The following is a 450,871-nucleotide window of genomic DNA, read 5'->3' as shown; positions in this document are numbered from 1 at the left end:
GCTGATCATTGCGTCGTGCGGTCTGGCGGTGGCGTCGGTGCTGCTGTGGCTGCAGGCCGCGCTGCAGCTGAACAACGTGTGGCTCGTGCTGTGCCTACTGGCCTTTCAGCAGGCCTTCTACGCGGTCAACTCGCCGACCAGGGCGGCCGCGATCCCGCGCATCCTGCCCGGCGAACAACTGCCTGCCGCGAACGCGTTGAACATGACGGTGACGCAGTTCGGGTCCATCGTCGGGCCGCTGCTGGCCGGCATCATGCTGCACTGGGTGGACCTCTCCACGCTGTACCTGATCGACGCGATCACCTGCGTGCTGCCGATCTGGGCCACGTTCCGGCTGGGCCGGATCCCGCCGGCGTCCACGGAGCGCGGATCGGCACGGTGGGGGTTCGGCGCGGTCCTCGAGGGCTTCCGCTACCTGGCGGGCAACACCGTGGTGCTGATGTCCTTCGTGGTGGACCTGATCGCGATGATCTTCGGCATGCCGCGCGCGCTGTTCCCGCAGATGGCGCACGAGAGCTTCGGCGGGCCGATCGAGGGCGGCTCGACCATGGCCCTGCTGGCCGCCGCCATCTCGATCGGCGCGGTCGCGGGCGGCGTGTTCTCCGGCTGGCTGCCGCGCATCCGGCGCCAGGGTCTGGCGGTGGTGATCGCGATCGTGGTGTGGGGCTTGGCCATGACGGGGTTCGGGGTGGCGAGCGGGTTCGCGTTGTGGGGCGAGCGGAGCGACGGGGAATGGACGGGTCACGCCGGCACGCTGCTGTGGGTGGCGCTGGCGTTCCTGGTGGTGGGCGGCGCGGCCGACATGGTGTCGTCGGCGTTCCGGAACACGATCCTGCAGGAGGCTGCCTCCGACGAACTGCGCGGCAGGCTGCAGGGGGTGTTCATCGTCGTCGTGGCCGGCGGGCCGCGCGTGGCCGACACGCTGCACGGTGCCGCCGCGGCGGCGGTCGGGACCACGGCTGCCGCGGCGGGCGGTGGGGTGCTCGTCGTGGTCGGCGTGATCATCGCCGCGGTCGCGGTGCCCGCGTTCGTCCGGTACCGCGTCGCCGCGTCCGCGGCTTAAGCAGTTCTCATCAACCTTGGTTAATATCTCGCGCGTGGCCGAACCCTCGATGGATGCCGTTCCCGGCCTGCGTGAACGGAAGAAGCAGCGGACCCGCGCCACCCTGATCGACGCTGCCATGGACCTCTGCCTGCGGCAGGGGTACGAGAACACCACCGTCGAGCACATCGCGGCGGCGGCCGACGTGTCGCCGCGCACCTTCAGCCGCTACTTCACCACCAAGGACGCGGTGTTCCTCACGCTCATCGAGGACTACTCACACGAGGTGGCGCTCGAACTGGAGACGGTGCCCGCCGACGTCGGCCCGCTCGAGGCCATCCGGCAGGCGCACGTCGCGGTCCTCACCCGCGTCGCCCAGCGGCAGGTCGGCAGGATGACCACCGACCGGATCATCCTGATGCTGCGCATCATCAACGCCTCCGACGCGCTGAAGCAGGCCGCGTCGGACTTCAAGCACGACCACACCGAGGTCGTCATCGCCAAGCGGATGGGCGTCGACGTCGAGGATCGCCGGCGCCGGTTGGTCAGCGCGATCTTCGCGTCGATCATCGTCACCGCGTGTGGCGACCTGATCGCCGACACCGACAGCGTCCGGCTCGGCCCGCTGGTCATGGTCGAGCGCCTCGACGAGGCATTCGGCCACGTCGCGCAGTTCGCCGCGGACCTGCCCCACCCGTCGGAGGCCGGTCGTGCCTGACGTCGCCGACGGGCTCCGCGAGCGCAAGAAGCGCAGGACGCGGGCGATGCTGATCGAGGCGGCCGCCGACCTGTGCCTGCGCAACGGCTACGACAACACCACGGTCGAGCAGATCGCCGCCGCCGCCGAGGTCGCGCCCAGGACGTTCAGCAGGTACTTCCCGAACAAGGAGTGCGTCGTCGCCTCCATCACCGACGATCTCGACGAGTTGATCGCCGACGCCATGGAGCGGCAGCCCGACGGCATCACCGTCTACGACGCGCTGCTCGGGTCGTCCGTCCAGGTGCTGGCCGGCAGGAACGGATCCGAGACGCCGGGATTCCGGCGGATCGCGCTGCTGATCGAGATCATCAACGGGGCGTCGAGCTTCCGTGCGTCCGCGCTGGCGCTGCGGCACGACGTCACCAACCGCGCGACGATGGGCGTGATGGCCCGGCGGATGGGCGTGCCCGAGGGGGACCGCGCCGTCACCCTGGTCACCGACACGTGGGCGGTCATCTTCTCCGACTCGTTCGCCGGCCTCGGCCGACCGGGGAACGATCCGATCCGTCCGGACGTCATCTGCGACCGGCTCTCCGCGAGCGTCGAAGTGTTCCGCAGGACGTGGTCACCGTGGAATCCGTCGTCGTCGCCCGCAAGCCAACCCCACACGAGCGCGCCCGAGGGATAGCGACTACTTTCTTGGGTGACGGACACCCAGTTCCGGTCGACGAATCAGAAGGGACCCAACGTGCCCGATCAGTCCAGGTCCGACGAGGTCGCGACGCTTCGTTACCCAGGTGGCGAGATCGATCTCGAGATCTCGAAGGCCACCGAGGGATCCGACGGCATCGCGCTGGGTTCGCTGTTGGCCAAGACCGGATACACGACGTTCGACGGTGGTTTCGTCAACACCTCGGCCACGAAGAGCGCCATCACCTACATCGACGGTGACGCCGGAATCCTGCGCTACCGCGGGTATCCGATCGAGCAGCTCGCCGAGAAGTCGACGTTCATCGAGGTGAGCTACCTGCTCATCTACGGCGAACTGCCCACCGCCGACGAACTCGAGAAGTTCACCACCCAGATCCAGCGACACACGCTGCTGCACGAGGACCTCAAGCGCTTCTTCGACGGCTTCCCGCGCAACGCGCACCCGATGCCGGTGCTGTCGAGCGCGGTCAACGCGCTGTCGGCCTACTACCCGGATTCGGTGGACCCGTCGAACGCCGAGCAGGTCGAGCTGTCGACCATCCGGCTGCTCGCGAAGCTGCCCACCATCGCGGCGTACGCGTACAAGAAGTCCGAGGGCCAGCCGTTCCTGTACCCGGACAACTCGCTGACGCTGGTCGAGAACTTCCTGCGGATGACGTTCGGCTTCCCGGCCGAGCCCTACGAGGTCGACCCCGAGATCGTCCGCGCGCTGGACATGCTGCTGATCCTGCACGCCGACCACGAGCAGAACTGCTCCACCTCGACCGTCCGCCTGGTCGGCTCGTCGCAGGCGAACCTGTTCACCTCGATCTCCGGCGGCATCAACGCGCTGTGGGGCCCGCTGCACGGCGGCGCCAACCAGGCCGTGCTGGAGATGCTGGAGAAGATCCGCACCGGCGACGACGACGTGGCCACCTTCGTCAAGAGGGTGAAGAACCGCGAAGAGGGCGTGAAGCTGATGGGCTTCGGGCACCGCGTCTACAAGAACTACGACCCGCGGGCGCGCATCGTCAAGGAGCAGGCCGACAAGATCCTCGCCAAGCTCGGCGGCGACGACGAACTGCTCGACATCGCCAAGCAGCTCGAGGAGATCGCGCTCACCGACGACTTCTTCGTCGAGCGCAAGCTCTACCCGAACGTCGACTATTACACCGGCGTGATCTACCGCGCCATGGGATTCCCGACGCGCATGTTCACCGTGCTGTTCGCCCTCGGCCGGCTGCCCGGCTGGATCGCGCACTGGCGCGAGATGAACGGCGAGCCCAGCAAGATCGGCCGCCCGCGGCAGATCTACACCGGCTACACCGAGCGCGATTACGGGAACATCGAGGGTCGCTAGCCTCACCTTCTCCCCGCGCCTCACCTTCTCTCTGCGCCTCACCTTCTTCCGGCGAACAGACGTCAACTCCCCTCTTTGCACCTCAAGGAGGGGAGTTGACGTCTGTTCGCGGGAAAAGTGGCACCGCAGTCGCGGGAGACGGATGTCACCGCGCAGCGGCTTGTGATCTAGAAGCTTGTAAACCCACAATGGTTGTGTGAATGCAACCATCGATGACCTGACGCCCCGGCGCAAGATCATCGTGCTGGTGTCCTGCTGCCTCAGCCTGCTGATCGTGTCGATGGACGCCACCATCGTCAACGTCGCGATCCCGTCGATCCGCGCCGACCTGGGCGCCTCGGCGTCGCAGATGCAGTGGGTCGTCGACGTCTACACGCTGGTGCTGGCGTCATTGCTGATGCTGTCGGGAGCGACCGGCGACCGGTTCGGCCGGCGCCGCGTGTTCCAGATCGGCCTGACGGTCTTCGCGGTCGGCTCGCTACTGTGCAGTCTCGCGCCCAACATCGAGACCCTGATCGCAGCACGCCTCATCCAGGCCGTCGGTGGGTCGATGCTCAATCCCGTTGCGCTGTCAATCATCTCGCAGGTGTTCACCGGCCGGGTCGAGCGCGCCCGCGCACTCGGCTTCTGGGGCGCGGTCGTCGGCATCTCGATGGCGCTGGGTCCCACGGTCGGTGGTCTGCTGATCGAACTCGTCAGCTGGCGCGCGGTGTTCTGGATCAACCTCCCGATCTGTCTGCTCGCGATCGTCCTCACGGCGGTGTTCGTGCCGGAGACCAAGTCGCTGACCATGCGCAACATCGACCCCATCGGCCAGGGCCTGGCCGTGCTGTTCCTGTTCGGCATCGTGTTCACGCTCATCGAGGGTCCCGGCCTCGGCTGGACCAGCCCCGGCGTCCTCGCGATCGCCGCGGCGTCCGCGCTGGCACTGATCGCGTTCCTGCGCTTCGAGTCCCGGCGGCACGACCCGTTCATCGACCTGCGCTTCTTCCGGAGCATCCCCTTCGCGTCGGCGACGGTGACGGCCATCTGCGCCTTCGCGGCGTGGGGCGCCTTCCTGTTCATGATGTCGATCTACCTGCAGTCCGACCGCCAGTACTCGGCGATGCACACCGGCCTGATCTACCTGCCGATCGCCATCGGCGCGCTGCTCTTCTCGCCGCTCTCCGGCCGGCTGGTGGGCCGCTACGGGGCCCGGCCGTCACTGCTCGTCGCGGGCGTCCTGATCACGTGCTCGTCGGTGATGCTGACGTTCCTGACCTCGACGACGCCGGTGTGGCAGCTGATCGTGGTGTTCGCGGTGTTCGGCATCGGGTTCTCGATGGTCAACGCGCCGATCACCAACGCGGCGGTCAGCGGCATGCCGCTGGACCGGGCGGGTGCGGCCTCCGCGGTGACGTCCACCAGCAGGCAGATCGGCGTCAGCATCGGCGTGGCGCTGTGCGGCTCGGTCGCCGGCGCCGCCTTGACCGACCCTGGCGTCGACTTCGCGGCCGCGGCCCGACCGCTGTGGTTCGTGTGCGTCGCGATGGGCGTGGTGGTGTTCGTCCTGGGCCTCGTCTCGACGTCGGCGCGAGCGGTCCGGTCGGCCGAACGCGTCGCGCCGCTCATCGCGGGCACCCCGGCCGAGGAGGACGCCCGTGTCGGATGACGCTCTGGCCGACGACGTCTGGCGCGCGATGGCCGCCATCGTCTTCGACAACCGCGACACCTGGAAGCGCGAGGTCATCGAGACGTCGGGGCTGCCGTTCAGCCGCATCCGGGTGCTGCGGCGGCTGGCCGGACGGCCCATGACGGCCAAGGAGGTGGCGGAGTCGGCGACCATGGACGCCCCCGCCGCCACCGTCGCGGTCAACGACCTCGAGGAGCGCGGTCTCGTGGTGCGCGAGGTCAACCCGGCGAACCGCCGCTGCAAGGTGATCTCGCTGACGGACGCGGGACGTGACGTGGTGGCGGCCATCGCCGGCGTCGAGGATCCCGCGCCGCCGGCGTTCGACGCGCTCGGCGACGCGGACCTGCGCGCGCTCCGCGACCTGCTCGCGAAGCTGGCCGCGCACTAGCCCTCCAGCACCGCCATCGCCGCGCTGTGACCGCCGAGCCCGGACACCGCGCCACCGCGGCGGGATCCCGAGCCGCACAGCATGATCCGATCGTGCGCGGTCGCCACGCCCCACCGTCGCGCCGCCGTGTCCAGCGGTTCGTCGTCGGCGACGAACGGCCACGCCAGCCCGCCGTGGAAGATGTGCCCGGCGGTCATGCCGAGGGTCTCCTGCAGGTCGGCCGTCGTCTTGGTCTCGATGCACGGCTCGCCGTGGGCGTCGGTCATGACGACGTCCTGGATCGGTTCGGCCAGAACGCCGTTCAGCGACGTCAGCACCGCGTCGGTCAGCATGCGCCGCGCCTCGTCGGGGCTGCGCCCGATCGTCAGGTGGTGCGGGGTGTGCAGGCCGAACACCGTCAGCGTCTGCGCGCCGGCACGCCGGAGATCCTCGGACAGGATGCTCGGATCGGTCAGCGAATGACAGTAGATCTCGCATGGCAGCGGCTCGGGCACTGCGCAGCCGGCGGCCGCGTCGTACGCCGAATCCAATTGCGACAGCGTCTCGTTCACGTGGAACGTGCCGCCGAACGCCTGCTCGGGTGAGACGGAGTCGTCGCGGAGTCGCGGAAGGCGCCGCAGCATCAGGTTCACCTTGACCTGCGAGCCCGGGGCCGACGTCGGAGCGTCCTCGCCGAGCAGGCCGGCGAGCACCGTGGGCGTCACGTTGGCGAGCACCACCTCGCCGTGCACCAGGTGGTCGCCGGCGGCGGTGCGGTAGCGGACCTCGCCGTCCGGGGTGACGCCGTATGCCTCGGCGCCGGTGACGATCTCGGCGCCGAAACCCGCAGCGGCGTCCGCGAGCGCCCGGGTGACCGCGCCCATCCCGCCGATCGGCACGTCCCAGTCGCCGGTGCCGCCGCCGATCAGGTGGTAGAGGAAGCAGACGTTCTGCGCCAGCGCGGGATCGTCGGTACGGGCGAAGGTACCGATCAGCGCGTCGGTGGCCATGACGCCGCGCACCACGTCGTCGTCGACGGCCGCGGTGATCGCCTCCCGGATCGGACGGTCCATCAGCGCGGCCCAGGTCTCTGCTGAACCGCCGCCGTCGAGCACCGCGGCCCGCGCCGCCGACCTGGTGGTCAGCGGCTGGGTGAGGGTGGGCCACAGCCGCCGGGTGACCTCGCCGCAGCGGTGGTAGAAGTCGTCGAACCCCGCGGCGTCGCGGCCCGCGCCGATCGCGCCGAACTCGCTGTCCTCGCCGATCAGCAGTCCGGTGCGGCCGCCGTCGGCGGGATTGGGCGTGTACGAGGAGAAGCGGCGCCGGGCCAGCCGGACGTGGGCGCCGAGGTCGTCGACGATCTGCCGGGGCAGCAGGCTCACCAGGTACGAGTACCGGGACAGCCGGGCGTCGACGCCGTCGAAGGCCAGGGCGGAGACGGCGGCGCCGCCCACGTGGTCGAGCCGTTCGAGCAGCCGCACCCGCTTGCCCGCGCGGGCGAGGTAGGCCGCCGCGACCAGCCCGTTGTGCCCGCCGCCGACGACGACGGCGTCGAAGCGGTCCTGCCGGGCGGCGGTCAGTTCAAGTAGCCTTCGACCTCGCCCGCCGGTCGGACCTCGGCCTTGTCGGGATCCTGGCCGGCGTCACGCAGGGCGCGGCGCTGCCGCAGCAGGTCCCAGCACTGGTCGAGCTGAACCTCTACGGCGCGCAGGCGCTGATGCTCCTCGGTCTCGTCGATGTCCTCGTGCTGAAGCTTGTCGCGCAGATCGCGCTCCTCGGCGACGAGCTTGTCGACCTGGCTGAGAATGTCGTGGTCCTTGTCCATCCGTTCAGTCTGCCCGACTACCGTGATGGTCGTGGCGAGCGACAAGAAACCAGAGATCGAATTCCCCGACGGCCCCGCACCTAGCGAGATGGTCATCACCGACATCGAGGTGGGCGACGGCGCCGAGGCGGTGCCCGGCGGCAACGTGGAGGTGCACTACGTCGGCGTCGAGTACGACACCGGTGAGGAGTTCGACAGCTCCTGGAACCGTGGCCAGTCCATCGAGTTCCCGCTGCGCGGTCTGATCCAGGGCTGGCAGGACGGCATCCCCGGCATGCGGGTGGGCGGACGGCGCAAGCTCGTCATCCCGCCGGCGCAGGCCTACGGACCGGCCGGATCCGGGCACCGGCTGTCCGGCAAGACGCTGATCTTCGTCATCGACCTGCTCGACGTCCGCTGAGCGGAATGCCCGAGTGGCGCCAGGAGTCACGGCTCTACCGGGTGCGTCCCGGTGCGGGTTGGTGGGTGGCGCTCCTCGTCGTCCCGCTGCTGCTGGCGGTGATCGGCTGGGCCGGCTTCGGCGACCGAGCGATCGACGGCCGGGCCGTACCGAGCGCCGACCCGACGACGGCGATCGTCGAGGCCCCCGTGCAGCCGGGGCCGTCGACCCCCGCTGCCGCGCCGCCCGCGCAGTCGAACCTGCCGTTCGGGCCGTTCTCGATCGTGCGCACCAGGGACGGCTTCGACATCGGGGGCGCGATGCCCGACGCGGAGCAGAAGGCGTCGTTCATCGAGGCGATCCGGATGGGTCTGCCGGGCGCCGTCGTGGGTGACCAGCTCGGGGTGGATCCGGGTGTCCGGGTGCCCGACATCGCGCTGCTCGCGGGGGTCTTCAGCACCACCGCGAACATCCCCGGCTTCAGCGTGCGGGTCGACCGCGGCACGATCACGCTGACCGGGGTGGCGCCGAACGATCGGGAGCGGGCCACCGTGGAGTCGGCGACCGCCGAGGCCTGGCCCGGTCTGCCGATCGTCAACGACATCCGGGTGCGGTAGGGGAGTCGGCATGGATTTCGTCGTCCAGTGGATCTGCTACCTGGTGGCCTTCCTCGCCGGCTCCGGGGTGGCCTGGCTGGCGGTGGCGTTGACGGTGGGCCACGTCGGCGAGCAGGAGGCACTCGACGCGATGCCCGGCTCACGCGAGGTTGGGACGAACCGATGATCGACGTCAACTGGTGGCTGATGGCGCTGGCGTTCGTGATCGGCGCCGTGCTCACCGCGGTGTGGACGGTGCGCCGCGTCCGCCGCGAGGTGCCCGTCGGCGAGAAGCGCCGCAGCGCGGGTGCGGCGATCCTCGAGGGCGATCCGCCCGACTAACCCACCGGCGCCGGGGTGAGGATGCGCGGTCCGGCCTCGGTGATCGCGATGGTGTGCTCGGAGTGGGCGGTGTTCGAGCCGTCCGCCGACCGCAGCGTCCAGCCGTCGCCGTCCATGACCAAGCGGTCGCTCCCGCGCGCCCACCACGGTTCGAGGGCCAGCGTCATGCCGGCGCGCAGCACCAGGCCGCGACCGGCGCGCCCGCGGTTGGCGACGTGCGGATCCTCGTGCATCGTGCGACCCAGGCCGTGGCCGCCGAACTCGGCATTGACCCGGTAACCGGCGTCGGTGGCGACCTGGCCGATCGCGGCCGAGACGTCGCCCAGCCTGCCTCCCGGCACCGCCGCGGCGATCCCCGCGGCCAGCGCCCTACGCGTCGACTCGATCAGCGCCACGTCCGCGGGGTCGGCGGTGTCGCCGACGACGACGGTCACCGCGGCGTCGGCCACCCAGCCGTCGATCGACACCGCGAAGTCCAGGGTCAGCACGTCGCCGTCACGCAGCACGTGGTCGCGCGGCATGCCGTGCAGCACGGCGTCGTTGACCGACAGGCAGATGACGTTGCGGAACGGGCCGCGGCCGAAGGACGGCGCGTAGTCCCAGTAGCAGGACGTCGCACCGCGATCGGCGACCAGCGTGCGGGCGTGGTGTTCGAGCTGCATCAGGTTCACCCCGGGTTCGGCCTCCCGTGACAGCGTCGCCAGCACGTCCGCCACGAACCGGCCCGTGACCGCCATCCGGTCGATCTCGTCGGCGGTCTTCAGTTCGATCACGCGGGTCTCCGTTCGGGGTCGGTATTTCTATACCGCGTCCACGGTAGCAGCTTCCGGTATTTGAATACCGGCTATGCTGACGCCCATGGTGCGCGTACCGCTCAGCCCGGAACAGGTGGAGGCCGGTCGACGGCTGGGGTCGCTGATCAGGACGGCGCGGGCCGGCCGCGACCCCGAGACGGTCGCCCGCGACGCCGGCATCTCACCGGAGACGCTGCGCAAGATCGAGGTCGGCAGGATGCCCAGCCCCAGCTTCGGCACGGTGGTCGGACTCTGCCAGGCACTCGACATGCCGCTGCAGGACGCCGTCGACGCCTGGCGCGGCGCGACCGATCAGCAGGTGGCGATCTAACTCGGACCGGGCAGGCGCAGCAGCAGCCGCGCCCCGCCGAGCGGGCTGGTGCCCAACGACGCGCTGCCACCGTGCAATTCGGCCTGCTGCGCCACCAACGCCAGCCCGAGCCCCGAGCCCGAGTGCGACGCCGTCGACCCGCGGGAGAACCGGTCGAACACCACGGAGCGCTCCGCCTCCGGCACTCCGACGCCGTCGTCGTCGACCGCGATCTCCACACCCGCCCGCGAACTGACCGCCGACAGCTGCACGCGCGTGGCACCGCCGTGCTTGACCGCGTTGGCGATCGCGTTGTCCACCGCCAGCCGCAGTCCCGCGGGCAGTCCCAGGATGATGACCGTCGGCGCGGGCGCCAGCGACACCTCGAGGTCGGGGTAGACGCGCATCGCGTCGTGGGCGGCGCGGTCGAGCAGTTCGGTGATGTCGACGGGGACGTGGTCGTCCGACGTCGACAGCTCACCCTGGGCCAGGCGTTCCAGCGCCGACAGCGTGGCCTCGATCCGCGACTGCGTCCTGATGACGTCGCCGATCACTTCCTTGCGCTGATCGTCGGGCATGTCCAGGGTGGCGAGCACCTCGAGGTTGGTCCGCATCGCCGTCAGCGGCGTCCGCAGTTCATGCGACGACACCGCGGCGAAGTCGCGTGCCGACTCCAATGCCGACTTCGTCCGGTCCTGCTCGTCCCAGATGCGCTGCACCAGACCGTTGACGGCATCGGCGATCTCGACCGCCTCGGTCGCGCCACGCACGTCCACGTCGGGTTCGTCGCCGCCCAGGTCGATGGCCCGGGTCTGCTGCGCCAGCCGCTTCAGCGGACGCACGGCGAACGCGGCCAGCAGCCAACCCGCCACCGCCGCCGCGCCGATCGCGAACGAGCAGATCACGATGACCCTGCGGTGCAGATTGTTGGTGTCGGAGATCGTCGAGTCGTACGTCGCGCCGACCGCCACCGACATCTCGGGTGCGGCCAGACCCGGCACCCGGAACTCGACGGTGCGGACCCGGTAGCGGACGCCGCCCACGACGGTGTCGGCGTAGCCCGGTTCGAGGTCGGGTAGCACGACCGTCGAATTCGACGTGACGCTGCCCGCCTGCCGGACGGTGATGATCGCGTCCTGGTCACTGGGGGAGCGCGGGATCTGGTCGAGGCCGCGCGGCAGGAACGGGATCGCGAAGCCGGCGGCCTCGTCGAGCCTGCGGTCGAGGCGTTCCTTGCGGTCGTTGGTGACGCCGATCCAGACGATCGCGCCGACGATGCCCACCACGATCGCCGCGGCGATGGCCGTCGCGAACGCCACGCGCGTCCGCAGCGACGGGGTGCGGCGGAAGATCCTGGAGAGCAGGTTCACGCGCTGATCGCTACTTCAGTCTGTTCTTCGCGCAAGCGCTCATCACTGCTGCCTGAGCACGAAACCCACGCCACGCACCGTGTGCAGCAGTCGCGGCGCGCCGCCCGCCTCCAGCTTGCGGCGCAGATACCCGATGAACACGTCGACCACGTTGGTGTCGGCGGCGAAGTCGTAACCCCACACCAGCTCGAGCAGCTGCGCGCGGGACAGCACGGCGGTCTTGTGTTCGGCGAGGACGGCCAGCAGATCGAACTCGCGCTTGGTCAGGTCGACGTCGGCGCCGTTGACGCGGGCGCGGCGGCCGGGGATGTCCACCTCGAGCGGACCCACCGAGATGGTCTCCGACGAGAACGTCGCGGTCGAGCCGCGGCGGCGCAGCAGCGCCTTCACCCGCGCCACCAGCTCGGCCAGCACGAACGGCTTGACCAGGTAGTCGTCGGCGCCCGCCTCGAGGCCGGCCACCCGGTCGTCCACCGAACTGCGCGCCGACAGCACGCAGACCGGCACGTCGTTGTCCATCGCGCGCAACGCGGTCACCACGCTCACCCCGTCGAGGACGGGCATGTTGATGTCGAGGACGATCGCGTCGGGCCGGGTCTCGGTGGCGCTGCGCAGCGCCTCGGCGCCGTCGACGGCGGTGAACACCTCGAACCCCGACAGGCGCAAACCACGTTCCAGCGACGCGAGCACGTCGGGATCGTCGTCGACCACGAGTACCCGGGGTGAACTCACACCGCTGTCCATGGCGCACATCTTGCCCGATGGCGCACCCGCGATGCGGGAGGCGCGTGACCGACGGGCAGGTCAGCTGCTGCCGCCCCCACAGCCGCCGCCTCCACCGCAGCCGCCGCCCCCGCACGAGGAGCCCCCGCCACAGGACGCGCCGCCGCCGTGGTCGGATCCCCCGTCGTGGCCGTGATGGCCGCCGTACCCGTGCGAGCCGCCGTCACCGCCACCGGAGCCGTAGTACACGCCGGGGTAGCCCGATCCGCCGGCGGTCGTGCCTCCGCCGCTCGCCCAGAAGGCCGTCCGCCGTCGATCGCGCCTGCGGACCAGGACGTACGTCAGGGCGACGAGGACCGCCCCGACCGTCACCACCAGGAGGACCCCCACCACTGCCACCATGATCGAAGGGTACGCCCGCGCCTAGGCTGAGGACGTGCTCGTCAGGCGTGGTTCGGCCGTCCGCCGGGCGAACCGTGCCGTCGCGGACCTCGACCTCCCCGAGGCGGTCTTCCGGACCTGCCCGTGGCAGCCGCGGGAGTTGGTCGACCTGGGGCTGCGGCAGTGGCTGCGGTGCTGCGCCGCGGCCCTGTACGACAACGAGGTGATCGGGATGCCGTCGCATGCCGTGGACGAGGCGTGGCACGGGTTCATCCTCTGCACCGCCAGGTACGCGACGTTCTGCCAGTCGGCGTACGGCCGCTTCCTCCACCATCACCCCGAGGGCGGGGCGCCGCCCGGCTCCGGCGGAGACCCCATGTCCGAGCAACTGCGCCGCACCGTCGTCGCCTGGTCGGTCGTCGCGGGCCCGGGGGAACGGTGCGTGCTGTGGGACCTCGACGGCCGCATCGGGGTGGCCGAACCGTGGGGCGTGCCTGCGACGCAGGTCACAGCCGTCGAACAGGCGCTTCCCAGGGTCTGAACCACCTCCAACGCGGGTATCCACGACCGGGTCGGGACGCCCGTCGAGCGAGGTCGGCACTCCCGCAGGGGAGAGGAAATGGTTTGACCTCATCAATTGTTGAGGTTTTACGGTGATCACATGAACTTGGAAACCGTCGCGCGGCAGACGCTGTACCGGCAGACCCGGGCACGCGGCGGCGAGCTGCGCGAATTGGCCAACCGCGGCCTGCTCGGGCGTATCTGGCGGTTCTCCGCCCGACACCACCGCAGGCTCGGCGTCTTCGTCGCGGTCAGCGTCGTCGGCGCACTCCTCGCCGTGGCGACCCCGCTGCTGGCGGGCAAGGTCGTCGACGCGATCGTCAACGGTGGCGCGCCCAGGACAGTCGTCGTCATCGCCGCGATCATCGCGGCCGTCGCCATCGCGGAAACCGCCGTCACGATGCTGACCCGGTGGCTCTCGTCGACCATCGGCGAGGGCCTCATCCTCGACCTGCGCACCGCGGTGTTCGACCACGTGCAGCGCATGCCGGTCGCCTTCTTCACCAGGACCCGCACCGGCGCCCTGGTCAGCCGCCTGGGCAACGACGTCATCGGCGCGCAGCGCGCGTTCTCCGACACGCTGTCCGGCGTCGTCTCCAACGTCGTCACCCTCACGCTGACGCTGGTCGTCATGCTGGGCATCTCGTGGCAGATCACCCTGCTGTCGCTCCTGCTGACGCCGCTGTTCCTGCTGCCCGCGCGCCGGATCGGCAGCTCGATGGCGACGCTGAGCCGCGAGAGCGCGATCAACAACGCCACGATGAACACCCAGATGACCGAGCGCTTCTCCGCGCCGGGCGCCACGCTGGTCAAGCTGTTCGGCAGCCCCGCCCGCGAGTCCCAGGAGTTCGCCACCCGCGCAGGACGGGTCCGCGACATCGGCGTGAAGACGTCGATGCTGCAGGCGACGTTCATGAGTTCGCTGACGCTGATGTCGGCTCTCGCACTCGCACTGGTCTACGGACTGGGCGGCGTCCTCGCCATCGGCGGGCACCTGGAGGCCGGCGCCATCGTGTCGTTGGCACTGCTGCTCACCCGGCTCTACGCGCCGCTGACCGCGCTGGCCAACGCCCGCGTCGAGATCGCCAGCGCGCTCGTCAGTTTCGAGCGCGTCTTCGAGGTGCTCGATCTCGAGCCGCTCATCCGCGAGAAGCCCGACGCCCGCGCGGTACCCGAGGGCCCGGTCGCCGTCGAGTTCGACGACGTCCGGTTCGGCTACCCGTCGGCCACCGAGGTGTCACTCGCCTCGCTGGAGGAGGTCGCCGTGCTCGACGACCGTGGCGGCGACGAGGTGCTGCACGGCATCTCGTTCCGCGCCGAACCCGGGCAGATGGTGGCGCTCGTCGGTTCCTCGGGTGCGGGCAAGTCGACCACCGCCTCGCTGGTGGCCCGCCTGTACGACGTCAGGTCCGGCGCGGTGCGGCTGGCCGACGTCGACGTGCGCGACCTGACGTTCGAGTCGCTGCAGGACACCGTCGGCGTCGTCACCCAGGACGGTCACCTGTTCCACGAGTCGATCCGCGCGAACCTGACCCTCGGCGAGTCCGACCGCACGGACGACGAGCTGTGGGACGCCCTGCGGCGGGCTCGCCTGGCCGACGTGGTGGCGGACATGCCCGATGGTCTGGACACCGTTGTCGGTGAGCGCGGCTACCGTCTGTCCGGTGGGCAGCGGCAGCGCCTCACCATCGCGCGGCTGCTGCTCGGCCGATCGCGTGTCGTCGTCCTCGACGAGGCGACGGCATCCTTGGACTCGGAATCGGAGGCCGCCGTGCAGCAGGCGTTGGTCGAGGCGCTGGCCGGCCGGACGTCGATCGTGATCGCCCACCGGCTGTCCACGATCCGCGCCGCCGACGTCATCCTCGTCGTCGAGGACGGCCGCATCGTCGAACGCGGCACCCACACCCAGCTGCTCGTCCGCCGCGGCCGCTACACCCGCCTCTACGAGACGCAGTTCCGCGACGGGGCCGCCGCATGACGCGGATGTCGCGGGAACCCGCGATCGCCGCGCCGCCCGCCGTGCAGCGGGGATCGTCGTCGCTGATCCGGCTGATGCCCTACCTGCTGCCGTACAAGTGGCGGTGGATCCTCATGTCGGTGATCGCGCTCGCCAGCACGGGCGCGACGATCGTCATCCCGCTGATGACGCGGGCGGTCATCGACGGCCCGATCCGCAACAAGGACCAGCAGGGCCTGTGGGTGCTGGGTGCGGCCGCGATGGGCATCGGGATCACCGAAGCAGCACTGTGGTTCATCCGCCGCTGGCTCGTCGCGCGCGCCACGTTGGGTGTCGAGGCCGACATCCGCAAGGACCTCTACGCGCGGCTGCAGATCCTGCCGATGTCGTTCCACGGCAAGTGGCAGTCCGGTCAGCTGCTGTCGCGGGTCATGAACGACCTCAGCGCCATCCGGCAGTTCCTGTCGTTCGGGCTGCTGTTCCTGGTGCTCAACCTCATTCAAATCGTGGTGGTGACGGGCATCCTGCTGTCGATGTACTGGCCGCTGGGCGTGGTGGTCGTCGTGTCGGTCGTCCCGATCACGTTGACGGTGCTGCACTTTCAGCGCAAGTTCACCAAGCTGTCGCGTCTGTCGCAGGACCAGGCCGGCCACGTCGCCACCGACGTCGAGGAGGCCGCGCTGGGCATGCGCGTGGTCAAGTCGTTCGGCCGCGAGGACTACTCGTACGACCGGTTCGACCAGAAGGCCCGCGCGCTGTACGACACCGAGGTGAACAAGGTCGCGGTGTCGGCGAAGTTCTGGACGCTGCTCGAGGTGATCCCCAACATCACGCTGATCCTGGTGCTCGGCTTCGGCGCATACGCCGCGGGCATGGGGCAGGTGACGCTCGGCACGCTCGTCGCGTTCATCACGATGATGCTGTCGCTGGTGTGGCCGATCGCCTCGCTGGGCTTCCTGCTGTCGATGACGCAGGAGTCGTTCACGGCCGCCGACCGCGTCGCCGACGTCTTCGACGCACCGCGCCACATCCACGACGGCCCCATCGACGACGTCCCCCGCGGCGGCCGGCTCGAGCTGGTCGACGTCGGCTTCCGGTTCCCGACGTCCGGGTCCGACGATTCGGCCGAGTCCGAGTCCGAGTCCGACGAGTGGGCGCTGCGCCACGTCACCGTCACCGTCGAACCGGGGGAGACCCTCGCCCTGGTGGGTTCGACGGGGTCGGGCAAGTCTGTTCTCGCGTCACTGTTCTCGCGGCTGCACGACGTCAGCGAGGGCCGGATCCTGGTCGACGGCGTCGACGTCCGCGACATGTCGTTGAGCGCGCTGCGCAGTGCGGTGGCGACGGCGTTCGAGGATCCCACGCTGTTCTCGATGTCGGTGGCGGAGAACCTGCGGCTCGGCAACCCGACGGCGACCGAGGAGCAGCTGGCCGAGGCGATCGACGTCGCGGCGGCGAACTTCGTCTACGACCTGCCGTTCGGCCTCGACACCAGGATCGGCGAGCAGGGGATGAGCCTGTCCGGTGGTCAGCGGCAACGCCTCTCGCTGGCCCGGGCGATCCTCGCCAAGCCGTCGATCCTCGTCCTCGACGACACGCTCTCCGCGCTCGACGTGCACACCGAGGCCCGCGTGACCGAGGCGCTGGGCCGGGTGCTCGGCGACGTCACCGGCGTCATCGTCGCGCACCGGGCGTCCACGGTGCTGCTCGCCGACCGCGTCGCACTGCTCGAGGGCGGCACCATCACCCACGTCGGGACGCACACCGAGTTGCTCGCCGACGTGCCCGAGTACCGCTACCTGCTGGCGGCCGACGACGATCTCGCCGAGGCGGCCCGATGAGCGTGACGGACTGGCGCGGGCGGACGGTCTCCGACGAGACCGGCGACCTGCCCATCGACGAGACGGTGTCGCGCCGCCGCGAGGCGCGCTCGCTGCTGGGTTCCCTGCTGCGGCCGTACAAGCGGACGGTGGCACTGCTCGCCGTCATCGTCGTCGTCGAGAACATCGCCCGGTTGTCCGTGCCGCTGCTGGTGCAGCGCGGCATCGACCACGGGATCCCGCCGATCGTCGACCGCGGCGCGGCGGGCGAGCTGTTGACGATCGTGGCGGCGCTCTGCGGCGTGGTGGCGGTCCAGGCGACCAGCCGGATGTTCTTCCTGCGCCGGTCGGGGCGCATCGGTCAGCGTGTTCTGCTGTCGTTGCGGCAGCAGATCTTCCGGCATTTTCAGCAGCTCGACGTCGCGTTCCACGACCGCTACACGTCGGGCCGGGTGGTGAGCCGGTCCACCAACGACGTCGACGCGCTGCAGGACATGCTGCAGACCGGCTTCGACAGCCTGATCACCGCGGTGCTCACGCTCGGCGGCACGGCGGTGCTGCTGGTGGTGCTCGACGCCCAGCTCGGCCTGGTCTGTCTGGCCGTGTTCCCGATCATGGTGGGCCTGATCTGGTGGTTCCGCACGCAATCGGCGAAGGTCTACCTGAAGGTCCGCGAGAGTGCGGCCCTGGTGATCGTGCAGTTCGTCGAGACGATGACGGGCATCAAGGCGGTGCAGGCCTACCGTCGGGAGCCGCGCAACCAGGAGATCTTCGAGGACGTCGCCGACCAGTACCGCGACATCAACGAGCGCGCGTTCAAGCTGCTGGCGATCTTCATGCCGGCGACCAAGCTCGTCGGCAACGTCACCACCGGCCTGGTGCTGCTCTACGGCGGCTACCGGGTGCTGCACGGCGAGATGACGATCGGCACGCTTGCGGCGTTCCTCCTCTACCTGCGGATGTTCTTCGAGCCGATGCAGGAGATCACGCAGTTCTTCAACACCTTCCAGTCGGCGGCCGCCGCGCTGGAGAAGATCGCGGGCGTGCTGGCGCAGCGGCCGGCGATCGAGGATCCGGCCCGGCCGGTGCACCTGTCGACGGTCAAGGGCGACGTCGCGTTCCACGACGTGGACTTCTCCTACGTCGCCGATCGGCCGGTGCTGCCGGGACTGAACCTCGAGGTGCCGGCGGGGCAGACGGTGGCCCTGGTGGGGACGACCGGTGCGGGCAAGACGACGATCGCCAAGCTGATCGCCCGGTTCTACGACCCGACGTCGGGCACGGTGACGCTCGACGGCCACGACCTGCGCGACCTGACGCAGGGCGAACTGCGCAAGCACGTCGTGATGGTGACCCAGGAGAACTTCATGTTCGAGGGGACCATCGCGGACAACATCCGGTTCGGCCGCCCCGACGCCACCGACGACGACGTGCGCGAGGCCGCCGAAGCAGTGGGCGCGGCGAAGTTCATCGACGCGATGCCCGAGGGGTACGAGACCGACGTCGCCAAGCGTGGCGGCCGGTTGTCGGCAGGGCAGCGACAGCTGATCGCGTTCGCGCGGGCGTTCCTCGCCGACCCGGCGGTGCTCATCCTCGACGAGGCGACGTCGTCGCTCGACATACCCAGCGAGCGAATGGTGCAGCGCGCGTTGGCAACCGTGCTGGCCGAGCGCACGGCGCTGGTGATCGCGCACCGCCTGTCGACGGTGCAGATCGCCGATCGGGTGCTGGTCCTCGAGCACGGCCGGATCGTGGAGGACGGGCCGCCCGACGAGTTGATCGCCGGTGGCGGCCGGTACGCCGCGCTGCACCGTGCGTGGGTGGACTCGCTGGTCTGAGCGGGCCCCCGCCGTCCGCCCGTCCCGCCTTCCCCGGCCCGCTTGTCCCGCCCCGCCCGGCCCTTCTTCTCCCGCGCCGCCGCCCGGCGGCGACAGTTGAAGTGCCCGCCTCTGAGCGACAACTCGCGACAATCCGTCAGTCGAACAGCCACCGCGAGCCGACGGGTGCCGGCTGCGGTCGGTGCGGCAGCGCCTGCTCGCGCAACTCCATGACCCGACGGTCGATCCGCCACTCGGTGGCCCGCGGCGCGGACCCCGGACCGTAGAGGGCGCGGCCCCTCCGACGGACCCGCCCGAGCTTCACCTCCCAGCGCAGTGCGTCGGAGACGGCCTTGGACGGTCGCCCCACGATGACGAAGCCCAGCCGTTCCAGGCCCACGACCAACTCGGCGACGGTGCGGTCGCCGTGCAGGGCAAGGTAGTTGGTCAGGACGTATCGCAATTCGATGCCGCGCAGCCGCGGTGGTTCGGTCATGCTCGCAGCATCGCTCGCCGTACCGACGTTTTCCCGGCCTGGGAGCCGCCGGGGCGACGCCCCTGTGGATGAATCGCCGATTGTCGCGAGTTGTCGCTCAGAGGCGGGCACGGATCTCGTCGTCCCGACAGGCGCCGGCCCGCCTGGCACCCCCCACTCGCCGAACGTGACACCACGGCGACGAATCAGCCGAAATGTCGCCACCACGTCACGCTCGGCGTCCGACCGCCCGACACAGCACATAGTCTCCGGAGCATGACGCTCAACCAGCTGCGGGCGTTCGTCGAGGCCGAACGACTCGGCTCGTTCACCGCCGCCGCCGAGGCCATGCAGGTGGCGCAGGCGTCGGTGTCCGAACTGGTCCGCAGGCTCGAGGACGAACTCGACGCCCAGCTGTTCGTCCGGGGCAGCCGCCGGTTGGCACTCACCGCCGCGGGCCAGGAACTGCTGCCCTACGCCCAGCAGTCGGTGCACGCGGCCGACGGCGGCGTGCAGGCGGTGCGGTCGGTCGGCTCGCTGGGCGGCGGGACCGCGACGTTCGGGGTGCCCCGCAACGCCGACTACTACCTGCTCTCCCATCTGGTGCAGACGTTCCACATGCGCTACCCGTCGGTGCGGGTGCGCCTGGTCGGGCAGAACTCCGCCGAGACCGCCGCCGCCATCCAGGCCGGTGAGATCGAGGCCGGGATGCTGATCCTGCCGATCGACGACGAGGACCTGGCCGTCCGGCCGCTGCTGCGCGACGAGGTGTTCTACGTCAGCGCCGACCCCACCCACTGCGAAACCCCCGTCACCATCGAACGTTTCGCCGCGGCGACGCTGGTGCTGTACGACGCGCACTACGGCTGGAAGGACCCGACGCGACGCCAGCTCGCCGAGCGCGCCCAGCTCGCGGGCCTGCGCCTGGAGCCGGTCATCGAGATCGAGCACGTCGAGTCGGCGCTCAAGCTGGTGGCCGCCGACGTCGGCGACACCATCGTCAGCGGGGCCGTGATCGCGAGCGACGCCTTCCCGGCCGGGCTGCACACGGTGCCGTTCGCCGAACCGCTGTACGACACCATCGCGCTGGCCCAGCATCGCGGCCGGCCGCTGTCGAACGCGACGCGCGAGTTCGCTCGGTTGGCGATCGACACCGTCCGTGACCTCCCGGTGACGACGGCGCCGCGCGGTGGCGGTCCGGCGATCCCGCTGATCGACCGCTCCGTCACGCCATAGGGTTGCCCTGTGGTTCACGCAGGAATCGCCCATCTAGTCCTGCAGCAGGATTGCGCCTAGCGTCGCCCGCATGCAGATCACCGCTGACGAAGCCCGCGCCCTCGGTCCGTTCACCTGGCTGAAGAAGCCCGCCGTCGACGGCCCTCCCGCACAACGCGACCCGAAGGTCGTCGAACGCGTGTCGGAGATGCTGTCCGACATCGAGCGCAACGGCCTCGACGCCGTTCGCGGCTACGCCGAGGAACTCGACGGGTGGACCGGCGATCTCGAGGTGACGGCCGACGACCTCCGCAGGAGCGGTGACGCCCTGCCCGCCGACGTGCGCGCAGCCCTCGAACTCGGCTACGAGCGCACCAACCGCTTCGCCACCGCGCAGCGGTCGCACCTGTCGGACTTCGAGGTCGACCTCGCCCCCGGCGTCGTCGGCGGCGTGCAGTACATCCCCGTCGGCCGCGTCGGCGCCTACCTGCCCGCCGGCCGCTTCCCGCTGCTCGCCAGCGCGTTCATGACCGTCGGCGTCGCGAAGGCCGCGGGCGTACCCACCGTGGTCGCCTGCACGCCGCCGTCGGGTGAGCACGGCGCACACCCCGCGGTGCTGTACGGCGCCTACCTCTCGCGGGCCGACCACGTCTTCGCCGTCGGCGGCGTCCAGGCCCTGGGCGCCATGGCCTTCGGCCTCCTCGGCGAGGCGCCCGTCGACATGCTGGTGGGCGCGGGCAACGCGTTCGTCACCGAGGCCAAGCGCCAGCTGTTCGGCCAGGTTGGCATCGACCTGCTGGCCGGCCCGTCGGAGGTCGCCGTACTGGCCGACGAGACCGCCGACCCCGAGTGGGTCGCCGCGGACCTGCTGGGCCAGGCCGAGCACGGCCCAAACTCGCCCGCCGCGCTCATCACCACGTCGGAGTCATTGGGCCGCAGAGTCATCGAGGCCATCGACCGGCAGCTCGAGACGCTGGCCACCCGCGAGATCGCCGGCGCGGCCTGGCGCGACTTCGGTTCGGTCGTGGTGGCGCAGGACCGCGCCCAGGCCGCGGCCCTCTCCGACGTGCTGGGCCCCGAACACCTCGAGGTGCAGACCGACGACGACGAGTTCTTCCTGAAGGAGCTGCGCAACTACGGGTCGCTGTTCATCGGCCCGTGGAGCACCGTCGCCTACTCCGACAAGGGCATTGCGGGCACCAATCACGTTCTCCCGACCGGAAAGACGGCCCGCTACAACGCCGGCCTGTCGGTGTCGCGGTTCCTCAAGCCGCTGACCTACCAGCGCGCGCAACGTGAGGCGACGGCGGCGCTGGCCCCCGCCGTCGAGCGCATCTCCGCGTTCGAGGGTCTGGCCGCCCACGAAGCGACGGCCACCATCCGCATCGACCGGATCGGCCGGCACTCCGGGGTGTTCGACGGCACCCCGGCCGTCGACCGGGGTCGGTGAGCCGGTTGCACGTCTCGGCGGTGTCACTCGCCGTCGAGTTCGGCGCACTCGACGCCAACCTCGCGGCGATCGGTGACGCGCTGGACGGCGACGAGCACGGGCCGCACCTGATCGTGCTGCCCGAACTCGCAACCAGCGGCTATGTGTTCGCCAATGCCGAAGAGGCGCGATCGCTCGCGCTGCGGGCCGACGATCCGCGACTGACGGAACTCGCCGACCGTGTCCCGGCCGAGACGGTGGCGGTGGTCGGCTTCTGCGAGGTCGACGGTGACCGGCTGTTCAACTCCGCGTTGGTGATCGGCGCCGGCGGCGTCATCGGCTGCTACCGCAAGGCGCACCTGTGGGACGCCGAGCACGACGTGTTCGACGTCGGCGACGAGGCCGGCGCGGTGTTCGACACGCCGGTCGGTCGGGTGGGCGTCGCGATCTGCTACGACAGCGAGTTCCCGGAACTGCCACGGCGGTTGGCGTTGGCCGGTGCCGAGGTGCTCGCGATGCCGGTCAACTGGCCGCTGGTCGACCGCCCGCCGGGCGAGCATCCACCGGAGACGGTGCAGGCCATGGCGTCGGCGCGGTCGTCGCGGCTGGCCACCGTCATCGCCGACCGGCACGGACGCGAACGCGGCGTCGAGTGGACCGGCGCCACCACCGTCATCTCCGCAGACGGCTGGGTGTGCGCGACACCCGACGCCGACGGCGTCGCGTCGACCGTCCTCGACCTGGACCCCGGCAAGTCGCTCGGGGCCTACAACGACCTGTTCGCCGACCGGCGCCCGGAGCTGTACGCCGATCTCGTCAGACCCATCCACCCGACCGTCAAGCGAGGCATCCATGTCTGAGACACGCGCCATCGAATCGAAGTCCATCGACTGGGTTCCGCTCGACGAACGGAGGGGCAAGCCGTCGACGCTGTTCCCGCTGTGGTTCATGTCGAACGCGAACCTCACCACGCTGGCGACCGGCATGGTCGGCGCGGCGCTCGGGGCGTCGTTCCTCACGTCGCTGGTGGCGATCGTGCTCGGTGCGGCGGTCGGCACGGTGTTCACCGCGTTCCACTCGGCGCAGGGCCCGCAACTCGGCCTGCCGCAGATGATCCAGTCCCGCGCGCAGTTCGGGTACCGCGGCGTGGTCGTCATCTGCGCCGTCGTTGTCTTCAGCATCGTCGGCTTCAACGTCTTCAACCAGATCCTCGCCGCCGACGTCATCACGCTGGCGACCGGCACCGACCTGCGCGACCTGTGGTTCGTGATCATCACCGGCCTCGCGTTGACGTTGGCGATCTACGGCTACCACTGGATCCACCGGTTCCAGACCTGGCTGACGTGGCTGTTCCTCGCGACCTTCGGGGTGTTCACCGTCGCGGCGCTGATCCTGCTAGACGTGCCGGCCGGTCAGTTCGGCTTCGGCGGGTTCACCTGGGCGGCGTTCCTGGTGCAGTTCGCGGCCGCCGCGGCCTACGCCCTGGGCTGGGCGCCGTACGTGTCGGACTACTCGCGCTACCTCCCGCCGCAGACCAGCCCACGAAAGGCGCTCTGGTACACGTACTTCGGCGTGTTCGTCGGCGCGGTGTGGCTGATGGCGCTCGGTGCGCTGGTGGCCGGCGTGTTCGCCGACGCGTCGCCGCTGGAGGCCGTCAAGTCCGCCGCCGACGACCTGGCCCCCGGGTCCGGCGTGTGGCTGCTGATCGCCGCACTGCCCGGCCTCGTCACCGTCATCACCGTCAACATCTATGCGGCGTCGCTCGAACTGATCACGATGGTCGACTCGTTCAAGGCCGTGCAGCCGACGCGTCGGCTGCGGGTGATCGCGTGCAGCGTGGTCGCGGGTACCGGACTGCTGGGCGCGGTGTTGTCGTCGGGCGACTTCCTCGCCAACTTCGGCAGCTTCCTCGTCGTGCTGCTGTACCTGCTGGTGCCGTGGACGTCGGTGAACCTCGTCGACTACTACGTCGTCCGGCGCGGCCGCTACGCCATCCGCGAGATCTTCATCCCCACCGGCAGCGTGTACGGGTCGTGGGGCTGGCGCGGCCTCGGTGCCTACGCGATCGGCATCGTCGCGATGATCCCGTTCGTGGTCACCGTCTGGTACACCGGCCCGATCGCCGCGGCCCTCGGGGACGTCGACGTCGCACTGTTCGTCGGACTGGTCGTGTCGGCGGTGGCCTACGTGCTGATGGCGCGGTCGCTGGACCTCGCCGGTGAGATCGCCAAGGCCGAGGCGGATGCCCGGGAGCACGGCGTCGAGGCGGTGTCGTTCGCCGGCCGCGTCGCGCCGGTCGAGACCTAGCCAGGCCGGAACCCCCGCCGATCCTGCTGGGAGATCGCGAAACCTTCGGGAATCGCGATCTCACAGCAGGATCGCATGGAGACTGGTCACCATGACGACCAACACGGATCGCTATCGCGCCGCCCGCGATCACCTGGTGGCCGTGATCGGCGACTACGACACGGCCGTGCAGACCTTCGCCTGGCCGACGATCGAAGGCACCTTCAACTGGGCGACCGACTGGTTCGACGTCGTCGCCCGCGACCCGGCATCGGCCGACCGGCTCGCGCTGTGGATCGTTGCGCAGGACGGCAGCGAGCGGAAGGTGACGTTCGCCGAGATGGCGGAGCGGTCCGACCGGGTCGCGACGTGGCTGGCGAGCCTGGGCGTCGGCAAGGGCGACCGCGTGATCCTGATGCTCGGCAACCAGGTCGAGCTGTGGGAGGCGATGCTCGCGGTCGCCAAGCTCGGCGCGGTCATCATGCCGACGACGGGTGCGCTCGGGTCCGCCGACCTGACCGACCGGATCTCACGAGGCAACGCCGGCTACGTCGTCGCGAACGCGGCCGACACGTCGAAGTTCGACGACGTCCCCGGTGACTACGCCCGGATCGTCGTCGGCGCGCCCGTCGCCGGGTGGCACTCGTACGCCGACGCCGACGAGGTGGAGTCCGCCGGTCCGTTCGGCGCGTGCAGCGCCGTCGACGATCCGCTGCTGGTCTACTTCACGTCCGGCACCACGAGCCGGCCCAAGCTTGTCGAACACTCGCAGGTGTCCTATCCGGTCGGGCATCTGTCGACGATGGCGTGGATCGGCGCGCGACCGGGGGACGTACACCTGGCAATCAGCTCGCCGGGCTGGGCGAAGCACGCATGGAGCTGCTTCTTCGCGCCGTGGATCGCCGAGGCGACGATCTTCGTGTTCGACTACGCCCGGTTCTCCGCCGCAGACCTGCTCGGACAGCTCCGCCGCACCGGCGTCACGACGTTCTGCGCGCCACCGACGGTGTGGCGCATGCTGATCCAGGCCGACCTCGGTGAACGCCCGGAGGCGCTGCGCGAGATCCTCGGCGCGGGGGAGCCGTTGAACCCCGACGTGATCGCGCGGGTGGAGAAGGCGTGGGGTCTGACGATCCGCGACGGATTCGGGCAGACCGAGACGACGCTGCAGGTCGGCAACACCCCGGGCCAGCCCGTCAAGGCGGGATCGATGGGCCGGCCGATGCCGGGCGTGCCCGTGGTGCTGGTGGACCCGGTCAGCGGTGACCTCGCCGACGAGGGCGAGATCTGCCTGGATCTCGCTGCGGCGCCGGTCAATCTGATGACGGGGTACCTCGGCGACCCGGAGCGCAACGCGCACGTGATGGCGAACGGCTACTACCACACCGGCGACGTGGCGAGCCGCGACGCGGATGGCTACATCACCTACATCGGCCGCACCGACGACGTGTTCAAGTCGTCCGACTACAAGGTGTCGCCGTTCGAGCTGGAGAGCGTGCTGATCGAGCATCCCGCGGTCGTGGAGGCAGCAGTGGTGCCGCAGCCGGACGAGACGCGGTTGTCGGTGCCCAAGGCGTACGTGGCACTGGCCGACGGGTGGAGTGCCGACGCCGGCACCGCCAGGGAGATCATGGAGTACGCCCGCGACCACCTCGCGCCGTACCTCAAGGTTCGTCGCGTCGAGTTCTACGAACTGCCCAAGACCATCTCGGGCAAGATCCGCCGCGTCGAGTTGCGGACGCGGGAGGATGAGGCGCATCGGTCGGGCACGCCGATCGACACCGAGCACCGTTACGAGGACCTGCTGTGACGGGGCGAGCGGAGCAACGGGGGATCGACATGCAGTCCTACGACGCCGGTCCGACCGACGTACCGATCCTCGAGGAGACGATCGGCGCGAACCTGGAGCGGATCGTCGCGGCCCATCCGGACGTTGACGCGCTCGTCGACGTCGCGCAGGGCCTGCGCTACACCTACGCCGAGCTGAACGCCGAGATCGACGTGGTGGCACGCGGTTTGATGTGCCGCGGCATCGCGACAGGGGACCGCGTCGGCCTGTGGGCGCCGAACCGCGCGGAGTGGACCATCGTGCAGTACGCGCTGGCGAAGATCGGCGCCATCCTCGTCAACGTCAACCCGGCGTACCGCACCCACGAGCTGGCGTACGTGCTGAACCAGTCCGGGACGCGCATGCTGGTCGCCGCTCAGGACTTCAAGTCGTCGGACTACGTGGCGATGGTCGCGGAGGTGCGCGGCGAGGCGCCCGCGCTGACCGACGTGGTGTTCCTCGGGACCGACGACTGGGAACGGTTGCGCGGCAACGCCGCCGACGTGTCGCCGGACGACCTGGCCGCGCGGATGACGGGTCTGAGCAACACCGACCCGATCAACATCCAGTACACGTCGGGGACGACGGGCTTCCCGAAGGGCGCGACGCTGTCGCACCGCAACATCCTCAACAACGGGTACTTCACCACCGAGTTGATCGGGCTGGGTCCCGACGACCGGCTGTGCATCCCGGTGCCGTTCTATCACTGCTTCGGCATGGTGATGGGCAACCTGGGCTGCACCAGTCACGGCACCACGATGGTGATCCCCGCGCCGGGCTTCGATCCCGGGCTGACGCTCGCCGCGGTCGAGGCGGAGCGGTGCACCGGCGTCTACGGCGTGCCGACGATGTTCATCGCGATGCAGTCGCATCCGGAGTTCGCCGAGCGGGACCTGTCGTCGCTGCGCACGGGCATCATGGCCGGCGCGGTGTGCCCGGTGGAGGTGATGAAGCACTGCGTCGAGGACATGCACATGTCGGAGGTGGCGATCGCGTACGGCATGACGGAGACGTCGCCGGTGTCGTGCCAGACGCGCATGACCGACGACCTCGAGCGCCGGACGTCGTCGATCGGGCGGGCGCATCCGCACGTCGAGATCAAGGTCGTCGACCCCGAGACCGGCGAGACCGTGCCCCGCGGTGAGCCCGGCGAGTTCTGCACGCGCGGCTACTCGGTGATGCTCGGCTACTGGAACGATCCCGAGAAGACCTCTGCCGCCATCGATCCCGACGGGTGGATGCACACCGGCGACCTGGCCGTGATGCGCGACGACGGGTACTGCAACGTCGTCGGGCGGATCAAGGACATGGTGATCCGCGGCGGCGAGAACGTCTATCCGCGGGAGATCGAGGAGTTCCTCTACACCCATCCCGACGTGGAGGACGCGCAGGTGATCGGGGTGCCGGACGCGAAGTACGGCGAGGAGATCTGCGCCTGGATCCGGATGCGGCCCGGCCGGACCGCGCTCGACGCGGCGGCGGTGCGCGACTTCGCCCGGGAACGTCTGGCGCACTACAAGATCCCGCGCTACGTGCACGTCGTCGACGAGTTCCCGATGACGGTCACCGGCAAGGTCCGCAAGGTCGAGATGCGCGAGCGCAGCGTCGAGATCCTCGGGCTGTCAGGCGAGTAGCTCGGCCAGCTTGTCGTTGGCGGCGCGCAGACGCGGCGCGATCATGGCGGCGCCCTTCTCGGCCTCCGCGTCGTCGGTCTGCATGTGGCTGACGGCGTTGAGGCGGGCGCGGTTGAGCCACTGCATCAGGTCGGGGTCGGTGAACCAGACCAGCTGGTTGTGGTTGAAGGCCACGGTCATGGTGAGCCAGTCGATCGGCTTGGTGGGGTGCGGAACCGGTTGGCAGTAGTGGTTCTTCGCCCCGTCGTCGGCGTCCATGGTCTCGACGCGCGCGATGACCGCGGCGCTGAACGCGGGCTGGCACGTGCGCACCGACTGCAGCGTGATGGCGCCGGGGGAGAAGACCGGGGTGGGGTCCCGCTGGCCGATGCCGTCGCCGGTGCAGTCGAGGTACAGCGTGTTCGGCGCGGTGTCGATGGTGCCCTCGGTCAGCGTGACCCGGCCCGGCTCGATCGAGTCGACGTAGCCCATCCGGACGACGTTCGTGATCGTGCGGAGCTTCTCGAGTTCGTGCTGCGAGACGATCGCGCAGCGGTACATCGTGGGCACGACGTCCTGGTCGATGCGCAGCAGGCAGCCGAAGGCCTCGAGTTGCAGGTAGAGGTCGTCGACGGAGGTGGCCTTCTTGATGGCGCGGGACTGCGCGGAGAAGTCGGCCAGGACGCGGCGGGCGAACTGCATGCCCGGTTGTACGGCGGCGCGGTCGAGCAGCCAGGAGTCGCGGGGCTTGATCCAGGTGATGCGCTCGGGCCCGATGCCGTGGCGGAGCAGCCACAGGCAGGTGTCCATCGACGTCTTGCCCGCGCCGACCACGACGTACTGGTCGTAGGCGGACTGCTTCGGCAGACCGTTGGGCGGTATGCAGGTGACGCCGTCGGCGACCGCGTAGGCCGGCGGCCGCATCGACGGGACGATCACGCTGAGGTAGGTGGCGTCGACGATGCGCCTGGTCGCGGTCACCCGGACGTCCTCGCCGCCGAGCGTGCGGACCACGCCGGTGCGGTCGCCGTCGGTGCCGGCGAACTCGCTCATGGGCAGGTACCTCACGCGGCCGCTGGGCAGCAGGTGCTGGCGCATGACGGTGTCGTAGTAGGACACCACCTCGCTGCCGCCGGCCAGTTCGAAGAACCCCTCGTTCCAGCCGCTGGCGTCGATCGAGTCGGTGCCGAGGGTGCGGGAGTTGACGCCGTAGTACGCGGACGGCTGGTGCAGCCGGACGTACGGGTACGCGCTGAGCCAGTGCCCGCCGGGCTGGTCGTTGCGGTCGACGATGATCACGGTCGCGTCGGTCTCGGTGATGATCGTGTCGGCGAAGGCCATGCCCATCGCACCGGCGCCCACGACGACGTAGTCGGCCTCGATCGTCTGCATCGGCACAGTTTGCCAGCACGCACCCTCAGCGGTGGACGAGACCCGACAGGCGCGACGCGAGCCCATTCCGTACGGCGGGGATGCGGCCGATGGTCCGGAGTGCGACGTTGCGCACGGGCCGCAACGCCCCCGGCAGCGTCGCGAGGCGGGTCAGCCGATCGGTCAGCTCGATCACCTGCAGGGCGATGGGGCGTCGGCTGTCGGCGTACTCGTCGAGCAGCGAGTCCGGCCCGCCGCGCAGCACCCGGACGAGCGCGTCGCCGAGTGCGACCGCGTCCTGGATGCCCAGGTTCATCCCCTGGCCCCCGGCCGGGCTGTGCACGTGGGCGGCGTCGCCCGCCAGCAGGACCCGGCCCCTGCGGTAGGTGTCGGCGACGCGATGGTGCACGCGGAAGCGGGATCCCCACGTGACGTCGACGACGTGATCCCGCCGGGCCCGCGGCCGTCGAGCAGGTGCTGGACGAAGCGGACGTCCGGGCGCGCGGGGGCGTCGTCGACGGGCGCCACGATCCGGAAGGTGCCGTCGGGCAGGGGTGCCACGACGGTGAGGCCCTCGCGTGCCCAGAACAGCCGGACCTCGTCGGTGGGCGTGTCGTCGGGTGTGGCGCCGCGGAGGACCGCATCGGCGAGGACGAACTCCTGCTCGTAGGTGGATCCGTCGAATGCGATCCCGGCCCGTTCGCGGACGGTGCTGTGCATGCCGTCGGTGCCGACGAGATACCGGGCGTGGACGACGTCGCCGTCGTCGAAGGTGGCGGTCACGCCGTCGTGGTCCTCGCCGAAGTCGACCAGCGCCGCGCCGCGAACCACGTCGCCACCCAGTTCGCGGACCCGCTCGAGAAGCAGTCGCTCGGTGGCGCTCTGCGGGATGAGGAGTGTGTAGGGATAGTCGGTGTCGAGGCCGCCGAAGTCGATGGGCACCAGCACGGTGTCGCCGTCGCGGATGCTGAAGCGTGGTGCCGCGATGCCCTCCTCGACCAGGCGGCGGGTCACGTCGATGCGCTCGAGCACCTCGAGTGTGCGGGCGTTGACCGCGGCGGCGCGGGAGGTGTTGGCGCCCTCCGCCTGGCGGCCGACGAGCAGCACCCCGATGCCGTCGTGCAGCAGTGATGCGGCCAGGGTGAGGCCGGTGGGCCCGGCTCCCACGATCAGGACGTCGACGTCGGTCACGGCTGCCTCCTCAGTTTTGCCAACGGTTGTTGACTTTCTGATCATGCGCGCGCCGACGTCAAAAAGTCAACAGGTGTTGGCATAAAGTGGCGGGCATGGGACGCAAAGCCGACGGCACCAAGGCGGTGATCCTCGCGGCGGCGCGGGAACGCTTCGCGGAGTCGGGCTACGAGGCCACGACCATCCGTGCCATCGCGGCCGACGCGGCCATCGACCCCTCGATGGTGATGCGGTACTTCGGGAGCAAGGAGCAGTTGTTCGCCGCCGCCGCGGAGTTCGACCTGCGGTTCCCGGACCTGTCCGACGTCGACCACGCGGACCTCGGCGCCACGATGGTGTCCCACTTCCTCGACCGGTGGGAAGGCGACGAGGCATTGGTCATGCTGCTCCGGTCGGCGACCACCAATGCCGATGCCGCGCAGCGCATGACGGACATCTTCGCCCGCCAGCTGATGCCCGCGATGGTCGCCTTCGCGGCCGACGACGCACCGCGCCGGGCCGGCCTGATCGCAACGCAGATCCTCGGGATGGCGCTGTGCCGCTTCGTCCTTCGCCTGCCGCCGATCGTCGCGATGGACCGTGCGGAACTCATCGGTTGGCTCGGTCCGACCGTGCAGCGCTACGCGACGGATCGCGTCGCTGGCTGACGTTCGGCGTCACCGGACATCGTGGCGCCATGCGTTGGCGGCAGTGGTGCATCGACCCCCGATTGTCGCGAGTTGTCGCTCAGAGGCGGGCACTCGACACACACCGTCCGTCCTGGCCGCCGCCGAGCAATCCAGCCCCGGCCAACCCAGCCCCGACCCGTGCACCCGGGTACTACGCCTCCAACTCCCCTGCGACCCTCCGCTCCAGCGCGAGCCGCGTGACGGCCGGCAGCACGATCAGCCCGTCGAGTTCGCGCTGCGCCCGCCCGTAGGCGTTCCGCCGCTCCTGCGCGGTGGCCCCGGCATCCGAGGCGACCCGAAGCAGCGCCTGCGCCCGATCGAGGCGCGCACTGTCGGCACTGGAGAAGTCGCTGCGGCGACGACGCACGGCCTCCGCCTCGGCCACGTCGAACGCCGTCGCGTAGTCGTGCACCGCGTCCCGGTACTCGAGCTGAGCGTCCCGGTCTCCGACGACGTCGTCCACGTCCTCGGGCCGCAGCAGGTCCGCCCGGCTGCGGGCCCGGTGGAACGCGGCCGTCAGGGGATCCCGCATGTCGGTCATCAGCGGGAAGTCGAGCAGCTTCGCCACGTCCAATTCGTAGTCGAGCCACCGCTGGTCGGTCTCGGCGTGTTTCGCCGTCAGGCGGGCCAGTTCACGCCGGGCCGCCGCGGCGTCGACCCGCCCGCGCCCCGACGCCTCGGCGACCGCGACCTTCGTCTCCTGCTTGATCCGGTAGCGCTCGAGGCGTCGCTCCGCACGGCGCTCGTTGGCGGCGGTCACGGCTTTGACGCCGCCGCCGATCACGCCGCCGAGCGGGAAGATCAGCCACCAGAAGTTGCCGGCGAAGTTCAGCAGGGCATCCACCGGTCCCAGGATGCCACCAGTCCCGCCGACTAGGGCGTCACGGCTCGAGCCTGTCGATGGCGGCGCGGAAGGCGCTGTTGGGGTTGGCGTGCGGCAGCGCGGCGAGCACGTCCCCGAGCGCCGTCCTGCCGCTCACCGCGCGATGGCGGGCGCCGTAGAGCGCGCCCACGGTCGGCGTCCGGCTGTACGCGCCGTGGCAGTGCACCAGTACGGTCCGGCCCCGCGCCCGCAACTCCTCGACCAGCCGGACGGTGTCGAGCAGCACGAAGTCGAGGTGCTGGTTGGCGTCCCGGCCGGTCTGGTCGATGAGCCGGACGTCGATCTGCTCGACGCCGGCCGGCAGGTCGTCGTCGTGGACCCGGCACAGCGAGACGATCGCGTCGACCGCAGGCGGCAGCTGCAGCAGGGCCGTCGCATTGCCCAGCCACACGCCGTCGTCGTACGGATGCGGCACGACGACGAGTTTCGGCTCGGGACGCGGGAACTCGCCCTCGGCGCCCACGATCCGCGTCGCGAGCCGCACCAGTCCCCGGGTGCGCAGCTCGGGCCAACCCCTCAGCAGCCTGCGCCACGTCCCGGGCACCGCCGACGCGCCCCATCGCGCACCGAGCAGTCCGCCCGCGATGGCCGCCACCGTGTCGGTGTCGTTGCCCGACCGCACCGCGGCGTCGAGCGCCAGCCGCAGATGGTCGGCGGCGAAGACGCCGGCCTCCGGATCGTCCACCGGCACCGGGGTGTTCGCGATCGCGGACCAGGCGGCCTGCAACGCCTCGACCACCCACCCGTTGCTGTGGAAGGACGACGGAGTGGACTTCTCCGCGACGTCCAGCCGCTCGGCCCACACCGCGCGGCGGTCGGCGGGCAGCCGGTCCATCCCGACGCGCACGTCGAGTTCGGCGGTCAGCACCGCGTGCCGGATCGCCAGGCACCAGAGCATGCAGGCGTCGACGGCGTCGGGATCGAAGTGGGTCAGGGCGCTGATGGCGCGTGCCGCCTCGGCCAGCGCGTCCTCGTCGTCGAGGAACGCGAGAGCGACGGGTGCGGTCCGCATCAGCGAGCCGTTGCCCGCGGTGTGGCCGGTGCGCTCGTGCAGATTTTGCGACACGTCCAGAGCGGTGGCCGCGGAGATGCCGCGGCGTCCCGTCTCGCCGAGCACGCTGCGCGTCTGGTTGCCCACGTCGGTCGCGGTGCGCGACCAGTCGAACCAGCGCTGCACGATCGCCGTCTGGGCCGCTTCGTCCCGCAGGTCCGCGCCCGTCGCGGCGACCTCGGCGATGGCGATCGCCATCGACGTGTCGTCGGTCCACTCGCCGGGCTTCCACCCGAAGGCGCCGCCACCCACCATGGCGACCTCGAGTTCGGGGCCGCGGGGCGGCTGGAACTCGTACGGCGCCCCCAGTGCGTCACCCGCCGCGGTCGCCAGCAGTACGCCGACCGCCCGATCCAACTGTGCTGTGGTCAACTCCATGGTGTTCCCCCTCCGTTCGGAATTTGAGCGGATCCGCTCTAATTCGTTGTCGACTATAACCAGGGAGCCGACAGTTCTATGCCCGATGAGCAAGAACCCCAGCTGAGCGACCTGCAGAAGTATCCGAAGCCCTCGGTTGCGGTGGACGTCGCGGTACTGACGCTCGACGACACCGGACGCCAGCTGCAGGTCCTGCAGGTGTACCGCGGCACGCCCACGACGTGGGGGCTGCCGGGCCGGATACTGCGCGAGCGCGAGCTGCTCGTCGACGCGGTGAAGGTCGCCCTACGGGAGAAGGCCGGCGTCGAGGGACTGAACCCGCAACAGTTGAAGGTGTTCGACGCCGGTGGCCGCGACGACCGAGGGTGGGTGCTGTCGGTCGCGCATCTCGACGTGGTCAGGCAGGAGCAGTTGGCGGAGAGGTTCGCCGACACCACCCGCCTGGTCGCCGTGGACGATCCGCAGGACCTGCCGTGGGACCACCCGCTGATCATCAAGGAAGCGGTCGAGTTCCTGCGGCCAAGATACGAACGGTCAGCGGATCCGGCCGGACTGCTCGGGGACACGTTCACCATGCGGGAACTCCAGTGGGCGCACGAAGCAGTCGCCGGAGAACAGCTGCAGCGAGACAACTTCCGGCGCGCGATGGACGACTTCGTCGAGGAAACGGCGGAGCCGCCGGTGACGCGCGGCCGGGGCAGGCCCGCCGTCCTGTACCGCCGCAGACCTCAGCGCTGAGACTCGGAGCAAGCCCGAGCGCCTACGACGGCACACCCATCCGCCGGTATCGCGCCAGGCGCGAGGCGTAGCGCTGCTCGGCGGGCACGGCGCGCAACGCGCTCAGCTCGTGGGCCACCGTCGCCGTGAGTCGGCCGGTGAACTCCGACGGCGTGTCCGCGGCGTCGGTGTGCTCGGGCACGATGGCGTCGACGATCCCGTTCCGCAGCAGGTCTGCCGACCGGATGCCCTGCGCCGCAGCCAGATCCGGGGCGTGCAGGACGTCGCGGTAGACGATGGCGCTCGCACCCTCCGGAGGCAGCGGCGCGAGCCAGCCGTGCAGCGCCGCGAGCACCCGGTCGGCCGGCACCATCGCCAGCGCCGGCCCGCCGCTGCCCTGGCCCAGCAGGATCGACACCGTCGGCGTGTCGAGCGTGACGAGTTCGGCCAGACAGAGCGCGATCTCGCCGGCGAGTCCGCCCTCCTCTGCCTCGGTCGACAGCGCGGGCCCCACCGTGTCGATCACCAGCACCAGCGGCAGCCGCAGACTCACCGCCAGGCCCATGCCGCGCCGGGCCTCCCGCAACGCCCGCGGACCCACGAGCCCGCCACCGCGGCCCCGCTGCTGCCCGACCACGACCGCCGGCTGCCCACCGAAGCGGGCCAGCGCGAGCAGCGTCGTCGCGGCCTCGCCCTGGCCGCCGGTGCCCGACAGCAGCACGCGCTCGGTGGTCCCGTGTTCGAGCAGATACCGCACACCCGGCCGGTCCGGCCGCCGCGACGCCTCCACCGAATCCCAGGCGGGCACGTCCGGCACGGCCTCGGCCGGCGGCGGCGCGGGCAGCGGGCCCGGCGCGTCCACCATGACCGTCAGCGCGCGGTGCAGCGTCGAGCGCAGCAGTTCGAGCGGGACCACGCCGTCGATGACGCCGTGCCGGTCGAGGTTCTCGGCGGTCTGCACGCCGGAGGGGAAGGGCTCGCCGTAGAGGTGCTCGTAGACGCGCGGCCCGAGGAACCCGATCAGCGCGCCCGGCTCGGCGGCCGTGACGTGCCCGAGCGATCCCCAGGAGGCGAACACGCCGCCCGTCGTCGGATGGCGCAGGTACACCAGGTACGGCAGGTGCGCCTGCTTGTGCAGCTCCACCGCGGCGGTGATCTTGACCATCTGGAGGAACGCGACGGTGCCCTCCTGCATCCGCGTCCCGCCGGACGAGGGCGACGCCACCAACGGCAAACCCTCGGCCGTCGCCCGCTCGACGGCGGTGGTGATGCGTTCGGCGGCCGCCACTCCGATCGACCCCGCCAGGAAGTCGAACTCGCAGGCCACGACGGCGATGCGACGGCCGTGCACGGTGCCCTCGCCGGTGAGCACCGACTCGTCGAGCCCGGTCTTGGCAGCGGCCTCGTCCAGCTCGCGCCGGTAGTCGTCGCCGGTGGGCACGGCCAGCGGCGTGGCGTCCCAGCTGCGGAACGAGCCCTCGTCCAACACGGCGTCGCGCAGCGCCCTCGCGCCTATCCGGCTCACCCCCGAAAGGCTATCTATAGTCTGGTCGCCATGATTGGTGTGACCCGCGACGGCGCCGTACTGACCCTCGAGATGCAGCGCCCCGAGCGGCGTAACGCGCTCAACAGCGAACTGGTCGACGGACTGCGCGAGGTGATCGAGAAGGCCGCCGGCGAGGACGTCCGCGCGATCGTCCTGACCGGCGGCGGCCACGTCTTCAGCTCGGGCGCCGACCTCTCCGGCGGGCAGGGCGTCGCCGACGAGCTGCCGGACAAGGCCCGGGCGCTGAACATCGCGATCGACCAGGCGCCCATCACCGTCATCGGTGCGATCAACGGGCCGGCGATCGGCGCCGGCGTGATCCTCTCGATGATCTGCGATCTGCGCGTCGTCGCCCCCGAGGCCTACTTCCAGTTCCCGGTCGCGAAATACGGCATCGCACTGGACAACTGGAGCATCCGCCGGCTGACGTCACTGGTCGGGGCGGGTCGCGCCCGCGGCATGCTGATGGCCGCCGAACGCCTCACCTCCGAGGACGCGCTGCTGACCGGCATGGCCAACCGCATCGGCACCCTGGCCGACGCGCAGGCGTGGGCCCACGAGGTCGCCGGATTCGCGCCGCTGGCCCTGCAGCACGCCAAGCGCGTGCTCAACGACGACGGTGCCTACGAGGAGGCCTGGCCCTCCCACAAGGAGCTGTTCGACCGGGCGTGGAAGAGCAGCGACATCATCGAGGCGCAGGTCGCGCGCCTGGAGAAGCGTCCCCCGAACTTCACGGGCGCCTAGATGATGCGCGAGGCGGTACGGCTGATCGGCGGCACGGCGGCCATCGTCGGCGGCGGGTGGGCGCTGCGCGCTCTGCAGGGCGCCCCGTCGGCGCTCGGCGCCTCACCGGTCGAGATCGGCGCCGTCGCGAAGCGGTCCCCGAACTACCACGACGGCGTCTTCGTCAACCTCGAGCCCGCATCCGAGACCAGCCTGACCCGCCAGGAGCAGTTCATGCTGCTGCGCGACGTGGTCAGCAACGGAGCGGTCCAGCGGCCGCCGTCGCCGGTGCCGCTCGTCACGCCCGCCGCGGACGTCCCCGCCGCCGATCTCGCCGTCACGTGGTTCGGCCACTCGTCGGCGGTCATCGAGGTCGACGGCTACCGCATCCTCGCCGACCCGGTGTGGAGCGACCGCTGCTCGCCGTCGCAGGTCGTCGGGCCCCACCGCCTGCATCCCGTGCCCGCGCCGCTCGAGTCGCTGCCCGCCATCGACGCGGTGATCATCAGCCACGACCACTACGACCACCTCGACGTCGACACCATCAAGCAGCTGGCCAACACCCAGCGGTCGACGTTCTTCGTCCCGCTCGGCATCGGCGCGCACCTGCGTACCTGGCGCATCCCCGAGGAACGGATCGTCGAACTCGACTGGAACGAGAGCGCGACGCTCGGCGACCTCACCCTGGTGTGCACGCCCGCGCGGCACTTCTCCGGGCGCTTCGTGAACCGCGACGTCACGCTGTGGTCGTCGTGGGCGCTGATCGGTCCCCGCCACCGGGCCTTCTTCGGCGGTGACACCGGCTACGGCACGATCTTCGGCGACATCGGGTCCGAGCACGGCCCGTTCGACCTCACGCTGATGCCGATCGGCGCCTATCACCCCGGGTGGCCGGACATCCACATGAATCCCGAGGACGCCGTGCGGGCGCACTGCGACGTGACCGACGGTGGGTTGCTGGTGCCGATCCACTGGGCGACGTTCCGGCTGGCTCCCCACCCGTGGTCCGAACCGGTGGAACGGCTGGTGACCGCGGCGGGAACGCACGGTGTGCCGATCGCGGTGCCGCGGCCCGGCCAGCGTGTCGAGAGGGTGACGGACGCGTCGTTGGACCCATGGTGGCGAGCCTGACCGGATAGCGTGCACCTGTGCATCACGCGATCTTGATCCGCCGGCTCACCGTGCTTTCGGCCGCCCTCGTGCTCGTCGCGGGCTGCGGCTCGTCGACCCAGCAGGCCGAGACCACCGCGACGTCCGCCCCGCCGCCGACCTCCTCGGTCTCCGAGGTTCCACCGCCGCTGGTCCCGGCGATGCCGTTGCCGGAGAACGCCGTCGAGAACGCCGTCGGAAAGTTGGACGGGCTCGCCGACGACCTGATGCGGAAGTCCGGTCTGCCGGGCATGGCGGTAGCGGTCGTGCATGGTGGAAAGACGGTGTACGCCAAGGGGTTCGGCGTCAAGGACAATCGCAGGCCCCCGGACGATGCGCAGAACCGCGTCGATCCCGACACCGTTTTCCAATTGGCGTCGGTCTCGAAGTCGTTGACCGCGACCGTCGTCGCTCACCAGGTGGGGCAGAAGGCGATCGACTGGGACACCCCGATCGTCGAGAAGCTGCCCCGTTTCGCCCTCGCCGATCCGGCAGTGACGAGGATGGTCACCGTCGGCGACATGCTCGCACACCGTTCCGGTCTGCCGGACCACGCGGGCGATCTGATGGAGGAAGCCGGTTACGACCGGCAGTACGTCCTGGACAGGCTGCGCGATTTCCCGCTCGCCCCATTCCGTACCTCGTACGCCTACACCAACTTCGGCTTCACCAGTGGTGCAGAGGCAGTCGCGGCGGGGGCGGGCAAGTCCTGGGAGGACCTCAGTCAGGAGGTGCTGTACCAGCCGCTCGGGATGGCGTCGACGAGTTCACGGTTCGACGCCTATGCGACCAGGCAGAACCGTGCCCTCGGACACATCCACCTCGGTGACAGGTACGCGCCCGACTACGTGCGCGACGCGCAGGCCCAGTCACCGGCGGGCGGGGCGAGCAGCTCGGTCAACGACATGACGCGCTGGATGACCATGGTGCTCGGCAACGGGACCTACGAGGGCAAGCAGGTCGTCGACCCGGCCGCACTGCTGCCCGCGGTGACGCCGCAGATCGTCTCGGATCGCGGCAGCGTGCCTGCGATGCGGTCGGGCTTCTACGGGTACGGGTTCAACGTCAGTACGACGTCGACCGGTCGGCAGCAGTTCAGCCACTCCGGCGCCTTCGAACTCGGGGCGGCGACCAACGTCCTCTTCCTGCCGGCAGCCGACGTCGCAATCGTCGTGCTGACCAACGCGACGCCGTCCGGTGCTCCCGAGACGCTGACCGCCGAGTTCGCCGACCTGGTGCAGTACGGCGAGGTTCGCGAGGACTGGTGGAAGCCCTACCATGACGCGTTCTTGGGGATGGAGGAGCCGGAGGGGTCGCTCGTGGGCAAGCAGCCGCCCGCGAATCCGGCGCCACCTGCTCCACTGGCGACCTATGTCGGTGACTACGCCAACCCGGTGTACGGATCGGCCAGGATCACCGAGGTGGACGGAGGTCTTCGGCTTGCGCTGGGCCCGAAGTTCACCGTGCCGCTCAAGCATTGGGACGGCAACGTGTTCTCGGTGAGCTTCGTGTCGGAGAACTCCAATCCGGGCAGTCTGACGACGGCGACGTTCGACGGCAAGACCCTCAACCTCGAGTACTGGGACGAGGACGGCCTCGGGGTCTTCACCCGTGCCTAGCGGCACCGTCGTCGGCCTCTCCGACGACGAGGTGACGCGGCGCGTCGCCGAGGGCAAGACCAACGACGTCCCCGCCCGCGCCGCGCGCAGCGTGTCGGAGATCTGGCGCGCCAACGTCTTCACGCGCATCAACGCGATCCTCGGCGTGCTGTTCCTCATCGTGCTGTCGACGGGGTCGCTGATCAACGGGCTGTTCGGCATGCTGATCGTCGCGAACAGCGCGATCGGCATCATCCAGGAGTTGCGCGCCAAGCGGACACTGGACGAACTCGCGATCGTCGGGCAGGCCAGGCCGACGGTGCGCCGCCGGTCGGGGACCAGCGCGCTGCCGCCCAGCGAGGTGGTGCTCGACGACGTGATCGAACTCGGTCCGGGCGACCAGATCGTGGTCGACGGCGACGTTCTCGAGGCCGCCGACCTCGAGGTCGACGAGTCGCTGCTCACCGGCGAGGCCGACCCCATCGTCAAGGGCGCTGGCGACCACGTCATGTCGGGCAGCTTCGTGGTGGCGGGCGGCGGCGCCTACCGGGCGACCAGGGTGGGTCGCGAGGCCTACGCCGCGAAGCTCGCCGAGGAGGCCAGCAAGTTCACGCTGGTGAAGTCCGAACTGCGCAGCGGCATCAACAGGATCCTCCAGTTCATCACCTACCTGCTGGTCCCCGCCGGGCTGCTGATCATCTACACCCAGCTGTTCACCACCGACGCCGGTTGGCGGGAGTCGGTGCTGCGCATGGTCGGTGCGCTGGTGCCGATGGTGCCCGAGGGTCTGGTGCTGATGACGTCGATCGCGTTCGCGGTGGGCGTCGTCCGGCTCGGACGGCGGCAGTGTCTGGTGCAGGAACTGCCGGCCATCGAGGGACTGGCCCGCGTCGACGTGGTGTGCGCCGACAAGACCGGCACGCTGACCGAGAACGGCATGCGGCTCTCGGAGTGCAGGGCGCTCGCCGATGATCCACCCGCAGACGTGTTGGCGCAGTTGGCCGCCGACGACGCCCACCCCAACGCCAGCATGCAGGCCATCGCCGAGGCCTACCCGGAGTCCCCGGGCTGGACGTCGACGGCGACCGCGCCGTTCAAGTCGGCCACCAAGTGGAGCGGCACGTCCTACGGCGAGCACGGCAACTGGGTGATCGGCGCGCCCGACGTGCTGCTCGATCCGGCGAGCACCCACGCCGAGGACGCCGAGCGCATCGGCGCGCAGGGGTTGCGGGTGCTGCTGCTCGGCGCGTCGGACCGCCCGGTGAACGCACCCGACGCACCCGGCGTCGTCACGCCCGTCGCCCTGGTGGTCCTCGAGCAGCGGGTCCGCCCGGATGCGCGCGAGACCCTCGAGTACTTCGCGGCGCAGAAGGTCACGGTCAAGGTGATCAGCGGCGACAACGCCGTCTCGGTCGGTGCCGTGGCGGGCACGCTGGGCCTGCACGGCGACGCCCTGGACGCGCGCAAGCTGCCCGCCGAGCCGGACGAACTGGCCCGGACGCTCGAGGACTACACCACCTTCGGGCGGGTGCGCCCCGACCAGAAGCGCGCGATGGTGCACGCGCTGCAGTCGCGCGGGCACACCGTCGCGATGACCGGCGACGGCGTCAACGACGTGCTGGCGCTCAAGGACGCCGACATCGGTGTCGCGATGGGGTCGGGGTCGTCCGCGTCGCGTGCGGTGGCGCAGATCGTGCTGCTGGACAACAGGTTCGCCACCCTGCCGTACGTGGTGGCCGAGGGGCGCCGGGTGATCGGCAACATCGAGCGCGTCTCGAACCTGTTCCTCACCAAGACGGTGTACTCGGTGCTGCTGGCCGTGGCGGTCGGCATCGCGGGGCTCGCCTCGAAGGTCTTCGGCACCGATCCGCTGCCGTTCCCGTTCCAGCCGATCCACGTGACGATCGCGGCGTGGTTCACCATCGGCATCCCCGCGTTCATCCTGTCGCTGGCACCCAACGCCGAGCGGGCGCATCCGGGATTCGTCCGGCGGGTCATGACGTCGGCACTGCCGAGCGGGATCGTGGTCGGCGTCGCGACCTTCACGTCATACCTGCTGGCCTACCAGGGGCGGGCGGCGACGGCCGTCGAACAGACCCAGGCGTCGACGGCGGCACTGATGACGTTGCTGGTGGGCGCCGTCTGGGTGCTCGCGGTCGTGGCGCGGCCCTACGAGTGGTGGCGCGTGGCGTTGGTGACGGCTTCGGGACTCGCATACGTGGCGATCTTCTCGATTCCGCTCGCCCGTGACCTCTTCCTGCTCGACCCGTCGAACGTGCGGACCACGACGACGGCGCTGCTCATCGGCATGATCGCGGCCGCGCTGATCGAGGTGACGTGGTGGGTTCAGGGCCGGGTGATCGGTGAACCTCGTCGGCTGTGGCGGACGGCGGACTGACCCACGGCGATAGGGTGGTCGCATGGGATTTTTGGACAAGGTCAAGGACCTGGTGTCGAAGAACGCCGACAAGGTGGACACCGCGATAGACAAGGTCGGCGACGTCGTCGACAAGAAGACGCAGGGCAAGTACACCTCGCAGGTGGACAAGGTGCAGCAGGCGGCCAAGAAGGCCGCCCGCGACCAGGCCGGTCCGCAGGGCCCCGGTCAGGTGCCGCCGTCGCAGCAGCCCAGGCAGACCCCGCCGGCCAACGAGCCGCCGACGGCCCCGCCCGTCTCCTAGGCCCGGCAGGTAGTCCGTGGCGAAGCTCTCCGTATCGGTCGACGTCCCCCTGCCCCCGGAACGGGCATGGGAGGCGGCGTCCGACCTGTCCCGCTACAAGGAATGGCTGACGATCCACCGGGTCTGGCGCAGCAAGCTGCCCGAGACGCTCGGCAAGGGGACCGAGATCGCCTCCATCATGGAGGTCAAGGGCATGCCCAACCGGATCGACTGGACGATCGTCAACTGGAAGCCGCCGGAGTCGATGACGCTCAACGGCAACGGCAAGGGCGGCGTCAAGGTGAAGCTCATCGGCAAGATCAAGCCCGCCGAGAAGCAGCCCGGGGAATCGACGGTCACCTTCGACGTGCACCTCGGCGGTCCGGCACTGTTCGGGCCGATCGGCATGATGGTCGCCGCGGCGCTGAAGAGTGACATCCAGGAGTCGCTGAACAACTTCAAGAGCGTCTTCGCCTGATGCCGCCCGACGCCGACGTCTACGTCAAGGCGTGCATCAACGGGGCGCGCACGCCGGATCAGCATCCCGGCCTGCCCGTCACGCCCACCCAGCTCGCCGAGGCGGCAGTGCGGGCGCACGAGGCCGGCGCCAAGGCCGTGCACCTGCACCCCAAGACGCCGGACGGCAGGGACTCGCTCGAACCCGACGTCGTGGCCGCCGCCGTCGAGGCCGTGCGGACGGCCATCCCCGGCCTGCCGCTCGGCGTGACGACGGGATTCTGGGCGCTCCCCGATCCGGAGGCCCGGCGCCGCGCGGTGGAGGGCTGGACCGTGCTGCCCGACTTCGCGTCGCTCAACTGGCACGAACCGGGATCGCCGGAGCTGTCCCGCGTCCTGCGCGACAAGGGGCTCGGCGTCGAGGTCGGCCTGTTCCACGCCGACGCCGTCGCGTCCTGGGCGGAGTCGGAGATGGTCGAGCACGCCATGCGCGTGATGATCGAGCTTCGGGGTCACGACGACGTCGCGGTGGCCGACGACGTGCTCGCCCGGGTGCACGCGGCGAACTCGCCGGCGCCGGTCCTGCTGCACGGCCTCGACGAGAGTTGTTGGCCGCTGGTGCAACACGCCGGCACCCGAGGCCTGCAGACCCGCATCGGCATGGAGGACACGCTGCACCTGCCCGACGGGTCGGTCGCGCCGGACAACGCCGCGCTGGTCGCGGCCGCGGTGGACCTGCTCAGTCGGTAGGTGCGTGCAGCGCGAAGTCGGCGAAGTCGAAGCCCGGCACCACCACGCAGCTGACGAGCGTCGGCTCGTCGTCCCGCGGCGTCGCGCGCTGCCAGTGTCCCGGGGGGACGAGCAGCTGGGGGTGCTCGCCGGCGTCGAGGTCACTGCCCAGCAGCAGCGTCGACGCATCCTCGCGCTCCCGGCCGATCTCCAACAGCAGCGGACTCCCGCGATGGAACAGCCACATCTCGGCGCTGCGCACCGTGTGCCACGCCGACTGCTGACCGGGCATGAGCAGGAACAGGATTGCGGTCCCGGCGTCGCGAGGTCCGGTGTAGTCGGACGGCAGCGAGGACTGCGCGATGGTCAGATCGCTGCGCCAGGTCTCGCGGAACCACCCACCCTCCGGGTGCGGCGACAGGTCCAGGCTGCGCGCCCAGCCGGGTAGCTCGGTCATGGGTGCAGCCTACGTCGAGGCCGTGCCCCGACCCGATACCCTCGTCGCATGGCTCGCCTGCGTCCGGGATGGTTCGTCGTGCTCTGCGCGACGGCACTCCTGGTCAGTGCATGGCTGCCGTGGTTGACGACGCTCGCCGACGGCGGGGGGCGGGCCACCGCCATCGGCGGACGCTACGGCCAGATCGGCGTCCCGCCGAACAGATTCGGTGTGGGACAGCTCGTCGTCCTGCTGTCGTCGGCGCTGATCGTTGCGGCCGCCATGGCTGCCCGCGGACTGTCCGCACGGATCGCTTCGACTGCGGCGCTGACGATCTCGATACTGATCGGAGTGATGGTGGCCTTCTATCATCGGCTGTACGTGGCCGAGCCGGTGACCGCCGGCGTGGGGTTCTACGTCGCCGGTGCCGTGACGGCGGTCGCCATCGTGATGTCGGTCCTCACCATGGTGGTGGCGTGGTCTCGGGCGGGCCGGCGATGACGGGGTTCGTCGAGCCGGTCACGCTGACCGGGCCGCAGTGGGTGACGCTCGAACCGCTGACGCCGGATCACGCACCCGAGATCCTGGCGGCCTCGGCGGACGTGCGCGAACTCTGGTTCACCACCGCGCCGACGCCCGACACGGCGAGGGAGTGGATCGACGGGCGGCTCGCGGTGCAAGACCCGCAGACGGGCCTGACGATGGTGGTGCGCGACTCGGACGGCACGCTGGTCGGGTCGTCGAGCTTCTGCAACGTCGACCCTGACAACCGGCGCCTCGAGATCGGCTACACGTGGTACGTGCCCGCCGTCCGCCGCACCGGCGTGAACACCGAGTGCAAGCTGCTGATGCTGGGCCACGCCTTCGAACGGTTGAATTGCGTCGCAGTCGAATTCCGCACGCACTTCTTCAACTCGACCAGCCGGACCGCCATCGAGCGGCTCGGCGCCAAGCGCGACGGCATCCTCCGCAGCCACCAGGTGCTGCCGGACGGTTCGCGGCGCGACACCGTCGTCTACTCGATCCTGGACGTGGAATGGCCTGCGGTGCGCAACAACCTGAGGTTCCGACTGGGCGAGTGACGACGCGCCGCGTCGCCACCCGCCCGTCACGGAATCAGTCCGCGTCGACCGTGGTGGGCGATATGGACTGCTGCGTGCCGCCGTGGGCGATCTCGATCTTGCGCGCCTTCGCACGCTCGGCGACCGGAATCGTCACGGTGAGTACGCCGTTCTCGTAGGACGCGGCGATCCCCGCGGTGTCGATGCCCTCGCCGAGGGACAGTTGCCGCCGGTAGGTGCCGAAGAAGCGCTCACTGGCGAGCCACTGGACGGAGTCCTCGGAGCGGGGCGTGCGATGCGCGGAAATGGTGAGCGTCCCGTTGTCGACGTCGAGGTCGACCGAACCCGGGTCGACACCCGGAAGGTCGGCGGTCAGCACGTAGTGGTCCTCGAGCTTGCACAGGTCCATCGGCATGAACCGTGGACTCCTGCTCGATCCCGTCTGGCTGCTGAGCAGACCGCGGAAGTCGGCGTTGGCGTTGCTGAAGGGGTCGAAACGAAGCACAGCAATTCACCTCCTCGTCGCTAGAAGCCCGCCACCCTGGCGGGCGACAAATCACTGTGCGACACCAAAATTAGCACTCGATGACGGTGAGTGCTAGTCCGTTTTCAGAGAATTTCCGCGCAAGTTTCGCGCGCACTGATCGCACGTCAGCACCCCCTGGAACGGCGAGCCGCAGGCCGTGTGGTGGAGGACGACCGCGGGTCCCTCGGGGGCGGCATACCAGCGCTGGGCCCACTGCAGCGCCGTGACGACGACCGCGAACACGGCCCGGCCCTTCTCGGTCAGGAGGTAGCGGCCGCCCGAATCGTCCAGCACGCCAACGGCAGTCAGCGTCCGCAGGCGATCGGCGAGCGTCCCGGGCGGCGCGCCGAGCTGCTCGGCGAAGTCGCCGAACCGGGACGTTCCGACGAAGGCCGCCACCAGCAGGGAGAACGCCCACCTGTTGCCGAGGATCGTCATGGTCTCCGGGAACAGGCCGGCGCCGGGCGTCGACCGCCGACGGGTGGCCTGCTCGGGCATCGACCGCGGCCACGAGCCGCTCGGCCCCCACGCCACCGACAGGTCCTTCTCGGACGTCGGCGCCTCGCACGCCCGACACACCAGCCGGGGCGTGAACACCGCCCCACATCCGCTGTGCCGCATCGCGGGGAGCCGTCGGGACCGGACGGGCACCCACCGGCGTTCCCACGCCCAGATCGAGGCGAGGACGGGCCACAACCCGCCGCCACGCTGCGTCAGCAGGTACTCCGCACGCGGCGGCCTCGCCTGGTAGACGGTCCGCTGCAGCAGGCCCGCGTCTGTCATCGCGGACAGTCTCGAGGCGAGCACCGAGTGCGAGATCGGCAGTGCGGCGGCGAACTCGCCGTACCGACGGACGCCGAGGAGGGCCTGCTGGATCAGCAGGAGGGTCCACTCGTCGCCGAGAAGTCCCAGCATGCGTCCGACGGCGTTGACGCCGCCGACGGCCAGTGGCGTCGGCTCCGCGTCCACCTAGAGCCCGATGGCCTCGGCGGCGCCGTCGGTCTGGTGCCAGCGGCGCAGTTCGGAGCCGGCCGCCCACGTCGAGTGGGTACCGCTCGACACCCGCTCCGGCAGGGCGATCTTGCAGATCGGCCCGTCGCCGACGCGGGCCGCGTCGAACACCAGGCAGTAGGAGGCGTCGGCGTTCATGTCGGTGGTGATGGTGATCAGGTAGCCGTCGTCCTCGGCCGTGCCGCTCACTCGTGGCGCCATGGCCGTCTCGCTGCCGTACACGCCGTCGGCGAAGGCGTAGCGCTCCTCGGCGCCGGTGTGCAGGTCGTGCTTGACCAGCCCGTCGAACAGGAACCAGGAGGGCTTGCCCGTCGCGGCGTAGGCGTACCGGTAGTCGCGTCCCGCGTAGCCGGGATTGATCATGCCGAACTCGGAGATGTTCTCCGACAACGATTCCTCGCGCACGGCGCCGGTGCGCAGGTTGAAGCGCCACCGGTGCAGGCGGGCCTGCATGCGGTCCAGGGCGAGGAAGCGGAACGCGCGCTGCCACTTGTCGCCCATGCCGTTGTCCGCGGGCTCGGGGTCGCCCTGGAAGAAGCCGTCGAGGACGATCTCGTCGCCGTCCTCGTAGGCGTTGGTGAAGTGCAGGACGTACGTGGGATCTGCCTCGAACCACATGACGTCCTCGGCGCGGCCGCGCCGGGGGATCACCGCGAAGCGCGAGGGCAGGTCGCGATGGAAGCGGGGCAGGTGCACGTTGTGCTCGAGGTACTCGGGGGCCCAGAACAGCGGCAGGTCGTTGAGGATCGCGTAGTTCTCGGTGAACGCCATGTCGTGGGGGAGTCGCGGTCCCGGTAGCGGCACGTCGACGTAGTGGACCAGTCGGTCGTCGGCGTCGACGACGCCGTAGTGCAGGTACGGCGCCTCCTTGCCGTAGTTGAAGAACAGCATCTCGCCGGTGACGTCGTCGACCTTCGGGTGGGCCGACACACCCCAGTCGCGCGGAAAGGCGCCGTGCCACTCCGACTTGCCGAGCGTGTCGCCGGAGAACGGGTCGAGCCGGTACAGCTCGCCGCACTGGTAGTGACTGGACAGCGCCACACCGCGGTGCACCACCACGTCGGTGGACGAGGCGTCCTTCATCAGTGTGCGTGCGCCCCAGCCGTAGTCGCGGCGTGCCAGCTCGACCGGCTCGGCGATGCCCGGCCACAGCGGCCCCCCGGCGGCGAGTTCCTCGGCGAAGCCGTCGGTGCGGACGAACCTGTTGCGGTAGAACGCCTTCCCGTCGCGGAAGCCGACGACGTGCATCATGCCGTCCCCGTCGAACGGGTGGTAGTTCTTCAGCGCCGGGTGCAGCGGGTTCTCGGTGTTGCGCAGGTAGACGCCGTCGAGGTCGGTGGGCAGCTCGCCCTCGACCACCCGCAGGTCGTCGGCGTCCCACTCGGTGGTCTGCGGGCGCCACGGCCCCGTGCGGTACGGGTGGTCGTCGTCCTCGGGAAGCGTGGAGAGGAACCTCGCGACGATCTCCGGGTTGGTCTGGGCAGTGGTCACTTCCGGGCCTCCTGAGCCTGCGCGACGACGAAGCTGACGGTGGTGGCGGTGCTGCCGCCGAAGTTGAGCGTGCCGAAGGTCCGGGCGCCGTCGACCTGGTAGTCGCCCGCGGTGCCGCTGACCTGTTTGGCGGCGTCGAGCAGCATCCGGACGCCCGTGGCGCCGACGGGGTGTCCGCCGCCGATCAGACCGCCGCTCGGGTTGATCGGCAGGCGTCCGCCGATCTCGATCTCGCCGTTCTCGATGGCCTTCCACGATTCGCCCGGTCCGGTGAGGCCAATATGGTCGATCGCCAGGTACTCGCTCGGGGTGAAGCAGTCGTGCACCTCGATGCCGTCGAGGTCGTCGAGCGTCACCCGGGCGCGGTCGAAGGCGTCGTGCACCGCGTGCCGGACGTGCGGCATCACGTACTCGCTCGTCGCCGACCGGTCGAGCTTCTGCTGCATGCCCAGGCCCACCGTGCGATGACCCCAGCCGTCGATCCGGCCGATCGGCCGGGCAGTGGGGTGATCGAGCAGGTAGCGGTCGGACACCAGCACGACGCCCGCACCGCCGTCGGTCATCTGGCTGCAGTCGAGACGGCGGATCCGGCCCTCGACGACGGGGTTGGAGACGTCGTCGTCGGCGATCGTCGCCGGGACCGACCAGTCGCGTGTCTGAGCGTTCGGGTTGGCGCGCGCGTGGGCGAGATTGGTGGCCGCGATGGCGCGCAGGTGTGCGCCGTCGATGCCGTAGCGCCGGTCGTACTCGTCGATGACGCGGTCGAACGTGCTGGGCCACATGAACGTCGCGTCGTCGCCCTCGTGGCCGGTCCATGCCGCGGCGCCGAGGTACCGGGCGGCGGTGTCGCCGGGCACCGTCTTCTCGAGTTCGATGCCGACCACCAGGGCCGAGTCGTAGTTGCCCGCGCGCAGGTCCGCCATCGCGGCGAGGACGGCCACGCTGCCGGACGCGCACGCGGCCTCGTGCCGGGTCGCCGGGGTGTCCCACAGTCCGTCGGCGACGGTGGCGGGCATGGCGCCGAGGTGGCCCTGCGCGGCGAACATCTCGCCGAAGGCGTTGCCGACGTGGACGACGCCGATCGCCGAGGCGTCGACCCTGGCCGCGGCGAGCGTCTCGCGCACCACCTCGGCGGTCAGGTCGGCGAAGTCGCGGCCCTCGCGGGTGAGGTTTCGGGCGAAGTCGCTCTGGTAGCCGCCGAGGATCCACACGCCGCTCATGAGCGCACGCTACTACAGCTAACAGAGCGACTCGGCGGGAATGACGGACCCGGAGGGCATGATGGGTTCGGGGGGGTCGAACTTGCTCCCGTCCGAGCGAGATGCGAATAATTGGCCGATTGCCCGCGGAACCGACCGACCTGCGAGGATCGAGAGGAGACGTCATGACTACTGACAATCACGACCTCGCGCTGCGCATGGCCGAGCTGGCGCGCAGCATCGCCGCACCCCGCACCGTCGAAGCGGTGCTCGCGGAGGTGACCGAGGCGGCGAAGGACCTGATCCCGGGCGTGGACATCGCCGGTGTGCTGCTGGTGGGCAAGGGCGAGAGCTTCGAGACCCTGGCTCCCACGTCGCCGCTGATGTTCGAGATCGACAAGCTGCAGATGGCGTGTCTGGAGGGTCCCTGCGTGCAGGCGGCGTTGGCCGAGACCGTCGTGCGCACCAACGACTTCCGCAAGGAAACGGAGTGGCCGAACTACTCGCCGAGGGTCGTCGAACTCGGCGTCCTCAGTGGGCTGTCGTTCAAGCTGTACACCGCCGACCGCACCGCGGGCGCGCTCAACCTGTTCGGCTTCGAGGCCAACGAGTGGGACGTCGAGGCCGAGACGATCGGGATGGTGCTCGCCGCCCACGCCGCCGCCGCGATCATGGCGAGCCGCGAGGGCGACCAGCTGCAGTCGGCGCTGTCCACGCGTGACCGCATCGGTCAGGCCAAGGGCATCATCATGGAGCGGTTCAACATCGACGACGTGCAGGCCTTCGCGATGCTGCGTCAGCTGTCGCAGGACAGCAACGTCAAGCTGATCGAGGTCGCCGGCCAGGTCATCGACACCCGGGGGAAGTGACCTCCCTCAGGGGGCGGCCGCCACGGGGGTGAGGGTGTGCGTCCCGCGCAGGCCCTTGAGTTCCACGTCGCGCGGCGCACCCAGCACGACGTCGTGGAGGTGTTCCACGGCCTCGCGGACCGGCTCGCTCACCAGGATCTCGCCACCCTCGGCCTGATTGGCGACGCGTGCCGCGGTGGCGACGTCGAGGCCGAACAGGTCGGCGCCGCGCCGCACCGAGGTGCCCATGTGGATGCCGATGCGCACGCGGATCGCCTCCCACTTCTGCGGGTTGTCCTCGAGTGCCTGCTGCAGGTCGGTGCTGCAGCGCACCGCGTTCTCCGGATCGGCGAACGCCATCATGAAGCCGTCGCCCTGGTTCTTCACGACATGGCCGCCGTGCGAGTTCACCCGCGCGGTGACGAGCTTGTTGTGCCGGTCCAGCAGCCGCACCCAGGCGCGGTCGCCCATCGACTCGTTGGCCTGGGTGGAGCCCTCGATGTCGGAGAAGACGATGACGACGCGGCCGTCGGCGGTGAGCCGGGCGAGGTCGGGGCGCTCGACCTGGGCCCACCCCGCGAGGTCCTCGATCGAGTTGCGCACGGTGGCGCCCAGGCCCTTGGTGATCAGCATGTCGGCGGTGTGGAACACGGTCTTGATGGCCATCGGCGCCACCCCGCGCCGGCGGCGACGGGCGCCCTGCTCCTGCTTGATGCGCTGCAACTCGCTGCGGGCGCCGGTCAACTGCTTGCGGTTGACGATGAACAGGACCATGAAGGTGACGAGTCCGGCAAACTCCAGCGCGATGACCGCGTAGAGGATGTACTCGAGGGTGGACGGCGTCGACACCCGCCCATTATGGAGTGTGGCTCAGTAAGGTGGGCGCACCCGGACAGTCGGCACGCGACAGCCAGGAAAGCGCACATGACATCGATCGGTAAGACTCCCGCCCTGCTGGCGACCGTCGGCGCGCTGTGCGTGGCGGGGCAGCTGGGCATCGCGCCCGCCGCGGCGTTCGACGACTACGGCTACTCGACGTGCACCGCGACCACCGCCCCGCCGCCCGACCAGAACTTCGACGCCGTCGCGACGTCCTGCTGCGTCGAGCACGCGGGCGTCCCCACGCCCACCAAGTTCGGGATCGGGTGCGTCGCGGCCGTGGCGAACCCCGCGCCCGACTACCGGCCGACGATCTTCATGCCCGCCCGGCCCGCGCCGCCGGAGGAGGGTGACATCGCGCTCGACGAGTTGATGAAGTTGCCGCCAATGGCCGAGGAGATTCTGCCGGACGCGCCGTAGCCGGCTTACGCGAGCGTGGAGTTCTCGTCGCCGAAACCAGTCGCGAGCAACGGCAAGTCGACGTTCGTGGTGCCCCCGGCATGATTCGAACATGCGACACCGGCTTTAGGAGAGCCGTGCTCTATCCCCTGAGCTACGGGGGCGGACCGGCTGGAAGCTTACCGTCATCGGCGAGCGTGTCGCGTTTCCGCCCGGCCCGTCGTGGGCAACCCGTTGATCATGAGCACTGCGAAGAAGGCCCGCAACACCGCTGAACGGCTGGCCGGCCAGGCCAAGCAGAAGATCGGCCGGGCGACCGGCAACAACCGGCTGCGCAACGAAGGCGTCGTCGACGAGACCAAGGCCCGCGCGAAGATGACCGGCGAGCGACTCAAGGACGCCTTCCGAGGCCGCTAGCGGTTCCGCCCCGCGGGTCCGAACGAGTTCTCAGAACTCGTAGGTTTGGGCCGGTGCGCACGGGGCATCAATAGCTTCAAGCCGGAGCGACGCAGCCCCGGCACGGAGCCATCTCCCGATGATCCGGCCCGTTGTGAGTTTCCGACGGGCCGGATCTATTTTTTTCGGACAGGAGAGTCATGGGCCACCCCACGATGGGCGTCGAGGAGGAGTTCCTCCTGGTCGACCCGACGTCGGGCGAGCCCGTCGCCCTCAACCGCAGGACCGCCGAACTGGCGGCGGAGCGCGGCGTCGACCTCCAGCTGGAGCTGACCAGCTGCCAGGTCGAGACGGCGACGTCGGTGCTGTCGACGGCCGACGAGGCGCACGAGGAGTTGCGCCGGCTGCGGCGCGCGACGGCCGCGGCTGCGCAGGCGGCGGGTGCCCGGCTGCTGGCGGTCGGTCTGCCGCCCACGGTGCCGCACGACTTCCCGATCACCGACAAGCCGCGCTACCACCGGATCGCCGAACGGTTCGGCATGATCGCCAGCGAGCAGGGAATCTGCGGGTGCCACGTCCACGTCGAGGTGCCTTCACGCGAGGCCGCGATCGACGTCGGCAACCGGCTGCGGCCGTGGCTGCCGATCCTGCTGGCGCTCACCGCGAACTCGGCCATCTACCGCAACGCCGACACCCGGCATGCGAGTTGGCGCAGCGTGCTGTGGGGACGGTGGCCGAGCGCGGGCCCGCCGCCGCACTTCGAGTCCGCCGACGAGTACGACGCGACGGTTCAGATGATGCTGAGCGCGGGCGCGATGCTCGACGACGGCATGGTCTATTGGGACGTCCGGCCGTCGGCGAACTTCCCGACCGTCGAGGTGCGGGTGGCCGACGTGCCCGCGACCGTCGCCCAGACGGCGTTGTTCGCGGCGATCGTCCGGGCCACCGTGATGACCGTCCTCGCGGATCGGGAGCGCGGCGAGCCCATCGTCCCGCTGAGTGCGCACGCCCTGCGCGCGGCGTACTGGAAGTCGGCGCGCGACGGCCTGGACGGCGATGCGATCGACCTGGTGGGCACCGGTGCGGTCGTGCCGGCGGCGACGCTGCTGACCACGCTGGTCGACCACGTCACCCCCGCGCTGGATTCCGTTGGCGACGCGGACTTCGTGCGACGCGAACTGGAGGCCGTCCTGACGACCGGCAACGGCGCGACCCGTCAGCGGCGGGCGTACGAAAGTGGGCCCGACGTGGCCGACGTCATCGATCGCGTGGCCGCGTCGACCGTCGAAGGTCTCTGAGCGTCAGATCAGGGGCAGCGAGGCGAAGACCGCCGAGGTCGGCTGTTCCGACCCGGTGCCGGGCTCGACGGTGAAGGCCAGCCTCTGCGAGCCGTCGATGTCGGGCAGCACCGCGGTGGTCGACGGTGACACGGCGGCCGCGTCCATGGTGCCGGCGGAGTGCGCGCCGTCGTCGCCGACGAGCCACATCTGGTAGACGTAGCCCTTCTCCGGCGGTGCGACGTTGTTCATCACCAGGACGGCGGCGTTGCGTTCGCGGGAGAACACCACCGTGGCCGTGCCGCCGGTGGGGATGTCGCCGGAGACGGTCCGCACGTCGGGTGCGTCGAAGATCTGCTCGGCGGCCGACTCCCGGACCTCGGGACGGATCGCGAAGCCCACGCCCACCGCGCCGAGGCCGACGACCACCGCAGCGGCCGCGGCCAATGCCGCGCCGCGCCAGCGGCCCGACCTGGCGGAGGTGCCCGGTGCCACCTGGACGACCGAAGGCGGGCCGTCGACGGCGGCCAGCAGGCGGTCGCGGAGCGATTCGGGCGGGTCGACGGCGGTCGAGGAGGACACGACGGCCATGGTCTCGCGGACCGCGCGGACCTCTTCGTTGAAGGCGCGGGCGACGAGCGGCGGTGCGTCCGCGACCTGCCGCTCGATGTCACGCTCCTCGTCGGCGGAGACGGCGTGCAGCGCGTAGGGGGTGGCCAGGGTCATCAGGTGTTCGTGTGTCGGCTCGTTCACGACACCCCCAAACAATTTCGGAGACCGCGGATGGCATCACGCATTCGTGACTTTATTGTCGCAAGGTTCGCCGACAGTCGCTCGGAGACCTGGACGTAGGTCAGACCCTCGTAATACGCCATCTGGACGCATTCGCGCTGGATGTCGGTGAGCGAGTCGAGGCACTGGGTGACCTGCCTGCGCTCGTCGAGGTGGATGACGGCATCGGCGACACGATCGGACGGCGGCTCGACATTGGCTGCGCCGTAGCGTGATTCGCGCACGCCCGCGGCCTGCTCGGAGCGCACGCGATCGACCGCGCGTCGGTGTGCGAGCGTCATCAGCCACGCCAGCGGCGTACCCGAGGCGGGGTTGTAGTTGGACGCGTTGTTCCACACCTGCAGGTAGACGTCCTGCGTGGTCTCTTCGCTGTACCCGGGATCGCGCAGCACGCGGGTCACGAGGCCGTAGACCCGGGCGCGCGTCTCGTCGTAGAAGGTGGCGAAGGCGTCCCTGTCGCGCTGAGCCACCCGGCGCAACAATGCGTCGAGATCGGCCGTCACGCTGCGCACTCTACTAGGGGCGATTTCGAGTACCGCCGCGGTCGTCACAGGTGTCCCACCTTCTCCTTCTGGCGGGCCTGCTCGTGCGCGACGACGGGGACGCGCCGTGCCCACAGCGTGACGCCCTGGATGCGGATCCAGAGGGCGCCCATCAGCGGGGCGACGGGTGCGACGAACTGAAGCTTGAGCAGCTGAGCCACTCCGCTGCTGCGGCGCTCACCCTGCAGGGTCGCGACGAAGGCGGGTACGTGTTCGCGGTGCAGCGAGATGCGCACGTCGAGCGTCTCGCGGGGCCGCGGGGCCTCCACCAGGTAGTAGCCGTCGACCTCGTTGAACGGCGACACGTAGAGCGCCTTCTTCACCGCCGCGGGGGCATCGCCCGTCGGCGGGAGGAGATAGGTGTGCCTGCCGCCGTAGACGTTGTGCACCTCGGCGATCACGTGCCGCAGCACGCCGTCGCGATCGTGGCACCAGAAGATGCTGATCGGGTTGTAGACGTAGCCGAGCACCCGTGCCTGCAGCAGGGCGGTGATCCGGCCGCCGCGCAGGTCGATGCCGTGGCCGGCCAGGAACTCGTCGGCCCGATTCCGCAGCGTGTCGGCCACGCCGTCGCGCGGCGGCACGGTGAAGTGATCGGCGGCCTCGAACCTCGCGAACGGGCGAATCCAGCGTGGCAGTCGCGGGAGCGCGTCGAGGTCGACGAACCAGCAGTAGCCGTGCTGCTCGAAGTAGTGGTGGACGGGCGCACGCCGGACGTGGGTGATGCGCGTGCGGTAGATGGCAGGCGTCATCGCGCCGCCGTCTCCGGACCGTCCGAACTCCTGCTCACCTTGCACGTCATGTATTCGGAGCGACGCGGTAGATGGATGGGTGAGTTCGGATTGCGAAAGCCCTGACCACGCGTAAGGTGCCAAACCGTGGCGAAGACGCTGTTTCACGACGGAAACGTGTGGCCTGGTGCCCATAACGCAACAGTCGACGCCTTGCTCGTCACGGACGGCGTGATCACTGCGCTCGGTGCGGAGGCCGTCGAACTCGCGGGCGACGGGTCCGACGTCACCAGGATCGACCTCGAGGGCGGTTTCCTGATGCCGTCGTTCGGCGACGGACACGCGCACCCGCTGCTCGGTGGCCTCGAGTTCGTCGGCCCCGCGGTGCGGCCCTGCACGTCGGTCGACGAGATCGTGGAGGCCGTCCGCCGCTTCGCCAAGGACAACCCCGACGAGGAGTGGATCGTCGGCGCCTCGTACGACGGCAGCCTCGCCGAGGGTGGGCTGTTCGACGCCCGGTGGCTCGACGAGGCGGTCTCCGATCGGCCCGTGGTGCTGCGGGCCTGGGACTACCACACGGTGTGGTGCAACTCGGTGGCGCTGGAGCGCGCGGGCATCACCGCCGACACCCCCGATCCGGTGCTCGGGGAGATCCCGCACCGCGAGGACGGCTCGGTGCTGGGGACCCTGCGCGAATGGGGCGCCGTCGACCTGGTGACCGCGGTGATGCCGGCCCGCGACGAGGACGTGCGGATCGCCGCGCTGGGCACGGCCGCCGACTACTACCTGTCACGCGGCGTCACGTGGGTGCAGGACGCCTGGGTGGAGCCGGCCGACGTCGACACCTACCTCGAGGCCGCGCGTCGCGACGCGCTGCGCATGCGCTTCAACCTCGCCCTGTACGCCGACCCGCGCCACTTCGACTCCCAGTTGCACGACTTCTCCATGGCCAAGCGGCGGGTGGAGCAGCTCGACTCGCCGATGCTCACCGCGCACACCGTGAAGTTCTTCGCCGACGGCGTGGTGGAGAACGAGACCGGTGCGCTGCTGGAGCCGTACTGCTCCGGGCTGCACGATCATTCCAGGGGGCAGGAGCGCGGCGACTCGGGGGATGCGCACGGCATGACGGTGTGGGAGGGCGACAGCCTGTCGGAGGCCGTGCGCCAGGTCGACGACCTCGGGCTGCAGATCCACATCCACGCCATCGGCGACGCCGCCGTCCGGCAGGCGCTCGACGCGATCGAGTACGCCGCGGAGTGGAACGGACCGCGCGACCGCCGTCCCGTCATCGCGCACGCCCAGCTCGTCGACGACGCCGACCTCGAGCGGTTCGCCGCGCTGGGCGTCATCCCCAACATGCAGCCGCTGTGGGCGCAGATGGACGCGCTGATGACGGTGCTGACCATCCCACGCCTCGGCCGCGAACGCGCCGACAGGCAGTACCGGATGCGCAGTCTCGACTCCTCCGGCGCCGCACTGGCATTCGGCTCGGACTGGCCGGTGTCGTCCGGCGCACCGCTCGACGGCATCGCGATCGCGGTGTCGCGTCAGACGCCCGAGGGCGAACCGTCCGGCGGCTGGATGCCCGACGAGACGCTGACGATCGAGCAGTCCCTGACCGCCTACACCGCGGCCGTCGCCACCCAGGCCTACGGCGAGAAGACGTGGGGCCGGCTGGAGGTCGGTGCCAGCGCCGACCTGGTGTGGCTGGACCGCGACCCGCGGGAGACGCCCGCCCGCGAACTTCCTGGAATCACCGTCCGGGGAACCTACGTCCGAGGCATTCTCGGGCATTCCGCCTAGAAGGGAACGCCAATGACGGCAGACGCGCCCGCCTCCACCGCATCCGGGACCGAGGGGCACCTCAAACGTGCGCTCGGCGTCCCGTCGCTGGTGCTGTTCGGCATGGTCTACATGGTGCCGCTCACGGTGTTCACCACCTACGGCATCGTCACCCAGCTGACCGGCGGCAGGCTCTCGGTCGCGTACCTGGTGACCCTGGCCGCCATGGTGTTCACCGCACGGTCCTACGCCCGGATGTCCGCGGCGATGCCGGTCGCGGGCTCCGCATATGCGTACACCCAGAAGAGCTTCGGGGCGCCCGCCGGATTCCTGACCGGCTGGTCGCTGCTGCTGGACTACCTGTTCCTCCCGATGTTGAACTACCTCGTCATCGGCATCTACATGAGCGCGGCGGTCCCGTCCGTTCCTCCGTGGGTGTGGATCCTCATCGCGATCGTCGTGGTGACCGTGCTGAACGTGGTGGGTATCGTCTCGGTGGCGCGCGCGAACTTCTTCCTGCTCGCGCTGCAGGTCATCTTCATCGCCGTGCTCCTGGTGATGGCCTTCGTGACGATCTCGGGCTACGGCAGCGTGAACCTGGTGGCGCCGTTCACCGGTGACGGCACCGTCGACGGCATGACCCCGATCTTCGCGGGCGCCGCCATCCTGTGCCTGTCCTTCCTCGGGTTCGACGCGGTGTCGACGCTGTCCGAGGAGGCCAAGAACCCCACCAGCACCGTGCCGAAGGCGATCATGATCGCGACCGTCGCGTCGGGGCTGATCTTCTTCGGCCTGTCCTACGTCTGCCAGCTGGTGTTCCCCTCCAACGCGTTCGTCGACCCGGATGCCGGTGCGACGGACGTCATGCTGGCGGCGGGCGGCCAGTTCCTCAACATCTTCTTCACCGCCGCGTACGTCGCGGGCTGCATCGGGTCGGCGCTCACGTCACAGGCGTCGGTCGCGCGCATCCTGTTCGCGATGGGCCGCGACGGCGTCATGCCGCGCAAGGTCTTCGGCCACGTCTCGGTGCGCTTCGCCACGCCGACGTTCGCGATCCTGGTGGTGTCGGTGATCTCGCTCGCCGCACTCTGGATCGACCTCGGCTTCCTGGCCTCGATCGTCAGCTTCGGCGCCTTGGCGGCATTCTCGGCGGTCAACCTGACGGTGATCAAGCACTACTACTTCGACCGCGGTGAGCGGAACGTACTCAACAACTTCGTCCTGCCGCTGATCGGCTTCGCGCTGACCCTGTGGCTCTGGTACAACCTGTCGGCGCTCACGCTCTGGGTCGGATTGGTCTGGCTCGCATTGGGATTCGTGTGGCTGCTCGCCGTGACGAAGGGATTCCGGCGGCCCACCCCCGTGCTGGACATGGAGGAGTAGTCAGGGCCAGGTGCGGGCCGCCGACACCAGGCCGCGAATCAGCGCCGACGCCGCGCGGCCGAGGCCGTCCTCGCCGACGGGTCCGCTGCGCGGACTGATGCCCCGCACCCGCGGCGACAGCTCGAGTTGCGCTCCGCCGCAACGGGTCCGGTTGACCGGGTTGTCCGGGTGCAGTCCGCGCAACTCGCGGGGGATGTCGTCGAGGTCGGTGACCACGTCGAAGCCCGGCACCGACACGTGTCGCGCCACGTGCGCGGCGAGGTCGCGGTCGGTGCCGCCGGCGAGGATCTGGGTGCTGCGGCCCACGCGGCCGTACCCGTGTAGCGACACGGCGTACTCGACGTGCTCGAGGAACGCCGCCAGCCGCTCCGACTCCGCGGCGAGGTAGGCGGCCGACCGCAGGTGGTACGGATAGTTCACGGGATGGTGCACCACGTACGTCGACGCCCCCGCCGCCGCGGCCGCGCGCTCGGCGATGACGTCGGTCATGCGCTCGAGCCCGCCGCCGTGGATGGCGAGGAAGCCGAACGTCGACCGCAGCGCGCTGCGCTCGGTGACGTCCGGATCGGCGAGCAGCTCGGTGAGCGACCGGGGACCGGGATCTTCTGTCGGTGCGAGCGCACGCGGCCACATCGACGGATCCCAGCGGTGCAGGAAGTCCAGCCAGCGCTGCGGCAGCCCGTGGTGCACCGCGCCCTCGATGATCCGCTCGAGGTAGCCGGGACGCGGGGCGCCGGCCTCGACGCGGTGGTCGATGTAGACCCACGCCTCCCGCGGCCCGTCGTCGGTGTCGACCACCAGCCGGTCGCGGCGGTACCGCACGGGGACGCCCTCGGCGCTGTCGAGGACGTCGAGGTCGGTCGCGCTGATCTCCCACAGCACGCCGTGCACCTCGGCGCCGTCGAACGGCTCCACGGTGGCGACGCCGCGTTCGTTGATCAGCCAGTCGTGGTCGGCGAGCGTCGCGCGGCGCGGATCGGCCGCGTCGGGGCACCGCTGCGCCATCTGCGCAACGTTGAGATTGGAGCCGTAGGCGAAGTACGCGGGCACGCCGCAGTGGCCTAGCCCGCGACGGTCAGATAGATGAGCACCACGTTCAGCACACTAATCACCGCCGCCACCAGCCAGCCGAGGGCGGTGGTGACGCGATGGTTCACGTCGTCGCCCATGAGGCTCCGGTCGCTGGTCATCCGGACCAGGGGGATGAGCGCGAAGGGGATGCCGAACGACAGCACCACCTGCGACAGCACCAGCGCCCGGCTCGGGTCGACGCCGATGGCCAGGATCGCCAGTGCCGGGATCAGCGTGACCACCCGGCGCAGCAGCAGCGGGTACGTGCGTCGCAGCAGACCCTGCATGATCATGGCGCCCGCGTAGGCGCCCACCGACGTCGACGCGAGCCCCGACGCGAGCAGCCCGATCGCGAAGAACAGTGCGACGGTGTTGCCGAGCGCACCCTGCACCGCGGTGTAGGCGCCCTCGATGGAGTCGGTGTTCTCGATGCCCTGCAGGTGCGTCGCGGCGACCAGCAGCATGGCGAGGTTCACCGCGCCCGCCACCAGCATCGCCAGGCCGACGTCCCAGCGGGTGATCCGCAGCATGCGGCGGCGCGGGGCGCCCGCGTCGGGCCGGCCGTGCCGGTCGCGGGCCAGCCCGGAGTGCAGGTAGACGGCGTGCGGCATGACCGTCGCGCCGAGCATCGCGGTGGCCAGCAGGATGCTCTCCGCGCCGTCGAAGCGGGGGAGCAACCCCGAGGCGACGTCGGACACCGGCGGCGGTTCGACCACCAGGCTGGTCAGGAAGCCGATCGCGATCACCATCAGCAGGCCGGTGATGACCCGCTCGAAGACGCGTTGGCCGCGGCGGTTCTGCACGGCCAGCAGGATCAGCGACACCACGCCGGTGATCACGCCGCCGAGCAGGAGCGGCAGGTCGAACAGCAGGTACAGCGCGATGGCGCCGCCGACGATCTCCGCGAGATCCGTTGCCATGGCGACCAGTTCGGCCTGGATCCAGTAGAGGATCCGGGACCGCGTGCTCGCGCGGTCGGCCACCGACTCGGGCAGCGTGCGTCCGGTCACCAGCCCGAGTTTTGCGGACAGGTATTGCACCAGACCCGCCATGACGTTGGCGACGAGGATGACCCAGACGAGCAGGAAGCCGAACTGGGCGCCGGCGCTGACGTTGGCGGCGACGTTGCCGGGGTCGACGTAGGCGATCGACGCGACGAACGCCGGTCCGAGCAGCAGCCAGCCCGCCTTCGGCCGCGCGGTGGCTGTCGGAATCACTGACCCACTTCTCATCCGGTATGACGAATAGAAAAGTTAGGGTAGACGAAACTTCGGCGGCCCCGCAATCCGAGGGTGGACTGCCCGTGCCCTAGAAGATGCCGAAGGCGAAGCCGCCGAACGGGTAGCCGCCGAATCCCCACGGGCCGTTGTTGTTCGCAGGCGGGGACGTGGTGAGGCTCGAGCTGCCGTTGGTGGTGCACATGGTGGTGTTGGGTGCGGTGTTGACGCAGTCGGGTCGGGCCGCGGCGGGTGCGGCGAGACCGATGGCCCCCGCCACCGCGAGGGTAGCCAACAGGGGTGCTGCTAGACGTCGATTCATGGTCATGACGTGCTCCGATCAGTACGACCAGCGTACGCCCGCGGACGCGCGCGGCGAAGGTCCTACGGAGTCCAGAACTCGTCTGGCCACGAGATCATTCCGTGGCTCGGCGCGGGTGGTGTCAGCGATGCCCGCCGCCGCCGACGGGTGCGCCGCCGTGCGGGCCGAAGCCGCCGATGATCAGTGGGGCGCCGTAGAACTCGTCGGCCCACGGGTAGGGGTAGAGCGGTGCGGGTGCGGTGGCGTCGATCTGCACGTTGCCCGGGCTCTGGCACTCGGTCTCGCCGGTGCCGGTGTACTCGCCGCCCGCGACGGACTGACAGTTCGGCTGGGTCGGATTCGGCTCGGCCGAAGCCATGGGAGCGCCGAGAATGGCTGCCGCCGACGCGATCAGGGGGAGTAGGTAGCGCATCGGCGTCCTTCCGGTCGGCCAGCTCTCACGGTCGACTCGCAGCGTACAGCCCCTTTCCGGTGATCAGGGGAAGATCGAGGGTGGTGCGGATGCCCGACGGCGCAGCCACCACGTCCGGGATCGCGTTGACCACGCGAGCCGCCGTCGCCACCAGACCGGCGTGGTTGTGGTCGCCGTTCGGACTCGACAGGCAGAGGTCGAGTGCGTAGGACGGCTCGCCGGTGATCTCGATGCGATACGAGCCGCCCTCCTGCGCGGGCTGCGGCCAGTCTGGGCGCAGGTCGTCGCGCAGCCGGGTGACGTGCTCGAGCACGACCGCGACGTTGCCGTCCTTCATTCCCCGCACCTCGAAGCGCAGCGCCGCGGCAGTGCCCTTCTCGATGTGGCCCGACGCGATGTCGAACGCCTCGGGCGCGGGTTCGCGCGTGTAGGTCTCGGTGACCTCGTCCAACTCGATGCCCAGGCCGCCGGCGAGCTGTCGGACCACCGAACCCCACGCCAGGCTCAGCACGCCCGGCTGCAGCAGCATCGGTACGTCGTCCATCGGTCGGCCGAAGCCCATGACGTCGAACATCACCGCCGCGCTGTCGTAGGTGTCGTAGTTGATGATCTCCATGCACCGGATCTGCTCGACGGTCTGGCACGTGCCCGCAAGTGCGAGCGGCAACAGGTCGTTGGCGAAGCCGGGGTCGATGCCGCCGACGAACAGGCTCGAGTTGCCGGCTGCGGCGGCCTCCTCGATGGGCGACACCATGTTCTCGGGCAGCGTCTGCCACGGGTACTGGAGGAACACGGCGCTGCTGCCGACGACGTTGACGCCGGCGGCGAGGATGCGGCGGTAGTCCTCGAGCGCCTCGACCAGACGGTTGTCGGCGAGCGCGGTGTACACCGCGCACTCCGGGTTGGTGGCGAGCACCGCGTCGAGGTCGGTGGTGGCGGTGATGCCGGTGACGGTGTCCAAACCGGCCAGTTCGCCGGCGTCCTTGCCCGCCTTGGCCTCCGACGACACCCACACGGCGGTCAGCTCGAACCGCGCGTCGTTGATCAGGTGGACGAGTGCGGGCTTGCCGACGTTTCCGGTGCCGATGGCGGCGACTGTGATGGCCATGTGGTGAGTCCTCAGAGGTCGGGGATGGGGAATTCGAAGTTCGGAACGGTGATGCCACCGTCGACCTCGAGGGTCTTGCCCGTCAGGAAGCTGCCTGCCGGCGACGCGAGATAAACCGCGGCCGCGGCGATGTCGAGCGGATCGCCCAGGCGTCGCAGCGGGGTGGCGTCCTCCATGGGTTTCCGGAGTTCGTCGTTGCTCGCGAGGATGTCGAGCGCCGACGTGAGGATCGACCCCGGTGCGATCGCGTTGACGCGGATGCGCGGTGCGAGGTCGAGCGCGGACAGCCGGGTGTATTGCGCCAGAGCCGCTTTCGCGGTGCCGTAGGCGGCGAACCCGCGGCCCGAGACGCGGGCCATCGTCGAGGTGATGTTGATGATGCTGCCGCCGCCGGAGTGCTCGAGCATCAGCGGAACGGCCGCCAGTGTCAGGGCGTGCGCAGTGGTCACGTTGAAGGTGAACGCGTCGCGCAGGTCCTTCGTGGACGTGTCCATCAGCGGCGCAGGCATGGTGCCGCCGACGTTGTTGACGACGACGTCTAGTTTGCCGAACGCCTCGATGGCCGCGGCCGCGAGCTTCGCCGTGTCCTCGGGGTGGGCGAGGTCGGCGACGATCACGTGCGCCCGGCGACCCGTCGCGCGGACCTGCTCGGCGACCTCGTCGAGTTGCGACTGCGTGCGCGCCGCGATCACCACGTCCGCACCGGCTTCCGCGAACGCCAGCGCCATCGCAGCGCCCAGGCCGCGGCCCGCTCCGGTCACGACGGCGACCTTGCCGTCGAGCCTGAATCTGTCGAGAATCACGTGTTCCTCACTTCCGTCAACGCGGTCACGCTAACAAGCGGCGGGCACCCGCGTGGGCAGTTTCTGTAACACGTTCTACTTTGGGGTGGGTGGTCGCGTCGACGCGGTGCCCTCGCCCGCGAGTTCTGCGTGAGCGTCGTTGGTGGGGCCTCGCGACGACGCTGGTGCAGATCTCGGCGTATTCACCGCGAGTTCTGCACAGCCGTCGTCGCGCCAGATGCCGTCCGACCTCCTTCGTCGCCCGCGAGTTCTGCGTGAGCGTCGTTGGTGGGGCTGCGTGACGACGCTGGTGCAGATGTCGGCGTATTGGCCGCGACTTCTGCACAGTCGTCGTTTCATCCCCAGGCGCCCGCGGGCCGGCGACGGGTCGCGCCCGATGCGTCCGAGTCCGTCACCACCGTGGCGGACATGTGGACACCATTCGTCGGTACCGAAGCGATTCACGCAGGCACGCTCACTCCCGGTGCGCTGCGGTGGAACCACGTCGCAGTCCACCCCGGCGTGTACGTGCCGAAGGGCGGCGCGCCGCGGGACCTGTTCACCCGCACGGTCGCGACTTGGCTGTGGACCGATCGGCGCGGGATCATCGCGGGTCGCGCGGCCGCCGCGCTGCACGGCGCCCGATGGGTGGACGACGCGACACCGATCGAGGTGATCGTCGCCCACACCCGACCGCGACCAGGGGTCATCGTCCGCGAGGAGCGGATAGCGCTAGACGAGGCGACCGTGATCGGAAACCTGCCCGTGACGTCGGTCGCGAGAACGGCCCTCGACCTCGGTAGGCATCTGCGCCGCGACGTGGCCGTCGCGCATCTCGACGCGCTCGCCGCCGCAACCGGGGTGACGGCGGACGACGTGACCGACCTCCTCCTTCGCTACCGCGGAGCGCGCGGAGTCCGTAGGGCCCGCGACGCTCTCGCGCTGATGGACGCCGGCGCACAGTCGCCGAAGGAGACCTGGCTGCGCCTACTACTTATCGACGCAGGCCTTCCCGCCCCTCGTACGCAGATCCGCGTTGCCGACAGCAGTCGCGAGGTGTTCCTCGACATGGGCTACGACGTACCGATGGTGGGCCTCGACTACGAGGGCGCGCACCACAGTGGAGAACGCTCGCAATACGTTCACGACATCGGCCGCTCGGAGTTCATCGATCGCCACGGCTGGCTCGACCTACGAGTCGTCGCCGAGCACAGTCGTGGCTTCATCTTGCATCGGGTGCGTGACGCCTTCCTCCGCCGCGGGTGGACACCGCCAGCGTCAGCGGCGCGGTCTACGTGACCTACCCGTCCGCGCCGTCGCTGCCGTCCGGACCCTTCGGCGCGGAACCGCCGGCGTTGGTGCCGCCCGGGCCGCCGGCACCACCCGGTGCTCCCGCGCCGCCGGGACCACCGTCGCCGCCCGCGCCGGGCGTGCCGGGTCCCGGTCCGGGGCCGACGTTGCCACCCGCGCCACCTGCTCCGCCCGCAGCACCCGCACCGCCCGCGCCGCCGCTGCCGCCCGACCCCGCACGGGTGGGTTCGCGCCCCACCGAGTTGATGTCGCCACCATTGCCGCCGGCGCCGCCCGTCGAGCCCGCGGCGCTGTTGCCGCCATTGCCCCCGTTGCCGCCGATGGCGGTCTGCCCGAGCGGTGCCCCGAACGAAGCCCCGCCGCCGTCGCCGCCGCTGCCGCCGGAACCCGTCGTCAGGCCTGAGTTCCCGCCGTTGCCACCAGCGCCGCCGACCCCCGAGCCGGACGGACTGCCAACGCCTTTGCCGCCGGTGCCGCCGTCGCCACCGTTCCCGCCGAGGCCGGCCTGGCCGCCCGAGCCACCGGCGCCACCGGTCGCGATGTCGAACGCGGCACCTGCGTCGCCGCCCGCTCCGCCGTCGCCGCCGTCGCCGAGACCGATGGCATTGCCGCCTACGCCGCCGTTACCGGCGCTGGCACCGAAGAAGATCCCCACGGCGTAGCCGCCTGCGCCGCCCGCACCGCCGTTGCCGATGAACAGGCCGCCGTTGCCGCCCCTCCCACCGTTGCCTGCGACCGCTCTGTTCTCGGATTGCGCGTTCGCGCCCGCACCGCCGGCGCCGCCGTTGCCGAACAGCCCGGCGTTTCCACCGCTGCCACCCGGTCCACCGTCGATGCCGACGCCGCCCGCTCCGCCGTTGCCGAACAGCAGCCCGCCGTTGCCGCCGTTCTGGCCCGGCCCGCCCGCCGCGCCGTTGCCGATGAAGAAGCCGATGAAGTCGCCGATGACGTTGGGCGCAGGCAGCGCGGCGATCGCCGCGGAGGGAGCGAGCGCCATCCGAGCCGGCGTCGTCTGCGCCGACCCGTCGACGCTGCACAGGAGCAGGCAGTCGAGCTGGGCGGGCGACTGCGGCAGGTCGAAGCCCGTCGACACCAGGCGCACGTCGTGCTCGTACGGCGCTACCGCGTCAGGGGTCGCCGCGACGCAGAAGGCCGCGCCCGTGAGGGCCACACCGGCGACCAAGGGCAGACGAAGAGAGGTGTGCATGACGTCCTTAGCTGACGAGGCGGCCACTCACGTGGCTGAGCCTGACAAGTGCTCGAGGCACCAGTTATAGCAGCCACTTCGGACGCCGAGTCGCGCGATCGAAGATTTTGACGCTCGGCGCGGTCAATTTGCCCGTCAGTGGCGCGTACTCCCGTCGGAAGCGTCGTGGCGAGACGTCAGCAACGAGGCGCTAGGACTTCTTGGCCGCAGCCTTCTTCGCCGCGGTCTTCTTGGCGGGTGCCTTCTTGGCGGCGGTCTTCTTGGCCGCAGCCTTGGCCGGAGCCTTCTTCGCCGCCGACTTGGCGGGCGCCTTCTTGGCGGGCTTCGCGTCCTCGTCCTCGTCATCCGACGACGAATCAGACGAGTCCGACGACTCGGACGACTCCGACGACGACGCCCCACCCTTGCGCGCCTTCACGCTCGCCTCGAGCTTGGCCAGCAGGTCGGACACGTCGTCGGTCTCGTCGAGGTTCTCGGGTTCGGACTCCTCGGTGCTGAACGCCTCGCCACCCTCGAGCTTGGCAGCCACCAGTTCGCGCAGCTGCTCCTGGTAGTCGTCGCGGAACTGGTCGGGGTGGAAGTCGTCGGTCATCGACTCGACCACCTGGCCGGCCATCTTCAGCTCGGCGGGCTTGACCTCCACCTCCTTGTCAAGGATGGGGAAGTCGGGGTCACGAATCTCGTCGGGCCAGAGCAGCGTGTGGATGACCATGACGTCGCGCTTGCTGAAGTCCTTGACCCGCAGCGCAGCCAGGCGGGTCTTGTTGCGCAGCGCAAAGTGCACGATGGCCACGCGGTCGGTGTCGGCAAGCGTCTTGGCCAGCAGCACGTACGACTTGGACGACTTCGAGTCCGGTTCGAGGAAGTAGCTCTTGTCGTACATCAGCGGGTCGAGTTGTTCGGCGGGGATGAACTCGACGACCTCGATCTCGCGGCTGCGTTCCTCGGGCATCGTCGCGATGTCCTCGTCGGTGATGATCACCGTCTGACCGTCGTCGGAGTCGTAGGCCTTGGCGATGTCGCGGTACTCGACCACTTCGCCGCAGACCTCGCACACCCGCTTGTAGCGGATGCGTCCGTTGTCCTTGGCGTGCACCTGGTGGAACTTGATGTCGTGGTCTTCGGTCGCGCTGTAGACCTTGACCGGCACGTTCACCAGCCCAAAGGCGATCGAACCCTTCCAGATGGAACGCATGACCCAGTATTGCCCATTTGGTCAGCGTCGACGCAGAGCGGCACGATCCGGTAGGTCCGCGCCCGCCCGGGCCACCACGTACGCCGAGACGTCCGCCGCCGCGCGGAGCACGTCCGCGAGTGCCGACGTGCCGATCGAGGCGAGGTCCGCGCGCCGCGCGGCGCCCAGCAGGTCGAGCGACCACAGCGCGTCGATCAGGCCTGTCATGAACGCGTCGCCCGCGCCCACGGTGTCCACCACCTCGACCGGCGGGGCCTCGACGTCGACGCTGCCCGCCGCGCACACCGCGTACGACCCGTCCCCGCCCCTCGTCACGGCGACGATCGCGGGGCCGGCCGCGTGCCATGCCGCCGCGATCTCCTCGGGGGTGCGCGACGGGTCGATCCAGTGCAGGTCCTCGTCGCTGACCTTGACGACGTCGGCGGTCGCGACGAGCCGGTCGATGCGGCCGATCGCCTGCTCGCGGTCGGTGATCAGCGCCGGCCGCACGTTGGGGTCGTAGGTGATGGTCGCCGCGGCGCGGTAGGCGTCGATCAGGGCGGCCGTCGCCAGCGCACCCGGGTCGAGGAACGCCGCGATGGAGCCGGTGTGCGCGACGATCGGCGGCGCCACCTCGGGCGTGCCCGACAGTCGCCAGTCGAGGTCGAAGTCGTAGGTGGCACCGCCGGCCGCGTCCAGCCGCGCGCGGGCGGTGGGCGTGCGCTCGGCGTCGGTGCTGCCCGGCACGAGGTGGACGCCCGACGCGGACACGTGGTCGGCGATGCGGCGGCCGCGCTCGTCGGTGCCGATGTGGGTGAGGAAGTCGACTCCGCGGTCGAGCCGGCCCAGTCCCACGGCGACGTTGAGCGGGCTGCCGCCGACGTGCTCGCCGGTGACGGCGCCGTCGCGCTCGACGACGTCGATCAGCGCCTCGCCGATGACGAGCGCTCGGGTCACGAGGTCTTCATCAGCTGTTCGAGCGTCGCGCGGGATCCGTTCTCGTGCAACGACTCCAGGGCCCACAGGTACGCCTCGACGAACCGCGGCTGCTGGGCGAGGTCGCCGAACAGCGCGGTGTTCTCGATGAACGCCGTCGGGTTTTCCAGCTGCGACTTGGCCAGCGGCACCAGCGTGTCGGCGAGCTGGTCCTGCACGTCGATCGGTTCGCCCTGCTCGTCGACGCCCTCGGCGTAGCGGGCCCAGCTGGCGACGACGGCCGCGGACAGTGCGATCGGCGCACCGGACTTCAGGTTCTCCCGGACCACGGGCAGCAGCCACTGCGGGATGCGGTCCGACGAGCCGAAGCAGAGGCGCACGATAGTGTCGCGCACACCGGGATTGGCGAAGCGCTCGATCGCGGTCTCCTTGTACTCCGGCAGGTCGATGCCAGGTACGGGCAGCAGCGTCGGCGTCCCCTCCTCGTCCATGTAGCGCTTGAGGAACGCGGCGAACAGCGGGTCGCCCGCGGCGTCGTGCACGAGGCGGTACCCGGCCAGGTACGCGAAGTAGCAGAGCGCCTGGTGGCCCGCGTTGAGCAGGCGCAGCTTCATCAGTTCGTAGGGCATGACGTCGTCGACGACCATGACGCCGACGTCCTCGTAACGCGGGCGGCCGTCGGAGAAGTGGTCCTCGAGCACCCACGCCGTGAACGGTTCTGCTGCGACGGGCCATTCGTCGTCGATGCCGAACTCGCTGCGAACCGTCTCGATCACCTCGGGTGAGGTGGCCGGCGTGATGCGGTCGACCATCGAGTTGGGGAAGCGGGTGTGCTCGGCCATCCACGCCGCCAGGTCGGGGTGTTCCCGTTCGGCGTAGGCGGTGAAGGCCTCGCGGGCGACGTCGCCGTTGCCCTCGATGTTGTCGCACGACACGATCGTCGGGGACGGCAGACCGCGCTCCCGGCGCCGTTCGAGCGCGGCGGTGACGAGGCCGAAGACGCTGTCGGGTCCCGCGTCGCCGATCGAGTAGCCGCCCTCGGTGATGGTGAGCGACACGATGCGGGTGGTCGGGGCGGCGATCAGTTCGATGACGCCCTCGGGGTCGTCGGGGGCGAACCGGTAGTCGACGATCGAGCCGATGACGCGGGCCTCGCGGCCACCGTCGGCGCGCAGGGCCAGCAGCGTGTAGAGCCCGTCCTGGGCGGCCATCACGTCGGCCATCCGGCGATCGCCGGGCAGGACGCCGACGCCGCAGATGCCCCACTCGTTGGCGTCGCCGCGTTCGAGCAGCCGGTCGACGTACATCGCCTGGTGTGCGCGGTGGAATCCACCGACGCCGAAATGCACTATGCCGACGGTGATCTCGCTGCGGTCGTAACCGGGCTTGGCGATGGACACCTGGGGGAGGTTCGCGTTGTCGAGTTTCATGACGCCGTCATCACCGTCCCGACGTTACCCGGCGAGGCAATGGCCCCGGGGCGCCTCGGTGAGGTCGATCGACCGTTTCCGTGCCGTCCCGAGACGGGAGCTGAAAGTGTTGTGTGCGTCACACCCGACATGTTAGCGTGATGAACACTTACTCGCACCCCTGAGCATTTGTTCACCAATTTGAGAGGTGGCAGACCGCACCGTGCACGCGTCCGCGCCGACCTCCGGGTCATCTCCGACGACCAGCGGCCGACTGGCCGACGGGTCCGAGAACTTCGGTGGGGCCACCCCCGAAGACCTCCGGCTGGCTCTGCGCGCCGCGACGCTCTACTACCTCGACGGGCTCACGCAGGCGGAGATCGCCGCGAAGCTCGGGGTGTCCCGGCCGACCGCCGGCCGGCTCATCGCACGCGCCAAGTCGAAGGGCCTGGTGCGCATCGAGGTGATCGTCCCGCCGATGCTCAAGGACGATCTGCACGCCGACGAGGAGCGTCAGCTCGAGGAGCGCTTCGGCATCACCGAGGCCGTCGTGACCGGGCATCTCGGCAGGGCGTCCGCGGCACTGCTGATGCGACGCCTGTCCCAGGACGACGTGCTGGGCTTCACCTGGGGTCCGGAGCAGGTGGCGGCGGTGTCCTCGCTCAGCCCCGGCGTGGCCAACTGCCGGGTGATCGTCCAACTCGACGGCGCGATGTCGACGGCCTCGTACCAGACCGGCATGGAGTTCATCCTCAGCCGCAGCGCCGACATGCTGCGCGCCGACGCGATGCGACTGCCCGCGCCCCTGTACGCGGATGCCTCCACGGTGGCGTCGCTGCGCACCGACTCCGTGATCTCCCGGACGCTCGACGCGGGTCGCCACGCCGACACGATGCTGTTCGGCGTCGGCTCGGTGTCCACGTCGACGACGTTGTTCGAGGGCAGCTTCCTCGACGTCCGCATGCTCGACGAGCTGATCACGCTCGGCGCCGTCGGCGAGATCGGCGGCAGGTTCTTCGATGCCCAGGGCGCGCCCGTCGAGACCGAACTCGCCCAGCGTGCGGTGTCCGTGCCGCTCGAGGACATCCGCAAGTGCGAGAAGACCATCCTCATCTGCAGCGGTCCGGAGAAGCACGTGGCGACCCATGCGGCGCTGCTCGGCGGACTCGCGAAGCTCTTGGTATGTGACATCGATTGTGCCCGTTGGTTGTTGAATCAGTGAGAGGTTGACCGGTATGCAGACTCGACGAAGAGTTCTCCATCGTGCGGCGGCATGCGCCGCGGCGGTGGGTCTGACGTTCACGGCGGGGTGCTCCGGTGCCGGCAGCCTCGGTGCGTCCGAGAACGAAGTGACGATCGCGCTGGTCTCCAACTCGCAGATGACCGACGCGCAGGAGCTGTCCTCGGAATTCGAGAAGGACAACCCCGGCACCAAGCTGAAGTTCGTCTCGCTGTCGGAGAACCAGGCGCGCGCCAAGATCACGATGTCGGCGGCCATGGGCGGCAGCGAGTTCGACGTCTCGATGATCAGCAACTTCGAGACGCCGCAGTGGGCCAGGGACGGGTGGCTGCTGCCGCTGAACGAGTACGCGAACAACACGCCCGGCTACGACATGAACGACTTCATCCCGTCGCTGCGCGAGTCGCTGTCCTACGAGGGAAACATGTACTCGGTGCCGTTCTACGGCGAGTCGTCGTTCCTGATGTACCGCAAGGACCTCTTCGAACAGGCCGGCATCCAGATCAACCAGGATCCGAACTACCAGCCGACGTGGCAGGAGGTCGGGCAGTGGGCGAAGACGCTGAAGACCAACGACCGGGCTGGGATCTGCCTGCGCGGCAAGCCCGGCTGGGGTGAGGTGCTCGCCCCGCTCGACACCGTCATCAACACCTTCGGGGGACGCTGGTTCGACGACCAGTGGAACGCCCAGTTGAACAGCCCCCAGGTGAAGGAGGCCGTCAACTTCTACGTCAACACCATCAAGGAGTCCGGCGAACTGGGAGCGTCCTCGACGGGATTCCAGGAGTGCGCCAACCTCTTCGGTCAGGGCCAGACGGCCATGTGGTACGACGCGACGTCGGCGGTCTCGACGCTCGAGGATCCCAAGACCTACCCGGACCTGGTGGGCAAGATCGGCTACCTGCCCGCACCGATCGTCGAGAAGCCCAACTCGGGATGGCTCTACACCTGGGCGCTCGGCATCCCGAAGGGCGCCAAGAACCCCGACGGCGCCTGGAAGTTCATCTCGTGGATGACGAGCAAGGACTACATGAAGCTGGTCGGCGAGAAGCTCGGCTGGGAGCGGGTGCCGCCCGGTAGCCGGACCTCGACCTACACCGAACTGCCGGAGTACGCGGCGGTGTCGAAGTCCTACGGGCCGCTGACGCTCAAGTCGATCACCAATGCGACGCCCGACAAGCCCACGGTGCAACCGGTTCCGTACACCGGCGTGCAGTTCGTCGGCATCCCGGAGTTCCAGGATCTCGGGACCCGGGTGAGCCAGCAGATCAGCGCAGCGATCGCCGGTCAGATCTCGGTGGACGCCGCACTCGATCAATCCCAGCAATACGCCGAGGTCGTCGGCAAGACCTACCAGGAGAAGTGATGACTCTTACTGCCGATACCGGCGCCGACACCGGCGAAGCGGAGGTGGCCGAGCGCGTCCGGAAGATCCGGGAGCGCCAGGACGTCGGCGTCAGCCGCGCCGAGGGGTGGCGCAGGCGCGGGCCGCTGCTCCCCGCACTCATCTTCATGATCGCCGTGACGCAGGTGCCGTTCCTGTTCACGCTGTACTACTCGACGCTGTCGTGGAACCTGGTCCGGCCGGGATCGCGAGAGTTCGTGGGGATCAACAACTACGTGGCGGTGGTCAAGGACAGCCAGTTCTGGTCCGTGGCCCTCAACACCGTGATCCTGATCGTCGGCGTGGTGCTGATCTCGGCGCTGCTCGGGCTGGGGATCGCGCTGCTGCTCGATCGCGCCTTCCTCGGCCGCGGCGTCGTCCGGACGCTGCTGATCACCCCGTTCCTCATCACACCCGTTGCGGGAGCGCTGATCTGGAAGACCACGATCCTCGATCCCACCAACGGCATCCTCAACTGGGTGCTCTCGCTGGTGGGCATCGGCCCGGTGGACTGGATCGGGCAGTTCCCGCTGACGATGGTGATGGTCGAGCTGATCTGGCAGTGGACGCCGTTCATGATGCTGCTGATCCTGGCCGGTCTGACGTCGATGCCCCGCGACCAGCTCGAGGCGGGCCGGGTCGACGGAGCCGGCGCGTTCCAGCTCTTCCGGGAGCTGACTCTGCCCCACCTCCGCCGCTTCATCGAGCTGGGCGTGGTGCTCGGTGCGGTCTACCTGGTCAACACGTTCGACGCCATCTTCATGATGACGCAGGGCGGGCCGGGCGTCGCCAGCGCGAACCTGCCGTTCTACATCTATCAGCGCGCGTTCCTCGGCTTCGACATGGGCCAGGCCGCCGCCATGGGCGTGGTGGTCGTCATCTTCACGATGATCATCGCCAGCTTCGCCCTCCGCTTGATCTTCAAATCGTTCTCCGGCAAGGAAGAGGCGGCGTAATCGTGACGACCACAGTCGAAAAGACCACGGCGAGTCCGAATCCGGCTCCCGTCCGCAAGAAGAAGTCGAAGAAGTTCAGCCCGTGGGGCGTGGTGGCGTGGCTCGTCGGGATCGGGTTCTTCTTCCCGGTGTTCTGGATGGTCCTGACGTCGTTCAAGCAGGAGAGCGCGGCCGCGACCAATCCGCCGACCCTGTTCTTCACCCCCACGCTGGATCAGTACACCGCGGTGTTCGCCCAGGGCATCGGAACGGCGATGCTGAACTCGGTGTTCGCCACCGTGATGTCGACCGTCCTGGTGCTGGTGCTGGGGGTGCCCGCCGCATTCGCCCTGTCGCTGCGACCCGTCAAGGGGACCTCCGACGCACTGTTCTTCTTCATGAGCACCAAGATGCTGCCGGTCGTCGCGGCGATCCTGCCGCTGTACGTGATCGTGTCGAACACGGGCCTGCTGGACAACATCTGGGCTCTCGTCATCCTCTACACGTCGATGAACCTGCCCATCGCCGTGTGGATGATGCGCTCGTTCTTCCTCGAGGTACCCGGTGAGCTCCTCGAGGCCGCCAGCCTCGACGGCGCGAGCCTGTGGCGGTCGGTGCGCGAGGTCATCCTGCCGCTGGTGTCACCCGGCATCGCGGCCACCGCGCTCATCTGCGTGATCTTCGCGTGGAACGAGTTCTTCCTCGCGGTGAACCTGACCGCGGTGAACGCCCAGACCATGCCCGTCTACCTCGTCGGCTTCATCGCCGGTGAGGGCCAGTACTGGGCCGTGCTGTCGGCGGCCGCGACGATGGCCGCCCTCCCGGTGATCCTGTGCGGCTGGTTCGCCCAGAACAAGCTGGTGCGCGGTCTGTCCTTCGGCGCGATCAAGTAACCCCCTTACCTCGAAGAAGAGAGAGCACTGACATGGCATCGATCACCTACAAGAACGCGTCCTGCATCTACGAGGGCTCCGACAAGCTCGCCGTCGACAACCTCAACCTCGACATCCAGGACGGCGAGTTCGTCGTCCTCGTCGGCCCGTCCGGCTCGGGCAAGAGCACCGCACTGCGCATGCTCGCCGGCCTCGAGGACATCGACGAGGGATCCATCGAGATCGGCGGCAAGGACATGACGGGCGTGCCGTCGAAGGACCGCGACATCGCGATGGTCTTCCAGAACTACGCGCTGTACCCGAACAAGACCGTCGCCGAGAACATGGGCTTCGCGCTCAAGCTGCGCGGCGTGTCCGCCGAGGAGCGGCGCGCGAAGGTCGAGGAGGCCGCCAAGGTCCTCGACCTGACCGAGCACCTGGATCGCAAGCCCGCCAAGCTGTCCGGCGGTCAGCGGCAGCGCGTGGCGATGGGCCGCGCGATCGTCCGCGAGCCGCAGGTGTTCTGCATGGACGAGCCGCTGTCCAACCTCGACGCCAAGCTCCGCGTGCAGACCCGCACCCAGATCGCCGCCCTGCAGCGGCGTCTCGGCACCACGACCGTCTACGTCACCCACGACCAGGTCGAGGCCATGACGATGGGTGACCGGGTGGCCGTGCTGCGCTTCGGCAAGCTGCAGCAGTTCGCATCGCCCAACGAGCTGTACGACCGCCCCGCGAACGCGTTCGTCGCCGGCTTCATCGGCTCGCCCGCGATGAACCTGTTCACCGCGCAGATCGCCGAGAATGGCGTCCGCGTGGGCGATTCGGTGTTCGAGCTGGAGCGCGACCAGGTGTCGCTCCTGGCGGGCGCCGGCCTCAAGGAGGTGACGATCGGCATCCGGCCCGAGCAGCTCGAGGTCACCGACTCCGGTGGCGTCGAGGTGGTCGTCGACCTGGTCGAGGACCTCGGCAGCGAGGCCTACGTCTACACCCATGCGGGCTCCGGCCCGGGTGGCGTCGAGCTGGTGGCGCGCTCCAACCCGCGCACGGCACCCCGGCTGGCCGACACCGTGCGGCTGCGCAGGCATCCGGAGGGGGCGGTGCACCTGTTCCACCCCGAGTCCGGCGAACGCCTGAACTGACGTGCAGGCGCCCTCGGCGGGCAGTCCACGCAAGCGCGGCTCCAGCGGAGCGACCCGGGGATGACACCCGAGTTACGGCTCCGGGCATCCACACCCGGACTGCTCGCCCTGCCGTGGGACCGGCCGCTGTCGGAGTGGCGGGCCCCCGAGGTCGCGCTGCGCGACATGGCCGTCGGCCCGAGCCGGCACCTGGTGAAGTTCGTCGACGCCGACGACAAGCTGTGGGCCGTCAAGGACATGCCGGCGCGGATCGCGGTCAAGGAGTTCGACGTGTTGCGCCGGCTCGAGGACATGGGGCTGCCCGCCGTCCACCCGGCAGGTCTGGTGCTGCAGCCGGAGTTCGACACCGCGATCCTCGTCACCCGCTACCTCGAGGGGTCGTGGCAGTACCGCCGAATGTTCATGCGGCTGCCGCCCGACCAGCCGAAGCACCGCGCGCGGCTGCTCGACGCGATGGCGGGCCTGCTGGTCGAACTGCACCGGCACGGCGTCTTCTGGGGTGACTGTTCGCTCGCCAACACGCTCTTCTCGCGCGACGGGCAGCTGCTGCAGGCGTGGTTCGTCGACGCCGAGACCTCCGAGGTGCACCCGACCCTGAGTCGCGGGCAGCGCGGCTGGGATCTCGACATCGCCGTCGAGAACGTGGCGATGGGGATGGTGGACCTCGCCGAGCGGCTGGAGCGCCCAGAGGAGCTGCACGACACCCTCATCGCCGAGGCCGAGCAGGTTCGGGTCCGTTACGAGGAACTGTGGGCGGTGCTGCACGCCGAGCCGGTGTTCGGCTTCAGCGACCGCTACCGCGTCGAGGGCACCATCCGCCGGCTCAACGACCTGGGGTTCGCGATCGACGAGATGACCCTGCACCCCGAGGTCGACGATCCCAACCGGATGCGTGCGCGCGTCGTGGTGGGGGACCGTCGCTACCACGCGCAGCGACTCCAGGAACTGACCGGACTCGACGTCGGGGAGGGGCAGGCGCGCATCCTGCTCGGCGACCTCTACGCCTACCAGGCGCAGCTGATCGCCGAGGCGGGCCACGACGTCGACGAGTCGACCGCCGCGCGGCTCTGGGTGATCGAGGTGCTGACCCCCTACGAATTGCTGGCGCACGACGCGGTGCACCACACGGGCACACCCATCCAGGCGTACTGCGACATGCTGGAGGTGCGGTGGCTGCTCAGCGAGCAGGCGGGCCGGGACGTCGGCACGAACAAGGCGCTCGCCGCGCTCAATGGTGACGTGATCCCCGTCGACTCGGCCGCGAAGCTGGCGATCGCCGAGGTGCCCACCGAGCCGTTTGAGGTCATCGTCCTCGACGACGACTAGATCGCCGGGACGTTGTCCGGAGTCAGGCCGCTCGGCAGATTGGGTGACAAGCCGGACTTCTCGGTCTCGTCGCGGGTCATCACCCTCGACGAGCCGGCCCGGCAGTTCGAGTCCATCGGCGTCTGGTCACCCGTGCAGTAGGGCACCAGGTCCTGCGGGTCGGCGGCGGCCGGCGCGGCGCCCAGCTGCACGGCCGCGGTGGCCGCACAGATCAACAGCGCCGTCTTCACTGGTCCCACGCTACAACGGGTAATAGCGTGACATGGTGGATCGCTGCGGCCGGGTCAAGCTGACCAATCCCGACAAGGTGCTCTACCCCGCCACGGGGACCACCAAGGCCGAGATCTTCGACTACTACGTGGCGATCGCCGACGCGATGATCCCGCACATCGCGGGCCGGCCGGTCACCCGCAAGCGCTGGCCCAACGGCGTCGGGCAGCCCGACTTCTTCGAGAAGCAGCTGGCGTCGTCGGCACCGGATTGGCTGGATCGCGGCTCGGTGACGCACAAGTCGGGCACCACGACCTACCCGGTTCTGGACAGCCGCGAGGGGCTGGCGTGGGTGGCGCAGCAGGCGTCGCTGGAGGTGCACGTCCCGCAGTGGCGCTTCCTCGACGAGACGACGCCGGGGCCCGCGACGCGGATCGTGTTCGATCTCGACCCCGGCGAGGACGTGACGTTCCGCCAGCTGTGCGAGGTCGCGCACGAGGTCCGCGGCTTCATCACCGACATCGGCTTGACCACCTACCCGCTGACCAGCGGCAGCAAGGGCCTGCACCTGTACGTGCCGCTGGCCGAGCCGGTCAGCTCGCAGGGCGCGTCGGTGCTGGCCAAGCGGATCGCGGTGCAGCTCGAGAAGCAGATGCCCAAGCAGGTCACCGCGACCATGACCAAGAGTCTGCGAGCGGGCAAGGTCTTCCTCGACTGGAGCCAGAACAGCGCCGCGAAGACGACCATCGCGCCGTACTCGATGCGCGGCCGGGACGAGCCGACGGTCGCGGCGCCGCGCACCTGGGAGGAGATCGAGGACCCCGACCTGCGCCACCTGCGGTTCGACGAGGTGCTCGCGCGAGTCGAACGGGACGGTGATCTGCTCGACGGCCTCGACGAGCCGGCGCCGCTGCCGGACAAGCTCACCACCTACCGCAGCATGCGCGACTCGTCCAAGACACCCGAGCCGGTGCCGCGCGCGTCGCCGGCGACCGGGAACGAGGTTGAAGGTCGCCGCCGGGGCGGCTCCGGTGACACGTTCGTCATCCAGGAACACCACGCGACCCGGCTGCACTACGACTTCCGCCTGGAACGACACGGCGTGCTGGTGTCGTGGGCGGTGCCGAAGAACCTGCCCGAGACGCCGTCGGTGAATCACCTCGCCGTGCACACCGAGGACCATCCGCTCGAGTACGCGACCTTCGAGGGGACGATTCCCAAGGGGGAGTACGGCGGCGGCGAGGTGACCGTGTGGGACGCGGGGACCTACGAGACCGAGAAGTTCAACGACAACCCACCCGACGGACCGGACAAGGGCGGCGAGGTGATCGTCACGCTGCACGGCTCGAAGATCGAGGGCCGGTACGCGCTCATCCAGACCGGTGGCAAGAACTGGCTGGCGCACCGCATGAAGGAGCAGCCCCAGCCGACGCCCGAGGATGTCAAACCCATGCTGGCGACACATGGTTCGGTGTCGAAGCTCACGAAGGTGGTGTGGGCGTTCGAGGGCAAGTGGGACGGCTATCGGCTGCTCGTCGACGCCGATCACGGTGAGCTGCGACTACGGTCGCGCAGCGGCCGCGACGTCACCGGGGAGTACCCGCAGTTGCGCGCGCTCGCCGCCGACCTGGCCGACCACCACGTGATCCTCGACGGTGAGGCAGTAGCCCTCGACGAGAACGGCGTGCCGAGCTTCGGGCTGATGCAGAACCGCGCCACGTCCACCCGCGTCGAGTTCTGGGCGTTCGACGTGCTGTCCCTCGACGGTCGAAGCCTGTTGCGCGCCAAGTACTCCGATCGACGTCGGATCCTGGAGACACTGGCCGAGGCGGGCGGTCTGATCGTGCCCGACCAGCTACCCGGCGACGGTCCCGACGCGCTGGAGCATGCCCGAGCGCAACGCTGGGAGGGCGTGGTCGCCAAGAAGCGGGACTCCACCTATCAGCCGGGCCGCCGCTCGCAGTCCTGGATCAAGGACAAGCTGTGGCTCACACAGGAGATCGTGATCGGCGGCTGGCGGGCCGGTGAGGGCGGACGCACCAGCGGCATCGGCGCCCTGCTGATCGGGGTCCCCGAGGGCGACGGCCTGACCTTCGCCGGCCGCGTCGGCACGGGCTTCACCGACAAGGACCTGGCCAACCTGAAGAAGACGCTCGCGCCGCTGAAGACCGACGATTCACCGTTCACGACGCGCCTCACCGGGCCCGACGCCAAGGGCGTCACGTTCGTCCGCCCGGAACTGGTGGGCGAGGTGCGCTTCAGTGAGCGGACGTCGGACGGCCGGCTGCGTCAGCCGAGTTGGCGGGGGCTGCGGCCGGACAAGTCGCCTGACGAGGTGGTGTGGGAGTGATGGCCCCGGACGTCGCACCCCGGCTGCGCTGGGGTTACATTGAGGACGACCCACACGGGAGTGCACGCCAAGTGCGCTGAGAGGACGGCTGGCGCCGTCGACCGTACGAACCTGACCGGGTAATGCCGGCGTAGGGAGTGAAGCGATGAGTACCGATACCGTGTCCCAGCAGCCCACCGGAAGCCCGCGGCGGACGTACCGATGGCGCGTCGTCGACATCGTCGTGGCCAGTGTGCTGGCCGTCGCGGCCGGGCTGGTGTTCGTGCTCTGGAACATTGCCTCCAACCCCATCAGCGCCCCGCTCGGCGCGGTGCTGCCCGGCCTGCAGGCGCTGCTCGGCGGCGGCTGGCTGTTCGCCGGCGTCCTGACCGCCCTGGTGATCCGCAAGCCCGGCGCCGCGCTCTACGGCGAACTGGTCGCGGCCACCGTCTCCGCGCTGGTCGGCAATCAGTGGGGCGTGCTCACCCTCGAGTCCGGACTGGTGCAGGGCCTGGCCGCCGAGCTGGTGTTCGCGATCTTCCTGTACCGCGCGTGGAACCTGCCGGTCGCCGTGCTCTCGGGTGCGGTGGCCGGTCTCGCGCTGGCGGTCAACGACCTGATCCTCTGGTATCCCGGATCGGCGGCGACGTTCTCGGCGATCTACGTCGTGTCGGCGATCGTGTCGGGCGCCGTGATCGCGGGCGCCCTGTCGTGGTTCGTCGTCCGCGGTCTGGCGAAGACCGGTGCCCTGTCACGATTCCCGTCCGGCAGAGTGGGGTCGCGGCACGACGTGCCACGGTGAACGGCGTCGCCGTTGCCGCGCAGGACTGGCGCTGGCGGCACGCCGGACGCACGGCATGGGCGCTGAACGGTCTCGACCTCAGCGTCGAGCCGGGCGAACGGGTATTGCTCCTCGGTGCCAGCGGTTCGGGCAAGTCGACTCTGCTGCAGGGACTCGCGGGTCTGCTCGACAGCAACGAGGACGGCGACGAGGGAGGCCGCCTCCTCGTCGACGGCGTACCGCCGGCCTCCCGTCGCAGCCGCATCGGCATGGTGCTGCAGAACCCCGACTCGCAGGTGATCCTGTCGCGCGTCGGTGACGACGTGGCGTTCGGCATGGAGAACTTCGCCGTCGAGCGCAGTGCGATCTGGCCGCGGGTGCGGCGGGCACTGGCCGCCGTGGGCCTGGACCTCCCGCTGTCGCGCGACACGTCGGCGCTCTCCGGCGGTCAGCAGCAGCGGCTGGCACTTGCCGGCGTGCTCGCGATGAACCCCGGGCTGATACTGCTGGACGAGCCCACCGCGAACCTCGATCCGGCGGGTGTCCTCGAGGTGCGCGACGCCGTCGCCGCCGCGGTCGCGGACACCGGCGCGACCCTGATCGTGATCGAACACCGCACGGCCACCTGGCTTCCCGTGGTCGATCGCGTCGTCGTGCTGGGTGACTCGGGCCAGGTGGTCGCGGACGGGTCGCCCGGGGACGTGCTCCGACGCGAACGCGACATGCTGCGGCGGGCCGGCGTCTGGGTGCCGGGGACCGGGCTGCCGTCGATCACCCGCCGACGCGCACCGGCCGGTGGCCCGCTGCTCGCCGCGGCCGATCTGTCCGTCGGCCACCGCGCGGCGGACCGCTCCGACGCGCTCACCTTCACACTCGACCGCGGCACCGTCACCGCCGTCACCGGCCCCAACGGCGCAGGCAAGTCGGCGCTGGCGCTCACCCTCGGTGGACTCCTGCCGCCGCGGGCCGGACGGCTCACCGCCGCCGAGGGATTCGCGCCCGCGGGCCGCCGCCGCGAGCCGATCACGTGGAAGTCCCGGGAACTGCTCACCCGCATCGGCAGCGTGTTCCAGAACCCCGAGCACCAGTTCCTCACCGCGACCGTGCGGGACGAGCTGACGCTGGGTCCGCGGGCGCTGAAACGGGACCGGGCCGCGATCGACGACGCCGTCGACTCGATGCTGGAGCGATTGCGCCTCACCCACGTGGCGGACGTCAACCCCTACACCCTGTCCGGCGGCGAGCAGCGCCGCCTGTCGGTGGCGACCGTCCTCGCCACCGCCCCCGACTTGATCATCCTCGACGAGCCCACCTTCGGACAGGACCGCAACACGTGGGAGGAGCTGGTGCGCCTCCTGGCCGGGATCGCCGACGACGGCGCCGCGGTCGTGGCCGTCACCCACGACCTCGAGTTCGCCGGATTGCTCGCCGACCGACGGGTCGAGCTGCCCGCGTGGCGATCCGAGACCGTCGCGGACGCCCCGTGCTGACCACCCCGACCGACGCGCCGGCCACCCGACTCGCGGCGATCAACCCGGTGGCGAAGCTTGCGGCCGCACTCGTCATCGCAGTGGGACTGGTGCTCAGCGTCGACTGGGTGTCGGCGCTGACCGCCCTCGTGCTCGAAGCCGTGCTGGCGCTGGTCCTACGAATCCCGCTGCGCGCCTTGCTCGCTCGCGGCGCGATGGTGCTCGTCGCCGCGGCCTTCACGGCCGTGACCATCCTGCTGTACGGGGAGGTCCGCGGCACGGTGCACTGGCACTTCCTGCTCGTCACCGTCAGTGACGGCTCGATCGCGCTGGCGCTGGCCACCTTCCTGCGCGTGCTCGCCATCGCGCTGCCGTCGGTGCTGCTGTTCATCGACACGGATCCCACCGAACTCGCCGACGGTCTGGGGCAGGTGCTGCGACTCCCCGCGCGCTTCGTCCTGGGCGCCCTGGCCGGGGTGCGTCTGGTCGGGCTGCTGGGCCAGGACTGGCGCTACCTCGGGTACGCGCGCCGCGCCCGCGGCGTCGCCGATCAGGGCCGCGTCAGACGCATTGCCGGACAGGCCTTCGCGCTACTGGTGTCCGCCATCCGCCGCGGCACGGCACTCGCCACCGCGATGGAGGCCCGCGGCTTCGGAGCCCACCCGACCCGCACCTGGGCGCGGCCGTCTGAGTTCGGACGGCGCGAGGTGGGGTTGATCTGTGCGGCGTTCCTGATCGTCGCCGTGGCGATCGCCACGGCGGTCGTCACCGGGCATTGGAACCTCGTTGCAGCTCGATGACGTCGCCCGCGAGTTGTCCGAGACCGGTGCGGAAACCATCCTGATCGACGGCAGGTCCGGGTCGGGCAAGTCGACGCTGGCCACACGGCTGCAGCGTGCCTGGGACGGCAGCGTGATCCTCCGGCTCGACAACGTCTATGCCGGATGGGACGGGTTGGCCTGGGCCGTCGAGCATCTCAGGACCGAGCTGCTCGAGCCCCGCCACGCCGGGCGTGCCGGCCGGTGGCGCAGCTGGAGCTGGGTGCGCGACGCCCCGAGCCGCTGGCACGAGGTCGAGCCCGCGGGGCGTCTGATCGTCGAGGGCGTCGGTGCGCTGAGCGGCCACAATCGCCGACTCGCCGATCTCGGCATCTGGGTCGACACCCCGGACGCCGAACGCAAGCGGCGGGCGCTGCTGCGCGACGGTGACGCGTATCGCCCGCACTGGGATCGGTGGGCAGCGCAGGAGGACGACCTGATCGCGCGGTACGACCCGAAGTCGTTCGCCGACTGGGTGGTCGTCGACGCTCCGGACGGACTGCTGTGGACGCCCGGTCCCGCGCCGCACTGATCCTCAGCGCGTGGCGCTGCGCCACGACAGCGGGTTGAGGGCGCGGAAGGGGTCCTGCGCGCGCAGCTCGCACAGATCGGCGAGTGAGGTCTCGAGTGACGTCTGCACGCGGTGCTTGACCTCCTGCTCCCACGTCGCCGCCGGCATCCCGGTCAGTCGAGTGGTGCCGATCGGCTCGCCGAAGCGCAGATACATCCGCTGGGGTCGGGGGATGAGGGTGGGACCGATGCCGCGGATCAGTGGCGGCGCCATGTCGCTGCGACCGGTGAGGCGGTGGGCCACGGCGAGCGTCGCCCGGCCCAGCAGGCTGTCGCGGGTGACGACGCTGCGGTAGACGTCGTCGCCACCGACCAGTGCGATCGGGACGATCGGGTAGCCGTGGGCGATGGCCACGCGTGCGAACCCGCTGCGGCCATCCCACCGCAGCGTGTACTCCTCGCCCTTGTACTTCGCGATCTCGCGGGCGCCGCCGGGGAACACCAGCACGGTCTCGTCGTGCCCCATCAGTTCACCGGCGGTCTCGGGATGGCCCAGTACGCCGCCGTACGCGGCCACGAAGTCCGCTGCCGCGCCGCGCATCTGCGCGATCTGACGTTCTGCCAGCACCCGCACCCGCCGGCCGAGTTCCCGTCGGACGAAATGGGGGACGAGCACGACCTCGGGATAGCCGGCCTGAGTGTGGTTGCCCACCAGCAGGAATCGGCCGTCTCGCGGCAGGTGTTCCACGCCGTCGACGTACGGGCGGTACAGGTCGATCAGCGGGCGGACGCCGTCGTCCACGCCGTCGAGATAGCGCCGCAGCGTCCGCACCCGCCGGCCCTGATTCATCAGCGCGTCGAGGTCGGCGGCGGACGGTTCGACGACGAGGGGCGTGAACGGCGATCTCATGACGCCCTCTTCCCGGGAAGTTAGATGACCTTCATTCCAACTCCACGGTACGCCCGGGTGCCCGCCCGGTCAGTCGTCGTCGGAGTCCTTCTCCTTCGACTCCTCGGCCTTGGCGGACTTCTTGCGGTCCTCGTCGTCGGAGTCCTCGTCGTCGGAGCGGTCCTTCTCCCCGTCGTCCTTCGCGGAGGCGCCGACCTCGATGACGGCCCAGTGACTCGGCGAGAGCAGCACGCTCCACTCGCCGTCCTTCTTGCCGAGCTTCAGTACGCCGTCGTCGAGTGCCCAGACGGTGTCGTCGCCGTACTGGGATTCCTGGCCGTCGCTGTACGTGAGTTTGAATGTCATGTCGACGTGTGCCCGATCGACGTCGTCGTCAATCGTCGGACGAGTGCCACGCTCGGCAGCACGGCGGCTGCGGGCGCTCGATGATTGCTGATGCCGTGCGCCGGCGTGCCGGAGCCGAAACGCCGAACGGCGTCGCGGCGCGCGCCTCGCGGGCGGTAGGAGCGCACGCCGCCAGGCGGCCACGTCACCGTCCCCGGGTCCGATGATCACCTCGGACACTGACCAGACGCGGATTTCGTCGCCGGGTTCAGTCCTTTCGTACGAATGCGCGGTCGCGTGCAGGACATGCGGTCGAGTGTCCGCGCATCCGAGCCTCCCGATCGCGACCCCGGTCGCGCGTGCCACGGTAGGCTCGAGCGAGATTTGCTGTCGTCCGGATGGCACCTGCGCAGATCGGACCATCGGCACGTATGACGGGGGCTGGCACGATGACCGCGGCGTTCTCTGGCAAGTGGTCGCCGCGTGCGAGTCACTACGAGTGGATCACCGACTACCTCGCCGCCCGGCGGCTCACGGGTGCCGTCCGTCTGATGATGGCGTCGATCGCCGCGTCGCTGGCCGCCTGCCTGCTCGCACTCCTCCTGAGCGTCGACGGTCCCCGTGGCGGCGTCTACGTCGCGATGATGTGGACGGCGTTCGGGGGCGGGATCGCCGGCGTGATCGTGTGGGCGCGGGGCTGGCCGAGCCACCGGCAGTCGCTCGCCTTCGCGGTCGTCTCGAACGCGTCGGTCGCGCTGGCGTGCCTCTCGTATCCCAACGCCCAGGGCGCGCTCACCGGCTGCATCGCCTTCGCCACCACCGGCGCGTACATCGCGTTCTTTCACTCCACCACGCTGGTGATGTACAACTTCGCGGTCGCCGCCACGGTCGCCGTGATCGCGGCCGTCCGCGTCGCCGGGTCCGGGCATCTCGCCCTGGCGTGGGTCGACCTGTTCCTCGTGGCGCAGATCAACATCGCCATGCCGCTCGCCATCCACGTCCTGATCCGGGCGCTGGGCGTCGACCTGGAACGGGCCGAGCGCGATCCGCTGACCGGGCTGCTCAACCGCCGATCGTTCCAGCACCACACCGAGAAGATGCTCGCCGCCGCGACGGCATCACCGCGGGCCTACCTCGCCGTCGCGATGGTGGACCTCGACGACTTCAAGCGCATCAACGACACCCGGGGACATCAGGCCGGGGACGACGCGCTTGTCGCGGTGAGCCGGGCGCTCGGGCAGGCGGTGATCGGCGTGCCTGCGGTGATCGCCCGCAGCGGCGGCGAGGAGTTCCTGGTGGCCGCGGTGAGCGACACCGCGGATCCGACGACGCTCGCCCGCCGCGTGTGCGAGGCGATCGCCGACCTCCCGATGTCGATCACCGCGAGCGTCGGCACCGCCTGCACCGACGTCCGCGTCCTGCGCGGTGACGCCGAGCAGGTGCGCGTCGGGGTCGACCGTCTCGTCGCCGCAGCCGACGACGCCATGTACTCGGCGAAGCGCGCGGGTGGCAACCGGTATCACCACTCGAGTCACCAGAACAGCTAGCGCTGGCGGGCCAATCCGACGCGTAGGGCGATGGCCTGCTTGAGTCCGACCTCGATCACGAAGTCGATGGGGGTGGCCTGGCCGAGCGCGCTGTAGTAGTCGATGCGGACGATCGCGCGGTCCTGGCTGAACACCAGCGCCGTGACGGCCTTCGTCCCGTCGGGCGACACCCCGACGACCGCGGTGGCGCCGGCGCCCACGGGCACGGACAGCGGCGGAGCGGTCGGCACGACGGTCGAGAGCTTGTCCCGCGCGATGGGCACCTCCCGCAGAGCCGTCTGCGCATCGGACTCCATGACGATCGTGATGCCGACGGCCCGCGTCTGGTCGCCGTTGGTCATCAACTCCTCTGCGCCCTCGATGCCGTCGGGATCCCGCAGCGGCGGCGGGGCGGTGAACCCGTCGCCGGGTACGTAGACGTCGCTCGGCTGGAGCAGCAGTTGCGTGTAGTCCGGTGCGGCGACGGGTGCGACCGACGTGGTGGTGGTCGTCGACGTGGTGGCCGCCGGCAGCGACAGCGGGGACAGCACGGGGTTGGCGCCGCCGCAGCCGGCGCTCGCCACGGCCACGACGGCTGCGACCGCGGCCCGCTGGACGAGGGAAGCGGTCGGGTTCACAGGAACGGCGGGGCGTCGACGCCCAGCGACGATCGATCGGCCAGTCGCACACCGGAGTGGGCGACGGCGCGCAGATGCCCGAGCCGCGCGGACTCCCACGCCCACAGTGCGGGCAACGGCACCGGCTCGCCACGACGCCAACCTCGCAGCGCGCGTGCGAGTTCCGCCGCATCGCCGAAGGCCTTCGAGGTACCCGACGCGGTGTGCGGGCGCACGGTTCCCGCGGCGTCGCCGAGCAGGACGACGTGGTCGGCTACCAGGCCGGTCGGGGGGAGGTCGAACACCGGCTGCATGAACACCGCCGACTGGCGCAGCAGCGCGCCGAACGGCTCGGGCAGTGTCTGATCGGCCAGCGCCAGCAGCGACTTCTCGGACTCGTCGGTGAGTTGTCCTGGCGGCAGGAAGAATTCGAACCTGGTGCCGGACCGCCCGGTGAGCAGCGCGGGCAGCCGCGCCTCGGCGGCGTTGACGTACCACACCCAGTTGACGCGCCGCTCGCCCACGCCGCGCTGTCCCTCGGCGCCGGGCACCAGGTAGCAGAGCATCTGCATGCCCGGCACGGCGAACGAGGTGAACCGCTCGGCCAGCAGGTCGCGGAGTTCGGCGGGCAGAGAGTCCTCCCGCTCCAGTCCGCGGAAGGCCACGTAGCCGGCGTAGCGCAGGTCGTCGGATCCGGTGACGATCTTGCGGGTGGCCGAGCCGATGCCGTCGGCGCCGATCAGGAAGTCCGCGGTGGTCGCGTAACCGTCGCCGAAGCGGGCGGTCACCTCGCCGTCCTCGACGCCGAGTTCGGTGAGCCGGCTGTCGAGCCGCACGCAGACGTCCGACAGCGGAGCCCGGAGTGCCTCGTACAGCGTGTCCCAGGCCGACATCCACTGCGGGGCATGGTGCCGGGTGGGTGGACCGTGCCGGTGCAGCTGCTGGCGTTCGACGAGTTGCACGCACACCGAGGGGACCGATCTGCCCAGGTGGCCGAGCAGGTCCGCGACCTCCGGTTGCATGACGATCCCGGCGCCGCGCGGCTCCGTGCGACCCGCGGACCGCTCGTAGACCGCGACGTCGGCGCCGATCGACCGCAGTTCGTGGGCGGCGGCCAACCCTCCGAGCGAGCCGCCGACCACCGCGGCCCGGAACGGTGCGGTGTCGTCCGGAATCTGTGTCACCGGAAGGCCCGGCCGTACTGCACCGGGTGGGGCAGCGGGTGCCCCAGCTCGTCGGCGGCCTCGCGGATCCAGGTCGGGTTGCGCAGCAGGACGCGCGCGAGGAACACGGCGTCGGCCTCGCCGTCGGCGACGATGCCGTCCGCCTGATGCGGGTCGGTGATCAATCCGACTGCGGCGGTCGGGACGTCGATCTCCTTGCGGACGCGCGCCGAGAACGGCACCTGGTAGCTGGGGCCCACCGGGATGACGGCGTCCGGTGCTGACCCGCCGGACGACACGTCGATCAGATCGACGCCGCGCCGCTTGAAGCGACCCGCCAACTCGAGGGTGTCCAGCACGGTCCAGCCGGGCCGCACGTCGTCGGTGTCGCCGCCGAGCCAGTCGGTCGCCGAGACGCGGGCGAACAGCGGGAGTTCGGCGGGCCAGGCCTCGCGCACAGCGTCGACCACCTCGAGCGCGAAGCGCATCCGGTTCTCCAGCGGGCCGCCGTACTGATCGGTGCGGTGATTGGAGTGCGGCGACAGGAACTGGTGGATGAGATACCCGTGGGCGGCGTGCAATTCGAGCACCCGGAACCCGGCCGACTCGGCACGCCGGGCGCCGTCGGCGAACGCCTGAACGATGCCGCCGATGTCGTCGACGCTCAGCTCGGTGGGCAGCGGGAGCCTGCCGAACGCGACGTCGCTGGGTCCGACCGTCGTCCAGGACCGTTGCTCGCGTGCGGGATCCGGCCACGGACGGCCGGTCGAGCCCTTGCGTCCGGCGTGGACGAGTTGGATGCCCGGCACCGCGCCCTGCTCGGCGAGGAACGCAGTCAGGCGCCGGAACGCGTCGGCCTGCCGGTCGTTCCACAGCCCCAGGTCGTATTCGCTGCTGCGCCCGTCCGGGTGGACGGCGGTCGCCTCGACCATCACCAGCGCTGCGCCGGCCACCGCGCGCGACCCCAGATGCTGGACGTGCCAGTCGCTGGGCGTGCCCGTGTCGTCGCCCGTCGGGCTGGCGGCGAACTGCATCATGGGCGACATCCAGGCCCGGTGCGCGAACGTGACCTCGCGCAACGTCAACGGACTGAACAGGTGTGGCATCGGGGACTCCTTCTCGGGTCAGGACTGCAGGAACGCCAACACGTCGGCGTTGACGACGTCGGCGTGGGTGGTGGGCATGCCGTGCGGGAAGCCCTGATAGGTCTTCAAGGTCCCGTTGACGAGCAGCTCGGCCGACTTGGGGCCGGCCGCCACGTAGGGGACGATCTGGTCGTCCTCGCTGTGCATCACCAGTGTGGGCACCGTGATCTTCTTCAGATCCTCGGTGAAGTCGGTCTGCGAGAACGCGACGATGCCGTCGTAGTGCGACAGCGCATCGCCCATCATCCCCTGTCGCCACCAGTTGGCGATGACGGCCTCGGACGATTCCACGCCCGGCTGGTCGAAGTTGTAGAACGGCCCGGATGGCAACGCGCGGTAGAACTCCGAGCGATTTGCGGCCAACTGCGCCTGCAGGCCGTCGAACACGCTCTTGGGCAGGCCCTCGGGGTTGGCGTCGGTCTGGACCATCAGCGGCGGTACCGCGCTGATGAGCACGGCCTTCGACGCGCGGCTCTCGCCGTGGCGGGCGAGGAACCGGACCACTTCACCGCCGCCGGTGGAGTGGCCGACGTGGATGGCGTCGTGCAGGTCGAGCGCCTCGACGAGCGCGGCGAGATCGTCGGCGTAGTGGTCGAGGTCGTGCCCGCCGGGGGTCTGGGTCGACCGTCCATGGCCCCGCCGGTCGTGGGCGATCACGCGGTAACCCTGGGAGAGGAAGAACAGCATCTGGTTGTCCCAGTCGTCGCTCGACAGCGGCCAGCCGTGGCTGAACACGATGGGCTGGCCGGTGCCCCAGTCCTTGAAGAAGATGTCGGTGCCGTCGGTGGTGGTGATGACGCTCATGTCGGTGCCTCTCGAAGTCGGAAGAAGGGGTGCGGGCTCAGTATCGGTCCAGCGGGTTCGAGCGCGTGACGATCAGCGGATCGGCGGGGGTGAAGGGGAATTGCGGTAGGTCCTCGATGTGGGTGCCGAAAGTGGCGGCGAGGACTTCGCGGGAGTAGGCGCTCGCCGATGCGCGGTAGCCGATGTCGGCGGGGAAGGGCTGATCGAAGAAGATCAGGAAGTGCCAGGGGTCGGTGCCGGTGTTCTCGATGTGGTGCGGGTAGGCGCGGGGGATGAAGTACATGTCGCCGGTGGTGAGGTTCCAGGTGTCCAGCGTGCCATCGGGATTCATGATGGTCATCCGCGCGTCGCCGTGGCGGACGTAGCCCATCTCGGCGGTGACGGGGTGCCAGTGCGGCTCCCGCATCCCGTCCTCGGTGACCCGCAGCGAGTACATCGAGATGTCCTTGAGCGCCGGCCAGAACTGGTCGCGGGCGAAGCGGGCGTTGCCGCTCACGTAGTTGAGTCCCGGCGACTGGGCCTCGACGTCGAACTTGTGCGGGTCGTTGAAGTGTGCGGCGGCCGGGACGACGGGGTCGCCGATGCGGGCGGCGAGCTTGTGGTCTTCGGGCGGGTTGGGTGGGAAGTTCCCTCCAGTGGTGCGCCGGATCTTCGTGAAGTCCGAGGACGGCAGGTCGTAGGTGTTGCCGAGCACCGCGTCGCTGAAGGCGCCGAGCGTGGCGCCGAACCCGAAGTCCTCGGGGCGTTCGTTGCGGAAGGCGATGATGAACTCGGCGACGTCGTCACCGATGTTCTCGATGTGGTGCAGCGACCCGGACTCGGCGTGGAACATCTGGCCGGCCGTCACGATGAACGTCGAGAACTTGCTGCCGCTGTCGAGGATCGACACCAGTGCGGTGCCCGAGACGCAGTAGGTGAGTTCGTTGGCGTTGGCGTGCCAGTGCGGCGTCCGCATGGCGCCGGGGTTGAGCAGCACCCGCTTGATCGACAGGCCCTTGAGGATCGGCAGGTTGTCGGCGGTGACGCGGCGCATCGAGCCCAGCTCGGACTCCTCGACGATCTCCCCGTCGAGCAGTGAGGCGGTGTGGACGCTGCGAGCCTGTGTCGTGGTCATCGGATCTCCTCGGAGGTGGTGGGCCCCGGCGTTGGGGCGTTCGGCCTGGCGACGTCTCCGACTCTCGTCTCGGTCACGGTCAATGTCTTTGACGGTGGCGGCCAACCGTCGTACCGGTCGGGGTGCATGGCCGCTTCCCGCTAGCAGGTATTGACCGACGGTCGTGGTCACGACCAGTGTCAGGGGGGTGAATCGCCGGGTCATCAGTCGAGTGACTGATGGATGCGCCCCCGCAGTGGGCCAAGATCACTCGACCGGCCGGATCGACCACTCCGGCCTATCATCCAAGGCGGAGCCGCGGCGCGGAGAACACGAGGGCGGGAAGCGATGAGTGGATGGCGGGGTGCCGGCGACCACCGCGGTGCCGTCGTCCTCGATCCGGCCATCATCGAACTGATCGACGCGATGTCGACCCCGCCGACGCTGCGCCAACTTGGACCGCAGGACGGCCGCACCGCGCTGCGCGAGGCGCAGCAGACGCCGCGCGAGCACCCGGGGACGACGGCGCGCTTCCACACCGCCGAGGTGGGACCGGCGGGCCTGACCGGCCTCTGGGTGATCCGCCCGCGCCACGCCGAGGGACCGCTGCCCACCGTCTTCTATCTGCACGGCGGGCGGTGGATGTTCGGTGACGCCGACACCCACGCTCACGTCGTGTCGGAACTCGCCGTCGGAGCGGGCGTCGCGATGGTGGTGCCGGAGTACAGCCGCACGCCCGAGGCCCGGTATCCGGTGGCGCTGGAGGAGTGCTACGCCGCGCTGCTGTGGGTGCACGCCAACGCCGACGACCTCGACCTGGACGTCACGTCCATCGCGCTCGCCGGTGACTGCGCCGGCGCCACCATCGCCACGGCCGTCGCGATGCTCGCCAAGTCGCGTGGCGGTCCGCGGCTGCGCGCCCAACTGCTCTACTACCCGCCGACCGATGCGGCGTGCGACTCGGCGTCGCACCGCGAGTTCGGCGAGGGCTACCTGCTGTCCAGCGAGGAGCAGGCCTGGTACTGGAACCAGTACTGCGACGGCGACCGCACGTGCCCCACGGTGTCGCCGCTGCACGCCCGCCCCGAGGATCTGACCGGTCTGCCGCCGACGATGGTGGTCACCGCCGAGGCCGACGTGGTGCGCGACGAAGGCGCCGACTTCGCCCGCAACCTGCGCCGCGCCGGCGTCGACGTGACCGCCCTGCGCTACCTCGGCACGGTGCACGACTTCGTGGTGCTGAGCCGGCTGGCCGAGATCGCCCCCGCACGGGCGGCGATCGCGCAGGGCTCGTGGTTCCTGCGGGAGAGGCTGCACGCGTGAGCCCGCACCGGTTCCAGATCGTCGGCCGCGACGAGCTGGTCGCCCTCACCCGGGCCGTCGTCCGCGGTGCCGACACCGCTCCACCGGCGGTACTCCTGGTCGGCGAGTCCGGGATCGGCAAGACGGCACTGCTGCACTTCGCAGTACGCGCCGCCGACGACCAGCTGTGCGTCGTGTTCGCCGCGGGCGTCGCGGGGGAGTCGCACGGGTACGCCGCGCTGGCCGGACTGCTGTGGCCGGTGTTCCCGTCCGCGGCGACCCTGCCGCACGCCCTGCGCGACGCCCTGACCGAGGCGATGCACGGGCCGCCGGCGGTCGCGCGGCCGGCGCTCATCCGCGACGCCGTCATCGCGGTCCTCGAGGCCGCCGCCGTCGAACGGCCGGTCCTGCTGGTGATCGACGATGTCGACCTCTTCAACGACGAGATGAGCGATCTGCTCGTCGGCGTGGCCGCGCAGCTGATCACCACGCGCGTCCGGGCCGTGCTGACCGCGCACCGTCGCGACGTCCTCGCCGGCATCGGCCGGGCCCTCCGCACCGTCGAGATCGGACCGCTGTCGGCGCGCGACTCGGCGCTGCTGGTGGACTCGCAGCCCGAGCAGCCCAACCCCAGCGTGCGCGGCGAGATCATCCGCTGGTCGCGCGGCAACCCGTTGGCGCTCATCGAGTTCACCCGCGCCTACGCCCGCAACGGCACCTCGACCTTCCACGGCGCCACCCTGTCCGGCGGCGCAGGTACGCACCCGCTGTTCGCCGACCGGATCGCCGCGCTGCCCGCCGACACCCGCCGGCTGCTGCTGTTCGCCGCCGCGGGCACGGGACGGGAGACGGTCGACGCCGTCACCGCCGCCGCCGGACTGGGCAGCCACTTCGCCGCGTGGGAGCCCGCCCGCCGGGACGGCTACGTCGAGTTCACCGACGAGCGCCGCATCGTCTTCGCGCACGCACTGCTGCGCGCCGCCGCCTACGCGAGCGGCGACTTCGGCGAGCAGCGCGCCGCGCACCTCGCGCTGGCAGCGACCACCGGTCTCGAGGCGTCCGCGCGAGCCTGGCACCTGGGATCCGCCGCACCCGGATCCGACGAGATGATCGCCGCGATGCTGGAGGCCACCGCGAGCCAATCCGCCCCGCGTGCAGATGAATTGGAGCGTGCCCGGGCGCTGCAGCGTGCCGCCGAACTCAGCCCCGACCGCGTCGACGCGGCGCGGCGGTATGCGCTCGCCGCGGGCGCAGCCAACTTCGCGGGCGACCCGGCGTGGGCGCTGTCCATGACCGAGATGCCGCTGCGCGAGTCCGACGATCCGAACGTGACCGGCTACGCCGCGCTGATCCGGGCGTCGATCCTCCTGCAGTCCGGCCGGGCGGGGGACGCGTTCGCGGTGGTCGACACCGTCCTCGCCGGAACCTGGCCCGACGACGGCCACCTGGTCCTCGCGCTGCTGTACTCGGCGAGCGGTGCCGCGTACTACACCGGTGACGTCGAGCACCGTCGGCGACTGCGCGGGTGGCTCGACCGCGTGGGGGGCACGCCGCCGAGGCCGAGTGGCTTCCCGCTGCCGTTCCCGCCGGCGGCCGCCGACTTCCAACTCGCCTACGTCGGTATGTACGCCGACACCGCCGCTGCCGACGCACGGCCCGTCCTGCCGGCGCCGGTGGACCGGCCCACGGTGCCGGAACTCGAGCCCGTCCGCCGACTCATCGGTGGCACGATGGCCTTCGCCGCCGACGACACCGCGACGGCCGCAACCGAACTCGCCGGCGCCATCGAGAGTCTCTCGGCGGCGGGCGGCCTGCGTGGCTTCGGGTTCGCGGTGGCACCCCTGGCGTGGAGCCTGCTCGACACCGGACGGTGGACCAAGCTGGCCGAGATGCTCGACGAGGCCGCGGAGCTGTGTGCGGTCGTACTGGGCTCCACGCTCGTCGAGCGCGAGACCCTGGCCTGCCAGGCCCAGTGGATGGCGATGCGCGGCGACGTCGACGGCGCCACCGTGGCCGTGAGCCGGGCCCGGGAGTCGGCGGCCTCCGCCGGCGGGCCGCCGTGCGTCACCGAGGTGAACCTGCACCGCGCGGCCGGCTGGATCGACGTCGCCACCGGGGACTACGACGCCGCCTACCGCCGGTTCCGGGCCATGTTCGACGCCGACGGCCGACCCGTCCACTTCGTCGTGTCACACCGCGCCCTCGCCGATCTGGCGTGGTCGGCGGCGCGCAGCGGGCGCATCGAGGAGGCGGCACCACTCGTCGCGGCGATCGGTCGCGGGCTGGGTTCCACACCGCCGGTGCGGCTTCGACTGCTGCGGCACCAGGCGACCGCCCTCACCACCGACGGGCACCTCGCCGAACGGCACTACAAACTCGCGGTGTTCGACCCCGCCGGCGAACAGTGGCCGCTCGAACGCGCCCGCGCCCGCCTGCACTACGGCGAGTGGCTGCGGCGGGCGCGCCGGCCCGCGGAGGCCAGACCGCTCCTGGCGGCGGCGCTGGAGGTCTTCGAGCGGCTGGGTGCCGAACCGTTGGCCGGCATCGCACGCGCCGAGTTGCGCGCGGCGGGTGTCACCACCACCTCGACCGAGGACGCCGGCGACCTGCTCGGCGCGCTCACCGCCCAGGAGCGGCAGATCGTGACCCTTGCGGCGTCCGGTCTGACCAACCGCGAGATCGCCGAGCGGCTGCGGCTCTCACCGCGGACGGTCGCCTCGCACCTCTATCACGTCTACCCGAAGCTCGGGGTGAGCCGCCGCCACGAACTGCGCGAGTTCACGTCCTGATCCCGTGCAGCGCGGTCGCCAGCGCCGCCACGGCCTGCGCCGTCGCCGCGCGGGCCGCGCTCGACCGTGCCAGGGCGTCGAGCACCGGAAAGCCGTGGATGGTGCCCTCGTAGCGGACGGCGGTCGTCGTCACGCCCTCCTGGCGCAGCCGGGCGGCGAAGGCCTCACCCTCGTCGCGCGCCACGTCCGCCTCGGCCGTGATGACCAGCGTGGGTGGGAACTTCGCGAGATCGGCGGCCGACGCGTGCAATGCGCTGATCGTCGGATCGGTCCGGTCGCCGTCACCGAGATAGCCGCCCCAGTGCGCGAACAGGTGGTCGCGGTGCAGCAGGTAGCCCTCGGCGAACTCCTCGGCCGAGGGCGTGTCGAGCGCGGGATCGATCACCGGCGTGACGGCCACCAGCTGCGCGAAGCGGAACTCGTTGCGGCGCAGGGACAGCAGCACCAGGCCGATGCCCAGCGTGGCCCCCGTCGAGTCACCGGCGACCGCGACGCGCCGCGGGTCCACCCCGTGCCGCGCCCCCGCCTCGTGGATCCAGCGGACGGCCGCGTACGCCTGCTCAAGGGCGACCGGGTGGCGGGCCGCCGGCGACGGTGCGAACTCCGGGACGATCAGCGCCGCGGGCGTCCCGACGGCAAGCCGGGAGACGATCCGGGCGTGGCTGCGGCTGTCGCCCACCGCCCATCCGTCGCCGTGCAGGTACACCACCGCGGGCAGCGGTCCCGCGACGTGGGACGGACGGACGACGCGGACCCCGATCGTGCCGTACTCACCCGAGGCGACGTCCACCCACTCGTCGACGGTGCCGGTCCCGTCGGGCGCGGCCTGCAGATCGGACCACGCCGTCCCGCTGGCTCCGATCGACCCGAGCAGATCCGTGACGGCCGGGTCCAGCACGAGGCCGGGTGCTTCGGCCGTCACCGCGACCCGCCACGCGTGACCGTCATCGCACCAGTCTCTGCCGACCGCGGCCCGTGATCATCAGTCATCCGACTGATGACGTCGGGCCGCGCGGCGAGCACACTGCCAGGATGAGCCTCGACGGGAGTCCCGTGCGCAGCGCCGACCGTGCCGTCGACGTCCTTGCCGCCACGGCATGCAGCACCGAGGGAGGACACCGATGACGACGATGGATCGCGTGGGCCAACCGGTCAACCGCGTCGAGGGTGGCGGCAAGGTCACCGGCGCCGCGACGTACACCGCCGACGTTGCGCTACCGGGACAGGTGCACGCCGTGCTGGTGCAGTCGGAGATCCCGCACGGCACCGTCACCGAGGACTCGCTGCGGACGAGTGCCGACCGCGTCGCCGCGGCGCCCGGCGTGCTGCACGTGCTCACGCCGCTGAACTGCCCACCGCTGCGAGCACTTCCCGACGACCTGACGTGGGACCTCCCGCTGGAGCGGCGCCCGCCCCTGTCGGACCTGACGGTGCAGCACGTCGGACAGCACATGGTGCTGGTGGTCGCCGACACGTGGGAGAACGCCACGGCGGCTGCGGAACTCGTCGACCTCGAGTACGAGGAGCTGCCCGCCCTGCTCGACGCCCACGACGTGGCCGAGGCGGCCGGCGGCCAGGACGGCCCGATCCGGCAGGGGAGCTACCGTCCCGACCACTTCGTCAAGCTGAGCGAGGAGAAGCTGCAGGACCGCCGCGGCGAACCACCCACCGACGGCGGCACCCGGGTGACGGCCCGCTACACCACGCCGATGAACGCGCACTACCCGATCGAACTGTCGGCCACGGTCGCGGCCTGGGACGGGGACCGGCTGACCGTGCACGACAGCACGCGGTGGATCGCCGGCGAACGGGCCGCGCTCGCGGCGTATCTCGGCATGCCCGAGGACCACGTCCGCGTGCTCGCCCCGCTGGTGGGCGGCGCGTTCGGGTCCAAGAGCTTCCTCTGGATGCACGTCGTGCTGTGCGCCGTCGCGGCGCGTGAGATCGGCCGCCCCGTCAAGCTGGTGCTGACGCGTGACCAGATGTTCTCGTCCACCGGACATCGGCCACGCACCGAGCAGGACCTGGTGCTGGTCGCCGATGACGACGGCGCCATCCGCAGCACCGAGCACCACACCCTCACCGAGACGTCGACGGTCGCGCACTTCTGCGAGCCCACCGGACTGTCCAGCCGATTCCTGTACCAGTCGCCGCATCTCGAGGTGTCGCACCGCACCGCCCGGATCAACGCGCCCACGCCGTGCTTCATGCGCGGCCCGGGGGAGGCGCCGGGGCTGTTCGCCCTCGAGGTGGCGATCGACGAACTGGCCCACGAACTCGGCCTCGACCCCCTCGAACTGCGTGTGCGCAACCACGCCGACGCGGATCAGGCCAGTGGCAAGCCATGGTCGGGCAAGCACCTGCTCGACTGCTACGAGACCGGGTCCCGGCGCTTCGGGTGGGCCGACCGGCCCGTCGCGCCGCGAGCGCTGACGCGCGACGGCGTCCAGATCGGCTGGGGGATGGCGACCGCCACCTACCCCGGGCGACGGATGCCCGCGTCCTGCAGCGTGATGACCGCGCCTGACGGGACCGTCCGGTTCGCCTCCGCCACACACGAAGTCGGCAACGGCGTGCGGACCGTCATGACGCAGGTGGCGGCCGATGCGACCGGGCTCCCGCTGGAGTCGGTGACCTTCGAGTCCGGCGACTCCGACTTCCCCGCCGCGCCCTACAGTGGTGCGTCGCAGACCACCGCCACCGTCGGCTCGGCGGTGTTCGCCGCGGCGACGGAGTGGCGGCGACGGGTGGACGAGCTGGCCGGCACCTCCGACCCCGACCTGCTCGACGTGGCCCGCACCCACCACGATCGGCTGAGCTTCGTCGCCGACAGCGACGCCGGCGACCAGGAGCACGAGGCGTTCCAGTCGTTCGGCGTGCACTTCTGCGAGGTGGAGGTCGACGAGGAGATCGGTCGCGCGTCGGTGGTGCGGTGGGTCGCGGTGATGGACTGCGGCCGCGTGCTCAACCCGAAGCTCGCGCGCAGTCAGGTGATGGGAGGCATCACGTTCGGCCTCGGGATGGCGCTGCTCGAACAGGTGCCCTACGACGGCGAGACCGCCCGCATGATCGGCGAGTACTACCTGCCCACCCACGCCGACCGGCCCGACTTCGACGTGTCGTTCGTCGACAGCACCGACTACGGCCTCGACCCGATCGGGGTCCGCGGCATCGGCGAGATCGGCGCGTGCGGTGTGCCCGCCGCGATCGCGAACGCCATCTTCCACGCCACCGGAAAGCGGTTGCGCGACCTACCGATCACGCTGGAGAGCCTGATGGCGCCGTATCGACCACCCACCTCGAAGGAGGCCTGATGAGCGAGGACCACGAGGTGGAACTCCGCGTCAACGGCGAGACCCACCGTGTCGCGGCCGACGTGCGGACGACGCTGCTCGACCTGCTGCGCGACCGGCTCGAACTGACCGGCACCAAGAAGGGTTGCGATCACGGCCTGTGCGGGGCGTGCACGGTGGCGGTCGACGGCGAGCGGGTGGTCAGCTGCCTCACCCTGGCGGCCTCCGTCGACGGGTGCGAGGTGCTGACCATCGAGGGCATCGCGTCCGGTGAGGAGCTGCACCCGCTGCAGCACGCCTTCCTCGACTGCGACGGGTTCCAGTGCGGCTTCTGCACGTCGGGTCAGATCTCGTCGGCGCACGCGATGCTCGCCGAGCACGCCCGCGGCGATCTGAGCACGGCGTCGTTCGAGGGCCCGCGCGACGAGGTGGTCAGCGGCTGCGCTCGACTGTCGCACGCGGAGATCCGGGAGCGCATGGCGGGCAACATCTGTCGGTGCGGGGCGTATGCCAACATCGTCGACGCGATCGCGTCCGTGGCGGGGGAGCGGTCGGCGTGAAGACGTTCGAATTCCGCCACGCCACCTCCGTCGACGACGCCGTCGCGGGCGCCGAGGCGGGTGGCACCTACTTCGCGGGCGGCACCAACCTGCTGGACCTGATGAAGGGTGGGGTCGCGCAGCCGACGACACTGGTCGACCTGCGGCGGCTGGGGCTGACCGACATCACCGAGACCGACGGCGGCGGTGTGTTCGTCGGGGCGGGCGCGAGCAACAGCGCGCTGGCGAACCACCGGCTGATCCGCACCCGGTATCCGGTGGTGTCGCACGCGATCCTGAGCGGGGCGACCACGCAGCTGCGCAACATGGCGACGGCCGGGGGAAACCTGTTGCAGCGCACGCGGTGCCCGTACTTCATGCAGACGACGTTCACGGAGTGCAACAAGCGGATTCCCGGCAGCGGGTGCGCGGCCCGCACCGGCTTTCACCGCGAGCATGCGATCTTCGGCGCGAGCGAGCAGTGCGTGGCGATCCACCCGTCGGACATGGCGGTGGCGCTGGCGATCCTCGATGCGGTGGTGCACGTGCAGGGGCCCGACGGGCCGCGCGTGATCCCGATCGACGGCTTCTTCGCGCTGCCGGGAGAGACGCCACACGTGGACAACGTGCTGCGGCCCGCGGAGTTGATCCTCGGCATCGAGCTGCCGCCGTCTCGGTTCGCCGACCACTCCTGGTATCTGAAGGTGCGCGACCGGCACAGTTACGCGTTCGCGCTGGTGTCCGTGGCAGTGGGGTTGGCGATCGAGGACGGGGTGATCACGTCGGCGGCGCTCGCGCTCGGTGGGGTGGCGTCGAAGCCGTGGCGACTGCACGTGGCCGAGGCGGCGCTGGTGGGTCGTCCAGCCGACGAGGCGGCCTTCCACGCCGCGGCGGCGCTCGCGATGGAGGGTGCGGAGCCGTTGCCGCAGAACGAGTTCAAGGTCGACCTCGGTCGGCACGCCGTGGTGCGGGCGTTGACCCGCGCCGCTGCCGTCGAGTGAGCGCTGGCGGTCACTGCCACTCGCACATTGGTCGCGTGAGCGCTATCTGAACGGCGGGGTCGAGCGCGGGGCCAACCACTGTGTCTCGCCCACGCGTCAACGAATGATGACGCGCTGGGGAGCGCCACGTCCTCGCTGGCGGCTGGCGTCCTGGTCGAGTGAGCGTTGACGGTCACCGCCACTCGCACTTCGGTCGCGTGAGCGCTATCTGAACGGCGGCGGCGCGGGCCGGGCCCGACGACTGTGTCTCCCCCACGCGTCAACGAATGATGACGCGCCAGCGAGCACACGTCCTCAGCGAGCGGGTGCGACCCCCGGAACTACCGGCCCGGGATGTACTGCAGCGCCTTGACGAACGGCGGCATGATCTTCGCCCACAGCTTCGGCGGAAGTCCCCGCGGCCCACCGAGGTTCAGGATCCGCGTCGTGGCGATCGTCTGCGGCTCCGTGTACTTGATGAGCCCCTCGGGGCCGTGGCGACGGCCCATCCCGGACACCCCCATGCCACCCATCGGCGCGCCGGTGCTGCCCCAGGTGGGCGCGTAGCCCTCGTCGACGTTCACGGTGCCGGCGTGGATCCGAGCCGCGATGTCCTCGCCCTCGCGCTTGCTGCCCGCCCAGACGCTGGCGTTCAGGCCGTACTCGGTGTCGTTGGCGCGGGCGACGGCCTCGTCGACGTTCGCCACCGGGTAGATCGAGACGAGCGGTCCGAACGTCTCCTCGCGGAAGCACTCGGCGTCCTCGGGGACGTTCGTCAGGACGGTCGGTTCGAAGAACAGCGGCCCCAGGTCCGGCCGCGCCTTCCCGCCCGCCACGACGGTCGCGCCCTTCACGACCGCGTCGTCGACGTGCGCGGAGACGGCCTTGACCTGCTCCTCGGAGATCAGGCTGCCCATCTCGACGCCGAACTCGTATCCACCACGGAACGTCATGTTGCGGACGCGCTCGCCGAACACGCGGATGAACTCGTCGGCGATCGACTGCTCGACGTAGATGCGCTCGATCGAGATGCAGAGCTGCCCGGAGTTGGCGAAGCACGCGCGCACGGCGGCGTCGGCCACCTCGCGCAGGTTGGCGCCGGCCGTCACGATCATCGGGTTCTTGCCACCGAGTTCGGCAGAGAAGCCGATCAGCCGGCGACCCGCCTGCTCGGCCAGCAGCTGACCCGTGGCGGTGGACCCCGTGAACATCAGGTACTCGGTGTTCTCGACCAGCGCCGTACCGACCACGGAGCCCTGGCCGGGGACGACGGCGAACAGGTCGCGCGGCAGCCCGGCGTCGTACAGCAACTCGACGCAGGCCAGCGCGCAGTACGGCGTCTGGCTGTCGGGCTTGAGCACCACGGCGTTGCCGGCGAGCAACGCGGCGATCGCGTCGGACACCGCCAGCGTCATCGGGTAGTTCCACGGCGAGATGACGCCGACGACGCCCTTCGGCTGGTACCGCACGACGGTCTTCGTGAGGCCCGGCAGCATGCCCGTCACCCGTTGCGGACGCAGCAGCTTCGGCGCGACGCGTGCGTAGTGCCGCGCCGTCATCGCGATGTCGAGGATCTCCTCTTGAGCGGCGTTGCGGGACTTGCCCGTCTCGGCCTGCGCCATGTCCATCAGTGAGTCGAGGTTCTTGAGCACCAGGTCGCGGTAGCGGTGGAAGATCGCGGCGCGCTCGCTGACTGGCCGTGTCGCCCACTCCTGCTGCGCCACCCGGGCACGGGCGACCGCATCCAGGGCGTCCTGCGCGGTGCCGACCGGAATGGTGGTCAGCTCCTTGCCGGAGAACACCTCGGTGACGGAGCGGGTGGGCCGCTCGGACGCGTCGGGGATGGCGATCAGATCGGCGAGACGCCCAAACGTTGCTGCGGACGGTGCGGGCATGGCGACTCCTCGGGAGGGGTGTTACTGGCCAGTAACGCTATTTGCAGTTCTACCCGATCGGACGAGACCAGCGCCAGCGGCCGACTGCGTACCCCGCCCGGGCGACGTGAGCGCGGGTCATCGCAGCGACGTTCGCGGACCGGTGTAGACCCGCGCGATCCGCCGGCGCGACACGGCATCCGAGATCCCCGGCAGCAGCCGGCTGGCGAGGACCGCGGCGCGCGTCCGTCGGCCGGGGACGATCATGCGACGGCCGGCGGCGACACCCGAGATCGTCTCCGCCGCCACCTGTTCCACCGACAGCTTGGGGATGGTGAGGGTGTGCTCGCGGTTCTCGGGCGTGCGGCACGCATTGAGCGAGTCGACCATCGGCGAGTCGAACTCGCCGGGACACACGAGGACGATGCGGACGCCGCGGGGTTCGACCTCGTAGGCCAGCGACCGGGTGTAGCCCACGATCGCGTGCTTGCTCGACGAGTACGCGGTGTACCCGAAGACGCCGATGAGGCCGGCCACCGACGAGACGTTGACGATCGTCCCGGGATTGTCGCCGAACGTGGCCAGCGCAGCGGTGCAGGCATTGACGGTGCCGAAGAGGTTGACGTCCATCACGGCGCGGTGATCGTCGATCGTGAGCTGGTCGGCGTGGCCCTCGATGAGGATGCCCGCCGAGTTGATCAGGGTGTCGATGGCGCCGGTGGTCTGCGCGAGTTCCTCGAACGCGGTGCGGGTGGCGGCCGCGTCGACGACGTCGAGAACCAGGGTGCGGACGTTCGCGGCGGGCGTCTGGCGCCGCAGCCCGGCCGCGGCCGCGGCGAGCCGGGACTCGTTGCGCGCGACGAGCGTCACCGCGACGCCCTGCTGCACGAGCTGCCGGGCGATCTCGAGGCCGAGCCCCGACGACCCGCCGGTGATGACGCAGTGGTGCCACGGCGGGACGCGCTTCACGACGGTTCTCCCGGCTTCGGCGGAACGTGGCTGAGCGCCTCCTCGGCCATGGCCGTGATCGTGAGGCTGGGGTTCACCCCCACGTTGGCGGGCATCGTCGAGCCGTCGGTGATGAGGAGGTTCTCGTAACCGAACGCGCGACGGTACCTGTCGACCACGCCGTCCTCGGCGGTCGTCCCGATGACGGCGCCGCCCAGGATGTGTGCGGTGGTCGGCGCCCCGAGCAGCGACTCGGCGATCGAGGACTGCGGGTATCCGCCGATGATGCGAGCTGCCCGCTGCGCCACCTCGTTCGCGATGGGCAGGTAGCTGCTCGGCGCGGGCCCGTGGGAGCGCTCGGTGACCAGCCGCCTGCCGAAGCGCGCGGGTCGCAGTCGCAGCGACGAGTCGACGCTCTGCATGACGGTGAAGATGACGGTCCGTCGCGACCAGCCGCGGATGCGGACGGGATTGAGCCACCGCCGGGGGTGTCGCACGATCTCCCAGACGAACTTCACCGGCCGGCCCCGGCCGCCGGTCAGCGGACCGAAGATCAACCCGAGCGGGTCGCCGCCCAGGCCGTAGGTGTTGTTGGTGAAGTGGGTCTGCTCGTCGGGGTGCACGCTGGAGGTGATGGCGATGTCGGCGATCAGGTCGGCGTCGCGGCGCAGCGTGGTCGCCGCGACGATGGCCTCGCTGTTGGTGCGGACGACGTCGCCGACGCGCTCCGAGAGCCGGGCGAGGGATCCGGTGTCGCGCATCGTGTGGAGGAGTCGCGTGGTGCCGAGCGCGCCACCGGCCAGCACCACGCCGGCCGTGACGTCTCGCCGGCGGTCCCTGCGGAACCGCCGCCCGGTCCGGACGCTGGTGACGACGTAGCCGTCCGAGCCGTCGGCGCGACCGGCGGGCGCGATGTCGGTGACGGTCCGTTCGGCCCGGATGCGGGCGCCGTGTCCCCGCGCGAGGTGCAGGTAGTTCTTGACGAGGGTGTTCTTGGCGCCGTGCCGGCAGCCGAGCATGCACTGTCCGCAGTTGACGCAGCCGGTGCGATCGGGACCCGCGCCGTCGAAGTACGGATCGGTGACGGTGACCCCCGGCGTCCCCAGGAAGACGCCCACCTCGGTCGGGTGGTGGGCGGCGGCGACGCCGAGTTCCGATGCGACCGAACGCATCATCTGCTCGCTCGGACCGTCGGCCCGGCACGTGACGGCGCCGAGCATCCGCTGGGCCGTCGCGAAGTGCGGCGCGAGCACCGCGCGCCAGTCGGCGAGGCCGGCCCACTGCGGGTGCCGGTAGAAGTCGTCGGAGTGCGGGACGTACAGCGTGTTGCCGTACACCAGGGACCCGCCGCCGACGCCGACCCCGCTGAGCACCGACACGTGGCGCAGCGGCGTCAGCGCGAGGATGCCCTTGAGGCCGAGGCCGGGCGCCCACAGCAGGCGGCCGAAATCGTAGGCCGTCCGGGCGAAGTCCGCGTCGGAGAACTCGCGGCCCTGCTCGAGCACGGCGACGTCGTAGCCCTTCTCGGCCAGTCGCAGTGCGGCGACGCTGCCGCCGAATCCGGAGCCGACGATCAGCCAGTCCAGCCGGTCGTTCGCGTGTGCGGTCATCGTCGACGCACGCCTCCATCCCGGATCGGTCGACCCGTAGGCCGACGCTAGCGCCGCGTCATCTCCTCGCACAGGTGCAATGCGGATCCAGAGTTACTAGATTCGGCAACGGGGCCGTGAAAGGGGATCGCGTGGTCGAGTGGGACGTACCGCGCTCGGGTTCGGGCGCGCTGGTCATGATCGACCTCGCCCGGGAGCGCGGGTTGACCGTCGAGGACGCGCTGCGCGACACGGGGTTGACCATGTCGCGGCTGGCGGACCGGGGGAGCGAGATCTCCACCCGGCAGGAGTTCGCCGTCGTCGGCAACGTCGTCCAGGCCCTCGGCGACCCACCCGGTCTCGGCGTCGAGGCCGGCTCGCGGTTTCAGCTGCCGCTGTACGGCACCTTCGCGTTCGCACTGATCAGCAGCGCCACCGTGCGCGCGGCCGTGGACACCCTGCTGCGCTCGATGAGCCTGACGTTCGCCTTCAGCTCGGTCACTCGGGCCGCGCGCGACGGACGGACGGCCTTCACGTTCACCGCCGACGGCATCCCGTCGCACCTGCGGCGCTTCGTGGTCGAGCGGGACGTGGCCGGGCTGCGCCGGCTGCAGCGGGAGGTGTTCGCCGACCCGCCGCCGCTGCCGGTCGAGTTCGCCTTCCCCGCACCGGACGACGCCGGCGTCTACGACGACGCGTTCGGCGTGCGGCCGCTGTTCGGGGTGGCGGAGTCGGCGGTGGTGGCCGACGACGCGCTGCTGGACCTGCCGATGCCGCAGGCCAACGAGCAGGTGCTCGCTCTGGCACTCGAGCAGTGCAGCGTCCTGCTCGAGCGACGGCGACCGCTGCGGGACACCGGGCGGCTGGTGCGCGACATCCTCGTCCGGAACCTGGGCAGCGTTCCGGACGCCCGGCTCGTCGCGCGGGAACTCCACGTCAGCGACCGGACGCTGCGGCACCGGCTGGCCGCGGAGGGGACGTCGTTCCGGGCGCTGGTCGAGGAGGTGCGCGAGCGCTTCGCGGAGGAGTTCCTCGCCGGCGGGATGGCCGTCGCCGAGATCGCGGAGCGGCTGGGTTATCGGGAGCTGTCGAGCTTCTCGCAGGCCTTCCGCCGGTGGAAGGGCGTCGGGCCGCGGGAGTACCGCAGGCTGTCTGCTACCCTGCGCGTGCGGTGAAGCGCTCGAGCAGCACCGACACCGTCAGCACGACGATGCCCGCCACGGCCAGGATGGCACCCGCCGCCGCGGGTGCGGTGTAGCCGAGGCCGGCCGAGATCACCAGGCCGCCGATCCACGCGCCCGCCGCGTTCGCGATGTTCAGCGCGGAGTGGTTCAGCGCCGCCGCGAGCGTCTGCGCGTCGTGCGCGACGTCCATCAGCCGGGTCTGCAGCGCGGGGCCGATCGAGGCGCCCGTCGCGCCGATGAAGAACAGCCCCAGCATGGCCGTCCACGGGTTGTGCGACGCGTACACGAACAGCGCCAGCACGATGCCCAGCGCGGTCATCGACGCGTAGAGGCCGCGGATGACGGACTTGTCGGCCATCCGCCCGCCGACGAGGTTGCCGACCACCATGCCGAGCCCGAACGCCATCAGGCCGAGCGGGATCAGGGCGCGGGCCAGACCCGCGACGTCGGTCAGCGTCGTCGACACGTAGGTGTAGACGGCGAACATGCCACCGAAGCCGACCATGCCGACCAGCAGCGACAGCCACACCTGGACCCGCTTGAGCGCGCCGAGTTCGGTGAGCGGGCTGCTGACGTGCATGCCGCGCATCGTGGGCAGCCAAAACCAGATGGCCGTGAGGGTGAGGAGGCCGACCGCGACGACGAGTCCGAACGCGCTGCGCCAGCCGAAGTGCTGTCCGAGCCACGACGCGGCCGGGACGCCGATGACGGTCGCGACCGTGAGGCCGGTCAGCACGTGGGCGACGGCCTTCGCGCGGTTCTGCGGGCCCATCAGGTGGGCGGCGACGAGGGCCGCGATGCCGAAGAAGGCGCCGTGCGGCAGGCCCGCGATGAACCGGGCCGCCATCAGGGTTTCGTAGGAGGGCGCGAACATGCTGGCCAGGTTGGCGACGGTGAAGACGACCATCAGCCCCAGCAGCAGCGTCTTGCGGCGCATCCGTGCGGTCAGCGACGCGATCAGGGGTGCGCCGACGACGACGCCCAGCGCGTACGCGGAGATGACGTGTCCGGCGATCGGCTCGGTGATGTTCAGGCTGGCGGCGATGTCGGGCAGCAGGCCCATCGCGACGAACTCGGTGGTGCCGATGCCGAAGCCACCCAGGGCGAGGGCGAGCACGGCGAGCCACCGGACGGTGGGATCCGGCGCCACGACGGAGCGGGGACCGACGTGGTGGTCGGGCTTGGCGAGGGTACGAGTCACGTCGTCAACGGTAAGCCCACTTCGGCCTCCGTGTAAAACGACTTTTGCATTTTTTAGGCGAAAGTGGCGCAGCTTACGATCTTGCGGTTGAATCGGACGCATGGCCAGCGTCGGCGACGTGTTCGCCCTGATCCGGGATCTCCGCGGGACCACCCGCGCCGAACTCGGTCAGCTCACCGGCCTGTCGCGCACGGCGATCGGTGCCCGCGTGACCGTTCTGCGTCAGCTCGGCCTGGTCGCCGAGAGCGAGGCCGCCGCCTCCACCGGCGGACGCCCCGCCACCCGGCTCACCTTCGACGTCGACGCCGGAATCGTGGTCTGCGTGGCGATCGGCATCAGCCGGACCCGCATGGCGGTGTGCAACCTCGCCGGCGAACTCCTCGCGACGTCCGACATCGACCAGGAGGTCCCGCTCGGGCCCGACGACCTGATGCCCGACGTCGTCAAGAGCCTCGACCTGATGCTCGAGGCCCACCCGGGCGTGCCGGTGTACGGCGTGGGTCTGAGCCTGCCCGGGCCGGTCGATCGCGAGCGCGGCTGCAGTCGCGACTCGCCGATCCTGCGCGGCTGGGACGGCGTCCGGCTGCGGCCGTACTTCGCCGAACTCGAGAGTCTCGCCGAGGTTCCGGTAATCATGGACAACGACGCCAACGCCATCGCGGTGGGCGAACGCGGCGGTGAGCTGCAGCGGCTCGACGACCTCCTGGTCATCAAGGCGTCGACGGGTCTCGGCGCGGGCATCATCGCCGGCGGCGTCCTGCAGCGCGGCGCAACACAGGCCGCAGGCGAGTTCGGCCACAACAAGACCGCAGCGGCACAGGGTCTTTCGTGCCGGTGCGGCGACACCGGCTGCCTGGAGGCCGTCGCGGGCGGCTGGGCGCTCGTGCACCGGCTGCAGCAGCAGGGGCGCTCGGTGCGTCACATGCGCGACGTCGTCGACCTCGTCCACGCCGGCGATCCCGAGGTGCGCGGCATGGTCCGGGACAGCGGCAGGCACGTCGGCGAGGTGATCGCCGCGGCGGTCAACCTGCTCAACCCCGCCGTGCTGGTGGTCGCCGGCGACATGGCGGCCGCCTACGACGTGTTCGTGGCGGGTCTGCGAGAGACGTTGTACGGCAACGCGACCGCGATGGCGACGCGTGCGCTGCAGGTGGTGCCCGCGGCACACGGTGGGCACTCCGCGGTGGTGGGCATCGCCGCGCTGGTCCTCGACGAGGTGCTCAGCGCGCGCGCCGTCGACGCACTGACCGCGAGGCCCTAGCCGGGGATCTGGGTCTGCTGGTAGAGCGCGAGCCGCCAGCCGGAGTCCGTGCGGTGGTAGACGCTCGACATGGCACCGACGAACGCGGGCTCGTCACCGTCCCGGTATCCGGTGCCGACGTAGACCAGCGCCGCGGTGTCGTCGTCGATCGCGACGAGCCGGACGTCGCCGATCTCGTAGGTGCGCCACGGCGGCGACTGTGACAGCGACTCGACGACGGTGTCGCGATCCATCACCATGCCGTTCGCGAGCACCATGACCGCGTCGGGCAGCATCAGCGTGCCGTAGTAGCGGGAGCCGGAGGAGGTGCACAACGCATCCCACCCGCCGCGCTCCAGTTCGAGGAGTTCGTCGACCGAAGGGTTCATGTCGGCCCGGATACCCGCTGCCACGCCGGTTATGGCGTCAGGTCGCCTTCGCGATCACGTTCTCCGCGAACCACTCCAGGTTGCGGATCTTGTCGTCGAGCGGCTCGGTGTCCGGCCCCATGACGTAGGGGATCCGGAAGCCGACGATGACGTCGGTGACGCCCTTGTCCTCGAGCCGCTTGACCCCGTCGAGGGTGAACCCGTCGATGGAGATGACGTGGATCTCGAACTCGTCGGCGAGCCCGATCCGCTCCTCGGTCTCGCGGTAGTGCTGCAACTTCTTCAGCAGGGGGTCGAGTTCCTCGGGGTCGCCGCCGCCGTGCATCCACCCGTCGTTGCGGGCGGCGCGCTTGAGGGCGGCGTCGGCGTGCCCGCCGATCAGGATGGGCAGCGGCTTGGTGGGCGCGGGCGTCATCTTGAACCGCGGGAAGTCGTAGAACTCCCCGTGGTACTCGAAGTAGTCGCCGGACGTCAGGCCGCGGATGACGTCGATGCACTCGTCCATCCGCTTGCCGCGCCTGGCGTACGGCACGCCCATGATCTCGTAGTCCTCGGGCCACGGGCTCGTCCCGACGCCGAGGCCGAGGCGGTTGTCGAACATCGCGGCCAGCGACCCGGCCTGCTTGGCCACCAGCGCGGGCGGCCGGATCGGCAGCTTCAGCACGAAGATGTTGAAGTGCAGCCGGGTGGTGACCGCGGACAGCGCACCGATCAGCGCGAACGACTCGACGAAGGCCTTGCCGTCCAGGAACTCCCGGTTGCCGTCCTCGGTGTACGGATACGTCGAGTCGGACTCCTCGGGATACGCGACGCTGTCCGGGATCGTCATCGCGTGGTACCCGGCCTCGTCGGCCGCCTTGGCCAACGGAATGTAGTACTTCGGGTCGGTCATGGCTTCCGCATACGTGAACCGCATGCCCGCGATACTAGAACACGTTCTAATTCTCCGAGGCGGAACGGTGGCCGGCCCGCGAGCGCCAGTCGAAGGGCGGAGTGCCCATGCCCGTCACCGCGTAGCCGCCCTGTGCCGTCCGCTCGGCGATGCGCGCCGCTGCGGTGCGGCCGTTGGCGGTCAGCAGCGCCTCGGGGCGCTTGAGGACGTCGTCGGTCAGCGGCCCGAAAACCGTTCCGCGCCAGTGATACTTGCCGTCGATGGGGTCGAGGTGTCCGGTGAGGCGGGCGCGGACGGCGTGGTCGACGTCGGCGACGCGCAGCGTGGCGGGCCCCACGTAGACCTCCTCGGAGACCTCGTCGGCACCCTCCTGGGTGGGCTCCTCCGCCGGGCTGGACGTGGTGGCGCCGCCGGGCAGGAAATTGCTCCGGCGCCACATCCGGCGCGCGATCGGGCCCATCAGCCCGACCTCCTCGAGGAACGCGGCCAGCGGCGCGAAGCCCCCGGCCTGCACCCGATGCCGGTGTGCGCTGCGACGGGCCTGCGCCCGGGCCTCGAGCGCGGGCAGTCCGACGCGGCGGTACTGCACGGGGTTGGTGAAGAGGTGCTGGAAGAACGGTCCGCCGACGCCGTTGAGGTTGGCCACCCACCACCGGTTCAGCCGCGGCATCTCCTGGACGCGGCGGCGGACGCCGTCACGCGCGAACTGGATGTGCCGGGCCTCCTCCGTCACGTGAATCCGCATGAGCCGCTGCACCATCGGCTGCAGGTCGGGATCGTCCATCATCTGGCGCTGCAGCGAGTCGAAGATCTCCTCGCCGACCAGCGCGGCCACCCATAGCAGCGACCCCTTGAACGTCAGTGGCAGCGCGTTGATGATGATCCGCTGGTAGCGGCGCGGCTGAACGGGTTTGGCGCCGAGGCGTTCGATCGCCTTGCCGAACATCACCATGTGGCGGGTCTCGTCGCCCATCTCGGTGAGCGCGTAGTGCGTGGCGTTCGACGTGGGATCGGCGTGCATCAGGTCGCGCAGCAGCGCCTGGTTCAGGATGTTCTCGAACCAGATGCCCGCCGAGAGCGTGTTCACCAGCTCCTGCCGGGACAGCTCGATCTGCTGGGCCCGCGTCATGGCGTCCCACATCGGGGTGCCGTACAGCGACACGACCTTCGGCGGCAGGAAGAACTTGTCCGGGTCCAGCGGTGCGTCCCAGTCGATGTCGACGATCGGTTCGAAGGACTTCTTCACCGACCCCCGCAGTAGGCGACCGGAGAAGTCGTCGCGCGACGGAGTGGTGGAGGTCCTGGTCGAAGCGGTCACCGTTGACGTCCCTTCGTTGGGTGCTCACACGGTATGGACGCCGAGCCGACCGTGTCAATACCCCGGGTACCGGATACTCGGGGTAATGAATTGACGCGGGCGTTTCACGCCACCGGGTGCGGGTACCGACTCGGCATGACCACTACCGACGGTGATGCGACGCCGGACGTCGAGGAACGGATGCCCGATCCCGACGATCCGCGCAAGCCCGACTCGCCGGGCGACCTCACCAAGCCGTCCGTCCTGTTCGTCCTGCGGAAGACCGCACGCGAGTTCAGTCAGGATCAGTGCACCGACCTCGCCGCCGCGCTGACGTACTACGCAGTGCTGTCACTGTTTCCGGCGCTGCTGGCGCTGGTCTCGCTGCTCGGCGTCTTCGGGCAGGGGCAGCGCACCACCGACGCCGTGCTCGAGATCGCCGGCGGCATCGCACCGGCGTCGGTGATCGACACGATGCGCCCGACCGTCGAGCAGCTCGTCAACACCCCGTCGGCGGGGTTCGCGCTGATCCTCGGCATCCTCACCGCGCTGTGGTCGGCGTCCGGGTACGTCGGCGCCTTCGGCCGCGCGATGAACCGGATGTACGAGGTCGAGGAGGGCCGGCCGATGTGGAAGCTGCGGCCCCAGCAGCTCCTGCTGACGTTCGCCGGGCTGGTGCTCGCCGCCGCGGTGGCGTTCATGCTCGCGATCAGCGGCCCGATCGCACGCACCATCGGCGACTCGCTCGGTCTGGGCGATGCGGCGGTCACGGTGTGGAACGTCGCCCGCTGGCCCGTGATCCTGCTGGCGGTCGTGCTCGCGGTGGCGATCCTCTACTACGCCACGCCCAACGTGAAGCAGCCGAAGTTCCGGTGGATCAGCATCGGCGCCGGACTCGCCATCGTCACGTGGATCGTCGCATCGGTGGGCTTCGGCATCTACGTCTCCAACTTCAGCAGTTACAACAAGACCTACGGGGCGCTCGCCGGTGTCATCGTCTTCCTGCTGTGGCTCTGGATCACCAACCTGGCGTTGCTGTTCGGCGCCGAACTCGACGCGGAACTCGAGCGCGGCAGGCAGTTGCAGGCCGGGCTGCCCGCCGAACGCGACCTGCAGCTGCCGCCCCGCGACACCAAACTGATCGAGAAGAACGCCGCCGCCGAGGAGAAGGACGTCGAGCGCGCCGCGGCACTGCGCCGGACGCGCGGAGGCGGCGACTGACGTCGTCGTGATGGCAGGATCGGGCCATGGGTCAGTTCCTGCTCCGGGCCGCGACCACCGGTGTCGCGCTGTGGATCGTGACGCAGCTGGTCGACGGGATCGCCTTCGTCGGCGGCGACGACACCGTGCAGCGGGTCGCGATCGTCGTCGTGGTGGCGGTGATCTTCGGCCTGGTTAACGCCATCATCAAGCCGATCGTCCAGCTGCTGTCGATCCCGCTCTACGTCGTCACGCTCGGCATGATCCACGTCGTGATCAACGCGGCCATGCTCTGGATCACGTCGTCGATCACCGAGCACACCACGCACTGGGGGCTCTACATCGACGACTTCTGGTGGACGTCCATCTGGGCGGCCATCGTGTTGTCGATCGTGAGTTGGCCGCTCTCCCTCATCACCGGCCGCTAGTGCGGCACACTGGATGACATGCCCGAACTACCCGAGGTAGAGGCGCTCGCCGATCACCTGCGGCGTCATGCGGTCGGCCTGCCCGTGGGGAGGGTCGACGTGGCGGCGCTGTCGGTGCTCAAGACGTTCGACCCGCCGCTCGCGGCGCTGCACGGCCGCGAGGTCACGGGCGCCAACCGGTGGGCGAAGTACCTTGGCCTGGAGGTCGGCGACCTGCACCTGATCACCCACCTGTCGCGGGCCGGCTGGCTGCGCTGGTCGGACAAGCTGTCGGGCGTCCCGCTCAAGCCCGGCAAGGGGCCGATCGCGCTGCGGGTGCACCTCGGAACACCAGGCGAGGCACCCGGATTCGACCTCACCGAGGCGGGCACGCAGAAGCGGCTGGCCGTGTGGCTGGTCGACGATCCGGCGAAGGTGCCGGGCATCGCCGTCCTCGGACCCGATGCGCTCACCCTCGACCTCGACGGTCTGGCCGCGGCGCTGAAGGGCAACTCCGGCCGGATCAAGACCGTGATCACCGATCAGAAGGTCATCGCGGGGATCGGCAACGCCTACAGCGACGAGATCCTGCACGTCGCGCGACTCTCGCCGTTCGCGAGCGCCAACAAGCTCACCGAGGCGCAACTCGACGCGCTGCACACCGCGATGAGCACCGTGCTCACCGACGCGGTGACCCGTTCGGTCGGTCAGCAGGCCGCCACGCTCAAGGGGGAGAAGCGCTCCGGGATGCGCGTGCACGCCCGCACCGGCCTGCCGTGCCCGGTCTGCGGCGACATCGTGCGCGAGGTGTCCTTCGCCGACAAGTCGTTCCAGTACTGCGCGACGTGTCAGACCGGTGGCCGGGTGCTGGCCGACAGGCGGATGTCGAAACTGCTCAAGTAGCAGGGCAGTACGACGCCGTCGCAACCTCGAGCGCCCGTGCGTAGAGCGGATCGAGGCGGCGGTCGGCGACCACCGCCGCGCGGGTGTCCGCGAGTTCCCCCGCACACGACGGCCCGGCCAGGACGTCCCGCCCGGCCGCCATCTCGGCGACCATCGTGCGGTTGTACCCGTCGATGGCGGCGCGCGAGTCGGACAGGTCCGGCGCCGCGGTCGGAGCGGTGGCGGGTTCGAACTTCCACTGGCCGAACCGGGTGTACTCGACGCCCTCGGTGGCGTGGATCTGGTCCTCGAACGCCCGTCGCACGAACGCCGGGTCCAGCCCCCTGTCGCGGGCGTCGGTGCCGACGGCGTCGAGCACCTGGGCCACGCGGACCGGGTCCTCGATGGGCCCGCCGTCGACCCACTTGAACGCGGCCACCGGGTCGGCGGTCAGCAGGCGCTGCGCGGCGGCGTCGACCAACCCGTGCAGGGGCTCGGACTCGTCGGCGTGGGCCGGGACCGGCACGCCGAGGATCGCAACCGTCAGGATCACCGCAGCGAGGCGCCTCATGCCATCGATACTGACCGATGGGTGCCCCGCGCGTCGATGTCCGCCCCACCGACCAGTCAGTTGACGGCTGTCGAGTCCGGCTATCCTGCTCGCATGACTCGCCAGAAGATCCTCATCACCGGTGCCAGCTCGGGCCTGGGTGCGGGCATGGCCCGCCAGTTCGCCGCGAAGGGCCGCGACCTCGCCCTGTGCGCCCGCCGAGCCGAGAACCTCGAGGAACTGAAGGCCGAACTCACGGCGAAGCACCCGACGATCACGGTCGCCGTCGCCGCCCTCGACGTCAACGACCACGAGCGCGTTCCCGTGGTGTTCCGTGAGCTGTCCGACGAACTCGGCGGCATCGACTGCGTGATCGTCAACGCCGGGATCGGCAAGGGCTATCCGCTCGGCGGCGGGAAGCTCTGGGCCAACAAGGCGACCATCGAGACCAACCTGGTCAGCGCGCTCGTGCAGATCGAGACGGCGATGGAGATCTTCAAGGCCGCCGGTCGCGGCCACCTCGTCCTGGTGTCGTCGGTGCTGGGCAACGTCGGCGTCCCGGGCATCAAGGCCGCGTACGCCGCGAGCAAGGCGGGCGTTACGTCGCTGGGCGAGTCGCTGCGCGCCGAGTACCCGTCCGGCCCGATCAAGATCACCGTGTTGGAGCCGGGCTACATCGAGTCCGAGATGACCGCCAAGTCCAATTCGACGCTGCTGATGGTGGACAACGAGACCGGCGTGAAGGCCATGGTCGACGCGATCGAGAAGGAGAAGGGCCGCGCCGTCGTCCCCGGGTGGCCGTGGTGGCCGCTCGTCGAGCTGATGAAGGTGCTTCCGCCCCGCTTCACCAATCGCTTCGCCTGACCCACTTCTTCCCCTCGCGATTTGTGGAGTATTTCCGGCGGTGCGCGCCGGAAATACTCCACAGATCGCGTCGAGGCCTTGACAACGCCGTTGGGTTTTCCTAACAATTGATTGCATGAGTCCGGTGCGGCGTGGGGAAGACCTTCCCATTCACAACCGCATCGGCGTCCTGCGCGCCGAGCGTGGGATGACGCGGGCGGACCTCGCGGCGCTGATCTCGGTGAACCCGCAGACCGTGGGCGCGCTCGAGCGCGGCGACCACTACCCGAGCCTCGATCTGGCGTTCCGCATCTGCGACGTCTTCGACCTCCCGGTGGAGGCCGTGTTCTCGCGGACCGCGTTCACGCCGCTGTCGGCCGAACTCTACGAACGACGCGCGAAGGGAGACGAGCATGACTGACCAGAGCATCCTCGACCGGTACCAGGACTACCGCACCCGACGATTCCTCAAGAGCGAACGGACACATGCCAATTCGCTACCGGGATGGCGGTCCCAGAGCCGGCGCCGCATCCTCGTGGTCGGGCTCGCCGCGACGTTCGCGGTCATGCTGCTCGTCGGCGTTCTCACCGCCGCGGGGCTGCAGTGGGCGCCGCTGCTGTGGCTGCCCGCCTGCGTCCTGTTCTTCCCGATCTGGATCGCACTGCAGATCGTGTCCGGCAGGCGAGGCGACGCACCGGAGGCCGCACTCGACGAATTCGAGGTGGCGCAACGCAATAGCGCCCGATCGATCGGCCTCACCGCCACCCAGTACCTGATGCTCCTGCCGATCGGCTACCTGATCGTCGGGTCGACGGTCACCGGCGGCACCGACGAGAACCTGGCCTACGCCGGCGGGCTGCTGGCGCTGACCATGCTCCTCATCGGCGGCTGCCTGCCCGCGATGATCCTCGGGTGGACGAGGTCCGATCCCGACCCCGAGGACTAGGCGCTACGACCTCGCTCCGCTCGACTCAGGCCGATCGACCTCGCTCCGCCCGGTAGTGCCGGACGAGGGCATCGGTCGAGCTGTCGGTCTGCTCGGCCGGTGACTCGTCTCCGGTGAGCACCGGCAGCAGAGCCTTGGCCTGGGTCTTGCCGAGTTCCACGCCCCACTGGTCGAACGAGTCGATGCCCCAGATGACGCCCTCGGTGAACACCTGATGCTCGTACAGCGCAATCAGCTGACCCACCACCGACGGCGTCAGCGTCGTCGCGAGAATCGATGTGCTGGGCCGGTTTCCGGGCATCACCTTGTGCGGGACGACGTCCGCCGCGGTGCCCTCGGCGGCGATCTCCTCGGCGGTCTTGCCGAACGCCAGCACCTGCGTCTGGGCGAAGAAGTTGCTCATCAGCAGGTCGTGCATGCTGCCCGTACCGTCGGCGGTGGGCAGATCGTCGGTGGGCTCGGAGAAGCCGATGAAGTCGGCCGGGATCAGGCGGGTGCCCTGGTGCAGCAGCTGGTAGAACGCGTGCTGGCCGTTGGTTCCCGGCTCGCCCCAGTAGATCTCGCCGGTCTCGGTGGTGACGGGGGAGCCGTCGGCGCGCACCGACTTGCCGTTGCTCTCCATGGTGAGCTGCTGCAGGTACGCGGCGAAGCGCGACATGTCGTTGGAGTACGGCAGCACCACGCGGGACTGGGCGCCGAAGAACTCGTTGTACCAGAGGCCGATGAGGCCAAGCAGCACAGGCGCATTCGACTCCAGTGGGGTCGTGCGGAAGTGCTCGTCGATCAGGTGGAAGCCCGCAAGGAACTCCGCGAATCGCTCCTTGCCGATCACCGCCATCACCGACAGCCCGATCGCGGAGTCCACCGAGTACCGGCCGCCCACCCAGTCCCAGAAGCCGAACATGTTGGTGGTGTCGATGCCGAACTCGTCGACCAGCTTCTCGTTGGTCGAGACCGCGACGAAGTGCTTCGACACGGCGGCGTCGCCGAGCGACTCGGTGAGCCAGCGTCGGGCGGCTGTCGCGTTGGTCAGTGTCTCGAGCGTGGTGAAGGTCTTGGACGCCACGATGAACAGCGTCGTCGCGGGATCGAGCCCGTCGAGCTTCGCGACCAGGTCGGCGGGGTCGACGTTGGAGACGAAGCGCGCCGAGATGCCGGCGTCGGCGTAGTGCCGCAGGGCTTGGTAGACCATCACCGGGCCGAGGTCCGACCCGCCGATGCCGATGTTGACGACGGTCGTGATGCGCTGACCGCTCGCCCCGGTCCAGTCTCCGGTGCGGAGGCGATCGGTGAAGTCGCCCATCGCGTCGAGCACCTCGTGCACGTCCGCGTTGACGTCCTGACCGTCGACTTCGAGCGATGCGTCGCGCGGCAGTCGCAGCGCGGTATGCAGCACCGCCCGGTCCTCAGAGGTGTTGATGTGTTCGCCGGCGAACATCGCGTCGCGCTTGGCCTCCAGCCCGGCGGTGCGGGCGAGGTCGACGAGCAGTTCCAGGGTCTCGCGGGTGACGCGGTGCTTGCTGTAGTCGACGTAGAGGTCGCCGACGGTCATGGCGAGTTCGCGTCCGCGGGCGGGGTCCTGATCGAAGAACTCGCGCAGGTGCTTGGTGCCGATCGTTTCGTGATGTCGGACCAACGCGTTCCACGCCGGTGTCGTCGAGATGTCGGGATTCTGGTCCGTCGGGGAAGCCATATCCCAACCCTAATGCGGGCGCCCGAAGGAAGGTGTAAATGATGGATGTATGGACACCAGCGCGCTTCTGAAGTCAGTTCCCACCGGACTGTGGATCGGTGGTGAGGAACGGCAGGGAAAGTCGACCTTCGACGTGCTCGACCCGTCGTCGGACGAGTCCCTGATCAGCGTCGCCGACGCGACCCCCGAGGACGCCATCGCGGCCCTCGACGCGGCGTCGGCGGTACAGGCCGATTGGGCCGGAACCGCCGCACGCAAGCGCGGTGAGATCCTGCGTTCGGTGTTCGAGGCGATCACCGCGCAGGCCGACGACATCGCGGCGCTGATGACCCTGGAGATGGGCAAGGTGGTCGCCGAGAGCAAGGGCGAGGTCACCTACGGCGCGGAGTTCTTCCGCTGGTTCGCCGAGGAGGCCGTCCGCATCGGCGGCCGCTACACCCCGAGCCCCGCGGGCACCGGGCGGATCATCGTGACCAAGCAGGCGGTCGGACCGTGTTACGCGATCACCCCGTGGAACTTCCCGCTGGCCATGGGCACTCGCAAGATGGGCCCCGCGTTCGCGGCGGGCTGCACGATGATCGTCAAGCCCGCGCAGGAGACGCCGCTGACGATGCTCTACCTGGCGAAGCTGATGGACGAGGCCGGTTTGCCCAAGGGTGTGCTGTCGGTGCTGCCGACCAGTGATCCGGGCGGCGTGACGAGCGCGCTGATCGACGACGGCCGGCTGCGCAAGCTCACCTTCACCGGCTCGACCGGCGTCGGCAAGGGCCTGGTGAAGCAGTCGGCCGACAAGCTGCTGCGCACCTCGATGGAGTTAGGCGGCAACGCGCCGTTCATCGTGTTCGACGACGCCGACGTGGACGCCGCCGTGGACGGCGCGATCCTGGCCAAGATGCGCAACGGCGGTGAGGCCTGCACGGCCGCCAACCGCTTCCACGTGGCCAACTCGGTGCGCGCCGAGTTCACCGAGAAGCTGGTCAAGCGGATGAGCGAGTTCACCCTCGGCAACGGGCTCGACGCGTCGTCGACGCTGGGGCCGCTCATCAACGCCAAGCAGCTGAACAAGGTCACCGAGTTGGTCTCCGATGCGGTGTCGCGCGGGGCCGAGGTCGCCGTCGGTGGCGTGGCGCCCGAGGGACCGGGCAACTTCTACCCGGCCACCGTGCTCGCCGACGTCCCCGCCGACGCACGGATCCTCAAGGAGGAGGTGTTCGGCCCGGTCGCGCCGATCACCGGCTTCGACACCGAGGAAGAGGGCATCGCCGCCGCCAACGACACCGAGTACGGCCTCGCCGCCTACATCTACACGCAGTCCCTCGACCGGGCGCTGCGGGTGGCCGAGTCGATCGAGTCGGGCATGGTCGGGGTGAACCGGGGCGTGATCTCCGACGCCGCGGCGCCGTTCGGCGGCATCAAGGAGTCCGGCTTCGGACGTGAGGGTGGCACCGAGGGCATCGAGGAGTACCTCGACACGAAGTACATCGCGCTGACGAACTAGGGGCGTGAAACATCGCTTGGTTTGCGGTGTTTCAAGATCGATGTATCCGGAGTGCCTGTTTGCGGAGGCGGGCCCGGAGTGGCGGCACGGGCGGCGTCGACCCGGTAGTTCGCCGAACATTTCGGGGGATCGGTATTGATTTGTCCTGCCCTGTCAGGAGATAACCAACGGGATAGGCTCTCCGCGTCGTCGATGTTCGGGGAGTGAAGATGTGGCGGAAGCGCAACGGGGAATCGATCTACTTTCGAGCGCCCCGACCGGAAATGATGAAGTTCGTTCCTCCGGTCGCCGATCGTGTCCTGGAGATCGGTTGCGCTGAGGGCACCTTCGGCGCAGCGGTCAAAGCGCGTGCCGGCGCCGAAGTGTGGGGCATCGAGTTCAATGCGCAAGCTGCCGAGCGGGCCTCCGCAGTCATCGACCGCGTTCTCACCGGAGACGTCGACGAGCAGTCGGCTACGTTGCCGGACAACCACTTCGACGTCATCGTCTGCAACGACGTGCTCGAACATCTGGTCAATCCCGGCGTGACCCTGACGAAGCTCCGGCGCACGCTTCGTCCCGGCGGAGTCGTCGTCGCCTCGATACCCAACATCCGCTACTTCCCCGCCCTCAGGCAGATACTGGTCCGTCGGGACTTCCCCGCAGAGGACGCCGGGATCTTCGACCGAACGCACCTGCGTTTCTTCACGCGAAGAAGCATCGTCCGGATGTTCGAGGACGCCGGCTACGACATACGCCGCATGAAGGGCATCAACACCCGGGTCAAGCCGATCGGTCTCATCGCCAGCATCGTCAGCCTGGGGTACTTTGCGGACGGCTTCCACATGCAGTACGCCTGCGTGGCAACGGCAGCCGCGTAGCGGCCGCAATGGGACACACGTCGCCGCTCGTCTCGGTCTGCATCCCGACCTACAACAACGCGGCCACCGTCGCGCGCAGTCTCGACAGCGTCCTCTCGCAGCAGGGCGTCGACTTCGAGATCGTCGTGGTGGACGACGATTCCTCCGACGGTTGCGCGGACGTCGTCTCCGCGCGGCTGAGGCCAGGGGACCGTCTGGTGCGCAACGATCGTCGGCTCGGCCTGGTGGGCAACCACAACAGATGCCTGGCGCTGGCGAAGGGTAAGTACATCCAGTTCGTCCATGCCGATGACTGGTTGCTGCCCGGAGCGCTCGTCACGCTGACCCGATCACTCGAGAGTTCCGACGGGACGATGGTGTTCGCGCCGCGTCGAATCGTCACCGAAGACGCGCACTTCGCGAAGCGCTACGGCCAGTTGCACACCCGTTTCACAGGGCTGGCCGAGCGCAACGACGGCCATCGATTGGCCATGCAGGTTGCCGTGCGGGGCACGCACCACAACTGGGTGGGGGAGCCCACCTGCGTGATGTTCCGCAGCGATGCGGCGCGCGATGCCGGAGGCTTCCGTGACGACATCTTCCAGCTGTTGGATCTCGATCTCTGGCTGCGCCTCATGGTGCGCGGGACCGTCTGCTTCGTCCCCAGGGAGTGCTCGGCACGCAACCACACGACGGCGACGGAATCGGTACGCAACAAGGCGCTGGGGCGCGACTGGCTCGATCAGTTGCGTGTGATCACGTCGATGGTCGTCGATCCCCGCGCACCTACGCGGATACGCGTCGTGAACATGCTCTGGTGGGTGCCGATCTGGCTTCGAACCGTTGTCGAAGGAGTGGTGCTCGGTCCGCAACGCTGGGCACGACTGCGCGCGTCGGCGACTGCACCCCTCCGAGAATTCTCCCGTGCCCGCCGCACTCTCGCCGCGACGGGCGCTCAAACGGGTGCCTCCGAGCTGGCCGGAAGCTGAGGCTCTCCGCCCTTCTCCGCACCTGCGGATCGAACCGCGCTTCATCTCCGATTCTGCGGGCACGAGCTAGAGTCCGTCCGTGCCCCCTCGACTACGGATCCGCGACGCCGCCGAACTCCTCGGCGTCAGCGACGACACCGTCCGGCGCTGGATCGACGACGGTCATCTGTCCACCACCAACGACGACTCCGGCCGCAAGGTGGTCGACGGCGCCCGGCTCGCGGAGTTCGTCCGCTCCAACGCGGGGCGGGTGCCGCAGGATCCGGTGGGGGTCGGCAGCTCGGCGCGCAACAGGTTCGCCGGCCTGGTCACGAAGGTGACCACCGACAAGGTCATGGCCCAGGTCGAGATGCAGTGCGGCCCGTTCACGGTCGTCTCGCTGATGAGCACCGACGCCGTCCGGGAGTTGAGCCTGGAGCCCGGGAGCGTCGCCGTGGCGGTCGTCAAGGCCACCACCGTGATCGTCGAGACCCCGGCGGGGACGTCGTGAAACGGGCACTGGCCCTCGCCGCCGCGGCCGCGACGCTGCTGAGCGGATGCGGCGCGGACGGCTCGACCACCGCGTCGAAAAGCCTGGTCGTGTTCGCCGCCGCCTCGCTACAGCAGTCGTTCACCCGGATCGGCGATCAGTTCGAGACGGACAATCCCGGTGTCACCGTGGAGTTCTCGTTCGCGGGCTCGTCCGACCTCGTCACCCAGCTGACGCAGGGGGCCGACGCCGACGTGTTCGCGTCGGCCGACGTCAAGAACATGGACAAGGCCGGGCAGGCGGGGCTCCTCGCCGGCGATCCCGTCGACTTCGCCACCAACGTCCTGACGATCGCCGTCGCACCCGGCAACCCGAAGGGCGTCACGTCGCTGCGCGACCTCACCCGGCCGGGCCTCACCGTCGTCACCTGCGCGCCGCAGGTGCCGTGCGGATCGGCCACGGAGAAGGTCGAGCAGGCCGCGGGCGTCCAGCTGGCACCGGTCAGCGAGGAGTCGGCCGTCACCGACGTCCTCAACAAGGTCACGACCGGGCAGGCCGACGCCGGCCTGGTCTACGTCACGGACGTCTCCGGCTCCGGCGGCACGGTCGACGGCGTGCCGTTCCCCGAGGCGGCGGGTGCGGTCAACACCTATCCGATCGCCTCGCTGAAGGACGCCGCGAACGGTGACCTCGGAGGCGCGTTCGTCGACTACGTGACCGGCGCCGCAGGTCGGAAGGTGCTCGGCGACGCCGGATTCGGCGCGCCCTAGGTCGTCAGTGGCCGAGGCGGCCGCGGCCCAGGCGCAGCAGCAGCATCGCCAGGTCCTTGCCCTCGGGTCCGAGCACGCTGTAGCGCTCGATGACCTTCATCTCGCGGCTGTGCACCAGCCGCGTGCCGCCGGACGCCATCCTGGCCTTGCCGATCAGCTTGGACACTTCCGCGCGACGCGCGACCGCGGTGAGGATCTCGGCGTCGAGCCGGTCGATCTCCAGGCGCAGTTCGTCGATGTCGATGTCGGGTGTCTGCTCGGTGTCGATACTCATGGGTTGTGGCTCCGAATCGTCGTCTCGGGTGGATTGTGGTCTCATCCGGTTTCGGGCCTCACGAGAGAAGAAGAGCCCCGGATCCGGAAGCGGACCGCGGGGCTCTGGGAAAGCAGCTAGACCACGGACACCGGCGGCCGGTATCCGTAAAAAAATCGTCCCTGCACTACGAGCACGGATCGAGTGTGCCACCTCGGGTCGGGTCGCGCAAAGACCCGTTGGGGCGGCTGCGACGGTCTCGTGCCGCGACTGCGTCACGGTGTCCCCGTACAGCGGTAAGTTCGGAGACGCTATGTCGATCGCCACCGAAACAGATCAGCTGCTCGCCGGGCTCAACCCGCAGCAGCGTCAGGCCGTGCTCCACGAGGGCACGCCGCTGCTGATCGTGGCCGGCGCAGGGTCGGGCAAGACGGCGGTGCTCACGCGTCGCATCGCCTACCTGCTCGCCGCCCGCGACGTCGGCGTGGGCCAGGTCCTCGCCATCACGTTCACCAACAAGGCGGCCGCCGAGATGCGCGAGCGCGTCGCCGGGCTGATCGGTCCGCGGGCCCGGTCGATGTGGGTGTCGACCTTCCACTCCACCTGCGTGCGGATCCTGCGCAACCAGGCGTCGCTGCTGCCGGGGCTCAACTCCAACTTCTCGATCTACGACAGCGACGACTCACGCCGACTGCTGACGATGATCTCGAAGGACATGGGCCTCGACACCAAGAAGTACTCGTCGCGGCTACTGGCCAACAACATCTCGAACCTGAAGAACGAGCTGATCGACCCGGACGCCGCGTCGGCCGAACTGAACGACGCCAGCGACGAACTCACCCGCATCGTCGCCGAGGTGTTCTCCGAGTACCAGAAGCGGCTGCGGGCGGCCAACGCGCTCGACTTCGACGACCTGATCGGCGAGACCGTCGCCGTCCTGCAGGCGTTCCCGCAGATCGCGCAGTACTACCGCAGGCGGTTCCGGCACATCCTGGTCGACGAGTACCAAGACACCAACCACGCCCAGTACATGCTGGTGCGCGAACTCGTCGGGCACGACCTCACCGACACCGAGGTGCCGCCCGCGGAGCTGTGCGTCGTCGGCGACGCCGACCAGTCGATCTACGCCTTCCGCGGCGCGACGATCCGCAACATCGAGGACTTCGAGCGGGACTACCCGACCGCGACCACCATCCTGCTCGAACAGAACTATCGGTCCACGCAGAACATCCTCTCGGCGGCCAACGCCGTCATCTCCCGCAACTCGGGCCGGCGCGAGAAGCGCCTGTGGACGGACTCCGGCGAGGGCGAGCTGATCGTCGGTTACGTCGCCGACAACGAGCACGACGAGGCCCGGTTCGTGGCAGGGGAGATCGACTCGCTGGCCGACCGCGGCGAGATCTCCTACAACGACGTCGCCGTGTTCTACCGGACCAACAACTCCTCGCGCGCCATCGAAGAGGTCTTCATCCGCGCCGGCATCCCCTACAAGGTGGTCGGCGGCGTTCGGTTCTACGAGCGCAAGGAGATTCGCGACATCGTCGCCTACCTCCGCGTCCTCGACAACCCGGGCGACGCGGTCAGTCTGCGGCGCATCCTCAACACCCCGCGACGCGGCATCGGCGACCGTGCCGAGGCGTGCGTCGCGGTGTACGCCGAGAACACCGGTGCCGGCTTCGGCGACGCGCTGCAGGCGGCCGCCGAGGGCAAGGTTCCGATGCTGAACACCCGCTCGGAGAAGATGATCGCCGCGTTCGTCGAGCTGCTCGACGAGCTGCGCGGCAAGCTCGGTGACGAGCTGGGCGACCTCGTCGAGGCCGTCCTCGACCGCACCGGATACCGCCGCGAGCTGGAGGCCTCGAGCGACCCGCAGGACCTGGCCCGTCTCGACAACCTCAACGAACTCGTCAGCGTCGCACACGAATTCAGCATCGACATGGCCAACGCCGCCGCGCTGCGCGACGAGGAGGGCATCCCGGTCGACGAGGACGTTCCCGACACCGGCATCCTCGCCCAGTTCCTCGAGCGGGTGTCGCTGGTCGCCGACGCCGACGGAATCCCCGAGCACGGCTCGGGCGTGGTCACGATGATGACGCTGCACACGGCGAAGGGGCTGGAGTTCCCCGTCGTCTTCGTCACCGGCTGGGAGGACGGCATGTTCCCCCACATGCGTGCCCTCGGCGACCCGATGGAACTGTCCGAGGAACGGCGCCTGGCGTACGTCGGGATCACCCGGGCCCGGCAGCGCCTCTACCTCAGCCGCGCCAAGGTGCGGTCGTCGTGGGGGCAGCCGATGCTGAACCCCGAGTCGCGCTTCCTGCGCGAGATCCCGCAGGAACTCATCGACTGGCGCCGCGTGGAGGCGCCACCGTCGACGTTCGGTGCGCCTGTCAGCGGTGCCGGCCGGTTCGGGCCGCCCGAGTCGCGGCGGCCGTCGCCGTCCCGCGCCGGTGCCCGCAGCAAGCCGCTGGTGGTGCTCGAACCGGGGGACCGCGTCACGCACGACAAGTACGGGCTGGGCCGGGTCGAGGAGGTCTCGGGCGTCGGCGAGTCGGCGATGTCGCTCATCGACTTCGGCAGCGCCGGACGCGTGAAGTTGATGCACAACCACGCGCCGGTGCAGAAGCTCTGACTCAGCGGCACCATCGGCCGGTCGCGGGCAGTGCCGCGAGCACCATGGTGGCGACGGGCAGCACCGGGATGGCGTAGACGATGGCGGGCAACGCGGCGCCCGCGACGAACAGACCCGCGAAGATCATCAGCGCCACGATCGCGCCGACGCCGATCAGCAGCCTCCCGATGCGCCGCCGCAGCAGCAGTGCGATGAGGCCGCCGATGGTCGCCGCCGCCGAGACCGCGGTGAGGAATCCGACTGCGACGCAGAACAATTCATCGGTCTTCCACCAGTTGGTGATCAGCGACGTGGCGATCACCGCGGTGGCCCACCCGCTGAGTATCGCGACGGTGGCGGTGGCCGACGCGGCCTTGGGATCGGGCCGGGGGCGGCGGAGCGGTGCGACCACCTCCGGGGTGGGCCGCGGCACGTAGGTGGTCGGCGGCTCGTCCGGAGGTTGGATGAACGTGGTGTGGGTCTCGGTGGGTGGCGCCGAGGGGGCTACCGGGAACGGGCCCGTGGGGCTGCGCCGGATGATGCTCGTCTGCGGAGCGGAGTCGACGGGGAACGCGTCCGGCTGTCGACGGATGATGCGGGTGCGATCTGACGGTGGTCCCTCTGAGGACGTCCGATCAGCCACCCGGTCAGCCTACGTAACCGCCAGGACTCAGGCCACGCTGGGCGAGCCACGGCACCGGATCGATCCGGTTCTGACCGTTGCTGAGGACCTCGAAGTGCAGGTGCGGGCCGGTCGAGTTGCCGCGGTTGCCCATGGTGGCGATCTGGTCGCCGGCCATCACGCGCTGACCCTCGCTGACGAGCCACGTGTTGATGTGGCCGTAGAGCGTCACGGTGCCGTCGGAGTGACGGAGCTTGACCCAGGCGCCGTAGCCCGCGGTGGGGCCGACGTCGATGACGACGCCGTCCGACGCGGCCTGGATCGGGGTTCCGATCGAGTTCGCGATGTCGATGCCGGCGTGCAGGACACCCCAGCGGTAGCCGAAGCCGGACGTCCACACGCCCTTGGTGGGCATGACGAACATCGGGCGCACCAGGCGCGCCTCGCGCTCGGCGCGCTCCTGGGCGTAGGCCGCGCCGTTGGCGAGTTCCTGGCTGTGCACGGATGCGCTCGCGGCGGGGGCGACGGTGACGATCTGCATGCCGTCGACGGAGCCGGTGATGCTGCCGCCGTCGACGAAGGCGCCCTGTCCGGCGGCGAGCATGGTCTCCGCGGCGGGGGGCTGGGTGGAGTTGGCGACCGAGTAGGCGGCGGCGGCGGTGGCGCCTGCGGCCATGGCGGCGGCGACGAGACGGCCCTTGACGTGGCCGGCGTCGAGCTTGCGGTGCAGACCGCGGCGCGACGCCGTCATGTCGATGACGTCGGTCTTCGCCATGCCGTCACTGGTGTCGATGTCGCTGTCGCGGTAGGCGTGCGACGCGCGGGTGCTGGCCTGGAACTGCGCGGGGACCAGCAGTCGCAGCGGGACCAGGTCGTCGGTGTCGTGGAGGTCGTCCAGCTCGGGAGCGTGGATGACGCGTGCCTCGCGGTCGAACGCCGAGGAGTTGTTGAACGTCAACTCGCCGTCCGGTTCGGACAGGTCGCCGAACTCGTTGAAGGGGATGATGTCGGTGACGGTGGCGTCAAAAGCGGCCGTCGAGACCCTGCGTGAGGCTCTGGACGAACTGTGCTCTACCAACCGTTTTGTCCTTCGTTCCGTAACCATTCCGTTATCGAGGCCCCAGGCACGTTAACCAAATTCCAATGTTGGTGGCAACCCGAAGGTTGATTCCAATCAAGATTGTGATCCGTATCACTTCGGGGCCCCGGTGAGATGTGCCACATGACTGGTAGGCGGTGCCGGTGCCTTCGGGCGGTGTGGATAAAGTTTCCCTGGAATTGAGACCAGCGCCAAATCTGGCCGAACCGATAAAACAACGCAAACGTCAACGCAGACAGACAGTGAGCCCATGGATCTCTTCGAATACCAGGCGAAAGAACTGTTCGCCAAGCACAACGTACCGACCACGCCGGGCCGTGTGACGGACACCGCCGAGGACGCCAAGGCGATCGCCGAAGAGATCGGCAAGCCCGTCATGGTCAAGGCGCAGGTGAAGGTCGGTGGACGCGGCAAGGCCGGTGGCGTGAAGTACGCCGCCACGCCGGAGGACGCCTTCACGCACGCCCAAAACATCCTCGGCCTCGACATCAAGGGGCACGTCGTCAAGAAGCTCCTGGTCGCCGAGGCGAGCGACATCGCGGAGGAGTACTACATCTCCTTCCTGCTCGACCGGTCGAATCGCACCTATCTCGCCATGTGCTCCGTCGAGGGCGGCATGGAGATCGAAGAGGTCGCGGCCACCAAGCCCGAGCGTCTCGCGAGGGTGCCGATCGATGCCGTCAAGGGCGTCGACGAGGCCACCGCGCGCTCCATCGCCGAGCAGGGCCACCTTCCCGCCGAGGTGCTCGACGCCGCCGCCGTCACCATCGCGAAGCTGTGGGACGTCTTCATCGGCGAGGACGCCACCCTGGTGGAGGTCAACCCGCTGGTGCGCACCCCCGACGACCAGATCCTGGCCCTCGACGGCAAGGTCACGCTCGACGCCAACGCCGACTTCCGTCAGCCCGGCCACGAGGAGTTCGAGGACAAGGACGCCACGGATCCGCTGGAGCTGAAGGCCAAGGAGAACGACCTCAACTACGTCAAGCTCGACGGCGAGGTCGGCATCATCGGCAACGGCGCGGGTCTGGTCATGTCGACCCTCGACGTGGTCGCCTACGCCGGTGAGAAGCACGGCGGCGTCAAGCCCGCCAACTTCCTCGACATCGGTGGCGGCGCCTCGGCCGAGGTGATGGCCAACGGCCTCGACGTCATCCTGGGCGACGAGCAGGTCAAGAGCGTGTTCGTCAACGTGTTCGGCGGCATCACCGCCTGCGACGCGGTGGCCAACGGCATCGTCGGCGCGCTGAAGAAGCTCGGTGACAGCGCCAACAAGCCGCTGATCGTCCGCCTCGACGGCAACAACGTCGAAGAGGGCCGCCGCATCCTCGACGAGGCCAACCACCCCCTGGTCATCCAGGCCGAGACCATGGACGCTGGTGCCGACAAGGCCGCCGAGCTGGCCAACAAGTAAAGGGGATACACGAACATGTCCATCTTCCTGAACAAGGACAGCAAGGTCATCGTCCAGGGCATCACCGGCGGCGAGGGCACCAAGCACACCGCGCTGATGCTCAAGGCCGGCACGCAGGTCGTCGGCGGCGTCAACGCCCGCAAGGCCGGCACCTCGGTCTCGCACAAGGACAAGGACGGCAACGACGTCGAACTGCCGGTGTTCGGCAGTGTCGCCGAGGCCATGAAGGAGACCGGCGCCGACGTGTCGATCGCCTTCGTCCCGCCCGCGTTCTCCAAGGACGCCATCATCGAGGCCATCGACGCCGAGATCCCGCTGCTGGTCGTCATCACCGAGGGCATCCCGGTGCAGGACAGCGCCTACGCGTGGGCCTACAACGTCGAGAAGGGCGAGAAGACCCGGATCATCGGGCCCAACTGCCCCGGCATCATCACCCCCGGCGAGTCGCTGGTCGGCATCACGCCCAACAACATCACCGGCAAGGGACCGATCGGCCTGGTGTCGAAGTCGGGGACCCTGACCTACCAGATGATGTACGAGCTGCGTGACCTCGGCTTCTCCACGGCCATCGGCATCGGCGGCGACCCGGTCATCGGTACCACCCACATCGACGCGATCGCGGCGTTCGAGAAGGACCCCGAGACCAAGGTCATCGTGATGATCGGCGAGATCGGCGGCGACGCCGAGGAGAAGGCCGCCGACTACATCAAGGCCAACGTCACCAAGCCGGTCGTCGGCTACGTCGCGGGCTTCACCGCCCCCGAGGGCAAGACGATGGGCCACGCCGGCGCCATCGTCTCCGACGGCGCGGGTACGGCCGCGGGCAAGCAGGAGGCCCTCGAGGCCGCGGGCGTCAAGGTCGGCAAGACGCCGTCCGAGACCGCGCGCAAGGCCCGGGAGATCTTCGAGAGCCTGTAGACACAGCACGCCGAGACTGCGGTCAGATCGCGAATCCTCCGGGTTCCGCGATCTGGCCGCAGTTTCGCGTTGATCGGGCGGCGGATTGGAACACGTTCCAGTTTTCCGTTAGCCTGACGAACTAACACTTGCCTGGAGGTTTGTCATGGTCGATCCGCGTACCCCCGTGCTCGTCGGCGTCGGCCAGTTCACCGAACGCATCGACGACCCGGACTACCGCGGCATGTCGGCCGTCGACCTCGCCACCGAGGCCGCCCGCGCCGCACTCGCCGACACCGGCGCCGACGTGGCTGCGGTCGCGCGGGCGATAGAGGTGTTCGTCGGTCTGCGGCAGTTCGAGATCTGCACGCCGTTCGCCGACCCGCCGCTCGGGGCATCGGACAACTACGTGCGCTCGGTGGCGCAGCGGATCGGCGCCGACCCGGTGCGCGCGATACTCGAGCCCATCGGCGGCAACGGGTCGCAGAAGGTGGTCACCGAGTTCGCGGCGGCGATCGCCGCCGGCGAGATCGAGGCCGCGCTCGTGCTCGGCTCCGAGCCGGGGTCGACGGCGAAGTACTTCTCCACTCGGGATCAGAAGCCGGACTTCACCGAGCGTGTCGGCGGGCAGCTCGAGGACCGCGGCTACGGCTTCGAGCAGTACATGAGCGAGTACACCGCGGGCCACGGACTGACCGGCGCGCCCGTCCAGTACGGACTGCTCGACAACGCCCGACGCGCGCACCTCGGCCTCGGCGTCGCCGACTACCGCCGCGAGATGGCCGAGCTGTTCGCCCCCTTCTCGAGGGTGGCGGCCAAGAACCCGTACTCGTCGTCGCCCGTGGAACGGACGGTCGACGAGATCGTCACCGTCACCGACGAGAACCGGATGATCTGCGATCCCTACCCGCGGCTGCTGGTGGCCCGTGACACCGTGAACCAGGGCGCCGCGGCGCTCGTCATGTCGGTGGCGGCCGCCCGTCGGCTCGGGGTGCCGGAAGGCAAGTGGGTGTACCTCCGCGGGCACGCCAGCCAGACCGAGCAGGACCTGCTCGACCGTACCGAGCTGCACGTCAGCGTGTCCGCGCGGCAGGCCGTGGCCGAGGCGCTGCGGGTGGCGGGGATCGGCATCGACGACGTGGCGACCTTCGACCTGTACAGCTGCTTCCCGTTCCCGGTGTTCGCGGTGTGCGACGAGTTCGGCCTGGCGGCGGACGACCCGCGTGACCTGACGCTCACCGGCGGGCTGCCGTACTTCGGCGGACCCGGCAACAGCTACTCGTTGCACGGCATCGCCGAGACCGTCGCCAGGATGCGCGACGAGCCGGGCGCCTACGGCCTCGTCGGTGCCAACGGCGGCGTGATGAGCAAGTACTCGGTGGGCGTGTACTCCACCGAGCCGGCCGAGTGGGCACCCGATCGCAGTCGCGAGCTACAGGCCGACATCGCCGCGCTGCCCACCGTCGCGGTGACCCGCAACGCCGAGGGGCGGGGGACCGTCGAGACCTATTCGGTGCGTTACGACTGGCCCGAGACCACCGGCGTCATCATCGGCAGGCTCGACGCGGACGACAGCCGGTTCATGGCGCTCACCACCGACGCGGACCTGCTGACACTGATGACCGACGGCGACCCGCTGGGTGCGGCCGTCGCGGTGACCAACGACGGCACGACGAACACGGCGACGCTGGCCTGAGCGTGCCGCGAGCGTGCGCAATGTCGGGTCTCACTCCGGCGTGTCGGCCGCAGACACGCACGCTCGCCGAAGAACGGGAACGCGCTAGACGAGGGCGGCGAGCTTGCCCGCCAGGCGCTCCACGTAGGCGGCGACGTCGGACTCCGACTTGTCGGGCAGGCCGAACAGCACCTCGGTGACGCCGAGGTCCGCCCAGCGGGCCAGCTTGTCGGGGTCGGGCTTGAAGTCGAGCGCGACGATCTGCGGCGCGCCGTCGCGTCCCGCCGCGGCCCAGGTGTCCTGCAGCAGCTTCACCGGCGCGTCGATGTCGAAGTCGCGCGGCGTGGTGATCCAGCCGTCGGCCGACCTGGCGATCCACTTGAAGTTCTTCTCGGTGCCGGCCGCGCCCACCAGCACGGGCACGTGCGCCTGCACCGGCTTCGGGAACGCCCACGACGGGCCGAAGTCCACGAACTCGCCGTGGTACTCCGCCTCCTCCTGCGTCCACAGCGCGCGCATCGCCTCGAGGTACTCGCGCAGCATGGTGCGACGCCGGCCCGGCGGCACGTTGTGGTCGGCGAGTTCGTCGGTGTTCCAGCCGAAGCCCACGCCGAGGCTGACCCGGCCGCCCGAAAGGTGATCGAGCGTCGCGATCGACTTGGCCAGGGTGATGCAGTCGTGCTCGACCGGCAGCGCCACCGCCGTCGACAGCCGCACCCGGGAGGTCACCGCGGATGCGGCGCCCAGCGACACCCAGGGGTCGAGGGTTCGCGTGTAGCGGTCGTCGGGCAGCGTCTCGTCACCCGTCGTCGGGTGTGCGGCCTCGCGCTTGATCGGGATATGGGTGTGCTCGGGCACGTAGAAGGTGGTGAAGCCGTGATCGTCGGCGAGCTTGGCGGCAGGTGCCGGCGCGATGCCGCGGTCACTGGTGAAGAGAACGAGCCCGTAGTCCATGGCGAGAATTAGAACGTGTTTCAGTCCGTCTGCGCAAGGTGGTGCGCAGGTGAGCGCGCGCGAGCCCGGCGGAAGTTGAACACGAACCGTCCACGCACGCCGCTTTCGCCCCGACCATTACGATCCGTCAGATCCTTACCCGTGACCCGGACGCCCGGGGTTGCTGACATTGCAGTCATGACCACCGAACGCATCGCCGACCACGTCAAGTTCGCCTACTGGGTGCCCAACGTCAGCGGCGGCCTGGTGACCAGCGACATCGAGCAGCGCACCGACTGGAACTACGAGTACAACAAGAAGCTCGCGCAGACCGCGGAGAACAACGGCTTCGAGTACGCCCTGTCCCAGGTTCGCTACGAGGCCAGCTACGGCGCCGAGTTCCAGCACGAATCCACCAGCTTCTCGCTAGCCCTGCTGCTGGCCACCGAACGGCTCAAGGTGATCGCCGCCGTCCACCCCGGACTGTGGCAGCCGGCCGTGCTCGCCAAGCTCGGCGCCACCGCCGACCATCTGTCCGGCGGTCGCTTCGCCGTCAACGTGGTCTCCGGCTGGTTCAAGGACGAATTCACCCACCTGGGCGAGCCGTGGCTCGAACACGACGAGCGCTACCGCCGCAGCGCCGAGTTCCTCCAGGTGCTGCGCAAGATCTGGACCGAGGACGACGTCGACTTCCGTGGCGACTTCTACCGCATCCACGACTTCACCCTCAAGCCCAAGCCGCTCAACACGGCGGAGCGCCCCAACCCCGAGATCTTCCAGGGCGGCAACTCCACCGCTGCCCGCCGCAACGGCGGGCTCTATTCCGACTGGTACTTCTCCAACGGCAAGGACTTCGACGGCATCACCGAGCAGGTCGTCGACGTGCGCGACCACGCCCGTGAGGCGGGACGCGAGGTCAAGGTGGGCCTCAACGGCTTCATCATCGCCCGCGACACCGAGAAGGAAGCCCGCGACACCCTGCGGGAGATCATCGAGAAGGCCAACAAGCCGGCGGTCGAGGGCTTCCGCGGCGCCGTCCAGCAGGCAGGCAGCGCGACCGGCGACAAGAAGGGCATGTGGGCCGACTCGTCGTTCGAGGACCTCGTCCAGTACAACGACGGTTTCCGCACCCAGCTGATCGGCACGCCCGAACAGATCGCCGAGCGCATCTCCGCCTACCGCAAGCGCGGCGTCGACCTGATCCTGGGCGGCTTCCTCCACTTCCAGGAGGAGATCGAGTACTTCGGCGCGAACGTGCTCCCGCTGGTGCGTGAAATCGAGGCGGCCGAGGATGATTCGCGCAATGAGCCGGTGCTCGTCTCCGCCTGATCACAATCGTTTGCTCGCGCCCGTCGGTCGTGGAACCGGCGGGCGGGTGCGCTAGCGTGGGTGAGCATTCGAGGAGCACAGGAGAGGTCATGAGCTACCCGTCCGGTAACCCCGGCTACCAGCCCGCCGCGCCGACTACCCAGTTCGCCGCGCCCACACAGCAGTTCGCGAAGCAGCCCGAGCAGGGGCAGTCCGGCGCGACCAAGCTACCGATGTACCTGAGCATCGGCATCGCCGTCCTCGGGCTCGCCGCGTACCTGGTCAGCTACGGCCCGATCTTCGTCATCGACCTGTCGAGCGCGATCGGCGAGTTCCCCGGCATCCCGCAGGAAGCCCTCAACCTCCCGACGCAGACGCTGACCGGCGGCGCCATCCTGACCTCGGGTGGCGGCACCGCGTTCATCGCCGTCCTGCTGGGCGCACTGGTCGCGGGCGTCGGCGCACTCCCGCGGCAGAAGCCCCGCCACGCGATCGTGGCCGTGCTCTCGGTGTTCGGCTTCCTCGCGATCCTGCTGCAGCTCGTCGGCCCGTCGAACGGCACCTCCGCGGGATGGGCACTGATCACGATCACCGTGCTCGCGTTCCTGCAGGCCGCCGCCGCCATCGCGAACCTGCTCCTCGACTCCGGCATCATCACCGCGCCCGAGCCCAAGCCGAAGTACGACCAGCCCTACGGCGGCTACGCACCCCCGCAGTACTACGGGCAGCAGGGCGGTCAGCCCGGCCAGCACGGTCAGCACGGCCAGCACCAGGGCCAGCCGCAGCAGCAGCGTCCCGGCTATGCGCCGCAGTACGGCTACGGCAACGGCCCGGGCACCGGCGGCTTCCCCGGCGCGGCCCCGCAGTCCGGTGCGCAGCAGGGTCCCCCGACCCCGCCGACCGGCTTCCCCGCCTACGGCCAGCCGCAGCCTCCCGGCAGCAGCGAGAACACCGGGCCGCAGGCCCAGGTGCAGCCCTCGCAGGCCCAGCCGACACAGCAGACTCAGCAGTCCCCGTCGCAGCAAGCCGGTCCTCCGCCGTCGTAGTCTCTAGCGGCGCGCGCGAGATCGTCGTGCGCACCTGCCTGCGCGAGGAGTGACCCGTCTAGTGGACAACCGGCCCGTGGGCACCCGACAGGCCCGCGACCTGCTCAGGGTCGCGTTCGGGCCGTCGCTGGTCGCCCTGGTGATCATCGCCGCGGTCGTGTTGCTGCAGCTGCTGATCGCCAACAGCGACATGACGGGCGCCTTCGGGGCGATCGCCAGCATGTGGCTGGGGGTGCACCAGGTGCCGGTGTCGATCGGCGGCCGCGAACTCGGCGTGCTGCCACTGCTGCCGATGCTCCTGATGGTCTACGGGACGGCACGCACCACCGCCGCGGCACTCGCCCCCAACACGTCGTGGTTCGTGGTGCGGTGGGTGGTCGCGTCGGCGTTGGGCGGTCCGCTGCTGATCGCGGCGATCGCCCTGGCCGTCATCCACGACGCCTCGTCGGTGCTGACCGAATTGCAGACGCCCAGCGCCCTGCGCGCGTTCGGCGGAGTGGCCGCGGTGCACCTGGCCGGCGCGGCGATCGGTGTCGCCCGGCGCATGCAACGACGCATCTCGCGGCTGCCCGGGGTGCCGTCGTGGCTGCCCGAGTCGATCCGTGCGGCGATGACGGGCGTCCTCGCGCTGTGCGGCCTGTCGGGAGTGGTCGCCGTCGGCTCGCTCGTCGTGCACTGGGGCACCATGCACGACCAGTTCGCGATCACCGACTCGATGTTCGGTCAGTTCTCTCTGAGCCTGCTGTCGGCGCTCTACATCCCGAATGTCATCGTGGGCACCGCCGCGGTGGCCGTGGGCTCGAGCGTGCACGTCGGGCTGGCCACGTTCAGTTCGTTCACGGTGCTCGGCGGCGACGTCCCGCCGGTGCCGGTCCTGGCCGCCCTGCCCACGCCACCGCTCGGTCCGATCTGGGTGGCGTTGCTGATCGTCGCCGCGGCGTCCGCGGTCGCCGTCGGTCAGCAGTGCGCCCGGCGGGCCGAACCGCTGCCGGCCGCGGCGGCCAAGCTGCTCGTCGCATCGGTGGTGGCCGCCATCGTGATGATGCTGCTCGCCCATGCGGGCGGCGGCAGGCTCGGCAACTTCGGCGACGTGGGTGTGGACCAGGCGACGTTCGGCCCGGCGATCCTGCTGTGGTTCGTCGGCATCGGCGGGCTCACGGTCGCCATGACCGGCGGTATCTCGCGACTGCGACGGCCGCGGAAGGTGCCCGCGCCGACCGCTGCCGCGGCGCCGCCGGCCGATCCGGAACCGCAGACCCGGCCGGTCATCCTCGGTGCGCCCTCGGTGTCCGTTGACGTGGCGCCCGAACCCGAGCCGGTGGAGCCGGAACCCGACCCCGAGGACCTCGACCTCCTCGAGGACGAGGAGCCGGTCCCCCCGCAGCCGTGGCAACCGCGCGAGCCCAAGCCGATCGACCTCGACGACGACCCCGAGGCGCACTTCATCACCGACGACGATGGCGGGATCGATTGGCCCGCGACCTCCGACGGCGAAGACCGGCGCCCGGCAGATTAGGCTGCTTCGAGTGCAGCCCGCGCTTCATGTACCCCCCAGTGCACCGGCACGGCTCGTGGTACTCGCATCGGGCACCGGCTCACTGCTCGAGTCGCTGCTCGACGCCGCCGTCGACGACTACCCGGCGCGGGTGGTCGCGGTGGGCACCGACCGCGACTGCCGCGCGCTTCAGGTCGCCGCCTCGGCGGGCATCCCGGCGTACACCACCCGGCTGGCCGACCACGCCGACCGCGCCGCGTGGGACGGCGCGATCGCCGATGCCACCGCGGACCACGCACCCGACCTGGTGGTGTCCGCGGGCTTCATGAAGATCCTTGGACCACAGTTCCTTTCGCGCTTCCTCGGACGCGTCGTCAACACCCACCCCGCGTTGCTGCCCGCCTTCCCCGGCGCGCACGCGGTGCCCGACGCACTGTCCTACGGCGTCCGGATCACGGGATGCAGCGTGCACCTGGTCGATTCGGGCGTGGACACCGGGCCGATCCTGGCCCAGGAGGCGGTGGCGGTGCTCGACGACGACGACGAGACGAGCCTGCACGAGCGGATCAAGGTCGTCGAGAGACGGCTGCTGGTGGACGTACTCGCCGCCATGGCGACACGTGGAGTGACCTGGACCGGACGAAAGGCGGCATTGGGATGAGCGACGGCAGCGAGGGCCGGCGTCCGGTCAAGCGGGCACTGATCAGCGTCTACGACAAGACGGGTCTCGCCGAGCTGGCTCGGGGTCTGCACGACGCGGGCGTGTCGATCGTGTCGACCGGTTCGACCGCGAAGACCATTGCGGCGAGCGGGGTTCCGGTGACGCCCGTCGAGGACGTCACGGGCTTCCCCGAGGTCCTCGACGGCCGGGTCAAGACGCTGCACCCCCGCGTGCACGCCGGCCTGCTCGCCGACACCCGCAAGCCCGAGCACGTCGCGGCGCTCGCCGAACTCGACGTCGAGGCGTTCGAACTCGTCGTCGTGAACCTCTACCCGTTCACCGAGACGGTGTCGTCCGGCGCGGGCGTGGACGAGTGCGTCGAGCAGATCGACATTGGCGGTCCGTCGATGGTCCGGGCCGCGGCCAAGAACCATCCCAGCGTCGCGGTGGTCGTCGAGCCGATCGGCTACGACGGCGTCCTCGCGGCCGTCCGGTCGGGCGGATTCACGCTGCCGCAGCGGAAGCGGTTGGCGTCGTTGGCGTTCCGGCACACCGCCGAGTACGACGTCGCCGTCGCGAGCTGGATGGCCGAGACCCTGTCCCCGGAGGAGCCGGCCCAGGCCCTCCCCGAGTGGTACGCCGGGACGTGGCGACGCAGCTCGGTGCTCCGCTACGGCGAGAACCCGCACCAGCAGGCCGCGCTCTACCTCGACGACGCCGGCTGGCCCGGTCTCGCGCAGGCCCAGCAGCTGCACGGCAAGGAGATGTCCTACAACAACTTCACCGATGCCGACGCGGCCTGGCGGGCGGCGTTCGACCACGAGGACGTCTGCGTCGCGATCATCAAGCACGCGAACCCGTGTGGCATCGCCGTGTCGTCGGTGTCGGTGGCCGACGCGCACCGCAAGGCGCACGAGTGCGACCCGCTCAGCGCGTTCGGTGGCGTGATCGCCGCCAACACGGCCGTCAGCGTCGACATGGCGGAGACGGTCGCCGACATCTTCACCGAGGTGATCATCGCCCCCGCCTACGACCCGGGCGCCGTCGAGATCCTCGCGCGCAAGAAGAACATCCGCGTGCTGGTGGCCGCCGAGCCGCAGGTCGGCGGCACCGAGTTCCGTCAGGTCAGCGGCGGCCTGCTGGTGCAGCAGCGCGACGCCATCGACGCCGAGGGCGACGACCCGGTGAACTGGACGCTGGCCACCGGGACGCCCGCCGATCCGGAACTGCTGGCCGAGCTGAAGTTCGCGTGGCGCGCCTGCCGGGCGGTCAAGTCCAACGCGATCGTCGTCGTCAAGGACGGCGCCACCGTCGGCGTCGGCATGGGCCAGGTGAACCGGGTCGACGCGGCACGCCTCGCGGTCGAACGCGGCGGAGACCGGGTCGCCGGCGCGGTTGCGGCGTCCGACGCCTTCTTCCCGTTCCCGGACGGCCTCGAGACGCTGACCGCGGCGGGGGTGCGCGCCATCGTGCATCCCGGTGGCTCCATGCGCGACGACGTCGTGACCGAGGCCGCGGCGGCGGCGGGAATCACGCTGTACCTGACCGGCGCGCGTCACTTCGCGCACTGAGGCCGAGGCTCGATTGCCCCCTGACCTGCGCAGACGACGATATTCCCGGTAACGCTGACCAACTCGTCATTTCGCTTGTAGCGGGGAGGACATGCTTAGCCGGTGTAGCAGTCGTAGCGTGGAGTCGTGACGTCTTCTTCACCCCTGCCTGCTGACCTTCCCCGCACCGTCGGCGAACTGCGCGCCTCCGGCCATCGCGAGCGCGGTGTGAAGGACGAGATGCGGGAGAACCTGCTCGCCGCACTGTCTGAGGGACGCGATGTCTGGCCCGGGATCCTCGGGTTCGAGGACACCGTGCTGCCGCAGCTCGAGCGCGCCCTGATCGCCGGCCACGACATCGTCCTGCTCGGCGAACGCGGCCAGGGCAAGACGCGCCTGCTGCGCGCGCTCACCGGTCTGCTGGACGAGTGGACCCCGGTGATCGAGGGTTCCGAACTCGGCGAGCACCCCTTTACGCCGATCACGCCCGAGTCGATCCGCCGCGCCGCCACCTCCGGCGACGACCTGCCGATCTCCTGGCGGCACCGCAGCGAGCGGTACACCGAGAAGCTGGCCACCCCGGACACCGGCGTGGCCGACCTCGTCGGCGACATCGACCCGATCAAGGTGGCGGAGGGTCGCAGCCTCGGCGACCCGGAGACCATCGCGTTCGGCCTGATCCCGCGGGCGCACCGCGGCATCGTCGCGATCAACGAGCTGCCCGACCTCGCCGAGCGCATCCAGGTGTCGATGCTCAACGTCATGGAGGAGCGCGACATCCAGGTCCGCGGCTACACGCTGCGCCTGCCGCTCGACGTGCTCGTCGTCGCGAGCGCCAACCCCGAGGACTACACGAACCGCGGCCGCATCATCACGCCGCTCAAGGATCGCTTCGGCGCCGAGATCCGCACGCACTACCCGCTCAAGCTCGAGGCCGAGGTCGGCGTGATCACGCAGGAGGCGAACCTCACCGCGGCGGTGCCGGACTACCTGCTCCAGGTGCTCGCCCGGTTCGCCCGCTCGCTGCGCGAGTCGCAGTCGATCGACCAGCGATCCGGTGTGTCCGCCCGATTCGCGATCGCCGCGGCCGAGACGGTCGCCGCCGCAGCGCGCCACCGCTCGACGGTGCTCGGCGAGCAGGATCCGGTGGCCCGCGTGGTCGACCTGTCGACCGTGGTCGACGTGCTGCGCGGCAAGCTGGAGTTCGAGTCCGGCGAGGAGGGCCGTGAGCAGGCCGTGCTCGAGCACCTCCTGCGCCGCGCCACCGCCGACACCGCGCAGCGACTGCTCGGCGGCCTCGACGTCGGCCCGCTAGTGGCGGCCGTCGAGGAGGGCGCACCGGTCACGACGGGCGAACGCGTCTCGGCGAAGGACGTCCTGGCAGCCGTGCCAGGTCTGCCGGTGGTCGACGAGATCGCCACCCGGCTGGGCGCCCAGAGCGACGGCGAGCGCGCCGCGGCCCTCGAGTTGGCGCTCGAGGCGCTGTACCTCGCCAAGCGCATCGACAAGGTCTCCGGCGAGGGTGAAACCATCTATGGCTAAACGGCTCTCGCGCTATTCGCGCTACACCGGCGGACCCGACCCGCTGGCTCCGCCGGTCGACCTGCGCGAAGCGCTCGAGCAGATCGGGCAGGACGTCATGGAGGGCAGCTCGCCCCGGCGCGCCCTCCAGGAGCTGATGCGGCGCGGCACCGACGGGATGCGCGGCGCGGACCGGCTGGCGGCCGAGGCCAACAGCAAGCGGCGCAAGCTGCTGCAGAAGAACAACCTCGACGGCACGCTGCAGGACATCAAGAAGCTGCTCGACGAGGCCGTGCTGGCCGAGCGCAAGGAACTGGCGCGGGCACTCGACGACGACGCCCGCTTCGGCGAACTGCAGATGGAGTCACTGTCGCCGTCGCCGGCCAAGGCCGTGCAGGAACTCGCGGAGTACGACTGGCGCAGCCAGGAAGCCCGCGAGAAGTACGACCAGATCAAGGATCTGATGGGCCGCGAGATGCTGGATCAGCGTTTCGCCGGCATGAAGCAGGCGTTGGAGAACGCCACCGACGAGGACCGCCAGCGCGTCAACGAGATGCTGGACGATCTGAACGAACTGCTGGACAAGCACGCCCAGGGCACGGACTCGCCGCAGGACTTCGACGACTTCATGGCCAAGCACGGCGAGTACTTCCCGGAGAACCCCAAGAACATCGACGAGCTGCTCGACTCGCTGGCCCAGCGGTCCGCCGCGGCACAGCGGTTCCGCAACAGCCTGACCGAGCAGCAGCGGGCAGAGCTGGATGCGCTCTCGGAGCAGGCCTTCGGATCGCCGTCGCTGATGAACGCGCTCAACAAGCTCGACTCGCACCTGCAGGCCGCGCGCCCGGGCGAGGATTGGTCGGGTTCCGAGCAGTTCAAGGGTGACAACTCGATGGGCATGGGGGAGGGCGCCCAGGCGATGGCCGACATCGCCGAACTCGAGCAGCTGGCCGACCAGCTCTCGCAGAGTTACGCGGGCGCCCAGATGGACGACGTCGATCTCGACATGCTCGCCCGGCAGCTCGGCGACGAGGCCGCCGTGGACGCGCGCACCCTCGCCGAACTCGAACGGGCCCTGATGAACCAGGGCTTCCTGGACCGGGGCGCCGACGGGCAGTGGCGGCTCTCGCCGAAGGCGATGCGTCAGCTCGGCCAGGCCGCGCTGCGCGACGTGGCCCAGCAGCTCTCGGGCCGGCACGGGGAGCGCGAGACCCGTCGGGCCGGCGCGGCGGGCGAACTCACGGGCGCGACGCGGCCGTGGCAGTTCGGTGACACCGAGCCGTGGAACGTCACGCGCACGCTGACCAACGCGGTGCTCCGCCAGTCGGGTGCCGGCGTCGCGGAGCGTCCGCTGAAGATCTCCGTCGACGACGTCGAGGTGTCCGAGACCGAGACCAGGACGCAGGCGGCGGTCGCGCTCCTCGTCGACACCTCGTTCTCGATGGTGATGGAGAACCGGTGGCTGCCGATGAAGCGCACGGCGCTGGCGCTGCAGCACCTGGTGAGCACCCGCTTCCGTTCCGACGCGCTGGAGATCATCGCGTTCGGTCGGTACGCGCGCACCGTCTCGGCGGCCGAACTCACCGGTCTCGAGGGCGTCTACGAGCAGGGCACCAACCTGCACCACGCGCTGGCGCTGGCGACCCGCCATCTGCGGCGGCACCCCAACGCGCAGCCGACCGTGCTGGTGGTCACCGATGGCGAGCCCACCGCGCACCTCGAGGACTATCACGACGGGCAGGGCTCGTCGGTGTTCTTCGACTACCCGCCACATCCCCGCACGATCGCGCACACCGTCCGCGGCTTCGACGAGGTCGCCAAGATGGGCGCACACGTGACGATCTTCCGGCTGGGCAGCGATCCCGGACTCGCCCGCTTCATCGACCAGGTGGCGCGACGGGTCGAGGGCCGTGTGGTCGACCCCGAACTCGATGGTCTGGGAGCGGCGGTCGTCAGCGACTACCTGAGGTCTCGCAAGCGCCGCTGAACGAGCGGTGTGACGTTGCCGAGCGGCGTGCGTCGGCCATTGACGTACCTCGTGCGCCAATTCGGCTGACGAACCATTCCATTGGTCCGCGACTACCGTCGTGAATTAACCATCAAGATCGCTGAGTGCATTCGCGGTGTTGCTCTGCGCCGTGACGGTCAGCCGCCGCCCGACTCGACTTGACACCAGACTGTTCGGCCTGCTCAGATGGCTTTGATCTTGAAGCTTTGCCGCAGTTGAGGGCGTGTTTTGCTATAGCAAACCCGACGCCGCCGTGATCGCCCGGAGATGGGTCGCTGACCGCCTCTGATGGAGCGTTTGACTCACCCGGATATTAGTTTGCTATTGACCTGTGCAGATTTGCCGGGCTGTGGCATGATGATTGCAATTCAGCATTTCTCAGTTTCCTCTCAGGAGAACGACATGGCATTTCGCCCCCTCGCCACCGCCGGCATCGCATTCGCTGCAGCGGGCGTCATGGCCTTCACGCCCACGATCGTTCCCCAGCTCACGGAGCACGAGGAGCAGGTCGCTAAGGCCACCAGTGCGAACGTCAAGCTGGCCGCGGACCTGAAGGACCTGATCAACGTCTACTTCGGCACTAATCCGTACAACGGCATCCCGTTCAACACCGACATCCCGGGCACCTTCGGCGCCACCGGCGTGCTCTACCAGCTGTTGAAGGAGCAGGCCGGAGGCTATACGCCGAATCAGACGTTCCTCGACGATTTCTTCCTGTCGGGTGCCGCCGAGGTCGTCCGCACCTACTTGCTGTCGGGCACGGCGGATCCGAACACGATCAACACCATTAACGTGTTCTTCGACGAGGGCACGACCGGACTCATTTACAGGTACCTCCGCGGCGGTGCGAGCAGCGCCGAGTCGCTGGCCTACCTCGACGCTTTCTTCAATCGGGAGCAAGCGTCCAACCCGGCGTTCTACGGGACGGCCGGCGTTGTGTACCTCCGTTTGATGGCATCCGACCTCACCCCGGCGCAGAAGACGACCGTCAACGACTTTTTCGTCGGAGGCACAACTCAGGTTGCGTACCGGCAGCTAGGTGGAGATTTCAGGACTCTCAGTAATCCGGCTGATCCGAAGTCGACGCCACTGCCGACGACTACGCCTTATCTCAGCTCTTTTTTCAATATCAACAATCCCTACGGCGACCTTGACCCGGAGCTGGCCTCCGTTGCCAACCCAGAGGGCACTAACACCGGCGTTTCGACGAACCCAGGCTTGTTCGGGGTGTCAGGCGTCGTCTATCAACGGCTTCAGGAGGCTCGAGCGGCGAACAATCTCACGCAAGAGCAAGACGACGTCATCGACGATTTCTTCGAAGGCGGCGCTACTCAAGTGGTTCTGGCTCAACTTCTGGCACGAACGAACGATGTAAACCAGCAGAACATCATCAACGAATTCTTCGCGAACGGCGTCGCGGGTGTCGTGCGATACCTGCTGGTCGGCCCGGCACCGATCGAGCCTGAGGCGCCGGACGAGGGCGGCGAGGGCGACGGCGGCGGGGACTCTGACGCCGCCACTCTCTTCGCTGCGCGCTCGCTCGCTCCGGAACCTGCGTCCGCCCCTGAGCCGGAGTCGAACGTCGAAGCGCTGACCGCACCCGCTCCTCAGACCCGGTCTGCCAGGGTCGCCGACGCGCCGGCACCGGAAGCGCCCGCATCCGACAAGCCCGCCGCGGTCACCCCGGTGGCGGTCGTCGAGTCGGCCCCCGCGGTGCAGCCGGCCCCGGTCGTCGATCCTGCTCCGGTCGCCGCACCGGCGCCCGAGCCGGTCGCCAAGCCCACCTCCAAGATCCGCGAGAAGTCGGCGGAGGAAGAGGCAGAGGCGGAGAAGCTGAAGAGTGGCAACAAGGCCGAGGTCGAGCCGATCATCCTCACCGGTGACGGACCCAAGAGTGGCGAGGGTAGCTGGGGTGTCTTCGGCGACATCGCGAACTCCATCGGCCAGGCGCTGAACGGTGGCGGTGCGGCTCCGGCCGGCGGCGCGACCGGTGGCACCGGCGGCGACGGAGCGGGCGCCGCAGGCTGACGCAGACGACGATGACGGCGGTCCACCCGGCACTCGGGTGGGCCGCCGTTTCGCTGTGTGGGCGACCGGTGGCAAAGGGACTCCTCCGTTCACGCTCGGTCCCGACGAGATCGGAACGACGTCGAACCGCTGTCCGCAGCTAAGAACCATCCGCGGTAAGTCGACGCGCTTTGGGGAGCCGGCCCTCCGGTGCGGCGCTCGGCTCGCCAGCAGTCCCCTCGCGTGCTCGGTACGGTCCGTCAACGATCGCGCCGTTCACGCGATAGTGGCACGCCGAATGCGAGTTCGTTATTTGCTGGTAGACGCCATTCGTCGACCGATCGAAGCCTCGGTCGGTGTTTGCTAGCAAAGTGAGTAGGCCAGCTTATTTAGTCCGTTTACCCATTGTTAACGCAGGCGGCGGTGCGACCGCAATGCGCCATGTGCACCGGTAGTGGACGTTTCGCGCGGGGCTCGTCACTCAAGAGAAACAAGAGGCGACGTGTTTTTGTCGTCTGCGTGGCAAAGATCTGAGTTTGCGTATTACGATCCTCTTGGTCGTTTCTCAGGTTCCGTACAGGTGCGCGTGCACCAGCCCCATAGGGAGTCACACATGGCAGTTCGCCCATTCGTCAAGGCAAGTGTGGCGTTCGCCGCCGCGGGCATGATCGCCGTGACTCCCGCTCTCGCGCCGCCGCTCAAGCCGCACGACGTGCAGATCGCCATGGAGACCGAGGCCCAGGTCAAGCTCGCGGCCAGTCTGACCGACCTGATCAACGTCTACTTCGGCGTCGACCCCTACAACGGGGTCACGTCCGTCGACACCGACAACCCGGGCACCTTCGGCGCGACCGGCGTGCTGTACCAGATCCTTGCCGAGCAGTCAGGGAAGAACCCGCTGGTCGACCTCTACTTCACCGGCGGCGTCACCCCGATCATCCAGGCGCTGCTGACCGCCAACCCGAACGACGTCATCGGCAACGCGCTGATCAACACCTTCTTCAACGACGGCGCCGCGGGCGTCGCCCTGCTGGTCCTCGGCACGCTGCTGCAGGACCCCTCCCAGCAGCAATTCCTCAGTGACTTCTTCATCGGCGGTGCCACGCAGGTCGCCTACCGCCAGCTCGGTGGCGACTTCACCAACCCGGCGACCACGTCGACACCCGGTCTGAGCACCTTCTTCAACATCAACAACCAGTACGGCGACGTCACGCCGGCCGGCGTCAACACCGGCGTCTCGTCGAACCCAGCGCTGTTCGGCGTCAGCGGATTGACCTATACGTCTCTGCTCGGCGCGACCGCCGATCCCGGTCAGCAACAGTTCATCAACGACTTCTACAACGGCGGCATCTCGCAGGTCGTGCAGACGCAGCTGTTGTCCCGCACCGGTGATGCAGGTCAGCAGCGGTTCATCAACGACTTCTTTTCGGGCGGAGTCAGCGAGGTCGCCCGAACGCAGCTTCTAGCGCGTACCGGTGGTGAGGGCACCGCCGGCTTCGATCTGGTCAACGAGTTCTTCGACAACGGCATCTCCGGCGTCGTGCGCTACCTGCTCGTCGGGCCGGCGCCTGTGGAGCCCGAGGATCCCGACGATGAGGAAGGCGGCGAGGGCGACCGCGTCGCGCTGACCGCATACTCGCGCCTCGCGGCGGTCGAGACCGAGCCGGAGACCTCCGCGCCGGAAGTCGGCGAGACTGTCGTCCCGAAGGTCGAGAAGCCGGCGGCACCGCTGGCCTCGCCCACCGAGTCCAAGATCGAAACGAAGATCGAGACCAAGGCCGAGGCGCCGAAGGTCGAAGTGCCCGAGGCCGCGCCCGTCGCCGTCGAGGTCGACAGCCCCGAGGTGGAGGCGCCCGCGGCACCCGAGGTCGTGACGCCGAAGCCCGCGGCGGAGCCCGTCGTCGTCAAGGCGCCCGAGCCCGTCGCCGCGCCCGAGCCCGCACCCACGAAGCCCACGTCGTCGACGAAGGTCAAGGACGAGGCCGAGGACGAGGAGGCCGACACGCTGAAGAGCGGCAACAAGTTCGAGCCGGAGATCATCATCCCCGGCGGCGGTGGCGGCGGGAAGCCGGGCGAGGGCACCTGGGGCATCTTCGGTGACATCGCGCAGGCGGTCGTCAACGGCATCGCGAACGCGGGCAAGCCGGCCGCGGGCGACACGTCCCCCGGCGGCGGAGCCGACACGGGCGGCGCGGGTGGCGCCACCGGTGATGGCGCAGGCCAGTAGCCCTCACACCACGAACAGGCAGCGGCCCCTCCCGGATCGGGAGGGGCCGCCGCTTGTCGAGAGGTCCGTGTTTCGGCGCGGGGTCTAGGGCGCCTTGCGCTTCTTGCGCTTGATGCCGACGCTTCCCCATAGCGAGAAGCCGCGGATGGTGACGTGCGGCGCGCCGGGGGAGCCCGCTTCGCCGACCTGATCGAAGGCACCCATGACGCCGACCCCGTGCACGTCGACGTTGACCTCGGGCGGCAGCAGGATGGTCTGTCCGCCGAAGATCGAGTACGAGTGGATCTCGACGTCGGGTGACGTGAAGTCGGCGTAGCGCAGATCGATGACGCCGCCGCCGAACAATGTGAACGACGTCAGCCGCTTGGGTACGTTCCACCGGCCGCGCCGCTCGAAGCCGCTCATGATCGCCAGCAACAGCGTGGACGGGGCAGGTTGACCCGGGGAGGAGCTGCGCGCCGCCGAGAACGCGACGGGCAGATCTGCGCTGAGGCGCTCCAGCTCGCCCCGCGTCTTGGCCGCGTAGACCTTGGTGAGGCGTTCCTCGAACTCGGGCATCTGCAGCTGGCCCTGCGCGGCGGCCTCGGTGAGCAACTGAGCGGCCTGGATGCGGTCGTCGTCGACAGCACTCTTCGACTCGTTGCCCGCCGCTGGAGTGCTCATCACCGACGAGCCTACGACGAACCCGGGCGCATGCAAGGGGATGGTCGAATCCCTGATGGAACTCATCCGTTCAGCGTTGCCATCACGGCAGGTCACCAAACGTCGACCGGGCCTTCCGCGATCAGTTCGGAGCCCACGCCGCGGGCCGCTTCTCGAGGAACGCGAGCATGCCCTCGCGGGCCTCGTCGGACACGAACAGCCGGGCCGACTGCTCGGCGAGGTCGTCGGCATGTCGGTCGAACGACTCCAGGATCGCCGCGGTGGTCAGCGCCTTCGACGCGGCCAGGCCCTGCGGTGAGCCCTTGGCCACGTCGGCGGCCAACGCCGCGACGGTGCCCGCCACGTGGTCGGCAGCGACGGTCACGAGACCTATCGCCGCGGCCTCGGCGGCACCGAACTTCTCGCCGGTGACGAAGTAGCGTCCCGCCGCGCGGGCCGTCATCTTCGGCAGCAGGGTCAGCGAGATGATCGACGGCGCGACGCCGATGCGTGCCTCGGTCAGGGCGAAGGTGCTCGCCGGGCCGGCGACGACGACGTCGCACGCCCCGATCAGCCCGAGACCGCCCGCCCGGACATGCCCGTCGACGGCGGCGATCACCGGCACCGGCAGCTCCAGGATGGCCCGGAGCGTCTGCGCCATCTCCCGGGCCCGCGACACGGCCAGCTCGCCGGGGTCGCGTCCGGCCGCCTCACCGAGGTCCGCCCCCGCGCAGAACGTGCCGCCCTCGTGCCCGAGGACGACGCATCGCACCGCCGGATCGGCGGCCGCGCTCGACAGCCCCTCGTGCAACTGACGCACCAGCACGGTCGAGAGTGCGTTGCGGTTGTGCGGTGAGTCGAGGACGAGCCGGGCGACGCCGGCATCGACGGAGTACCGGACGAGCGTCGCGGGGGTGGGATCCGGCGGGCTGGAGCGGAGCGACTCGGGGATTGGATCGGCCATCAGTACGACCGGGGGAGGCCCAGCGACGTCTGCGCGACGAAGTTGAGGATCATCTCCCGGCTGACCGGTGCGATGCGTGCCAGGCGTGAGGCCACCAGCACCGACGCGATGCCGTACTCCTTGGTCAGTCCGTTGCCGCCGAGCGACTGCACCGCCTGGTCGACGGCGCGCACCGACGCCTCGCCCGCCGCGTACTTGGCCATGTTCGCCGCCTCGGCGGCGCCGCCGTCGTCCCCGAGGTCGTAGAGGCTGGCGGCCTTCTGCATCATCAGCTTCGCCAGCTCGACCTCGATGTGGTTCTGCGCCAACGGATGTGAGATGCCCTGGTGCGCGCCGATCGGCGTCTTCCACACCTGCCGCGTCTTGACGTACTCGGTGGCCTTGTTGATCGCGAAGCGGCCCATGCCGACCGCGCTGGCCGCACCCATGATGCGCTCCGGGTTGAGTCCGGCGAACAGCTGCGCGATCGCGGCGTCCTCGGACCCCACCAGCGCGTCGGCGGGCAGCCGGACGTCGTCGAGGAACAGCTGGAACTGGTTCTCCGGGCTGACGATCTCCATGTCGATCTTGGTCCACGACAGTCCGGGAGCATCGGTCGGCACGATGAAGAGCGCCGGCTTGAGGTTCCCGGTCTTCGCCTCCTCGGTGCGGCCGACGACCAGGATCGCCTGCGCCTGGTCGACGCCGGAGATGTATACCTTCTGCCCGGACAGCACCCAGTCGCTGCCGTCCTTGCGGGCGGTCGTGGTGATCCGGTGCGAGTTCGAGCCGGCGTCGGGCTCGGTGATGGCGAAGGCCATCGTGATGGACCCGTCGGCGATGCCCGGGATCCAGCGCTGCTTCTGCTCCTCGGTGCCGAACTTGCTGATGATCGTTCCGTTGATGGCGGGGGAGACCACCATCAGCAGCAGCGCGCACCCGCCCGCCGACATCTCCTCCATCACCAGCGACAGCTCATACATGCCTGCGCCGCCACCGCCGTACTCCTCGGGGAGGTTGACGCCGATGAAGCCGAGTTTGCCTGCCTCTTCCCACAGTTCGGTGGTGTGCTCGCCGGCACGGGCCTTCTCGAGGTAGTACTTCTCACCGTAGTTGGCCGAGAACTGGGCGACGGCCTTGCGCAGTTCCTTCTGCTCGTCGGTCTCGATGAAGCTCACTGTGACTCTCCTTGGGGTTTCTCGGAATCTTCGGGGGCGACCACTCGGGCCATGACCAGGCCGACGTCGACCTGCCGGCCGGGCTCGACGTTGAGTTCGGTGAGCACGCCGTCGGTGGGTGCGGCGATGGTGTGCTCCATCTTCATGGCTTCCAACCAGATCAGCGGCTGGCCCGCCGTGACCCGGTCGCCGATCGCGGCGGCCACGCGGATCACCGAGCCGGGCATCGGCGCCAGCAGCGAACCGTGCGCCACCGCGGCGTCCGGATCGCCGAAGCGTGGCTGGGCGACGAGCCTCGTGCTGCCCAGCGGACTGTCGACGAACACGAGGTCGCCGTAGGTCGAGACGTCGAAGCTACGCTCGGCGCCGCCCGACGACAGCACGACGCGGTCGGGCGCCGACGACACCAGGACGATGCCGTCGTCGTCGGGCAGGTCGAGCCGGCCGCGGGTGAACCGGTAGCGCACCTCGTGCTCGGATCCGCCACCGTCGACGTAGCACTTGGTCTGGTAGCCGGAGGCTAGGTTCCGCCAGCCGCTCGGCACGTCGCGCAGCGTCGTTGCGGCAGAACGGTTGTGGGCGGCATCGGCGAGCGCGGCGGCCACCGCGGACAGTCGTGGCACCTCGGACCCCGCGGACGGCTCGGCCAGGTGGGCCAGGCCGTGCGTCTCGAAGAAGGCGGTGTCGGTGGCACCGTCGAGGAAGGCGGGATGCCGGAGCACGTTCACGAGCAGGTCACGGTTGGTGGTGATGCCGTGCAGGCGGGTACGGACCAGCGCGTCGGCGAGCACACCGGCCGCCTGCGCCCGCGTGGGTGCGTAGGAGATCACCTTCGCCAGCATGGGGTCGTAGAAGATCGACACCTCCGACCCGTCGACGACGCCGGTGTCGAGACGCACGCCCACGCCCTCCAGGGTGGTGAACGCGGTGCGCGCCGAGGGGACGTCGAAGCGATGGACGGGCCCGGCCTGCGGCTGCCAGTTCTTGGCCGGATCCTCCGCGTAGAGGCGCACCTCGATCGAATGTCCCCGAGTGGCCGGGGGTTCGGGGTCGAGTCGGCCGCCGTCGGCGACGAGCAACTGGAGTTCGACGAGGTCGAGTCCGGTGGTCTCCTCGGTGACGGGGTGCTCGACCTGCAGGCGGGTGTTCATCTCCAGGAAGAAGAAGTCACCGGCGTCGTCGGCCATGAACTCGACGGTGCCCGCCCCGGTGTAGTCGATCGCACGGGCGGCGAGTTCCGCCGCCTCGAAGAGCTTCTCCCGCATTCCCGGGATGCGCTCGACGAGCGGGGACGGCGCCTCCTCGACGATCTTCTGGTGGCGGCGCTGGATGGAGCACTCGCGCTCGCCGACGGCCCAGACGGTGCCGTGGACGTCGGCCATCACCTGCACCTCGACGTGGTGCCCGGTCGCGAGGTACCGCTCGCAGAACACCGTCGGGTCGCCGAATGCGGACTGCGCCTCGCGTTGCGCGGCCTCCACTTCTGTCGGCAGTGCGGCCAGATCGCGCACGACGCGCATGCCGCGGCCACCGCCGCCGGCCGATGCCTTGATCAGCACGGGCAGCTGGGCGTCGGTGACGGTGGCCGGGTCGAGTTCGGCCAGCACCGGGACGCCGGCCGCCGACATCATCTTCTTGGCTTCGATCTTCGAGCCCATCGCGCGGACGGCCGGGACCGGCGGACCGATCCAGGTCAGTCCGGCGTCCTGCACGGCGGCGGCGAAGTCAGCGTTCTCCGAGAGGAACCCGTACCCGGGGTGAATGGCGTCGGCGCCGGCGGTCTCCGCGGCGGCGATCACCTGCGCCGGATCGAGGTAGCCGTTGCGGCCTTCGAGCCGGACGCGGACGTCGGCCTCGGCCACGTGCGGGCTCGCGGCGTCGGGATCGGTGTAGACGGCTGCGGTGCCGATGCCGAGGCGGCGGCACGTGGCGAACACCCGGCGGGCGATCTCCCCGCGGTTGGCGACCAGGACTCTGGTGATCATCTCTCTACCCTCACATCCGGAAGACGCCGAAGTTCGACGTCCCCTCTACTGCGCCATTGGCGATGGCGGACAGGCAGATTCCCAGGACCGTGCGGGTGTCGCGGGGGTCGATGACGCCGTCGTCGTAGAGCCTGCCGGACAGGAACATCGGCAGCGACTCGGCTTCGATCTGCGCCTCGACGGCGGCGCGTAGAGCGGCGTCGGCGTCCTCGTCGACCACCTGCCCACGCGCTTCGGCGGCCGCGCGGCTGACGATCGACAGCACGCCCGCCAACTGCGTGCCACCCATCACCGCGGACTTGGAGTTCGGCCAGGCGAACAGGAAGCGGGGATCGAAGGCGCGTCCGCACATGCCGTAGTGGCCCGCGCCGTAGGAGGCGCCGATCAGCAGCGAGATGTGCGGCACGGTCGAGTTCGAGACGGCGTTGATCATCATCGAGCCGTGCTTGATCATGCCGCCTTCCTCGTACTTGCGGCCCACCATGTAGCCGGTCGTGTTGTGCAGGAACAGCAGTGGGGTGTTCGAGCGGTTGGCCAGCTGGATGAACTGCGTGGCCTTCTGGCTCTCCTCGCTGAACAGCACGCCGCGGGCGTTGGCGAGGATGCCGATCGGATGGCCGTGCAGCGTCGCCCACCCGGTGACCAGCGACCCGCCGTACATCGGCTTGAACTCGTCGAAGTCCGAACCGTCGACGACGCGGGCGATCACGTCGCGCGGGTCGAACGGGATGCGCAGATCTGCGGAGACGATGCCGAGCAGCTCCTGCTCGTCGAACCGTGGCGGCGTGACCGGTCCCGGCGTGGGGCCGTGTTTGCGCCAGTTCAGCCGCGCCACGATGCGTCGACCGATGCGGATGGCGTCGAGCTCGTCGACGGCGAAGTAGTCGCCGAGACCCGAGGTGCGCGCGTGCATCTCGGCGCCGCCCAGGGATTCGTCGTCGGACTCCTCGCCGGTGGCCATCTTGACCAGTGGCGGTCCGGCGAGGAACACCTTGGAGCGTTCCTTGATCATCACGACGTGGTCGGACATGCCCGGGATGTAGGCGCCGCCTGCGGTCGAGTTGCCGAACACCAACGCGATGGTCGGGATGCCCGCCGCGGACAGCCGGGTGAGGTCGCGGAACATGCGACCACCCGGAATGAAGATCTCCTTCTGCGTGGGCAGGTCCGCGCCGCCCGACTCGACGAGTGAGATCACCGGAAGCCGGTTCTCCAGCGCGATCTGGTTGGCGCGCAAAATCTTCTTGAGCGTCCACGGGTTGCTGGTGCCGCCCTTGACGGTGGGGTCGTTGGACACCACCAGGCACTCGACGCCCTCGACGACGCCGATGCCGATGACGACGCTGGCGCCGACGGTGAAGTCGGTGCCCCACGCCGCCAGCGGGCTGAGTTCCAGGAACGGCGAGTCGGGGTCGAGCAGCACCTCGATGCGCTCGCGGGCGGTGAGCTTGCCGCGGGCGTGGTGGCGGTCGACGTACTTGGCGCCGCCGCCCAGGAGGGCCTTGTCGTGCTCGGCCTCCAACTCGGCGAGCTTGCCCGACATCGCCTCGGCCGCGGCGCCGTACCCGGCGGAGCGGACGTCGAGCGTCGAGGTCAGCTGTGTCATCGGCGATCCGCTCCGCTCGTGGTGCCCGTCATCCCTGGTATCCCAGCGTCTTCGCCGCCAGCGCGGTCATGATCTCGGTGGTGCCGCCGCCGATGCCGATGATGCGCATGTCGCGGTACTGCCGCTCGATCTCGGCCTCCGCCATGTAGCCCATGCCGCCGAACAACTGGACGGCCGCGTTCGCCACCCACTCGCCGGCCTCGACGGCCGTGTTCTTGGCGAAGCAGACCTCGGTGATCAGGTTCAGGTCGCCCGCGAGCTGACGTTCGACCAGCGCGTGGGTGTAGACGCGGGCGACGTCGATGCGGCGGGCCATCTCGGCGAGGGTGTTCTGCACCGACTGGCGGGAGATGAGCGGCCGCCCGAAGGTCTCGCGGTCACGACACCACTGCACGGTGATGTCCAGGCAGCGTTGCGCGCTGGCGTAGGCCTGCGCGGCCAGGCCGACGCGCTCGGACACGAACGCGGTGGCGATCTGCAGGAACCCGCTGTTCTCGACGCCGATCAGGTTTTCGACCGGGACGCGGACGTCGGTGTAGGACAGCTCCGCGGTGTCCGACGAGCGCCAGCCCATCTTCTCCAGCTTTCGGGTGACCTCGAATCCCGGTGTGCCCTTGTCGACGACGATCAACGAGACGCCCGCCGCACCCGGCCCGCCGGTGCGCGCCGCGGTGACCACGAAGTCGGCCCGCACGCCCGAGGTGATGTACGTCTTCGCGCCGTTGAGGACGTACTCATCTCCAGCGGGGCCGCTGCGCCTGTCGGCGCGGGTGGTCAGGTGTCCGACGTCGGACCCGCCGCCCGGCTCGGTGATGGCCAGTGAACCGATCTTCTCGCCGCGCAGCGTCGGCCGGACGTAGGTCTCGATCAGCCGCTCGTCGCCGGACTCGATCATGTGCGGCAGCGCGATGCCGCAGGTGAACAGCGACGCGAAGACGCCGCCGGGGACCCCGGCCTGGTGCAGCTCCTCGCAGATCACCACGGCGTCGGCGCCGTCTCCGCCGCCACCGCCGACCTCCTCGGGATGGTTGGCGCCCAGCAGGCCCGCCTCACCCGCTGCGAGGTGGAGGTCGCGCGGCAGCTCGCCGACCTTCTCCCACGCGTCGACGTTCGGCAGGATCTCGCGTTCGGCGAAGGTGCGCACCGTCTTTCGCAGCGCCTCGCGCTCGGGTGTGGTCCAGATGTTCGTACTCATTGCTCCAACAGTCCTTCCGGGATGTCGACGTGTCTCGAGCGCAACCATTCGCCGAGCCCCTTGGCCTGCGGGTCGAAGCGCGCCTGGTGCGCGACGCCGCGGCCGAGGATGCCCTCGACGACGAAGTTCACGGCGCGCAGATTGGGGAGCAGGTGCCTGGTGATCACCAGATCGGCCGTCTCGGGCAGGAGTTCGCGCAGCACGTCGACCGTCAGCGTGTGCGCCAGCCACTGCCACTGCGGCTCCGTACGCACCCAGACGCCGACGTTCGCGTCGCCGCCCTTGTCGCCGCTGCGCGCGCCCGCGATGGTGCCCAGCGGCAGCCGTCGGGTGGCGCCACCCCGCGGCGGCTCGGGCAGCGGCGGTGGGTCGACCGGCTCGAGCACGCGGGTGTCGGTGGCCGACGGGATGTCGACGCGTTCGCCGTCGGCGTGCACGGCGACGTGCGGAACCTCGGTGGCGTCCACGTACCCGGGGGTGAACAGGCCGTAGACCTGTCCCTCGCCCGGGGGCGCGGTGGTGGTGAAACCGGGGTAGCTGGCGAGTGCGAGTTCGACTGCGGCCGAGGAGAAGTGGCGTCCGACCTTGGCCGGGTCCGGGTCGCGGACCACGCAGCGCAGGAGCGCGCTGGCGGCCTCCTCGGTGTCGGCGTCTGGATGGTCGGTGCGGGCGAGCGTCCACTCGACCTCGGCGGGCGACACCGTCAGGTTGGCCTCGAGCTGGCGACGCACCAGGTCGGCCTTCGCCTCGATGTCCAGGCCGGTCAGCACGAACGTCATCGCGTTGCGGAAGCCGCCCACGGTGTTGAGCGACACCTTGAGCGTCGGCGGGGGAGCCTCGCCCCGGACACCGCCGATGCGGACCCGGTCGGGCCCGTCGGCGGTCAGCGTCGCGGTGTCGATGCGCAGCGTGACGTCGGGGTTGGCGTACCGGGGCCCGGCGATCTCGTAGAGCAGCTGGGCGGTGACGGTGTCGGCGCTGACCAGTCCGCCGGTGCCGGGAAGCTTGGTGATCACCGACGAGCCGTCCGCCTCGATCTCGGCGATCGGGAAGCCGGCGTGCATCAGGTCGGGGACCTCGGTGAAGAACGCGAAGTTGCCGCCGGTGGCCTGCGTGCCGCACTCGATGACGTGGCCCGCGGCGACCGCACCGGCGAGTGCGTCGTAGTCGGTGCGGGTCCAGCCGAAGTGCGCCGCGGCGGGCCCGACGATCACCGAGGCGTCGGTGACGCGGCCGGTCACCACGACGTCGGCGCCGGACTGTAGGCAGTCGACGATCCCCCACGCACCGAGATACGCGTTGGCGGAGAGCACCGACCCGAAGCCCAGTTCGTCGGCGCGGCCGATCAGGTCGTCGCCCTCGACGTGGGCCACGTTCACCGCGAGGCCGAGCCGGTCGGCCAGCGCGCGCACCGCCGTCGCCAGCCCGGCCGGGTTGAGGCCGCCGGCGTTGGCGACGATCTTGACCCCGCGCTCGAGCGCGAGGCCTAGTGACTCCTCGAGCTGGGTGAGGAAGGTCTTCGCGTAGCCGCGTTCCGGGGACTTCGCGCGATCGCGGGCCAGGATGAGCATGGTCAGCTCGGCGAGGTAGTCGCCGGTGACGTAGTCGAGGTCACCGCCGGTGATCATCTCGCGCATTGCCGCGTGACGGTCGCCGTAGAAACCCGAGCAGTTGCCTATCCGTACCGGGCCCGCACTGGCGCCAGAGGTCACTCGGACACGCTCCCATCACCGTCGACGGTTCAACCAACCGGTAGGCCGGTAGGTTAGCCGATACCTCCGGTACCGCGTCAAGGGTGGCCCGCACCGTCGGGGCGACGTTTTGGAGACCGTGCAGGTCGACCGCTATCCTGATGAGCAACCGTTGGCCGCTGTCGTATGCGCGGCAACACCCCTGATCAAGGAGAGTCCGTCATGGCTGTGCCCAAGCGCAGGATGTCGCGTTCGAACACCCGTAGCCGTCGGGCGCAGTGGAAGGCGACCGCTACCGGTCTCGTCGGCGTGACCGTCGCAGGTCAGCAGCACAAGGTGCCGCGTCGCCTGCTGAAGGCCGCCCGCCTCGGCCTGATCGATCTCGACCGCCGCTGACGGCAGCGCCGTCGCGATCACCGGAGCGGCGACGCCCGGGAACACGCACTGACGGCGCGCCTCTCAGCCCCCTCTCAGTCGATGGGTTGAGACTGTGGCTGTGCGAATACTTGTCGTAGACGACGATCGCGCCGTGCGCGAATCCCTGCGCCGTTCGCTCTCCTTCAACGGATACGCGGTCGAGCTGGCCCAGGATGGCGTCGAGGCGCTCCAGTCCATCGCGAACGACCGGCCCGATGCGGTCGTCCTCGACGTGATGATGCCGCGGTTGGACGGGCTCGAAGTGTGCCGCCAACTGCGGAGCACCGGCGACGACCTCCCCATCCTGGTGCTCACCGCGCGGGACTCGGTCTCCGAGCGCGTCGCGGGTCTCGACGCCGGGGCCGACGACTACCTCCCCAAGCCGTTCGCGCTCGAGGAACTGCTCGCCCGGATGCGGGCCCTGCTGCGGCGCACCGGCCCGGACGCCGGCGCCGATTCGCCCGCGATGACGTTCTCCGACCTCAGCCTGGATCCCGTCACCCGCGAGGTCATGCGCGGCACCCGGTCGATCAGCCTGACCAGGACCGAGTTCTCGCTGCTGGAGATGCTGATCGCGAACCCGCGGCGGGTCCTCACGCGCAGCCGCATCCTCGAGGAGGTCTGGGGCTTCGACTTCCCCACCTCGGGCAACGCCCTCGAGGTCTACGTCGGCTATCTGCGCCGCAAGACCGAGGCCGAGGGCGAGCCGCGCCTCATCCACACCGTGCGCGGGGTGGGGTACGTGCTGCGCGAGACGCCGCCCTGATGGTGGCGTTCAAGCCGCTGCAGCAGGTGACGCGCGCACTGTCGTCGAGATCGGGGCAGCCGAGCCCCCACGGCGTCACGGCGCCACGCGGGCCGAACGGTCCCGCCGGGCCGTCCGAGCCCTCGCTGCACGACGCCAGTTCGGTGTCGCTGCGATGGCGCGTGATGCTGCTGGCGATGTCGATGGTGGCGATGGTCGTCGTGTTGATGGCCGTGGCGGTCTACGTGATCGTGTCCCGCGCGCTCTACCAGGACGTCGACAGTCAGCTGCAGAGTCGGGCCCGGCTGCTCATCGAGAGCGGATCGCTGGCCGCCGATCCGGGCAAGGCCATCGAGGGCACCGCGTACTCCGACGTGAACGCGATGCTGGTGAATCCGGGTCGGTCGATCTACACCGCCAACCAGGAGGGGCAGACGCTGCCGCTCGGTCAGCCGGAGAAGGACGTCATCCAGGGCAATCTGCGCATGTCGCTGCGGACGGTGAACTACCAGCGGGTGCTGGCCTATCACCTGTCCAACGGCAGCTCGCTGCTGATCTCCAAGAGCATGGAGCCGACGGGCAAGGTGCTCAAGCGGCTCGGCACCATCCTCCTGTTCGTGGGTGGGGGAGGCATGGCCGTCGCCGCGATCGCGGGCGGCACGGTGGCCCGCACCGGGTTGCGACCGGTGGCCCGGCTCACGCAGGCCGCCGAGCGCGTGGCCCGGACCGACGACCTGAGACCGATCCCCGTCCACGGCAGCGACGAACTCGCGCGGCTCACCGAGGCGTTCAACATGATGCTGCGGGCGCTCGCCGAATCCCGGGAGAGACAGGCCCGGTTGGTGTCCGACGCCGGCCACGAGCTGCGGACGCCGCTGACCTCGTTGCGCACCAACGTCGAACTGCTGATGGCGTCGTCGCAGCCGGGCGCCCCGCGCATCCCCGACGATGAGATGGCGGACCTGCGCACCGACGTCATCGCCCAGATCGAGGAACTGTCCACCCTGGTGGGCGACTTGGTGGACCTGACCCGCGACGACGAGGGCGTGGCCATCCACGAACCCATCGACATGACCGAGGTGGTCGTGCGCAGCCTGGAGCGGGTGAAGCGGCGCCGCAACGACATCGACTTCGACGTCGCCCTGACCGGCTGGCAGGTCTTCGGCGACGCGGCCGGCCTGTCGCGGGCGGTGCTCAACCTGCTGGACAACGCGGCCAAGTGGAGTCCGCCCAACGGCCAGGTGAGCGTGCGGCTGATCCAGGTGGATCCGGTGAACGCGCAACTCGTCGTCGCCGACCACGGACCGGGCATCTCGCCGGACGAACGCGGGCTGGTGTTCGAGCGGTTCTACCGGTCGACGGCGGCCAGGGCGATGCCGGGATCGGGGCTCGGCCTCGCGATCGTCAAGCAGGTGGTGCTCAAGCACGGTGGGACGCTGTGGATCGAGGACACCGTGCCGGGCGCCGAGTCGCCGGGGACGTCCATCCACGTCCTGCTGCCGGGCCGGCCGGTTGCGACACGCACGGTCGGAGCGGTGGACGCGGCGGGGGACAGCACCGACAATTGACCGATCGCAGGCGGCCCGGGGGACGCGGGGTTGGCCGAACGATCGTGGGGAAGTCTCGGCTCGTCCCGAATGTTCTCTAAGTGGATTCTCAGCCCGACCGGGCACTGTCGGGTTCGGACGTTCGTTGAGTGACTGAAGCATCCTGACCCGAGCAGGCACATCGAAGGAAGAGTACCGAGCAGACATGACCGAGCAGCCGAGGTATTCACCGCCGCCGCCACCGCCGGGCCAGCGCCCGAGCGGTTACGACCACGCGGCGCCGGGCTACCCCGGTGGTCCGCCCCGACCGGGGGCGCAGGGTCCGAACTACGACTGGCGCTACGCCACGCAGCAGCAGGCCTATCGCGGACCGAACGACCCGTACCGCGGTGGTCCGCAGACCCGCGTCCTGCCGCCCGCTCCTCGGAAGCGTTCGCGCGCAGGTGCTTTGACCGTCGGGGCGCTCGCCATCGCGGTGGTGTCCGCCGGCATCGGTGGTGGCGTGGCCACGCTCGTCCAGCCCGATCGCGCGTCGACCTCGACGTCGATCCTCGGCGCCGCGCCCAGTGAGCCGGCCGCCAGCCTCCCCGCCGGCTCCGTCGAACAGGTCGCAGCCAAGGTGGTGCCCAGCGTCGTGAAGCTGGAGACCGACATGGGACGGCAGTCGGAGGAGGGCTCGGGCATCATCCTGTCCTCGGACGGCCTGATCATGACCAACAACCACGTGGTGGCCGCGGCCAAGGACGCCGGACCGGGTGGCGGCGCCGTGCAGACCAAGGTCACCTTCGCCGACGGGAACACCACCTCGTTCACCGTCGTGGGCACCGACCCCAGCAGCGACATCGCGGTGGTCCGCGCCGACAAGGCGGCCAACCTGACCCCGATCACGCTCGGATCCTCGGCCAGCCTGCGCGTCGGCCAGGACGTCGTGGCGATCGGTTCGCCGCTGGGCCTCGAGGGCACCGTCACCACCGGCATCGTCAGCGCGCTCAACCGCCCCGTCGCCGCGGGCGGCGACGTCAAGAACCAGAACACGGTGCTCGACGCCATCCAGACCGACGCGGCGATCAACCCCGGCAACTCCGGTGGCGCGCTGGTCAACATGAACGGCGAACTGGTGGGCGTCAACTCCGCGATCGCGACGCTGGGCGGCGACTCCGCGCAGTCGCAGAGCGGTTCGATCGGGTTGGGCTTCGCGATCCCCGTGGATCAGGCCAAGCGCATCGCGGACGAACTCATCCAGAGCGGCACCGCTTCGCACGCCTCGTTGGGCGTCCAGGTGGGCAACGACGCGACCGTCGACGGCGCGAAGATCGTGGACGTCACCGGCGGCGGTGCCGCTTCCGCGGCGGGTCTGCCCGCGGGCGTCGTCGTCACCAAGGTCGACGACCGCGTGATCAACAGTGCCGACGCCCTGGTGGCCGCCGTCCGGTCGCGGGCGCCCGGGGACCAGGTCACGCTGACCTACCTCGATCCGTCGGGCCAACCCGCCACCGTGCAGGTGACTCTCGGCAAGGCAGCGCAGTGACTCTCGCGCCCGGTCGGCCGGCGTTGAAGATGGTTGCGCCGACGTCCGAGGGGACCTATACGGTTGAGATCATGGAACAGCCGTCGGAGTTGGTTGGCCGCGCATTGGTCGTGGTCGTGGACGATCGCACCGCCCACGGGGACGAGGAGGACCACAGCGGTCCCCTGGTCTCCGAACTCCTGGGGGAGGCCGGGTTCGTGGTCGACGGCGTGGTGGCCGTTTCCGCCGACGAGGTGGAGATCCGCAACGCCCTGAACACCGCCGTCATCGGTGGCGTGGATCTGGTGGTGTCCGTGGGTGGGACGGGCGTCACCCCTCGCGACGTCACCCCCGAGGCCACCCGGACCATCCTCGACCGCGAGCTGCTCGGCATCTCGGAGGCGTTGCGCGCCTCGGGTCTGTCGGCGGGCATCGTGGACGCCGGCGTCTCGCGCGGTCTCGCCGGGATCTCGGGCAGCACCCTGGTGGTGAACATCCCGGGTTCCCGTGGCGCCGTCCGTGACGGCATGGCCACGCTGGGGCCGCTGGCCAGTCAGGTCATCGCCCAGCTATCACGTTTGGACTTCTGAGCAGGTGTGGGTGGCGCCGGCGGTGATCGTGGACCGTCGGCGCTCTCGCGCGTCTCGACTCGTTGCGATGGCAACTCTCGCGCCGGGCGCCCACGTTGTGTTAACGGCCGGTGAACTGGGCAGATGTGGCAACTGTGATCTTTATCACACTGGCGGTCGTCGATGAGCGGGCCTGCACGCCACGAACGCGACGCAGTTAACAAGATTTTTGGCGAATCGTTGCCCAATATCACCCGGGACGAACGGGATGACGAGCGCCCCGACGAGGGTGACGAACGCGAGCGCTGGCTCCGCGACAACATCCCGCCTCACCACGGCTGAGCAGTGCTTTCCCGCTGAGCGAAGACCGCCTACCGGTCACCCTCGGTCGGTGTCGATCAATACCTTGGGTATGCGACCGGCACGAATGCGGAACTCCGCGTCCGGCGCTTGACGGCCGCTAGTCCGGGATCGCGGTTACCAGCAAATCCCATCCAGCACTTCCGCCCATCCCGACCCGGGAATTTCTTGCGTTGCCGGGGGGGTGCCTCACCGTTATGTTTCTCCCGTCAACGATGAGCAATTCGTAAGAGCAACATGTGAGCTTTCTAATTCCAGTCACATGGACCTCTTGCAAGGTGTGTGGTTATGCGTGCACAGCCCCACACCGACACCGCGGTGAGCCTGCCGGATCACCTTCAACACTTAGGGAGAACATGAAGGCATTCAGTCGGGTGCTGATCGCAATGATCGCGGCCATCGCGGCGCTGTTCGCGACGACAGGCACCTCACACGCAGGTCTGGACAACGAGTTGAGCCTCGTTGACGGCAAGGACCGCACGCTGACGATTCAGCAGTGGGACACGTTCCTCAACGGTGTGTTCCCGCTGGACCGCAACCGCCTGACCCGTGAGTGGTTCCACTCCGGCAAGGCCAAGTACATGGTCGCCGGCCCCGGTGCCGACGAGTTCGAGGGCACCTTGGAGCTGGGCTACCAGATCGGCTTCCCCTGGTCGCTGGGCGTGGGCATCAACTTCTCCTACACCACCCCCAACATCCTGATCGACGATGGCAACATCACCGCGCCGCCGTTCGGTCTGAACTCGGTCATCACCCCGAACCTGTTCCCGGGTGTGTCGATCAGCGCCGACCTGGGCAATGGCCCCGGCATCCAGGAAGTCGCCACGTTCTCGGTCGACGTGTCCGGTGCCGAGGGTGCCGTCGCGGTGTCCAACGCCCACGGCACCGTGACCGGTGCCGCCGGTGGCGTGCTGCTGCGTCCGTTCGCTCGTCTCATCTCGAGCACCGGCGACAGCGTCACCACCTACGGCGAGCCCTGGAACATGAACTAACTCCTGCACCACCACTAACAAAAGTCACACCCGTGACGATCAAGAGGTAGCGGCGCATCGGCCGGTCTGATCCGGCCGATGCACCCGCTACCCCGATCGCTGTCAACGCAAGGCATACAAGGGAGGTCAACCCAAAAATGAAGGCAATCAGTCGGGTGCTGATCGCGCTGGTCGCGACGTTCGCGGCCCTGTTCGCGAGCACAGGCACCTCACACGCAGGTCTGGACAACGAGTTGAGCCTCGTTGACGGCAAGGACCGCACGCTGACGATCCAGCAGTGGGACACGTTCCTCAACGGTGTGTTCCCGCTGGACCGCAACCGCCTGACCCGTGAGTGGTTCCACTCCGGCAAGGCCAAGTACATGGTCGCCGGCCCCGGCGCCGACGAGTTCGAGGGCACCTTGGAGCTGGGCTACCAGATCGGCTTCCCCTGGTCGCTGGGTGTGGGCATCAACTTCTCCTACACCACCCCCAACATCCTGATCGACGATGGCAACATCACCGCGCCGCCGTTCGGTCTGAACTCGGTCATCACCCCGAACCTGTTCCCGGGTGTGTCGATCAGCGCTGACCTGGGCAATGGCCCCGGCATCCAGGAAGTCGCCACGTTCTCGGTCGACGTGTCCGGTGCCGAGGGTGCCGTCGCGGTGTCCAACGCTCACGGCACCGTGACCGGTGCCGCCGGTGGCGTGCTGCTGCGTCCGTTCGCTCGCCTCATCTCGAGCACCGGCGACAGCGTCACCACCTACGGCGAGCCCTGGAACATGAACTGACCTCTCGCTCAACGTAAACAGCCCCCCGGCTTCGGCCGGGGGGCTGTTTCGTGTGGAAGGAGTCAGGAGCGGTCGGTGTCAGTCCTTGTCGGCGCTGGTCACCTTCGCGGTGTCCGGGCTGGGGCCGGTGCCAGGTCCGGTGACCGTCTCGGCGCTGGTGCCGTCGGCGAGCAGGTTGCGGATCTCGGTCAGCAGGCTCAGTTCGGTGTCCTGGGCCTGCTCCACCTCGCCCTTCTTGCGGAGGCGGTTGTAGGGCACGACGACCAGGAAGTACACGACGGCCGCCACGAGGATGAAGTTGATGGCCGCCGACAGCAGGACGTTCAGATCGATGGTCTGCCCGCCGTAGATCGGGATGCGCAGGATGCCGTAGTCGGCGTCCTTGCCCGCTCCGATGCCGTCGATCAGCGGCTGGACGACGGCCTTGGTGAAGTTCGTGACCAGCGCGGTGAACGCGGTACCGATGACGACTGCGATGGACAGGTCGACGATGTTGCCGCGAGCGAGAAAATCCTTGAAGCCCTTCAACACGAGCTGTTCCTTCCTGAGGTGTGGTTCGGACACGCAACCGTATCGCCGCCCGGCGTGCGACGGCGGTCGTAGGACGTCTCAGCGGAGGGTGAGCGTGACGGCCTGGGACAGCGACGCGCCCGCCACCTCGGTGGCGGTGCGTGCGGGGAGGGCCACCAGGACGACGCGGTGGTCACCGCTGGTGGGCGACGTCGATCGGCCGGACACCATCACCACGACCGCGCCGGAGGCGACGACGCGCGGCACGGCCACCGAGTCGGCGCCGGGTGGCGCGGGGTCCGCGGCGAGCACGTCCACCACGTCGCCGGCACGCAGGAGATCGAGCAGAGCTGCATCGGCGAGGTCGAGTGCGACCACCCGGGAGTCCGGGCCGGACGTGGCCTCGGTGAGGCGTGGGCTCAGCACCCGCACGTCGGTGATCACCTCGCCGCGCCGCGCCGGGCCGGTGAGTGTCATCCCCACCAGTCCGTCGGGATGATCCGCGGCGCCGTCGGGAATCGTTGTCGCCGAATGGGATTCGCGGTGGAGGTCGTCGGCGGTCAGAGCCGTGCCGGGTGCCAGATCGCGAGCCGCCACCACGACGTCGACCCGACCGTCGGCGGGGTCGGGCCGCAGCGCGGAGACACCTGCGAGGACGACGAGCAGCCCGGCGAGGGCGCGGCGAGCGGCTGCGGTTCGGGTCCAGTCCGGCCGTGACTCGAGCAGTCGCGTCCACGGCGTCGGATCGAGCGAATCCCCCATGGGGTCACGCTAGGTCGCGCACCCCGCCGCCGACAGCCGCGGGACGGAGGGCCTGTGGATAACCCTTACTTGGAGCCGGACGAGGCGGGAGTCGAGCTGCTCGACGACGACGAGGACGAGCTGGAGCCCGAGGAACCCGAGCCGGACGACTTCGAGTCGCCGGAGGACTTCGAGTCGGACGAGGACTTCGACTCCGAGCCGCTCGAGCTGCTGCCCGAATCCGCCGACGAGGACGAGGACGACGAACCGGAGTCGCCGTTCTTCGACGACGAGCCACCGCTCGACGTCTTGGACGCGTCGCGGCTGTCGTTGCGGTAGAAGCCGCTGCCCTTGAAGACCACGCCGACCTTGCCGAAGAGCTTGCGCAGCCGTCCCGAGCACTGCGGGCAGGTGGTCAATGCGTCATCCGTGAATGCCTGCACCGCGTCGAAGCGGTTGTCGCACTCGGTGCACGCATAGGAATAGGTCGGCACGTCATCCTCCGAAGGTGGTCGAACTTGTTGGCACTCTACCGTTGTAAGTGCTAAAACCGCCACGCGGGTCGGGCCATTCCCGTCGCGCGACCAGCCGCTCGGGCTAGCCGCCATCCAGCGCGACCACGCCGAGTCCCGGCGTCAGAGCGTGGGTCATGGCGACGTCGTGCGCTTCGCCGGGAATCGCCGCCAGCAGTTCGTCGTCGCGGACGACGGCGACCAGCCGGGCGGCCGGGTCGGCCAGGGGCAGCGAGCGGTCGTAGAACCCGGCGCCACGGCCCAACCGCGTCCCCGCACGGTCGACGGCGAGCGCGGGCACCACGATCACCGCCGCGGTGGCGATCACGCCGGCGTCGAGGGTCGGCGGGGCGGGCTCGCGCAACCCGAAGCGCGCGTCGACCAGTCCGCCGGGGCGGTACACACCCCAGCCGAGGGGCTGTGGAATCCCGCCCGTCTCGCGCGCGATCGGCAGCAGGACCCGCGCGCCCATGCGGGTCAGGCCGTCAAGCGCCTCGAGCGAACCCGGCTCGGAGCCGACCGGAACGTACGCGCAGACGACGTCGCCGGCGGACACCGTGGCCAGCAGCGACCGGGCGAGTGCCGCGGCCTCCTGCTGGCGGCGCCGGGCGGGGACGGCCCGTCGTGCGCGCAGGATCGACTCGCGCAGCTCCGCCTTGGTCGGTCCCTCACCCGTCACCCGTCCCAGTGTCCACCGGCGCAGCCCGGACCAACCCAGGGAGTCGCGAGGTCACGGGCGGCACCAGACGTTATGGTGTCTCCGATGACGACACAGGCCAGCGTGCCGATCCCGCGCACCGCAGTCGTTCCCGCGGCAGGGCTGGGGACGCGATTCCTCCCCGCGACCAAGACGGTGCCCAAGGAGTTGCTGCCCGTCGTGGACACCCCGGGCATCGAACTCGTCGCCGCCGAGGCCGCCGAGGCCGGTGGCCAACGGCTCATCATCGTGACGTCCGAGGGCAAGGACGGCGTCGTCGCGCACTTCGTCGAGGACCTCATCCTCGAGGGCACGCTCGAGGCCCGCGGCAAGCACGCCATGCTCGCCAAGGTCCGGCGGGCGCCGGGGCTGCTGAAGGTCGAGTCGGTGGTGCAGTCCGAGCCGCTCGGACTCGGGCACGCCGTCGGCTGCGTCGAGGAGAAGCTCGACGACGACGAGGACGCCATCGCCGTGCTGCTCCCCGACGACCTGGTGCTTCCCACCGGTGTCCTCGAGGTCATGTCGAAGGTGCGCGCCAAGCGTGGTGGCTCGGTGCTGTGTGCGATCGAGGTGACGCCCGAGGAGGTCAGCTCGTACGGCGTGTTCGACGTCGAGGTGGTCCCCGACGCCGCGAACCCCAACGTGCTGAAGGTCCTCGGCATGGTCGAGAAGCCGAAGGCCGAGGACGCCCCGTCGCTCTTCGCCGCGGCGGGCCGCTATGTGCTGGACCGCAAGATCTTCGACGCGCTGCGGCGCGTCCAGAAGGGCGTCGGCGGCGAGATCCAGCTGACGGATGCGATCGCGCTGCTGATCGAGGAGGGCCATCCCGTGCACGTGGTCGTGCACCGCGGATCTCGACACGACCTGGGAAATCCCGGCGGCTACCTCAAGGCTGCGGTTGACTTTGCTTTGGAACGCGACGATTACGGCCCGCCACTGCGGCGCTGGTTGGTCGAGCGATTGGGCCTGGACGAGCGCTGAAGTAACGGAGCGCACGGCGGGCCTCGAGACAGAAAGGCGCACTTTGCGTTCGGTTGAGGAGCAGCAGGCCAGGGTGGCTGCCGCTGCGGTGGCACCCCGACCGGTGCGAGTGGCCATCGCCGAGGCACAGGGTCTGATGTGCGCGGAGGAGGTCGTCACCGAGCGACCGCTCCCGGGTTTCGACCAGGCGGCGATCGACGGATACGCGGTACGCAGCGTCGACGTCCTCGGTGCCGAACCGATCGGCGACGCGGGCGACGAGCGCGGCTCCGGGTCGGTCGAGGAGATCAGTCTGCCCGTCATGGGCGTCATCGAGGCGGGTGCGCGGACGCCGAGCCGGTTGCAGCCCCGTCAGGCGGCCCGGGTTCAGACGGGTGCGCCCATGCCGACGCTGGCCGACGCGGTGTTGCCGCTGCGCTGGACCGACGGCGGCGACTCGCGGGTGCGGGTCCTGCGCAGCGTCCGCTCGGGCGCCTACGTCCGGCGGACCGGTGACGACGTGCAGCCCGGCGACGTGGCGGTCCGCTCGGGAACGATCATCGGGGCGGCGCAGGTCGGGTTGCTCGCCGCGGTGGGACGCGAACGGGTGCTGGTGCATCCGCGTCCGCGACTGTCGGTCATGTGCGTCGGCGGCGAACTCGTCGACATCTCCCGAACGCCGGGCAACGGACAGGTCTACGACGTCAACTCCTACGCACTAGCCGCGGCCGGCCGTGATGCGGGTGCCGAGGTCAATCGCGTCGGCATCGTCGACACCGAGTCCAAGACGCTGCGCGACGTCGTAGAGGGCCAGATCAACCGCGCCGAGGTCGTGGTGATCGCCGGCGCGGTGGGCGGCGTGGCGGCCGAGAGCGTGCGCGCGGTGCTGGCGGACATGGGTGAGGTCGAAGTCGCGCGCATCGCGATGCACCCGGGGTCGGTCCAGGGGTTCGGTCAGCTGGGCCGCGACGGCGTCCCGGTCTTCCTGCTGCCCGCCAACCCGGTGAGCGCGTTGGTCGTGTTCGAGGTGATGGTGCGTCCGTTGATCCGGATGTCGCTGGGTAAGCGGCAGCCGCTGCGCCGCGTGGTGCAGGCGCGGACGCTGTCGCCGATCACGTCGGTGGCGGGGCGCAAGGGTTATCTGCGCGGTCAGCTGATGCGTGACAATGACACAGGCGAGTACCTGGTGCAGGCGCTCGGCGGCGCGCCCGGCTCGTCGTCGCATCTGCTGGCGACGCTGGCGGAGGCGAACTGTCTGGTGATCATCCCCAGCGAGGCCGAGGAGGTCCGCACCGGAGAGGTCGTCGAGGTCGCCTTCCTGGCGCAGCGCGGCTGATCGGTCCGGGGGCGCGTGAACATGTTCCGCTCGAGTTCGATGCACCCGGGGTGGCCACTGTCGACGGGGCCCATCCGGGTGCCCGCGGGCGTGGTCCGGCTGCGGCCGATCCGGCTGCGCGACGGTGGCACGTGGAGCCGGATCCGCCTCGCCGATCGCGCGCACCTCGAGCCGTGGGAGCCGGTCGCCGAGGTCAATTGGGAACTGCGGCACTCGGTTACGTCGTGGCCGTCGATCTGTTCGGGGCTGCGGTCCGAGGCGCGCAAGGGCCGCATGCTGCCCTACGCCATCGAACTCGATGGCGAGTTCTGCGGCCAGCTCACCATCGGGAACGTCACGCACGGGGCGTTGCGCTCGGCGTGGATCGGGTACTGGGTGGCCCGCGAGTTCACCGGCGGGGGAGTGGCGACCGCGGCGCTCGCGATGGGTTTGGACCACGGGTTCGGCAAGGTGATGCTGCACCGCATCGAGGCCACCGTCCGTCCGGAGAACGCGCCGAGCCGCCGCGTGCTGGCCAAGGCCGGCTTCCGGGAGGAGGGGCTGCTGAAGCGCTATCTGGAGGTCGACGGGGCGTGGCGCGACCACCTGCTGGTGGCGCTGACGGTCGAGGAGATCGAGACGTCGGCGACGTCGGCGCTGGTGCGGTCCGGGCGAGCGAACTGGGCATGAGCTTGTTGCAGTTGTGACATCTGTGACGAATGTGCTTGGTGAAAGCGAATTACAGGTGTGTAATTGTCCTCGGCGCGTCACCCCTCGATGCGCTGGTCAGCAGACCTAGCCTGTAGGGGAAAGGAGCCGGCGTCATGCCAAGCATCCCCCAATCCCTCCTGTGGATCTCCCTCGTCGTGCTGTGGTTGTTCGTGCTCGTGCCGATGCTGATCAGCAAGCGAGACGCGGTGCGTCGCACCAGCGACGTCGCCCTCGCCACGCGCGTGCTGAACACCGGACGCGGAGCACGACTGCGGCGACGCGGACCGGCCGCGGGCCACTACAGCGATCCCGACTGGCGGCCCAGCGCCGAGGATCTGGACGACGAGTTCGACGGTGACGACACGGCCACCGCGCCGCGCAAGGCCGTCGTGCTGGCCGCAGCCACGGTGTCGAACGAGCCGGACTACCTCGACGTCGACGTCGTCGAGATGGATTCCGGCGCACTGCCCGTCGGCAGCGTCGCCCAGCCCCGCACGGTGGATCCGCAACTGCCGCTCGAGTTCGACGCCTCGGACCGCGACTCCTCGGACCGCGACGCTCACTCCGCGGGGCCCAGCACGCAGGCCATCCGGACCTTCGCCGACGCCGACTTCACCGAGGACGCCCCGGTCCGGGCCGAGGAGCCCGCCGCGGTCGACGAGCCGGAGGTCGAGGAGACGCGGGTCGACGAGCCCGCCGCGCCCGTCGCCGATGAGGTCGACGACGAGTCCGACGACGGCACCGATCACGACTACGAGTACGTCGACGACTCCTCGGGCATCGAGGCGCCGTCGGAGAACGAGCCGAAGCTGTCGGACTCCATGTCGCAGGCCCGCCGGCAGCGGTACGAGACGAAGACCTCCCTCGCCGTGCGGGAGCGCAAGTTCGCGTTCCGCAAGCGCATGCTCGTCGCCATGGGCGCCGCCCTGCTGGTGTCCGCCGTCGCCGCCTACCTGCTGACACCTGGCCTGTGGTGGGTGTGCGGCACCATCGGCGTCGTCACCGTGCTGTACCTCGGCTACCTGCGGCGCCAGACGCGCATCGAGGAGCAGCTGCGGCGGCGCCGTGCGCGTCGGGTGGCGCGGTCGCGGCTCGGGGTGGAGAACACCGACGACCCGGAGTACGACGTGGTGCCGTCGCGGCTGAAGCGTCCCGGCGCGGTCGTGCTGGACATCGACGACGAGGACCCGATCTTCGAGCACCTCGACTACGCCTCGCTGGCCCGCAACTACGACCTGCCGCGGGCGGCCGGTCAGTGAGTGGCCTGCGGTTTTCTCGTCGCGTCGGGTGACTGATAACCTGTACCGGCACTAGGGGCTATGGCGCAGTTGGTAGCGCGACTCGTTCGCATCGAGTAGGTCGGGAGTTCGATTCTCCCTAGCTCCACCACGGTTTTTGGGACGGCACCGCGCTGCGGTGCGTCAACGAATGATGACGGCGCACAGCGCGGTCATGCAGTTTCCGCCGGTCTCGTGACCGCGCGCGAACCCCCCGCCGCTTCGTGCCGCCGGCGTCTTCTCCACCCGACGTGATCCGTCCCCGGGTTCTGCGACGTCGTCGACGTGGGCCGTACTTTGCCTGGCGTCATGGGCGAGAAGCGGCGCTTCGCCGCGTACCGCCAGTTCGCGAGGGGTGGACACATCCCGCGGCACGGGTAATATTCGGCAATGCTCGTTCGCTGGATGCGTGGCCCGCTCGTCGACGACTCGCGTCGCCGCCTCGGCCTGGCCGCGACGGCCCTGCTCGTGGCCGCGATGCCGCTCGCCGTCCTGGGCGACGTCCCTGCTGCATCTGCCGAGGACTGCCCCGACGCCGAGGTGATCTTTGCGCGCGGAACCGACGAGCCCGACGGCATGGGCGCGGTCGGGGATGCACTCGTCGACTCGCTGCGTCGGCAGGCAGGCTCGTTGACCGTCAGGACCTACGCGGTGGACTACAGCGCGGGCAAACTGCAGCTGGATGGGCGCGGCGGCGCCAAGGACATGGTCTCGCGGGTGGAGTCCACGGCCTCCTCCTGCCCCGCCACCAAGATCGTCCTGGGTGGCTATTCCCAGGGCGCCACCGTGATCGACCTCGTGGCCGGGGTGCCCGTCGGTGGCGTCCCGTTGGGTCTGGGCAAGTCCCTGCCCGCGGAGTACGCGGACAACGTCGCAGCAGTGGTCACGTTCGGCAACGTGATCGGCCGCGGCGGCGAATCCGTCGCGACGCGCAGCTCACTGCTCGGCTCCAAGGCCATGGACCTGTGCAACCCCGGTGATCCGATCTGTCATGCGGGCCCCGGCAATTCGTGGAGCGGACACACCGACGGTTACGTTCCCGGATACACCGACCGGGCAGCGACGTTCGTCGCGTCAAGACTTCCCGGCGGGTACGAGGACGCCCATCCCGGGTACGGGCCGCAGACGGGGTACGGCGGCGTGCTGCCCGGCTCCCCACTGGAGGTCGACCCGTCGACGCAGCGCAGCCAGCACATGCCGCCCGGATGGGTCTCGGACACTCAGGCGTCGGATGCGCACGGTTCGGCGTCCCCGGACTCGGGCGCGTACTGACGGCTGCGAGCGGCGCCCGCGCCATTTCATGCCCCAAGACGCACGTGTGTCGGGGCACGTCGACCGCTAGGTTGGTCGACAACTGATCGCGTTCGCGACTGAAAGGGTGGCAATGCTTCTCGGAGGAATCGTGGCCAAGGCCGCCGGCACGGTGGTGACGGGCGTCGTCGGCGTCGCCGCCTACGAGGCGTTGCGCAAGGTGTACGCCAAGGCCCCGGTTCGCGAGGCCGCCGTGTCGACCACCGCGCTGGCACTCAAGGGCGTCCGCAAGGCCGAGGTGGGTGCGGAGTCCGCCCGCCTGACCGTCGCCGACGTCGTCGCCGAGGCCCGTGAGCGCATCGGTGAAGAGGTTGCGCCGCCCGTCGTCGGAGAAGCCCCGCACGACCACGATCACTGACGTCGTGCAGGATCTGACCGTCCTGTCCGACGCCGCCGGGCGAACCCGCATCCGGGTGCCTTGGCTCCGCTCCGACACGCTCCGCGCCGTCGCGATCGAGAACGCCGTCGACCTGGTCGCGGGTGTCCGCACCGTGCACGCCTACCCGCGGACCGGGTCGGTGGTCGTCTGGTATTCGCCGCGGGGCTGCGACACCGCGGCGCTGCTCGAGGCGATCGACGCGTCCCGCCACGTGGTCCCCACCGGCACGGCGCTGACGCCGCGGTCGGCGGACATCCGCAACGCCGACGTGCTGCGCATCGTCGTGGGTGGCGCCGCGCTCGCGCTGCTGGGCTTCCGTCGCTACGGCCTGCAGCGGCCGCCGCTGCTCGGTCCCACCTCGCGCCTGTTCGCGACCGGCGCGACGATCGTCACGGGCTATCCGTTCCTGCGCGGGGCGTTGCGGTCCCTGCGCGGCGGCAAGTCGGCGGGCACCGATCTCCTGGTGTCGGCGGCCACCATCGCGAGCCTGGTGCTGCGCGAGAACGTCGTCGCGCTCACCGTGCTGTGGCTGCTGAACATCGGCGGGTACCTGCAGGACCTGACGCTCCGGCGCACCCGGCGCGCGATCGCGAACCTGTTGCAGGGCAACCAGGACAGCGCGTGGACGCAGCTGCCCGACGGCACCGAGGTCCAGGTGTCGCTGGACAGCGTCGGCGTGGGCGATCGCGTGGTCGTCCACGAGCAGGTCGCGATCCCGGTGGACGGCACCGTCACCGAGGGCGAGGCCATCGTGGACCAGTCGGCGATCACCGGCGAGACGCTGCCGGTCACCGTCGTCGCGGGCCGATGGGTGCACGCCGGATCGGTCGTGGTCCGCGGTCGCCTGGTGGTCGAGGCCGCCGCGGTGGGACGCGACACCGCGATCGGGCGCATCATCACCAGGGTCGAGGAGGCTCAGCACCACCGGGCGCCGATCCAGACGGTGGGCGAGAACTTCTCCCGGCGCTTCGTCCCGCTGTCGTTCCTCGTCTCTGCGCTGACGCTGGTGGTCACGGGTGACGTGCGCCGGGCGATGACCATGCTGCTCGTCGCGTGCCCGTGTGCGGTCGGACTGTCGACCCCGACGGCGATCAGCGCGGCCATCGGCAATGGTGCGCGCCGCGGCATACTCATCAAGGGTGGCGCACACCTCGAGGAGGCGGGTCGCCTCGACGCGGTCGTCTTCGACAAGACCGGCACGCTGACGCGCGGGCGGCCGGTGGTGACGAACGTCGTGAGCTTCCACGACGACTGGCCGCCCGAGCGGGTGCTCGCCTACGCGGCGTCGTCGGAGATCCACTCGCGACATCCTCTGGCGGAGGCCGTGATCCGGTCCACCGAGGAGCGTCACATCACGATCCCGCCGCACGAGGAGTGCGAGGTGCTCGTCGGCCTGGGCATGCGGACGCGAGCCGACGGACAGACGCTCCTGCTGGGCAGCCCGGCGCTCCTGGCCAAGGAGAGCGTGCAGGTGCACGACGACGCGTCACGGTGGGTGGTCAAGTTGCGCGGCGAGGCCGAGACGCCGCTGCTGCTGGCCGTCGACGGCGGGCTGGTGGGACTGATCAGCCTGCGCGACGAGGTCCGCCCCGAGGCGCTGCCGGTGCTGCAGGCATTGCGCGCCAACGGCGTTCGACGCATCGTGATGCTCACCGGCGACCATCCGCAGACGGCGCGAGCGGTGGCCGACGAGCTGGGCATCACCGAGTGGCGGGCCGAGGTGCTGCCCGAGGAGAAGCTCGAGGTGGTGCACGCGCTCCGCGAGGCGGGTTACGTCGTGGCGATGGTCGGCGACGGCATCAACGACGCCCCGGCGCTGGCCGCGGCGGACATCGGCATCGCGATGGGGCTGGGCGGCACCGACGTCGCGGTGGAGACCGCCGACGTCGCGCTGGCCGGGGACGACCTGCGCCGGCTGCTCGACGTGCGGGCGCTCGGCGGCCGGGCCGTCGAGGTGATCCGCCAGAACTATGCGATGGCGATCGCCGTCAACGCCTTCGGCCTGCTGCTCGGCGCTGGCGGTGCACTGTCACCGGTACTGGCCGCAATCCTGCACAACGCGTCGTCGGTTGCGGTGGTGACCAACAGTTCTCGACTGATCCGCCACCAGCTGGACCACCGGCCCGCCGAGAAGGACTGATCCGCGGCAGGCCGCGTCAACTACGGACGACGGCCGGCAGGGTCAGGGTGAACCTCGCGCCCGGCCGGTGCGCGTCGCACACCAGGTCGCCGCCGTGCGCACGCGCCAGCGCCCGGGCGATCGACAGTCCGAGGCCGGCGCCCCCGCGGTCCCGTGAGCGTGCGTCGTCGAGCCGCACCAACCGGTCGAAGATCCGCTCGCGCTGATCGTCGGGTACCCCGGTCCCGCTGTCGGTGACCGTCACTCGCGCCCACGGCCCCGCACGGCGGACGTCGAACACGATCGTGCCGCCGGCCGGGGTGTGCCTGCGCGCGTTGTCGGCGAGGTTGGCCAGGATCTGGGCGATCCGGACCGCGTCGACGGCGACCGGCACCGCGGCGTCGCCGGTGCGGGTGACGGTGAGCGACGGGGCGAGGAAGGCGCAACGCTGACGTTCGGCGTCGGCGAGCGCGACCAGATCGCCGGGCCGGACGTCCATGTGCAGCCCGGCGTCGATCCGTCCGAGGTCGAGCATGTCGGACACCAGCCGGCCCGCCCGGCGCGCCTCGGTGAGCACCAGGTCGGCGCGGTGGCGCTGCGCGTCGGCGTCGGGGTCGTCGACGTGCTGGATCGCCGATGCGGCGATCTGCTCGGCGCCCGCCTGGATGCCCGCGATCGGCGTGCGCAGTTCGTGTGCGGCGTCGGCCAGGAAGCGGCGGGTGGACGCGTCGGCCTGCTCGGCCACCTCGGCCGCGTGCCGGGCGCGACGCTCGGAGTCCTCGAGCGCGTCGAGCATGGTGTCGAATGCCGTTGCAGCCCGGCCGAGTTCGGTGCCGGGGCGATCAGGACGGACGCGTCGGCCCCGGTTGCCCGACGCGATCGACTCGGCGACGGCGCTGAGCCGGTCGAGCGGCCGCATGGCGGTACGCACCAGCAGCGCCAACCCTGCGGCGGCGACGAGCAGGACGGCGACCGAGGACACCACCACGATCACTCGCAACTGGCTCAGCAGCGCCGTCGTGGCGGTGGTGTCCGCGACGAGGAGCAGTCGCCCACCGTCGGGCAGCCGGTGCTCGACGCTCGTGGCGGTCGCGTCGGGCGGTGCCGGCGGGCGCGGCGGACGGGAACCGGGCGGCCCGTTGGTGGGCCGGCCGGGCGCCTGGTCCGGCGGCCCGGGCGGCGGTCCCGGCGGCCGCGGTGGACGCGGTCCGTCGGGGAGGTCGGTGGGCACGGTGAGGTCGCCGAACGTGGTTCCGCCCGGCGTGATCAGTCGCGCCCGGATGCCGCCGCCACCGATCTCGGCGAGCAGCTGCGACGGCGCCGTCCCGGCGAGGACGAGGGCGTCGGCGCGGGACACCGTGGCCTGCAACCGATCGTTGAGGTCGCGGCGGGCCTGCGATCCGACGACCGTGTCGATCGTGACGCCGAGCAGCACCAGCAGCAGCGTCAACAGGCCGAGCGTGACGAGCACGACGCGCAGCCGCAGGGAGGGCGTGGACGTCGGCGGGGAATCGTTCACGCGGCGACGGCCTGTAGCCGATAGCCGATGCCCCGCACGGTGTGGACGATGCGCGGCCCGTGCGCCTCGAGCTTGCGGCGCAGGCTGCTGATGTGGACGTGGACGAGGTTGTCGTCGTAGGCGGCGTAGCCCCACACGCTGGTCAGGATCTGCGCCGCGCTGACGATCCGTCCGCGCTGGTCGACGAGGAACTCGAGCACCTTGAGTTCGGTCGCGGTCAGCGACAGCGGTCGGCCCGCCCGGGTGGCGACGCCCGCGGACCGGTCTAGGAGGAGGTCGCCGATCTGAACGGTGGTCGCGACGCTGCCGCGCCGCCGCAGCACCGCCCCCACGCGGGACAGCAACTCCGACATCTCGAACGGCTTGACCACGTAGTCGTCGGCGCCACCGTCGAGCCCGCGCAGGCGGTCGGGGAGGCCGTCGCGCGCGGTGAGCATCACGATGCCGACGTCACCCCAGTCGCGCACCACGTCGATCAGCTCGAAGCCGGTGCGGCCGGGGATCATCACGTCCAGCACCACGGCGTCGGGTCGGAACCCGTCGAGCAGGCCCTCCAGATCGTTGCCGTCGACGGCTCCGGCCGCGACGTGGCCGGCGTGCTGCAGTGCCTCGACCACCATCTCGCGGATGGCGTCCGAGTCCTCGACCACCAGCACGCGCGACGCGCCGCCGGGTCCGCCGCTGGGAGATGCCATGGCTTCATTGTGGTGGTAGCCACCTGAACCCCACCTGAAGATGTCGCCGAACGCGGTCGTCTTCAGGTTGGCTTCACCGTGCGCTCATAGCGTCGGGAACGTCGAACACGACCAGCGATCACCGACCCACCAGGAGTGGCCATGAGCAACGAAGAACGCGCACAACACGATCCGGACGATTCCCTCAATCACCCCACCGAGCCGATCGGCGACGGAAACCACGACGAGCCCGTCGTCGCCGAGGAGCGGGTCGTCACGGAGGAGAAGCCGGACCGGTGGGCGGCCGGCCGCGAGAAGGTCCGGAGTCACCCGGTCGGCACGGCGGTCGGCGCCGCGGTGATCGGCCTGTTCGTCGGGCTGCTCGGCGGGGTCGCGGTGAACTCGCACCCGGTGATGTCGTTCAGCATCGGCACCGCGGCCAACACCGAAGCCGGTCCCGGCGGCCCCGCGGGTCCCGGCCACCGCCACGGCCCGGAGGACGGGCCGCTGGCCCCGCCGCCGGGACCCGACGGCGGTCCCCGCGGTGGACACGACGGACCGCCGCCGCCTCCGGGCGCGGGCCCGGACGGTGAGCGCGGACCCGGTGGACCGGGTGGACCCGGTGGGCACGGCGGACCGGGTGGCGAGCGTGGGCCCGGTGGACCGGGTGGCGAGCGGGGACCGGGTGGCCCGGGTGGGCCCGGGCAGGGTCCGGAACGGCAGGGCCCCGACGGCGGCCCCGGCGGCCAGCAGCGAGGCCAGGCGCCGGGACCGGAACAGGACCGTGGACCGGGCCGCGACGGCGGCGAGGCGCCTCGTCCGCCCGCGGACGCGCCGCAGGCACCCGCTCAACCCCGCGACGGTGAACGGAGCGAACAGCCGCAGCAGCAGCAACCGCCGTTGCCCGCCGAGCGACCCACGTCGCCCACCGCGTGAGTGTTCGTCGGTGCACCGTCACGAGCGACGGTGCACCGGCGGCTCAGTCGGCGCGGAACGCGAGCACGGCGACGTCGTCGTCCGGCTCGAGTTTCGGGATCATGGTCGCGAGGTCCGAGACGAGGTCCCGGGCGCTCTCGCCCGCATGCTCCAGCGCGAAGTCGGCCAACCGCTCCTGGTCGAAGGGATCGTCACCGCGGCGGGCCTCGGTGATCCCGTCGGTGTAGAACAGCAGCGTCTGACCGGGGCGCAGATGCACCTCGCAGGAGTCGAATCGCGCGTTGGGCGTCGCGCCGATCAGCATGCCGCCCTTGGACCGGATCGGCTCGACCGTGCCCTCGACGGGATCGAGCAGTAGCGCCGGCGGATGGCCGCCGGTGGCGATGGTGATGTGGAAGCCGTTGCCGGGACCCAGCGGTGTCACCGTGCCGAAGAGCACCGTGCAGAAGCGCCGCGGGTCCGAGTCGCGCAGCAGGATCAGGTTCAGCTCGGTCAACACGTCGATCGGGTCGGTGTGGTGCAGGGCCGCCGAGCGCAGCGAGTACCGGATGAGCGACGTGACCGACGCCGCGCCGGTGCCGTGGCCCTCGACGTCGCCGACGAAGAACGCCCACTGACCGCCGCCGAGTCCGAAGACGTCGTAGAAGTCGCCGCCGACCTGACGCGGTGACGCCGGGTGGTAGTGCGCGGACAGCTCCATGCCGTCGATCTCGGGGAGTGACGGTGGGAGCAGCGTGCGCTGCAGGACGCTCGCCCACTCCTCGGTGGCATCGCGTTCCTGTTCGGCGATGTCGCGGTCGCGGCGGGCGTCGTTGCGGTCCTGCCGGGCGTCGTCGAGGTCGGATTGCACGTCGTTGCGCGCGTATTCGGCCGCGTCGCGGAGTCGGCGCTCGTTACGCAGTGCGTCGATGGACGACAGTCGCAGCTCGAGCTGCTCCATCACGACGGCGGCGAAGTCCTCGAGGACGCCGGCGTGCTCGTCCGGCGCGGGCCGGGGGGAGTGGTCCATCACGGCCACCGCGCCCAGGCGGTAACCGTCGAAGTTGACGATCGGCGCGCACTGATAGAACTCGATCCGGTGGTCCTCCACGAACTTGCCGACGGCCGCGGTGGCCTCGGCGTGGACGTCGTGGACGATGTAGGGCCCGTCGTGGATCACGGCCGACGCGCACAGCCCGTCGGCGTGCGGAACGTAGGACAGTTGGGTGTCGAATCCGTGCAGTGCGGCGAACCAGATGCGGTCGCGGTCGACGATCGAGACCATGGCCATCGGGGCGTCGAAGAAGCGGGCGGCCAGCGCGGCGATCCGTTCGAAGACCCGGTCCGGTGGCGTGTCGACGATGCGGTAGCGCTCGACGGCCTTGATCCGGGCGGCTTCGTACTGCGCGTCGGGCGTGCTGTGATCGGAAATGTTGAGCGCGGCTTCTCTTCGGATGTCGGCGGCCACCGGGATGTGTCGGCGTGTGCCATCGTAGCCGCTCGACCAGCGGGGTGACCGGTTCGCCGAGGTGTACGTCACCGACTCGCGAGCGGCGCCCGCGCGGCCCGGTCGGGACGGATCGTGCACGCTCCGCGTTCGCTGCGCCTTACGCTTGGCGGCGTGGACGTGCGCGTCAGGAACAACGTCAAGATCGTCGGCACCGAGGGGGGCCCCACCGTTCTATTGGCGCACGGGTTCGGCTGCGACCAGAACCTGTGGCGCCCCGTGGCGGATCGCCTCGGATCGGACTTCCGCATCGTGCTGTTCGACCACGTCGGAGCGGGTGCATCGGACCCGCGGGCGTGGGATGCGGAGAAGTACTCGTCGCTGGCCGGCTACGCCGCCGACGTCGTTGACATCGTGCGCGAGCTCGACCTGCACGACGTGGTCTACGTCGGGCACTCGGTGGCGTCGATCATCGGGGCACTGGCCGCCATCGAGGAGCCGACGCGGTTCGCGAAGCTGGTCATGCTCACCCCGTCGCCGCGCTACATCGACGACGGCGACTACCGCGGCGGCTTCTCGCGGGCGGACATCGACGAGTTGCTGGAGTCGATGGAACTGAACTACCTAGGCTGGTCGCACACGATGGCGGGGGTCATCATGGGCACCCCCGACCGCCCGGAACTCTCCGACCGCCTCGAGCGCGCGTTCTGCAGCACCGACCCCGAGCGCGCGCGCGTGTTCGCCCGCACCACGTTCCTGTCCGACAACCGCGACGACCTCGCGCGGATCCCGGTGCCCACCCTGATCGTGGAGTGCAGGCAGGATGCGATCGCACCCCGCGCGGTCGGCGCGTTCGTGCACGATCGGGTGCCGGACAGCCGGTTGGTCACGCTCGATGCGATCGGGCACTGCCCGCACATGAGCGCACCGGACCAGACCGCGCAGGCGATCGCCGACTTCGCCCGCCCCGCGTGACCGGATCGGACGTCGACTGCGACGTCGAGGACCACTGGGACAACGCGCCGTGCGGTCACGTGATCGCCCACGTCGACGGCACGATCGTCCTGGCCAACTCGACGATGGCGCGCTGGCTCGGCTTCGACCGCGAGGATCTGAGCGGCAAGTCGATCCTCGACCTCCTCACCCCGGGCGGCCGCATCCACTACGAGACCCACTTCGGGCCGCTGCTGCTCGTCAACGGCGAACTCAACGGCGTCACGGTCGATCTGGTGGCGGCCGACGGGACACGCCTGCCGATGTTCCTGACCGGCAACGTGAAGGAGGGCCGCGACGGCGGTCCCGATCTGATCCGCGTCACCGCACTCGACGCCGCCGACCGGCGCGCGTACGAGCGCGAACTGCTCGAACAACGCCGGCGGGTCGAGGCGGAGCGCGACCGGGTCAAGGAGTTCGCGGAGACGCTGCGCAAATCCCTTCTGCCGCCCGTTCTTTCGCCGCCGGAGGGTCTGCTGGCGGCCGACTACTACTACGCCGCATCGGCCGAAGAGGTCGGCGGCGACTTCTATGACATGTTCCCGCTGTCGCAGTCGACGTGGGGGTTCTTCCTCGGCGACGTGGCGGGGAAGGGCGTCGACGCCGCGGTCGTCACCGGGTTGATCCGCTACGTCCTGCGTTCGGCGGCGGTGTCAGAGGGCGAACCGATCCGGGTCCTGGAGAACCTGAACATGGTGCTGGGCCAGGAGGTCGGCATCGGCAGCCGCCGGCTGTGCACGCTGGTCTACGGCAACCTGATCCGCCGCGGCGCCGGGTTCGACGTCGAGTTGGCCGGCGGCGGGCACCCGCCCCCGCTGATCCTCGGCGCGGACGGTGACGCCCGCTACGTCGACACCTCGGGTGGGTACGCCGTCGGCATCACCGCCCGGCCGCGGTTCGTGTCGACGCGCTTCCACCTCGGCGCGGGCGACACCCTGGTGCTGTACACCGACGGCCTCACCGAGGCCAGCACCGGCCGCGGCCGCGAGCGCTTCGACGACGAGGGTGCGCTGATGCGCTTCGCCCGGGAGCAGGCGCCCACCGATCCGGCAGGGATCGTGGGAGCGGTGCACCGGCTGCTCGACGAGCTGGGCGACGGGGTGCAGGACGATGCCGCCGTGCTGGCGTTCGGCGTGCCCGCCCGCGTGCGTCCCGCGACGTGACCGTCAGCCGATGAGCCAGCGGCACACGACCGGGTTCTGATTGCACGCGGCGTTGATGTCGGGCAGCGCGCCCGAGCACGGCATGCCGTTGTCGTGGACACACCCCGGCGCCATCGGGGGACACGGCGTCCCGTCGGGCCGGACGCATGCCTGCACGGGCTCGGCGTACGCCGGCGCCACGGTGGTGAACGACATGGCCAGAGCAACCGTGGCTGCGCCGTACAGAAGTCTGCTCAATCTCATCGAATGCTGCCTCTCTCGGCGACCACGTCGTCGCCGCCCCCTGACCGGGGCCCCCGCCCAGCAAAGTCTGCTCGGCTGTGGATGAAGCTACTCGGACGGTCCGACATGTGGCACGGAATCGACGAGGAAGGTCGACGGCGCGGGTGGCGGCCTAACCGGCGACGAGCCGCAGCGGGAGCCGCTCGTGGCGCCGGATGACGTTGTTCATCGCCCAGGTGGGCGGGCCCGTCACCTCGATGCGGTCGACGCGGTGCAGTAGCGCGGTCAGCATCGCGGTGGTCTCCAGACGTGCCAGGCCCTGGCCCGCGCAGGCGTGGGCGCCGTTGCCGAAGCCGAGGTGGCGGCCGGCGTCGCGTCGGATGTCGAAGACGTCCGGTGCGTCCCACTCGAGTTCGTCGCGGTTGGCCGAGGCGTAGAGCACCAGGACGCGCGCGCCCGCCGGCAGCGTGGCGCCACCGATCTCCGTGTCGCGGGCCACCCGCCGCCCGAAGGCCCGCAGCGGTGACTCGTAGCGGATCACCTCGTTGATGGCGTTGGGGATCAGCGACGGATCGTCCCGGAGCATCTGCCACTGGTCCGGATGCGTGCCGAACAGGTACAGCGCGGTGGAGATCGCGCTGATCGTGGTGTCGAGCGACGGCGCGATGTAGTCCACCATCAGCGCGGGCAGTTCGTCGTGCGACAGCGTGCCGGCGTCGGCGGCGCACAGCAGTTCGTGCGCCATGCTGCCGTCGAGCACCGTGCGGTCGCGGATCACGCGGCGGGCGAACCTCAGCATCGCGACGGTGCCGGGCACCGCCCCGACGGCCTGGCGGTTCAGCGGCCCGAGGACGTCGAACGTCGCACCGCCCCAGTCGATCAGGTGTTCGCGGCCGTCACGTGGCCAACCGACGAGATCGGGCACGATCGCCGACGGCAGTGCCGTGGCGAGGTCGGCGACGCCGTCGACCGTCCCGCGCCGGACGGCGGCGTCGACGATCGCGGCGGCCTGCTCGTCGACGGTCTCGCCGATCGACCGCAGGGCTCTCGGCAGCAGGCGGTGCGCCAACAGCTTTCGGCGCGCAGTGTGTTCGGCGCCGTCGCTGGCGAGCGTCGTGCCGCGCGACATCCGATTGCTGATCGGGTTGAGCGCGACGCCGCCCGTCGAGACGAACGACTCGTCGTCCCGCAGTGTCTGCTTGCACTGGGCGTAGCGGGGGAGCGCGTGGATGCGGTGTCTGGACAACCACACGACGGGCCCGAGCCGGCGCAGGCGGGCGTAGTGCGGGTAGGGGTCGAGGATCGCGTCGGGGGAGTAGACGTCCGTGCGATCCGTGGGAATCGCGGTGCGGGTCTTGCTCATCAGGTACTCCTGGTGGTCGTGGGCACTCGGTGGCCTGCGAGGTCGCCGCACACGGCGTCCACGTCGCGGCCGGCGCTCAGGACGGCCCGGTCCGGCCGGACGAGTGCGGCGCGGGCCCGCCCGTGACGGAGCCACGCTGCGAGTTCACCGCCGGGGGCGGCCACGTGGACCCGGGCGCCGTGGCGTGTCACGCGTTCCCGTTGGGCGCTCGTCAACGGTTCGGTGGTGACCACCGCGAAGCCCGTGCCCAGGACGTCGTCGAGGCGGACGCCACCGTCGACGATCGGGTTCGGACAGAGCCGCCCGCCGAGTGTGGATCCGGCTGGCCGCCGACGCACCAGGCTCGACCGGTGCAGGGCGGGCGTCGTGGAGTCGAGGACCCTGGCGCCGAACCCGGGCAGCCGGTGCAGCCGTGGGACCACGATCCGGCGGGCGAGGTCGCCGAGCGTCCCGCCCGACGTCATCGCCCGACCGACGTTGAGAGCCAACCGGATCATGCTGCGCGCGTGTGGCATCCGCTCCCGCTCGTAGGTGTCGAGCACCGACGACGGCAGGTCCCCCGAGAGGACCCCGGCGAGCTTCCACGCCAGGTTCATCGCGTCGCGCAGGCCCGCGCCCAGACCCTGCCCGATGAACGGCGGGGTGAGGTGGGCGGCGTCGCCGAGGAGGAAGACGCCGCCGAGCCGCCAGCGGTCGGCCAGCTGCGCGCGGAACGTGTACTCGGTGACCCGCAGCAGATCGAGGTCGTGGTCCGCGACGCGGGCGGTCCACGGCGCGATGAGCGGACGCAGCGTCTCGATCCTGTCGAAGTCAGCCGCCGACTCATCGGGGAGCAGACGGAACTCCCACCGGTAGCGGCGGTCGCCGATCCGCATGTACGTGCCCGCGCGGTGTGGGTCGCACAGCTGGTGCACGCCCTCCCACTGGCCGAGGTCGGCGCCGGACTCGACGTCGGCGACGAGCCAGCGCTGCTCGAAGTTCATGGCGCGCATGGTCGATCCGATGGAACTGCGCACCACGCTGTTGGCGCCGTCGCACCCGAGGACGTAGTCCGCGGTGAGCGTGATCCGACGGCCGTCGCCGACGTCGGCCGTGATGCGGACGGGCTTGCCGGGGGCGGCAGCGACGCCGGTCACCTCGACGCCGCCCAGCAGCCGCACCTCCGGATGGTGGACGAGGTTGTCGCGCAGCAGCGTCTCGAACTCCGGTTGGTCGAACATGTTGGCCCGGGGGAAGCCGTTGCCGCTCGGGCGCGGATCACGCCGGAACTCGGCCAGCACGTCGAACCTGCCGTCGATCAGCCGCAGCCCGAGCGCGGGCCGCGAGATGGCCGCGAACGCGTCGGTGAGTCCGAGGCGGGCCACGATGCGCAGCACCTCGTCGTCCATGTGCACGGCGCGGGGCTGGCGGTAGACGCCGGGCCACCGGTCCAGCACCAAGCTCTCGACGCCGTACTGGGCGAGCAGGGTGGCGACGGTGATGCCGGTCGGGCCCGCGCCGATGACGACGACCGGCACGTGCCGACCGTCGAGGTCGTTGTCTCGCATGGTCTTCGGCTACTCGTAACGCACGTTCATGCGCTGCGTCCCGAGGTCGATCGCGCCGTCGTCGGTCGCGACGGAGGCCTCGATCACCTGACCGTGTCGCAGGTACTTCGGGTTCTTGGCCTGACCCTTGAAGAACGCCTTCCACTTCAGCGCCGTCGGCAGCAGGCTGCCGATGATCTCGATGGGCTTGGGTGGGGCGCTCAGGGCCGTGCCGACGGGTGTCCCCGTGAGCACCAGGTCGCCCGCGGCGAGGTCCTGGAACCTGCTGAGGGACTGCAGCGCCTGCAGCGGGCGGTAGAGCATGTCGCCCTCGACGAGGGCGTTCTGCCGTTCCTCGCCGTCGACCGAGAGTCGCAGGCGCAGGTCGGCGAAGCGCGCCAGCTCGTCGGCGTCGAGGAGCACCAGGGCGGGGCCGACCGGCGTGAACGTCGGGTACGACTTCGCCTCGTAGAACTGGGTCTGCGGCAACTGGACGTCGCGGGCCGAGACGTCGTTGGTGATCACCAGGCCGGCGACGACGTCCGCGAGGGTGGCGTCGGTGATGGCCGTTCCGACCGGGACGTCGCGTCCGATGACCAGACCGATCTCCACCTCGTAGTCCAGGAGCCGCACGTGTGTGGGTTTGACGACGTCGTCGAACGGCCCGCTGATCGATGCGGACGCCTTGCGGAAGAACGTCAGCGGCACCGCGGCCGGGCTCATGCCCGCGTCCCGCACGTGCGACTCGAAGTTGGTCATCTGCGCGACAACCCGGCAGGGTCGCGTGATCGGCGAGACGAGGGCCAGTCCGTCGACGGGCACGCGGTCACCGCCCGACGCCGCCGCGGCGATCGCGGTCCGGTCGGCCAGCAGCTCGCCCGTGGTGGTGGCGGTGGTGTCGATGCGGGCGGCACCGTCGGCGGTGTGGACCCACCAGGCGTCGATCGTGCGGAGGATGGACGTTGTCATGACTTGGCTACCTTCAGTAGGCCGATGAGGCGGTTGACGTCGAACTCGTTGTCGGAGCGCAGCGCGGTGATCATCGAGAGGGCCTCGCGGCGGGCGGATCTCGGGGTGGTGCCGAGGAAGTCCGGGCTGACGGGCGGGCCCCACTGCGCCAGCCCCGAGGCGGTGAACGGCCCCCAGCCCGGTTCGAGCGAGGCGTCGAACAGGTCGCCGTCGGCGAAGTGCTCGACCAGAAACCCGTCGGGATCGCGCCAGTAGTCGAACAATTGGCTGCCCTGGATGTGCCGACCGATGCCCCACGATCGGACGTAGCCGCGGTCGAGGAGGTATTCGCCGCCGGCGGCCATCGCGTCGAGATCGGATACCTGGTAGGCCGAGTGCACGTACCGGTTCGCCGGGCCGAGGGCCAGCGCGAGCGTGTGGTGGTCGGCGGGGGTGTCGCCGCGATCGCATCGGATGAAGCTCATGGCCGGTCCGCGGCGCCGCTGGCCGGGGAAGTAGAGGAAGTCGCTGACGATCATCCCGAGGTGGTCGAGGTACCAGTTCAGCGTCTCGAGGTAGGTCGTCGACTGGAGCACGACGTGGCCGAGGCGCTGCACGCGCGCGGGGACGCGCCGGGGCCGCTGGGTCGCGTTGAGTCGGACGGCGCTGTGTCCGACGTTGAGCGGCAACGCTTCCTGCGCGGGCAGTGCGGGCTGCGCGTGCATTCCCGCGACGACGCGGACGGGGACGCCGCTCGGGTCGGTGAGCGCGACGCCCAGGCCACCGATCGACTCGGGGAGCGCCGCAGCCGTCGCTCCGGTTCGGTCGGCGAGGCGCAGCACGTCCACCTCACCGTCGGCGCGGAACGCCACCCCGGCGAATCGTGTGCGGTCGCCCCGGCGCAGCACCACGCACGGCGCTCCGGCGTCGGTGCCGCGCAGGTGCACCTCGGCCGGCGTGCGGTGCGCGACTTGGAAGCCGAACGCCCGGGCGAAGGTCTCCGCGCGCATCAGGTCCGGTTTCTCGAACTCGAGCCAGGCGATGTCGGCGACCTTGATGATCGGGTTTTGCGACCGCCCGGAGTGCTCGCCGCGAATCGCGCCCTGCTCGGCGTGCAGGCCACGATGGCCGTCGTCCTGCGCTCGACCTGGTGATTCCACTGCTCGACTCACTGCCACCTCCTGTTGTTGACGAAATCGTCACATACTTTGAGAGGGTCAGTCAACCGTTTCTGACGAAATCATCAGAATTGAGTCCGCTGTTACAGTGGGCCCGTTCCGACGAAGGGGGACACCCGATGACCGACGAGGCGCAGAGTCCCGTCAGCCGTCTGCAGCGCCGCAAGCAGCGCACTCGCGCCGCGCTCGTGCGGGCCGCGCAGACGTTCATCGCCCAGGGCAAGCTCAACGTGCCGGTCCTCGAGATCACCCAGGCGGCCGACGTCGGCATGGGGTCGTTCTACAACCACTTCGACAGCAAGGAACAGCTCTTCGAGGCCGCCGTCGTCGACGTCCTCGACGGCCACGGTGCAATCCTCGACGAGTTCACTGCGTCGATCGAGGATCCCGCCGAGACGTTCGCGACATGTTTCCGGCTGACGGGCAGGCTCTTTCGGCGACGGCCGCAGGAGAGCCAGATCCTGCTCGCCAACGGCATGGCGCTGCTGGTGTCCGACCGCGGTCTCGCGCCGCGGGCGCTGCGCGACATCGTCGCTGCCGTGGAGGTCGGTCGCTTCAGGGTCGAGGATCCCGAACTGGCGCTCGCGGTGGCGGGCGGCGCGCTGCTCGGGCTGGGCAATCTGCTTCGCACGCAACCGGATCGCGATGACGCGCGGGACACCGACGCCGTGACCCGGGACGTGCTGCTGCTGTTCGGCATGACGGCGGACGAGGCGAACGAACTCTGCGAACGCGAGCTACCCGACCTGTCGGTCCTGCACCCGTCGGAGTCCGTCGCCTGAGTGCACCACTGGTCACTCAAAGCCGCTGTGCCACACGCGTTTCAGTAGCCTCAGGACGGTTGTTTTCTTGGTGTTTTCTCAGGCGTGAACCCTTGAAATGATCGGCCATCGAACGTATGTTCGATGTATGTCGATCGGCGAGGTCAGTGAAGCGCTCACCGCGCTGCGCGACGCCTACGCCACCTTCGCCGCCTGCGACACCCAATCCCTCACCCCCACCGAACTCCTCGAGGTGATGGACGAACTGGAAACCCACCACTGCCAACTCCCCACCCAGAACCACCGCCTCCTGGCCCAGTTGAGGGCGCAGTCCACCCCGGCGGAGATGGGCGCGAAGTCCTGGCGCGACGTCCTCACGACCCGCTACCGCATCTCCACCACCGAAGCCAACCGCCGACTCACCGACGCCGACCTCCTCGCCCCCCGACGAGCCTTGTCCGGGGCACCCATGCCACCGCAGCTGCCGGCGACCGCCGCCGCCCAGCGGCTCGGGTTCATCACCGCAGAGCACGTCGCGGTGATCCGCAAGCACCTCAAACGCCTGCCCGGCTGGGTCGACACCGCCACCCGCGACCGCGTCGAAGTCGATTGGGTCCGCCACGCCGTCGGATCCGGGCCCGACGCGCTCGACGACGTGGCGCGGCGCACCGTGTACCTCCTCGACCAGGACGGCCCCGCCCCCGACGACGCCGAACGCGCCCGCCGCCGCAACATCGTGTTCACCAAACAACGCGACGACTCCACCATCGGCATCACCGGCGACCTCACCCCCGCGGCCTACGCGGTGTGGGAGGTGCTCAACGCCCGGTTCAGTGCCCCCGGAATGTGCAACCCCGCCGACGAGCACCCCTGCACGTCGGGCACCCCCACCCAGCAGCAGATCGACGGCGACCTCCGCACCCCCGCCCAACGCCGCCACGACGCCTTCGAATACATCGGCCGGATGGCACTGGACAAGGGCGACCTCGGCCACCTCAACGGCCTGCCCACCACCGTCATCGTCCGCACCACCCTGCAGGATCTGCAGACCCGGGCGGGGATCGGCGTCACCGGCGGCGGCACCATCGTCCCGGTCGCCGACGTCCTGCACATGGCCGCCCGCACCGACGCCACCAACTATCTGGCGGTGTTCGACGACGCCACCGGTTCCGTCCTCGACCTGTTCCGCACCCGCCGCACCGCGTCGGTCGCACAACGGTTGGCGTTGATCGCCCGCGACGGAGGCTGCACCAAACCCGGCTGCACCGTCCCCGCCTACGGCACCCAAGTCCACCACGCCACCAAAGACTGGAGCGCCGGCGGCGACACCAACGTCGACGACCTCGCCCTGGCCTGCGGACCCGACAACCGCGCCGTAGGCCCCGGCGGCTGGACCACCCACATCACCGACCAACACCAGGTCGAGTGGATCCCCCCACCCCGGCTCGACACCGGCCAGAAACGCACCAACGACTACCACCACCCCGAACGACTCCGACCACCACCCGACGACGCATGGAACCCCGACGACGCCGGGACGTGGTGGACCGACGACGACGTATCACCCAACACCACAACGGCATCCGACGACACCGTCGAAAACGCCGACCTCTCCGACTCACCAGACACCCCCATCCCGTGGTGGCCCGTCGACCCCGCATGGGCTGCCGCCGAGAAGCAACGCGCCGCCCGGAAACGCCTCGCCGCGGACACCCCGCCGGCACCCGACTCACTCGCACACCCCGAACCCGCCGAGACCGAAGGCACACACGACGGCTACGAACCCGGCCGGCCCGAACCACCCACCGGCACCGCGGCCTAGGCCGTCGCTGAGGCGCCGTCGTCGTCGTGCACCGTGCGCATCGCGTCCACCAACATCTGGATCACGCGCGTCGCGATCATCAGATGGTCGTCCGGCACGTCGGAGAGCGCGATGCGATAGTGCTCGCCGATGGGCCGAAAGTAGTCCTGCGCCAAACGAAATCCGTCGTCCGAGTAGCGGAGCATCGTCTTGCGGCGATCCTGCGAGTTGGTCTCCCGGCGCACATGACCCGCACGGACCAGGCGATCCACGATGTAGGTGACGGCACCCGCCGAGACGTTGAGCCGGGTACGTAGCGCGCTCGCAGTCAACGGCGTGCCATCGGTCTCGGAGACGACGACGTGGAGCAGCGCGCGGAAGTCGCTGCCGGACATGCCGTGGTCGGCGGCGAAATTCTGTGCGACGCGATCCGTCTCGGAGAGCAACGCCCGGAGTTCGAACGCCACGTCACGCAGGGCTTTCCCCCGGTCGTCGGGCTCGGCCGACACTGGGTCCACGTGATCGCCCGTCCTCTCCCGCCCGATGCGGTGCGTCGTGACGGCCTCACATACCCGGGACGCGGGCGTACATTCGCCCGGTCGGCCACGTCGTCGAGTTTTGCCCGGCGCAGGACGGGAACGCGATCGTCCACAGTGCGAGACCCACAATGCGAGACGGAGAGGCCAGACGTGAGTTCGAGCACCAATGACGTGGAGAAGCGGTGGCACGACCCCGCGGCGCTGCGGGCTGCCGTCGGCTACGTGGTCGCGGTCATCGTGGTGGCGGTGGCCGTCTTCACCTACTACGCCGTGACCGACCAACACGACCTGCTGTGGGCGGTGGCTACGCCGGCAACGCTGTTCGTCGGAGCGCTCGGCGCCTTCGCGAAGACCTACCGCGATTGGCGGCGAGGGCGCACCTGGCCCATCTGGCACGGCGCGGGATGGTCGCTGCTGACGCTGACGATGGTGGCCATGGCCGTGCCGGCCATGGGCATCACCGGCTGAGCGTCAGCCGCAACCGCTCCGCCCCGACGTCGCGCCCCTCGGCCAGGTCGTCGGCCAGCGCCCTGGCATCGCGGATCAGGCCCGCGGCGTCGACGTCGTGCGGAACGTCGGGGCGGTCGATGCCGTCGGCCCCACGTCGAAGCAGGGCCGCTGCCCCACGGTGATTGCCGCGCTGCGCGTGGGTGAGGCCCACCGCCAGCTGGGCCAGCGCACGCCACACCCACCGGTCGGCCGGCGCGGATGCCTTCCACGCCGCCTCCAACACGTCATGCGCCTGGAACGCGTTGCCCTCGTCGATCAGTCGTTGGGCCGCGACGAGCGTCTCCCGCGGCCCGAGGTCCAGGTCATCGGGCAGCCTCGGGACGCCCTGCGCGCCGCGCGGCAGTGGCCGGCCCAGCGCGTCACGCGGCCGGGCGTTGAGCGCCCGGCCCGCGGCGTCCCGGTCACGTGCCGTGGGGTCGATCACGGTCTGCCCGCGTCCTCTCCGGAGTCAGTCGGTCGGCTCGCCGTCGTCGGTCTCGATGACGTCGGGGGTGTCCTTGGCGACGTCCACGTCTCGATTGGACTGGATGCTCCCGCCGCGGTCGTCGCCGTCGGGCTCGTCGGTGTTGTCGTAGATTCCCTGTCCGCGTGGCACGATACGACCTCTTTCGCTGGTGGGGGTTGTGCGATGTCGCCGGGTCGACGCCGGTGTCGGCACTGATCATCCGGGGCGAGACGCCTGCATGGGGTATCCAGACTGCTGCCGGTGAAACGCGATCGCCCCTGGCCGGACGTCCTCCGAGGTGGGCCGGATGTTTGCGCCCGTCCCGAGTGGGCATTTGAGGTTTCACGCTGGTCGGGATAGAACTTTGGGCAACGATTTGGTGGGGGTGCCCGTCGGCACCGATCGGCGGCAAGCGAGACGAACTTCGAACCCCCGGGCGGTCCGGCGCAGTGACGACCCTGCGCGGTCCTCGAGAAAGGTGGTCTTCGTGCTCGATCCGCAGCCTGACGTCGTCATCACCGGTGTCGCCATGACCACCGCCCTCGCATCCAGCGCGGAGGGCACCTGGTCTGCGCTGATCGACGGGCAGAGCGGCATCCGCCCGCTGTCCGCGCCGAACCTCGAGGGCCTCGATCTGCCGTCCACCATCGGCGGGCAGCTGCGCGAGAACCTCGACGACGACCTCAGCCGCGTCGAGATGCGCAGGCTCTCGTTCACCCAGCGGATGGCGATCGTGTTGAGCCGGCGGGCTTGGGCCGACGCGGGTTCACCCGAGGTGGACACGGCGCGACTCGGCGTCACGGTCGGCACCGGCCTGGGCAGCACCGAAGACATCATCATCGCGTATCACGCGATGCAGGAACGCGGTCTCAAGGCGGTGTCCCCGCTGGCGGTCCAGATGTACATGCCGAACGGCCCCGCTGCGGCGGTGGGTCTCGACCGCAAGGCCCGCGCGGGCGTCACGGCCCCGCTGACCGGTGACGTCTCGGGGGCGTCGGCCATCGCCGAGGCGTGGCGCAGCATCGTCTTCGGCGACGCCGACATGATGATCTGCGGCGGCGTGGAACTGAAGCTCGAGGGCGTGCCCATTGCCGCCTACGGCCAGATCGACGGCGTCGTCTCCAAGGAGAACGACGATCCGGTCGGAGCCTGCCGTCCCTTCGACAAGAGCCGCGCTGGCATGGTGCTCGGCGAGGGCGGCGCAATGCTGATCATGGAGACCGAGGAGCACGCGAGGGCCCGGGGCGCCAAGATCCTGGCGCGCGTGCTGGGTACGGCACTGTCGTCCGACGGGTACGACGCGTTCCGCTCGGATCCCGACGCCGAGCAAGAGGCGCACGCGATCACGCGCGCCCTCCAGCTGGCCGACCTGGCACCGACGGACGTGGGCCACGTCAACGCGCACGCCACCGGCACCGTCGACGGCGACCTGGTGGAGGCGGTGGCCATCCGCAAGGTGTTCGGCAGCCACCACCCGGCGGTCTACGCGTCCAAGGCGGCGCTCGGCCACTCGTTCGGCGGGGCGGGCGCCATCGAGGCCGTACTCTCCGTACTCGCGCTGCGGGACGGCTGCATCCCGCCGACGCTGAACTTCCGCGAACTCGACTCGCACATGGATCTGGACGTCGTCGCGGGCTCCGCCCGGCAGGGCGACCTGCGCTACGCCGTCAGCAACAGCTTCGGCTTCGGCGGACACAACGCTGCGATCGTGTTCGGCAAGGCCTGAGCGCTAGACCGTCTCGCCGACGGCGAGTCCCTCGGGGTCCGCGGTCTGGCCGGCCGCGAGCACGAAGCGCCGGCACTCGCACTGCCGCAGGTCGTGGTCCGGTCCCTCGTTGAGGTCCTGGTCCGGCACGGCGAAGTCCACGCAGTCCAGGCAGGCCCGGCATGTGCCGAACAGCGAGTGCTCCGGGTGCACGTGGCCGCATTCGCACCTGTCGTAGAGGCCGTGGCTCACGTCGCTCCACGCTCCCTCCACGTGCCGGTGTCAGCCCGGGCTGGACGATCGTCCGGGCGTGTGCGCCACAAGCATCGCAGGGAAAGCTGGGAGAACCCCAATCGCGGGTCAGGCGCCGACGGCGCGCTCGAGGTCTGTCAGCGAGTCTTCGAGGTGGCCCAGCAGGCGCTGCAGGTGCGGGACGCTGCGGCGGCAGCCGACGAGCCCGAAGTCCAGCTTGTCCGCGTTGTTGGTGAGCGTGATGTTGAGTGCCTGGCCGTCGAGCGCGATCGAGAACGGGTAGTTGCCGTCCAGGCGGGCGCCGTTCCAGTACATCGGCTCGCGAGCGCCGGGGACGTTGGAGATGACGAGGTTGAACGGCGGGGGAGCCGAGGACACGAAGCCCGGCAGCAGTCCCATCGCCAGACCCGACATCAGGAACGCCGACAGCGCGAGGGCCTGCGTCTTCGGCAGATCGGCGAACACGTCCTTGTTCTGGCGCATCGACGTGCTGATCGCTTCGAGCCGGGCTGCGGGGTCGGCCACGTCGGTGGCGAGGTTGCAGAGGATGGTGCCGACCATGTTGCCGCCGGCGTCCTCCTCGCCCTCCGTGCGCAGGTTGACGGGGACCATCGCGACCAGGGGCGTGTCGGGCAGCGCGTCCTGCTCGGTGAGGTAGGCCCGCAGGGCGCCGGAGCACATGGCGAGCACGACGTCGTTGACGGTGACTCCCGCGGCGGCCTTGACGTCGCGGATCCGCGACAGCGGCCACGACTGGGCGGCGACGCGTCGCGCCCCACCGATGTTCACGTTGAACATCGTCTTCGGCGCCCGGAAGGGCAGTGTGAGTTGCTGCTCCAGCAGCGCGGCCCTGGCCACCGACAGGCCGGTCGGCGCCAGCGACGCGATCGACCCCGCCGTCCCCACCACCGACTGCAGGGCCGACCGCGACGGCGCCGGCTCGCGGGTCCGCTGCCTGGGCCCGAGCGTCCACGGCACCTGCGGATCGCGGTCGTCCGGGTCGGTGGTCATGGCGCGCAGGAACAGCCGTTGCGCGGACACCCCGTCGATCAGCGAGTGGTGGAACTTGACGTAGACGGCGAATCGGCCGTCGGCCAGCCCCTCGATGATGTGCGTCTCCCACAGCGGACGGTGCCGGTCGAGCAGCGTCCCGTGCATCCGCGACGTCAGCTCCAGCAGGTCGCGCACGCGGCCGGGACGTGGCAGCGCGGACCTGCGGAGGTGATAGTCGATGTCCACGTCGTCATCGAACGCCCAGGCGAGGTTGGAGATCCCGCCCAGCAGTCGCCCGGGGTGCTTTCGGAAGGTCGGCTGGAACTGGTCCGCCTTGACCATGATCTCGTGGAGGTCGCGGAGGTACTCGGGGCCCGCGTCGGCGGGCGGTTCGAACAGTTGCAGACCGGCCACGTGCATCGGGTGCTCGCGCGATTCACCGACGAGGAAGAGCGAGTCGGTGGGCGAGATGAGCTTCATGGGCATGACCGTACCTAGCCGAGCTTGATTCCGACCCGAACCCGTTGATCTCTCGCCAGAAAAGTTACCGATGGGTAAGGTGGAGGGTCGACGGACTGGAGAATCTCCGATGGAACACAAGTTCATCGATCTGCACGGCGAACGTCTGGCCTACTACGACGAGGGCCACGGCGAGGCCCTGCTACTCATCCACGGCATGGCGGGAAGCTCCCAGACCTGGCGCGCCATCCTGCCGCAGTTGGCCAAGAAGTACCGCGTGATCGCGCCGGACCTGATGGGTCACGGGCAGTCGTCCAAGCCGCGCAGCGACTACTCGCTGGGCGCGTTCGCGGTCGGCCTGCGCGACCTGCTCGACGAGGTGGGAGTGGGCTCCGCGACGGTCGTCGGGCATTCGCTCGGCGGCGGCATCGCGATGCAGTTCCTGTACCAGCACCCGGACTACTGCCGTCGGCTCGTCCTCATCAGCAGCGGCGGCCTCGGGCAGGATGTCGGCTGGATCCTGCGCCTGCTGTCCGCGCCCGGTGCCGAGCTGATCATGCCGGTGATCGCGCCGACGCCCGTGCTGCGGGCCGGTAACACCGTCAAGGGCTGGCTGACGTCGATGGGCCTGCGCTCACCGCGCGGCGCCGAGATCTGGAGTTCCTACTCGTCGTTCAACGACCCGCAGACCAGGGCGGCGTTCCTGCGCACCCTGCGCTCGGTCGTCGACTACCGCGGCCAGTCGGTGAGCGCCCTGAACCGGCTCAAGCTCAAGGCCGACCTGCCCACGCTGGCGATCTGGGGCGAGGACGACAACATCATCCCGGTGGACCACGCCTACGCGGCGTTGGAGGCGCGTCCGGACTGTCGGGTCGAGGTGCTACCCGACGTCGGCCACTTCGCACACGTCGAGGCGCCCTCGCGGGTGTACGACGTGATCGACGAGTTCATCACCGCGACGGCGCATCCCGTCGACGAGCCGGCCCAGGGCGAGGTAACTGCGCCGGCCCCGACCGACCCCGCCGTACACGGCGTCTAGGCGCGTACGGGCGCGAAGCCCTCGGCGGCCAAGCGCAACGCCAGCGGGTAGTCGCGCAGCGCGTCGGTCAGCAGGCTGGCGAGTTCGGTGACGCGGCCGGCATCGGCCCCACGTTCACGCAGTAGGTCGTCCACCCAGGTCGCGGTCTCCGGCATCGGCCGGTGGTCGCCGGTCAGCAGCGCGGCGGACACCGCGTGCAGCGTCTGGTTCAGCACGTCGTTGACCTCGTCGGCTTCCAGCTGCACAGTGACCGATCCCGTTGCCGCCGAGGAGATCTCGGCTGACACCGACCACCGATCCGCGAGGTGGCCGACGATCCTGCGGTGGTCGAGGTCGAGCGCCGCCTGCTCGGCGACCGCCTCCTCGGGCAGCGGGGCGACGGGTTCCACGACCGCCGGAAGGGCACGCATCTCGCGGACCGCGCCGTGTGCGTCCCTCGCCCACGCGGTGGCGCCGAGCGCCTTCGCGCGGACGTCGTCGGGTCCGAATGCGGGGCCCCCGACCAGGATCGGCACCCCTGCCGACGTGCTCGCCTCGATGAACCGGCGCGACGTCGGAAGTGCGCCCAGAACGGAGCAACTGACGGCGACGCCCTCGGGTCCCAGGTCCTGCAGATAGCGGTTCAGCCGCATCGGTGTGCTCGAGGCGCCGAGCAGCGTGGTGTCCCAGCCATCGGCGCGCAGCGAACACTCGATGATCATCGCGGGCAGGGCGTGCCATTCGCGTTCGGCGCACGCGACCACGACGCGACCACGGGTCGCCGGCACGCTGCGGACCCGCCGTGCCACCGCCTTCGTCGCGCCGATCGCCAGCGCCGTCGCCGCATGCTCTTGCGCGACAGTCCATTCGCCACGCTGCCACCGGTTGCCGACCTCGCGTTGCGAGGCGGCGATCACGTCGGTCAGCACCGTCACGGGATCGGCGCCACGGTCCAGCATCCGGTGGATGGCGTCCACGACGCCGGCACCGTCGCTGCGGGCGATCGCGTCGTCGTAGGCGCCCGAGTCGTCGGCCGACTCGGCTACTTCTGGCGGCATGCCACCGCGAGTACGGCCATGTCGTCGTGCGGGCGGCCGTCGAGGAACTCGATGACGTGACGTTCCACGGCCTCGCAGACGATGTCGGGATCGGCGCCCGCGTAGGCGGGCAGCAGCGCCAGCAACCGGCCGACGCCGTACATGCCGTCGGCGCCGAACGCCTCGTCGATGCCGTCGGTGAACACGAGCATCGTGTCGCCGTGCGACAGGTGCACGGCGGTCGACGCGTACGACACGTCGGCGATCATGCCGACCGCCGTGCCGGTGACGTCGACCTGCTCGACCCGACCGTCGGCGCGCAGGACGATGGGCTGCGGGTGGCCGGCCGACGCCACGTCGGCGTCGATCCCGCCGTCCGCGGCGGGTGTGAGGCGCGCACACACCATCGTGACGAACTTGTCGGTGCCCGACTCGTAGAGCACGGTGTTGAGGGCGCCGAGCAGTGCGGCGGGCCTGCGGTCGAAGTGCGCTGCGGTGCGGATGCTCTGACGCGTCCGGCCCGTGACGGCGGCCGCCTCGACGCCCTTTCCGCTGACGTCGCCCAGCGTCAGCAGACAGTCGTCACCGAGCAAGTGCACGTCGTAGAAGTCACCGCCGATCTCGAGATGCTCCGCGGCGGGCCGGTACAGCGCGGCCAGCGGCATGCCGCGCACCTCGGGCAGCTGCGGCGGGCGCAGGCTGCGCTGCAGCACCGACGCGATGCGCGTGGTCTCCTCGTACAGGCGCGCGGAGTCCAGGGCCAGGGCGGCGCGGTCGGCGACCTGTTCGATGAACGTCACGTCGTCGTCGTCGAAGCCGCGCCCCTGCCCGCGGACGAGGATCAGGGCGCCGACGGTGGCACCGCGGGCGGTGAGGCCCACGCCCACCACGTCGGCGGGCCGTAGTGCGGCGGCCTCGGCGACCAGTCGCGGGTGCGGGATCATGGTCGCCAGCGCGTCGTTCTCGCTGGAGCCGGTCAGGGCCTCCAGCGCCACGTGGAGGAGTTCGGTGCGTCCGGTGCGTAGCACCCGGCCGAGTCCGCGGTCGTGGACGTGAGCGCGCGACACGACGTCGCTGTAGCCGGGGTCGTTGCCGCCCACGGTCAGCAGTCCGCCGGTGGCGCTGTCGGGTGTCAGGACGACGGCCCAGTCGGCGATCCGTGGCGTGATGAGCGTCAGCAGTCGCAGGGCCGTGCGACGCGGGTTCAGCGAGCCCGCCATGCCGCGCGTGATCTGTTCGATCAGTTCGGCTCGGTCGAACGTGGGCTCTTCGCGAACGGTGGGTGCGGCGGCCTGGCTCTCGCGGCCTACCGTCGTGATCTCTTCGAGCATCCCATCGGCTCTCCCGCCCGCATGGGCGCTTCTCCCGAGAGTGTCCCACCTGGGAACGCGGTCGAGGGTGAATGGCGTGATGGTGTCGGCGTCCACACGCATGAATGGCGTCTGCCCTCACGGGGACGACCGACGGCTGCAAGCTCAACCGCACTTCAATCTACTCGGCGTGCAGCTGCGATGCCACGAGCGCCGCGTGACGGAAGTGTGAATCAACCCCCCGATCTGCGGGTACGACGCCGTCATGAGTGAAACCGCCTTGCTGGTGATCGACATGCTGAACACCTACGACCACCCCGACGCCGAGGACCTCGCGACCCATGCCGAGGAGATGGTGGGCACCCTGGCCGATCTGGTCGGGCGGGCGCGCACCCGCGACGACGTCGACGTCATCTACGTCAACGACAACCAGGGCGACTTCAGCGCGGACCGGGGTGACCTGATCCGCGGCGCGCTCGACGGCAAACGGCCCGATCTCGTCGAGCCGATCGTGCCCGGCGACGACGCGACGTTCCTGACCAAGGTGCGGCACAGCGCGTTCTACGGGACACCGCTGGACTACCTGCTCGGCCGGCTGGGGGCCAAGCGGGTGATCCTGACCGGTCAGGTGACCGAGCAGTGCATCCTCTACACCGCGCTGGATGGCTACATCCGGCACCTCGACGTGATCGTGCCGCCGGACGCCGTCGCGCACATCCATCCCGATCTGGGTCAGGCCGCCCTGGCGCTCATGGAGCGCAACATGCACGCGGAGTTGAAGTCGGCAGTTAATTGCCTGTGACAGCGGGTATATCGCCGCCATGAGTGAGAAGCAGTTCAAGAAGGGCGACGAGGTCGAGTGGAGCAGCCACGGCAACACCACGCACGGCACCGTCGAGGAGAAGATCACCAAGGACACCAAGGCCGCGAAGCGCACGGTGCGGGCCAGTCCGGATGATCCCCAGTACCGGGTCCGTAGCGACAAGAGCGGGAACGACGCCGTCCACAAGCCGGACGCCCTGAAGAAGAAGGACTAGCGGGGGCCATGCGGCTCCGTCGCAGCGTGGTGTCCGGTCCGGGCCTCACGCGGGTGAGACGCGGCAAGGGCTTCTCGTACGTCGACCACACCGGACAGCCTGTGACCGACGAGCAGGTCCTCACCCGGATCAAGGAACTGGTGATCCCGCCCGCCTGGAAGAAGGTGTGGATCAGCCCGCACGCCAACGGGCACATCCAGGCGCTCGGCACCGATGCCGCGGGACGCAAGCAGTACCTCTACCACCAGAAGTGGCAGGAGGAGCGCGCCGAGGAGAAGTTCGACCGCGTCCTGAGGATGTCGAAGCGATTGCCCGAGTGGCGATCCCGAGTCGGCGAGGACCTGCGCGGGCGGGGCCTGTCGCGTGACCGCGTGCTCGCGCTGGCGCTGCACCTGCTCGACCGCGGGTACTTCCGGGCCGGCGGTGAGCAGTACGCGGAGGAGAACGAGTCCTACGGCATCGCCACGCTCCTCTGCCAGCACGTGATCGTGCGGAAGAACTCCGTCGCGTTCGACTATCCCGCCAAGAGCGGCGTCCAGCGCACCATCGAGATCGAGGATCCCGAGATCGTGCGCGCGTCGAAGGCGCTGATCCGCCGGGACGATCGGGCGGGCCGGTTCCTGGTGTGTCGCACCGTCAACGGCTGGGCCGACGTGCACGCCGACGACCTGAACGCGCGGTTCAAGGAGATGGTGGGCGACGAGTACAGCGTCAAGGACCTCCGCACGTGGCACGGCACCGTGCTCGGGGCGAAGGCCTTCGTCGGCGCGGATCCGCCGGTGTCGGGCCGGGTGATCAAGCGGGTCGAGTCCGCCGTGATGAAGGAGGTCTCCGAGGGGCTCGGCAACACGCCGGCGGTGGCCCGGGCGTCGTACGTCGATCCCCGGATCGTGACGGCGTACGAGAAGGGCCTGGACATCGGGCGTGCGGTCCGGCGGGCGTCGCGCACCGACGACGCGAACGAGGCGCAGGCGATCGTCGAGAAGGCCACCCGCGACCTGATCAGCCGGATGGCGAAGGGCTGAGTCCGAGGTTCGGTTTCCGGACATCTGCGCCGGGGTAGTACCGGTCGGTGAGAGACTCCGCGCCCGGTCCCGGCGCAGTCCCGGCCGAGCAGGGCTGACCGGTGCGCATCGACGAGTTCCCCAGGCGTGTGGTGGTGGTGATTCCCGCCCACGACGAGAGCGCCCACCTGCCGAGGTGCGTCGAGTCGATCCGCGCGGCCGCCGGCCACGTGCCCTCCGAGGTGCTCGTCGTCGTCGTTCTCGATTCCTGCACCGACGGATCCGCGGAATTGCTCGCGGGCCGGTACGGCGGTGACGTCCACGTGCTCGAGGTCGACGAGCGCAACGTCGGCGCCGCCCGGGCGGCGGGCTTCGCGCACGCCCGCGCCGCACACGGCGCCGAAGGCATCGACGAGTCGGGGATCTGGTACGCCACCACCGATGCCGACACCACCGTCGACCCGGATTGGCTCCTGCGGCAGTGCCACTCGGCGGCGGACATGGTGCTCGGCGTCGTGCGCATCACCGAGTGGCGGCGCACGCCGGTGTCGGCGATCCGCAGGTACCTCGAGGCGTACCGCGCCAAGATCTGGCCCGACGGGCACGGCCACGTGCACGGCGCCAACATGGGGTTCCGGGCCGACGCGTACTGGCGCGCAGGCGGTTTCGCGTCGCTACGTTCGGACGAGGACGTCGACCTCGTGCGGCGCTTCGAGCAGCACGGGTTGGGCATCGATCGCGACAGACGCCTCTCGGTCGCCACCTCGGCACGCCCCGTGGGGCGGGCGCCCCGGGGCTTTGCCGGGCACCTCAGGTCCATGCGCCAGCCCGGCAGGCAGGAGACGTCGTGACCGCCGAACTGATCCTCCGGTGGCTGCACGCCGGTCAGCTCCAGCTTCCGCTACCCGGATCCGGCAACACCGCCGCCCGCTGGTGGAAGCTGGCCGCGCTCACCGAGAACGACGTGGTGGCCGGCCGGCTGGCAGAGGCGCACGCCGACGCGGCGGCCATCCTCGCCGACCTCGACGGCGAGGAACCGGCCGGCGGACAGCTGTGGGGCGTGTGGGCCGCCGAGGCTCCCGGCGCACTGGTGACGGCCCGCGACGACGACGACGGCGTCGTGCTCGACGGCACGAAGGCGTGGTGCTCGGGTGCCGGCATCTGCACCCATGCGCTCGTCACCGCCCTCCGCGACGACGGGGAGCGTGGCCTCTACGCGGCCGATCTCGCCGATCCCGGCGTCCACGCGTTGCCGTCGACGTGGAGCAACGCGGGCATGCGCGACAGCGACACCCGGTCGGTTCAGTTCACCGGCGTGCGGGCGGTACCGATCGGCAAGCCCGGCGCCTACCTCCGGCGCCCCGGGTTCTGGCACGGCGCGATGGGTGTCGCGGCCTGCTGGTTGGGCGGCGCCCGCGCGGTCGCCGGCCCGCTGTACCGGGCGGTCGCCGACGAGCACGGCTCGGCGTCGTCCGATGAGCACGCACACGCTCACCTCGGGGCGGTGGACGCTGCGATCGCCGCCGGCGAGGCCGTACTGCTCTCCGCGGCGAGTTCGGTGGACGGTGCGCCCGACGACCCCCGGGCCGAGCTGATCGCCCGGCGCGTCCGTGCCGTCGTCGAACACGCCGTCGACGAGACCATCACCCGCACGGGCCGCGCGCTCGGGCCGAAGCCGCTGGCACTCGACGGCCGCCACGCCCAGCGCGTCGCCGACCTGACGATGTACGTCCGGCAGAGCCACGCCGAACGAGACCTCGCCGCGCTCGGCCGGCTGGCCGCCCGGTGATCGCGGGCAACGGCCACCGGTTCGCGGCACGGCCCATCGACGGGGGCGGCACCCCGGTGGCCGCGTGGCTCGAACGATCATCGGCGGCGGCGGTCCTCGACCCGGCGGACTGCCCCGCACTGACGGTGATCGCGCCGCACCCGGACGACGAGACGCTCGGCTTCGGCGCGACCGCGGCCACGCTCGGGATGCTGGGCGTGCCGGTGCGAATCGTGTCGGTCACCGACGGCGGTGGCGCATATCCCGATTCGCATCTCGACCGCCGCAGGCTCGAGCGCGACCGCAGAGCCGAGGGGCACCGTGCCGCGGAGGCACTCGGACTCGACCCGCCGATCAGTCTCGGCCTGCCCGACGGAGATCTGGCACGGCACGAGACGGCCCTCGCGGAGGCGATCGCCGACCTGCTCGCCACCGATCCGCCGGGTTCGTGGTGCGCGGCGACGTGGCGCGGCGACGGCCACCCCGATCACGAGGCCGTGGGTCGGGCGGCCGCGACGGCGTGCTCGGACGGACGCGCACGGCTGCTCGAGTACCCGGTGTGGATGTGGCACTGGGCGGTGCCGGGCGACGAGGCCGTGCCCTGGGACCGGATGGCGACGGTGCCGGCGGGGGAGTCCGCGATGGCGCGGAAGAAGTTGGCCGTCAACGTCTTCGACACCCAATTCACCGGGTCGGACGACGGCGAGCCGCCGGTGCTGCCCCCTTTCGTGGTCGAGCGGCTGATGGCCGTCGGCGAGGTGGTGTTCGCGTGACCGATCGGCTACCCGACGCCTACTTCGCCGACGTCTATGCGACCACGTCGGATCCCTGGCGTCTCGCCGAGCGGTGGTACGAGCAGCGCAAGTACGCCATCACGATCGCGATGTTGCCGAAACCGCGGTACCGCAGCGCATTCGAACCCGGCTGCTCCGTCGGGGTGCTGACCGAGCTGCTCGCGGCCCGCTGCGACGCCTTGCTCGCCACCGACGTCGCGCAGGCCGCGCTCGACACCGCCCGCACGCGGCTGGAGCAGTCGGGGGCGACCGGCGCCGTGGAGTTCGAGCGTCGCTCGCTGGATGCGCCCTGGCCGGATGGTGTCGACCTGGTGGTGGTGTCGGAGGTGGCCTACTACCTGGCCGCCGGCACGCTGCGCGCGGTGCTCGACCGCGAGTGCCCGCGGCTCGCCCCCGGGACGACGATCCTGGCGGCGCACTGGCGCCACCACGTCGCGGACTATCCGATGACCGGCGACGAGGCCCATCACGTCATCGCCGCCACGCCCGACCTGCACCGGCTCGCCCGCTACCGCGACGACGACGTGGCCGTCGAGGTCTTCACCGTGGGCGAAGCGGCATCGGTGGCCACCGAGACCGGCGTGCCCGGCGCGGTCTAGCGGCTGTTCGCGCTCGATCGGTCGAGCACGATCGATACCGCCCGGTCGAGGGTGGCGACGAGGCCCAGCGCCCCGGCCGGATCGCAGATGCGCAGTACCCGCTCCACCTCCGGGCCGGCCACGATCGCTGCCGTCAGGCCGTGCTTGACGCAGGCCGCCTTGATGCGGTTGAGCGCCCACAGCCCCTCGGTGCCGAAGAACGCCAATTCGCCGAGATCGACGATCAGGGCGTCGTGATGGTGGGCGACGTCGTCCACGACGTTCACCAGCGTGCGGGCGGTTCGGGCGTCCAGTTCACCGTGCGCGGTGATCAGCGCCGCCGTGGCGAGGACACCGCGCGTCAGACGCAGGAATCCCAGGGGCAGGGTCTCGACCGGGCGGGCCGCCATGGCGATCGACACGGGATCCTCCGTCGATAGCAGTGAGTCATGCCGGGAATCACGACGAGAGTAATGCGGATCACGTACCCGCGGCAATACACCTCCCGAAGTCCGAAATGCGCTGATGAACGGCAGCTTCGTGCGAGTGCAAGGACCAGCAATCGCGGCTGTCGAGCGGCGGACCCACGGATTTCGTGGCGCCCTGGTGGCGTCACGTTTCTCCTGCCTGCGGCGGGGGTACTGGAAGCGCATCGGACACGGCGGCATTTCGGGAAGAGAACGACGATGGAAGCGAAGTATCAGGCGCGTCAGTCAGGCGCAGATGGGCCTGCATTCGTGATCGCCGCGGGCGCAGCCCTACTGCTACTGGCAGTGGTTATCTCGGCCGCGGTGGTCTACTTCATCGGCGCCACGCTCCCGTACGCCGGACCGCCGGAATTAGGGCCGCCCCCGAGCGATCCCGCCATGCTGGTGAGCGACACCGCCGAGGTCGGCCTCGCCGACGCCGGCTCGACCGCGGTGACACTCACCCCGTAGCGCTCAGCCGTCCGACGCCGACTCGGCGAGGCGGCCGATCGGACTGTCGGACAATCCGTCGACGAGCGCCCGTGGATCGTCGAACACCGTCACCGCGCCCTCACGGGACAACTCGAGTTCGCCGATGCCGCCGCTTCTGAACCCGATGCACTCGACGCCCGCCCGGGCGGCGGCGCGAATGTCCCACACGGTGTCCCCCACGAACACGGCACGGTCCGCTCCGACCCCGGCGCGCTCGAGGGCCACCTCGACGATGTCGGGGCGGGGCTTCGCCGTCTCCACGTCCTCCGACGAGGTCACGGCCGACACCACGTCCTCGCGGTCGAGAACCTCGCGCAGGATGGCCAGTTCGTCCTCCGGAGCCGACGTGGCGAGGACCACCTGCAGGCCCATGTCGGCCACCGCGTCCAACAGGTCGCGGCCGGCCGACAGGGGTCGGATCAGGCCGGACGTCTCCTTGTAGAACCGCTGGTGCAGATCCTTCGCCCGGGACGTCACGTCGTCGGACTCGTCGGGGAGCAGTTCGGAGAGCAGCGACTCGCCGTCCATCCCGATGCGATGGTGGATGCGCCACGACTCGACGGAGACGTTCACCTCCGCGAACGCCCGGTGCCAGGCGTGCACGTGCAGGTAGTTGGTGTCGACGAGGGTTCCGTCGATGTCGAAGAGCACAGCGGGGTTGGCCATGACCGACTACTTCCCCCGCGCGGCGCGGCGAAACCGCACCGACCGTCCCGCCGCCGTGTTTCGCATCGCACGTGCCGGGAACGCAGCCTGCGGACGTCGACCCGGGGGATGCACGGCATCGATCCCCTGAACACATCCCAGGAGGAGCGACCGTGGCAGGACCCGACGACGCCGAGAGCGCCCAGGCCGAACTCGACGAGGCCAACGCCGAGCGCGAGACGATGCGGCGCCGGGCAGACGCCGCCGGCGCCCGCGACGCCGTCGCCGCCAACGCGGATCGCCGGAACGCCGACCGCCCGGCGCCGTGACGGGCGCGCTCGGCGGTGCGTGGTCCGACCTCTGGTCGTCATCGCTCGGCACGTGGATGCTCACCAAGGGCCTGCACATCGCACTGGTCGTCGTCGCCGCCGTGCTCGCCACTCGCGCGATCCGGTTCGCGGCAGGCCGGATCAGCATCAGGCTGGCGCGGGGTGGCAGCGCGGACGGCGTCGTGCCGTCGGAGACCGTCAAGCACCGCCGGGCACTTGCGGCCGTGATGTCGTCGGTGGCCATCGCCGTGCTGTACGTCGTCGTCGCGGTGGACGTCGTCAACACGCTGGGCCTGCCACTCGGGTCGCTCGTGGCGCCGGCTGCGGTGTTGGGCGCGGCGCTCGGCTTCGGCGCCCAGCGCCTCGTCCAGGACTTCCTCAGCGGGTTCTTCGTCATCACCGAGAAGCAGTACGGCTTCGGCGATCTGGTGCAGCTGACCATCACGGGATCGTCGAAGGACGCACGCGGCACCGTGGAGGACGTGACGCTGCGCGTGACGAAGCTGCGGACGAGCGACGGTGAGGTGTTCACGGTGCCCAACGGCCAGATCGTGAAGGCGCTCAACCTCTCCAAGGACTGGGCCCGCGCAGTCGTCGACATACCGGTGCCCACGTCGGTCGACCTGAACCGGGTCAACGAGGTGCTGCGCGAGGTGTCCGCCAGGGCGATGCAGGACGACGGACTGCCGGAACTGCTGCTCGATGCACCGGCGCTGATGGGGGTCGAGAGCATCGGGGTGGACGAGGTGCGGCTGCGCATGGTGGCGCGAACCCTGCCCGGCAAGCAGTTCGACGCCGGCCGGCGTCTGCGCCAGCTCGTCGTGGCCGGCCTGCGGGGTTCGGGCATCACGAGCGACGTGCCCACGACCACCACCACTCAGCCGACCGCCTGATACGCCCCCGGGGGCCACGGTTTCGCCCACGGGCGCGGGGGTATCCGTTTTCGAGAAGCGACGGCGAGAGACATCGGAGGTGGACCATGGGCGACACGTCAGAGGATCCGATCGACCACGCACGGACCACTCGTCAACACGCGGGCGAGAGCATGAAGAACGGGCACAACGCACCGGGACTCGTCTCGGTGGCACTCGGTGTCGTGGCCCTCGTCATCGGGCTCGCGACCTTCGCCTCCGGTGGAGGTACGGCGGGCGTCGTCTGCGTGGTCATCGCGGCCGTGGCGTTCGCCTTCGGCGGGGTGTGGCTGTTCCTCGCGCATCGCCGCGTCCGCCGTCAGGAACTCGAATGGGCCGACCGCCATCCGCAGGCCGTCGCCCACCCGCCCACCAGCTGAGGGGAACGCGACCATGTCGAAGCGATCGTTCGGACCGGGGACCTATCTGATTCCGCTACTCGGCCTGGTGTGCATGGGCGGCGGGGTGGCTGCCATCGGCATACTGCTGGCGGTCGCCGGCGGTGGACACGGGTGGCTCCTCCTGGCGTCCCTCCTCGTGGCAGGGGTGGTGCTGCTCGTCGGTGGTTACGTGATGATGTCCCGCAGCCAGAAGAAGGGCGGTGGGTGGCGCATGACGTCGATGGACCCCGACGAGAAACGGGTGTATCGCGCCGAGTTCCGCGGATTCAATCGCCGGCGACGAGCCTCAGGTGCGGCGAAGCCGGAGACACCACAGAACTGATCGCCGCATCCAGGGTGCGCGCGACCGGGAGGCCGCCGCCCGGATCGCAGATCCGCAGAATGCGGTCGACCTCCGCGCCGACCAGCAGCGCGAGCCTGACCCCGTGCCGGGAGCAGATGACGTTGACCCGGTGTACGGTCGAAAAGCCGTGCGTGCCAAAGAAGGTCAGGCCGCGCAGGTCGAGGACCAGCCGTTCGGCGGAGTTCAGGTTGGCCTCGGCGAAGTCCGACACACTCGTCGCGTTGGCGGCGTCGATCTCACCGGTGATCGTCTGCAGGACGATCGACGTGCCGAGTGCGCTGACGTCGAAGTGGGCGCCGCGACGGCGCGGAAGGGTCTCACGAGCCGCGTGGGATGCGTTGGACACCGCGGACTCCAATCTTGGGATTCGAGATCTCGCCAAGGGGAGTGGGCCCTGTTGCTGAAAGCGACCGCTCGCAGATGGTGGTTCATCGGGTGATAAGTGCTGCGGCTGTGCTTTCAACCTGCCCCGGACTGTAGTACCGCGACCTGCACCGGACAATTCATTTCGCGCATTCCTCAGGCATTCCCAAGGTTGGCGACGGGGTCGTGTTTGCGGGGTTCCGCTCCGGGCACTCCGCGGAAGGTCAGAGATCGTCGTCCTCGCGGAGGTGGGTGGTATGTCCGACCTCGTGCACGCGGGTGCCGACGGTACGGCCGCCGAGCGACCGCGGTCCGTTGACCGCGGCGAGACCGCGACCGAGCGGCTGGACCGCAACTGGGCAAGCCTGCTGCAGGAGATGCGCGTCGTGCAGACGGGCGTGCAGCTGCTGACGGGTTTCCTGCTCACGCTGCCGTTCCAATCGCGATTCGACGTTCTGGATCGTGCGATGCGGTGCGTGTTCCTCGGCACCGTGGCGCTCTCGGTCTCTGCCACCGTCGTGCTCATCGCGCCGGTGGCACTGCATCGGGTGCTGTTCCGGCAGCATCGTCTCGGCACGCTCGTCACCGCAGCCCACCGGATGACACACGCGGGTCTGCTGCTGCTGGGCGCGGCGCTGGTGGGGTCGACGGTGGTCATCTTCGCCGCGGTCGCCGGCGGCGGCGTGGCGGTGGTCGCGGGCGGGACCGCGGTGGGTGCCTTCGCCGCCTTCTGGATCGTCATTCCGTTCTGGATGCGTGTTTTCCCTGCCGATCAGTCGGGTATTCGCTGATCAACGCATCAACGACAACCGTCGGAAGGCGAACCCAGATCATGGGCAGTACGCACGGCAGGCATCACCAGAGCACCTCGGACGTCGAGGCGAGGCGCACGGTCGCCATCTTCCTGACCATCTCCTTCGCAGTGGCATTCGCCGCGGTCGTGGCGGCGGTCGTCGTCCGTACCACCGACGGGCCGACGGCGACCCCGGCTCACGTCGCATCCGCGTCCGTGCCGACGGTCCAGTCGATCAGCCAGCAGGGCCGCCTCGTCGCGGTCACGCCGACCTCGGTGACGGCACTGGGTGCCGACGGCGTCGCCCGCACCTACGTCGTCGATTCGAACACCAACGCGATCACCGGTGCGGGCAGCCAGGTCGGCAACACCGCAGGCTCCTTCTCGGTCAACGACGAGGTCGCCATCGTGGGTGAGGTGCGGGACGGGACCGCGGTCGCCACCGCAGTCGCTCACCGCGACGTCAGTGCGCTCAACGGTCCCCCGATGGAGGCGGTCACTCCGTAGCTTCCCTCCTACGATCGACGCGCCGGGCGATTCATTCGTCCGGCGCTTTCGTGTCCGACCGGGGTTGATTGCATAGGGGAACGAAGTTGTCGCCTCATCCGGGAATGGAACGCGCGTACCGATGGGTTGTCGAAGTGGGGGACTTCTAACGCTTCGACATAGAGGAGATGCGACACGTGACCACACACGTCAAGACCGCAAAGCCGTTGGCAGCCATCGTCGGTGGGCTCGCCGTCACCGCCGCGGCGGTCGTGGGGGCCATCGCCCAGAGCACGCCCGATTCCGGTCCGCTCGCCGGTGACATGAGCACCGGGGTGACCGTGACCGCCACCAATCCGCCCAGTGAGGCGTCGGTGCCGGCTGCGGAGCCGGAGATCAAGGGTCCCGCACCGCTGCCCGTCGAGGAGCAGGGTCTGCCCGGCTGACCTCGGACGTCCTTGCCGACGCCTGTCACCCGCCGTAGCCTCGGGGCGTGGCGGGATCCGAGACCGTCGGCGCCGACGAACTGTCAGCCCTGGAGTTCTTCGCCGGATGCCCGACCGCATCATTGACGGCGCTGGCCGCCCAACTGCGGCCGTTGACCGCCGCGCCGGGACAGGTGCTGATGCGCCAGGGCGAGCAGGCAGTCTCCTTTCTGCTGATCGGCGACGGCCACGTCGAGATCTCGCATTCGGGCGACGACGGCGACGCCACCGTCACGGTCGGGCCCGGCCTCATCGTCGGTGAGATCGCGCTGCTCCGCGACACGTCTCGCAACGCCACCGTCGTGGCCGCCGAGGCGCTGACGGGCTGGGTGGGCGGTCGCGAAGCCTTCGCCACCATGCTCGACGCGCCCTGCATGATGGAGAAGCTGGTACGCACGGCACGTCAGCGGCTGGCGAGCTACGTGGACCCCATCCCGGTGCGGGTGCGCGACGGATCGACGCTGTACCTGCGGCCGGTGCTGCCGGGCGACAACGAGCGCACGGCGCACGGTCCCGTGCAGTTCTCGAGCGACACGTTCTACCGCCGCTTCCAGACCACGCGCCGGCCCACGCCGTCGCTGATGCGCTACCTGTTCGAGGTCGACTACGTCGACCACTTCGTGTGGGTGATGACCGATGGGCCCGACGGCCCCGTGGTCGCCGATGCGCGCTTCGTCCGGGAGGACGACCCGTCGGTCGCCGAGGTGGCGTTCATCGTCGGCGACGACTACCAGCGGCGCGGCATCGGCAGCTTCCTGATGGACGCCCTGGCGGTCGCGGCGCACGCCGACGGAGTCACGCACTTCAGCGCCCGGGTGCTGTCCGACAACTACGCGATGCGGGCCATCCTGAACCGGCTCGGCGCCAAGTGGCATCGCGACGACCTCGGTGTGGTGACTACGGTGGTGGACGTGCCCACGTTGCGCGACACCTCGCTGACCCCGACCCAGTACCGCGAAATACGTTCGCTCGCAAAGCAAGTCATGCGGGCGGTCGGCTGATGACGGGTCGTCCCGCGCTGAACAAGGACACCAGGGTGTGCATCTCGCTGGCGGCCCGGCCCAGCAACATCGGCACCCGGTTCCACAACCACCTCTACGACGTGCTCGGGCTGGACTTCCTCTACAAGGCGTTCACCACCACCGACATCGCCGCCGCGATCGGCGGCGTACGGGCGCTCGGCATCCGCGGGTGCTCGGTGTCGATGCCGTTCAAGGAGGACGTGATCGCACTCGTCGACGAGGTGGAGGAGTCGGCGAGGGTCATCCACTCGGTCAACACCATCGTCAACGACGACGGCCGGCTGACCGCGTCGAACACCGACTACCTGGCGGTGCGCCGGCTCATCGACGAGCACCGCCTCGACCCGGCGGGCTCGGTGCTGATCCGCGGCAGCGGAGGGATGGCGAGTGCGGTCGGAGCGGCGTTCCGGGACAGCGGTTTCGGGTCCGGCACCATCGTCGCGCGCAACGCCGACACCGGACGCGGCCTCGCCGATCGCCTCGGGTACGAGTTCGCCACCGACGTCGGCGATCTCGGCGCCGCCGTGATCGTGAACGTGACGCCGATCGGCATGGCGGGCGGCCCGGAGGCATCCGAGCAGGCGTTCGACGACGCGACGATCGCCGGTGCACGCAAGGTGTTCGACGTCGTGGCGCTGCCGTCGGAGACCCCGTTGATCACCGCCGCCCGCGCGACGGGGATCGCCGTCGTCACCGGTGCGGAGGTCATCGCGCTGCAAGCAGCCGAACAGTTCGAGCGCTACACCGGCGTGCGGCCCACCGCCGACCAGGTGGCGGAGGCGTCCGCGGTCTCGCGGGCCTGATCAGCTCAGGTCTGCCACCACTTCTTCCCCTCGTACTTCGCGCGGTTCGCGGCGTACTCCTCGGGGTGATTCCGCTTCTGGAGAGCGCGCACCGGCCAGAACAGCAGCCACAGCACCGGATAGACCGTCACGTAGAACAGCACGTGCACCACCCCGCCGGCCAGGACGGCGAACACGAACGCCGGATACACCAGGATCAGGCAGAACTGGATGAACTGCTTGAGCACCACCGGGTAGCCGTCGGCCATCCCCCAGACGTAGCGGGGACTCATGGTGTGCAGGTACTTCCTGAACGTCGACGTCTCGGCCTTCGCGTCGGGCGGCGCCTCGCCGACGTCCGCACCGAGTTCCTCGTACGTCGGATCCTTTGAGCGAGCAGGTCGTTCCGGCACCGGTGGCTGCGGCGTGATCATGGCGTGATGACGGTCTTCTCGTCGATCTGCGACGTGGCGTCCATCAGCGGGCCCATCTGCGCCTCGACGCCGTCCGCGTTGAGCTGCAGCACGAACAGGTCCGGCCCACTGGGGATCAGGACCGTCTTCTGCGCGATCAGACGTTTGACGCCCTCGCGGACGTAGGTGCCGCCGATCTGATAGGCGTCGAAGGTCCCCAGCGTGCTGGTGTTGCCGTTGCCGCCCTCGAAGCCGGGCAGGTTCTTCAGCTCTCCGGGCGCGTACTCCATGATCTTCGCCGGATCGACCTCACCCGACAGCTTCGACATGATCGCGACGATGGTCGGCGGATCGGCGGCGGCAGCCGGATCGCCGGTGAAGACGAGCGCGCTGAAGGCGTACTCGGGTGCCCTGGCGCCGGCGTCCTCCCACCCGGCGGGCACCGGCAGCTCGACCGTCGGCGTCCCGGGGTCGCCGCGCCGGACCGGCGTCTCGGTGATGCCGTTCTGCTTGACGTACTCGGCGATGGTCTCGTTGCCACCGGCAGGCGCTTCCGCGGGCGCCGCCGAGGGGGACTCGGCCTCGCTGCTCGCGGCGCTGCTGCTCGCGGACGACGAGGACGTCGCCTCCGTCGAGGAGTCCGACCCGCACCCCGCGAGGGCCACGGTCAACGCGATGGCGGCGACGGCGGCGCCGCCGGCCGTCGTGAGCATCTTCAAGGGAGTCTCCTGTCGTCGGAAAGCAGCCTGAGCCTACGGTCGGCAAATCCGCGGCGCACGTGATCTGGCATTCACGGTCAGAATTCGGGTTTCGCGCCGCGGGATGTCATCGGCGCTGTGATAGCAAGGCGGGGTGCGCGTGTTCGCGGCCTGTCTGGCGGTGCTGCTCTGCGTGGCGTGCGGCCGGTCCGACGATGCCGGGACGCCACCCGCGCCCACGAGCGGGTCCGCGTCGCCCGCGGCCGTCGACGTCGCGAGGGTCGGCCAGTCCCGCACCGACGTGCCCGCCGGGTTCGAGTTCGCGGACGTCGCAGGACGTGTCGCGCCCGTCGCGCAGTGGGGTCTCGGCGCCGAATGGTCGGTCGACCCCGGGACGTGTGCGGCGCTGGTGGATCCGCGCATCGATGCGGCGACGCTGCGTGGATGGTCGGCGTCGGGGCCGGGAGCCATCGTCTACGCCGTCGCGGCCGCCGCTGCGACCGGTCTCGATCCCGGCATCCGCGCCGGGTGCGGCCGCTTCTCGGTGTCCGCGGGGCCCACGACGGGCGACGCGTCGGTCGTGGACGGTCCGGCGGTCGACGGCGCCGAGACGGTGGGAATCCGCGTCGAGACGACGACCGTCGTGGAGGGCGGCACCGAAACGCGTTCGCACGCCGAGACGTTCACGGCGTACCTGCCGGGACATGTCGTCTACGTCACCGTCGTCACCGACCCCGGTGCCGACGACTCGGTGCTGGGGCGCGACTTCGCCGCACGACTGCTGACCGGCACGACGGCCGCGGTGCGCGGGACGCCGGTCAGCGACGGGTAGATTGGCCGCGATGTCGAGGCCCCTGCTCGCCCTTGTCTGCGCCGTGGCGCTCACCTCGTGCTCGAGTGGATCCGGCGGTGAGGCGCCGCAGGGCGACATCGCGGGCGTCCGCGACGTCGCGTCGAGCTTCGGCCCCGAATTCAGCGTCAAGACGATCGACCCGACCGGCGTCGACCCGCGCCTGCTCGCGCCTCAGACGCTGCCCGCGGGCGTCACGTTCGACCCACCCGGCTGCGTCGGGCTCGCGAAGGGGCTGGAGCTGCCGCCCGGGCTGCAGGGCAACATGGCGGCCGTCACCGCGGAGGGCGCGGGCAACCGGTTCATCACGATCGCCGTCGAGACGTCGGAGGCCGTGCCGTTCCCCGACCCGGGCGCCGACTGCCAGAAGGTCGCGTTCGCCGGACCGGGATCGCGGGGGCTGGTCGAGGTCACGGAGGCCCCGACGATCGAGGGCGCACGCACGCTCGCCACCCATCGCGTGGTGCAGACGGTGGTCAACGGCAAGCCGGCGACCGGCGAGCTGTACAACTACCTCGCCAGCGTCGGGTCCTTCCTGGTGATCGTCACCGCCAACCCGCTGGTCGTGCCGAACCAGCCCGTCGCGCCGGTCGACGTCGTGCGTGCGCGCGCCCTGCTGACCTCCGCGGTCGAGGACGTCCGCGGCTCCTAGCGCACGTCGCGGGGCCGGAACTGGATGCTGATCCGCGGGCCGGTGGGCCGGGTGGTCTTGGGGATCGAGTGCTCCCACGTCCGCTGGCAGGACCCGCCCATCACGATGAGGTCGCCGTGGCCCTGCGGGAGCCGCAGCGACCGGCCGCCGGAGCGGGGACGCAGGGCGAGCGTCCGGGTGGCGCCCAGGCTCACGATGGCGACCATGGTGTCGTCGGTCCGGCTGCGCCCGATGTTGTCGCCGTGCCACGCGACGCTGTCGGACCCGTCGCGGTAGAGGCACATCCCCGCGGTGGTGAACGGTTCGCCGAGTTCGCGGGCGTAGATGTCGTTGAGCCGCACCCTCATCTTCGCGATGGCGGCGTGCGGCGCGGGGTCGGCGATCAGGTCGTGGAAGCTGACCAGCCGCGGCACGTCGAGCACGCGGTCGTACATCTGGCGGCGCTCGGCGCGCCAGGGGATCGACGACGACAGCTCGTCGAACAGGTCGTCATCGTCGGTCAGCCATCCCGCGCGGACGTCGATCCACGCGCCGCTGCCGAGGACCCGGCGTTCGTCGCAGTCGAACAGTCCCGTCTGGACCGACAGCCCGCTTTCAGCCACACGACGATGCTATCGCACAGGCGTTCGATCGTCACAGATTGGCGGCGCCCGGACCGCGCTGCGCCAGGACGTCACCTGGATTGGCCAGCGCGCATGCCTTGAGGCTCAGGCAGCCGCAGCCGATGCAGCCGGAGAGGTTGTCGCGCAACCGTTGCAGGTGCAGGATGCGTTCGTCGAGGTCGGCGCGCCAGCCCGCCGACAGGCGTGCCCAGTCCTTGCTCGTCGGGACCCGGTCGGTCGGCAGCGTGGCCAGTGCCTCGCGGATGCGCGACAGCGGGATGCCGAGGCGCTGCGACATCCGGATGAACGCGACGCGGCGGATGGTCTCGCGGGCGTAGCGGCGCTGGTTGCCCGTCGTGCGCTTGCACGTGATGAGGCCCTCGCGCTCGTAGAAGTGCAGGGCGGACACGGCCACGCCGCTGCGGCGTGCCATCTCGCCGGGAGTCAGATCGAGCGTCTCCACGACCTCGACCTTAGTTGAGGTGCTCGCGACAAAGCAGGAGGAAGCGCCCGACCCGCAGTACGGTGCAAGTCATGACGGACACGCTGCTGGGAGCGGACTCGGAGGTCGGCACGCTGCGGGTCGTCATCCTGCATCGACCGGGCGCCGAATTGCAGCGGTTGACGCCGCGCAACAACGACCGGCTGCTGTTCGACGGATTGCCGTGGGTGGCCAAGGCGCAGGAGGAGCACGACGCGTTCGCCGGGCTGCTCCGCTCGCGTGGCGTCGAGGTGCTGCTGGTCTCCGAGCTGCTCACCGAGGCGCTCGACAGTGGTGCGGCGCGCATGCACGGCATCTCCGCTGCCGTCGATTCGCGCAGGCTGGGACTGCCGCTGGCGCAGGAACTCTCGACGTACCTGCGCACGCTGGACGCGTCTGCGCTGGCGCACGTGCTGATGGCGGGCATGACGTTCGACGAGCTGCCGTTCGGCGAGAACGAGCTGTCGCTGGTGCGCCGTATGCACCACGGTGGCGACTTCGTGATCGAGCCGCTGCCCAACCTGCTGTTCGCGCGCGACTCGTCGTTCTGGATCGGGCCGCGGGTAGCGATCACGTCGCTGGCGATGCCGGCGCGGATCCGGGAGACGTCGCTCACCGACCTGATCTACGCCCACCACCGGCGGTTCCGGGGCGTGCGGCGGGCGTACGAGTCGCGGTCGGCTCCCGTCGAGGGCGGCGACGTGCTGCTGCTCGGTCTCGGAGTCGTCGCGGTCGGCGTGGGGGAGCGCACCACGCCTGCGGGTGCGGAGGCGTTGGCGCGCAGCCTGTTCGACGACGGCCTCGCGCACACCGTGCTGGCCGTCCCGATCGCGCAGGAGCGGGCGCAGATGCACCTCGACACCGTGCTGACGATGGTCGACAAGGACGCGGTCGTCATGTACCCGAACATCAAGGACTCGCTGTCGGCGTTCACGATCCGCAGCACGGGCGGCGGGGTGAAGATCGACCGCGCGGTGCCGTTCGTCGACGCGGCCGCCGACGCGATGGGCATCGGCAAGCTGCGGGTGATCGACACCGGCCTCGACCCCGTCACCGCCGAGCGGGAGCAGTGGGACGACGGCAACAACACCCTCGCGGTGGCGCCCGGCGTCGTCGTCGCCTACGAGCGGAACACCGAGACCAACGCGCGCCTGGTCGATTCGGGCATCGAGGTGCTCCCGATTGCCGCATCGGAGTTGGGGACCGGACGCGGCGGCCCGCGCTGCATGTCGTGCCCCGCGGCCCGCGACTCGCTGTAGGTCACGGCAGATTTTGCGTTGAGACTGCCCCCAGGGTCGTGCATTACCTGGATTCACGACCGCTGACGCAGTTTCAACGGCTTGCCGCGTCGGGCGAAGGCGTCCGCGGTCCGTCGGACGATGTACGAGCGCGAGTGCTCCGCGACGACGTGTAGGTCGAACCATCCTTCACGCGCCACCATCTCGTTGCGCCCGATGTCGTGGACGTAGCGCTGACGGTCGGTCAGATGCTGGTACCCGTCGTAGTCCGCGGCCACCAGGATGTCGTCCCAGCCCATGTCGAGGATCGCCATGCTGACCCCGTCGCTCACCTCGATCTGCGTCCGCGGCCGCGGGAAGCCTGCGTCCGTGAAGAGAAGTCGCAGCCAGGTCTCCTTCGGCGATTGGCCACCGGAATCCATCAGCCCGAGTGCCACCGGTGCCCGCCGCCGGCCCCGTGCGCGTGGATGGCGCTCGAGAAGGGCCAACGCATCGTCGGCGGGCACGTCGGTCGCCACGGCCAGCGCGTCCAGGTGGCGGACCGCCTCGTCGCGCGGGAGATGCCTGGCCAGATCCGCGGCGGTGCGCGCGGGCGTGGTGACGAGCAGGCCGCCGACCGTCATCACCTCGTCGGGGTCGATCCGCTCGTTGCGCGTGATGATTTCGGTGGGCGATCTGTCCCGTCCGGCGATCAATTCGATGGGGGTGTCGGCGCGGACCCATTGCGCTCCGTGCACCGCGGCCGCGGCGCGGCCGGCGACGATGCCGTCGCGGCCCGACCACAACCAGGCGCCGGCCGTCCGCGCCCGCAGCGACGCCACCACCGACTTCGGCACGTACACACCGGGGAAGAGCGACGCGTAGTTCCAGCGCAACTGCGACCGCGTGAGTTGCCCGGTGGCCAACCGCTCGCCGCCGACGAAGACCTCGTCCATGCCGCGATCGTGGAGGCGACCTACGACATTTCTGCGTCACTTCGTCGAGACTGCGCGCAGGGCTGTGGACAACCGGAAATCACGACCCTGGACGCAGTTTCAGCGCCCGACCCCGACGGGCGGACGCTAGCGCCAGGACGGCAACCAGATCTGCAGGTTCCACGTCGACTGCGAGATGGGCAGGCCGGTCAGGATCGGGAACAGCCACGCGAAGTTCGTGATGACGAGTGCGACATAGAAGCACACCGCCAGGAGGCCGAGCGTCCGCCGCTCGGCGTTCTGTCGAGGCGCGTACAGGACGTCGCCGAGGATGAGCGCGATCGCCATCACCAGGAACGGCGCCATCGGTGCGGCGTAGAAGAAGTACATCTGCCGGTCGATGTCGGCGAACCACGGCAGATAGCCGGCGAAGTAGCCGACCAGCACCACGCCGTAGCGCCAGTCCCGCTTGACGACGGCCCGCCACAGCGACCACAGCAGCACCGGCACCGCGATGAACCACATGGCGGGCGTGCCGACGAGCATCACGGCCTTGACGCACGACTGGGCGCCGCAGCCCGCGACGTCCTGCTGGTCGATCGCGTAGAGCACCGGCCGTAGGGACATCGGCCAGGTCCACGGCTTGGACTCCCACGGGTGGTGGTTGCCCGCGGCGTTGGTCAGCTCGGAGTGGAACGTGTACACGGTGTACATGTAGTGCCACAGCGACCGGAGGGCGTCGGGGACGACACCGTCGACGCCGATCGTCCGGCCCTCCTCGTGGCGGTACACCCCGGTCTCGGACGCGAACCACGGCCCGTACGACGCCAGGTACACGCCTATCGGGATCAGGCCCATCACGTAGGCCGTCGGGCCCAAGTCGCGTCGCAGCGTCCCCACCCACGGCCGCTGGACCCGGTACTGGCGTCGCGCCGCGACGTCGAACGCCAGCGTCATCAGCGTGAAGAACAGCACGAAGTACAGGCCCGACCACTTGGTCGCGAAGGCGAGACCCAGCAGCACGCCCGCGCCGAAGCGCCACCACCGCACGCCCAGGCGCGGACCCCAGCGGGTCTCCCCGATCCGGCCCTCGAGCAGTGCGACGTGCATGCGCTCACGCATCTGGTCGCGGTCGACGATCAGCGCGCCGAACGCCGCCACCACGAACGTCACCAGGAAGACGTCGAGCAGGGCGGTGCGGGCCGACACGAAGCTCACCCCGTCGGCGATGATCAGCAGCCCGGCGATGCCGCCGATCAGCGTCGACCGCGTGATGCGACGGACGATCCGCGCCACCAGCACCACGATGATCACGCCGCAGACCGCGCCGCTGAAGCGCCAGCCCAGGCCGTTGTAGCCGAAGATCCCCTCGCCGATCGCCATCAGGAACTTGCCCATCGGCGGGTGCACCACCAGGCCGTAGCCGGGGTTGTCCTCGACGCCGTGGTTGCCGAGCATCTGGAACGCCTGGGGCGCGTAGTGCTTCTCGTCGAAGATCGGCGTGCCGGCGTCGGTGGGCGAGCGGAGGTTCAGGAAGCGCGTGATGGCGGCCAGTGCCGTGATGACGGCGGTCATCGCCCAGCCCTGCAACCGGTCGAGTGGACCGAAGTCCGCCACGGGCATCAGCGGAGCCGGACTGATCACCGGCGCGCTGCGCGAGACCGCGGCGGGGTCGACGGTCGTGGCGGTCACGACAGCGATCGTAGGCTGTGCGGTGTGACCGAAGGCCGCCTGCTGCTCGCCGCCACGCCGTTGGGCCAGGTCGGCGACGCCTCGGCGCGCCTGATCGAGGCCCTCGCCACCGCCGACGTCGTCGCCGCGGAGGACACCCGACGGGTCAGGACGCTGGCCCAGTCGCTGGACGTGCGGCCCGCCGGGCGGGTGGTCAGCTTCTTCGACCAGAACGAGTCGTCGCGGGTGCCGTGGCTGATCGAGGAGATCACCGGCGGCGCGACGGTCCTGGTGGTCAGCGACGCCGGCATGCCCTTAATCAGCGATCCCGGGTACCGGCTGGTGGTCGCGTGCGCCGACGCCGGCCTGACCGTCAGCTGCCTGCCCGGCCCGTCGGCGGTGACGACGGCGCTCGCGGTCGCGGGGCTGCCGTCCGACCGCTTCTGCTTCGAGGGCTTCGCGCCGCGCAAGCAGTCCGCCCGCGTCACCTGGCTCAAGTCGCTCGTCAACGAGGAGCGCACCTGCGTCTTCTTCGAGTCACCGCGCCGGCTCGCGGAGTCCCTGCGCGACGCCGTCGAGGTGCTCGGCCCCGACCGCCGGGCCGTCGTCTGCCGCGAACTCACCAAGACCCACGAGGAGATCCGCCGGGGATCGCTGCTCGAGCTGGCCGACTGGGCCGACGAGGGCGTACTCGGCGAGATCACCGTCGTGCTGGCCGGTGCGGTGCCGCGCGCGGACCTCGACACGCTCGTCGCGCTGGTCGCGTCCCGGGTCGACGACGGCATGCGGGTCAAGGACGCATGCGCCGAGGTGGTCGCCACCAATCCGGGTGCCCCGTCACGGCGCGAGCTGTACGACGCCGTCCTGCGCGCCCGCGACTAGCGCCGCGACGCGATCGGCGCCGACGATCGCGGTCGCCTTATGCAGGCACTCCTCCCACTCGAGGTCCGGGTCGGAGTCGGCGGTGATGCCGCCGCCCACCCCCAGCGTCGCTGACCCGTCGGCGGCCACCTCCACGGTGCGGATCGCGACGTTCAGCTCGCACCCTGCCAGTGGTGACGCGAAACCGACGGTCCCGCAGTAGCTTCCGCGTCGCTCGCGCTCCCACTGCGACAGCAGCAGGCGCGCCCGGGTCTTCGGCGTGCCGGTGACCGACGCCGGCGGGAACGTCGCGTCGAGGATCGTCGCCATCGGCACGTCGACGGGCACCCGGGCCGTCACCGTCGACACCAGGTGCCACACGCCCGGCGCCTGCCGCACGACGAGGAGTTCCGGCACCGTCACGGATCCGGTGATCGCCACCCGGCCGAGGTCGTTGCGCACCAGGTCGACGATCATCACGTTCTCGGCGACGTCCTTGGCCGACGAGCGCAGGTCGGCGGGCGGTCGGTCCAGCGGCAGGGTGCCCTTGATCGGACTCGACGACACGTCCTCGCCTCGTCGCGAGAGGAACAGCTCGGGGGACAGCGACGCCACGGCGCCCCACGTGCCGGACACGAAAGCCGCTCGGGCAGGCGCGGTTCGGGACACGGCGTCGGCGAACAGGTCGACGGGCGACCCCGTGAGCGGGCCGGTGAACCGGGTGCACACGCACGCCTGATACACCTCGCCGGCGCGGATGGCCTCGAGACAGGCCAGGACGCCGCGGCGGTGGACGGCACGGTCGGGTGCGCGCCAGTCGACGTGGTGATGACCGGCTTCGGCGGGGCGGGCCAGGGCGTCGCCGATCCACCGGGGAAGCGTTGCACCGGACAGGCTTTCGTACCACCATCGGCCGTCGCGGTCCTGCCGGAGCACGCAGTCGGTCCACCCGCCGGCGGCCTCGGGAATGCGCGCGGCGCCGCCGTCGGACGCTCCGTCGGGATAGGACAGGTAGCCGATCCAGCCGCCGCCGATCACGTCGCCACCCGCTCCGGCCGCCACGTCGAAGGCGTCGGCGACGGGGACGGGTCGCACGTCGACGCTCGGCACGAGCACGGCCCGCGAGCCGAACCAGTCGCCGGTCAGCGCCGCGGGCGGCGGCAGGTGCAGTCGCATCGTCGCCGCGGCCAGGGCGCGCAGCACCTCCGGGGCGCTCCCGACCTCCGCCAGCGGCTCGACGTGCACCGGCTCAGCTTGTCAGACCCGCCCGATGGCCCGCGACACCGTGACGCCCGACAGCTTGTCCGGGTTGCGCATGGCGTAGAAGTTCGCGATCCGGCCGTCGACGATCTCGACCGACACGACGCCTTCGAGCCGGTCGCCGATGTAGAGCACCAGCGCGGGTGCGCCGTTGTAGAACGCCGGTTCCGCACGGCCGTCGGGACCGCCGAGGCGGATGAGCCCGACGACGAGTCGCGCGACGCTGTCGGCACCCGACACCGGTCGGCGTGCGGCGCTGGCCTTTCCGTCGCTGTCCGCGGTCCACACCACGTCGGGCGCCAGCATGCTCATCAGCCCGTCGACGTCCCCCGTCGCGGCGGTGGCGAAGAACTGCGCCGTCAGTTCGAGGGACGTCTTCGGGTCGACGGGCTCGTAGCGCCGCCGCCGCGCGTGGACGTGTTCGCGGGCGCGGTGCGCGATCTGGCGGACGGCGGCCGTCGACTTGCCGATGGCCGCGGCGATCTCGTCGTGGTCGAAGCCGAACACCTCGCGCAGCACGAACACCGCCCGCTCGTCGGGGCCCAGCGTCTCGAGCACCACCATCATCGCCATCGACACCGATTCGGCGAGCACGACGTCCGACGCCGCGTCGCCGGCGTCGACGAGCACCGGCTCGGGCAGCCACGGTCCGACGTAGTCCTCGCGCCTGCGGGACTGGGCGCGCAGCGCGTTGAGCGCCTGCCGGGTGACGAGCTTGGCCAGGTAGGACTTGCTGTCGTGCACCGTCGCGAGGTCCACGTCGGCCCACCGCAGGTACGCGTCCTGCAGCACGTCGTCGGCTTCGGTTGCGGCGCCGAGCATCTCGTAGGCGATCGTGAACAGCAGCGGACGCAGCCGGGTGAACCGTTCGGCGTGCTCGGCACCGGCGTTCATCGGACGCCGGCCTCCGCCAGCCGGCGGGAGCGCTTGCCGCCCTTGAGCCAGAAGTAGGAACCGGGCTTGCGGGCCTCCCTGGCCAGGAAGGACACCGTGCCTCTGCAGACGGCCTCCTTGATGCTCGCGGCCAGCCGACCGCCGACGTACAGCGGCATGACACGGTCGTCGAGGTGCGCAAGCTGGATGGTCCCGGCGTTGCGGCCCAGGCTGATGCACTGTCCGGTGAACGCCTGGTTCACGACCGCGGGCTCGGTACCCGCGATGCGGCTCAGGACGGTGTTGGCCGCCTGGGCGCCGAGCGGGATCGCCGCCTGGCAGCTCATCCGCAGCGGCGAATCGGACGGCGCGGCGGCGTCGCCCGCGGCGACGATGAACGGGTCGTCGATGCTCGTCAGCGTCTCGTCGGTGAGCAGTCGGCCGATGCGGTCGGTCGCGAGGCCGCTGCGGCGGGCCAGATCGGGCACGCCGAACCCCGCCGTCCAGATCGTGACGGCGCTGCGCAGCTCGCGGCCGTCGGCCAGGCGGACGGAGTCCGAGCGCACCTCGGTGACCTTGGCGGTGGGTCCCTCGACGACCGTGACGTCGAGCGCCCGCATGACCTTCGCGACCGACGCGCGTCCGCGCTCGTGCAGGTACGGGCCGAGGACGCCGCCGCACACCAGCGTCACGGCGTGGCCCTGCTCCGCCAGCTCGGTGGCCACCTCGATACCGGTCGGGCCGGCGCCGACGACGGTGACCGGTTCCCCGACGCGCGTCCGGGCGATCGCGTCGCGCAGCAGGGCGCCGTGCTCGAACTCCGAGATCGGGTAGGCGTGTTCGGCGGCGCCCGGCACGGTGAGCGCGTCGCCGGTACTGCCGACCGCGTAGATCAGGTAGTCGTAGCCGACGGTGCTGCCGGAAGCGAGGGTCACGGTGCGGGCGGCGGCGTCGACGAGTTCGGCGGAGTCGACGAGCAGCCGGACGTCGTCGGCCAGTACGTCGAAGTACGCCACCACGGCGTCGTCGGATCCGGTGATCAACTGGTGCAGGCGGATCCGCTCGACGAACTCGGGGCGGGGGTTGACGAGCGTGACCGCGACGTCCGGGTTGAGCCGCAGGTGGTTGGCGGCGATGACGCCCGCGTATCCGCCACCGATGACGACGACGTTCGTTGTGGACATGACTACTCCTTTGGTCGATCCGGCTCCTCGTCGGATGGGGGTGAGGAGCCGGGCTGACCTCAAGACACCGGTGGTCTTGGGAGTGTGACAGGTGAGCGCCGAATGTGGCGCGGCTCACTCCTCCGGAGCGACGTACCGGGGAAACACGCCCTCGGGCTTCGGCAGGTCGGTGCCCGGCACCAGCCGCGTCGCGACGGCCGCGAACGTGCGGGCGTCGTCGGCCTGACCGAGCAGGCCCAGGAGCTTGCCCGCGGACTCCGGCATCACGGGCTGCACCAGCAGCGCGGCGATCCGGACGGTCTCGAGCGTCGTGTAGAGCACCGTGCCGAACCGCTGCTGGTCGGCGGGGTCGTCGGACTTGCGCAGCACCCACGGTTCCTGGGCGGAGAAGTAGCGGTTGGCCGCGCCGAGCACCGACCAGATCGCCTCCAGGGCCAGGTGCAGCGCCTGCTCGTCGTAGTACCCGCGCACCCGCTCGAGCAGCGCGTCGGCCGCGCCGAGCAGCTCCTGGTCGGCGGCGCTCAGCTCACCCGGATCGGGCACCCGGGAGTCGAGGTTCTTGTTGACCATCGACAGCGACCGCTGCGCCAGATTGCCCAGCTCGTTGGCGAGGTCGGTGTTGATCCGGCTGATGATGCCGTCCTCGCTGTAGCTGCCGTCCTGACCGAACGGCACCTCGCGCAGCAGGAAGAAGCGCACCTGGTCGAGCCCGAACGCGTCGACGAGGTCGACGGGGTCGACGACGTTGCCCACCGACTTGCTCATCTTCTCGCCGCGGTTGAACAGGAAGCCGTGCGCGAACACCCGCCGCGGCAGCTCGAGCCCCGCCGACATGAGGAAGGCCGGCCAGTACACGGTGTGGAACCGGATGATGTCCTTGCCGATCATGTGCAGATCGGCCGGCCAGTAGCGCCGGTAGGACTCCGACTCGGTGTCCGGAAAGCCAACGCCGGTCAGGTAGTTGGTGAGCGCATCCACCCAGACGTACATCACGTGGTCGGGGTGGCCGGGCACCTTGACGCCCCAGTCGAACGTGGTCCGCGAGATCGACAGGTCGCGCAGTCCGCCGGAGACGAAGCTGACGATCTCGTTGCGTCGCACGTCCGGGCCGATGAATTCCGGATGCGCCTCGTAGTGCGCGAGCAGCCGCTCGGCGTAGGCCGACAGCCGGAAGAAGTAGGTCTGCTCCTCGGTCCACGTGACGGGCGTGCCGGTCTCGGTGGCGACCCGCGACCCGTCGGCGACGGCCTCGGTCTCGTCCTCGGTGAAGAAGCGTTCGTCGCGCACCGAGTACCACCCGGAGTACGAGTCGAGGTAGATGTCACCGGCGTCGTTCATCCGGTTCCAGATCGCGACCGACGCCTCGACGTGGTCGGCGTCGGTGGTCCGGATGAAGCGGTCGAACGTGACGCCGAGGCCTTCCTGCAGCCGCTGGAACACGTCGGAGTTGCGCCGGGCGAGGTCGGCGGTCGGGATGCCCTCCGCGGCCGCGGTCTGCGCCATCTTCAGCCCGTGCTCGTCGGTGCCGGTGAGGAAGCGGACGTCGAAGCCGTCGAGTCGCTTGAAGCGGGCGATCGCGTCGGTGGCGATGTACTCGTAGGCGTGGCCGACGTGCGGCACGCCGTTCGGGTAGGCGATGGCCGTCGTCACGTAGAACGGTGCGCCGGCACCGTGGGAGCCGTCGGCCGCGGGGGAGAGGTCAGGGGTGCTCATCGCGCTTCACCTTATTGTCTAGGGCGTGTCCGGAACATCTGATAAAGAGGCGACCGGATCGTCGCGACGCGCGCGGCCCGCCCCGCCGCTGCCCGAACCGTTGGCGCCGCTGGTCGACGCGCACACCCACCTCGACGCCTGCGGGGCGCGCGATGCCGATGACGTGCACGCGATCCTCGACCGCGCCGCCGCGGTCGGTGTCGAGGCCGTCGTCACCATCGCCGACGACCTCGAGTCCGCCCGGTGGGCCGTCGCCGCCGCCGGCTGGGACGACCGGGTGTACGCCGCCGTCGCGCTGCACCCGACCCGCGCCAACGCCCTCGACCACGAGGCGCGGGCGGAGATCGAACGGCTGGCCGCCGACCCCCGGGTGGTCGCGATCGGCGAGACCGGCATGGACATGTTCTGGCCCGGCCGCCTCGAGGGGTGCGCCGAGCCGGCCGAGCAGCGCGAGGCGTTCGCGTGGCACATCGACCTGGCCAAGCGCTCCGGGAAACCGCTGATGATCCACAACCGCGACGCCGACGCCGAGGTGCTGGACGTGCTGCGCGCCGAGGGCGCCCCCGACACCGTGATCTTCCACTGCTTCTCGTCGGGTCCCGAGATGGCGCGCGAATGTGCCGACGCCGGGTGGCTGCTGAGCATGTCGGGCACCGTCAGCTTCAAGAACGCCTCGTCGTTGCGCGAGGCTGCGCAGCTCATCCCGCCCGATCAGCTGCTGGTGGAGACCGACGCGCCGTTCCTCACGCCACATCCGTACCGCGGCGCACCGAATGAGTCGTACTGCCTGCCGTACACCGTCCGGGCGTTGGCCGAGGTCGTTCGGCGACCCGCCGACGAACTGGCCCGCCAGACGTCGGCGAATGCGGCCGCGACCTACGGATTCCGTAGGTGACGTAAGTTGCCGCCACCTGGGCATTTCGTTACCGTCCTGTTAGGAAACCGCTGGACAGGCGACTGAATCGTTTGCTGGCTTCGACATCTCGGGGATAGTCACTGTTGAACGCGCTATTGGAACTTCATGACACTCGCTCGCCCATGCTGCGGGTCTGCGTCGGCCTGCTGCTGACCGGTCTCGTCTTCGCGGGCGGGTCCGCCGTGGCGGCGCACAAGACCGTCACGCTCACCGTCGACGGCTCGCAGATGACGGTGTCGACCATGAAGACCCACGTGATCGACGTCGTCGAGGAGAACGGTTTCGAGGTCGGCGAGCGCGACGACCTGTACCCGGCGGCCGACGCCGACGTCGAGCAGGCCGACACCATCGTCCTGCGCCGCAGCCGCCCGCTGCAGATCTCCCTGGACGGCCGCGACAGCCGCGAGGTCTGGACCACGGCGTCGACCGTGCAGGAGGCGCTGAGCCAGCTGTCGATGACGGACACCGCTCCAGCTGCGGCTTCCCGCGGCAGCCGGGTGCCGCTGGGGGGCATGTCGCTTCCCGTGGTGAGCCCGCGCACGGTTCAGCTCGACGACGGCGGAGCGGTCCGGACCGTCCGCGTCCCCGCCGCGAACGTGGCCGGCGTGCTCGAGGCGGCGGGCGTCCCGCTGCAGCAGAGCGACACCGTCGTCCCCGCCGCGTCCGCACCCGTCGCCGAGGGCATGCGCATCCAGGTGACCCGCGTCCGGACCGAGAAGGTGACCGAGCGTCTGCCGCTGCGGCCGGCCCAGGAAGTCATCTCCGACGTCACGATGAACATGAGCCGGCAGGTCGTCGAAGATCCCGGTACCCCCGGTACGCAGGACGTCACGTTCGCCGTCGCACGGGTCAACGGAGTGGAGACGGGGAGGTTGCCAGTAGCCAATGTCGTCCTCAGCCCGGCTCGCCCCGGAGTAACCCGCGTGGGCGCCAAGCCCGGCACCGAGGTGCCGCCGGTGGGCATGGGAGCGACCTGGGATGCCCTCTCGCGCTGCGAAGCGGGAGGTAATTGGGCCATCAACACGGGTAACGGTTTTTACGGTGGCGTGCAATTCGACCAAAACACATGGGAACGCAACGGTGGTCTGAGGTATGCTCAGCGGGCTGATCTGGCTACCAGAGAAGAACAGATCACGATTGCTGAAGTAACACGGGCGCGCCAAGGGTGGGGTGCCTGGCCTACTTGTAGTGGAAGGTTGGGAGTCCGCTGACCATCAGGCTCCTCGGTCGCACCGAGATACGACATCTGGCGAAGGAACTCGACTTCCGGCCGCGCAAGTCGTTCGGACAGAACTTCGTCCACGACGCCAACACCGTGCGCAGGATCGCGTCCGCGTCCGGCATCAACCGACACGACCACGTGCTCGAGATCGGGCCCGGCCTCGGATCGCTGACGCTCGCCCTGCTCGACCGCGGCGCGCGGGTGACCGCCGTCGAGATCGACCAGGTGCTGGCCGAGCAGCTGCCCAAGACCATCGCCGAGCACTCGCACAGCGAGGTCAGCCGGCTGAACGTCATCCCCACCGACATCCTCAAGCTCACCAGGAGTGACCTCCTGGACGAGCTGCGCAAGGTCGACGTGGACCAGGAGCCGACGGCCGTCGTCGCGAACCTGCCCTACAACGTCGCCGTGCCCGCCATCCTGCGCGTGCTCGCCGAGTTCCCGACCATCCGCACCGTCATGGTGATGGTGCAGGCCGAGGTGGCCGAGCGTCTCGCGGCCGAACCCGGCGGCAAGGACTACGGCGTGCCGAGCGCCAAGGTGCGGTTCTACGGAAACGTGCGCCGCTACGGCATGGTGTCGCCGACGGTGTTCTGGCCCATCCCGCGCGTCTACTCCGGTCTGGTGCGCATCGACCGTTACGAGCACCCCGCGGACACGCCTCCGCCGTGGCCCACCGCCGCGGAGTTCCGCGACGAGGTCTTCAAGCTCATCGACGTCGCGTTCGCACAGCGCCGCAAGACGTCGCGCAACGCCTTCGCCGAGTGGGCGGGTTCGGGCAACGAGTCCGCCGAGCGTCTCCTGTCGGCGAGCATCGATCCCGCCCGTCGCGGGGAGACGTTGAGCATCAACGACTTCGTGCGACTGCTGCAGCGGACGGGCTGGAAGCCACGTCCGCCGCAGCAGCAGGACGAGGACGCCCGCTCGCTCTGAGCGGTCAGTCCCCGCTGACGTCCTTGGCCTGGCGGTCCTTCGCGATCAGCTCGGCCTGCAGAGGCGTCTCCGCGACCACCGGGTAGTTGCCCGTGTAGCCGACGCGTTCCTGCGCCACGCTGAGCACCCGGCCGCGCACCGCGTACCAGCCACCGACCAGCGTCGGGACGATGATCACCAGCGCGATCGCGTTCCAATAGTTCTCGATGCACATCAGCACCGTCACGGCGCCGAGGAACACCAGCGTCGCGTAGCTCGTGTACGGCGTGCCGAACAGCCGGAACGACGGACGCTCCAGGATCCCCTTCTGCGACCACCGGTACATCTGGATCTGGCAGATGACGATGGTCGCCCAGGAGGCGATGATGCCGAGCGCCGACAGGTCCAGCGCGATGTTGAACGCCTCGGCGGGGACCACCAGGTTCAGGAAGACGCCGACCACGGTGAAGCACGCCGTCAGCGCGATGCCCGCCCAGGGCACGCCGCGCTTCGACATCTTCGACGTGAACTTCGGCGCACTGCCGTTCATCGACATCGACCGCAGGATGCGGCCGGTCGAGTAGAGGCCGGCGTTCAGGCTCGACAGCGCCGCCGTCAGCACCACGAAGTTCATGATGTCGCCCGCCGCCGGGACGCCGATCTTGGAGAAGAACGTCACGAACGGACTGGTGCCCTGAACGTAGGAGGTGTACGGCAGCAGCAGCGCCAGCAGCACCAGCGAGCCCACGTAGAACACCGCGATCCGGAAGATCACCGAGTTGATGGCCTTCGGCATCACCTTGGCCGGGTTCTCCGTCTCGCCCGCCGCCGTACCCACCAATTCGACTGCGGCGTAGGCGAAGATGACGCCCGAGGTGATGACCACCAGGGCCAGCACCCCGTTGGGCAGGATGCCGCCGTTGTCGGTGATCACCGACGGACCGGTGGCCGCGCCCTCGACCGTGAAACGTCCTGCCAGGAACACGATTCCGACGATCAGGAACGTGACGAGTGCGATGACCTTGATCAGGGCCGCCCAGAACTCCATCTCGCCGAACCACTTGACCGAGATCATGTTCACGCTGAGCACGATCACCAGGGCGATGAGCGCGATCGTCCACTGCGGGATCGCGTCGAAGGCGCCCCAGTAGTGCATGTAGAGCGCGATGGCGGTCACGTCGACGATCGACGTGCACGCCCAGTTGAAGAAGTACATCCAGCCGGCGACGTATGCGGCCTTCTCGCCGAGGAATTCACGCGCGTAGGACACGAACGACCCGGACGACGGGCGGTGCAGCACCAGTTCGCCGAGCGCGCGCAGGATGAAGAACACGAACACGCCGCACACCGCGTAGACGATGAACAGGCCGGGCCCGGCGCTCGCCAGCCGACCACCCGCACCCATGAACAGGCCCGTGCCGATCGCCCCACCGATGGCGATCATCTGCAATTGCCGTGGCTTGAGCCCCTTTTCGTAGCCCTCTTCCTCGTGCGCGAGCGCTGACGTGTCGTACTCGGTAGGAGATCCCATCGCCCAGACGCTAGACCTGCGGGCGCGCCCCGCAACTCGGGGAGAGTAACGGTCTCGTTACGCCCAGCTGTCAGGAGACGACCAGCGAGCGGGTGACCAACCGGATGAACTCCGCGCAGGTGGGGTAGCGCAGGTCCGGGTCCTTCGCCATCGCCTTGGCCAGGATCGAGTCGAAGGCGTGACTGATCCACGCCACCCGCCGCGAGTAGCGCGGCACGGCCGCGTTGAGGTGCGCGTCGATCAGACCCATCGCCGTCGTCCCGGCGAACGGCACACTGCCAGTCAGCAATTCGACGGTGGCGCACGCCAGGGAGTACTCGTCGGACGTGGCGGTGGGGGAGTGGCCGCGCAGGATCTCGGGAGCCGTGTACGGCAGTGACGCTTCGATGCGGGTGGCCCGTCGCTCGAGCTTCCCGGTGAGCGCGTGCGCCACCCCGAAGTCGACGAGCACAGCCCCGCCGGTCGCGAAGTCATCGTGCACGAGCACGTTCGACGGCTTCACGTCGCAGTGCACCACGCCGAGCCGGTGGGCATGGTCGAGGGCATCGGCGACGTCGGCCAGCGCCGAGAGGACGTCGGGCATCGAGCCGAGACCAGTCACCGTGCCCCCGCCGATCACCTCCATGGACAGCCAGACGTCGCCACGGTCGTAGACGGTGACGACGTGCGGGTGGGCCACCCGGGCGGCGAAGTCGAACTCGCGGTGCAGCCGGTCCAGATCGTCCCCGCCGCGATGACGTTCGTCGAGCACCTTGAGCGCGACGGCACGGTCCGGCTCGGCCACCGGATGCGCGCGGTACACGGTCGCGAACCCGCCGTGGCCGAGCACGCCGTCGACGGCGTAGTCGCCGAATCGGTCCGGCGGGTTCCGCATCGGCCAAGGGTAAGGGCGCTTCGCCGATCGCACCGGCCGATCGCGGCCCGCCGATCGCGGCCCGCCGACGGCGCCCGCGACGATAGTGTCGTGGCGTGCCCGCCTCCGACGGTAAGACCGCCACCGACTGGTCGCCGTCGGGGTCGGTGACGGTGCGGGTCCCGGGCAAGGTCAACCTCTATCTCGAGGTCGGCGACCTGCGCGACGACGGCTATCACGAACTGACCACCGTCTTCCACGCCGTGTCGCTGTTCGACGAGGTGACGGTCCGCAACGCCGACGTCCTGTCGCTCGAGATGACGGGGGAGGGCGCCGCCGCGCTGCCCACCGACGAGCGCAACCTCGCGTGGCAGGCCGCCGAGCTGCTCGCCGGGCACGTCGGCCGCGCGCCCGACGTGGCGATCTCGATCGCGAAGTCCATCCCAGTGGCCGGCGGCATGGCCGGCGGCAGCGCCGACGCGGCCGGCGTCCTGGTCGCCATGAACGCGCTGTGGGAACTCGGGGTGCCACGGCGGGATCTGCACGGCCTGGCCGCCGAGCTGGGCAGCGACGTGCCCTTCGGTCTGCACGGCGGCACTGCGCTGGGCACCGGCCGCGGTGAGCAGCTGGCGACGGTGCTGGCCCGCAGCACGTTCCACTGGGTGCTCGCGTTCGCCGACGGCGGCCTCTCGACGCCCAAGGTGTTCGGCGAGATCGACCGGATGCGCGCCGCCGACGAGCACGCACCGCGGCTGGAGGACCCCGAACCGCTGCTCGCCGCACTGGCGTCGGGGGAGGCGGCGCGGTTGGCGCCCCTGCTGGGCAACGACCTGCAGGCCGCCGCGGTCGGGCTCGACCACCGGCTGCGCCGCACGCTCCAGGCGGGTCTGGACGCCGGGGCGTTGGCCGGGATCGTCTCCGGCTCGGGACCCACGTGCGCGTTCCTGTGCTCGTCGGCCTCCGCCGCGGTCGACGTGGGCGCCGTCCTCGCTGGTGAGGGCGTCTGCCGCACGGTGCGCGCCGCCAGCGGGCCCGTGCACGGCGCCCGCGTCGTGCCCACCCCGACCTCGAGATAGCGCCGCTACAGGTGTGACCCACGCCTCACTTCGGCGATGGGTTTGGCAGTTACTTAAGGGTCTCTTAAGATGGTCGACGGTGATGGCTACCGGTGACGCGGCTCCCGCGACAACGCCTCCCGCCGGGCTACCCGGCGGGAGTATTCACATCGGTGGTCGCCGCCACGGCCTACGACTCCGGCTGATCGATCCCGCGAGGGCGCCGAAGCCAACACCGTTTCGCAATAGAACCGCTCCCGAATCGTGCATGCGCGCCTCCTTCGAGGTGACGGGCATTCGGAGGAGCATTGACTGTCGGAAAGACCGGGCACAGGCGCCTGAACCCAGGAGGTCGTGGTGAGCAGATTTACCGAGAAGATGTTCCGCAACGCTCAGGAGAGCGCTCGGGGCATGGTGACCGGCGAGCCGCACGAGCCCGTGCGCCACACCTGGCTCGAGGTCCACGAACGCGCCCGCCGCATCGCCGGTGGCCTGGCCGCCGCGGGTGTCGGCCCCGGTGACGCCGTCGGCGTGCTGGCCGGCTACCCCGTCGAGATCGCGCCGACCGCCCAGGGCGTCTGGATGCGCGGCGCGTCGCTGACGATGCTGCACCAGCCCACCCCCCGCACCGACCTCGTCGTGTGGGCCGAGGACACGATGAACGTCATCGGGATGATCGAGGCGACCGCCGTGATCGTCTCCGAGCCCTTCCTGGTCGCCATCCCGGTGCTCGAGGAGAAGGGCATCACGGTCCTCACGGTCACCGACCTGCTCGAGGCCGAGCCCGTCGACCCGGTCGAGACCGACGAGGACGACCTCGCGCTGATGCAGCTGACGTCGGGCTCCACCGGCTCGCCGAAGGCCGTGCAGATCACCCACCGCAACATCCACTCCAACGCCGAGGCCATGTTCGTCGGCGCGGAGTACGACGTCGACAAGGACGTCATGGTCAGCTGGCTGCCCTGCTTCCACGACATGGGCATGGTCGGCTTCCTCACCATCCCGATGTACTTCGGCGCCGAGCTGGTCAAGGTCACGCCGATGGACTTCCTGCGCGACACGCTGCTGTGGGCGAAGCTGATCGACAAGTACAAGGGCACGATGACCGCGGCCCCCAACTTCGCGTACGCGCTGCTGGCCAAGAGGCTGCGCAGGCAGGCCAAGCCCGGCGACTTCGACCTCTCGACGCTGCGCTTCGCGCTGTCGGGTGCCGAGCCCGTGGAACCCGCCGACGTCGAGGACCTGCTCGACGCGGGCAAGCCGTTCGGTCTCGATCCGCACGCGATCCTGCCCGCCTACGGCATGGCCGAGACCTGCCTCGCGGTCTCGTTCTCGCCGTGCGGTGCCGGCCTGGTGGTCGACGAGGTCGACGCCGACCTGCTCGCCGCGCTGCGGCGCGCCGTCCCCGCCACGAAGGGCAACACCAAGCGGCTCGCCTCGCTGGGCCCGCTGCTGCAGGACCTCGAGGCCCGCGTCGTCGACGAGAACGGTGAGGTGATGCCCGCCCGCGGCGTCGGCGTCATCGAACTCCGCGGCGAGTCGCTGACCCCCGGCTACATCACGATGGGTGGCTTCCTGCCGTCGCAGGACAACTACGGCTGGTACGACACCGGCGACCTCGGCTACATCACCGAGGAGGGCAACGTCGTCGTGTGCGGCCGCGTCAAGGACGTCATCATCATGGCCGGCCGCAACATCTACCCGACCGACATCGAGCGTGCCGCCGGCCGCGTCGCGGGCGTGCGCCCCGGCTGCGCCGTCGCGGTGCGCCTGGACGCCGGCCACTCGCGGGAGACGTTCGCCGTCGCCGTCGAGTCCAACGCCTGGCAGGACCCGATCGAGGTGCGGCGCATCGAGCACCAGGTCGCCCACGAGGTCGTCACCGAGGTCGACGTCCGGCCCCGCAACGTCGTCGTCCTCGGCCCCGGCACCATCCCGAAGACGCCGTCGGGCAAGCTCCGCCGCGCCAACTCCGTCTCCCTGGTCACCTAGGGGTCTGGCAACTCCTTCCGCGAGCGTGCGTGTCTGCGGGCAACACGCCGAGCTGGAACCCGAGTTTCCGCACGCTCGTCACAGCCGGACGTGCCTGATGCCCACCGACGCCCGACGCAGCTGGTAGCGCACGGGCGTCAGTCGCGGCGCGGTCAACGTCAAATCCGCACGCTCGGCGACGTCTTCGACCACTTCGTCAATCGTTCGGCCATCGGTGTCGACGTGCTCCGCGAAGCGATCGGTCGCCAGCGCAGCCACGCAGCGGGGGATCTGTTCGATGCCCCACGTGTCGACCCGGCCGACGGCCCGACCCAGCCAGTACCCGCTGCGCGTGCGCAGCCGCCGCCGCAGCGTGTCCGGTGACGCGATCAGCGCGACGTGCCGCACGTCGACACCCGCGTCGGCCAGCCCGCCCATCACCTCGTCGAAGTAACCGGCGTCGACCAGCGTCATCGGCACCAGCACCGGACCGTCCGGGTTCGCCGCGACCGCGTCGGCCAGCGTCGCGACGATCGCCGACCGCCACTGCGGACGGTCCTGGAAGTCGCCGCGGGCGTCGGCGGGCAGCATCTTCTGGATCGCGAAGCCGATCAGCTCCGGGTCGGCGACGTGCGCGCCGGCGATCCGGCGGTGCAGCTCGAAGGCGGTCTGTGTCTTGCCGGACCCGAAGGCCCCGTTGATCCACATCAGCACGTGGGCGACTGTAGAACGGCCGGCCGGTGACTTTCACCGCCGCGCCGGGTCTGCCCTCGAGTGAACCGGAAACGGAGTGGCACCACGTCCGAACACGTCGCTACGGTGGGCCGATGAACGCACCGGCCATCGAGGCAATCGACCTGGTCAAGCGGTTCGACGACGTCACCGCCGTCGACGGCGTCAGCTTCTCGGTACCCGCGGGCACCGTGCTCGGCCTGCTCGGTCCGAACGGCGCCGGCAAGACGACCACCGTGCGGATGATGACCACGCTGTCGACGCCGACCAGCGGGACGGCGCGCGTCGCGGGCTACGACGTGGTCGAGCAACCGGACATGGTGCGCCGCAACATGGGCCTCACCGGTCAGGCGGCCACCGTCGACGAGCTGCTCACCGGTCGCGAGAACATCCGGATGATCGGCGGGCTCTACGGCATCGGCAAGCGCGACCTCGCCCGGCTGAGCGATCAGCTGCTCGAGCAGTTCAGCATCGCCGAGGCCGCCGACCGGCCCGTCAAGACCTACTCGGGTGGTATGCGGCGCCGCCTCGACCTCGCCGTCAGCCTCATCGCGTCGCCGCCGGTGCTGTTCCTCGACGAGCCGACGACCGGCCTCGATCCGCGCAGTCGCAACGACCTGTGGGACGTGCTGCGCAGCCTGGTGGCAGATGGCACCACGCTGCTGCTCACCACGCAGTACCTGGAAGAGGCGGATCAGCTGGCCGACGAGATCGTCGTGATCGACCGCGGCCGCATCATCGCCAAGGGCACGCCGCTGCAGCTCAAGGAGCAGGGCGGCAACGCCAGCCTCGTCGTCACCGTGTCGCGCGCGGCGGATCTCGTCAGTGCGCGGGAGCTGTTGACCCGCACCGGGTCCGAGGTGCACGTCGACGAGGGAGCCCGACGGCTGACGGCGTCCGCGGACGGCATCGCCGACCTCACCACCGTCGCGAACTGGCTGCAGGAGAGTCACATCGAGGTCGACGACATCGGCCTGTCCCGCCCGAGCCTCGACGACGTCTTCCTGTCCCTGACCGGACACCGCGCCGACGACGAGGAGGTCTCCGCATGACCGCAGTGGCACCCCGCATCCAGACCACCAGGCCCGAGATCCGGCCCACCAACCTCGCGCAACAGTCGTGGATCATGGTCAAGCGCAACATGATCCACACCAAACGCATGCCCGAGATGCTGAGCGACGTCACGGTGCAGCCCATCATGTTCGTGCTGCTGTTCGCCTTCGTCTTCGGCGCGTCGATCACGACCGGGGGAGGCGCGTCCTACCGCGAGTTCCTCCTCCCCGGCATTCAGGCGCAGACCATCGTCTTCACCGCGTTCGTCGTCTCGACCGGTATCTCCACCGACATCGAGAAGGGCATCATCGATCGGTTCCGGTCGCTGCCGATCCGGCGGTCGGCGGTGCTGATCGGCCGCAGCATCGCCGGCCTGCTGCACTCGTCGATCGGCGTCGTCGTGATGGCGGTGACCGGTCTGTGCATCGGCTGGCGGATCCGCGGGAGCGTCGGCGAGGCGGTGCTGGCCTTCGCGCTGATCCTCGTGTTCGGCTTCGGGATGATCTGGTTCGGCATTCTGATGGGGTCGCTGATGCGGTCGGTGGAGGCGCTCAACGGCGTCATGTTCACCGTGCTGTTCCCGGTCACGTTCCTGGCCAACACGTTTGCGCCCACCGAGCCCATGCCGCACTGGCTGCGCGTGATCGCCGAGTGGAACCCCGTGTCGTCACTCGCGCAGGCCATGCGGGAGCTGTGGGGCAACGGTCCCGCCGCGCCGCCGGACGCGCAGTTGCCGCTGCACCACCCGGTGCTGGCGACCGTCCTGTGGTCGCTGGCGATCACGGCAGTGATCGCGCCGTTCGCGCTGCGCGCCTACGCGCGCCGTACCTCGGACTGAGCCGCCCTCGGGCCGTCCCTCGGGTGCGCCGAGACTGCTAGGAGATCGCCCCCGAGGCGCGGATCGCGATCTCACCGCAGTCTCGGCGACACGCGACGACCCTTGACGCCTGCTAAGTATTGCTGACTATACTCAGCACCTATGACGGCCGACGGCATCTCGCCCCGCATCGCGAACCACCCGACCGTGCTCAAGATGCGCGGGCAGACCCGTAAGCCACCGGAGGTCGTCGACGCGGAATGGCTGCGGCGGATCTGCCTCGAGGCGGGCGCGGACGACGCCGCTTTCGCCAGCATCGACGACCCCGCGCTGGAGTCCGAGCGCGAACACGTCGACGCCGCATTGCCCGGCACCCGCAGCTTCATCTCGCTGGTGGTGAAGATGAACCGCGACAACGTCCGGTCGACGGACAGGAGCGTCGCCAACCAGGAGTTCCACCGCAGCGGCGAGATCATCAACGAGGCGGCGCACCGCATCACGCGGGTGTTGCAGGACGCCGGCTACCGCGCACTGAACCCGTCGGCGACGTTCCCCATGGAGATGGACCGCTTCCCCGGCAGGATCTGGGTGGTGGCGCACAAGCCGGTCGCCGTCGCGGCGGGCCTCGGGGTGATGGGCATCCACCGCAACGTCATCCACCCCCGCTTCGGCAACTTCATCCTGCTGGCCACCATCATGGTCGACGCGCCCATCTCCGAATACGGCCAACCGCTGGACTATTCGCCGTGCCTCGAGTGCAAGCTGTGCGTCGTGGCGTGTCCGGTCGGCGCCATCAAGAAGGACGGCCAGTTCGACTTCGTCGCGTGCTCGACTCACAACTATCGCGAGTTCATGGGCGGATTCACCGACTGGGTGCAGACGGTGGCCGACAGCGAGGATGCCGCCGACTTCCGTTCCCGCGTAACCGATTCCGAGAACGCGTCGATGTGGCAGAGCCTCTCCTTCAAGGCCAACTACAAGGCGGCCTACTGCCTGGCGGTGTGCCCCGCCGGCGAAGAGGTCATCGGGCCCTACCTCGACGATCGCAAGGGTTTCATGGACACCGTCCTGCGGCCACTGCAGGACAAGCGCGAGACGCTCTACGTGCTGCCGAACTCCGAGGCGAAGGCCTTCGCGGAGAAGCGGTATCCGCACAAGCCGGTCAAGGTCGTCGACATCGGGATCGGCGGGCGGGGTCAGTAGCGCGCTGGGTCACTCGCGAGCGTGCGCAAAGTCCGGTTCCAGGTCGGCGTGTCGCCCGCAAACACGCACGCTCGCGAAAGGACGTCCCCCACCCAAGGCACGCGGGCGAAGGGCCCACCCCAAGGCGCGCGAGCGAAGGGCCCACTACCCCCAGGCGTGGACGATGTTCTGCGCGGGCTCGAGGCCGTCGCTGATCAACATCTCCGCGGCGTCGGCGGCCTGCTCGCACACCACGGCGACCTCGGGCAGTTCCTTGGTCTTGAAGTTCTCCAGCACGAACGACGCGCCCGACTGCCGCCCCGGCGGTCGGCCTATGCCGATCCGCACGCGGCCGAAGTCGTTGGTGCCCAACGCCGAACCGACCGAACGCAGCCCGTTGTGCCCGGCGACGCCGCCGCCGAACTTGAGCCGGATGCGGCCGAAGTCGATGTCGAGTTCGTCGTGCATCACGATGACGTCGGCGGGCGCCACCGAGTAGAAGTTGGCCAGCGGGCCGACCTGCCTGCCGGACTCGTTCATGAACGTCCGCGGCTTGGCGACCACGATGGACCGGCCGCCGAGGCGGCCGGTGACCACCTCGGCGCCGGACTTCTTGTGCACCTTGAAGCCCGAACCGATCCGGTCGGCCAGCACGTCGGCAACCAGGAAACCGAGGTTGTGCCGGGTGGTGGCGTACTGCGGCCCGGGGTTCCCCAGGCCGACGACCAGAAGCGGTTCGGCCACGAAGGCGCGTCCTACCGTCTCTACTCGGAGTCGGAGCTGGACCCGGCGTCGTCGGAGCCCTCTTCGCCGTCGCCCTCGCCCTCTTCGGCGGTCTCCTCCGGGGTCTCCTCGACCAGCTCGCCGGCACCGTCGGCCTCGAGGTCTTCCTCGGTGGGCGCCACGATGACGTTGACCACGAGCAGCTCGGGATCGGAGATCAGCGTGACGCCGTCGGGCAGCTCGACCATGCTCGCGAGGATCTGCGTGCCGGCCTGGACGCCCTCGACGGACACGACGAGGTTCTCCGGGATCGACATGGCGTCGGACTCGATCTCGATGGTGTTGGTCTCCTGGTTGACCAGGGTGCCCGGCGCGGCTTCGCCCTCGACGGCGACGTTGATGTCGACGGTGACCTTCTCGCCGCGGCGCACGATGATGAGGTCGACGTGCTGGATGTTGCGGCGGATCGGGTGGATCTCGAGATGCTTCGGCAGGGCGAGCGCCTCGGTGCCGTCGATGTCGAGCGTCAGCACGGCGTTGGTGCCGAAGTTACGGAGCACGGCGGCGAAGTCACGCGCGACGATCTCGAGGTGCTGGGGGTCGGCGCCGTGGCCGTAGAGCACGGCCGGGACGCGGCCTTCGCGGCGTGCGCGACGCGACGCGCCCTTGCCGGTTTCCGTGCGAACCGTCGCGACGAGGTTGTTCGGGGTGTGTGCCTTGGCCTTGGCCATGATGTCTGCTCCTGTGCCGGTGTGTGGGGGCGCGGCAAGGGCGGCTCGGCGCAGCGGGGCTGCAGCTGAGTTCCCGTCGATAACGGTGGCTTCGCCGAAACCGGGGCCACCCTCGCCGTGATCGTGTAGAAGGCTAGCTCACCGGATGGCTACAGCGGAAATTCGGTGCCCGTGAGCTGGGCCGACAGGTCCCACAGCGCGGTTGCAGTCTCCGCGTTGGCGGCCAGCGGGCTGCGCGGGACCTGCTGGGTGCGGCCGAACATCGTGAAGCGCGGGCCGATGAACGCGTCGCCGGGCACGTCCTGGGACACGGCGTACAGCGTCTGTCGCGCGCCGAAGTCGGCGTCGGTGGCCAGCGCGTTGGCTGCCTTCCACACCTTGCTGCCCAGCGCGTTGCCGGTGTGGCCCTGCAGGTTGGTCGCCGAGTAGCCGGGGTGGGCGCTGACGGCGCGCACCGGTGACCCGGCCAGGGCCAGGCGGCGCTGCAACTCCTTGGTGAACAGCAGGTTGGCGAGCTTCGACTGCCCGTACGCCGGCCACGCGAAGTACGGCCGCGACTTCCAGTTCAGGTCCTTGAGGTTGACGACGCCGATCATGTGCATCAGCGAGGCCACCGTGACGACGCGGTCGGTCACCTTGGGCAGCAGCAGGTTGGTCAACGCGAAGTGCCCGAGGTGGTTGGTGCCGATCTGGCTCTCGAACCCGTCGACGGTCTGCGCGTACGGCACGGCCATGATGCCGGCGTTGTTCACCAGGACGTCGACCCGGTCGACCCCGTCGGCGAACGAGCGGATCGAAGACAGGTCCTGCAGGTCCAGACTGCGCACCTCGGTGTCGCCTGGCATGCCCGCAGCGGCGGACTCGCCCTTCTGCTGGTTCCGCACGGCGAGGATGACCTTGGCGCCGACGCGGGCCAGTTCGCGCGCGGTGATCTCGCCCAGGCCGCTGTTGGCGCCGGTGACGACGACGGTGCGTCCGGCGAACGAGGGCAGGTCGGCGGCAGTCCAGTCGGTCATGACGACGACAGTAGTGGGACGCCCCCGGCGCTACTTCGCGGCGGCGACGGTGAAGCCGGAGATGACCTGCTCGATCTCGGGTCCGTTCTGCCGCGCCTCGTTGGCGAACGACGTCACCGTCAGCTGGACCAGGTAGCGCAACCCGGGGATGTTCGCGGCCGGCGGCTTGCCGGTGGCGATCACGATCCGGTTGTAGCTCTGCATGCGCTGGCCGTTGAGGTCGTAGCTGCCCTCGATCATCGACGAGGGGAAGCCCTTGAACTTCTCCTTGGAGCCGTTGAGCTTGCGGAAGTCCTTGCTCATCTCGGCGTCGGCGTCGGCGTGCTTCAGCGCCTCGTCGACGTCGAAGTCGCCGGTGAGCCGGAAGACGAGCAGCATCGCGATGGGGTAGGTGGTGCCCTTGGCGATGGTGCGGGTGCCGGGGGCCAGGTTCGGGTTGGCGTAGGGCTGCCAGCCCGGCGGCGTGGGCACGCCGACGACGAGGTCGGTCAGCTTGTCCGGTGCGATCGCCGCGCCCGTGACGCCGACGCCCTCGAGGTACTGCGAGAAGGGCACCAGCGGTTCGTCGCTGGCGGAGCTGCTCGGCGTGCTCGACCACTGCGACTTGTACTCCGGGGCGGCCGGACCACAGCCCACGAGGCCGAGGGTGAGCACCGTGGCCGGGACCACGCAGCGGGTGAAGCGGTTCACAGCACCTCGCGGACCGCGTCGATGGGGCGCGCCAGACGCGTTCCCTTCGCGGTGGTGACGAATGGCCGCTCGATCAGGATGGGGTGTGCGGCCATCGCATCGAGCAGTTCGTCGTCGGAGGCGTCGGCGAGGCCGAGTTCGGCGTAGAGCGACTCGCGCTTGCGCACCGCCGCGCGCACTTCGATGCCGGCGTCGGCGACGAGCGCCACGAGTTCGTCGCGGGTGGGCGGGTCCTTCAGGTACAGCACGACCGTCGGCTCGATGCCGTTGTCCCGCAACAGCTCGAGCGTCTTGCGCGACGTCGAGCACTTGGGGTTGTGGTAGATCGTCGTGGCGCTCGAGCGCCCACCCTCAGCGGTCACGTTCGTCAGGTTACGCAGACCCGTCGAACAGGCTGGTCACCGAGCCGTTGTCGAACACCGCACGGATGGTGTTCGCCAGCAGCGGGGCGATGGACAGCACGGTCAGCGCCGGGAAGCGCTTCTCCTCGCCGATCGGCAGGGTGTTGGTGACGATGACCTCGCGGGCGCCGCAGTCGGCGAGGCGCTGGGCCGCCGGATCGGACAGCACGCCGTGCGTCGCGGCGATGATGACGTCGGTGGCGCCGTCCTCGCGGAGCAGGTTCACCGCACCGGCGATGGTGCCGCCGGTGTCGATCATGTCGTCGGTGAGGATGCAGGTCTTGCCGCGGACGTCACCGACGACGCGGTTGGAAACGACCTGATTGGGCACCAGCGGATCGCGGGTCTTGTGGATGAACGCCAGCGGTACGCCGCCGAGCGCGTCGGCCCACTTCTCCGCGACGCGGACGCGGCCCGAGTCGGGGGAGACGACCACCATGTCGTGGTTGGAGTAGTTGTCGGCGATGTAGCCGGTCAGCAGCTTCTGCGCGCGCATGTGGTCGACCGGGCCGTCGAAGAAGCCCTGGATCTGGTCGGTGTGCAGGTCGACGGTCAGGATGCGGTTCGCGCCCGCGGTCTTCAGCAGGTCGGCGACCAGACGGGCCGAGATCGGCTCGCGGCCGCGGTGCTTCTTGTCCTGCCGTGCATAGGGGTAGAACGGCAGGATCGCGGTGATCCGCTTCGCGCTGCCGCGCTTGAGGGCGTCGATCATCAGCAGCTGTTCCATCAGCCACGTGTTGAGCGGCGCGGGATGGGACTGCAGCACGAAGGCGTCGCTGCCGCGCACCGATTCGTCGAAGCGCACGAAGATCTCGCCGTTGGCGAAGTCCCGCGCGGTCTGCGCCGTCACGGGGACGTCGAGTTCCTTCGCCACCTGCTCGGCGAGTTCGGGGTGCGCGCGGCCCGAGAAGAGCATCAGGCTTTTGCGGTTGTCGGTCCAGTCCGTAGCCACTTCAGCTGCCTTCACGGTCGGCGATCAATACGGGGCAATGGTACGTAGCGCGCAGGTCGTCACGCGGCTGGGTTACGAGAATGCCAACAAACGGCGATCCGGCGCTACTCGCCGGTAGGAATGTCGGGCCTGTCGTGATCGAGCCGTGCGTCGTCGAGATCCTCCGCGCCGGCCTTCCTTGCCGCGTCCGCTGCGGCGCTGCGGGGTCGCTTGCGCAGGACCCACCCCTCGAGGTTGCGCTGCGGTCCGGCCGAGACGGCCAGCGCGCCGGGCGGCACGTCGTCGCGGATCACGGTGCCCGCGCCGGTGTACGCGCCGTCGCCCACGGTCACGGGAGCGACGAACATGGTGTCCGAGCCGGTGCGCACGTGCGAGCCGATCGTGGTGCGGCGCTTGGTTTCTCCGTCGTAGTTGACGAACACGCTGGAGGCGCCGATGTTGGAGTGCTCACCGATGTCGGCGTCCCCGACGTAGGTGAGGTGCGGAACCTTGGTGCCCGTGCCGATCGTGGCGTTCTTGGTCTCGACGAACGCGCCGAGCTTGCCGTCGGGGCCGAGGACGGTGCCCGGCCGCAGGTAGGTGAACGGGCCGACGACGGCGTCGTCGGAGATGGTCGACGACGTGCCGTGCGTGCGGATCACCGATGCGCCGGTACCCACGGCGACGTCGGTCAGGGTCGTGTCGGGGCCGATCTCGCAGCGCGCTCCGACGGTCGTGGCGCCGAGCAGCTGGGTGCCTGGCCGCACCACGGTGTCGCGGCCGATGGTCACGCCGACGTCGATCCAGGTGCTGGCGGGGTCGATGACGGTGACTCCCGAGCGCTGGTGGTGCGCGACGATGCGGCGGTTGAGTTCGGCGGCGAGGTGGGCCAGCTGAACGCGGTCGTTCACGCCGGCGACGAGCGCGCTGTCGTCGACGTGGCGGGCGCGCACCACGTGGCCGCGTTCCCGGATGATCGAGATGGCGTCGGTCAGGTACAGCTCGCCCTGGGCGTTGTCGGAGCGCAGCTGGCTGAGCGCGTCCCGCAGTGCGGTGATGTCGAAGGCGTAGACACCCGCGTTGACCTCGTCGATGTCCTGCTGGGACGCGGTGGCGTCGGCCTGCTCGACGATGCCGATGACCTCTTGGTCCTGGGTGCGCAGGATGCGGCCGTATCCGGTGGGGTCCGGGACGGTCGTGGTGACCACCGTCGCCGCGGCCGATGCTGCGCCGTGGCCGTCGATCAGGTCGGCCAGCGTCCGGGCGTCGAGCAGCGGGACGTCGCCCGCTGTCACCACCACGGTGCCGGTGAAGGACTCGGGCAGCGCGGTCAGGCCGCACGCCACGGCGTGGCCGGTGCCCTGCTGCTCCTCCTGCACGGCCACGTCGACCGGGCGGCCCAGCTTCGCGGCGACGGCGCCGATGGCGGCCGACACCTCCTCGCGGTTGCTGCCCACCACCACGACGACGTGCTGGGGGGCGACCTCGTCGACGGCGTGCAGCGCGTGCGAGATCATGCTGCGGCCCGCGAGGGTGTGCAGCACCTTGTTGGTGTCCGAGCGCATCCGGGTGCCCGCCCCGGCCGCCAGGACGATGACCGCGGCCTCGCCTCGTGTCGTCATGTGACCTCTCTTCACGCGAGCGTGCGCAGAGTGTGGGTATCAATCGGCGTGTCGGCGGCAGACGCGCACGCTCGGCGGGGGGACTCCGTATCGCCGGGTCGCTCGGCAAGCACCTGTTGTCTGCTCACTCGGCAAGCCTCGTTCGCCGCTCCGTCGCCAGGACTCGAACCTGAACTATCTGTACCAAAAACAGAGGTGCTGCCGATTACACTACGACGGACTGTTCGGAGAGACTCTAGTCGACGCCCGCGGCGTCGGGGGTAGGCTCATGGCCGTGGCCGCACCGGAGAAGGAACCCCGCGCACCCCGGGCGCGGATGACCGGTAGCGAGCGCCGCCAACAACTCATCGAGATCGCGAAGTCCCTGTTCGCCGAGCGTGGCTACGACGGCACGTCCATCGAGGAGATCGCGCAGCGCGCGAACGTCTCCAAGCCCGTCGTCTACGAGCACTTCGGCGGCAAGGAGGGTCTGTACGCCGTCGTCGTCGACCGCGAGATGTCCGCGTTGCTCGACGGCATCACGTCGTCGCTGAGCAACAACCGGTCGCGGGTTCGCCTCGAACGGGTGGCGCTCGCGCTGCTGACCTACGTCGAGGAACGCACCGACGGCTTCCGCATCCTGATCCGCGACTCACCGGCCGCGATCACCTCCGGCACCTACTCGACGCTGCTCAACGACGCGGTCAACCAGGTGTCGTCGATCCTGGCCGGCGACTTCTCGCGACGCGGCCTCGACCCGGGCCTCGCGCCGCTGTACGCGCAGGCGCTGGTCGGGTCGGTGTCGATGACGGCGCAGTGGTGGCTCGACACCCGCGAGCCCAAGAAGGAAGTGGTCGCCGCCCACCTCGTCAACCTGATGTGGAACGGGTTGACCCACCTCGAGCCCGACCCGCTGCTGCACGAGCAGTAGCGGCTTCGGGCAGCTCCCGCACCTCGCCGTACGTGCGAGTACGGCGGCTTTTCGCGTGGTGATGTCAAGCGGTTAGTGCATCTGGGTTATGCCGCTGCGTCGAGGAGTGCGGCGAGTCGGGCGGCTGGTGTGTCGAGGTTCAGGGTGGGTCTGGGTCGTGTGTTGAGGGTGTCTTGGATCCGTTTGAGGTCGGCCTTGGTGTGCACGCGCAGGTCTGTGCCCTTCTCGAACCAAAACCGGAGGAGTCGGTTGGTGTTCTCGTTGCTGCCGCGTTGCCAGGGCGAATGCGGGTCGCAGAAGTAGACCGGAGCCTGCAACTGCAGATTGATGTCGCGCCAGTTCGCCATCTCCTTGCCGCGGTCCCAGGTGATGGTGCGCCGTAGATGCGCTGGTAGTTCGCTCATCGCCGCGATCATCGCGGTGGCCACCGAGTCGGCGGTGTGATCGACCGGTAGATGCAGCAGGATGGTGAACCGGGTGCTGCGCTCGACCAGGGTGCCGATCGCCGAGCCGCTGCGGGCGCCGATGATCAGATCACCCTCCCAATGACCGGGTACGGCGCGGTCGGCGGCCTCGGCGGGTCGGTCCCGGATGGTGAACACGTCGCCGAACTTGCCGCGCCGTTCGGCCTGCCCCCGGGTCCTTCGTGCCGTGCGTTTGGTCGACAGACACTTGTGCAGGTCGGCGCGCAAACGGCCACGGGTCTGCACGTAGAGGCACTGGTAGATGGTTTCGTGGCTCACCCTGGCCAGCCTGTCATCGGGGTGATCGCGCGCCAACATCTCGGCGATCAGCCGTGGACTCCACCCGATGTCCATCCAGGCAGTGATCCGATCACAGAGCCGGTGGTCGTCGAGTTTGAAGGCCTTGGGCCGCTTGCCGTTCTGCGTGGCCCGCGCGTGAGCCAAACGGGCGTGGTAGTCCCCATCGGGGTTGCGGTTTCGTGCGATCTCCCGACTGATGACTGATCGATCGCGATTGAGTTCGCGGGCTATCGCCACCTGCTTGAGGCCCGCATCCAGACCGCGCATGATGACGACGCGTTCGTCGAAACTGATCCGATGCCCGCGCCCGCCCGGCCGATCCAGATCGCCAGGATCGACCAGCCCCAATGCACCCTTGCCGCTGCGCAACTGCATTGCTCCAGCGTCGCGCCACCACAGGCCGGCCGATGTCGAGGACACACCCATCTCCCGGGCCGCCTGCCTCAACCCGGTCCCCAGACAGATCCGGTCGAGCAGTTCCCGACGCACCAACACGCAATGGCGGTGACCACTCGGCATGACAACCTCCCAAATCAATGGATGTTGTCTTGACCGTATGAATCTGCCCGTGGAATCCCGCCGTACTCGCACGTTCGGCGACACCCACCGACGGGTAGGCGGCGTACGTACGTCGCACCGCCGTCGCCGGGTGAGATACCGCCTCCCGCAACCTCCTACAATGGGAATCACCATGAACAGCCCGGGGTACGACCATGTCCAGACCCCGATCCGCGGGCTCGTCCAGCAGGCGCTCACCGATCCTGGACTGCGCGACGTCACCCGCCGTGCCGCCGAGGGCGTCACCGAGGCCGCGCTGGTCGGACCGGCCGCGTCCCGGCTGTTCGTCGCCGCCGCGCTGGTGGAGGCGGGGCCGCTGCTCGTCGTCACCGCCACGGGCCGGGAGGCCGACGAACTCGCCGGGGAGCTGCGCGCGGTCTTCGGTGACGCGGTCGCGATGTTCCCGTCGTGGGAGACGCTGCCGCACGAACGCCTGTCGCCGGGCGTCGAGACCGTCGGCAAGCGGATGAAGGTGCTGCGCCGGCTCGCGCACCCGGAGGACTCCCGGCTCGGGCCGCCGCTGCGGGTCGTCGTCACCACCGTCCGCTCGCTGCTGCAGCCGATGCCGCCGGACGTCGCGGGCATCGAGCCGGTGTCGCTGACCGTGGGCATCGAGGCGGACTTCAACGGCACCATCTCCCGACTCGTCGAACTGGCGTACGCCCGGGTCGACATGGTGGGTAAGCGCGGCGAGTTCGCCGTCCGCGGCGGCATCCTGGACCTCTTCCCGCCGACGGCCGAGCACCCCGTGCGCATCGAGTTCTGGGGCGACGAGGTGTCCGAGATGCGGATGTTCTCGATCGCCGACCAGCGGTCGATCCCCGAGATCGAGGTCGACACCGTGGTCGCGGTGCCCTGCCGCGAGATGCTGCTCACCCAGGACGTGCGGGACCGCGCGGCCGCGCTGGCCGAGGAGCACCCGGCGGGCGGGGAGACCGTCACCGGCACCGTCGGCGACATGCTGGCCAAGCTCGCCGAGGGCATGCCGGTCGACGGCATGGAGGCCCTGCTGCCGGTGCTGCGCCCGACCGAGCTGTCGCTGCTCGTCGACCAACTGCCCGAGGGCACCCCCGTGCTGGTGTGCGATCCGGAGAAGGTGCGCACCCGCGCCGCCGACCTGATCAAGACCGGCCGCGAGTTCCTCGAGGCGTCGTGGTCGGTCGCGGCCGTCGGCGGCGACGCGCCCATCGACATCGAGCAGCTCGGTGGCTCGGGCTTCCGCGAGCTGAGCGACGTCCGCATCGGTGCGGAGGTCGGCGGGCATCCGTGGTGGACGCTCAGCCAGCTCGGCGACGAGAAGGCCGTCACGCTCGACGTCCGCGCCGCACCGTCGGCGCGGGGACAGCAGGTGGGCATCGACGAGATGTTCGCGATGCTGCGCGCCCACGTCTCGACCGGCGGCCTGGCCGCCATCGTCGCCCCCGGCGCGGGCACGGCGCACCGCATCGTCGAGCAGCTCGGCGAATCCGACACGCCCGCAGGCATGTTGGAGCCCGGAGCGGCGCCGAAGCCGGGCGTCGTCGGCGTCCTGACGGGTCCGCTCTGCGAGGGTGTCGTACTGCCCGGCGCCAACCTGGTCGTCGTCACCGAGACCGACCTCACCGGCAACCGCGCCTCGGCCAACGAGAGCAAGCGCCTGGCTGCCAAGCGCCGCAACGTCGTCGACCCGCTCGCCCTCACCGCCGGCGACCTGGTGGTGCACGACCAGCACGGCATCGGGCGCTTCGTCGAGATGACCGAGCGGACCGTCGGCGGAGCGCGTCGCGAGTACCTGGTGCTGGAGTACGCGTCGAGCAAGCGTGGCGGCGGGTCGGACAAGCTGTTCGTGCCGATGGACGCCCTCGACCAGCTGTCCCGCTACGTCGGTGGCGAGGCGCCGACGCTGAGCAAGCTCGGTGGCAGCGACTGGGCCAACACGAAGACCAAGGCGCGCAAGGCCGTTCGAGAGATCGCCGGCGAACTCGTCGCCCTCTACGCCAAGCGTCAGGCCGCACCCGGGCATGCGTTCAGCCCGGACACGCCGTGGCAGAACGAGATGGAGGACGCGTTCGGGTTCACCGAGACCATGGACCAGCTGACCGCGATCACCGAGGTCAAGAACGACATGGAGAAGCCCATGCCGATGGACCGCGTGATCTGCGGCGACGTCGGCTACGGCAAGACCGAGATCGCGGTCCGCGCGGCGTTCAAGGCCGTGCAGGACGGCAAGCAGGTCGCGGTGCTCGTCCCGACGACGCTGCTCGCCGACCAGCACCTGCAGACCTTCTCGTCACGCATGACGGGCTTTCCGGTGACGGTCAAGGGCCTGTCGCGCTTCACCGATCCCGCCGAGTCGCGCACCGTCATGGAGGGCATGAAGGACGGGTCCGTCGACATCGTGATCGGCACCCACCGCCTGCTGCAGACCGGCGTCACCTGGAAGGACCTTGGCCTGGTGATCGTCGACGAGGAGCAGCGCTTCGGCGTCGAACACAAGGAGCACATCAAGTCGATGCGCACCCACGTCGACGTCCTGACGATGAGCGCCACGCCGATTCCGCGAACGCTGGAGATGAGCCTGGCCGGCATCCGCGAGATGTCGACGATCCTGACCCCGCCGGAGGAGCGCTTCCCGGTGCTCACCTATGTCGGCCCGCACGACGACAAGCAGGTGGCCGCCGCGCTGCGCCGCGAGCTGCTGCGCGACGGGCAGGCGTTCTACATCCACAACCGGGTGCGGTCCATCGACTCGGCGGCCGCGAAGGTGCGCGACCTGGTGCCCGAGGCGCGCGTCGTCGTCGCGCACGGTCAGATGCCCGAGGAGCAGCTGGAGCGCACCGTCGAGGGGTTCTGGAACCGCGAGTTCGACATCCTGGTGTGTACGACGATCGTCGAGACGGGCCTGGACATCTCGAACGCGAACACCCTGATCGTGGAGCGCGCCGACACGTTCGGCCTGTCACAGCTACATCAGCTGCGTGGCCGCGTGGGCCGCAGCCGCGAGCGTGGCTATGCCTACTTCCTGTACTCGCCCGAGGTGCCGCTGACCGAGACGGCCTACGATCGGCTGGCGACCATCGCGCAAAACAACGAACTGGGCGCGGGCATGGCCGTCGCGATGAAGGACCTCGAAATCCGCGGTGCGGGCAATGTTCTGGGCGCCGAGCAGTCCGGACACGTCGCCGGCGTCGGGTTCGACCTCTACGTGCGGCTGGTCGGCGAGGCCGTGGAGGCCTACCGCGCCGCGGTGGACGGCAAGACCGTTGCGACGGTTGAGGAACCGAAGGACGTTCGAATCGACCTGCCCATCGACGCGAACCTGCCGCCCGAGTACATCGGCAGTGACCGGTTGCGGCTCGAGGGATACCGGCGACTCGCGGCGGCCTCGGACGAGGCGGGCATCGCCGCGGTGGTCGACGAACTGGTCGACCGCTACGGCCCGCTGCCCGAACCCGCGCAGCGCCTGGTCGCCGTCGCTCGGCTGCGGCTGCTGTGTCGCGAGTTCGGCGTGACCGAGGTGCTCGCGGTCAACGAGTCGACGCTGCGGGTGTCGCCGCTGCCGCTGCAGGACTCCCAGCAACTGCGGCTCAAGCGGATGTACCCGAGCGCGGCGTTCCGGGCGACGACGTCGACGGTCACGATCCCGATTCCACGGGCGGGTAACGGCATCGGCGCCCCACGCATCCGTGATCTTGAATTGGCCGGTGCGGTGGCCGGATTGCTGCTGGCGCTGAATGGCCGATCGCAGACGGATGTTGATATAACCAACTTCGAACGGTGGCGCGACGAGCAGAGTTCGCGGGAACAACCAGGTGCGACGGCGAGCCCCGCGCGGAAGTAGAGGAATCTTGATCACCGAGTCCCGGCGAGCGCGATGACCGTCGTCCTGGTGGATCCCCGCCGACCGGCGCTGGTCCCCGTCGAGGCCGTCGAACTGCTGGCCGGCGACGTGCAGTACACCGAGGAGATGCCGATCCGGGTGCCGTGGTCGCTGCCGTCGGCGCGGCCCGCGTACGGCGGTGATGACGCGCCGGTGCTGCTGTCGTCGGACGCGGACCATCCCTCGGTACGCGCACGGCTGGCGGCGGGGGAGCGGCTGATCGCGGCGCCGCCCGCCCAGCCCGGCGAGCGGCTGGTCGACGCGGTCGCGACGATGGACAAGCTGCGCACCGCCGGACCGTGGGAGAGCGAGCAGACCCACGACTCGCTGCGGCGCTACCTGCTCGAGGAGACCTACGAGCTGTTCGACGCCGTGCGCAACGGCAATGCCGACGAACTTCGCGACGAACTCGGCGACGTGCTGCTGCAGGTGCTGTTCCACGCGCGGATCGCCGAGGACGCCCCGGAGGGGTCGTTCACGATCGACGACGTGGCCGACGCGCTGGTCCGCAAGCTCGCCAACCGGGTGCCCGCGGTGCTGGCGGGCGAGTCGGTGTCGCTCGAGGAGCAGCTGGCGCAGTGGGACCAGCGCAAGGCGTTGGAGAAGACGCGGAGTTCGGCGATGGACGACGTGCCGACGGGTCAGCCCGCGCTCGCGTTGACGCAGAAGGTCTACCAGCGGGTGCGGGCGGCCGGCATGCCCGCCGACCTGATCCCCGAGGGCCTGGTGTCGATCGGGGAGTCACACGGCGGCGACGCCGAGAACGTCCTGCGCACCGCCACGCTGGAGTTCATGGACACCGTCCGCGCGGTGGAGCAGGCGATCGTGGTGACGCGTCGCGGCTCGGACACCGCGGCCGCACTCGACGACTCATCGCTCGGGGTCATCACCGAGGACGAGTGGCGGGCGCACTGGCCGACCTACGAGGTCGCGTCGGTGGAGGAGCCCGCCGCGTCCGAGGAACCCGCCGCCGAGGACTCCCGCTAGCCCCCACCGCCGAGTCTGCTGTGAGATCGCAGATCAGCCCGACACCGCGATCTCCCAGCAGTCTCGGCACACCACCCCGCAGCTCAGGCCAGCAGCTGGTCGCCGAGGAAGCGGTCGTCGCCGGTGACGCCCGGCAGCATGAAGAAGAAGCCGCCGCCGACGGGAAGGATGTACTCCTCGAGCGGCTCGCCCTTGAGACGCTCCTGCACGGCGAGGAACCCCTTCTTCAGGCTCCGCTGGTAGGCGATGAACGCCAGGCCCTGGTCGAGGCGGCCCGCGCCGTCGAATCCCCGCGAGTAGTTGAATCCCCGTCGCAGGATCAGGTTTTCGTCGGTGCCGGCGGTACGCGGGTTGGCCAGCCGGATGTGGGCGTCCATCTTGATCCGCGCGCCGTCGGGATCGCCCGGGTAGTCGGGGTCGGCGAACTCGTCGGTCATGCCGAGCGGCGCACCGTCGACCTTGTTGCGGCCGATCAGCGCCTCCTGCTCGACGAGTTGGGTGCGGTCCCAGAATTCGACGAACATCCGGATGATGCGCACCGCCTGATACGACCCGCCGACCGCCCAGTCCGGTTCACCGTCGTCGGCGCCCACCCAGACGTGGCGATCCATCACGGCGGGGTCCTCGACGTCGAGGTTCGCCGTACCGTCCTTGAAGCCCAGCAGGTTTCGCGGCGTCTGCGCCTTCGTGGTCTGTCCGGCGCCGATGCCGCGGGCATAGCCGTCGATCATCCACTTGAGCGTCAGGTCGCTGCGGGTGCGGCGCATCAGCTGGCGCAGCGCGAACTGCACGGTGTCGTTGTGGCCCGCCTCGAGGATGATCGAGATGTCGCCGTGCGAGAGCTTGGGATCCAGGCGGTCGTTCGCGAGGAACGGCATCCGGACGAGGTCCTTGGGCTTGCGATCGGCCAGGCCGAAGCGCTCGTCGAACAGCGACGCGCCGACGCCGACGACGATCGACAGGTTGTCCGGCGGCGGCTTCTCACCGAGGATGCCGGAGTCGACCGGCGGGAACTGCGGGTCGCGGGCCTCGGGTGGCTTGCCCGCCATGAGACCGCGGATCTCCTCGGTCAACTCCTGCAACGTCTTTCGCAGCCCGTCGCGTTCGCGGGACTGCAGGTTGAACGACGCGACCATGCCCTGTTCGGGGATCGGCAGGGCGGTGATGCCGGTCTGATGCGACCCCTCGAACGCGACGAAGGTCGGCTCGGGGCGTCCACGGTTGCCACGCTCGTGACGGTCGTCGCCCGTCAGCGCGAGGGTGGCACCCACGCCCACGGCTGCGCCGGCACCCGCGCCGATGGCACCGGTGACGAAGCCTCGACGCGAGAGCCCGTTGCGCTGCGGCTCGTCGGTCACGAACGGAACATCACTTGAGGCCGAGCACTCCCGACACCTGCGAGAGGTTCTCGGAGAGTCCCGCGAGCTGCGACTTGAGGCTGTCGATGACCTCGGGCGTGACCGTCACCGAGGGGCACCGCGGCGACGGGTACTGGTCGTTCTCGACGCAGAACGGCACCCAGCCGTTGCCCTGGCGCAGCGGACGCATCGTGTCGAAGAGACCGTCGAGGCCGCTGTCGATCTTGCCGAGCAGGGCCGGATCAGCCTTGACGAGAGCAGGATTCAGCGTCTCGATCGCGTCGCGCGAACCCTGCAGGTTGGCGTCGAAGTCCCAGAGGTCGGTCTTGGAGTAGCGCTCTTCCTCGCCGGTGATCTTGCCCTGCGACACCTCTTCGATCAGTTCCGCGGCGCCGTTGGCGACGTTGATCGGCTTGACCTCGACGTTGGGCAGTTCCTTGACCAGGCCGGCGATGTCGGCGTCGAGTTTGTCGGCGAACGGGGCGCCGCCCTCGGTGGTGTTCCGGTCGAACAGCAGGTACTCGAGGCGGTGCCACCCGGTGAACTCCGGATCGTCGACGCCGGAGAAGTCGTCGACGCGCGAGTCGGTCTTGGCGTCGACGTCGGGGATCAGTTCGGCGATGGGCTCGATGCGCTCCCACGGCATGCGCGACGGCGCGTAGGCGTCCTGCGCGGCCTTGAGGTCGTTCGCGCGGACGGCGTCGGTGAGGACCTTGACGGCTCCGACGAGTTCATCGGCCTGTGCGATGGCGTAGGCCTTGTAGTCGGCGGCGGCCTTCTCGGTCTCGGCGGTGGTGTCGACGGCGGGGGTGGCCACCGCGGCCGACGTCGACGAGTTGCTCTCGCTGCTGCTCTCGGCGCTCTCCGAGTCGCCACCGGAGCACCCGGAAAGGACCAGGGCCGCGGCCACGACGGGCACGGACCAGGCAAGCTGCAGTTTCACGGGGCCTCCTTTTGATGGACGCCGGGAACGATACATCCTGGGCCCTGTGCAGGGTAGGCAGTCCTAAATTCTGGCAGGTTGCTGTGGGTGCGGGACGGCGCTCCGGAAGCCGTCGGCCGCCCCGCCGGAAGGCAGTGCTGACCCGTCGCGGGCCGCCGGCACGGCACAATGGAGTCGATCCATCAGGTCGAGGGAGTCCGGTGTCGCCAGTGCAGATGGGGCGGGCCGTCGCGGTGATCATCGCAACGGCGCTGCTCATGGCCTCTTCGTGCTCCTTTCACACCGGCACGCCCATCCCCGAGGGAGTGCCGCCACCCACGGGTGATCCAGTGCCTGCGATCGACACCATGGCGAAGGGCCGGCCCGCCGATCAGCTGCACGAATGGGCCGCCGAACGTGCGCCCGCGCTTGGCATGCCGGTCACGTCGCTCGAGGCGTACGCCTACGCGGCCCGGGTGGCCGAGGTGGTCAATCCGAAGTGCCATCTGTCGTGGACGACGCTCGCAGGAATCGGGATGGTGGAGAGCCACCACGGCACCTATCGCGGGTCCGTCGTGGCGCCCAACGGTGACGTCCGGCCGCCCATCCGCGGCGTTCGGCTCGACGGCTCGCTGGGCAACATGACGATCCCCGACACCGACGGCGGCAAGCTCGACGGCGACACGGAACTCGACCGCGCCATGGGCCCCATGCAGTTCATCCCCGGGACGTGGAAGTTGTACGGCGTCGACGCCAACAACGACCGCGAGATCAGCCCCGACAACATCGACGACGCCGCGCTGTCGGCGGCGGGCTACCTGTGCTGGAGCGGCAAGGACCTGTCGAAGCCGCAGGGCTGGATGAACGCACTGCGCGCCTACAACCTGTCCGACCAGTACGCGCGCACCGTCCGGGACTGGGCGACGGCCTACGGCGAGGGCCACGACCTCTAACCGCTTCCCCCGCGACCTCTGACCCCTTCCCTCGCGAGCAGACGTGAACTTCCCTCGTCGATGCCGAAACAGGGGAGTTCACGTCTGCTCGCGGGAAGGGGCGGGGGAGAAGACCAAGGGAACGCGAGCGCTCGGCGGCACCCGTTGATCGTCGACCCTCTAGGCTGATGTGCGCATCACAGCCCATACGCGCACCGGACGGAAGGCGGCGACGACAGTGTCCATGATCGAGCAGGTCGGAGCCCGCGAAATACTCGACTCCCGTGGCAACCCCACGGTCGAGGTCGAGGTACTGCTGAGCGACGGATCGTTCGCCCGCGCCGCGGTGCCGTCGGGCGCCTCCACCGGCGAGCACGAGGCCGTGGAGCTTCGTGACGGCGGCGAGCGCTACGGCGGCAAGGGCGTCGAGAAGGCCGTCAACGCGGTCCTCGACGAGATCGCCCCCGCCGTGATCGGCCAGAGCGCCGATGACCAGCGCCTGATCGATCAGGCCCTGCTGGACCTCGACGGCACGCCGGACAAGTCGCGCCTCGGCGCCAACTCCATCCTCGGGGTGTCCCTCGCGGTGGCCAAGGCGGCCGCGGAGTCGGCCGGCCTGCCGCTGTTCCGCTACGTCGGCGGCCCGAACGCCCATATCCTGCCCGTGCCGATGATGAACATCCTCAACGGCGGCGCGCACGCCGACACCGGCGTGGACGTCCAGGAGTTCATGGTCGCGCCCATCGGTGCGGCGACGTTCAAGGAGTCCCTGCGCTGGGGCGCCGAGGTGTACCACTCGCTGAAGTCCGTGCTGAAGAAGCAGGGGCTGGCGACGGGTCTGGGCGACGAGGGCGGCTTCGCCCCCGACGTGGCGGGCACCAAGGCCGCGCTCGACCTGATCGCCGTCGCCGTCGATGCGACGGGCCTCAAGCTGGGCACCGACGTCGCGCTGGCACTCGACGTCGCGGCCACCGAGTTCTTCACCGAGGGAACCGGTTACGCGTTCGAGAAGCAGACCCGCACCGACGCGCAGATGATCGAGTTCTACGCCGAACTGATCGACGCCTACCCGCTGGTGTCGATCGAGGACCCGCTGTCCGAGGACGACTGGGACGGCTGGGTGGCCCTGACGGCCGCCATCGGCGATCGCGTGCAGATCGTGGGCGACGACCTGTTCGTCACCAACCCGGAGCGCCTCGAGGAGGGCATCGAGCGCGGTGCCGCCAACGCGCTGCTGGTCAAGGTCAACCAGATCGGCACGCTCACCGAGACCCTCGACGCCGTCACGCTGGCCCACAACAACGGCTACAAGACGATGATGAGCCACCGCTCGGGCGAGACCGAGGACACCACGATCGCCGACCTGGCGGTCGCGGTCGGCAGCGTGCAGATCAAGACCGGCGCCCCCGCGCGCAGCGAGCGCGTCGCCAAGTACAACCAGCTGCTCCGCATCGAGGAGATCCTCGGTGACGCTGCCCGGTATGCCGGCGACCTCGCCTTCCCCCGCTTCTCGCTGGAGACCAAGTAACTTTTCCTCATGCCCGATGCGAAGCGGCCCGATCCGAGGCGGCGCAGTCCGGCGTCGCGCCCGGGGAAGGCCGGCAAGCCCGGTGAGACGTCGCGCGGCGCCAGGCCAGGCGGCGCCTCACCGGTCCGTCGGGAGCCACGCGTGGTGCCGCCCCGCGCGCCGGAGCCCGTCGAACCCGTCGAGGGCGATGAACCGACGTCCGAGTCGACGGCCATCGAGCCCATCCGGCAGTCGATCGCCGAGGCGGCCGAGCAGCAGTCCGAGCAGCGGCTGGGGTCGGCGGCCCGGCGGGCGGCGATCCTCGCCGCGGTCGTCTGCGTGCTGACGCTGACGATCGCGGGACCGGTGCGCACCTACTTCTCGCAGCGTGCCGAGATGAAGCAGCTCACCACCGCAGAGGCCCAGTTGCGTTCGCAAATCAGCGATCTCGAGCAGCAGAAGGTCAAGCTGGCCGACCCGGTGTACATCGCGGCGCAGGCACGCGAGCGGCTCGGGTTCGTGATGCCCGGCGACATCCCCTACCAGGTCCAGCTGCCCAATCCGGTGGGACCCGATGCGGTTCCGGACGAGGGTGGCCCGGCGGCGGTGCCCAGCGGCCAGCCCTGGTACACGACCCTGTGGCACACCATTGCCGACGCTCCGCACGGTCCGGCGCCCCTACCGCCACCCGCTCCGGTGCCGCCGCCGCCCGCGCCCGACGCCCCACCCGGCCCGGTCCCCGGTGGTTGATCCCGCCGACCTCGAGGCCGTCGCGCGGCAACTCGGACGTGAACCCCGAGGTGTGCTGGCCATCGCCTACCGCTGCCCGAACGGCGAACCGGCAGTGGTGAAGACGGCGCCGCGGCTGCCCGACGGCACGCCGTTCCCGACGCTGTACTACCTGACGCATCCGGCCCTGACCGCGGCGGCGAGCAGGCTTGAGTCGTCGGGGCTGATGCGCGACATGTCCGAGCGGCTGGAGTCCGATCCGGAACTCGCCGCGGCGTACCGACGCGCGCACGAGTCGTTCCTGGCCGAGCGGGATGCCATCGAGTCGCTGGGGACGACGTTCTCCGGTGGCGGCATGCCCGACCGGGTGAAGTGCCTGCACGTGGTGATCGCCCATTCACTGGCAAAGGGGCGCGGGCTCAACCCCTTTGGTGACGAGGCGCTGGCGATACTGAGCGTCGAGCCGGCGATGGCCGGGATCCTGGACAGAGGGAGTTGGACATGAGGGTTGCTGCGGTCGACTGCGGCACCAACTCGATCCGTCTGTTGATCGCCGACGTGTCCGACGGGGGCAGCCTCGTCGACGTTCACCGCGAGATGCGGATCGTCCGACTCGGGGAGGGCGTCGACGCGACGGGTGAGTTCGCGCCTGCCGCGATCACCCGGACCCGTGCGGCGCTCACCGACTACGCCGAGATCATGCGCCGGCACGGCGTGGGCCAGGTCCGCATGGTGGCGACGTCTGCGGCGCGCGACGCCGGCAACCGCGACGAGTTCTTCGCGATGACGTCCGAGGTGCTCGGGTCGGTGGTGCCGGGCGCCGTCGCCGAGGTCATCAGCGGCACCGAGGAGGCGGCGCTGTCGTTCCGCGGTGCGATCGGCGAATTGGATGCCGGCGCAGGGCCGTTCGTCGTCGTGGACCTCGGTGGCGGGTCGACCGAGGTCGTGGTGGGCGGTTCGGGTGGCGGCAACGTCGAGGTGACGGCGAGCTTCTCGGCCAACATCGGCTGCGTGCGGCTGCGGGAGCGGTGCCTGCACGGCGATCCGCCCACGGCCGACGAGATCGCCGACGCGCGGGCCGTCGCTCGCGACGGTCTGTTGCAGGCGCTGCGCGTGGTGCCCGTCGAGGGCGCGAAGACGTGGGTGGGCGTCGCCGGCACGATGACGACGCTGGCCGCGCTGGCCCAGGGTTTGGACACCTACGACCCCGCGGCGATCCACCTGTCCCGCGTGGGGTTCGACGACCTGCTCCGCGTGTGCGAGGACCTGGTGGCGATGACCTACGAGCAGCGGGCCGCGCTGGGCCCGATGCACGAAGGCCGCGTCGACGTGATCGGCGGCGGCGCCATCATCGTCGAGGAGTTGGCGCGCGAACTACGCAGCCGCGCGGGCATCACCGAACTCGTGGTGAGCGAGCACGACATCCTGGACGGCATCGCCCTGTCGATCGGCTGAACGGCGCCGGAGCGCTACTTCTTGGCGTTGCAGTTGGGCGGATTGCCGCAGTGGTGGCCGCCGTCGCATGCGTTGCAGCGACAGTTGCAGGCGCCCTTGTGGGGCACGACAGTCTGAACCACGCGCATCGGAGTTTCTCCTTGACATCGACGTATCACGATATGACTACTTCACCATAGTTCCGCTCGGGCCGAATGGAACCCCCGAGACCGGATCGTGCCCGTCAGTCCGTCAGGATCGGCCGCAGCGCGTCGATGACGCCCGGGTCCTCGATGGTCGAGGGCAGGTGCTCGTCGCGGCCGTCGGCGATGCCGCGCATGGTCTTGCGAAGGATCTTGCCGGACCGCGTCTTCGGCAGCGCCGCGACGACGTCGACCCGTCGCAGGCTGGCCACGGCGCCGATGTCGTTGCGCACGGCGGCGACGAGTTCGTCGGCGAGGCCGTCGCCGCTCGCGCCCGCCTTGAGCACCACGAAGCCGCGCGGCACCTGACCCTTGATCTCGTCGGCCACGCCGATCACGGCGCACTCGGCCACGGCGGGGTGGGTGGCCAGGACCGCTTCGATGGCACCGGTCGAGAGGCGGTGTCCGGCAACGTTGATGACGTCGTCGGTGCGTCCCATGACGAAGAGGTAGCCGTCCTCGTCGACGTAGCCGCCGTCACCGGAGAGGTAGTAGCCCGGGAACGCCGACAGGTACGACGCGACGTAGCGGTCGTCGTCACCCCACAGGGTGGGCAGCGTGCCGGGCGGAAGCGGTAGCCGCACGCAGATGGCGCCCTCCTCGCCGCGGTCGGCCTCGGTGCCGTCGGGTCGCAGCACGTGGACGTCGTAGCCCGGCATCGGCACGGTCGCGGAACCGGGCTTCACCGGCAGTGCCTCGATGCCCATCGGATCGGCGGCGATCGACCAGCCGGTCTCGGTCTGCCACCAGTGGTCGATCACCGGGATGCCCAGCTTCTCCGACGCCCAGTGGTACGTGGCGGGATCGAGCCGCTCGCCGGCCTGGAACAGGTAGCGCAGACCCGACAGGTCGTACTCGGCGACGTGCGCGGCGTCGGGATCGTCCTTCTTGATCGCGCGCATCGCGGTCGGCGCGGTGAACAGCGCCTTGACACCGTAGTCGGCGGCCACCCGCCAGAAGGCGCCCGCGTCGGGCGTGCCGACGGGCTTGCCCTCGTACAGCACGGTCGTCGCGCCGAGCAGCAGCGGTCCGTACACGATGTAGGAGTGGCCGACCACCCAGCCGACATCCGAAGCGGCCCAGTAGACGTCGCCCGGCTGGGTGTCGTAGATGTGGCGCATGGTCCACAGCAGCGCGACGGCGTGACCGCCGTTGTCGCGGACGATGCCCTTGGGCTTGCCGGTGGTGCCGGAGGTGTAGAGCACGTACAGCGGATCGGTGGCGGCCACCGGCACGGGGTCGACCGGCGCCGCGGTCGCCATGGTCGCGCCCCAGTCGACGTCACGCCCGTCGACCAGGGTGCAGGGGTGGCCGTCGCGCTGCACGACGACGCAGTGGGGCGTCACGTGGGTGGCCATCTGCAGCGCGGCGTCGAGCATCGGCTTGTAGTCGATGGTGCGGGTGGGTTCGATGCCACAGGATGCCGAGACGACGACGGCGGGCCGCGCGTCGTCGATGCGGGCGGCCAATTCGTGGGCGGCGAATCCGCCGAACACCACCGAGTGCACGGCGCCGAGGCGGGCGCAGGCGAGCATCGCGATGACGGCCTCGGGGATCATCGGCATGTAGATGACGACGCGGTCGCCCTTGGCGACGCCGAGGTCGCGCAGCACGCCGGCGAACCTCGCCGTCTGGTCGAGCAGTTCCCGGTAGGTGTAGGTGCGCTTGGTTCCGGTGACGGGGGAGTCGTAGATCAGCGCGGCCTGGTCGCCCCTGCCGTCGTCGACGTGGCGATCGAGCGCGTTGGCGCAGGTGTTGAGTTCGGCGTCGGGGAACCAGCGGTAGAACGGCGGGTTCGTGTCGTCGAGGATGCGCTCGGGGGCGCGGGTCCAGGTGACCGCGCGCGCCGCGTCGGCCCAGAACGCGGCGGGATCGGCGACGCTGGCATCGAATACTTCTCTGTACGTTGTGGATCCGGCCATACCGGCACGGTAGCGCGATCGTTCGCCGGGTCTGTGCGTTCGGCGGCTTTTGGCGGCGTCGGGCAGTCTTCTATAGTCCCTGCATGGCTATTGACACGACGTCCAACAGCGCCGAGCCGCCGCCGATCCCCGGGGTGCGGCGATCGTTCGTCGAGGCGCGGGGCGTCCGGTTCCACGTGACCGAGGCCGGTCCCGCCGACGGGCGTCCCGTGCTCGCGCTGCATGGCTGGCCGCAGCACCACTGGACCTATCGCGACCTGCTGGCCGATCCGCCTGCCGGGCTGCGCATCATCGCCCCCGACCTGCCGGGATACGGCTGGTCCGGCCCGCCGCCGCACGCGTGGGTCAAGGAGGAGGTCGCCGCCGACGTCCTGGCACTGGCCGACGCGCTGGGGCTGACCGACTTCCTGCTCGTCGGCCACGACTGGGGCGGCTACGTCGGTCACCTGGTGACGCTCGCGGCACCCGACCGCGTCGACGGCTATCTTGCGCTGAACATCGCCCATCCGTGGCAGACGACGCGGTCCGCGGCGCCGCACCTGTGGCGCTTCCTGCTGTACCAACCGTTCGTCGCGTCGATAGGCGTATGGCTGCAGCAGCGCACCAACTACCTGGAGAAGCTGGTTTTCGGGACCGCGGCCAAGGGCATGCCCGCCGACGTGGTGCGCACCTACACGGAGCGGTTCCGCGATCCGGTGGTGGCCCGCACCGCGCGCAACACCTACCGGACGTTCCTGCTGCGCGAACTTCCCGCCGGGGCCCGGCATCCGGAGTCCCGACGCGCCACGGTGCCGATCCGCGCGCTGTTCGGGCTGTCGGACACCGCGATTCACCCGTCGATGGCGGCGGCGGAGACGGCCAATGCCGACGACTACACCTTCGAGGCGGTCGACGGCGGACACTTCATCACCGACGAGCGGCCCGATCTGGTCCGGGCGAAGTTGATCGCGTTGGCAGCGGAGACGGCGCCGAACTAGCCGGATCCGGCAACCACGGGGACCGGTCAGATGGGTTTGCCGCGCGAAAGGGCGGATCCAGTCCCCTCCGCTGGACCCGCCCGAACGCGACGCCCGACGTCATGCGGCGTACTCCGGGCGGTCACGACGGCGTCAGACCCACCGAGTTGCCCCGGTGACCTGGGAGCACGTCGTTCGTCAATTATATAAACACCTCTGTCTATCGATGGCAATTCGTCGACGAAAGATGTGACGACGTCGTTGTCGAGATCTCCCACAGACCCGAAGTATGTGCCTATAGTCGGCGGTTGAGTTTTGACCCGTTCGCCAACCCCTAGGGCTTAGGCATGGACAGCAACAGACTTCGACCAGGTCGTCACCAACTGACCCGTGACGAGGTCACGGCACATCAGCGCGATCGGATACTGACTGCCGTCGAGACCGTCATGGCGTCCAAGGGGTACGTGGACACCAGCGTCGCCGACGTCATCAAGGTCGCCGGCGTGTCGCGCCAGACGTTCTATCAGATGTTCGACAGCAAGCAGGACTGCTTCCTCGCGGCCTATTCGCGCCGCCTAGGCGGGGTGGTCGAGACCCTGCTCGACCACGCGGGGCCCGGGACGCCGATGTGCCGGTTCGCCAAGCTGCTGAGCGACTACCTGACCGTCATGGCGGCGCGTCCGGGCATCTCCCGGCTGTACCTGGTGGGCGTGTACGCCGCGGGCCCGCAGGCGATCGCCAAGCGCGTCGAACTGCAGCAGGAGTTCGTCGACGGAATCGCTGCCATCTTCGACGCACGCACCGAGGCGCACCTGTTCACGTGCCGGGCGCTGGTCGCGGCGATCTCGACGCTGGTGACCAGCGCGGTGGTCGACGACGATCCACAGGCCGTGATGGACCTGCATGCGCCACTCGTGGCGATGACCGAACGCCTGATGACCTGACGTACCGGCGTCACACCTGAAAGCGGTATCCCATGCCGGCCTCGGTCAGCAGATGCCTGGGGTGCGACGGGTCGTCCTCCAGCTTGCGGCGCAGCTGCGCGAGGTACACCCGTAGGTAGTGGGTCTCCTTGGCGTACGCCGGACCCCACACCTCCTTGAGCAGTTCGTCGCGGCCGACGAGCTTGCCGCGGTGGCGCACCAGCATCTCCAACATGCCCCACTCCGTCGGGGTCAGGTGGACGTCGACGCCGCGCTTGGTGACCTTCTTGGCCGCCAGGTCGACGGTGAACGAACCGGTCTCGACGACGGGCTCGTCGATCTCCGCCGACGTGGCGGCGCGTCGGGCGGCGGCGCGCAGCCGGGCCAGGAACTCGTCCATGCCGAACGGCTTGGTGACGTAGTCGTCGGCGCCGGCGTCGAGGGCCTCGACCTTGTCCGCCGAGTCGGTGCGGGCCGACAGCACGATGACGGGTGCGGTCAGCCAGCCGCGCAATCCGGCGAGGACGTCGATGCCGGACATGTCGGGCAGGCCGAGGTCGAGGACGACGACGTCGGGCTTGTGTTCCGCGGCCGCGTGCAGCGCCTGCGCACCCGTGGCCGCGGTGACCACGTCGTAGCCCCGCACGGACAGGTTGATCCGCAGCGCCCGCAGGATCTGCGGCTCGTCGTCGATCACCAGTACCCGGGTCACGGCCGGGCTCCCGTTGCGGAGCGACGAATCGGATCCGGCGCGGCAGCCAGATCGAGCACGACGGTGAGTCCGCCGCCGGGGGTGTCGGTGGTGGTGATCGCGCCGCCCATCGCCTCGACGAAGCCGCGGGCCACCGAGAGTCCCAACCCGACGCCGGTGGTGTTGTCGTGGTCGCCGAGCCGCTGGAACGGGGCGAACAGACCGGATTCGGCGTCGCGTGCGACGCCGGGGCCCTCGTCGACGACGTTGATCAGGGTGCGGTCTCCGACACGGCCCGCGTTGACCCGGACGAGTCCCTCGGCGGCGTAGCGCAGCGCGTTGTCGATGACGTTCACCAGCACTCGCTCGAGCAGTCCGAGGTCGGCGAGCACGGCGGCGTCGCCGACGTCCACGGTGATGCGGTCCAGTCCGGTCGTGCCGCGCGGAATCCCGACGATCGCACGGTGGACCACCTCGTCGAGGAAGACGGGGCGCAGATCGGGCCGCACGACGCCGGCGGCGAGCCGCGACGAGTCGAGCAGGTTGCCGACCAGACCGGTCAGCTGGTCGATCGACTCCTCCACGGTCGCGAGCAGTTCGGCGGTGTCCTCGGGGGAGAAGCCGACGTCGTCGGCCCGCAGGCTGGACACGGCGGCCTTCGCGGCCGCCAGCGGGGTGCGCAGGTCGTGGCTCACCGCCGACAGCAGTGAGCGCCGCAGTTCGTCGGCGCCGGCGATCGCCTCCGCCCGACCGGCCTCCTCGGTGAGTTCGCGCTGCCGCACCAGCCCGGCGGCCTGCCGTGCGACGGCGCCCAGGACGCGGCGGTCGCGGGCGGGCAGGCTCTTGCCGGACAACAACATCCAGAACTCGTCGTCACCGACCTCGATGGCCGTGTCGGCGGAGTCGACGTCGACGCAGGGCTGTTCGCCGACGCACGCGACCACGCCGCCGGGCTCGCGCAGCAGGCTCACCGCGCGCTGCGAGTAGGTCTCCCGGACGCGCTCCAGCAGGCCGGGCAGGTCGGCGCCACGGAGCACGGAGCCCGCGAACAGGGCGAGCAACTCGGCCTCCCGGGACGCCTGCCGGGCCTCCCGCGTGCGGCTGGCGGCACCGTCGACGAGTACCGCCACCGCGACCGCCACGGCAAGCAGCACGACGACGGTGACCGCGCTGTCCGGTGCAGCGATCGTAAACGTGTACCGGGGTTCGACGAGGAAGTAGTTCAGCAGCAGACCCGAGAACACCGCCGACAGCGCGGCGGGCGCCACGCCGCCGAGCAGCGCGACGACCAGGACGCCGATGAAGAACACCGCGCTCTCGCCGCCGATGCCGAGGAACCGGTCCAACAGCAGCACGGTGGCGGCGCAGATCGCGGACGGTACGACGAGAGCGGCGAGCCAGGACATCAGATGACGTTGCCGCGGACTCAACGACGACCACGACCAGCCGGTGCCGACCTCTCCGTGCGTCACCATGTGCACGTCGATCTTCCCGGACTCGCGGACGGTCGCGGCGCCGATGCCCTCGTCGAGGATCCGGGCCCAGCGGGACCGGCGGCTGATGCCGAGCACCAGCTGGGTGGCGTTGCGCTCGCGGGCGAAGTCGAGCAGCGCAGTCGACACGTCGTCACCGACCACGGTGTGCAGCGTCGCACCCAGGCTGATGGCGACCTCCCGCACGCCGCCCATTTGATTCGCCGACACCCCCGTCAACCCGTCACCGCGGACCACGTGCACGACCATCAGCTCGGCGCTCGACTTGGAGGCGATGCGAAAGGCGCGTCGCACCAGCGTCTCCGACTCCGGTCCGCCGGTGACGGCGACGACGACGCGCTCGCGGGCCTCCCACGTGTCGGTGATCCTGTTGTCGGCGCGGTACTTCGACAGCGCGGCGTCCACCTGGTCGGCCAGCCACAGCAGCGCGAGTTCGCGCAGGGCGGTCAGGTTGCCGCGGCGGAAGTAGTTGCTCAGCGCGGCGTCGACGCGCTCGGGGGCGTAAACGTTGCCGTGAGACAGTCTGCGCTGCAGCGCTTCCGGCGTGATGTCGACCAGCTCGATCTGGTCGGCGTGGCGCACGACCTCGTCGGGCACCGTCTCCTGCTGCTCGATGCCGGTGATCTGCGCGACGACGTCGTTGAGGCTCTCGAGATGTTGCACGTTCACCGTCGAGACCACCGTGATGCCCGCGTCGAGCAACTCCTCGACGTCCTGCCAGCGCTTGGCGTTGCGGCTGCCGGGGGCGTTGGTGTGGGCGAGTTCGTCGACGAGCACCACCTGCGGTGCGCGGCGCAGCACCGCGTCGACGTCGAGTTCGGCGAAGTGCTTGCCGCGGTAGAACACCTGGTTCAGGGGGACGACCTCGATGCCGTCGAGCCGCTCGGCCGTCCTCGCCCGGCCGTGCGTCTCCACGACCGCCGCCACGACGTCGGTGCCTCGGTCCAGCCGGCGCCGAGCTTCGCCGAGCATGGCGTAGGTCTTGCCCACACCCGGCGCGGCACCCAGGTAGACGCGCAGCTCACCGCGCTTCCTCGGGGTCGGCGACGTCCTGCTCACCCGACCATCATCCACCTGGCCGGCTCGGGGTGATCCGCAAGCTACTCACCCAACTCTTCGGGGTGATCCGCAAGCTACTCACCCAACCCATCCAGCGCGAGGTTCACCTCGAGCACGTTCACCGCCGGCTCTCCCATGAACCCGAGCGCGCGTCCCTCGGTGTGCTTAGCGACGATCGCCCGCACGAGGCCGGGGTCGATGCCGCGGGCCTGGGCGACGCCGTCGACCTGTAGGGCGGCGTAGGCGGGGGAGATGTGGGGGTCGAGCCCGCTGCCGCTGGCGGTGACGGCGTCGGCGGGCACCGGGGAGTCGGCGGGGGCGGCGCCGCGGATCGGGACGAGCTGGCCCATCGAATAGTCCTCACCGGGGACCGCGCACTGCACCCGCACGCCCTCGTAGGCGTCGAGGAACGGCGTCGCGGTGGTGTCGCACGGCTCGTTGACGCTGACCACGCGCTCCGGCCGGGTGACGGCGCCCGACGGGTCGCGCGGCCCGATCACCGACAGCACCGCACCCACGCCGCCGCCCGTGCAGAACGGCCGCGCGCCGTCGACGCCGGCGGCCGCACCGACGTCGCGGCTCCTGGTGCACACCTGCGTCAGCAGGCTGGGCTCGTCGGAGGCGTCGACGATGCTCTCGGGTCCGAGGTTGCTCGCGCTCGTCGCCACCGGGTCGTACCCGTCGCCGGCCGCGGACGGCCGACCCTGGAAGTACTGCGGCAGCGGCGATCCGTCGGCGTCGGTGAAGGACTGGCCGATCAGGCTGCTGCCCACCGGTTTCCCGTTCGCCTCGACGATGGAGCCCTGGGCCCCGCCGTGTAGGCCGGGCAGCATCGCGATGAGCCAGATGGCCACCGGGTAGGCGCCCCCGAGGAGGACGGTGAACACCAGCAGCGCGCGGAGCGCCGCCCAGTGCTGACGGGCGAGGTTGGTCAATGACATGTCAGGACATCCCGGGGATGAGTTGGATCAGGAGATCGATGAGCTTGATGCCGACGAACGGGGCGACGATGCCGCCGAGCCCGTACACCAGCAGGTTGCGGCTCAACAGTTTCGACGCGCTGCTCGGCGTGTAGCGCACGCCGCGCAGCGACAGCGGGATCAGCGCGATGATGACGATCGCGTTGAAGACGACCGCGGACAGGATCGCCGATTGCGGACTGTGCAGCCGCATCACGTTGAGCAGGTCCAGGCCGGGGAACAGCGTGACGAACAGCGCCGGGATGATCGCGAAGTACTTCGCGATGTCGTTGGCGATCGAGAACGTCGTGAGTGCGCCGCGGGTGATCAGCAGTTGCTTGCCGATCTCGACGATCTCGATGAGCTTGGTCGGGTCGGAGTCGAGGTCGACCATGTTGCCCGCCTCCTTGGCGGCCGACGTGCCCGTGTTCATCGCGACGCCGACGTCGGCCTGGGCGAGCGCCGGGGCGTCGTTGGTGCCGTCGCCGGTCATCGCGACGAGCTTGCCGCCCTCCTGTTCGCGCTTGATCAGTGCGAGCTTGTCCTCGGGGGTGGCCTCGGCGAGGAAGTCGTCGACGCCGGCCTCGTCGGCGATGGCCTTGGCGGTCAACGGGTTGTCGCCGGTGATCATCACCGTGCGGATGCCCATCCGGCGCATCTCGTCGAAGCGTTCGCGCATGCCCTGCTTGACGACGTCCTTGAGGTGGATGACGCCCAGTGCCCGGGCCCGGCCGTCGCGCACCTCGCCGACCACCAGCGGGGTGCCGCCCGATCCGGAGACCAGTTCGACGATGGCGCCGAGTTGGTCGGGCACGGTGCCGCCCTGGCTGCGCACCCATTCGGCGACCTGTGCCGTCGCACCCTTGCGCAGGGCGAGCCCGCCCACGTCGACGCCCGACATGCGGGTGGCGGCGGTGAACTCGACCCAGTCGGCACCCTCGAGTTCGCCGGCCGTGCGTTCGCGTAACCCGTACTGCTCCTTGGCGAACACCACGATCGACCGGCCCTCAGGCGTTTCGTCGGCGAGGCTGGACAGTTGTGCGGCGTCGGCGAACTCGTCGGGGGTGATGCCGTCAAGCGGGAGGAAGTCGCCGGCCTGCCGGTTGCCGAGCGTGATGGTGCCGGTCTTGTCGAGCAGCAGCACGTTGACGTCGCCCGCCGCCTCGACCGCGCGGCCCGACATGGCGAGCACGTTGCGCTGCACGAGGCGGTCCATGCCGGCGATGCCGATCGCGCTCAGCAGCGCACCGATCGTGGTGGGGATCAGGCAGACGAGCAGCGCGACCATCACGATGCCGCTGATGCCGTCGCCCGTGAGCGCGAGCGAGTCGGGTACGCCCGGGTTGTTGGCCTTGGAGTAGATGGCCAGCGGTTGCAGTGTCGCCACCGCGAACACGAAGATGAGCGTGAGCGCGGCGAGCAGGATGTTGAGGGCGATCTCGTTGGGTGTCTTCTGCCTGTTGGCGCCTTCGACGAGTGCGATCATCCGGTCGATGAAGCTCTCACCCGGCTTCTGGGTGATCTGCACGACGATGCGGTCACTCAGGACGGTGGTGCCGCCGGTGACGGCGCACCGGTCGCCGCCGGACTCGCGGATCACGGGGGCCGACTCGCCGGTGATCGCCGATTCGTCCACCGACGCAATGCCTTCGACGATGTCACCGTCGCCGGGGATCACCTCGCCGGCCTCCACGACCACCACGTCACCCTGCTGCAGCAGCGGTGCACCGACCTCCTCGACGGTGCCGGGCCGGCCGGGGGCCCAGCCGTTGACGCGCCGGGCGACGGTGTCGGACTTCGCCTTGCGCAGGCTGTCGGCCTGCGCCTTGCCGCGCCCCTCGGCGACCGCCTCGGCGAGATTGGCGAAGATCACCGTCAACCACAGCCAGAACACGACGGCTCCGGCGAACCACGTCGGGTCGAGCGCGGTGAGCACGGTGCTCCACACCGCGCCCACCTCGACGATGAACATCACGGGGTTGCGCCACAGCGTGCGTGGATCGCACTTGCGGACGGCGTCTGGCAGCGACGTCCACAGCATGCGCGGGTCGAGGAGTCCGCCCCCGACGCGGGACGTCGACTCGTGGGCGTCGGCCGGCTTGGCTGCGCGGCCCTGTACGGCGGTGACGGTCATGATCAGTGGATTCCTTCGGCGAGGGGGCCGAGTGCGAGCATCGGCAGAAAGGTGAGGGCGACGAGGATCAGCGTCACGCCGGCCACCATCCCGACGAACTGCGGCCGGTGGGTGGGGAGGGTGCCGACCGACTCCGGTGAGCGGCCCTGCGCGGCAAGTGAACCGGCCAGGGCGAGCACGAGGATGATCGGCAGGAAGCGGCCGAAGAGCATCGCGAGTCCCAGCGCGGTGTTGAACCACTCCGTGTTGACGGAGATGCCGGCGAAGGCCGATCCGTTGTTGTTGGCCGCGGAGGTGAACGCGTACAGCACCTCCGAGAGCCCGTGCGGCCCGGTGTTGAGCATGCCGGCCCGTTGACCCGGCATCGCCATCGCGATCGCCGTTCCGGTGAGCACGATGAGCGGGGTCACCAGGAAGTAGCCTGCGGCGAGCTTGATCTCCCGCGGGGTGATCTTCTTGCCCAGGTACTCCGGTGTGCGGCCCACCATCAGCCCGGCCACGAACACCGTGATGACGGCGAGGATCAGCATTCCGTAGAGCCCCGAGCCGACCCCACCCGGCGCGACCTCGCCGAGCTGCATGTTGAACATCGTCATCAAGCCGCCGAGGCTGGTGTACGAGTCGTGGAACGAGTTGACCGCGCCCGTCGACGTCAACGTCGTCGATGCGGCGAACACCGCGGAGTCGGCGACGCCGAAGCGCTGTTCGACGCCCTCCATCGCGGAGCCGATCGCCGTCGGGACGGTGCCGTGCGCCTGAATCTGGAAGAACATGGTCAGCGAGGTGCTGAGCGTGGCGATCACGCCCATGACGGCGACGATCGCGTACCCCTGCTTGCGGCTCCCGACGATCCGACCGAACACCCGCGGCAGCGTGAACGCGATCACCAGGAGCAGGAAGTTCTCGATCCAGTTGGTCCACGCCGTCGGGTTCTCGAACGGGTGCGACGAGTTCGCGTTGAAGAAGCCGCCACCATTGGTGCCGAGTTCCTTGATGACCTCCTGGCTGGCAACGGGGCCGCCCGGGATGGTCTGGCGGCCGCCGGCCAGCGTCTCCACCACCTGGGTGTGCGGGGCGAAGTTCTGGATGACTCCGCCGGCGATCAGGATGATCGCGCCGATGACCGCCAGCGGCAACAGGATCCGGACGATGCCGCGAACCAGGTCGACCCAGAAGTTGCCGAGTTCACCGCTGCGCTGCCGGGCGAACCCGCGTACCAGGGCGACCGCGACGGCCATGCCGACGGCTGCGGAGACGAAGTTCTGCACGGTGAGGCCGGCCATCTGGACCAGGTGGCCCTGGGTGGACTCGCCGGAGTAGGCCTGCCAGTTCGTGTTCGTGACGAAGCTGACCGCGGTGTTCCATGCCAGTGCCGGAGTCATCTCGGTGGCGGGATCGTTCAGGTGCAGCGGGAGGCGGCCCTGCACCAACTGTAAGACGAACAGGCCGAGGACACCGACCGCCGAGAACGCCAGCACGCTGCGGGCGTAGGCCGCCCAGCCCTGCTGAGCGGTGGGGTCGGCGCCGATCGCCCGGTAGATCACGCGCTCGACGCGCGAGTGCTTCGCGCCGTCGGCGTCGTACACCCGGTACATGTAGTCGCCCAGTGGTTTGTGCACCGCGACGAGGGCCAGGATGAGGGAGGCGAGGAACAGGATCCCCGCGGTCGTGGAGGACACCGGCGGTACCTAGAACCTCTCCGGGAACAGCAGTGCCGCGGCCATGAAGACGGCCAGCACGACGGCGAGGATCAACCCCACGGTGTTGGCGAGGCTCATGATTCGAGCGCCCGCACGATGACGCCGAACACCGCGAACACCGCGACGGTCAGCAAGACGTATGCAAGAACAGCCATGCCGTCGAACGTATGGTTGACGTGCGGGTCAACCGGCCGCGTTTACGCTTTCTTGACGGGGTTCGCGCGCTCCCTTACGCAGTCCTTGCGGCGCTGTGGGCGCCGTCACCGCGACCGGTCAGCTGGTGAGGGAGTTTCGGGTGACGGGGAAGTCGAAGTAGGTGTCCGGGTAGGTCTCCGGCTTGTAGGTGAAGTGCCACCACTCGTTCTCGTAGTTCTCCAGCCCCTGCTTCTCCAGACCGTCCTTGAGCAGCAGCCTGTTCTTCAGCTGCTCGCCCTGCACCCGGGGGTCGAGGGTGTGCGACAGCGTGTCGAAGCAGTCGTACCCCGTGCCGGTGTCGACGCCGTTGTCGGGGAACCGTTCCGACTGCGGCGCAATGCAATCCACCAGCGGCTCGCCGGGAACGTAGGGACGGGTCACGGTCGGGGGAAGCGGCACCACGGTCAGGTCGACGGTGCTCCCGCGGCTGTGGCCCGACTGCTCGGCGATGTAGCCGTCCGCGAAGAGGGTCGACTTGTCGACGCGGGGGTAGAACTCGGGCTTCATGCGTTGGTCACCGAGATCCCTGGCCCAGGCGACGAAGTCGTTGACGGCACGCTGGGGGCGGTAGCAGTCGTAGACCTTCAGCGTGTAGCCGTCGGCCATGAACTCCTGCTGTGCCCGCCGCAGCGCCTCCGCGGCGTCGCGGGTGAGCAGACACATGGGCGCCTCGTAACCGTCGACCGGGTCGCCCGTGAAGTTGTGCGGGGTGAAGTACCGGATGTCCTGCAGGATCGTCGGGTCGACGTCCTCGAGGGCGACGAAGTCAGACGGGGCGACGGGCCCGGGTTCCGCGGTGGCCGTCGCGGTCGTCAGCGGGACGGCGGCCGTCAGAGCGATCGATCCGGCGGCGAGCAGCCGCGCCAGTGCGCGGGCGGTGTTCTTCACGTTGGCCATGTCTGTGCCTATCACGGTCGACGCGTGACCGCTCGGGGACGGCGGGGGTCACGCCGACATCGTGGCGAGGTTCCGCCAGAGGTTCCGCAGACTGTCGGTGCCGCCGAAGAGCGTCGTGAAGTGCGTCGAGTCGACGAGGACGAGGTCGCCGGCGCGTCGGCCGCTGGGCGGCATCCAGATCAGCGCGTTGAACTCCGTATTTCCCGCGTCGGTGAACGGGTGCGGACGGTGCGGGTCGACCCGCTGGCGGCCCAGGACGCGCAGGTCCGGTCCTTCCTCTGCGAGGAGTTCGTAGTGCGGGAGGTGCGGGTGGAAGTTGAACGTCGTCACGTCGTCGAGCAGACGCGGTTCGTCGAGGTCGCGGACCGCGGTGAGCGGAGCGATCTCGCGGGTGCCGTCGGCGACCGCGGGCCGCAGGCCCCAGGTGTTGCGGACCGGCACCTCGAGCGCAGTCATCAGCGAGCGGGTGTAGGCGCTGAAGCGTTGCTGCCGGGGGACCAGACGATCGCCGTGGTGCTCGTACTCGACCTGGCGCTGCGCGTAGTCGTCGGTGAATCCGACGTCGTGGTGCGGCGCGAGGAGGAGACACGTGCCCTCGCGGTCGAGCCATGCGGTGATGGCCGCGATCTCCTCGGGATCGGCGTGCTGCTGGCCGAGGAGGTGGTCGAGGCCGAACACCATGAGGGTGTCGGTGTCGGCCAGGATGCGCTCGTCGATCGGTTGCCGGTAGCCGGCCTGATCGATGCGCTGGAACACCGCTACCGAGTGGCCGGTGACGGCCTCGGCGACGGCCTGGAAGTCGAGTGTCGACCGGTGGAAGAGTTCCAGCGTCCCCGCGATGCCCTGCAGGAAGGTCGCCGAGTCGTACTCCGGTGTCTCGTAGGCGGGCCAGGCGACGTTGCGGACCTCCGTGATCGTGGAGAACCTGTTCTCCATCGAGGCCGGATCACGCTGCGCCTCCCACGGATAGCTCCACGTCCAGTAGATGCTGATGCGCCGGCGGCCGTCGTGGCGTCGCGCGACGTGCGCCTGGTTGTAGGTCCGAGCCGGCGTCGAGGTCATGACGGTCCCCGGGCACCGAGGTCGGCGAGGTACCGGATGGCCGTGATGCCGGGCAGGAAGAAGTACGCGCCGCCCCGCAGCGTCGTGAAGGCCGGGATCCCCTTGTAGACCTTCCGGATCGGGCGCTTCGGGACGGTGAAGTCCATGGTCTCGTCCTGCACGCCACCGATCGGGTCGTGTTCGTTGCCGAGTTCGTGGAACGACGCGTCGTTGATCCACACGTTCTGGGCGAACTCGAACTGACGAACGAGGTCGGCGCAGATGATGAAGGCGGCGATGCCACGATCTGCGCCGTCGTCGGGTGCCCCCTCCGGCAGGGCGGGTCCGTAGGTGGCGCCGCGCCGGATCATGCGGCGCCGGTTCATGTAGTGCGCGGTGTCGCGCGGATTGAGCCTGCGGGCGTGCGAGCCCAGCGGGCACGCGTACCCGTGGGGGTCCATCTCCTTGTAGTTGAAGTCGTTGTTGCGAAGCGGGTCGGCGCCGAGTTCGGGGTCGTCCCGATCCGGTGCCAGCACGAGCGGTGCGCCGCTGCGCCATCTCCCCATGAACTTCGCGGCCAGCAGGTCCTCGTCGGCCGGGGTCTCGGAGTGTTCGCTGAGGAAGTCCCGGAACGTCGAAACGTGTTCCTGCAGTCGCCGATAGGCCATGAAGCTACCGTTCCTCGACAGCACCGCGGGCTCGGGTAGATCGGCGACCGGCCCGTTCTCGTCGGGGTAGCCGAGGATGAACTCGCCGGGTTCGAGTGCCGCCCCGGACCCGGGGGTCGGCTCCTCGCCACTGCCCTTCATGACCGGTTGCGACAAGCGGTCCCGGAAGCCGAAGTGGTCGTGGGCGTAGTCGAACGGTGGCGTCGCGTTGAGGTCCAGGTACGACAGGCTGCGGACGCCGTCGGTGCGCTCCAGGAGTTCGTCGTGCGCCGCGATCGAGCGGGCGTTCCGATCGTTGGTGCGCGAGAACAGGATTGCGATGGCATGCAGGCGGTCGTCGGCCAGGTCGCCGACCCAGTTCTCGGGCGCGTTGGTGCCGACGTCACCCAGGATGGCGGCCCGCGACGGCATGCCCTCACGGAACTCTGCGGGAAACGTGGCCAGTGCCGCCTCGTCGACGCCGAGCGCCCGCAGGCCATTCCACGTGAAGGCGAGCGTCACCCAGCGCTCGGACTCCTCCATCGTCGCCTGGGCGGCGTTTGCGGACTGCACCAGGCCGGCCAACTCCGACACCCAGGCCCGCCCGCCCTCCGGGGTGTCGAAGGTCAGGAATTCGTAGCGTCCCGTGATGGCGGGCGTACGGGTCAGCAGAATGTGCTGGATGTCGTCGAGTTCGAGCATTACTGCATCTGATCGAGCATCTCGGAGAAGGCCGCCTTCAGCCGCAGGGCCTTCTTGATCTCGTCGGCGGTGGCGTAGGGGTACTCGCCGTACTCGAGGAAGCTCGGCGCCTGGTGGTCGCGGACGAATGTGATGAACGCGTCCGGGTTCTCCTTCCAATCCTCGGGGAATCCCTCGAGATTGGTGAACACGGTCGTGATCCCCGTGGCGCTGAAGAGCTGAACCGCGTCCTCGGTGTACTTGTCGAAGTCGGTGTCGAAGATCCCCTGATACTGGAAGTGCAGTCCCGAGCCGACGTCGAACAGCACCCACCGCAGATAGTGCAGCCGCAGCGGCGCGAGGGCATCAGGACTCGCGGCGATGGTCTCCTCGATGGTCTTGCCGTACGCGCGAATGACGTCCTCGCGGCCTTTCTTCACCTTGGCGATGATGGAGAATCCATGACATGCAGGCGTTTTCGGGTAGGTGGGACCGTACCGGCCACGCTCGAGTTCGAAGTATCCCTCCGGTGGGATGGCCATCGCGGCCGGTGTACTCCAGTCGGGATTCTTGGTCACCATGGCGATCCTCCTTGGCGGGCGGGATGCGCGGACGGTAGCACCGTTCGACGGTCGGAGGGTGTCGTTCCGACCGATTATTCGCCGTTCTGGAGCAAAAATTGACGGTAAAGTTAGTGGGCCTAATACCGTTCTGGTGTAGATGCTTTCGGATTATGTGAATTGGTCAAGCAATGTGTGATCTTGGTTTGTCGAAGTCGTTCCGTTTTCGTCCACGGAGGTTTACGCTTCGCGCACACGGCCCGAGTCGTAGGCGCCCTCGCCCGCGGCGGGCCGACTAGTCCAGGAGGAACAGTGGTGCTAGTGCTCAAGCGTTGCGTCGCAGTCGGCTTCGCTGCCGCAACCCTTCTACCCGTTGGAGTCGTCACCGCATCACCGGCGGTAGCCGATTGCGTGCAGGCCGGTAACTCGACCGTGTGCGGTCAGGGCACCGTTCGCGGTGGCGGTCCTACGCCACCCGTCGCGGGACCGCAGTACCCGGGGTACTGCGCCGATCCCTGGTACTGCGACGACGGTTGGGATCTCGACGTGATCTGGGATCCCGGTCGGCCTGGCGGTCCGGGTGGAGGCGGCGGTGGTGGTGGTGGCATCGGTCCGCGTCGGTGAGGGAAACCCGTCAAGTCATCCAAACGACAGAAGGAGCAGGACATGTTCATTCGTAAGTTGATCGTCGCCGGTGTCGTTGCCGGCGCTGCGCTGGTGGGTACCGCTGCGACGGCTGCGGCCGACCCGCCGAACTGCACCGCGGCCGATCTCGCCGGCGTCATGTCCGGGGTGTCCGCTGGGACCTCCACGTATCTGTTCACCCACCCCGAGGTGAACGCCTTCTTCACCGGACTGAAGGGCAAGCCGCGGGAGCAGATGCGCACCGAGATCGAGGCCTACTTCCAGGCGAACCCTCAGGTGAGCGACGAACTGCGCGGCGTGCGGCAGGCTGCTGCCGACTTCCGTGACCGGTGCAACGCACCGTTGCCCGACATGCCCATGGGCTAGCCACGTCATACACCGACATCGACAGAAGGATGCCCATGGAAACAACGATGCGGCCGTGGTTCACCACGGGCGTGGCACTGGTAGGCGCCAGTGCGATTGCCCTGACGCCGGTGGCGCCGATCGACACGTCCCCGGTCCCGGCGCTGCGCGCAGTGCCCGCCGCGGTCTCCACGGAGTTTCAACTCACCGCACTCGATCTCCCTTACATCCTGACGTTGCCGATCGTCCGGCAGCAGATCCGCAACTGGGCGGAGACGTGGGTGGTCTACCTCCGTGGGCTTGGGCAGGCCGGCGTCGGCGCCATCGACTCGCTCCTCGCGCTGCCCGAGGCGACGGTCGAGATCATCCGAGAGGTGTTGGCGCTCGACTTCGTCGCCGCATTCGACACCATCACCACCGGCATCCGGGACACGGTGGTGGCCATCGGCCAACCGCTGCTCGACTCGGCGATCTGGCGTAGCCAGAAGGCGTACGCCGTGCAGACCGCGCTGCAGTCCGCCGTGCCGCTGGCGTGGATCGACGTGATCAACGGATTCCTGGTGGCGGGCAACGGGGTGACGGTCTCGCTGATCGAGGGAGTGCAGAACTTCGTGGCCGCCGTCCTCAGTTTCAACCTGGGGAACATCATCGACGCCGGCGTCGAGGGCACGCGGAACTTCATCGATGCACTCGGCGCAGGTGCGGGTGCCATCGTCACCGGCATCGAGTCGGCGCAGCTGGGTATCTCGACCGCACTCGCCACCGAACCGCCCCCGGTGACCCTCACCGAGGTGTCGACGTTGCGCACGCTGTCCACCGACACGGTCAGCTTGGCCGGAACGTCTGGTGCCGATCCGATTGCGGCCGAGGAGGAGGCGTCGTTCGAACAGGCGCCCGAGGTGGCGCCGGCGGTCGACGAGGCACCGGCGGTCGACGAACTCGACGCGTCTCCGGACCCGGTCTCTACCCCACCCGTCGACGACGAGGACACCGACCCGCCCCTCGACCCGCCGAAGAAGCAGACCCTGACCACGCCTGCCAAGGACAAGGTCGAGGACGTCACGCCGGCCACCGACGCCACGGCCGACGCCACCGCCGGGCCCAAGCAGGACAACGACCCGAAGCCCGAGCCGGTGACGGACGCCGAGAAGGAGTCGGACCCGTCTCCGGGTGACACGCCGGACTAGGGGTTCGGGTAGTCCGGCAGCACGAGGTCGTCGGCCGAGACGCGGACGAGGCGCTTGCCCGCGAGCTTGCTGATCGCCTTCCCGGCGGGGCTCGTCACGACTCGTGCGCCGTTGTGTAGCAACCGGATTCCGCGGCTGGTGCGTGGGTTGGCGCGCCGCAGCATGCTCATCTGGACGGGCGGCGTCTTGTCGACGAGCTTCTCGCGCATGAAGCGCTCGTAGCTGGTGAGCGCGATGCGGATGTCGTCGGTGGCGGCGAGTTCCCCGGCCAGGACGTAGGCCCCGATGAGCGCCATGCTCGTGCCGACGCCGCCGAAGGTCGCGTTGCAGAACGCGGCGTCGCCGATCAGGGCGACACGGCCCTTGCTCCACGTCGGGCTGCTGACCTGACCGACGGCCGAGAAGTACAGCGGTGCGCCGTTGTCCAGGGCATCGAGGATGCGGGGCGCGTCGCCGCCGACGTCGGCGAAGGTGCGCTTGAGGATGGTGATCTGATCGGCGGTGTCGAGCGTCTCGAGCCCGCGCACGTCGGAGATGAACGTGAGGATCGAGCGAGTGGTGCCGAGGTTGTCGGGCCGCGTGTGCACGCTGCGTGACCCGGGCACCTGCTGCCAGTTCCACCACGGCTCGTCTGACGCGGCGCGGGGGACGGTGACGTAGCCGAAGAACATGCCGAGGTCGTTCACCGCGGCGGGCGTGACGAACCGGCGTGAGCGCGAGCGCAGTCCCTCGGCGATCACCACGAGGTCGGCGTCCACCGACGAGCCGTCGCTGAGGTCGACGGTGACGTGGTCGCCGTGGTCGGTCAGGTCGTCGATCTGGTTGTCGAAGCGGTACTCCGTGCCGGGCCGCGACTTCTCGATGACGATGCGGGACAACTCACCGCGCAGGATCTCCAATTCGGCTGTGGGGCCGTCGGCTTCGCCCGGCGCATTCATGGGGAACGTGACGGCGGGCCTGCCGTTCTCGTCGAGGAAGCGCATGCCTATCTCGCCGGTGTTGGCGGCCCGGATGGCGTCGTCGATGCCCATCCGGCGGGCGACCTCGCGGGCGGCGCCGCGGACGTCGACGTTCTGCCCCTCGTCACGGCGTTCGGGGTAGCGCTCGACGACGGTGGTCCGCCAGCCCCGGCTGTTCAGCTGGTGGGCAAGGGCGGGTCCGGCGATGCCGGCTCCGGAGATGACGGCGTGGCGGGTCATGAGCGAGAACGTCCCTTCGGCGAGTGCGGTGCGTCCGCGCCCGATGTGCAGATAACTAGATTAACGTAATACATGTTCACCGAGATACCCGCCGGGGAGGCCACGTGAAACACGAACGCGACGAGTCGGGCCAGTGGCTCGCGGGACTGAGCCCGCCCATGCTCTCGCTGCGGACGTTCCTGACCGCGCATGACGAGATGCAGCGGCGCCAGGCCCGCCGGATGGGGATCAACGCCACCGACATGCAGGCGTTGCGGCTCCTCGACCTGCACGGGCCGCTGGGTCCGACCGAGCTGGGCCGCCGCCTCGACCTGCGCTCCGCGTCGGTCACGGTGCTGGTGGACCGCCTCGAGGCCACCGGCTACGTCGAACGCGTCCGCGACGAGCACGACCGGCGACGGGTGACGGTCCGCGCCCTGCCCGACGCCCTCGAGCTGCTGTTCGACACCTGGGCGCCCGTCGTCCGCGCACTCGACGACGTGGGCCACGGCCTCACGCCAGCGCAGCAGAAGGTGGTGTGCGCCTACTTCGACCAGATGTCCGCGGTGCTCGTGAGCGACTGATTCTCGCGAACGTTGATTACCGCCACGGTTCGGTGAGAGAACCGTGACACGAGCCGACACTCGAGGGCCGGGTGGACAGGTCGCGGCGAGTGTCGACCTTTCGTCGCCCACTGGCCGATTGGGCACCGACAACTCGACGTTCGGCGCGGTTGGTAGCGTCGGCTCCGAGGAATGCCCCCATAGCCCAATTGGCAGAGGCAGCGGACTTAAAATCCTCTGAACTGGGCGTTTGTTGTGTTTGACGCCGACGGTGGCGGTTGACGATATTGCCCCGACCTGCGAGTTCGGCGTTGGCGGCGTTGGTGAGCGGCGAGGTGGAATGGAACCACTGCGGTATCCACTGCGGTACCGGTTGTGGGGTGTCCAGAGTCGACGATTCGCGCCGGAGGAACTGCGGCTGAGCGCCGACTACGAGTTTGGCGGCGGCATCTTGAGGATCGGTACCGGTGTGTCGTCGTTGTCGATGTAGTCCAGTACCTCTGCGCCAGCGCGGAGGTGGGCGGCCACGTCGCCGCCTTGACTGATCCTTGTTGTGTGGTCCTCGCCGTTGTCACTTAGGTCAACGGACCAGGGCAGCGGGGGGTGCGCGTTCGGGGCGCCGGTGATGAGCGTCGGAATCGCGATCTCTATGACGTAGGCGTGGATCTGGTGGAGTTCGCGCCCGGGAGCGACCCAGGTTCCGGTGATGGGTGGTTCGACGTGCAGGGCAGCTTGGGATTCCAGAAGGACGGGCTGGCCGACGGTCGTGGTGGCGATGACGTCACCGACCGCCACCTGCCTCATGTTGTGGTCCGCCGCGACGAAAGATTCATCGCTTCGCTGAATCAACGTCCTCATGTAGGCCAACCGAATCGCCCGGTGCTTATCTTCGTTGGAATATCCCTGTAGCAGCAGGAGCGGATGGGGACTTTCAAGCTCGGCGCCGCTGAGGTAGTCCATGATTGGTGGCGTGGACGGTATGCCGTAGGTGCTGTTGTAGGGCTGTAGCGCTTCGATGCGGTCACCCAGGGCGCTCCCGGCACAGAGTTCGGGCACCCAGTTGCGCAACCTCTGCTGCCAGCTCGCGAGCTGGGCAGCGGTCTCGTAGATGGGCAGCGCCACCTTACGCGCAGCGTCGTCACGCAGCGGCTCCCCGCGGGCGGACGTGACGAGATGGAAAACGACGTTGTCGAGAACGGCTCGTAGATGGTTGACGGCCTCGCTGAACAGCATCCCGGCAGAGGGCGGTATCGGACGTATCCCAGTCACGACCGCATCGACAGTGCCCGGCGTCTCACCATGGACCGGCTCTACCGTCAAAGGTCCCCCGCACCCGGAGGACCAGCCGAAAGCCACCCGTCCGAGCTGCAGCTCCAAATCGTCGGCGCGGCCCAACCGCAACGCGACGTGCTCTAGGCCCCGAGGCAACCATGACGGTATCGGCTCGCCACCCCGCTCGTTGTCGCTCTTGCCCATGGCGACAGATCATGGCACCGCCCACCGACAACTCGGGCAGGATGCCGTGAACCGCCACACTGCCGTTCGCCCCCGCCGGATGCCGCGCCAGAAATGGCGAGACGACATGCTCTTCCAAAGTCTCACTTCAGCGACGAAAGAGCCCTCGGTAAGTGGGATTCGGCGACCCACAGATTCTCAAATCGGTGAACGACGGGGATGCGAGTGCAGCAGCTAGTTGCCCAACGCTTCGATCGCAGCCTTGAGCTTCTCGGCGACTTCTTCGGCGATTGGTTGCAGTTCGGGTTCGTCGGTGACGTCGACGAGCAGTTGCGGATTCATGGCTTCGACGAGCGTGCTCTCTGGGTCATCGGGGTCACTACGCACCACGACGTTGCAGGGCAGCAGCAGACCGATCTGACGGTTCGCCGTGATCGCACGGTGGGCCAACGGCGGATTGCATGCGCCGAGGATCAGGTAGTTCTCCATGTCCGCGTCGAGCTTGTTCTTCAGGGTCGCTTTCACGTCGATTTCGGTGAGGACACCGAATCCCTGCGCGGACAGTGCTTCTCGGGTACGGGCAACAGCGTCGTCGAATGACGTCTTCAGGGTGGTGGCCAGTGCGATGCTCATGATGACTCCTTTGTCGTGATGGGTTTAGGCCAGCGCGAGGAACAGCTTTTCCAGTTCGGCTTCGGTCATGGGTTTGTCGGCACCAGCTTGTTCACCGGTAACGCATTCCCGCAATCCGGTGGCGACGATCTTGAAACCGGCACGGTCGAGCGCACGGGACACGGCCGCCAGCTGAGTGACGACGTCTTTGCATTCGCGGCCGTTCTCGATCATCGAGATGACACCGGCGAGCTGGCCCTGGGCCCGCCGCAGCCGGTTGAGAACCGCATCGATGGCTTCTTGGTCGCCGACCATGGCATTTCCTTTCATCGCCCCTGCGCCATATTACCCGAGGGGGTATATGACGTCTCAAGTCGACTACTCGACCTCTCATGGCATTCCCGCTGGCAGGGCGTGTCTCCGCGGCGATCAGCTTCGCGCGCGTGGCGCTTCTCCGAGTTGACCGGTGATCGTCGCGGCATCGCAGGTGGCGCCGGCGCGGTTGTAGGGAAGCCGGGCCAGCAGCATTCCCATGGCGCAGGTGTTGGTCAGCGCGGCTACGGTCAGGCCGGCGCCGATCGCGAAGGCGATCCACTCCACGTGCGGAACGAATGCGCTCAGGAGAATGCTGACGGCAACGACGAGCCCGGCGACCAGGCGTACCTGCCGCTCCAGGTCCCAGCGCTGGGCGCCGCGGTTGACGGCGAATCCGTGGGCCGCCCACGCGGTAATGCCCCCCGCCAAGATGTGAACGTTCGGCAGACCGGCTTTCCGCAACGTCTGCTCAGCCTCATTGGCGCGTTGCCCGGAGCGGCAGATCAGGACAACCTGCTGATCGAGGTGGCCAGCGATGTCGTCGCGATGCTCCCGCAGTAGGTCCAGCGGCACGTTGTAGGCACCGTCGATGTGCAGGGTCTCGAACTCCGCGGGGGTGCGGACGTCGACGAGGCGCGGCGGATTGGCCGAGGCGAGCAGTTCCTGCAGCTCGGCGGCGTCGATCGTCGTGTTCGTCATGGATCAGGGACCACCTATCGGTTGATTGAAGATACCCATGGGGGTATCGTTGCCTTCGACGCTAGCATACCCAGAGGGGTATTCGTCAGACCGGGAATTTATACCCCTGGGGGTATTGTAGGAATGTCTGGCGGGCCGTCATGGGCCAGAGCCCGAGACACGACTGAGAGGAAGTCCAATGATCCTGGAGCAGTACTACATCGAGTGCCTTTCACACGCGTCGTACCTGATCGGCGACGACACCACCGGCCGCGCAGTGGTGGTCGATCCGCGCCGTGACATCAGCGATTACCTGGCCGACGCAAAGAAGTTCGGGCTGACGATCGAAGGGGTGATCAACACCCACTTCCACGCCGACTTCGTGTCGGGCCACCTGGAGTTGGTGGATGCGACCGACGCATGGATTGGCTTCGGCGAGGTCGCCGAGACCGACTACCCGATCCGCCGGCTGGCCGACGGCGAGCACGTGTCTCTCGGCGAGGTTGATCTGGAGATCTTGTCGACCCCGGGCCACACCTGGGAATCGATCAGCGTGCTCGTCCGCGAGCGTGCCGGGGCCGAGCCGGTGGCCGTGCTGACCGGGGACTCGCTGTTCATCGGCGATGTCGGCCGTCCGGACCTGGCGAACATCGGTGACAGCTCGACGAGCCACCTGGCTCGGGCGATGTACCGCACGCTGCACGGCACGCTCATGACGCTGCCCGACAGCGTGACGGTGATGCCTGCCCACGGCGCCGGCTCGTCGTGCGGAAAGAATCTCTCGACAGAGCTGACGTCGACGATCGGGGACCAGCGGGCGAGCAATCCGTCGGTGCAGCCAATGACCGAGGAAGCGTTCGTCGCGATGCTGACCGCGGGCCAGCCCGCCGCACCGGCGTACTTCGCCTCCGACGCGGCAATGAACAAGCGCATCCACCCCCTACTGCAGGCGGACCGCACCGTGCCCGAGATGACACCGCAGCAGATCCGCGCTGCGCTCGATGCGGGGGTGCGGGTGCTCGATGCCCGCAGCGTCGAGGACTTCGCCGCCGGGCACCTGCGCGGGACGGTCAACGTCGGCTTCGACGGCCGGTTCGCCGAAACCGGCGGCATGGTCGCCGACGTCGGTGAGCAGATCGCCCTGGTCACCTATCCGGGTGACGAGCAGCAGGCCGCGCTGCGCCTGGCACGCATCGGCTCCGATGGAGCCATCGGCTACCTCACCGTGGCCGGCGACGGGCAGTTCCCGGCCGAACTCGCCGACCTCGTGCAGGCCGCACCACGCACCACGGTCACCGAACTCGATGAGCTGCTGGCCGAAGACGCAGTGACGCTGATCGACATCCGCAACCCCGGTGAACGCGAGGGCGGCGCCATCCCCGACTCCCTGCACATCCCGCTTGCCCAGTTGCGTCTGCGCCTCGGCGAGGTGCCGACCGGCAAGCTGATCGTCGTGCACTGCGCCGGTGGCTGGCGTTCCAGCGTGGCCGGATCGTTGCTGCGCGCCAACGGCATTGGGCAGGTCTCCGACCTGCTCGGAGGCTACAACGCGTGGGCCGACGCCCACGCCGCAGTCTGACGTGACTGCTCGAGCAAGGACTTCACGCGATGTTGCACCGCCGATCAAACGGGTAGGGGAATTGTCATGGCGTTCGCGGTAGGCCTGGCGTTCGGTGCGCTGATCGGCGTGCTGCTGGGGCTGCTCGGCGGCGGGGGGTCGATCCTCGCCGTTCCGGCGCTGGTCTACGGGATGGGTTTCGACGTCGAGCAGGCCATCCCCATCTCGCTGATCGTCGTCGCCGCGGCCTCGGCGGTCGCGGTGCTGCCGAAGATCCGCGCCAAGCAGGTGCGGTGGCGCATGGCCGGGATCTTCGCCGCCGCCGGTATACCGGCCACGGTTGCCGGCAGCGCCATCAGCGCTCACCTGCCCCACTCGGTCCTGATGATCGGCTTCGCAGTCGTGATGGTGGTCGCCGGTATCCGCATGCTTGCCGACCAGGGCGCCACCGGCACGGCCTGCAAAATCGACGCCGGCCAGGTCAACTGGCGCCGCTGCGCACCCCGATCGATCGGCGCCGGCCTGCTGGTCGGACTGCTCACCGGGCTGTTCGGCGTCGGCGGCGGATTCCTCATCATCCCCGCCCTAGTGGTGGTCCTCGGCGTCGAAATGTCCACGGCCATCGGCACGTCGCTATTGATCATCATCGCGAACTCCGTCACCGGCGTCTTCTCTCACCTCCAGGGAATCAACTTCGACTGGCAGGTCACCGCCGCCTTCGTCGCCGCGGCGATGGCCACCGCACTGGTCGCCGGATACTTCGGCACCAAGACCGACACCACCCGGCTACAGCGCTGGTTCGCCTATCTGGTGTTCGCCGTCGCCGCCTACGTGCTCGTCGACACCCTCATCCTCAACTGACCCAACGATCAAAGGAACAGAACATGGACGTCTCGATCATCGAAGCCTCTGGACTCGGAGACCGCAGCTACCTGATCACCCACCACGGCATCGCCGTCGTCGTCGACCCACAACGAGACATCGACCGCATACTCGCCCTCGCCGAAGAGAACGAGGTCCGCATCACTCACGTGCTGGAGACCCACCTGCACAACGACTACGTGACCGGAGGACTGGAACTGTCACGCACCGTCGGCGCCGACTACGCGGTACCCGCCGGGGATGACGTCGACTACAGCCGCCGCCCGGTGGCCGACGGCGACATCATCGACGCCGGACCGATCCAACTGGAAGTGCTGCACACCCCCGGCCATACCCATCACCACGTCAGCTACGTGCTCCGCGACGACGCCGGCGCCGTCCACGGCGTGTTCACCGGAGGCTCGATGCTCTACGGCACCACCGGACGCACCGACCTCATCGGACCCGACGACACCGAGGAACTGTCACACGCCCAGTACCAATCGGTGCACAAACTCGCCGACCGCCTGCCCGCAGATACTGCGATCTACCCGACCCACGGCTTCGGCAGCTTCTGCTCGGCTACACCAGCATCCGGAGACTCCTCGACCATCGAGGAGCAGCGCAACACCAACCCGGCCTTGACCAAAGACGAGCAGAGCTTCGTCGACGAACTACTCGCAGGACTGTCGGACTACCCGGCGTACTACGCCCACATGGGTGTCATCAACAGCGAAGGACCCGCACCAGTGGACCTGACGCCACCGGCACCGATCGACCCCACCGAGCTGCGCCGGCGGATCGACGCCGGCGAATGGGTCGTGGACCTACGCACCCGCACAGCATTCGCCGCCGGACACCTACCCGGCACCTACGGGTTCGAACTGTCGGGCTCATTCGTCAGCTACTTCGGCTGGCTCTACGACTGGGGCGCCCCGATCACAGTGATCGGAGACTCGCCCGAACAGGTCGCCGAGGCCAAACGGGAACTGGTGCGCATCGGAGTCGACCGGCTCACCGGCGCGGCCACCGAAGGCATTGACACACTGGCCGACGGCAGTCGACTCGGTTCCTATCCCGTCGCCGACTTCGCCCGCCTCGCACAAGAACTCGGCTCCGGGTTGCCTTCCATATTGGACGTGCGCCAAAGTCGCGAGTACGACGAAGGGCACGTTTCCGGCGCCACCAACATCCCCCTTCACGAACTGCCGGACCGCCTGGATGGCGTGCCCGCCGGACCCGTCTGGGTGCACTGCGGATCGGGCTACCGCGCCTCCATCGCAGCGTCGCTGCTCGACCGCGCCGGTGTGGACGTCGTCTTGATCGACGACGCCTTCACCAAGGCCGGCGAGCAGGGCCTCACCGCTCGATGATCGCCTCGGCGACGAGACAGTCGCTATTTCATGGCCTATGTCGTCTTCGTTCAGCTGTAGACCCGGGCGGGCTCCGCGAACTGCGTATGAGTTGGACGGCGAAGAAAGACCCCTGGCACGTACCGCGGTGAGGGCCGAAATGAGAAGACGGAGTGCATTCCTTGACCTCGCGTTCCTCGCGCAACTCGCCGCCGCGGGCTGAGCTGTCACGCGAGTCACGGCGGGTCGCGCGGCGCGCGCTCGAAGTCTGCTACGAGTGGGCTGATTTCGGACGAGTCCCGAGATCATGGACTCATCCCCGGGGACTCTTCGAACGGGGGCGCATCGATGCAAGGCCGCGGTAACGCCGTGAATTCACGTGGGTTCGGGATCGCGTAGTCGGTTGACCAGAGTTTCCAACTCGTCGATCACCGGCCCCGTCGCCGCATTCATTGTGATGACAGCGACCCCTTCTACCAGATCCGTCCGATATAGACCGGTGGTCTATACGTCGATCACTGCGATGCGGTGAGCCTGGCCCAGCAGCCTAGCTAACGCGCTCTCAGGCGTCATTAAACACGCTCCGGCACAATTGCCTTGCCTGGCGAAATCGTTGGCACGACTTCTGGTTCGTCGGTGGTGGAATGGCAGGCTTATGCGTCCAGCCTGTCCATCGGATGCCATCCCACCAGCGTGATTCCGCGGTGCCCCACGGATCGGAATACCAGGCAGCCTGCACGGTCATCGGCACCCCGCCCCCAAACCGCCGTGCCTCTGCGGCGCTGCACGGGGGCCCCGATAAGGGTGCGGGGCAGGTGCAGGCGTATTGCGACTCGACCTCCAACGTAGCGGGGTGATAGCCAGTTGAGGCATCACTACAAGAGTCCAATCCGAAGAGACCAACGGTAGGAGAGATTGCCCGCATGAAGTACGACCTTCCGGACGTCACGGTCCAGACCGGCGGTGCTCATCCGGTTGTGAAGGATCGTTAAAAACGACAATTGTCTTCAAGTCTTCTGACACGAAAGTCTGCGACACGTGTATGAGCGAATTTGAAACACCCCGACGTGGGTTTGAAGGTTGAGCAAAAGTGCTCTCGAAGCTGTCTTGTTCCTCGGCAAGCGAGACACTTGCCGTTCTACTTATCACCGGTCAGATGCCAGGCACCCAATGACAACCTGAATTGACTCGGGTAAGGGATTACGGCTGAGGCTCGCCGGCTGAGCGTATGGGTCGGTGGGCCTTGAGAAAGTCGTCGACGATATTTTCGCATTGGTGACGGCTGATCGTGCGGAGTCCCGTCATGCGCGCGAACGCCAGTGGTCCGACGAGTTGGCACATGGCGAGTTCGACGTCGAAGTCGTCCAGCTCGTCGCGGGCTTGGGGGCTCTGGAGGATGGCATCGAACGGCTGTCGGTATTGGTCGACCACCCTCGTTCGTAGCGATTGTGTATGCCCTGCGTCGTCACCATTGCTCGATGTGGGCCCCAAGGAGACCCAGGCCAGGGTGGTGAGGTGAAGGGGCGCCTCGGCGAACAAGGTTGCCTGACGTGTGAGTAGTCCGATCAGCTGCTCCCGCAGGGGAAGTGAACTCGTAAGCGGTGGTGTGACTTGGGGTAGGAGTCGCTCGAAGGTGGCAGCGAGAAGGTGGGAGGAACTGTTGAAATGGCGGTAGAGGGTGGTTCGCGCGACCTTAGAGGCCTTGGTGACCGCCTCGATCGTGACCGCCTCGACTCCGCCCGTGCTGAGCAGATGAGCCGCGGCGTCGAGCAGACGGGTTCGTGACCGCGCGCGGCGTGGATCGGCGTCGTCGTCGGGCGACGCGTCTTCGCTCAACGCCGTGTCCGTCGTTTGATTGGTCCGGCCGTTCCAACTCGCATCGGGTTATGGTACCAACAGTAGCGTAGCGATACTGCGCGTCCCGCCGTGATCGTTGCTCATGGCAGCGTCCGCCCCCGGGCCTGCCCTCACAGGCCGAGGATTGCCGATGATGACAACCGGATCGATCAAAGAGGATCGCTGGGCCGAGTCGGTCCGTAAACGCGAGATCATCCTCGACTGCGCCGCGACAATTGCCTCGAGTGGCGGCTACGACGCGGTGAAGATGCGCGCAGTTGCCGATAGCGCCGGGATTGCGGTCGGCACCCTCTATCGCCTCTACCCATCGAAGGCGCACGTACTGGTGGCCATCCTGGCGCGTGAGTTCGAACGTATTGGAGCCGAACGAGATTGGACCGCCACAGCGGGATCATCGCGGCTGCGGGTGGAGCACCTGAGTGCGCGCCTCTGTCGAGAATGGCAGACCAGGCCGGCGCTGACGGCGGCCGTGACCCGCGCGTTCGTCAGCGCCGATGGCAGCGCGAGCGCCGAGGTGGACCGCGCGGAGGCGGTCATCGAGCACCTGATCGGGCTGGCGATCGCCGGCGGGGAACCGAACCCGAGGCAACACCGAATCGCCGCCATCGTCGGCAACGTCTGGCTCGCCAGCCTGATCACATGGGTCCGGCACGGCACCTCCGCAGACGATATCGCCGTCCGACTACAGCGCAGCATCGGATTGGTCATCGAGAACGCAGAGTCGCGACAGGCGTGACCGGACGGCGACTTGGACGGAACGCTACTATCGGTAGCGCAGCGATACTGTTAGTATCGTAGGAACCCAATTGGCGGCGAGAGGCGGTCTGATGATCACCCAGTGGATCGAAGCGTGCGAGGTCCAGCGCGTCAGCCTGGTCGGCGGTCTGGTGCTCAATCTGGAGGACTACAACGAGTTGGTCATCACGCGTCCACTGCGCTTGTCACTCCCTCCGGTGGGGGCTTATCCGGCAGAAGACGTGCTCGTTGATCCGAATGACGTGCCGAATTACCAGCGCTCGTTGTTGAACTTCGCCGGGAGCGTCTGCACTCGCGCCACCTGCGACGACGACGGCACTCTGCGTGTCGAGTTCTCCAACGGCTATGGCTTCACAGTGACCGCCGATGAGAGTTTCACGGCGTGGGAGTTGTACGGCAAGCGCCACGGTTATATGGCCTGTCTACCTGGTGGCCGGGTTCGCGTCGTGCGCCATGATCTGCCTGAGGATGACCTGGTTTCGGAGCGCCCGGCGGTGCGCCCTTGAGTGCCGACGATAACGAAACGGACGCGCACGACCTCGCCGCCAATCGGGTCCGCGAACGCGCCTTATCGGCAGCGAGGACGTCCGGGGAGTACAGCGAGCGTCTCGGCGCGTTGGCCCGTTTCACGGTGCGGCACAAGGCGTTGGTCATTGGCGCTTGGGTCGGACTGGCAGTGATTCTGGCCCTGCTGTTTCCGCAACTGGAGACTGTGGTCCAGAAACAGTCGGTGCAGCTGATCCCGCGCGACGTCGGGTCCTTCCAGACCATCGACCGGATGAGCGAGGCCTTCGGCGAGCAGGGCTCCAAGACCATGTTGTTCGTGGCGATGGAGGACCAGTCGGGCATGACGCCGTCGGCGCGGCAACGTTATACCGATCTGGTGTCGCGGCTGCGTGCCGACACCGACCACGTGCTTCTCGTTCAGGACCTGCTGGCTGATCCGGTGACCGCGACTCAGGCGCTCAGCGAGGACGGCAAGGCCTGGTATCTGCCGGTCGGGGTGGCCGGCACGCTCGGTGACCCCGCTGCCGCCGAGTCGGTTACCGCGGTCCGCGCCATCGTCGCCGAGGTGTTCGACGGTTCGTCGACGACGGCGAAGGTCACCGGTCCGCCGTCGACGTTCAGCGATCAGATCGCCGAGGCCGAACACGATCTGCTGTTCATCTCCATCGCCACCGCGGGGTTGATCGCGCTGATCCTGCTCATCGTCTACCGGTCGGTGTTCACCGCGCTGTTGCCTCTGCTGGTGATCGGCATCAGTCTGGCCGTGGGGCGGGGGGTGCTCTCCGCGCTGGGCGAGCTGGGTATGCCGGTGTCGCAGTTCACCGTGGCCTTCATGACGGCGATACTGCTAGGCGCAGGCACCGATTACACCGTCTTTCTCATCAGCCGTTACCACGAACAGCGCCGGGCGCAGGTCGCCCCCGATCAGGCGGTGGAGCACGCGACCGCCAGCATCGGCCGCGTCATCTTGGCCTCGGCCGCCACGGTCGCGTTGGCGTTCGCCGCGATGGTGTTCGCCAACTTGAGCGTGTTCGCCGGGATGGGACCGGCCTGCGCGGTGGCTGTGCTGGTCGGGTTCGTGGCGACCGTGACACTGTTGCCGCCGGTGCTGTCCCTGGCGGCCAAACGCGGCATCGGCGAACCCAAGTCCGACCGCACGCGCCGCTACTGGAACTCGGTAGCCGTGGCCGTGGTGCGCAAGCCCGTGCCGCTGCTGCTGGTCAGCCTTGCCATCCTGCTGGCATTCTCAGCGGTCGCCACGACGATCACGTTGAGCTACGACGACCGCAAAGGACAACCCGACACCACCGCCAGCAACCAGGGGTACCAGCTGTTGGACCGGCACTTCCGCAAGGACATCGTCATCTCCGAATTCCTCGTCGTGGAGTCCCCCACTGACGTGCGCACCGGCAAGGGACTGGCCGACCTTGACGAGATGGCGTCGCGCATCGCGCAGATCCCCGGGGTAACGAAGGTGTCCGGGGTAACCCGCCCCGCGGGAGCACGCCTGGAGCAAGCGCAACTTGGTTGGCAGAACGGACAAATCGGCGACAAGATGGCCGGCGCAGTGGACGACGGCAGCGCCCGCAAGGACGACCTGGCCAAGCTCACCGGCGGCGCGGACCAACTCGCCGGCGGCCTCGCCCAACTCGACACCACCCTGCGGACCGCCCTGACGCCACTGACGGGAATCCTCGACCAGGCCCAGAGCGCCGGACAACAGGTGGACCAGTTCCGGCCCCTGTTGAAGCAACTCTCGGCCACCGCACCTGCCGTCGACCAGGCGCTGCGTTCTGGCCCTGGGCTGCGCCCACTCGCTGAGCAGGCCGACGGCGCCATCGCCACGATCGACCCCCTTGTGGGCGCCCTGAACACCTCGCCGTGGTGCGCGACCACACCGCAGTGCGCCCAAATTCGCGACCAAGTCCAAGTCCTCACGACGCTACGCAACGCCGGGTTCTTCACCCAGGTCGCCGGGCTCGGCGACACCGTCGGCCAGAACGCATCCGTGGCCGATACCCTGGCCGACGTCCAGACCGCCGTCACCTCGTTGGACAACGCGTTCGGTGCGCTCGGTGACCCCGCCGACCTGGCCGGAAACGTCCGCCGACTCCAAGACGGCATCCGCCAACTCGCCTCCGGCGCCCGAGCGCTCGCCACCGGTGTGCACACCCTGGCCGACAGCAACATCGAAATGCTCAGCGGGATGAGCCAGATCGCCACCCAACTGCAGAACTCGGCGCGCGCCAGCACCGGCTCCGACACCGCCAGCGGCTTCTTCCTGCCGCCCAACGCCTTCGAGAACCGGCAGTTCGCCGACGTCGCCAAACAATTCCTCTCCCGTGACGGGAAGACCGCCCGATTCCTCATCGAATCCAGCAACGACCCCTACAGCGCGGACGCCATGCACCTGTCCCATGAGATGGTCGCCGTCGCCGAGGCCGCCCGGCCCAACACCTCCCTGGCGCAGGCCCGCGTCTCGGTCGCCGGATTTCCCGCGGTCAACTCCGACATTCAGCGCCTCCTGACCGCCGACTTCATCCAGCTGGCCGCCGCGACCTTGCTCATCGTGGGCATGATCCTGGTGCTGCTGCTGCGTGCACTGCTCGCCCCGCTCTACCTGCTGGGCACCGTCGTACTCAACTACACCGCGTCGCTGGGCATCGGAGTCTTGGTGTTCCAGTGGGGCCTGGGCTACGAAATCGCGTGGCCTGTGCCGTTGTTGGCGTTCATCATTCTGGTGGCCGTAGGCGCTGACTACAACATGCTCCTGGTCTCGCGTCTCAAGGAGGAATCCACCCGCAACATCCGCGTCGGGGTGCTTCGCACCGTGGCCAGCACCGGCTCGGTGATCACCTCAGCTGGCATCATCTTCGCGGTCAGCATGTTCGGGTTGATGGTCGGCTCCATCGCCATCATGATTCAGGCCGGGTTCATCATCGGCTGTGGTCTGCTGCTCGACACCTTCGTCGTGCGCACGCTCACCGTCCCCGCCATCGCCGTCCTGCTCCGCGAGGCCAGCTGGTGGCCGCAACGCCCCGCCACCACACGATCCCACTAGCGCCTGCAATCGGCTAACCGGCCGCTGTCAGTAGATGTGTTCTTACACCGCCGTCGCATCCCCCCTCGTAGCTGGTGAACGAACTACAAGGACACCTCGGGTCCAAACCCACCCACAGGACGGCCGCGCGAGCGTGCGAGGTGTGGTTGCAACGCCCCGATGGCCAGGTGCCGAAAGCGGACGATTGCACATTTGGCTCTGGCGGGCAGTAAATCGCGACCGGCGCTGTATAGCGACACGACTAGGGGCGAAGTAACAGTTCGTGGCGACACGAAAAGCTCGGCACTTTACGGTTACAGGACCCACGCGCGACGGCCCAACGGCGGTGGAACCTTGGCGCCATTGATGGTGCTGGCGACATCCGTACGCGTCCAACGGCTTTTGACCAGAAACTACTACCGGCACATCGCCCGTACTCTGAAGCGCGCGCGATGGGATATCACACGCAGCGCCGGGATATGTGGGGTCCCGCCAGGTCCGCAGGCTCGAGTAGAACGAAACCCCAATGCCTCGCTCTAGCAGGCGAATTGCGGTCCCAGGCCGTCGAAACCCGCAAACGACTATCGACACGGTCGTGGTGTCGTCATCTAGCCACCGGTTCATAGGTCAGCTCTTCGGTCCACGATGGAGGCTTACCGAGCACCGCCGTGGGGAAGTGGTCGATCGCGGTGCCCAACCGCTGTGAAATGTAATGCAATGGCTGGGAACGCTTTATGCTCGCGGACATGTGGGCCTTTAGGATGTGGTAGCCGGGAACGCGGCGCGTGTACTCACTACGGTCCCCTACGTTCTCGTACCGCATCACCGCGCTGTACAACTTCTCCTCCCGACAGTCCCATGGCGTTGAGATTCGTCAGCATCCTAGTAAGCAGCGGCACGTACAGGACGCCGCCGACAAGAACTCTGGGGTCGACAAGCGCCCCTATTGTCTGAATCGCATGAATGCGCAGAGGGCTGGCGCCGAGGTCGTTCAGGACTTGAAATCCGACTGCTAGGTGTCGCGATTCGTCGCTGTTGACCTTGTTGAAGACCTCGGCGCACAGCGGATCCTCCACCTCGTCGAGCAGGAACTTGAGCAGTGCTCCGTCAAGCGCAGTCTCCAACGCGGGAATCGCCGCTCCGATCACTGTCAGCGGAAGGGCCTCGGCGTATCTGTCGAGCCACTCGATGACGAGGCGAATGTTTTTATTCGGCTGAGGAGTTTCGCCATGGTCAAGCATTCCCCAACGTTTCATGAGGGCGAGCTCCGCGTTAGCGTGCCGCTGCTCCTCCGCGTGAAAGTACTTGTAAATGTCACCTAGGGCATCGAACGGCGCCTTCGGCGCCATGGCGGCGAAAGCGCGTGCTCCGACGTGTTCTATCCACACCACATCAGACATGAACTGCTTCAGGGTGGGCCGCTGCTCGTCGGTGATCGCATCGGCGCCCGGCGCATCCCAATCGATGTCGGCCAGCGCCCACTGCCGATTCTTGATCGTCTCCAGCATGTCGCTGTACTTGAATGCCATTGGACATGTCTCCTTGACTCTCGTGGAAAGGCTTAGCTGGCGATACGCTCGCCCAGCCCGAGTGCGCGGTACAACTTGCAGACACCGCGCGTTTGAAGAACGACGGGATCTGGGCGCCGTTCAGAAAAAGACACGAAAGAGCTTGCGCGCCAGAGAATCCGATGACGCACCAATGCCCGGAATCGGCTACCCGGAAAGGTCACCATGGCGTCCGCAGCGGGCAATTCATTCTGCCATTGACGGGCTACGGGCCAGCGCCGGTGGTCACTCGCTGCGTTCCGTCGGCGTCGAATAGTTCTCTGGTCCAGCGTTCGAGAATTTCGGTGCTGTCCCAGTCGTCGGGGTGGAATCCGGCGCGGGTGTACGAACGAAAACGTTCAATGGCGGCCGAGCTGAACAGTGGAGAACGACGGAAGGCGCGAAGGCTGGTCAGGATGCGTCTCGGGTTGTATGCGGCTGGGTCGCCCACCAACGAGCGAATCGTCTGGACAACCAACTCCGCGAACAGGATTACGGTGGCGAGCCGCATTCCCCAGACTCTGGTGCGTTCGCCGCCTCCGATGGCCGTGTAGACATCGAAAGCGACTGCCTTGTGCTCGCATTCTTCGAATGCGTGCCAGAGCAGAATCGACCGGACTTCGGTGTGGCCGATCAGTCCCTGAGCCTCGTCACTGGTGAGGATGATCTCGGCAAACGTGGCGGTGTAGTGCTCCAGGGCCGCGGTCACGCTCAGCCGCATCGCAGGAGAGAAGCGCTTCTCAAGTCGGCCGACCAACTTCTTGGTGTGACGGTCGATCCCGTCGGTTGGATAGCCCATCGCTTGGAGTCGATCGTTCAGAAGTCGATGCTGATGCCGATGGGTCGCCTCCTGCGCGATGAATCCCTTCACCGCTTCACGTAGATCGGCATCGCTGAGTTGGTCCCGGAACTCGCGCACTGACCGGATAAAAAAATCCTCCCCCTCCGGGAATGTCGCCGACAAGGTCGATACGAAATGGCTCATCACCAAGTCGCCGTCGACGAAGTGCTGACGTTTGGTCGCTGCGGGCATCGCGAAACGGACGCGTCGAGGCTTCGGTAGCACCCGCGCCGGTGGTCGTGCGTTCGGCTCACTGCTCATTGATAGCTCCCGTCGTGATGGACAGCCTGATCATGTGACTTTATGCCTAGTCAGATTGGGATGGCAAGCTTTGACTCATGCGTTCCGAGCGGGTGTACAGCGGGATGTCTGCGGACGAGCGGCGCCAAGACAGGCGAGGACGTCTCATCGATGCGGCAGTTGACTTAATCGGCACACGTGGTGTTGCAGCCGCCACCGTCACTGCCATCTGCGCAAAGTCCGGCGTCACGTCACGCTACTTCTATCAACACTTCTCTGACCGGAACGCGGTGTTGCGGGCGGTCTATCGGCAGGTCTACGGCACGTTTTACGACGTCATAGAGCAAGCAATTCCCGACTCCGACGCCGAACCCGCAGTCTTGGCGTATGGCCCGATCAGCGCCCTAATCCGGATGATCGACGACGACCCTGGGCTTGCCCGGATACTGTTCGTTGAATCCGCGACCGAGCCACTGCTCAGGGAGTTGCGCAGTGAGATGTTGGCCGGATTCACTGACCTCGTGTTGCGCGAGGCCAGACTCCACCTCGACATTGCCGACTCGGCAGTGGGCGTTGCCCACTTGGCCTCCACACTGGGGGTTGGAGGGCTGTTCGAAATTCTGCGCCGCCGACTCGACGGCGAGCTGAGTTTCACTACTGACGAACTCGTCGGGCACTGTGCAGGGTTTCTGGGCAGCCTCGGAGGTTACGTGTTGTTGCAGAATGCAGGGGAGGCGCACACCCCGGTCGCGGCGACGATCGCCAGTGCCGCAGGTCGAACCGCAGATCGCGGCGAAGAAATTTAACGTATCGACTGACTAGTGCTGCACGATTGATCGAAACCGGTGACTTTTCATCCGACTCGACCCCGCGGGTTCATGGTGGGATGCCGACAGCACTGGTGGCGGTAGCAACGTCTACTTCAAAGCCCTGGGGCCAACTGCGCCTGGCTAACCCCATCGCAACAGTCAGTCGGGTCTTCACGGCGTGTTGCGGTCGAGGAAATCGGTGACCGCGGCGGTGAAGGCGTCGTTGTCGTCACCGGCGATCATGTGACCTGTGCCGGACACGTCGACGGTCTCGGAGTGCGGGACTAGTTGGGTGAACTCGTCGACGGTGGCCTGGGAGACGACGTCGGACAGCAGTCCGCGTACGAGCAGTGTGGGGGCGGTGACGCGTCGGGCTCCGTCGATCAGCAGATCGCTGATCGCGTCGAACTGCTCGGTTCCCTCGGTGGCGCCGTCGCGCAGGAAGTCGAAGTTGGAGTGGATGAATGCCGGGTCCCATCGCCAGACCCAGCGGCCATCGTGGCGCTGACGGAGCACCTTGTGCAGGCCGTCGACGTTGTCGGGTCTCGCGCGATGCGGGTTGTAGGCGGCGATCACCTCGGCGGCCTCGTCGAGGGTGCCGAAGCCCTCGGGGCGGGCGGCCATGAACGACACGACACGACGAGCGCCCGCAAACTCCAACCGCGGCGTGACGTCGACCAGGACTACTGCCCCCCACAAGTCCGCGGGTGCAAGCAGATGCGCACCCAAGACCGTCATGCCGCCCAGGGAGGCGCCCACGACGGCGGGCGGAGTATCGGCGCTGAAGTGGTCACGGACGGCGATGAGGTCGCTCGCGAGCCGGTCGACGTCGTAGCGGCCGGCGGGGTCCCAGTCGCTATCACCGTGACCGCGGGTGTCATAGGCGACCACCGAGTACCCGCACGAATGGAGCCGACGCGCCGACCTGCTCCAGGCGTGCCTGTTCTGGCCGCCGCCGTGCAGGAGCAGCACGACGGGACGGTTGCCGTCGTAGTGGTAGTAGTCGGCGGCCAGGGTGATCCCGTCTCCGGTGCGTACCCGATGCTGCACGGCGGAGGTCACGACGCGTTGCCCATGGTGTTCACGATCGTGACGGTGCCCTGCGCGGCGCAAACGGCTTTGTCGCCGTTGGTGATGTCGATCCTCGCCACCCCGCTGCGCTTGCCCAGCGACACGATGTCGGCGACCGCGACACACACTCCGCTGGATACGGGTCTGAGTAAGTTCAGCTTGAACTCGGTGGTGGCGACCCATGATCCTGCCGGAATGACGGGATAGAACACCACCCCGAGGCAGTGGTCGACCATCGCGGACAAACACCCGCCGTGCAGGTTGCCGAACGGTGTCAGCAGATCGTCGCGGGTCTCCATCTCCGCCACCAGCCGACCGGCGGTCAGTTCGGTGTGCCGAAAGTTCAGAAACGTTGACAGTCCTCCGGCTGTGTTCGCCGTTTTCAGCAACTGCGTGGCGATCTGCTCATCGAACTGCGCATACTTCACGGTCACCATGGCGTGTCACGCCTCGCTTTCGTTGTCATCGGTTGACCGCCGTGAGCCGGCGAACCGCTCGAGCATGTCGCCGAACGCGCCGAGGTCGCCGTGTGCGGCGAAGTGCTTGACATCCACGGCGACAAACATCGCGGTGGCGGTGAAGCGCACGACACCGTCCTCTCCCGTTCCGGTTGCGCTGACATGCAGTGCTCGACCTTCGCGGTTGTCGACGCGGGCAACGATGCGGTGGGGTTGATGCAATGGCACCGGTTGGATGTAGGAGATAGCCAGATTGCGGGTGACTGCCGGGGTGCCCGCGATCCATAGGGTGAAGCCGAACAGGTCGTCGCAGGCGGCGGAGATAGCACCGCCGTGCGCGAGACCTGGTGCTCCGCCGTGCCTTTCGTCGAAGACCAGGTCGGTGTACACGTGTTGTCCAGATCGAAACACCGTCATCTGCAAGCCGTTGGGGTTGTCGGGGCCGCATCCCATGCACGTGGGGGTGTGCGGCGGCAACTGCTCTGGCTCAAGGGTTGGCGCCTCGCTCACGCGGTGCTCGATTCTGTAGAGGTGTCGGTCTGCGATTCGGTGCTGGTCTCGGTCGACGGTCGGCGCCGTGGGGTTGTAGGCGGGCGGCCCGGCGCCCAGATCGCGAGGATGACCGCATTGATGGCCGTGATTGCCGAAAGCGCAAGGGCGGCTTGGCTATTGCCGTGTGCGAACGCTTCTTTGGCGATGTCAGCGAGATGCGCAGCAGAGGGACTGGACTGCTCGGAGATTGGCAGTGCTGCCGCCAGCGAGTCCGCGAATGCTTCGCGCGCGGGCGGCGGAACTGCGGGAAGCACGGGTTGGATGCGATTGGTGTATCCGGCGGCCAGCACGCTGCCGGCGATCGCCACACCGATGGCGGCACCGATCTCTCGGCTGGCATCGTTGACTGCGGCGGCCACGCCGTGTTTCTCCACCGGCGTCGCGGCAACGATCGCTGTGGTCGCTGGCGCGGTGACTAGACCCAGCCCGGCGCCCATGGCCAGCAGAGGCCATAGAAAATCGGGGTAAGTCGCATCAACACCGAGGCGGCTGACCAAGTAAAGGCCAACGGCGATGAGCAGCATGCCCGGGGCGGTAACCACGCGCAGGCCGTACCGCTCGGCCAGCATCGGCGCGATCAGCGAGATGACCACGATCGGGACGATCAGCGGCGTGAGGGCCATCGCCGACTGCAATGGCCCGTAGCCGACCACGAGTTGGAGGTACTGCACCAATAGGAAGAAAGCCCCGAACATGACCAGAAACTGGAGGACCAGTGAGAGCGCGCCGCTGCCGAAGCCTCGGTCAGCGAAGAGTCGAAGGTCCAGCAGCGGGTACTCGCGCCGCAGCTCCACGACCACGAACGCCGCTGACCCCACGACGCCGGCGGCGAACAGCCCCAGCACCCACCCGTCGGTCCAACCGCGCAAGGGTGCCTCGGTGACGGCTATGACGATGACACCGACGGCAGCAGCGATGCACAGCGACCCGATGTAGTCCAGGGGTGGATGGGTTTCCTGGGCGGTCTTAGGCAGGGTGAGTGCGGCAGTCATCAATGCCAAACCGGCGACGGTGAGACCGACGAAGATGGATTTCCACGTCCATACCTCCAGCAGCGCCCCGGAGCACAAGACGCCGACGACGGCGCCCGATGCGGCGACACCCGCCCAGATCCCCACGGCGCGGCCGCGTTGATGCTCGGGGAATCCCGCGGTCAGCAGCGACAGCGTCGAGGGCATCACGAACGCAGCACCCAGCCCTGCGATGGCTCGCGCCGAAATCAGCCACCACGGATCTGCTACGAGCAGCGGAATGACCGACGCCGCGGAAAAGACGAGCAGTCCGAGAATCAGAACCAACCGGCGACCGTACCGGTCACCGACGGCGCCCGCAGGGAGGACCAAGCCCGCTAAGACCAGGGTGTAGCCGTCCACGACCCACGTCAATTGACTTTGCGTCGCGCCGGTTTGCTCTGCGATGTCGGGCAGCGAGGTGTACAGGGCCGCCATTGAGCCGATGACCAGTGCCACCGACAGGCACGACACCACAAGCGTCCATCTCTGGCCTCCCGTGAGTTTCCGGGCGGCCTGCATGGGATATGACGCATTGTCGATGTCGTCGAAGACGGGCACGGGCTAGACCGCAGTGGTCCACGTAATGGGCAGCGAGGTGTAGCCACGAATCGGCCCAGACCGCAGCCGCCGCGCGGAGTCCAGGTCGACCTCCCAGTCAGGCACCTTGTCCAGCAACGCATTCAGGGCGATCCGGGTCTCCATCCGCGCTAGCGACGCACCCAGACAGAAGTGAATGCCGCGACCGAAGGCCACCTGGTGCTCGCTGCGGCGCTCGATGTCGAAGACGTCCGGCTCGGGGAAGGCACGCTCGTCACGATTGGCCGACCCGAACAGCAGCAGTCCCTTTTCGCCCTGGCGCATGGTCGTGCCGTGCAGAGTGACATCACGGGTCAGGGTTCGTGAAAGACCCTGAGCGGGTGAGTCGTAACGCAACAACTCCTCCACCGCCGGCCCCAACAGCGTTCGATCGGCGCCCAGGCACCGACGGATCTGCCGATGCTGGGCCAGCACGACCGCGGAGTTCCCCAGCAGATTCGTAGTGGTCTCGTAGCCGGCGACGAGCAGCAACGCGCAGAACCCAAGGACCTCCTCATCGGTCAGCACGACACCGTCGACCGCGGCATTCGCCAACGCCGACATCAGATCCTCGCGAGAATTCTTGCGGCGGTCAGCGAGGAAGTCAGTGAAGTAGGCGTAGATCGCCGCGGCGGCGGCCAGAGCGTCGGAGGTTTGTCCGTGGTTGACGTCGACCTGCACCACCTGGCTCGACCACACTCGGAACTGATCACGATCCGTGGCGGGAACACCCAACAAATCAGCGATCACCGCCGCAGGCAAGATGGCGGCGAAGTCGGTCACAAAGTCCGCACGCCCCGACCCCTCGTCGAGGCGCTCGAACAACTCCGCCGCCATCTGCGTGATGGCGTCTTGTAGACCGGCAACTCTGCGCGGAGTGAACGCTCGGCTCACCAGGGCGCGCAACTGGTCATGTCGCGGAGGGTCCATCACGATCATCATCGGCAGGAACGAACCGATGAAATTCGATCCCGGCGGGGTGGGGAATATCCCGTCCACCGAGGAGTACGTGCCGTGATCCAGTGCTGCGGCCTGAACGTCTGCGTGCCGACTCAATACCCAGGTATGTGATTCCTCGGCGCGGTACACCGGAACCGTATCGCGCAACAACCGGTACGTCGGATAGGGATCGCTGAGGATCGAGGCATCGAACGGGTCATAACGGATCTGCACCGCGACCATAAGAAGCTCCTACCGCGAATGACGACGGTCTAGACTCGGAGTCTAAACGCAGAGAATGAGGTGGGCAACGTGTGTTTCCACCGAAGATCTGACCCGGACGAATCTGTAGCCGAGACAGTACTGACGACCAAGACCAATGCCGTCGCCGCGATTGCTGGAGCGCTGGCAAACTCGCCGACGCGTTGCCGCTTCTGTCGACGACGCAATCTGGATTCGTAGGGCTCGTCCAAGACGACACGCGCGGCCCTACGGTGGAGTTTGAGTTAGAGCGACGGGCTTTCGTTTGCTTGAGCCAGCGCCCCAGCATCATGGCCCAGACGATCAAGGAGTCGGTTGAGTGGGGCGAGGATGATGACACGTCTGGGCGATTGGAGCGCACACCTTCGAAATGACACCACGCCAGTAGCCAGCATCGCCAACACAGTTAGTGCGAACAGACAGGCCATGCGCTTCCTCCTTTTGATGCGGTCATCATCTGTGAGTGCCGTGCGACAGAAGCTGCGTAGGCGTTCAGTTGCACTTTGTCAGCACTCGGACCGCTCCATGTTGAGCGGATCGCCTGGTCTGACCGTAGAACTTACTGCGCGGGCCCGGTAGGTCTCACATCGTTGAACTTTTCGGCATACTTTGTCTCCCGGAGACAAAGGGCGCACTACTGTGCCTAGTGTGCTTGATTCGTCGCGAGGTGAAGGCGCCCCTGCACCCGCATTAGCTGACTTGCTCGGCCGCGTCGGCGACCTGGTCACGGGCCTACCCGAGGCCATCCATCGGCTTCTCGTTGAGCAGGTCACCGAACTTACGGCCGATCAGCAGCTCAGGGATTTGCTGAGCGACACCGTCGCGGCGAACGTGGGCACCTGGTTATCCGTCATCCGCTACTCGATTCCGATCGACCACGTCGAAGCGCCGACGGCTGCCCTCGAACACGCGCGTCGGATGGCGCAGCGTGAGATCCCCGTCAACGCGCTGCTACGCGCCTACAGGCTCGGGCATCAACACGGGCTCAATCTCATCATCGCCGGTTTGCGAAGCGCGGACCTCCCCCCCGAACAGAAACTGGCACTCTTCGAGCAAATCACCAGTGTGTCGTTCCGCTACATCGACTGGATGTCCGAACAGGTGCTGGAGACCTACCAGGTCGAGCGCGCGCACTGGGACGACAACCGGCGGAGTCTGCGTGAACAAGCCATCCGCGACATCCTGGACGGACGCGACATCGACGTGACCGAGACCTCGTACTCCATGAGGTACCCGTTGAGCGCAACGCATATGGCCCTCCTGGTCTGGCTCAACCAGGATGCGAGCGCCGATGCCGATCAGCTCATCGCCCTGGAGCGTGTCGCGCGGGACGCGGCCTCCGCGGCTGGAGCCGAGCAACTGCTCTACCACTCGATTGACCGCCTCGTCGCGTGCGCGTGGATGACGGTCCCCGACCCGTCCAGCTCACTATCTCAGCTGCGCGCCTTCGCCCAAACCTGCAGCGAGAGCCCGCGAATGGCGGTCGGTGCGCCGTCTCGCGGGCTGGATGGCTTTCGTCGGACCTACCGGCAAGCGCAACAGGCGCGCGCAGTCGCGATGGTGGCCGAAGGCGGCACCCGACGATTCGTCGCTGCCCAAGACTCCGGTCTGGCGCTCGCATCGATGCTGCTGGCCGATGTCCCGACGTTGAAGTCCTGGGTCCACGATGTGCTCGGCCCACTCGCTTCGAGCAGCACATCGGATCGCCGTTTGCGAGAAACGCTGAGCACGTTTCTCCGCGCCGGTGGCAGCTTCAAGGCCGCGGCCGTGGACCTCCACATTCACGGCAACACGGTGAAATACCGCGTGAATCGGGCGGTCGAGCGCCGTGGCCGAGCCCTCGCCGATGACCGACTGGACGTCGAGTTCGCACTGCTCATGTGCGCTTGGTTCGGCGACGCAGTCCTGACCTGACTTCGAGGCGAGCGCTCAGTGTCGTGAGAGCCGGAACTCGCTCGGAGAGCGGCCCGTCCATCGCTTGAAGGCATGCGAGAAGTTGGTCAGATCGCCGTATCCCAGTTCGGTGGCGATCTGACTCGCCGACATCGAACGGGTGAGCAACAGCAGCATGGCGCTCTCGCGCAAACACGACTGGCGCAACTGCCGAAAGGTGGTCCCCTCTTCGGATAGACGCCTCTTGAGCGTGCTCGTGGACACCGAGAGTTCGTCTGCCACCCATTGGCTACTTCGCTGCCCGGGGTCCTTCTCCAGCAGCTGTCTCACCTTCTCCGAGAAGGAGGTGGCTCCGCGCCGCTGGTCGAGAGTTCGCTTCAGCTCGGCGACGGCGAGTCGATACGCGAGGGGATCGGAGAAGCGGCACACCTCGTCGAGCGTGTCCGCAGGAACGTGCAGATAGGACATCGGAGCTTCGAAGAACACGCGCCCGGCTAGCGCAGGGTCTTCCTGGTAGGAAGCCGGCGCAACGGGCGCTGGCCAACCCACATGAAGCGCGACGGTCGGCGCGGGACCTACGAGCATGTCCATCAGCCGCAACAACGCCGACCCGGTGTAAGTGACGGCCAGGCAGTCCAGCGCCGGATCGCCGGTGTGTCCGCTCAGCCCAACGGTGAGGCCGTCGGCATTCGGATGAAACTGTGGATTGATGGCTGCGGTGATCAGCGGCAGATAGGTGAGCAGCTCCACTATCTCGGCGACCGAGCCGGCACTCACCAGCGGAACACTCAACGGGCCGAAGGACGTCAACTGGGCCTGCCCGGCGAACGCGAAGCCGAGCAGCGTTGCGTGGTCGACGTCAAGATCGGGGTAGACCTCTCGAAGCCACCGCAACGGGGCCTGAATGTCACGCCGAATCAAGGTGGCCTCGTCAGTACCTTCACGCGCCATGACATCACGAAGCCGCGCGACGACGTCTGGGTCGAGCGCGTGGCTCTCGAGCATCTGCACGAACGCCAGCGGCGGCACACCCGGATCGTTGAGGTTCACCTAAACATGCCCCTCTGAGCCGAAATCACAAGTATCTGACTCCTGCGAACATAGCCGCAGCCACCTTCCTCGATGAGACTTTCACCAAGTCACCGAGCACGAACCTATGAGGAGTTGGCCATGGCGGTTGTCACCTTCGTCTCCCACGACGGCGAGAAGCGCGAAGCGCCTCTGCAGGCAGGTCAGTCGCTGATGCAGGTTGCGACAAACAACGCGATACCCGGTATCGACGGCGACTGCGGCGGCGAGGCCGCGTGTGGCACCTGCCACGTGGTCGTCGATCCGCAGTGGTCAGAGCAGGTGGGCCTCTCCGGCGCCGAGGAAGAGGAGATGCTCTCAATGAACCCCGAGCGACAGCCGACCTCTCGGCTGTCGTGCCAGATGCCGGTGTCCGAGGCGTGGGACGGCTTGATCCTCCACACCCCCGAATTCCAAATGTGACGACAACGAATAGGTAGGCGTGATGAGCATTCCCGGAGCAATCACCGACAGAGTTCAGTCGAGCATCCCGATCGAGCGCCAAATCCAAGGCGCGCACCTGTACGACAAGGCCCGGCGATGGCTCACCCGCACGAACGGAGAGAAGATCTTCGTCGAGAAGCCCATCCCCCCGGTGGAAGACGTGGAACTCGCCGACATCGACGTCAGCAACCCCTTCCTATACCGGCAGGGGCGCTGGCAGTCCTACTTCGAACGTTTGCGCAACGAGGCTCCGGTCCACTATCAGCCCAATAGCCCGTTCGGTCCGTTCTGGTCCGTCACGCGTCACGCCGACATCGTGGCCGTCGACAAGAACCACGAGGTCTTCTCCGCCGAGCCGTTCATCGTCATCGGTGTCCCGCCTCGGTTCCTCGACATCGCGATGTTCATCGCGATGGATCCGCCACGCCACGACAGGCAGCGGGCCGCCGTTCAAGGGGTGGTCGCGCCGAAGAACCTGCGTGAGATGGAGGGTCTGATTCGCTCGCGCGTCCGGGAGGTGCTCGATGATTTGCCAGTGCACGAGCGGTTCGACTGGGTACAGAACGTCTCGGTCGAACTGACCGCTCGGATGCTGGCGACCCTCCTGGACTTCCCATACGAACAGCGTCGCAAGCTCGTCCACTGGTCGGATCTCGCGACGTCGATGGAGCAGGCGAACGGCGGGCCCTCGGACAACGACGAGGTGTTCAACGGAATGCGCGACATGGCGCGAGGTCTCAGCACTCTCTGGCACGACAAGGCCGCCCGGACAGCTGCCGGGGAAGAACCCGGCTTCGACTTGATCACCATGCTGCAGAGCAATGAGAGCACCAAGGATCTGATCGACCGACCGATGGAGTTCTTGGGCAACCTCGTGTTACTGATCGTCGGCGGCAATGACACGACCCGCAACTCGATGAGCGGCGGCGTTCTTGCGCTGAACCGGTTCCCGGACCAGTTCGAGAAGTTGAAGGCAAACCCCGACCTGATCCCCAACATGTGCTCGGAAATCATCCGGTGGCAGACGCCGCTGGCCTACATGCGCCGAATCGCCAAGGCCGACACCGTGTTGAACGGGCAGTTCATCCGCAAGGGCGACAAGGTCGTGATGTGGTACGCCTCGGGCAATCGCGACGAGCGCGTATTCGAACGGCCCGACGACTTCATCGTCGACCGGGCCAACGCCCGGAACCACATCTCGTTTGGTTTCGGGGTCCACCGCTGCATGGGCAACCGGCTGGCAGAGCTTCAGCTGCGCATCCTCTGGGAAGAACTGCTGTCTCGCTTCGAGAACATCGAGGTCATTGGCGAACCCGAGTACGTGCAGTCCAACTTCGTGCGGGGTATCAGCAAGATGATGGTCCGGCTGACCCCGATGTCCGACGCGTGACACCGCAGCGGGCCATCATCGTTGGGGCCAGCCATGCAGGGGCACAACTCGTGGCCAGCCTGCGCCAGGAAGGCTGGACCGGTCAGATCGTCCTCGTCGGCGAGGAGTCGGCGCTGCCCTACCAACGCCCCCCACTGTCGAAGGCCTACCTGACGGGCAGATGCGCGGTCGACGAACTGCCGATCCGCAGCGCGGACTTCTACGCCAAGCAGGAAATCCGGATTCTGGACGCGACGGTGCAGGCAATCGACCGCACGGCCAAACACGTCGCCCTGAACACCGGCGAGACCCTGCGCTACGACAAGCTCGCGCTGTGCACCGGCGCCCGCCCCCGCCGACTCTGCATCCCAGGAGCCGAACTGGCCGGAGTGCACTACCTACGCACCGCCGCGGACGTCGAGCGAATTCACGAGGCGACCAGCCGTAGCCGACGAGCCGTCATCGTCGGCGGCGGCTACATCGGACTGGAGACGGCCTCCTCGCTGCGCGCACTCGGCCTCGAGGTCACTGTGCTCGAAGCGACCGAACGCGTTCTCGAAAGGGTCACCGCCCCAGAGGTATCGGAGTTCTTCGATCGGATCCACCGCGAGGAGGGCGTCAACATCCGGAACGGCGCCCTGGTCGCGGCTGTCTCCGGCGACAGCAAGGTCCGCGACGTGATCCTGGCCAACGGCGAATCAATTCCCGCCGACTTCGTCATCGTCGGCATAGGAGTCCAGCCGAACACCGAACTCGCCGCCGCAGCGGGTCTGACCGTCGACAACGGCGTCGTGATCGACGACCAGACCCGGACCAGCGACCACGACATCGTCGCCGCCGGCGACTGCGCCAGCCACGACATGGCCCGCTACGGCCGCCGCATCCGACTGGAGTCCGTGCCAAGCGCGGCCGAGCAAGCCAAGGTCGCCGCCGCGACGATCTGCGGAAAGCCCAAACAGATCGCAGCACTTCCATGGTTCTGGTCAGATCAATACGACCTCAAACTTCAGATCGCCGGTCTCAATACCGGGTACGACGAAGTCGTGCTCAGCGGCGACCCGACCAAGGACCGCGACTTCACCTGCTTCTACCTTCGTGGCGGCGAACTCATTGCCGCTGACTGCGTCAACCGCCCTCGCGACTTCATGTTCAGCAAGCGGGCCATCACTCAGCAGACCCCCGTCGACCGAGCCGAACTGACGCTGGCCGGCGTGGCGTCCGGTTCGACGAGCTGATCACCCGTGACACACGCCGGAACAGGGCGACGAAGGGCACGACGACACGCGACCAGACCGCTCCATCGAAGTGCCCATCCGATTCTGAGTCACAGTTGAAGCGATCGGAGACGACGCTGGAAGAAGGCCGAGCCCAGCTGCGACACCGGGGGCAGCCAGGGGGTCACTCCACACGATGCTTTGACCCAGACCTAAGGTCGATCGGCTTCAGGAACCCAGGACAGGCGAGGAGGCGGCAATGACCAAGGTGCAGATTCCCTACCGGCACGAGAAGGGAGGTCATTGCGGTTCGGGTGCGCTTCGGGACCTCACCGAGTGGGCCGAAATCGGTTGGGAATCCGAATACCTCGATGAAGGATTGGTCTTCGCCCTCGGTGGAGCCCTGGACTTCTGCTACGTCCGCTCGCCGCAGCTGACTCCGCAGACCTACCTCGTGGGGCGGGGTGGCGACTTGGAGCAGGATTACCTCACGCGGGTGGGCGCGAAGTTCGTCGTGCGAACTACCGATGACCCGGACGTGGGATGGGCATTCGTGACCGACGAAGTCGACAAGGGCCGTCCGGTCATGGTGTGGGCGGACATCGGCGAGCTCCCCTATCTGCGCGTCCGACTGCATATGAGCCGCCACGACATCGTCATCGTCGGTTACGACGACGAGGAACGGGTGGCGCACGTGGTCGACAACGATCGCGACACCACCCAGCTCGTTCCCTACGACAATTTACGACGAGCGCGGTCCTCAGTCGGGTTCCCCACCCCCACCCGGCACACCACCTATCACGTCGATTGGCCGGACCATGTGCCCGACCTCCGTCCGATTGCGAGTGACGCGCTCGGCGCGAGCGCAGCAGTCGTGCGCGGTGACGCCGCGGGTGCGCCGCTACTGCACGTCGAGGCGGCCGAGGTCGGATCTTCGGGCTTGAAGGGCGTGCAGGCATTCGCAGAGGACTTGCGTTCTTGGTCCACGTCATTCGACGACGAGGATCTGACGGCAGCATTATTCGGGCTCGGTGCGTTCATCGAGATGGCCGGCACCGGGGGTGGGCTCTTCCGCACGTTGCAGGCGCAGGGTTGCCAGACCATCGCCGACCTTCTGAACGACGCCGCCACCGCCGATGCCGCGGCGGCAGCCAGAGACGCCTCCGAGGCGTGGTCCGCGCTGGCGGCGGCGGCCACGAATGCTGACACGCCGCTGCGCAGCCGCAGCCTAGCTGCAGCCGAGGTCGCCGCAATGCTCCCGGAGACCGAGGTGCGTCTCGTCGGAGCCCTCGAAAGGGCCAGTCGATCACTTGGCGCGTCGACGCGACGTTGACTATCAACTGAAAGTTGACCCGTGATCGGCACTTTGGGCGATTCGGCTTCCTGGGGACCACCGGTTCTCTGGAACGGCAGCACGACGACGTCCAGCGCTACCGGCGAAGAGCAACAAAGGTTTAGACTCTGAGTCCAAACTCCGCGAACGGGAGGGACGATGCGCAAGGTTCCACGTCAGATCTCTAATCGGCTTCCCGCCGCGGCGGACCTGTTCGCCGAGAAGGGGCTCAACGACACCAAGATTGAAGACGTCGCCGCAGTAACCGGCGTGCCGAAGGCAACGCTGTACTACTACTTCGCCGGCAAGGAGGAGATCCTCGCGTTCCTGCTCGAGGATCTCCTCAAGGACATCTCCGAGGCCGTGAACGCGATCGTCCATACCGATGGCACCGGTGCCGAACGCCTCGAACTCGTCATCCGTGCGCAGCTGCGGGCGATGGCGCAACGCCCAGCGGTCTGCCGTGCACTCATCGGTGAACTGGGACGAGCCGCCCGGATGCCCGTCATCGCCGAGATGATCAACACCGCCTATCAAAAGCCCGTAGAGGCTCTGCTACTCGCAGGAGCCCGCGACGGATCCCTCGTGGAACAGCCCGACGCGCGCTCCACGTCGATCGCGCTGTTCGGTGCCGTCACCATCAACGCCCTCATGTACCTGGTCACCGATCACCATCTCGACGAGACAGTGGTCGCCGACACCCTCTACGCCGTCATGTTCAACGGCCTTCGCCCTCGCCAAGGAGACGAAATATGAGCACCTATGGCCTGTCGGTTCTCGGCGCGGACCTGCAATCGATGGCTCAGACCGCCCGAGCCGCCGACGACGCCGGCTTCGACGCCGCATGGGCCTCCGAGTTCTACTCACGCTCCGGGTCGATCACCATGGCCGCGATGGCCAACAGCACACAGAACTGCCGGATCGGGTCCTCCATCCTCTACGGCGTCGGCCGAAGCCCCCTGGTGCTAGCCACCGAGGCACGCGACCTCGACGAACTCTCCCACGGACGACTGGTGCTCGGCATCGGCAACGGCACCAAACGGATGATGAGCGATTGGCACGGTGTCCCCGACACGTCCGCACCCGCGCTGAGGATGGAAGAACTCGTCGTGCTGCTGCGCCGCATCTGGAACCTGCACGAAGGTCCAATCCACCACGAGGGCCGCTTCTACACGATGAACCTCGTTCCGACCGGCGAAGTCCAACCCCCCAGCCGGCCGATCCCGATCATCACCGCCGGTGTGCGCCCCCGGATGTGCGAGGCGGCCGGCAGAGTCGCCGACGGGCTCGCAGGACATCCCCTATTCACCACCACCTACGTCCAGGAGATTGTCCGCCCCGCCATCGCCAAGGGCGCCGCGCACGCCGACCGCGACCCCCGTGACGTCGAAGTCGTCTCCATGGTCATGTGCGCCATCCACGACGACGCCGAGGTCGCCAGACGCGAACTGGCCCAACAGATTGCGTTCTACTCCTCGGTCAAGTCCTACGAGACGGTCCTCGACGTGAACGGCTTCGCCACCGAGGGCAAGGCGATCCGGGAAGCCTTCGCCCGACGTGATTTCCCGGCGATGTTCGCCGCAGTGTCCGACAAGATGATCGACACCATGGGCGTCGCAGGCACCGCGGACGACGTCCGCAACGGGCTTACCCGCTACGAAGGCGTTCTCGACCACATCATGCTGTACTCACCATCGGTCGGCATCGCCCCCGAACGCGTACAGGAGAACCTCGAGAGCATCATCCGAGAATGCGCACCGCTGAGATCTTCTCGATCGGAACAGTAGGTCATCTTTTCCCGGAACCTGGACCGCATTCGCTGCGACCCCACTCGGAGCGACCCACGCAACCCAGCGGACGCGATGTCGCCCACCGCGTCAGGCTCTGCGTGTCTCGAATGTGTTACTAACAGGCTACCGGGGACTTAGTAAGCAACGACGGCCCGACAAATGTTCGGAACGGAGTTGCCCCCAAACGAAGTGATGGTCTCATTCTCCCGAGAATCGCTCGGCCACACCGTACTGGGCCGCCCGACGCATGAGGTCCTGCTGCAACCTTTGGAGAACGGCGCGGCACGCCGTGCAAGCAATTAACACCGATAGTTTCCGGCCTGGATCAGGTCAGAACTGAGACGCTGCCGCAGTGTGCAGCCGCGAACATCAAAGGCATGTGACTTTCAGCTTCGGGCGTCTCCGTCATGGCACAGTCTGCAGGATGCGGAGTGGACACCGCTGGGTGCGTTGAGGACGAAATGAGAAGACGGAGTGCGTGTCGAGCCCTCGCTTTCCTCGCGGGACTCGTCGCCGCTGACGCAGCTGTCGGGGGGCCCGAGGGTCGTGCTTCTCACGGGCACTAGCTGATGTGGCGATATTCGCCGAACCCGCCGGAGTCCCACGCCCGACAGTTGTCGGGATTGAAGTGGCCTCGATACACGGGCCTTGGCATACAGATCGCGCCTCGCTACGTGCGAGAGATCTGCGCAACGGCCAACCCGACGCAATCGAAGTGACCACCCGGCGCATCTACCGCCTTTTTCGTCCGGCGAATAGCCGTCGTCCGGACGCCAGAATGCAAGAGGTGTGTGGATCGGGTGGTCGAGCACGCCGGGGAGACGCTTGGGGCAGAGGCATGGCGCCGAGGCCTAGTCGGCTGGAACGTTCAGTGGGTCGACAGGCCTGGCGGCGTAAGAATGCGGATCATGGGCGTTCGTCGGCATGAATGTGGCTGTGGTCGTGGACCGATCCGTCCGCACGTTTCTATGTTCAACGTATGAACTCGAATGAGAAGCTTCGGGCTCGGTACCGAGCCCGTGAAGCACAGCGGAGAATGAACGAGGAGAGGGCTCGGCGTGAGCGCGCCAATGCCGATGCCGCCGCGACGATCCGACTGACGCTGCACCGAGTTGAGGCTGTCGATACATGGGAACGGGTGCGACTCGATCAGGCGCAGGAGCGTGTCCGCGCCGAGGGGGCTAAAAGGCGTGCAGATCATCTCGCCGGTCTGCAGGCCGCCGTCGAGCAGATGAGGGGTCGGGGCGAGACGTTGGTCAAGATCGCTGCGCTTGTCGATGTCGATGTTCGCGAGATCAAAATCGCGCTGCGCAGGGCTCGCACTGCAGACGAGGGAGGACGCGGGATGGCGGGCATCTCGGGCGCGGGTACGCGGTCTGCTGGCTCCGCGCCGCAAGACGGGGATTTCGAGATCAGAGACCCACTGTCCGACAATGCCGATCGACGTTCCTTCAGCGGTGATGACGACGGCGCCGGTTCCTACGACCCGACTCGGTGTGTCCGCTGCGAGGCAGTGATGCTTGATCTCGACGACGGGCCGCGACGCGGACGTCGTCGGCTGTACTGTTCCGACACGTGCCGACGTGACGCCTCGGCGGCGCGTACGGCCGCAGAGCGCTACGGGTCACCCATACGAGTCGTCGAGGTGCGGAAAACCGTTGCCTCCTCCAAGCCGACTGCGGCGTCCGCAAGGCCGGAGCTGGCGCCCATCACGCCGCTCCACGCCGTCGACATCTTGCTCGAGAACGACGAGGCGCTGCACGCGTTGCTAGCGCGCGTGACAGAACAAGCGCGACTCAAGAAACTGGATCGCCCGACACTGACGGCCGCGAGAGAACTTTCGAAAGCCGTTCATCCGTTGCGTGGTTGATGGGGCCTTCACCCCCGTACCAGGCAGCAGTCGCTCAGCGTGTCCTGCGGCGGCGGTGTCTTCGGCTGGCAGGACTGCATCCGGTCATGCTCGCGACGGCGCGACCGAGGCTATGAATGGACCATCCGGCGAGTTCGGCTGCCAGGTCCTCGATGTCCCACTCGAGCTCGTGAATTGCCGATCGACGCTTGGCCTTGATCATTTCGCTTGCGTCGTCGTGGTGGGGTCGGATCCGGTGTTGGCGTTCATAGTCATCAACAACGGTGTCGCACACGTCGTCGAGCGTGGTGATCAAACGGGTCGCGGCCATGTCCGTGTTCTCTGCGATGTACTCGTCGCAATCTTCCTGGGACCAGGATGGCGGGAATCGCAAGTGCGATCGGAATAGGTGCCTGATTGCTTTGCCGAATTCGCCGGAGAACTGGATGTCGGGCCAGTCCTCAACGGTCTCGTCGGCCAGTTTCTTCACATCGTCTTCGAGACTCACGACCATCGCCTCCCGGTTCCATTCCGATGATGCTCGCCGGCACCGACAAGACAGCGCATTGAGTGCTGGCGGGTGGCGTTTCAGGAGGCTTCTGTGGCTAGATCTCCGACAGGCTCTCCAGGAAGTGTGTCCGGCGCGATCTCCGTGTTGGCCAACCCGATGCGGTTGCCCCGTAGCAGCGAGGGGCGCGAGGGTTGCGAGGCTTGATCTGCCGACACATCTTTGGCGGGCGGGTAGACGGTCCACAGCAGCACGTTCCGGTGATTCCGCGCGCCGTCGTCCTCGATTACCCAGCCAAGGCTTCGAAGCGCGGGCGCGTGCCGTTTCAGAAGTGCTGTGACGTCCCGACCGTTCCTGGGCCACTCCTTGGGCCTGCGCCAGGTGTCGCCGGCCGGCGTCACTGTCGCCAGCAGGTCCGCTCCGGATCCTCCGATGAGTGGTTCTTGGATGTGTTGGCGTAGCCGTTCGATGAACGGGTCGGCGGACAGACTGTCTTCGGAGAGTTGGTTGGCGCGCGCCAAGTAACGACGGAAGCCATTGGTCGACAGAATCTCGTCCACGGCCGCCAGCGTGCGACTGAAGTCCGCCATCCGGGGCGACACATCGACCGAGATGGTCTCAAGCCGTTGATGGACTAGGGCGGCCAGATCGAGTAGCCCACTGAGAATGCCTGGTAGAGCCGTGCGCCAATGTTGTTGCATCGTGGCCTCCGGTTGTCGCATGTGGCGATCAATGCGTCGCAGCTCGACCGTCGCCAGTCGTTCCGCAAGGTCGGGTCGCACCGCGCCGACGTCGATGCCGTTGATGATGACGCACCGACGGAACTTGATGACTGCGAGGTCGGCGTCGGTGTACAACGCTCGTTTGACGTTGCCGTCGCCCGTGGCGGCGCGGCACAGCGAGTCCGACAGCCACGGCGGGATTGCAGACAAGTTGTCGAGGGCGACTACCCACGACCCGGATGCCGCGGTCACCCAGGAGTCAGCGTCGCGCGGCGCTTGGCGCAACGGGACCGGGGAGGGGTCGATCAGATCGACAAGCATGCGCGTCGTCGTGCTCTTGGCGCCGCCTTGTTCGGCGAAGAGTGCCAACACAGGATGCGGGACATCGCACTGGACGAGCGCCGCAACGAGCACCGCGAGGAGGACGGGCCGGTCCTCAACGTTGATGTTGACGAAATCCCAAAGTCGATCCAAATCGCCCACCGACGGCAGTGGCATCGCCGCCGTCAGCTTGCTTCGCAGAAAACGAACCGGGGCGGAATCGGTGATCATCCAGCGTCCCTGGCCGATGCGGATCACCTTGCCGTCAGGTCGTCCGGTATCGATGTAGTTGATGCCGTCCAGTTCTGCGACGCGCAGATGCAACTTCTCCGGAGCCTTACTGGCGGCCATCCCTTCGAGGATCAACGTGGCGTCGGTGAGCGCCTGGCCACCGGCGACGGTGCCGGTGTCGTGGAAGTAGCGCGAAGCGAGTTCGGCGCGCAGGCCGGCCTTGCCAGCGCGTAGCAGCATTGCCAGGTGCGGCCGCGTACGTTCGGCACCGAAGGGTTCACCGTCCTCGGAGACGCCGAGGCAATAGCGTTCCTGCGCCATGGCTACCAAGCGCGCGGCTACCGACTTCTTGTCCGTCTCGCCATTGTCGGTCACGGGTTTTCCTGCCCGAGGCGCTTCTGTAGTCGGGCATGACGAAGTATCCTCATGACGAACTTCCGTGTCGAGCGATCGGGTGGTTCAAACGAAAGGCCTCGGCTAGTCCCCGAGGTCTTTCTTGTGTTCGGGCATCACGCGGCGTCGCCGCCTCCGCGTCGCGTTGCTTTCTCGCGCTGCGAGATCCAGCGCAACACCTCATCACGGCGGTAAACGACACGCCGTCCCAGCGTGAAGCTGGCGGGGCCGATATCAGAATGACGCCAGTAGCGCAGGGTGCCGATCGGGACACCCGTCATCTCCGAGACCTGTTTCGCGTCGAGCAGTTCCATGCGATTCCTCCTGAATCGAACATCTCCGTTAATGGTCTAAGAGTGCGAACGGTCTCGGCTTCTTGTCCACCACCACAGTCATATTCGTCTGCAATCTGCTTGTGCTCTGTCGAGTCGCCGCTCCAGCCATGAAAACAAAGCGGATGAGTGCTACGGATTCACTGCGGTATGTTCGAGGCGTGATCACGCGGAACGAGCGCGCGGGTATCGACGACCGCTGGCACAAGCGCGTCAAGGAACCGGACGGCACCATGCGGACGGAACGTTCTGCTGTCTACGGCAAGGTTTCGCGTTGGCGTGTCCGGTGGGTCGACAGCACGGGCGCCGAGCGCACGAAGATCTTCCAGCGCAAGCCGGATGCGCAGGCTTACCTCAACGGGCTGACCGCTGATGTTCACCGCGGCGAGTATGTCGATCCGCGGAAGAGTTCAGAGACGTTCGGATCGGTCGCCGAGCAGTGGTTCGCCACCAAACAGCATCGAAAGCCGAAAACCGTTGCAGGCTATCGCTCGTTGCTTGATACCGTGATCTTGCCGAGGTGGGAAGGTGTCCCGCTGAAACGGCTTGACTACGAGTCTTATTCAACGTGGCTGGGGGCGCTGTCAATCGATGGCGGGCAGCGCGGATCCGGTCCATCGGCAAGTCGAATCACTCAGACGCACCAGTTGGTCGGCGCGGTCCTCAAGTACGCCCAACGGACCGGCAAGGTCGCGAAGAACGTCGCACTAGAGATCAAGCGGGACGAAGATCTACCTGAACAACACGAGCGTGAGCGGCGCTACCTGAGCCATGCCGAGCTGCTGTTGCTGGCCAAGGCCGCAGACCGATTTGAAACGCTGACGTTGGTGCTGGGGTACTGCGGCCTCCGGTTCGGTGAGGCCGTCGCACTGCGACGCCGGCATGTGGGGGATCGAGTTCTGACCGTGAGGTCGTCGGCGACGGCGGTCACCGGTCGCGGCATCGTCGAGTCGACCACCAAGACGAAGCGGGATCGTCATGTGCCAGTGCCGGAACCGGTGTGGCAGCGGCTCCACGCGGAACTACCCACCGAACCGAATGATCTGGTGTTTCCAAGCCGCAAGGGTGGGTTCTTGCCGCTCGGCGAGTATCGCTGGGCGTTCGACAATGCGTGCGACGAAGTTGGGATCGAAGGGTTGGTACCCCACGGCCTACGACACACCACGGCGTCCCTGGCGATCAGCGCAGGCGCTAACGTCAAGGTCGTGCAGAGACTCCTGGGGCACGCGACCGCGTCGATGACGCTTGACCGTTACGGCCACCTGCTCAACGACGATTTGAGCGGCGTGGCCGATGCTCTGGGCAAGGCCATCGATAGCACTGCGGTATCACTGCGGTATTTAGCGCGTCAGAATGAAGACGAAATGACCCGAAAAACCCGCTGAGCTGCAAAGCCCCCATAGCCCAATTGGCAGAGGCAGCGGACTTAAAATCCGCCAAGTGTCGGTTCGAGTCCGACTGGGGGCACGTATGTCGTGCGACTGCGCGAAGTCGTACAGGCTCCGGGCCCCCGCCACCGCGAGCGTGAATCTGACGACGGAATCGGCTCCGCAGCGTCGTCAGGTTCACACTCGAGCGCTCTCGGGCGCGAGGACGTAGCCCGGCGTCCGGCCTCGACCAGCGGCATACTCGTGCCGTGGACACCGTGGAGTTCTGGAAGAGTGCCGAGCAGCACGTCGTGCGATACGGGGCCAGCTTCGTCCCGCGAGTCATCAAGCGCGCCAGCGGAAGCTACGTCTACGACGAGCACGGCTGGGCGATCCTCGACTTCACCTCGGGTCAGATGAGTTCGGTGCTGGGTCACTCACATCCCGACGTGGTGGCCACGGTGTCGACGTCGGTCGCCACCCTCGACCACCTCTTCAGCGGAATGCTGAGCGAACCGGTGGTGGAGGTGTCGGCGAAGCTTGCGGCAACCCTGCCTGCCGCGCTGAGCAAGGTCTTGCTCCTCACCACGGGCGCTGAGTCCAACGAAGCCGCCATCAAGATGGCGAAGCTCTACACCGGCAGGTTCGAGGTCGTGTCCTTCGACCGGTCGTGGCATGGGATGACGTCGGGCGCGGCCTCGGCGACGTTCAGCGCCGGGCGCCGCGGCTACGGTCCGCCGATGCCGGGCAACCTGACCCTGCCGACGCCGAACGCCTACCGCTCGCCGTTTCGGCACCCAGATGGCAGCTACGACTGGCAGTCAGAGTTGGAGTACGGCTTCGCGATCGTCGACGCGCAGTCCTGCGGCAGCCTCGCCGCGTGCCTCGTCGAACCCATCCTCTCGTCGGGCGGAATCATCGAGCCACCGCCGGGATACCTGGCCCGGCTCAAGGAGCTGTGCGCCGAGCGGGGGATGCTCCTGATCGTCGACGAGGCCCAGACCGGCGTCGGCCGCACCGGCACGCTGTACGCGTTCGAACGCGACGGGATCGTGCCCGACCTGCTGACGCTGTCGAAGACGCTCGGCGCGGGCCTGCCCGTGGCGGCCGTCGTCACCACCGAGGAGATCGAAAGCGTGTGCCACGAACGGGGATTCCTGTTCTTCACGACGCACGTGTCGGACCCACTCGCCGCGGCCGTGGCGTCGACCGTCTTGATGGTCGTCGAGCGCGACGGTCTCGTGGAGCGCGCCGCCCGCCTCGGCCGGCACCTCGGGACACGCCTGACCGCACTCAGGGATCGCCACGATCAGGTCGGCGACGTCCGGGGGAGGGGACTGCTTCAGGGAATCGAGTTGGTGACCGACAAGGTGGGCAAGGCGCCCGCCGAGGATCTGGGTGCGCGCGTCACGGCGGAGTGCCTGCGCCGCGGGTTGCACATGAACATCGTGCAGTTGCCCGGTATGGGCGGCATCTTCCGGATCGCCCCGCCCCTCACGATCGCCGAGGCGGAACTCGATGCGGGACTGGACATCCTCGACGATGCGATCGCCGCCTGCCTGAAGTGACGGGCTGACTCAGCCCGGCGCTTGCGTGCAGTACGTCCCCCGCGCGGCGCGGACGACGACGGCGGCCTGTTCGGGCGTCGCGCCGTATTGGGCCGCCGTCGAGTCGATCACCGCCTGCGCGGGCTGCCCGGTGTAGAGACTGCGGCAGACCTGTCGCCCGACCGTCAGCAGTTGATCGTCGTCGCCGGGGAAGTTGCCCCGGGTGGCATTCAGGTATTGGGTGTCCTGGGCCGTCAACGGGATCGGCCAGGCGCCGGCCGGCGCGGCTGGTACCACCGCCAGCGCTGCCGCTACCAATCCTGCGATGACTACTCCCCGTGTGCGCTCGATGATTATCGCTGCTCCTCCCCGTGCCAGGAGACCATCGCATCACACCCGCGGCGGGCGCCGAGGCGGTTCCAGTCAACGCGAGTGTGAAGCTGACGACGAACTTCGGGCGGCAGGCGTCGTCACAGTCACACTCGAGCCCACGTCAGAAGGTCGTCGACCTGCCATTCGGTGCGAGGACGAAACCTGGTCGAGCATGTCCGAGAATGCGTCCTTGAGGCTGTTCGTCAGGCCACTGCGGGAGTCGAAGAAATCTGTCAATCTCACCTTTTCGGCATGGTTTGGTGAAACGCTCGAGGTGTGGCGAGGCTGGAAGCCGACGGCTCATCTCCGTCGAGAGTCGTTGGATCGCTGACGACTCCGCGTGCCGCGGCGTTGGCGGGCGTGTTGTTCGCCGTGCTCTTCATCATCGTGGTGCTCTCGGTCCGTGCTGCCATGCCCGAGAGCGCCGACGGCTCCGTCGAGTGGGTGGAGAGCCGACGTGGCGGCATCCGAGTCGCGGCAATCATGATGCCCTTTGCCGGTATCGCGTTCCTGTGGTTCATCGCGGTGGTGCGCGACGGCCTCGGTCTCCTCGAGGACCGTTTCTTCGCGACGGTCTTCCTGGGTAGCGGTCTGCTGTTCCTCGCCACGATGTTCTTCGCGACGAGTGTCGCCGCGGGTCTCGCAGCCACCGGATCCGAGACCGATGACGAGACGATGGTCTTCGCGATGACCGTCGTCCTGGGCACCTGCAAGACCTTTGGCACCCGGATGGCGGCGGTGTTCATGATTTCGCTCGCCACGATCTGGATGAAGACGGGACTGATGCCGAGGTGGTTGGTGTATCTGACCTACACGACCGCTGCGGCCCAGATGATCGCCGGCGAGCTGAGTATGTGGGTGACGGTGGCGTTCCCCGTCTGGGTCATCGTGGTCAGTGGCCTCCTGTTGACCCGCGCCGGATTTCTGAACGACGATCAGTCTGGAGGGTGAGCGTTGGCCGGGACGAATGTGTTGGGACTGTGGGCCTTTCTCCTCATCGTCATCGCGGTGTCGATAGCGGTCGCAGTTGCCGCGGTTCGCCTGTCGGGTCGTCTCTTTGCTCGTGAAGACGGCGAGTTCACGTCTTCGCTGTCCCCGTTCCTCACGACGGTCGCCCTGGTCTATGGCGCGCTTCTCGGTTTCACCGTGGTCGTTGCCTGGGAACAGTTCTCCTCCGCTGAGGCGACCGTCAGTCACGAGGCGTCCACCTTGACGACGATGTACCGACAGACAGTAGGGATGCCTCAGCCCGAGCAGCGCCTGCTGCGGGAGGCGGTCCGTGACTACACCGTGTCGGTCTCCGAGGAGTGGGACAGTCAATACGAGGGTGACGCGAACGATTCAGCGCGGTCGGCGATCACGGACATGTATCGCATCTTGGGCCAGCAAGGAACCGTTCGGGCGAACAGTTCCCTCGACGGCGAGTTCCTCAAGCAGGTGGCGCTGTTGGCGTCCGATCGGAACGCACGATTCCTCGACGCGAAACCACGGATACCGGGCCTGCTGTGGGGCGGACTGCTGTTCGGCGGTGTTCTCCTGATCTCGATGCTGGCCATGTCACGACCCGTCGATCGGCGAGTGCACGTCGTGTTGACCAGTTCCGTGGGTGTGCTGCTCGGTCTGCTGTTGTTCATCGTCTTTTGGCTCGATCGTCCGTTCGGACGAGACCTGGGTGTCACACCGGAGCCCTTCACCAATGCGCGAATGACCTTCGACGCCATCGACGAGAGCGTCTGAACCTTCCGTGAAGAAGTGGCTATGCGGTTGAGGCGTCGGCAGAGTCACCCATCCGCGTCTGCGTTGTCGGCCTTGCCATCGTCGTCTCCTCCGCGCTTGCCCCCGTCCTGCTGATCCCGTTGCCGGCTGCCGTCCCGGTGGCTGCCGGGAGCGTCCGCCTTCTTGACTTCGGGCTCACTGGCACCCGGGCTCGGGGTGTCATCCCTCGCGGCGTCGGCCTCGATCCGCACGTCCTCGGCATCGGCATCGGTAGCTTCCGATGCGACGGTGTCGAGGTCAGCCAGTTTTGGGCGGTCCGGCGACGCATCCGGTTCGGCAGGAGTCTGATGGGAAGATTCAGCGTCCGCCGGCGTCGCCTGCGCTGACGTATCAGGCGTCATGGGTCCGTCGTCGGACACGGGGGACATCGACTCGGCAGACGTCGATGGCGCGTCGGCTGTCCGAAGTTCCCGGAGCGGTGTGTCTGTCTGGGCCGCAGCCTCATCGACGACGTCCGGCGCGGAGGGAGCCGATGCAGCGAACGGCAGCGGTGGGAGTGGCGGCAGCGGCGGTAGCCAGAAGTTCCACTGATCGATGCCCAGTTGGACGAAGGAGTTGAACGTGTCGACGATGACGTTGATCAGTCCCTGCGAGAAGCTCACCCTCCCGTCGATCCAGTCGGCGATGTTGTAGGTGACGCTGCGAGCGATGCGTTCGCCGAAGTGGTAGAAGATCGGAATCTGCGGCGACAACCACCCGACGTACGGCACCCATCCGACCGCGTACGCGGCGAGATCGAAGCCGTACTGCACCCACGGTTCGACCGAGTCGTAGATGTTCTTGATGCTGCTACCGATGGAAGTCGGTGCGACCACCGAAGGAAACTGGGGGGTCGGGAATTCGGCACCGAAGCTAGGAGGCAGGACGATGCGCTGAATCCATTGCGTCAGGAGTCGGGGAGCATCGCCGGGGGTCGGCAGAGCGGTCGAGGTCGCCGAGAGTGAGACCGCGACGCTGCTCGTCGGTCTCTGAACCTCCGCGCTGACCGTGACTGGCGGAGCGATCGTCGCGGCAACCGTCAGGGCCGTTGCTGCCACGACGGCCTTTCCGCTGCCCAGGAGGTGTCGGCACGTTGGGTTCATCTCGCTCTCCGATCGTTTCGACAACGAATGCTGATGCCACCGGGCCGTAGCGGGCCCCGCCCAAGTCCGAAATGGACCTCCGATGGTCTGGATACGGCCGCCGGTGTCGTCCCGTCGCAGTCTTCGATCGACATGGCCGCCTCTGTCTCGATTGCCGTCTGGCAAACGCCATCGTAAGCCCTTGGTCATTGACTGACGTCACAACGAACCAATTTCCGCGAGCTTACGTAGACGAGCAGAATGGATTCGATCCAATCATGTGCAGACATGCTTTCGATCGCACGCATTCAGCAGCTAGATGCGCTTATTGCGTAGACGGCCAACATAGGTTGCTCCCTATGCAAGGAGCTGGAGCGACGGCGCCATCCATGATCGACGATTCACGAATCGTCAAGAAGAATGGCGAAGAGACTCATGTTTTGCGAACTAGCCAGCAAACCGCGCGGAGGGCATCGAGTCGCCGATCACTCCAGGAGTGATGGTGTGGTGTTCAGACTGCTCCAGAGGTGGGGCACCGGGCGGTCGCGGAGCTGATTGACCACCATCTGCGCTGCCTGGCTCACGCCCTCGGTGAATGTGGGATAGGCGAACTGGAGTTCGGCGACATCGTCGATGCGCATCCCCCCGGCCATGCACGCTGCAACCATCTGGATCACCTCGGCGGAGTACTCGCCGAAGACGTGAGCGCCGACGATCCGGCGGTGCGTCTTGTCGACGATCAACTTGCAGAACCCCTCCGGCTGCCCGTCGGCGACGGGCCGCAGCATGTCCTCGTATCGGGCCACGGCAACAACGCACTCGTGGCGGGCGCGGGCCTGCTCCTCGGTGAGCCCGACGCTGCCGTATTCGGGGTCGGTGAAGCTACCGGCGGGGACAATCTCGTGAACCACCCGGCGACGTGCGCCGAGCACCGCGTTCTCCGCGGCGACGCGACCTTCGAGCGTTGCGCTGCTCACCAGCATGCTGTTTCCGTCGACGTCTCCGGCGGCGAAGATGTGAGGGACTGTCGTGGCAGCGAAGTCGTCGACGATCGCGTAGCCACCTCGTGTCTCGACGCCCGCTGCGGCGGCATCGACGACGTCGGCGTTCCCGGGCCAGCCGACCGCGAAGAACGCCGCGTCCACGTCGACCGTTCTCGACTCGTCGCCGACTCCGTACACGACGCGCACACCGTGTTGGAGAGGTTCGAGTCCTTGGACTGCAGAGCTGGTGAAGACGTCGATGTCGCGCCCTCGGAAGGCGTGCTCGAGTGCCACCGAAACCTCGACATCGGCTCGCGGCACGATGCGAGGCCCGTATTCGACGAGCGTTACGTCGCAGCCGAAGTCGGCCAGGATCGATGTGAGTTGACAGCCGGTGTCGGCCGCGCCGATGACGCACACCCGTTCGGGTAGCGAGGTCAGGCCGCGCAGGTCCTCGTAGGTCAAGCCGAGCTCCGCCCCAGGGATCTGCAGTCGACCGGGCCTGCCGCCGACGGCGATGATCACCCGATCCGCGGTCCACGTTCGGCCGTCGGCGACGGCGATCGTGTTGGCGTCGACGAATCGGGCATCGCCGGCGTCTTCGACGAGGTCGACCCCGGCGGAGCGGATGTGGTCGGCTATCCGCTTGCGTTCATAGAGGTAGCCGGCAACACGCTGCGCGTTGGCCAAAGTCGCGGCGACGTCGACCTCGGGTCGCGGTCCGCGAAGACCGAATGCTTCCCACGAGTGCCAGTCCCGCACCAGACGTGCGGCGCGAGCCAGCGTACGGACCGGTGCCGGGCCCCGATTGAGCGCGGTCCCACCGACGCGTCCCCTCTCGACGAGAGTGACCTGAGCGCCCAGTTCGGCGCCGTGCAGGGCGGCGGAAACCCCAGCAGGGCCACCCCCGATGACGACAACGCGCATCTGCCTGCTCCTTTCATGCATCCGCCACGTGCCGGGGTGAACCGGAGCGGGCGGGCCGGCTGAGCGTCGGTGCTCGATCCCCAAGGTAGGACACATCGAGTCGAATGATCGGCGGACTGGGATCGCAAGCCGTTTGCAGCCGCTGCTCCTCGACCACCGGATCGGAACGCTTTCGAATCCCACGGCGCCGGTTCGAGTCCGGCCGGGACACCCACGTGCGACAGTTCCTTGATGAGTGAGCGCGTGGCCATCATCGGGGCCGGGCCCGGTGGTGTGGTGACCGCACGCTGGCTGCTGGCGCAGGGCTTCGAGCCGACGATCTTCGAGCAGGGCTCGGACCTAGGCGGGCAGTGGTCTGGCACGCCCGGCGGCAGCGGCGTGTGGCCGACGATGCACACCAACACCAGTCGGGTGCTCACCGCCTTCAGCGATCTGGAGCATCGGTGCGACGAGGTGTATCCGTCCAACCAACAGGTGCTCGAGTACCTCCGCCGGTACGCCGAGATCTTCGGGCTCATCGAACGGATCCGCTTGAACACCCGCATCGACGAACTGAGCAGAGCAGGTGCGGGATGGCGAGTACGCCACCGCGGGGGTGAGGAGGTGTTCGACCGGGCAGTGGTGGCCAGCGGGCGGTTCCACGCGCCCGCCATCCCCGTCGTGCCCGGTCTCGACACCTTCGCCGGCGAACTCGGGATCATGCCCACCTACGACTACCGCGATCCATCGCAATTCGCGGGACGACGAGTGCTGGTGGCGGGCTGTGCGGTGAGCGCCCTGGAGATTGCTGCGGAACTCGCAGTACTCGGCGCCGACCGCGTGGTGGTGACGCAGCGGCGCCAGCGCTACATCCTGCCCAAGTTCGCCGCGGGCATCCCGTCCGACCATCGAATCTTCACGCGGTACGGAGTGCTGGCCAGCGACATCCTGCCACCGGCGGAGGTCGACCGGCAGCTGAAGGAGATCGTCGTGGAGGCGGGCGGCAGCCCCGAGCAGTACGGCGCCCCGGCACCTGACCCGTCGCTGTTCACCGCGGGTGTCACCCTCAACCAGGGTTACCTGCCGCTCGTGGCCGAGGGTCGAATCGCAGTGCGCCCGTGGATGACATCGGTGGACGGCACCACGGCGAGATTCACCGACGGCACCACCGAGGACGTCGACGCCATGATCATGGGCACCGGATTCACCTTGTCGCTACCGTTCCTCGACCACGACGTCCGCGCCACAATCGATCTCGACGACGTCCACCTCGACGCCGATCGCCACACCTTCCATCCGGATCTTCCCGGGCTTGCCTTCGTTGGCATGTGGGATCAGTCGGGCGGTTACTTCGTGCCGTTGGAACTGCAGGCGCGGTGGATCGCCTACACGTGGGGTGGTGCCGTCGCTCCGACGACCGAGGCCGAACAGCGTTCGTCGGTCGAGGCTTATCGCGCGCGTCGCGGCATGCCGCAGAAGACACGCATGAACTTGGCGGCGGTGACCTTCGCCCGGGCGGCCGGCGTCGAGCCCACACTGCGCGACTGGCCGCTGCTGCGGCGCGCCCTGCTGTTCGGCCCGTTGGCGCCGAGCTCCTTCCGGCTCGTGGGCCCAGATGCGCTGCCCGACGCCGCCGCACGGTTAGCGCGTGAGGCAGCGGAGTTCGGGGCGGTCACCTCGGAGGATCTGACCGAGCGGGAGCTGGCGTACGCATCGCTGATCGGTGCGTGATTCGACGGCGGCCGCTGCCCAGCGCTGGGTAGCGCTCAGCATGGCGCTCGTCGCCAGGTGCTCGTCCGCACCACGGGAGTTCACTGGCCGCGTCGCCGGTTCTCCGTATCCGGGTCAGCCCGCGCCGGCCCTTGACTGTGTCCCCGGTCACAGTAATATGACCACTGGTCATAGGGACGTGGAGGCGAGATGCCGACGGTGACGTGGGGCCGGCTCGATGGTGAGCGGCGGGCGGCGGTGATCGCAGCCGCCGAGGCGGAGTTCGCCGCGCACGGCTTCTCCGGTGGAAGCCTCAACGTCATCGCGCGCCGCGCCGGGGTGGCCAAGGGCAGCCTGTTCCAGTATTTCGCCGACAAGCGGGACCTCTACGCATTCATCACCGACGTGGCCAGCCAGCGCGTCCGCCGGTACATGGAGGACCGCATCCGCGACCTCGATCCCGGCCGCCCCTTCTTCGAGTTCCTCGCCGACCTGCTCGACGCCTGGGTCGCCTACTTCGCCGACCACCCGAGAGAGCGAAAGCTACACGCCGCAGCCAACTTCGAGTTGGAGACCGACGCTCGCGTCAGCGTCCGGGCCGTCGTACACCGCCACTACCTCGACGTACTGCGCCCACTGATACAGGACGCACGGACTCGCGGTGATCTGCGTCCGGACGCCGACGTCGAGACCCTGCTCTCACTGCTGCTGATGATCCTGCCGCATCTGGCCCTCGCCCCGTACGTGCGCGGACTCGACCCCATCCTCGGCCTCGACGAACAAACCCCCGAACAACCGGCGCTGGCCGTGCGCCGGTACGTCGCCGTCCTCGCGGCGGCGTGCCAACCCGTCCCCGTAGCGCCCGCGCCCGTCACCCAGGAGGTAGCACCATGACCAGAACGCACTCGGAATCCCTCGCCGCCGGCGGGTTGAACTGGGACAGCATGCCGCTCAAGCTCTTCGCCGGTGGCAATGCCAAGTTCTGGGATCCCGCCGACATCGACTTCTCCCGCGACCGTGCCGACTGGGAGTCACTCTCCACGCTGGAGCGCGATTGGGCCACACGGCTGTGCGCGCAGTTCATCGCGGGCGAGGAGGCGGTCACCCAGGACATCCAGCCGTTCATGGCGGCGATGCGCGCCGAGGGCCGACTCGGCGACGAGATGTACCTGACGCAGTTCGCCTTCGAGGAGGCGAAGCACACCCAGGTGTTCCGCATGTGGCTCGACGCCGTCGGGATGACCGATGACCTCCAGGGCTACCTCGACGATCTGCCGTCCTACCGGCAGATGTTCTACGAGGAGCTGCCGGCGTCGCTCGACGCCCTGGCCACCGACCCGTCACCGGCAACTCAGGTGCGGGCGTCGGCGACCTACAACCACGTCATCGAGGGCATGATGGCCCTCACCGGTTACTATGCGTGGCAACGCATTTGCATCGATCGCCACGTTCTTCCCGGCATGCAGGAACTGGTGCGGCGCATCGGTGACGACGAGCGTCGGCACATGGCGTGGGGCACCTTCACCTGTCGACGCCACGTCGCCGCCGACGACGGCAACTGGGGCGTGTTCGAGAATCGGATGAACGAGCTGATCCCGTTGGCGCTGAAGAACACCGACGACTCGTTCGCGCTGTACGACGAAGTGCCGTTCGGCTTCTCGATCGACGAATTCCAGCAGTACGCCGCCGACAAGGGCATGCGCCGGTTCGGCACCATCAGCAGCGCCCGCGGCCGTCCGGTGGCGGAGATCGACGTCGACTACTCGCCCCTGCACCTGGAGGACACCTTCGCCGCCGAGGACAGCCGCGTACTGGCACCGTCGGCCTGACTCGCACCCGACGCCGCAGGGCGGTGTCACTCGGACACGACGGCGCTCACCTTGATCTCGATCCGCATGTCCGGTGCGCCCAGTGCCGGCACGGCGATCTGCGTCCAGATGGGTGCGCGGTCACCCATGCGCGCGCGGAACTGTTCGACCATCACGCTGTTGTGGGCGTCGCCGATCGTCGTCGGGTGGTCGGTCACGTGGAAGGAGTCCACGGAGATCACGTCCCGCCACGTCGCTCCTGCGGCCGCGAGCGTCCGTTCCACGTTGTCGAACGCGGCGATGATCTCCTCGCGCAGCTCGGTGGGGAAGTTGACCTCGTCGTCCCATCCGCCCTGCCCGGAGATGTCGACGCGGTTGCCGATCCGGACGGCCTGGCTGTACCGCAGGTTGGCGAGGGCGTACTCGCCGAAGCCGGGGGTGACGAAGAACTCGGGTGTGGTCATGGCAGTGCCTTTCAGGTTGACTTCACGATTGAAGTCAACCGTACACGATTCAGTTCACGTGTGAAGTGATCAGGCGGAAGTATCGTGCTCGGATGGCCAAGAAGACCGATCCCCTCTCCGCGCCGTCCCCTGGCGCGGCGGACGCGACGTGGCTCGACGCCGACGAGAAGGAGGCGTGGACCGGACTCATCTCGCTGCTCCTCCTGCTACCCAACCGCCTGGAGGCGCCACTGCAGCAGGAGTCCGGCCTGACGCTGTTCGACTACCTCACGCTGAGCCACCTGTCGGAGGCGCCGAACCGCCGCCTCAGGTTGAGCCAACTCGCCTTCCTCGCCAACGGGTCGCTATCACGACTGTCGAACGTCGTCACGCGGTTCGAGAAGCGCGGATGGATGCGCCGTGAGCCCGATCCCGACGACGGTCGGTACACCACCGCCGTGCTCACGGACGCCGGCCTGGAGGTGGTCCGCGCCGCCGCGCCCGTCCACGTCCGCACCGTGCGCGAGGTGGCCCTCGATCCGCTGTCCGCGTCGGATCAGCAGGCGTTGGTGCGCATCGCCGCGAAACTCAAGGCGCGACTCCCGAACTGACGCGGGCCGACGTTCCGCCCGACGAGCACCGGCCCCCTGCCGTCGGGCAGGGGGCCGGTGTCGTGGTGGCGAGGGTCAGACGGCCAGCAGGCGGTCGAAGAACTCCCGGTAGCGCTTCAGTGCGATCCGCAGATCCTCGGTCGAGGCCTCTTCGCCGCGGGCCCACTGCTCCTCGAGGCGTGAACGGGCGTGGGAGAAGCTCGACGTCAGCTGGTCGACGACGTCGGAGACCAGGCCGTCGGCCTTCTGCACGCACTCCTTCGGGTCGTCGACGAAGCTGGCCTGGACGCTGTCCCACCGTGCGCGGAGCCCGACCATCTCGTCGTCGGCGAAGAGATCGTCCCCGATCGCCGACGAGGTTGCGCCCGCGGTGCCGGTGTCGGCCGTGCTCGAGGACACGCCCCGGACGTCAGACGGATCGGTCACCGACCCCTGCTGCTGCGAGAGGTGGTCGCCGGACGGCTGGCTCATCCGGTCGTCCGTCGAGTGGCCGAGACGCTCATCCGTCGAGTGGCCGAGACGCTCGTCCGACGGCTGGGCGAGACGCTCGTCGCCCGGCTGCGCCACGGTCTCCATCAACGGCGGCTCCGACGACGGTTGAGCGCCCAGGCCCGCCGGCTGGTCGGTGTAACCCGAACGCTGGTCGTACTCCGGTGCGGCACCCTGTCCGGTGAGGTGGTCCTGCCGGTCGGCGGGACGCCGATCGGCAGACGGGTCGAAAGACGGGTCGTAATCGGTGTGCTGATCGTGGGTGGTCATGCGCGTGCCTCCTGTGACTTGTCCTTCTCGGATTCGAGCAACTTCGTGAACAGTGCGCGGTAGTGCACGAACGCCTGGCGCTGCTGCTCGGTGCCGACGTCGCCCTTCTGCTGTGCGAGGTGAATGTCGTGTGCTGCGCGGTAATCCGCGACCACCGTGGGGTGGTCGACCGAGATGTCGGCGGCCTGGCGGTCGAAGTCGTCCACCGGGTAGCCACGCTCACGCATCACCTCCGTGACGAGCAGATCGGCCTCTCCCACCGCGCTCGACGGATGATCGACGAACGCGGTCTGTACGGCCCGCCACCGGTTGGCGAAGCCGTCGAGCGCCGCGGGGCTCAAGGGCCGGATGTCGAGCTTGTCGCGCTTGCGCTCCCGGGCGATCAGCTCCTTCTCGGCGGCCCGCTCGTCGCCGGCCTCGGAGACCGTCCGGTCGTACTCGGGACCGAAGCGCTGCTTGAGCCGGTCCGAATCGCGTCGGCCTCGGGTGGCGATGACCATCGCCACGATGAAGATCACGACGGCGATCGCGACCACTATCCATATCCAATTGGGCATTTCGACTTACCTCCTATGCTGAGCAGGGCGTACCCCGCAGGTTTTCGACGCAAACGTCAATACTTCTGGATCAACTCCAGAAACGTCCGAAGCCATTGCTGCGCAGGGTGTTTCGCGCGCAGCTGCCGGATGGACCGAAGCGCGTCGATCAGTAGTAGGTGCGTCGACCGCCGACTGCGCGTCCCATCGAGCCCAGCAGCGTCAGGATCAGCCCGACGACGACCAGGATGATCCCGATCGTCCAGAGGATGGAGATGTGCAGGAGGAATCCCGCGATGAGAAGAATGATTCCGAGAACGATCATGGCACTGCCCTTCTGAAGTCCTGCATGTCTGAAATCGGGCACTCGGTGCCCCATTCCCGGTCGAGCAGGTGCTCGGCGTGTGTTCAGTCGACCACCGCCAGGGGGTGCGGCACTACACCCCTAGGGGGTGATGCGAGCGCCTTTCCGCGGGACACCTGCATACCCCGGACGGGCGGGGGCGGATGCTGCCGACCGCGCCGCTCCGGGTGACGCGAATCGTGACGTCCGGTGCCGCGATGTTGCCGTTGCCGAATCCTGCCGACAGAATGCGCAGCGGACGCAGATGATGACCGGGCTTATGGTATTTGCCGCAATTGGAATTGATCATCGGGCACGTCAAAACATTCCATTGGTATTCATGTCTGGTGCATTTCCACGTCATTGCCGACGAGGCTCGACTCTCGTCGCGCCTGTGGTTCCCGGTCGGCGATCGGCGGTCCGCGCGGCGCTGTCGTGCGGTGTCGCCACCCGGTGGCGGCGTGTGGATCCGCACCGCGCCAGACATCTCTCATCTGCGGCGATACGAGTTTGCGCTGCGATCGTCGTCATTCTGCACTAGGTCGTGGCGACGGATGTCCGATGGCTGCGTCCACGCCCGCGAGCGGAATTGGCGGTAGCTGGCCGGTCGCGCGTCCCGCAAGACCAAGGCGACGATGGCCGACGCTGAATTGGCGAGCAGATCATTAGCCGACGTAGTAAGTTGGCGATGTTCGCGGCCGATGTGGCAGCGAATTTGCGGGCGACAGGGAATCGTCCGTCGAATGGGTTGACAATGTGGGGGGCGGCAGTGCTGCGTAAGAGAATCACTCAGGCGAGCGGGCATTCCGCCGAATGGACACCGCAAGCGGGGCGGACGTTGCGGCAGAGGATCGCCGCGGCCCTCATCGCGGCCGCGATGCTCATCGCAGCGCCCGGTGCGTACGCCGAAGCGCAGACCCGCATCGGCATCAACGGTGGTCGCCCGAGCGAGTGGCCGATCCTCAGCGACATCCTCGCCGGCCAGGGGCTGACCCAGCAGGGCTGGCTGGACTTCGCGTCCAGGGTCGGCGAGAACTGGTTGCCGGACACGACGCCCATCGGCCTGGACTACCCGGGCGGGTTCGGTCCCTTCTCGGGTCCCCAGGGCCTCACCACCGACCAATCGGTGGAGATCGGGCAGCAGAACCTCCATGCGGCCATCATCAAGGCGATCATGGACGGCGGTGGCGAGCCGATCGTCGTGGCCGGCCTCAGCATGGGGACGCTGGTCATCGACCGGGAACTGGCGTACCTGGCGACTGCGCTGGATGCCCCCGACCCCAGCAAGGTGACGTTCTACGTATTCGGTGACCCCGCTCGCGGTTTCGGTGAGAAGTACGCCAGCGGACTGACCATCCCGATCGTCGGCCAGACCTTCAATCCCATTCCCGAGACCAAGTACAACACCGTCGTGGTCATGGAGCAGTGGGACGGCTGGGCCAACCCGCCGGACCGTCCGTGGAACGTGCTAGCCGTCGTCAACGCCGTGATGGGTGCGCTGTACACGGTGAACGGCTCGAACGACCACTCCGCGACGGCGCTCGACAGCATGGCCGACGCGGTGCTCGTGTCCGAGACGACCAACTCCGTCGGCGGCAAGACGACCACCTACATGGTGCCGCGCAAGGAACTCCCGATCACCCGGCCGCTGCTGCAGCTCGGGGTGCCGACGTGGGTCGTAGACAAGATCAACGAGTTCCTGACCCCGATCATCAACACCGGCTACTCCTCGATGACGCCGAACCTCGGGCCGTACATCGATCGCGGCCAACTCGTGTGGGGCCCGCCGCCGCCTCCGCAGCTGCCGGCTGCACCGGTACCCGATGCGTCGACCGCCAAGCTGATGGGCGTGACGTCGTCGGCTGAGGTTCCCGAGCTCGCCGCCGGTTCCGCCGACCTCGAGCAGGTTGCGGCCGACGTGGCACCGGTCGTCGCCGAGGTGGCGCCTGAGGCCGAGACGAGTCCGGTTGTCTTGGAGACCGTTCCGACCGCGACGGAGATCCCCGCCGCGACCGAACCCGAAGTGACCGAGACCGCTACCGAGACCACGGTCGAGGAAACCGACGCGCCCGTCACCACGCCGGTCGACGACGCGCAGGAGCCGACTGACCCGGTGGCGCCGCCGAAGCAGCCCGCCCAGGGTTCGGACGTCGGGGCCAAGCCCGCCGAGGTCAAGGACGCCGAGGTCAAGGACGCGGGCACCGAGGACGCCGGCGCCACGAAGGCCGCTACCAAGGCCGACACGAAGGTCACCTCCAAGAAGGTCACCGCGACGACGGACGACGCGCCGGCCAAGGAGAAGACACCGGCCCGTGAGAACGAGCCGGCTCGGGAGAACGCTCCTGCCAAGGACGACGCACCGGCGAAGGACGACAAGCCGGCGAAGGCGGAGTCGAACGCCGGCGAGTAGCGGTCACGCCGCAGGTGGCCGGAACTCCTTGGTCAGGTCCGCGGGCGCGCGCATGAAGAAGGGGCGGCGGGGGCGGAGGTCCGGCTTCAGCGCCCGCGGACCCAGCGCCGACCACAATGTCGCCGCGCGGCCCTTGGACGATCGGATGCCGAAGTCGCGGGCGAGGTGGTCGCGGTAGGGCAGACCTGGGCCGAGAAGCCCGCCGCCGGAATGGTTCTCGCCGGTGTCGACGTGGTACACCGCGCCGGCGAACGGCAGGGGATCCAGTTCGCGGCCGCGTGCCCGCCACCACTCCAGGGCGTACCGGTGGTTGCCGAGGATGTCCTCCAGGTACTCGCCGAAGGCGTCGGCGAGGACGTGCTGCGACGCGTCCACTCGGAGATCGGAGGGCACGTCGAAGGCGTCGAGCGGAATGATGAACGACGTCCCGCAGACCCGGAACAGCCTTCTGCGCAGCGCGTAGGCGTTGCGTGACCGCGAATAGGTCCACCCGCGCCGCAGGACCCAACCGGGGCGCCCAGGATGATCGCGGACGTGAGCTGCCAGGTCGCGATGGACGAAGTCGTCGGCGTCGACGAGCATCACGTGGTCAGCGCCGAGGTCGCGTGCTGCAATCAGGCCGGTGCACACCTTGGTGCCCTTGTCCCAGATCGACGGCCCGAGACCGGTTTGCGCAGTGCGCTTCTCGGACGGTGCCGGGAAGTCGACCTGGACGAAGTGGGTGCGGTCGGGGAAGGGGAAGTTCGGCCTCCGGTTGCCGACGATGACGACGAGATAGTCGTCGCACGTCTGCCGCGTCATCGAGGCGACGGTGTCCCGGAGGAGGGCCTCGACGTGGGCGTAGTTCGAGGCGTTCTGCGGATGCCGGATGGTGGTGATGAACGCGAGCGTCACGCGTCCGATCCGATCGTCGCAGTGTCAGTCCGTGCACCGTCCATCGCCGCCGCAACCTCTCCCCAGAGCCTGGGTGACGTCGCTCGCGGCACCGAGGTGTCACGCTAGCGAACCCTCGGTCGGTGCGTCGGCCCACCGTCGGTACCGCCACGGACCGCGGCCGGCTCACCCGCCGAACTGGGGGTGACGTTGGCGTGGGATCGCGGCGAGACGGAGGCGACACGGACGCGTGACGGGGTCCTAGGCTGACGACGTGTGGTCGCACTGGTGGCTCGTCCCGGTCGGCGTCCTGGCAGGTCTCGCCCTCGTCTGGGCCGTCCTGGTCGTCGTGCTCTGGCGCACCAAGCCCGACGAGACCGGGATCCGCGACGCGATGCGACTCCTCCCGGACGTCCTGCGGCTCGTCAAGCGTCTCGCCGCTGATCCGGACCTTCCCCGTGGCGTACGCATCCGGCTCGCCCTACTGCTGGCGTATCTGGCGCTGCCCATCGATCTGATCCCGGACTTCATCCCGGTGCTCGGCTACGCCGACGACGCCGTCATCGTCGCGCTGGCGCTGCGGTCGGTCACCAAGACGGCCGGCCCCGCCGCGCTCGAGAAGCACTGGCCGGGAACGCCCGACGGCCTCGCCGCCGTGCGGCGATTGTGCCGGTTGAGCGAGATCGGATGAGTCTCGCGGCGCCGGGCCGCCGGTAAAACGGGATGCGCCCGACCACCGCCACTGCGTAGCGTCCACGGCGATGCCCACGACGATGGAAGGGAAGGTCTCGCGCGTGTCCAGGCAGCGTGACGACGACCTGGACCGCACCGTCGACTGGCGTCGACTGCGGCGCCCCGGGGCGACGATTGCGCTGCTGGCCATGATGTTCGCCGCAGTCCTCGTATCGCTCAGCACCGTCGTCATCGGTCGACTCGCCACCGAACCCGTGTGGAGCACCGTCGGCGTCCTGGCCGCCTGCCTGCTCGGCTACGCCGTACTCGACACGCTGGGACGCACGACGTGGGCGGCCATCTCCGATCGCGCCGAGGGCCGGCTGCGCGGCGACCTGCTCAACGCCGCACTGGGTCAGCCGCTGAACCGACTGTCCGAGCAGGCCGTCGGCGAGGTGCTCGACCGCGTCGACGACGACACCCACGAGGTCGGGTCACTGGTCCGCTCACAACTGTGGGACGCCATGCGCACCGTGTTCTCCACGCTCCCGATGTGGGTCGTCGCCGGCTCGACGTGGTGGCCGGCGTGGATCGTCTTTCCCATCGTCGGACCGCTGACCTACCTGGCGATCCGGTCGCTGCTCGCCCAGTTGAACGAACGCAAGGTCGCCGAGGAGGTCGCCTGGACCGACCACGCAGCGGCCCTGGAGGAGTCGATCGCCGCACGCGACGATCTGCGCACCAGTCTCGGGCAGGCGTACGTGTTGCGCCGGTGCGCCGAACTGTCGGGCGTGGTGCAGCGGAGGTTCCTCGCCGTCGTCGCCGTCGAGGCACGCATCACGCTGCTCGCCGGTGGGCTGCTGCACGGCCTGCTGGGTGGCGTGGTGGTGGCAGGCGTCGCCCTCGTCACCGACGGCGGGCTCGACGTCGCCCAGCTCATCACCCTCTTCCTGGTCAGCGCCACCCTGGTCAACGAGATCGCCCAGCTCGCCCGCCAGCTGCCGGAACTGCAGGCCGGGATGGGCGCGGTGATCCGGCTGCGGCAGCTGCTCGGGAGCGATGCGGAACCCGTTGGCGGCAGGCACCTTCCGGACGGCGATCTCGACATCGCGTTCGACGACCTGCGCTTCGCCTACCCCGACGGGACGTTCGCCCTCGACGGCGTCACGGTGCGCATCGCAGCCGGGACCACGTGCGCCCTGGTCGGCCGGACCGGATCGGGGAAGTCGACGCTCGCGTCGCTGACGTCCCGGGCCGTCGACCCCGGCCCAGGAACGGTGTTCATCGGCGACGTCGACGTCCTCGACCTCGATCTGCAGGCGCTCCGGTCGGCGGTCGGTGTGGTGACGCAGCGCACCGAGATTCTCGCCGGGACGCTGGCCGAGAACGTCGCGCTGTTCGCCGATCTGCCGCGCGAGCGCGTCCGGGCCGCGATCGGAGAACTCGACCTGACCGATTGGGTCGACGGCCTGCCCGGCGGCATCGACACCCTGCTCGGCCCGGGCGGGACGACGCTGTCGGCGGGGGAGGAGCAACTCGTCGCCTTCGCCCGCCTGCTGGTGCGCGACGTCCGGATCGTCGTGCTCGACGAGGCCACGGCGCGCATGGATCCGCTGACCGAGGCGCGGGTGGTACGGGCGGCCGACCGACTGCTCACCGGCCGCACCGGAATCCTGATCGCCCATCGCCTCTCGACGGTGGCGCGCGCAGACCAGGTGGCCGTCCTCGACGCCGGTCGCATCGTCGACCAGGGCCCGCTCGCCGACCTCGAGCGCAGGCCCGGTCCGTTCCGCCGCCTCCTCGACGCCCAAGGCGACGACGAGTCGACGTCGACCCGCGTCGTCCACCACGCCGCGATCGGCGGGATTCGCCGACAGGGGCCGCCACCACACCTTCCCGACGTGGACGGCGGACCGAGCCTGACCCGCGGGATCCTGCACCTCGTCCGGACGTATCCGTCCTGGGGGCTGCTCGGGTCGGCGCTATTCATGCTGACGGGGCTGCTGGGGGCGACGGGTGCGATCAGCGGATTCCTGTGGGGGACGCTCGTTCAGGGCCTGCGGGACGGCGAGCCGCCGGTCGCACTCACCGTGGCCGTCGTCGCCAGCATCGTGGCCGAGCCGTTCGTGCTCACCGTGGCGATCCGCCGGTTCCTCCCGTGGTGGTCGGCATGCGTGTTGCGCATCCGGATGAGCGTGCTGGACGCGCAGACCCGCCAGCACCGGCTGGTACGGACCCCGCCGGGCGAGGTGGTGTCGCGGGTGCTCGACGCGGACCGGTTCATGCGGTACGCCGACCGGTGCAACGACGTCGTCAGCGGGCTCGTCATCGTCGTGATCGCCTCGTTCCTCGGCGGCACGGCCGTCGCGGGGGCCATCCTGCTGGCGGTCATGGTCGCGGCGGCGGTGACGTCGGTGGCGGGCAGGCCGCTCGCGGGCCGGTCGGCGGCCGCGGCCTCGGCCACCCGCGCCGACTTCGGCCGGTCCCTGGTGTCGGTGCTCGAGTGCGTGCGCACCGTGAAGCTCGCCGCGGCCACCGGCGACGTCCACGCGCACCTCGACCGCGTCGACTCGGGGCGAGTCGGCGCGGCGGTCCGCGAGCACCGGGTGGAGTCGATCCTCTTCGGCGTGCCGGTGCTGATGGTGCAACTGGGGGTCGTCGCGACCTGGACCGTCTACCTCCTCGGTGGGTGGAATCTTGCTGTAGCACTGTTGGTTTCGGGTGCCGTCGCGGGATTCGACTACTTCGGCAGCGTGGCGGGCGCCGTGGTGACCCAGGCGCCGGGCACCCGTGCCTGGCAGCTGGTGACCAGTCGATTCGCGGGCGGCGGCGACCTCGTGGACGTGCCGCCGGGTGTCGACGTGGTGGCGGGTACGGCGCCGCCGCCGGCGTCCCCGACGCGAACGCCCCTGCAGCGCCTGGAGCTTCGGGACTTGACCGCCGTGCACGACGACGGCACCCGCGGCGTGGTCGGCGTCGACCTCGTCGTGGAGGCCGGCGAACTGGTGCTCCTCCTCGGCCAGGTCGGGTCGGGCAAGTCGAGCCTGCTGTCGGTGTTGTGCGGATTGGTCGCCCACACCGGCGTGATCCGCTGGAACGGTGCCGCCGTCACCGATCCGCAGACGTTCCTGCGGCCGGGCCGGGTCGCGCACGTCGCCCAGGTCCCGCGGGTGCTGTCCGGTACGTTCGCCGACAACCTGCGCCTCGACCACGACCGCCCCATCGACCAGGCCGTGGCCGACGCCCGTCTCGCCCCAGACGTCGCATCAGCCGGCGGGCTCGGCGCGCTGGTCGGACATCGCGGAGTCCGTCTGTCCGGCGGGCAGATTCAGCGCCTGGCGCTTGCACGGGCGCTGGCAATCGAACCCGAACTGCTCCTCGCCGACGACGTGTCGAGTGCGCTCGACGCCGCCACCGAGGTCGAACTGTGGACGGCGCTTCGTGCCCGCGGCGCCACCGTCCTCGGCGCCACGTCGAAGCGCGCGGCACTCGTCCGGGCGGATCGCGTGGTGGTCCTCGTCGACGGCGAGATCGTCGCGACGGGCCCGTGGGCGGACCTCGCTCCGTGCTGGAATCACCTCGCCAGCTGAGTCGCTCCTGCTCAGCGGCGTGAACACGGGCGCGGCGGCGACCTGTGCCACCATGGAGGAATGATTCGCCGTACTAACCTTCGTTCGCTCGTCGGCCTCGTCGCGGCAGCCGGGGTCGGCGCGCTGGCCTCCGTGCTCCTCCCGGTCGCGCTCCCGACCGCCTCGGCGGCGACTTGCTCCGACGTCGAGGTGGTGTTCGCGCGCGGCACCACCGAGGCGCCCGGCCCGGGCTTCGTCGGGCAGAACTTCGTGGACACCCTGCGCGGCCAGGTCGGTGGCAAGACCGTCGGCCTGTACCCGGTGACCTACCCGGCCACCGACGACTGGCCCACCGCGGTCATCGGCGTCAACGACGCGGCCAACCACATCCGTCAGGTCGCCGCGGAGTGCCCCGACACCAGCATCGTGCTCGGCGGTTTCTCGCAGGGTGCTGCCGTGGCGCAGTTGGTGACCGCGGATGCCGCTGCGGTGCCGCCGAATTCGTTCGCCTACGGCACCACGACCCCGCTGTCACCGGAGGTCGCCGCCCGCGTCGACGCCGTCGCTCTGTTCGGCAAGCCCAACTCCCGCTTCCTGAGCCTGATCGGTCAGCCGACGGTGCCGGTGGGCGCGGCGTTCGCCTCGAAGACCATCGACCAGTGCGCGATCAACGACCCGATCTGCTCGGGCGGCCTGGACTTCGCGGCACACAACGCCTATCCGGCCAACGGCATGGTGGCCCAGGCCGCGTCGTTCGCCGCCGGCCGGGTCTGACCGACGCCGAACCGGCCTACGCGCCGACGGGGACGTGCCGGCGCAGGAAGTCGACGTAGTCGTCCGCGGCCCGCTCGAACGGTTCGCCCAGGTACACGTCGAAGTGCCCGCACGGGAACTCGCTGACCTCACCGCGCACGGCGGTGGCCGCATGCCGGCGCGTGGCGGCCGGCGGCGCGACGGTGTCGGTCGTGCAGATGCCGAACAGAATGGGGCAGTGCAGCTTTCGCACCCGGCGACCGGGTAGGTACCGGGCGATCGCGAGTCCGAAGCGCGCGGCGACCTCGTTGCGGAATGCCGGGGCGTGCTCCGCGACCGCGCGGTAGCCCGCCTCGCAGTCGGGTGCGGTCATCAGCGCCGCCGATCCGGGCGGGCCCGCGAGGTCCACCATCACCGGCGCCCTGCCGGCCAGCGCGCCGGCGAGGTCCCGGATCGCGCGTGCGGTGACCTTGAGCGTCGATCGGACGTTGGTCGCGCGTGCCGACGCGATGCCGTCGGTGAACGGGCACTGGGAGATCACCGCGGCGATCCTTCGATCACGCACCGCGGCGTCGATGACCAGTCCACCGCCGAACGACGATCCCCACAGCACCACGCGACCGGCGTCGACGGCAGGCAGGCTCCTGACGTACGCGACGGCTGCGGCCCAGTCGTCGAGCTGGCGATCGATGTCGAGCAGCTGCCGGGGTTCCCCGGTGCTGTCGCCGAAGTGCCGGTAGTCGAAGGCCAGGCACCGGTAGCCCGCCGCGGCGAAGCGTTCGGCGAAGGCGTCGAGCCGCATCTCCTTGACCCCGCCCAGGCCGTGGCCCAGGACGACGATCGGGCCGCTCCGCGCGTCGTCGGAGCCGGGGGGATCGAACAGCCACCCGGCACACGTGCCGTCGCCGGAGGGGAAGCGGACGTCGCGGCGGGTCATGCCACCAGCCAATCACAGCGCGCCCCGACCCCTGTCGCCGAACTGGAGAGTCACGTCGTCGCAACGCGACCGTAGCGACGTGACTCTCCGGTTCGAGGAGGGGGACCGCTCGGTGACGGCGTCGGAAATCACGTTGCGCCGCCACGGAGCACGGGATTCAATGCCACCGTGGACGAGAACGAGCGCGCCGCCCGACTGCTCGACGCCCAGGAGAAGGCGGCACGTCTGTTCGACGACGTGCAGCGCCGGGGCCTGGTCCGGGCGGGCGTCACCGAGCGGACGCTCTCCGACGAGATCCGCGATCTGGCAGCCAGCACCCTCGGCGTGACGCGGCACTGGCACAAGCGCATCGTGCGGGCCGGCGAGAACACGTTGGAGACGGCACGCGACAGTCCGCCCGACCGGGTGATCGCCGACGACGACATCCTGTTCCTCGACTTCGGGCCGATCTTCGAGGAGTGGGAGGCCGACTTCGGCCGCACCTTCGTGCTCGGGAACGATCCGGCGAAGCTGGCGCTGCGCGACGATCTGACCGTGATCTGGGACGCCGCGCGCGACCACTTCGCCCGGCAGTCCGACATCACCGGCGAACGACTCTTCGAGCACGTCGTCGGGCTCGCCGAGGAACGCGGCTGGGTGTTCGGTGGCGCGATCGCGGGACACCTGGTCGGCGAGTTCCCGCACGAGAAGATCCGCGGCGAGGAGATCGACTCCTACGTGGCACCCGGCTCGACCAGACCGATGCGTCGAGACGATCGCAGCGGGAGACGGTGTCACTGGATCCTCGAGGTCCACCTCGTCGAGCCTCGGCGTCGCTGGGGCGGATTCCACGAGGAGTTGCTCGACCTGCCCTGACCGGTGCGACCCGGATTCGCCGATTCGCCCCGTGGCCGCCTGCGCCGACGATATTTTCGACGCAGTCAATAGCGGTCAACGAAGGGCACCTCATGGGGTACGCACGACACATCGGCCGCGTCGGAGCGTTGGCGGTGACCCTCGGGGTCGGCGTCGCCATGGCGACGGGTGTCGCCTACGCAGACCCGACGGGCGATTCCTCCTCGAGCGGCTCGGCGGGCGACACGTCGTCGGCCGGTGGAGCGTCGGCGGGCGGAACCTCGTCGGCATCGTCCCCGGGGTCCACCACGGGCGCGGGTTCGGCATCCACCAAGACCAACACCGACGCCAACGCCAAACCCACGGCCTCGGGACCGGCGCCCACCGGCCCCGCCTCGGGAAGCGGGACCACGGGCACCTCGCCGTCGACCGATAGCGATCCCGCGCCCGCCGGAGCCGACCCGTCGACGGACGACGCGGGCACCTCGTCTGACCCGTCGACCGACCCGGCCGACGGCGAGCCGCCCACCGTCGACACCGAGCCCGTCCCATCCGACGAACCCGCCGACCCGGCGCCGGCGGATCCGGACCCCGCTCCGATCGCCGCGTCGCCCGCCAAGAACGACTCCGCCCCCGCGCCGGCACCGCAACCGTCTGCGCCGGACGCGACGGTGAACGTCGCCGCCACCGCGCCGGCCCCAGACGAGGACGCGCCGCCCCCGGTTCCGGCGATCAGTACCCTCGCCGCACCCGCGCAGCGCAGCGCGCAGTCCACGGCGGCCGCGGTCGCCGCGACGACGACGACGGCGCTGACGGCCGTGGCGCCGGTGGTTCGTCAGCCGGAGACCGTGATCACCGTCATCACCCGGTTCGTCGCGGCGCTGCTGGAACCGCTGCTCAACGCCGCCGAGCACGCACCGATCCAGATCCCGATCCTGTCGGCGGCGCTGTCGTTGGTGCGCAACGAGTTCGACCGCATCCTCGGGCCCCGCGGTGGCACGGCGGTACAGCCCGTCGCCACGGCGGTCTACGACCCCACCACGCAGCACGTCCTGGTGATCGGCGTCGACGGGACCAACCTCAGCAGGATCCTCGCCGACCCCGACAACGTGAACTTCCTGAAGCTGATGGCCACCAGCACGACCGCCGCGTCGAGCATCGTCGGACACACCACCATCTCGAACCCGTCCTGGACGTCGATCCTCACCGGCGTCTGGGGTGAGCGCACCGGCGTCGTCAACAACGTCTTCACCCCGTGGACCTACGACACCTGGCCCACCGTCTTCAACCAGCTCGAGGCGCTCGACTCGGACATCGAGACCATGACCGTCGCGAACTGGAACGTCATCAACGGGATCGCAGGCGCCGGTGCGCTTCCCGTCGACCGCAACCTGTACGTCGCGCAGCTCGAGGGCGACACCGACTGGCTGGCCACCGACGACCGGGTCGCCGCGCTGACCATCGACGCCATCGCGGGCGCCGACGCGCCGAACTTCCTGTTCAGCTACTTCGTCGGCGTCGACGAGAACGGGCACACCTACGGCGGCGCGTCGCAGCAGTACGAGGACGCCATCACCAACATGGACGAGAACCTCGGCGCCATCATCGCCGCGATCACGCAGCGCGAGAACACGACCGGCGAGGACTGGACCATCATGGTGGTCACCGATCACGGCCACCAACCGCAGGTCGGGTTCGGGCACGGCTTCCAGTCACCCGACGAGACGGAGACCTTCGTCATCGTGGACGGACCCGGGTTCAACGACGGGTTCATCAACTCGGCCTACGAGATCGTCGACACCACGCCCACGGTCGTCAGCCTGTTCGGCGGCACGCCCAGGGCGGGATCCGACGGCGTGCCCCTGCAGTCGCTGGGCGCCGGATCCAAGCCGGCCGATCTGACCGCGGCGCTCCGGGCGGCCATTGCCCGCAATGCGTCACCCGATCCGCTGACCGACGTGCTGCTCGGCATCCGCACCATCTTCACGACGATCCCGTATTACGTCTTCGAGTTCGGGGCGGACGCCGGGGCGGGGCTGCCGGACTTCCTGGTGGTACCGGTCAAGCTGTTCTTCGACGGTCTGTACGTCGCGACGAACGTGCCCGCGCAGATCGTCGCGTTCCTGACCGGGGTCACCGGTGCGCGCATCTTCCCGCTGCTGCCCCCGGCGGCGCCGAACTTCCCGCCCGCGGACGCCCCCGTGCTGTTGGATGCCCGGGTCTGCGCCGTGCCGTCCGGGTCGCTCGCCGACGCGCGATGCGGCGCGGCGAGCGTCGCGTGACGGGTAGAGCGGTCAGGCCGACGCCTGCCACGCCTGCGCGGCAACGAGTTCCGGCACCAGCACCTCGGTGAGCAGGCGGACGTCGTCGTCGGCGTCCCCGGGGTACCGCAGCACGTGACCGGCGCCGGCAACGTCGCCCCCGACACCGACGACGGTGCTGCCGCGCAGCGTGGTCCACTCGGCCAGTTGTGACTCCCACGGCGAGCCGGCGAACACCAGCAGGCGGTAGTCGGTGGTCTTGGTGAGATACACGTCGACGTGGCTCCAGTCGCCGGTCTCGCATCCGATCGCGGGTCGGCGTGGTCCCTCACGCAGCATGAGTGCTCCCTGCTGCGCCGAGCAGAACCGGTGCGCGGGCGCGGCCAGATGCGTTCCCGCCGGGCCGAGTAGGAGGCCCGACACCTCGTCGAGCCACTCCTGCCGGGTGTCCAGCAGATGGGCCGACGCGTGGGCCGCGGCGTCGACCGTCGCGGCGAGCGCTCCGCGGGAGTCACCGGTCAGGTGGCACTCGAGCGCGAGTAGCAGCGCCAGCGTGTGCTGGTAGCTGCGGCAGGCCACCCCGCCCACCTCGGGGTCGGCGTCGAGCATCACCACCGCGTCGCACCGCGCGGTGATCGCGGAGTCGGACGTGTTGGTCAGCGCCACCGTTCGCGTCCCGGCGGGCAACCGGTCGAGCGCGTCGAGGGTCTCCACCGATCCGCCACTCGCCGAGGTCGCCACGACCAGCGTGCCCGGACCCCAGTTCGGGAGTGTCCGCGAGGAGGCGAGGTCCGACGACGCCACGACGCCGCGCGCCCGCATCCGCGCGGCCGCGACGCCGCCCGCGTAGGCCGACGAACCCATGCCCAGCAGCACCACCCGCTCGACGTCGGGGGGCACCACCGACGACCACGGATCGGTTCTGGCCAGCGACGCCGCGAGACGGGCCAGCACCTCGGGCTTGCGGTCGAGGTCGGCGGCGAATCCATCGGGTTTCACGGGTGCTGTCCTTCGTCGAGGAGTGCGGGCAGCGCCGCATCGGGAACGTACATCCAGCGCGGTAGATGCCGTGCGGCGTAGACGATCTCGCGCAGCACCTGCTGCAGGAGGAAGGCGTACAGCGGGCGGGGATCGTAGAGCCCGTCGTGGCCGGCCGCGGCGAGCCGTGCCGCGTAGGAGCCCAGGAAGGCCTGGCGTGCGGCGGCGTCCACCGCGGTCAGGGTCGGCGGGGCGAGAGCGGTGTAGCGCGCCGCGACGATGCCCGCGTGGGTCAGCGACTGGACCATCCCGGCGACGTCGAGCGCCGCGGGCACCGGCAGCGCCCGCTCGCCGGCGGGCAGCACGGGATTGCCGTCGAAGTCGGTCACCACGAAGCGGCCGTCCCCGCCGCGCAGCACCTGACCGACGTGCAGGTCGCCGTGTCCCTCGAGTACCGGGGTGCCGGCGAGGTCGCCCAATTCGGCCAATACCGAACGGATCTCGACCCGGCGGCTGCGGGCGAGGTCGTGCACGCCGCAGGCGGCGTCCAGCACGTCGAACGCGGTGTTCCGCCACCGCGCGGCGTCGGCGACGGTGGCCGGGGTCGCCGTACCGGCCAGTGCGGCGTGCAGGTCGGCGATCAGCACGCCGACCGCGCCCGCGGCGTCGACGAGCGGATCGACGCGGCCCGCGTGGGCGGCGTCGGTGACCAGGTCCACCGCCCACGTCCATCCGTCGACGGCGCCGGGCAGGTAGGCGTCGACGCTGGCGACCAGCGTCTCGGCGCCACCGCGGGGATGCCACGTGATGATTCCCCACGGGGTGGGGATGCCCGCGAACTGCTTGTCGCGCAACGTCGTCAGCCGCGTGATGGCGGGGTGCGGACCTTCCTGCAGGTGCGTGGCCCACTTCACCACGGCGGCGTCGCCGACGATCACGGACTCGTTGGTCTGGTCGACGCCGACCGGGCGTTCCCCGGTGGTGTTGCGGCTCGTCCACGATCGGACGGTGAAGTCGCCGATCGTGACGTCGTCCGACGCGGCCAGCACGCGGAGCAGCGCCTCGGCGGCACCGTCACCCGGTCGCGCGCGTCGCCACGTCCCCGCGTCGGTCCGCACCATCGGGGACGCGGACAGCGCGCCCGCATCGGAGGACACCTCCAGGCGACGGCCGTCGCCGAGGTCGAGCGCGTCGAGGAACTCACTCACCTCGGTGCCGGACACCGACCTGCTCGATCACGTCGGCCCCCACCCGCAGCCCGTCGCGACCGCGGATCCTCGCACCGAGATCGGAGACCCGTGCGCGCAGTTCGTCATCCGCGAACAAGCGGTCGACGGCCCCGGTGAGGTCGGCGTCGTCGAACGCGTAGGTGTCCAGCCGGATCCCGAGGCCGAGTTCGTCGATGCGCTGCGCGTTCTCGTACTGGTCCCAGAACAGCGGCAGCACGATCAGTGGCTTGCCGAAGTGCAGCGTCTCGGTGACCGTGTTGTTCCCGCCGTGCGAGATGACCAGGTCGACCCAGGGGATCACCTTGGTCTGCGGCAGCATCTGCTCGCCGACCATGTTGGTGGGCAGCGTGATCCGGTCCGCCTGCGGTCCCTTGCTGACGATGAACCGGTGGCGGGTGGTGCCCAGGACGTCGACCAGGCGCTGCATGAGGTCGACGTCGGCACCGCCGAGCGACCCCAGTGACAGGTACACGAGTGCATTGTCGGCGGCGCGGTCGGCAACGTCGGGCGGCAGGACGTACTCGTCGTCGGTCTCGCGGACGCTGGAGTCCATTCGGGTCCACGTGTCGTCGAGCGGTCGCGCGTCGAGGTAGTCGGCCTCCGCCGGGTAGACGTACAGGTTGGCGGCGGGGTTGCCGGGGCCGCCGCGGGGCATGAACTCGAGATCGGGCAGCGGGTGTGCGCCCTGTTCCCGGACCCACGAGTCGAATTCGCTCCACAACTCCCGGTGGGTGCGGTCGAATTCGGCGCGGTAGGCGTCCCAGTCACGCGGGTCGGCGGCGGGCAATCCGGAGAACGGCGGCGGCACACCGGGTCCGGGAACCTCCAGCGGGCTGCAGGAGACGATCCGCACGAAGGGCGCGCCCGAGGTGGTCAGGGCGGGAAAGAGGACGACGTTGTCCTCGACGATGACGTCGGGACGGTGCTCGGCGATGATCTCGCGCAGGCGTGGCTCGCAGTACCTGGCCCCGTCGACGAGGGCCTGATAGGTCGGCTTGATGAACGATTCGAGTTGCCGAACTGTGGGTTTGCGGAACTCAGGCGACGTCTCGGCGATGAAGTCGGTCCAGAACTTGCCCGCATCCTCGTCGGCGGCGCCCTCGGCCGGTTCGGCGAGGTCGACGAGTTCCTCGACGAAGCCGAACGGGGCGAGCTTGCCGGCCCAGGAACTCTCGGCGGCGAAGACGATGGTGTGGCCGCGGTCGCGCAGTATCGCGGCCAGTCCGATGCATTGGTTCGTCGGCCCGTACGCCGATTCCGGCCAGAACATGATCGTCAGCGGCGTCGGCGCAGGTGCCATCGATGGGTGCTCCTCGAAGGTGGGCAGTGGGTCCGGTTCGGACGATACTGCGTCTGCCCCGACTCCGTCAGATGCGAGCGCGACGCTTCTTGATGCGCTGCGCGAGGTCCTGTGCCGGCTTCTCGACGGCGTAGAACGTCACGATCGACAGAGTGATCGACACGGCCAGCGCGAGCAGGATGTTGCGGATCATGCCGCCGATCGAGTCGCCGGCCATCAGCCCCCACCGGCCGAGCAGCAGCAGCACGGGGAAGTGCCACAGGTAGATCGACAGCGAGATCTTGCCGATGAAGCGTGCGGGTGCGACGTCGAGCCACTGTGCCAGCTTCGTCTTCTCGCCACGGGCGAGCGGCGCGACGACGATGACCAGGAAGAGGCTCGCGGCGAACGCGATCGAACTCAACGCGTAGGCGCTGTGGACGACCAGGAGTCCGAGCGCCACGATGCCGGACGGCACCAGCGCCACCGTCGCGATGGTGCGGACGCGCCGGCTGAGGCGCTCATTGACCACGCCCTGCTCCATCGCGACGAACAGGACGACCACGAACATGCCGTAGGCGAAGCTGTCGGCATTGGTCAGGAAGCTGCGCAGGAACACGGCGACCCAGTTGTCGCCCCACTCCATCTGGATCAGGTCGGTGACGCCGACGCGCTCGGTGAGCATCGGTACGAACAGCTTTCCGACGTAGCCGATGACGAGCAGGATGACGGGTGCGATCAGCGCGATGCGGAGCGGGCGGATGTCGGTGCGCCTGCGCAGGGCGAAGAGCAGCGCGGCGAGTATCGGCAGCGTGACGTAGAACGCGATCTCCAGCGTCAGCGACCAGGCGGGGTTGATGCCCGTCTGGAAGTACTGCGGAACGTACGTCTGCACCAGGGTCAGGTTGGCGATCAGCTGCCAGGGGTCGGTGATCATGCCGGTGCCCTCGTCGGTGCCGAGCGGCAGCAGTGCCGGGTTCTGAACGTAGACGATCTGGAAGACGTAGTTGCAGAGCAGGAAGATCACGAGATAGCCGGGGAACACGCGCAGCACGCGATTGACGGCGTACTGCTCGGTGTCCGGCATCTTGAGCGCCGACCGGTCATGGGTGAGTGCCCGGACGTACGGCAGGAAGAGCAGGAAGCCGCTCAGCACGAAGAACAGCAGCAGCACCATGCCGATGAGATTGAGCTTGCCTGCGGCCGTCGTGAGCGGTGAGTACTGGTAGGCGACGTGCGCGGTGGCGACGCCGAGGCAGCCCAGTCCGCGGACGCCGTCGAGGCCGATGATCCGCGCGCGGTTGGGGCGGGCGGGAACGACGGCCTCGGTGGGGGGCGTGACGATCTCCGGATCCGTCGTCACGCCGCTTCCTCCGTCGTTCATGGGGCGACCGGCCGAGCAGTGGCCCGCGTCGTCGAGCGAGGCGGCGGATCCCGACGGGCGATCTCCGACGATTCCGGAGGCACCCAGGATTTGACCGGTCAACGCGCGCCCTTGCTTTCTCGTAGTCGCAACAGTCGCGTCGTTGCGAGACCTGCCGTAGGCATTATCGAGGCAAATCATCGCAGCGAACGTGCATTTGGGGAAATCGAAATGCACGACGTCACGTGCCTCGATTGACGTGTTCTCGGGAGGCCGTCGCCGCGGACTTTCACTCGATGCGCCAGGGGCCTCATACTTTCTTCGAAATGGTTTGAGAATGCGCAAATAGAGCAATTGAGGAAATCTGTCTGAACTGCACCTCAGCATCTCTTGGCGACGATCTTGTTGACCATCGGGGGATTGCCGCATAACCGAAGTCATGTTTGCCCGCCGGCATTTCTCGTGCCGTCGGAAATGTCGTGACCGCCGCTCGATCATGATCGCCGTTTGCGTGGTCTCGATGCGCCGACGACGGGTGGGCACACGGTTCGGCCTGCCGAACCCGGACGAAACGGTGCTCGACTCGGTTTGCCTACGGGTCCCTGCGTCACGGCGGACGAGGGGCGGGGGAGAATCGTGGCCGTGGTGTGGCGGGGGGATCCGATCTGGATCGTCGACGTGCTGCGCGCCGAGGGCCTCGGCGTCGACGAGTTCCCCGGCTGGCTCGACCGCGGACACGGTGACTTCGCCGACGTGCGCGGCGTGATGGTCCACCACACCGGCTCCGACGACGCCGGACCCGCCTCCATCGCCTACGGCCGCCGCGATCTGGCTGGGCCGCTGTCGCAGCTCCACGTCGCGCGCGACGGCGTCGTCACCGTCGTCGCCGCGGGTGTCGCCTGGCATGCGGGCACCGGCAGTCATCCGTGGATACCCGCCAACCGCGGCAACTGGCACACGATCGGGATCGAGTGCGCCAACAGCGGGACCAGTCCCACGGCGTCGCACCGGGTGAACTGGCCCGATGCCCAGTACGTCGCGCTCGTCAGATGCTGCGCGGCGATCAACAGGCGGCTCGGGCAGGACTCGACGCGCACGATCGGCCACCGGGAGTACGCGGGCCGCACACAGGGCAAGTGGGACCCGGGTGCGATCGACATGGACGTCCTGCGCGCCGACGTCCAGCGGCGGATCGCCGGGCGGTCGGATCCGGCACCCGTGGGTGCGGTCACCGATGTCCCGTTGTCTCGCGGCGCCACGGGCGCGCGGGTCGCCGAAGTCCAGCGCCGCCTCAAGTTCGCGTATCGGGCCTACGCCGGAGACCTCGTCATCGACGGCGTGTTCGGGCCGCGGACGGAGGCCGCGGTGCGCGAATTCCAGCGCCGCACGGCCGGTCTGGCCGTCGACGGCATCGTCGGACCGCAGACCGCGGCGGCTCTACGGTTGGCCCCGGCGCCTCCGGTCACCCGAAGTGGGTCGACGGCCGCGGCTGCGGAACGCCGTCCACGGTGACGTCCACCTTCTCGTCGTAGAAGGCGACCATGCCCGCGATGGCGCCGACGGCGGGCAGCGGGTAGTGGTAGCACCACGCGAGGTCGGCGTGGACGTCGTCACCCGTGCGCACCGACCAGTACTCCGTCGTCACGCCCTTGTAGGGGCACAGCGTCGAGGTCTTCGACGGTTCGAGGTGTGCGAACCGGACGTCGGTCTTGTCGACGTAATAGCGCGTCGGCAAACCGGTTTCGAAGAGCAGGACGGGCGTCGTGGTGTCGGCGAGGGTGACCCCGTTCAACGACACGGTGACGTGCCGGTGCGACCGCAGCGCGTCCACCCGGGCGTACGGGTTGCGGGGATGGCCGTAGATGGGCTCGTCCTCCTCGAACCACGACAGCTGGTCGCAGTCGATGCGGACGAGACCGGCGACCGGACCGTCGCCGTCGTCGAACACCCGTACCGCCGAGGCGTGTTCGTGGCCCGGTGCGACCAACGAGAACGTTCGCGACGGACCGAACTGCACGCGCTGGGCGTGGTCCTCGTCGCGCAGGAATTCGGTGCGGACGTCGGCGACCGGGACGTAGTACTGCGGGTAGTACGGCACCTCCCACACGTAGCGGGCGGCGGTCGTGTCGACGACGAGGTGCTCGCCGAGGAAGGCGCGCACGCGCCGGGGGGAGGGCTCGACGCGCCCGCGTTCGACGGCGAACCGCGGGTAGCCGGCCGGCTGCTCAGTGCTCACGGTGATCCTCCGCGGGGACGGCGTCGGCGATGCGGGCCAACACCTCGAGGTGGTCGTCGACGGTGGCCAGGCCGGCGCCCATGGTGTTGACCGACAGGTGCGACGCCCCGGCCCGGGCCCACGAGGCGAGTTCGGCGGCGACGGCGTCGTCGTCGCCGGACCACGTGACGCGGCCCTCCATGCCGATCGACGCGGGATCGCGGCCCGCGTCGACGGCGGCCCGGTCGACGATCGCGCGCGCCTCGTCCAACTCGCCGCCCGGTCCGACCATCGGGAACCACCCGTCGGCGATCCGCCCCGCCCGGCGGTACCCCGGTGCGGACGCCGTGCCGATCCAGATGGGGATGGGCCGCTGCACCGGCAGCGGCGACAGCCCGGCGCCGGTCACCGTGTGGAAGGTGCCGTCGAACGTGACGGTCTGTTCGGTCCACAGCCGGCGCAGCAGTTCGATCTGCTCCACCGAACGCGCTCCTCGGGTGGAGAAGTCTTCGTTGAGCGCCTCGTACTCGACGGCGTTCCAGCCGACGCCGATGCCGAGTCGCAACCTGCCGCCGCTGAGCAGGTCCACCTCGGCGGCCTGCTTCGCGACGAGGGTGGTCTGGCGCTGCGGAAGGATGACGACGCCGGTGACCAGTTCGAGCGAACGCGTGGCGGCGGCCAGGAACCCGAACATGACGAACGGCTCGTGAAACGTGGTGTGGACGTCGTAGGGCCAGTTCCACGGGGCGTGCACGTCGGGGTCCGCGCCCACGACGTGGTCGTAGACCAGCACGTGCGCATACCCGAGTTCTTCGACGCGCTCGCCGTAGGCACGGACGGCACCGGGGTCACCGCCCAGTTCGGTCTGCGGGAACACCACTCCAACGCGCATCTACTGCCTTCCGGTCGGGTCTGAGGTAGTACGACGCCATGGTGCCCCGCGTCATTCCCCTCGTCGACGACCTCCTTCTCGGCGACGTCGCCGTCAGCGCGAGCAGTCCAGCGTGACGGCGATGGTCCGCCGCACCACGACCTCGACGAAGTCGTCACCGATGCGCTGCAGCCGCTTCTGCTCCCTGCCGTTGCGGACGTCGGTGACGTCGCACTCGTCGAGCGGTGCGCTGCCGAGCCGGTTCACCTTGACGTCGAAGCCCTGCGCCTCGAGCTGCGCGATGGTGAGTTCGGCCGACGATGCGGCCGTGGCGGGCGACGCCGGTGCCAGCAGCAGCGCGGCCGCGGCCGCCGTGGCCGCCAGGGTGGCGCGGGTGATCGTGTTCATGGGGTGCTCCGTTCGTCGGGGATGAGGTGCTGCATCGATGCTGTCCCGGGGCGACCCACCGCCGCGTGAAGGCTTCGTGGAGATCGCGTGGAGATCGCCGGTAGGCCGCGTGACCGGAAACGGGTCGACGGGGACCGGTTCGGGACTACCGTGTGACCGGCCCGCACCCGGGCCAGGATGGAGGTTCGGCATGCGAAGCGGTTGGGCACGACACGTGACGACGGCGCGACTGCCGTTGCGCTGGCTCGCGATAGCGCTCGTGGCGCTCGTGATGAGCGGGTTCGGGGCGGCGATGCTGACGGCGCCGCGCGCGGCCGCCGAGGGCGAGAACTACACCGTCGCCACCGATACGACCTTCGCGCCGTTCGAATTCCAGGACAAGCAGGGCAACTTCGTCGGCATCGACATGGACCTGATCCGGGCCATCGCCGAGGACCAGAAGTTCACCGTCGACATCAAGCCGCTCGGCTTCGACGCCGCCCTGCAGGCCGTACAGGCCAACCAGGTCGACGGCGTCATCGCGGGCATGTCGATCACCGACGACCGCAAGAAGGTCTTCGACTTCTCCGAACCGTACTTCGAGTCCGGCATCCAGATGGCGGTGCTGAAGGACGACGACACCATCACGTCCTACGACGACCTGCGGGGCAAGCGGGTCTCGGTCAAGAACGGCACGCAGGGATCGGACTTCGCCAACTCCATCAAGGACCAGTACGGGTTCGAGGTGGTGTCGTTCGCGGACTCCTCGACGATGTTCGACGAGGTCAAGACCGGCAACTCGGCCGCCGTCTTCGAGGACTACCCGGTGCTGCTTTACGGCATCGCGCAGGGCAACGGCTTCAAGACCGTCACCCCGAAGGAAGACCCCACCGGCTACGGCTTCGCGGTCAACAAGGGCCAGAACCCGGAACTGCTGCAGAAGTTCAACGCCGGCCTGGACAACCTCAAGAAGTCCGGCCGGTACGACGAGATCGTCGACGGCTACCTCGGCGAGGGCGCCACCACCGACGACAACTCGTTCTTCGGCCTCATCAAGAGCACCTTCCCGATCCTGCTCGAGGGTCTGAAGATGACCATCATCCTGACGGTCGTCTCGATCTTCTTCGCGTTGATCCTGGGCGTGGTGTTCGGCCTGTTCCGGGTGTCCCGTTCGATCTGGCTGCGCGGCATCGGTACTGCGTTCGTCGACGTGTTCCGCGGCACGCCGCTTCTGGTGCAGGCCTTCTTCATCTACTTCGGCATCCCGTCGGCACTCGGCTTCCAGATGTCGGCGTTGACGGCGGGCATCATCACGCTCTCGCTCAACGCCGGCGCGTACATGACCGAGATCGTCCGCGGTGGAATCGAATCGGTGGACAAGGGCCAGATGGAGGCGTCCCGCAGCCTGGGCATCGGCTACCTGCCGACGATGCGCAAGGTGATCCTGCCGCAGGCCGTCCGCACGATGATCCCGTCCTACATCAACCAGTTCGTCATCACCCTGAAGGACACGTCGATCCTGTCGGTGATCGGCATCGCGGAACTTACGCAGACCGGGCGCATCATCATCGCCGGCAACTACCAGTCGTTCAACATGTGGTTGATCATCGGCATCATCTACTTCATCGTCATCATGGCGTTGACCAAACTCTCGGACCGACTTGAGAAGAGGCTGGTGAAGTGAGCGAGTTGATTACGGAGGCCGCGGCGTCGGAACCCGAGGGCAAGGTCAAGATCCGCATCGAGGGACTGAAGAAGTCGTTCGGCGAACTGGACGTGCTCAAGGGCATCGACACCACGATCAGCCATGGCGAAGTCGTATGCGTGATCGGGCCGTCCGGGTCGGGCAAGTCGACGTTTCTGCGTTGCCTGAACAAGCTCGAGGACATCACCGGCGGCAAGGTCGTGATCGACGACTTCGACCTCACCGACCGCAAGGTCGACCTCGACAAGGTGCGCCAGCACATCGGGATGGTGTTCCAGCACTTCAACCTGTTCCCGCACATGTCGGTGCTCGACAACGTCACCCTCGCACCGCTGCTGACCAAGAAGATGGACAAGGCCGCGGCCGAGAAGAAGGCTCTGGCACTGCTCGATCAGGTGGGGCTGGCCGAGAAGGCCCAGGTGCGCCCGTCCACGCTGTCGGGCGGACAGAAGCAGCGCGTCGCGATCGCCCGTGCGCTGGCCATGAACCCGTCGATCATGCTGTTCGACGAGGCCACCAGCGCGCTCGACCCGGAGATGGTCGGCGACGTGCTGGAAGTGTTGCGCGCGTTGGCGTCCGGCGGCATGACGATGGTGGTGGTCACCCACGAGATGGGATTCGCGCGCGAGGTCGCGTCGCGGGTGCTGTTCATGGACGGCGGGAAGATCGTCGAGGACGCGCCGCCTGCGGAACTCTTCGACAACCCCAAACACCCTCGGCTGCAGGAGTTCCTCTCCAAGGTGCTGTGACCGGAGGTCCTCGCCACCGGTGCTGTTCGAATGGGTGGCAGGGACCGGCAGATGTGACACCATCGGCGGATGGACCCGCAGGACGACCCGGAGGCACGGATCCGGGCGTTGGAACAACCGTCGATCGACATGGCGCGTGCGTCGGAGCTGGGCCAGTTGCAGGCGGGTCCGGGCTACGGCTACGTGCCGCCGTTGGGCACGTCGGGTTCCTACCCGCCACCGCCGGCCACCGTGCCCCACCCCGCGTGGGGGACGGGCGACGTCACGTTCCCCACCCTGGGCACGCCGACGAACTCCGCCGGTGGGAAGGCGGCGTTCATCGTCCCGGTCGTGATCGCGGTGATCGCGCTCGCCGCGGCGGGCGGTGTGACCCTGTACCTGATGAGCGGGCCGTCTGAACGACCGAGCATCTCCGGTGGCGGCGCGACACTGACCGACCGGCCGTCGATCGGTGAGCCGACGCCCGCACCGGGCACTGTCGCCCCACCGGCCGACGAGCCACTGCCGCCGGGCACCAGCACGAGCATCGCGGGAATCGGGGAGCGGAAGTCGCTGGCGTGCAACGACACCATCGTCAGCATCAGCGGCTTCGACAACACCGTGGAACTCACCGGCCGCTGCGCGATGGTGTCGGTGTCGGGCAAGGACAACGTCGTGACGATCGACGAGTCCGCCGTGATCGGCGTCTCCGGGTTCGACAACCGCATCGTGTTCCATGCCGGCGAGCCCGAGGTCACGAACTCCGGCTTCGGCAACACCGTCGACCGCGGCTGACCCCCGCCCGCCGCGCCCCCGCCGAGACTGCTGGGAGATCGCGAATTCCGGCTGGATCGCGATCTCCCAGCAGGATCGGCGAACCGGGGAGGGGCTAGACGAAGCCGACGCCGCGGCGGCCGGGGCCGACCGACGGCGCCGGATCGGTGCCGAGGGTGTGGGCGAGGACGTCGTGGTAGACGTCGCGGAAGTCGGTGGTGGTCTTGAGGTCGCCGTCGTCGAGGTCGGTGAGGCTGGGCTCGTCGCCGTAGAAGCCGCCCCGCACCGGAGCGCCCGCGACGAACACCGGACCCGCCGCGCCGTGATCGGTGCCCTGCGAGGCATTCGCCGCGACGCGCCTGCCGAACTCCGAGTACACCATCGCGACGAGGTGCTTGCCGTAGGTGTTGCTTCGCATCTGCCGAAGGAACGGCCCCAGCGCGCCGTCGAGGACCGCCAGCAGCTCCTGCTGCGTGTCCCGCTCGTCGGCATGGGTGTCGAAGCCGCCGAGGGACACCATGTACACCCGGGTCGGCACCCCCGCGCGCACGCACTTGGCCACCAGGTCCAGTTGTGCGCGAAGCGAACCCGCCTCCGCACCGGCGGCGGTGGGGTCGACGCCGTCGATCACCCGGGTGAAGGTCGACTCGGTGATCCCGTGGGCCCGGTAGGACGCGCGGACCGCGGCCATCGCGGGGGTGTCGCCCGGATCGTCGCGGCTGAGGCCGGCCAGCGTCCGCGACACGTCGAGCGGCACGGCCGGCACCGACTCCGACAGTGCGGCGGCGACCTGCTTCTCGCCGAGCGCCATCAGCGGCAGGACCGCGCCGACGTTGACCGCGCGCAGCGGATCGTCCCCGGTGGCGTCGAGCCAGCGCCCGATCCAGCCGGTCGACACCGCGTCCCGGGGCGACGCCGTCTGCCAGATGTCCATCGACCGGAAGTGGCTGCGGTCGTGCTTCGGGTAGCCGACGCCGCGGACGATCGCCAGGTGTTGGTCCCGCCACAGGCCGTGCAGACCGGTGAGTGCCGGGTTGAGGCCGAGTCGGTCGTCCAGCGGCAGCACGTCCTGCGGGGCGTAGGCGAGGTCGGGTCGTGCGTCGTAGTAGGCGTTCTCGGTATGGGGGACGACGGTGTTGATGCCGTCGTTGCCGCCGTAGAGCGTGACCACCAGCAGGATGCCGCTGCCCTCGGGGAGCGGCCGTTCGCGGCCGGCGTCGAGTAGATCGGGCAGCGTGAGGGCCACGGCGCCGGTCAGCAGGCCGGCGCCGCCGATGCCGGCACCGGCGATCAGGAACTTGCGGCGGGTGAGTTCTGGCATGGCGGTCCCGTCACACCGTCAGGTATTCGGGGGAGTTGACGGCCGCGGCCACCAGCCTGCGCGGGTCGTCGGCGACGTCGGCGAGGGCGGCGGCGGTGCTATCGGACCACGCGCCGACGCCGATCAGGTAGCCGGCCGCGTCGATGCGGTCGCCCCGCGGTGCCTCGGCCACCACTGACACGTCGCCCAGCTCGGTGCACTTGCGCGACACCCACACCCGCGCGGAGGTGGCCGTTGTCGACAGCCAGGCCTGGCCGCGGGGCCACCCGTCGACGTCCGGCGGATAGAAGGGGCGCTGCCCCATCGCGGTCAGCACGGCCAGCAGGGCGGCGGGCATCCCCGGCGTCTCGATCGGAACCTGCAGCGTGCGCACCACGCCGAGCAGCCAGTCGACCGGCGTCGACACGAACGTCCCAGCGGCACCAGCGAACTCGGGATCGACCAGGATGGCCTTGGTCAGCGCCCGCAGGTCGCGGCCCGGACCGTACGCCGCGACGAGGCGGTCCAGCGTCGGCGCGGACGGCGGATCGTCCGACGCGAGGGCACGCCACAGCCTGGTGGCGACGAACGCCGACGACGCCGGGTGGGAGAGCACGGCGTCGCAGAACTCGGAATGGTCGAGGTTGCCGACCCTGCCGAGGACGGTCTTGGACCCGCCGTCGTGCTGGGTGTAGTCGACGCCGGTGACGCCGCCGGGGGCGATCGACCAGCCGGTGAGCGCGCGGGCGCCCTCGCGGACGTCCACCTCGGTGTAGCCGCTGCCGTGGCCGAGGGTGAACAGCTCCATGAACTCGCGGGACAGGTTCTCGTTGGCGGCCTTGGCGCTGTTGGTCACGCCGTCGAGCCAGTACAGCATCGCGGCGTCACCGAGCATCGCCTGCGCCAGCGTGCGGAAGTCGCCGAGCTTGAGCGTGCGCAGCGTCTCGTTCTGGGCGCCCATCCACTCCGCGACGGGCACCTTGTTCGCCGACGTGGCGAAGTGGTTGTGCCACAGCAGGGTCAGCTTCTCGTGCGCGGGCTCGTGGACCGCGGCCATGCGCCGGACCCACCACAGCACCAGCTCGTCCATCTGGTCGGCGAGCTGACTGCTGAAGGCCTCCAGCTCGGCCGTGCCGGCTCCCTCTTGCGGTTGCGGGGGCAGGGCCGGCGACGGACGGGGCGTGGCGCGCGCACCGGGGTCGGCCGCGGGGTCGGACTGCAGGACGGTGTCGAGGTACCGGGACAGGTCCGCGGCGGCGACGGCGTCGATCTGCGGGCCGGTCGCGCCGAGGCCCAGCCTGCGCAGCACGCGGGCGGAGCCGACCCATCGAGGTGACTGTCCGGTCAGGAGTCCGTCCCCCTTCGGCTCGACTCTCCGGTGGCTCGAGGATAGCGTCCGGCAAACGAGTCGTGGCGGCGGAGGGCGGGGGAGAACCGGCTGGTCACCAGGCCAGGCCGGCGTCCGGATCGGCCGAGGTCAGTCCGACGGCGGCGGCCGGCACCGTCACGAAGTCGCCGATCCGCGAGGCGTCCGCGGGGTCGGCCAGCCGGACGGCAGAGCCAGTCCACCGGCGAACCCGGTTGACCGCCCACGAGGCGCGGCACACGACCGCGGCGCCGTCGGGTCCGTCGACCCGCACCTCGGCCACCTCGGGTTCGGCGGCCGCGGTCAGCAGACGGGAGACGGCTTCGCGTCCGAGCACGGGGCGTCCGGACAGCGCCACCGCCGTGCGGCACCGCCGCCGGATCCACTCGGGGACGTCGCCGACGTGGATGCGCGGGTCGTCGGCGCGGAGTTCGGCGTGCAGTGCTGCGGCGCGCGCACCGGTCAGCCAGACCCCCACGTCCTCGGCCAGGAAGCCGCCGATGGTGGCGACGAGTGACCCCAGCCCGTGGGATGCGGTGTCGACGGCGACGGCCACCTCGGGGACGGCGTACCGCAGGCCGGACCGGCGGGCGTCCGGATCGGCGACCAGGCGGGCCACCGCGACGGCCTCGCGGTTCTTCGCCGCGGCCCGGTCGGCGACGTCGCGGGCACCCCAGTCCACCCCGTCGTGCCAGGCGACGGCGTCGCGGGCGTGGTGCAGGACGGCGCCGTTGACGACGGCGCGGTGCGCGAACTCCCAGTCCTCGCCGCCGTAGTCCTCGAAGCTCTCGTCGAAGCCACCGACGTCCTCGAACAGCGTTCGACTGCAACACATCACGGAGCTGATCACGTAGCGGTAGGAGCGGTGATCCACCCGCAGCAGGTCGGCCGTCTCACGGTACGCGTCGAGCAGCCAGCGCGGCTCCTCCAGCTCGGGCGGTGCGTCACCGCCGGACCACCAGGCCGCGAGCCGGTCGGGAGTCCAGCCGCCGAGGTCGGCGTGCCTGCGTCGGCCCACCACCAGGGCGTCGGGCAGCAGTGCCGGCAGCCTGGCGATGCGTCGCAGGTAGCCCGGCTCGGGGATCGTGTCGGCGTCGAGGAAGCACAGCACGTCGGCGTCGGTGTGCGCGGCGCCGAGGTTGCGCGCGGCGGCGGCGCGGAACCCGCGGTCCTCCTGCCGCACCACCGTGACCGGCCAGGTTCGGTCGCCGACGTTGGGTGCGGTCGCCGACCCGTCGTCGGCCACGACGACCTCGATGAGGTCGCGCGGATGGTCCTGTAGTTCGAGCGCGCGCAGGGTGAGGTCGAGTTCGGCCTGCTGCTCGTAGTACGGGATGACGACGGCGATGCGCACCGGTTCCGGTTCGCGACCGGCCAGCAGGTCCCAGCGGTTGCCGGGGACGACGACGCGGCCGTCGGTGAGGGGCAGGGTCACGCGTGCCACCGTCCGAGTACGTCGGCGTAGCGGCGGGCCGCGTCGCGGGCGGTCGGGACGCACGTGGTGCCCGGTGGCAGCCAGGTCGACCGCGGGTCCGCCAGCGCCGCGGCGAGCGCCGACCGCAGGCCGGACTCGTGATCCGGATACAGCAGCAGCGCACCGGGATTGCGGTCGTCGATCTCGCTGGTGTACCGGGTGATCGGCGCGAGCGGGCGCCGGCCGGCCGACAACCAGGCGTTGAGGGACCCCGAGGCGGACACGTGTCGATGATGCGCCACCGGCACGGTGACCGACCGCAGGGTCGTCGCCAGGGCGAGATCGGGCACGTGGCCGGTGACGGCGAATCGTCTGCCGCTGCGCCGTGCGGTGTCGGACAGCTCGTCGACCAGGTCGTCGTGCCCGGCCGACGGCTCGCCGACCGCCAGCATCCACACGGTCCGCGGCAGGCCCGCCATCGCGGTCAGCACCTCGAGGTGGCCCTTGCCGGGGTAGAGGTAGCCGAAGACCCCGACCGATCTCGGCTCGGCGCCGCGCACGACCGGCGGCCCGGCGGCGACGGAGGGGACGGGCAGCGGGACGACGGCGAGGTCGGCGGGCGCGGCGCCCAGTTCCGCCAGCAGCATCCGTTCGTGCTCGCTGCTGGTGACGATGCCGTCGACCGTCCGGCAGACCTGCCGGTAGGCGTCGGCCCGGACCTCGAAGTGCACGCCGTCGGACGGCTGCGGCAGGTCGTGCAGCGTGACCGTGACCCGCGCACCGCGGGCGTGCGCCCGGTCGGCGAGGCGGGTGATCGCCGCGGCCGCCTCCGTCGCGGGACGGCCGAACAGGTGATCGGTGAACTGGACGTGCACGCCGCGGCACGCGTCGACGTCCTGGGTGCGCCGCACCGCCATCGCGACGCCGATCGACCGCAGTTCGGCGTCCAGCTCCAGGCCGAAGCGGACGACGCCGTGCCGGTCGGGGCCGACGAGCAGGTGGGCCAGGGGTGCGGTCATCGGGTCGCCGTCGACAGACCCAGCAGTTCCATGGTCGCGCCGTGCCGCTCGACGGTCAGCCCGAGGTAGTCCGGATGGTCGGCGTACCAACGCATCTGCGTCTCGTGCACGTCCTGCGCGCGCAGCGTCGCGTCGTCCAGTCGCCAGTCGGGGCGCGGCTCGGCGGCGATGCCGAGGGCGTCGATCACCCTGGCCTCCAGCGGCACGTACACCGAATTCAGCAGAACGTGCTCGATGGGGACGACCCCCGCGGTCACGTCCATCGCCGCGAGGACCCGTCGGGCCAGGGCGGCCAGCACGGTGTTGCCGGGGTGGTTGATGGCGTGACAGGCGTCGACCCCCGCGGCGGCGAGGACGTCGGACACCGCGACGTCGGTGTCGCGGCGCTCCCGGGCGGCGAGTGCGGCGATGCTGGCTTCGGCGTTGTCCCGGAACCGGCCGGGACCGACCTCGACGTCCCAGGGATCTCCCGGCGCGCGGCCGGCGATGGCCGCTGCGACGGTGCGTAGGTCGTGGTAGGGCACCGCGGGCGGGTTGACGGAGCGGTCGGCGGGGTGCCGGACGATCACCTGGAATGGATACAGGCCTGCGTACCGGATGACCGGCCAGCGCACGACCCGGCCCGACGGCGGCAGCATCCCGGCGAGTTGCGCTGTGCCCAAGGGCAAGTCGCGGTAGTCCTCGCGGATGGGTTGGGCGAGGAGCGCCGCCGCCCGGCCGAGCAGCGCGTCCACGTGGGGCATGTCGGTCGCCGTCAACTCGTGCACGGGCGGCACCCGAACGGTGCGGTAGGGCCGGTCGGGGACGGCGTCGAGGAGCAGGCGGAGCGCCTCGGCCTGGCAGTTGCCGACGACCACCCACAGCGGTTCTGGCCCCGCCGGCTCGGCGTCGGTCAGCTCGTAGAAGTGGCGGTAGTGCCAGGTGCGCCCGTCGTGGGTCATCTCACAAGATTAGATGTCGCCGAAAGAGGTATAACTCTCATCGCGAGCAGACCGTCCAGTCCGAGGCGATGAACATGCCGCTGTCCTTCGATGGGGTTTTTTGACGTGTTCACACTCGCTTCGGTGCCCGCTGGGCACCCCTACGTCGACGCCGTCGTCGACTCCAAATTCGTTGACCTGCTTGCCGATCCGACGCCGCCGGGAGCCACGCTGCCCGGACAGTGGTGGCCGCCGCGATGGCTCGATCCCGTCTACGTGCGCGACCACGCCCGCGACGTCGACGTGCTGCACGTCCACTTCGGCTTCGACACCATGGCACCGGACGTGCTCGACGAGGTGGCCGACATCCTGGCCCGCCACGACGTGCCGCTCGTCCTGACGGTGCACGACCTGCACAACCCGCACTTCGGCGACGCCGGCGACCACTCGGCGCGCCTCGGCGTCCTGGTGCGCGCCGCCGATGCCGTCGTCACGCTGACCGACGGGGCGGCCGCCGAGATCGCCCGCCGGTGGGGCCGCGAGGCGCTGGTCCTCCCGCACCCGCACGTGCTGCCCATCGACGCCGTCGGCGCGGCCCGCACCGCGCGCGACGTGCCGGTGGTCGCGCTGCACGCAAAGGGGTTGCGCGCCAACATCGATCCGTGGCCCGTTCTCGACGAGCTGCTGGCGGATCCGGACCGCACCTGGGGGCTGCGCCTCGACGTCGACGAGGAGGCACTCGGCTCGCCGCGTGCCCGCGAGGTCGCTCCGGACCGTCTGGCGGCGTACCGCGCCGCGGGCGTCGACGTCCGCGTGCATCCGCGCTTCACCGACGCCGAGATGGTCGACTACCTGGCCGAGATCGACGTACTGGTGCTGCCCTATCGGTTCGGCACGCACTCCGGCTGGGTCGAGGCCTGCCACGACGCCGGCGTCCACGTCGTGGTCCCCGATTGCGGTCACTTCCACCGGCAGCACGCCGGCCTCGTCTTCGGCTACGGCGTCGACCGCTTCGACGCCGACGGTCTGCGCCACTGCGTGCGCGCCGCCCAGCGATGGGCGCGCGAACCCGCACCGGGTCCGGACGAGCGGCGCCGACACGACCGGATGGCGGAGCGCGCGTCGATCCGGCAGCGGACCGGTCAGCTCTATCGCCGCCTGCTCGACGCCAGGGTGGCCGCGTGACGGGCTCCCTGCGGATCGCGCTCCTCGCGTCGTCCCGGTATGCGGTGCGGCAGCCGTTCGCCGGTGGCATGGAGTCGTTCGTGTTCGAGTTCGCGCGAGCCCTGACCGCTGCCGGCCATCGGGTCACGCTGTTCGCCGCACCCGGATCGAGCACCGACCTGCCCATCGAGGTGCTGCCCGTGCACACCTTCGACATGAGCGAGGAGTCGCGGCGAGATCCGTTGGCGCCCGAGTGGATCGTGCACGAGACGCACGCCTACCTGTCGGTGATGATGGACCTCGCCGACACGCTGCGCGACGACTTCGACCTCGTCCACAACCACAGCCTGCACTACCTCCCGCTGGCGATGGCGCGTTCGATCCCGGCGCCGATGCTGACGACGCTGCACACGCCGCCGCTGCCGTGGCTGGAGCAGGCGGTGGCGCTACCGCGCGGCGTCGCGAGTTCCTTCGCGGCGGTCAGCCACTTCACCGCGCACCAGTGGCGGCCGATCATGGGACCGGTGTCGGTGATCCCGAACGGCATCGACCTCGACGCGTGGCACCGCGGCCCGGGCGGCGACTACGCCGTGTGGAGCGGGCGGCTGGTGCCGGAGAAGGGCGTCGCCCTGGCGATCGCCACCGCCCGCCGCGCAGGTCTGCCGCTGCGGATCGCCGGCCCGATCGGCGATCCGGCGTACTTCGACCAGGTCGTCCGCCCGGCACTCGGCGGTTCCGTCGAGTACTGCGGGCACCTGCGACAGGACGATCTGAACGCACTCGTCGGGGGAGCGGCCGTCGCCCTGGTGACGCCGGTCTGGGAGGAGCCGTTCGGACTGGTCACCGCGGAGGCGCTGGCGTCCGGCACGCCGGTGGCGGCCTTCGCCCGCGGCGGCGTCCCCGAGATCGTCGACGTGGACTGCGGCCGACTCGCGCCGCCCGACGACGTCGACGCGCTCGCGCGCGCGGCGCTCGAGGCGGCCGCCCTGCCCCGGGAGGCGGCACGGGCCCGCGCCGAGACGCACTACTCCCACGCCGTGATGACCGAGCGCTACGTGTCGCTCTACCAGGACCTGGTGCGCGACGACAGTCGGGTCTCGGCGTGATCTGCTACTACGTGCACCATCACGGCCGCGGCCATCTGAACCGCGCGCTGGCCATCACGCGGCACCTCGACGAGCAGGTGACGTTCCTGTCGTCGCTGCCCGAGCCGGCGGATCTGCGCGCGGGGGACCGCTGGGTCGGACTGCCGATGGACGTGCCGGCGCCGTCCGATCCGGCCGACGACCCGACGGCGAACGAGCGGCTGCACTGGGTGCCCCGCCACGTCGACGGGCTGGCCCGACGATCGGCGATGATCGCCGACGTGCTCGCCGCCGGGCGGCCCCGCCGCATCGTCGTCGACGTGTCGGTGGAGGTGACGCTGCTCGCCCGGCTCTGCGGCATCCCGGTGACCGTGATGTGCATGCCCGGTGACCGCGTGGATCCCGCGCACACGCTGGCCTACGACGTGGCCGATCAGCTCATCGCACCGTGGTCCGCCGAGGCATACCGCCCGGAGTGGCTGTCGCGCTACGGGTCTCGCGTGCACAGCGTCGGATCGATCAGCCGCTTCGACGGCGTCGCGCGGCCGGCCCCGCACACCGACGGCGTGATCCGCGGACTGCTGCTGGCCGGCGCGGGCGGGTCGGCGGTCCCCGCCGGCGCGCTCGACGACCTCCGCGCGGCCGTCCCGCGCCTGAACTGGACGGCCGCCGGCGGCGGAGCGGCGTGGGTCGACGATCCGTGGCCGCTCATCGCGAACGCCGACCTCGTCGTCAGCCACGCCGGTCAGAACGCCGTCGCCGACGTGGCACTCGCCGGAGCGGCCGCCGTCGTCATCCCCGAGGATCGGCCCTTCGGCGAACAGCGGGCCACCGCGGCGGCGCTGGCGTCGAGCGGGATCTGCGTCGTCGTCCAGAGCTGGCCGTCGCGCGCGGAATGGCCCGCCCTCGTCGACCGGGCGCTCGGCGCCGACCGCGGTCGCTGGAGTGCGCTGCGCGCCGAGGGATCCGCGGCGCGTGCCGCCGAGGTGCTCGCCGCGTGAGCACACCCGTCGTCGCCGTCGTCACCGTGGTCCACGGGCGGCACCGGCACCTGCGACTGCAGGAGCGGGGACTGGCGGCGGGCAGCAGGCGCGCCGACGTCCGGTGCGTCGTCGCGATGGACGACGACGAGGTGGCCCACCACGTGGCGCCCCACGTCGAGGTGATCCCGTGCGCGCGAACCGGTGCCGCACTGCCGCTGGCCCGGGCCCGCAATCTGGGCGCCGAGTACGCGCTCGACCGCGGCGCCGACGTGCTGCTGTTCCTCGACGTCGACTGCGTCCCCGGCGAATTCATGGTCGAGCGGTACGTGGCGGCGCACCGGCGGGTGGACCGTCCGGCACTCCTCGCCGGCCCCGTCACCTACCTGCCGCCGTCGGACGGCTACCGCCTCGACGAGCTGCCCGCCGCGACCCGACCGCACCCGGCCCGGCCGAACCCGCCGGACGGCAGCGTGGTCGACGGCGACGACCACGACCTGTTCTGGTCGCTGTCGTTCGCGACCACGCGTGCGACGTGGCAGCGGATCGGCGGGTTCTGCGAGGACTACGCCGGTTACGGCGGCGAGGACACCGACTTCGGCGCCACGGCCGCGGCGCGCGGCGTGGCGCTCGTCTGGGTCGGTGGCGCACATGCCTATCACCAGCACCACCCGGTGTCCGACCCACCCGTCGAGCACCTCGACGACATCGTGGCCAACGCGGCGGTGTTCCGGAGGCGCTGGGGGCGCTGGCCGATGCCGGGCTGGCTCGACGAATTCGAGCGCCGCGGGCTGATCGTCCGCGCCGGCGACCACATCTCGGTCACCGTGGGTACACCCCTGGTGGCCGCCGTCCCCACCGCGAAAGGCACCGACCTCACGTGACCGCTCCCTCGCACGACTCCTACGCCGCCCAGGTCTCGCACTGGTCGGACATCCCCGGGTGGTTCCACTGGCGCGAAGGCCAGCAGGACGCCGTCGCCACCTTCGCCGAGGGCAGCACGTTCGTCGAGGTGGGCTGCTACCTCGGTCGCAGCCTGTGTTCGCTCGCCGACGTGGTCGCGGCGTCGGGGCGCGACTTCACCGTCGTCGGCATCGACACCTGCCAGGGCAGCGGCGCCGAGGGCCGCTCCGACGAGGACGCCCACGGAGCCGCGGTCGAGTACGGCGGCGGCACGTTCGCCGGACTCCTGCACCGCAACCTCATCGCGTGCGGCGTCGCCGACGACGTCCATCTGCTGGTGAGTTCGTCGCCGCGGGCCGCCGACCTCTTCGCCGACGGGTCGCTCACCTGGGTGCACCTCGACGCCAGGCACGACTACGACAGCGTCGTCACCGACATCGAGGCCTGGGCGCCCAAGGTGGCGCCCGGCGGCTGGCTGTCGGGTGACGACTACGACGATCTCTGCTGGCCGGGCGTGGTCCGGGCGGTCACGGATCGGTTGCCCGATGCGCACGGTTGGCTCACCGCACAGTGGCGGTGGATGAAGCCGGCCTGAGCCGACGACTGGGTGTTCAAGCGGCGGCACTGATTGAATGAAGCAGTGTCGGACACACTTCCCGCGCCGGGCCCACGCCCCGATGAGGACCGCCCCGCGGATTCCGCGGTAACGGTCGACGACCTGCCGGCCGAGGGCCTCGCCGGTCTCACCGATCTGGACGCCGCCGCATGGCGCAGCCTCGAGTCCCTGAGCCGGGCGCTGCGCATGGAGGAGGGCGACGTGGACGCCACGTTGCACTCGATCCTGGTCTCGGCCGTCGACCTGATCGACGGCACCGACGCCGCCGGACTCAACCTCTTCGTCAAGGGCAGGTTCGTGCCGCAGGTAGTGCACGGCTCGGCCCCTCCGCTGCTCGACGAATGGCAGGAGGAGGCGGGCGTCGGCCCGTGCATCGACGCCTCCCGCGATCAGGTGACCATCGAGGTGCGGGACATGACGACCGAGGCACGGTGGCGCGGGTTTCCGCAGCGTGCGGTCGAACTCGGCGTCCTGTCGATGCTGTGCGTGCCGCTCTGGGTCGACGAGCGCAAGCTGGGTTCGCTCAGCCTCTACGCGGGCGAATCCGAGGCGTTCAGCACCTCGGCCCGGCACGTCGCCAACCTCTACGCCACCCACGCCGCGCTGGCGCTCTCCGACGTGCAGCGCACCAGCCAACTGCGCCGCGTCATCGCCAACCGTGACGTGATCGGCCAGGCGAAGGGGGTGCTGATGGCGACCCTCCACATCACCCCCGACGATGCGTTCGCGCTCCTCACCACGGCGTCGCAGACGTTGAACCGGAAGTTGGTCGAGGTGGCCCAGATCGTCGCGTCGACCGGCGAGCTGCCGGCGCGCTGACCGCGGTCTCCGATGCCGCCGGGTCCGGTGGGGCGCGGCCGAGGCACGTTGCCGAACGGTGAACGGCGGGATACCGGCAAAGTCGTGGCGAATTGTCATCGCGGTCAACACGAGCCCCGTCGGCACCTGTGGCCACACCCGTCCGGCAGGTCGCAGTCCGGCGTGGATAAGACGACGTGTCGTGCTGTGATTTAGCGCTCACTTTGCGCCGGAAGCATAAGAATCGCTGGTCGGACACGCGGTCGACGAGTCGATCACAGGCGTTGCTCAGCGGTCAAAGGCGCTGTTGGACAACAGATGCGATGTAGCCAGCCGAAGATAACAACTGGATAACGAAGAGTTTCTTAAGCATGGCCTGAGAGCTTCGTCCACTCGGGGCGGAGGGCGTCCTCGCAGGCCCCGGGGGCGTCGGTATCCGTCGCTACACTCGTACGAGACCGCGCCCGGTACGGGCGCAGACCGTTTCTAATCTAGGCCGGCGTACGACATGCCGGTGGAGGTGCCAACCAAGATGGCTAATGGCCTTGCTCGCGCCACGAGCGTGACAGTCGACAGCGCCACGGCGACTCTGCAGGACGAGGTAGCCGTGGGACACGGCCCGATCGCCGACATCGCCCTCGACGGGGACACCCTCGTCGTCACCAACTTCGGCGACCACACCGTCGCCGTGCTCGACGCCCGCGACCTCACCGTCAAGGGCGGGCTGACCGCCCGCGAGCCCTTCGCGCTCGCCGTCTCCGGCCAGAAGGCCTACGTCGGCGTCGCCTCGATCGCGTACGACGCCATCGCCGTGGTCGACACCCGCTCGGGTGAGATCACCGCGTCCTACCCGCTGTCGTTCAACGTGACGGCCATGACCACCAGCGCCGACGGCAAGCGCATCTTCGCCGGCCGCGCCGCCGACGGTGGCGTCGACGTCGCCGTGATCGACGTCGACACCGACCGCGTCCGCACCCTCTACGTCGCCAAGGGCGACGACACCGTCATCGACGCCATGCGCGTCGATGCCGCCGGCCGCCGCCTCTACGTCGCCACGTCCGACGCCCGGGGCAGCCGGCTGATCATCGTCGACCTCGAGAGCGGACGCGTGCAGCGCACCCTCGAGATCGGCGCACCCATCCGTGGGCTCGAACTCGGCATGGACAGCACCGCCTACGTGCTGACCTCCGACCTCGAGGACCGCGGCGTGGTGCACGTCGTCGACCTGGTCGCCGGCCGCATCATGGCCAGCGCCGAGGTGGCGACCACGCCCACGCAGCTTGCGCTGTCGGCCGACGCCACCCGCGCCTACGTGGTCGACTACGACCAGGTCACCGTGCTGAGCACCGCGACGCTCGACGTCATCGACACCATCGCCGTGGGCGCCCGCCCGTCGTGCATGGCCGTCAGCCTCGACCGGATCTACGTCGCCGACTACGACGGTCGGATCACGTCGTTCACGGTGCCCGCCCCGGCTCCGATCTTCTACGCGCCGATGCCGGCGGCTGCCCGCGCCGCCGCGATCCGCGAACTCACCCCGGCCTGACGGTCGGGCGGGCTCACCGCCACTGGTAGCGCGTCCGCGGACGCCCCTTGCCGTAGTCGGTGTGCCTGATGACGGTGCCGTCGTCGGCGAGACGCTCGAGGTACCGCCACGCCGTGACGCGCGAGACGCCGATTCGCTTGGCGGCCTCGTCGGCGGTCAGTCCGTCGGCGGCGTCGCGCACCGCCCGCGCGATCTCGTCATTGGTCTGCGGCGCCGCGCCCTTCGGGGTGGCGGTCCGATCGTCGACGATGCGCAGTTCCGCGAGCGCCCGGTCGACCTCCGCCTGACTCGCCGCGTCCACCCCGGCGGGCAGCGCGGTCCGATAGCGGCCGTACCGCTCGAGACGGTCGCGGAACGCCGCGAACGTGAACGGCTTCAGCAGGTACGCGAGCGCGCCGTGCGCGACCGCCGCGCGCACCATCTCCAGATCGCGCTCCGACGTGATCGCGATGATGTCCGGCGCAGGGCGCAGGCCCGCCAACGCCGACGCCAGGCTGATCCCGCTCGCGTCGGGCAGACCGAGATCGAGCAGCACCAGGTCGATCGGCTCCTCGGTGGCCGCGGCCTCGGCGGCCGCCTGCATGGCGTCGCGGGCGGTGTGCACGACCGCGACCGCCGAAAAGCCCGTCAGCCGTTCGAGATAGGTGCGGTGTGCATCGGCGATCAGGGGTTCGTCCTCGACGATCAGGACGCGGATCGCGGGTGCCTCGCCGGAGGTCACGCCGTGCCGCCCGGAACCGTCACCGTCACCACTGAACCGTAGGTGACGTCGGCGGTCAGCGTGCCGCCATGGCGATGCACGACCTGCGCCACCAGCGCCAGCCCCAGACCGTGCTGCTCGGCGTCGGTGCCGGACTTCGTCGAGTAGCCCCGCTGCATGGCACGCGTGAACGTCTCGGCGTCCATGCCCTCGCCGCTGTCGGCGACCCGCATCGACAGCACTCCGTCGGACAGGCTCACCGTCACCTCGATCCACGGATCCTCGCGGTCGCACGCGTCCATCGCGTTGTCGACGAGATTGCCCAGGACGGTGATCATTTCGTGGGCGGACAACGGCACCTCGTCGGTGGCCGACGGCAGGTGCGTGTCCTCGGTGATGGTCAGAGCGATCCCCCGCTCGTCGGCCTGAGCGGTCTTGCCGAGCAGCAGGGCCACCAGCGCGGGCTCGCCGACGTCGTCACTCAAGCGGTCCACCAGACGCTGGGAGACGGCGAGTTCCTCGGTGGCGAACCGGACCGCCTCCTCGGGCCGGCCCATCTCGACCATCGTGATCACGGTGTGCAGCTTGTTCGCGGCCTCGTGCGCCTGCGCGCGCAACGAGTCGGTCAGCACCTGCAGGGAACTCAATTCGCCCAGCGCGCCCTGCAATTCGGTCCGGTCGCGGATCGTCACCACCTCCGAGTGCTGCGACATCGACGGCCCGCCGGGATCCCGTGCCCCGTCGTCCCCAGGCCGCCCGCCGGTGTCCCTCCCCTTGTCGCTGCGCTGGAGCCGCGCTCGCGCGGACTGCCCGCCGGTGACCAGCGACCGGTTCACCACCAGCACCCGCTCGGCGGTCACGTGCACCTCGTCGCGGGCACCCGGCTCGTGGTCCACGCAAGCGCGGCTGCGCAGGAACTCCGGCAGGTCGGCAGGCGAGACCCGCCCCGGCCCCAGACCGAGCAACCGGCGTGCCTCGTCGTTGGCGAGCAGCACCCGGTCGCCGTCGAGCACGACGAGACCCTCGGAGACGGAGTGCAGGATCGCGTCGTGGTGTTCGTACATCACCCGCAGTTCGTCGGGACGCAGCCCGTGCGTCTGCCGGAACAGGCGGCGCCGGATCGCCCACACGCCCACCAGGGACACCGCGAGCGCGCCGAGTCCGACGGCGGCGATCGACGGCACCTGCTCGCGCCACCGCTGCGCGAGGGTCTGCTGCGTGATGCCCGCCGACACCAGGCCCACCACGCGTCCGTCCGCGCCGCGCACCGGCACGATCGCCCGCACCGAGGGGCCGAGGGTGCCGGTGTACACCTCGCTGAACGTCTCACCGCGCAGCGCCTGCTCGACCGTGCCGAGGTACTTGCCGCCGATCTGCCGCGGATCGGTGTGGGTGTACCTGGTCCGGTCGGGCGACATGATCGTGATGAACGCGATGTCGGTGTCGTTGCGCACCGCCTCGGTCACGGGCTGCAGCACCTCGGTGGCCCGGTTCGACTCGATGGCCGCCGCGGTCGACGGGGCGTCGGCCAGGGCGGTGGCGATGCTGATGACCTGCTGGCGGGCGGCGGCGTCACCGTCGCGGCGGGCGTCGACGAGCGCCAGCGCGCTTCCCGCCACCACGATCACCGCGATCACCGCGACCTGCAGCGCGATTGCCTGGCCGGCCAGGGATCTGGGGCGCGACCGACGCAGCAGCAGTCGCCACCAGCTGCGCATCACACCTCCGCCGTCGGCCTCGAACTTAATGAACTAAAGCGTGACCTGGGTCACGTGGGGGAACATCATCCTTGCAGACCACCAGAACGTGCCCCGAGCCGAAGGAGAACGCCCCATGGCCAATCAGCTGGACGCGGTAGCCCCGCCCGACGAGCCGAAGAAGAAGCGGGACAAGACGCACTGGCTGTACATCGCCGTCATCATCGCCGTCGTCGCCGGCGTGATCGTGGGCCTCACGGCTCCCGGCGTCGGCAAGAGCCTCGGCATCCTCGGCACGATGTTCGTCGACCTGATCAAGATGATGATCGCGCCGGTCATCTTCTGCACGATCGTGCTGGGCATCGGCTCCGTCCGCAAGGCCGCCACGGTCGGCAAGGTCGGCGGGCTCGCATTCGTCTACTTCCTGGTGATGTCCACGTTCGCACTGGCCATCGGCCTGGTGGTCGGCAACATCCTGCATCCGGGCAGCGGTCTGCAACTCTCGGAGAGCGCGGCGGCCAAGGGCGCCGAATACGCCGAGACCGCAGGCGAATCCGGCGGCCTGCTCGACTTCGTGCAAGGCATCATCCCGGAGACGCTGTTCTCCGCGCTGACCGAGGGCAGCGTGCTGCAGGCGCTGTTCATCGCGCTGCTCGTCGGGTTCGCGCTGCAGGGCATGGGCAGCGCCGGCGAGCCGGCGCTGCGGGCCATCGCCTCGCTGCAGAAGCTGGTGTTCAAGGTTCTGGTCATGATCCTGTGGCTGGCCCCGATCGGTGCGTTCGGCGCCATCGCCAACGTCGTCGGCCAGACCGGCTGGACCGCGGTGACGCAACTCCTCGGCCTGATGCTCGGCTTCTACATCACGTGCTTCATCTTCGTGTTCGGCATCCTGGGCACGATCCTGCGCCTCGTCGCCCACGTGTCGATCTTCAAGCTGGTCCGCTACCTGGCCCGCGAGTACCTGCTGATCGTGTCGACGTCCTCGTCGGAGTCGGCGCTGCCCCGCCTGATCGCCAAGATGGAACACCTCGGCGTCGAGCGCACCACCGTCGGCGTCGTGGTGCCGACCGGCTACTCGTTCAACCTCGACGGCACCGCGATCTACCTGACGATGGCGTCGCTGTTCATCGCCGGCGCACTCGGTGACCCGCTGACGGTCGGCGAGCAGATCGGCCTGCTGGTGTTCATGATCGTGGCGTCGAAGGGCGCCGCCGGTGTCACCGGTGCGGGCCTGGCCACCCTGGCCGGCGGCCTGCAGGCGCACCGTCCGGACCTGCTCGACGGCGTCGGGCTGATCGTCGGCATCGACCGCTTCATGTCGGAAGCCCGTGCGCTGACCAACTTCTCGGGCAACGCCGTCGCCACCATCCTGGTCGGATCGTGGACCCACACGATCGACAAGGACCGCGTGGACCTGGTGCTGCGCGGCGAGGATCCGTTCAACGAGCAGACGATGGTCGACTACGACCACGGTGCGCCCGGCGAGATCGAGACCCCGGACAAGCAACCCGCACGGACCTAGTAGGGCGCGTCGACACCACGGTTGCCGACGGAATTCCTCGGAAATCCGTCAGCAACCGTGGTTTCGGCGTGTGGGTGTGGTCAGCGTGAGCAGTTCAGCGAGACGGACACCGTCTGGCTGGTCACCTGGGGGACGAGGATGCGGCGGTCGCCGCCGAGCCCGGGACCGACGTACGGCACCAACTGCGACGTCGTCTGCGGGTTGCGGACGCTGGTGACCACGCACTGGTCGATGGGAGCGGTGCCGATCTTGTCCAGCGTCACCGTGTAGCCCTGCGACTGGAGACGCTGAATGGTCTCGGTCGCCGACTCCTCGGCCGATGCCAGTCCTGCAGGAGCCGCGACGGCGCCGCAGAACCCGATCGCCGCTGCGGCGAGAGCCCACTCGATACGCATGACGCGCCTCCTGTCCTGTCGTGATCATCATCCACTAGTGGCGTCGGTCAGGTGCAGTCGAGGGACACCGAGATCGATCGGCTCTTGATGACGGGCACGACGTCGTAGTCGATGCTGCCGTCGGCGTTGCGGCCGTCGACCACGCGGATGTAGTCGGTGACGGTCTGCGGGTTGCGCACGCCGGTCACCACGCAGTCGTCGAGCGATCCGCTGCCGACGCGGTCGACGTTGACGGTGTAACCCGAATCCTGGAGGCGGCTGATGGTCTGCTGCGGGGTCTCGTCGGCGTGCGCGACGGCAGCCGGCCCGATGACCACTGCTGCGACTGCCGTGGCCACTGTGGCGAATGTGAGTGATGGACGCATGCTGCGCCCCCTTCTGAGGTCAAACGTGAACTGATTCCACCAGGTTAATCGCCACGAGCAGCGAAAACGTTTCTTCGGCGCTGCCGTAATGGCCGACGTCTCGGGAGCGCGGCGCTACCATCGCGCACACCGACGGCGACATCGAATCGAAGGCGATCCAGATGCACAGCACGATGCAGGACTTCCCCCTGACGGTCACCACGATCCTGCGCCACGCCATCGGCGTGAACGGCGATCGCACCGTCACCACCGCGGTCGGCGACGGGCGCTACCGCACCATCACCTACCGCGAACTCGGCGAGCAGGTGGGCCGGCTCGCCAACGGGCTGCGCGGCCTCGGCATCACCGGCGACCAGCGGGTCGCGACGTTCATGTGGAACAACGCCGAGCACCTCGCCGTATACCTCGCCGCCCCGTCGATGGGTGCGGTGCTGCACACGCTCAACATCCGGCTGTCCGCCGAGCAGATCGCGTTCATCGCCAACGAGGCCGAGGACGCGGTGATCGTCGCCGACCTCTCCCTGACCGCGCAGCTGGCACCGGTCCTGCCGCTGCTGGAGACCGTGCACACCGTGATCGCGGTCGGGGAGGGGGACCTCGAGCCGTGGACGGGCGCCGGCATGACCGTGCTGCGCTACGACGACGTGCTCGAGGGTCAGTCACCGGAGTTCGAGTGGCCCGATCTGGTCGAGACCGACGCCGCCGCCATGTGCTACACCAGCGGAACCACCGGCAACCCGAAAGGCGTTGCCTACAGCCACCGTTCGAGTTACCTGCACTCGACGATGGTGTGCAGCGCCAACGGCATGGGCCTCGGCTTCGACGACTCGGCGCTGCCGATCGTGCCGATGTTCCACGCCAACGCGTGGGGACTGCCGTACGCCGCGCTGATGGCGGGCGCCGACCTGGTCCTCCCGGACCGCTTCCTGGACGCGCCGTCGCTGATCGACCTGATCTCCTCGCAGCGGCCCACGGTGTCCTGCGCGGTGCCGACCATCTGGAACGACGTGATCCACTGCCTGGCCAAGACGCCTGGACGCGACATCTCCTCGCTGCGGCTCGTCACCTGCGGCGGGTCGGCGGTACCGCTGTCGATGATGCAGGCCTTCGAACGCGATCACGGCGTCAAGATCATCCAGGGCTGGGGGATGACTGAGACGTCGCCGCTGGCCACGCTGGCGCGCGCGCCGCGGGACAGCTCCGGGGACGAGCACTGGGCGCTGCGCGCGACGCAGGGCAAGGTCGTGTGCGGTGTCGAGGTGCGCCTCGTCGACGAGGCGGGCGACCAGCAGTCGCACGACGGCAAGGCCGTCGGGGAGATCGAGATCCGCGGGCCGTGGATCACCGGGTCCTACTACCGCGGGCACGATCAGTCGAAGTTCGACGATGGCTGGCTGCGCACCGGCGACGTCGGACGGGTCGACCCGCTCGGCTACGTCACGCTGACCGACCGCGCGAAGGACGTCATCAAGTCCGGCGGCGAATGGATCTCCTCGGTGGAACTGGAGAACCACCTGATCGCGCATCCGGCCGTGCTCGAGGCGGCCGTCGTCGCGGTGCCCGACGACCGGTGGCAGGAACGACCGCTGGCCGCCGTGGTCCTCGAGGAGGGTGCCGACGTGTCACCGGCCGAACTGCGGGAGTTCCTCGCCGACAAGGTGGTTCGGTGGTGGCTGCCCGAGCGCTGGACGTTCGTCGATCAGGTGCCGCGCACCAGCGTCGGCAAGTACGACAAGAAGACCATCCGGGCCCGGCACGCCGACGGCGAGTACGAGGTCATCACCATCTAGGCCGTCGAGCGCACGCTTCGTGACGGGTGCACTCGGGCGATGCGTTCGTCATGCGTGCGCTCGGCGCGTCAGCCGCCGGTCTCGGCGTCGTCGTCCGAGCCCTCGGCCTGATCGGGCTGCTCGGTCGTGGACTTCACCATGTCGGGATCGGCGTCGGCGTCGTTGTCGCCCGGACCGCCCACTGAATCAGGTCTGCTCATGAGCTGGGCATACCCAGGCGACCGTTTAACAATCCGCCGGACGGCTACGTAGTCGGGATGAGTACCGACGATGTGGACACCTCCGCCAACGACCTGGGTGGCGCCGAGGACATGCTGAGCCCGATGGAGTCCACCGACTCCGACGAGGTCCTCAACGCCGACGGCGACGAAGTGGTCGACCCGCCCGAGGACTGGAGCGGCGTCACCAAGAACGGCATGACCGCCGAGGAGGAGCGCGAAGGCGAGTCCCTCGACGAGCGCCTGGCCGAAGAGGTCCCCGACGTGACGCCGGACGACATCAACCTTGCCGACGCCGAGGAGCGGGTCAACGAGGTCATCGACGGCACCGACGTGGCCCCCGCCGAACCGGGCGTGCACCACGGCCAGATCGACGGCGCCCCCGAGGACGGGGAGTCGCTGTTCCAGGTAGTCGACGACGTGACCCGAGAGGTGGACGAGCCATGACCAACACCGAACTTCCGCTGCCCGACTACGACGCGATGTCGATAGGCGATCTGCGCAGCCGGATCCGTTCGCTCGACGCCGAGCAGCTGCTGGCGGTGCTCACCTACGAGGCCGGCCACGCCGCACGCGTGCCGGTACTCGAGATCCTCGAGGCCCGCCAGCGCGAACTCGAGGGTGGTGCCGAGCCGTCACCGGGCAATCCGATGAACGCGCCGAGCATCGACGGCCCGACCGACGACACGGTCGGCTGAGTCGCCTACCGAACGTCGTCGCCTACCGAACGTCGATTACCGTCACACTTCTCGCGAAAAGGCGTGACGGTAACCAACGTTCGGCGGAGTGAGAGCTAGCGGTCGGCGCGCTGGTAGGCGGTGACCACGGCCGCGCCGCCGAGGCCGATGTTGTGCTGTAGCGCGGCGGTGACGCCGTCGACCTGACGCTTGTCGGCGGTGCCCCGCAACTGCCAGGTCAGCTCGGCGCACTGCGCCAGGCCCGTGGCGCCCAGCGGGTGGCCCTTGGAGATCAGCCCGCCCGACGGGTTGACCACCCAGCGGCCGCCGTAGGTGGTGTCGCCGTCGTCGATCAGCCGGGGCGCCTCGCCCTCGCCGCACAGGCCCAGCGCCTCGTACAGCAGGAGTTCGTTGGCGCTGAAGCAGTCGTGCAACTCGATCACCTGGAAGTCCTCGGGCCCGAGGCCGGACTGGCCGTACACCTGCTGTGCCGCTTGCACGTTCATGTCGTAGCCGATCACGTTGGCCGCGCTGCCGTCGAAGGTGCTGGCGAAGTCGGTGGTCATGGCCTGCCCGACGATCTCGACCGCCTGCTCGGCCAACCCGTGGGTGCTGACGTACTCCTCGCTCACCACGATCGCCGCCCCCGACCCGTCGGACGTCGGCGAGCACTGCAGCTTGGTCAGCGGATCGGAGATCATCCGGGCCGCCAGCACGTCGTCGAGGCTGTACTCCTCCTGGAACTGGGCATACGGGTTGTTGACCGAGTGCTTGTGGTTCTTGTAGCCGATCTTCGCGAAGTGTTCGGCGGTGGTGCCGTACTTCTTCATGTGCTCGCGTCCGGCCGCGCCGAACATCCACGGCGCCACGGGAAAGGCGAACTCGTCGATCGCGGCGAGCGCCTTGATGTGGTTGCCCAGCGGGGATTCCCGGTCCTCGGCGCCGCCGCTGAGTGCGCCGGGTTGCATCTTCTCGAAGCCCAGGGCCATGACGCAGTCCGCCAGGCCGCCCCGGATCGACTGTGCGGCAAGGTAGAGCGCGGTGGACCCGGTCGAGCAGTTGTTGTTGACGTTGACGATCGGGATGCCGGTCATGCCCAGTTCGTAGAGCGCGCGCTGGCCGGACGTCGAGTCGCCGGAGCAGTAGCCGACGAAGCCCTGCTCGACCTCGGTGTAGGCGATGCCCGCGTCCTCGAGCGCCTTGGTGCCGGACTCCTTGGCCATCTGCGGGTAGTCCCAGCCCTCGCGGCGCCCGGGCTTCTCGAACTTCGTCATCCCCACTCCGACGACGAACACCCGATTGTTGGACTTTGGCATGGCTGATCCCTTCGCGACGGTGCGGTTGTCAGCAACATACCGCGACGTCCCCGGCGGGGCGGGGTGTCGGCCATCCGTTCAGTCGCGCGCCCTGCGTGGACCCCCGAAAGTTCGCCGAAGTCGACGAATGGTCCGCGCCGGGGGCGTAGACGTGAGTAGAACGTGTTCTAGTTCGGCGTTCGGCTGCGCCGGCGGGAGGAGTGACGTCGATGGCGTTCCGGGTGGTGCAGCGGGCGACCCGCGGTCTGCGCGGCGGCCCCCGGTATCGCGACCTACCTCGACTCGCCGCCGATCAGTGGTAGGGCCGCACCGCACCTGCGGTGACCGTTCGTCGAACCGGAGAGTCACGTCGCGATCCATCGCGCGTGACGACGTGACTCTCCAGTTCGGCGGAGGGAAATGCTAGGGCTGCACCAGGATTCGGATCGGGTCGCCGTCGGCCCGCTCGAGCTTGTCGATGCCCTCGGCGACGTCCTCGAGCGGGACGATCGCGCTGATCGAACGGGACAGGTCGAGGCGGCCGCGCGACACCAGCGTGGCGAGCGTGCCGATGTCGGCGTTCTGGTAGCCGAGGTGGCCGAGCACCTGGCGGCGGAACAGGTTGAAGATCGAGGTGGGGCCGATGTCGGGTGTGTCGGCGCTCATCCCGACGCCGACGAGCCGGCCGCCGACGGTGAGGCTGTTCAGCGCCTGCTCGAAGGTCGACTTGATGCCGACCGCATCGAAGGCGACGTCCAGGTTGCGGCCGCCGGTCGCCTCCAAGATCTTCGCGGGCAGGGCCTCGTCGCGCGCGTCGAAGGCGTAGTCGGCGCCGACCGCGAGCGCCCGCTCGAGGATCGCCGGCTTGACGTCGACGGCGATGATCGGCGCCGCACCGACCAGTCGCGCCAACTGCACCATGTGCGTGCCCAGCCCGCCGACACCCCAGACGCCGACCGACTCACCGACGCCGACGGCGGCCGTCCGCACCACCGCGCCGAACGGCGTCGACACCGCGTCGGCCAGGATCGCGGCCTGCTCCAAGGGCACGTTGTCCGGAACCCTGGTGAGCCCGAACGCCTGCGCGACGGTGTACTCGGCCCATCCGCCGTCGTAGGCGAACGCCATCAGACGGATCCGCAGGCAGTTCGACAGGTCGCCGCGCATGCAGTTCGGGCACGACAGACACGGCTTGCCCGCGGCGACCACCACGCGGTCGCCCTCGGCCCACCCGGTGACGCCGGGGCCGAGCTTGGCGACGGTGCCCGACGTCTCGTGGCCCTGCGTCACGACGGGTAGCTGCGACGGGAACGTGCCGTTGATGAGGCTCAGGTCGGAGTGGCAGATCCCGCAGAACGCCACCTTGACGAGCACCTCACCGGGCCCCGGCTCGGGGATCGGAACGTCCTCGACGGCAATCCTTTTGGTGTCCGAGTAGAACCGCTGGGCGCGCATCGTGTCAGCCATGTCGTTCCCTTCGTCACGCGAGTGGTACCCGAGGGTACCAGGGCTGGGCCGAGCGCCACCTGGCAGACTCGACGCCCGTGACCACACGCGGATTGGTACTGGCCGGCGGCGGGCTGGCGGGCATCGCCTGGGAGACCGGCATCCTCTGCGGCATCGCCGACGAGGCGCCGGAGGTGGCCGCCGCGCTGCTGGACTCCGACGTCCTGCTCGGGACGTCGGCGGGTTCCACGGTCGCGGCACAGCTCGGCAGCGGCACCCCGCTCGAGGAGCTGTTCGAGCGTCAGATCGCGGAGCACTCGCACGAGATCGACTCCGGCGTCGACATCGCCGCCATCACCGAACTCTTCGTCGGCGCGGTGACGGTGACCGGTCTCACTGCGGCGGAACGCCTGCGGCGGATCGGCGCGATCGCGGCGTCGACCGACACCGTCCCGGAGGCCGTCCGGCGCAGGGTGATCGAACACCGCCTGCCGTCGCACGCCTGGCCCGACCGGGTGCTGCGCGTGACTGCCATCGACATCGCCACCGGGGAACTGGTGGTGCTGGACGCGCGGTCGGGGGTCGACCTCGTCGACGCGGTCGCGGCGAGTTGCGCGGTACCGGGCGCGTGGCCGCCGGTGACGGTGGGCGACCGCCGCTTCATGGACGGTGGTGTCGGCAGCAGCGTCAACGTGTCGGCGGCCGCCGACTGCGACGTGATCGTGGCGCTGGTGCCGTCCGGGGCGGACACCCCGTCACCGTTCGGAGGCGGCGCCGCACCGGAGTTGGCCGGGTTCGACGGTCGGGCACTGGCGGTGTTCGCCACCGACGACGCACTCGCGGCGTTCGGTCCCAATCCGCTGGACCCCGCGTGTCGCATCCCGTCGGCTCGCGCCGGGCGCGAGCAGGGGCGTCACGAAGCCCGGCGGGTAGCCGAGTTCCTGGGGTGCTGACCCGGGGCGGTTGCGCGGTCTAGCAGCCGATGCGGCTGAAGAAGGCGACGGCGACCAGGCCGATGATGAAGGCGATGGTGGGCTGGCCGCTGGTGAGCGCCACCACCACACCGGAGATCGCGGCGACGGCGATCATCAGGAGCAGGACGCCCATGAGGATCCGCATCCCGCTGATGGATCCGCCGGCGGCGGGCAGTGCGGCTTTCGGCTGTAACCCGTCGTCCTGCGTTCCAAACATGTTCCCGCCCTCTCCGAGAGTGATACGGGACACAGCATAACCGGTTGTGTGATTCACGCCACTACGCGTAGATCATCTAAATGGTTTGTGTCGCCGCAGGACTCGGGGCGCGCGCTGCGGGGATGCGGAATAACGTGATATGTCACCTAGTTGTGCTCCCCAGAGGCGGCGGAACGGCCGCCACCCCGAGCAGGAGGAGATCGACATGGGAACACTCGACGGAAAGACGATCCTGGTCACCGGCGGCACGTCGGGCATCGGCCTGGCCACGGCGCAGCACCTGGCGAACGAGGGAGCGCACGTCTTCATCACCGGACGCGGTCAGGCCCGCGTCGACGAAGCCGCGGCATCGCTGGGCGATCGCGTCACCGGGGTCAAGAGCGACATCACCAGCCTCGCCGATCTCGACCACCTCGCCGAGGTGATCGCGGCCCACGGCGCGGGGCTCGACGCGGTGTTCACCAACGCCGGCGGCGGCGAGTTCGCCACCCTGGAGGAGGAAACCCCCGAGCACCTCGCGGACACGTTGAACCGCAACGTCGGCGGCACGGTGTTCACGGTGCAGAAGATGCTGCCGCTGCTGAATCGTGGCGCATCGGTCATCCTTGCGGGGTCGACGGCCGCGACGAGGGGCACGCCCGCCTTCGGGGCGTACGGGGCATCCAAGGCGGCAGTCCGTTCACTCGGCCGGACCTGGGCCGCGGAACTCGCCGACCGGGGCATCCGGGTCAACACCCTGGTGCCCGGCCCGATCGAGACGCCCGGGTTGAAGGAACTGGCGCCCGCCGATCAGCAGCAGGCGCTCCTCGACGAGCAGGCCGCCGGCCTGCCGATGAAGCGCGTGGGCAACCCCGACGAAATCGCCTCCGTCGTGGCGTTTCTCGCGTCCGACGCGAGCAGTTTCATGACCGGCTCCGAGGTGTTCGTCGACGGCGGCGCCAACCAGGTCTAGAGCACCTCCGGGCGTGGCAGGGTGCCCTCTCGCAGCAGGTTCTCGTACACGGTGGCGAGGATCGCGGAGAGGGCATCCTCCTGCGTCGCGTCGGTGTCGGCGAAGAAACTGCGCCGCACCCATGCCGCGTGCACCGGCGCCGCCGCCCGCAGCCGCTCCCACCCCTGGGCGCTCAGGACGACGTCCGTACCGCGGCCATCGGTCTCGGATGCGGCACGGTCGACGAGGTCACGCCGCGCCATCCGGAGGAGATGGTGGGACAGCCGGCTCCGTTCCCACCCGATCGTCGTCGCGAGCGCCGTCAGCTGCATGCGGTGCTCCGGCGCATGGGAGAGCGCGTTGAGCACGGTGTAGTCGCTCAGCGACATCCCGCAGTCGGTCTGCAGGTGCCGGTTCATCTCGTACTCGAGTCGGTGATGGACCCGCATGTACTCCAGCCACGCCGACTGCTGCGTCGGTGACAGGGGATAGGACTCCGCGTCGGGCGGCATCGCAGTGGCTTTCCGCTGGGCGTGATTTAAAGGAGCGGTCAGCCGCAGAGGTCGTCGGCCGCGGCCTCCGCCGCGACGATGACGGCCGACTGGCGATCCGGCGGCAGCTGCGACCACGGCGCGCCGAACGTCCCGGGACCGGCGGCGTCCGTCGACTGCAGATCGCCCAGGTACGGCTCGAACTGAGCCTTCAGGTCGCCACCCCTCGCGACCATCCACGTCTTGGCCGCCGAGCAGGCCTTCGAGTACTCCTCCTCGGTCGACGTGGCCGGCGCGCCCACCGCGGTGGTGACGCCCGCGGGGGAGACGCCGACCTGTCCCGAGGCGGCGCTGTGCGTCTCGGTGGTCGGCGTGGTGGAGGTCGCGGCCGACGGCGGCTGCTCGCCGGAGGACTGCGGCTCGGCGGAATCCGACCCCGACGAGCAGCCGGTCAGTAGGGCCGTGGCGAGGAGTGTCGCCGTCGTCCACGTCGCCATCGGGTGTGTGCGCATGCCGCCAATCTATGCAACAGTGGCCGACGTGCTGGAGCTGACCGGAATTCGGGAGTGTTGTCGGGCGTGACGCCCACCCCCTGAACATCCGTACTCCCCGGGAGTCAGCACCCATGTCCGTCGCATCACTTTCCTCTCCGTCCGTCGTCGCGCCCACCCGGTTGCGGCTGCCCGATCTGCTGCACGCCACCGACCGCGCAGCCGACCACGTGCTGTCCGGTCGCTACGACCACCTGCTGCCGGCGGGCGGTCCACCGGCCGACGACCGCTGGTTCACCCGCCTGCACGGCGACGACGAACTCGACGTCTGGCTGATCAGCTGGGTGCCGGAGCGGTCGACCGAACTGCACGACCACTGCGGTTCGCTCGGCGCGCTCACGGTCGTCTCCGGGGCGCTGCACGAGACCCGCTGGGACGGCGACGCGCTGCGCCGCCGCAGGCTCGAGGCGGGCGATCAGGCCGCCTTCCCGCTCGGCTGGGTGCACGACGTGGTGTGGGCGCCGGAGACCATCGACCTCGGCGGTCCGACGCTGTCGGTGCACGCCTATTCGCCGCCGCTGGCCGCGATGTCCTTCTACGAGGTGACGCAACGCAATACGCTGCGACGCAACCGCACCGAACTCACCGACAAACCGGAGGGTGAATGAGCAGCCGCATCGACGCCGTGCTCGACGCCGCACGCACCAAGCTGACCCGCATCGAGGCCACCGAGGTTCCCGCCGCGCTCCACCGAGGCGCGCTGCTGGTCGACATCCGTCCGGCCGCGCAGCGCGCCCGCGAGGGTGAGGTGGCCGCCGCCCTGGTCATCGAGCGCAACGTGCTCGAGTGGCGCTGCGATCCCACCAGCGACGCGCGCCTGCCCGAGGCGGTGGGCGACGACGTCGAGTGGCTGATCCTGTGTTCGGAGGGCTACACCTCCAGCCTGGCTGCGGCCGCACTGCAGGACCTCGGGCTCGGCCGGGCCAGCGACGTCGTCGGTGGATACCAGGCGTTGAAGGCGACGGGCGTGCTGGCGCAACTGGATTCGGCGACGCGCTAGCAGCTAGCTCGAGTAGCCCCGCGCCAGCAGCGGTCGGAGCGCCTCGGTCTTCGCGGGCGTCCACCCCGGGGGCTGCATGACCGCGGCCCACGCGTTGGCGACGTCGCGGACGTAGACGTGACCGTGGCCGTCCGGGACGTCGATCGCGACGGCCATGTCGGCGGACACCTGCAGGAACGTGACCACCGGGATCCACTCCATCTCCGGCAGCACGTCGTACCCCCGCGTCTCCCGCAGCCAGTCCGGCTTCTGGAACAGCAGATCCGGCGTCCACCACGCGATGGGATCCGAGGCGTGCTGCAGGTAGACCGCCCGCGGCCCGCCCCACGGATCCCCGGGCCGGGAGAGGTTCGGTGGCTCGGCGACGAAGCGGACGTTCTCGCCCTCGTCGTAGATCGGCAGCCACTCGGGTGAGCCGGGGTCGCGGTCGGCCGTCAGGCCCGTCCAGATCGTGTTGTTGAACGTCGGTCCGGAGAACAGGGCGCCGTCGGTCCGTGCCACCAGGTTGTTCAGGGACAGGAACGGCGCCTCGCCGCCGAACGAGCCGAGGCTCTCGCCGAACACCACGAGCTTCGGGCGCTGCGCCTCGGGCAGTGCCCGCACCAGCTCGTCGACGGCCTCGAACAGCGCCTGGCCGGCCTGGCGGGCGTTCTCCTGGTCGACCAGGAACGACAGCCAGCTCGGCAGGAACGAGTACTGCATCGACACGATCGCCGTGTCGCCGTTGTACATGTACTCCAGCGCACCGGCTTCCGCCTCGTTGATCCACCCGGTGCCCGTCGTGGTCGCGACGGCGATCACCTTGCGCTGCAGGCCGCCGGTGCGGACCAGTTCGGCGGCGGCCAGCGCGGCCGTCGCCCGGATGCCCTCGGCGGAGTTGATGCCGGCGTACGCGCGGATCGGCTGCAGCGGTGTGCCGCCGTTGAACTCGCGGAGATCGTCGACCGTCGGTCCGCCGGACATGAAGACGCGGCCCTGGTGGCCGAGCGAGGACCAGCTGACCAGCGACTCGGGGCCGCCGGAGCGCAGCGGCGTGGTGGGCGCCGGGAAGTCCGGGTCCTTCTCGTCGTTGACGGTCTCGAACGTGTTGTTGATGGCGCTCATCAGCCCGCGGGCAACGACGCCGTTGAGCAGTGCGATGGTCAGCGCGAGCAGGCCGGCAACCACCACGACGGCCGAGACACGCGGTGGCGCAACGCGTTCGAGCTGGCGCACCAGGAATCGGACGAGCTTGCCGACCAGCTGGCCCAGTTCGACGAAGACGAACAGCACGACGATCGACAGCACCGCCGTCAGCGGGTGGTCCCAGAAGCCCAGGCGCGGAACGCCCATCAGGTCGCGGACGTCGTCCTGCCAGTGGTGGAACCACACGATGGCGAGGACCTGACCGACGATGGCGACGACCACCAGGGGAAGCCACGCCCGCCGCGGTGCACGCGGGGAGGACTCCTTCGAGCGCATGAACCGCACCAGCCACACGGCGAAGACGCCGAGGCCGTAACCGATCGCGCCCGCGGCGCCACTCACCAGGCCCTGGAACAGCGGCCCGCGCGGCAGCAGCGACGGCGACAGCGACAGCCAGATGAACACCAGCCCCGTCGCGGTGCCGAAGAACGTGTAATGCCGCAACCAGAACGGCGGCCGCTCGGCCGTGGTCGGCGCGGGCTCCTCGGGTGCCGACTCCTCGGGTGCCCTGGTGTCGGTGTCCGTCACGCTCCAGAGGTTAGCGGTGCGTGAAGTTCGGTGGGCGCTTCTCGACGAAGGCTGCCATGCCCTCGGACTGGTCGTCGGTCGCGAACGCCGAGTGGAACAGCCGGCGCTCGTACAGCAGCCCTTCGCCGAGCGTCGACTCGAACGCGCGGTTGACGGCCTCCTTGGCCATCCGCGCGGCCGACAGCGACATTCCGGCGACGGTGGCGGCGATCGCGTTCACCTCGTCGAGCAGCGAGTCGGCAGGAACGACGCGGGCCACCAGGCCGGCGCGTTCGGCCTCTTCGGCGTCCATCATGCGGCCCGTCAGGATCAGGTCCATCGCCTTGGCCTTGCCGATGGCGCGGGTCAGGCGCTGGCTGCCGCCCATGCCGGGCAGCACGCCCAGCTTGATCTCGGGCTGGCCGAACTTGGCCGTGTCCGCGGCGATCAGGATGTCGCACATCATCGCGAGTTCGCAGCCACCGCCGAGCGCGTAGCCGGACACGGCGGCGATCGTCGGCGTCCGGGTCGCGGCGAACGCCGACCACGGCTCGAAGAAGTCGCGGGAGAACACGTCGGCGAAGGACAGGTCCGACATCTCCTTGATGTCCGCGCCCGCCGCGAAGGCCTTTGCGCTACCGGTCAGGACGATCGCGCCCACACCGGCGTCGGCGTCCAATTCGGCTGCGGCGGTGGTGACGTCGGTCATCACCTGACTGTTCAGCGCGTTGAGTGCCTTGGGCCGGTTCAGCGTGATGGTCGCGACACGGTCGGTGCGCGTCACCAGGATGGTCTCGTATTCGGTCATGCTCACTCCTGTCCGGGGAACGTCAGGTCGGGATCGGCCGACGCGAAGTACGCCTCGACGTCGTCGGTGGTGCACGCCGAGAGTTCGGCGGGCGACCACTGCGGATTGCGGTCCTTGTCGACGAGCAGGGCGCGGATGCCCTCGACCAGATCGTGCGACTTCAGCGCCGCGATCGAGGTCCGGAACTCCTGACGCAGCACGTCGTCGAGCGTATCGAGGGAGCCCGCCCGGCGAACGGCTTCCAGCGTGACCGCCACGGCGATGGGCGACCGCGTGTCGATCAGCGTCGCGGCGTCGTTGGCGGGTCCGGCCGCGTGGGCGCGCAGCGCGTCGATCACGTCGAGCACCGTGTCGCCGGCGTAGCACTCGTCGATCCAGTGCCGCTCGGCGAGCAAGGGGCTCTCGGGCGGCTCCACCGCGTGGGCCGCCAGCGCCGCCTCGGCGCCGTCGGCGATCACGGCGTCGGTGAACGCGCCGAGGGAGTCGTGGGGCACGAAGTGGTCGGCGAAGCCCATGGCGATCGCGTCGGCACCGGAGAACGGCGCGCCCGTGAGCGCCGCGTGGACGCCGAGCAGGCCGGGTGCACGGGAGAGGAGGTAGGTGCCGCCGACGTCGGGGATGAAGCCGATGCCGACCTCCGGCATGCCCATCTTCGTGGTGTCGGTCACGACGCGGATGCCCGCGTGGGCGCTGATGCCGACGCCGCCGCCCATGACGATGCCGTCCATGACCGCGACGTACGGCTTGGGGTAGGCGGCAATACGCGAGTTCAGGACGTACTCGTCGTGCCAGAAGGCCCGCGTCTTGGCGCCGCCGGCCTTGGCGTCGTGGTAGATCGCGACGACGTCGCCGCCCGCGCACAGGCCGCGTTCGCCGGCCCCGGTCAGCAATACGGTGTGGACCGCGTCGTCGTGCTCCCACTCGTCGAGCGCGCGGGCCAAAGCGGCCACCATGCCGTCGGTGAGTGAGTTGATGGCCTTCGGCCGGTTCAGGATGACGCGGCCGACGCCGTTCTCGACAGTTACTAGGACGTCCTCGTTTTCTGTCACGAATGCAATCTAGATCGTCCTGCTCCCGTGACGTGCGACGGGTAGCGTCCACTGAGGAAGTTCACAGGAATTAACCACGGGAAAGTCGACGGCGGGAACCATGTCTGCCACGCTGATCGTTGGTGGAGTATTCGTCAGCAGACGAAACACAGCACAGGAGAGGACCCTACGGTGCGCGAGAGCAGCAACCCGGTGTTCCGTTCGTTGCCCAAGGGGCAGCAGGGCGGTTACGCGCAGTTCGGTAACGCAGCCGGTGGCTACGGTGCCCAGGCGGTACACGCCGATCCGTACACGGCGCAGCAGTACCCCGACCAGAAGCAGGCCGGTGTCTCCCGGCCGCTGACCATCGACGACGTCGTCACCCGGACGGGCATCACGCTCGCCGTCGTGACCGTGGTCGGTGTCCTGTCCTACTTCCTCGTGGCCCAGAACGTCGGCCTGATGATGCCGTTCACGCTCATCGGTGGCCTCGGCGGCTTCGCCCTGGTGATGATCGCGACGTTCGGCCGCAAGCAGGACAACCCGGCGATCGTCCTGAGCTACGCGGCGCTCGAGGGCCTGTTCCTCGGTGCAGCGTCGTTCCTGTTCGCCAACCTGGTGTCCACCGGTGGCCCCGGCATGATCGCGCAGGCGATCTTCGGCACCGTCGGCGTCTTCGTCGGCATGCTGGTCGTCTACAAGACCGGCGCCATCCGCGTCACCCCGAAGCTCACCCGCATGCTGGTCGCCGCGCTGTTCGGCGTCATGGCCATCGCACTGCTCAACCTGGTGCTCGGCCTGTTCGGCGTCGGCGGCGGCGAGGGCTTCGGCCTCCGCAGCGGCGGCCCGCTGGCGATCATCTTCTCGCTGGTGTGCATCGGCCTGGCGGCCTTCATGTTCCTGATCGACTTCGACTCGGCCGATCAGCTGATCCGCGCCGGTGCGCCGGAGAAGGCAGCGTGGGGCATCGCCCTCGGCCTGACCGTCACGCTGGTCTGGCTGTACCTGGAGATCCTGCGCCTGCTGTCGTACTTCAACAACGACTAGTAGCGCTACTCCCGAAAGCCCGGCACGTTCACGTGCCGGGCTTTCGTCTGTCCCGGGGTCCTCGGCTCTTGCGCCGAAACTGCTAACAGATCGCGATTCATCCCCAGATTGCGATCTCACAGCAGTTTCGGCGGCTGACGGAGCCGGCTGACCCGCGATCGTGACGGGCATGCCCTTCGATGATCAGCCGTTTCTCGGGAGCGAGGCCCTGTCGCGAGGTCTCGTCCGCAAGCACGAACTGCGAGCCGCGTACACCGCGCTGTTCCCGGACGTCTACGTGCGAGCGGGCGTCGAGGTTCCGCTCGCACATCGGGCCCGCGCGGCGTGGCTGTGGTCCCACCGTGAAGGCGTCATCTCCGGCGTCACCGCGTCCGGGCTGCACGGTGCGAAATGGGTCGATCCGTCGCGCCCGGTCGAGTTGATCTGGCCGAATGCCCGCCCAGCGCGCGGCATCCGGACGCATGACTACCGACTTCGTTCGGACGAGTTCGTGGACCTCGCCGGCATGCGGGTGACGTCCCGCGAGCGAACCGCCTTCGACATCGGACGCGGTGGCCGACTCGGTGAGGCCGTCGCACGGCTCGACGCGCTCGGAAACGCGACGTCCTTCCGCGTGGCGGACGTCGTCGAGCTGGCGGATCGGCATCGTGGCACGCGGGGCATCCGCACGCTCCGGCAGGCACTCGATCTGCACGACCGCGGAGCCGAGTCGCCGCAGGAGACCTGGCTTCGGCTGCTGCTCATCGACGCCGGTTTCTCTCGGCCGGAGACCCAGATCGCGGTTCGCGGGCCGGACGGCTACTCGAGGTACTTCCTCGACATGGGCTGGGAGGACCCGATGATCGCGGTCGAGTACGACGGTGAGCACCATCGCGTGGATCGGCCGAGCTACCGAGAGGACATCGTCCGCTCGGAGCACCTGGCGCAGCTGCGGTGGACGCTGATTCGCGTCGTCGCGGGGGACAGGCCACCGGCCATCGTCCGGCGGGTGCGGGCTGCCTTCAACGCGAAACTGCGGTGAGATCGCGAAAAGTGCTCAGATCGCGATCTCACCGCAGTTTCGGCGGAAGAGAGAGGAACTAGGAGAGGCGCTCCACGACCATCGCCATGCCCTGGCCGCCGCCGACGCACATCGACTCGATGCCGAAGGTCTTGTCGTGGGTGGCGAGGTTGTTGAGCAGCGTGGCGGTGATGCGGGCGCCGGTCATGCCGAAGGGGTGGCCGAGGGCGATCGCGCCGCCGGACACGTTCAGCTTGTCCTCGTCGATGCCCAGTTCGCGGGCCGAGCCGATGACCTGCACGGCGAACGCCTCGTTGATCTCGACGAGGTCGATGTCGGAGATCTGCTTGCCGGCCTTGCCGAGCGCCTTGCGGATCGCCTCGATCGGGCCGAGGCCCATGATCTCGGGGGACAGGCCGGACACGCCCGTCGACACGATGCGCGCGAGCGGGGTGAGCCCCAACTCCTTGGCCTTGGTGTCGCTCATGATGACGACGGCCGCGGCGCCGTCGTTCAGCGGGCAGGCGTTGCCGGCGGTGATGGTGCCGTTGGGACGGAAGACCGGCTTGAGCTGGCTGATCTTCTCGTAGCTGGTGCCGGCGCGGGGGCCGTCGTCGGTCGAGACGACGGTGCCGTCGGGCAGCGTCACGGGCACGATCTCCCGCTCGAAGAAGCCGCTCTTGATGGCCTCCTCGGCGCGGTTCTGCGAGCGCACGCCCCAGTGGTCCTGGTCCTCACGGCTGATGCCGGTGTACAGCGCGACGTTCTCGGCGGTCTGCCCCATTGCGATGTAGACGTCGGGGATGTTGCCGTCGTTGCGCGGGTCGTGCCACTCGTCGGCACCGGCCGACTGCGCGACGGTGCGCTCCTGCGCCTCGTCGAACATCGGGTTCTTGCTGTTGGGCGCGCCGTCGGCGGCACCGACGCCGAAGCGCGACACCGTCTCGACGCCGGCGGAGATGAACACGTCGCCCTCGCCGGCCTTTATCGCGTGGAACGCCATGCGGGTGGTCTGCAGCGACGACGAACAGTAGCGGTTGACCGTGGTGCCGGGCAGGAAGTCGTAGCCGAGTTCGACGGCGACCGCGCGGGCGACGTTGTAGCCGGCCTCACCGGCGGGCTGCGCGCAGCCCATCATGAGGTCGTCGATGTCGCGCGGGTCGAGCGACGGCACCTTGTCCAACACCGCGCGCACCATCTGGGCGGCGAGGTCGTCGGGACGCATGGTGGCCAGTGACCCCTTGACCGCGCGACCGATCGGCGAGCGGGCGGTGGCGACGATGACTGCTTCGGGCATGACGGTCTCCTGAGTGGAAGCGGCGGTACCCCGCCGGGTCGACAGTTACCCGAACCTAGCCCGTCACGGCCGGAACGATCGGCGCGGGTACGCCGGTCGTGCGTCGCCACAGCCTGGTGACGCCACCGACCCGGGCGAGCCACGAGCTGAACTCCCCGGACCGCGACGCCAGCGACTCCTCGGTGTCGCCGCCGGAATTCCACTCGCCCAACGCCTTCAGCAGGGCGGGCAGCAGCTGCGACGCGGCCAGCGAGTAACCGGCCGCCGACGGGTGGAACATGTCGGAGGAGAAGAACTGCTCGGGCGCCTGCAGAAACTCGGGGGCCATCAGGTCCGAAAACGGCACCGGGACGCCACCGGCGGCGCGCACCGCGGCGGCCTGCAGTCGCGCCAGCCGCAGCCCGCGGGTCCGCGCGACCAGGCGCAACGGCTGGGGGATCGCGGTGATCACGCCGAAGTCGGGACAGGTGCCGACGATCACGACGGCGCCGCTGGCGTGCAGCCGACCGACGGCGGTACCGACGCGCCGCGCCGACTGCGGCAGGCCGTTGACGGCGGTGATGTCGTTGGCGCCGATCATCACGACCGCGGCGTCCGGCGGTGGGCCCGCGACGAACATCGCGTCGATCTGGCCGGACAGTCCCTTCGAGGTGGCGCCCACGATCGCCTTGGTGCTCAGCCGGATCCGCTTGCCCGACTCGGCGGCCAGTCCGCGGGCGATCAGGACGCCCGGCACCTCGTCGGCGTCGGTGCAGCCGTAGCCGGTGGCGGTGGAGTCGCCGAAGATCATCAGGTGCAGGTCGACGTGGACGCCGCGGTGCCACTTCTCTACCGGTCCGCCGGTCGGGGAGTAGACGCCGTCGGCGCGCGGCGGGACCTCCCAGGACTTCGGGATGATCTGGCGGGCCTGATCGGCCTGACCGGCCAGCAGATTCCGCGCACCGAGGACGGCGGAGCCCGTCGAGGCGACGGTGGCGGCCGCCGCTAGGGCGACGGTCGAACGGCGGCGTGCACGAATGCCCACGGACCCAGTTTAGGCAAAGAACGCGCGGCTATCCGTGTCGCCGGGGCCGACTGGCGGTCACGGTGCGGTATCAAGTCCGGTACCAATCGGGTTCCCTTGATTGTCGAACGAAATATACGGTGCCAAGCTAAGTTACCTGGGCTGGCACAGCAGTAGCAGGACCCGGGCACTACAACGGCGTAGGAGTGGTGGCGATGACGGCACCGAGCAACATTCACGGCACGGTTTCACCGCGCATCGGCAGTGGTCGCAGCCACAAACCGCGTCGCTTCCCGGTCAGTGACGGCGCCCCGGTCGAGGTCGTCGAGGACGGGCCGAGCGTCGCAGGCAGATTGTTTGCGCTGGGGGCCATGCTGACGATCCGGCCAACGCTGCGGGTCGGCAGCCTCGCACCGCGCATGCCCTGGCCGTGGGGCGTCATCGACGCCGCCGCGCGCGTCCTCCGGCCGGCCCCGGGCACCGTCCGCGCCACGATCGGGTTGCCGAACTGCACCGCGCAAATGGTCCGCGCCGCCGGTGTCCTGCCCGCGGACGGCAAGCGCAGCATCGTGCTCTACATGCACGGCGGCGCATTCCTGACGTGCGGCGCCAACACGCACGGCCGACTGGTGACGGCCCTGTCGGGGTTCTCCGACAGCCCGGTCCTGGTCGTCAACTACCGTATGATCCCCAAGCACTCGATCGGCCAGGCACTCGACGACTGCTACGACGCGTACCGGTGGCTGCGGCTCAAGGGGTACGAGCCGGATCAGATCGTGCTCGCCGGCGACTCCGCGGGCGGCTACCTGTCACTCGCGCTCGCCGAGCGGCTGCACCTCGAGGACGAGCTGCCCGCGGCCGTGGTCACCATGTCGCCGCTGTTCGAACTCGACAACGAGGGCCGCGCCCAGCATCCGAACCTCCACTCCGACGCGATGTTCCCGCCCAAGGCGTTCGATGCGCTGATGACGCTGATCGAGCGGGCCGCCAAGAAGCAGCACGAGGAGATCTACGAGCCGCTCGACCACATCGAGCCCGGACTGCCGCGCACGCTCATCCACGTGTCGGGGTCCGAGGTGCTGCTCAACGATGCCCGCAAGGCCGCCCACATGCTCGCCGCGGCGGGCGTTCCGGTGGAGGTCCGCATATGGCCCGGTCAGATGCACGTGTTCCAGCTCGGGGCCCCCGCGGTCAAGGAGGCGACGCGCTCGCTGAGGCAGATCGGCGAGTACATCCGAGAGGCCACCTGGTAACCCGGAGACGGGCCTGACACGATGGGTGCATGCGGATTGCGCGCCACATCAGTGAACTCATCGGCAACACGCCCCTGGTGCGGCTGAACTCGGTCGTTCCCGACGGGGCCGGCGTCGTCGCCGCCAAGGTCGAATACCTCAACCCCGGCGGCAGCTCGAAGGACCGCATCGCGATCAAGATGATCGACGCGGCCGAGGCCAGCGGGGAACTCAGGCCGGGCGGCACCATCGTCGAGCCGACGTCCGGCAACACCGGTGTCGGTCTGGCGCTCGTCGCCCAGCAGCGCGGCTACAAGTGCATCTTCGTCTGCCCCGACAAGGTCAGCGAGGACAAGCGAAACGTGTTGCGGGCCTACGGCGCCGAGGTCGTGGTGTGCCCGACGGCCGTCGCTCCCGACGACCCGGACAGCTACTACAGCGTGTCGAACCGCCTCGTCACCGAGATCGACGGCGCGTGGAAGCCCGACCAGTACTCCAACCCGATGGGCCCCGCCAGCCACTACGAGACCACCGGCCCCGAGATCTGGGCCGACACCGACGGCACGGTCACCCACTTCGTCACGGGCGTCGGCACCGGCGGCACGATCACCGGCACCGGCCGCTACCTCAAGGAGGTGTCCGGCGGGAAGGTAAAGATCATCGGCGTCGACCCCGAGGGGTCGGTGTACTCCGGTGGCACCGGCCGCCCCTACCTGGTCGAAGGCGTCGGCGAGGACTTCTGGCCGTCGGCGTACGACCCCGAGGTTCCCGACGAGATCATCGCGGTGTCCGACGCCGACTCCTTCGAGATGACGCGTCGCCTCGCCCGCGAAGAAGCCCTCCTGGTGGGTGGATCCTGCGGCATGGCCGCCGTCGGAGCGATCCGGGTCGCCGAACGCGAGGGTCCCGACGCCGTCGTGGTGGTGCTGCTACCCGACGGTGGCCGCGGCTACCTCTCGAAGATCTTCAACGACGCCTGGATGTCGTCCTACGGCTTCCAGCAGAGCAGGCTCGACGGATCGTTCGAGCAGCCGACCGTCGGCGACGTGCTGCGCGGCAAGTCCGGTGCACTGCCCGATCTGGTGCACACCCATCCATCGGAGACGGTCCGCGACGCCATCGGCATCCTGCGGGAGTACGGCGTCTCGCAGATGCCGGTCGTCGGCGCCGAACCCCCGGTGATGGCCGGCGAGGTGTCGGGCAGCGTGTCCGAAAGAGACCTGCTCTCAGCGGTTTTCGAGGGCCGGGCGAAGCTTGCGGATGCGGTGTCCAAGCACATGGGCAAGCCGCTGCCGCTGCTCGGCGCCGGCGAGCTGGTGAGCACCGCGGCCAAGACGCTGCGCGAGTGCGACGCGGTGATGGTGGTCGAGGAGGGCAAGCCGGTCGGCGTGCTCACCCGCCACGACCTGCTGGGGTTCCTCTCCGACGGCAAGATTCACCGCTGACTCGTCCGCTGACGTTCACCGAGCGTTCGCGTCCCGAAAGCGCCTAGGCCACGCCACATCCCCGCTCGATCGGGGATGTGGCAGTCGGTGACAGATCTCGCGTTTTACGAGCTTCTTCCAGCATGTTCTCAGGTAGTGTGAACGCGCTTGGTTCAAGATCACCGGAAGGCGCCCATGACCGATCGACCGCCACCGCCTCCGGGCAACTACCCACCGCCGCCCCCGCCGCAGGGCGGTGGCCACCCGCCGCCCCCGGTGCCCGGCCACGGATACGCGCGTCCGCCGGGTGCGCCCGGCGGGCAGCTGACCACGGAGTCGTACACGCCGTGGTTCACCCGCGTGCTGGCCTGGCTCATCGACTACGTGCCGTTCATGGTGATCGTCGGCATCGGCTACGGCATCGAGATGGCAACGCAGGAGACCGTGTGCGTCACCGACACGACCGAGTACAACCTGAACGACTTCTGCGCCACGGGTAACTCGACCGTCGGCGTCGCCGCCCTGATCATCGCGAACGTGATCGGACTGGCGTACGTCGTGTGGAACTACGGCTACCGGCAGGGCACCACGGGATCGAGCATCGGCAAGTCGGTCATGAAGTTCAAGGTCGTCAGCGAAAAGACCTGGCAACCCATCGGATTCGGCCTCTCCCTGGTCCGCCAGATCGCCCACTTCGTCGACGCCGTCATCTGCTACGTCGGCTACCTGTTCCCGCTGTGGGACAACAAGCGCCAGACCCTCGCCGACAAGATCATGACCACCGTCTGCATTCCCCGGTAGGACGCGCTCGCGCGAACACCGCCACGGTCGTGCCACGACCGAGGCGTTCTCGACACTCACCAAGGAGCACGTGACATGACCCAACCCCCGCCGCCCGGCAACTACCCACCGCCTCCGCAGGACGGCGGCTTCGAGCCTCCGCAGGGCGGCTTCGAGCCGCCGCAGGGTTACCAGCCCCCGCAGGGTGGCGGGTACCAGCAGCCGCAGGGTTACCCGCCGCAGGGGGGCGGCTACCAGGCCCCGCCGCCCGGCAGCTATCCGCCTCCGCCGCAGGGTAACTACCCGCCGCCGCCTCCTCCCGGTGGGGGCGGTTACCCACCTCCTCCGTCGGGTGCAGGCGGGTTCCCGCCGCCGCCCGGGGCGCCGTCGCCCGCGCTGCCGAAGGAGTCGTACACGCCGTGGTTCACGCGCGTGCTGGCCTTCCTGATCGACGCCCTGCCCTCGGCGCTCCTGGTGGGGATCGGGCAGGGCATCGCGATCGCGACCGGTGACAACGACTGCGTCACCGGTTCGACGGGCTACGACATCTACTGCTCGTCGAGTTACTCGGGCGTCGGCATCCTGGCGGTCGGCGTCACCTACATCGCCGCGCTCGCCTACGTCGTCTGGAACTACGGCTACCGGCAGGGCACGACGGGGTCGAGCATCGGCAAGTCGGTGATGAAGTTCAAGGTCGTCAGCGAGAAGACCTGGCAGCCCATCGGTTTCGGGCCGTCGATCATCCGCCAGATCGCGCACGTCGTCGACACGATCATCTGCTACATCGGCTATCTGTTCCCGCTGTGGGACGCCAAGCGGCAGACGTTGGCCGACAAGATCATGACCACGGTCTGCGTGCCCCTGTAGCAATCTCCGACGTCGGCCCCGCGGTGGACCACCGCGGGGCCGACGCGGTGCATTTGACTTGGACGAGGCCGCCGGGATTCGATACGCCCGATGGTCGACCAGCCGCAGCAACCTCCGCACGGCGGCAATCCGCCCCACGTGACCCACGCGCCGTGGTGGCGACGGGCCGTCGCGCTGGCCATCGACCTGCTGCCCGTCCTCGTCCTGCTCGCGCTCAGCTTGGCCGTCATGTGGTTCACCAGGATTCGAGCGTGCGACACCGACGTGTCGGCGCTCGACCTGGCGGTGCAGTGCGGCACCGGCATCAGCACCATCGGGGAGACGACGCTACGTGCGGCGTGGCTCATCTCGGTCGCCTACGGCGTCTGGAACCTCGGCTGGCGGCAGGGCCGCGGCGGCGCGAGCCTGGGCAAGTCCGTCACGGGCATCCGCGTGGTGAACGCCGGCACCGGCCGGCCGGTCGGCGTCGCGTGGTCGCTGGTGCGCACCGCGGGCCAGCTGCTCAACGTCGTCACCCTGGGCATCGGCTACCTGTGGGCGCTCGTCGACCGTCGACGGCAGACCTTCGCCGACAAGCTCGTCGGCTCCGTGTGCGTCCGCGACCCGGCGCCTTCGGATCACGCCGCTCAGAGTGCTGGACACGACCGAGATGGACACGGCTACGCTGAATTACCATGAGCGAGCGGCGCAGCGCAGCGGATCACTACCGGGCCTACGGGCCGGCCACCAAGGCCATCCACGCCGGCTACCGGCCTGACCCGGCGACGGGCGCGGTCAACCCGCCCATCTACGCGACCTCGACGTTCGCCCAGGACGGCGTCGGTGGTCTGCGCAGCGGCTTCGAGTACGCCCGCACCGGCAACCCGACCCGCGAGGCACTCGAGACCTTCCTCGCCGCGGTCGAGGGTGGCGACTACGCGCGGGCGTTCGCCTCGGGCATGGCAGCCACCGACTGCGCCCTGCGGTCGATCCTGCGGCCCGGCGACCACGTGGTGATCCCCGACGACGCGTACGGCGGCACGTTCCGCCTCATCGACAAGGTCTTCACGCAGTGGGGCATCGAGCACACGCCTGCGGCACTGTCCAACCTCGACGACGTGAAGTCGGCCATCACGCCCAAGACCAAGCTCATCTGGGTGGAGACGCCCACCAACCCGCTGCTGTCGATCGCCGACATCTCGGGGATCGCGCAGCTGGCGTCGACGTCGGGGGTGAAGGTGTTGGTGGACAACACGTTCGCCTCACCTGCGCTGCAGCAGCCGCTGGCCCTCGGTGCCGACATCGTGCTGCACTCGACCACCAAGTACATCGGCGGACACTCCGACGTCGTCGGCGGTGCGCTGGTGACCAACGACGAAGAACTGGACACCGCCTTCGCGTTCCTGCAGAACGGTGCGGGCGCGGTGCCCGGGCCGTTCGACGCCTACCTGACGATCCGCGGGCTGAAGACGCTGTCGCTGCGGATGGAGCGGCACAGCTCGAACGCCGCCCGGGTGGCCGAGTTCCTCGCCGAGCACCCGGCCGTCGACTCCGTGCTGTACCCGGGGCTGCCCAGCCATCCGAACCACGAGGTCGCGGCGCGTCAGATGACCGCCTTCGGCGGCATGGTGTCGGTGCGGCTGGCCGGCGGCCGCGACGCCGCACACCAGCTGTGCGCGCGCACCGAGATCTTCATCCTGGCGGAGTCGCTGGGCGGGGTGGAGTCGCTCATCGAGCATCCTGGCGCCATGACCCACGCCTCGACCGCCGGCTCCCAGCTGGAGGTGCCGGACGACCTCGTCCGGCTGTCCGTCGGCATCGAGGACATCGGTGACCTGATCGGCGACCTCGACGCGGCGCTACAGCAGCGCTGACCGCACCACCGAGGCCGTCACCGCGAGGTTGACCTCCGCGAGCGAGGTGGGTGACTCGTCCACCCAGCTGCCGCTGGAGATCTCACTGGCCCGGGTGTGCACCCACCGCCAACCCCGGTCGTTGAGGCTCAGCAGCGCGCCGAGTCCGTCGGCTGCGTGCAGCAGGGTGACGATGGCCGCGGTCGACGGCGTGGGTGGGGTGCCGTCGAACAGCGCCGACAGCAGGGCGGTGCGGGCCGGACCCACCCTCTGACGACTTCGGAACGGCCAGGCGCTCTGGTTGCCGGACACCTGGACGCGCCGGATCTCGCCGAGCCCCTCCAGCCGGGTGGAGAGGTGGTCCTGCGCACCCTTCGACAGTTTCGACACCGCGACCCGCGGGCGCAGGGCCTTGCGGCTCAGCAGGTCGAAGGCGGGGAGCAGGGTGTGGTCGAGCGGATCGTTTCCCGACAGGGCCACCAGTCGTCCGGACTGCACCGGGTCACCCGGTCCGGAGGGCCGGATGCGGCACGCGTGGGCCAGGTCGAGCAGCAGTGCGCCGGCGAGGACGCGCCGCCGACGCTCGGGGCCCAGCGCGGGCTGGGCCGCGGCGTTGTCGAGCAGCAGCAGGTAGAGGTCCTCGGCGATCCGCGCCACACGAGGGACCGTAGATCAGCGGACCGCGCGCGGTCCAACCACGCCTACGAGTGGTAGGGCTCCGCCTCGACCAGCGTGACCGACACGGTCTTGCCGTTCGGGACGGTGTACTCGCGGGTGTCGCCGACCTTGGCGTCGATCAGGGCGCCACCGAGCGGCGAGTTGGGGGAGTAGACCTCGAGCTTGCCGTCGCTGACGCCCTCCTGGCGGGTGGCGATCAGGAAGGTCTCGGTGTCGGACTCGTCGCCGTCGTAGTAGACCTTGACGACCGAACCGGGCAGCGCGACGCCGGACTGCTTGGGAGCCTCGCCGACCTTGGCGTTGTTGAGCAGTTCCTGCAGCTGACGGATGCGGGCCTCCTGCTGGCCCTGCTCGTCGCGTGCGGCGTGGTAGCCGCCGTTCTCGCGGAGGTCCCCCTCTTCGCGGCGGTCGTTGATCTCGGCGGCGATGACGGGCCGGTTGGCGATCAGCTCGTCGAGTTCGGTCTTGAGTCGGTCGTGGGACTCCTGCGTCAGCCAGGTCACCTGAGTGTCGGTCATGGCGTCGCGCTCCTGTCGTCGGTACTGCGTACGTGTCGCACGTGGGGCTGTGCTCGAGTTCTCGGAGGTGCTGCACATCGTGTGGCCGGAACCGCAGGCGCTTCCCCTTGAACGGCGCGATCAACGGTCCACCGCGCGGGGCGATCAACCACCCGCCTCGCGCAAATGCAGCAATACACGGCTCCCAGGAGGAACCGTGTATGGGCCAATACTACCACCGTGACGTCGAACGATTGTCACGGTTTCGCCGCCCGACGTTCGTCCGGTCGTCGCCGCCGGAGGGTCCGGGCGGCGTCACGGGACCTGCCGCTACGGCGCCACCAGGTATCCCGGCACGTCCATCCCGCAGCCGTAGACGTCACCCACGGCGGGGGGTTTCGAGGTCTTCACGATGGTGTCGACCTGCACCGTGGCCTGCGACGACGGCGGGACCAGCAGTTCGCGCCTGCCGGTCTCGCTGCCGTCGACGGAGCGGGCCCGCACGATGCACACCACCGGTCGGGACGGGTCGTCGCGGGTGACGCCGACGGTGACCTCCACGGTGTGGGCGTCGACCACGCGGTACCCGCTCAGCTCGCCCTTCACCTCGCTGGTGCCCAGGCGCTGATAGCCGACGTAGGCGATCACGACGCCCAGCGCGATGATGACGAGGGTCAGGCCGATCACGATGCCGCGCCGGGTCCGTCGGGACATCGACTGGCGCCCGTAACGGGCGGCGGGACGCTCGATCATGGAAGGTTGGGATCCGCCTCAAGGGGTCTGATTTCGGGTGCACCGGCTAGGACTGGAACTATAGAGCCAACGGAATTGTTGGAATCGATCGACGAGCCCCGACGACTGAAGCGAGCAGGTAGACACGAGTGAGCGAACTGCGGTTGATGGCGGTCCACGCCCACCCGGACGACGAGTCCAGCAAGGGCGCCGCGAGCATGGCGCGCTACGCCGACGAAGGCGCGCGCGTGATGGTCGTGTCGCTCACCGGTGGTGAACGCGGCGACATCCTCAATCCGGCCATGGACCTCCCCGAGGTGCACGGCCGGATCCACGAGATCAGGCGCGACGAGATGGCACGCGCCGCGGAGATCCTCGGCGTCGAACACGCATGGCTGGGGTTCGAGGACTCCGGGCTGCCCGAGGGCGACCCGCTGCCACCGCTGCCGGAGGGATGCTTCGCGCTGGTGCCGCTCGAGGTGTCCACCGAGGCGCTGGTGAAGTTGATCCGCGAGTTCAAGCCGCACGTCGTGACGACGTACGACGAGACCGGCGGATACCCGCACCCCGACCACATCCGGTGCCACGAGGTATCGGTGGCGGCCTACGAGGCGGCCGGCGACTACCGGCTGTTCCCCGACGCCGGCGAGCAGTGGAACGTCTCGAAGCTCTACTACAACCACGGCTTCCTGCGGCAGCGCATGCAGGTGCTGCAGGACGAGTTCACCCGGCACGGCCAGGAGGGTCCGTTCGGCAAGTGGCTCGAGAGCTGGGACGCGAATGACGACCTGATGTCGAAGCGGGTCACCACCCGCATCGAATGCTCGAAGTACTTCGAGCTGCGTGATCAGGCGCTGCTGGCCCACGCCACCCAGATCGACCCGAAGAGCTTCTTCTTCACCACCCCGATGGAGTGGCAGCAGCGGCTGTGGCCCACCGAGGAGTACGAACTGGCCCGCTCGCGGGTCCCGGTGAACCTGCCCGAGGACGACCTGTTCGCCGGGATCGAGCCGTGACCGACTCCCTGCTGCTGATCGTCGGCCTCCTCGCCGACGACGCCCCGCGTGAGACCGGCCCGGACTTCGGCAAGGCGAGCCCGTTTGGTCTCGTCGTCGTCGTGATCCTGCTGATCGGCACGTTCCTGCTCGTCTACTCGATGAACAAGCACCTCAAGCGACTCCCCGAGTCATTCGACCCCGAACATCCCGAACCCGACCAGGCCGTCGACGACGGCACCGTCGACGACGGCACCGTCGACGACGGCACCGTCGACGACGGCACCGTAGACACGCCGGACGCGGGCACCCCGCGTGAGTCGGGCGGCTAACCAGCTCGGGGCCGCGACCAGCCCCTACCTCCGCCAGCACGCCGACAACCCGGTGCACTGGGTGGAGTGGTCCGCCGACGCACTGGCCGAGGCGGCCGCCCGCGACGTCCCGATCCTGCTGTCCATCGGCTACGCCGCATGCCACTGGTGTCACGTGATGGCGCACGAGTCGTTCGCCGACGAACAGGTGGCGGCGGCGATGAACGCCGGATTCGTCTGCATCAAGGTCGACCGCGAGGAACGCCCGGACCTCGACGCGGTCTACATGAACGCGACCGTCGCGCTGACCGGCCGCGGCGGGTGGCCCATGACGTGCTTCCTGACACCCGACGGCCGGCCGTTCTTCTGCGGCACCTACTACCCGCGGGACGGGTTCCTGCAGCTGCTCGAGGCCGTCGACGACACGTGGCGCACCCGCCGGGGCGAGGTCGAGGAGGCATCCGACGAGATCGCCGGCGAGCTGCGGTCGATGGCGGCGGCACTGCCCGGCGGCGGTGCGGCGCCCGACGCCGACCTATGCGACCGTGCGGTGGCCGGCGTGCTCGCCGACGAGGACACCGTCCGCGGTGGATTCGGCTCGGCGCCGAAGTTTCCGCCGTCGGCGCTGCTCGAGGCACTGCTGCGGCATCACGAACGCACCGGTGCCCCGGCGCCGATGGCCACCGTCGACCACGCGTGCGTGGCGATGGCGCGCGGTGGCATCCACGACCAGCTGGCCGGTGGGTTCGCCCGCTACAGCGTCGATGCGTCGTGGGTGGTGCCGCACTTCGAGAAGATGCTGTACGACAACGCCCTCCTGCTGCGGGTCTACGCCCACTGGGCGCGCCGGGCCCGGGAACCGTTGGCGCGCAGGACGACTCGGGACACCGCCGACTTCCTGATCCGCGACCTGGGTGCGGACGGCATGTTCGCGTCGTCGCTGGACGCCGACACCGACGGCGCCGAGGGCCTGACGTATGCCTGGACGCCGGCGCAGCTGCGCGACGTCCTCGGCGACGACGACGGACGGTGGGCCGCCGACGTCTTCGCCGTCACCGGAACCGGCACGTTCGAGCACGGCACGTCGGTCCTCCAGTTGCCGTCCGACCCGGACGACGCGGAGCGGTTCGGTCGGGTGCGCGCCCGGCTGGCCGAGGCCCGTGCCCGGCGCCCGCAGCCCGGTCGCGACGACAAGGTGGTCACCGGCTGGAACGGGTTCGCCATCACCGCGCTGGCCGAGGCGTCCGTGGCGCTGGGCGACCGCGACCTGCTCGACGCCGCACTGACCTGCGCGCGCGCCGTCGTCGACCTGCACGTCGTGGACGGCCGGCTCCGCCGCGCGAGCCTCGGGGGCCGGGTGGGCGACAGCGCCGCGATCCTCGAGGACCACGCGGCGCTCGCAACCGCGCTGCTGACCCTGCACCAGCTCACCGCCGACGCCCACTGGCTCACCGTGGCGACCGACCTGCTCGACGTGGCCGTCGCGCACTTCGCCGACCCCGACGTCGAGGGGCGCTGGTTCGACACCGCCGACGACGCGGAGACGCTGATGGTGCGACCGGCCGACCCGGTCGACGGCGCCACGCCGTCCGGCGCGGCGTTGGTCACCGAGGCGCTGCAACTGGCGGCGCACCTGGTGCCGGGCCCCCGCGCCGACCGCTACGCCGCCCTCGCGGCGGCCTCGCTCGCCGCATCCGTGCCGCTGCTGGAGAAGATGCCGCGCTCGGCCGGACACTGGCTCGCCGTGGCGGAGGCCGCGGTGCGTGGACCCATCCAGATCGCCGTCGCGTGCGACCCCGCCGACTCCGAGCTGCTGGCCGCGGCACGGCTGATCGCGCCCGGCGGTGCCGTGGTCGTCGGCGGTGCCGTGGACACGGGCGAACTGCTGATCGGCCGCGACCGGGTGGGCGGTCGCGACGCCGCCTACGTGTGCCGCGGGCGGACCTGCGACCTGCCCGTCACCACGCCGCGGGATCTCGCCGCGGCGCTCGGCGTCCCCGTGTAGCGTGCCGCTCATGCCGAGCGCCGAGCAGATCACGCAGACCGTGCACCGCTACCTCGCGGCCGTCGAGAAGGGCGCGACCGACGAGATCGCCGACCTCTACGCCAGCGACGCGACCGTCGAGGATCCCGTCGGCGGCGAGGTCCACATCGGCCGGCAGGCCATCCACGGTTTCTACGCCAACATCGGTGGCGCGCAATGCGAGAGCGAGCTGGTCACACTGCGCGCGCTCGGCCACGAGGCGGCCTTCTTCTGGCGGTTGACGGTGAAGTTCGGCGAGGACGGTGGCATGCGCATCGAGATCATCAGCGTGATGACCTTCGACGACGAGGCGAAGATCGCGTCGATGAAGGCGTACTGGTCCCAGGACGACGTCACGCAGCTCTAGCGGTCGGTCAGAAGACGGCGAACCACATCGCGATGTAGTGGCAGATGGCCGCGACGGCGGTGCACGCGTGGAAGAACTCGTGGTGGCCGAACGTCGTCGGCCACGGGTTGGGCCACTTGAGGCCGTAGAGGACGCCGCCGATGCTGTACAGCGCGCCGCCCACGATGAGCAGCACCACGGCCGCGACACCCGCGCCGTCCATGATCGGCCCAATGAACCACGCCGCGACCCAACCGAGCAGCAGGTAGAGCGGGACGCCGACCCAGGCGGGCGCCGACGGCCACAGCATCTTCAGCGCCACGCCCGCGAGTGCGCCGCCCCACACGATCCAGAACAGCACCATGCCCTTCTGGGACGGCAGCGCCAAGAGGGCGAACGGGGTGTAGCTGCCCGCGATGAACACGAAGATCATCGAGTGGTCGGCGCGCTTCATCCACTTGCGCGCCGTCGGCGACGTCCACGTCACCCGGTGGTAGGTGCCGCTGACGGTGAACATCGCGACGATGGTCAGCGTGTAGATGAGCGTCGCGAGGCCGGCCCGCGTCGACTCCAGTGACCACGACACCGACACCAGCGCAGCACCCGCGATGGTCGCGACGATCGCGGAGTAGACGTGGATCCAGCCGCGGGCGCGAGGCCGTCCGATGAACTGCGCCACACCGTCCGCGACCGCGCCGGGCAGGTCCTCGGAGTACACGTGCGGGGGCGGCTGCTGTGCTTCGTCCGCGCCGACGGAGACGTCGATCCTGCTCACCACTTGCCTCCAAGTCGCCTCGTCCAACAGGCTTGGGCTTACCCCTGTCCACAGTAGTCTGGTTACTCGTGGAGATCATTCCCGCGCGACTCAAGGAGCCGGCCTACCGGATCTACGAGTTGCGGCTGCGTCAGGAGTTGGCGCGCGCCAAAGACGATCTGCCGCGGCACATCGCGGTTCTGTGCGACGGGAACCGACGCTGGGCACGTGACGCGGGACACGACGACGTCACCTACGGCTACCGCATGGGTGCCGCCAAGATCGCCGAGATGCTGCGCTGGTGCCAGGAGACGGGCGTCGAGATGGCGACCGTGTACCTGCTCTCCACCGAGAACCTGCAACGCGACCCCCGTGAACTCGCCGACCTGATCGACATCATCACCGACGTCGTCGAGGAGATCTGCGCTCCGGTCAACCGGTGGAGCGTCCGCACAGTCGGGGACCTCGAGTTGCTCGGCGAGGAGCCCGCACGGCGCCTACGCGACGCCGTCGACTCGACCACGGCAGCGGCGGGCAAGTTCCACGTGAACGTCGCCGTCGGCTACGGCGGACGGCAGGAGATCGTCGACGCCGTCCGCGCGCTGCTCGGCAAGGAACTCGCCAACGGCGTCACCGGAGAGGGTTTGATCGACACCGTCACCGTCGACGCCATCTCGCAGAACCTCTACACCTCGGGCCAACCCGATCCCGACCTGGTGATCCGGACGTCGGGGGAGCAGCGGCTGTCGGGCTTTCTGCTGTGGCAGAGCGCGTACTCCGAGATGTGGTTCACCGACGCGCACTGGCCGGCGTTCCGGCGCGTCGACTTCCTGCGCGCGCTGCGCGACTTCACCCTGCGACACCGCCGCTACGGTCGCTGAGCGGCTTCGCCGCGGTGGCCGCTGGACCCGTGCGAAACTAGGGTCGTGGCTGCGCTGTCCGCAGTGGTCTTCGCCCTGAGCTGGTGGCTCGGGTTGTACCTGCTGGCGCGCAATCCCCGCAAGCCCGTGCTGGTCCTGGCCGCGATCGGGCTGACCAGCTTCGCCATCGTGGTCGCCCTCGACGCGGTGCGGCTCACCACGACCACGCACGCCGACCTGCTGGGCCGGGTCGAGAGCTTCCTCGTCGTGCTGCCCGGCGTCGCGTGGTTCGCCGTCCTGCTGGAACTGACGCGGCCGGGCGACGCGTGGCGCGGCCGGGTGGGCGAGCTGCTCGCCGTCGCCGCGGTCGCGGGTCTCGCGCTGTGCGGCGCCGTGCTCGCCGGCGGCGTCGGCGGGCCGCTGCGGTTCGGGCACTGGATGACGTTCGCCGTCATCTCCCTGGCCACCCTGGGCGCGATGGTGCGCGCGGTGACGGGGGCGACGCGGCCACGCTCCATGACGGGCGTCGTGGTGGTGGCGACGCTGTTCTTCGCGCTGGGCAACGCGATCCTGGTGATCCCCCTCGGGCTGGTGCCCAGCGGATTGGCGTTGGCGTCCACCGGAATCGACGTCCTGCTGCTCGGTATCGCGGTCGCCGCGTGGGACGCCTTCGACGAGGGGCAGCCGCTCCGCGCCGACATGCGGCGCTCGTTCGTGGGCACCGCGGTGGTCGCGACGATCTTCGGCGGCCAGGCACTGATCGGCATGGCCGCCGTCGGTCCGCACGTCGCGATGGCGGTGCTGCTGTTCACCAGCCTGGCCGTCGCGATCGCGATCAACGTGCTCGCCGACCCGCTGGCCGGACTGCTGGACCGGGTCGCCTTCTCCGGGTCACCGGAGCTGCGGGCCGACCGCGACGCGCTGCGCCGCACCGAGGCCGCGCTGCCACGCAGGTCGGACGGGCCACTCGACGGCGTCGACGACGACACGTTCGTCCGGCTGACCCGCCGTGCGCTCGGGCACTACGGCGACCTGTCGAAGCTCGTCGCCAGCCCGCTCACCGCGCTACCCGCCATCGACGAGCGGCTGGCGCGGAGGGGCGCACCCGACCAGCCGCTGGAGCGGGCCAACGAACTGCGGGCGCTGCTGGCCGATCGCATCGCCGCGCTCAAGCCGCGCGACGGCGGCGACTTCGGCACCACCGAGCAGTGGCGCCACTACAACTCGCTGTACTTCCCGTACGTCGCCGGCGTCCGGGCCTACGCCCAGAACGCGACGGCCGCCGGCCTGGATCCGGTCGCGCGGCAGGCCTGGCAGTGGTTCGTCACCGAGGTGCCGCAGCGGTCGCTGCACAACTGGCAGAACGCCGCCGCCCGCGTGATCGCCGCGGACCTGCGCGGCGGGCGGGTCGCCACCGTCGGCTAGCCCTCCGACCTGCGGTTGGCAGTGCTTGGCAGCATCACGCCTCGATCTGGCAGTGACGTCCGAGCAGTGTCGGTGGTGTCGCTCGGACCGTCGAACGGCAGCCCCCTCAACGGCGAGGAGCCAGCCATGACCGCCATCATCCACCGCCCGCCACCGACGGGATCGCCACAGCGTCGCCGCTTCGGTGATTCCCTGCTGCGCACGTCGATGCGCGCCGACGCCACCCTGTGCGCAGGCGCCGGCCTTCTCGTCGCGTTCGCCGCGGATCCGCTGTCCCGACTGTCGGGTCTGTCCGCGTCGTCGGAGTGGGTGGGCGGCGCGGCGCTCGTCGGCTACGGCGCCGCCTTGTACGCGCTCGCCGCGGTGCCGTGGATCCGCGCCGTCGGCCTCGGCGTCCTCGTGGTCAACGTGGTATTCGCCGCCGCCGCCCTCGGCCTGCTGGCCGCGGGCGTCCTGCCGCTGACCCCGGCCGGTGTGGCGATGGTCCTGGCGACCGTCGCGGCGACCCTCGGCTTCGCCTACCTGCAATACCTCGGAGTGCGCCGTCTGGCGTGACTCCCTGCCCGCCGGTGCGGGGCCCGTCTCGGCTCGAGAGGTTGGGTCCGACGGACCCCGCGCCGGTCTCCACCCATCCCCACCACGAAAGGACCATCCATGACCGCCACCGCCGTATCCACCTCCGCCACCACCAACGATTCGTTCCTCCGCCTCGCCATGCGCGCCGATGCCGTCATCAGCGGGCTGACGGGCGTCGGCCTCGTGCTGTTCGCGCCGCGGGTCGCCGAGATGTCGGGCACGACGCCCGCCGTCGAGTACGCGACCGGCGCCTTCTTCATCGTCTTCGGCCTCGCGGTGCTCGCCATGGCGGCGCGCCCGAACGTCCGTACCTGGGGGCTGCTCCTGGCGGTGGGCAACGTCCTGTTCACCGTCGCCACGGTCGTCGTCGTGCTGGCGGACGTGTGGCCGTTGACGACGACCGGTGTCGCGCTGTTCCTCGGGACGGGCGTCTACACGCTGGTGATGGCCGACCTGCAGTACCTCGGCCTCCGCCGCCTGCGCTAGTCCCGTTCTCCCGCGAGCAGACGTGAACTCCCCTCGTTGAGCCGCAAACAGGGGAGTTTGCGACTGCTCGCGGGGCTCATGAGTGACCCCTTTACCCCGGCGAGCAGACGCAAACGTGACAGATCCGGCGGTGCGTCGCGCACATTTGCTGGAGCCACGAAGTGGACTGCTCGCGGGCTCAGTGGTGACCCCTTCACCTCGCGGGGAGGAGGGGAGGTGAGGGGACGTCAGAGCTTGCGCAGGCGCAGCCGGTTGATCGAGTGGTCGGAGTCCTTGCGCAGCACCAGCGTTGCCCGCGGGCGCGTCGGCAGGATGTTGTCGATCAGGTTCGGCAGGTTGATGGACCGCCAGATGTCGCGGGCGGCGAAGATCGCCTGCTGGTCGGTCAGCGTCGAGTAGTGGTGGAAGTGCGACTGCGGGTCGGCGAACGCCCCGGCGCGCATCGCCAGGAACCGCGACACGTACCAGCCCTCGATGTCCTCGATGCGGGCGTCGACGTAGACGGAGAAGTCGAACAGGTCCGACACCATCAGCGCCGGCCCGGTCTGCAGCACGTTGAGGCCCTCGAGGATGAGGATGTCTGGGTGCTTGGTGACGAGTTTCTCGCCGTGGACGATGTCGTAGATGAGGTGCGAGTAGACCGGCGCGCACACCTGGTCGGCGCCGGACTTGACGGCGGTGACGAACCGCATGAGCGCCCTGCGGTCGTAGCTCTCGGGAAAGCCCTTGCGGTGCATCAGGTTTCGACGGCTCAGCTCGGCGTTGGAGTAGAGGAAGCCGTCGGTGGTGACGAGGTCGACGCGGGGGTGGTGCTCCCAGCGGGCCAGCAGCGCCTGCAGCACGCGGGCGGTGGTCGACTTGCCGACGGCGACGCTGCCCGCGACGCCGATGATGAACGGCACCGGCCGGTCCGGGTTCTGGTGCGCCTCGCCGAGGAACTCCGCGGTCGAGGAGTACAGCCGCTGCCGCGCGGCGACCTGGAGGTGGATGAGACGCGCCAGTGGCAGGTACACCTCTTCGACCTCGAGCAGGTCGACCTGCTCGCCGAGTCCCCGGAGCCCCTGGAGTTCGCTCTCCGTCAGCTTCAGCGGCGTCGACATTCGAAGTGCGCGCCACTGGGTCCGGTCGAACTCGACGTATGGACTCGGCTCGCTCGTCCGCGCCATGCGCTGTCTCACTCCCCGTCGCTCCGCTCGCCCAGACAGTCTTGCACCTACGGTTGAGGGCATGGACGCCACCACCGTCATCCGCGACTACCTGACGCTCGGGCTGAGGTTCGACAGGATCGAGGAGGGCTACGTCGACTCGTTCACCGGCGACCCCGCCCTGCGCGCCGCCGTCGCCGACGAGCCCGCCCCGGAACCGGCTGCGCTGGCCCGCGACGCTCGCCGTCTGCTCGCCGAGATCCCGACCGTCGAGGGCCTCGAACCGGCCCGCGCCGACTACCTGTCGGCGCACGTCACGGCGCTGGAGTGCGCGGCACGGAAGTTCGCGGGGGAGGACGTCGGGTTCGTCGACGAGGTCCGCGCGTACTTCGACGTCGACATCGCCAAGGGCGACACCGACCGCTACCGGGAGGCCCACCGCGCACTCGACGAGGCGCTGGGCGGCAGCGGCCCGCTGGCCGAGCGGATGCAGGCCCACCGCACCGCCGAGGAGATACCGCCGGCCCGCCTCGAGGAGTGCATCCACGCCTTCTCCAGCGCGCTGCGCGACCGGGTGCGCGCCGAGTTCCCGCTGCCCGACGCCGAGACCATCACCTACGAGGTCGTCACCGACAAGCCGTGGTCGGGGTTCAACTACTACGAGGGCGACTACCGGTCGACCGTCGCCGTCAACGCCGACCTCAAGCAGCAGATGTCGAACCTGCCGCGGCTGGTCGCGCACGAGTCCTACCCCGGCCATCACACCGAGCACTGCCGCAAGGAGGCCGGGCTGGTCGAGCGCGGCGGGCAGGCCGAGCAGACGATCTTCCTGGTCAACACGCCGCAGTGCCTGATGGCCGAGGGGCTCGCCGATCTCGCGCTGCACGCGGCGATCGGGCCGGACTGGGGTGCGTGGGCGGCGGAGATCTACGCCGACCTGGGGCTGCGCTTCGACGGGGAACGCGCCGAGGCCATCTCGAGCGCCTCCGCGGCGCTGGCCGACGTGCGGCAGGACGCGGCGCTGATGCTGCACGACGAGCACCGCGACGTCGACGAGGTGGTCGCGTTCCTGCAGCGCTGGCTGCTCACCAGCGACGAGCGGGCCCGGCAGTCGATGCGGTTCCTGTCCTCTCCGCTGTGGCGCGCGTACACCAGCACCTACGTCGAGGGATACCGGCTGCTGCGCGGCTGGTTGGACGATCGCCCGGCCGACGTCACCCTGACGCAGCGCTTCGGCAGGCTGCTCGACGAGCCGTTGATCCCGTCGAGCCTGCGGGCGGGCTGACGGGTGCGGCCCGGACCGGTTTAGGCTGGTCCCATGAGCGCAGACTCCGTGACCGCACCGTCCGCAGGCCTCGGCGCCGAGTACGCCGTGACCGCGAGCGCGGCATACCGCTCGGCCCTCGAGGTCATCGAGCAGATCGAGCCGCGCATCGCGGACGCGACGCGCAAGGAGCTTGCGGATCAACGTGATTCGCTCAAGCTGATCGCCAGCGAGAACTACGCGTCGCCGGCGGTGCTGCTGACGATGGGCACGTGGTTCTCCGACAAGTACGCCGAGGGCACCGTCGGGCACCGGTTCTACGCCGCGTGCCAGAACGTCGACACCGTCGAGACGCTCGCCGCCGAGCACGCCCGCGAGCTGTTCGGGGCGCCCTACGCCTACGTGCAGCCGCACTCCGGCATCGACGCCAACCTGGTGGCGTTCTGGGCCATCCTCGCCACCCGCATCGAGGCCCCCGAACTCGCCGAGCTGGGCGCGAAGAACGTCAACGAGCTGTCGGAGGCGGACTGGGAGAAGCTGCGCGCCAAGCTCGGCAACCAGCGTCTGCTCGGCATGTCGCTCGACACGGGCGGCCACCTGACGCACGGCTTCCGGCCCAACATCTCGGGCAAGATGTTCTACCAGCGCAGCTACGGCACCGACCCGCAGAGCGGTCTGATCGACTACGACGCCGTCGCGGCCGCCGCCCGCGAGTTCAAGCCGCTGATCCTGGTGGCCGGCTACTCCGCGTACCCGCGCCGGGTGAACTTCGCCAAGATGCGGGAGATCGCCGACGAGGTGGGCGCCACCCTGATGGTCGACATGGCGCACTTCGCCGGTCTGGTCGCGGGCAAGGTGTTCACCGGCGACGAGGACCCGGTGCCGCACGCCCACGTCACGACCAGCACCACGCACAAGTCGCTGCGCGGCCCGCGCGGTGGTCTGGTGCTGGCCACCGAGGAGTACTCGGCCGCCGTGGACAAGGGCTGCCCGATGGTGCTCGGCGGCCCGCTCTCGCACGTGATGGCCGCCAAGGCCGTGGCGTTCGCCGAGGCCCGCCAGCCCGCGTTCCGGGACTACGCGCAGAACGTCGCCGACAACGCGAAGTCGCTCGCCGAGGGCTTCAACAAGCGCGGCGCCCGCCTGGTGACCGGCGGCACCGACAACCACATCGTGCTGCTCGACGTGCAGTCGTTCGGGCTCACCGGCCGGCAGGCCGAGTCGGCGCTGCTCGACGCGGGCATCGTGACCAACCGCAACTCGATCCCCAACGACCCGAACGGCGCCTGGTACTCCAGTGGCATCCGCTTCGGCACCCCGGCGCTGACGAGCCGCGGCTTCTCCGGCGATGACTTCGACCGCGTCGCCGAGCTGGTGGTCGAGGTGCTTCAGAACACCGAGGCGGCGTCCGGGCCGAACGGGCCGTCGAAGGCGAAGTACACGACCGCCGACGGCACCGCGCAGCGCGTGCACGCCGCGTCGAGCGAGATGCTGACCGCCAATCCGCTGTACCCGGGCCTCGAGCTGTAGACCGGTCGCGCGCTGGTCACGGCCTCGTCACGACACGGGGGCACCCGATTTCAAGAACGTGTGAACTCGGGTTACAGTTACTTTCATGGCCCTGAAACCCGTTCCCAATGCGCTGACCGCGGAGCTCGAACCCGTCGTCGCCGAGAACATGAAGCGCCACCTCGCCACCGAAGACCTGTGGTTCGGCCACGACTTCGTGCCGTGGGAGCAGGGCGAGAACTTCGCGTTCCTCGGTGGCCGGGATTGGGAGCCCTCGGACGTCACGCTGCCCAAGCCGGTCACCGACGCCCTCGAGATACTGCTCATCACGAAGGACAACCTCGCCGGCTATCACCGCGAACTCGTCGAGCACTTCATCCTCGACGAGCAGTGGGGCCGCTTCATCGGCCGCTGGACCGCCGAGGAGCACCTGCACGCGGTGACGCTGCGCAACTACCTCGTCGTGACCCGTGAGATCGATCCGTCGGCCAACGAGGACGTCCGCGTCCAGCACGTGATGAAGGGCTACCGGGCCAACACCTACAGCCAGATCGAGACGCTGGCCTTCATGGCCTTCTTCGAGCGCGAGCACGCCGTGTTCTGCCGCAACGTGCAGAACCTGATCACCGAGCCCGTCCTCAAGGACCTGATGGGCCGCATCGCCACGGACGAGGAGCGCCACGAGGAGTTCTTCTCCAACCTGGTGGCTCACCTCCTGACCACGCAGCGCGACGAGACGGTGGCCGCGATCGCGCGTCGGGCGGCCGAACTCGAGGTCGTCGGCGGCGACATCGACGCCTACGCGGACAAGCTCGCGACCGTCGCCGAGGCGGGCATCTTCGACGAGTCCGCACGCCGCGCCGCGGTGTCCGATCGCATCACCGCGTGGGGCCTCGCCGACGAGCCCGAACTTCGGCAGTTCGTAACGCAGTAGTCACGTTCGGATCACGGCGCGCCGAGAGCGGACCCCCCGGAGGCGGGAGTAGCGTCCAAGGGGATGGCTAGCGACATGCTCTGCTGTCCGGGCGGTACCCGTCGTTTCGACGAGAACGGGACCGGCCCCGGTCCTAGTACCGCGGTGTCCACCGACATGGACGTGCGGGGCTGCACGGTCCTAGGAGCGTCACATGACTGATTCTTCCGCTCGGGCCCAGGTTCGGACCTACGTGCTCGACACCTCGGTGCTGCTGTCCGATCCCTGGGCGTGCACTCGGTTCGCCGAGCACGAAGTCATCGTTCCACTGGTGGTCATCAGCGAGTTGGAGGCCAAACGCCACCATCACGAACTCGGCTGGTTCGCACGCCAGGCACTGCGGATGTTCGACGACCTGCGCATCAAGCACGGCCGGCTCGACCAACCGATTCCCGTTGGCACGCAAGGGGGAACGCTGCAGGTCGAGCTGAACCACAGCGACCCCACGGTGCTGCCGCTCGGCTTCCGCACCGACACCAACGACGCGCGCATCCTCACCTGTGCGGCCAACCTGGCCGCCGAGGGCAAGCACGTCACGCTGGTCAGTAAGGACATCCCGCTGCGCGTGCGGGCCGGTGCCGTCGGCCTGCCCGCCGACGAGTACCACGCCCAGGACGTCGTCACCTCCGGGTGGACGGGCATGTCCGAGGTGGACGCGACGCACGAGGACGTCGACACCCTGTTCGCCGAGGGGGAGATCGACCTCGAGGACGCCCGTAACCTGCCGTGCCACACCGGTGTTCGCCTGCTCAGCGGCAACTCGTCGGCGCTCGGCAGGGTCAACGCGGACAAGCGCGTGCAGTTGGTCCGAGGTGACCGCGAAGTGTTCGGCCTCCGGGGAAGGTCGGCCGAACAGAGGGTTGCGCTAGATCTGCTGCTCGACGAGTCCGTCGGCATCGTGTCGCTCGGCGGCAAGGCGGGCACCGGCAAGTCGGCGCTCGCGTTGTGCGCCGGCCTCGAGGCGGTGCTCGAACGCCGCACGCAGCGCAAGGTCGTCGTCTTCCGCCCGCTGTACGCCGTCGGTGGCCAGGACCTCGGCTACCTGCCCGGCAGCGAGAGCGAGAAGATGGGGCCGTGGGCGCAGGCCGTCTTCGACACGCTCGAGGGTCTGGCCAGCCCGGCGGTGCTCGAGGAGGTGCTGTCGCGCGGCATGCTGGAGGTGCTGCCGCTCACCCACATCCGCGGCCGGTCGCTGCACGACTCCTTCGTGATCGTCGACGAGGCTCAGTCGCTGGAGCGCAACGTGCTGCTGACGGTGCTGTCGCGGCTCGGATCCGGGTCGCGGGTGGTGCTCACCCACGACGTCGCGCAGCGGGACAACCTGCGCGTCGGCAGGCACGACGGCGTCGCGGCGGTCATCGAGAAGCTGAAGGGCCACCCGCTCTTCGCGCACATCACGCTGCTGCGCAGTGAGCGGTCGCCGATCGCGGCGCTCGTCACCGAGATGCTGGAGGAGATCACGCCGGACGCGCTGCCCTGACCGGTCCGGCCCGACGTCGAGAGAGCGCTCACGGTGCATGTCACCCGCACGTTCGCGCCGTGAGCGCTCTTTCAGCGAAGGCCGGTAGGCTGCCACCCGTGCGTACGCGGCCCGACACCTCTCCCTCGACGTACTGGCGGATGGTGACGGGGGTCTTCGCGGCCGTCCTGATCGTGATCGTGGGCGGTCTCACCGGTCACGTCCGGGTGGCGAAGGCCGACGCCGTCGACTGCCAGCAGGTCAAGTGCATCGCGCTGACGTTCGACGACGGGCCCAGCCCGTACACCGACCGCCTGCTGCAGGTACTCCGGGACGACAACGCGCACGCGACGTTCTTCCTGATCGGCAACAAGGTCGCCGCCAATCCGGCGGGTGCCAAGCGGATCGCCGACGCCGGCATGGAGATCGGCAGTCACACCTGGGAACACCCCAACATGACGACGATCCCGCCGGAGGACATCGCGGGCCAGTTCAGCCGGGCCAGCGACGCGATCCAGTCCGCGACCGGCCAGCGGCCGACGCTGGTGCGCACCGCGGGCGGACTCATCAACGACGCGGTGCTCGCCGAGGCGAAGAACCAGGGCCTGGCCGACGTCAACTGGGACGTCATCCCGTTCGACTGGGCCAACGACTCCAACACCGGTGCCACCCGGGCGCTGCTGATGAGCCAGATCCGGCCGAACGCGGTGGTGCTGTTCCACGACACGTACTCGTCGACGGTCGACCTCGTCTACCAGTTCCTTCCGGTGTTGCGGGCCAACGGCTATCACGTCGTGACCGTCAGCCAGATGCTCGGCCCGCTCGCGCCGGGCACGTCGCACGGCAGCCGCGACAACGGCCCGCCGGTCAACGACCTGCTCGACGTCGCCCCCGAGGTCATCCCCGCGCTGCCGGCCACCCCGTCGCCGGCGCCGATGCCCAACCTGCCGATCATCGACATCCCGAACCAGAACTCCGGCGGCCCCACCAACGGCGCCTGACGCACCGTGGGCGCCGAGACCGCGTTCGTCCTGACGCTGCTCGTCCTCTGCTATGCGGTCGTGTCCGGACTGGTCGCACGGTGGTACTTCGCGCCGGCACTCGTCTTCGTCCTCGTCGGAATGGCGTTGGGGCCGTTCGGCCTCGACCTGATCAAGGGCGGCTCGGACGCGTCGGGCTTCACGGTCCTCGCGCAACTCGCGCTGACGGTGATCCTGTTCAATCAGGCCGTCCAACTCGATCTCGCGGCGGTGGTGCACCGGCGTGAGGTGACGTTCCGGCTGCTCGTCATCGGCATCCCGCTAGCGTTGGGTCTCGGCACGCTGACCGCCCTGCTGATCCTCCCGGTCATGCCGGTGTGGGAGGCGGCGTGTCTGGCGGCGATCGTCGCTCCGACCGAGGTGGCGCTGATCCACTCGTTGCTCGGCGACCGCCGCGTGCCCGAGCGCATTCGGCATGCCCTGTCGACCGAGAGCGGCTTCTACGACGGCTTCGCCCTGGCCGCGCTGCTGGCCGCGCTGGCGCTCGCGTCGGACCGCAACGACCCCGACCCGACGCGGTGGGGCTACTTCCTGCTCCGCACCGAATTGCTCTCGGTCGTGGTCGGTTTGGGTATCGGGCTGATCGGCGGCTGGGTGATCTCGCGGTCGCGGGCGCGCGGCTGGATGAGCGGCACCTGGGCGCAACTGGCGACGCTCGCGATCGCGCTGCTGTGCTTCCAGATCGGGGAGTACCTGCACGGCAGCGGTTTCGTCGCCGCGTTCGCCGGTGGGCTCGCCTTCGCGTTCGCGGCCCGGCGGGTCGGACAGATGCCGGACGTGCACGTGTCGGAGGCCGCCGGGCAACTGCTGGAACTCGGGGTGTTCGCGCTGTTCGGCGCCTACGCGGTGATCGTCGGGTGGCGCGACGCCGACTGGCGGGTGATCGTCTTCGCCCTCGTGGTGCTGCTCGGCGTGCGGCTGGTGGCGGTGTCGGCGTCGCTGATCCGGACCGACCTGACCGCCCGGCAACGGCTGTTCGTCGGATGGTTCGGCCCGCGCGGCATCGGCACGCTGGTGCTCGGCCTGATCATGGTGGAGCGCGGCGAGATCGAGCAGGCGTCACTCATCACGCAGGTGGTCGCCGTGACGGTGACGCTGAGCCTGGTGATCCACGGCGCCAGCGCCTGGCCGGGGATCCGGTGGCTGGGTGCCGCGCCGACGGACGACCTCACCACCCCCGGCGAGCAGACGCGAACTCCCCTGAAATAGCGCGAAACAGGGGAGTTGACGACTGCTCGCGGGGAAAGATCACCCGCACGCAGCGCGGGGAGTGGCTAGTCGCCGTCCTTGACCTTGGCCATCGCCAGCACGTCGAGGCGCTTGTCCAGCTCGTCCTCGGACAGCTTGTCGCCGATCAGGCCGCGGTCGATGACAGTCTGCCGAATCGTCTTGCGCTCCTTGAGGGCCTCCTTGGCCACCTTGGCGGCCTCCTCGTAGCCGATGGCGGAGTTCAGCGGCGTCACGATCGACGGCGAGGACTCGGCCAGCTCGCGCAGCCGCTGGTCGTTGGCGATCAGCCCGTCGATGCACTTGCTCGCGAAGAGCCGGGAGACGTTGGCCAGCAGCGTGAACGACTCGAGGACGTTGCGCGCCATCATCGGGATGTAGACGTTGAGTTCGAACGCACCCGACAGGCCGCCGACCGCGACGGCCGCGTCGTTGCCGATCACCTGCGCGGCGACCTGCGTGACCGCCTCCGGCAGAACGGGATTGACCTTGCCCGGCATGATGGAGCTGCCGGGCTGGAGGTCGGGCAGCTGCAGTTCGCCGAGGCCGGTCAGCGGACCGGAGCCCATCCAGCGCACGTCGTTGGCGATCTTGGTCAGCGACACCGCGATGGTCTTGAGCGCACCGGACGCCTCGACGAGCCCGTCGCGGGCCGCCTGCGCCTCGAACGAGTCCTTGGCCGTGCGCAGTTCGGCGATGCCGGTCTGGTCGACGAGCACGTCGACGACCTTGGCGCCGAAGCCGTCCGGCGCGTTGAGTCCGGTGCCGACGGCGGTGCCGCCGATCGCGAGTTCGCCCAGTCGCGGCAGCGTGGCCTTCACCCGCTCGATGCCGGCCTCGACCTGGCGGGCGTACCCGCCGAACTCCTGACCGAGCGTCACCGGCACCGCGTCCATCAGATGCGTGCGGCCGGACTTCACCGTGGTGCGCCACTGGCGCGCCTTGCCCGCGAGCGATTCGTGCAGCAGCTCGAGCGCCGGGATCAGGTGCCGCACTGCGGCTTCCGTCGCGGCGATGTGCGTGGCGGTGGGGAAGGTGTCGTTGGAACTCTGCGACATGTTGACGTGGTCGTTCGGATGCACCGTCACGCCGTTGGCCTCCGCGATCGACGCGATGACCTCGTTGGCGTTCATGTTGGAGCTGGTGCCCGAGCCGGTCTGGAAGACGTCGATGGGGAACTGGTCGTCGTGCTTGCCGTCGGCGATCTCCGCGGCGGCGGCGATGATGGCGTCGGCCTTCTCCGCGTCCAGCAGGCCGAGGTCCTTGTTGACCTGGGCGCAGGCGCCCTTGAGCAGTCCGAGCGCCCGGATCTGGGTGCGCTCCAGCGGACGGAACGAGATCGGGAAGTTCTCCACGGCGCGCTGGGTCTGCGCGCGCCACAACGCGTTCTTGGGCACCCGGACCTCGCCCATGGTGTCGTGCTCGATGCGGTATTCGACTTCGTTGTCGGGCATTAGCTCCCTGTTCTTCGTGTCAGAGGGTGATGGATTAGGGCAGGGGGTAGGCGGCGCTGGTGTCGCCGGTGAAGTCGACCGCCGAGTACTCGTTGAGCTTCGCGAGCCGGTGGTAGGCCTCGATCATGCGGACCGTGCCGGACTTCGAGCGCATGACGATCGACTGGGTGGTGCAGCCGCCGCCGCTGTACCGCACGCCCTGCAGCAGGTCGCCGTCGGTGACGCCGGTGGCCGAGAAGAAGACGTTCTCACCGGAGACGAGGTCCTCGGTGTGCAGGATCCGGTCCAGGTCGTGGCCGGCGTCGAGGGCCTTCTGTCGCTCGTCGTCGTCGGTCGGGGCCAGGACGGCCTGGATCGCGCCGCCCATGCAGCGGATGGCCGCGGCGGTGATGATGCCCTCGGGGGTGCCACCGATGCCGGCGAGCATGTCGGTGCCCGAGTTGGGCCGGCACGCCGAGATGGCGCCCGCGACGTCGCCGTCGGAGATCAGCCGGATGCGGGCGCCCGCGTCGCGGACGTCGGCGATCAGCTGCGCGTGGCGCGGCCGGTCGAGCACGCAGACGGTCAGGTCGGCGACGCTGGAGTTCTTCACCTTGGCGACCTTGCGGATGTTCTCGCCGATCGGTGCGGAGATGTCGATGACGTCGACCGCGTCGGGTCCGACGGCGATCTTGTTCATGTAGAACACCGCCGACGGGTCGAACATGGCGCCGCGCTCGGCGACCGCGAGCACCGAGATGGCGTTGGGCATGCCCTTGCTCATCAGGGTGGTGCCGTCGACCGGGTCGACGGCGAAGTCGCAGTCGGGTCCGTCGCCGTTGCCGACCTCTTCGCCGTTGTAGAGCATCGGGGCGTTGTCCTTCTCGCCCTCGCCGATCACCACGACGCCGCGCATCGACACCGAGTTCACCAGCTCGCGCATGGCGTCGACGGCCGCGCCGTCGCCGCCCTCCTTATCGCCGCGCCCCACCCAGCGACCCGCCGCCATGGCGCCCGCCTCGGTCACCCGGACCAGTTCCAGGGCGAGGTTGCGGTCGGGGGCTTCCCGCCTCGATTTCGCCGTTGAGCTGCCTGCACCCCGTGCATCGGACGACGAACCGCTTGCGGAAGAAGTCATGTCCGGATTCTTTCATTAGCGGTCTGGTCCGTGGGAGCGGGATACTGGATTGGTGACCGTCCCGCCGACCAGCCCGCCCGCGCCGCCACCCGGACCGAAGCCGGCCAAGTCGCGCCTCCTGCAGGACGGCCGGGACATGTTCTGGTCGATGGCGCCGCTGGTGGTGGTCTGCATCGTGCTGGCGGGCGTTCTCGGCATGTGCTCGTTCGCGCCGAACGGGCCCGGTGAGGGCACCCCGCCGCCCTACGACGCGCCCGCCGCGCTGCAGGCCGACGCCGACGCGCTCAAGATTCCGATCCGGTTGCCGGCGCTGCCCGACGGGTGGCGCGCCAACTCCGGTGGCCGTAGCAGCATCGAGGGTGGCCGCGACAACCCCGACGGGTCGCCGGCCCGGGCGGTGACCTCCCGCGTCGGCTACCTTGCACCCACCGGCATGTTCGTCAGCCTCACCCAGACCGACGCCGACGAGGAGAAGCTCGTCCAGTCGATCGACACCAGCCTGGTGCCGACGGGCACTCAGGACGTCGCCGGCGTCAGGTGGATCGTGTACGAGGGCGGCGAGGACGTCCGGCCCGTCTGGACCACCCGGTTGACCGGGCCGACGGGAGTGGCGCAACTTGCGATAACGGGCGCCGCGGGTACGGACGAGTACCGTACGCTTGCGCAGGCCACGCAGACGCAGAAGCCGCTGCCCGTCCTCCGCTAGGAGCCCCCATGACGTCACTGGAAGCCGACCTCTCGGGCTGGACGGCCACCCCGTTCACCGGCGCGGGCCTGACCTACGACGTCTACCGCAAGGGCCAGGGTCCCGGCGTCGTGCTGATCCCGGAGATGCCCGGCCTGCACCCCGGTGTCCTCGCGCTCGGAAATCACCTGGTGGACAACGGCTTCACCGTGGCGGCGCCGTCGCTGTTCGGCACGCCCGGCAGGTCGGCGCTGAGCCCGGCGACGCTGACGACCCTGGCGAAGGGCTGCATCGCCAAGGAGTTCGCGGCGTTCGCCACCAATGCCGACCGCCCCATCGCCCACTACCTGCGTGCGCTGGCGCGCGACCTCAACTCCTCGACGCCGGGCAAGGGCGTCGGCGTCATCGGCCAGTGCTTCACCGGCGGGTTCGCGCTCGCGGCGGCGGTCGACGACAGCGTGCTCGCGCCGGTGATGAGCCAGCCGTCGCTGCCGCTGCCGCTAACCCCGCGTCAGCGCCGCGACCCCGGCCTGTCCGAGGGTGAGCTCAAGATCATCGAACGGCGCGCCGTAGAAGAGGGCCTGTGCGCCATGGGATTGCGCTTCAGTGAGGACGCGATGTCGCCGGGCGACCGGTTCACCACGCTCAAGGCTCGACTGGGCGACGCGTTCGAGGTCATCGAGATAAACTCGAAGAAGGGCAATCCCGACGGCATCGGGCGGATGGCGCACTCGGTGCTCACCGACCAGGTGCGCGAGGTCGACGGCAATCCGGCCTACGAGGCCCGTAAGCGCGTCGTCGCGTTCCTGACCGAACGGCTCAGCCCGAGCTAGCCTCGTCGTCGCCTCGGGTCGCGGTGATCTTCTCCTGCTTGGCCTTCAGTCGTTCCCGCGAGCCGTCGGTACCCAGCCGGGCGTGGCCCCACGCCACCAGGCGGTCGAACCGGCTCGGCTCGTCCTTCTTCTCGTCGTCCTCGCCGGGATCCATCAGCGGGACGCCCCGGAACACGGCGAGGTACACGCTGATGGTCGTGACGATGACGATCATCAGCACCGGGCCGATGATGATGCCGAGGAAGCCGAACATCGTGATCCCCGCGAACACCGCGAGCAGCATCAGCGCGGAGTCCAGCCGGGCCTGTCGGGGGACGAGGATCGGGCGCAGCACGTTGTCGATGTTCGTGACGACGACGATGTGCCAGACGATCACGAACACACCGCCCCACACGTTGCCGAACAGCATCATCCCGATGCCGAACGGGATGCTGATGATGCCGCCGCCGAGGGGGATCACCGACATGGCGGTCAGCAGGATGGCGAAGATGAAGAAGCCCTGGTGGAAACCGGCGACGTAGATCGACACCGCGCCGGCCAGCCCCTGGGCCAGGGCGATGACGAACTGGCCGAACACCGCGCCGCGCACCATGGCGCCCATCTTCTCGAGGTAGAGGTCGGTGACGTCCTCGCCGAGCGGGTTGAGCTTGCGGATGAGCAGCTGCACGCGGTCGCGGTTGGACAGCAGTGAGACGAAGACGTAGATGAACAGCACGGCGGCGGTGAGCCCGCTGGCCAGACCTCCGACCGCGCCCGACAGCACGCCGAGGGCCCACTCGCCGGCGCTCTGGGCGACGGTCGCCATGCGCTCCTGCAGCATCTCGGGGGTGACGGTGACGTCGCGGACGAACGGGATCTTGTCGAGCGCCTCGTTGACGATCCGCAGCGCGCGGTCACCCAGCGAACTGAGGTCGGTTCGGGACACCCACTCCGAGACGCCCTGCACCATCACGCTGATCTGCGCGACCGCGAGCAGGATCAGCAGCGCCAGCGGGATGATCACCGCGAACAGCGCCGACAGCACCGTGAGCGTCACCGACAGGCCCTTGCCGAAGCGCCGCCCGAACCAGGTGAAGAGCGGGTTGAACAGGTACGTCGAGACGGCCGCCACCACGATGACCATGAAGTAGCTGCGCAGGAAGTAGCCGGCGAAGACGATCGCGATGACCGTCGCGACCGCCAGCGCGCGCTTCTGCGTCCGGGTGAACTCGGTCTGCATGGCCGGGCGGCTACGCGACGGGACGGTCGGGGCCGGGATCGCCCCACTTCGCGCGGATGGCACCCCACGGGTCCGCGTACTGGCCGGGGTGGTCGCGGTAGGCGGACTGACGGCGCAGGAAGAACCCGGCCACGGGCGAGACGAGGCGCAGCGGGTAGCGCTTCCAGCCGGCCTTGTCAGCCGTCTCCTGGAGGATGTCGGGGAAGGTGACGCTCTGGAACTTCAGGACTTCCTGCGCGCGCGTGGTGTCCATCCAGTCGGTGGCGAACCAGTCCTCGTCGCTGTCGGGGTTGCCGCGCCGCCCGAGCGGCATGGCGCCGACGAGGCCCAGTGCTGCGGCCGTCGCCGGGCCGACGTCGCCCTGGGTGAGCCGGTGCGTGGCGTCGTCGCCACCGATCAGCAGGATCTCGCCGACGCAGTCGGCGGTGGTGGCCGCCGTGAACGCCGTGGCGACGTCGCGCACGTCGACGGTCTGGATGCGGCCGTCGACGGGCAGAGCGCTCTCGAAGAACAGGAACTCGGGCTTGATGTCGAAGCTGATGTCGGTGGTGAGCACTCCGCCCAGTCGCAGCACCACCCAGTCGAGGCTGGACGACCGGACCAGTTCCTCGGCCTCGGCCTTATGGGTGCCGTACAGGTCGGTCGGGCGCATCGGGACGTCCGCGGACAGGAGGCCGGTGAGGTGGTGGGGATTTCGCGCGCCGTAGACCGCGACGCTCGAGGCCTGGACGAAGCGCGGGGGCGCGGGCTGCGCCGCGGCCGCCCGCACCAGGTGGCCGGTGGCGTCGACGCTGACCTTGCGGGCCAGCGCGGCGCGGGCGTAGCAGAACGGCGCGATGATCGCGGCGAGGTGGATGATCGCGGCCGGTGCGACCGCCCCGATCAGGCCGTCGACCTCGCCCGCGTCGGTCAGGTCGGCCCACCGGACCTCGACGCCGGCCGGCAACTGCGCGGCGGCCTTCCGGTTCTCCTCGACGTCGAGATCGGTGGCCACCACCCTGCGACCGTCGGCCGCGAGCCGTCGCACCGTCGCCGAGCCCACCAGCCCGAAGGCACCCGTCACCAATACCGCGTCAGACACGAGCCTCCTTCGATCGCGCCGTCCGGTCGGCAACGATTGCGGTGTAAAAGGTCGCACGCCGGCGCGGGAAGCGCAACGTTCTTCGCGGATCTGCTGAGCGGTCGACCAGCGGAGGTCTCGTCACGCCGTCATTCACGGATGCAGCGGAAGCCGATGTGGCTCATGCCGGTGTCGACCATCTGCGGCCGCCGCGCGGCGGGCCGGTAGCGCAGGCAGTAGCTGTCTGCGCACAGGAACGATCCACCCTTGACGACGCGGCGACCGATCGCGAACTGCGGCTGGTGAGGATCGTAACTGTCCGCGGCACAACAGGATCCGGTGCTGCGATCGTCGGACCACCAGTCGGCCGTCCACTCCCAGACGTTGCCTGCCATGTCGAACAGGCCGTAGCCGTTGGGGGCGAAGCTGCCGACGGGCTGAGTGGTGCCGTAACCGGTGTCGGGGAGGTAGGGGAACTCGCCGTGCCAATAGTTGGCCAGCCGCTGGCCGGGGCTTTCGGGTGCGTCGCCCCACGTATAGGTCGTCGCGGCGAGACCGCCGCGCGCAGCCACCTCCCACTGCGCCTCGGTGGGCAGTGTCAGGCCGGCCCAGGACGCGTACGCCGCGGCGTCCTCGAACGCCACGTGCACGACGGGATGGTGGTCGCGGCCGGGAAGCCCGGACTTCGGACCGCGCGGGTGGTTCCAGCACGCGCCGGGCGTCCACGACCACCACTGGTCGAGATGGCGCAGGTCGACGGGTCCGGCGGTGCGGCGGAACACCATCGACCCGGGTTGCAGGTTCTCGGGCGGGGCATCGGGGAAGTCGGCGGGGTCGATGGGGCGCTCGGCGACGGTGACGTAATTGGTGGCGTCGACGAACGCCGCGAACTCGGCGTTGGTCACCTGGTGGCGCGCCATCGAGAAGGCGTCGACGGTCACCTCGCGGGCCGGTTGCTCCTCGGGGTGGCGCTCGTCGTCGGAACCCAGCAGTGCGGTCTGCGCGGGGATCTGGACGAAGTCGTCGCTCGGGCGCTCGGACTCAGGCAAAGACGGTCGTCCAGTCATCGCGCATGCTGACCACGGTCCACCCGTACTTCGCAGCGTGCTCGAGCGCACGTTCCGCCCCTGCGGTGTAGGCGAACTCGCGCTCGGCGTCATCGTGCAGGACCAGCAGGCGCAGCGACGGACTGCCCGGCCGGCCCGAGTACGTCAGCATCTCGTCGTCGCCGTTGGAGTTGCCCGCCGAGAGGATGGGGCGCCTCCCCACGCGGTTCCAGATGCGTACGGGCTTCTCCGGACCGTCGTCCCAGACGTCGAGTGCGGGCTGGATCAGGAGTTCCCCGTGGCCGTCGGCGCCCTCGAACTTCAGCCCCTGGGAACTGCCGACGACGCGTTCGGGCGGAATCCCGTAGATCGTCGAGGTGATGGGGCGCATGAAGTCGCGGCCGCCGCCGGAGACGATGTAGCACGTGAAGCCGTGGGCCTCCAGATACCGCAGTAGCTCGACCATCGGGGCGTAGGTGCACTGCTGATACGGCCGGTCCAGGGTGGGGTGCCGGGCGTCGGCGTAGAACGCCGAGACCAGCGCTGCGTGTTCGTCGACGGTCATCGACTCGTGCAGGGACATCACGGCTTTCGCCAGCAGGCCGAGTTCGGCGTCGTCGCCCTGGTAGTGCTTGGTGATCGCGTCGCCGAACCATGCCAGGTCGCCGTCCACGGCCGCCCGGTAGGGCTGCTGCGCCGCCAAATCCGGATCGCCGCCGGCCTTCTCGGCCAGTCTGCGGACCAGGAAGTCGAGCTGGATGTAGGCGGGCTTCTCACACCACAGCGTGCCGTCGTTGTCGAACACCGCGACGCGCGCCTCCGGTTCGACGAAGTCGGGTCCATCGGCGGTGACGCGAGCCACGAAGTCGACGATCGCCGACTTCGTGACGCCATCGTTCCAGGTGTCCAGCATCAGCCGCCGCGAGTGGCGAGGAACTTCTCGAGTTCCTCGACGGCGTGGTTGATGGTGAACGACGCCGGTTCCTGGCGGGGCGGGAACTCCTTGAACGTCTGCAGGAACTGCGTGGCGATGGCGGAGCCGTACAACACCAGGTAGATGCGGTCGATCACCCAGTCCCAGTACGTGTTCGACGTGATGTCGGCCCGCTCGTACGGGTCGGTGCGGAGGTTGAACAGCTTCGGCGCCCGCAATTTGGTGAACGGTTCGAACCAGATCTCCAGCGTGCCCTGGGCGCGCTGCTCCTGGAACACGACCTTCCAGTTCTCGGCGCGGATGCCGAGCACGTCGCAGTCGTCGGAGAAGTAGATCATCCCGCGCCGAGGGCTCTTGTCGACCTCCCCGGTGAGGTAGGGCACCAGGTTGAAGCCGTCGATGTGCACCTTGTACGTCATGTCGCCGGCCTCGTGCCCGGCCTTGAGCTTCTCGACGATGTCGGGATCGCCCGCCGCGGCGAGGAACGTCGGCAGCCAGTCGTGGTGCTGCACGATCTCGTTCGACACCGAGCGCGGCGCGATCTTGCCGGGCCAGCGGATCAGTTCCGGGATGCGGAACGCGCCCTCCCAGTTGGTGGCCTTCTCGCTGCGGAAGGGAGTGGTCGCGCCATCGGGCCAGCTGTTGGCGTGCGGGCCGTTGTCCGTCGAGTAGATGACGATGGTGTCCTCGGCGATGCCGAGTTCGTCCACCAGGTCGAGGAGCGTGCCGACGTTGCGGTCGTGGTCGATCATCGTGTCGTGGTACGGGGACTGCCAGCGGCCGGCCTGACCGAGACTTTCCGGCTTGGTGTGCGTCCGGAAGTGCATGTGCGTCATGTTCATCCACACGAAGAACGGCGTACCCGCCTCGTGCTGGCGGGTGATGAAGTCGACGCACGCGCCGGTCGTCTCGTCGTCGATGGTCTCCATGCGCAGCTTGGTCAGCGGACCGGTGTCCTCGATGCGCTGCTTGCCCACCGGACCGTAGCGCTCGTCGACCTCGTCGGATTCCTCGTCGGTGGCCCAGGAGTGGATCACCCCGCGTGGCAGCAGGCGCGCACGCATGATCGGTGCCTCCTCCGCCGTGGGGTAGTCGGCGTTCTCCGGCTCCTCCTCGGCATTGAGGTGATAGAGGTTGCCGAAGAACTCGTCGAAGCCGTGCGCCGTGGGCAGGTACTTGTTGAGGTCGCCGAGGTGGTTCTTGCCGAACTGACCGGTGGCGTAGCCCATCGGCTTCAGGAGTTCGGCGATCGTCGGGTCCTCCTTCTGCAACCCGATGTCGACGCCCGGCATCCCGACCTTGCTCATGCCCGTGCGGTAGACGCTCTGCCCGGTGATGAAGGACGACCGGCCGGCGGTGCAGCTCTGCTCGCCGTAGGAGTCGGTGAAGAGCATGCCCTCGTCGGCGATGCGATCGATGTTGGGCGTGAAGTAGCCCATCATGCCGCGGCTGTAGCAGCTCAGGTTCGAGATGCCGATGTCATCGCCCCAGATGACGAGGATGTTGGGTTGTCCGTTGGGCATAACCAGGCTCCTTGCCGTGGGGGTGCGTCGATCGTAGGTCCGGCACGGCGTCCGATGTGTCCTTTCGTCGCCGAACGGCGGGCGAAATCCCGTCGACGAGCGCACAATCGCAGACGTGCTGGCCGTCGAACTGCTCGTGCGCGTCGGTCTGGCGACGGCGCTGGGTGTCGCGATCGGCCTCGAGCGTCAGTGGCGCTCGCGCATGGCGGGGCTGCAGACCATGGCGCTGGTGAGCACGGGCTCCGCGCTGTACCTGATCCTCGGCGCCTACAGCTTCCCGGGCTCCGATCCGACGCGCGTCGCGGCGCAGATCGTCACGGGCATCGGCTTTCTGGGGGCCGGCGTCATCATGAAGCAGGGTCTCTCGGTGACCGGCCTCAACACCGCTGCGACGCTGTGGTCGACCGCAGCCGTCGGCGCCCTCGCCGGGGCGTGGCTCTGGCGCGAGGCGATCGCCAGCGCGGCGATCGTGGTGGCGGTCAACCTGTTCCTGCAACCACTGGCCGAGGCGATGGACCGCCGCAAGCACTGGGCGGGGCGCGAGCGCGCGCCGGTGGACTATCTGGTGAGCGTCACGTGCGGCGCGAGCGGCGAGGCCGAGGTGCGCGACCTCCTGCTGCGCGCCGTTCGCATCCCAGCGCTGCGGCTTACCTCCATGCGGTCCTCGCCGGGGGCGGCCGACGGGGTGGAGATGGACGTCGGACTGTCCTGCGCCGCCCGTGACGATGCGGTGGTCGAGGAGGCCACCGGTGCGCTGGCCACCGACACCCGGGTGCGGTCGGTCCGGTGGAGCATTCCCGAGGAGTCGGCCGAGGGCTTCGCCCGGCCGGGACGCTAGGCCCGCGCGAGTGACGCGGCGCCCGCCGCCTTCATCCGGGTGTACAGCTCGGTGTAGTACGGCAGGCATTCCGCGAGCGCCTGCTCGGTGGTGAACAGCGGCTCGTACCCGAGGTCGCGCCTGGCCTTCTCGATCGAGAAGTAGTTGTCCAGTGAGATCCGCTCCACGGCCAGCGGCTCGAGGAGCGGCTTGGGCAGGCCGAAGCGGAAGTGCAGGAACTGCCACACCGTCATCGCGAACTTCACCAGCCCGCCCGGAACGCGAAACGTCGGGAACGGCTCCCCACACGCCTCGACGACGGGGCGGGAGAACTCGAACATGTTGATCGGCTCGCCGTCGTTGACGAAGTACGCCTGGCCGGGCGCGGTGCCGCCGGGGACCAGGTGCTCGGCCGCCAGGATGAAACCGTGAATCAGGTTGTGTACGTAGGAATTGTCGAGCTTGACGTCCTTGTTGCCGACCAGCACCTTGACGTGACCGGCGAGCACGCTCTCGAACACCTTGCGGAACATGGTCTGATCGCCGCGGCCCCAGATGCCGCTGGGCCGGATCGAGCACGTCAGCATGCCCCCGACGCCGTTCTGGCCGAGCACGAACTTCTCGGCCGCCACCTTGGTCTCGGTGTACAGATCGTTGAAACGGTGTGTGTAGGGGAGGGTTTCGTCGCCGCCCGAGATCACCTGGCCGCCCATGACCACGCTGTTGGACGCGGTGTAGACGAAGCGCTGGACGCCGGCCCGCTGCCCGGCGTGCACCAGGTTCTCGGTGCCGCCGACGTTCACGGCGAAGCTGCGCCGGCGGTACTCGTCGGTGACCGACGCGCCGCCCATCAGATCGATGATGGCTGCGGTGTGGATGACGGTGTCGATGCCCGCGACGGCCGCGGTCACGTCGTCGACCACCGTGATGTCGCCGACCGTGGTCTGCAACCGTGGGTGGTCCGGCAGCGGTGACGGCACGCGGTCGAACGAGCGGACCTCGAGCCCGCGGTCCAGCAGTTCGGTCACCAGGTTCGCCCCGACGAAGCCGGAGCCGCCGGTGACGAGGACACGGCCCAGGTCAGTGGTTTCACCCATGGCCGACGAGCTTAACTGAAACGTGTTTCAGTTACGAGCCCACGGGGGACGGCCGACCGCCATCTCACCCCTCGTCGTCGTCCTTCGCGGCGAGTGCCTGCTCGACGCGCAGCCGAGCCCCCTCGAGGTGCTGCTCGCAGCATTTCGCCAGCTCCTCGCCTCGCTCCCACAGTTTGAGCGACTCGTCGAGGCTGAGTCCGCCCTGCTCCAACTGGCGGACCACCTCGGCGAGTTCGTCGCGGGCATCTTCGTATCCGAGCTGACTAATGGGCTTCATCTTCTCCCTCACTCGTGGCGGTGATCGCGCCGTCGGCGACGCGGATGCGCACCCGCGTGCCTGCCGGCGCGTCGGCGATGGACCTGAGCACGACCGGCGGCCCGCCGGCAGGCAGGGTCTGCACGACGGCGTAGCCGCGGGCGAGCGTGGCGGCCGGTCCGAGCGTCTGCAGCCGCGCCGACATGTGCCCGATGCGGTCGGTCTCGACCGCGATCAGCCGGGTGACGTCGCGTCGCGCGGCGGCCAGTGCGCGGCGCGTCTCCTCGGCGCGGACGTCGATGGCTGCCAGCGGCTGGGCCAGCACCGGCCGGCTGCGCAGCGAGGTGACCGCATGCTGCTCGCGGCGCACCCAGTTGCGCAGCGCGCGGGCGCTGCGCTCGCGGAGTTCGCCCACCAGCATCTGCTCGGCGGCGGCGTCGGGCACCACGCGCTTGGCCGCGTCGGTGGGCGTCGCGGCCCGCACGTCGGCGACGAGGTCGCACAGTGGGTTGTCCGGTTCGTGACCGATGGCGGTGACGACGGGCGTGGTGCACCTGCCGATCTCGCGGCACAGCGTCTCGTCGGAGAACGGCAGCAGGTCCTCGAAGCTGCCGCCGCCGCGGGCGAGCACGATGACGTCGACCTCCGGGTCGGCGTCCAGTTCGCGCAGCGCGGCCACCACCTGCGGGACGGTGTTCGGGCCCTGTACGACGGGGTTGCGCACCTCGAACCGCACCGCGGGCCAGCGGGAGGTCGCCACGGACACCACGTCGCTCTCGGCGTGGCTGGCGCGGCCGGTGATGAGTCCGATGGTCCGGGGCAGAAACGGGATCGGGCGCTTCAGGCGGACGTCGAACAGGCCCTCCGCGTCGAGGAGTCGCCGCAGGCGGTCGATGCGGGCGAGGAGTTCACCGATCCCGACGGCGCGGATCTGGTTGACGCGCAACGAGAACGACCCGCGGCCGACGAAGAAGCTCGGCCTGCCGTGCATGACGACGCGCGTGCCCTCGGCGAGCTTGACCGGGGCGTTGTGAACCAGGTCGCGAGGGCAGGTGATCTGCAGCGACATGTCCGCCGACGGGTCGCGCAGCGTGATCCACGCGGTGCTCGAGTTCGGGCGGACGGTCATCTGCGCGATCTGACCCTCGACCCACACCGTGCCCAGCCGGTCGATCCAGTCCTTGACCAGCATCGAGACCGAGCGCACCGGATACGGGTTCTCGGGGGACTTGCCCGGCTTCTCCGCGGGCGTCCCCGGTTCGGCCTCGGCCGGGGGAGGCGTCACTTGGCCGACGCGCGGGTGATCCTGTTGGCCAGCAGGGTCTGGAACGGTGCGCGGGCCTTCGTCGACTCCTCGTAGGCCAGCAGCGCCTCGAGGTCGCCGATCTTGAGCGACGTCAGGCGGGCCCGCAGTTGCGCAAGGGTCAGCGACTCGTAGCCCACCTCGGCCACGATCGCCGGCGCCGCCGACGGCGTGGGCTTCGGCTCCTCGACGACCTTCTCGGGCTCGCCGGTGCTGTACAGCGCGAACCGGCCCTCGGTGAGACGTTCGCCATCCTGGCGCCCCTCGGAGATGTCGGTGACGTCGGCGCCCAGGTCCTCGTCGAACGTCGCCCACTCCGGCTGCTCGTCCTTCGGCGGGAACAGGTTCTCCAGGGTCTCGTCACCCCGGTTGACGAGGTCCGCGACGTCCTGCTGGACCTTCATCACCGCGTGCGCGAGCTGGCTCGCGACCGTCATCGGATAGGTCAGGATCGTCTGGGGAAGTCTGCGGGTCTCCTCCAGCGCAGTCACCGCCGCGCCGACCAGCAGACGAACCCCATAGGGTGCAGTAGCCATGGGGTCAGCCTACGGCTGGCAGGTCGGGCCCGGCAGTAAGTACCCTTGAGGCATGTCAGCGACGGTCAACATGGGCATCCCCGGTGCCGCCAGTACGGTCGCAGACCGTGTGGCGGGTAAGCGGGTCCTGCTCGCCGAGCCACGCGGTTACTGCGCGGGGGTCGACCGCGCGGTCGAAACCGTGGAGCGCGCGCTCGAGAAGCACGGCGCCCCGGTCTACGTACGGCACGAGATCGTGCACAACCGCTACGTCGTGGAGACGCTGGCCAAGGCCGGCGCGATCTTCGTCGAGAAGACCGACGAGGTGCCCGAGGGGGCGCTCGTCGTCTTCTCCGCACACGGCGTCGCGCCCACCGTGCACGTCGAGGCCGCCGAGCGGAACCTGCGGACCATCGACGCGACGTGCCCCCTGGTGACCAAGGTGCACAACGAGGCCAAGCGCTTCGCCCGCGACGACTACGACATCCTGCTCGTCGGCCACGAGGGCCACGAAGAGGTGGTCGGCACCGCCGGTGAGGCACCCGACCACGTCCAAGTCGTCGACAACCCCGACGCCGTCGACAAGGTCACCGTGCGCGATCCCAACAAGGTGATCTGGCTGTCGCAGACCACGCTCAGCGTCGACGAGACCATGGAGACCGTCCGGCGGCTGCGGGAGAAGTTCCCGACGCTGCAGGATCCGCCCAGCGACGACATCTGCTACGCCACCCAGAACCGCCAGGTCGCCGTCAAGGCCATGGCGCCGGAGTGCGATCTGGTGATCGTCGTCGGATCCACCAACTCGTCGAACTCGGTGCGGCTGGTCGAGGTCGCTCTCGGCGCCGGCGCCGCCGCGTCCTACCTCGTCGACTACGCCGAGGACATCGACCCGACCTGGCTCGACGGCGTGACCACCGTCGGCGTCACGTCCGGTGCGTCGGTTCCCGAGGTGCTGGTGCGCGGCGTGCTCGACAGGCTCGCCGAATACGGCTTCGGCACGGTGCAGCCGGTGACCACCGCCAACGAGACGCTGGTCTTCGCCCTACCGCGCGAGATCCGGGCCGCTCGGCACTGACGCCGCTGCGTCAGGCGTCGTGCTCCCAGGAGTCCGGGTCGGCACTGCGTGCGCGGCGTCGGGGGGTGCGGGGCTCGTCGCCGGTCTCGGGGTCGCTGCCGCGGTACCGCACCCGCGAAACCGGGTGGTGGGTACCGCCGGCACTGGCACCGGTCGATGACGTCGCGCCCGCGGACGGGCGGTACCCGTCGTAGCTCTCGTAGGGCTCGTAGTCGGGCAGCCGGGTACGGCGCTCCGAACTCCGGGGACGGTCCGTCCGGTCGGCGCCGTACCGCTCCTCGCGGTCCCGGCGCACGGGGCGTTCGGTCCGGTCCCGCCGCGCCGCACGCTCGGCCCGGTCCTGCGACGAACGACGCTCGACGGGCGGCTGGCTGCGCCGGTCGCGGTCCTCGCTGCGCGGGCGCCGTCGGGGCTCGGCACCGGGATCGACGGGCGGCCTCGGCCGTCGCGGCCGGGTCCCCACGGCATCGATGACCTCGGTCTCCGGCGGGCGGGCGTGGCGCGACCGCGAGGCCGACGTGGTGGTTCTCGATCGGCGAGCACGGGGTGCGTCGCCGTCGGCGACGGCGTCGGCGGGCCGTGCCGCGGTGGCTCGGCGGCTGCGCCGCGGCGGTGTCTCCTCGGCGGACTCGGCGGCGACGGCACGGGCCGCCGCGCGCCGGCTGGACCTGCTCGGCGTCGGCTCGTCGTCCGTCTCGTCGGGATCCGCGGGCTCGCCCCGGCCTGCCAGCCTGTTGAGGTACCACCGCGCGACGCCGATCACGAGGACGGTCGCCGCGGTGAAGAACATCAGCGGGAACCGCTCGATCAGCGGGTAGCCGCAGTTGATCAGGATGTCCTTGACGCCCTTGATCTCGCTGCTGTTGAGGAGGAAGAAGGCCGTCGGCACGGCGACGAACAGGATGAGCGCGGGCTGGATGACGGCGGTGAAGAGCCCCGACTGCCGCACCGCGAGCACCGCGAGGATGCAACCAGTGACGTAGCACACCGTGAACGCCGCACTCAGCGTCCCGGTGCCCGAACCGGCGTCGTAGGCGAACCCGACCGCGGTCAACGCCACGGCCAGCAGAACCGCTGCCCACCAGGGAAGACCGGCAAGCCCAGGCACTACCGAACGGTGTTCGGCGGGGATCGCCGAACGCGCACGCTGACCTGACACACGTCGACCGTACCGGCAATGTCCCGGTGAGGGCTGACAGCGCGCGTCGGCGTGGCCGTGCGGACGCCTAGACTTCTCTACCCGTGGGCCTCAACCTTGGAATCGTCGGATTGCCGAACGTGGGAAAGTCGACGTTGTTCAACGCGTTGACTCGAAACAACGTGCTCGCCGCCAACTATCCGTTCGCCACCATCGAGCCGAACGAGGGCGTGGTCGCACTGCCCGATCCGCGGCTCGACAAGCTCGCCGAGATGTTCTCCTCGGACAAGACCGTGCCGGCGCCGGTCACCTTCGTCGACATCGCCGGCATCGTGAAGGGCGCCTCCGAGGGCGCGGGTCTGGGCAACAAGTTCCTGGCCAACATCCGCGAGTGCGACGCGATCTGCCAGGTGGTCCGCGTCTTCGCCGACGACGACGTGGTGCACGTCGACGGCAAGGTGGACCCGGCGTCGGACATCGAGGTCATCGAGACCGAGCTGATCCTCGCCGACATGCAGACCCTCGAGAAGGCCGTCCCGCGGTTGGAGAAGGAAGCGCGCACCGGCAAGGACCGCAAGCCGGTGCACGAGGCCGCGGTGGCTGCGCAGGCCATCCTCGACCAGGGCACGACGCTCTTTGCGGCCGGCGCGGACGTGTCGCTGCTGCGCGAACTCAACCTGATGACCACCAAGCCGTTCCTCTACGTCTTCAACGCCGACGAGTCGGTGCTGACCGACGACGCCCGCAAGGCCGAGCTGCGTGCGATGGTGGCGCCGGCCGACGCGGTGTTCCTCGACGCCAAGATCGAGGCCGAGCTGCAGGAGCTGGACGACGAGTCGGCTGCCGAGCTGCTCGAGTCGATCGGCCAGACCGAGCGCGGCCTCGACGCGCTGGCGCGCGCCGGCTTCCACACGCTGAAGCTGCAGACCTACCTGACGGCCGGGCCCAAGGAGTCGCGCGCCTGGACCATCCACCAGGGCGACACCGCGCCGAAGGCGGCCGGCGTCATCCACACCGACTTCGAGAAGGGCTTCATCAAGGCCGAGATCGTGTCCTTCGACGACCTGGTCGACGCCGGCTCGATGGCTGCGGCCAAGTCGGCCGGCAAGGTGCGCATGGAGGGCAAGGAGTACGTGATGGCCGACGGTGACGTGGTGGAGTTCCGCTTCAACGTGTAGGTCAGGGGCGACCGTTACGTCGCCCTCGCGGCGAGCGCCGCATGGGGACGCGTCGAGCCGGTGCCGGCGCGTTGCAGACGCTCGACTTCGACGAATCCGGCGATCGACAGCCTGCGGGAAATCTCGTCGGCAGGCCAGCGGTAGGCGGTCGTCACCTTGTGATCGAACGCCTCGATGTCGTCGCCATCGAAGAAGCCGACGACGAGGCTTCCACCATCGCGCAGCGTCCGCCGGAATTCGTGCAGGACCGTCGCGAGTTCGGTTGGCTCGCAATGGATCAGCGAGTACCACGCAAGGATTCCGTCCAGCGAGCCGTCTGACGTATCGAGGCTGTGCAGCGAGCCGACGGTGAAGTCGAGGTCCGGCCAGTTCGAGCGGGCGCTGCTGATGAACGCCGGCACCAGGTCGATGCCTTCCGCGCTGACCCCGAGTTTCTTCAGGTACGCGGTGAGGTGCCCGGGCCCGCAACCGGCATCGAGGACCCTGCCCTCGCAGTGTCCGAGATGGCGGTCGAGAAACGCGAGATCCGCGGGATCGACGTGAGCCGATGCGCCGAACATGTCTATGTACACGTCGGCCACCTCGGTGTAGCGACGTCGGACAGCATCGGTCATGTCGCGAAGTTAGCCGGTCACAATGTCGGGCTGAGAAGGCCGCGACGCCCATATGTCCACGGCGAGGCTGTCAGGTGGACATCGTGTTCGTCACAGTGGCGGTGGGCGCTGCCGCGAGATCACCTCGTCGGACGCGAGCAGATGTCCGGCGAACTCGTCCATCGAATCGGACAGGGTCACGAGCACCTTGTGCGCGGCGACGAGTTCCTGGTCCGTCAAACCGACCATTGCCCGTCGGTTCGCAGCACCGACCTCTACGAAGAAGGCGCGGGCGACCTCCATGCCGTGGTCTTCGTAACGCAGGATCACCTTGCGCCGGTCGGCGGCGTCGGTGTCGCGTCGGATGTGTCCGGCGGCGATCATTCGGTCCACCAGGTGGGTGACCCCGGAATGCGTGAGCCCGATCCGCTGCTGGAGTTCGCCCGCGCTCAGCGCGGCGCCCGTGCTCTCGCCGACCATGATGTGCAGCAGTGCGTGGAATTCGTTCGCGCTGAGCCCGTGCCTCTCGGCGAAAATCCGTCCGATGCGATCGGACTGCGCAGTGAGTGCCCGTAGGTCAGCGGAGAGCATCGACTCCATCGACTCTCGTTCACTCTGGCGCCCGGCTTGCTGATGCTCGGTCAAATCGCCAATCCTCCGTCGTCGCCGGGGTTTGCGCAACCAGTCGGGACTGGGTGCATGGGGCCCCCTCCCGTGACCTCGAAGCTTTTGATTGACGTAGTCAATGTTTTGCTGGATCAAACATCTCGTACCGTACTCCGCTCGACGTCATCGCGCGGAAACTCCGCCAAGCCAGTCATCGAGGCGGTTTTTGCAGGCGATTTGCACTGTTGACGGCACTCGCATCGACGCCCTTCGACCGGCGTGTGAAATAAATTCGGCCACTGTCATGAGATTGCTGTCACGGCGGTTGTCGCTATGTTAGATTCCAATCGCGCGGTCACGGTGGATCGACTACCAAGTCCCCATCACGCGCTGCGGGGTGTCGTGAGGGGTCCATGGGGGAGCGAGGGTCGATTCACGGCAGGTTTACCGTGACCGTGCGCCACTCTGTCCGACCCGTTGCGGGACGGCCACCCCGGCAAGGCCAGGGTGTGGCCTTCAGCCCGTCGCACCTCCCACCCAAAACCGACGGACGGTCACCCGATGATCGACAGACGCCTACGGCAGTGCCCGACGACCCGAATGGGTTACATCGAGCAGATCCCCGCTCTCACCCTGTTGGACCGCATGCCGATGGCCGTCATCGCCGTCGGAATCGACGATGGTGCCGTCGTGTACGACAACCCTGCCGCCGCCGATCTCCTTGGCTATCCCGACGCTCGCTCGGTGAGCGAGCGAATGCTGTCCGACCTGATGGCCTCGGCCGGCGCCACGTCTCGCGACTGCGCCGCCGAACTTCTCGCCGCCCACCGCGCCGACGGCGCGGTCACGGAATGGAACCACGCGGACGGTTATCCCATTCGCACCGTGACGTCCCACTCGATTCTCATCCGCGACGACGATCCGGTGCTGCTCGTCGGGCTCATCGACATCACCGAGCTGGTATGGACCAACGGGTAATTCGGGACGTCGCAGTCAAGCGCGGCCATGGACTTGGGCATGGTCACCCGGCGTGCCCCGCGTGTGCGGCCCCCGAGCGCCTGCATGCTTGGCGAATGACGTTCCGCATGGAGGCGATGCGGGCTCTCTACGAGGGCTCGCTGGCGGAGCCAGGCGATCGCAACCCGTATTCGGGTGGACGGCTCGTCCTGGCGAAGCTGTGGATGCGTGGCTACGAGCGCATGCTGCGCGTCCGCATCGAGACCGGGCCCGCGATGCAGCGGTACCGGGCGGCGTGTGCGGAAGACGCCGTCGAGGCCCCCGACGAACCGTGACGCTCCGCGTCAGGGCGGCTCCGGGTCAGGGCCGCTCCGCGAAGTACGCGTCCATGCCCGCGACGTCCGACAGGTACGTCTCGACGGCGCTGATCCGCCCGTCGGTGATCGTGCAGACCGTGGCGAGATGCTCGTCGAGCACCAGTGCGCCTCGATTGGCGCGGTTGTGGATGGCCAACGCCATGTTGTCGCGACTGACCAGGACGTGTTCGAGGGTGAAACTCGGCCCGTAGCTGGCGATCAGCTTCGCCCGCTCGATCACCTCGGCGACGCCGGTCGCCGTTCCGGAGATGAGGTTGTTCCCAGGTAGCGTCCACGTCACGTCCGGGGTCATGATGCCTGCCAGCGCGGTCCAGTCGCGCGCGACGAGCGCCTGATGAAAATCCGTCGCGAGACGCTGCTTGACCTCTTCGGACGTCATCATTCTCCTTCGTCGGCCGGCCCCACCGAGCGGCAACCACGGTCGCGCCGGTTCGATTCCCCCGGCTGCAACCATGCGTGACTCACGGCTCTCCGTGGCCGAACGATCTGGGAATCGCCTGTTTGCCCCCGATGCATGAGGGGTAGCCATTTCGACGGGTCGGGGACGGTTCGCATGACTGCGAGCGTTGACACACACATGACGGCGCCGGGGCTGGGACAGCCTCGGCAGACGTAGATGGAGGATCTCGACCATGATCAGAAACGTTCTGGCGACCGCGCTGCTCAGCGGCGCACTTGGCGCGGCGGCAATAGGCATTGGCGCGGGCACTGCGCAGGCCGACCCCAACAAGAACGACGGATGCTGGCCGTACGCCTGCGACGTGTTCCAGGGACCGCCGGGGCAGAACCCGTTTGGGCCGCCCGGGCAGGTGAAGAAGGCGCCGTTCCTCGGACCCTTCCCGAACCCGGTCTACGGCGTCCCGCCCGGCCACTGGTGACGCTTCGGGCCACCTAGGCCGCGAGGTCCTCGGCCGCGACGGCGAGGATCTCGTGGGCGTAGCTGACGGCGATGAAGTGCCCGCCGTCCACGATCGGATGCCAAGCGGCGCCCGGCATGGCGTGGGCCACGTCGTCGTTGATGCCCGCGGCGACCAGGGTGTCGGCGGCGCCCTGCCAGAGGTGCACCGGCCGGGAGATCTTCGCGATGTCGAATGGCCACGCCTCGTACAGCAGTGTGGCGTCGACTACCAGTCCGTCCGAGCCCTGCCGGAAGCACTCCCGGCTCGCTTCGAGGAACGTGGACATGACCGACGCGTCGGCCAGTACCTCGCGATCCGATGCGCACACCGACTTGACGATGGCCTTCGAGTAACCGTCGTCGAAGTGCTTGACGCTCATACCCAGCACCTCGTACATCAGGGTGAAGCCGGGGTGGAAGTGAAGCGCCAGACGCCCGCCCACGGCGTCGGCGCCACTGAGGTACTTCCGAGCCCAATACGCCCCGAAGGCACCGTAACTCGCGCCGCCGATGCTCGAGACGTGGACCAGCCGCGCCGGGTCCAGATAGGCGGCGGCGGCCAGTGCCCACGGGCCGCCCTCCGACCAGCCCGTGACGGCGAAGCGCTCTGCGCCAAGGGAATCCGCGAGGATCAGCAGGTCGTCGCTCCAGTCCTCGAAGGTCCGATCGGGCTGCGGGTTCGAGCGTCCGATGCCCGGCCGGTCCGCGCACACGATGCGCACGCCGTTGGCGACGGCCGCCGCGTCCAGCAGCGCCACCTCCAGTCGGCTCGATGGCCCGCCGTGGTTGTGGACGACGAGCGGTCCCGCCGGATCGCCCGCCTCGAGGTAGGTCACGGTGCGGTCGCCTACTCGGATGCTTCCCTCGATGGGCACGTCGTCCTCGGTGTCGGTTCGGATGGCGACGGACGTCGGCGCCCTGGCAGCCCATGGTGACAGACGCAAAGAGTCCGCGAGCCGACTCGGTGTCCTGCCGAGATGGGGCAGAATCGACGGGGTGACCACGCCGCCGCAACGCCCGGGAGAGCCTGACTGGCGCGGTCGACAACCTCCGCCGCCGGATCCGCGGGCGCCGCGGTTCCCGCCGCCCCGTCCGCCGGTACCGCCGCAGCGCCAACAGCCCCCGCGACCGCCCCGACCCCCGCGTCCGCCAGAGCCGCCGACGGAGCAGCTCCGAGCGCCCCGCAGACCCGCCGACCCGGCACGGACCGAGAAGATCCCGCGCCCGCAGTCGCCGGCCGATCACTCGCCGACGCAGCAGATCCGCCGGCCACCGCCGCCGGGTGCACCGCCCCCACGCCCGCGGCCCCCGGCTCCCGCGCAGGGGCCGCCGCAACCCCCACCTCCGCCTCGTCCGCCGCTCGGCGACGCCGCACCCGGGGACCCGCCGGCTGCCGCACCGGCCGCTCGCAAGGCGGGCTTCTTCACCCGGCAGACGATCGTCCTGCTCGCGGTCATCGTCGTCGCACTCCTGGCAGGTGGGCTCGCGGGTGCGGAGTTGTACGCCAGGCACCGCGTGGACGGCATCCTCGTCGACGTCGCCCAGTGCGTCGTCGAGGACGGTGCCACCGTCTCGTTCGGCGTGAATCCGCCGTTCCTGTGGCAGCACGTCACCGGTCACTACACGAACATCTCGGTGGTGACGGCGGGGGACAACGTTCAGGACGCCGACGGCATGACCGCGGACGTGACTCTCGAGGACGTGCGGCTGCAGGAGACCGCCGACGCCAAGGGCACGATCGGTTCCCTGACGGCGATACTCACCTGGAAGTCGGCCGGCATCAAGGACACCGTCGCGGCCAACCTGCCGGGTGTGGGCAGCCTGATCACCAATGTGCGCACCGACCCGTCGGCGGGCACGATCGTGATGGACGCGGGCGCCGACAACGGCGTCACGGCCAAGCCGGTCGTCCGGGACGGCAACCTCGATCTGGAGGTGCTCGACGTGCGGGGGCCGTTGGCCAAGGAGACCGTTCAGTCGGCGCTCGACGACCTCACCAAGAAGCTGAACGACAACTACCCGCTGGGCATTCACGCCGACAGCGTCGAGGTGACGAGCACCGGTGTCGTCGGGACGTTTTCGAGCCAGGACGCCTCCATCCCGAAGGAGGACGCGGACCCCTGCTTCGCGCGGCTGTAGCACGGACGTCGATGGGCGCGGAGTCGAGGCCGCGCGCCTCGGTCGTGCGCGCAGGCGTGTTGAGATCCGGTGAGGCGCTTGCGTGTACGGCGCTCGTCATGGTGGCTTGCGGATGCTCGGACGGGCCGGAAGTTGAGACCACGCTGGTGTTCGACGGGGAACGCCGCACGATCACCACCACGGACGTGTCGTGCACGCGGTCCGGTGACGGCGTCCTGATCTTCGTCGACGGGCCGGGCCGGGAGATGGTGCGCGCGGTGGTCGTCGAGCAGGGACATCTCGTGGTGGAGCGAATCGCGTTGCGGCACGGCGAATGGCGCGGTTTCATCGCCGATCCGCGGGAGGTCGAGGCGACGAAGGTCGACGACGTCTACCGCTTCCGCGGGCGCATGCCGCCGAACGAGGGGGAGACGGCGAGTCACCTCTTCCAGATCGAGGTGACGTGTCCGGTGATCGTCGACCGGACACCCGTCCCGGGCAACGAACTCACCATGCCGTGACGGGAGAAGAGTGATTCGGTCCGTCGACCTCGGGGATGATCATCGACGGACCGAATCATGCGTAATAGCGCATACGTGAGGCGGTTTATTCCGAGGGGCTCAGATGGTGACGACGATCTCGTCGCCGAGCCGGTAGCCCTCCGTCAGCGGCAACACGTCGCCGCTCCAGAACTTCCCGGGGTCGAACCAGTTGTGGTGCTTCTCCGTCGTCAGCAGGCCCATCTCCTCGTAGGTGATGGCGACGGTCTCCGCGCAGTAGGCAGTCTGCAGGCCGGCGCGGCGCTGCTCGTCCTTCTTCCGTTCCGCCGACTGCCGCACCAGGCGGTGGACGAGTGGCAGTCCGCGCGTGAAGTCGCTGACCACCGGAAGCCGGCCGCGCATCCACCGGCCGGTCAGGCGGGCGGTGGTGGGGAACGCCGTCCCGTCCATGCGGGCGATCACGCGCAGCATCTCGTCCTCCTGGGTGCGCGTCGCGTACGGCGTTAACTGTCGCAACCAGCATCGCTGGCCGTACTGCTGCAGCCACTGCTCGACGGCCTGCTTCGCGTCGTTGAGTTGGACCCCGCGGTGATGGGTGCCCGTCCACACGTCGAGCAGCTTGGCGCCGAGTTCGGCATGCCAGATCAGCGGCGGCAGGTCGTCGATCGCCACCGTCATCCCGACGTGATTGACCGGCGCGTTGGTCATGGTCTGGATGGCGCGGTCGGGGCCGGAGTCGCCGCGGAACAGCCAGATGTCACCCGTCCGCGTCTCGGCCAGGGCGCGCTCGAGGGTCACCGTATTCGCGTTCACAGGCGCAGCTTAGGCAGAATTCGTCCATGCGAGGGATCTGGAAGTGGGTTGGCCTGGCCGGTGTTGCGGGCGTGGTCGCGGGCGGGGCGCTTGTGGCGCGGGATCAGCGCAAGCGAAAGTCGTACACGCCCGACGACATTCGGGCCCGGTTGCATCAGCGGTTGGCCGAGGCCGGCGGGACCGACTGACGACGGCGCGCGTACGCCGGTCGCGCCACACTGCGACGGGACCTGGGCACGAACGTGCGGATTGTCGGGTTCGTGACCGGCGTGTCGCCCGCAGACACGCACGCTCGCCGGAGGAGACACGCCCGCTCGCCGGAGGAGGTGCCCCGGCCGGAGAAGGTGCTCCCGCCGGGGGAGCGCTACCAGCCCTCGGTGAGGACGCGGTCGAGGGTGTCGACGTAGAAGTCGGCGCCGGCGACGTCGATGCACAGCGGCGGCTTGGTCTTCAGGATGTTCTGGTGGTCACCGGTGGGCTGGATGACCACGCCGAGGTCGAGCATCCGATTGCAGATCGCCGCGGTCTCCTCGGGCGCCGGCACGAGCGACTCGCGGTCGCGGACCATCTCGACGCCGAGGTACAGGCCCATCCCGTGCACCGTCCCGATGATCGGGTGCCGGTCCCGCAGCGCCAGCAGCCGCTCCTTCAGGTGGGCTCCGACGCGTTTGGCGTTGCCCTGCAGGTCCTCGTCGGCCAGCACGTCGAGCACCGTCAATCCGATCGCGCACGACAGCGGGCTGCCGCCGGTCGACGAGAAGAAGTACCCCTCGGCGGCGAACGCGTCGGCGACGGCGCGACTCGTGATGACCGCACCCAGCGGGTAGCCGTTGCCGGTGGACTTCGCGACCGACACGATGTCGGGGACCACCTGCTGCTGGTGGAAGCCCCAGAACCACTCGCCGAGCCGGCCGAACCCGACCTGCACCTCGTCGGCGATGGCGAGGCCGCCCGCACCGCGCACGGCCGCGTACACGTCGGCGAGATAACCGTCGGGCAGGGTCATGCCGCCCGCGTTGCCGTACACCGACTCACAGATGAAGCCGGCGGGCGGCCTCCCCGCGGCGACCAACTCCTCGATCTGACGCACCGCCTCCACGGCATAGGCGCCGACGTCGCCGCCGCGGTACTTGCCGCGGAAGCTGTTGGGCGACTCCACCGTGTGCACCCAGTCGGGCCGGGTGGTCAACGCGTTCGGGTTGTCGGCGGTCGACGTCGACACCGCGTCGGTCCCGTACGTCCAGCCGTGATACGCCTCGCGCATCGCGACGACGTCGCGGCGACCGGTCGCGGCGGTCGCCAACCGGATCGCGAGATCGCTTGCCTCCGAACCGGAGTTGACCAGGAACACGGTATCCAGCGATTCCGGCAGCGTCGCGGCCAGCCGCTCGGAGTACTCGACCACCGACTCGTAGTTGAAGCGCGAGTTGGTGTTCAGCCGGCGCAGCTGCCGGTTGGCCGCGTCCGCGATCCGCGGGTGGGCGTGGCCCAGGACCGCGACGTTGTTGACCATGTCCAGGTACACCCGGCCGCGCGTCGACATCAGGTAGTTGAGCCAGCCGCGCTCAATCTGCGGCGGGTCGGCGTAGTAGTGCTCCTGCACCTTGGCGAAGCTCTCGTCGCGGCGGGCCAAGAGGTTTCGCGTGCCCGAGGGTGTGGCCGGCGCGAGCCCGAGCAGCGGCCCGGGATCGCGTGCCAGGGCGAGCCAGCCGGGGGCGAGTTCCGCCGTCGTGAACGCCGGCGCGGGCGGTGCGGCCGTGGGCTTCACGGCCACCGCGAACCACTGGTCGGGGGTCGCGGTGGCCAGCGGCGCCCCGGCGTCGACGGCGCCCGATGCGGTGGGCGCCACGCCCGCGATGGACACCTCGACGTCGCCGGCATGCAGGATGAGTCCGTCGTCGACGATCTCGACGTTGCCAGACCACGGCGCCGTGATCGTCACGTCGGCGCCGGGCCAGAGCGCGATGCCGGTCGGGATGACCGCGGGACTGCTCTGGCTCAGGGCCGGTGCCCGCGTCAGCCTCGGTTGCCCGAATTCGGTGACCGCGATCGCCGCCCCGTCGCGCACCAGGGCCCTCGCGAAGTCGTCCTCGACACGCTGCGGAAGCCAGCCGCCGGGGACGAAGGCGCGGTCGAACGACCCGGAGGTGGGTGACAGATCGACGACGGCGACCGCGGCGGGATCGAGTCCGGCGATCAGCGGCCCGCCGGTCAGCGGCGGCGTCTCGTCGGCGAAGCCCAGGGCGTGGCGGACGACGCCGGACATCACCTCGATCGGCAGCGACGTCGCCTGCTCGAACATCCGCCGCTCGGCGCCCGACTGGTCGGTCACGTAGGCGTTGTCGGGGTCGAGCACCGCCTGCTGTGCGCCGCTGGTGATCAGGACGGCGGTGCGCAGCACCAGCAGCGGCCACAGGGCGTCGGCCTCGGCCTGCGAAAGCGGCCGGATCGCATGAAACGCATTGACACCGGGGAGGATCGACGTCGGCGACGCGCCCGGATGACCCAGCACCGAGGACAGGGTGATGGCGAGTTCGGACACCGCCCAGGTGTCGGACAGGTCGCCGAAGTCGATGATCCCGTCGGGGTGGCCGCCGTGCGGGGACGCGACGACGTTGGCGTCGGTGAGGTCCAGATGCACGGCCTGACGGGGGAGTTCATCGGCCAACCGGTCCAGGTGGCCACCGGCCGCGCTGGCCGCCGCCAGGAGGCGGGCGCGCAGCGTCTCGTCGGCGACGTGCTCGGCCAGGGCCGACACGACCGCGACGCCGTACCGCAGATCCCACTGCAGCGCGCGGTCGAGACCGGGATGGGTGAAGTCCCGCAGCGCGCGACTCACCCGTCCCGCGAGGGCGCCCATGCCGGCGACCACGCGGGGCGACAGGTAACCGGCGTCGACGAGCGTGCCGCCGTCGAGGTAGGGCAGCAGGCGCACGTGGGCCGGGCCCTCGAGCAGGCCGGTGACCGTGGTGGCGCGCGAGCCCTCGCGGTTGGGCACGGGGACGGCCACCCGCAGGTCGGGCTCGGCGGCGGCGATCACCTGGGCGGCGGCGTCCTGCGCGTCGAGTTCGGTCGCGGTGAAGGCGGGGTTGGCGACCTTGAGCACGCCCACCACCGCCCCGTCCGCACCGTGGGCAAGGAAGTTCTTGTCCTGTTGGCTGCCAAGGGATTCGGCGCGGCCGGACATGCCGTAGTGCTCGGTCAGCAGTTCCTCGGCCCGGGCCTCGCTCACCTGCGGAGCGGGCAGTTCGGGCTGCTCGAGGAAGTTGAAGCCGGCGGTCACGAGCCGACGAACCGGACGACGACGTCGGTGAACGCGTCGTTGTCGTCGCCGGCGGCGGTGTGCCCCGCCTCGGACAGTTCGACCAGTTCGGCGCGCGGAACCTTCGCCAGGAAGTCCTCGACCCCCTCGGCACTGACCACGTCGGACAGCTTGCCGCGGATCAGCAGGATCGGGATCTCGAGGCTCATGGCCGCCTGCTCGAGCTTGTCGACGCGGACGAACGGATCGTCCTCGGGCTTGGTCAGGAACGCCGGATCCCAGTGCCAGTACCAGCGGCCGTCGCGCTGCCGAAGGTTCTTCCTGAGGCCCTCGACGTTGCGCGGCTTGTCCCGGTGGGGGAGGTAGGCCGCGACGGCGTCGGCCGCGTCGTCGAGTGAGGCGAAGCCGTCGATGTTGCTGAACATGAACTCGCGGATGCGCGCGCTGCCGTCCTTCTCGAAGCGCGGCACCACGTCGACGAGGACGAGTTTGGTGACCAGGTCCGCACCGGCCTCGTGCGCGGCGGCGATCCCGGTCAGGCCGCCCATGCTGGCGCCGATCAGGACCACCGGCCTGCCGATCTGGTAGAGCACCTGCAGGGTGTCCGCGCACAGCGCCTCGACGGTGTAGGTGGCCGTGGGGGAGCGGTCACTGTCGCCGTGGCCCCGGCTGTCGAGCGCGACGACCTGGTGGCCCGCGTCGGCCAGGATCTGGCCGGTGTTCTTCCAGGAGTACCGGTTCTGGCCGCCGCCGTGCAGCATCAGGATCGTCGGCCGGTCCCGGGCCGATGCCGCGTCCCGATTCCATTCGTCGGCGACCAGGGCGAGGTCGTCGACGCCACGGAACGTCACGGTCTGCACTGCACTCGAGTCGGTCACGACCACCCTTCCTCCAAGCTCTGCAGCGCACGCTACCCAGCGGGCGCCTCGTCGTGGACGGTAACCCGATCCAGAGGCGATGACTTTCGGCCTGAAGGGTCCTCGCCACGCGGGTCCGGTCCCACTGCGTGCCGCCGTCTGCGAATACCATCCAGCACCGGCACGTAGGTTGGGTCGGACCCGCACGCGTGCCCGCAGGACGACCATGGGCCTGGAGTGTCACCAGAGGAGCAGACATGGCAGACGACGCTGCCGTCCCCGCCGGGAGTGGAACCGACGCGGAAAGCGAGGCATCCGGTGCCGCCGACGAGGTCGACACGGACCTCGACGGCACGCCGGACGACGACCTGGTCGGCGCCGTCGAGGAGCCGGGCGCGCCCCCGCCGCCTCCGGAACCGATGTCGCACGTGCGCCTCGCCACCATCGTCGGCCTGGTCCTGGTGCTCGCCCTCGGCGGACTGACCACCTGGCTGGGATTCCGCGCCTACGAGTCGCACCGGGCCGACGAGCAGCGGCAGCTCTTCCTGGAGGTCGGCCGGCAGGGCGCGCTGAACCTGACCAGCGTCGACTACGCGCAGGTCGATCAGGACGTGCAGCGCATCCTCGGCAACGCGACGGGGCAGTTCTACGACGAGTTCAACCAGCGGGCGAAGCCGTACGCCGAGGTGGTGAAGCAGGTCAAGTCCAAGTCCGTCGGCACGGTCACGGAGGCGGGCGTCGCGTCGATGTCGCCGGACGGTGCGGACGTGCTCGTCGCGGTCGTCGTCACCACCGTGCTCGAGGGTCAGCCCGAGCAGGCCCCCCGCGCGTGGCGCATGCGGATCACGGTGCATAAGGACGGCGACGACGCGAAGGTGGCCGACGTGGAGTTCGTGACATGACCGAGAAGGATGAGACGACGGTGGCCGCCGACGACACCACCCCCGATGACACAGAACTCGTCGACACCGATCTCGACGAGGGCGAGGCGGCCGTCGAGACCGCGCCACCGCCGGCCGCTCCGGGTCGGGACCGGGCGCGCATCCTGGCGTACGGCATCCTGCCCGGCCTGGTGCTGATCCTCTGCCTCGCCGCGGGATACCTGAAGTACGTGGACAACTCGGAGCGCATCGACGACGCCGCCCGCGAGCAGTCGGTGCAGGCGGCCAGGAACAGCACGATCACACTCCTGTCCTACACACCGGACAAGGTGGAGCAGCAGCTCGGCGACGCCCTCAACCTGCTGACCGGCGGCTTCCGCGACACCTACACCACGTTCACCCGCGACGTGGTGATCCCCGGCGCCCAGCAGCAGCAGGTCTCCGCCGTGACGACGGTGCCGTCGGCCGCGTCGGTGTCGGCCGACCCGAACCGGGCCGTGGTGCTGCTGTTCGTCAACCAGACCGTTTCCGTCGGGGGCAATGCACCCACCAACACGGCGTCCAGCGTGCGCGTCACGCTGGAGAAATCAGGTGACCAGTGGCTGATCTCGGCATTCGATCCGGTGTGACCCGATGACCGAACCCCGCGTGATCGACGTTCCCACGCCCGACGTGGATCTGGTGGCACTGACGTGGGGGCCCGACGACGGCCCGATCGCGCTGTGTCTGCACGGATTTCCCGACACCGCGCACGGGTGGCGCAAGGTCGCGCCCGCGCTGGTTGCCTCCGGCTACCGGGTGGTCGCCCCGTTCATGCGGGGCTACGCGCCGTCCTCGATTGCCGCCGACGGCAGCTACCACATCGGCGCGCTGATGACCGACGCGCTGCGGGTCCGCGACGCCGTGGGCGGGACCGATCGGGACGTCCTGATCGGCCACGACTGGGGCGCGATGGCCGGGGCGGGCCTGGCGGCGATGCCGGACTCCCCGTTCGTGAAGGCCGTCATCATGTCGGTGCCGCCGGCGGCGGCGTTCCGTGGCAGGGTTCCCGACGCGACCGGGCTGTTGGCCGAGATCCCGCGCCAACTGCTGCGCAGCTGGTACATCGCGTACAACCAGTTGCCGTGGCTGCCCGACCGGTCCGCGTCGTGGATGATCCCGCGGCTGTGGCGGCAGTGGTCGCCCGGATACGACGCGCGCGAGGACGTCGACCTGGTCCGGGCCGCGATCGGCGCACCGGCGAATTGGCGTGCGGCGCTGACCTATTACCGCCAGACGATGCGCGGCAGCCGCCCGCCCGAGCGGTACGCCGAGATGCACCGCCACTGGCTCCGGCCGCCGACGATGCCGACGCTGTACCTGCACGGCGCCGACGACGGCTGCGCCTCGGCGGCCTACTCGCGCTGGGTGGAACGCGTGCTGCCCGAGGGGAGTCGCGTCGAGATCGTCGCCGGCGCAGGCCACTTCATGCAGTTGGACCGGTCCGACGCCGTCGGCGGCCTGATCACCGAGTTCGTCGGCGGTTAGCGCTTCTTCAGCGACGGATGGCTGCTCGCCAGGATCGGGAGCAGCAGTCGGCGGGGCAGCACCTTGTACACCGCGGCGCCGACCCGGTTGGCGATGCCGGGCACGATCACCGATTTGCCCGCGGCCAGCCCGTCCACCGCGGTACGCGCGACCTCGTCGGCGTCCACCCACATGATCTTGGGCAGTGACGCCTCGGCGTCGGCGTCCGAGATGCCCGCCGCCGCACCGAAACCCGTCTTCACCGGACCGGGGCACAGGGTGGCCGCGCGGACCCCGGTGCCCGCCAGTTCCTGGCCGAGCGCCTGGGTGTAGGACAGGACGAACGCCTTCGCGGCACCGTAGGACGCCTGTCCGGGCAGCGGCCCGAACGCACCCACCGACGCGACGTTCAGCACGGCCCCGCTGCCCCGGCCCACCATGCCCGGTACGAAGCGGCTGCACAGGTCGACCACCGCGCACACGTCCACCTCGACGAGGTTCAGTTCGGCGGTGGGATCGGACTGGGCGACGGGCCCACTGGTGCTCAGCCCGGCGTTGTTCACCAGAACGTCGACCACCAGGCCGAGTTCGTCGACCCGATCGGGCAGCGCGGCACGGTCCGCGGCGTCGGCGAGATCGGCGGCCAGTACGTGGGCGGCCTCGCCCAGCTCGGTGGCCAGCGCCTCCAGTTTGTCGGCGCGGCGCGCGACCAGGATGACGCGTCGACCGCGCCGGACGAAGTCGCGGGCCAGTTCGTCGCCGATGCCCGACGAGGCACCCGTGACGAGGACCGCACCGTTGCCGCTGGCCGCTGGAAGCATGTCGGCAGCCTAACCTTGGCGGGTGCCCGTGCCGAGACTGACGCCGTTCGATGCGCAGATGCACTGGCTGTCGGCCAAGATCCCCAACGACACCTTCCTGCTGTTCGGCTTCGACGGCGTCCCGGACGACCTCGACGAGGCGCTGGCCCAGGTCCGGGCGCGAGCGGCGACGTGTCCCGAGTTGGGGGTGCGCATCGCCGACCCCGGCGGTCTGCGGTTCCCCGCCTGGACGCCCGCGCCGGTGGCCGCCCACCAGACCGTGGTCCACCGCCTCGCCGACCGCAGCTGGCAGGGCTGCCTCGACGCCGTCGTCGCACTGGTCGCCGACCAGCTCGACGCGACCGTGACCGCGTGGCGCCTGCACGTCTTCCCGGACGTGGACGGCGCGCCGGGCGTGGATGGATCCGGAACCGTTGCGGTGCTGCAGGTCTCGCACGCACTGGGTGGCGGCGGCCGGACGTCGCTGACGGCTGCCATCGCGTTCGGACGCGACGGCGTCCTGCCGGAGGTGACGCCGTGGCACCTCAGCCCCGTCCGGCTGCCGCAGCTGGGGCTCCGCGCCGCCCGGGCCCACCGCGAGCTGGTCGCCGACACCGACGCGGGCCGGGTCCCGCCGCCGGCGCCGCTGCGACCGCTGCTGCGCACCAACGCCCGGCCCGACGGGACACGCTGGCTGCGCACGGTGGTCCGGTCACGCGCCGAGCTGGCCCGGCCGACGGTGACCGTCGGTGCACTGTCGGCGATCTCGGAAGCCTTGGCCGGCCACCTCCGCGCACTCGGCCAGGACCCGACGTCGCTCGGTGCGGAGCTGATGATCGCGAAGGCCGGGCCGCGCCGGGCGTACAACCACTTCGGCGCCGCGGGCGTCGGACTGCACGTCGACGCCACGCGTGACGAGCGTCCCAGTCTCGTCGCCGCCGACATCGCCGACCGCCGTCGGCGGGCCGCCCACCCCGCGATGGTGGCCGAGGCCATGGCGTTCGCCGCCACCCCCGCGCCGCTGATGCGCTGGGGCGCCGCCCAGTTCGACCCCGACGTTCGGGTGGACGCGGTCACGGGCAACACCGTCGTGTCGAGCGTCAACGGCGGTGCGGCGGACTACGCGTTCGGCGGCCGACCCGTCGTACTGCTCGCGGCGTTCCCGGGCCTGTCCCCGATGATGGGGCTGACGCACTGCGTGTCGGGCGTCGGGGAGGCGGTGTCGATCAGCGTGCACGCCGCGGAGTCGGCCGTCGACGACGTCGACGCGTACGTCGCGCGCCTCGAGGCGGCGCTGGACGGCTAGCCGCACGGGCGCGATGCCTACGTGGGCTGCGCGCCAGCTTTACGGATGTTCTACATTCTGTTGCGTGGAAGCCTCTGATTTCGCCCTGCTGGTGCTGCGCCTCGTGCTCGGTCTGACCATGGCCGCGCACGGCTACAACAAGTTCTTCGGCGGCGGCCGCATCCCCGGCACCGCCGGCTGGTTCGACAGCATCGGGATGAAGCCCGGGATGTTCCACGCCCGCGTCGCCGCGAGCACCGAACTGGCCGCCGGCCTGGGGCTCGCGTTCGGTCTGCTGACGCCGATCCCCGCCGCCGGGTTCGTGGCGCTGATGCTGGTCGCGGCGTGGACCGTGCACCGCAAGAACGGCTTCTTCATCGTCAAGGAGGGCTGGGAGTACAACCTGATCCTCGCCGTCGCGGCCGTGGCGATCGCCGGCACGGGCGCGGGCAGGCTCAGCCTGGACCACCTGCTGTTCGCCGGCTCGGGTGTCTACGACTACCTGCACGGCTGGGGGGGTCTGCTGATCGCCGCCGTGCTGGGCCTCGCGGGCGGCATCGGTCAGCTCGCGATCTTCTTCCGCCCCCCGGCCCCCACCACCTGACCGACGGCCCCCGGCGAGCAGACGCAAACGTGCGCGACACGCCGGGCTGAGCGGCACGTTTACGTCTGCTCGCGGGAGAACCGGACCCCGCGAAAAGACGTGAACTCCCCTCGTTGGGCGCGAAACAGGGGAGTTCACGTCTGCTCGCGGGGGAAAGTGACCCGGCAGATCTAGAACACGTTCTAGTCTTGCCCGCATGGGATTTCTGAAACAGGACGTGCCCGTCGTCGACTACGACGTCTGGAGCAAGGGAACCCGCGCCGAGAAGATCAAGCCGATGGCCCGGCACTGGGCCGAGGTCGGGTTCGGCACCCCGGTGGTGCTCCACCTGTTCTACGTCGTGAAGATCCTGCTGTACGTGCTGGCGGCGTGGCTGCTGGCGCTGGCGACGACGGGGATCGACGGGTTCACCGCCGTCACGACCTGGTACGACGAACCGATCGTGTTCCAGAAGGTCGTGCTGTTCACGATGCTGTTCGAGGTCGTCGGTCTGGGGTGTGGCTTCGGGCCCCTGAACAACCGCTTCTTCCCGCCGCTGGGATCGGCGCTGTACTGGTTGCGGCCCAGCACCATTCGGCTCCCACCGTGGCCCGACCGCATCCCGCTGACCAAGGGCGACGCGCGGTCCCCCGTCGACGCGCTGCTGTACGCGGCGCTGCTCGTCGTGCTGGTGGTCGCGTTGTTCTCCGACGGCACGGGACCCATCCCCGCGCTCGGCACCGACGTCGGAGTGCTGCCGGCCTGGCAGATCTGGGCGATCGCGGGCCTGCTGGTGGTGGCGGGCCTGCGCGACAAGGTCATCTTCCTGGCGGCGCGCGGTGAGGTCTACGGGTCGTTCGTGGTGGCGTTCATGTTCAGCGGCGTCGACATGATCATCGCCGCCAAGCTGGTGTGCCTGGTGATCTGGATCGGCGCCGCCACCTCGAAGCTCAACAAGCACTTCCCATTCGTCATCTCGACGATGATGAGCAACAACCCGGTGATCCGCCCCCGCTGGATCAAGCGGAAGTTCTTCGAGTCGTTCCCCGACGACCTGCGACCCGGCCGCCTGTCCCGAGGCCTGGCCCACTTCAGCACGGTCATCGAGGGTTTGGTGCCGCTGGTGCTGTTCTTCAGTCACGGCGGCTGGGTGACGGCGATCGCCGCGGCCGTGATGTTGGTCTTCCACTTCGGCATCCTGTCGGCCATCCCGATGGGTGTGCCGCTGGAGTGGAACGTCTTCATGATGTTCGCCGTGCTGGCGCTGTTCGTCGGCCACTCCGACATCGGGTTGGCCGACATGCAGAGCCCGTGGCCGATCGTGCTGTTCGTCGCCGTCGCGGGCACCGTCGCGATGGGCAACCTGTTCCCGCGCAAGGTGTCGTTCCTGCCCGGCATGCGCTACTACGCGGGCAACTGGGACACCTCGCTGTGGTGCGTCACGCCATCGGCTGCGGAGAAGATCACCGACAACATCGCCGCGATCGCCGCCATGCCGGCCGCGCAGATGGAGAAGTTCTACGGCAGCAAGGAGACCGCGGAGATGTACCTCTACATGGGGTACGCGTTCCGCTCGTTCAACACCCACGGCCGCGCGATGTTCACCCTGGCCCACCGAGCGATGGCGGGCCACGACGAGGCGGACTACGTGCTGACCGACGGGGAGCGGATCTGCTCGACGGCGATCGGCTGGAACTTCGGTGACGGCCACATGCACAACGAGCAACTCATCGCCGCACTGCAGGCACGCTGTCACTTCGAGCCCGGTGAGGTGCGGGTGCTGCTGCTCGACGCGCAGCCCATCCACCGGCAGCGTCAGGAGTACCGCCTCGTCGACGCCGCGACGGGGGAGTTCGAACGCGGCTACGTCAACGTCGCCGACATGGTGACGCGGCAGCCCTGGGACGACACGGTGCCGGTTCAGGTGACGTGGTCGAAGACCGTCACTGCATGACGTCGCGGACCTTGACGGCCTCGAAGCCCTCGAGCAGCAGGCCGCGGGCCGTGTCGAGGTGCTTGCGCCAGTGCGCCTCCGCGGCGGCGCCGTCGCCGGCACGCAGCAGGGTCAGCAGGCGGCGGTAGGAGCGTGTCAGCTTGTCGTAGTCGGCCTTGGAGACCTCGCGGTGCTCCTTGATCGCGAACGCGGTGTGCCGCACGGTGATCTCCTGGAGCATGCCCGCGATGATCGTCAGCGTCGCATTCCCCGACATCTGGACCATGCGGAGGTGGAAGTCGCCGGTGGCCTCGGCGAGCCGTCCCGACTGCCACCCCGCGGGGATGTGCTCTGCGAGCATCGCCTCGAGTTCGGCCAGGGACTCGGGCGTCGCGTTCTCTGCGAGCAGCCGGACGGCCATGGGTTCGATGCCCGACCGCGCCACCAGCACGTCGGCGATGGTCGCGCCCGACAACTCGAGCAGCAGCCCGGCCGGACGCGCCACGATCTCCGGTCCCGGTACGCGCACCCGGGCGCCGGTGCGGGAGCCGCGGCGTACCTCGACCAGCCGCTCGGACTCCAGGACGCGCACGGCCTCGCGCAGCGTGGGCCTGCTGACGCCGAAGTGGGTCATCAGCTCGGCCTCGTTGGGCAGGAAGTCGCCGTCGGTCAGCTGGCCGTCGACGACCATGCGGCGCAGGGTGCCCGCGACCAGTTCGGCGGTCTTGGGGGAGCGGATGGGCGCGCCGCTGAGCGAGGCGACCGCGTCGGCCCCGATCATGGGTGCTAGCGGGGTGTTGCGTGCCACGCGGGCCTCCTCTCCACCGTCCGGCCGGCAGCCAGCTGGTGAACTCAGTAGAACATGTCGGCCAACCGGGGACCGGTCGTGCAGTTCTACCAACCAGTAGGTTGACCTAGTAAACCTACTCCTTTACCTTCGGTGAGGATCCATCTCGGGCGCGCGAGCGCCGACCACACTTCGAAGGAGAAGTCCTCATGGCTGAAGCCGTCATCGTCGAGGCCGTCCGATCGCCCGTCGGGAAGCGCAACGGCGGTCTGTCCGGGGTGCACCCGGGTGAACTCTCGGCGCAGGTCCTCAACGGTCTGGTGCAGCGCGCCGGCGTCGACCCCGCGCTCGTCGACGACGTCATCTGGGGCTGTGTCATGCAGGCCGGCGAGCAGGCCCTCGACATCGCCCGCACCGCGGTGCTCGCTGCGGGTTGGCCCGAGAGCGTCCCCGGCGTGACCGTCGACCGGCAGTGCGGCTCGAGCCAGCAGTCGGTGCACTTCGCCGGCGCAGGCGTGGTGGCCGGCCACTACGACGTGGTGGTCGCCGGCGGTGTCGAGTCGATGTCGCGCACCCCGATGGGCGCCTCGCTCGCCAACGGCGGGCACCCCTACCCGGAGGCCTTCCGCAGCCGCTACAGCCAGACCCCGAACCAGGGCACCGGCGCCGAGATGATCGCCGAGCAGTGGGGCCTCGACCGCACCGCCCTCGACCAGTTCTCCCTCAGCTCGCACGAGAAGGCCGCGGCCGCGCAGGACGCCGGTGCGTTCGACGATCAGATCGTCGGCATCAAGGACCAGGACGGCAACGTGGTGCTCAAGGACGAGGGCATCCGTCGCGGCGGCACCATCGAGAAGATGGCCGGAATCAAGCCGGCGTTCAAGGAGGACGGTGTCATCCACGCGGGCAACGCCTCTCAGATCTCCGACGGCTCGGCCGCGCTGCTGTTCATGTCCGCGGAGAAGGCCAAGGAACTGGGTCTCAAGCCGCTGGCCAAGGTGCACACCGCGGTGCTGGCCGGATCCGACCCGGTGATCATGCTGACCGCGCCGATCCCCGCCACCCAGAAGGCGCTCAAGCGCTCGGGTCTGTCGCTCGACGAGATCGGCGTGTTCGAGGTCAACGAGGCCTTCGCACCCGTTCCGCTCGCGTGGCTCAAGGACATCGGCGCCGACGAGAAGAAGCTCAACCCCAACGGTGGCGCGATCGCCCTCGGTCACCCGCTGGGTGGCTCGGGTGCCCGCATCATGACGACGATGCTTTACCACATGCGGGACAACAACATTCAGTACGGCCTGCAGACCATGTGCGAGGGTGGCGGCCAGGCAAACGCCACCATTCTCGAGCTGCTGTGACGGCCGAGACCGAGACGGCGGCACCCGGCGCGCTCACCGAGCGCCGGGGCAACGTCCTACTGATCACGCTGAACCGGCCCGATGCGCGCAACGCGGTCAACGCGTCGGTGAGCATCGCGGTCGGCGACGCCCTGCACGAGGCCCAGCACGATCCCGAGGTGCGCGCCGTCGTCATCACCGGTGCCGGCCAAACATTTTGCGCCGGAGCCGATCTCAAGGCGATCTCGCGGCGGGAGAACCTCTACCACCCCGAGCACGGAGAGTGGGGCTTCGCCGGTTACGTGCAGCACGTCATCGACAAGCCGACCATCGCGGCCGTCAACGGCACCGCGCTGGGCGGCGGCACCGAACTGGCCTTGGCCAGCGATCTGGTGGTGGCCGAGGAACGCACGATGTTCGGCCTGCCCGAGGTGAAGCGCGGTCTCATTGCCGCGGCCGGCGGCGTGTTCCGCATCGTCGACCAGCTGCCGCGCAAGGTCGCGATGGAGCTGATGTTCACCGGCGAGCCGATGTCGTCGGCCGACGCGCTGCGGTGGGGCCTGATCAACCAGGTCGTGCCCGACGGCACCGTGGTGGACGCCGCACTGGCACTGGCCGAACGAATCACGGTCAATGCGCCGCTGGCCGTGTGGGCGAGCAAGCGGGTGGCCCAGGGCGTCGACGACGGCGTCATCACCGGCGAGCGCGACGGCTGGAACCGGACCATGCGCGAGATGGGCGGCGTGCTGCGCTCGGAGGACGCGAAGGAAGGACCGCGGGCCTTCGCCGAGAAGCGCCAGCCGGTCTGGAAAGCCAAGTAGGAGAGGGACACCGTGAAGAGACTGGTCTTCGAAGAAGAGCACGAGCAGCTGCGGCAGACCGCGCGTCAGTTCCTGGAGAAGGAGTGCGCGCCGTACGCCGAGAAGTGGGACGCGGATCGGCTCGTCGATCGCGAATCCTACGTCGCCGCAGGCAAATACGGCCTGATCGGCTTCAACCTGCCGGAGAAGTTCGGCGGCGGCGGTGTCGACGACTTCCGGTTCAACGCCGTGATCGTGGAGGAGTTCGCCCGCTACGGCGCGGCCACTCCTGGGCTGAGCCTGCAGAACGACATCGTGGGGCCCTATTTCGCCAACCTCGCCAACGAGGAGCAGCAGGCCCGGTGGCTGCCGGGCTACATCACCGGTGAACTCATCGGCGCCGTGGCGATGACCGAGCCGGGCGCGGGCAGCGACCTGGCGGGCATCAAGACCACGGCGGTGCGCGACGGCGACGACTGGATCCTGAACGGATCCAAGACCTTCATCTCCGCGGGGATCAACTCCGACCTCGTCGTCGTGGTCGCCCGCACCAATCCCGACGCCGGCCACAAGGGCTTCTCGCTGCTGGTCGTCGAGCGCGACATGCCGGGCTTCACCCGCGGCCGCAAGCTCGACAAGATGGGGCTGCACTTCGCCGACACCGCCGAACTGCACTTTGAGAACGTGCGGGTGCCCGGCGCGAATCTGCTCGGCGAGGAAGGCAAGGGCTTCTACCACCTGATGACGAACCTGCCGTCCGAGCGTCTGTCGATCGGCATCGCGGCGATCGCGGGTGCCCGCGCCACATTCGACGACACGCTGCAGTACGTGAAGGACCGCAAGGCGTTCGGCAAGCCGATCGGCAGCTTCCAGCACAGCCGCTTCGTGATGGCCGAGCTGGACACCGAACTCGAGATCGGCGAGCAGTACATCGACCGTTGCCTGCGCGCCGTGGTCGATGGCGAGCTGACGGCCGTGCAGGCCTCGAAGGCCAAGTGGTGGTGCACGGAGTTGAACAAGCGGGTCGTCGACGCGTGCGTGCAGCTGCACGGCGGGTACGGCTACATGAACGAGTACAAGGTGGCCCGCGACTACGTCGACGTGCGGATCCAGACGATCTACGGCGGCACGACCGAGATCATGAAGGAGATCATCGGCAAGGACCTCGGCCTCTAGCCGCACCGGCTAGGGGTCGGACACACGAAAGCGGCTCGGGACAATGACGTCCCGAGCCGCTTTTGCGTGCTGTGCCGTGTGGTGTCAGCCGGCCGGTGCGGGTGACGGCGTGGTGCTGCTGGTGCTGGTCCGCGGCTTCGGCGCCTCGCCGGTGTTGCTGAACGACGTCTGCGGGGTGACCGCAGCAGGCGGCGCGGCCGGGTCGAGCACGGTGTCGACGATGTAGATGCGGGCATCGCGCGCGGAGATGCCGCCGCAGATCACCTTGGAACTGTCGTTGACCGTGATGTCGCCGTCCTTGCCGGTCACCTTCAGCTCCTCACCCTGCTGGGTGGGCCGCTGGCCGGCGACGTCGCCGGGATTCAGCAGACCGAGGAACACGTGGTAGTAGTCCAGCTTGGTCAGCGCGGCGGGATCGGTCTTCAGCGACTCGAGCTGCGCGGGGTCCAGCTTGGCGAACGCGTCGTTGCTCGGCGCGAACACGACGTACGGGCCGTTCTCCAGGACGGGAACGATGTTGACCTCGGGGTTGAGCCCACCCGAGATCGCCGAGTAGAAGGTGCTCAGCGACGGGATCTTCGCGATGACCTCGCCGACGGGCTGCTTCGCGAGGTCGGCGAGCGTGGTGCCCGCGGCGGTGACCTCGGCGCGCACCGGATCGCAGTTGCCCTGCGGCTCGGCCGGCGGCTTCTCCGGGGTCGTGGTGGGCGTGGTGGGCTCGGCCTGGGCGCTGATCGCCATGGGCAGCGACACCGAGAGTGCGGCGATGGCCGCCGCCATCCCCAGGGCCTTGCTGGATCGGGTCTTCACGTTCGGCTCCTCGATTGGTGCGATGCGTCATCGTCGGTTGGGGCGAAAGATTGCATCCCCCGACGCTTCGCCACCCGAATGGTAAGTGAACCGCGAGGTCATCCGCCAAATCGCAGTGATCTGGAACACACCGTCAGCACGGCGTTGCGGGCGCCTTCCGCACTGCCAGGCACAGCAGCGCTGCAACCGCGCACAGTCCTGCCGCCACGTAGAACGCGAGGTCGTAGTCGCCGCGTAGGTCCCGTATCCAGCCGGCGCCAGCGGCAGCCACCGCCGCCCCGATCTGGTGGGAGGCGAACACCCAGCCGAAGACGATGGGAGCGCGCGCTCCGAAGTAGTTGCGGCACAGCACGATCGTCGGCGGCACGGTCGCCACCCAGTCGAGACCGTAGAAGATGATGAACACCCAGGTGCCCGGCGCGGCGTGCGGTGATAGCAGCGAGGGCAACAGGAGCAGCGATACGCCGCGTCCGGCGTAGTAGACGACGAGCAGCAGGCGCGGGTCGACGCGGTCAGTCAGCCACCCCGAGAAAATCGTGCCCGCGACGTCCAGCACGCCGATCGCGGCCAGCAGTCCGGCCGCGACGGTGGTGGGCATGCCGTGGTCGTTGGCCGCCGGGATGAAGTGCGTGCCGATCAGCCCGTTGGTGGTCATGCCGCAGATCGCGAAGCTGCCGGCCAGCAGCCAGAACGCGGGGACGCGGGCGCCGAGCAGCAGCCCGTCGAACGCGGCGCGGAAGGTGCCGGTGGGGACCACGGCCGGCGTCGTCGCAGCGGTCGCGCCGTAGGCCGTCAATCCCTTGTCCGCGGGGTGATTGCGCATGAAGAGCAGCACGAGCGGGACGACGGCCAGTGCTGCGGCAGCGACGATCAACGAAGCCCATCGCCACCCGTGCCGCGTGGTCACCTCGGCGACCAGCGGAAGGAAGACGAGCTGACCCGTCGCGCCCGCCGCCGTGAGGACGCCCGTGACCAGGCCGCGGCGCTGCTCGAACCAGCGCGTCGCGATCGTGGCGACGAAGCCCATCGAGATCGATCCGGTGCCGACGCCGACCAGGACGCCCCAGAACAGCACCAGCTGCCAGCTCGCCGTCATCGTCACCGACAGCGCGGACCCCGCGGCGATGAGCACCAACGCCGCCGTCACGACCGGTCGAACGCCGAGGCGGTCCATGAGCGCGGCGGCGAACGGCGCGGTGAGGCCGAACAGCGTCATGTTGACCGACATCGCGAGGCCCACCGTGCCGTGCGACCAGCCGAATTCATCGTGCAGCGGCATCATCATCACGCCGGGCACCGAGCGGAAGCCCGCGGCGCCGAGGATCGCCACGAAACCGACGGCGGCCACCACCCAGGCCCAATGGAAACACGGAGTCCGCACGGAGCCCTCGACGGGGTCGGTGATCGTCACGAATACACGGTGGCCGGTCCCGAGCCGCAGCGCTAGTGGCATGAATGCCATTAGTCGTCGATAACGTGCCACACTGGTCGGGTGCACCGCCCGCATCGCGTCGCCGTCCTGCTGCTGCCACCCGTCGTCGGCTTCGACGCCGCGATCCCCTCGATGCTGTTCGGCGCCGCCGAGGACCACCGCGGGCCGCTCTACGACGTGACGGTGTGCGGTCTGAGCCGTGCGCCCGTCCATGGCGCCAACGGGTTCGACGTGGTCCCCGCCGCGGGGCCGGAGGCCCTGGCGGATGCCGACACGGTCATCGTCCCCGGCACCCGCTACGCGCCCGCCCGCGTCGACGGCACCCTCGACGCGGACGTGGCGGCAGCGCTGTCGTCCATCCGCCCCGGGGCCCGGGTGGTCTCCATCTGCACCGGCACCTTCGTACTGGCCGCCGCCGGTCTGCTCGACGGTCGGACGGTTGCGACGCACTGGAGGTTCGCCGACGATCTGCGAGGGCTGTACCCCGCCGTGACCGTCGACGAGAACGTCCTGTTCGTCGACGACGGCGACGTGCTGACCTCAGCCGGACTGGCCGCTGGGATCGACCTCTGTCTGCACCTCGTCCGGTCCGACCACGGCTCGGCGGTCGCGAACGCCGTCGCCCGGTACTGCGTGGTGCCCCCGTGGCGCGAGGGCGGTCAGGCGCAGTTCATCGACCGTCACGTGCCACCCGTCGACGACGCCTCCACCACCGAGACCCGGCAGTGGGCGCTGCACCACCTCGACGAGGACCTGTCGGTGGAACGGCTGGCCCGTCACGCCAACACCAGCTTGCGGACCTTCAACCGCCGCTTCCGGGACGAGACCGGGCAGGCGCCTGGAACGTGGGTGCGCAACCGGCGCCTCGACATGGCCCGCGAGCTCCTCGAGTCGCGCGACCTGTCGGTCGACGAGGTGGCGAGGTTGTCCGGTCTCGGCACCGGCGCGAACCTCCGCCACCACCTGCGCCGTGGCGTCGGCATGTCGCCAACCGGCTACCGCAGGGTGTTCCAGGGCTCCTAGCCGCGTGGGCCCGCCCGGTGCCTACGATGGCGGCCATGCCAGAACCCCTGATCATCACCGTCGGCGGTCACGTCCCGCAGTTGCACGACGAGTCCTGGATCGCGGCGAACGCCGCCGTGATCGGCCGCGTCACGCTCGCCGCGAAGGCCAGCGTCTGGTTCAGCGCGACGCTGCGCGCCGAGTTCGAGCCCATCGAGATCGGCGAGGGCAGCAACGTCCAGGACGGCGCCACCATCCACGTCGACCCGGGCTTCCCCGCGACGATCGGATCGGGGGTCAGCATCGGCCACAACGCGGTGCTGCACGGCTGCACCGTCGAGGACGACTGCCTGATCGGGATGGGTGCGATCGTGCTCAATGGTGCCGTGATCGGCGCCGGCTCGCTGGTCGCGGCCGGCGCCGTGGTGCCCCAGGGTGCGGTCATCCCGCCGCGGTCGCTCGTCGCCGGTGTGCCGGGGAAGGTGAAGCGCGAACTCGGCGACGCCGAGGTCGACCACAACAGGCTCAACGCCGCCGCCTACCAGCACCTCATCGAGCTGCACCGACCCGCTTGAGCGACCGGCCTCAACCGTCGATCGGGGGGTTGAGCCGCGCGAAACCCTCCTGCCGGTAATACGGAAAGTAGGGGTAGGGCGCGTCGATTGCGCTGACGGCGTGCAACCGGGCCAGCTGCTCCTCCGTCAGCCGCCATCCCACGGCACCCAGGTTGTCGGCGAGTTGGCGCTCGTCGCGCGCACCGATGATGACCGACGCCACCGTAGGGCGGGCCAGCAGCCAGTTCAGCGCGATCTGCGGCACGGACTTGCCGGTCTCCGCTGCGATCTCGTCCAATACGTCCACGACGGCGTACAGCCGCTCGTCGGTCACCGGCGGTCCGGCATCGACGGTGGTGTGCAGCCGGCTGCGCTCGGGAAGAGGTGCGCCGCGCCGGATCATGCCGGTGAGCCGCCCCCAGCCCAGGGGACTCCACACGATCGCTCCGACTCCTTCGGCAGCCGCCAAGGGCATGAGTTCCCACTCGTAGTCCCTGCCGAGCAGCGAGTAATACACCTGATGTGCCACGTACCGGGGTCGGCGACCGGCGTCGGCAAGTGCCAGCGACTTCATCAAATGCCAACCCGCGAAGTTCGATGCCCCGACGTAACGGACCTTGCCCTGCGCCACGAGCACGTCCAGTGTCTGCAGCACCTCCTCGATCGGCGTGCGGGCGTCGTACCCGTGCAACTGGAACAGATCGATGCGGTCGGTCCCTAGGCGTCGCAGGGCGTTCTCCACGGCGCCGATCAGCCTGCTGCGCGAGGTGCCCCACTCGAGCGGACCCATCGGCAGTCCGGCCTTGGTCGAGATGACGACCTCATCGCGACGACCGCGCAGCGCGGCGCCGAGTATCTCCTCCGAGGCCCCGTCGGAGTACACGTCGGCGGTGTCGAAGAGGGTCACCCCCGCCTCGAGGCACGCGTCCACGATGCGCCGCGCACCGTCCACGTCGGTGTCACCCCATGCTCCGAAGAATGCGCCGGCACCGCCGAAGGTAGCGGCGCCGAACGCCAACTCCGAGACCTGCAGGCCCGAGTCGCCTACGCGTCGATACTCCATGATCACTCCTAATCGGGACGAAATTATCGTTAGTGTCCCACTCCGACAACTGCCCATGGTGGGAATCCATTCCCGTTAAGGTGGCGGAATGGCGACGCCCCGCACGGGTCGGCCCGGCGGGCGTACCGCGGCCGTGCGACGGGCCGTCCTCGGCGCGGCCGCTGACCTCCTGAGCGAAACCGGTTTGGGTGGGCTCGAGATGACGGCCGTCGCCGACCGGGCGGGCGTTGGCAGGTCAACCGTCTATCGAAGGTGGGGCACGGTCGCGGCACTGGTCGCCGACCTCATCCACGACATGGTGGAGACCTCGGTGCCGCGGGCGGACACGGGATCCCTGCGGGGCGATCTGCTCGCCAACGCAGATCTGGTGCGACGCACGTTGTCCGAGACGCGTAGCAGCTCGTTGTTCGCCGCGATCGTCGCCGCGGCGACCTTCGACGCCAACACTGCAGGTGCGCTGGCAGCGTTCTACGAAGCCCGCATCGCCGAATGGTCCACGTGTGTCGACGACGGTGTCCGGCGCGGCGAGGCACCACCCGACACCGACGCCCGAGCGGTGATCCACGCCGTGTCCGCGCCGCTGTACTACAAGTGGTTGATCGTCCGGACGCCTCTGACCGGGCGCGATGCCGACCTCGCCGCCGACGCAGCACTCGCGGGTGTTGCCGCCGGCGTGTTCGCCCTGCGAAGCGCACCACACCACGGTTCCCCGGGAGCCCTCCCGGGTACAGCCGTACCGTGAATCGGATGCGAGTGCTCGTCACGGGTGCCACCGGATATGTCGGGTCCCGCTTGGTGACCGAGCTGATCGGAGAGGGCCACGACGTCGTGGTCGCCAGCCGCAACCTCGAGAAGCTCGGCCGGTTCGGGTGGATGGACGACGTGATCCCGGTGTACCTCGACGCCGGTGACGCCGATTCCGCGGCCAGCGCGTTCAGCGTGGCCGGCCCCATCGACGTCGTCTACTACCTCGTCCACGCCATCGGACAGCCGGGCTTCCGCGAGGCCGACAACCAGGCCGCCGCCAACGTCGCCGAGGCCGCCAAGGCAGCGGGCGTGCGCCGCATCGTCTACCTCGGCGGATTCGTCCCGGGCGACGGCAACCTCTCCGAGCACCTCGCGAGCCGAGCCGAGGTCGCTGAGGCCCTCACCATCGACGGCGGACCGGACGTGGTCTGGATCGGCGCCGCGATCATCATCGGCGCGGGATCGACGTCGTTCGAGATGATCCGGTACGTCAGCGACCGGTTCCTCGTCATCCCGATGCCGGAGTGGGCCGAGAACGTCATCGACCCCATCTCCATCCGCGACGTGCTGTACTACCTCGTCGCGGCCGCCGACGGCGACCGCGTCCCGCCGGGCTCCTACGACATCACCGGCGCCGACAGCCTCACCTACGGCGAACTGCTGATGCTCTACTCGCGCACCGCGGGGGAGTGGCGGGCTCCAATTCCCGTGCGCGGCATCGACACCAAGCTGGTGTCGATGGTGACCGGCGTGATCCTGCCCGTCCCAGGCGGATTGGCCGCCGACCTCGTCCAGTCGCTCGACCACCCGATGCAGGCGACGAAACTCGGGATCCGCGACCTCGTGCCCGATCCGCCCGGCGGGCTGCTCACCACCGCAGATGCGGTCAAGCGTTCGCTCAGCGGTCGGCGTGCCCGCCCGGTCAACGGTCTCGACGACGTGCACCACCTCGCCGACACCGATCCGCAGTGGGCCGGCGGCGACACGCTCCGCCTGCGTCGCGTCGCGAACTCGTTGACGCCCAACTTCATCCGTCCTGCGCTCGGCCTGATCGGTGTGGTGCCAGGGCCCGTCGCCGGTGCGGTCCGCACCGGCGTCGACCACCTGCTCGGACTCACGGGGAGAAGCTAGACGCATGAATGTCTTCGGCGAATTCGGGTCGATCGTCAGCTCCAAGGCCGATCTGCACGACGAGAACCCCGGCACCGTGCGGCGCCGCCGCATCGTGGTGGTCGTGGTGCTCGTCATCGGGGCGGTGCTGCTCGGCTTCTCGCTCACCCGGACACCGGGCGACACGTCGTTCTACTGGTTGACCCTCGCCCTGGCGGGCGTGTGGGCACTCGGAGCCCGGCTGTCGGGCCCGGTGCACATGGGCCACGTCAGCTTTCGCGGCAAGAGCCGGCGGCCGATCATCACGGGCACCATCATCGGACTCGCGCTCGGCGCGGCCTTCATCGTCGGCGGCCTCGTCACCCGCGAGATCCCACCGGTGCGCGACTACATCGTCCAGGTGCTCGAGTACGCCACCTACGGACCGCTGGTGCTCGTCACGTTCATCACGCTCATCAACGGTCTCGCCGAGGAGATGTTCTTCCGCGGCGCGCTGTACGGCGCGCTGCCGCACAAGTACAAGCCGATGCTCGTCTCCACCGTCATCTACGCGATCGCCGTGTCCGCGGCGGGCAACCCGATGCTCGGCTTCGCCGGTCTCATCCTCGGTTTCGTGTGCGCCTACGAACGCCGAATGACCGGCGGCATCCTCGCCCCCATGCTGACCCACTTCTTCTGGGGCCTGGTCATGGTGCTCGCACTGCCGCCGATCTTCGGCGTCTCGTAGGCACTACCGCAGCGGGTTGTCCACCTCGTCGCGCCACATGCGCGCGGCGAGGACGGCGACGATCGCGCACAGCGGCGGCACGATGCCGGCCGCCGCGAAGATCGTCTCCATCGACACGACCTTCGACAGCGGGCCGACGATCGCGAACGACACCGGCATGAACGCCAGGGACACGAAGAAGTCCAGACTGGACACGCGGCCCAGCATCTCCCGCGGGACCCGGCGCTGCAGCAGCGTCCCCCAGATCACCATTCCCGCACCGTCGGTCACGCCGATGACGAACGTGGCGGCCGCCATCAGCGGGAACGACGACGTGGCGCCGACGATGACCAGCGGAACCGAACCGAGGCCCCACATCGTCATCATCACCGACAGATAGCGCCGCGGGAGCCGCAGCGACGACACCGTCAGCGCGCCCAGGGCACTACCGACGCCGAAGAACGCCAGGATGAACCCGTACGCCCGCGCGCCATCGGCGAACCGGTCGGCGGCGATGAACGGCAGCAGCACCTCGATGGGGCCGAGCACCATCAGCACGAACGTGCTCGCGAAGAGCAACGTCCACAGCAGCCACGGTGTCCGCACCATGAACGCGACGCCGTCCCGCAGGTCGCGCAGCACGTGTGGCCGCTCGGCCGACTCCGCGGCCCGAACCGGCGGCCGCGTGGCGATCAGCAGCGTCAGGCCAACGGCGAACAGCGCCGCGACGACGTAGGCGCCGACCGCCGGGAACGTCGCACCCACCAGTACACCGGCGAGGGCCGGCCCGACGGCGCGCTGGAACACCGGCCGCACGACGCCCTCGACGCCGTTGGCGGCCAGCAG

Annotated in this window: 440 protein-coding genes, 4 tRNA genes, 4 pseudogenes and 1 riboswitch (2 of these 449 cut by a window edge); of the genes and pseudogenes, 245 read left to right on the top strand and 203 right to left on the bottom strand. The window is 69.3% G+C overall.

Features of this window, described 5'->3' with window-relative positions:
• The 6 genes from AC1MEY_RS17760 to AC1MEY_RS17735 all read left to right on the top strand — a co-directional run.
• On the top strand, nt 1-1,063 hold the 3' portion of the coding sequence (locus AC1MEY_RS17760; protein WP_480226758.1) for an MFS transporter. 242 nt of this gene lie to the left of the window's left edge; only the last 1,063 of its 1,305 coding nucleotides appear in the window; the start codon falls outside the window, past its left edge; its stop codon occupies nt 1,061-1,063.
• Nucleotides 1,064-1,097: 34 nt separating this feature from the next.
• Complete coding sequence (locus AC1MEY_RS17755; protein ID WP_480226757.1) at nt 1,098-1,760, top strand: TetR/AcrR family transcriptional regulator; 663 nt, start codon at nt 1,098-1,100, stop codon at nt 1,758-1,760.
• The gene (locus AC1MEY_RS17750) at nt 1,753-2,430 is read left to right on the top strand and encodes a TetR/AcrR family transcriptional regulator (protein WP_480226756.1); all 678 of its coding nucleotides are present in this window, start codon (nt 1,753-1,755) and stop codon (nt 2,428-2,430) included. The genes AC1MEY_RS17755 and AC1MEY_RS17750 overlap by 8 nt, the downstream gene beginning before the upstream one ends.
• Nucleotides 2,431-2,490: 60 nt before the next feature.
• A complete protein-coding gene (locus tag AC1MEY_RS17745; protein ID WP_480226755.1) occupies nt 2,491-3,792 on the top strand; it encodes a citrate synthase in 1,302 nt (433 codons plus the stop codon).
• A gap of 217 nt (nt 3,793-4,009) precedes the next feature.
• Entirely contained in the window at nt 4,010-5,443 is a 1,434-nt protein-coding gene (locus AC1MEY_RS17740) for an MFS transporter (protein ID WP_480231545.1), read from the top strand.
• Entirely contained in the window at nt 5,433-5,852 is a 420-nt protein-coding gene (locus tag AC1MEY_RS17735) for a MarR family winged helix-turn-helix transcriptional regulator (protein ID WP_480226754.1), read from the top strand. The genes AC1MEY_RS17740 and AC1MEY_RS17735 overlap by 11 nt, the downstream gene beginning before the upstream one ends.
• Here the strand turns inward: AC1MEY_RS17735 and AC1MEY_RS17730 are convergent.
• Both AC1MEY_RS17730 and AC1MEY_RS17725 read right to left on the bottom strand, forming a co-directional pair.
• Nucleotides 5,849-7,411 carry a phytoene desaturase family protein gene (locus AC1MEY_RS17730; protein ID WP_480231544.1) on the bottom strand — a complete coding sequence of 521 codons (1,563 nt, stop codon included), beginning with the start codon at nt 7,409-7,411 and terminating at the stop codon, nt 5,849-5,851. The two genes, AC1MEY_RS17735 and AC1MEY_RS17730, sit on opposite strands and share 4 nt — an antisense overlap.
• A complete protein-coding gene (locus tag AC1MEY_RS17725; RefSeq protein WP_480226753.1) occupies nt 7,408-7,656 on the bottom strand; it encodes a DUF2630 family protein in 249 nt (82 codons plus the stop codon). Before AC1MEY_RS17725 ends, AC1MEY_RS17730 begins: the two co-directional genes overlap by 4 nt.
• 88 nt (nt 7,657-7,744) lie before the next feature.
• Here AC1MEY_RS17725 and AC1MEY_RS17720 point away from each other — a divergent pair, with 88 nt between their 5' ends.
• Genes AC1MEY_RS17720 through arfC form a run of 4 tightly spaced genes read left to right on the top strand, consistent with a single transcriptional unit; the run spans nt 7,745 to nt 8,973 of the window.
• Nucleotides 7,745-8,056, top strand: coding sequence for an FKBP-type peptidyl-prolyl cis-trans isomerase (locus tag AC1MEY_RS17720; protein ID WP_480231543.1), 312 nt, complete (start codon nt 7,745-7,747; stop codon nt 8,054-8,056).
• A 5-nt stretch (nt 8,057-8,061) separates the two neighbouring features.
• A complete protein-coding gene (gene arfA, locus AC1MEY_RS17715) occupies nt 8,062-8,652 on the top strand; it encodes a channel-forming protein ArfA/OmpATb (protein WP_480226752.1) in 591 nt (196 codons plus the stop codon).
• Nucleotides 8,653-8,662: 10 nt separating this feature from the next.
• Entirely contained in the window at nt 8,663-8,818 is a 156-nt protein-coding gene (gene arfB / locus AC1MEY_RS17710; RefSeq protein ID WP_480226751.1) for a channel accessory protein ArfB, read from the top strand.
• Nucleotides 8,815-8,973, top strand: a complete 159-nt coding sequence (arfC, locus tag AC1MEY_RS17705; protein WP_480226750.1) for a channel accessory protein ArfC — start codon at nt 8,815-8,817, stop codon at nt 8,971-8,973. The genes arfB and arfC overlap by 4 nt, the downstream gene beginning before the upstream one ends.
• Here the strand turns inward: arfC and map are convergent.
• Nucleotides 8,970-9,746 (bottom strand): type I methionyl aminopeptidase, encoded by a 777-nt coding sequence (gene map, locus AC1MEY_RS17700; RefSeq protein WP_480226749.1) that lies wholly within the window; start codon nt 9,744-9,746, stop codon nt 8,970-8,972. The genes arfC and map overlap by 4 nt on opposite strands.
• Nucleotides 9,747-9,831: 85 nt before the next feature.
• On the opposite strand from map, the gene AC1MEY_RS17695 reads away from it, so the two are divergent.
• Nucleotides 9,832-10,098 carry a helix-turn-helix transcriptional regulator gene (locus tag AC1MEY_RS17695; RefSeq protein ID WP_480226748.1) on the top strand — a complete coding sequence of 89 codons (267 nt, stop codon included), beginning with the start codon at nt 9,832-9,834 and terminating at the stop codon, nt 10,096-10,098.
• Here AC1MEY_RS17695 and AC1MEY_RS17690 read toward each other — a convergent pair.
• From AC1MEY_RS17690 to AC1MEY_RS17680, 3 genes are read right to left on the bottom strand one after another with little or no spacing between them, the layout of a single operon-like run.
• Entirely contained in the window at nt 10,095-11,447 is a 1,353-nt protein-coding gene (locus AC1MEY_RS17690) for a sensor histidine kinase (protein ID WP_480226747.1), read from the bottom strand. The genes AC1MEY_RS17695 and AC1MEY_RS17690 overlap by 4 nt on opposite strands.
• 42 nt (nt 11,448-11,489) lie before the next feature.
• A complete protein-coding gene (gene prrA / locus AC1MEY_RS17685; protein WP_480226746.1) occupies nt 11,490-12,200 on the bottom strand; it encodes a two-component system response regulator PrrA in 711 nt (236 codons plus the stop codon).
• Nucleotides 12,201-12,251: 51 nt separating this feature from the next.
• Entirely contained in the window at nt 12,252-12,572 is a 321-nt protein-coding gene (locus AC1MEY_RS17680) for a hypothetical protein (protein ID WP_480226745.1), read from the bottom strand.
• 34 nt (nt 12,573-12,606) lie between these two features.
• Between AC1MEY_RS17680 and AC1MEY_RS17675 the strand changes: the two genes are divergently transcribed.
• The 4 genes from AC1MEY_RS17675 (at nt 12,607) to AC1MEY_RS17660 (ending at nt 18,727) form a co-directional block, all read left to right on the top strand.
• A complete protein-coding gene (locus AC1MEY_RS17675) occupies nt 12,607-13,092 on the top strand; it encodes a glycine-rich domain-containing protein (RefSeq protein ID WP_480226744.1) in 486 nt (161 codons plus the stop codon).
• A gap of 120 nt (nt 13,093-13,212) precedes the next feature.
• The gene (locus AC1MEY_RS17670; RefSeq protein ID WP_480226743.1) at nt 13,213-15,090 is read left to right on the top strand and encodes an ABC transporter ATP-binding protein; all 1,878 of its coding nucleotides are present in this window, start codon (nt 13,213-13,215) and stop codon (nt 15,088-15,090) included.
• Nucleotides 15,087-16,910, top strand: coding sequence for an ABC transporter ATP-binding protein (locus tag AC1MEY_RS17665; RefSeq protein WP_480226742.1), 1,824 nt, complete (start codon nt 15,087-15,089; stop codon nt 16,908-16,910). Before AC1MEY_RS17670 ends, AC1MEY_RS17665 begins: the two co-directional genes overlap by 4 nt.
• Nucleotides 16,907-18,727: an ABC transporter ATP-binding protein gene (locus tag AC1MEY_RS17660; protein ID WP_480226741.1), complete on the top strand. Its 1,821-nt coding sequence runs from the start codon at nt 16,907-16,909 to the stop codon at nt 18,725-18,727. Before AC1MEY_RS17665 ends, AC1MEY_RS17660 begins: the two co-directional genes overlap by 4 nt.
• Before the next feature lie 136 nt (nt 18,728-18,863).
• Here AC1MEY_RS17660 and AC1MEY_RS17655 read toward each other — a convergent pair whose 3' ends face one another.
• Entirely contained in the window at nt 18,864-19,202 is a 339-nt protein-coding gene (locus AC1MEY_RS17655; RefSeq protein ID WP_480226740.1) for a hypothetical protein, read from the bottom strand.
• Nucleotides 19,203-19,457: 255 nt separating this feature from the next.
• Between AC1MEY_RS17655 and AC1MEY_RS17650 the strand changes: the two genes are divergently transcribed.
• From AC1MEY_RS17650 to AC1MEY_RS17625, 6 genes are all read left to right on the top strand, one after another.
• On the top strand, nt 19,458-20,417 hold the full coding sequence (locus AC1MEY_RS17650; protein ID WP_480226739.1) for a LysR family transcriptional regulator: 960 nt from the start codon (nt 19,458-19,460) through the stop codon (nt 20,415-20,417).
• Nucleotides 20,418-20,487: 70 nt separating this feature from the next.
• Nucleotides 20,488-21,846: a histidinol dehydrogenase gene (gene hisD / locus AC1MEY_RS17645; protein ID WP_480226738.1), complete on the top strand. Its 1,359-nt coding sequence runs from the start codon at nt 20,488-20,490 to the stop codon at nt 21,844-21,846.
• Nucleotides 21,843-22,685 (top strand): nitrilase-related carbon-nitrogen hydrolase, encoded by an 843-nt coding sequence (locus AC1MEY_RS17640; protein WP_480226737.1) that lies wholly within the window; start codon nt 21,843-21,845, stop codon nt 22,683-22,685. The genes hisD and AC1MEY_RS17640 overlap by 4 nt, the downstream gene beginning before the upstream one ends.
• The gene (locus AC1MEY_RS17635; protein WP_480226736.1) at nt 22,678-24,132 is read left to right on the top strand and encodes a purine-cytosine permease family protein; all 1,455 of its coding nucleotides are present in this window, start codon (nt 22,678-22,680) and stop codon (nt 24,130-24,132) included. The genes AC1MEY_RS17640 and AC1MEY_RS17635 overlap by 8 nt, the downstream gene beginning before the upstream one ends.
• Nucleotides 24,133-24,223: 91 nt before the next feature.
• Nucleotides 24,224-25,921: an AMP-binding protein gene (locus AC1MEY_RS17630; RefSeq protein WP_480226735.1), complete on the top strand. Its 1,698-nt coding sequence runs from the start codon at nt 24,224-24,226 to the stop codon at nt 25,919-25,921.
• Nucleotides 25,922-25,950: 29 nt separating this feature from the next.
• The gene (locus AC1MEY_RS17625; RefSeq protein ID WP_480231542.1) at nt 25,951-27,573 is read left to right on the top strand and encodes an AMP-binding protein; all 1,623 of its coding nucleotides are present in this window, start codon (nt 25,951-25,953) and stop codon (nt 27,571-27,573) included.
• On the opposite strand, the gene AC1MEY_RS17620 is transcribed toward AC1MEY_RS17625, so the two are convergent.
• The 3 genes from AC1MEY_RS17620 to AC1MEY_RS17610 are packed head-to-tail and all read right to left on the bottom strand — an operon-like array spanning nt 27,562 to nt 30,114.
• Complete coding sequence (locus AC1MEY_RS17620; RefSeq protein ID WP_480226734.1) at nt 27,562-28,944, bottom strand: NAD(P)-binding protein; 1,383 nt, start codon at nt 28,942-28,944, stop codon at nt 27,562-27,564. The two genes, AC1MEY_RS17625 and AC1MEY_RS17620, sit on opposite strands and share 12 nt — an antisense overlap.
• A 25-nt stretch (nt 28,945-28,969) precedes the next feature.
• Nucleotides 28,970-29,332, bottom strand: coding sequence for an FAD-dependent oxidoreductase (locus AC1MEY_RS17615; protein ID WP_480226733.1), 363 nt, complete (start codon nt 29,330-29,332; stop codon nt 28,970-28,972).
• Nucleotides 29,236-30,114, bottom strand: a complete 879-nt coding sequence (locus tag AC1MEY_RS17610; protein WP_480226732.1) for an FAD-dependent oxidoreductase — start codon at nt 30,112-30,114, stop codon at nt 29,236-29,238. The genes AC1MEY_RS17615 and AC1MEY_RS17610 overlap by 97 nt, the downstream gene beginning before the upstream one ends.
• A 95-nt stretch (nt 30,115-30,209) precedes the next feature.
• Between AC1MEY_RS17610 and AC1MEY_RS17605 the strand changes: the two genes are divergently transcribed.
• A complete protein-coding gene (locus tag AC1MEY_RS17605) occupies nt 30,210-30,761 on the top strand; it encodes a TetR/AcrR family transcriptional regulator (protein WP_480226731.1) in 552 nt (183 codons plus the stop codon).
• 172 nt (nt 30,762-30,933) lie between these two features.
• Here the strand turns inward: AC1MEY_RS17605 and AC1MEY_RS17600 are convergent, their stop codons facing one another.
• Together AC1MEY_RS17600 and AC1MEY_RS17595 are read right to left on the bottom strand one after the other, a co-directional pair.
• The gene (locus AC1MEY_RS17600) at nt 30,934-31,626 is read right to left on the bottom strand and encodes a hypothetical protein (protein ID WP_480226730.1); all 693 of its coding nucleotides are present in this window, start codon (nt 31,624-31,626) and stop codon (nt 30,934-30,936) included.
• Between the two features lie 37 nt (nt 31,627-31,663).
• Nucleotides 31,664-33,094 carry an ADP-ribosylglycohydrolase family protein gene (locus AC1MEY_RS17595; RefSeq protein ID WP_480226729.1) on the bottom strand — a complete coding sequence of 477 codons (1,431 nt, stop codon included), beginning with the start codon at nt 33,092-33,094 and terminating at the stop codon, nt 31,664-31,666.
• A 78-nt stretch (nt 33,095-33,172) separates the two neighbouring features.
• On the opposite strand from AC1MEY_RS17595, the gene AC1MEY_RS17590 reads away from it, so the two are divergent.
• Nucleotides 33,173-33,832: an NUDIX hydrolase gene (locus tag AC1MEY_RS17590; RefSeq protein WP_480226728.1), complete on the top strand. Its 660-nt coding sequence runs from the start codon at nt 33,173-33,175 to the stop codon at nt 33,830-33,832.
• A gap of 22 nt (nt 33,833-33,854) precedes the next feature.
• Here the strand turns inward: AC1MEY_RS17590 and AC1MEY_RS17585 are convergent, their stop codons facing one another.
• Nucleotides 33,855-35,336: a carboxyl transferase domain-containing protein gene (locus tag AC1MEY_RS17585; protein WP_480226727.1), complete on the bottom strand. Its 1,482-nt coding sequence runs from the start codon at nt 35,334-35,336 to the stop codon at nt 33,855-33,857.
• A 30-nt stretch (nt 35,337-35,366) separates the two neighbouring features.
• Between AC1MEY_RS17585 and AC1MEY_RS17580 the strand changes: the two genes are divergently transcribed.
• Genes AC1MEY_RS17580 through AC1MEY_RS17550 form a run of 7 tightly spaced genes read left to right on the top strand, consistent with a single transcriptional unit; the run spans nt 35,367 to nt 42,693 of the window.
• The gene (locus AC1MEY_RS17580) at nt 35,367-36,101 is read left to right on the top strand and encodes an enoyl-CoA hydratase (RefSeq protein ID WP_480226726.1); all 735 of its coding nucleotides are present in this window, start codon (nt 35,367-35,369) and stop codon (nt 36,099-36,101) included.
• Nucleotides 36,102-37,211 (top strand): MBL fold metallo-hydrolase, encoded by a 1,110-nt coding sequence (locus AC1MEY_RS17575; protein ID WP_480226725.1) that lies wholly within the window; start codon nt 36,102-36,104, stop codon nt 37,209-37,211.
• A 17-nt stretch (nt 37,212-37,228) separates the two neighbouring features.
• A complete protein-coding gene (locus tag AC1MEY_RS17570; RefSeq protein ID WP_480226724.1) occupies nt 37,229-38,848 on the top strand; it encodes a serine hydrolase in 1,620 nt (539 codons plus the stop codon).
• Nucleotides 38,841-41,225 carry an HAD-IC family P-type ATPase gene (locus tag AC1MEY_RS17565; RefSeq protein ID WP_480226723.1) on the top strand — a complete coding sequence of 795 codons (2,385 nt, stop codon included), beginning with the start codon at nt 38,841-38,843 and terminating at the stop codon, nt 41,223-41,225. The genes AC1MEY_RS17570 and AC1MEY_RS17565 overlap by 8 nt, the downstream gene beginning before the upstream one ends.
• A 22-nt stretch (nt 41,226-41,247) precedes the next feature.
• Nucleotides 41,248-41,508 (top strand): antitoxin, encoded by a 261-nt coding sequence (locus AC1MEY_RS17560; protein WP_480226722.1) that lies wholly within the window; start codon nt 41,248-41,250, stop codon nt 41,506-41,508.
• A gap of 16 nt (nt 41,509-41,524) precedes the next feature.
• The gene (locus AC1MEY_RS17555; protein WP_480226721.1) at nt 41,525-41,965 is read left to right on the top strand and encodes a type II toxin-antitoxin system Rv0910 family toxin; all 441 of its coding nucleotides are present in this window, start codon (nt 41,525-41,527) and stop codon (nt 41,963-41,965) included.
• Complete coding sequence (locus tag AC1MEY_RS17550) at nt 41,965-42,693, top strand: 3-keto-5-aminohexanoate cleavage protein (RefSeq protein ID WP_480226720.1); 729 nt, start codon at nt 41,965-41,967, stop codon at nt 42,691-42,693. Before AC1MEY_RS17555 ends, AC1MEY_RS17550 begins: the two co-directional genes overlap by 1 nt.
• Here AC1MEY_RS17550 and AC1MEY_RS17545 read toward each other — a convergent pair.
• Nucleotides 42,683-43,129 carry a cupin domain-containing protein gene (locus AC1MEY_RS17545; protein ID WP_480226719.1) on the bottom strand — a complete coding sequence of 149 codons (447 nt, stop codon included), beginning with the start codon at nt 43,127-43,129 and terminating at the stop codon, nt 42,683-42,685. The two genes, AC1MEY_RS17550 and AC1MEY_RS17545, sit on opposite strands and share 11 nt — an antisense overlap.
• A 48-nt stretch (nt 43,130-43,177) precedes the next feature.
• Here AC1MEY_RS17545 and AC1MEY_RS17540 point away from each other — a divergent pair, with 48 nt between their 5' ends.
• Both AC1MEY_RS17540 and AC1MEY_RS17535 read left to right on the top strand, forming a co-directional pair.
• Nucleotides 43,178-43,609 (top strand): hypothetical protein, encoded by a 432-nt coding sequence (locus tag AC1MEY_RS17540; protein WP_480226718.1) that lies wholly within the window; start codon nt 43,178-43,180, stop codon nt 43,607-43,609.
• Entirely contained in the window at nt 43,606-44,190 is a 585-nt protein-coding gene (locus tag AC1MEY_RS17535) for a GNAT family N-acetyltransferase (protein ID WP_480231541.1), read from the top strand. Before AC1MEY_RS17540 ends, AC1MEY_RS17535 begins: the two co-directional genes overlap by 4 nt.
• Before the next feature lie 34 nt (nt 44,191-44,224).
• Here AC1MEY_RS17535 and AC1MEY_RS17530 read toward each other — a convergent pair whose 3' ends face one another.
• The 4 genes from AC1MEY_RS17530 to AC1MEY_RS17515 all read right to left on the bottom strand — a co-directional run bounded on the left by AC1MEY_RS17530 (nt 44,225) and on the right by AC1MEY_RS17515 (nt 48,417).
• The gene (locus AC1MEY_RS17530; protein WP_480226717.1) at nt 44,225-44,674 is read right to left on the bottom strand and encodes an Hsp20/alpha crystallin family protein; all 450 of its coding nucleotides are present in this window, start codon (nt 44,672-44,674) and stop codon (nt 44,225-44,227) included.
• Between the two features lie 93 nt (nt 44,675-44,767).
• On the bottom strand, nt 44,768-45,610 hold the full coding sequence (locus AC1MEY_RS17525; RefSeq protein WP_480231540.1) for a winged helix-turn-helix transcriptional regulator: 843 nt from the start codon (nt 45,608-45,610) through the stop codon (nt 44,768-44,770).
• 54 nt (nt 45,611-45,664) lie between these two features.
• Nucleotides 45,665-47,170 carry a carotenoid oxygenase family protein gene (locus AC1MEY_RS17520; RefSeq protein ID WP_480231539.1) on the bottom strand — a complete coding sequence of 502 codons (1,506 nt, stop codon included), beginning with the start codon at nt 47,168-47,170 and terminating at the stop codon, nt 45,665-45,667.
• A 23-nt stretch (nt 47,171-47,193) separates the two neighbouring features.
• A complete protein-coding gene (locus AC1MEY_RS17515; protein WP_480226716.1) occupies nt 47,194-48,417 on the bottom strand; it encodes an acetyl-CoA acetyltransferase in 1,224 nt (407 codons plus the stop codon).
• A gap of 164 nt (nt 48,418-48,581) precedes the next feature.
• Here AC1MEY_RS17515 and AC1MEY_RS17510 point away from each other — a divergent pair, with 164 nt between their 5' ends.
• A complete protein-coding gene (locus AC1MEY_RS17510; RefSeq protein WP_480226715.1) occupies nt 48,582-49,265 on the top strand; it encodes a GAF and ANTAR domain-containing protein in 684 nt (227 codons plus the stop codon).
• A 6-nt stretch (nt 49,266-49,271) separates the two neighbouring features.
• On the opposite strand, the gene AC1MEY_RS17505 is transcribed toward AC1MEY_RS17510, so the two are convergent.
• Nucleotides 49,272-50,018 (bottom strand): adenylate/guanylate cyclase domain-containing protein, encoded by a 747-nt coding sequence (locus AC1MEY_RS17505; RefSeq protein ID WP_480231538.1) that lies wholly within the window; start codon nt 50,016-50,018, stop codon nt 49,272-49,274.
• A gap of 150 nt (nt 50,019-50,168) precedes the next feature.
• Between AC1MEY_RS17505 and AC1MEY_RS17500 the strand changes: the two genes are divergently transcribed.
• The gene (locus tag AC1MEY_RS17500) at nt 50,169-50,543 is read left to right on the top strand and encodes a hypothetical protein (RefSeq protein WP_480226714.1); all 375 of its coding nucleotides are present in this window, start codon (nt 50,169-50,171) and stop codon (nt 50,541-50,543) included.
• 67 nt (nt 50,544-50,610) lie between these two features.
• On the opposite strand, the gene AC1MEY_RS17495 is transcribed toward AC1MEY_RS17500, so the two are convergent.
• Nucleotides 50,611-50,686, bottom strand: a tRNA-Arg gene (locus tag AC1MEY_RS17495).
• A 76-nt stretch (nt 50,687-50,762) separates the two neighbouring features.
• On the opposite strand from AC1MEY_RS17495, the gene AC1MEY_RS17490 reads away from it, so the two are divergent.
• Both AC1MEY_RS17490 and AC1MEY_RS17485 read left to right on the top strand, forming a co-directional pair.
• Nucleotides 50,763-50,939, top strand: a complete 177-nt coding sequence (locus AC1MEY_RS17490; protein ID WP_480226713.1) for a CsbD family protein — start codon at nt 50,763-50,765, stop codon at nt 50,937-50,939.
• Between the two features lie 179 nt (nt 50,940-51,118).
• Nucleotides 51,119-52,216, top strand: a complete 1,098-nt coding sequence (locus AC1MEY_RS17485) for a glutamate--cysteine ligase 2 (protein ID WP_480226712.1) — start codon at nt 51,119-51,121, stop codon at nt 52,214-52,216.
• 3 nt (nt 52,217-52,219) lie between these two features.
• On the opposite strand, the gene AC1MEY_RS17480 is transcribed toward AC1MEY_RS17485, so the two are convergent.
• From AC1MEY_RS17480 to AC1MEY_RS17470, 3 genes are read right to left on the bottom strand one after another with little or no spacing between them, the layout of a single operon-like run.
• Nucleotides 52,220-52,948 (bottom strand): anti-sigma factor, encoded by a 729-nt coding sequence (locus AC1MEY_RS17480; protein ID WP_480226711.1) that lies wholly within the window; start codon nt 52,946-52,948, stop codon nt 52,220-52,222.
• Nucleotides 52,945-53,514 (bottom strand): sigma-70 family RNA polymerase sigma factor, encoded by a 570-nt coding sequence (locus tag AC1MEY_RS17475; RefSeq protein WP_480231537.1) that lies wholly within the window; start codon nt 53,512-53,514, stop codon nt 52,945-52,947. The genes AC1MEY_RS17480 and AC1MEY_RS17475 overlap by 4 nt, the downstream gene beginning before the upstream one ends.
• Nucleotides 53,515-53,534: 20 nt before the next feature.
• On the bottom strand, nt 53,535-54,281 hold the full coding sequence (locus AC1MEY_RS17470; RefSeq protein WP_480231536.1) for a DUF1365 domain-containing protein: 747 nt from the start codon (nt 54,279-54,281) through the stop codon (nt 53,535-53,537).
• A gap of 126 nt (nt 54,282-54,407) precedes the next feature.
• Between AC1MEY_RS17470 and AC1MEY_RS17465 the strand changes: the two genes are divergently transcribed.
• Together AC1MEY_RS17465 and AC1MEY_RS17460 are read left to right on the top strand one after the other, a co-directional pair.
• Nucleotides 54,408-56,063, top strand: coding sequence for an amidohydrolase (locus tag AC1MEY_RS17465; protein WP_480226710.1), 1,656 nt, complete (start codon nt 54,408-54,410; stop codon nt 56,061-56,063).
• Between the two features lie 12 nt (nt 56,064-56,075).
• On the top strand, nt 56,076-57,425 hold the full coding sequence (locus AC1MEY_RS17460; RefSeq protein ID WP_480226709.1) for an APC family permease: 1,350 nt from the start codon (nt 56,076-56,078) through the stop codon (nt 57,423-57,425).
• Here the strand turns inward: AC1MEY_RS17460 and AC1MEY_RS17455 are convergent, their stop codons facing one another.
• The 6 genes from AC1MEY_RS17455 to AC1MEY_RS17430 form a co-directional block, all read right to left on the bottom strand.
• Nucleotides 57,426-58,430, bottom strand: a complete 1,005-nt coding sequence (locus tag AC1MEY_RS17455; protein ID WP_480231535.1) for a poly-gamma-glutamate hydrolase family protein — start codon at nt 58,428-58,430, stop codon at nt 57,426-57,428.
• A 56-nt stretch (nt 58,431-58,486) separates the two neighbouring features.
• Nucleotides 58,487-59,713: an Nramp family divalent metal transporter gene (locus AC1MEY_RS17450; RefSeq protein ID WP_480226708.1), complete on the bottom strand. Its 1,227-nt coding sequence runs from the start codon at nt 59,711-59,713 to the stop codon at nt 58,487-58,489.
• A 91-nt stretch (nt 59,714-59,804) separates the two neighbouring features.
• Nucleotides 59,805-60,008, bottom strand: a complete 204-nt coding sequence (locus AC1MEY_RS17445) for a hypothetical protein (protein WP_480226707.1) — start codon at nt 60,006-60,008, stop codon at nt 59,805-59,807.
• A 148-nt stretch (nt 60,009-60,156) separates the two neighbouring features.
• Nucleotides 60,157-60,447 (bottom strand): hypothetical protein, encoded by a 291-nt coding sequence (locus AC1MEY_RS17440; protein ID WP_480226706.1) that lies wholly within the window; start codon nt 60,445-60,447, stop codon nt 60,157-60,159.
• Between the two features lie 25 nt (nt 60,448-60,472).
• On the bottom strand, nt 60,473-61,555 hold the full coding sequence (locus AC1MEY_RS17435) for an NAD(P)H-dependent amine dehydrogenase family protein (protein ID WP_480226705.1): 1,083 nt from the start codon (nt 61,553-61,555) through the stop codon (nt 60,473-60,475).
• 11 nt (nt 61,556-61,566) lie between these two features.
• A complete protein-coding gene (locus AC1MEY_RS17430) occupies nt 61,567-62,358 on the bottom strand; it encodes an SDR family oxidoreductase (protein ID WP_480226704.1) in 792 nt (263 codons plus the stop codon).
• A gap of 408 nt (nt 62,359-62,766) precedes the next feature.
• Between AC1MEY_RS17430 and AC1MEY_RS17425 the strand changes: the two genes are divergently transcribed.
• Nucleotides 62,767-63,636: a hypothetical protein gene (locus AC1MEY_RS17425; RefSeq protein ID WP_480226703.1), complete on the top strand. Its 870-nt coding sequence runs from the start codon at nt 62,767-62,769 to the stop codon at nt 63,634-63,636.
• Nucleotides 63,637-64,405: 769 nt separating this feature from the next.
• Here AC1MEY_RS17425 and AC1MEY_RS17420 read toward each other — a convergent pair.
• From AC1MEY_RS17420 to AC1MEY_RS17405, 4 genes and pseudogenes are all read right to left on the bottom strand, one after another.
• Nucleotides 64,406-64,570 (bottom strand): annotated as a pseudogene (locus AC1MEY_RS17420) (PGRS repeat-containing protein); the annotation flags it as partial.
• 673 nt (nt 64,571-65,243) lie between these two features.
• Nucleotides 65,244-66,050: pseudogene (gene ku / locus AC1MEY_RS17415) on the bottom strand (non-homologous end joining protein Ku); the annotation flags it as partial.
• A 21-nt stretch (nt 66,051-66,071) separates the two neighbouring features.
• The gene (locus tag AC1MEY_RS17410) at nt 66,072-66,986 is read right to left on the bottom strand and encodes a carbohydrate kinase family protein (protein WP_480226702.1); all 915 of its coding nucleotides are present in this window, start codon (nt 66,984-66,986) and stop codon (nt 66,072-66,074) included.
• Nucleotides 66,983-68,395 carry a mannitol dehydrogenase family protein gene (locus tag AC1MEY_RS17405; protein WP_480226701.1) on the bottom strand — a complete coding sequence of 471 codons (1,413 nt, stop codon included), beginning with the start codon at nt 68,393-68,395 and terminating at the stop codon, nt 66,983-66,985. Before AC1MEY_RS17405 ends, AC1MEY_RS17410 begins: the two co-directional genes overlap by 4 nt.
• Before the next feature lie 253 nt (nt 68,396-68,648).
• Here AC1MEY_RS17405 and AC1MEY_RS17400 point away from each other — a divergent pair, with 253 nt between their 5' ends.
• The 6 genes from AC1MEY_RS17400 to AC1MEY_RS17375 are packed head-to-tail and all read left to right on the top strand — an operon-like array spanning nt 68,649 to nt 75,273.
• A complete protein-coding gene (locus tag AC1MEY_RS17400) occupies nt 68,649-69,596 on the top strand; it encodes a sugar-binding transcriptional regulator (protein ID WP_480231534.1) in 948 nt (315 codons plus the stop codon).
• A gap of 13 nt (nt 69,597-69,609) precedes the next feature.
• Complete coding sequence (locus tag AC1MEY_RS17395; RefSeq protein WP_480226700.1) at nt 69,610-70,980, top strand: ABC transporter substrate-binding protein; 1,371 nt, start codon at nt 69,610-69,612, stop codon at nt 70,978-70,980.
• Entirely contained in the window at nt 70,980-71,954 is a 975-nt protein-coding gene (locus AC1MEY_RS17390; protein WP_480226699.1) for a carbohydrate ABC transporter permease, read from the top strand. The genes AC1MEY_RS17395 and AC1MEY_RS17390 overlap by 1 nt, the downstream gene beginning before the upstream one ends.
• A gap of 2 nt (nt 71,955-71,956) precedes the next feature.
• On the top strand, nt 71,957-72,826 hold the full coding sequence (locus tag AC1MEY_RS17385) for a carbohydrate ABC transporter permease (RefSeq protein WP_480226698.1): 870 nt from the start codon (nt 71,957-71,959) through the stop codon (nt 72,824-72,826).
• Nucleotides 72,827-72,858: 32 nt separating this feature from the next.
• Nucleotides 72,859-73,947 (top strand): ABC transporter ATP-binding protein, encoded by a 1,089-nt coding sequence (locus AC1MEY_RS17380; protein ID WP_480226697.1) that lies wholly within the window; start codon nt 72,859-72,861, stop codon nt 73,945-73,947.
• A 60-nt stretch (nt 73,948-74,007) separates the two neighbouring features.
• Nucleotides 74,008-75,273, top strand: a complete 1,266-nt coding sequence (locus AC1MEY_RS17375) for a DUF4032 domain-containing protein (protein ID WP_480226696.1) — start codon at nt 74,008-74,010, stop codon at nt 75,271-75,273.
• Here the strand turns inward: AC1MEY_RS17375 and AC1MEY_RS17370 are convergent.
• Nucleotides 75,270-75,503 (bottom strand): hypothetical protein, encoded by a 234-nt coding sequence (locus AC1MEY_RS17370; RefSeq protein ID WP_480226695.1) that lies wholly within the window; start codon nt 75,501-75,503, stop codon nt 75,270-75,272. The two genes, AC1MEY_RS17375 and AC1MEY_RS17370, sit on opposite strands and share 4 nt — an antisense overlap.
• 32 nt (nt 75,504-75,535) lie before the next feature.
• On the opposite strand from AC1MEY_RS17370, the gene AC1MEY_RS17365 reads away from it, so the two are divergent.
• From AC1MEY_RS17365 to AC1MEY_RS17345, 5 genes are all read left to right on the top strand, one after another.
• Nucleotides 75,536-77,833, top strand: coding sequence for an ATP-dependent DNA ligase (locus AC1MEY_RS17365; protein ID WP_480226694.1), 2,298 nt, complete (start codon nt 75,536-75,538; stop codon nt 77,831-77,833).
• 44 nt (nt 77,834-77,877) lie between these two features.
• Nucleotides 77,878-77,987, top strand: a riboswitch (TPP riboswitch).
• On the top strand, nt 77,979-78,614 hold the full coding sequence (locus AC1MEY_RS17360; RefSeq protein ID WP_480226693.1) for an ECF transporter S component: 636 nt from the start codon (nt 77,979-77,981) through the stop codon (nt 78,612-78,614). It overlaps the preceding riboswitch by 9 nt.
• The gene (locus AC1MEY_RS17355) at nt 78,611-80,083 is read left to right on the top strand and encodes an ABC transporter ATP-binding protein (RefSeq protein WP_480226692.1); all 1,473 of its coding nucleotides are present in this window, start codon (nt 78,611-78,613) and stop codon (nt 80,081-80,083) included. Before AC1MEY_RS17360 ends, AC1MEY_RS17355 begins: the two co-directional genes overlap by 4 nt.
• Nucleotides 80,080-80,862: an energy-coupling factor transporter transmembrane component T family protein gene (locus tag AC1MEY_RS17350; RefSeq protein ID WP_480231533.1), complete on the top strand. Its 783-nt coding sequence runs from the start codon at nt 80,080-80,082 to the stop codon at nt 80,860-80,862. The genes AC1MEY_RS17355 and AC1MEY_RS17350 overlap by 4 nt, the downstream gene beginning before the upstream one ends.
• The gene (locus AC1MEY_RS17345; RefSeq protein WP_480226691.1) at nt 80,849-81,412 is read left to right on the top strand and encodes a nucleoside/nucleotide kinase family protein; all 564 of its coding nucleotides are present in this window, start codon (nt 80,849-80,851) and stop codon (nt 81,410-81,412) included. Before AC1MEY_RS17350 ends, AC1MEY_RS17345 begins: the two co-directional genes overlap by 14 nt.
• Before the next feature lie 3 nt (nt 81,413-81,415).
• Here AC1MEY_RS17345 and AC1MEY_RS17340 read toward each other — a convergent pair whose 3' ends face one another.
• Both AC1MEY_RS17340 and AC1MEY_RS17335 read right to left on the bottom strand, forming a co-directional pair.
• A complete protein-coding gene (locus AC1MEY_RS17340; RefSeq protein WP_480226690.1) occupies nt 81,416-82,300 on the bottom strand; it encodes a lysophospholipid acyltransferase family protein in 885 nt (294 codons plus the stop codon).
• Nucleotides 82,301-82,369: 69 nt separating this feature from the next.
• Nucleotides 82,370-82,645, bottom strand: coding sequence for a hypothetical protein (locus AC1MEY_RS17335; protein WP_480226689.1), 276 nt, complete (start codon nt 82,643-82,645; stop codon nt 82,370-82,372).
• A 410-nt stretch (nt 82,646-83,055) separates the two neighbouring features.
• On the opposite strand from AC1MEY_RS17335, the gene AC1MEY_RS17330 reads away from it, so the two are divergent.
• On the top strand, nt 83,056-84,171 hold the full coding sequence (locus AC1MEY_RS17330) for a GGDEF domain-containing protein (RefSeq protein WP_480226688.1): 1,116 nt from the start codon (nt 83,056-83,058) through the stop codon (nt 84,169-84,171).
• Here AC1MEY_RS17330 and AC1MEY_RS17325 read toward each other — a convergent pair.
• From AC1MEY_RS17325 to AC1MEY_RS17305, 5 genes are read right to left on the bottom strand one after another with little or no spacing between them, the layout of a single operon-like run.
• Entirely contained in the window at nt 84,168-84,740 is a 573-nt protein-coding gene (locus tag AC1MEY_RS17325; RefSeq protein ID WP_480226687.1) for a hypothetical protein, read from the bottom strand. The two genes, AC1MEY_RS17330 and AC1MEY_RS17325, sit on opposite strands and share 4 nt — an antisense overlap.
• 44 nt (nt 84,741-84,784) lie before the next feature.
• Entirely contained in the window at nt 84,785-85,951 is a 1,167-nt protein-coding gene (locus tag AC1MEY_RS17320) for an FAD binding domain-containing protein (RefSeq protein ID WP_480226686.1), read from the bottom strand.
• Nucleotides 85,948-87,036, bottom strand: coding sequence for an NADH:flavin oxidoreductase/NADH oxidase (locus AC1MEY_RS17315; RefSeq protein ID WP_480226685.1), 1,089 nt, complete (start codon nt 87,034-87,036; stop codon nt 85,948-85,950). The genes AC1MEY_RS17320 and AC1MEY_RS17315 overlap by 4 nt, the downstream gene beginning before the upstream one ends.
• A gap of 18 nt (nt 87,037-87,054) precedes the next feature.
• Nucleotides 87,055-87,879 carry an alpha/beta fold hydrolase gene (locus AC1MEY_RS17310; RefSeq protein ID WP_480226684.1) on the bottom strand — a complete coding sequence of 275 codons (825 nt, stop codon included), beginning with the start codon at nt 87,877-87,879 and terminating at the stop codon, nt 87,055-87,057.
• 37 nt (nt 87,880-87,916) lie between these two features.
• Nucleotides 87,917-88,993, bottom strand: a complete 1,077-nt coding sequence (locus AC1MEY_RS17305) for a cupin domain-containing protein (protein ID WP_480226683.1) — start codon at nt 88,991-88,993, stop codon at nt 87,917-87,919.
• A 327-nt stretch (nt 88,994-89,320) separates the two neighbouring features.
• On the opposite strand from AC1MEY_RS17305, the gene AC1MEY_RS17300 reads away from it, so the two are divergent.
• Both AC1MEY_RS17300 and AC1MEY_RS17295 read left to right on the top strand, forming a co-directional pair.
• Nucleotides 89,321-90,295: an alpha/beta hydrolase gene (locus AC1MEY_RS17300; RefSeq protein ID WP_480226682.1), complete on the top strand. Its 975-nt coding sequence runs from the start codon at nt 89,321-89,323 to the stop codon at nt 90,293-90,295.
• Nucleotides 90,292-93,063, top strand: a complete 2,772-nt coding sequence (locus tag AC1MEY_RS17295; protein WP_480226681.1) for an AAA family ATPase — start codon at nt 90,292-90,294, stop codon at nt 93,061-93,063. The genes AC1MEY_RS17300 and AC1MEY_RS17295 overlap by 4 nt, the downstream gene beginning before the upstream one ends.
• Here the strand turns inward: AC1MEY_RS17295 and AC1MEY_RS17290 are convergent.
• On the bottom strand, nt 93,053-93,985 hold the full coding sequence (locus AC1MEY_RS17290) for an alpha/beta hydrolase (RefSeq protein WP_480226680.1): 933 nt from the start codon (nt 93,983-93,985) through the stop codon (nt 93,053-93,055). The genes AC1MEY_RS17295 and AC1MEY_RS17290 overlap by 11 nt on opposite strands.
• 199 nt (nt 93,986-94,184) lie before the next feature.
• Here AC1MEY_RS17290 and AC1MEY_RS17285 point away from each other — a divergent pair, with 199 nt between their 5' ends.
• The 3 genes from AC1MEY_RS17285 to AC1MEY_RS17275 are packed head-to-tail and all read left to right on the top strand — an operon-like array spanning nt 94,185 to nt 97,896.
• A complete protein-coding gene (locus tag AC1MEY_RS17285) occupies nt 94,185-96,377 on the top strand; it encodes a xanthine dehydrogenase family protein molybdopterin-binding subunit (protein ID WP_480226679.1) in 2,193 nt (730 codons plus the stop codon).
• The gene (locus tag AC1MEY_RS17280; protein ID WP_480226678.1) at nt 96,377-96,916 is read left to right on the top strand and encodes a (2Fe-2S)-binding protein; all 540 of its coding nucleotides are present in this window, start codon (nt 96,377-96,379) and stop codon (nt 96,914-96,916) included. The genes AC1MEY_RS17285 and AC1MEY_RS17280 overlap by 1 nt, the downstream gene beginning before the upstream one ends.
• A complete protein-coding gene (locus AC1MEY_RS17275) occupies nt 96,913-97,896 on the top strand; it encodes an FAD binding domain-containing protein (protein ID WP_480226677.1) in 984 nt (327 codons plus the stop codon). Before AC1MEY_RS17280 ends, AC1MEY_RS17275 begins: the two co-directional genes overlap by 4 nt.
• Before the next feature lie 320 nt (nt 97,897-98,216).
• Here the strand turns inward: AC1MEY_RS17275 and AC1MEY_RS17270 are convergent, their stop codons facing one another.
• The 3 genes from AC1MEY_RS17270 to AC1MEY_RS17260 all read right to left on the bottom strand — a co-directional run bounded on the left by AC1MEY_RS17270 (nt 98,217) and on the right by AC1MEY_RS17260 (nt 102,307).
• Nucleotides 98,217-99,770 carry a succinic semialdehyde dehydrogenase gene (locus AC1MEY_RS17270; protein WP_480226676.1) on the bottom strand — a complete coding sequence of 518 codons (1,554 nt, stop codon included), beginning with the start codon at nt 99,768-99,770 and terminating at the stop codon, nt 98,217-98,219.
• Nucleotides 99,771-99,887: 117 nt separating this feature from the next.
• A complete protein-coding gene (locus tag AC1MEY_RS17265; RefSeq protein WP_480226675.1) occupies nt 99,888-100,718 on the bottom strand; it encodes an SDR family NAD(P)-dependent oxidoreductase in 831 nt (276 codons plus the stop codon).
• Nucleotides 100,715-102,307 (bottom strand): FAD-dependent oxidoreductase, encoded by a 1,593-nt coding sequence (locus AC1MEY_RS17260; protein WP_480226674.1) that lies wholly within the window; start codon nt 102,305-102,307, stop codon nt 100,715-100,717. Before AC1MEY_RS17260 ends, AC1MEY_RS17265 begins: the two co-directional genes overlap by 4 nt.
• Nucleotides 102,308-102,438: 131 nt before the next feature.
• Between AC1MEY_RS17260 and AC1MEY_RS17255 the strand changes: the two genes are divergently transcribed.
• Nucleotides 102,439-103,461 (top strand): AraC family transcriptional regulator, encoded by a 1,023-nt coding sequence (locus AC1MEY_RS17255; RefSeq protein WP_480226673.1) that lies wholly within the window; start codon nt 102,439-102,441, stop codon nt 103,459-103,461.
• On the opposite strand, the gene AC1MEY_RS17250 is transcribed toward AC1MEY_RS17255, so the two are convergent.
• Complete coding sequence (locus AC1MEY_RS17250) at nt 103,442-104,671, bottom strand: MFS transporter (RefSeq protein ID WP_480226672.1); 1,230 nt, start codon at nt 104,669-104,671, stop codon at nt 103,442-103,444. The genes AC1MEY_RS17255 and AC1MEY_RS17250 overlap by 20 nt on opposite strands.
• 100 nt (nt 104,672-104,771) lie before the next feature.
• Here AC1MEY_RS17250 and AC1MEY_RS17245 point away from each other — a divergent pair, with 100 nt between their 5' ends.
• Entirely contained in the window at nt 104,772-105,932 is a 1,161-nt protein-coding gene (locus tag AC1MEY_RS17245) for an ROK family protein (RefSeq protein WP_480226671.1), read from the top strand.
• Here the strand turns inward: AC1MEY_RS17245 and AC1MEY_RS17240 are convergent.
• The 3 genes from AC1MEY_RS17240 to AC1MEY_RS17230 are packed head-to-tail and all read right to left on the bottom strand — an operon-like array spanning nt 105,929 to nt 108,510.
• Nucleotides 105,929-106,300, bottom strand: a complete 372-nt coding sequence (locus AC1MEY_RS17240) for a nuclear transport factor 2 family protein (protein WP_480226670.1) — start codon at nt 106,298-106,300, stop codon at nt 105,929-105,931. The genes AC1MEY_RS17245 and AC1MEY_RS17240 overlap by 4 nt on opposite strands.
• 37 nt (nt 106,301-106,337) lie before the next feature.
• A complete protein-coding gene (locus AC1MEY_RS17235) occupies nt 106,338-107,216 on the bottom strand; it encodes an LLM class flavin-dependent oxidoreductase (protein WP_480226669.1) in 879 nt (292 codons plus the stop codon).
• A gap of 22 nt (nt 107,217-107,238) precedes the next feature.
• Nucleotides 107,239-108,510, bottom strand: a complete 1,272-nt coding sequence (locus AC1MEY_RS17230) for a diiron oxygenase (RefSeq protein WP_480226668.1) — start codon at nt 108,508-108,510, stop codon at nt 107,239-107,241.
• A 135-nt stretch (nt 108,511-108,645) separates the two neighbouring features.
• Here AC1MEY_RS17230 and AC1MEY_RS17225 point away from each other — a divergent pair, with 135 nt between their 5' ends.
• From AC1MEY_RS17225 to AC1MEY_RS17210, 4 genes and pseudogenes are all read left to right on the top strand, one after another.
• Nucleotides 108,646-109,710, top strand: coding sequence for a YihY/virulence factor BrkB family protein (locus tag AC1MEY_RS17225; RefSeq protein WP_480226667.1), 1,065 nt, complete (start codon nt 108,646-108,648; stop codon nt 109,708-109,710).
• 26 nt (nt 109,711-109,736) lie between these two features.
• Nucleotides 109,737-110,117 carry a phage holin family protein gene (locus tag AC1MEY_RS17220; protein WP_480226666.1) on the top strand — a complete coding sequence of 127 codons (381 nt, stop codon included), beginning with the start codon at nt 109,737-109,739 and terminating at the stop codon, nt 110,115-110,117.
• 18 nt (nt 110,118-110,135) lie between these two features.
• A pseudogene (locus tag AC1MEY_RS17215) lies at nt 110,136-110,372 on the top strand (DNA-formamidopyrimidine glycosylase family protein); the annotation flags it as partial.
• Between the two features lie 159 nt (nt 110,373-110,531).
• Complete coding sequence (locus tag AC1MEY_RS17210) at nt 110,532-110,999, top strand: zinc finger domain-containing protein (RefSeq protein WP_480231532.1); 468 nt, start codon at nt 110,532-110,534, stop codon at nt 110,997-110,999.
• Here AC1MEY_RS17210 and AC1MEY_RS17205 read toward each other — a convergent pair.
• The gene (locus AC1MEY_RS17205; protein WP_480226665.1) at nt 110,992-111,549 is read right to left on the bottom strand and encodes a chorismate mutase; all 558 of its coding nucleotides are present in this window, start codon (nt 111,547-111,549) and stop codon (nt 110,992-110,994) included. The genes AC1MEY_RS17210 and AC1MEY_RS17205 overlap by 8 nt on opposite strands.
• Before the next feature lie 93 nt (nt 111,550-111,642).
• On the opposite strand from AC1MEY_RS17205, the gene AC1MEY_RS17200 reads away from it, so the two are divergent.
• The 3 genes from AC1MEY_RS17200 to AC1MEY_RS17190 all read left to right on the top strand — a co-directional run bounded on the left by AC1MEY_RS17200 (nt 111,643) and on the right by AC1MEY_RS17190 (nt 113,318).
• A complete protein-coding gene (locus tag AC1MEY_RS17200) occupies nt 111,643-112,392 on the top strand; it encodes an SDR family oxidoreductase (protein WP_480226664.1) in 750 nt (249 codons plus the stop codon).
• A gap of 115 nt (nt 112,393-112,507) precedes the next feature.
• The gene (locus AC1MEY_RS17195; RefSeq protein ID WP_480226663.1) at nt 112,508-112,792 is read left to right on the top strand and encodes a helix-turn-helix transcriptional regulator; all 285 of its coding nucleotides are present in this window, start codon (nt 112,508-112,510) and stop codon (nt 112,790-112,792) included.
• Entirely contained in the window at nt 112,785-113,318 is a 534-nt protein-coding gene (locus AC1MEY_RS17190; protein ID WP_480226662.1) for a hypothetical protein, read from the top strand. The genes AC1MEY_RS17195 and AC1MEY_RS17190 overlap by 8 nt, the downstream gene beginning before the upstream one ends.
• Nucleotides 113,319-113,343: 25 nt before the next feature.
• Here the strand turns inward: AC1MEY_RS17190 and pgi are convergent, their stop codons facing one another.
• Nucleotides 113,344-115,011: a glucose-6-phosphate isomerase gene (gene pgi / locus AC1MEY_RS17185; protein ID WP_480226661.1), complete on the bottom strand. Its 1,668-nt coding sequence runs from the start codon at nt 115,009-115,011 to the stop codon at nt 113,344-113,346.
• Between the two features lie 49 nt (nt 115,012-115,060).
• Here pgi and AC1MEY_RS17180 point away from each other — a divergent pair, with 49 nt between their 5' ends.
• The 5 genes from AC1MEY_RS17180 (at nt 115,061) to modA (ending at nt 119,576) form a co-directional block, all read left to right on the top strand.
• A complete protein-coding gene (locus tag AC1MEY_RS17180) occupies nt 115,061-116,509 on the top strand; it encodes an NAD-dependent succinate-semialdehyde dehydrogenase (protein ID WP_480226660.1) in 1,449 nt (482 codons plus the stop codon).
• Nucleotides 116,510-116,718: 209 nt separating this feature from the next.
• On the top strand, nt 116,719-117,369 hold the full coding sequence (locus tag AC1MEY_RS17175; protein WP_480231531.1) for a methyltransferase domain-containing protein: 651 nt from the start codon (nt 116,719-116,721) through the stop codon (nt 117,367-117,369).
• An 8-nt stretch (nt 117,370-117,377) separates the two neighbouring features.
• Nucleotides 117,378-118,337 (top strand): glycosyltransferase family 2 protein, encoded by a 960-nt coding sequence (locus AC1MEY_RS17170; RefSeq protein ID WP_480226659.1) that lies wholly within the window; start codon nt 117,378-117,380, stop codon nt 118,335-118,337.
• Nucleotides 118,338-118,416: 79 nt separating this feature from the next.
• A complete protein-coding gene (locus tag AC1MEY_RS17165) occupies nt 118,417-118,827 on the top strand; it encodes a TOBE domain-containing protein (RefSeq protein ID WP_480226658.1) in 411 nt (136 codons plus the stop codon).
• Nucleotides 118,824-119,576 (top strand): molybdate ABC transporter substrate-binding protein, encoded by a 753-nt coding sequence (gene modA, locus AC1MEY_RS17160; protein WP_480226657.1) that lies wholly within the window; start codon nt 118,824-118,826, stop codon nt 119,574-119,576. The genes AC1MEY_RS17165 and modA overlap by 4 nt, the downstream gene beginning before the upstream one ends.
• 4 nt (nt 119,577-119,580) lie before the next feature.
• Here the strand turns inward: modA and AC1MEY_RS17155 are convergent, their stop codons facing one another.
• On the bottom strand, nt 119,581-119,850 hold the full coding sequence (locus AC1MEY_RS17155) for a chorismate mutase (protein ID WP_480226656.1): 270 nt from the start codon (nt 119,848-119,850) through the stop codon (nt 119,581-119,583).
• Nucleotides 119,851-120,142: 292 nt separating this feature from the next.
• Here AC1MEY_RS17155 and pcrA point away from each other — a divergent pair, with 292 nt between their 5' ends.
• Nucleotides 120,143-122,461: a DNA helicase PcrA gene (gene pcrA, locus AC1MEY_RS17150; protein ID WP_480226655.1), complete on the top strand. Its 2,319-nt coding sequence runs from the start codon at nt 120,143-120,145 to the stop codon at nt 122,459-122,461.
• Nucleotide 122,462: 1 nt separating this feature from the next.
• Here the strand turns inward: pcrA and AC1MEY_RS17145 are convergent, their stop codons facing one another.
• Together AC1MEY_RS17145 and AC1MEY_RS17140 are read right to left on the bottom strand one after the other, a co-directional pair.
• The gene (locus AC1MEY_RS17145) at nt 122,463-123,083 is read right to left on the bottom strand and encodes a hypothetical protein (RefSeq protein WP_480226654.1); all 621 of its coding nucleotides are present in this window, start codon (nt 123,081-123,083) and stop codon (nt 122,463-122,465) included.
• A 4-nt stretch (nt 123,084-123,087) separates the two neighbouring features.
• Complete coding sequence (locus tag AC1MEY_RS17140; RefSeq protein WP_480226653.1) at nt 123,088-124,167, bottom strand: M23 family metallopeptidase; 1,080 nt, start codon at nt 124,165-124,167, stop codon at nt 123,088-123,090.
• Nucleotides 124,168-124,411: 244 nt separating this feature from the next.
• On the opposite strand from AC1MEY_RS17140, the gene sucC reads away from it, so the two are divergent.
• The 3 genes from sucC (at nt 124,412) to AC1MEY_RS17125 (ending at nt 128,168) form a co-directional block, all read left to right on the top strand.
• Nucleotides 124,412-125,575 (top strand): ADP-forming succinate--CoA ligase subunit beta, encoded by a 1,164-nt coding sequence (gene sucC / locus AC1MEY_RS17135; RefSeq protein WP_480226652.1) that lies wholly within the window; start codon nt 124,412-124,414, stop codon nt 125,573-125,575.
• 15 nt (nt 125,576-125,590) lie between these two features.
• Complete coding sequence (gene sucD / locus AC1MEY_RS17130; protein ID WP_480226651.1) at nt 125,591-126,493, top strand: succinate--CoA ligase subunit alpha; 903 nt, start codon at nt 125,591-125,593, stop codon at nt 126,491-126,493.
• Nucleotides 126,494-126,638: 145 nt separating this feature from the next.
• On the top strand, nt 126,639-128,168 hold the full coding sequence (locus tag AC1MEY_RS17125) for an acetyl-CoA acetyltransferase (protein ID WP_480226650.1): 1,530 nt from the start codon (nt 126,639-126,641) through the stop codon (nt 128,166-128,168).
• An 84-nt stretch (nt 128,169-128,252) separates the two neighbouring features.
• Here the strand turns inward: AC1MEY_RS17125 and AC1MEY_RS17120 are convergent, their stop codons facing one another.
• On the bottom strand, nt 128,253-129,101 hold the full coding sequence (locus AC1MEY_RS17120; RefSeq protein ID WP_480226649.1) for an LLM class F420-dependent oxidoreductase: 849 nt from the start codon (nt 129,099-129,101) through the stop codon (nt 128,253-128,255).
• 177 nt (nt 129,102-129,278) lie between these two features.
• Between AC1MEY_RS17120 and sfnG the strand changes: the two genes are divergently transcribed.
• The 9 genes from sfnG (at nt 129,279) to AC1MEY_RS17075 (ending at nt 142,903) form a co-directional block, all read left to right on the top strand.
• A complete protein-coding gene (gene sfnG, locus AC1MEY_RS17115; RefSeq protein WP_480226648.1) occupies nt 129,279-130,409 on the top strand; it encodes a dimethylsulfone monooxygenase SfnG in 1,131 nt (376 codons plus the stop codon).
• Between the two features lie 89 nt (nt 130,410-130,498).
• Nucleotides 130,499-131,434, top strand: a complete 936-nt coding sequence (locus AC1MEY_RS17110) for a DUF5336 domain-containing protein (RefSeq protein WP_480226647.1) — start codon at nt 130,499-130,501, stop codon at nt 131,432-131,434.
• Between the two features lie 61 nt (nt 131,435-131,495).
• Nucleotides 131,496-132,950 carry a cell division protein PerM gene (locus AC1MEY_RS17105; protein WP_480226646.1) on the top strand — a complete coding sequence of 485 codons (1,455 nt, stop codon included), beginning with the start codon at nt 131,496-131,498 and terminating at the stop codon, nt 132,948-132,950.
• 10 nt (nt 132,951-132,960) lie between these two features.
• On the top strand, nt 132,961-133,590 hold the full coding sequence (gene purN / locus AC1MEY_RS17100) for a phosphoribosylglycinamide formyltransferase (RefSeq protein ID WP_480226645.1): 630 nt from the start codon (nt 132,961-132,963) through the stop codon (nt 133,588-133,590).
• Nucleotides 133,587-135,161 (top strand): bifunctional phosphoribosylaminoimidazolecarboxamide formyltransferase/IMP cyclohydrolase, encoded by a 1,575-nt coding sequence (gene purH / locus AC1MEY_RS17095; RefSeq protein WP_480226644.1) that lies wholly within the window; start codon nt 133,587-133,589, stop codon nt 135,159-135,161. Before purN ends, purH begins: the two co-directional genes overlap by 4 nt.
• A 144-nt stretch (nt 135,162-135,305) precedes the next feature.
• Nucleotides 135,306-136,682 (top strand): sigma 54-interacting transcriptional regulator, encoded by a 1,377-nt coding sequence (locus AC1MEY_RS17090; RefSeq protein WP_480231530.1) that lies wholly within the window; start codon nt 135,306-135,308, stop codon nt 136,680-136,682.
• Nucleotides 136,675-138,648 carry a vWA domain-containing protein gene (locus AC1MEY_RS17085; RefSeq protein WP_480226643.1) on the top strand — a complete coding sequence of 658 codons (1,974 nt, stop codon included), beginning with the start codon at nt 136,675-136,677 and terminating at the stop codon, nt 138,646-138,648. Before AC1MEY_RS17090 ends, AC1MEY_RS17085 begins: the two co-directional genes overlap by 8 nt.
• 423 nt (nt 138,649-139,071) lie before the next feature.
• A complete protein-coding gene (locus AC1MEY_RS17080; RefSeq protein ID WP_480226642.1) occupies nt 139,072-140,697 on the top strand; it encodes a hypothetical protein in 1,626 nt (541 codons plus the stop codon).
• Between the two features lie 592 nt (nt 140,698-141,289).
• Complete coding sequence (locus tag AC1MEY_RS17075; RefSeq protein WP_480226641.1) at nt 141,290-142,903, top strand: hypothetical protein; 1,614 nt, start codon at nt 141,290-141,292, stop codon at nt 142,901-142,903.
• 84 nt (nt 142,904-142,987) lie between these two features.
• Here the strand turns inward: AC1MEY_RS17075 and AC1MEY_RS17070 are convergent, their stop codons facing one another.
• The 7 genes from AC1MEY_RS17070 to AC1MEY_RS17040 all read right to left on the bottom strand — a co-directional run bounded on the left by AC1MEY_RS17070 (nt 142,988) and on the right by AC1MEY_RS17040 (nt 152,089).
• On the bottom strand, nt 142,988-143,566 hold the full coding sequence (locus tag AC1MEY_RS17070) for a DUF1707 SHOCT-like domain-containing protein (RefSeq protein WP_480226640.1): 579 nt from the start codon (nt 143,564-143,566) through the stop codon (nt 142,988-142,990).
• Nucleotides 143,567-143,687: 121 nt separating this feature from the next.
• Nucleotides 143,688-144,509 (bottom strand): enoyl-CoA hydratase family protein, encoded by an 822-nt coding sequence (locus AC1MEY_RS17065; protein ID WP_480226639.1) that lies wholly within the window; start codon nt 144,507-144,509, stop codon nt 143,688-143,690.
• Nucleotides 144,509-145,666, bottom strand: a complete 1,158-nt coding sequence (locus tag AC1MEY_RS17060) for an acyl-CoA dehydrogenase family protein (protein WP_480226638.1) — start codon at nt 145,664-145,666, stop codon at nt 144,509-144,511. The genes AC1MEY_RS17065 and AC1MEY_RS17060 overlap by 1 nt, the downstream gene beginning before the upstream one ends.
• On the bottom strand, nt 145,663-147,651 hold the full coding sequence (locus tag AC1MEY_RS17055) for an acetyl/propionyl/methylcrotonyl-CoA carboxylase subunit alpha (RefSeq protein WP_480226637.1): 1,989 nt from the start codon (nt 147,649-147,651) through the stop codon (nt 145,663-145,665). Before AC1MEY_RS17055 ends, AC1MEY_RS17060 begins: the two co-directional genes overlap by 4 nt.
• Before the next feature lie 10 nt (nt 147,652-147,661).
• Complete coding sequence (locus AC1MEY_RS17050; RefSeq protein ID WP_480226636.1) at nt 147,662-149,257, bottom strand: acyl-CoA carboxylase subunit beta; 1,596 nt, start codon at nt 149,255-149,257, stop codon at nt 147,662-147,664.
• Between the two features lie 28 nt (nt 149,258-149,285).
• On the bottom strand, nt 149,286-150,452 hold the full coding sequence (locus tag AC1MEY_RS17045; protein WP_480226635.1) for an acyl-CoA dehydrogenase family protein: 1,167 nt from the start codon (nt 150,450-150,452) through the stop codon (nt 149,286-149,288).
• Nucleotides 150,449-152,089: an acyclic terpene utilization AtuA family protein gene (locus tag AC1MEY_RS17040; RefSeq protein WP_480231529.1), complete on the bottom strand. Its 1,641-nt coding sequence runs from the start codon at nt 152,087-152,089 to the stop codon at nt 150,449-150,451. Before AC1MEY_RS17040 ends, AC1MEY_RS17045 begins: the two co-directional genes overlap by 4 nt.
• Before the next feature lie 276 nt (nt 152,090-152,365).
• Here AC1MEY_RS17040 and rpmF point away from each other — a divergent pair, with 276 nt between their 5' ends.
• The 7 genes from rpmF (at nt 152,366) to mspA (AC1MEY_RS17005) (ending at nt 159,053) form a co-directional block, all read left to right on the top strand.
• Nucleotides 152,366-152,539 (top strand): 50S ribosomal protein L32, encoded by a 174-nt coding sequence (gene rpmF, locus AC1MEY_RS17035; RefSeq protein ID WP_163801165.1) that lies wholly within the window; start codon nt 152,366-152,368, stop codon nt 152,537-152,539.
• A gap of 100 nt (nt 152,540-152,639) precedes the next feature.
• Entirely contained in the window at nt 152,640-153,326 is a 687-nt protein-coding gene (locus tag AC1MEY_RS17030; protein ID WP_480226634.1) for a response regulator transcription factor, read from the top strand.
• Complete coding sequence (locus tag AC1MEY_RS17025; protein ID WP_480226633.1) at nt 153,326-154,873, top strand: ATP-binding protein; 1,548 nt, start codon at nt 153,326-153,328, stop codon at nt 154,871-154,873. The genes AC1MEY_RS17030 and AC1MEY_RS17025 overlap by 1 nt, the downstream gene beginning before the upstream one ends.
• Nucleotides 154,874-155,057: 184 nt before the next feature.
• On the top strand, nt 155,058-156,380 hold the full coding sequence (locus tag AC1MEY_RS17020) for a S1C family serine protease (RefSeq protein ID WP_480226632.1): 1,323 nt from the start codon (nt 155,058-155,060) through the stop codon (nt 156,378-156,380).
• Nucleotides 156,381-156,409: 29 nt separating this feature from the next.
• Entirely contained in the window at nt 156,410-156,949 is a 540-nt protein-coding gene (locus tag AC1MEY_RS17015; protein WP_480231528.1) for a MogA/MoaB family molybdenum cofactor biosynthesis protein, read from the top strand.
• A gap of 695 nt (nt 156,950-157,644) precedes the next feature.
• Complete coding sequence (gene mspA, locus AC1MEY_RS17010) at nt 157,645-158,280, top strand: porin MspA (RefSeq protein ID WP_480226631.1); 636 nt, start codon at nt 157,645-157,647, stop codon at nt 158,278-158,280.
• Nucleotides 158,281-158,417: 137 nt separating this feature from the next.
• A complete protein-coding gene (mspA, locus tag AC1MEY_RS17005; RefSeq protein WP_480226630.1) occupies nt 158,418-159,053 on the top strand; it encodes a porin MspA in 636 nt (211 codons plus the stop codon).
• A 78-nt stretch (nt 159,054-159,131) separates the two neighbouring features.
• Here the strand turns inward: mspA (AC1MEY_RS17005) and mscL are convergent, their stop codons facing one another.
• The 4 genes from mscL to AC1MEY_RS16985 all read right to left on the bottom strand — a co-directional run bounded on the left by mscL (nt 159,132) and on the right by AC1MEY_RS16985 (nt 161,495).
• On the bottom strand, nt 159,132-159,584 hold the full coding sequence (gene mscL / locus AC1MEY_RS17000; protein WP_480226629.1) for a large-conductance mechanosensitive channel protein MscL: 453 nt from the start codon (nt 159,582-159,584) through the stop codon (nt 159,132-159,134).
• A gap of 78 nt (nt 159,585-159,662) precedes the next feature.
• Nucleotides 159,663-160,325 carry an SAF domain-containing protein gene (locus AC1MEY_RS16995; protein ID WP_480226628.1) on the bottom strand — a complete coding sequence of 221 codons (663 nt, stop codon included), beginning with the start codon at nt 160,323-160,325 and terminating at the stop codon, nt 159,663-159,665.
• A gap of 65 nt (nt 160,326-160,390) precedes the next feature.
• Entirely contained in the window at nt 160,391-160,798 is a 408-nt protein-coding gene (locus tag AC1MEY_RS16990; protein WP_480226627.1) for an FmdB family zinc ribbon protein, read from the bottom strand.
• Between the two features lie 103 nt (nt 160,799-160,901).
• The gene (locus AC1MEY_RS16985) at nt 160,902-161,495 is read right to left on the bottom strand and encodes a 5-formyltetrahydrofolate cyclo-ligase (RefSeq protein ID WP_480226626.1); all 594 of its coding nucleotides are present in this window, start codon (nt 161,493-161,495) and stop codon (nt 160,902-160,904) included.
• An 84-nt stretch (nt 161,496-161,579) separates the two neighbouring features.
• Between AC1MEY_RS16985 and AC1MEY_RS16980 the strand changes: the two genes are divergently transcribed.
• The 8 genes from AC1MEY_RS16980 to AC1MEY_RS16945 all read left to right on the top strand — a co-directional run bounded on the left by AC1MEY_RS16980 (nt 161,580) and on the right by AC1MEY_RS16945 (nt 169,606).
• Nucleotides 161,580-162,494: a UTP--glucose-1-phosphate uridylyltransferase gene (locus AC1MEY_RS16980; RefSeq protein ID WP_480226625.1), complete on the top strand. Its 915-nt coding sequence runs from the start codon at nt 161,580-161,582 to the stop codon at nt 162,492-162,494.
• Between the two features lie 43 nt (nt 162,495-162,537).
• Entirely contained in the window at nt 162,538-163,809 is a 1,272-nt protein-coding gene (gene glp, locus AC1MEY_RS16975) for a molybdotransferase-like divisome protein Glp (protein WP_480226624.1), read from the top strand.
• Between the two features lie 21 nt (nt 163,810-163,830).
• Entirely contained in the window at nt 163,831-164,478 is a 648-nt protein-coding gene (locus AC1MEY_RS16970; RefSeq protein ID WP_480226623.1) for a GNAT family N-acetyltransferase, read from the top strand.
• A 134-nt stretch (nt 164,479-164,612) separates the two neighbouring features.
• On the top strand, nt 164,613-165,758 hold the full coding sequence (gene sepX / locus AC1MEY_RS16965; protein WP_480226622.1) for a divisome protein SepX/GlpR: 1,146 nt from the start codon (nt 164,613-164,615) through the stop codon (nt 165,756-165,758).
• A gap of 54 nt (nt 165,759-165,812) precedes the next feature.
• Nucleotides 165,813-165,888: transfer RNA gene (locus AC1MEY_RS16960), tRNA-Ala, on the top strand.
• A gap of 293 nt (nt 165,889-166,181) precedes the next feature.
• A complete protein-coding gene (locus tag AC1MEY_RS16955; RefSeq protein ID WP_480231527.1) occupies nt 166,182-167,048 on the top strand; it encodes a cutinase family protein in 867 nt (288 codons plus the stop codon).
• A 112-nt stretch (nt 167,049-167,160) separates the two neighbouring features.
• A complete protein-coding gene (locus AC1MEY_RS16950; RefSeq protein WP_480226621.1) occupies nt 167,161-167,445 on the top strand; it encodes a DUF1490 family protein in 285 nt (94 codons plus the stop codon).
• A gap of 4 nt (nt 167,446-167,449) precedes the next feature.
• Entirely contained in the window at nt 167,450-169,606 is a 2,157-nt protein-coding gene (locus AC1MEY_RS16945) for a heavy metal translocating P-type ATPase (protein ID WP_480226620.1), read from the top strand.
• A gap of 16 nt (nt 169,607-169,622) precedes the next feature.
• On the opposite strand, the gene AC1MEY_RS16940 is transcribed toward AC1MEY_RS16945, so the two are convergent.
• Nucleotides 169,623-171,104, bottom strand: a complete 1,482-nt coding sequence (locus AC1MEY_RS16940) for a sensor histidine kinase (RefSeq protein WP_480226619.1) — start codon at nt 171,102-171,104, stop codon at nt 169,623-169,625.
• Nucleotides 171,101-171,799 carry a response regulator transcription factor gene (locus AC1MEY_RS16935; RefSeq protein ID WP_480226618.1) on the bottom strand — a complete coding sequence of 233 codons (699 nt, stop codon included), beginning with the start codon at nt 171,797-171,799 and terminating at the stop codon, nt 171,101-171,103. The genes AC1MEY_RS16940 and AC1MEY_RS16935 overlap by 4 nt, the downstream gene beginning before the upstream one ends.
• Before the next feature lie 141 nt (nt 171,800-171,940).
• Here AC1MEY_RS16935 and AC1MEY_RS16930 point away from each other — a divergent pair, with 141 nt between their 5' ends.
• Nucleotides 171,941-172,714, top strand: a complete 774-nt coding sequence (locus tag AC1MEY_RS16930) for a hypothetical protein (RefSeq protein WP_480226617.1) — start codon at nt 171,941-171,943, stop codon at nt 172,712-172,714.
• Nucleotides 172,715-172,757: 43 nt separating this feature from the next.
• Here AC1MEY_RS16930 and AC1MEY_RS16925 read toward each other — a convergent pair whose 3' ends face one another.
• Complete coding sequence (locus AC1MEY_RS16925; RefSeq protein ID WP_480226616.1) at nt 172,758-174,161, bottom strand: PP2C family protein-serine/threonine phosphatase; 1,404 nt, start codon at nt 174,159-174,161, stop codon at nt 172,758-172,760.
• Between the two features lie 153 nt (nt 174,162-174,314).
• Here AC1MEY_RS16925 and AC1MEY_RS16920 point away from each other — a divergent pair, with 153 nt between their 5' ends.
• Nucleotides 174,315-175,115, top strand: a complete 801-nt coding sequence (locus tag AC1MEY_RS16920; protein ID WP_480226615.1) for an alpha/beta fold hydrolase — start codon at nt 174,315-174,317, stop codon at nt 175,113-175,115.
• Complete coding sequence (locus AC1MEY_RS16915; protein ID WP_480226614.1) at nt 175,112-176,296, top strand: PP2C family protein-serine/threonine phosphatase; 1,185 nt, start codon at nt 175,112-175,114, stop codon at nt 176,294-176,296. Before AC1MEY_RS16920 ends, AC1MEY_RS16915 begins: the two co-directional genes overlap by 4 nt.
• A 3-nt stretch (nt 176,297-176,299) precedes the next feature.
• Here the strand turns inward: AC1MEY_RS16915 and AC1MEY_RS16910 are convergent, their stop codons facing one another.
• The 5 genes from AC1MEY_RS16910 to AC1MEY_RS16890 all read right to left on the bottom strand — a co-directional run bounded on the left by AC1MEY_RS16910 (nt 176,300) and on the right by AC1MEY_RS16890 (nt 181,527).
• Nucleotides 176,300-176,533, bottom strand: a complete 234-nt coding sequence (locus AC1MEY_RS16910) for a hypothetical protein (protein WP_480226613.1) — start codon at nt 176,531-176,533, stop codon at nt 176,300-176,302.
• Nucleotides 176,534-176,690: 157 nt separating this feature from the next.
• Nucleotides 176,691-177,881, bottom strand: a complete 1,191-nt coding sequence (locus tag AC1MEY_RS16905) for a cytochrome P450 (protein WP_480226612.1) — start codon at nt 177,879-177,881, stop codon at nt 176,691-176,693.
• The gene (mhpA, locus tag AC1MEY_RS16900) at nt 177,881-179,428 is read right to left on the bottom strand and encodes a bifunctional 3-(3-hydroxy-phenyl)propionate/3-hydroxycinnamic acid hydroxylase MhpA (protein WP_480226611.1); all 1,548 of its coding nucleotides are present in this window, start codon (nt 179,426-179,428) and stop codon (nt 177,881-177,883) included. Before mhpA ends, AC1MEY_RS16905 begins: the two co-directional genes overlap by 1 nt.
• A gap of 9 nt (nt 179,429-179,437) precedes the next feature.
• Nucleotides 179,438-180,376 (bottom strand): fumarylacetoacetate hydrolase family protein, encoded by a 939-nt coding sequence (locus AC1MEY_RS16895; protein WP_480226610.1) that lies wholly within the window; start codon nt 180,374-180,376, stop codon nt 179,438-179,440.
• A complete protein-coding gene (locus tag AC1MEY_RS16890; RefSeq protein ID WP_480226609.1) occupies nt 180,373-181,527 on the bottom strand; it encodes a VOC family protein in 1,155 nt (384 codons plus the stop codon). The genes AC1MEY_RS16895 and AC1MEY_RS16890 overlap by 4 nt, the downstream gene beginning before the upstream one ends.
• A gap of 125 nt (nt 181,528-181,652) precedes the next feature.
• Between AC1MEY_RS16890 and AC1MEY_RS16885 the strand changes: the two genes are divergently transcribed.
• Together AC1MEY_RS16885 and AC1MEY_RS16880 are read left to right on the top strand one after the other, a co-directional pair.
• A complete protein-coding gene (locus AC1MEY_RS16885) occupies nt 181,653-182,315 on the top strand; it encodes a TetR/AcrR family transcriptional regulator (RefSeq protein WP_480226608.1) in 663 nt (220 codons plus the stop codon).
• Nucleotides 182,316-182,442: 127 nt separating this feature from the next.
• Nucleotides 182,443-184,116: an HNH endonuclease signature motif containing protein gene (locus tag AC1MEY_RS16880; RefSeq protein ID WP_480226607.1), complete on the top strand. Its 1,674-nt coding sequence runs from the start codon at nt 182,443-182,445 to the stop codon at nt 184,114-184,116.
• On the opposite strand, the gene AC1MEY_RS16875 is transcribed toward AC1MEY_RS16880, so the two are convergent.
• Nucleotides 184,113-184,604, bottom strand: coding sequence for a MarR family winged helix-turn-helix transcriptional regulator (locus AC1MEY_RS16875; protein WP_480226606.1), 492 nt, complete (start codon nt 184,602-184,604; stop codon nt 184,113-184,115). The two genes, AC1MEY_RS16880 and AC1MEY_RS16875, sit on opposite strands and share 4 nt — an antisense overlap.
• Nucleotides 184,605-184,784: 180 nt before the next feature.
• Here AC1MEY_RS16875 and AC1MEY_RS16870 point away from each other — a divergent pair, with 180 nt between their 5' ends.
• Nucleotides 184,785-185,102 carry a hypothetical protein gene (locus AC1MEY_RS16870; protein WP_480226605.1) on the top strand — a complete coding sequence of 106 codons (318 nt, stop codon included), beginning with the start codon at nt 184,785-184,787 and terminating at the stop codon, nt 185,100-185,102.
• On the opposite strand, the gene AC1MEY_RS16865 is transcribed toward AC1MEY_RS16870, so the two are convergent.
• Together AC1MEY_RS16865 and AC1MEY_RS16860 are read right to left on the bottom strand one after the other, a co-directional pair.
• Nucleotides 185,092-185,565, bottom strand: a complete 474-nt coding sequence (locus AC1MEY_RS16865; protein WP_480231526.1) for a DUF309 domain-containing protein — start codon at nt 185,563-185,565, stop codon at nt 185,092-185,094. The genes AC1MEY_RS16870 and AC1MEY_RS16865 overlap by 11 nt on opposite strands.
• A gap of 27 nt (nt 185,566-185,592) precedes the next feature.
• On the bottom strand, nt 185,593-185,739 hold the full coding sequence (locus AC1MEY_RS16860; protein ID WP_480226604.1) for a hypothetical protein: 147 nt from the start codon (nt 185,737-185,739) through the stop codon (nt 185,593-185,595).
• A 379-nt stretch (nt 185,740-186,118) separates the two neighbouring features.
• Here AC1MEY_RS16860 and AC1MEY_RS16855 point away from each other — a divergent pair, with 379 nt between their 5' ends.
• Nucleotides 186,119-187,315 carry a KasA/KasB family beta-ketoacyl-ACP synthase gene (locus AC1MEY_RS16855; protein ID WP_480231525.1) on the top strand — a complete coding sequence of 399 codons (1,197 nt, stop codon included), beginning with the start codon at nt 186,119-186,121 and terminating at the stop codon, nt 187,313-187,315.
• 3 nt (nt 187,316-187,318) lie between these two features.
• Here AC1MEY_RS16855 and AC1MEY_RS16850 read toward each other — a convergent pair whose 3' ends face one another.
• Nucleotides 187,319-187,546: a hypothetical protein gene (locus tag AC1MEY_RS16850; protein ID WP_480226603.1), complete on the bottom strand. Its 228-nt coding sequence runs from the start codon at nt 187,544-187,546 to the stop codon at nt 187,319-187,321.
• Between the two features lie 108 nt (nt 187,547-187,654).
• Nucleotides 187,655-189,019: a WS/DGAT/MGAT family O-acyltransferase gene (locus tag AC1MEY_RS16845; RefSeq protein ID WP_480226602.1), complete on the bottom strand. Its 1,365-nt coding sequence runs from the start codon at nt 189,017-189,019 to the stop codon at nt 187,655-187,657.
• 109 nt (nt 189,020-189,128) lie between these two features.
• Here AC1MEY_RS16845 and AC1MEY_RS16840 point away from each other — a divergent pair, with 109 nt between their 5' ends.
• Entirely contained in the window at nt 189,129-190,037 is a 909-nt protein-coding gene (locus AC1MEY_RS16840; RefSeq protein ID WP_480226601.1) for an alpha/beta fold hydrolase, read from the top strand.
• On the opposite strand, the gene AC1MEY_RS16835 is transcribed toward AC1MEY_RS16840, so the two are convergent.
• Together AC1MEY_RS16835 and AC1MEY_RS16830 are read right to left on the bottom strand one after the other, a co-directional pair.
• On the bottom strand, nt 190,034-191,074 hold the full coding sequence (locus AC1MEY_RS16835; RefSeq protein ID WP_480226600.1) for a cobalamin B12-binding domain-containing protein: 1,041 nt from the start codon (nt 191,072-191,074) through the stop codon (nt 190,034-190,036). The two genes, AC1MEY_RS16840 and AC1MEY_RS16835, sit on opposite strands and share 4 nt — an antisense overlap.
• Nucleotides 191,059-192,384 carry a PP2C family protein-serine/threonine phosphatase gene (locus AC1MEY_RS16830; protein ID WP_480226599.1) on the bottom strand — a complete coding sequence of 442 codons (1,326 nt, stop codon included), beginning with the start codon at nt 192,382-192,384 and terminating at the stop codon, nt 191,059-191,061. The genes AC1MEY_RS16835 and AC1MEY_RS16830 overlap by 16 nt, the downstream gene beginning before the upstream one ends.
• Before the next feature lie 244 nt (nt 192,385-192,628).
• On the opposite strand from AC1MEY_RS16830, the gene AC1MEY_RS16825 reads away from it, so the two are divergent.
• The 7 genes from AC1MEY_RS16825 to AC1MEY_RS16795 all read left to right on the top strand — a co-directional run bounded on the left by AC1MEY_RS16825 (nt 192,629) and on the right by AC1MEY_RS16795 (nt 197,565).
• Nucleotides 192,629-193,165 carry a cysteine hydrolase family protein gene (locus AC1MEY_RS16825; RefSeq protein ID WP_480226598.1) on the top strand — a complete coding sequence of 179 codons (537 nt, stop codon included), beginning with the start codon at nt 192,629-192,631 and terminating at the stop codon, nt 193,163-193,165.
• A 19-nt stretch (nt 193,166-193,184) separates the two neighbouring features.
• Nucleotides 193,185-193,400, top strand: coding sequence for a hypervirulence associated TUDOR domain-containing protein (locus AC1MEY_RS16820; RefSeq protein WP_480226597.1), 216 nt, complete (start codon nt 193,185-193,187; stop codon nt 193,398-193,400).
• Nucleotides 193,401-193,408: 8 nt separating this feature from the next.
• Nucleotides 193,409-194,425 (top strand): DNA topoisomerase IB, encoded by a 1,017-nt coding sequence (locus AC1MEY_RS16815; protein ID WP_480226596.1) that lies wholly within the window; start codon nt 193,409-193,411, stop codon nt 194,423-194,425.
• A gap of 101 nt (nt 194,426-194,526) precedes the next feature.
• On the top strand, nt 194,527-195,255 hold the full coding sequence (locus AC1MEY_RS16810) for a glycosyltransferase family 2 protein (protein WP_480226595.1): 729 nt from the start codon (nt 194,527-194,529) through the stop codon (nt 195,253-195,255).
• Complete coding sequence (locus AC1MEY_RS16805; RefSeq protein WP_480226594.1) at nt 195,252-196,193, top strand: acyl-CoA dehydrogenase family protein; 942 nt, start codon at nt 195,252-195,254, stop codon at nt 196,191-196,193. Before AC1MEY_RS16810 ends, AC1MEY_RS16805 begins: the two co-directional genes overlap by 4 nt.
• Complete coding sequence (locus AC1MEY_RS16800) at nt 196,190-196,945, top strand: PIG-L deacetylase family protein (protein WP_480226593.1); 756 nt, start codon at nt 196,190-196,192, stop codon at nt 196,943-196,945. Before AC1MEY_RS16805 ends, AC1MEY_RS16800 begins: the two co-directional genes overlap by 4 nt.
• Nucleotides 196,942-197,565, top strand: coding sequence for an SAM-dependent methyltransferase (locus tag AC1MEY_RS16795; RefSeq protein WP_480226592.1), 624 nt, complete (start codon nt 196,942-196,944; stop codon nt 197,563-197,565). The genes AC1MEY_RS16800 and AC1MEY_RS16795 overlap by 4 nt, the downstream gene beginning before the upstream one ends.
• Here the strand turns inward: AC1MEY_RS16795 and AC1MEY_RS16790 are convergent.
• Complete coding sequence (locus AC1MEY_RS16790; RefSeq protein WP_480226591.1) at nt 197,562-197,966, bottom strand: STAS domain-containing protein; 405 nt, start codon at nt 197,964-197,966, stop codon at nt 197,562-197,564. The genes AC1MEY_RS16795 and AC1MEY_RS16790 overlap by 4 nt on opposite strands.
• 351 nt (nt 197,967-198,317) lie before the next feature.
• On the opposite strand from AC1MEY_RS16790, the gene AC1MEY_RS16785 reads away from it, so the two are divergent.
• Entirely contained in the window at nt 198,318-198,482 is a 165-nt protein-coding gene (locus AC1MEY_RS16785; protein ID WP_480226590.1) for a hypothetical protein, read from the top strand.
• Nucleotides 198,483-198,485: 3 nt separating this feature from the next.
• On the opposite strand, the gene AC1MEY_RS16780 is transcribed toward AC1MEY_RS16785, so the two are convergent.
• Complete coding sequence (locus AC1MEY_RS16780; RefSeq protein WP_480226589.1) at nt 198,486-199,169, bottom strand: HAD family hydrolase; 684 nt, start codon at nt 199,167-199,169, stop codon at nt 198,486-198,488.
• 152 nt (nt 199,170-199,321) lie between these two features.
• On the opposite strand from AC1MEY_RS16780, the gene AC1MEY_RS16775 reads away from it, so the two are divergent.
• From AC1MEY_RS16775 to AC1MEY_RS16760, 4 genes are all read left to right on the top strand, one after another.
• Nucleotides 199,322-199,477, top strand: a complete 156-nt coding sequence (locus tag AC1MEY_RS16775) for a hypothetical protein (protein WP_480226588.1) — start codon at nt 199,322-199,324, stop codon at nt 199,475-199,477.
• On the top strand, nt 199,474-200,370 hold the full coding sequence (locus AC1MEY_RS16770) for a mechanosensitive ion channel family protein (RefSeq protein ID WP_480226587.1): 897 nt from the start codon (nt 199,474-199,476) through the stop codon (nt 200,368-200,370). Before AC1MEY_RS16775 ends, AC1MEY_RS16770 begins: the two co-directional genes overlap by 4 nt.
• A gap of 86 nt (nt 200,371-200,456) precedes the next feature.
• Nucleotides 200,457-200,768, top strand: a complete 312-nt coding sequence (usfY, locus tag AC1MEY_RS16765; protein WP_480226586.1) for a protein UsfY — start codon at nt 200,457-200,459, stop codon at nt 200,766-200,768.
• 13 nt (nt 200,769-200,781) lie between these two features.
• A complete protein-coding gene (locus AC1MEY_RS16760) occupies nt 200,782-201,111 on the top strand; it encodes a hypothetical protein (RefSeq protein WP_480226585.1) in 330 nt (109 codons plus the stop codon).
• Here the strand turns inward: AC1MEY_RS16760 and AC1MEY_RS16755 are convergent.
• Entirely contained in the window at nt 201,056-201,490 is a 435-nt protein-coding gene (locus tag AC1MEY_RS16755; RefSeq protein WP_480226584.1) for an STAS domain-containing protein, read from the bottom strand. The genes AC1MEY_RS16760 and AC1MEY_RS16755 overlap by 56 nt on opposite strands.
• 262 nt (nt 201,491-201,752) lie before the next feature.
• Between AC1MEY_RS16755 and AC1MEY_RS16750 the strand changes: the two genes are divergently transcribed.
• From AC1MEY_RS16750 to AC1MEY_RS16730, 5 genes are all read left to right on the top strand, one after another.
• On the top strand, nt 201,753-202,286 hold the full coding sequence (locus AC1MEY_RS16750; protein ID WP_480226583.1) for a DUF6328 family protein: 534 nt from the start codon (nt 201,753-201,755) through the stop codon (nt 202,284-202,286).
• Nucleotides 202,287-202,327: 41 nt separating this feature from the next.
• On the top strand, nt 202,328-202,795 hold the full coding sequence (locus AC1MEY_RS16745) for a hypothetical protein (protein ID WP_480226582.1): 468 nt from the start codon (nt 202,328-202,330) through the stop codon (nt 202,793-202,795).
• Nucleotides 202,796-202,971: 176 nt separating this feature from the next.
• Nucleotides 202,972-203,220: a hypothetical protein gene (locus tag AC1MEY_RS16740; RefSeq protein WP_480226581.1), complete on the top strand. Its 249-nt coding sequence runs from the start codon at nt 202,972-202,974 to the stop codon at nt 203,218-203,220.
• A gap of 47 nt (nt 203,221-203,267) precedes the next feature.
• A complete protein-coding gene (locus tag AC1MEY_RS16735) occupies nt 203,268-204,260 on the top strand; it encodes a GNAT family N-acetyltransferase (protein ID WP_480226580.1) in 993 nt (330 codons plus the stop codon).
• Entirely contained in the window at nt 204,260-205,084 is an 825-nt protein-coding gene (locus AC1MEY_RS16730; RefSeq protein WP_480226579.1) for a shikimate 5-dehydrogenase, read from the top strand. The genes AC1MEY_RS16735 and AC1MEY_RS16730 overlap by 1 nt, the downstream gene beginning before the upstream one ends.
• A 5-nt stretch (nt 205,085-205,089) precedes the next feature.
• Here the strand turns inward: AC1MEY_RS16730 and AC1MEY_RS16725 are convergent, their stop codons facing one another.
• Nucleotides 205,090-205,497, bottom strand: a complete 408-nt coding sequence (locus tag AC1MEY_RS16725) for a hypothetical protein (protein ID WP_480226578.1) — start codon at nt 205,495-205,497, stop codon at nt 205,090-205,092.
• Complete coding sequence (lpqN, locus tag AC1MEY_RS16720; RefSeq protein ID WP_480231524.1) at nt 205,494-206,189, bottom strand: envelope biogenesis lipoprotein LpqN; 696 nt, start codon at nt 206,187-206,189, stop codon at nt 205,494-205,496. The genes AC1MEY_RS16725 and lpqN overlap by 4 nt, the downstream gene beginning before the upstream one ends.
• A 139-nt stretch (nt 206,190-206,328) precedes the next feature.
• On the opposite strand from lpqN, the gene AC1MEY_RS16715 reads away from it, so the two are divergent.
• Both AC1MEY_RS16715 and AC1MEY_RS16710 read left to right on the top strand, forming a co-directional pair.
• A complete protein-coding gene (locus tag AC1MEY_RS16715; protein ID WP_480226577.1) occupies nt 206,329-207,006 on the top strand; it encodes a DUF5642 family protein in 678 nt (225 codons plus the stop codon).
• A 10-nt stretch (nt 207,007-207,016) separates the two neighbouring features.
• Nucleotides 207,017-207,676: a DUF5642 family protein gene (locus AC1MEY_RS16710; protein WP_480226576.1), complete on the top strand. Its 660-nt coding sequence runs from the start codon at nt 207,017-207,019 to the stop codon at nt 207,674-207,676.
• Here AC1MEY_RS16710 and AC1MEY_RS16705 read toward each other — a convergent pair.
• The gene (locus tag AC1MEY_RS16705; protein WP_480226575.1) at nt 207,673-208,278 is read right to left on the bottom strand and encodes an alpha-ketoglutarate-dependent dioxygenase AlkB; all 606 of its coding nucleotides are present in this window, start codon (nt 208,276-208,278) and stop codon (nt 207,673-207,675) included. The two genes, AC1MEY_RS16710 and AC1MEY_RS16705, sit on opposite strands and share 4 nt — an antisense overlap.
• Nucleotides 208,279-208,309: 31 nt before the next feature.
• On the bottom strand, nt 208,310-208,711 hold the full coding sequence (gene soxR, locus AC1MEY_RS16700; RefSeq protein ID WP_480231523.1) for a redox-sensitive transcriptional activator SoxR: 402 nt from the start codon (nt 208,709-208,711) through the stop codon (nt 208,310-208,312).
• Between the two features lie 101 nt (nt 208,712-208,812).
• Here soxR and arcA point away from each other — a divergent pair, with 101 nt between their 5' ends.
• A complete protein-coding gene (gene arcA / locus AC1MEY_RS16695) occupies nt 208,813-210,018 on the top strand; it encodes an arginine deiminase (protein ID WP_480226574.1) in 1,206 nt (401 codons plus the stop codon).
• A gap of 53 nt (nt 210,019-210,071) precedes the next feature.
• Here the strand turns inward: arcA and AC1MEY_RS16690 are convergent, their stop codons facing one another.
• Both AC1MEY_RS16690 and AC1MEY_RS16685 read right to left on the bottom strand, forming a co-directional pair.
• Nucleotides 210,072-210,932 (bottom strand): hypothetical protein, encoded by an 861-nt coding sequence (locus AC1MEY_RS16690; RefSeq protein ID WP_480226573.1) that lies wholly within the window; start codon nt 210,930-210,932, stop codon nt 210,072-210,074.
• Between the two features lie 126 nt (nt 210,933-211,058).
• A complete protein-coding gene (locus tag AC1MEY_RS16685) occupies nt 211,059-212,534 on the bottom strand; it encodes a dolichyl-phosphate-mannose--protein mannosyltransferase (protein ID WP_480231522.1) in 1,476 nt (491 codons plus the stop codon).
• Between the two features lie 93 nt (nt 212,535-212,627).
• Between AC1MEY_RS16685 and rsmI the strand changes: the two genes are divergently transcribed.
• Nucleotides 212,628-213,464 carry a 16S rRNA (cytidine(1402)-2'-O)-methyltransferase gene (rsmI, locus tag AC1MEY_RS16680; RefSeq protein ID WP_480226572.1) on the top strand — a complete coding sequence of 279 codons (837 nt, stop codon included), beginning with the start codon at nt 212,628-212,630 and terminating at the stop codon, nt 213,462-213,464.
• Here rsmI and AC1MEY_RS16675 read toward each other — a convergent pair.
• The 4 genes from AC1MEY_RS16675 to metG all read right to left on the bottom strand — a co-directional run bounded on the left by AC1MEY_RS16675 (nt 213,420) and on the right by metG (nt 218,473).
• Nucleotides 213,420-214,688: an aminodeoxychorismate synthase component I gene (locus AC1MEY_RS16675; RefSeq protein WP_480226571.1), complete on the bottom strand. Its 1,269-nt coding sequence runs from the start codon at nt 214,686-214,688 to the stop codon at nt 213,420-213,422. The genes rsmI and AC1MEY_RS16675 overlap by 45 nt on opposite strands.
• Nucleotides 214,689-214,700: 12 nt before the next feature.
• Nucleotides 214,701-215,597 (bottom strand): RNA polymerase sigma-70 factor, encoded by an 897-nt coding sequence (locus AC1MEY_RS16670; RefSeq protein ID WP_480226570.1) that lies wholly within the window; start codon nt 215,595-215,597, stop codon nt 214,701-214,703.
• On the bottom strand, nt 215,594-216,760 hold the full coding sequence (locus AC1MEY_RS16665) for an NAD(P)/FAD-dependent oxidoreductase (protein ID WP_480226569.1): 1,167 nt from the start codon (nt 216,758-216,760) through the stop codon (nt 215,594-215,596). The genes AC1MEY_RS16670 and AC1MEY_RS16665 overlap by 4 nt, the downstream gene beginning before the upstream one ends.
• Before the next feature lie 114 nt (nt 216,761-216,874).
• Complete coding sequence (metG, locus tag AC1MEY_RS16660) at nt 216,875-218,473, bottom strand: methionine--tRNA ligase (protein ID WP_480226568.1); 1,599 nt, start codon at nt 218,471-218,473, stop codon at nt 216,875-216,877.
• Between the two features lie 100 nt (nt 218,474-218,573).
• Between metG and AC1MEY_RS16655 the strand changes: the two genes are divergently transcribed.
• From AC1MEY_RS16655 to rsmA, 3 genes are all read left to right on the top strand, one after another.
• Nucleotides 218,574-219,368 (top strand): TatD family hydrolase, encoded by a 795-nt coding sequence (locus AC1MEY_RS16655; RefSeq protein ID WP_480226567.1) that lies wholly within the window; start codon nt 218,574-218,576, stop codon nt 219,366-219,368.
• A gap of 104 nt (nt 219,369-219,472) precedes the next feature.
• Nucleotides 219,473-220,600 carry a transglycosylase family protein gene (locus tag AC1MEY_RS16650; protein WP_480226566.1) on the top strand — a complete coding sequence of 376 codons (1,128 nt, stop codon included), beginning with the start codon at nt 219,473-219,475 and terminating at the stop codon, nt 220,598-220,600.
• Complete coding sequence (rsmA, locus tag AC1MEY_RS16645) at nt 220,597-221,544, top strand: 16S rRNA (adenine(1518)-N(6)/adenine(1519)-N(6))-dimethyltransferase RsmA (RefSeq protein ID WP_480231521.1); 948 nt, start codon at nt 220,597-220,599, stop codon at nt 221,542-221,544. Before AC1MEY_RS16650 ends, rsmA begins: the two co-directional genes overlap by 4 nt.
• Nucleotides 221,545-221,548: 4 nt before the next feature.
• On the opposite strand, the gene AC1MEY_RS16640 is transcribed toward rsmA, so the two are convergent.
• Both AC1MEY_RS16640 and AC1MEY_RS16635 read right to left on the bottom strand, forming a co-directional pair.
• Nucleotides 221,549-223,054, bottom strand: a complete 1,506-nt coding sequence (locus AC1MEY_RS16640; protein ID WP_480226565.1) for an amino acid permease — start codon at nt 223,052-223,054, stop codon at nt 221,549-221,551.
• Nucleotides 223,055-223,124: 70 nt separating this feature from the next.
• Entirely contained in the window at nt 223,125-223,928 is an 804-nt protein-coding gene (locus AC1MEY_RS16635) for a serine/threonine-protein kinase (RefSeq protein WP_480226564.1), read from the bottom strand.
• A 95-nt stretch (nt 223,929-224,023) separates the two neighbouring features.
• Here AC1MEY_RS16635 and AC1MEY_RS16630 point away from each other — a divergent pair, with 95 nt between their 5' ends.
• Entirely contained in the window at nt 224,024-224,983 is a 960-nt protein-coding gene (locus AC1MEY_RS16630) for a 4-(cytidine 5'-diphospho)-2-C-methyl-D-erythritol kinase (RefSeq protein ID WP_480226563.1), read from the top strand.
• A 336-nt stretch (nt 224,984-225,319) separates the two neighbouring features.
• On the top strand, nt 225,320-226,954 hold the full coding sequence (locus tag AC1MEY_RS16625; protein WP_480226562.1) for a fatty acyl-AMP ligase: 1,635 nt from the start codon (nt 225,320-225,322) through the stop codon (nt 226,952-226,954).
• 78 nt (nt 226,955-227,032) lie between these two features.
• On the opposite strand, the gene AC1MEY_RS16620 is transcribed toward AC1MEY_RS16625, so the two are convergent.
• The gene (locus tag AC1MEY_RS16620; protein WP_480231520.1) at nt 227,033-227,641 is read right to left on the bottom strand and encodes an AAA family ATPase; all 609 of its coding nucleotides are present in this window, start codon (nt 227,639-227,641) and stop codon (nt 227,033-227,035) included.
• A 119-nt stretch (nt 227,642-227,760) separates the two neighbouring features.
• Here AC1MEY_RS16620 and AC1MEY_RS16615 point away from each other — a divergent pair, with 119 nt between their 5' ends.
• From AC1MEY_RS16615 to AC1MEY_RS16605, 3 genes are all read left to right on the top strand, one after another.
• Nucleotides 227,761-228,717 carry an ATP-binding cassette domain-containing protein gene (locus AC1MEY_RS16615; RefSeq protein WP_480226561.1) on the top strand — a complete coding sequence of 319 codons (957 nt, stop codon included), beginning with the start codon at nt 227,761-227,763 and terminating at the stop codon, nt 228,715-228,717.
• On the top strand, nt 228,714-229,556 hold the full coding sequence (locus AC1MEY_RS16610; RefSeq protein ID WP_480226560.1) for an ABC transporter permease: 843 nt from the start codon (nt 228,714-228,716) through the stop codon (nt 229,554-229,556). The genes AC1MEY_RS16615 and AC1MEY_RS16610 overlap by 4 nt, the downstream gene beginning before the upstream one ends.
• Nucleotides 229,557-229,697: 141 nt before the next feature.
• The gene (locus tag AC1MEY_RS16605; protein ID WP_480226559.1) at nt 229,698-230,738 is read left to right on the top strand and encodes an epoxyqueuosine reductase; all 1,041 of its coding nucleotides are present in this window, start codon (nt 229,698-229,700) and stop codon (nt 230,736-230,738) included.
• A 144-nt stretch (nt 230,739-230,882) separates the two neighbouring features.
• Here AC1MEY_RS16605 and pth read toward each other — a convergent pair whose 3' ends face one another.
• The 8 genes from pth to AC1MEY_RS16565 form a co-directional block, all read right to left on the bottom strand.
• Nucleotides 230,883-231,461, bottom strand: coding sequence for an aminoacyl-tRNA hydrolase (pth, locus tag AC1MEY_RS16600; RefSeq protein WP_480226558.1), 579 nt, complete (start codon nt 231,459-231,461; stop codon nt 230,883-230,885).
• A gap of 20 nt (nt 231,462-231,481) precedes the next feature.
• On the bottom strand, nt 231,482-232,171 hold the full coding sequence (locus AC1MEY_RS16595) for a 50S ribosomal protein L25/general stress protein Ctc (protein WP_480226557.1): 690 nt from the start codon (nt 232,169-232,171) through the stop codon (nt 231,482-231,484).
• Nucleotides 232,172-232,320: 149 nt separating this feature from the next.
• A complete protein-coding gene (locus AC1MEY_RS16590) occupies nt 232,321-233,187 on the bottom strand; it encodes an oxidoreductase (protein WP_480226556.1) in 867 nt (288 codons plus the stop codon).
• Between the two features lie 30 nt (nt 233,188-233,217).
• On the bottom strand, nt 233,218-233,877 hold the full coding sequence (locus AC1MEY_RS16585) for an LpqN/LpqT family lipoprotein (protein ID WP_480226555.1): 660 nt from the start codon (nt 233,875-233,877) through the stop codon (nt 233,218-233,220).
• Nucleotides 233,874-234,239, bottom strand: a complete 366-nt coding sequence (gene arsC, locus AC1MEY_RS16580; protein ID WP_480226554.1) for an arsenate reductase (glutaredoxin) — start codon at nt 234,237-234,239, stop codon at nt 233,874-233,876. Before arsC ends, AC1MEY_RS16585 begins: the two co-directional genes overlap by 4 nt.
• A 10-nt stretch (nt 234,240-234,249) precedes the next feature.
• On the bottom strand, nt 234,250-235,230 hold the full coding sequence (locus AC1MEY_RS16575; protein WP_163801082.1) for a ribose-phosphate diphosphokinase: 981 nt from the start codon (nt 235,228-235,230) through the stop codon (nt 234,250-234,252).
• A gap of 104 nt (nt 235,231-235,334) precedes the next feature.
• Nucleotides 235,335-236,831: a bifunctional UDP-N-acetylglucosamine diphosphorylase/glucosamine-1-phosphate N-acetyltransferase GlmU gene (glmU, locus tag AC1MEY_RS16570; protein ID WP_480226553.1), complete on the bottom strand. Its 1,497-nt coding sequence runs from the start codon at nt 236,829-236,831 to the stop codon at nt 235,335-235,337.
• Between the two features lie 148 nt (nt 236,832-236,979).
• A tRNA-Gln gene (locus tag AC1MEY_RS16565) sits at nt 236,980-237,051 on the bottom strand.
• A 96-nt stretch (nt 237,052-237,147) separates the two neighbouring features.
• Here AC1MEY_RS16565 and AC1MEY_RS16560 point away from each other — a divergent pair.
• Complete coding sequence (locus AC1MEY_RS16560) at nt 237,148-237,741, top strand: TetR/AcrR family transcriptional regulator (RefSeq protein WP_480231519.1); 594 nt, start codon at nt 237,148-237,150, stop codon at nt 237,739-237,741.
• Nucleotides 237,742-237,827: 86 nt separating this feature from the next.
• Here the strand turns inward: AC1MEY_RS16560 and AC1MEY_RS16555 are convergent, their stop codons facing one another.
• A complete protein-coding gene (locus AC1MEY_RS16555) occupies nt 237,828-239,024 on the bottom strand; it encodes an IS30 family transposase (RefSeq protein WP_480226552.1) in 1,197 nt (398 codons plus the stop codon).
• 172 nt (nt 239,025-239,196) lie between these two features.
• Here AC1MEY_RS16555 and mfd point away from each other — a divergent pair, with 172 nt between their 5' ends.
• Together mfd and AC1MEY_RS16545 are read left to right on the top strand one after the other, a co-directional pair.
• Nucleotides 239,197-242,883 carry a transcription-repair coupling factor gene (gene mfd, locus AC1MEY_RS16550; RefSeq protein ID WP_480231518.1) on the top strand — a complete coding sequence of 1,229 codons (3,687 nt, stop codon included), beginning with the start codon at nt 239,197-239,199 and terminating at the stop codon, nt 242,881-242,883.
• A 33-nt stretch (nt 242,884-242,916) separates the two neighbouring features.
• Complete coding sequence (locus AC1MEY_RS16545; protein WP_480226551.1) at nt 242,917-243,909, top strand: nucleoside triphosphate pyrophosphohydrolase; 993 nt, start codon at nt 242,917-242,919, stop codon at nt 243,907-243,909.
• A gap of 83 nt (nt 243,910-243,992) precedes the next feature.
• On the opposite strand, the gene AC1MEY_RS16540 is transcribed toward AC1MEY_RS16545, so the two are convergent.
• Both AC1MEY_RS16540 and AC1MEY_RS16535 read right to left on the bottom strand, forming a co-directional pair.
• Nucleotides 243,993-245,267, bottom strand: coding sequence for a Dyp-type peroxidase (locus tag AC1MEY_RS16540; RefSeq protein WP_480226550.1), 1,275 nt, complete (start codon nt 245,265-245,267; stop codon nt 243,993-243,995).
• A gap of 10 nt (nt 245,268-245,277) precedes the next feature.
• A complete protein-coding gene (locus AC1MEY_RS16535; RefSeq protein ID WP_480226549.1) occupies nt 245,278-246,210 on the bottom strand; it encodes an EfeM/EfeO family lipoprotein in 933 nt (310 codons plus the stop codon).
• A gap of 215 nt (nt 246,211-246,425) precedes the next feature.
• Between AC1MEY_RS16535 and AC1MEY_RS16530 the strand changes: the two genes are divergently transcribed.
• From AC1MEY_RS16530 to AC1MEY_RS16510, 5 genes are all read left to right on the top strand, one after another.
• Complete coding sequence (locus AC1MEY_RS16530) at nt 246,426-247,142, top strand: lytic transglycosylase domain-containing protein (RefSeq protein ID WP_480231517.1); 717 nt, start codon at nt 246,426-246,428, stop codon at nt 247,140-247,142.
• Between the two features lie 217 nt (nt 247,143-247,359).
• Nucleotides 247,360-248,649, top strand: a complete 1,290-nt coding sequence (gene eno / locus AC1MEY_RS16525) for a phosphopyruvate hydratase (protein WP_480226548.1) — start codon at nt 247,360-247,362, stop codon at nt 248,647-248,649.
• Between the two features lie 9 nt (nt 248,650-248,658).
• Nucleotides 248,659-249,378 (top strand): septum formation initiator family protein, encoded by a 720-nt coding sequence (locus tag AC1MEY_RS16520; RefSeq protein ID WP_480226547.1) that lies wholly within the window; start codon nt 248,659-248,661, stop codon nt 249,376-249,378.
• The gene (locus tag AC1MEY_RS16515) at nt 249,371-249,862 is read left to right on the top strand and encodes a DUF501 domain-containing protein (protein ID WP_480226546.1); all 492 of its coding nucleotides are present in this window, start codon (nt 249,371-249,373) and stop codon (nt 249,860-249,862) included. The genes AC1MEY_RS16520 and AC1MEY_RS16515 overlap by 8 nt, the downstream gene beginning before the upstream one ends.
• Nucleotides 249,859-250,812 (top strand): Ppx/GppA phosphatase family protein, encoded by a 954-nt coding sequence (locus tag AC1MEY_RS16510; protein ID WP_480226545.1) that lies wholly within the window; start codon nt 249,859-249,861, stop codon nt 250,810-250,812. Before AC1MEY_RS16515 ends, AC1MEY_RS16510 begins: the two co-directional genes overlap by 4 nt.
• A 223-nt stretch (nt 250,813-251,035) precedes the next feature.
• Here AC1MEY_RS16510 and AC1MEY_RS16505 read toward each other — a convergent pair whose 3' ends face one another.
• A complete protein-coding gene (locus tag AC1MEY_RS16505; RefSeq protein ID WP_480226544.1) occupies nt 251,036-252,916 on the bottom strand; it encodes a propionyl-CoA synthetase in 1,881 nt (626 codons plus the stop codon).
• 83 nt (nt 252,917-252,999) lie between these two features.
• On the opposite strand from AC1MEY_RS16505, the gene AC1MEY_RS16500 reads away from it, so the two are divergent.
• Entirely contained in the window at nt 253,000-253,893 is an 894-nt protein-coding gene (locus AC1MEY_RS16500; RefSeq protein WP_480226543.1) for an alpha/beta fold hydrolase, read from the top strand.
• A 326-nt stretch (nt 253,894-254,219) separates the two neighbouring features.
• Nucleotides 254,220-254,816, top strand: a complete 597-nt coding sequence (locus tag AC1MEY_RS16495; RefSeq protein WP_480226542.1) for a TetR/AcrR family transcriptional regulator — start codon at nt 254,220-254,222, stop codon at nt 254,814-254,816.
• Nucleotides 254,817-254,826: 10 nt separating this feature from the next.
• On the opposite strand, the gene AC1MEY_RS16490 is transcribed toward AC1MEY_RS16495, so the two are convergent.
• From AC1MEY_RS16490 to AC1MEY_RS16445, 10 genes are all read right to left on the bottom strand, one after another.
• Complete coding sequence (locus AC1MEY_RS16490) at nt 254,827-255,507, bottom strand: response regulator (protein WP_480226541.1); 681 nt, start codon at nt 255,505-255,507, stop codon at nt 254,827-254,829.
• Entirely contained in the window at nt 255,504-258,053 is a 2,550-nt protein-coding gene (locus AC1MEY_RS16485; protein WP_480226540.1) for a sensor histidine kinase, read from the bottom strand. The genes AC1MEY_RS16490 and AC1MEY_RS16485 overlap by 4 nt, the downstream gene beginning before the upstream one ends.
• Before the next feature lie 59 nt (nt 258,054-258,112).
• The gene (locus tag AC1MEY_RS16480; protein ID WP_480226539.1) at nt 258,113-258,979 is read right to left on the bottom strand and encodes a potassium-transporting ATPase subunit C; all 867 of its coding nucleotides are present in this window, start codon (nt 258,977-258,979) and stop codon (nt 258,113-258,115) included.
• 1 nt (nt 258,980) lies between these two features.
• Nucleotides 258,981-261,131 (bottom strand): potassium-transporting ATPase subunit KdpB, encoded by a 2,151-nt coding sequence (gene kdpB / locus AC1MEY_RS16475; protein ID WP_480226538.1) that lies wholly within the window; start codon nt 261,129-261,131, stop codon nt 258,981-258,983.
• A gap of 2 nt (nt 261,132-261,133) precedes the next feature.
• The gene (gene kdpA, locus AC1MEY_RS16470) at nt 261,134-262,810 is read right to left on the bottom strand and encodes a potassium-transporting ATPase subunit KdpA (protein ID WP_480226537.1); all 1,677 of its coding nucleotides are present in this window, start codon (nt 262,808-262,810) and stop codon (nt 261,134-261,136) included.
• Between the two features lie 9 nt (nt 262,811-262,819).
• On the bottom strand, nt 262,820-262,909 hold the full coding sequence (locus tag AC1MEY_RS16465; RefSeq protein ID WP_480226536.1) for a potassium-transporting ATPase subunit F: 90 nt from the start codon (nt 262,907-262,909) through the stop codon (nt 262,820-262,822).
• 195 nt (nt 262,910-263,104) lie between these two features.
• Nucleotides 263,105-263,923, bottom strand: coding sequence for a M15 family metallopeptidase (locus AC1MEY_RS16460; RefSeq protein ID WP_480226535.1), 819 nt, complete (start codon nt 263,921-263,923; stop codon nt 263,105-263,107).
• 48 nt (nt 263,924-263,971) lie between these two features.
• On the bottom strand, nt 263,972-264,985 hold the full coding sequence (locus tag AC1MEY_RS16455) for a hypothetical protein (protein WP_480226534.1): 1,014 nt from the start codon (nt 264,983-264,985) through the stop codon (nt 263,972-263,974).
• Nucleotides 264,982-266,313 carry a Dyp-type peroxidase gene (locus tag AC1MEY_RS16450; RefSeq protein ID WP_480226533.1) on the bottom strand — a complete coding sequence of 444 codons (1,332 nt, stop codon included), beginning with the start codon at nt 266,311-266,313 and terminating at the stop codon, nt 264,982-264,984. The genes AC1MEY_RS16455 and AC1MEY_RS16450 overlap by 4 nt, the downstream gene beginning before the upstream one ends.
• On the bottom strand, nt 266,313-266,873 hold the full coding sequence (locus AC1MEY_RS16445) for a hypothetical protein (protein ID WP_480226532.1): 561 nt from the start codon (nt 266,871-266,873) through the stop codon (nt 266,313-266,315). Before AC1MEY_RS16445 ends, AC1MEY_RS16450 begins: the two co-directional genes overlap by 1 nt.
• Nucleotides 266,874-267,167: 294 nt before the next feature.
• Here AC1MEY_RS16445 and AC1MEY_RS16440 point away from each other — a divergent pair, with 294 nt between their 5' ends.
• Genes AC1MEY_RS16440 through AC1MEY_RS16430 form a run of 3 tightly spaced genes read left to right on the top strand, consistent with a single transcriptional unit; the run spans nt 267,168 to nt 269,029 of the window.
• Nucleotides 267,168-267,476: a hypothetical protein gene (locus AC1MEY_RS16440; protein WP_480231516.1), complete on the top strand. Its 309-nt coding sequence runs from the start codon at nt 267,168-267,170 to the stop codon at nt 267,474-267,476.
• A gap of 42 nt (nt 267,477-267,518) precedes the next feature.
• Complete coding sequence (locus AC1MEY_RS16435) at nt 267,519-267,863, top strand: heme-binding protein (RefSeq protein WP_480226531.1); 345 nt, start codon at nt 267,519-267,521, stop codon at nt 267,861-267,863.
• 35 nt (nt 267,864-267,898) lie between these two features.
• A complete protein-coding gene (locus tag AC1MEY_RS16430; protein WP_480226530.1) occupies nt 267,899-269,029 on the top strand; it encodes a hypothetical protein in 1,131 nt (376 codons plus the stop codon).
• On the opposite strand, the gene AC1MEY_RS16425 is transcribed toward AC1MEY_RS16430, so the two are convergent.
• Nucleotides 269,026-270,228, bottom strand: coding sequence for an FAD-dependent monooxygenase (locus AC1MEY_RS16425; RefSeq protein WP_480226529.1), 1,203 nt, complete (start codon nt 270,226-270,228; stop codon nt 269,026-269,028). The two genes, AC1MEY_RS16430 and AC1MEY_RS16425, sit on opposite strands and share 4 nt — an antisense overlap.
• A 104-nt stretch (nt 270,229-270,332) precedes the next feature.
• Here AC1MEY_RS16425 and AC1MEY_RS16420 point away from each other — a divergent pair, with 104 nt between their 5' ends.
• Nucleotides 270,333-270,791, top strand: coding sequence for a MarR family winged helix-turn-helix transcriptional regulator (locus AC1MEY_RS16420; protein ID WP_480226528.1), 459 nt, complete (start codon nt 270,333-270,335; stop codon nt 270,789-270,791).
• A gap of 408 nt (nt 270,792-271,199) precedes the next feature.
• Here AC1MEY_RS16420 and AC1MEY_RS16415 read toward each other — a convergent pair whose 3' ends face one another.
• The 4 genes from AC1MEY_RS16415 to AC1MEY_RS16400 form a co-directional block, all read right to left on the bottom strand.
• Nucleotides 271,200-272,246 carry a hypothetical protein gene (locus AC1MEY_RS16415; RefSeq protein WP_163923110.1) on the bottom strand — a complete coding sequence of 349 codons (1,047 nt, stop codon included), beginning with the start codon at nt 272,244-272,246 and terminating at the stop codon, nt 271,200-271,202.
• A gap of 213 nt (nt 272,247-272,459) precedes the next feature.
• Complete coding sequence (locus AC1MEY_RS16410) at nt 272,460-272,858, bottom strand: DUF302 domain-containing protein (protein ID WP_163923115.1); 399 nt, start codon at nt 272,856-272,858, stop codon at nt 272,460-272,462.
• Nucleotides 272,859-272,882: 24 nt separating this feature from the next.
• Nucleotides 272,883-273,152: a metal-sensitive transcriptional regulator gene (locus AC1MEY_RS16405; RefSeq protein ID WP_163923118.1), complete on the bottom strand. Its 270-nt coding sequence runs from the start codon at nt 273,150-273,152 to the stop codon at nt 272,883-272,885.
• Nucleotides 273,153-273,266: 114 nt separating this feature from the next.
• Nucleotides 273,267-273,851 carry a rhodanese-like domain-containing protein gene (locus AC1MEY_RS16400; RefSeq protein ID WP_163923120.1) on the bottom strand — a complete coding sequence of 195 codons (585 nt, stop codon included), beginning with the start codon at nt 273,849-273,851 and terminating at the stop codon, nt 273,267-273,269.
• Nucleotides 273,852-274,029: 178 nt separating this feature from the next.
• Between AC1MEY_RS16400 and AC1MEY_RS16395 the strand changes: the two genes are divergently transcribed.
• The 3 genes from AC1MEY_RS16395 (at nt 274,030) to AC1MEY_RS16385 (ending at nt 277,622) form a co-directional block, all read left to right on the top strand.
• Nucleotides 274,030-275,409, top strand: a complete 1,380-nt coding sequence (locus AC1MEY_RS16395) for an MBL fold metallo-hydrolase (protein ID WP_163923122.1) — start codon at nt 274,030-274,032, stop codon at nt 275,407-275,409.
• Between the two features lie 66 nt (nt 275,410-275,475).
• Nucleotides 275,476-276,249 carry a sulfite exporter TauE/SafE family protein gene (locus AC1MEY_RS16390; RefSeq protein ID WP_163923125.1) on the top strand — a complete coding sequence of 258 codons (774 nt, stop codon included), beginning with the start codon at nt 275,476-275,478 and terminating at the stop codon, nt 276,247-276,249.
• Between the two features lie 23 nt (nt 276,250-276,272).
• Nucleotides 276,273-277,622, top strand: a complete 1,350-nt coding sequence (locus AC1MEY_RS16385; RefSeq protein ID WP_163923127.1) for an MBL fold metallo-hydrolase — start codon at nt 276,273-276,275, stop codon at nt 277,620-277,622.
• Nucleotides 277,623-278,163: 541 nt separating this feature from the next.
• On the opposite strand, the gene AC1MEY_RS16380 is transcribed toward AC1MEY_RS16385, so the two are convergent.
• Both AC1MEY_RS16380 and AC1MEY_RS16375 read right to left on the bottom strand, forming a co-directional pair.
• A complete protein-coding gene (locus AC1MEY_RS16380; RefSeq protein ID WP_163923129.1) occupies nt 278,164-278,346 on the bottom strand; it encodes a DUF2510 domain-containing protein in 183 nt (60 codons plus the stop codon).
• Nucleotides 278,347-278,801: 455 nt separating this feature from the next.
• A complete protein-coding gene (locus AC1MEY_RS16375) occupies nt 278,802-279,437 on the bottom strand; it encodes a TetR/AcrR family transcriptional regulator (protein ID WP_163923131.1) in 636 nt (211 codons plus the stop codon).
• A 151-nt stretch (nt 279,438-279,588) separates the two neighbouring features.
• Between AC1MEY_RS16375 and AC1MEY_RS16370 the strand changes: the two genes are divergently transcribed.
• From AC1MEY_RS16370 to AC1MEY_RS16360, 3 genes are all read left to right on the top strand, one after another.
• Nucleotides 279,589-280,194, top strand: a complete 606-nt coding sequence (locus AC1MEY_RS16370) for a TetR/AcrR family transcriptional regulator (RefSeq protein WP_163923134.1) — start codon at nt 279,589-279,591, stop codon at nt 280,192-280,194.
• 91 nt (nt 280,195-280,285) lie between these two features.
• Nucleotides 280,286-280,720 (top strand): DUF6188 family protein, encoded by a 435-nt coding sequence (locus AC1MEY_RS16365; RefSeq protein ID WP_163923136.1) that lies wholly within the window; start codon nt 280,286-280,288, stop codon nt 280,718-280,720.
• Nucleotides 280,717-283,782, top strand: a complete 3,066-nt coding sequence (locus AC1MEY_RS16360) for an MMPL/RND family transporter (RefSeq protein ID WP_480226527.1) — start codon at nt 280,717-280,719, stop codon at nt 283,780-283,782. Before AC1MEY_RS16365 ends, AC1MEY_RS16360 begins: the two co-directional genes overlap by 4 nt.
• Nucleotides 283,783-284,365: 583 nt before the next feature.
• On the opposite strand, the pseudogene AC1MEY_RS16355 reads toward AC1MEY_RS16360, so the two are convergent.
• Nucleotides 284,366-285,290 (bottom strand): annotated as a pseudogene (locus AC1MEY_RS16355) (ferritin-like domain-containing protein).
• 244 nt (nt 285,291-285,534) lie between these two features.
• Nucleotides 285,535-286,410, bottom strand: a complete 876-nt coding sequence (locus AC1MEY_RS16350; RefSeq protein WP_163923142.1) for a metal-dependent hydrolase — start codon at nt 286,408-286,410, stop codon at nt 285,535-285,537.
• A 77-nt stretch (nt 286,411-286,487) separates the two neighbouring features.
• Between AC1MEY_RS16350 and AC1MEY_RS16345 the strand changes: the two genes are divergently transcribed.
• Nucleotides 286,488-287,195: a TetR/AcrR family transcriptional regulator gene (locus AC1MEY_RS16345; RefSeq protein WP_179973525.1), complete on the top strand. Its 708-nt coding sequence runs from the start codon at nt 286,488-286,490 to the stop codon at nt 287,193-287,195.
• Nucleotides 287,196-287,369: 174 nt separating this feature from the next.
• Here the strand turns inward: AC1MEY_RS16345 and AC1MEY_RS16340 are convergent, their stop codons facing one another.
• The 5 genes from AC1MEY_RS16340 to AC1MEY_RS16320 are packed head-to-tail and all read right to left on the bottom strand — an operon-like array spanning nt 287,370 to nt 292,050.
• The gene (locus tag AC1MEY_RS16340) at nt 287,370-288,260 is read right to left on the bottom strand and encodes an alpha/beta fold hydrolase (protein ID WP_163923146.1); all 891 of its coding nucleotides are present in this window, start codon (nt 288,258-288,260) and stop codon (nt 287,370-287,372) included.
• Complete coding sequence (locus tag AC1MEY_RS16335; RefSeq protein WP_276078137.1) at nt 288,257-288,706, bottom strand: PaaI family thioesterase; 450 nt, start codon at nt 288,704-288,706, stop codon at nt 288,257-288,259. Before AC1MEY_RS16335 ends, AC1MEY_RS16340 begins: the two co-directional genes overlap by 4 nt.
• 6 nt (nt 288,707-288,712) lie before the next feature.
• On the bottom strand, nt 288,713-289,180 hold the full coding sequence (locus AC1MEY_RS16330; RefSeq protein WP_163925117.1) for a PaaI family thioesterase: 468 nt from the start codon (nt 289,178-289,180) through the stop codon (nt 288,713-288,715).
• A gap of 53 nt (nt 289,181-289,233) precedes the next feature.
• Complete coding sequence (locus AC1MEY_RS16325) at nt 289,234-290,811, bottom strand: MFS transporter (RefSeq protein WP_163925118.1); 1,578 nt, start codon at nt 290,809-290,811, stop codon at nt 289,234-289,236.
• 42 nt (nt 290,812-290,853) lie between these two features.
• Nucleotides 290,854-292,050, bottom strand: coding sequence for a cytochrome P450 (locus AC1MEY_RS16320; protein WP_163923149.1), 1,197 nt, complete (start codon nt 292,048-292,050; stop codon nt 290,854-290,856).
• Nucleotides 292,051-292,716: 666 nt separating this feature from the next.
• Here AC1MEY_RS16320 and AC1MEY_RS16315 point away from each other — a divergent pair.
• Nucleotides 292,717-293,982: a PucR family transcriptional regulator gene (locus AC1MEY_RS16315; protein WP_163923152.1), complete on the top strand. Its 1,266-nt coding sequence runs from the start codon at nt 292,717-292,719 to the stop codon at nt 293,980-293,982.
• 15 nt (nt 293,983-293,997) lie between these two features.
• Here the strand turns inward: AC1MEY_RS16315 and AC1MEY_RS16310 are convergent, their stop codons facing one another.
• Complete coding sequence (locus AC1MEY_RS16310) at nt 293,998-295,011, bottom strand: helix-turn-helix transcriptional regulator (RefSeq protein ID WP_163923155.1); 1,014 nt, start codon at nt 295,009-295,011, stop codon at nt 293,998-294,000.
• 120 nt (nt 295,012-295,131) lie between these two features.
• Between AC1MEY_RS16310 and AC1MEY_RS16305 the strand changes: the two genes are divergently transcribed.
• From AC1MEY_RS16305 to AC1MEY_RS16275, 7 genes are all read left to right on the top strand, one after another.
• Complete coding sequence (locus AC1MEY_RS16305; RefSeq protein ID WP_163923158.1) at nt 295,132-295,452, top strand: 2Fe-2S iron-sulfur cluster-binding protein; 321 nt, start codon at nt 295,132-295,134, stop codon at nt 295,450-295,452.
• A 22-nt stretch (nt 295,453-295,474) separates the two neighbouring features.
• Nucleotides 295,475-296,863, top strand: coding sequence for a cytochrome P450 (locus AC1MEY_RS16300; RefSeq protein WP_163923161.1), 1,389 nt, complete (start codon nt 295,475-295,477; stop codon nt 296,861-296,863).
• Nucleotides 296,860-298,077, top strand: coding sequence for an NAD(P)/FAD-dependent oxidoreductase (locus AC1MEY_RS16295; protein WP_163923164.1), 1,218 nt, complete (start codon nt 296,860-296,862; stop codon nt 298,075-298,077). The genes AC1MEY_RS16300 and AC1MEY_RS16295 overlap by 4 nt, the downstream gene beginning before the upstream one ends.
• Nucleotides 298,078-298,315: 238 nt before the next feature.
• Nucleotides 298,316-299,389 carry a BtrH N-terminal domain-containing protein gene (locus AC1MEY_RS16290; RefSeq protein ID WP_163923167.1) on the top strand — a complete coding sequence of 358 codons (1,074 nt, stop codon included), beginning with the start codon at nt 298,316-298,318 and terminating at the stop codon, nt 299,387-299,389.
• A 159-nt stretch (nt 299,390-299,548) separates the two neighbouring features.
• Nucleotides 299,549-300,145 carry a TetR/AcrR family transcriptional regulator gene (locus AC1MEY_RS16285; protein WP_163923171.1) on the top strand — a complete coding sequence of 199 codons (597 nt, stop codon included), beginning with the start codon at nt 299,549-299,551 and terminating at the stop codon, nt 300,143-300,145.
• Complete coding sequence (locus AC1MEY_RS16280; protein ID WP_163923174.1) at nt 300,142-301,176, top strand: LLM class flavin-dependent oxidoreductase; 1,035 nt, start codon at nt 300,142-300,144, stop codon at nt 301,174-301,176. Before AC1MEY_RS16285 ends, AC1MEY_RS16280 begins: the two co-directional genes overlap by 4 nt.
• A gap of 1,039 nt (nt 301,177-302,215) precedes the next feature.
• Complete coding sequence (locus tag AC1MEY_RS16275) at nt 302,216-303,049, top strand: hypothetical protein (RefSeq protein WP_235887309.1); 834 nt, start codon at nt 302,216-302,218, stop codon at nt 303,047-303,049.
• 34 nt (nt 303,050-303,083) lie between these two features.
• On the opposite strand, the gene AC1MEY_RS16270 is transcribed toward AC1MEY_RS16275, so the two are convergent.
• The 3 genes from AC1MEY_RS16270 to AC1MEY_RS16260 form a co-directional block, all read right to left on the bottom strand.
• Complete coding sequence (locus tag AC1MEY_RS16270; RefSeq protein WP_407666315.1) at nt 303,084-303,542, bottom strand: transposase; 459 nt, start codon at nt 303,540-303,542, stop codon at nt 303,084-303,086.
• A 74-nt stretch (nt 303,543-303,616) separates the two neighbouring features.
• A complete protein-coding gene (locus AC1MEY_RS16265; RefSeq protein WP_235887310.1) occupies nt 303,617-305,185 on the bottom strand; it encodes an ATP-binding protein in 1,569 nt (522 codons plus the stop codon).
• 134 nt (nt 305,186-305,319) lie between these two features.
• Nucleotides 305,320-305,517: a helix-turn-helix transcriptional regulator gene (locus AC1MEY_RS16260; RefSeq protein WP_163923183.1), complete on the bottom strand. Its 198-nt coding sequence runs from the start codon at nt 305,515-305,517 to the stop codon at nt 305,320-305,322.
• Between the two features lie 179 nt (nt 305,518-305,696).
• Between AC1MEY_RS16260 and AC1MEY_RS16255 the strand changes: the two genes are divergently transcribed.
• The 3 genes from AC1MEY_RS16255 (at nt 305,697) to AC1MEY_RS16245 (ending at nt 308,470) form a co-directional block, all read left to right on the top strand.
• Nucleotides 305,697-306,920: a tyrosine-type recombinase/integrase gene (locus AC1MEY_RS16255; protein WP_480226526.1), complete on the top strand. Its 1,224-nt coding sequence runs from the start codon at nt 305,697-305,699 to the stop codon at nt 306,918-306,920.
• A gap of 8 nt (nt 306,921-306,928) precedes the next feature.
• Nucleotides 306,929-307,002: transfer RNA gene (locus tag AC1MEY_RS16250), tRNA-Leu, on the top strand.
• 169 nt (nt 307,003-307,171) lie between these two features.
• On the top strand, nt 307,172-308,470 hold the full coding sequence (locus AC1MEY_RS16245) for an aspartate aminotransferase family protein (RefSeq protein ID WP_480226525.1): 1,299 nt from the start codon (nt 307,172-307,174) through the stop codon (nt 308,468-308,470).
• 9 nt (nt 308,471-308,479) lie between these two features.
• Here AC1MEY_RS16245 and AC1MEY_RS16240 read toward each other — a convergent pair whose 3' ends face one another.
• A complete protein-coding gene (locus tag AC1MEY_RS16240; protein WP_480226524.1) occupies nt 308,480-308,746 on the bottom strand; it encodes a DUF732 domain-containing protein in 267 nt (88 codons plus the stop codon).
• A 351-nt stretch (nt 308,747-309,097) separates the two neighbouring features.
• On the opposite strand from AC1MEY_RS16240, the gene AC1MEY_RS16235 reads away from it, so the two are divergent.
• Nucleotides 309,098-309,772, top strand: coding sequence for a hypothetical protein (locus AC1MEY_RS16235; protein ID WP_480226523.1), 675 nt, complete (start codon nt 309,098-309,100; stop codon nt 309,770-309,772).
• A 3-nt stretch (nt 309,773-309,775) separates the two neighbouring features.
• Nucleotides 309,776-310,558 (top strand): bestrophin-like domain, encoded by a 783-nt coding sequence (locus tag AC1MEY_RS16230; RefSeq protein ID WP_480226522.1) that lies wholly within the window; start codon nt 309,776-309,778, stop codon nt 310,556-310,558.
• A 44-nt stretch (nt 310,559-310,602) separates the two neighbouring features.
• On the opposite strand, the gene AC1MEY_RS16225 is transcribed toward AC1MEY_RS16230, so the two are convergent.
• Both AC1MEY_RS16225 and AC1MEY_RS16220 read right to left on the bottom strand, forming a co-directional pair.
• Complete coding sequence (locus AC1MEY_RS16225) at nt 310,603-311,634, bottom strand: hypothetical protein (RefSeq protein ID WP_480226521.1); 1,032 nt, start codon at nt 311,632-311,634, stop codon at nt 310,603-310,605.
• A gap of 509 nt (nt 311,635-312,143) precedes the next feature.
• Entirely contained in the window at nt 312,144-313,568 is a 1,425-nt protein-coding gene (locus AC1MEY_RS16220; RefSeq protein WP_480226520.1) for a dihydrolipoyl dehydrogenase family protein, read from the bottom strand.
• A 231-nt stretch (nt 313,569-313,799) separates the two neighbouring features.
• Here AC1MEY_RS16220 and AC1MEY_RS16215 point away from each other — a divergent pair, with 231 nt between their 5' ends.
• The 3 genes from AC1MEY_RS16215 (at nt 313,800) to AC1MEY_RS16205 (ending at nt 317,086) form a co-directional block, all read left to right on the top strand.
• The gene (locus AC1MEY_RS16215; RefSeq protein WP_480226519.1) at nt 313,800-315,278 is read left to right on the top strand and encodes a flavin-containing monooxygenase; all 1,479 of its coding nucleotides are present in this window, start codon (nt 313,800-313,802) and stop codon (nt 315,276-315,278) included.
• A gap of 189 nt (nt 315,279-315,467) precedes the next feature.
• Nucleotides 315,468-316,151 (top strand): TetR/AcrR family transcriptional regulator, encoded by a 684-nt coding sequence (locus AC1MEY_RS16210; RefSeq protein ID WP_480226518.1) that lies wholly within the window; start codon nt 315,468-315,470, stop codon nt 316,149-316,151.
• A complete protein-coding gene (locus tag AC1MEY_RS16205; protein ID WP_480226517.1) occupies nt 316,148-317,086 on the top strand; it encodes a R2-like ligand-binding oxidase in 939 nt (312 codons plus the stop codon). The genes AC1MEY_RS16210 and AC1MEY_RS16205 overlap by 4 nt, the downstream gene beginning before the upstream one ends.
• A gap of 26 nt (nt 317,087-317,112) precedes the next feature.
• On the opposite strand, the gene AC1MEY_RS16200 is transcribed toward AC1MEY_RS16205, so the two are convergent.
• Nucleotides 317,113-317,529 carry a Rid family hydrolase gene (locus AC1MEY_RS16200; RefSeq protein WP_480226516.1) on the bottom strand — a complete coding sequence of 139 codons (417 nt, stop codon included), beginning with the start codon at nt 317,527-317,529 and terminating at the stop codon, nt 317,113-317,115.
• A 92-nt stretch (nt 317,530-317,621) separates the two neighbouring features.
• On the opposite strand from AC1MEY_RS16200, the gene AC1MEY_RS16195 reads away from it, so the two are divergent.
• Complete coding sequence (locus tag AC1MEY_RS16195; protein WP_480226515.1) at nt 317,622-318,119, top strand: MarR family winged helix-turn-helix transcriptional regulator; 498 nt, start codon at nt 317,622-317,624, stop codon at nt 318,117-318,119.
• A gap of 75 nt (nt 318,120-318,194) precedes the next feature.
• Here the strand turns inward: AC1MEY_RS16195 and AC1MEY_RS16190 are convergent, their stop codons facing one another.
• From AC1MEY_RS16190 to AC1MEY_RS16180, 3 genes are all read right to left on the bottom strand, one after another.
• Complete coding sequence (locus tag AC1MEY_RS16190) at nt 318,195-318,590, bottom strand: hypothetical protein (RefSeq protein ID WP_480231515.1); 396 nt, start codon at nt 318,588-318,590, stop codon at nt 318,195-318,197.
• Nucleotides 318,591-318,874: 284 nt separating this feature from the next.
• A complete protein-coding gene (locus tag AC1MEY_RS16185) occupies nt 318,875-319,435 on the bottom strand; it encodes a hypothetical protein (RefSeq protein WP_480226514.1) in 561 nt (186 codons plus the stop codon).
• Nucleotides 319,436-319,583: 148 nt separating this feature from the next.
• Nucleotides 319,584-319,739: a DUF6131 family protein gene (locus AC1MEY_RS16180; RefSeq protein ID WP_480226513.1), complete on the bottom strand. Its 156-nt coding sequence runs from the start codon at nt 319,737-319,739 to the stop codon at nt 319,584-319,586.
• Nucleotides 319,740-320,595: 856 nt separating this feature from the next.
• Between AC1MEY_RS16180 and AC1MEY_RS16175 the strand changes: the two genes are divergently transcribed.
• Entirely contained in the window at nt 320,596-322,167 is a 1,572-nt protein-coding gene (locus AC1MEY_RS16175) for a PE-PPE domain-containing protein (protein ID WP_480226512.1), read from the top strand.
• A gap of 3 nt (nt 322,168-322,170) precedes the next feature.
• Here AC1MEY_RS16175 and AC1MEY_RS16170 read toward each other — a convergent pair whose 3' ends face one another.
• On the bottom strand, nt 322,171-323,061 hold the full coding sequence (locus tag AC1MEY_RS16170; RefSeq protein WP_480226511.1) for a glycosyltransferase family A protein: 891 nt from the start codon (nt 323,059-323,061) through the stop codon (nt 322,171-322,173).
• A 253-nt stretch (nt 323,062-323,314) separates the two neighbouring features.
• On the opposite strand from AC1MEY_RS16170, the gene AC1MEY_RS16165 reads away from it, so the two are divergent.
• The 3 genes from AC1MEY_RS16165 (at nt 323,315) to AC1MEY_RS16155 (ending at nt 328,055) form a co-directional block, all read left to right on the top strand.
• On the top strand, nt 323,315-323,731 hold the full coding sequence (locus tag AC1MEY_RS16165; RefSeq protein WP_480226510.1) for a YkvA family protein: 417 nt from the start codon (nt 323,315-323,317) through the stop codon (nt 323,729-323,731).
• Between the two features lie 103 nt (nt 323,732-323,834).
• Complete coding sequence (locus AC1MEY_RS16160) at nt 323,835-327,302, top strand: ATP-binding cassette domain-containing protein (protein ID WP_480226509.1); 3,468 nt, start codon at nt 323,835-323,837, stop codon at nt 327,300-327,302.
• A 60-nt stretch (nt 327,303-327,362) separates the two neighbouring features.
• Entirely contained in the window at nt 327,363-328,055 is a 693-nt protein-coding gene (locus tag AC1MEY_RS16155) for a cutinase family protein (protein ID WP_480226508.1), read from the top strand.
• A gap of 16 nt (nt 328,056-328,071) precedes the next feature.
• Here the strand turns inward: AC1MEY_RS16155 and AC1MEY_RS16150 are convergent, their stop codons facing one another.
• Nucleotides 328,072-328,971 carry an alpha/beta fold hydrolase gene (locus AC1MEY_RS16150; protein ID WP_480226507.1) on the bottom strand — a complete coding sequence of 300 codons (900 nt, stop codon included), beginning with the start codon at nt 328,969-328,971 and terminating at the stop codon, nt 328,072-328,074.
• Between the two features lie 168 nt (nt 328,972-329,139).
• On the opposite strand from AC1MEY_RS16150, the gene AC1MEY_RS16145 reads away from it, so the two are divergent.
• On the top strand, nt 329,140-329,826 hold the full coding sequence (locus AC1MEY_RS16145; RefSeq protein WP_480226506.1) for a M24 family metallopeptidase: 687 nt from the start codon (nt 329,140-329,142) through the stop codon (nt 329,824-329,826).
• Between the two features lie 92 nt (nt 329,827-329,918).
• On the top strand, nt 329,919-332,087 hold the full coding sequence (locus AC1MEY_RS16140) for an alkaline phosphatase family protein (protein ID WP_480226505.1): 2,169 nt from the start codon (nt 329,919-329,921) through the stop codon (nt 332,085-332,087).
• A 12-nt stretch (nt 332,088-332,099) separates the two neighbouring features.
• Here AC1MEY_RS16140 and AC1MEY_RS16135 read toward each other — a convergent pair whose 3' ends face one another.
• The 4 genes from AC1MEY_RS16135 to AC1MEY_RS16120 all read right to left on the bottom strand — a co-directional run bounded on the left by AC1MEY_RS16135 (nt 332,100) and on the right by AC1MEY_RS16120 (nt 336,915).
• Nucleotides 332,100-333,065 (bottom strand): SIS domain-containing protein, encoded by a 966-nt coding sequence (locus AC1MEY_RS16135; protein WP_480226504.1) that lies wholly within the window; start codon nt 333,063-333,065, stop codon nt 332,100-332,102.
• Nucleotides 333,062-334,267 carry a glucosamine kinase gene (locus tag AC1MEY_RS16130; protein WP_480226503.1) on the bottom strand — a complete coding sequence of 402 codons (1,206 nt, stop codon included), beginning with the start codon at nt 334,265-334,267 and terminating at the stop codon, nt 333,062-333,064. Before AC1MEY_RS16130 ends, AC1MEY_RS16135 begins: the two co-directional genes overlap by 4 nt.
• Complete coding sequence (locus AC1MEY_RS16125) at nt 334,245-335,573, bottom strand: nucleotide disphospho-sugar-binding domain-containing protein (RefSeq protein ID WP_480226502.1); 1,329 nt, start codon at nt 335,571-335,573, stop codon at nt 334,245-334,247. Before AC1MEY_RS16125 ends, AC1MEY_RS16130 begins: the two co-directional genes overlap by 23 nt.
• Before the next feature lie 67 nt (nt 335,574-335,640).
• Complete coding sequence (locus tag AC1MEY_RS16120; RefSeq protein ID WP_480226501.1) at nt 335,641-336,915, bottom strand: acyltransferase family protein; 1,275 nt, start codon at nt 336,913-336,915, stop codon at nt 335,641-335,643.
• A 642-nt stretch (nt 336,916-337,557) separates the two neighbouring features.
• Between AC1MEY_RS16120 and AC1MEY_RS16115 the strand changes: the two genes are divergently transcribed.
• Nucleotides 337,558-338,427: a peptidoglycan recognition protein family protein gene (locus tag AC1MEY_RS16115; protein WP_480226500.1), complete on the top strand. Its 870-nt coding sequence runs from the start codon at nt 337,558-337,560 to the stop codon at nt 338,425-338,427.
• On the opposite strand, the gene AC1MEY_RS16110 is transcribed toward AC1MEY_RS16115, so the two are convergent.
• The 3 genes from AC1MEY_RS16110 to AC1MEY_RS16100 form a co-directional block, all read right to left on the bottom strand.
• Nucleotides 338,378-339,151, bottom strand: coding sequence for a DUF427 domain-containing protein (locus tag AC1MEY_RS16110; protein WP_480226499.1), 774 nt, complete (start codon nt 339,149-339,151; stop codon nt 338,378-338,380). The two genes, AC1MEY_RS16115 and AC1MEY_RS16110, sit on opposite strands and share 50 nt — an antisense overlap.
• Nucleotides 339,141-340,022: an LLM class F420-dependent oxidoreductase gene (locus tag AC1MEY_RS16105; protein ID WP_480226498.1), complete on the bottom strand. Its 882-nt coding sequence runs from the start codon at nt 340,020-340,022 to the stop codon at nt 339,141-339,143. The genes AC1MEY_RS16110 and AC1MEY_RS16105 overlap by 11 nt, the downstream gene beginning before the upstream one ends.
• A 93-nt stretch (nt 340,023-340,115) precedes the next feature.
• A complete protein-coding gene (locus AC1MEY_RS16100) occupies nt 340,116-340,409 on the bottom strand; it encodes a hypothetical protein (protein WP_480226497.1) in 294 nt (97 codons plus the stop codon).
• Nucleotides 340,410-340,680: 271 nt separating this feature from the next.
• Between AC1MEY_RS16100 and AC1MEY_RS16095 the strand changes: the two genes are divergently transcribed.
• From AC1MEY_RS16095 to AC1MEY_RS16085, 3 genes are all read left to right on the top strand, one after another.
• A complete protein-coding gene (locus AC1MEY_RS16095) occupies nt 340,681-342,072 on the top strand; it encodes an amino acid ABC transporter substrate-binding protein/permease (protein WP_480231514.1) in 1,392 nt (463 codons plus the stop codon).
• Entirely contained in the window at nt 342,069-342,842 is a 774-nt protein-coding gene (locus AC1MEY_RS16090) for an amino acid ABC transporter ATP-binding protein (RefSeq protein WP_480226496.1), read from the top strand. Before AC1MEY_RS16095 ends, AC1MEY_RS16090 begins: the two co-directional genes overlap by 4 nt.
• Nucleotides 342,843-342,911: 69 nt before the next feature.
• The gene (locus tag AC1MEY_RS16085) at nt 342,912-343,616 is read left to right on the top strand and encodes a DUF3060 domain-containing protein (RefSeq protein ID WP_480226495.1); all 705 of its coding nucleotides are present in this window, start codon (nt 342,912-342,914) and stop codon (nt 343,614-343,616) included.
• Between the two features lie 94 nt (nt 343,617-343,710).
• Here the strand turns inward: AC1MEY_RS16085 and AC1MEY_RS16080 are convergent, their stop codons facing one another.
• From AC1MEY_RS16080 to AC1MEY_RS16060, 5 genes are all read right to left on the bottom strand, one after another.
• Nucleotides 343,711-344,916: a DUF1501 domain-containing protein gene (locus tag AC1MEY_RS16080; protein WP_480226494.1), complete on the bottom strand. Its 1,206-nt coding sequence runs from the start codon at nt 344,914-344,916 to the stop codon at nt 343,711-343,713.
• 10 nt (nt 344,917-344,926) lie between these two features.
• Complete coding sequence (locus tag AC1MEY_RS16075) at nt 344,927-346,204, bottom strand: DUF1800 domain-containing protein (protein WP_480226493.1); 1,278 nt, start codon at nt 346,202-346,204, stop codon at nt 344,927-344,929.
• Nucleotides 346,205-346,337: 133 nt separating this feature from the next.
• A complete protein-coding gene (locus AC1MEY_RS16070) occupies nt 346,338-347,696 on the bottom strand; it encodes a glycosyltransferase family 2 protein (protein WP_480226492.1) in 1,359 nt (452 codons plus the stop codon).
• Nucleotides 347,693-348,694, bottom strand: a complete 1,002-nt coding sequence (locus AC1MEY_RS16065; RefSeq protein WP_480226491.1) for a glycosyltransferase family protein — start codon at nt 348,692-348,694, stop codon at nt 347,693-347,695. The genes AC1MEY_RS16070 and AC1MEY_RS16065 overlap by 4 nt, the downstream gene beginning before the upstream one ends.
• Nucleotides 348,691-349,635: a WcbI family polysaccharide biosynthesis putative acetyltransferase gene (locus AC1MEY_RS16060; protein ID WP_480226490.1), complete on the bottom strand. Its 945-nt coding sequence runs from the start codon at nt 349,633-349,635 to the stop codon at nt 348,691-348,693. Before AC1MEY_RS16060 ends, AC1MEY_RS16065 begins: the two co-directional genes overlap by 4 nt.
• 123 nt (nt 349,636-349,758) lie before the next feature.
• On the opposite strand from AC1MEY_RS16060, the gene AC1MEY_RS16055 reads away from it, so the two are divergent.
• The 7 genes from AC1MEY_RS16055 to AC1MEY_RS16025 all read left to right on the top strand — a co-directional run bounded on the left by AC1MEY_RS16055 (nt 349,759) and on the right by AC1MEY_RS16025 (nt 356,706).
• Complete coding sequence (locus AC1MEY_RS16055; RefSeq protein ID WP_480226489.1) at nt 349,759-350,799, top strand: glycosyltransferase family protein; 1,041 nt, start codon at nt 349,759-349,761, stop codon at nt 350,797-350,799.
• Entirely contained in the window at nt 350,796-351,884 is a 1,089-nt protein-coding gene (locus AC1MEY_RS16050; protein WP_480226488.1) for a glycosyltransferase, read from the top strand. The genes AC1MEY_RS16055 and AC1MEY_RS16050 overlap by 4 nt, the downstream gene beginning before the upstream one ends.
• On the top strand, nt 351,881-352,864 hold the full coding sequence (locus AC1MEY_RS16045) for a glycosyltransferase (RefSeq protein ID WP_480226487.1): 984 nt from the start codon (nt 351,881-351,883) through the stop codon (nt 352,862-352,864). The genes AC1MEY_RS16050 and AC1MEY_RS16045 overlap by 4 nt, the downstream gene beginning before the upstream one ends.
• Complete coding sequence (locus AC1MEY_RS16040; RefSeq protein WP_480226486.1) at nt 352,861-353,727, top strand: glycosyltransferase family 2 protein; 867 nt, start codon at nt 352,861-352,863, stop codon at nt 353,725-353,727. The genes AC1MEY_RS16045 and AC1MEY_RS16040 overlap by 4 nt, the downstream gene beginning before the upstream one ends.
• The gene (locus AC1MEY_RS16035) at nt 353,724-354,341 is read left to right on the top strand and encodes a class I SAM-dependent methyltransferase (RefSeq protein WP_480226485.1); all 618 of its coding nucleotides are present in this window, start codon (nt 353,724-353,726) and stop codon (nt 354,339-354,341) included. The genes AC1MEY_RS16040 and AC1MEY_RS16035 overlap by 4 nt, the downstream gene beginning before the upstream one ends.
• Nucleotides 354,342-354,386: 45 nt before the next feature.
• On the top strand, nt 354,387-355,181 hold the full coding sequence (locus AC1MEY_RS16030) for a GAF and ANTAR domain-containing protein (protein WP_480226484.1): 795 nt from the start codon (nt 354,387-354,389) through the stop codon (nt 355,179-355,181).
• Between the two features lie 586 nt (nt 355,182-355,767).
• The gene (locus tag AC1MEY_RS16025) at nt 355,768-356,706 is read left to right on the top strand and encodes a YncE family protein (protein ID WP_480226483.1); all 939 of its coding nucleotides are present in this window, start codon (nt 355,768-355,770) and stop codon (nt 356,704-356,706) included.
• 13 nt (nt 356,707-356,719) lie between these two features.
• On the opposite strand, the gene AC1MEY_RS16020 is transcribed toward AC1MEY_RS16025, so the two are convergent.
• Nucleotides 356,720-357,427 (bottom strand): response regulator, encoded by a 708-nt coding sequence (locus AC1MEY_RS16020; protein WP_480226482.1) that lies wholly within the window; start codon nt 357,425-357,427, stop codon nt 356,720-356,722.
• Entirely contained in the window at nt 357,424-359,124 is a 1,701-nt protein-coding gene (locus tag AC1MEY_RS16015) for a sensor histidine kinase (RefSeq protein ID WP_480226481.1), read from the bottom strand. The genes AC1MEY_RS16020 and AC1MEY_RS16015 overlap by 4 nt, the downstream gene beginning before the upstream one ends.
• A 115-nt stretch (nt 359,125-359,239) precedes the next feature.
• Between AC1MEY_RS16015 and AC1MEY_RS16010 the strand changes: the two genes are divergently transcribed.
• Nucleotides 359,240-360,625: a cation:dicarboxylate symporter family transporter gene (locus AC1MEY_RS16010; protein ID WP_480226480.1), complete on the top strand. Its 1,386-nt coding sequence runs from the start codon at nt 359,240-359,242 to the stop codon at nt 360,623-360,625.
• Nucleotides 360,626-360,705: 80 nt separating this feature from the next.
• On the opposite strand, the gene AC1MEY_RS16005 is transcribed toward AC1MEY_RS16010, so the two are convergent.
• Together AC1MEY_RS16005 and AC1MEY_RS16000 are read right to left on the bottom strand one after the other, a co-directional pair.
• Entirely contained in the window at nt 360,706-361,020 is a 315-nt protein-coding gene (locus tag AC1MEY_RS16005; RefSeq protein ID WP_480226479.1) for a hypothetical protein, read from the bottom strand.
• 47 nt (nt 361,021-361,067) lie between these two features.
• Complete coding sequence (locus AC1MEY_RS16000; protein ID WP_480226478.1) at nt 361,068-361,358, bottom strand: hypothetical protein; 291 nt, start codon at nt 361,356-361,358, stop codon at nt 361,068-361,070.
• Between the two features lie 188 nt (nt 361,359-361,546).
• On the opposite strand from AC1MEY_RS16000, the gene AC1MEY_RS15995 reads away from it, so the two are divergent.
• A complete protein-coding gene (locus AC1MEY_RS15995; protein WP_480226477.1) occupies nt 361,547-363,175 on the top strand; it encodes a fatty acid--CoA ligase in 1,629 nt (542 codons plus the stop codon).
• Between the two features lie 68 nt (nt 363,176-363,243).
• Here the strand turns inward: AC1MEY_RS15995 and AC1MEY_RS15990 are convergent, their stop codons facing one another.
• On the bottom strand, nt 363,244-363,375 hold the full coding sequence (locus AC1MEY_RS15990) for a hypothetical protein (RefSeq protein ID WP_480226476.1): 132 nt from the start codon (nt 363,373-363,375) through the stop codon (nt 363,244-363,246).
• Between the two features lie 57 nt (nt 363,376-363,432).
• Between AC1MEY_RS15990 and AC1MEY_RS15985 the strand changes: the two genes are divergently transcribed.
• Together AC1MEY_RS15985 and AC1MEY_RS15980 are read left to right on the top strand one after the other, a co-directional pair.
• Complete coding sequence (locus AC1MEY_RS15985) at nt 363,433-363,840, top strand: hypothetical protein (RefSeq protein WP_480226475.1); 408 nt, start codon at nt 363,433-363,435, stop codon at nt 363,838-363,840.
• On the top strand, nt 363,837-364,091 hold the full coding sequence (locus AC1MEY_RS15980) for a DUF8129 domain-containing protein (protein WP_480226474.1): 255 nt from the start codon (nt 363,837-363,839) through the stop codon (nt 364,089-364,091). Before AC1MEY_RS15985 ends, AC1MEY_RS15980 begins: the two co-directional genes overlap by 4 nt.
• A gap of 95 nt (nt 364,092-364,186) precedes the next feature.
• On the opposite strand, the gene AC1MEY_RS15975 is transcribed toward AC1MEY_RS15980, so the two are convergent.
• Together AC1MEY_RS15975 and AC1MEY_RS15970 are read right to left on the bottom strand one after the other, a co-directional pair.
• Entirely contained in the window at nt 364,187-365,386 is a 1,200-nt protein-coding gene (locus AC1MEY_RS15975; protein ID WP_480226473.1) for a lipid-transfer protein, read from the bottom strand.
• 402 nt (nt 365,387-365,788) lie between these two features.
• Complete coding sequence (locus AC1MEY_RS15970) at nt 365,789-366,832, bottom strand: zinc-binding dehydrogenase (RefSeq protein ID WP_480226472.1); 1,044 nt, start codon at nt 366,830-366,832, stop codon at nt 365,789-365,791.
• A 77-nt stretch (nt 366,833-366,909) separates the two neighbouring features.
• Here AC1MEY_RS15970 and AC1MEY_RS15965 point away from each other — a divergent pair, with 77 nt between their 5' ends.
• Entirely contained in the window at nt 366,910-367,764 is an 855-nt protein-coding gene (locus AC1MEY_RS15965) for a patatin-like phospholipase family protein (protein WP_480226471.1), read from the top strand.
• A 19-nt stretch (nt 367,765-367,783) separates the two neighbouring features.
• On the opposite strand, the gene AC1MEY_RS15960 is transcribed toward AC1MEY_RS15965, so the two are convergent.
• Nucleotides 367,784-368,002, bottom strand: coding sequence for a hypothetical protein (locus tag AC1MEY_RS15960; RefSeq protein ID WP_480226470.1), 219 nt, complete (start codon nt 368,000-368,002; stop codon nt 367,784-367,786).
• Between the two features lie 205 nt (nt 368,003-368,207).
• On the opposite strand from AC1MEY_RS15960, the gene AC1MEY_RS15955 reads away from it, so the two are divergent.
• Complete coding sequence (locus AC1MEY_RS15955) at nt 368,208-368,954, top strand: SDR family oxidoreductase (RefSeq protein ID WP_480226469.1); 747 nt, start codon at nt 368,208-368,210, stop codon at nt 368,952-368,954.
• Here the strand turns inward: AC1MEY_RS15955 and AC1MEY_RS15950 are convergent.
• Nucleotides 368,951-369,445, bottom strand: coding sequence for a MarR family winged helix-turn-helix transcriptional regulator (locus AC1MEY_RS15950; RefSeq protein WP_480226468.1), 495 nt, complete (start codon nt 369,443-369,445; stop codon nt 368,951-368,953). The two genes, AC1MEY_RS15955 and AC1MEY_RS15950, sit on opposite strands and share 4 nt — an antisense overlap.
• A gap of 38 nt (nt 369,446-369,483) precedes the next feature.
• The gene (gene lpqV, locus AC1MEY_RS15945; protein ID WP_480226467.1) at nt 369,484-369,936 is read right to left on the bottom strand and encodes a lipoprotein LpqV; all 453 of its coding nucleotides are present in this window, start codon (nt 369,934-369,936) and stop codon (nt 369,484-369,486) included.
• Between the two features lie 113 nt (nt 369,937-370,049).
• Between lpqV and AC1MEY_RS15940 the strand changes: the two genes are divergently transcribed.
• Both AC1MEY_RS15940 and AC1MEY_RS15935 read left to right on the top strand, forming a co-directional pair.
• Complete coding sequence (locus tag AC1MEY_RS15940) at nt 370,050-370,583, top strand: cysteine dioxygenase (protein ID WP_480226466.1); 534 nt, start codon at nt 370,050-370,052, stop codon at nt 370,581-370,583.
• Nucleotides 370,580-370,975, top strand: a complete 396-nt coding sequence (locus AC1MEY_RS15935) for a rhodanese-like domain-containing protein (protein WP_480226465.1) — start codon at nt 370,580-370,582, stop codon at nt 370,973-370,975. The genes AC1MEY_RS15940 and AC1MEY_RS15935 overlap by 4 nt, the downstream gene beginning before the upstream one ends.
• Before the next feature lie 3 nt (nt 370,976-370,978).
• Here AC1MEY_RS15935 and AC1MEY_RS15930 read toward each other — a convergent pair whose 3' ends face one another.
• The 3 genes from AC1MEY_RS15930 to AC1MEY_RS15920 are packed head-to-tail and all read right to left on the bottom strand — an operon-like array spanning nt 370,979 to nt 374,524.
• Nucleotides 370,979-372,688 carry an alpha/beta hydrolase gene (locus AC1MEY_RS15930; protein WP_480226464.1) on the bottom strand — a complete coding sequence of 570 codons (1,710 nt, stop codon included), beginning with the start codon at nt 372,686-372,688 and terminating at the stop codon, nt 370,979-370,981.
• A 10-nt stretch (nt 372,689-372,698) separates the two neighbouring features.
• Nucleotides 372,699-373,475 carry an enoyl-CoA hydratase gene (locus AC1MEY_RS15925; RefSeq protein ID WP_480226463.1) on the bottom strand — a complete coding sequence of 259 codons (777 nt, stop codon included), beginning with the start codon at nt 373,473-373,475 and terminating at the stop codon, nt 372,699-372,701.
• 2 nt (nt 373,476-373,477) lie between these two features.
• Nucleotides 373,478-374,524 (bottom strand): enoyl-CoA hydratase/isomerase family protein, encoded by a 1,047-nt coding sequence (locus AC1MEY_RS15920; RefSeq protein ID WP_480226462.1) that lies wholly within the window; start codon nt 374,522-374,524, stop codon nt 373,478-373,480.
• Between the two features lie 171 nt (nt 374,525-374,695).
• Between AC1MEY_RS15920 and AC1MEY_RS15915 the strand changes: the two genes are divergently transcribed.
• Complete coding sequence (locus AC1MEY_RS15915; RefSeq protein ID WP_480226461.1) at nt 374,696-375,550, top strand: Bax inhibitor-1/YccA family protein; 855 nt, start codon at nt 374,696-374,698, stop codon at nt 375,548-375,550.
• A 169-nt stretch (nt 375,551-375,719) separates the two neighbouring features.
• The gene (locus AC1MEY_RS15910) at nt 375,720-376,571 is read left to right on the top strand and encodes a hypothetical protein (RefSeq protein ID WP_480226460.1); all 852 of its coding nucleotides are present in this window, start codon (nt 375,720-375,722) and stop codon (nt 376,569-376,571) included.
• Between the two features lie 58 nt (nt 376,572-376,629).
• Here the strand turns inward: AC1MEY_RS15910 and AC1MEY_RS15905 are convergent, their stop codons facing one another.
• Together AC1MEY_RS15905 and AC1MEY_RS15900 are read right to left on the bottom strand one after the other, a co-directional pair.
• A complete protein-coding gene (locus AC1MEY_RS15905; protein ID WP_480226459.1) occupies nt 376,630-377,847 on the bottom strand; it encodes an acetyl-CoA C-acetyltransferase in 1,218 nt (405 codons plus the stop codon).
• Between the two features lie 55 nt (nt 377,848-377,902).
• On the bottom strand, nt 377,903-378,871 hold the full coding sequence (locus AC1MEY_RS15900) for an SGNH/GDSL hydrolase family protein (protein ID WP_480226458.1): 969 nt from the start codon (nt 378,869-378,871) through the stop codon (nt 377,903-377,905).
• 194 nt (nt 378,872-379,065) lie between these two features.
• Here AC1MEY_RS15900 and AC1MEY_RS15895 point away from each other — a divergent pair, with 194 nt between their 5' ends.
• The 6 genes from AC1MEY_RS15895 to AC1MEY_RS15870 all read left to right on the top strand — a co-directional run bounded on the left by AC1MEY_RS15895 (nt 379,066) and on the right by AC1MEY_RS15870 (nt 385,006).
• The gene (locus AC1MEY_RS15895; protein ID WP_480226457.1) at nt 379,066-380,103 is read left to right on the top strand and encodes an alpha/beta hydrolase; all 1,038 of its coding nucleotides are present in this window, start codon (nt 379,066-379,068) and stop codon (nt 380,101-380,103) included.
• A 29-nt stretch (nt 380,104-380,132) separates the two neighbouring features.
• A complete protein-coding gene (locus AC1MEY_RS15890) occupies nt 380,133-381,527 on the top strand; it encodes a cystathionine beta-synthase (RefSeq protein WP_480226456.1) in 1,395 nt (464 codons plus the stop codon).
• 174 nt (nt 381,528-381,701) lie between these two features.
• Nucleotides 381,702-382,307 (top strand): RDD family protein, encoded by a 606-nt coding sequence (locus AC1MEY_RS15885; RefSeq protein ID WP_480226455.1) that lies wholly within the window; start codon nt 381,702-381,704, stop codon nt 382,305-382,307.
• A gap of 75 nt (nt 382,308-382,382) precedes the next feature.
• Nucleotides 382,383-383,153 carry an RDD family protein gene (locus AC1MEY_RS15880; RefSeq protein ID WP_480226454.1) on the top strand — a complete coding sequence of 257 codons (771 nt, stop codon included), beginning with the start codon at nt 382,383-382,385 and terminating at the stop codon, nt 383,151-383,153.
• A gap of 90 nt (nt 383,154-383,243) precedes the next feature.
• Nucleotides 383,244-383,831, top strand: coding sequence for an RDD family protein (locus AC1MEY_RS15875; protein ID WP_480226453.1), 588 nt, complete (start codon nt 383,244-383,246; stop codon nt 383,829-383,831).
• Complete coding sequence (locus AC1MEY_RS15870; RefSeq protein WP_480226452.1) at nt 383,828-385,006, top strand: cystathionine gamma-synthase; 1,179 nt, start codon at nt 383,828-383,830, stop codon at nt 385,004-385,006. Before AC1MEY_RS15875 ends, AC1MEY_RS15870 begins: the two co-directional genes overlap by 4 nt.
• On the opposite strand, the gene AC1MEY_RS15865 is transcribed toward AC1MEY_RS15870, so the two are convergent.
• The 3 genes from AC1MEY_RS15865 to AC1MEY_RS15855 form a co-directional block, all read right to left on the bottom strand.
• The gene (locus AC1MEY_RS15865) at nt 384,992-385,642 is read right to left on the bottom strand and encodes a GOLPH3/VPS74 family protein (RefSeq protein WP_480226451.1); all 651 of its coding nucleotides are present in this window, start codon (nt 385,640-385,642) and stop codon (nt 384,992-384,994) included. The genes AC1MEY_RS15870 and AC1MEY_RS15865 overlap by 15 nt on opposite strands.
• Nucleotides 385,643-385,686: 44 nt before the next feature.
• A complete protein-coding gene (gene greA / locus AC1MEY_RS15860) occupies nt 385,687-386,181 on the bottom strand; it encodes a transcription elongation factor GreA (protein WP_480226450.1) in 495 nt (164 codons plus the stop codon).
• A 309-nt stretch (nt 386,182-386,490) separates the two neighbouring features.
• Nucleotides 386,491-386,913, bottom strand: a complete 423-nt coding sequence (locus AC1MEY_RS15855) for a DUF4307 domain-containing protein (RefSeq protein ID WP_480226449.1) — start codon at nt 386,911-386,913, stop codon at nt 386,491-386,493.
• A gap of 128 nt (nt 386,914-387,041) precedes the next feature.
• On the opposite strand from AC1MEY_RS15855, the gene mca reads away from it, so the two are divergent.
• From mca to AC1MEY_RS15835, 4 genes are read left to right on the top strand one after another with little or no spacing between them, the layout of a single operon-like run.
• Complete coding sequence (gene mca / locus AC1MEY_RS15850; protein WP_480226448.1) at nt 387,042-387,908, top strand: mycothiol conjugate amidase Mca; 867 nt, start codon at nt 387,042-387,044, stop codon at nt 387,906-387,908.
• A complete protein-coding gene (locus tag AC1MEY_RS15845; RefSeq protein WP_480226447.1) occupies nt 387,905-388,219 on the top strand; it encodes a hypothetical protein in 315 nt (104 codons plus the stop codon). Before mca ends, AC1MEY_RS15845 begins: the two co-directional genes overlap by 4 nt.
• Nucleotides 388,203-390,203 carry a thioredoxin domain-containing protein gene (locus tag AC1MEY_RS15840; RefSeq protein ID WP_480226446.1) on the top strand — a complete coding sequence of 667 codons (2,001 nt, stop codon included), beginning with the start codon at nt 388,203-388,205 and terminating at the stop codon, nt 390,201-390,203. The genes AC1MEY_RS15845 and AC1MEY_RS15840 overlap by 17 nt, the downstream gene beginning before the upstream one ends.
• Nucleotides 390,204-390,213: 10 nt before the next feature.
• Nucleotides 390,214-390,588: a nuclear transport factor 2 family protein gene (locus AC1MEY_RS15835; RefSeq protein ID WP_480226445.1), complete on the top strand. Its 375-nt coding sequence runs from the start codon at nt 390,214-390,216 to the stop codon at nt 390,586-390,588.
• A 7-nt stretch (nt 390,589-390,595) separates the two neighbouring features.
• Here AC1MEY_RS15835 and trhA read toward each other — a convergent pair whose 3' ends face one another.
• Nucleotides 390,596-391,333, bottom strand: coding sequence for a PAQR family membrane homeostasis protein TrhA (gene trhA / locus AC1MEY_RS15830; RefSeq protein WP_480231513.1), 738 nt, complete (start codon nt 391,331-391,333; stop codon nt 390,596-390,598).
• Between the two features lie 77 nt (nt 391,334-391,410).
• Here trhA and AC1MEY_RS15825 point away from each other — a divergent pair, with 77 nt between their 5' ends.
• From AC1MEY_RS15825 to AC1MEY_RS15810, 4 genes are all read left to right on the top strand, one after another.
• Nucleotides 391,411-392,202, top strand: a complete 792-nt coding sequence (locus AC1MEY_RS15825; RefSeq protein ID WP_480226444.1) for a (2Z,6E)-farnesyl diphosphate synthase — start codon at nt 391,411-391,413, stop codon at nt 392,200-392,202.
• 45 nt (nt 392,203-392,247) lie between these two features.
• Nucleotides 392,248-393,606, top strand: a complete 1,359-nt coding sequence (locus tag AC1MEY_RS15820; RefSeq protein WP_480226443.1) for a hypothetical protein — start codon at nt 392,248-392,250, stop codon at nt 393,604-393,606.
• 126 nt (nt 393,607-393,732) lie between these two features.
• Nucleotides 393,733-394,161, top strand: coding sequence for a hypothetical protein (locus tag AC1MEY_RS15815; RefSeq protein WP_480226442.1), 429 nt, complete (start codon nt 393,733-393,735; stop codon nt 394,159-394,161).
• 99 nt (nt 394,162-394,260) lie between these two features.
• Nucleotides 394,261-394,668 carry a hypothetical protein gene (locus AC1MEY_RS15810; protein ID WP_480226441.1) on the top strand — a complete coding sequence of 136 codons (408 nt, stop codon included), beginning with the start codon at nt 394,261-394,263 and terminating at the stop codon, nt 394,666-394,668.
• A 227-nt stretch (nt 394,669-394,895) separates the two neighbouring features.
• Here AC1MEY_RS15810 and coaA read toward each other — a convergent pair whose 3' ends face one another.
• Nucleotides 394,896-395,834, bottom strand: a complete 939-nt coding sequence (gene coaA, locus AC1MEY_RS15805) for a type I pantothenate kinase (RefSeq protein ID WP_480226440.1) — start codon at nt 395,832-395,834, stop codon at nt 394,896-394,898.
• A gap of 61 nt (nt 395,835-395,895) precedes the next feature.
• Between coaA and AC1MEY_RS15800 the strand changes: the two genes are divergently transcribed.
• The 6 genes from AC1MEY_RS15800 (at nt 395,896) to AC1MEY_RS15775 (ending at nt 403,267) form a co-directional block, all read left to right on the top strand.
• Nucleotides 395,896-397,098: a DUF885 domain-containing protein gene (locus AC1MEY_RS15800; RefSeq protein WP_480226439.1), complete on the top strand. Its 1,203-nt coding sequence runs from the start codon at nt 395,896-395,898 to the stop codon at nt 397,096-397,098.
• A 33-nt stretch (nt 397,099-397,131) separates the two neighbouring features.
• Nucleotides 397,132-398,607 (top strand): glycine hydroxymethyltransferase, encoded by a 1,476-nt coding sequence (locus AC1MEY_RS15795; RefSeq protein WP_480226438.1) that lies wholly within the window; start codon nt 397,132-397,134, stop codon nt 398,605-398,607.
• A gap of 85 nt (nt 398,608-398,692) precedes the next feature.
• Entirely contained in the window at nt 398,693-399,520 is an 828-nt protein-coding gene (locus tag AC1MEY_RS15790; RefSeq protein WP_480226437.1) for an acyl-ACP desaturase, read from the top strand.
• Nucleotides 399,521-399,713: 193 nt separating this feature from the next.
• Nucleotides 399,714-401,039, top strand: coding sequence for a PhoH family protein (locus AC1MEY_RS15785; RefSeq protein ID WP_480226436.1), 1,326 nt, complete (start codon nt 399,714-399,716; stop codon nt 401,037-401,039).
• Between the two features lie 98 nt (nt 401,040-401,137).
• A complete protein-coding gene (locus AC1MEY_RS15780; RefSeq protein ID WP_480226435.1) occupies nt 401,138-402,019 on the top strand; it encodes a polysaccharide deacetylase family protein in 882 nt (293 codons plus the stop codon).
• Between the two features lie 6 nt (nt 402,020-402,025).
• Nucleotides 402,026-403,267, top strand: coding sequence for a cation:proton antiporter domain-containing protein (locus AC1MEY_RS15775; RefSeq protein ID WP_480226434.1), 1,242 nt, complete (start codon nt 402,026-402,028; stop codon nt 403,265-403,267).
• 65 nt (nt 403,268-403,332) lie between these two features.
• Here the strand turns inward: AC1MEY_RS15775 and AC1MEY_RS15770 are convergent, their stop codons facing one another.
• Entirely contained in the window at nt 403,333-404,739 is a 1,407-nt protein-coding gene (locus AC1MEY_RS15770) for a class II fumarate hydratase (RefSeq protein WP_480226433.1), read from the bottom strand.
• A 34-nt stretch (nt 404,740-404,773) separates the two neighbouring features.
• A complete protein-coding gene (glpX, locus tag AC1MEY_RS15765; RefSeq protein ID WP_480226432.1) occupies nt 404,774-405,856 on the bottom strand; it encodes a class II fructose-bisphosphatase in 1,083 nt (360 codons plus the stop codon).
• Between the two features lie 52 nt (nt 405,857-405,908).
• Here glpX and AC1MEY_RS15760 point away from each other — a divergent pair, with 52 nt between their 5' ends.
• Both AC1MEY_RS15760 and AC1MEY_RS15755 read left to right on the top strand, forming a co-directional pair.
• Nucleotides 405,909-406,562: a DUF4245 domain-containing protein gene (locus AC1MEY_RS15760; protein ID WP_480226431.1), complete on the top strand. Its 654-nt coding sequence runs from the start codon at nt 405,909-405,911 to the stop codon at nt 406,560-406,562.
• Between the two features lie 8 nt (nt 406,563-406,570).
• Nucleotides 406,571-407,374, top strand: a complete 804-nt coding sequence (locus AC1MEY_RS15755) for a dienelactone hydrolase family protein (RefSeq protein ID WP_480226430.1) — start codon at nt 406,571-406,573, stop codon at nt 407,372-407,374.
• Here the strand turns inward: AC1MEY_RS15755 and AC1MEY_RS15750 are convergent.
• The 5 genes from AC1MEY_RS15750 to AC1MEY_RS15730 all read right to left on the bottom strand — a co-directional run bounded on the left by AC1MEY_RS15750 (nt 407,361) and on the right by AC1MEY_RS15730 (nt 413,156).
• Entirely contained in the window at nt 407,361-408,593 is a 1,233-nt protein-coding gene (locus AC1MEY_RS15750; protein ID WP_480226429.1) for an AI-2E family transporter, read from the bottom strand. The genes AC1MEY_RS15755 and AC1MEY_RS15750 overlap by 14 nt on opposite strands.
• Nucleotides 408,594-408,603: 10 nt before the next feature.
• Nucleotides 408,604-409,674, bottom strand: coding sequence for an NAD-dependent epimerase/dehydratase family protein (locus AC1MEY_RS15745; protein ID WP_480226428.1), 1,071 nt, complete (start codon nt 409,672-409,674; stop codon nt 408,604-408,606).
• Between the two features lie 128 nt (nt 409,675-409,802).
• A complete protein-coding gene (locus AC1MEY_RS15740) occupies nt 409,803-410,702 on the bottom strand; it encodes a formylglycine-generating enzyme family protein (RefSeq protein WP_480226427.1) in 900 nt (299 codons plus the stop codon).
• On the bottom strand, nt 410,695-411,612 hold the full coding sequence (locus AC1MEY_RS15735) for an HAD family hydrolase (protein WP_480226426.1): 918 nt from the start codon (nt 411,610-411,612) through the stop codon (nt 410,695-410,697). The genes AC1MEY_RS15740 and AC1MEY_RS15735 overlap by 8 nt, the downstream gene beginning before the upstream one ends.
• Nucleotides 411,612-413,156, bottom strand: a complete 1,545-nt coding sequence (locus tag AC1MEY_RS15730) for an arylsulfatase (RefSeq protein ID WP_480226425.1) — start codon at nt 413,154-413,156, stop codon at nt 411,612-411,614. Before AC1MEY_RS15730 ends, AC1MEY_RS15735 begins: the two co-directional genes overlap by 1 nt.
• Before the next feature lie 115 nt (nt 413,157-413,271).
• On the opposite strand from AC1MEY_RS15730, the gene AC1MEY_RS15725 reads away from it, so the two are divergent.
• Nucleotides 413,272-413,994 (top strand): MgtC/SapB family protein, encoded by a 723-nt coding sequence (locus AC1MEY_RS15725; RefSeq protein WP_480226424.1) that lies wholly within the window; start codon nt 413,272-413,274, stop codon nt 413,992-413,994.
• Here AC1MEY_RS15725 and AC1MEY_RS15720 read toward each other — a convergent pair.
• From AC1MEY_RS15720 to AC1MEY_RS15705, 4 genes are all read right to left on the bottom strand, one after another.
• Complete coding sequence (locus tag AC1MEY_RS15720) at nt 413,991-415,070, bottom strand: 3-beta-hydroxysteroid dehydrogenase (protein WP_480226423.1); 1,080 nt, start codon at nt 415,068-415,070, stop codon at nt 413,991-413,993. The genes AC1MEY_RS15725 and AC1MEY_RS15720 overlap by 4 nt on opposite strands.
• A gap of 64 nt (nt 415,071-415,134) precedes the next feature.
• Nucleotides 415,135-415,347 (bottom strand): exodeoxyribonuclease VII small subunit, encoded by a 213-nt coding sequence (locus AC1MEY_RS15715; RefSeq protein WP_480226422.1) that lies wholly within the window; start codon nt 415,345-415,347, stop codon nt 415,135-415,137.
• Nucleotides 415,334-416,518: an exodeoxyribonuclease VII large subunit gene (xseA, locus tag AC1MEY_RS15710; RefSeq protein ID WP_480231512.1), complete on the bottom strand. Its 1,185-nt coding sequence runs from the start codon at nt 416,516-416,518 to the stop codon at nt 415,334-415,336. The genes AC1MEY_RS15715 and xseA overlap by 14 nt, the downstream gene beginning before the upstream one ends.
• Before the next feature lie 89 nt (nt 416,519-416,607).
• Complete coding sequence (locus AC1MEY_RS15705) at nt 416,608-417,165, bottom strand: lipid droplet-associated protein (RefSeq protein ID WP_480226421.1); 558 nt, start codon at nt 417,163-417,165, stop codon at nt 416,608-416,610.
• A 52-nt stretch (nt 417,166-417,217) separates the two neighbouring features.
• On the opposite strand from AC1MEY_RS15705, the gene AC1MEY_RS15700 reads away from it, so the two are divergent.
• The gene (locus AC1MEY_RS15700; protein WP_480226420.1) at nt 417,218-418,219 is read left to right on the top strand and encodes a 4-hydroxy-3-methylbut-2-enyl diphosphate reductase; all 1,002 of its coding nucleotides are present in this window, start codon (nt 417,218-417,220) and stop codon (nt 418,217-418,219) included.
• A gap of 10 nt (nt 418,220-418,229) precedes the next feature.
• On the opposite strand, the gene AC1MEY_RS15695 is transcribed toward AC1MEY_RS15700, so the two are convergent.
• Nucleotides 418,230-419,327, bottom strand: a complete 1,098-nt coding sequence (locus AC1MEY_RS15695) for a DUF6542 domain-containing protein (RefSeq protein ID WP_480226419.1) — start codon at nt 419,325-419,327, stop codon at nt 418,230-418,232.
• A 134-nt stretch (nt 419,328-419,461) separates the two neighbouring features.
• Between AC1MEY_RS15695 and ychF the strand changes: the two genes are divergently transcribed.
• A complete protein-coding gene (gene ychF, locus AC1MEY_RS15690) occupies nt 419,462-420,535 on the top strand; it encodes a redox-regulated ATPase YchF (protein WP_480226418.1) in 1,074 nt (357 codons plus the stop codon).
• A gap of 14 nt (nt 420,536-420,549) precedes the next feature.
• Here the strand turns inward: ychF and AC1MEY_RS15685 are convergent, their stop codons facing one another.
• Together AC1MEY_RS15685 and AC1MEY_RS15680 are read right to left on the bottom strand one after the other, a co-directional pair.
• A complete protein-coding gene (locus tag AC1MEY_RS15685) occupies nt 420,550-421,116 on the bottom strand; it encodes a class I SAM-dependent DNA methyltransferase (protein ID WP_480226417.1) in 567 nt (188 codons plus the stop codon).
• A gap of 123 nt (nt 421,117-421,239) precedes the next feature.
• Nucleotides 421,240-421,890, bottom strand: coding sequence for a MarR family winged helix-turn-helix transcriptional regulator (locus AC1MEY_RS15680; protein ID WP_480226416.1), 651 nt, complete (start codon nt 421,888-421,890; stop codon nt 421,240-421,242).
• A 405-nt stretch (nt 421,891-422,295) separates the two neighbouring features.
• On the opposite strand from AC1MEY_RS15680, the gene AC1MEY_RS15675 reads away from it, so the two are divergent.
• A complete protein-coding gene (locus AC1MEY_RS15675; protein ID WP_480226415.1) occupies nt 422,296-422,712 on the top strand; it encodes a PAS domain-containing protein in 417 nt (138 codons plus the stop codon).
• A 95-nt stretch (nt 422,713-422,807) separates the two neighbouring features.
• Nucleotides 422,808-423,026 (top strand): ribosome modulation factor, encoded by a 219-nt coding sequence (locus AC1MEY_RS15670; RefSeq protein ID WP_480226414.1) that lies wholly within the window; start codon nt 422,808-422,810, stop codon nt 423,024-423,026.
• A gap of 25 nt (nt 423,027-423,051) precedes the next feature.
• Here AC1MEY_RS15670 and AC1MEY_RS15665 read toward each other — a convergent pair whose 3' ends face one another.
• On the bottom strand, nt 423,052-423,447 hold the full coding sequence (locus AC1MEY_RS15665) for a nuclear transport factor 2 family protein (RefSeq protein WP_480226413.1): 396 nt from the start codon (nt 423,445-423,447) through the stop codon (nt 423,052-423,054).
• 253 nt (nt 423,448-423,700) lie between these two features.
• Here AC1MEY_RS15665 and AC1MEY_RS15660 point away from each other — a divergent pair, with 253 nt between their 5' ends.
• Nucleotides 423,701-423,946: a hypothetical protein gene (locus tag AC1MEY_RS15660; RefSeq protein WP_480226412.1), complete on the top strand. Its 246-nt coding sequence runs from the start codon at nt 423,701-423,703 to the stop codon at nt 423,944-423,946.
• A 13-nt stretch (nt 423,947-423,959) separates the two neighbouring features.
• On the opposite strand, the gene AC1MEY_RS15655 is transcribed toward AC1MEY_RS15660, so the two are convergent.
• The gene (locus AC1MEY_RS15655) at nt 423,960-424,841 is read right to left on the bottom strand and encodes an alpha/beta fold hydrolase (protein WP_480226411.1); all 882 of its coding nucleotides are present in this window, start codon (nt 424,839-424,841) and stop codon (nt 423,960-423,962) included.
• 121 nt (nt 424,842-424,962) lie between these two features.
• Between AC1MEY_RS15655 and AC1MEY_RS15650 the strand changes: the two genes are divergently transcribed.
• Together AC1MEY_RS15650 and AC1MEY_RS15645 are read left to right on the top strand one after the other, a co-directional pair.
• The gene (locus tag AC1MEY_RS15650; RefSeq protein WP_480226410.1) at nt 424,963-426,105 is read left to right on the top strand and encodes an LmeA family phospholipid-binding protein; all 1,143 of its coding nucleotides are present in this window, start codon (nt 424,963-424,965) and stop codon (nt 426,103-426,105) included.
• 98 nt (nt 426,106-426,203) lie between these two features.
• The gene (locus AC1MEY_RS15645) at nt 426,204-426,605 is read left to right on the top strand and encodes a lipoprotein LpqH (RefSeq protein ID WP_480226409.1); all 402 of its coding nucleotides are present in this window, start codon (nt 426,204-426,206) and stop codon (nt 426,603-426,605) included.
• Between the two features lie 99 nt (nt 426,606-426,704).
• Here AC1MEY_RS15645 and AC1MEY_RS15640 read toward each other — a convergent pair whose 3' ends face one another.
• Nucleotides 426,705-427,397: a guanylate cyclase gene (locus AC1MEY_RS15640; protein ID WP_480226408.1), complete on the bottom strand. Its 693-nt coding sequence runs from the start codon at nt 427,395-427,397 to the stop codon at nt 426,705-426,707.
• Between the two features lie 26 nt (nt 427,398-427,423).
• Here AC1MEY_RS15640 and AC1MEY_RS15635 point away from each other — a divergent pair, with 26 nt between their 5' ends.
• A complete protein-coding gene (locus AC1MEY_RS15635; RefSeq protein ID WP_480226407.1) occupies nt 427,424-427,585 on the top strand; it encodes a hypothetical protein in 162 nt (53 codons plus the stop codon).
• A 176-nt stretch (nt 427,586-427,761) separates the two neighbouring features.
• On the opposite strand, the gene AC1MEY_RS15630 is transcribed toward AC1MEY_RS15635, so the two are convergent.
• Together AC1MEY_RS15630 and AC1MEY_RS15625 are read right to left on the bottom strand one after the other, a co-directional pair.
• Nucleotides 427,762-430,680: an aminotransferase gene (locus AC1MEY_RS15630; protein WP_480226406.1), complete on the bottom strand. Its 2,919-nt coding sequence runs from the start codon at nt 430,678-430,680 to the stop codon at nt 427,762-427,764.
• Complete coding sequence (locus AC1MEY_RS15625; protein WP_480226405.1) at nt 430,677-431,537, bottom strand: alpha/beta fold hydrolase; 861 nt, start codon at nt 431,535-431,537, stop codon at nt 430,677-430,679. The genes AC1MEY_RS15630 and AC1MEY_RS15625 overlap by 4 nt, the downstream gene beginning before the upstream one ends.
• 236 nt (nt 431,538-431,773) lie before the next feature.
• Here AC1MEY_RS15625 and AC1MEY_RS15620 point away from each other — a divergent pair, with 236 nt between their 5' ends.
• Genes AC1MEY_RS15620 through AC1MEY_RS15610 form a run of 3 tightly spaced genes read left to right on the top strand, consistent with a single transcriptional unit; the run spans nt 431,774 to nt 433,924 of the window.
• The gene (locus AC1MEY_RS15620; RefSeq protein WP_480226404.1) at nt 431,774-432,418 is read left to right on the top strand and encodes an Mce protein; all 645 of its coding nucleotides are present in this window, start codon (nt 431,774-431,776) and stop codon (nt 432,416-432,418) included.
• Nucleotides 432,415-433,026, top strand: a complete 612-nt coding sequence (locus AC1MEY_RS15615) for a hypothetical protein (protein ID WP_480226403.1) — start codon at nt 432,415-432,417, stop codon at nt 433,024-433,026. Before AC1MEY_RS15620 ends, AC1MEY_RS15615 begins: the two co-directional genes overlap by 4 nt.
• Before the next feature lie 4 nt (nt 433,027-433,030).
• Nucleotides 433,031-433,924 carry an alpha/beta fold hydrolase gene (locus AC1MEY_RS15610; RefSeq protein WP_480226402.1) on the top strand — a complete coding sequence of 298 codons (894 nt, stop codon included), beginning with the start codon at nt 433,031-433,033 and terminating at the stop codon, nt 433,922-433,924.
• On the opposite strand, the gene AC1MEY_RS15605 is transcribed toward AC1MEY_RS15610, so the two are convergent.
• Nucleotides 433,921-434,724 carry an SDR family NAD(P)-dependent oxidoreductase gene (locus AC1MEY_RS15605; protein WP_480226401.1) on the bottom strand — a complete coding sequence of 268 codons (804 nt, stop codon included), beginning with the start codon at nt 434,722-434,724 and terminating at the stop codon, nt 433,921-433,923. The genes AC1MEY_RS15610 and AC1MEY_RS15605 overlap by 4 nt on opposite strands.
• Before the next feature lie 22 nt (nt 434,725-434,746).
• On the opposite strand from AC1MEY_RS15605, the gene AC1MEY_RS15600 reads away from it, so the two are divergent.
• The 3 genes from AC1MEY_RS15600 (at nt 434,747) to AC1MEY_RS15590 (ending at nt 438,525) form a co-directional block, all read left to right on the top strand.
• On the top strand, nt 434,747-436,009 hold the full coding sequence (locus AC1MEY_RS15600; RefSeq protein WP_480226400.1) for a WS/DGAT domain-containing protein: 1,263 nt from the start codon (nt 434,747-434,749) through the stop codon (nt 436,007-436,009).
• A 64-nt stretch (nt 436,010-436,073) separates the two neighbouring features.
• Nucleotides 436,074-436,592, top strand: coding sequence for a DoxX family protein (locus AC1MEY_RS15595; RefSeq protein ID WP_480226399.1), 519 nt, complete (start codon nt 436,074-436,076; stop codon nt 436,590-436,592).
• 196 nt (nt 436,593-436,788) lie between these two features.
• Complete coding sequence (locus AC1MEY_RS15590; RefSeq protein WP_480226398.1) at nt 436,789-438,525, top strand: DUF3556 domain-containing protein; 1,737 nt, start codon at nt 436,789-436,791, stop codon at nt 438,523-438,525.
• Here the strand turns inward: AC1MEY_RS15590 and AC1MEY_RS15585 are convergent.
• Nucleotides 438,515-439,312 (bottom strand): FadR/GntR family transcriptional regulator, encoded by a 798-nt coding sequence (locus AC1MEY_RS15585; RefSeq protein ID WP_480226397.1) that lies wholly within the window; start codon nt 439,310-439,312, stop codon nt 438,515-438,517. The two genes, AC1MEY_RS15590 and AC1MEY_RS15585, sit on opposite strands and share 11 nt — an antisense overlap.
• Nucleotides 439,313-439,500: 188 nt before the next feature.
• On the opposite strand from AC1MEY_RS15585, the gene AC1MEY_RS15580 reads away from it, so the two are divergent.
• The 3 genes from AC1MEY_RS15580 to AC1MEY_RS15570 are packed head-to-tail and all read left to right on the top strand — an operon-like array spanning nt 439,501 to nt 442,601.
• Nucleotides 439,501-440,646 carry a thiolase family protein gene (locus AC1MEY_RS15580; protein WP_480226396.1) on the top strand — a complete coding sequence of 382 codons (1,146 nt, stop codon included), beginning with the start codon at nt 439,501-439,503 and terminating at the stop codon, nt 440,644-440,646.
• On the top strand, nt 440,643-441,446 hold the full coding sequence (locus AC1MEY_RS15575; protein WP_480226395.1) for a crotonase/enoyl-CoA hydratase family protein: 804 nt from the start codon (nt 440,643-440,645) through the stop codon (nt 441,444-441,446). Before AC1MEY_RS15580 ends, AC1MEY_RS15575 begins: the two co-directional genes overlap by 4 nt.
• Before the next feature lie 12 nt (nt 441,447-441,458).
• Nucleotides 441,459-442,601, top strand: coding sequence for an acyl-CoA dehydrogenase family protein (locus AC1MEY_RS15570; protein WP_480226394.1), 1,143 nt, complete (start codon nt 441,459-441,461; stop codon nt 442,599-442,601).
• An 84-nt stretch (nt 442,602-442,685) separates the two neighbouring features.
• Here the strand turns inward: AC1MEY_RS15570 and AC1MEY_RS15565 are convergent, their stop codons facing one another.
• Nucleotides 442,686-443,411, bottom strand: a complete 726-nt coding sequence (locus tag AC1MEY_RS15565; RefSeq protein ID WP_480226393.1) for a fasciclin domain-containing protein — start codon at nt 443,409-443,411, stop codon at nt 442,686-442,688.
• A 133-nt stretch (nt 443,412-443,544) separates the two neighbouring features.
• Nucleotides 443,545-444,822: an MFS transporter gene (locus AC1MEY_RS15560; RefSeq protein WP_480226392.1), complete on the bottom strand. Its 1,278-nt coding sequence runs from the start codon at nt 444,820-444,822 to the stop codon at nt 443,545-443,547.
• A gap of 81 nt (nt 444,823-444,903) precedes the next feature.
• Here AC1MEY_RS15560 and AC1MEY_RS15555 point away from each other — a divergent pair, with 81 nt between their 5' ends.
• Nucleotides 444,904-445,866, top strand: a complete 963-nt coding sequence (locus AC1MEY_RS15555; protein WP_480226391.1) for a GlxA family transcriptional regulator — start codon at nt 444,904-444,906, stop codon at nt 445,864-445,866.
• A 35-nt stretch (nt 445,867-445,901) separates the two neighbouring features.
• Nucleotides 445,902-446,420 carry a gamma carbonic anhydrase family protein gene (locus AC1MEY_RS15550; protein WP_480226390.1) on the top strand — a complete coding sequence of 173 codons (519 nt, stop codon included), beginning with the start codon at nt 445,902-445,904 and terminating at the stop codon, nt 446,418-446,420.
• A gap of 10 nt (nt 446,421-446,430) precedes the next feature.
• Here the strand turns inward: AC1MEY_RS15550 and AC1MEY_RS15545 are convergent, their stop codons facing one another.
• Nucleotides 446,431-447,462, bottom strand: a complete 1,032-nt coding sequence (locus tag AC1MEY_RS15545) for an aldo/keto reductase (protein WP_480226389.1) — start codon at nt 447,460-447,462, stop codon at nt 446,431-446,433.
• Between the two features lie 88 nt (nt 447,463-447,550).
• On the opposite strand from AC1MEY_RS15545, the gene AC1MEY_RS15540 reads away from it, so the two are divergent.
• The 3 genes from AC1MEY_RS15540 to AC1MEY_RS15530 are packed head-to-tail and all read left to right on the top strand — an operon-like array spanning nt 447,551 to nt 450,046.
• A complete protein-coding gene (locus tag AC1MEY_RS15540; protein ID WP_480226388.1) occupies nt 447,551-448,204 on the top strand; it encodes a TetR/AcrR family transcriptional regulator in 654 nt (217 codons plus the stop codon).
• The gene (locus AC1MEY_RS15535; RefSeq protein ID WP_480226387.1) at nt 448,201-449,340 is read left to right on the top strand and encodes an NAD(P)H-binding protein; all 1,140 of its coding nucleotides are present in this window, start codon (nt 448,201-448,203) and stop codon (nt 449,338-449,340) included. The genes AC1MEY_RS15540 and AC1MEY_RS15535 overlap by 4 nt, the downstream gene beginning before the upstream one ends.
• Before the next feature lie 4 nt (nt 449,341-449,344).
• Nucleotides 449,345-450,046, top strand: coding sequence for a CPBP family intramembrane glutamic endopeptidase (locus AC1MEY_RS15530; RefSeq protein WP_480226386.1), 702 nt, complete (start codon nt 449,345-449,347; stop codon nt 450,044-450,046).
• Nucleotides 450,047-450,049: 3 nt separating this feature from the next.
• Here AC1MEY_RS15530 and tet(V) read toward each other — a convergent pair whose 3' ends face one another.
• Nucleotides 450,050-450,871, bottom strand: partial view of a tetracycline efflux MFS transporter Tet(V) gene (gene tet(V), locus AC1MEY_RS15525; protein WP_480226385.1) — the 3' portion only. It continues 444 nt past the right edge of the window; only the last 822 of its 1,266 coding nucleotides appear in the window; the start codon falls outside the window, past its right edge; it ends in the stop codon at nt 450,050-450,052.

The sequence above is a fragment of the Mycobacterium sp. PTI7 genome (assembly GCF_056679845.1).
Note: the sequence above shows the minus strand (reverse complement) of the source record. Positions and strands in the feature narration are given on the sequence as shown.

What these genes read in the sequence shown, in the direction of transcription:
- AC1MEY_RS17725 (WP_480226753.1), bottom strand. Translation starts at nt 7,656, where the DNA reads ATGGACAAGGACCACGACATTCTCAGCCAGGTCGACAAGCTCGTCGCC.
- AC1MEY_RS17720 (WP_480231543.1), top strand. Translation starts at nt 7,745, where the DNA reads ATGGTCATCACCGACATCGAGGTGGGCGACGGCGCCGAGGCGGTGCCC.
- arfA (WP_480226752.1), top strand. Translation starts at nt 8,062, where the DNA reads ATGCCCGAGTGGCGCCAGGAGTCACGGCTCTACCGGGTGCGTCCCGGT.
- arfB (WP_480226751.1), top strand. Translation starts at nt 8,663, where the DNA reads ATGGATTTCGTCGTCCAGTGGATCTGCTACCTGGTGGCCTTCCTCGCC.
- arfC (WP_480226750.1), top strand. Translation starts at nt 8,815, where the DNA reads ATGATCGACGTCAACTGGTGGCTGATGGCGCTGGCGTTCGTGATCGGC.
- AC1MEY_RS17695 (WP_480226748.1), top strand. Translation starts at nt 9,832, where the DNA reads ATGGTGCGCGTACCGCTCAGCCCGGAACAGGTGGAGGCCGGTCGACGG.
- prrA (WP_480226746.1), bottom strand. Translation starts at nt 12,200, where the DNA reads ATGTGCGCCATGGACAGCGGTGTGAGTTCACCCCGGGTACTCGTGGTC.
- AC1MEY_RS17680 (WP_480226745.1), bottom strand. Translation starts at nt 12,572, where the DNA reads ATGGTGGCAGTGGTGGGGGTCCTCCTGGTGGTGACGGTCGGGGCGGTC.
- AC1MEY_RS17670 (WP_480226743.1), top strand. Translation starts at nt 13,213, where the DNA reads ATGAACTTGGAAACCGTCGCGCGGCAGACGCTGTACCGGCAGACCCGG.
- AC1MEY_RS17665 (WP_480226742.1), top strand. Translation starts at nt 15,087, where the DNA reads ATGACGCGGATGTCGCGGGAACCCGCGATCGCCGCGCCGCCCGCCGTG.
- AC1MEY_RS17660 (WP_480226741.1), top strand. Translation starts at nt 16,907, where the DNA reads ATGAGCGTGACGGACTGGCGCGGGCGGACGGTCTCCGACGAGACCGGC.
- AC1MEY_RS17655 (WP_480226740.1), bottom strand. Translation starts at nt 19,202, where the DNA reads ATGACCGAACCACCGCGGCTGCGCGGCATCGAATTGCGATACGTCCTG.
- AC1MEY_RS17650 (WP_480226739.1), top strand. Translation starts at nt 19,458, where the DNA reads ATGACGCTCAACCAGCTGCGGGCGTTCGTCGAGGCCGAACGACTCGGC.
- hisD (WP_480226738.1), top strand. Translation starts at nt 20,488, where the DNA reads ATGCAGATCACCGCTGACGAAGCCCGCGCCCTCGGTCCGTTCACCTGG.
- AC1MEY_RS17635 (WP_480226736.1), top strand. Translation starts at nt 22,678, where the DNA reads ATGTCTGAGACACGCGCCATCGAATCGAAGTCCATCGACTGGGTTCCG.
- AC1MEY_RS17630 (WP_480226735.1), top strand. Translation starts at nt 24,224, where the DNA reads ATGACGACCAACACGGATCGCTATCGCGCCGCCCGCGATCACCTGGTG.
- AC1MEY_RS17625 (WP_480231542.1), top strand. Translation starts at nt 25,951, where the DNA reads ATGCAGTCCTACGACGCCGGTCCGACCGACGTACCGATCCTCGAGGAG.
- AC1MEY_RS17620 (WP_480226734.1), bottom strand. Translation starts at nt 28,944, where the DNA reads ATGCAGACGATCGAGGCCGACTACGTCGTCGTGGGCGCCGGTGCGATG.
- AC1MEY_RS17605 (WP_480226731.1), top strand. Translation starts at nt 30,210, where the DNA reads ATGGGACGCAAAGCCGACGGCACCAAGGCGGTGATCCTCGCGGCGGCG.
- AC1MEY_RS17595 (WP_480226729.1), bottom strand. Translation starts at nt 33,094, where the DNA reads ATGGAGTTGACCACAGCACAGTTGGATCGGGCGGTCGGCGTACTGCTG.
- AC1MEY_RS17590 (WP_480226728.1), top strand. Translation starts at nt 33,173, where the DNA reads ATGCCCGATGAGCAAGAACCCCAGCTGAGCGACCTGCAGAAGTATCCG.
- AC1MEY_RS17580 (WP_480226726.1), top strand. Translation starts at nt 35,367, where the DNA reads ATGATTGGTGTGACCCGCGACGGCGCCGTACTGACCCTCGAGATGCAG.
- AC1MEY_RS17575 (WP_480226725.1), top strand. Translation starts at nt 36,102, where the DNA reads ATGATGCGCGAGGCGGTACGGCTGATCGGCGGCACGGCGGCCATCGTC.
- AC1MEY_RS17560 (WP_480226722.1), top strand. Translation starts at nt 41,248, where the DNA reads ATGGGATTTTTGGACAAGGTCAAGGACCTGGTGTCGAAGAACGCCGAC.
- AC1MEY_RS17550 (WP_480226720.1), top strand. Translation starts at nt 41,965, where the DNA reads ATGCCGCCCGACGCCGACGTCTACGTCAAGGCGTGCATCAACGGGGCG.
- AC1MEY_RS17545 (WP_480226719.1), bottom strand. Translation starts at nt 43,129, where the DNA reads ATGACCGAGCTACCCGGCTGGGCGCGCAGCCTGGACCTGTCGCCGCAC.
- AC1MEY_RS17540 (WP_480226718.1), top strand. Translation starts at nt 43,178, where the DNA reads ATGGCTCGCCTGCGTCCGGGATGGTTCGTCGTGCTCTGCGCGACGGCA.
- AC1MEY_RS17535 (WP_480231541.1), top strand. Translation starts at nt 43,606, where the DNA reads ATGACGGGGTTCGTCGAGCCGGTCACGCTGACCGGGCCGCAGTGGGTG.
- AC1MEY_RS17525 (WP_480231540.1), bottom strand. Translation starts at nt 45,610, where the DNA reads ATGCTGGGACTTCTCGGCGACGAGTGGACCCTCCTGCTGATCCAGCAG.
- AC1MEY_RS17515 (WP_480226716.1), bottom strand. Translation starts at nt 48,417, where the DNA reads ATGAGCGGCGTGTGGATCCTCGGCGGCTACCAGAGCGACTTCGCCCGA.
- AC1MEY_RS17510 (WP_480226715.1), top strand. Translation starts at nt 48,582, where the DNA reads ATGACTACTGACAATCACGACCTCGCGCTGCGCATGGCCGAGCTGGCG.
- AC1MEY_RS17505 (WP_480231538.1), bottom strand. Translation starts at nt 50,018, where the DNA reads ATGGTCCTGTTCATCGTCAACCGCAAGCAGTTGACCGGCGCCCGCAGC.
- AC1MEY_RS17500 (WP_480226714.1), top strand. Translation starts at nt 50,169, where the DNA reads ATGACATCGATCGGTAAGACTCCCGCCCTGCTGGCGACCGTCGGCGCG.
- AC1MEY_RS17490 (WP_480226713.1), top strand. Translation starts at nt 50,763, where the DNA reads ATGAGCACTGCGAAGAAGGCCCGCAACACCGCTGAACGGCTGGCCGGC.
- AC1MEY_RS17485 (WP_480226712.1), top strand. Translation starts at nt 51,119, where the DNA reads ATGGGCCACCCCACGATGGGCGTCGAGGAGGAGTTCCTCCTGGTCGAC.
- AC1MEY_RS17470 (WP_480231536.1), bottom strand. Translation starts at nt 54,281, where the DNA reads ATGACGCCTGCCATCTACCGCACGCGCATCACCCACGTCCGGCGTGCG.
- AC1MEY_RS17460 (WP_480226709.1), top strand. Translation starts at nt 56,076, where the DNA reads ATGACGGCAGACGCGCCCGCCTCCACCGCATCCGGGACCGAGGGGCAC.
- AC1MEY_RS17455 (WP_480231535.1), bottom strand. Translation starts at nt 58,430, where the DNA reads ATGGCGCAGCGGTGCCCCGACGCGGCCGATCCGCGCCGCGCGACGCTC.
- AC1MEY_RS17440 (WP_480226706.1), bottom strand. Translation starts at nt 60,447, where the DNA reads ATGCGCTACCTACTCCCCCTGATCGCGTCGGCGGCAGCCATTCTCGGC.
- AC1MEY_RS17435 (WP_480226705.1), bottom strand. Translation starts at nt 61,555, where the DNA reads ATGGCCATCACAGTCGCCGCCATCGGCACCGGAAACGTCGGCAAGCCC.
- AC1MEY_RS17425 (WP_480226703.1), top strand. Translation starts at nt 62,767, where the DNA reads ATGTGGACACCATTCGTCGGTACCGAAGCGATTCACGCAGGCACGCTC.
- AC1MEY_RS17405 (WP_480226701.1), bottom strand. Translation starts at nt 68,395, where the DNA reads ATGAAACTCGACAACGCGAACCTCCCCCAGGTGTCCATCGCCAAGCCC.
- AC1MEY_RS17395 (WP_480226700.1), top strand. Translation starts at nt 69,610, where the DNA reads ATGCAGACTCGACGAAGAGTTCTCCATCGTGCGGCGGCATGCGCCGCG.
- AC1MEY_RS17390 (WP_480226699.1), top strand. Translation starts at nt 70,980, where the DNA reads ATGACTCTTACTGCCGATACCGGCGCCGACACCGGCGAAGCGGAGGTG.
- AC1MEY_RS17380 (WP_480226697.1), top strand. Translation starts at nt 72,859, where the DNA reads ATGGCATCGATCACCTACAAGAACGCGTCCTGCATCTACGAGGGCTCC.
- AC1MEY_RS17375 (WP_480226696.1), top strand. Translation starts at nt 74,008, where the DNA reads ATGACACCCGAGTTACGGCTCCGGGCATCCACACCCGGACTGCTCGCC.
- AC1MEY_RS17365 (WP_480226694.1), top strand. Translation starts at nt 75,536, where the DNA reads ATGGTGGATCGCTGCGGCCGGGTCAAGCTGACCAATCCCGACAAGGTG.
- AC1MEY_RS17360 (WP_480226693.1), top strand. Translation starts at nt 77,979, where the DNA reads ATGAGTACCGATACCGTGTCCCAGCAGCCCACCGGAAGCCCGCGGCGG.
- AC1MEY_RS17340 (WP_480226690.1), bottom strand. Translation starts at nt 82,300, where the DNA reads ATGAGATCGCCGTTCACGCCCCTCGTCGTCGAACCGTCCGCCGCCGAC.
- AC1MEY_RS17335 (WP_480226689.1), bottom strand. Translation starts at nt 82,645, where the DNA reads ATGACATTCAAACTCACGTACAGCGACGGCCAGGAATCCCAGTACGGC.
- AC1MEY_RS17330 (WP_480226688.1), top strand. Translation starts at nt 83,056, where the DNA reads ATGACGGGGGCTGGCACGATGACCGCGGCGTTCTCTGGCAAGTGGTCG.
- AC1MEY_RS17315 (WP_480226685.1), bottom strand. Translation starts at nt 87,036, where the DNA reads ATGCCACACCTGTTCAGTCCGTTGACGTTGCGCGAGGTCACGTTCGCG.
- AC1MEY_RS17310 (WP_480226684.1), bottom strand. Translation starts at nt 87,879, where the DNA reads ATGAGCGTCATCACCACCACCGACGGCACCGACATCTTCTTCAAGGAC.
- AC1MEY_RS17305 (WP_480226683.1), bottom strand. Translation starts at nt 88,993, where the DNA reads ATGACCACGACACAGGCTCGCAGCGTCCACACCGCCTCACTGCTCGAC.
- AC1MEY_RS17300 (WP_480226682.1), top strand. Translation starts at nt 89,321, where the DNA reads ATGAGTGGATGGCGGGGTGCCGGCGACCACCGCGGTGCCGTCGTCCTC.
- AC1MEY_RS17285 (WP_480226679.1), top strand. Translation starts at nt 94,185, where the DNA reads ATGACGACGATGGATCGCGTGGGCCAACCGGTCAACCGCGTCGAGGGT.
- AC1MEY_RS17280 (WP_480226678.1), top strand. Translation starts at nt 96,377, where the DNA reads ATGAGCGAGGACCACGAGGTGGAACTCCGCGTCAACGGCGAGACCCAC.
- AC1MEY_RS17270 (WP_480226676.1), bottom strand. Translation starts at nt 99,770, where the DNA reads ATGCCCGCACCGTCCGCAGCAACGTTTGGGCGTCTCGCCGATCTGATC.
- AC1MEY_RS17260 (WP_480226674.1), bottom strand. Translation starts at nt 102,307, where the DNA reads ATGACCGCACACGCGAACGACCGGCTGGACTGGCTGATCGTCGGCTCC.
- AC1MEY_RS17245 (WP_480226671.1), top strand. Translation starts at nt 104,772, where the DNA reads ATGGCCAGCGTCGGCGACGTGTTCGCCCTGATCCGGGATCTCCGCGGG.
- AC1MEY_RS17240 (WP_480226670.1), bottom strand. Translation starts at nt 106,300, where the DNA reads ATGAACCCTTCGGTCGACGAACTCCTCGAACTGGAGCGCGGCGGGTGG.
- AC1MEY_RS17235 (WP_480226669.1), bottom strand. Translation starts at nt 107,216, where the DNA reads ATGCGGTTCACGTATGCGGAAGCCATGACCGACCCGAAGTACTACATT.
- AC1MEY_RS17225 (WP_480226667.1), top strand. Translation starts at nt 108,646, where the DNA reads ATGACCACTACCGACGGTGATGCGACGCCGGACGTCGAGGAACGGATG.
- AC1MEY_RS17220 (WP_480226666.1), top strand. Translation starts at nt 109,737, where the DNA reads ATGGGTCAGTTCCTGCTCCGGGCCGCGACCACCGGTGTCGCGCTGTGG.
- AC1MEY_RS17205 (WP_480226665.1), bottom strand. Translation starts at nt 111,549, where the DNA reads ATGAGGCGCCTCGCTGCGGTGATCCTGACGGTTGCGATCCTCGGCGTG.
- AC1MEY_RS17200 (WP_480226664.1), top strand. Translation starts at nt 111,643, where the DNA reads ATGACTCGCCAGAAGATCCTCATCACCGGTGCCAGCTCGGGCCTGGGT.
- AC1MEY_RS17195 (WP_480226663.1), top strand. Translation starts at nt 112,508, where the DNA reads ATGAGTCCGGTGCGGCGTGGGGAAGACCTTCCCATTCACAACCGCATC.
- AC1MEY_RS17190 (WP_480226662.1), top strand. Translation starts at nt 112,785, where the DNA reads ATGACTGACCAGAGCATCCTCGACCGGTACCAGGACTACCGCACCCGA.
- pgi (WP_480226661.1), bottom strand. Translation starts at nt 115,011, where the DNA reads ATGGCTTCCCCGACGGACCAGAATCCCGACATCTCGACGACACCGGCG.
- AC1MEY_RS17180 (WP_480226660.1), top strand. Translation starts at nt 115,061, where the DNA reads ATGGACACCAGCGCGCTTCTGAAGTCAGTTCCCACCGGACTGTGGATC.
- AC1MEY_RS17175 (WP_480231531.1), top strand. Translation starts at nt 116,719, where the DNA reads ATGTGGCGGAAGCGCAACGGGGAATCGATCTACTTTCGAGCGCCCCGA.
- AC1MEY_RS17170 (WP_480226659.1), top strand. Translation starts at nt 117,378, where the DNA reads ATGGGACACACGTCGCCGCTCGTCTCGGTCTGCATCCCGACCTACAAC.
- AC1MEY_RS17155 (WP_480226656.1), bottom strand. Translation starts at nt 119,850, where the DNA reads ATGAGTATCGACACCGAGCAGACACCCGACATCGACATCGACGAACTG.
- pcrA (WP_480226655.1), top strand. Translation starts at nt 120,143, where the DNA reads ATGTCGATCGCCACCGAAACAGATCAGCTGCTCGCCGGGCTCAACCCG.
- AC1MEY_RS17140 (WP_480226653.1), bottom strand. Translation starts at nt 124,167, where the DNA reads ATGGTTACGGAACGAAGGACAAAACGGTTGGTAGAGCACAGTTCGTCC.
- sucC (WP_480226652.1), top strand. Translation starts at nt 124,412, where the DNA reads ATGGATCTCTTCGAATACCAGGCGAAAGAACTGTTCGCCAAGCACAAC.
- sucD (WP_480226651.1), top strand. Translation starts at nt 125,591, where the DNA reads ATGTCCATCTTCCTGAACAAGGACAGCAAGGTCATCGTCCAGGGCATC.
- AC1MEY_RS17125 (WP_480226650.1), top strand. Translation starts at nt 126,639, where the DNA reads ATGGTCGATCCGCGTACCCCCGTGCTCGTCGGCGTCGGCCAGTTCACC.
- AC1MEY_RS17120 (WP_480226649.1), bottom strand. Translation starts at nt 129,101, where the DNA reads ATGGACTACGGGCTCGTTCTCTTCACCAGTGACCGCGGCATCGCGCCG.
- sfnG (WP_480226648.1), top strand. Translation starts at nt 129,279, where the DNA reads ATGACCACCGAACGCATCGCCGACCACGTCAAGTTCGCCTACTGGGTG.
- AC1MEY_RS17110 (WP_480226647.1), top strand. Translation starts at nt 130,499, where the DNA reads ATGAGCTACCCGTCCGGTAACCCCGGCTACCAGCCCGCCGCGCCGACT.
- purH (WP_480226644.1), top strand. Translation starts at nt 133,587, where the DNA reads ATGAGCGACGGCAGCGAGGGCCGGCGTCCGGTCAAGCGGGCACTGATC.
- AC1MEY_RS17085 (WP_480226643.1), top strand. Translation starts at nt 136,675, where the DNA reads ATGGCTAAACGGCTCTCGCGCTATTCGCGCTACACCGGCGGACCCGAC.
- AC1MEY_RS17080 (WP_480226642.1), top strand. Translation starts at nt 139,072, where the DNA reads ATGGCATTTCGCCCCCTCGCCACCGCCGGCATCGCATTCGCTGCAGCG.
- AC1MEY_RS17075 (WP_480226641.1), top strand. Translation starts at nt 141,290, where the DNA reads ATGGCAGTTCGCCCATTCGTCAAGGCAAGTGTGGCGTTCGCCGCCGCG.
- AC1MEY_RS17070 (WP_480226640.1), bottom strand. Translation starts at nt 143,566, where the DNA reads ATGAGCACTCCAGCGGCGGGCAACGAGTCGAAGAGTGCTGTCGACGAC.
- AC1MEY_RS17065 (WP_480226639.1), bottom strand. Translation starts at nt 144,509, where the DNA reads ATGGCCGATCCAATCCCCGAGTCGCTCCGCTCCAGCCCGCCGGATCCC.
- AC1MEY_RS17055 (WP_480226637.1), bottom strand. Translation starts at nt 147,651, where the DNA reads ATGATCACCAGAGTCCTGGTCGCCAACCGCGGGGAGATCGCCCGCCGG.
- AC1MEY_RS17050 (WP_480226636.1), bottom strand. Translation starts at nt 149,257, where the DNA reads ATGACACAGCTGACCTCGACGCTCGACGTCCGCTCCGCCGGGTACGGC.
- AC1MEY_RS17045 (WP_480226635.1), bottom strand. Translation starts at nt 150,452, where the DNA reads ATGAGTACGAACATCTGGACCACACCCGAGCGCGAGGCGCTGCGAAAG.
- AC1MEY_RS17040 (WP_480231529.1), bottom strand. Translation starts at nt 152,089, where the DNA reads ATGCGCGAGATGATCACCGGCGGTGACCTCGACTACGTCACCGGCGAC.
- rpmF (WP_163801165.1), top strand. Translation starts at nt 152,366, where the DNA reads ATGGCTGTGCCCAAGCGCAGGATGTCGCGTTCGAACACCCGTAGCCGT.
- AC1MEY_RS17025 (WP_480226633.1), top strand. Translation starts at nt 153,326, where the DNA reads ATGGTGGCGTTCAAGCCGCTGCAGCAGGTGACGCGCGCACTGTCGTCG.
- AC1MEY_RS17020 (WP_480226632.1), top strand. Translation starts at nt 155,058, where the DNA reads ATGACCGAGCAGCCGAGGTATTCACCGCCGCCGCCACCGCCGGGCCAG.
- AC1MEY_RS17015 (WP_480231528.1), top strand. Translation starts at nt 156,410, where the DNA reads ATGGTTGCGCCGACGTCCGAGGGGACCTATACGGTTGAGATCATGGAA.
- mspA (WP_480226631.1), top strand. Translation starts at nt 157,645, where the DNA reads ATGAAGGCATTCAGTCGGGTGCTGATCGCAATGATCGCGGCCATCGCG.
- mspA (WP_480226630.1), top strand. Translation starts at nt 158,418, where the DNA reads ATGAAGGCAATCAGTCGGGTGCTGATCGCGCTGGTCGCGACGTTCGCG.
- AC1MEY_RS16995 (WP_480226628.1), bottom strand. Translation starts at nt 160,325, where the DNA reads ATGGGGGATTCGCTCGATCCGACGCCGTGGACGCGACTGCTCGAGTCA.
- AC1MEY_RS16980 (WP_480226625.1), top strand. Translation starts at nt 161,580, where the DNA reads ATGACGACACAGGCCAGCGTGCCGATCCCGCGCACCGCAGTCGTTCCC.
- AC1MEY_RS16970 (WP_480226623.1), top strand. Translation starts at nt 163,831, where the DNA reads ATGTTCCGCTCGAGTTCGATGCACCCGGGGTGGCCACTGTCGACGGGG.
- sepX (WP_480226622.1), top strand. Translation starts at nt 164,613, where the DNA reads ATGCCAAGCATCCCCCAATCCCTCCTGTGGATCTCCCTCGTCGTGCTG.
- AC1MEY_RS16955 (WP_480231527.1), top strand. Translation starts at nt 166,182, where the DNA reads ATGCGTGGCCCGCTCGTCGACGACTCGCGTCGCCGCCTCGGCCTGGCC.
- AC1MEY_RS16950 (WP_480226621.1), top strand. Translation starts at nt 167,161, where the DNA reads ATGCTTCTCGGAGGAATCGTGGCCAAGGCCGCCGGCACGGTGGTGACG.
- AC1MEY_RS16935 (WP_480226618.1), bottom strand. Translation starts at nt 171,799, where the DNA reads ATGGCATCTCCCAGCGGCGGACCCGGCGGCGCGTCGCGCGTGCTGGTG.
- AC1MEY_RS16930 (WP_480226617.1), top strand. Translation starts at nt 171,941, where the DNA reads ATGAGCAACGAAGAACGCGCACAACACGATCCGGACGATTCCCTCAAT.
- AC1MEY_RS16905 (WP_480226612.1), bottom strand. Translation starts at nt 177,881, where the DNA reads ATGAGCAAGACCCGCACCGCGATTCCCACGGATCGCACGGACGTCTAC.
- mhpA (WP_480226611.1), bottom strand. Translation starts at nt 179,428, where the DNA reads ATGCGAGACAACGACCTCGACGGTCGGCACGTGCCGGTCGTCGTCATC.
- AC1MEY_RS16895 (WP_480226610.1), bottom strand. Translation starts at nt 180,376, where the DNA reads ATGACAACGTCCATCCTCCGCACGATCGACGCCTGGTGGGTCCACACC.
- AC1MEY_RS16885 (WP_480226608.1), top strand. Translation starts at nt 181,653, where the DNA reads ATGACCGACGAGGCGCAGAGTCCCGTCAGCCGTCTGCAGCGCCGCAAG.
- AC1MEY_RS16880 (WP_480226607.1), top strand. Translation starts at nt 182,443, where the DNA reads ATGTCGATCGGCGAGGTCAGTGAAGCGCTCACCGCGCTGCGCGACGCC.
- AC1MEY_RS16855 (WP_480231525.1), top strand. Translation starts at nt 186,119, where the DNA reads ATGACCACCGCCCTCGCATCCAGCGCGGAGGGCACCTGGTCTGCGCTG.
- AC1MEY_RS16845 (WP_480226602.1), bottom strand. Translation starts at nt 189,019, where the DNA reads ATGAAGCTCATCTCGCCCACCGACTCGCTCTTCCTCGTCGGTGAATCG.
- AC1MEY_RS16840 (WP_480226601.1), top strand. Translation starts at nt 189,129, where the DNA reads ATGGAACACAAGTTCATCGATCTGCACGGCGAACGTCTGGCCTACTAC.
- AC1MEY_RS16835 (WP_480226600.1), bottom strand. Translation starts at nt 191,074, where the DNA reads ATGCCGCCAGAAGTAGCCGAGTCGGCCGACGACTCGGGCGCCTACGAC.
- AC1MEY_RS16830 (WP_480226599.1), bottom strand. Translation starts at nt 192,384, where the DNA reads ATGCTCGAAGAGATCACGACGGTAGGCCGCGAGAGCCAGGCCGCCGCA.
- AC1MEY_RS16825 (WP_480226598.1), top strand. Translation starts at nt 192,629, where the DNA reads ATGAGTGAAACCGCCTTGCTGGTGATCGACATGCTGAACACCTACGAC.
- AC1MEY_RS16820 (WP_480226597.1), top strand. Translation starts at nt 193,185, where the DNA reads ATGAGTGAGAAGCAGTTCAAGAAGGGCGACGAGGTCGAGTGGAGCAGC.
- AC1MEY_RS16815 (WP_480226596.1), top strand. Translation starts at nt 193,409, where the DNA reads ATGCGGCTCCGTCGCAGCGTGGTGTCCGGTCCGGGCCTCACGCGGGTG.
- AC1MEY_RS16780 (WP_480226589.1), bottom strand. Translation starts at nt 199,169, where the DNA reads ATGGCCAACCCCGCTGTGCTCTTCGACATCGACGGAACCCTCGTCGAC.
- usfY (WP_480226586.1), top strand. Translation starts at nt 200,457, where the DNA reads ATGGGCGACACGTCAGAGGATCCGATCGACCACGCACGGACCACTCGT.
- AC1MEY_RS16760 (WP_480226585.1), top strand. Translation starts at nt 200,782, where the DNA reads ATGTCGAAGCGATCGTTCGGACCGGGGACCTATCTGATTCCGCTACTC.
- AC1MEY_RS16750 (WP_480226583.1), top strand. Translation starts at nt 201,753, where the DNA reads ATGTCCGACCTCGTGCACGCGGGTGCCGACGGTACGGCCGCCGAGCGA.
- AC1MEY_RS16745 (WP_480226582.1), top strand. Translation starts at nt 202,328, where the DNA reads ATGGGCAGTACGCACGGCAGGCATCACCAGAGCACCTCGGACGTCGAG.
- AC1MEY_RS16730 (WP_480226579.1), top strand. Translation starts at nt 204,260, where the DNA reads ATGACGGGTCGTCCCGCGCTGAACAAGGACACCAGGGTGTGCATCTCG.
- AC1MEY_RS16725 (WP_480226578.1), bottom strand. Translation starts at nt 205,497, where the DNA reads ATGATCACGCCGCAGCCACCGGTGCCGGAACGACCTGCTCGCTCAAAG.
- lpqN (WP_480231524.1), bottom strand. Translation starts at nt 206,189, where the DNA reads ATGCTCACGACGGCCGGCGGCGCCGCCGTCGCCGCCATCGCGTTGACC.
- AC1MEY_RS16710 (WP_480226576.1), top strand. Translation starts at nt 207,017, where the DNA reads ATGTCGAGGCCCCTGCTCGCCCTTGTCTGCGCCGTGGCGCTCACCTCG.
- soxR (WP_480231523.1), bottom strand. Translation starts at nt 208,711, where the DNA reads ATGGCACGCCGCAGCGGCGTGGCCGTGTCCGCCCTGCACTTCTACGAG.
- arcA (WP_480226574.1), top strand. Translation starts at nt 208,813, where the DNA reads ATGACGGACACGCTGCTGGGAGCGGACTCGGAGGTCGGCACGCTGCGG.
- AC1MEY_RS16690 (WP_480226573.1), bottom strand. Translation starts at nt 210,932, where the DNA reads ATGGACGAGGTCTTCGTCGGCGGCGAGCGGTTGGCCACCGGGCAACTC.
- AC1MEY_RS16685 (WP_480231522.1), bottom strand. Translation starts at nt 212,534, where the DNA reads ATGCCCGTGGCGGACTTCGGTCCACTCGACCGGTTGCAGGGCTGGGCG.
- AC1MEY_RS16670 (WP_480226570.1), bottom strand. Translation starts at nt 215,597, where the DNA reads ATGAACGCCGGTGCCGAGCACGCCGAACGGTTCACCCGGCTGCGTCCG.
- AC1MEY_RS16665 (WP_480226569.1), bottom strand. Translation starts at nt 216,760, where the DNA reads ATGTCCACAACGAACGTCGTCGTCATCGGTGGCGGATACGCGGGCGTC.
- metG (WP_480226568.1), bottom strand. Translation starts at nt 218,473, where the DNA reads ATGAGCACCCCTGACCTCTCCCCCGCGGCCGACGGCTCCCACGGTGCC.
- AC1MEY_RS16640 (WP_480226565.1), bottom strand. Translation starts at nt 223,054, where the DNA reads ATGGGATCTCCTACCGAGTACGACACGTCAGCGCTCGCGCACGAGGAA.
- AC1MEY_RS16635 (WP_480226564.1), bottom strand. Translation starts at nt 223,928, where the DNA reads ATGCGGAACCCGCCGGACCGATTCGGCGACTACGCCGTCGACGGCGTG.
- AC1MEY_RS16620 (WP_480231520.1), bottom strand. Translation starts at nt 227,641, where the DNA reads ATGTGGATCAACGGGGCCTTCGGGTCCGGCAAGACACAGACCGCCTTC.
- AC1MEY_RS16615 (WP_480226561.1), top strand. Translation starts at nt 227,761, where the DNA reads ATGAACGCACCGGCCATCGAGGCAATCGACCTGGTCAAGCGGTTCGAC.
- AC1MEY_RS16610 (WP_480226560.1), top strand. Translation starts at nt 228,714, where the DNA reads ATGACCGCAGTGGCACCCCGCATCCAGACCACCAGGCCCGAGATCCGG.
- AC1MEY_RS16605 (WP_480226559.1), top strand. Translation starts at nt 229,698, where the DNA reads ATGACGGCCGACGGCATCTCGCCCCGCATCGCGAACCACCCGACCGTG.
- AC1MEY_RS16595 (WP_480226557.1), bottom strand. Translation starts at nt 232,171, where the DNA reads ATGGCCAAGGCCAAGGCACACACCCCGAACAACCTCGTCGCGACGGTT.
- AC1MEY_RS16590 (WP_480226556.1), bottom strand. Translation starts at nt 233,187, where the DNA reads ATGACCGACTGGACTGCCGCCGACCTGCCCTCGTTCGCCGGACGCACC.
- glmU (WP_480226553.1), bottom strand. Translation starts at nt 236,831, where the DNA reads ATGACGACACGAGGCGAGGCCGCGGTCATCGTCCTGGCGGCCGGGGCG.
- AC1MEY_RS16560 (WP_480231519.1), top strand. Translation starts at nt 237,148, where the DNA reads ATGACCGGTAGCGAGCGCCGCCAACAACTCATCGAGATCGCGAAGTCC.
- AC1MEY_RS16555 (WP_480226552.1), bottom strand. Translation starts at nt 239,024, where the DNA reads ATGCCGAGTGGTCACCGCCATTGCGTGTTGGTGCGTCGGGAACTGCTC.
- mfd (WP_480231518.1), top strand. Translation starts at nt 239,197, where the DNA reads ATGAACAGCCCGGGGTACGACCATGTCCAGACCCCGATCCGCGGGCTC.
- AC1MEY_RS16545 (WP_480226551.1), top strand. Translation starts at nt 242,917, where the DNA reads ATGACCGTCGTCCTGGTGGATCCCCGCCGACCGGCGCTGGTCCCCGTC.
- AC1MEY_RS16530 (WP_480231517.1), top strand. Translation starts at nt 246,426, where the DNA reads ATGGGGCGGGCCGTCGCGGTGATCATCGCAACGGCGCTGCTCATGGCC.
- AC1MEY_RS16520 (WP_480226547.1), top strand. Translation starts at nt 248,659, where the DNA reads ATGCCCGATGCGAAGCGGCCCGATCCGAGGCGGCGCAGTCCGGCGTCG.
- AC1MEY_RS16510 (WP_480226545.1), top strand. Translation starts at nt 249,859, where the DNA reads ATGAGGGTTGCTGCGGTCGACTGCGGCACCAACTCGATCCGTCTGTTG.
- AC1MEY_RS16505 (WP_480226544.1), bottom strand. Translation starts at nt 252,916, where the DNA reads ATGGCCGGATCCACAACGTACAGAGAAGTATTCGATGCCAGCGTCGCC.
- AC1MEY_RS16500 (WP_480226543.1), top strand. Translation starts at nt 253,000, where the DNA reads ATGGCTATTGACACGACGTCCAACAGCGCCGAGCCGCCGCCGATCCCC.
- AC1MEY_RS16495 (WP_480226542.1), top strand. Translation starts at nt 254,220, where the DNA reads ATGGACAGCAACAGACTTCGACCAGGTCGTCACCAACTGACCCGTGAC.
- AC1MEY_RS16480 (WP_480226539.1), bottom strand. Translation starts at nt 258,979, where the DNA reads ATGTCATTGACCAACCTCGCCCGTCAGCACTGGGCGGCGCTCCGCGCG.
- kdpB (WP_480226538.1), bottom strand. Translation starts at nt 261,131, where the DNA reads ATGACCGTCACCGCCGTACAGGGCCGCGCAGCCAAGCCGGCCGACGCC.
- AC1MEY_RS16465 (WP_480226536.1), bottom strand. Translation starts at nt 262,909, where the DNA reads ATGAGCCTCGCCAACACCGTGGGGTTGATCCTCGCCGTCGTGCTGGCC.
- AC1MEY_RS16460 (WP_480226535.1), bottom strand. Translation starts at nt 263,923, where the DNA reads ATGGCCAACGTGAAGAACACCGCCCGCGCACTGGCGCGGCTGCTCGCC.
- AC1MEY_RS16455 (WP_480226534.1), bottom strand. Translation starts at nt 264,985, where the DNA reads ATGACCTCGACGCCGGCTCGGACCTACAACCAGGCGCACGTCGCGCGA.
- AC1MEY_RS16450 (WP_480226533.1), bottom strand. Translation starts at nt 266,313, where the DNA reads ATGCTCGAACTCGACGACATCCAGCACATTCTGCTGACCCGTACGCCC.
- AC1MEY_RS16445 (WP_480226532.1), bottom strand. Translation starts at nt 266,873, where the DNA reads ATGGTGACCAAGAATCCCGACTGGAGTACACCGGCCGCGATGGCCATC.
- AC1MEY_RS16435 (WP_480226531.1), top strand. Translation starts at nt 267,519, where the DNA reads ATGTTCATTCGTAAGTTGATCGTCGCCGGTGTCGTTGCCGGCGCTGCG.
- AC1MEY_RS16430 (WP_480226530.1), top strand. Translation starts at nt 267,899, where the DNA reads ATGGAAACAACGATGCGGCCGTGGTTCACCACGGGCGTGGCACTGGTA.
- AC1MEY_RS16425 (WP_480226529.1), bottom strand. Translation starts at nt 270,228, where the DNA reads ATGACCCGCCACGCCGTCATCTCCGGAGCCGGCATCGCCGGACCCGCC.
- AC1MEY_RS16415 (WP_163923110.1), bottom strand. Translation starts at nt 272,246, where the DNA reads ATGGGCAAGAGCGACAACGAGCGGGGTGGCGAGCCGATACCGTCATGG.
- AC1MEY_RS16410 (WP_163923115.1), bottom strand. Translation starts at nt 272,858, where the DNA reads ATGAGCATCGCACTGGCCACCACCCTGAAGACGTCATTCGACGACGCT.
- AC1MEY_RS16405 (WP_163923118.1), bottom strand. Translation starts at nt 273,152, where the DNA reads ATGGTCGGCGACCAAGAAGCCATCGATGCGGTTCTCAACCGGCTGCGG.
- AC1MEY_RS16400 (WP_163923120.1), bottom strand. Translation starts at nt 273,851, where the DNA reads ATGACGAACACGACGATCGACGCCGCCGAGCTGCAGGAACTGCTCGCC.
- AC1MEY_RS16395 (WP_163923122.1), top strand. Translation starts at nt 274,030, where the DNA reads ATGATCCTGGAGCAGTACTACATCGAGTGCCTTTCACACGCGTCGTAC.
- AC1MEY_RS16390 (WP_163923125.1), top strand. Translation starts at nt 275,476, where the DNA reads ATGGCGTTCGCGGTAGGCCTGGCGTTCGGTGCGCTGATCGGCGTGCTG.
- AC1MEY_RS16385 (WP_163923127.1), top strand. Translation starts at nt 276,273, where the DNA reads ATGGACGTCTCGATCATCGAAGCCTCTGGACTCGGAGACCGCAGCTAC.
- AC1MEY_RS16380 (WP_163923129.1), bottom strand. Translation starts at nt 278,346, where the DNA reads ATGACCGTGCAGGCTGCCTGGTATTCCGATCCGTGGGGCACCGCGGAA.
- AC1MEY_RS16370 (WP_163923134.1), top strand. Translation starts at nt 279,589, where the DNA reads ATGATGACAACCGGATCGATCAAAGAGGATCGCTGGGCCGAGTCGGTC.
- AC1MEY_RS16365 (WP_163923136.1), top strand. Translation starts at nt 280,286, where the DNA reads ATGATCACCCAGTGGATCGAAGCGTGCGAGGTCCAGCGCGTCAGCCTG.
- AC1MEY_RS16350 (WP_163923142.1), bottom strand. Translation starts at nt 286,410, where the DNA reads ATGAGCAGTGAGCCGAACGCACGACCACCGGCGCGGGTGCTACCGAAG.
- AC1MEY_RS16345 (WP_179973525.1), top strand. Translation starts at nt 286,488, where the DNA reads ATGCGTTCCGAGCGGGTGTACAGCGGGATGTCTGCGGACGAGCGGCGC.
- AC1MEY_RS16335 (WP_276078137.1), bottom strand. Translation starts at nt 288,706, where the DNA reads ATGGTGACCGTGAAGTATGCGCAGTTCGATGAGCAGATCGCCACGCAG.
- AC1MEY_RS16330 (WP_163925117.1), bottom strand. Translation starts at nt 289,180, where the DNA reads ATGGGATGCGGCCCCGACAACCCCAACGGCTTGCAGATGACGGTGTTT.
- AC1MEY_RS16325 (WP_163925118.1), bottom strand. Translation starts at nt 290,811, where the DNA reads ATGCAGGCCGCCCGGAAACTCACGGGAGGCCAGAGATGGACGCTTGTG.
- AC1MEY_RS16320 (WP_163923149.1), bottom strand. Translation starts at nt 292,050, where the DNA reads ATGGTCGCGGTGCAGATCCGTTATGACCCGTTCGATGCCTCGATCCTC.
- AC1MEY_RS16305 (WP_163923158.1), top strand. Translation starts at nt 295,132, where the DNA reads ATGGCGGTTGTCACCTTCGTCTCCCACGACGGCGAGAAGCGCGAAGCG.
- AC1MEY_RS16300 (WP_163923161.1), top strand. Translation starts at nt 295,475, where the DNA reads ATGAGCATTCCCGGAGCAATCACCGACAGAGTTCAGTCGAGCATCCCG.
- AC1MEY_RS16290 (WP_163923167.1), top strand. Translation starts at nt 298,316, where the DNA reads ATGACCAAGGTGCAGATTCCCTACCGGCACGAGAAGGGAGGTCATTGC.
- AC1MEY_RS16285 (WP_163923171.1), top strand. Translation starts at nt 299,549, where the DNA reads ATGCGCAAGGTTCCACGTCAGATCTCTAATCGGCTTCCCGCCGCGGCG.
- AC1MEY_RS16280 (WP_163923174.1), top strand. Translation starts at nt 300,142, where the DNA reads ATGAGCACCTATGGCCTGTCGGTTCTCGGCGCGGACCTGCAATCGATG.
- AC1MEY_RS16275 (WP_235887309.1), top strand. Translation starts at nt 302,216, where the DNA reads ATGAACGAGGAGAGGGCTCGGCGTGAGCGCGCCAATGCCGATGCCGCC.
- AC1MEY_RS16270 (WP_407666315.1), bottom strand. Translation starts at nt 303,542, where the DNA reads ATGGTCGTGAGTCTCGAAGACGATGTGAAGAAACTGGCCGACGAGACC.
- AC1MEY_RS16260 (WP_163923183.1), bottom strand. Translation starts at nt 305,517, where the DNA reads ATGGAACTGCTCGACGCGAAACAGGTCTCGGAGATGACGGGTGTCCCG.
- AC1MEY_RS16220 (WP_480226520.1), bottom strand. Translation starts at nt 313,568, where the DNA reads ATGCGCGTTGTCGTCATCGGGGGTGGCCCTGCTGGGGTTTCCGCCGCC.
- AC1MEY_RS16215 (WP_480226519.1), top strand. Translation starts at nt 313,800, where the DNA reads ATGAGTGAGCGCGTGGCCATCATCGGGGCCGGGCCCGGTGGTGTGGTG.
- AC1MEY_RS16210 (WP_480226518.1), top strand. Translation starts at nt 315,468, where the DNA reads ATGCCGACGGTGACGTGGGGCCGGCTCGATGGTGAGCGGCGGGCGGCG.
- AC1MEY_RS16205 (WP_480226517.1), top strand. Translation starts at nt 316,148, where the DNA reads ATGACCAGAACGCACTCGGAATCCCTCGCCGCCGGCGGGTTGAACTGG.
- AC1MEY_RS16200 (WP_480226516.1), bottom strand. Translation starts at nt 317,529, where the DNA reads ATGACCACACCCGAGTTCTTCGTCACCCCCGGCTTCGGCGAGTACGCC.
- AC1MEY_RS16195 (WP_480226515.1), top strand. Translation starts at nt 317,622, where the DNA reads ATGGCCAAGAAGACCGATCCCCTCTCCGCGCCGTCCCCTGGCGCGGCG.
- AC1MEY_RS16190 (WP_480231515.1), bottom strand. Translation starts at nt 318,590, where the DNA reads ATGAGCCAGCCGTCCGGCGACCACCTCTCGCAGCAGCAGGGGTCGGTG.
- AC1MEY_RS16185 (WP_480226514.1), bottom strand. Translation starts at nt 319,435, where the DNA reads ATGCCCAATTGGATATGGATAGTGGTCGCGATCGCCGTCGTGATCTTC.
- AC1MEY_RS16180 (WP_480226513.1), bottom strand. Translation starts at nt 319,739, where the DNA reads ATGATCGTTCTCGGAATCATTCTTCTCATCGCGGGATTCCTCCTGCAC.
- AC1MEY_RS16155 (WP_480226508.1), top strand. Translation starts at nt 327,363, where the DNA reads ATGATTCGCCGTACTAACCTTCGTTCGCTCGTCGGCCTCGTCGCGGCA.
- AC1MEY_RS16150 (WP_480226507.1), bottom strand. Translation starts at nt 328,971, where the DNA reads ATGACCCGCCGCGACGTCCGCTTCCCCTCCGGCGACGGCACGTGTGCC.
- AC1MEY_RS16140 (WP_480226505.1), top strand. Translation starts at nt 329,919, where the DNA reads ATGGGGTACGCACGACACATCGGCCGCGTCGGAGCGTTGGCGGTGACC.
- AC1MEY_RS16125 (WP_480226502.1), bottom strand. Translation starts at nt 335,573, where the DNA reads ATGGCACCTGCGCCGACGCCGCTGACGATCATGTTCTGGCCGGAATCG.
- AC1MEY_RS16105 (WP_480226498.1), bottom strand. Translation starts at nt 340,022, where the DNA reads ATGCGCGTTGGAGTGGTGTTCCCGCAGACCGAACTGGGCGGTGACCCC.
- AC1MEY_RS16100 (WP_480226497.1), bottom strand. Translation starts at nt 340,409, where the DNA reads ATGAACACGATCACCCGCGCCACCCTGGCGGCCACGGCGGCCGCGGCC.
- AC1MEY_RS16095 (WP_480231514.1), top strand. Translation starts at nt 340,681, where the DNA reads ATGAGCGGGTTCGGGGCGGCGATGCTGACGGCGCCGCGCGCGGCCGCC.
- AC1MEY_RS16085 (WP_480226495.1), top strand. Translation starts at nt 342,912, where the DNA reads ATGGACCCGCAGGACGACCCGGAGGCACGGATCCGGGCGTTGGAACAA.
- AC1MEY_RS16080 (WP_480226494.1), bottom strand. Translation starts at nt 344,916, where the DNA reads ATGCCAGAACTCACCCGCCGCAAGTTCCTGATCGCCGGTGCCGGCATC.
- AC1MEY_RS16065 (WP_480226491.1), bottom strand. Translation starts at nt 348,694, where the DNA reads ATGACCGCACCCCTGGCCCACCTGCTCGTCGGCCCCGACCGGCACGGC.
- AC1MEY_RS16060 (WP_480226490.1), bottom strand. Translation starts at nt 349,635, where the DNA reads ATGACCCACGACGGGCGCACCTGGCACTACCGCCACTTCTACGAGCTG.
- AC1MEY_RS16015 (WP_480226481.1), bottom strand. Translation starts at nt 359,124, where the DNA reads ATGCGCAGCTGGTGGCGACTGCTGCTGCGTCGGTCGCGCCCCAGATCC.
- AC1MEY_RS16010 (WP_480226480.1), top strand. Translation starts at nt 359,240, where the DNA reads ATGGCCAATCAGCTGGACGCGGTAGCCCCGCCCGACGAGCCGAAGAAG.
- AC1MEY_RS16005 (WP_480226479.1), bottom strand. Translation starts at nt 361,020, where the DNA reads ATGCGTATCGAGTGGGCTCTCGCCGCAGCGGCGATCGGGTTCTGCGGC.
- AC1MEY_RS15995 (WP_480226477.1), top strand. Translation starts at nt 361,547, where the DNA reads ATGCACAGCACGATGCAGGACTTCCCCCTGACGGTCACCACGATCCTG.
- AC1MEY_RS15990 (WP_480226476.1), bottom strand. Translation starts at nt 363,375, where the DNA reads ATGAGCAGACCTGATTCAGTGGGCGGTCCGGGCGACAACGACGCCGAC.
- AC1MEY_RS15985 (WP_480226475.1), top strand. Translation starts at nt 363,433, where the DNA reads ATGAGTACCGACGATGTGGACACCTCCGCCAACGACCTGGGTGGCGCC.
- AC1MEY_RS15980 (WP_480226474.1), top strand. Translation starts at nt 363,837, where the DNA reads ATGACCAACACCGAACTTCCGCTGCCCGACTACGACGCGATGTCGATA.
- AC1MEY_RS15975 (WP_480226473.1), bottom strand. Translation starts at nt 365,386, where the DNA reads ATGCCAAAGTCCAACAATCGGGTGTTCGTCGTCGGAGTGGGGATGACG.
- AC1MEY_RS15970 (WP_480226472.1), bottom strand. Translation starts at nt 366,832, where the DNA reads ATGGCTGACACGATGCGCGCCCAGCGGTTCTACTCGGACACCAAAAGG.
- AC1MEY_RS15960 (WP_480226470.1), bottom strand. Translation starts at nt 368,002, where the DNA reads ATGTTTGGAACGCAGGACGACGGGTTACAGCCGAAAGCCGCACTGCCC.
- AC1MEY_RS15955 (WP_480226469.1), top strand. Translation starts at nt 368,208, where the DNA reads ATGGGAACACTCGACGGAAAGACGATCCTGGTCACCGGCGGCACGTCG.
- AC1MEY_RS15950 (WP_480226468.1), bottom strand. Translation starts at nt 369,445, where the DNA reads ATGCCGCCCGACGCGGAGTCCTATCCCCTGTCACCGACGCAGCAGTCG.
- lpqV (WP_480226467.1), bottom strand. Translation starts at nt 369,936, where the DNA reads ATGCGCACACACCCGATGGCGACGTGGACGACGGCGACACTCCTCGCC.
- AC1MEY_RS15940 (WP_480226466.1), top strand. Translation starts at nt 370,050, where the DNA reads ATGTCCGTCGCATCACTTTCCTCTCCGTCCGTCGTCGCGCCCACCCGG.
- AC1MEY_RS15935 (WP_480226465.1), top strand. Translation starts at nt 370,580, where the DNA reads ATGAGCAGCCGCATCGACGCCGTGCTCGACGCCGCACGCACCAAGCTG.
- AC1MEY_RS15925 (WP_480226463.1), bottom strand. Translation starts at nt 373,475, where the DNA reads ATGACCGAATACGAGACCATCCTGGTGACGCGCACCGACCGTGTCGCG.
- AC1MEY_RS15910 (WP_480226460.1), top strand. Translation starts at nt 375,720, where the DNA reads ATGCCCTTCGATGATCAGCCGTTTCTCGGGAGCGAGGCCCTGTCGCGA.
- AC1MEY_RS15905 (WP_480226459.1), bottom strand. Translation starts at nt 377,847, where the DNA reads ATGCCCGAAGCAGTCATCGTCGCCACCGCCCGCTCGCCGATCGGTCGC.
- AC1MEY_RS15895 (WP_480226457.1), top strand. Translation starts at nt 379,066, where the DNA reads ATGACGGCACCGAGCAACATTCACGGCACGGTTTCACCGCGCATCGGC.
- AC1MEY_RS15890 (WP_480226456.1), top strand. Translation starts at nt 380,133, where the DNA reads ATGCGGATTGCGCGCCACATCAGTGAACTCATCGGCAACACGCCCCTG.
- AC1MEY_RS15885 (WP_480226455.1), top strand. Translation starts at nt 381,702, where the DNA reads ATGACCGATCGACCGCCACCGCCTCCGGGCAACTACCCACCGCCGCCC.
- AC1MEY_RS15880 (WP_480226454.1), top strand. Translation starts at nt 382,383, where the DNA reads ATGACCCAACCCCCGCCGCCCGGCAACTACCCACCGCCTCCGCAGGAC.
- AC1MEY_RS15875 (WP_480226453.1), top strand. Translation starts at nt 383,244, where the DNA reads ATGGTCGACCAGCCGCAGCAACCTCCGCACGGCGGCAATCCGCCCCAC.
- AC1MEY_RS15870 (WP_480226452.1), top strand. Translation starts at nt 383,828, where the DNA reads ATGAGCGAGCGGCGCAGCGCAGCGGATCACTACCGGGCCTACGGGCCG.
- greA (WP_480226450.1), bottom strand. Translation starts at nt 386,181, where the DNA reads ATGACCGACACTCAGGTGACCTGGCTGACGCAGGAGTCCCACGACCGA.
- AC1MEY_RS15855 (WP_480226449.1), bottom strand. Translation starts at nt 386,913, where the DNA reads ATGATCGAGCGTCCCGCCGCCCGTTACGGGCGCCAGTCGATGTCCCGA.
- AC1MEY_RS15835 (WP_480226445.1), top strand. Translation starts at nt 390,214, where the DNA reads ATGCCGAGCGCCGAGCAGATCACGCAGACCGTGCACCGCTACCTCGCG.
- AC1MEY_RS15815 (WP_480226442.1), top strand. Translation starts at nt 393,733, where the DNA reads ATGACCGCCATCATCCACCGCCCGCCACCGACGGGATCGCCACAGCGT.
- AC1MEY_RS15810 (WP_480226441.1), top strand. Translation starts at nt 394,261, where the DNA reads ATGACCGCCACCGCCGTATCCACCTCCGCCACCACCAACGATTCGTTC.
- coaA (WP_480226440.1), bottom strand. Translation starts at nt 395,834, where the DNA reads ATGGCGCGGACGAGCGAGCCGAGTCCATACGTCGAGTTCGACCGGACC.
- AC1MEY_RS15800 (WP_480226439.1), top strand. Translation starts at nt 395,896, where the DNA reads ATGGACGCCACCACCGTCATCCGCGACTACCTGACGCTCGGGCTGAGG.
- AC1MEY_RS15795 (WP_480226438.1), top strand. Translation starts at nt 397,132, where the DNA reads ATGAGCGCAGACTCCGTGACCGCACCGTCCGCAGGCCTCGGCGCCGAG.
- AC1MEY_RS15790 (WP_480226437.1), top strand. Translation starts at nt 398,693, where the DNA reads ATGGCCCTGAAACCCGTTCCCAATGCGCTGACCGCGGAGCTCGAACCC.
- AC1MEY_RS15785 (WP_480226436.1), top strand. Translation starts at nt 399,714, where the DNA reads ATGACTGATTCTTCCGCTCGGGCCCAGGTTCGGACCTACGTGCTCGAC.
- AC1MEY_RS15770 (WP_480226433.1), bottom strand. Translation starts at nt 404,739, where the DNA reads ATGCCCGACAACGAAGTCGAATACCGCATCGAGCACGACACCATGGGC.
- glpX (WP_480226432.1), bottom strand. Translation starts at nt 405,856, where the DNA reads ATGACTTCTTCCGCAAGCGGTTCGTCGTCCGATGCACGGGGTGCAGGC.
- AC1MEY_RS15755 (WP_480226430.1), top strand. Translation starts at nt 406,571, where the DNA reads ATGACGTCACTGGAAGCCGACCTCTCGGGCTGGACGGCCACCCCGTTC.
- AC1MEY_RS15750 (WP_480226429.1), bottom strand. Translation starts at nt 408,593, where the DNA reads ATGCAGACCGAGTTCACCCGGACGCAGAAGCGCGCGCTGGCGGTCGCG.
- AC1MEY_RS15735 (WP_480226426.1), bottom strand. Translation starts at nt 411,612, where the DNA reads ATGCTGGACACCTGGAACGATGGCGTCACGAAGTCGGCGATCGTCGAC.
- AC1MEY_RS15730 (WP_480226425.1), bottom strand. Translation starts at nt 413,156, where the DNA reads ATGCCCAACGGACAACCCAACATCCTCGTCATCTGGGGCGATGACATC.
- AC1MEY_RS15720 (WP_480226423.1), bottom strand. Translation starts at nt 415,070, where the DNA reads ATGGGTGAAACCACTGACCTGGGCCGTGTCCTCGTCACCGGCGGCTCC.
- AC1MEY_RS15715 (WP_480226422.1), bottom strand. Translation starts at nt 415,347, where the DNA reads ATGAAGCCCATTAGTCAGCTCGGATACGAAGATGCCCGCGACGAACTC.
- xseA (WP_480231512.1), bottom strand. Translation starts at nt 416,518, where the DNA reads ATGCTGGTCAAGGACTGGATCGACCGGCTGGGCACGGTGTGGGTCGAG.
- AC1MEY_RS15705 (WP_480226421.1), bottom strand. Translation starts at nt 417,165, where the DNA reads ATGGCTACTGCACCCTATGGGGTTCGTCTGCTGGTCGGCGCGGCGGTG.
- AC1MEY_RS15700 (WP_480226420.1), top strand. Translation starts at nt 417,218, where the DNA reads ATGTCAGCGACGGTCAACATGGGCATCCCCGGTGCCGCCAGTACGGTC.
- AC1MEY_RS15675 (WP_480226415.1), top strand. Translation starts at nt 422,296, where the DNA reads ATGATCGACAGACGCCTACGGCAGTGCCCGACGACCCGAATGGGTTAC.
- AC1MEY_RS15670 (WP_480226414.1), top strand. Translation starts at nt 422,808, where the DNA reads ATGACGTTCCGCATGGAGGCGATGCGGGCTCTCTACGAGGGCTCGCTG.
- AC1MEY_RS15665 (WP_480226413.1), bottom strand. Translation starts at nt 423,447, where the DNA reads ATGACGTCCGAAGAGGTCAAGCAGCGTCTCGCGACGGATTTTCATCAG.
- AC1MEY_RS15660 (WP_480226412.1), top strand. Translation starts at nt 423,701, where the DNA reads ATGATCAGAAACGTTCTGGCGACCGCGCTGCTCAGCGGCGCACTTGGC.
- AC1MEY_RS15645 (WP_480226409.1), top strand. Translation starts at nt 426,204, where the DNA reads ATGGTGGCTTGCGGATGCTCGGACGGGCCGGAAGTTGAGACCACGCTG.
- AC1MEY_RS15635 (WP_480226407.1), top strand. Translation starts at nt 427,424, where the DNA reads ATGCGAGGGATCTGGAAGTGGGTTGGCCTGGCCGGTGTTGCGGGCGTG.
- AC1MEY_RS15620 (WP_480226404.1), top strand. Translation starts at nt 431,774, where the DNA reads ATGGCAGACGACGCTGCCGTCCCCGCCGGGAGTGGAACCGACGCGGAA.
- AC1MEY_RS15615 (WP_480226403.1), top strand. Translation starts at nt 432,415, where the DNA reads ATGACCGAGAAGGATGAGACGACGGTGGCCGCCGACGACACCACCCCC.
- AC1MEY_RS15610 (WP_480226402.1), top strand. Translation starts at nt 433,031, where the DNA reads ATGACCGAACCCCGCGTGATCGACGTTCCCACGCCCGACGTGGATCTG.
- AC1MEY_RS15605 (WP_480226401.1), bottom strand. Translation starts at nt 434,724, where the DNA reads ATGCTTCCAGCGGCCAGCGGCAACGGTGCGGTCCTCGTCACGGGTGCC.
- AC1MEY_RS15590 (WP_480226398.1), top strand. Translation starts at nt 436,789, where the DNA reads ATGGGATTTCTGAAACAGGACGTGCCCGTCGTCGACTACGACGTCTGG.
- AC1MEY_RS15580 (WP_480226396.1), top strand. Translation starts at nt 439,501, where the DNA reads ATGGCTGAAGCCGTCATCGTCGAGGCCGTCCGATCGCCCGTCGGGAAG.
- AC1MEY_RS15550 (WP_480226390.1), top strand. Translation starts at nt 445,902, where the DNA reads ATGCCAGAACCCCTGATCATCACCGTCGGCGGTCACGTCCCGCAGTTG.
- AC1MEY_RS15545 (WP_480226389.1), bottom strand. Translation starts at nt 447,462, where the DNA reads ATGGAGTATCGACGCGTAGGCGACTCGGGCCTGCAGGTCTCGGAGTTG.
- AC1MEY_RS15540 (WP_480226388.1), top strand. Translation starts at nt 447,551, where the DNA reads ATGGCGACGCCCCGCACGGGTCGGCCCGGCGGGCGTACCGCGGCCGTG.
- AC1MEY_RS15530 (WP_480226386.1), top strand. Translation starts at nt 449,345, where the DNA reads ATGAATGTCTTCGGCGAATTCGGGTCGATCGTCAGCTCCAAGGCCGAT.